At 73.2% G+C, this 461373-nt stretch carries 381 protein-coding genes, 1 tRNA gene, 3 pseudogenes and 1 riboswitch (2 of these 386 cut by a window edge); of the genes and pseudogenes, 172 read left to right on the top strand and 213 right to left on the bottom strand.

Annotated elements, in window-relative coordinates:
• Positions 1–2275, bottom strand: partial view of a S8 family peptidase gene (locus ACIQD7_RS03550; protein WP_402439023.1) — the 5' portion only. It extends 1487 nt beyond the left edge of the window; the window shows 2275 of its 3762 coding nt (coding positions 1–2275); it begins with the start codon at positions 2273–2275; its stop codon lies off the left edge, out of view.
• Between the two features lie 233 nt (positions 2276–2508).
• Between ACIQD7_RS03550 and ACIQD7_RS03555 the strand changes: the two genes are divergently transcribed.
• Positions 2509–3492: a helix-turn-helix domain-containing protein gene (locus ACIQD7_RS03555; protein ID WP_402439025.1), complete on the top strand. Its 984-nt coding sequence runs from the start codon at positions 2509–2511 to the stop codon at positions 3490–3492.
• Between the two features lie 487 nt (positions 3493–3979).
• Complete coding sequence (locus ACIQD7_RS03560; protein ID WP_161373491.1) at positions 3980–4462, top strand: DUF456 domain-containing protein; 483 nt, start codon at positions 3980–3982, stop codon at positions 4460–4462.
• A gap of 167 nt (positions 4463–4629) precedes the next feature.
• On the opposite strand, the gene ACIQD7_RS03565 is transcribed toward ACIQD7_RS03560, so the two are convergent.
• Entirely contained in the window at positions 4630–5322 is a 693-nt protein-coding gene (locus ACIQD7_RS03565) for a hypothetical protein (protein ID WP_402439028.1), read from the bottom strand.
• A 229-nt stretch (positions 5323–5551) separates the two neighbouring features.
• On the opposite strand from ACIQD7_RS03565, the gene ACIQD7_RS03570 reads away from it, so the two are divergent.
• Together ACIQD7_RS03570 and ACIQD7_RS03575 are read left to right on the top strand one after the other, a co-directional pair.
• Entirely contained in the window at positions 5552–7219 is a 1668-nt protein-coding gene (locus tag ACIQD7_RS03570) for a phospholipase A2 (RefSeq protein ID WP_402439029.1), read from the top strand.
• Between the two features lie 208 nt (positions 7220–7427).
• Complete coding sequence (locus tag ACIQD7_RS03575) at positions 7428–10205, top strand: S8 family peptidase (RefSeq protein ID WP_402439031.1); 2778 nt, start codon at positions 7428–7430, stop codon at positions 10203–10205.
• Positions 10206–10253: 48 nt separating this feature from the next.
• Here ACIQD7_RS03575 and ACIQD7_RS03580 read toward each other — a convergent pair whose 3' ends face one another.
• The 3 genes from ACIQD7_RS03580 to ACIQD7_RS03590 form a co-directional block, all read right to left on the bottom strand.
• Entirely contained in the window at positions 10254–11642 is a 1389-nt protein-coding gene (locus ACIQD7_RS03580; RefSeq protein ID WP_402439033.1) for a DNA-3-methyladenine glycosylase 2 family protein, read from the bottom strand.
• A gap of 99 nt (positions 11643–11741) precedes the next feature.
• On the bottom strand, positions 11742–12851 hold the full coding sequence (gene rsgA, locus ACIQD7_RS03585) for a ribosome small subunit-dependent GTPase A (RefSeq protein WP_402439035.1): 1110 nt from the start codon (positions 12849–12851) through the stop codon (positions 11742–11744).
• Positions 12852–13131: 280 nt separating this feature from the next.
• Positions 13132–14256 carry a YihY/virulence factor BrkB family protein gene (locus tag ACIQD7_RS03590; protein WP_121831950.1) on the bottom strand — a complete coding sequence of 375 codons (1125 nt, stop codon included), beginning with the start codon at positions 14254–14256 and terminating at the stop codon, positions 13132–13134.
• Positions 14257–14273: 17 nt separating this feature from the next.
• On the opposite strand from ACIQD7_RS03590, the gene ACIQD7_RS03595 reads away from it, so the two are divergent.
• From ACIQD7_RS03595 to ACIQD7_RS03670, 16 genes are all read left to right on the top strand, one after another.
• On the top strand, positions 14274–15935 hold the full coding sequence (locus tag ACIQD7_RS03595; protein ID WP_402439037.1) for an acyl-CoA dehydrogenase family protein: 1662 nt from the start codon (positions 14274–14276) through the stop codon (positions 15933–15935).
• Between the two features lie 346 nt (positions 15936–16281).
• On the top strand, positions 16282–17628 hold the full coding sequence (locus ACIQD7_RS03600) for a GAF domain-containing protein (RefSeq protein WP_402439039.1): 1347 nt from the start codon (positions 16282–16284) through the stop codon (positions 17626–17628).
• 387 nt (positions 17629–18015) lie between these two features.
• Positions 18016–18585: a GNAT family N-acetyltransferase gene (locus ACIQD7_RS03605; protein ID WP_402439041.1), complete on the top strand. Its 570-nt coding sequence runs from the start codon at positions 18016–18018 to the stop codon at positions 18583–18585.
• Between the two features lie 171 nt (positions 18586–18756).
• Complete coding sequence (locus tag ACIQD7_RS03610) at positions 18757–18840, top strand: putative leader peptide (RefSeq protein WP_310591794.1); 84 nt, start codon at positions 18757–18759, stop codon at positions 18838–18840.
• 137 nt (positions 18841–18977) lie between these two features.
• Positions 18978–20675 (top strand): nitrite/sulfite reductase, encoded by a 1698-nt coding sequence (locus ACIQD7_RS03615; protein ID WP_121831957.1) that lies wholly within the window; start codon positions 18978–18980, stop codon positions 20673–20675.
• Entirely contained in the window at positions 20672–20851 is a 180-nt protein-coding gene (locus ACIQD7_RS03620) for a hypothetical protein (RefSeq protein ID WP_402439043.1), read from the top strand. The genes ACIQD7_RS03615 and ACIQD7_RS03620 overlap by 4 nt, the downstream gene beginning before the upstream one ends.
• The gene (locus ACIQD7_RS03625; protein ID WP_402439045.1) at positions 20848–21555 is read left to right on the top strand and encodes a phosphoadenylyl-sulfate reductase; all 708 of its coding nucleotides are present in this window, start codon (positions 20848–20850) and stop codon (positions 21553–21555) included. Before ACIQD7_RS03620 ends, ACIQD7_RS03625 begins: the two co-directional genes overlap by 4 nt.
• On the top strand, positions 21555–22136 hold the full coding sequence (gene cysC, locus ACIQD7_RS03630) for an adenylyl-sulfate kinase (RefSeq protein ID WP_402439047.1): 582 nt from the start codon (positions 21555–21557) through the stop codon (positions 22134–22136). Before ACIQD7_RS03625 ends, cysC (ACIQD7_RS03630) begins: the two co-directional genes overlap by 1 nt.
• Positions 22133–23068 carry a sulfate adenylyltransferase subunit CysD gene (cysD, locus tag ACIQD7_RS03635; protein ID WP_402439049.1) on the top strand — a complete coding sequence of 312 codons (936 nt, stop codon included), beginning with the start codon at positions 22133–22135 and terminating at the stop codon, positions 23066–23068. Before cysC (ACIQD7_RS03630) ends, cysD (ACIQD7_RS03635) begins: the two co-directional genes overlap by 4 nt.
• A complete protein-coding gene (locus ACIQD7_RS03640) occupies positions 23068–24411 on the top strand; it encodes a sulfate adenylyltransferase subunit 1 (protein ID WP_390756998.1) in 1344 nt (447 codons plus the stop codon). Before cysD (ACIQD7_RS03635) ends, ACIQD7_RS03640 begins: the two co-directional genes overlap by 1 nt.
• 209 nt (positions 24412–24620) lie before the next feature.
• Positions 24621–25745 (top strand): aliphatic sulfonate ABC transporter substrate-binding protein, encoded by a 1125-nt coding sequence (locus tag ACIQD7_RS03645; RefSeq protein ID WP_402439051.1) that lies wholly within the window; start codon positions 24621–24623, stop codon positions 25743–25745.
• 37 nt (positions 25746–25782) lie between these two features.
• The gene (locus ACIQD7_RS03650; RefSeq protein ID WP_402439053.1) at positions 25783–26577 is read left to right on the top strand and encodes an ABC transporter ATP-binding protein; all 795 of its coding nucleotides are present in this window, start codon (positions 25783–25785) and stop codon (positions 26575–26577) included.
• Complete coding sequence (locus ACIQD7_RS03655) at positions 26564–27451, top strand: ABC transporter permease subunit (protein ID WP_391058177.1); 888 nt, start codon at positions 26564–26566, stop codon at positions 27449–27451. Before ACIQD7_RS03650 ends, ACIQD7_RS03655 begins: the two co-directional genes overlap by 14 nt.
• 16 nt (positions 27452–27467) lie before the next feature.
• Positions 27468–28229, top strand: a complete 762-nt coding sequence (locus ACIQD7_RS03660; protein WP_402439055.1) for a sirohydrochlorin chelatase — start codon at positions 27468–27470, stop codon at positions 28227–28229.
• A 178-nt stretch (positions 28230–28407) separates the two neighbouring features.
• Positions 28408–29622 carry a lycopene cyclase family protein gene (locus tag ACIQD7_RS03665; protein ID WP_402439057.1) on the top strand — a complete coding sequence of 405 codons (1215 nt, stop codon included), beginning with the start codon at positions 28408–28410 and terminating at the stop codon, positions 29620–29622.
• A complete protein-coding gene (locus ACIQD7_RS03670) occupies positions 29609–31186 on the top strand; it encodes an FAD-dependent oxidoreductase (RefSeq protein ID WP_402439059.1) in 1578 nt (525 codons plus the stop codon). The genes ACIQD7_RS03665 and ACIQD7_RS03670 overlap by 14 nt, the downstream gene beginning before the upstream one ends.
• Before the next feature lie 83 nt (positions 31187–31269).
• Here ACIQD7_RS03670 and ACIQD7_RS03675 read toward each other — a convergent pair whose 3' ends face one another.
• Genes ACIQD7_RS03675 through ACIQD7_RS03690 form a run of 4 tightly spaced genes read right to left on the bottom strand, consistent with a single transcriptional unit; the run spans position 31270 to position 36165 of the window.
• The gene (locus ACIQD7_RS03675; RefSeq protein WP_402439704.1) at positions 31270–32256 is read right to left on the bottom strand and encodes a DUF5914 domain-containing protein; all 987 of its coding nucleotides are present in this window, start codon (positions 32254–32256) and stop codon (positions 31270–31272) included.
• Positions 32257–32261: 5 nt separating this feature from the next.
• Positions 32262–33362: a phytoene/squalene synthase family protein gene (locus tag ACIQD7_RS03680; RefSeq protein WP_402439061.1), complete on the bottom strand. Its 1101-nt coding sequence runs from the start codon at positions 33360–33362 to the stop codon at positions 32262–32264.
• On the bottom strand, positions 33359–34915 hold the full coding sequence (gene crtI, locus ACIQD7_RS03685) for a phytoene desaturase family protein (protein ID WP_402439063.1): 1557 nt from the start codon (positions 34913–34915) through the stop codon (positions 33359–33361). The genes ACIQD7_RS03680 and crtI overlap by 4 nt, the downstream gene beginning before the upstream one ends.
• On the bottom strand, positions 34912–36165 hold the full coding sequence (locus ACIQD7_RS03690) for a polyprenyl synthetase family protein (protein ID WP_402439064.1): 1254 nt from the start codon (positions 36163–36165) through the stop codon (positions 34912–34914). Before ACIQD7_RS03690 ends, crtI begins: the two co-directional genes overlap by 4 nt.
• Before the next feature lie 199 nt (positions 36166–36364).
• On the opposite strand from ACIQD7_RS03690, the gene ACIQD7_RS03695 reads away from it, so the two are divergent.
• Together ACIQD7_RS03695 and ACIQD7_RS03700 are read left to right on the top strand one after the other, a co-directional pair.
• On the top strand, positions 36365–37072 hold the full coding sequence (locus tag ACIQD7_RS03695) for a methyltransferase domain-containing protein (protein ID WP_402439066.1): 708 nt from the start codon (positions 36365–36367) through the stop codon (positions 37070–37072).
• 98 nt (positions 37073–37170) lie between these two features.
• The gene (locus ACIQD7_RS03700) at positions 37171–38049 is read left to right on the top strand and encodes a MurR/RpiR family transcriptional regulator (protein WP_402439068.1); all 879 of its coding nucleotides are present in this window, start codon (positions 37171–37173) and stop codon (positions 38047–38049) included.
• A gap of 24 nt (positions 38050–38073) precedes the next feature.
• Here the strand turns inward: ACIQD7_RS03700 and ACIQD7_RS03705 are convergent, their stop codons facing one another.
• The 5 genes from ACIQD7_RS03705 to ACIQD7_RS03725 form a co-directional block, all read right to left on the bottom strand.
• The gene (locus tag ACIQD7_RS03705; protein ID WP_402439070.1) at positions 38074–39369 is read right to left on the bottom strand and encodes a cyanophycinase; all 1296 of its coding nucleotides are present in this window, start codon (positions 39367–39369) and stop codon (positions 38074–38076) included.
• Positions 39370–39449: 80 nt separating this feature from the next.
• Positions 39450–40664 carry a M20 family metallopeptidase gene (locus ACIQD7_RS03710; RefSeq protein ID WP_402439072.1) on the bottom strand — a complete coding sequence of 405 codons (1215 nt, stop codon included), beginning with the start codon at positions 40662–40664 and terminating at the stop codon, positions 39450–39452.
• Complete coding sequence (locus ACIQD7_RS03715) at positions 40661–41413, bottom strand: ATP-binding cassette domain-containing protein (protein ID WP_391166603.1); 753 nt, start codon at positions 41411–41413, stop codon at positions 40661–40663. Before ACIQD7_RS03715 ends, ACIQD7_RS03710 begins: the two co-directional genes overlap by 4 nt.
• A gap of 8 nt (positions 41414–41421) precedes the next feature.
• Positions 41422–42468 (bottom strand): amino acid ABC transporter permease, encoded by a 1047-nt coding sequence (locus ACIQD7_RS03720; RefSeq protein WP_402439074.1) that lies wholly within the window; start codon positions 42466–42468, stop codon positions 41422–41424.
• Between the two features lie 2 nt (positions 42469–42470).
• A complete protein-coding gene (locus tag ACIQD7_RS03725) occupies positions 42471–43415 on the bottom strand; it encodes an ABC transporter substrate-binding protein (RefSeq protein ID WP_161371351.1) in 945 nt (314 codons plus the stop codon).
• A 290-nt stretch (positions 43416–43705) separates the two neighbouring features.
• Here ACIQD7_RS03725 and ACIQD7_RS03730 point away from each other — a divergent pair, with 290 nt between their 5' ends.
• Positions 43706–45139 carry a pre-peptidase C-terminal domain-containing protein gene (locus ACIQD7_RS03730; RefSeq protein WP_402439077.1) on the top strand — a complete coding sequence of 478 codons (1434 nt, stop codon included), beginning with the start codon at positions 43706–43708 and terminating at the stop codon, positions 45137–45139.
• 13 nt (positions 45140–45152) lie between these two features.
• Here ACIQD7_RS03730 and ACIQD7_RS03735 read toward each other — a convergent pair whose 3' ends face one another.
• Positions 45153–45767, bottom strand: a complete 615-nt coding sequence (locus ACIQD7_RS03735; protein WP_402439079.1) for a DsbA family protein — start codon at positions 45765–45767, stop codon at positions 45153–45155.
• A gap of 74 nt (positions 45768–45841) precedes the next feature.
• A complete protein-coding gene (locus ACIQD7_RS03740; RefSeq protein ID WP_402439081.1) occupies positions 45842–46396 on the bottom strand; it encodes a DUF1697 domain-containing protein in 555 nt (184 codons plus the stop codon).
• Between the two features lie 259 nt (positions 46397–46655).
• On the opposite strand from ACIQD7_RS03740, the gene ACIQD7_RS03745 reads away from it, so the two are divergent.
• The gene (locus tag ACIQD7_RS03745; RefSeq protein ID WP_402439083.1) at positions 46656–47513 is read left to right on the top strand and encodes a phosphotransferase; all 858 of its coding nucleotides are present in this window, start codon (positions 46656–46658) and stop codon (positions 47511–47513) included.
• A gap of 75 nt (positions 47514–47588) precedes the next feature.
• Positions 47589–48416 carry an alpha/beta fold hydrolase gene (locus ACIQD7_RS03750; protein ID WP_402439085.1) on the top strand — a complete coding sequence of 276 codons (828 nt, stop codon included), beginning with the start codon at positions 47589–47591 and terminating at the stop codon, positions 48414–48416.
• Positions 48417–48477: 61 nt separating this feature from the next.
• On the opposite strand, the gene ACIQD7_RS03755 is transcribed toward ACIQD7_RS03750, so the two are convergent.
• Both ACIQD7_RS03755 and ACIQD7_RS03760 read right to left on the bottom strand, forming a co-directional pair.
• Positions 48478–49203, bottom strand: coding sequence for a 3'-5' exonuclease (locus tag ACIQD7_RS03755; RefSeq protein ID WP_402439087.1), 726 nt, complete (start codon positions 49201–49203; stop codon positions 48478–48480).
• A gap of 86 nt (positions 49204–49289) precedes the next feature.
• Positions 49290–50486, bottom strand: a complete 1197-nt coding sequence (locus ACIQD7_RS03760; RefSeq protein ID WP_053641949.1) for an SAV2148 family HEPN domain-containing protein — start codon at positions 50484–50486, stop codon at positions 49290–49292.
• Positions 50487–51075: 589 nt separating this feature from the next.
• Between ACIQD7_RS03760 and glgX the strand changes: the two genes are divergently transcribed.
• Together glgX and treY are read left to right on the top strand one after the other, a co-directional pair.
• Positions 51076–53199, top strand: coding sequence for a glycogen debranching protein GlgX (gene glgX / locus ACIQD7_RS03765; protein WP_121832631.1), 2124 nt, complete (start codon positions 51076–51078; stop codon positions 53197–53199).
• Between the two features lie 141 nt (positions 53200–53340).
• A complete protein-coding gene (gene treY, locus ACIQD7_RS03770; RefSeq protein ID WP_402439089.1) occupies positions 53341–55713 on the top strand; it encodes a malto-oligosyltrehalose synthase in 2373 nt (790 codons plus the stop codon).
• 49 nt (positions 55714–55762) lie between these two features.
• Here the strand turns inward: treY and ACIQD7_RS03775 are convergent, their stop codons facing one another.
• The 3 genes from ACIQD7_RS03775 to ACIQD7_RS03785 all read right to left on the bottom strand — a co-directional run bounded on the left by ACIQD7_RS03775 (position 55763) and on the right by ACIQD7_RS03785 (position 58167).
• A complete protein-coding gene (locus tag ACIQD7_RS03775) occupies positions 55763–56254 on the bottom strand; it encodes a hypothetical protein (protein ID WP_399760394.1) in 492 nt (163 codons plus the stop codon).
• An 84-nt stretch (positions 56255–56338) separates the two neighbouring features.
• A complete protein-coding gene (locus tag ACIQD7_RS03780; protein WP_391058216.1) occupies positions 56339–57484 on the bottom strand; it encodes a cytochrome P450 in 1146 nt (381 codons plus the stop codon).
• A 134-nt stretch (positions 57485–57618) separates the two neighbouring features.
• Positions 57619–58167, bottom strand: coding sequence for a DUF1707 and FHA domain-containing protein (locus tag ACIQD7_RS03785; RefSeq protein ID WP_121832629.1), 549 nt, complete (start codon positions 58165–58167; stop codon positions 57619–57621).
• Positions 58168–58823: 656 nt separating this feature from the next.
• Here ACIQD7_RS03785 and ACIQD7_RS03790 point away from each other — a divergent pair.
• Together ACIQD7_RS03790 and treZ are read left to right on the top strand one after the other, a co-directional pair.
• Positions 58824–59780: a GNAT family N-acetyltransferase gene (locus ACIQD7_RS03790; protein ID WP_402439708.1), complete on the top strand. Its 957-nt coding sequence runs from the start codon at positions 58824–58826 to the stop codon at positions 59778–59780.
• 73 nt (positions 59781–59853) lie between these two features.
• On the top strand, positions 59854–61605 hold the full coding sequence (treZ, locus tag ACIQD7_RS03795) for a malto-oligosyltrehalose trehalohydrolase (RefSeq protein ID WP_121832628.1): 1752 nt from the start codon (positions 59854–59856) through the stop codon (positions 61603–61605).
• Positions 61606–61620: 15 nt separating this feature from the next.
• Here the strand turns inward: treZ and ACIQD7_RS03800 are convergent, their stop codons facing one another.
• The 5 genes from ACIQD7_RS03800 to ACIQD7_RS03820 all read right to left on the bottom strand — a co-directional run bounded on the left by ACIQD7_RS03800 (position 61621) and on the right by ACIQD7_RS03820 (position 66548).
• Positions 61621–62781, bottom strand: coding sequence for an aminopeptidase P family protein (locus ACIQD7_RS03800; protein ID WP_402439092.1), 1161 nt, complete (start codon positions 62779–62781; stop codon positions 61621–61623).
• Positions 62782–62855: 74 nt separating this feature from the next.
• Positions 62856–63815 (bottom strand): hypothetical protein, encoded by a 960-nt coding sequence (locus ACIQD7_RS03805; protein ID WP_402439094.1) that lies wholly within the window; start codon positions 63813–63815, stop codon positions 62856–62858.
• Positions 63816–63925: 110 nt separating this feature from the next.
• Positions 63926–64468 carry a tetratricopeptide repeat protein gene (locus ACIQD7_RS03810; protein ID WP_402439096.1) on the bottom strand — a complete coding sequence of 181 codons (543 nt, stop codon included), beginning with the start codon at positions 64466–64468 and terminating at the stop codon, positions 63926–63928.
• 66 nt (positions 64469–64534) lie between these two features.
• A complete protein-coding gene (locus ACIQD7_RS03815) occupies positions 64535–65305 on the bottom strand; it encodes a hypothetical protein (RefSeq protein ID WP_402439098.1) in 771 nt (256 codons plus the stop codon).
• Positions 65289–66548, bottom strand: a complete 1260-nt coding sequence (locus tag ACIQD7_RS03820; protein WP_402439100.1) for a hypothetical protein — start codon at positions 66546–66548, stop codon at positions 65289–65291. The genes ACIQD7_RS03815 and ACIQD7_RS03820 overlap by 17 nt, the downstream gene beginning before the upstream one ends.
• Positions 66549–66860: 312 nt before the next feature.
• Between ACIQD7_RS03820 and ACIQD7_RS03825 the strand changes: the two genes are divergently transcribed.
• On the top strand, positions 66861–67283 hold the full coding sequence (locus ACIQD7_RS03825) for a hypothetical protein (RefSeq protein WP_402439101.1): 423 nt from the start codon (positions 66861–66863) through the stop codon (positions 67281–67283).
• Here the strand turns inward: ACIQD7_RS03825 and ACIQD7_RS03830 are convergent.
• The 3 genes from ACIQD7_RS03830 to ACIQD7_RS03840 all read right to left on the bottom strand — a co-directional run bounded on the left by ACIQD7_RS03830 (position 67253) and on the right by ACIQD7_RS03840 (position 71062).
• Positions 67253–69100: a dynamin family protein gene (locus ACIQD7_RS03830; RefSeq protein ID WP_402439103.1), complete on the bottom strand. Its 1848-nt coding sequence runs from the start codon at positions 69098–69100 to the stop codon at positions 67253–67255. The genes ACIQD7_RS03825 and ACIQD7_RS03830 overlap by 31 nt on opposite strands.
• Positions 69090–70313 carry a hypothetical protein gene (locus ACIQD7_RS03835; protein WP_402439105.1) on the bottom strand — a complete coding sequence of 408 codons (1224 nt, stop codon included), beginning with the start codon at positions 70311–70313 and terminating at the stop codon, positions 69090–69092. Before ACIQD7_RS03835 ends, ACIQD7_RS03830 begins: the two co-directional genes overlap by 11 nt.
• Before the next feature lie 113 nt (positions 70314–70426).
• A complete protein-coding gene (locus ACIQD7_RS03840; RefSeq protein ID WP_402439107.1) occupies positions 70427–71062 on the bottom strand; it encodes a nucleoside/nucleotide kinase family protein in 636 nt (211 codons plus the stop codon).
• Positions 71063–71121: 59 nt separating this feature from the next.
• Here ACIQD7_RS03840 and ACIQD7_RS03845 point away from each other — a divergent pair, with 59 nt between their 5' ends.
• The 3 genes from ACIQD7_RS03845 (at position 71122) to fusA (ending at position 75465) form a co-directional block, all read left to right on the top strand.
• Entirely contained in the window at positions 71122–71556 is a 435-nt protein-coding gene (locus ACIQD7_RS03845) for a VOC family protein (protein WP_402439109.1), read from the top strand.
• Between the two features lie 150 nt (positions 71557–71706).
• Entirely contained in the window at positions 71707–73086 is a 1380-nt protein-coding gene (locus tag ACIQD7_RS03850; protein WP_402439111.1) for a PQQ-binding-like beta-propeller repeat protein, read from the top strand.
• A gap of 372 nt (positions 73087–73458) precedes the next feature.
• Positions 73459–75465, top strand: coding sequence for an elongation factor G (gene fusA / locus ACIQD7_RS03855; protein WP_402439113.1), 2007 nt, complete (start codon positions 73459–73461; stop codon positions 75463–75465).
• On the opposite strand, the gene ACIQD7_RS03860 is transcribed toward fusA, so the two are convergent.
• Positions 75425–75892 (bottom strand): ATP-binding protein, encoded by a 468-nt coding sequence (locus tag ACIQD7_RS03860; RefSeq protein WP_161371226.1) that lies wholly within the window; start codon positions 75890–75892, stop codon positions 75425–75427. The two genes, fusA and ACIQD7_RS03860, sit on opposite strands and share 41 nt — an antisense overlap.
• Before the next feature lie 150 nt (positions 75893–76042).
• Here ACIQD7_RS03860 and ACIQD7_RS03865 point away from each other — a divergent pair, with 150 nt between their 5' ends.
• From ACIQD7_RS03865 to ACIQD7_RS03915, 11 genes are all read left to right on the top strand, one after another.
• Positions 76043–76888: a helix-turn-helix domain-containing protein gene (locus ACIQD7_RS03865; RefSeq protein ID WP_402439115.1), complete on the top strand. Its 846-nt coding sequence runs from the start codon at positions 76043–76045 to the stop codon at positions 76886–76888.
• Positions 76885–77124 carry a DUF397 domain-containing protein gene (locus ACIQD7_RS03870; RefSeq protein WP_402439117.1) on the top strand — a complete coding sequence of 80 codons (240 nt, stop codon included), beginning with the start codon at positions 76885–76887 and terminating at the stop codon, positions 77122–77124. Before ACIQD7_RS03865 ends, ACIQD7_RS03870 begins: the two co-directional genes overlap by 4 nt.
• A gap of 11 nt (positions 77125–77135) precedes the next feature.
• Positions 77136–77921 (top strand): SDR family NAD(P)-dependent oxidoreductase, encoded by a 786-nt coding sequence (locus ACIQD7_RS03875; RefSeq protein WP_402439119.1) that lies wholly within the window; start codon positions 77136–77138, stop codon positions 77919–77921.
• Between the two features lie 159 nt (positions 77922–78080).
• On the top strand, positions 78081–80417 hold the full coding sequence (locus ACIQD7_RS03880; protein ID WP_402439121.1) for a hypothetical protein: 2337 nt from the start codon (positions 78081–78083) through the stop codon (positions 80415–80417).
• 1 nt (position 80418) lies between these two features.
• Positions 80419–81669 carry a hypothetical protein gene (locus ACIQD7_RS03885; RefSeq protein WP_381412142.1) on the top strand — a complete coding sequence of 417 codons (1251 nt, stop codon included), beginning with the start codon at positions 80419–80421 and terminating at the stop codon, positions 81667–81669.
• Entirely contained in the window at positions 81666–84149 is a 2484-nt protein-coding gene (locus ACIQD7_RS03890) for a GTPase-associated protein 1-related protein (RefSeq protein WP_402439124.1), read from the top strand. The genes ACIQD7_RS03885 and ACIQD7_RS03890 overlap by 4 nt, the downstream gene beginning before the upstream one ends.
• Positions 84150–84176: 27 nt before the next feature.
• A complete protein-coding gene (locus ACIQD7_RS03895; protein ID WP_402439126.1) occupies positions 84177–85826 on the top strand; it encodes a hypothetical protein in 1650 nt (549 codons plus the stop codon).
• Positions 85823–85981: a hypothetical protein gene (locus ACIQD7_RS03900; protein ID WP_402439128.1), complete on the top strand. Its 159-nt coding sequence runs from the start codon at positions 85823–85825 to the stop codon at positions 85979–85981. The genes ACIQD7_RS03895 and ACIQD7_RS03900 overlap by 4 nt, the downstream gene beginning before the upstream one ends.
• A 106-nt stretch (positions 85982–86087) precedes the next feature.
• Entirely contained in the window at positions 86088–86753 is a 666-nt protein-coding gene (locus ACIQD7_RS03905; protein WP_383411651.1) for a tellurium resistance protein, read from the top strand.
• A complete protein-coding gene (locus ACIQD7_RS03910) occupies positions 86750–87985 on the top strand; it encodes a PP2C family serine/threonine-protein phosphatase (protein ID WP_402439130.1) in 1236 nt (411 codons plus the stop codon). Before ACIQD7_RS03905 ends, ACIQD7_RS03910 begins: the two co-directional genes overlap by 4 nt.
• Complete coding sequence (locus ACIQD7_RS03915; protein ID WP_402439132.1) at positions 87982–89325, top strand: protein kinase; 1344 nt, start codon at positions 87982–87984, stop codon at positions 89323–89325. The genes ACIQD7_RS03910 and ACIQD7_RS03915 overlap by 4 nt, the downstream gene beginning before the upstream one ends.
• A 49-nt stretch (positions 89326–89374) precedes the next feature.
• Here the strand turns inward: ACIQD7_RS03915 and ACIQD7_RS03920 are convergent, their stop codons facing one another.
• Together ACIQD7_RS03920 and ACIQD7_RS03925 are read right to left on the bottom strand one after the other, a co-directional pair.
• Positions 89375–89704: a hypothetical protein gene (locus ACIQD7_RS03920; RefSeq protein ID WP_402439134.1), complete on the bottom strand. Its 330-nt coding sequence runs from the start codon at positions 89702–89704 to the stop codon at positions 89375–89377.
• Between the two features lie 26 nt (positions 89705–89730).
• A complete protein-coding gene (locus tag ACIQD7_RS03925) occupies positions 89731–91206 on the bottom strand; it encodes a hypothetical protein (protein WP_402439136.1) in 1476 nt (491 codons plus the stop codon).
• Positions 91207–91449: 243 nt separating this feature from the next.
• On the opposite strand from ACIQD7_RS03925, the gene ACIQD7_RS03930 reads away from it, so the two are divergent.
• From ACIQD7_RS03930 to ACIQD7_RS03990, 13 genes are all read left to right on the top strand, one after another.
• Complete coding sequence (locus tag ACIQD7_RS03930; RefSeq protein WP_402439138.1) at positions 91450–92103, top strand: CchlQ; 654 nt, start codon at positions 91450–91452, stop codon at positions 92101–92103.
• Positions 92104–92206: 103 nt separating this feature from the next.
• Complete coding sequence (locus tag ACIQD7_RS03935; RefSeq protein WP_402439140.1) at positions 92207–93967, top strand: alpha-glucosidase; 1761 nt, start codon at positions 92207–92209, stop codon at positions 93965–93967.
• A 9-nt stretch (positions 93968–93976) separates the two neighbouring features.
• Positions 93977–94975 (top strand): TIGR03885 family FMN-dependent LLM class oxidoreductase, encoded by a 999-nt coding sequence (locus tag ACIQD7_RS03940; RefSeq protein ID WP_402439142.1) that lies wholly within the window; start codon positions 93977–93979, stop codon positions 94973–94975.
• Positions 94972–96666, top strand: coding sequence for an alpha-amylase family protein (locus tag ACIQD7_RS03945; RefSeq protein ID WP_402439144.1), 1695 nt, complete (start codon positions 94972–94974; stop codon positions 96664–96666). The genes ACIQD7_RS03940 and ACIQD7_RS03945 overlap by 4 nt, the downstream gene beginning before the upstream one ends.
• A gap of 402 nt (positions 96667–97068) precedes the next feature.
• Positions 97069–97731: a hydrolase gene (locus ACIQD7_RS03950; RefSeq protein WP_402439146.1), complete on the top strand. Its 663-nt coding sequence runs from the start codon at positions 97069–97071 to the stop codon at positions 97729–97731.
• 5 nt (positions 97732–97736) lie between these two features.
• The gene (locus tag ACIQD7_RS03955) at positions 97737–98264 is read left to right on the top strand and encodes a DoxX family protein (protein ID WP_402439148.1); all 528 of its coding nucleotides are present in this window, start codon (positions 97737–97739) and stop codon (positions 98262–98264) included.
• Positions 98265–98490: 226 nt separating this feature from the next.
• The gene (locus tag ACIQD7_RS03960) at positions 98491–99084 is read left to right on the top strand and encodes a Dps family protein (protein WP_402439150.1); all 594 of its coding nucleotides are present in this window, start codon (positions 98491–98493) and stop codon (positions 99082–99084) included.
• 83 nt (positions 99085–99167) lie between these two features.
• Positions 99168–100109 (top strand): alpha/beta hydrolase, encoded by a 942-nt coding sequence (locus ACIQD7_RS03965; RefSeq protein WP_402439152.1) that lies wholly within the window; start codon positions 99168–99170, stop codon positions 100107–100109.
• Positions 100110–100126: 17 nt separating this feature from the next.
• On the top strand, positions 100127–101992 hold the full coding sequence (locus ACIQD7_RS03970; RefSeq protein WP_402439154.1) for an amidohydrolase: 1866 nt from the start codon (positions 100127–100129) through the stop codon (positions 101990–101992).
• A gap of 23 nt (positions 101993–102015) precedes the next feature.
• Complete coding sequence (locus tag ACIQD7_RS03975) at positions 102016–102723, top strand: GPR1/FUN34/YaaH family transporter (RefSeq protein WP_402439156.1); 708 nt, start codon at positions 102016–102018, stop codon at positions 102721–102723.
• Positions 102724–102782: 59 nt separating this feature from the next.
• Complete coding sequence (locus ACIQD7_RS03980) at positions 102783–103619, top strand: alpha/beta fold hydrolase (protein WP_402439158.1); 837 nt, start codon at positions 102783–102785, stop codon at positions 103617–103619.
• 110 nt (positions 103620–103729) lie between these two features.
• Complete coding sequence (locus ACIQD7_RS03985) at positions 103730–104824, top strand: LLM class flavin-dependent oxidoreductase (RefSeq protein ID WP_402439160.1); 1095 nt, start codon at positions 103730–103732, stop codon at positions 104822–104824.
• Positions 104821–105441, top strand: a complete 621-nt coding sequence (locus ACIQD7_RS03990; RefSeq protein ID WP_402439162.1) for an FMN reductase — start codon at positions 104821–104823, stop codon at positions 105439–105441. The genes ACIQD7_RS03985 and ACIQD7_RS03990 overlap by 4 nt, the downstream gene beginning before the upstream one ends.
• 12 nt (positions 105442–105453) lie before the next feature.
• Here the strand turns inward: ACIQD7_RS03990 and ACIQD7_RS03995 are convergent, their stop codons facing one another.
• Both ACIQD7_RS03995 and ACIQD7_RS04000 read right to left on the bottom strand, forming a co-directional pair.
• Positions 105454–106398, bottom strand: coding sequence for a helix-turn-helix domain-containing protein (locus ACIQD7_RS03995; RefSeq protein WP_402439164.1), 945 nt, complete (start codon positions 106396–106398; stop codon positions 105454–105456).
• Between the two features lie 173 nt (positions 106399–106571).
• Positions 106572–108989: a helix-turn-helix domain-containing protein gene (locus tag ACIQD7_RS04000; RefSeq protein WP_402439166.1), complete on the bottom strand. Its 2418-nt coding sequence runs from the start codon at positions 108987–108989 to the stop codon at positions 106572–106574.
• 187 nt (positions 108990–109176) lie between these two features.
• Between ACIQD7_RS04000 and ACIQD7_RS04005 the strand changes: the two genes are divergently transcribed.
• Together ACIQD7_RS04005 and ACIQD7_RS04010 are read left to right on the top strand one after the other, a co-directional pair.
• On the top strand, positions 109177–109533 hold the full coding sequence (locus ACIQD7_RS04005) for a winged helix-turn-helix domain-containing protein (RefSeq protein ID WP_402439168.1): 357 nt from the start codon (positions 109177–109179) through the stop codon (positions 109531–109533).
• Positions 109530–110051, top strand: a complete 522-nt coding sequence (locus ACIQD7_RS04010; RefSeq protein WP_402439170.1) for a transposase — start codon at positions 109530–109532, stop codon at positions 110049–110051. The genes ACIQD7_RS04005 and ACIQD7_RS04010 overlap by 4 nt, the downstream gene beginning before the upstream one ends.
• Before the next feature lie 62 nt (positions 110052–110113).
• On the opposite strand, the gene ACIQD7_RS04015 is transcribed toward ACIQD7_RS04010, so the two are convergent.
• The 3 genes from ACIQD7_RS04015 to ACIQD7_RS04025 form a co-directional block, all read right to left on the bottom strand.
• Positions 110114–110773, bottom strand: coding sequence for a DUF5701 family protein (locus tag ACIQD7_RS04015; protein ID WP_402439171.1), 660 nt, complete (start codon positions 110771–110773; stop codon positions 110114–110116).
• Positions 110774–110816: 43 nt separating this feature from the next.
• A complete protein-coding gene (locus tag ACIQD7_RS04020) occupies positions 110817–111758 on the bottom strand; it encodes an endonuclease/exonuclease/phosphatase family protein (RefSeq protein WP_402439172.1) in 942 nt (313 codons plus the stop codon).
• A gap of 144 nt (positions 111759–111902) precedes the next feature.
• Positions 111903–112859 (bottom strand): NAD(P)-dependent oxidoreductase, encoded by a 957-nt coding sequence (locus ACIQD7_RS04025; RefSeq protein ID WP_402439174.1) that lies wholly within the window; start codon positions 112857–112859, stop codon positions 111903–111905.
• 136 nt (positions 112860–112995) lie between these two features.
• Here ACIQD7_RS04025 and ACIQD7_RS04030 point away from each other — a divergent pair, with 136 nt between their 5' ends.
• Entirely contained in the window at positions 112996–113358 is a 363-nt protein-coding gene (locus ACIQD7_RS04030) for a helix-turn-helix domain-containing protein (protein ID WP_121831269.1), read from the top strand.
• A gap of 59 nt (positions 113359–113417) precedes the next feature.
• Here the strand turns inward: ACIQD7_RS04030 and msrB are convergent, their stop codons facing one another.
• From msrB to ACIQD7_RS04050, 4 genes are all read right to left on the bottom strand, one after another.
• Positions 113418–113825 carry a peptide-methionine (R)-S-oxide reductase MsrB gene (gene msrB, locus ACIQD7_RS04035; RefSeq protein WP_121831270.1) on the bottom strand — a complete coding sequence of 136 codons (408 nt, stop codon included), beginning with the start codon at positions 113823–113825 and terminating at the stop codon, positions 113418–113420.
• A 23-nt stretch (positions 113826–113848) separates the two neighbouring features.
• Positions 113849–115240, bottom strand: coding sequence for a UDP-N-acetylmuramate--L-alanine ligase (gene murC, locus ACIQD7_RS04040; protein ID WP_401422481.1), 1392 nt, complete (start codon positions 115238–115240; stop codon positions 113849–113851).
• 165 nt (positions 115241–115405) lie between these two features.
• Positions 115406–115876, bottom strand: coding sequence for an indole-3-glycerol phosphate synthase (locus ACIQD7_RS04045; protein WP_402439177.1), 471 nt, complete (start codon positions 115874–115876; stop codon positions 115406–115408).
• 105 nt (positions 115877–115981) lie between these two features.
• Complete coding sequence (locus ACIQD7_RS04050; protein WP_402439179.1) at positions 115982–116791, bottom strand: pyrimidine reductase family protein; 810 nt, start codon at positions 116789–116791, stop codon at positions 115982–115984.
• A 36-nt stretch (positions 116792–116827) separates the two neighbouring features.
• On the opposite strand from ACIQD7_RS04050, the gene zapE reads away from it, so the two are divergent.
• The 6 genes from zapE to ACIQD7_RS04080 all read left to right on the top strand — a co-directional run bounded on the left by zapE (position 116828) and on the right by ACIQD7_RS04080 (position 123235).
• Positions 116828–117913, top strand: a complete 1086-nt coding sequence (gene zapE / locus ACIQD7_RS04055) for a cell division protein ZapE (protein WP_402439181.1) — start codon at positions 116828–116830, stop codon at positions 117911–117913.
• 38 nt (positions 117914–117951) lie between these two features.
• Entirely contained in the window at positions 117952–118377 is a 426-nt protein-coding gene (locus tag ACIQD7_RS04060) for an OsmC family protein (RefSeq protein WP_402439183.1), read from the top strand.
• A gap of 159 nt (positions 118378–118536) precedes the next feature.
• Positions 118537–119910, top strand: coding sequence for an alkaline phosphatase PhoX (locus ACIQD7_RS04065; protein ID WP_402439185.1), 1374 nt, complete (start codon positions 118537–118539; stop codon positions 119908–119910).
• Between the two features lie 104 nt (positions 119911–120014).
• Positions 120015–121424 carry a nucleobase:cation symporter-2 family protein gene (locus ACIQD7_RS04070; RefSeq protein WP_402439187.1) on the top strand — a complete coding sequence of 470 codons (1410 nt, stop codon included), beginning with the start codon at positions 120015–120017 and terminating at the stop codon, positions 121422–121424.
• Entirely contained in the window at positions 121366–122247 is an 882-nt protein-coding gene (locus ACIQD7_RS04075) for a PPK2 family polyphosphate kinase (protein WP_402439189.1), read from the top strand. The genes ACIQD7_RS04070 and ACIQD7_RS04075 overlap by 59 nt, the downstream gene beginning before the upstream one ends.
• 124 nt (positions 122248–122371) lie before the next feature.
• Positions 122372–123235 carry a polysaccharide deacetylase family protein gene (locus tag ACIQD7_RS04080; protein ID WP_402439191.1) on the top strand — a complete coding sequence of 288 codons (864 nt, stop codon included), beginning with the start codon at positions 122372–122374 and terminating at the stop codon, positions 123233–123235.
• A gap of 6 nt (positions 123236–123241) precedes the next feature.
• On the opposite strand, the gene ACIQD7_RS04085 is transcribed toward ACIQD7_RS04080, so the two are convergent.
• The 3 genes from ACIQD7_RS04085 to ACIQD7_RS04095 are packed head-to-tail and all read right to left on the bottom strand — an operon-like array spanning position 123242 to position 125001.
• Entirely contained in the window at positions 123242–123451 is a 210-nt protein-coding gene (locus ACIQD7_RS04085; RefSeq protein WP_351972893.1) for a hypothetical protein, read from the bottom strand.
• A gap of 54 nt (positions 123452–123505) precedes the next feature.
• A complete protein-coding gene (locus tag ACIQD7_RS04090) occupies positions 123506–124156 on the bottom strand; it encodes an ABC transporter (protein ID WP_121831281.1) in 651 nt (216 codons plus the stop codon).
• A complete protein-coding gene (locus ACIQD7_RS04095) occupies positions 124153–125001 on the bottom strand; it encodes an ATP-binding cassette domain-containing protein (RefSeq protein ID WP_402439194.1) in 849 nt (282 codons plus the stop codon). Before ACIQD7_RS04095 ends, ACIQD7_RS04090 begins: the two co-directional genes overlap by 4 nt.
• Positions 125002–125154: 153 nt before the next feature.
• Between ACIQD7_RS04095 and ACIQD7_RS04100 the strand changes: the two genes are divergently transcribed.
• From ACIQD7_RS04100 to ACIQD7_RS04110, 3 genes are all read left to right on the top strand, one after another.
• Positions 125155–125838: a peptidyl-tRNA hydrolase gene (locus tag ACIQD7_RS04100; RefSeq protein ID WP_240450057.1), complete on the top strand. Its 684-nt coding sequence runs from the start codon at positions 125155–125157 to the stop codon at positions 125836–125838.
• Between the two features lie 114 nt (positions 125839–125952).
• Positions 125953–127380 carry a DUF692 domain-containing protein gene (locus ACIQD7_RS04105; RefSeq protein ID WP_402439197.1) on the top strand — a complete coding sequence of 476 codons (1428 nt, stop codon included), beginning with the start codon at positions 125953–125955 and terminating at the stop codon, positions 127378–127380.
• Positions 127381–127382: 2 nt separating this feature from the next.
• The gene (locus ACIQD7_RS04110) at positions 127383–128447 is read left to right on the top strand and encodes a TIGR04222 domain-containing membrane protein (protein WP_402439199.1); all 1065 of its coding nucleotides are present in this window, start codon (positions 127383–127385) and stop codon (positions 128445–128447) included.
• 202 nt (positions 128448–128649) lie between these two features.
• Here ACIQD7_RS04110 and hemQ read toward each other — a convergent pair whose 3' ends face one another.
• Positions 128650–129363: a hydrogen peroxide-dependent heme synthase gene (hemQ, locus tag ACIQD7_RS04115; protein WP_402439201.1), complete on the bottom strand. Its 714-nt coding sequence runs from the start codon at positions 129361–129363 to the stop codon at positions 128650–128652.
• Between the two features lie 17 nt (positions 129364–129380).
• A complete protein-coding gene (gene hemG, locus ACIQD7_RS04120; protein WP_402439203.1) occupies positions 129381–130832 on the bottom strand; it encodes a protoporphyrinogen oxidase in 1452 nt (483 codons plus the stop codon).
• 138 nt (positions 130833–130970) lie between these two features.
• On the opposite strand from hemG, the gene ACIQD7_RS04125 reads away from it, so the two are divergent.
• Both ACIQD7_RS04125 and ACIQD7_RS04130 read left to right on the top strand, forming a co-directional pair.
• Entirely contained in the window at positions 130971–132050 is a 1080-nt protein-coding gene (locus ACIQD7_RS04125) for a DUF4349 domain-containing protein (protein ID WP_402439205.1), read from the top strand.
• 24 nt (positions 132051–132074) lie between these two features.
• Positions 132075–133448, top strand: coding sequence for an FAD-dependent oxidoreductase (locus ACIQD7_RS04130; RefSeq protein ID WP_402439207.1), 1374 nt, complete (start codon positions 132075–132077; stop codon positions 133446–133448).
• A 102-nt stretch (positions 133449–133550) separates the two neighbouring features.
• Here ACIQD7_RS04130 and hemE read toward each other — a convergent pair whose 3' ends face one another.
• Positions 133551–134627: a uroporphyrinogen decarboxylase gene (gene hemE / locus ACIQD7_RS04135; RefSeq protein ID WP_402439209.1), complete on the bottom strand. Its 1077-nt coding sequence runs from the start codon at positions 134625–134627 to the stop codon at positions 133551–133553.
• 91 nt (positions 134628–134718) lie between these two features.
• Here hemE and ACIQD7_RS04140 point away from each other — a divergent pair, with 91 nt between their 5' ends.
• The 5 genes from ACIQD7_RS04140 (at position 134719) to ACIQD7_RS04160 (ending at position 141345) form a co-directional block, all read left to right on the top strand.
• The gene (locus tag ACIQD7_RS04140) at positions 134719–135411 is read left to right on the top strand and encodes a DUF3000 domain-containing protein (protein ID WP_402439211.1); all 693 of its coding nucleotides are present in this window, start codon (positions 134719–134721) and stop codon (positions 135409–135411) included.
• 355 nt (positions 135412–135766) lie between these two features.
• Positions 135767–136432 carry a response regulator transcription factor gene (locus tag ACIQD7_RS04145; protein WP_015037008.1) on the top strand — a complete coding sequence of 222 codons (666 nt, stop codon included), beginning with the start codon at positions 135767–135769 and terminating at the stop codon, positions 136430–136432.
• Between the two features lie 81 nt (positions 136433–136513).
• Positions 136514–137797, top strand: coding sequence for an HRDC domain-containing protein (locus ACIQD7_RS04150; protein ID WP_391058292.1), 1284 nt, complete (start codon positions 136514–136516; stop codon positions 137795–137797).
• Between the two features lie 207 nt (positions 137798–138004).
• Positions 138005–139219, top strand: a complete 1215-nt coding sequence (locus ACIQD7_RS04155; RefSeq protein WP_121831240.1) for an acetyl-CoA C-acyltransferase — start codon at positions 138005–138007, stop codon at positions 139217–139219.
• Positions 139216–141345 carry a 3-hydroxyacyl-CoA dehydrogenase NAD-binding domain-containing protein gene (locus ACIQD7_RS04160; protein ID WP_402439214.1) on the top strand — a complete coding sequence of 710 codons (2130 nt, stop codon included), beginning with the start codon at positions 139216–139218 and terminating at the stop codon, positions 141343–141345. Before ACIQD7_RS04155 ends, ACIQD7_RS04160 begins: the two co-directional genes overlap by 4 nt.
• Before the next feature lie 83 nt (positions 141346–141428).
• Here the strand turns inward: ACIQD7_RS04160 and ACIQD7_RS04165 are convergent, their stop codons facing one another.
• From ACIQD7_RS04165 to ngcE, 10 genes are all read right to left on the bottom strand, one after another.
• Complete coding sequence (locus ACIQD7_RS04165; protein ID WP_402439216.1) at positions 141429–142517, bottom strand: hypothetical protein; 1089 nt, start codon at positions 142515–142517, stop codon at positions 141429–141431.
• A gap of 109 nt (positions 142518–142626) precedes the next feature.
• A complete protein-coding gene (locus tag ACIQD7_RS04170) occupies positions 142627–144105 on the bottom strand; it encodes an amino acid permease (RefSeq protein WP_402439710.1) in 1479 nt (492 codons plus the stop codon).
• A 200-nt stretch (positions 144106–144305) separates the two neighbouring features.
• Positions 144306–146228, bottom strand: coding sequence for a 1-deoxy-D-xylulose-5-phosphate synthase (dxs, locus tag ACIQD7_RS04175; protein WP_121831244.1), 1923 nt, complete (start codon positions 146226–146228; stop codon positions 144306–144308).
• Between the two features lie 246 nt (positions 146229–146474).
• On the bottom strand, positions 146475–147803 hold the full coding sequence (locus ACIQD7_RS04180) for a sugar ABC transporter permease (protein ID WP_402439219.1): 1329 nt from the start codon (positions 147801–147803) through the stop codon (positions 146475–146477).
• A complete protein-coding gene (locus ACIQD7_RS04185; RefSeq protein ID WP_163013871.1) occupies positions 147800–148588 on the bottom strand; it encodes an ATP-binding cassette domain-containing protein in 789 nt (262 codons plus the stop codon). The genes ACIQD7_RS04180 and ACIQD7_RS04185 overlap by 4 nt, the downstream gene beginning before the upstream one ends.
• 311 nt (positions 148589–148899) lie before the next feature.
• On the bottom strand, positions 148900–149964 hold the full coding sequence (locus tag ACIQD7_RS04190) for a sugar ABC transporter substrate-binding protein (RefSeq protein WP_402439221.1): 1065 nt from the start codon (positions 149962–149964) through the stop codon (positions 148900–148902).
• Between the two features lie 122 nt (positions 149965–150086).
• Positions 150087–151298: an ROK family transcriptional regulator gene (locus ACIQD7_RS04195; RefSeq protein ID WP_121831246.1), complete on the bottom strand. Its 1212-nt coding sequence runs from the start codon at positions 151296–151298 to the stop codon at positions 150087–150089.
• Positions 151299–151521: 223 nt separating this feature from the next.
• Positions 151522–152460 carry a carbohydrate ABC transporter permease gene (locus tag ACIQD7_RS04200; protein WP_121831247.1) on the bottom strand — a complete coding sequence of 313 codons (939 nt, stop codon included), beginning with the start codon at positions 152458–152460 and terminating at the stop codon, positions 151522–151524.
• Complete coding sequence (locus ACIQD7_RS04205) at positions 152460–153389, bottom strand: carbohydrate ABC transporter permease (RefSeq protein WP_402439223.1); 930 nt, start codon at positions 153387–153389, stop codon at positions 152460–152462. Before ACIQD7_RS04205 ends, ACIQD7_RS04200 begins: the two co-directional genes overlap by 1 nt.
• Before the next feature lie 106 nt (positions 153390–153495).
• Positions 153496–154938, bottom strand: a complete 1443-nt coding sequence (ngcE, locus tag ACIQD7_RS04210) for an N-acetylglucosamine/diacetylchitobiose ABC transporter substrate-binding protein (protein WP_121831249.1) — start codon at positions 154936–154938, stop codon at positions 153496–153498.
• Between the two features lie 543 nt (positions 154939–155481).
• Between ngcE and ACIQD7_RS04215 the strand changes: the two genes are divergently transcribed.
• The gene (locus tag ACIQD7_RS04215; RefSeq protein ID WP_402439225.1) at positions 155482–156390 is read left to right on the top strand and encodes an FG-GAP repeat domain-containing protein; all 909 of its coding nucleotides are present in this window, start codon (positions 155482–155484) and stop codon (positions 156388–156390) included.
• A gap of 116 nt (positions 156391–156506) precedes the next feature.
• On the opposite strand, the gene acnA is transcribed toward ACIQD7_RS04215, so the two are convergent.
• Positions 156507–159221: an aconitate hydratase AcnA gene (acnA, locus tag ACIQD7_RS04220; RefSeq protein WP_402439227.1), complete on the bottom strand. Its 2715-nt coding sequence runs from the start codon at positions 159219–159221 to the stop codon at positions 156507–156509.
• Between the two features lie 150 nt (positions 159222–159371).
• A complete protein-coding gene (locus ACIQD7_RS04225; protein ID WP_402439229.1) occupies positions 159372–159992 on the bottom strand; it encodes a GNAT family N-acetyltransferase in 621 nt (206 codons plus the stop codon).
• 116 nt (positions 159993–160108) lie between these two features.
• On the opposite strand from ACIQD7_RS04225, the gene ACIQD7_RS04230 reads away from it, so the two are divergent.
• Positions 160109–160465, top strand: a complete 357-nt coding sequence (locus ACIQD7_RS04230; RefSeq protein WP_121831253.1) for a VOC family protein — start codon at positions 160109–160111, stop codon at positions 160463–160465.
• 51 nt (positions 160466–160516) lie between these two features.
• Complete coding sequence (locus ACIQD7_RS04235) at positions 160517–162046, top strand: UDP-N-acetylglucosamine 1-carboxyvinyltransferase (RefSeq protein ID WP_121831254.1); 1530 nt, start codon at positions 160517–160519, stop codon at positions 162044–162046.
• Between the two features lie 197 nt (positions 162047–162243).
• Here ACIQD7_RS04235 and ACIQD7_RS04240 read toward each other — a convergent pair whose 3' ends face one another.
• Positions 162244–164310: a PhoX family phosphatase gene (locus ACIQD7_RS04240; RefSeq protein ID WP_376600739.1), complete on the bottom strand. Its 2067-nt coding sequence runs from the start codon at positions 164308–164310 to the stop codon at positions 162244–162246.
• 327 nt (positions 164311–164637) lie between these two features.
• On the opposite strand from ACIQD7_RS04240, the gene ACIQD7_RS04245 reads away from it, so the two are divergent.
• The 6 genes from ACIQD7_RS04245 to ACIQD7_RS04270 are packed head-to-tail and all read left to right on the top strand — an operon-like array spanning position 164638 to position 169544.
• Positions 164638–165627, top strand: a complete 990-nt coding sequence (locus ACIQD7_RS04245) for a PstS family phosphate ABC transporter substrate-binding protein (protein ID WP_376600738.1) — start codon at positions 164638–164640, stop codon at positions 165625–165627.
• Positions 165624–166571 carry a phosphate ABC transporter permease subunit PstC gene (gene pstC / locus ACIQD7_RS04250; RefSeq protein WP_402439232.1) on the top strand — a complete coding sequence of 316 codons (948 nt, stop codon included), beginning with the start codon at positions 165624–165626 and terminating at the stop codon, positions 166569–166571. The genes ACIQD7_RS04245 and pstC overlap by 4 nt, the downstream gene beginning before the upstream one ends.
• Complete coding sequence (gene pstA, locus ACIQD7_RS04255) at positions 166568–167479, top strand: phosphate ABC transporter permease PstA (protein ID WP_402439234.1); 912 nt, start codon at positions 166568–166570, stop codon at positions 167477–167479. Before pstC ends, pstA begins: the two co-directional genes overlap by 4 nt.
• Before the next feature lie 47 nt (positions 167480–167526).
• Positions 167527–168393, top strand: coding sequence for a phosphate ABC transporter ATP-binding protein PstB (pstB, locus tag ACIQD7_RS04260; protein ID WP_376602687.1), 867 nt, complete (start codon positions 167527–167529; stop codon positions 168391–168393).
• Positions 168394–168447: 54 nt separating this feature from the next.
• Positions 168448–169218 (top strand): winged-helix domain-containing protein, encoded by a 771-nt coding sequence (locus ACIQD7_RS04265; RefSeq protein WP_376602688.1) that lies wholly within the window; start codon positions 168448–168450, stop codon positions 169216–169218.
• A gap of 35 nt (positions 169219–169253) precedes the next feature.
• Entirely contained in the window at positions 169254–169544 is a 291-nt protein-coding gene (locus ACIQD7_RS04270) for a hypothetical protein (RefSeq protein WP_376602689.1), read from the top strand.
• Between the two features lie 22 nt (positions 169545–169566).
• On the opposite strand, the gene ACIQD7_RS04275 is transcribed toward ACIQD7_RS04270, so the two are convergent.
• The gene (locus tag ACIQD7_RS04275) at positions 169567–170238 is read right to left on the bottom strand and encodes a low molecular weight phosphatase family protein (protein ID WP_402439238.1); all 672 of its coding nucleotides are present in this window, start codon (positions 170236–170238) and stop codon (positions 169567–169569) included.
• Between the two features lie 171 nt (positions 170239–170409).
• On the opposite strand from ACIQD7_RS04275, the gene ACIQD7_RS04280 reads away from it, so the two are divergent.
• Positions 170410–170781 carry an ArsR/SmtB family transcription factor gene (locus ACIQD7_RS04280; RefSeq protein ID WP_376602691.1) on the top strand — a complete coding sequence of 124 codons (372 nt, stop codon included), beginning with the start codon at positions 170410–170412 and terminating at the stop codon, positions 170779–170781.
• Between the two features lie 96 nt (positions 170782–170877).
• Here the strand turns inward: ACIQD7_RS04280 and trxA are convergent, their stop codons facing one another.
• The 3 genes from trxA to ACIQD7_RS04295 are packed head-to-tail and all read right to left on the bottom strand — an operon-like array spanning position 170878 to position 172624.
• A complete protein-coding gene (gene trxA / locus ACIQD7_RS04285) occupies positions 170878–171204 on the bottom strand; it encodes a thioredoxin (RefSeq protein ID WP_376602692.1) in 327 nt (108 codons plus the stop codon).
• A 41-nt stretch (positions 171205–171245) separates the two neighbouring features.
• Positions 171246–172214, bottom strand: a complete 969-nt coding sequence (gene trxB, locus ACIQD7_RS04290; RefSeq protein WP_376602693.1) for a thioredoxin-disulfide reductase — start codon at positions 172212–172214, stop codon at positions 171246–171248.
• On the bottom strand, positions 172211–172624 hold the full coding sequence (locus ACIQD7_RS04295) for an arsenate reductase ArsC (protein WP_071267274.1): 414 nt from the start codon (positions 172622–172624) through the stop codon (positions 172211–172213). The genes trxB and ACIQD7_RS04295 overlap by 4 nt, the downstream gene beginning before the upstream one ends.
• Before the next feature lie 91 nt (positions 172625–172715).
• Here ACIQD7_RS04295 and ACIQD7_RS04300 point away from each other — a divergent pair, with 91 nt between their 5' ends.
• From ACIQD7_RS04300 to ACIQD7_RS04310, 3 genes and pseudogenes are all read left to right on the top strand, one after another.
• The gene (locus tag ACIQD7_RS04300) at positions 172716–173024 is read left to right on the top strand and encodes an ArsR/SmtB family transcription factor (RefSeq protein WP_376602694.1); all 309 of its coding nucleotides are present in this window, start codon (positions 172716–172718) and stop codon (positions 173022–173024) included.
• Complete coding sequence (arsB, locus tag ACIQD7_RS04305) at positions 173021–174124, top strand: ACR3 family arsenite efflux transporter (protein WP_376602695.1); 1104 nt, start codon at positions 173021–173023, stop codon at positions 174122–174124. Before ACIQD7_RS04300 ends, arsB begins: the two co-directional genes overlap by 4 nt.
• A gap of 72 nt (positions 174125–174196) precedes the next feature.
• Positions 174197–175254 (top strand): annotated as a pseudogene (locus tag ACIQD7_RS04310) (ArsO family NAD(P)H-dependent flavin-containing monooxygenase).
• Here ACIQD7_RS04310 and ACIQD7_RS04315 read toward each other — a convergent pair.
• Positions 175193–176050 (bottom strand): phosphatase PAP2 family protein, encoded by an 858-nt coding sequence (locus tag ACIQD7_RS04315; RefSeq protein ID WP_376605024.1) that lies wholly within the window; start codon positions 176048–176050, stop codon positions 175193–175195. The pseudogene ACIQD7_RS04310 and the gene ACIQD7_RS04315 sit on opposite strands and share 62 nt — an antisense overlap.
• A 166-nt stretch (positions 176051–176216) precedes the next feature.
• Between ACIQD7_RS04315 and ACIQD7_RS04320 the strand changes: the two genes are divergently transcribed.
• Positions 176217–176522: a PadR family transcriptional regulator gene (locus ACIQD7_RS04320; RefSeq protein ID WP_376605022.1), complete on the top strand. Its 306-nt coding sequence runs from the start codon at positions 176217–176219 to the stop codon at positions 176520–176522.
• A 10-nt stretch (positions 176523–176532) separates the two neighbouring features.
• On the opposite strand, the gene ACIQD7_RS04325 is transcribed toward ACIQD7_RS04320, so the two are convergent.
• The 6 genes from ACIQD7_RS04325 to ACIQD7_RS04350 all read right to left on the bottom strand — a co-directional run bounded on the left by ACIQD7_RS04325 (position 176533) and on the right by ACIQD7_RS04350 (position 182303).
• Complete coding sequence (locus ACIQD7_RS04325; RefSeq protein ID WP_376605020.1) at positions 176533–177042, bottom strand: DoxX family protein; 510 nt, start codon at positions 177040–177042, stop codon at positions 176533–176535.
• Between the two features lie 116 nt (positions 177043–177158).
• On the bottom strand, positions 177159–178052 hold the full coding sequence (locus tag ACIQD7_RS04330) for an undecaprenyl-diphosphate phosphatase (protein WP_376605019.1): 894 nt from the start codon (positions 178050–178052) through the stop codon (positions 177159–177161).
• 133 nt (positions 178053–178185) lie between these two features.
• Entirely contained in the window at positions 178186–179454 is a 1269-nt protein-coding gene (locus tag ACIQD7_RS04335; protein ID WP_376596623.1) for an APC family permease, read from the bottom strand.
• A gap of 102 nt (positions 179455–179556) precedes the next feature.
• Positions 179557–180615 (bottom strand): phosphate ABC transporter substrate-binding protein PstS, encoded by a 1059-nt coding sequence (gene pstS / locus ACIQD7_RS04340; RefSeq protein WP_402439243.1) that lies wholly within the window; start codon positions 180613–180615, stop codon positions 179557–179559.
• Positions 180616–180890: 275 nt separating this feature from the next.
• Complete coding sequence (locus ACIQD7_RS04345; protein ID WP_376596619.1) at positions 180891–181211, bottom strand: ArsR/SmtB family transcription factor; 321 nt, start codon at positions 181209–181211, stop codon at positions 180891–180893.
• Between the two features lie 51 nt (positions 181212–181262).
• Positions 181263–182303, bottom strand: a complete 1041-nt coding sequence (locus tag ACIQD7_RS04350; protein ID WP_376596618.1) for a flavin-containing monooxygenase — start codon at positions 182301–182303, stop codon at positions 181263–181265.
• Positions 182304–182347: 44 nt separating this feature from the next.
• Between ACIQD7_RS04350 and ACIQD7_RS04355 the strand changes: the two genes are divergently transcribed.
• Entirely contained in the window at positions 182348–182647 is a 300-nt protein-coding gene (locus ACIQD7_RS04355) for an ArsR/SmtB family transcription factor (protein WP_402439246.1), read from the top strand.
• A gap of 28 nt (positions 182648–182675) precedes the next feature.
• Here the strand turns inward: ACIQD7_RS04355 and ACIQD7_RS04360 are convergent, their stop codons facing one another.
• Positions 182676–183044, bottom strand: a complete 369-nt coding sequence (locus ACIQD7_RS04360) for a metalloregulator ArsR/SmtB family transcription factor (protein ID WP_376596614.1) — start codon at positions 183042–183044, stop codon at positions 182676–182678.
• Positions 183045–183129: 85 nt separating this feature from the next.
• Between ACIQD7_RS04360 and ACIQD7_RS04365 the strand changes: the two genes are divergently transcribed.
• From ACIQD7_RS04365 to ACIQD7_RS04380, 4 genes are all read left to right on the top strand, one after another.
• Positions 183130–183303 carry a hypothetical protein gene (locus ACIQD7_RS04365; protein ID WP_376596612.1) on the top strand — a complete coding sequence of 58 codons (174 nt, stop codon included), beginning with the start codon at positions 183130–183132 and terminating at the stop codon, positions 183301–183303.
• Between the two features lie 60 nt (positions 183304–183363).
• A complete protein-coding gene (locus tag ACIQD7_RS04370; RefSeq protein WP_376596610.1) occupies positions 183364–184722 on the top strand; it encodes an NAD(P)-binding domain-containing protein in 1359 nt (452 codons plus the stop codon).
• Between the two features lie 5 nt (positions 184723–184727).
• Positions 184728–185942: an MFS transporter gene (locus ACIQD7_RS04375; RefSeq protein ID WP_376596608.1), complete on the top strand. Its 1215-nt coding sequence runs from the start codon at positions 184728–184730 to the stop codon at positions 185940–185942.
• Between the two features lie 540 nt (positions 185943–186482).
• The gene (locus ACIQD7_RS04380; RefSeq protein WP_402439250.1) at positions 186483–191486 is read left to right on the top strand and encodes a DUF3320 domain-containing protein; all 5004 of its coding nucleotides are present in this window, start codon (positions 186483–186485) and stop codon (positions 191484–191486) included.
• Between the two features lie 3 nt (positions 191487–191489).
• Here the strand turns inward: ACIQD7_RS04380 and ACIQD7_RS04385 are convergent, their stop codons facing one another.
• Positions 191490–192536: a beta family protein gene (locus ACIQD7_RS04385; RefSeq protein WP_402439252.1), complete on the bottom strand. Its 1047-nt coding sequence runs from the start codon at positions 192534–192536 to the stop codon at positions 191490–191492.
• Between the two features lie 268 nt (positions 192537–192804).
• Between ACIQD7_RS04385 and pglW the strand changes: the two genes are divergently transcribed.
• Together pglW and pglX are read left to right on the top strand one after the other, a co-directional pair.
• On the top strand, positions 192805–197499 hold the full coding sequence (pglW, locus tag ACIQD7_RS04390; protein WP_402439254.1) for a BREX system serine/threonine kinase PglW: 4695 nt from the start codon (positions 192805–192807) through the stop codon (positions 197497–197499).
• Positions 197496–201116: a BREX-2 system adenine-specific DNA-methyltransferase PglX gene (gene pglX / locus ACIQD7_RS04395; protein ID WP_402439256.1), complete on the top strand. Its 3621-nt coding sequence runs from the start codon at positions 197496–197498 to the stop codon at positions 201114–201116. Before pglW ends, pglX begins: the two co-directional genes overlap by 4 nt.
• A 60-nt stretch (positions 201117–201176) precedes the next feature.
• Here pglX and ACIQD7_RS04400 read toward each other — a convergent pair whose 3' ends face one another.
• Together ACIQD7_RS04400 and ACIQD7_RS04405 are read right to left on the bottom strand one after the other, a co-directional pair.
• Entirely contained in the window at positions 201177–201389 is a 213-nt protein-coding gene (locus ACIQD7_RS04400) for a DUF397 domain-containing protein (protein WP_402439258.1), read from the bottom strand.
• On the bottom strand, positions 201371–202213 hold the full coding sequence (locus tag ACIQD7_RS04405; protein ID WP_402439261.1) for a helix-turn-helix domain-containing protein: 843 nt from the start codon (positions 202211–202213) through the stop codon (positions 201371–201373). Before ACIQD7_RS04405 ends, ACIQD7_RS04400 begins: the two co-directional genes overlap by 19 nt.
• A 203-nt stretch (positions 202214–202416) precedes the next feature.
• Here ACIQD7_RS04405 and ACIQD7_RS04410 point away from each other — a divergent pair, with 203 nt between their 5' ends.
• The 8 genes from ACIQD7_RS04410 (at position 202417) to ACIQD7_RS04445 (ending at position 217186) form a co-directional block, all read left to right on the top strand.
• On the top strand, positions 202417–202659 hold the full coding sequence (locus ACIQD7_RS04410; protein WP_402439263.1) for a hypothetical protein: 243 nt from the start codon (positions 202417–202419) through the stop codon (positions 202657–202659).
• Entirely contained in the window at positions 202656–202943 is a 288-nt protein-coding gene (locus ACIQD7_RS04415) for a hypothetical protein (protein WP_402439265.1), read from the top strand. Before ACIQD7_RS04410 ends, ACIQD7_RS04415 begins: the two co-directional genes overlap by 4 nt.
• A 128-nt stretch (positions 202944–203071) precedes the next feature.
• Positions 203072–204946: a DNA/RNA helicase domain-containing protein gene (locus ACIQD7_RS04420; protein WP_402439267.1), complete on the top strand. Its 1875-nt coding sequence runs from the start codon at positions 203072–203074 to the stop codon at positions 204944–204946.
• Between the two features lie 133 nt (positions 204947–205079).
• Positions 205080–208991 carry a DUF6079 family protein gene (locus ACIQD7_RS04425; protein ID WP_402439269.1) on the top strand — a complete coding sequence of 1304 codons (3912 nt, stop codon included), beginning with the start codon at positions 205080–205082 and terminating at the stop codon, positions 208989–208991.
• A complete protein-coding gene (gene pglZ / locus ACIQD7_RS04430) occupies positions 208988–211891 on the top strand; it encodes a BREX-2 system phosphatase PglZ (RefSeq protein WP_402439271.1) in 2904 nt (967 codons plus the stop codon). Before ACIQD7_RS04425 ends, pglZ begins: the two co-directional genes overlap by 4 nt.
• A 51-nt stretch (positions 211892–211942) precedes the next feature.
• Complete coding sequence (locus tag ACIQD7_RS04435; protein ID WP_402439273.1) at positions 211943–213691, top strand: AIPR family protein; 1749 nt, start codon at positions 211943–211945, stop codon at positions 213689–213691.
• Between the two features lie 43 nt (positions 213692–213734).
• On the top strand, positions 213735–215060 hold the full coding sequence (gene brxD / locus ACIQD7_RS04440) for a BREX system ATP-binding protein BrxD (protein WP_402439275.1): 1326 nt from the start codon (positions 213735–213737) through the stop codon (positions 215058–215060).
• A complete protein-coding gene (locus ACIQD7_RS04445; RefSeq protein WP_402439277.1) occupies positions 215060–217186 on the top strand; it encodes a DEAD/DEAH box helicase in 2127 nt (708 codons plus the stop codon). Before brxD ends, ACIQD7_RS04445 begins: the two co-directional genes overlap by 1 nt.
• 95 nt (positions 217187–217281) lie before the next feature.
• Here the strand turns inward: ACIQD7_RS04445 and ACIQD7_RS04450 are convergent, their stop codons facing one another.
• The gene (locus ACIQD7_RS04450; RefSeq protein ID WP_402439279.1) at positions 217282–218370 is read right to left on the bottom strand and encodes a hypothetical protein; all 1089 of its coding nucleotides are present in this window, start codon (positions 218368–218370) and stop codon (positions 217282–217284) included.
• Positions 218371–218476: 106 nt separating this feature from the next.
• On the opposite strand from ACIQD7_RS04450, the gene ACIQD7_RS04455 reads away from it, so the two are divergent.
• Positions 218477–219229, top strand: coding sequence for a hypothetical protein (locus tag ACIQD7_RS04455; RefSeq protein ID WP_402439281.1), 753 nt, complete (start codon positions 218477–218479; stop codon positions 219227–219229).
• Positions 219230–219446: 217 nt separating this feature from the next.
• Here ACIQD7_RS04455 and ACIQD7_RS04460 read toward each other — a convergent pair whose 3' ends face one another.
• The 3 genes from ACIQD7_RS04460 to ACIQD7_RS04470 form a co-directional block, all read right to left on the bottom strand.
• Positions 219447–221003 (bottom strand): MFS transporter, encoded by a 1557-nt coding sequence (locus ACIQD7_RS04460; protein WP_402439283.1) that lies wholly within the window; start codon positions 221001–221003, stop codon positions 219447–219449.
• A gap of 98 nt (positions 221004–221101) precedes the next feature.
• The gene (locus ACIQD7_RS04465; protein WP_121832529.1) at positions 221102–221515 is read right to left on the bottom strand and encodes a RidA family protein; all 414 of its coding nucleotides are present in this window, start codon (positions 221513–221515) and stop codon (positions 221102–221104) included.
• Positions 221512–222693 (bottom strand): acyl-CoA dehydrogenase family protein, encoded by a 1182-nt coding sequence (locus ACIQD7_RS04470; RefSeq protein WP_402439285.1) that lies wholly within the window; start codon positions 222691–222693, stop codon positions 221512–221514. Before ACIQD7_RS04470 ends, ACIQD7_RS04465 begins: the two co-directional genes overlap by 4 nt.
• A gap of 681 nt (positions 222694–223374) precedes the next feature.
• Between ACIQD7_RS04470 and ACIQD7_RS04475 the strand changes: the two genes are divergently transcribed.
• Together ACIQD7_RS04475 and ACIQD7_RS04480 are read left to right on the top strand one after the other, a co-directional pair.
• Positions 223375–225000 (top strand): AMP-binding protein, encoded by a 1626-nt coding sequence (locus ACIQD7_RS04475; protein ID WP_161372021.1) that lies wholly within the window; start codon positions 223375–223377, stop codon positions 224998–225000.
• Between the two features lie 80 nt (positions 225001–225080).
• Positions 225081–225908: a PaaX family transcriptional regulator C-terminal domain-containing protein gene (locus ACIQD7_RS04480; protein ID WP_402439288.1), complete on the top strand. Its 828-nt coding sequence runs from the start codon at positions 225081–225083 to the stop codon at positions 225906–225908.
• A 13-nt stretch (positions 225909–225921) separates the two neighbouring features.
• Here ACIQD7_RS04480 and ACIQD7_RS04485 read toward each other — a convergent pair whose 3' ends face one another.
• From ACIQD7_RS04485 to ACIQD7_RS04510, 6 genes are read right to left on the bottom strand one after another with little or no spacing between them, the layout of a single operon-like run.
• On the bottom strand, positions 225922–226908 hold the full coding sequence (locus tag ACIQD7_RS04485; RefSeq protein WP_402439290.1) for a UbiA family prenyltransferase: 987 nt from the start codon (positions 226906–226908) through the stop codon (positions 225922–225924).
• Positions 226905–227756: a class I SAM-dependent methyltransferase gene (locus ACIQD7_RS04490; protein ID WP_402439292.1), complete on the bottom strand. Its 852-nt coding sequence runs from the start codon at positions 227754–227756 to the stop codon at positions 226905–226907. The genes ACIQD7_RS04485 and ACIQD7_RS04490 overlap by 4 nt, the downstream gene beginning before the upstream one ends.
• Positions 227753–229366, bottom strand: a complete 1614-nt coding sequence (locus tag ACIQD7_RS04495) for an AMP-binding protein (protein ID WP_402439294.1) — start codon at positions 229364–229366, stop codon at positions 227753–227755. Before ACIQD7_RS04495 ends, ACIQD7_RS04490 begins: the two co-directional genes overlap by 4 nt.
• Entirely contained in the window at positions 229363–230715 is a 1353-nt protein-coding gene (locus ACIQD7_RS04500; RefSeq protein WP_402439296.1) for a protoporphyrinogen/coproporphyrinogen oxidase, read from the bottom strand. Before ACIQD7_RS04500 ends, ACIQD7_RS04495 begins: the two co-directional genes overlap by 4 nt.
• 47 nt (positions 230716–230762) lie before the next feature.
• Positions 230763–232277 carry a DegT/DnrJ/EryC1/StrS family aminotransferase gene (locus ACIQD7_RS04505; protein ID WP_402439298.1) on the bottom strand — a complete coding sequence of 505 codons (1515 nt, stop codon included), beginning with the start codon at positions 232275–232277 and terminating at the stop codon, positions 230763–230765.
• A complete protein-coding gene (locus ACIQD7_RS04510) occupies positions 232274–233353 on the bottom strand; it encodes a DegT/DnrJ/EryC1/StrS family aminotransferase (protein WP_373682769.1) in 1080 nt (359 codons plus the stop codon). Before ACIQD7_RS04510 ends, ACIQD7_RS04505 begins: the two co-directional genes overlap by 4 nt.
• Before the next feature lie 350 nt (positions 233354–233703).
• Between ACIQD7_RS04510 and ACIQD7_RS04515 the strand changes: the two genes are divergently transcribed.
• The 5 genes from ACIQD7_RS04515 to ACIQD7_RS04535 are packed head-to-tail and all read left to right on the top strand — an operon-like array spanning position 233704 to position 239656.
• Positions 233704–234804, top strand: a complete 1101-nt coding sequence (locus ACIQD7_RS04515) for a Gfo/Idh/MocA family oxidoreductase (protein WP_402439299.1) — start codon at positions 233704–233706, stop codon at positions 234802–234804.
• Positions 234788–237022 carry a M20/M25/M40 family metallo-hydrolase gene (locus ACIQD7_RS04520; protein ID WP_402439301.1) on the top strand — a complete coding sequence of 745 codons (2235 nt, stop codon included), beginning with the start codon at positions 234788–234790 and terminating at the stop codon, positions 237020–237022. Before ACIQD7_RS04515 ends, ACIQD7_RS04520 begins: the two co-directional genes overlap by 17 nt.
• Complete coding sequence (locus tag ACIQD7_RS04525) at positions 237019–238182, top strand: Ldh family oxidoreductase (protein WP_402439303.1); 1164 nt, start codon at positions 237019–237021, stop codon at positions 238180–238182. Before ACIQD7_RS04520 ends, ACIQD7_RS04525 begins: the two co-directional genes overlap by 4 nt.
• Positions 238179–239207 carry a Gfo/Idh/MocA family protein gene (locus ACIQD7_RS04530; protein ID WP_402439305.1) on the top strand — a complete coding sequence of 343 codons (1029 nt, stop codon included), beginning with the start codon at positions 238179–238181 and terminating at the stop codon, positions 239205–239207. Before ACIQD7_RS04525 ends, ACIQD7_RS04530 begins: the two co-directional genes overlap by 4 nt.
• The gene (locus ACIQD7_RS04535; protein WP_240450039.1) at positions 239204–239656 is read left to right on the top strand and encodes a DUF6917 domain-containing protein; all 453 of its coding nucleotides are present in this window, start codon (positions 239204–239206) and stop codon (positions 239654–239656) included. Before ACIQD7_RS04530 ends, ACIQD7_RS04535 begins: the two co-directional genes overlap by 4 nt.
• Positions 239657–239936: 280 nt before the next feature.
• Here ACIQD7_RS04535 and ACIQD7_RS04540 read toward each other — a convergent pair whose 3' ends face one another.
• The 7 genes from ACIQD7_RS04540 to ACIQD7_RS04570 form a co-directional block, all read right to left on the bottom strand.
• Positions 239937–240476 carry an EF-hand domain-containing protein gene (locus ACIQD7_RS04540; RefSeq protein ID WP_402439308.1) on the bottom strand — a complete coding sequence of 180 codons (540 nt, stop codon included), beginning with the start codon at positions 240474–240476 and terminating at the stop codon, positions 239937–239939.
• A 123-nt stretch (positions 240477–240599) separates the two neighbouring features.
• Entirely contained in the window at positions 240600–241856 is a 1257-nt protein-coding gene (locus tag ACIQD7_RS04545) for a nucleotide sugar dehydrogenase (protein WP_402439309.1), read from the bottom strand.
• A 46-nt stretch (positions 241857–241902) separates the two neighbouring features.
• Positions 241903–242202 carry a hypothetical protein gene (locus ACIQD7_RS04550; protein WP_402439311.1) on the bottom strand — a complete coding sequence of 100 codons (300 nt, stop codon included), beginning with the start codon at positions 242200–242202 and terminating at the stop codon, positions 241903–241905.
• Between the two features lie 116 nt (positions 242203–242318).
• Entirely contained in the window at positions 242319–244151 is a 1833-nt protein-coding gene (locus tag ACIQD7_RS04555; protein ID WP_402439313.1) for a class I adenylate-forming enzyme family protein, read from the bottom strand.
• Entirely contained in the window at positions 244148–245887 is a 1740-nt protein-coding gene (locus tag ACIQD7_RS04560; protein ID WP_402439315.1) for a CoA transferase, read from the bottom strand. The genes ACIQD7_RS04555 and ACIQD7_RS04560 overlap by 4 nt, the downstream gene beginning before the upstream one ends.
• Positions 245888–246120: 233 nt before the next feature.
• Complete coding sequence (locus tag ACIQD7_RS04565) at positions 246121–248412, bottom strand: bifunctional salicylyl-CoA 5-hydroxylase/oxidoreductase (RefSeq protein ID WP_402439317.1); 2292 nt, start codon at positions 248410–248412, stop codon at positions 246121–246123.
• The gene (locus ACIQD7_RS04570; RefSeq protein WP_121831100.1) at positions 248397–249224 is read right to left on the bottom strand and encodes an enoyl-CoA hydratase family protein; all 828 of its coding nucleotides are present in this window, start codon (positions 249222–249224) and stop codon (positions 248397–248399) included. Before ACIQD7_RS04570 ends, ACIQD7_RS04565 begins: the two co-directional genes overlap by 16 nt.
• A 253-nt stretch (positions 249225–249477) precedes the next feature.
• Between ACIQD7_RS04570 and ACIQD7_RS04575 the strand changes: the two genes are divergently transcribed.
• Positions 249478–249969 carry an ATP-binding protein gene (locus tag ACIQD7_RS04575; RefSeq protein ID WP_402439319.1) on the top strand — a complete coding sequence of 164 codons (492 nt, stop codon included), beginning with the start codon at positions 249478–249480 and terminating at the stop codon, positions 249967–249969.
• Here ACIQD7_RS04575 and ACIQD7_RS04580 read toward each other — a convergent pair.
• From ACIQD7_RS04580 to ACIQD7_RS04635, 12 genes are all read right to left on the bottom strand, one after another.
• Complete coding sequence (locus tag ACIQD7_RS04580; protein WP_402439321.1) at positions 249950–251362, bottom strand: amino acid permease; 1413 nt, start codon at positions 251360–251362, stop codon at positions 249950–249952. The two genes, ACIQD7_RS04575 and ACIQD7_RS04580, sit on opposite strands and share 20 nt — an antisense overlap.
• Before the next feature lie 132 nt (positions 251363–251494).
• Entirely contained in the window at positions 251495–252565 is a 1071-nt protein-coding gene (argF, locus tag ACIQD7_RS04585) for an ornithine carbamoyltransferase (RefSeq protein ID WP_402439323.1), read from the bottom strand.
• Between the two features lie 161 nt (positions 252566–252726).
• Positions 252727–253959 (bottom strand): arginine deiminase, encoded by a 1233-nt coding sequence (locus tag ACIQD7_RS04590; RefSeq protein WP_121831104.1) that lies wholly within the window; start codon positions 253957–253959, stop codon positions 252727–252729.
• Between the two features lie 787 nt (positions 253960–254746).
• Entirely contained in the window at positions 254747–257314 is a 2568-nt protein-coding gene (locus ACIQD7_RS04595) for a polynucleotide kinase-phosphatase (RefSeq protein ID WP_402439325.1), read from the bottom strand.
• Positions 257311–258837, bottom strand: a complete 1527-nt coding sequence (locus ACIQD7_RS04600) for a 3' terminal RNA ribose 2'-O-methyltransferase Hen1 (protein WP_402439327.1) — start codon at positions 258835–258837, stop codon at positions 257311–257313. Before ACIQD7_RS04600 ends, ACIQD7_RS04595 begins: the two co-directional genes overlap by 4 nt.
• Positions 258838–258913: 76 nt before the next feature.
• Positions 258914–259837, bottom strand: coding sequence for a homocysteine S-methyltransferase (gene mmuM, locus ACIQD7_RS04605; protein ID WP_402439329.1), 924 nt, complete (start codon positions 259835–259837; stop codon positions 258914–258916).
• A 17-nt stretch (positions 259838–259854) separates the two neighbouring features.
• Positions 259855–260778, bottom strand: coding sequence for an LLM class F420-dependent oxidoreductase (locus ACIQD7_RS04610; RefSeq protein ID WP_121831107.1), 924 nt, complete (start codon positions 260776–260778; stop codon positions 259855–259857).
• Positions 260779–261070: 292 nt separating this feature from the next.
• The gene (locus tag ACIQD7_RS04615; RefSeq protein ID WP_202527716.1) at positions 261071–261562 is read right to left on the bottom strand and encodes a DUF6099 family protein; all 492 of its coding nucleotides are present in this window, start codon (positions 261560–261562) and stop codon (positions 261071–261073) included.
• 151 nt (positions 261563–261713) lie between these two features.
• Positions 261714–262103 (bottom strand): nucleotide pyrophosphohydrolase, encoded by a 390-nt coding sequence (locus tag ACIQD7_RS04620; protein ID WP_402439713.1) that lies wholly within the window; start codon positions 262101–262103, stop codon positions 261714–261716.
• 86 nt (positions 262104–262189) lie between these two features.
• Complete coding sequence (locus ACIQD7_RS04625; RefSeq protein WP_402439331.1) at positions 262190–263647, bottom strand: ATP-binding protein; 1458 nt, start codon at positions 263645–263647, stop codon at positions 262190–262192.
• 55 nt (positions 263648–263702) lie between these two features.
• A complete protein-coding gene (locus ACIQD7_RS04630; RefSeq protein WP_121833535.1) occupies positions 263703–264134 on the bottom strand; it encodes a cell division protein SepF in 432 nt (143 codons plus the stop codon).
• A 117-nt stretch (positions 264135–264251) separates the two neighbouring features.
• A complete protein-coding gene (locus tag ACIQD7_RS04635; RefSeq protein WP_402439333.1) occupies positions 264252–265481 on the bottom strand; it encodes a PLP-dependent aminotransferase family protein in 1230 nt (409 codons plus the stop codon).
• 444 nt (positions 265482–265925) lie between these two features.
• Between ACIQD7_RS04635 and fabI the strand changes: the two genes are divergently transcribed.
• Positions 265926–266822 carry an enoyl-ACP reductase FabI gene (fabI, locus tag ACIQD7_RS04640; RefSeq protein WP_402439335.1) on the top strand — a complete coding sequence of 299 codons (897 nt, stop codon included), beginning with the start codon at positions 265926–265928 and terminating at the stop codon, positions 266820–266822.
• Here fabI and ACIQD7_RS04645 read toward each other — a convergent pair.
• From ACIQD7_RS04645 to ACIQD7_RS04675, 7 genes are all read right to left on the bottom strand, one after another.
• Positions 266819–267505: a GntR family transcriptional regulator gene (locus tag ACIQD7_RS04645; protein WP_402439337.1), complete on the bottom strand. Its 687-nt coding sequence runs from the start codon at positions 267503–267505 to the stop codon at positions 266819–266821. The two genes, fabI and ACIQD7_RS04645, sit on opposite strands and share 4 nt — an antisense overlap.
• Positions 267506–267586: 81 nt before the next feature.
• A complete protein-coding gene (locus ACIQD7_RS04650) occupies positions 267587–268591 on the bottom strand; it encodes a proline racemase family protein (RefSeq protein WP_402439339.1) in 1005 nt (334 codons plus the stop codon).
• Positions 268592–268740: 149 nt separating this feature from the next.
• The gene (locus ACIQD7_RS04655; RefSeq protein ID WP_402439341.1) at positions 268741–269655 is read right to left on the bottom strand and encodes a dihydrodipicolinate synthase family protein; all 915 of its coding nucleotides are present in this window, start codon (positions 269653–269655) and stop codon (positions 268741–268743) included.
• 84 nt (positions 269656–269739) lie between these two features.
• Positions 269740–271251 carry an FAD-dependent oxidoreductase gene (locus tag ACIQD7_RS04660; RefSeq protein ID WP_402439715.1) on the bottom strand — a complete coding sequence of 504 codons (1512 nt, stop codon included), beginning with the start codon at positions 271249–271251 and terminating at the stop codon, positions 269740–269742.
• 37 nt (positions 271252–271288) lie between these two features.
• Positions 271289–271609 (bottom strand): (2Fe-2S)-binding protein, encoded by a 321-nt coding sequence (locus ACIQD7_RS04665; RefSeq protein WP_121833896.1) that lies wholly within the window; start codon positions 271607–271609, stop codon positions 271289–271291.
• The gene (locus ACIQD7_RS04670; protein WP_402439344.1) at positions 271606–272784 is read right to left on the bottom strand and encodes an NAD(P)/FAD-dependent oxidoreductase; all 1179 of its coding nucleotides are present in this window, start codon (positions 272782–272784) and stop codon (positions 271606–271608) included. The genes ACIQD7_RS04665 and ACIQD7_RS04670 overlap by 4 nt, the downstream gene beginning before the upstream one ends.
• A gap of 108 nt (positions 272785–272892) precedes the next feature.
• Positions 272893–275238 (bottom strand): collagenase, encoded by a 2346-nt coding sequence (locus tag ACIQD7_RS04675; protein ID WP_402439346.1) that lies wholly within the window; start codon positions 275236–275238, stop codon positions 272893–272895.
• Positions 275239–275516: 278 nt separating this feature from the next.
• Between ACIQD7_RS04675 and ACIQD7_RS04680 the strand changes: the two genes are divergently transcribed.
• Complete coding sequence (locus ACIQD7_RS04680; RefSeq protein ID WP_402439348.1) at positions 275517–276764, top strand: SLC13 family permease; 1248 nt, start codon at positions 275517–275519, stop codon at positions 276762–276764.
• 85 nt (positions 276765–276849) lie between these two features.
• Entirely contained in the window at positions 276850–277305 is a 456-nt protein-coding gene (locus ACIQD7_RS04685) for a tellurite resistance TerB family protein (RefSeq protein ID WP_121834021.1), read from the top strand.
• A 47-nt stretch (positions 277306–277352) separates the two neighbouring features.
• Here the strand turns inward: ACIQD7_RS04685 and ACIQD7_RS04690 are convergent, their stop codons facing one another.
• Both ACIQD7_RS04690 and ACIQD7_RS04695 read right to left on the bottom strand, forming a co-directional pair.
• Positions 277353–278297: a M56 family metallopeptidase gene (locus tag ACIQD7_RS04690; protein ID WP_351970048.1), complete on the bottom strand. Its 945-nt coding sequence runs from the start codon at positions 278295–278297 to the stop codon at positions 277353–277355.
• A 5-nt stretch (positions 278298–278302) separates the two neighbouring features.
• Positions 278303–278728: a BlaI/MecI/CopY family transcriptional regulator gene (locus tag ACIQD7_RS04695; RefSeq protein ID WP_121827643.1), complete on the bottom strand. Its 426-nt coding sequence runs from the start codon at positions 278726–278728 to the stop codon at positions 278303–278305.
• A gap of 360 nt (positions 278729–279088) precedes the next feature.
• On the opposite strand from ACIQD7_RS04695, the gene ACIQD7_RS04700 reads away from it, so the two are divergent.
• The gene (locus ACIQD7_RS04700; RefSeq protein ID WP_402439350.1) at positions 279089–279580 is read left to right on the top strand and encodes a hypothetical protein; all 492 of its coding nucleotides are present in this window, start codon (positions 279089–279091) and stop codon (positions 279578–279580) included.
• Between the two features lie 64 nt (positions 279581–279644).
• Positions 279645–281069, top strand: a complete 1425-nt coding sequence (locus ACIQD7_RS04705; protein ID WP_402439352.1) for a flotillin family protein — start codon at positions 279645–279647, stop codon at positions 281067–281069.
• Positions 281070–281133: 64 nt separating this feature from the next.
• Here ACIQD7_RS04705 and ACIQD7_RS04710 read toward each other — a convergent pair whose 3' ends face one another.
• Together ACIQD7_RS04710 and ACIQD7_RS04715 are read right to left on the bottom strand one after the other, a co-directional pair.
• Positions 281134–282408: a cation:proton antiporter gene (locus ACIQD7_RS04710; RefSeq protein WP_402439354.1), complete on the bottom strand. Its 1275-nt coding sequence runs from the start codon at positions 282406–282408 to the stop codon at positions 281134–281136.
• 7 nt (positions 282409–282415) lie between these two features.
• Positions 282416–282901 (bottom strand): cation:proton antiporter regulatory subunit, encoded by a 486-nt coding sequence (locus ACIQD7_RS04715; RefSeq protein WP_402439356.1) that lies wholly within the window; start codon positions 282899–282901, stop codon positions 282416–282418.
• A 293-nt stretch (positions 282902–283194) separates the two neighbouring features.
• On the opposite strand from ACIQD7_RS04715, the gene ACIQD7_RS04720 reads away from it, so the two are divergent.
• Both ACIQD7_RS04720 and ACIQD7_RS04725 read left to right on the top strand, forming a co-directional pair.
• The gene (locus ACIQD7_RS04720; protein WP_402439358.1) at positions 283195–284166 is read left to right on the top strand and encodes a histidine kinase; all 972 of its coding nucleotides are present in this window, start codon (positions 283195–283197) and stop codon (positions 284164–284166) included.
• 114 nt (positions 284167–284280) lie between these two features.
• Positions 284281–284940 (top strand): response regulator transcription factor, encoded by a 660-nt coding sequence (locus ACIQD7_RS04725; RefSeq protein WP_121827648.1) that lies wholly within the window; start codon positions 284281–284283, stop codon positions 284938–284940.
• Positions 284941–284955: 15 nt separating this feature from the next.
• On the opposite strand, the gene ACIQD7_RS04730 is transcribed toward ACIQD7_RS04725, so the two are convergent.
• The 8 genes and pseudogenes from ACIQD7_RS04730 to ACIQD7_RS04765 all read right to left on the bottom strand — a co-directional run bounded on the left by ACIQD7_RS04730 (position 284956) and on the right by ACIQD7_RS04765 (position 291644).
• Complete coding sequence (locus ACIQD7_RS04730; protein ID WP_402439360.1) at positions 284956–286284, bottom strand: peptide ligase PGM1-related protein; 1329 nt, start codon at positions 286282–286284, stop codon at positions 284956–284958.
• Positions 286284–287969, bottom strand: a complete 1686-nt coding sequence (locus ACIQD7_RS04735) for a PP2C family protein-serine/threonine phosphatase (RefSeq protein WP_402439362.1) — start codon at positions 287967–287969, stop codon at positions 286284–286286. Before ACIQD7_RS04735 ends, ACIQD7_RS04730 begins: the two co-directional genes overlap by 1 nt.
• Positions 287970–288063: 94 nt before the next feature.
• A pseudogene (locus ACIQD7_RS04740) lies at positions 288064–288442 on the bottom strand (carboxyl transferase domain-containing protein); the annotation flags it as partial.
• A gap of 51 nt (positions 288443–288493) precedes the next feature.
• Positions 288494–289204 (bottom strand): 4'-phosphopantetheinyl transferase, encoded by a 711-nt coding sequence (locus tag ACIQD7_RS04745; protein WP_402439364.1) that lies wholly within the window; start codon positions 289202–289204, stop codon positions 288494–288496.
• Positions 289201–290109 (bottom strand): metallophosphoesterase family protein, encoded by a 909-nt coding sequence (locus tag ACIQD7_RS04750; RefSeq protein WP_402439366.1) that lies wholly within the window; start codon positions 290107–290109, stop codon positions 289201–289203. The genes ACIQD7_RS04745 and ACIQD7_RS04750 overlap by 4 nt, the downstream gene beginning before the upstream one ends.
• 12 nt (positions 290110–290121) lie before the next feature.
• Entirely contained in the window at positions 290122–290595 is a 474-nt protein-coding gene (locus ACIQD7_RS04755) for a thioesterase domain-containing protein (protein WP_402439367.1), read from the bottom strand.
• A gap of 163 nt (positions 290596–290758) precedes the next feature.
• Positions 290759–290973, bottom strand: a pseudogene (locus tag ACIQD7_RS04760) (2-oxoglutarate ferredoxin oxidoreductase subunit alpha); the annotation flags it as partial.
• Positions 290974–291323: 350 nt separating this feature from the next.
• Entirely contained in the window at positions 291324–291644 is a 321-nt protein-coding gene (locus ACIQD7_RS04765) for a hypothetical protein (protein WP_402439369.1), read from the bottom strand.
• A gap of 620 nt (positions 291645–292264) precedes the next feature.
• On the opposite strand from ACIQD7_RS04765, the gene ACIQD7_RS04770 reads away from it, so the two are divergent.
• Positions 292265–292795: a hypothetical protein gene (locus tag ACIQD7_RS04770; RefSeq protein ID WP_402439371.1), complete on the top strand. Its 531-nt coding sequence runs from the start codon at positions 292265–292267 to the stop codon at positions 292793–292795.
• 12 nt (positions 292796–292807) lie between these two features.
• On the opposite strand, the gene ACIQD7_RS04775 is transcribed toward ACIQD7_RS04770, so the two are convergent.
• The 13 genes from ACIQD7_RS04775 to ACIQD7_RS04835 all read right to left on the bottom strand — a co-directional run bounded on the left by ACIQD7_RS04775 (position 292808) and on the right by ACIQD7_RS04835 (position 307241).
• Positions 292808–294001: an erythromycin esterase family protein gene (locus ACIQD7_RS04775; protein ID WP_402439373.1), complete on the bottom strand. Its 1194-nt coding sequence runs from the start codon at positions 293999–294001 to the stop codon at positions 292808–292810.
• A 76-nt stretch (positions 294002–294077) separates the two neighbouring features.
• Positions 294078–295025, bottom strand: coding sequence for an LLM class flavin-dependent oxidoreductase (locus ACIQD7_RS04780; protein WP_402439375.1), 948 nt, complete (start codon positions 295023–295025; stop codon positions 294078–294080).
• 9 nt (positions 295026–295034) lie between these two features.
• Positions 295035–296819 carry an ABC transporter ATP-binding protein gene (locus ACIQD7_RS04785; protein WP_402439377.1) on the bottom strand — a complete coding sequence of 595 codons (1785 nt, stop codon included), beginning with the start codon at positions 296817–296819 and terminating at the stop codon, positions 295035–295037.
• Positions 296816–299905 (bottom strand): lantibiotic dehydratase, encoded by a 3090-nt coding sequence (locus ACIQD7_RS04790; RefSeq protein ID WP_402439379.1) that lies wholly within the window; start codon positions 299903–299905, stop codon positions 296816–296818. Before ACIQD7_RS04790 ends, ACIQD7_RS04785 begins: the two co-directional genes overlap by 4 nt.
• Positions 299906–299910: 5 nt before the next feature.
• A complete protein-coding gene (locus ACIQD7_RS04795; RefSeq protein WP_402439381.1) occupies positions 299911–301248 on the bottom strand; it encodes a lanthionine synthetase C family protein in 1338 nt (445 codons plus the stop codon).
• 100 nt (positions 301249–301348) lie between these two features.
• Complete coding sequence (locus ACIQD7_RS04800) at positions 301349–301537, bottom strand: FDLD family class I lanthipeptide (protein ID WP_366085997.1); 189 nt, start codon at positions 301535–301537, stop codon at positions 301349–301351.
• Between the two features lie 123 nt (positions 301538–301660).
• Positions 301661–301951: a helix-turn-helix transcriptional regulator gene (locus ACIQD7_RS04805; protein ID WP_366085996.1), complete on the bottom strand. Its 291-nt coding sequence runs from the start codon at positions 301949–301951 to the stop codon at positions 301661–301663.
• Entirely contained in the window at positions 301948–303894 is a 1947-nt protein-coding gene (locus ACIQD7_RS04810) for an ABC transporter ATP-binding protein (RefSeq protein WP_402439384.1), read from the bottom strand. The genes ACIQD7_RS04805 and ACIQD7_RS04810 overlap by 4 nt, the downstream gene beginning before the upstream one ends.
• Positions 303891–304331 carry a lasso peptide biosynthesis B2 protein gene (locus ACIQD7_RS04815; RefSeq protein WP_402439386.1) on the bottom strand — a complete coding sequence of 147 codons (441 nt, stop codon included), beginning with the start codon at positions 304329–304331 and terminating at the stop codon, positions 303891–303893. The genes ACIQD7_RS04810 and ACIQD7_RS04815 overlap by 4 nt, the downstream gene beginning before the upstream one ends.
• Entirely contained in the window at positions 304328–304579 is a 252-nt protein-coding gene (locus tag ACIQD7_RS04820; RefSeq protein ID WP_045322587.1) for a lasso peptide biosynthesis PqqD family chaperone, read from the bottom strand. The genes ACIQD7_RS04815 and ACIQD7_RS04820 overlap by 4 nt, the downstream gene beginning before the upstream one ends.
• 12 nt (positions 304580–304591) lie before the next feature.
• A complete protein-coding gene (locus tag ACIQD7_RS04825; protein WP_402439388.1) occupies positions 304592–306385 on the bottom strand; it encodes an asparagine synthase-related protein in 1794 nt (597 codons plus the stop codon).
• Between the two features lie 4 nt (positions 306386–306389).
• On the bottom strand, positions 306390–306509 hold the full coding sequence (locus ACIQD7_RS04830; protein ID WP_107069644.1) for a keywimysin-related RiPP: 120 nt from the start codon (positions 306507–306509) through the stop codon (positions 306390–306392).
• Between the two features lie 198 nt (positions 306510–306707).
• Positions 306708–307241, bottom strand: coding sequence for a GntR family transcriptional regulator (locus ACIQD7_RS04835; RefSeq protein ID WP_402439390.1), 534 nt, complete (start codon positions 307239–307241; stop codon positions 306708–306710).
• 391 nt (positions 307242–307632) lie between these two features.
• Here ACIQD7_RS04835 and ACIQD7_RS04840 point away from each other — a divergent pair, with 391 nt between their 5' ends.
• From ACIQD7_RS04840 to ACIQD7_RS04855, 4 genes are read left to right on the top strand one after another with little or no spacing between them, the layout of a single operon-like run.
• Positions 307633–308109 (top strand): helix-turn-helix domain-containing protein, encoded by a 477-nt coding sequence (locus ACIQD7_RS04840; RefSeq protein WP_402439391.1) that lies wholly within the window; start codon positions 307633–307635, stop codon positions 308107–308109.
• 60 nt (positions 308110–308169) lie between these two features.
• Positions 308170–308685, top strand: coding sequence for a hypothetical protein (locus ACIQD7_RS04845; protein ID WP_402439393.1), 516 nt, complete (start codon positions 308170–308172; stop codon positions 308683–308685).
• On the top strand, positions 308676–309812 hold the full coding sequence (locus tag ACIQD7_RS04850; RefSeq protein WP_402439395.1) for an MAB_1171c family putative transporter: 1137 nt from the start codon (positions 308676–308678) through the stop codon (positions 309810–309812). The genes ACIQD7_RS04845 and ACIQD7_RS04850 overlap by 10 nt, the downstream gene beginning before the upstream one ends.
• A 14-nt stretch (positions 309813–309826) precedes the next feature.
• Positions 309827–311011, top strand: coding sequence for an amidohydrolase family protein (locus ACIQD7_RS04855; RefSeq protein ID WP_402439397.1), 1185 nt, complete (start codon positions 309827–309829; stop codon positions 311009–311011).
• Positions 311012–311871: 860 nt separating this feature from the next.
• Here ACIQD7_RS04855 and ACIQD7_RS04860 read toward each other — a convergent pair.
• Entirely contained in the window at positions 311872–313200 is a 1329-nt protein-coding gene (locus tag ACIQD7_RS04860) for a class I SAM-dependent RNA methyltransferase (RefSeq protein ID WP_402439399.1), read from the bottom strand.
• Between the two features lie 73 nt (positions 313201–313273).
• Positions 313274–315325, bottom strand: a complete 2052-nt coding sequence (locus ACIQD7_RS04865; RefSeq protein WP_402439401.1) for an APC family permease — start codon at positions 315323–315325, stop codon at positions 313274–313276.
• A 245-nt stretch (positions 315326–315570) separates the two neighbouring features.
• Here ACIQD7_RS04865 and ACIQD7_RS04870 point away from each other — a divergent pair, with 245 nt between their 5' ends.
• Together ACIQD7_RS04870 and ACIQD7_RS04875 are read left to right on the top strand one after the other, a co-directional pair.
• Positions 315571–316239: a TrkA family potassium uptake protein gene (locus ACIQD7_RS04870; protein WP_030211255.1), complete on the top strand. Its 669-nt coding sequence runs from the start codon at positions 315571–315573 to the stop codon at positions 316237–316239.
• Entirely contained in the window at positions 316239–316910 is a 672-nt protein-coding gene (locus ACIQD7_RS04875) for a TrkA family potassium uptake protein (RefSeq protein ID WP_121830739.1), read from the top strand. Before ACIQD7_RS04870 ends, ACIQD7_RS04875 begins: the two co-directional genes overlap by 1 nt.
• 105 nt (positions 316911–317015) lie before the next feature.
• Here the strand turns inward: ACIQD7_RS04875 and ACIQD7_RS04880 are convergent, their stop codons facing one another.
• From ACIQD7_RS04880 to ACIQD7_RS04915, 8 genes are all read right to left on the bottom strand, one after another.
• Positions 317016–317762, bottom strand: coding sequence for a DUF3159 domain-containing protein (locus ACIQD7_RS04880; protein WP_402439404.1), 747 nt, complete (start codon positions 317760–317762; stop codon positions 317016–317018).
• A 3-nt stretch (positions 317763–317765) separates the two neighbouring features.
• Positions 317766–318164: an OB-fold nucleic acid binding domain-containing protein gene (locus ACIQD7_RS04885; RefSeq protein WP_015036728.1), complete on the bottom strand. Its 399-nt coding sequence runs from the start codon at positions 318162–318164 to the stop codon at positions 317766–317768.
• A 58-nt stretch (positions 318165–318222) separates the two neighbouring features.
• Positions 318223–318909: a response regulator gene (locus ACIQD7_RS04890; protein ID WP_053650152.1), complete on the bottom strand. Its 687-nt coding sequence runs from the start codon at positions 318907–318909 to the stop codon at positions 318223–318225.
• Between the two features lie 80 nt (positions 318910–318989).
• Positions 318990–321536 carry a DUF4118 domain-containing protein gene (locus tag ACIQD7_RS04895; RefSeq protein WP_402439407.1) on the bottom strand — a complete coding sequence of 849 codons (2547 nt, stop codon included), beginning with the start codon at positions 321534–321536 and terminating at the stop codon, positions 318990–318992.
• 131 nt (positions 321537–321667) lie between these two features.
• A complete protein-coding gene (locus ACIQD7_RS04900; protein WP_402439409.1) occupies positions 321668–322396 on the bottom strand; it encodes an ABC transporter ATP-binding protein in 729 nt (242 codons plus the stop codon).
• 260 nt (positions 322397–322656) lie between these two features.
• Positions 322657–323415, bottom strand: coding sequence for a DUF3710 domain-containing protein (locus tag ACIQD7_RS04905; RefSeq protein ID WP_161373133.1), 759 nt, complete (start codon positions 323413–323415; stop codon positions 322657–322659).
• Position 323416: 1 nt separating this feature from the next.
• Complete coding sequence (dut, locus tag ACIQD7_RS04910; RefSeq protein WP_383416367.1) at positions 323417–323929, bottom strand: dUTP diphosphatase; 513 nt, start codon at positions 323927–323929, stop codon at positions 323417–323419.
• Positions 323929–324513, bottom strand: a complete 585-nt coding sequence (locus ACIQD7_RS04915; RefSeq protein ID WP_053650144.1) for a PaaI family thioesterase — start codon at positions 324511–324513, stop codon at positions 323929–323931. Before ACIQD7_RS04915 ends, dut begins: the two co-directional genes overlap by 1 nt.
• A gap of 58 nt (positions 324514–324571) precedes the next feature.
• On the opposite strand from ACIQD7_RS04915, the gene ACIQD7_RS04920 reads away from it, so the two are divergent.
• Positions 324572–325084 carry a DUF3093 domain-containing protein gene (locus ACIQD7_RS04920; RefSeq protein WP_121830746.1) on the top strand — a complete coding sequence of 171 codons (513 nt, stop codon included), beginning with the start codon at positions 324572–324574 and terminating at the stop codon, positions 325082–325084.
• Between the two features lie 46 nt (positions 325085–325130).
• Here the strand turns inward: ACIQD7_RS04920 and ACIQD7_RS04925 are convergent, their stop codons facing one another.
• The 4 genes from ACIQD7_RS04925 to ACIQD7_RS04940 form a co-directional block, all read right to left on the bottom strand.
• On the bottom strand, positions 325131–326165 hold the full coding sequence (locus ACIQD7_RS04925; protein ID WP_402439412.1) for a hypothetical protein: 1035 nt from the start codon (positions 326163–326165) through the stop codon (positions 325131–325133).
• A gap of 12 nt (positions 326166–326177) precedes the next feature.
• A complete protein-coding gene (locus ACIQD7_RS04930; protein WP_003955561.1) occupies positions 326178–326474 on the bottom strand; it encodes a DUF4193 domain-containing protein in 297 nt (98 codons plus the stop codon).
• A gap of 395 nt (positions 326475–326869) precedes the next feature.
• Complete coding sequence (locus ACIQD7_RS04935) at positions 326870–328108, bottom strand: sensor histidine kinase (RefSeq protein WP_402439414.1); 1239 nt, start codon at positions 328106–328108, stop codon at positions 326870–326872.
• Positions 328109–328112: 4 nt separating this feature from the next.
• Entirely contained in the window at positions 328113–328766 is a 654-nt protein-coding gene (locus ACIQD7_RS04940; protein ID WP_121830751.1) for a response regulator transcription factor, read from the bottom strand.
• 347 nt (positions 328767–329113) lie between these two features.
• Between ACIQD7_RS04940 and ACIQD7_RS04945 the strand changes: the two genes are divergently transcribed.
• The gene (locus ACIQD7_RS04945) at positions 329114–329287 is read left to right on the top strand and encodes a hypothetical protein (RefSeq protein WP_163013842.1); all 174 of its coding nucleotides are present in this window, start codon (positions 329114–329116) and stop codon (positions 329285–329287) included.
• 114 nt (positions 329288–329401) lie between these two features.
• Here the strand turns inward: ACIQD7_RS04945 and ACIQD7_RS04950 are convergent, their stop codons facing one another.
• Both ACIQD7_RS04950 and ACIQD7_RS04955 read right to left on the bottom strand, forming a co-directional pair.
• Positions 329402–330211, bottom strand: a complete 810-nt coding sequence (locus ACIQD7_RS04950) for an inositol monophosphatase family protein (protein WP_161373130.1) — start codon at positions 330209–330211, stop codon at positions 329402–329404.
• Positions 330212–330284: 73 nt separating this feature from the next.
• The gene (locus ACIQD7_RS04955) at positions 330285–331412 is read right to left on the bottom strand and encodes a ferrochelatase (protein ID WP_402439417.1); all 1128 of its coding nucleotides are present in this window, start codon (positions 331410–331412) and stop codon (positions 330285–330287) included.
• A 285-nt stretch (positions 331413–331697) separates the two neighbouring features.
• On the opposite strand from ACIQD7_RS04955, the gene ACIQD7_RS04960 reads away from it, so the two are divergent.
• Both ACIQD7_RS04960 and ACIQD7_RS04965 read left to right on the top strand, forming a co-directional pair.
• Positions 331698–332963: an MFS transporter gene (locus ACIQD7_RS04960; protein WP_121828427.1), complete on the top strand. Its 1266-nt coding sequence runs from the start codon at positions 331698–331700 to the stop codon at positions 332961–332963.
• The gene (locus tag ACIQD7_RS04965; RefSeq protein ID WP_161374218.1) at positions 332902–334242 is read left to right on the top strand and encodes a D-arabinono-1,4-lactone oxidase; all 1341 of its coding nucleotides are present in this window, start codon (positions 332902–332904) and stop codon (positions 334240–334242) included. Before ACIQD7_RS04960 ends, ACIQD7_RS04965 begins: the two co-directional genes overlap by 62 nt.
• 75 nt (positions 334243–334317) lie before the next feature.
• Here ACIQD7_RS04965 and ACIQD7_RS04970 read toward each other — a convergent pair whose 3' ends face one another.
• Positions 334318–335301 carry a hypothetical protein gene (locus ACIQD7_RS04970; protein WP_402439717.1) on the bottom strand — a complete coding sequence of 328 codons (984 nt, stop codon included), beginning with the start codon at positions 335299–335301 and terminating at the stop codon, positions 334318–334320.
• Positions 335302–335747: 446 nt separating this feature from the next.
• Between ACIQD7_RS04970 and sepH the strand changes: the two genes are divergently transcribed.
• Positions 335748–336806 carry a septation protein SepH gene (gene sepH, locus ACIQD7_RS04975; RefSeq protein ID WP_079130996.1) on the top strand — a complete coding sequence of 353 codons (1059 nt, stop codon included), beginning with the start codon at positions 335748–335750 and terminating at the stop codon, positions 336804–336806.
• Positions 336807–336873: 67 nt separating this feature from the next.
• On the opposite strand, the gene ACIQD7_RS04980 is transcribed toward sepH, so the two are convergent.
• Positions 336874–337701, bottom strand: a complete 828-nt coding sequence (locus ACIQD7_RS04980; RefSeq protein WP_402439419.1) for a sulfurtransferase — start codon at positions 337699–337701, stop codon at positions 336874–336876.
• A gap of 162 nt (positions 337702–337863) precedes the next feature.
• On the opposite strand from ACIQD7_RS04980, the gene ACIQD7_RS04985 reads away from it, so the two are divergent.
• On the top strand, positions 337864–338634 hold the full coding sequence (locus tag ACIQD7_RS04985; RefSeq protein WP_161374217.1) for a VOC family protein: 771 nt from the start codon (positions 337864–337866) through the stop codon (positions 338632–338634).
• Between the two features lie 36 nt (positions 338635–338670).
• Here ACIQD7_RS04985 and ACIQD7_RS04990 read toward each other — a convergent pair whose 3' ends face one another.
• The 4 genes from ACIQD7_RS04990 to ACIQD7_RS05005 form a co-directional block, all read right to left on the bottom strand.
• Entirely contained in the window at positions 338671–340038 is a 1368-nt protein-coding gene (locus ACIQD7_RS04990; RefSeq protein ID WP_402439421.1) for a polysialyltransferase family glycosyltransferase, read from the bottom strand.
• Between the two features lie 3 nt (positions 340039–340041).
• A complete protein-coding gene (locus tag ACIQD7_RS04995; protein ID WP_402439423.1) occupies positions 340042–341007 on the bottom strand; it encodes a glycosyltransferase family 2 protein in 966 nt (321 codons plus the stop codon).
• A gap of 139 nt (positions 341008–341146) precedes the next feature.
• Positions 341147–343663: a YfhO family protein gene (locus tag ACIQD7_RS05000; protein WP_402439425.1), complete on the bottom strand. Its 2517-nt coding sequence runs from the start codon at positions 343661–343663 to the stop codon at positions 341147–341149.
• Between the two features lie 161 nt (positions 343664–343824).
• On the bottom strand, positions 343825–344442 hold the full coding sequence (locus tag ACIQD7_RS05005; protein WP_402439427.1) for an isochorismatase family protein: 618 nt from the start codon (positions 344440–344442) through the stop codon (positions 343825–343827).
• A gap of 174 nt (positions 344443–344616) precedes the next feature.
• On the opposite strand from ACIQD7_RS05005, the gene ACIQD7_RS05010 reads away from it, so the two are divergent.
• The 3 genes from ACIQD7_RS05010 to ACIQD7_RS05020 all read left to right on the top strand — a co-directional run bounded on the left by ACIQD7_RS05010 (position 344617) and on the right by ACIQD7_RS05020 (position 347144).
• Positions 344617–345327, top strand: coding sequence for a TetR/AcrR family transcriptional regulator (locus tag ACIQD7_RS05010; RefSeq protein ID WP_402439429.1), 711 nt, complete (start codon positions 344617–344619; stop codon positions 345325–345327).
• Between the two features lie 188 nt (positions 345328–345515).
• Positions 345516–346520, top strand: a complete 1005-nt coding sequence (locus ACIQD7_RS05015; protein ID WP_402439431.1) for an ArsR/SmtB family transcription factor — start codon at positions 345516–345518, stop codon at positions 346518–346520.
• Between the two features lie 168 nt (positions 346521–346688).
• The gene (locus tag ACIQD7_RS05020) at positions 346689–347144 is read left to right on the top strand and encodes an RICIN domain-containing protein (RefSeq protein WP_402439433.1); all 456 of its coding nucleotides are present in this window, start codon (positions 346689–346691) and stop codon (positions 347142–347144) included.
• A gap of 124 nt (positions 347145–347268) precedes the next feature.
• Here the strand turns inward: ACIQD7_RS05020 and ACIQD7_RS05025 are convergent, their stop codons facing one another.
• The 4 genes from ACIQD7_RS05025 to ACIQD7_RS05040 form a co-directional block, all read right to left on the bottom strand.
• Entirely contained in the window at positions 347269–347919 is a 651-nt protein-coding gene (locus tag ACIQD7_RS05025; protein ID WP_121828415.1) for a thymidine kinase, read from the bottom strand.
• Positions 347920–347969: 50 nt separating this feature from the next.
• Entirely contained in the window at positions 347970–349175 is a 1206-nt protein-coding gene (locus ACIQD7_RS05030; RefSeq protein WP_402439435.1) for an alkaline phosphatase family protein, read from the bottom strand.
• Positions 349175–349771 (bottom strand): DUF5998 family protein, encoded by a 597-nt coding sequence (locus ACIQD7_RS05035; RefSeq protein WP_121828413.1) that lies wholly within the window; start codon positions 349769–349771, stop codon positions 349175–349177. The genes ACIQD7_RS05030 and ACIQD7_RS05035 overlap by 1 nt, the downstream gene beginning before the upstream one ends.
• A 109-nt stretch (positions 349772–349880) precedes the next feature.
• Positions 349881–353000: a GNAT family N-acetyltransferase gene (locus ACIQD7_RS05040; RefSeq protein ID WP_402439438.1), complete on the bottom strand. Its 3120-nt coding sequence runs from the start codon at positions 352998–353000 to the stop codon at positions 349881–349883.
• A gap of 219 nt (positions 353001–353219) precedes the next feature.
• On the opposite strand from ACIQD7_RS05040, the gene ACIQD7_RS05045 reads away from it, so the two are divergent.
• Positions 353220–353501 carry an HPr family phosphocarrier protein gene (locus ACIQD7_RS05045; RefSeq protein WP_121828411.1) on the top strand — a complete coding sequence of 94 codons (282 nt, stop codon included), beginning with the start codon at positions 353220–353222 and terminating at the stop codon, positions 353499–353501.
• A gap of 187 nt (positions 353502–353688) precedes the next feature.
• Here the strand turns inward: ACIQD7_RS05045 and ACIQD7_RS05050 are convergent, their stop codons facing one another.
• From ACIQD7_RS05050 to ACIQD7_RS05065, 4 genes are all read right to left on the bottom strand, one after another.
• On the bottom strand, positions 353689–354372 hold the full coding sequence (locus tag ACIQD7_RS05050) for a GntR family transcriptional regulator (RefSeq protein ID WP_121828410.1): 684 nt from the start codon (positions 354370–354372) through the stop codon (positions 353689–353691).
• Between the two features lie 212 nt (positions 354373–354584).
• Positions 354585–355355 (bottom strand): M23 family metallopeptidase, encoded by a 771-nt coding sequence (locus tag ACIQD7_RS05055; protein ID WP_121828409.1) that lies wholly within the window; start codon positions 355353–355355, stop codon positions 354585–354587.
• Between the two features lie 12 nt (positions 355356–355367).
• Positions 355368–355533: riboswitch (cyclic di-AMP (ydaO/yuaA leader) on the bottom strand.
• A gap of 276 nt (positions 355534–355809) precedes the next feature.
• Positions 355810–357177, bottom strand: coding sequence for a M16 family metallopeptidase (locus ACIQD7_RS05060; RefSeq protein WP_402439719.1), 1368 nt, complete (start codon positions 357175–357177; stop codon positions 355810–355812).
• Positions 357178–357203: 26 nt separating this feature from the next.
• On the bottom strand, positions 357204–358550 hold the full coding sequence (locus ACIQD7_RS05065) for a M16 family metallopeptidase (RefSeq protein ID WP_402439441.1): 1347 nt from the start codon (positions 358548–358550) through the stop codon (positions 357204–357206).
• A 181-nt stretch (positions 358551–358731) separates the two neighbouring features.
• On the opposite strand from ACIQD7_RS05065, the gene ACIQD7_RS05070 reads away from it, so the two are divergent.
• Positions 358732–361191 (top strand): DNA topoisomerase (ATP-hydrolyzing) subunit A, encoded by a 2460-nt coding sequence (locus ACIQD7_RS05070; protein ID WP_402439443.1) that lies wholly within the window; start codon positions 358732–358734, stop codon positions 361189–361191.
• A gap of 26 nt (positions 361192–361217) precedes the next feature.
• On the opposite strand, the gene ACIQD7_RS05075 is transcribed toward ACIQD7_RS05070, so the two are convergent.
• Positions 361218–362273, bottom strand: coding sequence for a CobW family GTP-binding protein (locus tag ACIQD7_RS05075; RefSeq protein ID WP_402439445.1), 1056 nt, complete (start codon positions 362271–362273; stop codon positions 361218–361220).
• Positions 362274–362491: 218 nt separating this feature from the next.
• Here ACIQD7_RS05075 and ACIQD7_RS05080 point away from each other — a divergent pair, with 218 nt between their 5' ends.
• Together ACIQD7_RS05080 and ACIQD7_RS05085 are read left to right on the top strand one after the other, a co-directional pair.
• Positions 362492–364177, top strand: a complete 1686-nt coding sequence (locus ACIQD7_RS05080) for an ATP-binding protein (RefSeq protein WP_402439447.1) — start codon at positions 362492–362494, stop codon at positions 364175–364177.
• Positions 364174–364875, top strand: coding sequence for a response regulator (locus tag ACIQD7_RS05085; RefSeq protein ID WP_402439449.1), 702 nt, complete (start codon positions 364174–364176; stop codon positions 364873–364875). Before ACIQD7_RS05080 ends, ACIQD7_RS05085 begins: the two co-directional genes overlap by 4 nt.
• A 26-nt stretch (positions 364876–364901) precedes the next feature.
• Here ACIQD7_RS05085 and ACIQD7_RS05090 read toward each other — a convergent pair whose 3' ends face one another.
• The 3 genes from ACIQD7_RS05090 to ACIQD7_RS05100 form a co-directional block, all read right to left on the bottom strand.
• Positions 364902–366494, bottom strand: a complete 1593-nt coding sequence (locus ACIQD7_RS05090; RefSeq protein ID WP_402439451.1) for a cation acetate symporter — start codon at positions 366492–366494, stop codon at positions 364902–364904.
• The gene (locus ACIQD7_RS05095; protein WP_402439453.1) at positions 366491–366976 is read right to left on the bottom strand and encodes a DUF485 domain-containing protein; all 486 of its coding nucleotides are present in this window, start codon (positions 366974–366976) and stop codon (positions 366491–366493) included. The genes ACIQD7_RS05090 and ACIQD7_RS05095 overlap by 4 nt, the downstream gene beginning before the upstream one ends.
• 232 nt (positions 366977–367208) lie before the next feature.
• Positions 367209–369326, bottom strand: coding sequence for a type IIA DNA topoisomerase subunit B (locus ACIQD7_RS05100; protein ID WP_402439455.1), 2118 nt, complete (start codon positions 369324–369326; stop codon positions 367209–367211).
• A gap of 433 nt (positions 369327–369759) precedes the next feature.
• On the opposite strand from ACIQD7_RS05100, the gene ACIQD7_RS05105 reads away from it, so the two are divergent.
• The gene (locus ACIQD7_RS05105) at positions 369760–369990 is read left to right on the top strand and encodes a hypothetical protein (RefSeq protein WP_030211728.1); all 231 of its coding nucleotides are present in this window, start codon (positions 369760–369762) and stop codon (positions 369988–369990) included.
• Positions 369991–370167: 177 nt separating this feature from the next.
• Here ACIQD7_RS05105 and ACIQD7_RS05110 read toward each other — a convergent pair whose 3' ends face one another.
• The 7 genes from ACIQD7_RS05110 to ACIQD7_RS05140 all read right to left on the bottom strand — a co-directional run bounded on the left by ACIQD7_RS05110 (position 370168) and on the right by ACIQD7_RS05140 (position 380642).
• The gene (locus ACIQD7_RS05110) at positions 370168–370986 is read right to left on the bottom strand and encodes a S1 family serine peptidase (RefSeq protein ID WP_402439457.1); all 819 of its coding nucleotides are present in this window, start codon (positions 370984–370986) and stop codon (positions 370168–370170) included.
• 182 nt (positions 370987–371168) lie between these two features.
• Positions 371169–372713, bottom strand: a complete 1545-nt coding sequence (locus ACIQD7_RS05115) for an RNA polymerase sigma factor (protein ID WP_121828433.1) — start codon at positions 372711–372713, stop codon at positions 371169–371171.
• 380 nt (positions 372714–373093) lie between these two features.
• Positions 373094–373981: a FadR/GntR family transcriptional regulator gene (locus ACIQD7_RS05120; protein ID WP_121828398.1), complete on the bottom strand. Its 888-nt coding sequence runs from the start codon at positions 373979–373981 to the stop codon at positions 373094–373096.
• Between the two features lie 160 nt (positions 373982–374141).
• Positions 374142–375920 carry an ATP-binding cassette domain-containing protein gene (locus ACIQD7_RS05125; RefSeq protein WP_402439459.1) on the bottom strand — a complete coding sequence of 593 codons (1779 nt, stop codon included), beginning with the start codon at positions 375918–375920 and terminating at the stop codon, positions 374142–374144.
• A 121-nt stretch (positions 375921–376041) separates the two neighbouring features.
• Positions 376042–376812 (bottom strand): NUDIX domain-containing protein, encoded by a 771-nt coding sequence (locus ACIQD7_RS05130; protein WP_121828396.1) that lies wholly within the window; start codon positions 376810–376812, stop codon positions 376042–376044.
• A gap of 121 nt (positions 376813–376933) precedes the next feature.
• The gene (locus tag ACIQD7_RS05135; protein WP_402439461.1) at positions 376934–379009 is read right to left on the bottom strand and encodes a glycogen debranching N-terminal domain-containing protein; all 2076 of its coding nucleotides are present in this window, start codon (positions 379007–379009) and stop codon (positions 376934–376936) included.
• Positions 379010–379124: 115 nt separating this feature from the next.
• Positions 379125–380642 carry a DUF4192 domain-containing protein gene (locus ACIQD7_RS05140; protein ID WP_402439463.1) on the bottom strand — a complete coding sequence of 506 codons (1518 nt, stop codon included), beginning with the start codon at positions 380640–380642 and terminating at the stop codon, positions 379125–379127.
• 397 nt (positions 380643–381039) lie between these two features.
• On the opposite strand from ACIQD7_RS05140, the gene ACIQD7_RS05145 reads away from it, so the two are divergent.
• Positions 381040–382155 carry a winged helix DNA-binding domain-containing protein gene (locus ACIQD7_RS05145; RefSeq protein ID WP_121828393.1) on the top strand — a complete coding sequence of 372 codons (1116 nt, stop codon included), beginning with the start codon at positions 381040–381042 and terminating at the stop codon, positions 382153–382155.
• 101 nt (positions 382156–382256) lie between these two features.
• Here ACIQD7_RS05145 and ACIQD7_RS05150 read toward each other — a convergent pair whose 3' ends face one another.
• The 8 genes from ACIQD7_RS05150 to lysW form a co-directional block, all read right to left on the bottom strand.
• Positions 382257–385382 carry a condensation domain-containing protein gene (locus ACIQD7_RS05150; protein WP_402439466.1) on the bottom strand — a complete coding sequence of 1042 codons (3126 nt, stop codon included), beginning with the start codon at positions 385380–385382 and terminating at the stop codon, positions 382257–382259.
• Positions 385383–385424: 42 nt separating this feature from the next.
• Positions 385425–388841, bottom strand: a complete 3417-nt coding sequence (locus tag ACIQD7_RS05155; RefSeq protein WP_402439468.1) for an amino acid adenylation domain-containing protein — start codon at positions 388839–388841, stop codon at positions 385425–385427.
• A gap of 78 nt (positions 388842–388919) precedes the next feature.
• Entirely contained in the window at positions 388920–389744 is an 825-nt protein-coding gene (locus ACIQD7_RS05160; RefSeq protein WP_161372505.1) for an SDR family oxidoreductase, read from the bottom strand.
• Positions 389745–389837: 93 nt separating this feature from the next.
• Positions 389838–390932, bottom strand: a complete 1095-nt coding sequence (locus tag ACIQD7_RS05165; protein WP_121828389.1) for a M20/M25/M40 family metallo-hydrolase — start codon at positions 390930–390932, stop codon at positions 389838–389840.
• On the bottom strand, positions 390929–391765 hold the full coding sequence (argB, locus tag ACIQD7_RS05170; protein WP_121828388.1) for an acetylglutamate kinase: 837 nt from the start codon (positions 391763–391765) through the stop codon (positions 390929–390931). The genes ACIQD7_RS05165 and argB overlap by 4 nt, the downstream gene beginning before the upstream one ends.
• A 79-nt stretch (positions 391766–391844) precedes the next feature.
• Positions 391845–392864, bottom strand: coding sequence for an N-acetyl-gamma-glutamyl-phosphate reductase (argC, locus tag ACIQD7_RS05175; protein WP_402439471.1), 1020 nt, complete (start codon positions 392862–392864; stop codon positions 391845–391847).
• Positions 392861–393973 carry a RimK family alpha-L-glutamate ligase gene (locus ACIQD7_RS05180; RefSeq protein WP_402439473.1) on the bottom strand — a complete coding sequence of 371 codons (1113 nt, stop codon included), beginning with the start codon at positions 393971–393973 and terminating at the stop codon, positions 392861–392863. Before ACIQD7_RS05180 ends, argC begins: the two co-directional genes overlap by 4 nt.
• On the bottom strand, positions 393966–394154 hold the full coding sequence (gene lysW, locus ACIQD7_RS05185) for a lysine biosynthesis protein LysW (protein WP_121828386.1): 189 nt from the start codon (positions 394152–394154) through the stop codon (positions 393966–393968). Before lysW ends, ACIQD7_RS05180 begins: the two co-directional genes overlap by 8 nt.
• A gap of 144 nt (positions 394155–394298) precedes the next feature.
• Here lysW and ACIQD7_RS05190 point away from each other — a divergent pair, with 144 nt between their 5' ends.
• The 9 genes from ACIQD7_RS05190 (at position 394299) to ACIQD7_RS05230 (ending at position 402500) form a co-directional block, all read left to right on the top strand.
• Positions 394299–394904, top strand: a complete 606-nt coding sequence (locus ACIQD7_RS05190; protein ID WP_202527463.1) for a hypothetical protein — start codon at positions 394299–394301, stop codon at positions 394902–394904.
• Entirely contained in the window at positions 394901–396007 is a 1107-nt protein-coding gene (locus tag ACIQD7_RS05195) for a BtrH N-terminal domain-containing protein (RefSeq protein ID WP_402439476.1), read from the top strand. The genes ACIQD7_RS05190 and ACIQD7_RS05195 overlap by 4 nt, the downstream gene beginning before the upstream one ends.
• A 118-nt stretch (positions 396008–396125) precedes the next feature.
• Entirely contained in the window at positions 396126–397421 is a 1296-nt protein-coding gene (locus ACIQD7_RS05200; RefSeq protein ID WP_402439478.1) for a DegT/DnrJ/EryC1/StrS family aminotransferase, read from the top strand.
• Complete coding sequence (locus ACIQD7_RS05205) at positions 397418–398284, top strand: transketolase (protein ID WP_402439480.1); 867 nt, start codon at positions 397418–397420, stop codon at positions 398282–398284. The genes ACIQD7_RS05200 and ACIQD7_RS05205 overlap by 4 nt, the downstream gene beginning before the upstream one ends.
• Positions 398281–399405 (top strand): transketolase family protein, encoded by a 1125-nt coding sequence (locus tag ACIQD7_RS05210; RefSeq protein ID WP_402439482.1) that lies wholly within the window; start codon positions 398281–398283, stop codon positions 399403–399405. Before ACIQD7_RS05205 ends, ACIQD7_RS05210 begins: the two co-directional genes overlap by 4 nt.
• Positions 399402–399662 carry an acyl carrier protein gene (locus ACIQD7_RS05215; RefSeq protein WP_121828382.1) on the top strand — a complete coding sequence of 87 codons (261 nt, stop codon included), beginning with the start codon at positions 399402–399404 and terminating at the stop codon, positions 399660–399662. The genes ACIQD7_RS05210 and ACIQD7_RS05215 overlap by 4 nt, the downstream gene beginning before the upstream one ends.
• Positions 399663–399697: 35 nt before the next feature.
• Positions 399698–401002, top strand: coding sequence for a cytochrome P450 (locus ACIQD7_RS05220; protein WP_402439484.1), 1305 nt, complete (start codon positions 399698–399700; stop codon positions 401000–401002).
• The gene (locus tag ACIQD7_RS05225; RefSeq protein ID WP_121828380.1) at positions 400999–401781 is read left to right on the top strand and encodes a thioesterase II family protein; all 783 of its coding nucleotides are present in this window, start codon (positions 400999–401001) and stop codon (positions 401779–401781) included. Before ACIQD7_RS05220 ends, ACIQD7_RS05225 begins: the two co-directional genes overlap by 4 nt.
• Complete coding sequence (locus ACIQD7_RS05230) at positions 401778–402500, top strand: sulfotransferase family protein (RefSeq protein WP_402439487.1); 723 nt, start codon at positions 401778–401780, stop codon at positions 402498–402500. The genes ACIQD7_RS05225 and ACIQD7_RS05230 overlap by 4 nt, the downstream gene beginning before the upstream one ends.
• A gap of 80 nt (positions 402501–402580) precedes the next feature.
• On the opposite strand, the gene ACIQD7_RS05235 is transcribed toward ACIQD7_RS05230, so the two are convergent.
• From ACIQD7_RS05235 to ACIQD7_RS05255, 5 genes are all read right to left on the bottom strand, one after another.
• Positions 402581–402655 (bottom strand) — tRNA-Leu (locus ACIQD7_RS05235).
• A gap of 98 nt (positions 402656–402753) precedes the next feature.
• A complete protein-coding gene (locus ACIQD7_RS05240) occupies positions 402754–406230 on the bottom strand; it encodes an SDR family NAD(P)-dependent oxidoreductase (protein WP_402439489.1) in 3477 nt (1158 codons plus the stop codon).
• A complete protein-coding gene (locus ACIQD7_RS05245) occupies positions 406227–407132 on the bottom strand; it encodes a thioesterase II family protein (RefSeq protein ID WP_402439491.1) in 906 nt (301 codons plus the stop codon). The genes ACIQD7_RS05240 and ACIQD7_RS05245 overlap by 4 nt, the downstream gene beginning before the upstream one ends.
• The gene (locus ACIQD7_RS05250) at positions 407129–410512 is read right to left on the bottom strand and encodes an AMP-binding protein (RefSeq protein WP_402439493.1); all 3384 of its coding nucleotides are present in this window, start codon (positions 410510–410512) and stop codon (positions 407129–407131) included. Before ACIQD7_RS05250 ends, ACIQD7_RS05245 begins: the two co-directional genes overlap by 4 nt.
• On the bottom strand, positions 410509–413856 hold the full coding sequence (locus ACIQD7_RS05255) for an amino acid adenylation domain-containing protein (RefSeq protein WP_402439495.1): 3348 nt from the start codon (positions 413854–413856) through the stop codon (positions 410509–410511). The genes ACIQD7_RS05250 and ACIQD7_RS05255 overlap by 4 nt, the downstream gene beginning before the upstream one ends.
• Before the next feature lie 104 nt (positions 413857–413960).
• On the opposite strand from ACIQD7_RS05255, the gene ACIQD7_RS05260 reads away from it, so the two are divergent.
• Both ACIQD7_RS05260 and ACIQD7_RS05265 read left to right on the top strand, forming a co-directional pair.
• A complete protein-coding gene (locus ACIQD7_RS05260) occupies positions 413961–415154 on the top strand; it encodes an acyl-CoA dehydrogenase family protein (protein ID WP_121828376.1) in 1194 nt (397 codons plus the stop codon).
• Between the two features lie 2 nt (positions 415155–415156).
• Positions 415157–416179: an acyl-CoA dehydrogenase family protein gene (locus ACIQD7_RS05265; RefSeq protein WP_161373599.1), complete on the top strand. Its 1023-nt coding sequence runs from the start codon at positions 415157–415159 to the stop codon at positions 416177–416179.
• 80 nt (positions 416180–416259) lie between these two features.
• Here the strand turns inward: ACIQD7_RS05265 and ACIQD7_RS05270 are convergent, their stop codons facing one another.
• Positions 416260–417015, bottom strand: coding sequence for a thioesterase II family protein (locus ACIQD7_RS05270; protein WP_121831492.1), 756 nt, complete (start codon positions 417013–417015; stop codon positions 416260–416262).
• A 78-nt stretch (positions 417016–417093) separates the two neighbouring features.
• On the opposite strand from ACIQD7_RS05270, the gene ACIQD7_RS05275 reads away from it, so the two are divergent.
• The gene (locus ACIQD7_RS05275) at positions 417094–417738 is read left to right on the top strand and encodes a 4'-phosphopantetheinyl transferase (protein WP_402439498.1); all 645 of its coding nucleotides are present in this window, start codon (positions 417094–417096) and stop codon (positions 417736–417738) included.
• A gap of 152 nt (positions 417739–417890) precedes the next feature.
• Here ACIQD7_RS05275 and ACIQD7_RS05280 read toward each other — a convergent pair whose 3' ends face one another.
• The 7 genes from ACIQD7_RS05280 to ACIQD7_RS05310 form a co-directional block, all read right to left on the bottom strand.
• A complete protein-coding gene (locus ACIQD7_RS05280; protein ID WP_121831475.1) occupies positions 417891–419489 on the bottom strand; it encodes an amino acid adenylation domain-containing protein in 1599 nt (532 codons plus the stop codon).
• On the bottom strand, positions 419486–422893 hold the full coding sequence (locus ACIQD7_RS05285; protein ID WP_402439501.1) for a condensation domain-containing protein: 3408 nt from the start codon (positions 422891–422893) through the stop codon (positions 419486–419488). The genes ACIQD7_RS05280 and ACIQD7_RS05285 overlap by 4 nt, the downstream gene beginning before the upstream one ends.
• Positions 422894–423314: 421 nt before the next feature.
• A complete protein-coding gene (locus ACIQD7_RS05290) occupies positions 423315–424607 on the bottom strand; it encodes an MFS transporter (protein WP_402439503.1) in 1293 nt (430 codons plus the stop codon).
• Positions 424608–424792: 185 nt separating this feature from the next.
• Entirely contained in the window at positions 424793–425005 is a 213-nt protein-coding gene (locus ACIQD7_RS05295; protein ID WP_053645756.1) for an MbtH family NRPS accessory protein, read from the bottom strand.
• 52 nt (positions 425006–425057) lie between these two features.
• Positions 425058–426062 carry an ornithine cyclodeaminase family protein gene (locus tag ACIQD7_RS05300; protein ID WP_402439505.1) on the bottom strand — a complete coding sequence of 335 codons (1005 nt, stop codon included), beginning with the start codon at positions 426060–426062 and terminating at the stop codon, positions 425058–425060.
• Between the two features lie 41 nt (positions 426063–426103).
• The gene (locus tag ACIQD7_RS05305; RefSeq protein ID WP_402439507.1) at positions 426104–427276 is read right to left on the bottom strand and encodes an FAD-dependent oxidoreductase; all 1173 of its coding nucleotides are present in this window, start codon (positions 427274–427276) and stop codon (positions 426104–426106) included.
• Entirely contained in the window at positions 427273–428544 is a 1272-nt protein-coding gene (locus tag ACIQD7_RS05310) for a DegT/DnrJ/EryC1/StrS aminotransferase family protein (protein ID WP_121831479.1), read from the bottom strand. Before ACIQD7_RS05310 ends, ACIQD7_RS05305 begins: the two co-directional genes overlap by 4 nt.
• Positions 428545–428792: 248 nt before the next feature.
• Between ACIQD7_RS05310 and ACIQD7_RS05315 the strand changes: the two genes are divergently transcribed.
• A complete protein-coding gene (locus tag ACIQD7_RS05315) occupies positions 428793–429989 on the top strand; it encodes a cytochrome P450 (protein WP_402439510.1) in 1197 nt (398 codons plus the stop codon).
• Between the two features lie 152 nt (positions 429990–430141).
• Here ACIQD7_RS05315 and ACIQD7_RS05320 read toward each other — a convergent pair whose 3' ends face one another.
• The 3 genes from ACIQD7_RS05320 to ACIQD7_RS05330 are packed head-to-tail and all read right to left on the bottom strand — an operon-like array spanning position 430142 to position 432996.
• On the bottom strand, positions 430142–430420 hold the full coding sequence (locus ACIQD7_RS05320) for an acyl carrier protein (protein ID WP_121831481.1): 279 nt from the start codon (positions 430418–430420) through the stop codon (positions 430142–430144).
• 51 nt (positions 430421–430471) lie between these two features.
• Entirely contained in the window at positions 430472–431719 is a 1248-nt protein-coding gene (locus ACIQD7_RS05325; protein ID WP_402439512.1) for a ketosynthase chain-length factor, read from the bottom strand.
• Positions 431716–432996, bottom strand: coding sequence for a beta-ketoacyl-[acyl-carrier-protein] synthase family protein (locus tag ACIQD7_RS05330; protein WP_402439514.1), 1281 nt, complete (start codon positions 432994–432996; stop codon positions 431716–431718). Before ACIQD7_RS05330 ends, ACIQD7_RS05325 begins: the two co-directional genes overlap by 4 nt.
• Before the next feature lie 182 nt (positions 432997–433178).
• Between ACIQD7_RS05330 and ACIQD7_RS05335 the strand changes: the two genes are divergently transcribed.
• From ACIQD7_RS05335 to ACIQD7_RS05350, 4 genes are read left to right on the top strand one after another with little or no spacing between them, the layout of a single operon-like run.
• Positions 433179–434150, top strand: coding sequence for a zinc-binding alcohol dehydrogenase family protein (locus ACIQD7_RS05335; protein ID WP_383413905.1), 972 nt, complete (start codon positions 433179–433181; stop codon positions 434148–434150).
• A gap of 44 nt (positions 434151–434194) precedes the next feature.
• Positions 434195–434980, top strand: a complete 786-nt coding sequence (locus ACIQD7_RS05340) for an SDR family NAD(P)-dependent oxidoreductase (protein WP_121831485.1) — start codon at positions 434195–434197, stop codon at positions 434978–434980.
• A gap of 37 nt (positions 434981–435017) precedes the next feature.
• Entirely contained in the window at positions 435018–435998 is a 981-nt protein-coding gene (locus tag ACIQD7_RS05345; RefSeq protein WP_161372604.1) for an aromatase/cyclase, read from the top strand.
• Positions 435995–436453 carry a nuclear transport factor 2 family protein gene (locus ACIQD7_RS05350; protein ID WP_402439518.1) on the top strand — a complete coding sequence of 153 codons (459 nt, stop codon included), beginning with the start codon at positions 435995–435997 and terminating at the stop codon, positions 436451–436453. The genes ACIQD7_RS05345 and ACIQD7_RS05350 overlap by 4 nt, the downstream gene beginning before the upstream one ends.
• Before the next feature lie 204 nt (positions 436454–436657).
• Here ACIQD7_RS05350 and ACIQD7_RS05355 read toward each other — a convergent pair whose 3' ends face one another.
• Both ACIQD7_RS05355 and ACIQD7_RS05360 read right to left on the bottom strand, forming a co-directional pair.
• A complete protein-coding gene (locus tag ACIQD7_RS05355) occupies positions 436658–437566 on the bottom strand; it encodes an MBL fold metallo-hydrolase (protein ID WP_402439520.1) in 909 nt (302 codons plus the stop codon).
• Positions 437559–437849, bottom strand: coding sequence for an antibiotic biosynthesis monooxygenase (locus ACIQD7_RS05360; protein ID WP_237529249.1), 291 nt, complete (start codon positions 437847–437849; stop codon positions 437559–437561). The genes ACIQD7_RS05355 and ACIQD7_RS05360 overlap by 8 nt, the downstream gene beginning before the upstream one ends.
• Before the next feature lie 307 nt (positions 437850–438156).
• Here ACIQD7_RS05360 and ACIQD7_RS05365 point away from each other — a divergent pair, with 307 nt between their 5' ends.
• From ACIQD7_RS05365 to ACIQD7_RS05380, 4 genes are all read left to right on the top strand, one after another.
• Positions 438157–439014, top strand: a complete 858-nt coding sequence (locus ACIQD7_RS05365) for an AfsR/SARP family transcriptional regulator (RefSeq protein WP_121831488.1) — start codon at positions 438157–438159, stop codon at positions 439012–439014.
• On the top strand, positions 439011–440147 hold the full coding sequence (locus ACIQD7_RS05370) for a phosphotransferase family protein (RefSeq protein WP_402439523.1): 1137 nt from the start codon (positions 439011–439013) through the stop codon (positions 440145–440147). The genes ACIQD7_RS05365 and ACIQD7_RS05370 overlap by 4 nt, the downstream gene beginning before the upstream one ends.
• A 103-nt stretch (positions 440148–440250) precedes the next feature.
• Positions 440251–440757: a flavin reductase family protein gene (locus ACIQD7_RS05375; protein ID WP_161372603.1), complete on the top strand. Its 507-nt coding sequence runs from the start codon at positions 440251–440253 to the stop codon at positions 440755–440757.
• 15 nt (positions 440758–440772) lie between these two features.
• Positions 440773–441870, top strand: coding sequence for an LLM class flavin-dependent oxidoreductase (locus tag ACIQD7_RS05380; RefSeq protein WP_121831491.1), 1098 nt, complete (start codon positions 440773–440775; stop codon positions 441868–441870).
• Between the two features lie 13 nt (positions 441871–441883).
• On the opposite strand, the gene ACIQD7_RS05385 is transcribed toward ACIQD7_RS05380, so the two are convergent.
• The 6 genes from ACIQD7_RS05385 to ACIQD7_RS05410 form a co-directional block, all read right to left on the bottom strand.
• A complete protein-coding gene (locus ACIQD7_RS05385) occupies positions 441884–443125 on the bottom strand; it encodes a sulfate adenylyltransferase subunit 1 (RefSeq protein ID WP_402439525.1) in 1242 nt (413 codons plus the stop codon).
• Positions 443125–444012 carry a sulfate adenylyltransferase subunit CysD gene (gene cysD, locus ACIQD7_RS05390; RefSeq protein ID WP_402439721.1) on the bottom strand — a complete coding sequence of 296 codons (888 nt, stop codon included), beginning with the start codon at positions 444010–444012 and terminating at the stop codon, positions 443125–443127. Before cysD (ACIQD7_RS05390) ends, ACIQD7_RS05385 begins: the two co-directional genes overlap by 1 nt.
• Positions 444013–444083: 71 nt before the next feature.
• Complete coding sequence (cysC, locus tag ACIQD7_RS05395) at positions 444084–444665, bottom strand: adenylyl-sulfate kinase (protein ID WP_402439527.1); 582 nt, start codon at positions 444663–444665, stop codon at positions 444084–444086.
• 120 nt (positions 444666–444785) lie between these two features.
• Complete coding sequence (locus tag ACIQD7_RS05400; protein ID WP_402439529.1) at positions 444786–445709, bottom strand: zinc-binding dehydrogenase; 924 nt, start codon at positions 445707–445709, stop codon at positions 444786–444788.
• A 64-nt stretch (positions 445710–445773) separates the two neighbouring features.
• Positions 445774–446526, bottom strand: a complete 753-nt coding sequence (locus ACIQD7_RS05405) for an SDR family NAD(P)-dependent oxidoreductase (RefSeq protein ID WP_390757486.1) — start codon at positions 446524–446526, stop codon at positions 445774–445776.
• Between the two features lie 92 nt (positions 446527–446618).
• Entirely contained in the window at positions 446619–447377 is a 759-nt protein-coding gene (locus tag ACIQD7_RS05410; protein ID WP_402439532.1) for an SDR family NAD(P)-dependent oxidoreductase, read from the bottom strand.
• A gap of 245 nt (positions 447378–447622) precedes the next feature.
• On the opposite strand from ACIQD7_RS05410, the gene ACIQD7_RS05415 reads away from it, so the two are divergent.
• From ACIQD7_RS05415 to ACIQD7_RS05430, 4 genes are all read left to right on the top strand, one after another.
• Positions 447623–448714, top strand: a complete 1092-nt coding sequence (locus tag ACIQD7_RS05415; RefSeq protein ID WP_121830644.1) for an LLM class flavin-dependent oxidoreductase — start codon at positions 447623–447625, stop codon at positions 448712–448714.
• Entirely contained in the window at positions 448711–449970 is a 1260-nt protein-coding gene (locus ACIQD7_RS05420; RefSeq protein WP_402439534.1) for an MFS transporter, read from the top strand. The genes ACIQD7_RS05415 and ACIQD7_RS05420 overlap by 4 nt, the downstream gene beginning before the upstream one ends.
• 153 nt (positions 449971–450123) lie before the next feature.
• Entirely contained in the window at positions 450124–450582 is a 459-nt protein-coding gene (locus tag ACIQD7_RS05425; RefSeq protein ID WP_402439536.1) for a hypothetical protein, read from the top strand.
• Between the two features lie 13 nt (positions 450583–450595).
• A complete protein-coding gene (locus ACIQD7_RS05430; protein ID WP_402439538.1) occupies positions 450596–452131 on the top strand; it encodes an ATP-dependent DNA ligase in 1536 nt (511 codons plus the stop codon).
• Here ACIQD7_RS05430 and ACIQD7_RS05435 read toward each other — a convergent pair.
• Positions 452065–452877, bottom strand: a complete 813-nt coding sequence (locus tag ACIQD7_RS05435; RefSeq protein WP_402439540.1) for a ScbR family autoregulator-binding transcription factor — start codon at positions 452875–452877, stop codon at positions 452065–452067. The genes ACIQD7_RS05430 and ACIQD7_RS05435 overlap by 67 nt on opposite strands.
• A 7-nt stretch (positions 452878–452884) precedes the next feature.
• Positions 452885–453706, bottom strand: coding sequence for an AfsR/SARP family transcriptional regulator (locus tag ACIQD7_RS05440; RefSeq protein ID WP_121830649.1), 822 nt, complete (start codon positions 453704–453706; stop codon positions 452885–452887).
• A 207-nt stretch (positions 453707–453913) separates the two neighbouring features.
• Between ACIQD7_RS05440 and ACIQD7_RS05445 the strand changes: the two genes are divergently transcribed.
• The 4 genes from ACIQD7_RS05445 to ACIQD7_RS05460 all read left to right on the top strand — a co-directional run bounded on the left by ACIQD7_RS05445 (position 453914) and on the right by ACIQD7_RS05460 (position 459537).
• Positions 453914–454063 carry a hypothetical protein gene (locus tag ACIQD7_RS05445; RefSeq protein ID WP_163013837.1) on the top strand — a complete coding sequence of 50 codons (150 nt, stop codon included), beginning with the start codon at positions 453914–453916 and terminating at the stop codon, positions 454061–454063.
• Between the two features lie 143 nt (positions 454064–454206).
• On the top strand, positions 454207–456513 hold the full coding sequence (locus tag ACIQD7_RS05450) for a TOMM precursor leader peptide-binding protein (RefSeq protein WP_402439542.1): 2307 nt from the start codon (positions 454207–454209) through the stop codon (positions 456511–456513).
• Positions 456514–456554: 41 nt separating this feature from the next.
• Positions 456555–458180, top strand: coding sequence for a SagB family peptide dehydrogenase (locus ACIQD7_RS05455; RefSeq protein WP_402439544.1), 1626 nt, complete (start codon positions 456555–456557; stop codon positions 458178–458180).
• A 91-nt stretch (positions 458181–458271) separates the two neighbouring features.
• A complete protein-coding gene (locus ACIQD7_RS05460) occupies positions 458272–459537 on the top strand; it encodes a sensor histidine kinase (protein ID WP_402439546.1) in 1266 nt (421 codons plus the stop codon).
• 33 nt (positions 459538–459570) lie between these two features.
• Here ACIQD7_RS05460 and ACIQD7_RS05465 read toward each other — a convergent pair whose 3' ends face one another.
• Both ACIQD7_RS05465 and ACIQD7_RS05470 read right to left on the bottom strand, forming a co-directional pair.
• Complete coding sequence (locus ACIQD7_RS05465; RefSeq protein ID WP_121830653.1) at positions 459571–460176, bottom strand: DNA-binding response regulator; 606 nt, start codon at positions 460174–460176, stop codon at positions 459571–459573.
• Positions 460177–460308: 132 nt separating this feature from the next.
• Positions 460309–461373 carry the final stretch of a RecQ family ATP-dependent DNA helicase gene (locus ACIQD7_RS05470; protein WP_402439549.1) on the bottom strand. It continues 1095 nt past the right edge of the window, so only the last 1065 of its 2160 coding nucleotides appear in the window; its start codon lies beyond the right edge, outside the window — the gene reads right to left on this strand; the stop codon is at positions 460309–460311.

Raw genomic sequence — 461373 nt, forward strand, 5'->3', positions numbered from 1 at the left:
CGTAGTAGGCGCGGAGGGTGCGCGGTCCGGCGGCGGTGCCGGCGTGGGTCCAGGTGTCGTCCCAGGAGCGGGCGAACGCGAGGGTGGCGCCGCGGAGTTCGGTGTCCTTGTCGGTGTCGATCGACAGCTCGTGCGCCTTGCGGGCGTCGAGGACGACGGTGGTGTCCTTCCTCAGCTCCAGCTGCGGGCGGCCGAGGTAGCTGAGCGAGTCGTTCAGCGCGGCGCCCTCGCCCGGGTCGGGCGTGGTGACGTAGGAGGAGAGGAAGTAGCTTCCGGGGCGCAGGCGGAAGACCTGGTCGGTGGCGCCCTCGTTGAAGCGGCGCTCGCCGGTGGCGTCGTCGGTGCCGATGACGTCGAGGGAGGAGGCGCCGGAGGCGGGTGCGCCCAGGCGGTCGATCAGCTTGACGCGGAGGGTGACGGTCTCCGGCTCGACGTAGAGGGAGAACGGGGTGGAGACGTGGACGCCGCCCTTGCCGGTGGCGATCACGCGGCCGGTGACGTCGCCGTACTGGGCGCGGTCCAGGCGGGCGGCGGGGTCGAGCTCCAGCGGGACCTTCACGGTGGCGCCGGCGGGGACGGTGACGGTCCGCTTGCCGAGGCGGGCGACCGAACTCCGTACGCGGGAGCCGTCGTTGCCGGTGACCTTCTCGACGGAGAGGTTCAGGGTGACGGGGGCGCCGGAGGTGTTGGTGTACGGGACGGAGACCGTGGTGCGGTCGGTCCTGTCCTGCGGCCAGTGGAAGGTGCCGCCCTGGACGGCGGGCGCACCGAGGACCTTCTGGTCGATCGCGGCCTTGACGTCGAGACGGCCGCCGCCGACCTCGCGGACGTCGCCGGGGACGTCGCTCTCGGCGGAGGCGACGAGCGCGGCCTTGATCTGCCGGGCGGTCCAGTCGGGGTGGCGCTGCTTGACGATCGCGGCGGCGCCCGCGACGTGCGGGGTGGCCATCGACGTACCGGACATGGACTGGTAGGCGTAGACGCCCCGGCCGCCCGCGGCGGCGGCGGAGATGGCGACGCCGGGCGCGGCGATCTCGGGCTTGAGGGTGTGGTTCACGAGCGTCGGGCCGCGGCTGGAGAAGTACGCGGTGGAGTCGTCGCGGTCGGTGGCGCCGACGGTGAGGACGCCGGGCGCGCAGCCGGGCGAGGAGACCGTGTTGAGGGAGGGGCCGGTGTTTCCGGCGGCGACGACGAAGAGGGTGCCCTCGTTCCGGGCGAGTTCCTCGGCGGCGGTGCTCATGGGGTCGGTGCAGTCGGTGGGGACGGGGCTGCCGAGGCTCATGGAGACGACGTCGGCGCCCTGGGCGACGGCCCACTCCATGCCGGCGATGATCCAGGAGATCGCGCCGGAGCCGGAGTCGTCGAGGACCTTGCCGTTGAGGAGTTCCGCGCCGGGCGCGACGCCCTTCTTCTTGCCGCCGCTCGCGGCGCCGGAGCCGCCGACGGTGGAGAGGGTGTGGGTGCCGTGGCCCTGGCGGTCGGCGGCGGTGTCGGAGTCGGTGAAGTTCTCCGAGGCGACGACGCGGCCCTTGAGGTCGGGGTGGTCGGCGTCGGCACCGGTGTCGAGGACGGCGACCCGGGTGCCCTTGCCGTCGTAGCCGGCGGCCCAGGCCTCGGGGGCGTGGACCTGCTTCGTGGAGCGCTCCAGGGCGGCCTCGACCTTGCGGTCGAGCCAGAGCTTCCGGATGCCGGAGGCGGTACGGGCCTTCGGGGCGTTCACCTCGGCCCAGAAGGTGGCGGCGGTCTTCTTCTCGGCCCGGAGGGCGACGCCGTCGACGGCCTCGAGGACCTGGCCGCGCCGGGCGCCGCGCGGGGCGAGGGGGGCGGAGCGGGCGACGTCGGAGCCGTAGACCGCGATGAGGGGGAGGGCGGTGGTGGCGGCGTCGTCGTAGCCCTGGCGGATCAGGCCGGTGACGTTGAAGAGCTCCTCGTCGACGCGTCCGGCGGCGAGCGCGGCGGTGGCGGTCTCCGGGTAGACGTACAGGTCCTGGCCGGTGCGGCGGGTCTGGACGAAGGGGACGGTCCCGTCCTCGCGGGGCAGGGCCGCGGCCGCCGGGACGCCGGCGGCGTCACGGGTGACCAGGACGCGGTCGCCGGTGACCAGGGTCACCGTGGCGGTCCGTGCTCCGGTGCGGGCCGAGGCCTCGCTGCCGACCAGGGGTCGCTTGCCGGCCGTGCCGTCCCGTGGCTCGTTCGCCATGGACGGCGCGACCGCGGTGGCGGCCAGGACGGCGGCTGTCGCCGCTCCCAGGACCGTACGCGAAATCGGACGCATCGCTCTCCCCATCTGATTCCGGGCATGGCGGTGCAAGTCGCCCTTTCCCGGAGGCTGTTGGTGCTGCGGTGGCGCCACATTGGCAGAGGTGAGGGCGGTGCAGGGATGATGAGCCGGGCGGGAATACGCCGTGGCCGTTTCCCGCCAGGTCACCAACGGAACGAAAGCCTCCGGTGAACGTCCCGGGAAGACGCGGGACGCCCGGCGGAGGTGGGCGAGGGGTGGGGCATTCCATGCTGGGAGCGATAGGACTCGACGAGCGTCAGGAATCGGCGTACCGCGCCCTGGTCTCGCTGGGCGCGGCCGAGGTCACGGACCTCGCGCACCGGCTCGCCCTGCCGGAGCGGGAGACCGAGCGGGCGCTGCGGCGCCTGGAGTCGCAGGGGCTCGCCGCCCAGTCCTCGGCCCGCACCGGGCGGTGGGTCGCGGCCCCGCCGGGGGTGGCGCTCGGCGCGCTGCTCACCCAGCAGCGCCACGAGCTGGAGCAGGCCGAGCTGGCGGCGGCGCTGCTCGCCGAGGAGTACCGGGCGGAGGCGGCGGAGGCGGCCGTGCACGACCTGGTGGAGGTGGTGACCGGGGCGAGCGCGGTGACCCACCGCTTCCTCCAGCTCCAGCTGGGGGCGACGGAGGAGGTCTGCGCCCTGGTGACGGGCAAGCCGATCGCGGTCTCCGGTCTGGAGAACGACGCGGAGGAGCAGGCGGCCGGGCGGGGGGTGCGCTACCGGGTGGTGATCGAGCGCGAGGTGCTCTCCCTGCCGACGGGGCTGATGGAGCTGTCGGCGGCGCTCGGCCGCGAGGAGCGCATCCGGGTCGCGGACCGGGTCCCCACGAAGCTGGTCGTCGCCGACCGGTCCCTGGCGATGGTGCCGCTGACCGGGCGGGGCGCGGAGCCGGCGGCGATCGTGGTGCACGCGAGCGGGCTCCTCGAATCGCTGATGGGGCTCTTCGAGTCGGTGTGGCGGGACGCGCTGCCGCTGCGGCTCGGGGCGGGCGCGCAGATCACCGAGGACGAGGCGCCGGGCCCGGACGCGGTGGACCTGGAGATCCTCTCCCTGCTGCTGGCCGGCATGACGGACGCGAGCGTGGCGAAGCAGCTGGACCTGGGGCTGCGGACTGTGCAGCGGCGGGTGAAGGGGCTGATGGAGCTGTCGGGGGTCTCGACCCGCCTCCAGCTGGGCTGGCACGCGTACGAGAAGGGGTGGGTGGCGCGGGGGTGAGGGCGGGGACGGGGGGCGGGGGCTCGGGGCACGCTTGGTGCCGCTGGGGCGGCGCGTAGGCCGTATGGCCCGTATTGCGCCGGGGCGGCGCGTACGCCTCGGGGCCCGCACTGCGCCGGATCGGCCCGTACGCCTCGGGGCCCGCACCCCGCCGGATCGGCCCGTACGCCTCGGGGCCCGCACTGCGCCGGGTCGATCCGTACGCCTCGGGGTCCGTACGCCTCGGGGTCCGTACGCCTCGGGGTCCGTACGCCTCGGGGTCCGTACGCCTCAGGGTCCGCACGCCTCAGGGTCCGCACGCCTCGGGGTCCGCACCCCGCCGGGGCGGCCCGTACGCCCTGGAGCCCACTCTCCGCCGGATCGGCCCGCACGCCTAGGGGCCCGCACCCCGGAGATCCCGCACCCCTCAGGGCCCCGTAAGGGACCCCGTCCCCCGTCCGCCCCTCGCGACCTGCGGGAATCCTCGGCGTCGTGCACGCTGGGCAGCGTGGGTGTGTGGCAGCTCCTGATGGTCGCGACGGTGATGCTGCTCGGTCTGTTCGGGGTCCTGGCGCCCGGCGTGCCGGGAACGTGGCTGGTGTGGGCGGCGATGCTCTGGTGGTCGCTGCACGAGCGGACGGACCTCGCCTGGATCCTGCTGGCCTCCTCGACCGGCCTGCTGCTCCTCACCCAGGTGATCGTCTGGCAGCTGCCCGCGCGCCGCTTCCGGGGGGTCGGCATCACCCGCCGGATGGTGGCGTACGCCGGGGTGGGCGCCCTCCTGGGCTTCGTCCTGGTCCCGGTGGTCGGCGCGATCCCCGGCTTCGTCGGCGGGATCTACCTGGCGGAGCGGCTCCGCCTGGGCGGCCACGGGCAGGCCAGGGCGGCGACCCGGACGGTGATGCGGGCGGCCGGCACGAGCGTGCTGGTCGAGCTGTTCGCCTGTCTGCTGGTCGTGGGGGCGTGGGCGGGAGCGGTCATCTGGGGCTGAGGCGGCGAAGGGTTTTCCGGCACGCCTCTTCGCCCACCGGAAAAGCACCGAAAAGCGCCGGAGCGGCGTACGGAGTTCGCGCCGCACCCCGGCGAAAGGGAATGTCCGGGCGGAAAAGAGACCGCCGTTCTCCCCGACATCACCGGGCCGCCATATCGACCCAATGACTAATTTCCGGCATTCATGGATGAGAACGGACCGGTTTCCGGCGCCACACAGGTCTCGACGACGGTGTGCTCACCGGCCGCCGACCCCCTGACGCAAAGTCGCCCTCCCTTCTCCCTCAGATCGAGGGAGAAACGCGTGGTCGCGCCCGTCCGCTCCAGGTCGTGGATGCGCTCGTCCACGTAGCCGAGGCCGTTCAGGACCTTCCTGACCCCGCCGGGAGCGGGGTCCTTCAGCTTCAGGAGCGCCTGGGTGACGCGCTCCTCGTGCAGACCGCTCGCGCACCAGTCCCGCGCGCTCAGCTCCGTCTCCGGTCCGCCCGTGGGGAAGCCCGGTTCGACCGGGCCGTCCGGCGGTGTCTCCCCGGGGCGGACCGAGGGTTCCTCCGCGCCGCCGCCGGGGCCGCCCGGCCGGTCGACGGGCGCGTGGCCGGACGGGCACGGCCGGGCGACCTCGGCCAGCATCGCGGCGAAGGCCGACCCGCCGGCCGGTCCGACGGCATCGACGGCGGCGCTGGTGGTGGCACTGGCGGTGGCGCCGGCGCGGGCGGATCCGCCCTCCTCACCGCCACCCTCCGCCCCACCCGCACCACAGGCGGTGAGCGCCAGGACCGCGAGGACCGCTGCCGCGAGGGCGGGTCGCGGGCGGCCCGGAGGACGTACACACGTGTCGTTCGAGGCGTGGATTCGCGTCACCCGCACAGTCTCGGGCCACGCCGCACACGGCGCATGAGTACCCCTACTCATTACCGTTTCAGCCACCTGGCCGAAAGTGACTGCAAATAACTTCCGCGAATAAAGCGAATTTCTTTTACCTTCCGAAAACTCTTGTGAAGGCGACCGCTCGCCTCCTAGTGTCCGCAGCGATCAGTAAACGATCCGTAAGCGATCAACAGGCGAACGACTTATCGCATGGGGGGAATTCATGCGCAGAACCGCTCTGCCCGTCATTGCCGCGCTCTCCATGGCGCTCCTGCTTCCGCAGAGTGCCGTGGGAACGACACCCGCCGGGCCGCAGGCCGCCGGAGCGGGTACGGCCGGAACGGGGATCGTCGACCCGCCGGCGGCCACCGGCGAGTTCGAGGAGGTGGGCCCCGGCATGTACTCGACCGGCAGCCAGACCTTCGAGATCGCCGAGAACGACGTCTCCGCCGGTTCCGTGGGCCGCAGGCACACCGTCGCCGCCCGGGCGGGCGACGTCGCCAAGCCCGAGTCCGCCCCCGTGAACCGCCCCGACATGGGCGTCTTCGGCCCCGGCTGGGAGGCCGAGTTCCTGGGCGGCGAGCTCAACCAGAAGCTGGAGCAGCAGGGCGACGCCATCGTCGTCACCGACCTCGGCGTGGGCGAGTCGACGCGCTACCTGCTCAAGAGCAGCCTCGACGCCCCCGACGGCGGCTGGGTGAAGAAGTACGAGACCGCCGCGGGCGACCGGATCACCGACACCGCCCGGTGGGACGCCGCCACCGGCACCCTGGTCTCCACCGTCGTCGAGACCCTCAACGTGGACCTCACGGTGGCGGACGAGGGGCAGCCCGCCGGCGCCTCCGAGGCGGGCGACGAGCCCGTGTCGGCCGCCGACCTCAAGCCCACCCGCACCTGGAAACAGGTCGCCCCCGGCACCAACGCCTGGCGGGTCACCGGCTCGGGCAACGCGGCCTACGGCGTCTCCACCGTCACCTACGACTCCAAGGGCCGGGTCTCCACCATCACGGAGCCGGCCGTCGGAGAGGCCCTGAAGGAGACCGTCGCGATCAGCTACGCGACCTCCACCACCGCCTCCGGGACGAAGGCCGGCGACTACACGGGCCGCGCCAAGGAGGTGAAGGTCACCACCGGCACCACCACGCAGACCCTCGCCCGCTACGCGTACGACTCCTCCGGCCTGCTGCGCTCGGTGACCAACCCGGTCGAGAGCAGCGCGGCGGTCTCCTCCTACGTGTACGACGCCACCGGCCGCGTCTCCGACATCGTCTCGCCGGACAACGGCGACTGGGACCTCGCCTACCCGACGACGTCGGCCTCCCCGGACGTGCTGCCGGCCGGCCCCGCCCGTCCGTCCGCGGACGCCCCGATCGAGGGCGCGAGCGGGATCACCGACGCGAACGCCACCGCTCCCCCGGCCACGGACATCGGCCCCGGTGAGATCTCCGACCCGGAGGCCTACCCGCGCAAGTGCAGCTGGGCCCGCCACTGGCTGTACTACTGGAAGACCGGCTGCGCCGCCTGGGCCGCGCACTACGGCTGGCACAAGCCGTACTTCAAGTGGACCAAGACCGGCTACCGCGTCGTGGGCATCAACAACGACGGCTGCAGCACCCCCGGCCCGAACGTCAGCAGGCCGGGCGGCTGGAACTTCCGTCCCGCGTGCGACATGCACGACTACGGCTACGGCCTGATCGGCAACACCTACAAGGGCTACGCGTACTACCTCGACCGCCGGAAGAAGGTCGCGGTGGACGACGTCTTCTACACCACACTGCGCGACAAGGTCTGCGCGGGCTACTTCTGGAAGAAGCCCTGCCGCGCCACCGCCTGGACCTACCGCCAGGGCGTCCGCAAGGGCAACCCGAAGAACGGCGCCAACAAGACCTGATCTCCGGCCCGTTCTCCCGACGGAGCACTCCCCGGGACACCGGGGCCGGGCGGCGGGACCCCCGCCGCCCGGCCCCTCTCCCACCGCACACCGCGCCCGGCGCTCCGTCACCCCTCCCGCACCCGTGTGCTGCCACCGTCTCCCCGGGCCGAGCCGCGCCCCCGTTCTCCACGGGCCGAGCGACGTCCTCTTTCTCTCCGAGGCAACTGTGAAGAAGAAGTTCTGGGCCACGGTCGTCACCGCGCTGACGGCCGTGTCGCTCGGCGCGGTACCGGCCCAGGCCGCCGCGCCGCTGAGTGCCCCCGCGGCGGCCGAAGCGGCCGACGGGGCGATCGACCCTCCCCTGTACGACTCCACCGACGGCGGCGGCACCGTCCGCGTCAACGTCGTCACCGAGGACCGGGCGGACCTCCCCGACGCGGCGAGCGCGGGCGAGACGAAGCAGTCCTTCGCGATCCTGCCGGTGGTCACCCTCAAGGTCGACCGGGCCGGCCTGGACCGGCTGGCCGCCAAGCCGGGCGTGGTCAGCGTCACCGAGGACGTCCCGGTGCCGCCGACCCTGGACAACAGCGTCCCCCTCATCGGCGGTGACAAGGCCTTCGCCGCGGGCAAGACCGGCGCGGGCAGCGCGGTGGCCGTCCTGGACACCGGTGTCGCCGTCCGCCACCCGTTCCTGAAGGGCCGCGTCAAGGCCGAGGCCTGCTTCTCCCCGAGCGACGCGGACCTCGGCGCCTCCAGCCTCTGCCCCAACGGGGCCGGGGTGCAGGAGGGCGCGGGCACCGCCGACTCCGAGACCGGGCCGTGCGCGACCATCTCCGGATGCGACCACGGGACCCACGTGGCCGGCATCGCCGTCGGCAACGGCGCCGGCCTCAGCGGCGCCCCGGCGCGCGGCGTGGCCCCCGGCGCCGACCTCATCGCCATCCAGGTCTTCAGCAAGTTCGACTCCGAGGACTACTGCGGCGGTTCCACCCCGTGCGTCCTCAGCTTCACCAGCGCCCAGCTCGCGGGCCTCGACAAGGTGCTGCAGCTCCGTCAGGCCGGTACGCCCGTCATCGCGGCCAACCTGAGCCTCGGCGGTGGCCGTTACACCACCGACTGCACCGCCGACCCCCGCAAGGTGGCCGTCGACAAGCTGCTCGCCGCCGGTGTCGCCACCGTGGTGTCGGCCGGCAACAACGGCTACGCCGACGCGGTCAGCGCCCCCGGCTGCGTCTCCTCCGCCGTCACCGTCGGCTCCACCACCCCCGACGACGAGCTGTCCGGATTCACCAACAGGGGCCCGCTGCTCGACCTGTTCGCCCCCGGCACCAGCATCGTCTCCTCCGTGCCCGGCGGCGCGTACGCCCCCAAGAACGGCACCTCCATGGCCGCGCCGCACGTGACCGGGGCCTTCGCGGTGCTGCGGCAGACGTACCCCACCAAGAGCGTCACGGAGCTCCAGGCGCTCCTGAAGAGCACCGGCCGGCCCATCGGCTACACGGGCGCCACCACCCCGCGCATCGACCTCGGCCAGGCGATCGCCCCGAAGAAGACCGGCATCGTCGACTTCAACGGCGACGGCGCCGAGGACGTCGCGATCGCGGACCCGGCGGCCACCGTCGGCGGCACCACGACCGCCGGCGCGGTCTGGATCACGTACGGCGGCGGCAAGGGCACCGCGGGCATCCACCAGGACCTCGACTGGGTGCCGGGCGGCTCGGAGCAGGGCGACTGGTTCGGCGAGAAGCTCGCCACCGTCGACTACGACAAGGACGGCTACACCGACCTGGTGGTGGGCACCCCCGGGGAGGACGTGGGCTCCGCGACCGACGCGGGCTTCGTCGACGTGCTCTACGGCGCGGCCGGCGGCCTCGGCACCGGCAGCAAGAAGGCCACGCACTTCGAGCAGGGCCAGGGCACGGGCGCGATCGCCGCTTCGGGCCCCGAGTCGGGCGACCGCATGGGCCACTCCCTCGCGGCCGGCACCACCCGGTCGGGCGAGCCGTACCTGCTGATCGGCGTCCCCGGCGAGTCCCTCGGCACCCTCACCGCGGCAGGCGGGGCCTTCTACGTCCACGGCACCACCAGCGTCGCCATCCACCAGGACAAGGCGGGCGTCCCCGGCACGGCGGAGAAGGACGACAAGTTCGGCTTCAGCGTGGCCGGCGACTCCAACTTCCTCGCCATCGGCTCCCCCGGCGAGGCCATCGGCAGCCTGGCGAAGTCCGGCGGGGTGGCGGTCTTCAACCCCAACAAGCTGGACTCCGAGGGGAAGCCCACCCCGCTGGCGGGCCTCGACCAGGACAACCCCGCGATCTCCGGCGGCGCCGAGGCCGGTGACGAGTTCGGCTTCGCGGTGGCCATCGCCCCGTTCCGCGCGTCGGGCGCCGCCACCGCCTCCGAGTCGATCCTCGCGATCGGTTCGCCCGGCGAGGGCGTGGTCGTGGACGGCCAGGACCGGGCCAACGCGGGCCGGGTCGTGCAGATCCGCATCAAGGCCGACGGCACGTGGAGCTACCTGCGCGAGCTGAAGCAGGGCACCGCGGACGACACGGTCTCCGGCACCTCCGAGGCCGGCGACCGCATGGGCGAGACCCTGGCCGCCGTCAACACCGCCCCGGACGCGGTGAGCACCTCCGCCTCCATGCGGCTCGCGGTCGGCACGCCCGGCGAGACCCTCGGCACGGCGGCCCAGGCGGGCGCGGTGCACACCTTCTCCCTGGCCGGCGCGGCCGGGACCAACGACCGCTGGATCGAGGCGGGCGACGGCGACGGCATCCCCGGCACCCCGGGCGCCAAGCAGTACCTCGGCAAGAGCCTCGCCTTCACCGGCACGCGCCTGTACGTCGGCATGGCCTACGGTCCGAACGCCGGCGGCGCGCTGTACGCCCTGCCGATGTCCAACGTCACCGCCGGAGGGGCGGTCGCCCCGGTGACCGCGTACCGGCCCGGGACGGGCGGGCTGCCCTCGGGCGGCGTCCGCTTCGGGTACGCCGCGCGGTAACCGACCCACGGAAGGACATGCGGGAGCCCCGTGAGGACCGGACGGTCCTCACGGGGCTCCCGCGTCTTCGGAGCGCGGGAACGGCCCCCCGGGGGCCCCGGCCGGGAAGAGATAGCGGAGGGCGTACGAGCGCCAGGGCCGCCACTCCTCCGCCGCGGGCCCGTCCGGCAGGGCCGCGTCGGGGTCCCCGAGGGCCCGCATCCGGATCAGGGCGGCGGCCCCGGGGGTCACTCCGGGGACGGCGAGCAGCGCGCGCTCGGCCTCGTCGCGGTCGGCCCCGGGATCGAGGCGTACGGCTCCGTCGGCGAGGGCGCGGGCCAGCGGGCCCGCGACGGGGTGGCCGGTCAGGTCCCGGGGCGCGGGGAAGAGGCGGGTGAGGCCGCCGCAGGCGGTGGCCGACGGGGTGCCGTGCTCCTCGACGACCCGGGCGGACTCCTCGGCGCCGAGGAGGGTCCGCAGCGCGAACTCCTCGGGTTCGGCCGTGCCCGGGGAGCGCACGCCGGGCCGTGCGGCGACCTCGGCGGCGAGGCCGGGGGCGGCGCCGAGGCGTTCGGCGACGGCGTACGGGTCGGCGTCCAGATCGAAGAGGCGGCGGAGCCGGTGCACGGCGGTGGTCAGGTCGCGCAGCTCGGTGAGGTGGATCCGGGCGTCGAGCCAGCGCCCGGCGGACCGCTCGTCGACGGAGACGATCCCGGTGCCGTACGGGAGGCGGAGGGTGCGCCGGTAGGTGCGGGCGCCGGGGGCGCCGACGACCTCCTCGACGCGGGGCAGGGCCTCGGCGGCGAGCAGGTCGAAGACCTCGCCGGCCGCGTAGGGGCCCCGGTGGGCGAGCCGCAGCGGCACCCCGGCGGCGAGGGCGGTACGGGCTCCCGCGCCGGTGCCGGACTCGGCGCGCAGGGCGGTGGGGGTGCGGGCGTAGACGGCGCGGATCGTGTCGTTGAACTGGCGGACGCTGGCGAAGCCGGCCGCGAAGGCGATCTCGGTGACGGGGAGCCCGGTGGTCTGGAGCAGCAGCCGGGCGGTGTGGGCCCGCTGGGCGCGGGCGAGGGCGACGGGTCCGGCGCCGAGTTCGGCGGTGAGCTGGCGCTGGACCTGGCGGGGGCTGTAGCCGAGGCGTCCGGCGAGGCCGGGGACGCCCTCGCGGTCGACGACGCCGTCCCCGATCATGCGGACGGCGCGCCCGACGACGTCGGCCCGGACGTTCCACTCGGCGGAGCCGGGCACGGCGTCCGGGCGGCAGCGGCGGCAGGCCCGGAAGCCGTGGCCCTGGGCGGCGGCGGCCGTGGGGAAGAAGGCGACGTTCCGCCGCTTGGGGGTGACGGCGGGGCAGCTGGGCCGGCAGTAGATGCCGGTGGTCCGGACGGCGAAGAAGAACTCTCCGTCGAACCGCGCGTCCCTGCTGCTGACCGCCTCGTAGCGGGTGTCGTCGTCCCTCACGGATACCAGTGTGCGGCGGCGCACGGCCCGGGGCTCGCGGTTTTCGGACACCACGCTCCCCGGGGCCGTACGGCCGTGCGTACGTCCCCGCCCGTACGGCTACCGCAGCCGGCCGCTGCGCTTGAACTCGCCGGCGGCCCGGCCCGCGTCCCCCTTGCGCTTCCAGTCCTTGCGGATCTCGTTGCGCAGGCGGGCGTCGGTCTTGGCCACCAGCCGCTGGTTCTCGCGCATGAGCTTGCGGAAGCTCTCCAGGCGGCGGACGGGCAGGGTGCCGTCCTCGATGGCGGCCGCCACCGCGCAGCCCGGCTCCGCCTCGTGGGCGCAGTCGTGGAAGCGGCACTCCGCCGCCAGCTCCTCGATCTCCGAGAAGACCTGGCCGACGCCGGTCTCGGCGTCCCAGAGCCCGACGCCGCGCAGGCCGGGGGTGTCGATGAGGACGCCCCCGCCCGGCAGGACGAAGAGGTTGCGGGTGGTGGTGGTGTGGCGGCCCTTGCCGTCGACGTCGCGGGCGGCCTGCACGGACATGACGTCCTCGCCGACGAGCGCGTTGGCGAGGGTGGACTTGCCGGCGCCGGAGACCCCGAGCAGCACGGTCGTGCCGCCCGCGACGACGCCGGAGAGCACGTCGACCCCCTCGCCCGTGGTCGAACTGAGGGGCAGCACCCGCACGCCGGGGGCGACGGTCTCGACGTCCTCGACGAGGTAGGAGAGGCCGACGGGGTCGGGGACGAGGTCCGCCTTGGTGAGGACGACGACCGGCTGGGCGCCGGACTCCCACGCCAGGGCGAGGAAGCGTTCGATCCGGCCGAGGTCGAGCTCGACGGCGAGCGAGACGGCGATCACGGCGTGGTCGACGTTGGCGGCGAGAATCTGCCCCTCGGACCGCTTGGAGGAGGTGGAGCGCGCGAACGCGGTACGGCGCGGCAGGCACGCCCGCACGTACCGGGGATCACCGGCGCCCTCGGGATCGACGGCGGCCCAGTCACCGGTGCAGACGACCCGCAGCGGGTCGTGCGGGGTCACGAACGCGGTGTCGGCGCGGACGGTCCCGTCGGCGGTGACGACGTCGCACTGACCGCGGTCGACCCGGACGACCCGCCCGGGAACGAGCCCCCGGACGGCGTACGGCTCGAAGGCGTCGGCCCAGCCGGAGTCCCAGCCGTGGGCGTCGAGGAGGGAGGAGGAACTGAGGGAAAGCGGGAAAGACAAGGGGGACCCTTCACAGGGGTGGCCCCGGCGGCGCGTGTGGAGCGTGGAGAGGTCAGCCGGTGGCCACGGAGGTGGAGTGGACGAACTTCCGCGTGCGGGCAAGGCCCTTCGTGACGACAGCCATCGGTCACACCTCCTGTGTCTTTTCGCGCTCGCGCGTGAGGATCCCGCATGAAGATCTCGTACGGGGATCTCGTACGGGAGTCACCGTAGCGGGGGCGTCCGGAGCGCGCCACGGGTTTTTCGGGCGCTGTCCTGCGAGCCGGGGACGGCCCGGGCGTCAGTCCTTCTCCCACCCCGAGTGCAGCCGGGACTTCACGTCGTCCGGGGGGAGGAACTTCGACCAGCGTTCGGGGAACTCGGAGGGCATGTCCGGGTCGTCCTCGTCGACGTCGTCGGCCTCGGCGCGGACGCGGGCGACGAGTTCCGCCGCCTGGACGGCGCGGGCGCGTTCGTTGGCCTCGCGGGCGGCGGCGGTGGCGACGGAGGGCCAGACGCGGTCGATGGCGGCGTTCACGGCGGCGCCGACGAGGACGGCGAAGGCGGAGACGCCGATCCAGAGGAGGACGGCGATGGGGGCGGCGAGGGAGCCGTAGATGGTGGGACCCTCGACCTGGCTGGTGAGGTAGATGCGCAGCAGGAAGCTGCCGAGGACCCACATGGCGAGCGCGACGAGGGCGCCGGGGATGTCCTCGATCCACGGCGACCGGACGGGCACCGACACGTGGTAGAGCGTGGTGAGGAAGGCGATGGAGAGGAGGATGACGGCCGGCCAGTATAGGACGGAGACGACCTCCGTCCCCCAGGGGATGAGTTCGACGACCCGGTCGGGGCCGACGACGGCCAGGGGCAGCACGACGGCGCCGATGACCAGGGCCACGAGGTAGAGCAGGAAGGCGAGCAGCCGGGTCTTCACGATGCCGCGGTGGCCGTCGAGGCCGTACATGACGGTGATGGTGTCGATGAAGACGTTCACCGCGCGGGAGCCGGACCAGAGGGCGATGGCGAAGCCGAGGGAGATCAGGTCGGGCCGTTTGCCCCGGGTGACGTCGTCCAGGACCGGTTTGGCGATCTCCTCGACGCCCCGGTCGGAGAGGACCGTTCCGGCGGCGCGGAGGATGTTCTCCTGGATGCTGGTGACGGTGTCGGTGTTGGTCCAGTCGTCGGCGTAGCCCAGGAGGGCGATCAGGCCGAGGAGCAGGGGCGGCAGGGACAGCAGGGTGAAGAACGCCGCCTCGGCGGCGAGGCCGAGGATCCGGTACTCGATGCACGAGTTGACGGTGTCCTTGAGGAGCAGCCAGACCATCTTCCGCTTCGAGACGTTGCGGTAGAGGACGCGGGCGCGGTGGAGCCTGCTCCAGGGCCGCCGCTCGGGCCGTTCGGGTGTTTCTCTTGCTGCCTGCACCTGCTTACCGTATCCGCATGGCGCGGACCACCCACACAGTGACCAATCAGCCCCCTCCCCTGGTGGGGTACGACGTCTTCACGGGCGACCGTGCCCTGGTCGAGGCGGTCGGGCGGCACCTCTCCCCGGGCCTGCTCGGGGAGGCCCGGGAGTCGCTCGCGCTGCTCGGCCGGGCGACGGGTTCGGAGCAGGTCCGGGAGTGGGGCGAGCAGGCGAACGAGAACCCGCCGCGGCTGCGGACCCACGACCGCTACGGCCACCGGGTCGACGAGGTCCACTTCCATCCGGCCTGGCACCGGCTCCTGGGGCGTTCCGTATCGGCCGGCCTGACCGACGCGTGGGACCGGCCGGGCGGGCACGTGCGGCGCGCCGCCGGGTTCCTGGTGGCCACGCAGGCGGAGGCGGGGCACGGCTGCCCGCTGTCGATGACCCACGCCGCCGTGCCCGCGCTGCGGATCGAGCCGGAGCTCGCCGAGGTCTGGGAGCCGGCGGCCCGCTCGCACGTGTACGAGCGGGCGCTGCTGCCGGTCGCGGAGAAGCCGGGCGTGCTGCTCGGGATGGCGATGACGGAGAAGCAGGGCGGCAGCGACGTCCGGGCGAACACGACGGAGGCGCGGCCGCTGGCGGCGGCCGGCGAGTACGTCCTGACCGGGCACAAGTGGTTCTGCTCGGCGCCGATGTCGGACGCCTTCCTGGTCCTGGCGCAGGCCCCGGCGGGGCTCACGTGCTTCCTGGTGCCCCGGGTGCTCGCGGACGGCTCGCGCAACGCGTTCGCGATCCAGCGCCTGAAGGACAAGCTGGGCAACCGGTCGAACGCCTCGGCCGAGGTGGAGTTCGACGGGACGACGTGGGCGCGCCGGATCGGCGAGGAGGGGCGCGGGGTCCGCTCGATCATGGGGATGGTGGCGGCGACCCGGCTCGACTGCGTGCTCGGCTCGGCGGCGCTGATGCGGCAGGCGGTCGCGCAGGCCGTGCACCACTGCGCGTACCGCAGCGCCTTCGGCGGGCCGCTGATCGAGAAGCCGCTGATGCGGAACGTGCTCGCCGACCTGGCCCTGGAGTCGGAGGCGGCGACGGTCCTCGGGATGCGGCTGGCGGCGGCGTACGACGCGGTGGAGGACGGCGGGGCGGACGCCGACCGGGCGCGGGCGCTGCTGCGGATCGCGGTGCCGGTGGCGAAGTACTGGGTGACCAAGCGGTGTACGCCGGTGGTGACCGAGGCCCTGGAGTGCCTGGGCGGCAACGGGTACGTGGAGGAGTTCGGGATGCCCCGGCTGCTGCGGGAGTCGCCGCTCAACTCGGTCTGGGAGGGCTCGGGGAACGTGCAGGCCCTGGACGTGGTGCGGGTGCTGCGGACCGAACCGCTCTCGCTCGACGCGTTCCTGCGGGAGGTCGGGGCGGCGCGGGGCGCGGACCACCGGTTCGACCGGGCCGTGCGGGAGCTGCTCGCGGAGCTGGCGGACCTGGACGGGATCGAGGCGCGGGCGCGGCGGCTGGTGGAACGGATGGCCCTCGTGCTCCAGGGGGCGCTGCTCGTGCGGTGGGCCCCGCCGGAGGTGGCGGACGCGTTCTGCGCGGCGCGGCTCGGCGGGGACGGCGGCGCGGCCTTCGGGACGCTGCCGCACACCCTGGACCTGCGGTCGGTGGTGGAGCGGGCGCGGGTGGAGGTGGAGGCGTAGGCGTCGTGCCCGCCCGTATTCGTACGCCTATCTGTACCCGTGTCCGTGTCCGTGTCCGTGTCCGTATACGTGCGGGCGTCGGGCGCGTTCCCGCGCGCGGGCGCGCGAAAAAGCGGGGGTGGTGCTGCGCCGACACGGCACCACCCGCCGCTCGTCCAAGGTTCGCTCAGAAGGGCGGGTGAGGGCGAGAGTTGCAAAGGGTTGCAGGATTACCCGAACCGGGTCTCGCCGGACGGTCCCGGACGGCACGATGGGCACCGACGCTCCGGACGTCCGCCTCGTGCGGAACCCCGGTCGTCTGCCCTGTGCAGAACCGATACAGCACCCGGGTGGCGGGGAGAGACCGATGAAGAACACGCAGCTCGACATGAAGCGGCTGGCCACCATGGACGCCGCCCGGGCCACCCGGCTGCTGCACCGGGTGCGCGAGGCGACGCTGGCGGGCCGGACGCCGCCGATCGCGCCCCGTCCGGTCATCGACGCGTCCTGGCAGCGGATGGCCCGGCTCGGCCTCGACCCCGACCAGGGCACCAGCACCGTGCTGCTCCACCGCGACGAGCTGGAGGAGCGGCGCAGGACCACGCTCCTCGCCGAGGTCATGCAGACGCTGACCCGGGGCCTCGCCGGCATCGCCGACGCCTCCCTCCAGATCATGGTGGTCACCGACGAGCACGGCCGGGTGCTGTGGCGGCAGGGGAACTCCGGTGTGCTGCGGCGGGCGAACGGCATCTGCCTGGAGGAGGGCGCGGCCTGGACCGAGCACACGACCGGCACCAACGCGGTCGGCACGGCGCTCGCCCTGGGCCGGGCGGTGCAGGTCCACTCCGCCGAGCACTACCTGCACACGCTGCACAACTGGACCTGCGCCGCCGCGCCCGTGCGCGACCCGCGCGACCGGCGGCTCCTGGGGATCCTCGACGTGAGCGGTCCCGCGTCCACCTTCCATCCGGCGATGCTGGCCCTGGTCGACTCGGTGGCGCAGCTCGCCGAGGCCGAGATGCGGGAGCGGCACCGCCGATCGGTCGAGCGGCTGCGGGCGGTCGCCGCGCCGATCCTGTGCCGGGTGAGCGGCCGGGCCGTCGCGGTGGACGCGCACGGCTGGACGGCGGCGGTGACCGGGCTCGCGCCGGTGGACCGTGTCCCGCTGCCCAAGTCCTTCCGCGCCGGGCGGGTCTGGCTGCCCTCGCTCGGGACCTGCGCGGTGGAGCCGCTGCCGGGCGGCTGGCTGCTGCGGGTCGAGGACGGGCCCGGGGCCGGGGAGCCGGACGCGGAGGCGCCGCAGCAGGTGGTCCTCGACCTGAGCCGGCCGCGCCGCTGGACGGTGGCCGTCTCGGGCCCGGCGGGCGGCTGGCAGCAGGAGCTCAGCCCCCGGCACGCCGAGCTGCTCTGCGTCCTGGCGCTGCACCGGGACGGGCGGACGGCGGCGGAGCTGGCGGAGGACGTGTTCGGGGACCGTACGAGGACAGTGACCGTGCGGGCCGAGATGTCCCGGGTGCGCCGGACCCTGGCGGGGGTCCTGGCCCACCGCCCGTACCGCTTCCGCGAGGAGGTGACGGTGGAGGTCCTGCGCCCGGAGCAGCCGGCGGACCTCCTCCCGCACTCGACGGCACCGGCGGTACGGGCAGTACGGGAGGTGCGGGAGATACGGGCGGGGGCGTTGGGAAGGGCGGGGCGGTCGGAACGGTCGGGGTGACGCGCGGGGGCGCCGGAGTGCCGGGCGAGGGGGTGGCCGGTCGGGGTGGCGCGCGGGAAGCCGGGGCGGTCGGGACGGTCGGGGTGACGAGCGGGAATGCCGGAGTGCCGGGCGAGGGGGCCGGCCGGCCGGGATGGCGCGCGGGGATGCCGGGAAGGCCCAGGTGACGCGCGAGAGCGCGAGGCGGTCGGCGTGACGGGTGCGCGTGGGGGCGGCCGGCCGACGAGGGCCGGGCGGTCGAGGTGAGCCAGGAAGGTGCCGGGCCCGGGCAGCCGGTTCCGTACGGAGACACCCCCCTGTCCACCATGCGGACACCCGTCTCCCCGCGCCTCCCCCTCCCCCGGGGCCGCCCTGGGAATCTCGTGCTCCGCATGATGCGATGGCCCCATGAGCATCACTCTCACCACCTGGTCCCTCGAACAGACCTCCCCGTCCGACCTCCGCCCCGCCACCCCGCCGGAGGGCGACGACGTGGCGATCCGGCGCGCCGAGGTGCCGTCGGCGGAGTTCAGCCGCTTCCTCTACACCGCCGTCGGCGGCGACATCCGCTGGGCCGACCGGCTGTCCCTGACGTACAAGCAGTGGCAGGAGATCGTCGAGAAGCCGGGCGCCGAGATCTGGGTGGCGTACGAGAAGGGGACGCCGGCCGGGTACGTGGAGCTGGAGGCCCAGGCCGACGGCGTGGTGGAGATCGTCTACTTCGGCCTGATCCCGGCCTTCCGGGGCCGTCGGATCGGCGGGCACCTCCTGTCGTACGCGACGGCCCGCGCCTGGGACCTGGCCGACCGCTGGCCCGGCCGGGAGGCGACGGAGCGCGTATGGCTGCACACCTGCTCGCTCGACGGCCCGCACGCCATGGCCAACTACGAGCGGCGCGGCTTCCGGCTGTTCGACACGAAGGTGGAGCAGGCCGAGGAGACGGAGACGCCCGGCCCGTGGCCCGGCGCGTACGCCTGAGGCGAGCCGCCGGAAGAGGCCCGGGAAAGGGGCCCGGGGAAAGGGGCCGGAAAGGCCCTCCCCGGGCCCCTCCGCGTGACGCAGCACACACCATCTCGTTCTGCGAGACGACAATGTCCAAATGATGGACGATGCTGGACTGGTTCCAAAGTCCCGTGACACGCTTCCGCCATGTCTGGAACTGGAATTGCCTTGGTGAGTCGGCGGCACGTCGACCTCGGCCGTATGTCCAGCGCCATCTGTCCGGCGCGCTGAGGGAACCAGCACCGCCGAGATCACCCTTTCCACCCGACTCTGCCCCATCCTGCTGCGCACTGCCGCGCCACCCTCCGACCCGAGCGCGAGTGTGCAGGTCAGAGCCGCCCTCTCGCAGTCCCGAAGGACGAAACGCCATGGCCGCCACCCCGGAAAACCACACCCCCGCCGCCGCCCGCCGCAAGGTCGGACGTCACCGCGGCGAGGGTCAGTGGGCCGTGGGGCACTTCACCCCCCTCAACGGCAATGAGCAGTTCAAGAAGGACGACGACGGTCTCAATGTGCGGACACGTATTGAGACGGTCTACTCGAAGCGCGGCTTCGACTCCATCGACCCCAACGACCTGCGCGGACGGATGCGCTGGTGGGGCCTCTACACCCAGCGCAAGCAGGGTCTGGACGGCACCAAGACCGGCGTCCTGGAGCCGGAGGAGCTGGACGACGAGTACTTCATGCTCCGGGTCCGCATCGACGGCGGCCGGCTGACCACCGAGCAGCTGCGGGTCGTCGGCGAGATCTCCGAGGAGTTCGCCCGGGGCACCGCCGACATCACGGACCGGCAGAACGTCCAGTACCACTGGATCCGCATCGAGGACGTCCCCGAGATCTGGAACCGCCTGGAGGCGGTCGGCCTGTCCACCACCGAGGCCTGCGGCGACACCCCGCGCGTCATCCTCGGCTCCCCCGTCGCCGGCATCGCCGCCGACGAGATCATCGACGGCACGCCCGCCATCGAGGAGATCTACCGCCGGATCGTCGGCAACAAGGACTTCTCGAACCTGCCCCGCAAGTTCAAGTCGGCGGTCTCCGGCTCGCCGCTGCTCGACGTGGCGCACGAGATCAACGACATCGCCTTCGTCGGCGTGCACCACCCGGAGCACGGCCCCGGCTTCGACGTGTGGGTCGGCGGCGGCCTCTCCACCAACCCCAAGCTCGGCGTCCGCCTCGGCACCTGGGTCTCCCTCGACGAGGTCCCCGACGTGTACGAGGGCGTCATCTCGATCTTCCGCGACTACGGCTACCGGCGGCTGCGCAACCGCGCCCGCCTGAAGTTCCTCGTCGCCGACTGGGGCCCGGAGAAGTTCCGCCAGGTCCTGGAGGACGAGTACCTGAAGCGGAAGCTGACGGACGGTCCGGCCCCCGAGCAGCCCGCCGGCCGCTGGCGCGACCACGTCGGCGTCCACCGGCAGAAGGACGGCCGGTTCTACGTCGGCTTCGCGCCCCGCGTCGGCCGCGTCGACGGCGCCACCCTGACGAAGATCGCCGAGGTCGCCGAGGCGCACGGCTCCGGCCGGGTCCGCACCACCGCCGAGCAGAAGATGCTCGTCCTGGACATCGAGGAGAACCAGGTCGACTCGCTCGTCGCCGCCCTGGAGGCGCTCGACCTGCGGGTCACCCCCTCGCCCTTCCGGCGCGGCACGATGGCCTGCACCGGCATCGAGTTCTGCAAGCTGGCGATCGTCGAGACGAAGGGCCGCGGCTCCTCGCTCATCGACGAACTGGAGCGCCGGATCCCGGAGTTCGACGAGCCGCTGACCATCAACATCAACGGCTGCCCGAACGCCTGCGCCCGCATCCAGGTCGCCGACATCGGCCTCAAGGGCCAGCTCGTCCTGGACGACGAGGGCAACCGCGTCGAGGGCTACCAGGTGCACCTGGGCGGCGCCCTCGGCCTGGAGGCCGGCTTCGGCCGCAAGGTCCGCGGCCTCAAGGTCACCGCGGCCGAGCTCCCCGACTACGTGGAGCGGGTCCTCACGCGCTTCCAGGCGGAGCGCGAGACCGGTGAGCGCTTCGCGACCTGGGCGGCCCGCGCCTCCGAGGAGGCGCTGTCATGAGCGAGCGTGCCGCACCGTTCTTCTGCCCCTACTGCGGCGACGAGGACCTGCGTCCCAACGAGCAGGGTCACGGCGCCTGGGAATGCGCCGCGTGCAGCCGGGCCTTCCAGCTGAAGTTCCTGGGGCTGCTCGCCCCGGGCGCGTCGGGCAACCCCGCCGGGAGGGACGAGATATGACGATCGCTCAGGACGTCACCGCGGCCGACCTCAAGGCACTCGCCGAACGGGCCGGCCGCGAGCTGGAGGACGCCCCCGCGACGGAGATCCTCCGCTGGGCCGTCGACACCTTCGGCGAGCGCTTCTGCGTCACCTCCTCCATGGAGGACGCGGTCGTCGCCCACCTCGCCTCCCGGGTCCGCCCCGGCGTGGACGTCGTCTTCCTCGACACGGGCTACCACTTCGAGGAGACCATCGGCACCCGCGACGCCGTGGACGCCGTCATGGACGTCAACGTCATCACCCTGACGCCGCGCCAGACCGTGGCCGAGCAGGACGCCGAGTACGGTCCGAAGCTGCACGACCGCGACCCCGACCGGTGCTGCGCGCTGCGCAAGGTCGCCCCCCTCGAAGAGGGCCTGACCTCGTACCGCGCGTGGGCCACCGGACTGCGCCGCGACGAGTCCCCGACCCGGGCGAACACCCCGGTCGTCGGCTGGGACGAGAAGCGCCGCAAGGTGAAGGTCTCGCCCATCGCCCGCTGGACCCAGGACGACGTCGACGCGTACGTCACGGAGCACGGCGTCCTCACCAACCCGCTCCTCATGGACGGGTACGCCTCCGTCGGCTGCGCCCCCTGCACCCGCCGCGTCCTGGAGGGCGAGGACGCCCGCGCCGGACGCTGGGCGGGCCGCGCCAAGACCGAGTGCGGGCTGCACGGCTGATGACCACGACCCCCCACCCCCCTTCACAGACCTCCCGGGAGAACCACGTGACCGGTGCCACCATCTGGCTCACCGGCCTGCCGAGCGCCGGCAAGACGACCATCGCGTACGAGCTGGCCGGACGGCTGCGCGGCGAGGGCCACCGCGTCGAGGTCCTCGACGGCGACGAGATCCGCGAGTTCCTCTCGGCGGGCCTCGGCTTCGGCCGCGAGGACCGGCACACCAACGTGCAGCGGATCGGCTTCGTCGCCGAGCTGCTCGCCTCGCACGGCGTGAAGGTCCTGGTGCCGGTCATCGCCCCGTACGCCGACAGCCGCGAGGCCGTCCGCAAGCGGCACCACGCCGAGGGCACCGCCTTCGTCGAGGTGCACGTGGCCACCCCCGTCGAGGTCTGCTCCGTCCGCGACGTGAAGGGCCTGTACGCGAAGCAGGCGGCGGGCGAGATCAGCGGGCTCACCGGGGTCGACGACCCCTATGAGGCTCCCGAGGCGCCCGATCTGCGGATCGAGTCCCAGAACCAGACCGTGCAGGAGTCCGCGGCGCAGCTCCACGCGCTGCTCACCGAGAAGGGTCTGCTGTGACCACTGTCGCCCACGTCCACGACACGACCGACGGCTCGTTCGCGCTGTCGCACCTGGACTCTCTGGAGTCCGAGGCGGTGCACATCTTCCGTGAGGTGGCGGGGGAGTTCGAGCGGCCGGTGATCCTGTTCTCCGGTGGCAAGGACTCCATCGTCATGCTGCACCTGGCCCTGAAGGCGTTCGCTCCGGCCCCGGTGCCGTTCACGCTGCTGCACGTCGACACCGGGCACAACTTCCCCGAGGTGATCGACTACCGCGACCGCACCGTCGCCCGGCACGGGCTGCGGCTGCACGTGGCCTCGGTGCAGGACTACATCGACGCCGGCACCCTGCGCGAACGCCCCGACGGCACCCGCAACCCCCTGCAGACGGTGCCGCTGACCGAGGCCATCCAGCGGCACCGGTTCGACGCCGTCTTCGGCGGCGGACGCCGTGACGAGGAGAAGGCCCGCGCCAAGGAACGCGTCTTCTCCCTGCGCGACGAGTTCTCCCAGTGGGACCCGCGCCGCCAGCGCCCCGAGCTGTGGCAGCTCTACAACGGCCGCCACGCCCCCGGCGAACACGTCCGCGTCTTCCCCCTGTCCAACTGGACGGAGCTGGACGTGTGGCAGTACATCCAGCGGGAGGGGATCGAGCTGCCGGAGATCTACTTCGCGCACGAGCGCGAGGTGTTCGCTCGCAACGGCATGTGGCTGACCGCGGGTGAGTGGGGCGGCCCGAAGGACGGCGAGAGCGTTCAGACGCGTCTGATCCGCTACCGGACGGTGGGGGACATGTCCTGCACCGGTGCCGTCGACTCCGACGCCACCACGCTGGACGCGGTGATCACGGAGATCGCCGCCTCCCGGCTCACCGAACGCGGCGCCACCCGGGCCGACGACAAACTCTCCGAAGCCGCGATGGAAGACCGCAAGCGCGAAGGGTACTTCTAATGAGCACGTCCACCGAGCAGCCGGCCGACCTGACTGCGGCCACCACCCTGCTGCGCTTCGCGACCGCCGGTTCCGTCGACGACGGCAAGTCCACCCTGGTGGGCCGGCTGCTGCACGACTCCAAGTCGGTCCTCGCCGACCAGCTGGAGGCCGTGGAGCACGCCTCGCGCTCCCGTGGCCAGGAGGCGCCCGATCTGGCGCTGCTCACGGACGGTCTGCGGGCCGAGCGGGAGCAGGGCATCACCATCGACGTGGCCTACCGCTACTTCGCCACCGCACGGCGCCGGTTCATCCTCGCCGACACCCCCGGCCACGTGCAGTACACCCGCAACATGGTCACCGGCGCCTCCACCGCCGAACTCGCCGTCGTCCTCGTCGACGCCCGCAACGGCGTCGTCGAACAGACCCGCCGCCACGCCGCCGTCGCCGCCCTCCTCCGCGTCCCCCACGTCGTCCTCGCCGTCAACAAGATGGACCTCGTCGACTACGCCGAACCCGTCTTCGCCGCCATCGCCGAAGAGTTCACCACCTACGCCACCGAACTCGGCGTCCCGGAGATCACCGCGATCCCCATCTCCGCACTCGCCGGAGACAACGTCGTGGAGCCGTCGGCGAACATGGACTGGTACGGCGGTCCGACGGTCCTGGAGCACCTGGAGACGGTCCCGGTCAGCCACGACCTGACGGCCTGCCACGCCCGCTTCCCCGTGCAGTACGTGATCCGGCCGCAGACCGCCGAACACCCCGACTACCGGGGCTACGCCGGGCAGATCGCCGCCGGTGCCTTCCGGGTCGGCGAGGAGGTCACCGTACTGCCGTCCGGGAAGACCTCCACGATCACGGCGATCGACGCGCTCGGCGAGGCCGTCGACATCGCGTGGGCGCCGCAGTCGGTGACGATCCGGCTCGCGGACGACATCGACGTCTCCCGCGGCGACCTGATCGCCCCGGCCGGGGACGCCCCGGCCACCAGCCAGGACGTCGAGGCGACCGTCTGCCACGTGGCGGACCGGCCGCTCGCGGTCGGCCAACGGGTCCTGCTCAAGCACACCACCCGTACGGTCAAGGCGATCGTCAAGGACATCCCCTCGCGGCTGACCCTGGACGACCTCTCCCAGCACCCGAACCCCGGGCAGCTGGTCGCCAACGACATCGGCCGGGTCGTGGTCCGCACCGCCGAGCCGCTCGCGCTCGACGCGTACGCGGACTCCCGCCGCACCGGTTCGTTCCTGCTGATCGACCCGGCCGACGGCACCACGCTCGCGGCCGGCATGGCGGGCGAGTCCTTCGCCACCGCCAAGGCCGTCGTGACCGTCGAAGACGAGGAAGGATGGGACTTCTGATGATCCAGGACGTCTACGCCACCTTCGCCAAGGAGGGCGGCCGGGTGGGTTCCGGTGCCCTCGGCGCGGGCCGGGGAGGTGTCGCACGATGTGCGTGCTGACCTCGGTGCGCCGCGCGAGCGGTGCGACACGGCTCCACCCGCTCCACCCCGTACGTGACAGACACAGACACAGACTTCGAAGACGCTGAATCGAGGGGAACACCTCCCGTGCCTTCCACCACCCGTACCACCCCGCGCCGCGGCCTGCTCGCCGCCGCCGCCCTGCCCCTGCTGATCGGCGCACTCGCCTCCTGCGGCTACGGCTCCGACGCGACGAAGGAAGAGCCCGCCGACAAGAAGGCCCCGGCCGCCGCCGACGGCAAGAAGCTCTCCGCCTCCGAGGTACGGATCGGCTACTTCCCGAACCTGACGCACGCCACCGCGCTGATCGGCGTCCAGGACGGCCTCATCCAGAAGGAGCTGGGCGCCACCACGCTGAAGCCCCAGACCTTCAACGCCGGCCCGTCCGAGATCGAGGCGCTCAACGGCGGCTCCCTCGACATCGGCTTCATCGGCCCCTCGCCCTCCATCAACGCGTACGTCAAGTCCAAGGGCAAGAACCTGCGGATCGTCTCCGGCTCCGCCTCGGGCGGCGTGAAGCTGGTGGTGAACCCGGACAAGATCAAGACCCTGGACGACCTCAAGGGCAAGAAGATCGCCACCCCGCAGAAGGGGAACACGCAGGACGTCGCGCTCCTCAACTGGATCTCCGAGAAGGGCTGGAAGGTCGACCCGGAGTCCGGCAAGGGTGACGTCTCGGTCGTCCGCACGGACAACAAGGTCACCCCGGACGCCTTCAAGTCCGGTTCGATCGACGGCGCGTGGGTGCCGGAGCCGACCGCGTCCAAGCTGGTCTCCCAGGGCGGATCCGTCCTCCTGGACGAGACCACGCTGTGGCCCGACAAGAAGTTCGTGATCACGAACATCATCGTGTCGCAGAAGTTCCTCACGGAGCACCCGGACGTCGTCGAGGCCGTCCTCAAGGGGACGGTGAAGACCAACGAGTGGATCAACGCCAACCCGGACAAGGCCAAGGAGTCGGCCAACGCGGCCCTGAAGAGCCTCAGCGGCAAGGCCCTGGACGCCAAGGTCATCGACCCGGCGTGGCCCAGCATCGCGATCACCAACGACCCGCTGGCCGCGACGCTGAAGACCCAGTCCGAGTGGGCGGTCAAGGCCGGGCTCATCAAGCAGCCCGACCTGGCCGGCATCTACGACCTGACGCTCCTCAACAAGGTGCTGAAGGCCGCCGGTCAGCCCGAGGTCTCCGACGCCGGTCTCGGCGTCAAGTAACCGCAGGCGAATCCACGAACCCCAGGAGGTGACGACCATGGCCACGACACTCGCCAAGGCGGCCGAGGACACGGCGGCGGAGCGGACGCACGCCGCCCGGATCGAGCACGTCTCGAAGTCCTTCTCCGGCCCGGCCGGTACCCAGCTCGTCCTGGACGACGTCACCCTCGACGTCGCGCCCGGCGAGTTCGTCACCATCCTGGGGGCCTCGGGGTGCGGCAAGTCCACCCTGCTGAACCTGGTCGCGGGCCTCGACCGGCCGACCCAGGGGTCCATCGAGACCCCGGGCGGCCGGCCGGCCCTGATGTTCCAGGAGCACGCCCTCTTCCCGTGGCTGACCGCGGGCAAGAACATCGAACTCGCCCTGCGGCTGCGCGGGGTGCCCCGGGCCGAGCGCAGGCCGGAGGCCGAACGGCTGCTCGAACTGGTCCGGCTCGGCGGCGCGTACGGCAAGCGGGTGCACGAGCTGTCCGGCGGCATGAGGCAGCGGGTGGCCCTCGCCCGGGCGCTCGCCCAGGACAGCCAACTGCTCCTGATGGACGAGCCGTTCGCGGCCCTCGACGCCATCACGCGCGACGTGCTGCACGGCGAGCTGACCCGCATCTGGGAGGAGACGAACCTGTCCGTCCTCTTCGTCACCCACAACGTGCGCGAGGCCGTCCGCCTCGCCCAGCGCGTGGTCCTGCTCTCCTCCCGGCCCGGCCGGGTGGCCAAGGAGTGGACCGTGGACATCCCGCAGCCGCGCCGCATCGAGGACGCGGACGTGGCCGAGCTGTCCGTCGAGATCACTGAACACCTGCGTGGGGAGATCCGCCGCCATGGCCAGCACTGACACCGCCGCGGCGGTCAAGAAGGACGACCTCGCCGGTCTGGAGGCCGGGCTCGACGCCCTGGACGCGGTCGAGATCCGCCGCACCCCGGTCCGCGAGGTCCTCGTCAAGAAGGTCCTCCCGCCCACCCTCGCCGTCACCCTGGTCCTCGCCGTCTGGCAGGTCCTCGTCTCCGCCGGGATCACCGAGGAGACCAAGCTGCCCGCGCCGTCCGCGGTGTGGGACGGCCTGACCGACATGTGGCTCCAGGGCACCCTCCTGGAGGTCATCTGGACCAGCGTGTCCCGGGGCCTGGCCGGCTTCCTGCTGGCCCTGGCCATCGGCACCCCGCTGGGCCTGCTCGTGGCCCGGGTGAAGTTCGTGCGCGCCGCGATCGGCCCCATCCTGTCCGGTCTGCAGTCGCTGCCCTCGGTGGCGTGGGTGCCGCCGGCCGTGCTCTGGTTCGGCCTGAACGACGCCATGATGTTCACCGTCATCCTGCTCGGCGCCGTCCCGTCCATCGCCAACGGCCTGGTCTCCGGCGTAGACCAGGTCCCGCCGCTGTTCCTGCGGGCCGGCCGCACCATGGGCGCCACCGGCCTCAAGGGCACCTGGCACGTGGTCCTCCCGGCCGCGCTGCCCGGCTACCTGGCGGGCCTGAAGCAGGGCTGGGCGTTCTCCTGGCGCTCGCTGATGGCCGCCGAGATCATCGCCTCCTCGCCGGACCTGGGCCTCGGCCTGGGCCAGCTCCTGGAGAACGGCCGCAACAACATCGACCTGCCCGGCGTGTTCCTGGCGATCCTGCTGATCCTGGTCGTCGGCATCGCGATCGACCTGCTGATCTTCAGTCCGCTGGAGCGGTGGGTGCTCCGCAGCCGCGGCCTGCTCGTGAAGTGAAGTGAGCCGAACCACCATGAACCACCCCCCCGTCCTCCTCGTGATCGCCCACGGCAGCCGCGACCCGCGGCACGCCGCCACCGTCCAGGCGCTGGTGCGCCGGGCCGGTGCGCTGCGGCCGGGGCTGCGCGTGGAGACGGCGTTCCTGGACTTCAACCTGCCGTCGGTGACGGGGGTCCTCGACCGGCTCGCCGCCGAGGGCGTCCGGGACGTGGTGGCGCTGCCGCTGCTCCTGACCCGGGCCTTCCACGCGAAGGCGGACGTGCCGGCCGTCCTGCGACAGGCCCCCGCCTCGCTGCGGATCCGGCAGGCGGAGGTCCTGGGCCCGTCGCCGCTGCTCATCGCGGCGGTGGAACGGCGGCTGTACGAGGCCGGGCTGGCGCCCGGCGACAAGAGCGCGACCGGGGTCGTCCTGGCCTCGGCGGGCTCCACCGACCCGGAGGCGATCGCGGTGATCGCAGAAACGGCGCGGGAGCTGCGGCGCACCGGTTGGTGCTCCGTGCGGCCCGCGTTCGCCTCCGCTGTGATTGCCGGGGGCGTCCCCCGTACGGAGGACGCCGTACGGGCCCTGCGCGCCGAGCCGGGCGTCCGGCGGGTGGCGGTCGCCCCGTACGTGATCGCGCCGGGGCGCCTCCCGGACCGGATCGCCGCGGGCGCGGCGGAGGCCGACGTCCTGGCGGACGTCCTGGGCCCCTCCCCCGAGCTGGCCCGGCTGCTGCTCGCCCGGTACGACGGGGCGGCGCTGGCGGCGGAACGGGTGACGGCGGCGGCCGTCTGAGCCGACCCGGCCCTTGAGCGGCCCGTCTTCCGGTCCCGGGCTTTCGCGACACCTCCTCCCACCCCGCATCCGCCGCCCCCCTGTGGGCCGAATGCAGCACGGGGCCACGCATCGCCCCCGTTCCCGGGTAGACCCACCGGGACCGCTTCCGAGGTGACGTGAGGGGGGACGGGTGGCCGTGGACGCCGGTACCGAGGTGGTCGTCGTCGGGGGCGGTGCGGCCGGGCTCTCCCTGGCGTGGCGGCTGCTCGCGCCCCCGGACGGCGTCCCCGTCCCCCGGGTCACCCTCGTGGAGGCTCCGCCGGGGCCGCTGCGGCCCCCGGAGCGCACCTGGTGCTTCTGGGAGGCGGGGCCCGGCCCGTACGACCCGTTCCTGACCGCGAGCTGGGGCGGGCTGCGGGTGCGGGGGCCCGACGGGTCCGGTCCCGTCCGTCCCCTCGGCGGGCTGCGGTACAAGATGCTGCGCTCCGGGGACTTCGAGCGGGGCCTGCGGCCGCGGCTCTCCGCGCTGCACCGGGTCGAGGCCGTCGTGGAGGAGGTGGCCGACGGGCCGGACGGCGCCGTGGTGCGCTGCCGCGCGGCGGACGGGACCGTCTCGCGGCTCCGGGCCCGCTGGGTCTTCGACTCCCGGCCGCCGGCCGCCGCGCCGCCCGCGCGCACCGCCCTGCTCCAGCACTTCCGGGGCTGGTTCGTGCGGACCGAACGCCCGGTGTTCACGCCGGACGTGGTCGAGCTGATGGACTTCCGCACGCCCCGGCCCGCGCACGGCCTCTCCTTCGGCTACGTCCTTCCCACCGGCCCGTACGAGGCGCTCGTCGAGTACACCGAGTTCGGCCGGACCCCGCTGACGACCGCCGCCTACGACCGGGCCCTGGCCGCGTACACCCGGGACGTGCTGCGGCTCGGCCCCTTCCGGGTGCGCGACACCGAGCAGGGCGTCATCCCGATGAGCGACGGCCGCCACCCCCGCGCGGCCGGGCGGCACGTCTTCCGGGTCGGGGCGGCCGGCGGGGCCGTCCGTCCCTCCACCGGGTACGCCTTCGCGGCGATCCAGCGGCAGGCCCGGGCCGTCGCGGACGCCCTGCACGGGGGCCGCCGCCCGCTGCCCCCGCCCGCGTACTCCTCCCGGGCGCTCGCGATGGACTCCGTCCTGCTGCGCGGCCTCGACACGGGCCGGATCGACGGCCCGGCCTTCTTCACCGGGCTCTTCGCCCGGGTCCCCTGCGAGCGCCTGCTCCGCTTCCTCGACGGCGCCACCGGACCGGCCGAGGAGTTCTCCATCGGGCTGCGCACGCCCGTCCCCGCCATGCTCCGCACGGCGGCCGAAGTCCCCCTACTCCCCCGGCGCCCCCGGCCGGGACCGCACCAGGAGGCCCCCGATGACCGGCCGTGAACACCCCTCGGACCCGGAGCGGGCCGCGGCGCCGCGCCGCGGCCGCGACCGCCGGGCGGTCGTCCTGCCCGCCCACCCCGGACGGGACCGGGCGGACGGGGACGGGCCGCGCTGCGCCGTCGTCGGCGGCGGGATCGCGGGCATCGCCGCCGCGACCGTCCTCGCGGAGCGCGGGGTCCGCGTCACCCTGTACGAGCGCGAGGCGTCGCTCGGCGGGCGGCTCGCCGGATGGCCCGTGGAGCTGGCGGACGGGTCCGCGGCGACGATGAGCCGGGGCTTCCACGCGTTCTTCCGCCAGTACTACAACCTGCGCGGGCTGCTGCGGCGGGTCGATCCGGGCCTGGAGCGGCTGCGGCCGCTGCCCGACTACCCCCTGCTGCACGGCTCCGGCCTGTACGACAGCTTCGCGCGCGTGCCTCGTACGCCGCCGTGGAGCGCCGTGGGGTTCGCCGCGCTCAGCCCCTCCTTCGGCGCGCGGGACCTGGCCCGGATGAACCCCCGGGCCGCGCTGCCCCTCCTGGACGTGCGCCTCCCCGGGGTCCACGAGCGGTACGACGACGTCAGCGCGCGGGAGCTGCTCGACCGGATCCGGTTCCCGGAGAAGGCCCGGCACCTCGCGTTCGAGGTCTTCTCGCGCAGCTTCTTCGCCGACCCCGGGGAGCTGTCGGCGGCCGAACTGGCCCTGATGTTCCACATCTACTTCCTGGGGTCCTCCGAGGGGCTGCTCTTCGACGTGCCGGACGAGCCCTATCCGCAGGCCCTGTGGGAGCCCCTCGCCCGCTACCTGGAGGGCCACGGCGCCGACATCCGCACCGGCGCCCCCGTCGACCGCGTCGAGGCCGTGCCGGGCGGGGGCCACCTGGTCCACGGGCCGGGCGGCGCGGAGCGCGTCGACGCGCTGGTCCTGGCGCTCGACACCGCCGGGCTCCGGGCCGTCGCGGCGGCCTCGCCCACCCTGTGCGACGAGGCCTGGCGCGCCCGGGTCGCCGCCCTGCGCACGGCCCCGCCGTTCCTGGTGACCCGGCTCTGGCTGGACCGTCCCGTCGCCCCGGACCGGCCCGGCTTCCTCGGGACCGGCGGCTACGGGCCCCTGGACAACATCAGCGTCCTCGACCGCTGGGAGGGCGAGGCCGCCCGCTGGGCCGGGAAGACCGGCGGCTCCGTGGTCGAACTCCACGCCTACGCGGCGGACGCGGCGGCGGGTCCGGAACCGGTCGCGCGGGAGCTGGTCGAGCAGCTCCACCGCGTGTACCCGGAGACGGCGGCCGCGCGGATCGTGGACCGGCGCGACGAGTGGCGGCGGGACTGCCCGCTCTTCGCCGTCGGCGGCCACGCGGACCGGCCGCCGGTCGACACCCCCGACCCCACCGTCACCGTCGCGGGCGACCTGGTCCGCACCGACCTCCCGGTGGCCCTGATGGAACGGGCCGCCACCACCGGCTTCCTCGCGGCCAACGCCCACCTGTGGCGCTGGGGCCTGCGGGGCCAGACCCTGTGGACGGTGCCCCGGCGGGGGCGGTCGGCGCTCCTGAGGGCGGCGGCGCGGGTGTACGGGGAGTACTGACCGGGGCTCGGTGGGCCGGTCCCCGGTGGCCCGGTGGGCTGCTCCCCAGTGGGCCGGAGCCCGGTGGCCCGGGGCCCGGTCGTTCAGCCCGGGAACAGCCCCCGTGCCCGCAGGGACCAGCGCCGCTCGGCGTACGCCAGGTCGTCCCGCCACAGGCGGCCCGCCGCCGCCCGCATCGCCGGGCGCAGGAGCGGGGCCGCCAGGCGGGCCACGGCGAACCCCCGCCGGTCCGAACCGGCGACGACGGCCTCCACGACGGCGGTGCGCGGGCGCCGGTCCCCCGCCGCCGTCAGGGGCGTCGCGTGCGTCTCGACCACCGAGCCCGCGCCCTCCCCCGCCGTGATCCGCATGACGACCGTCCTCGGGTCCGGCGCGGTGAACACGGCCCGGACGGGCACCACGACCCGCCCGGCCACCTTGAACGACACCTCGACCTCCAGCTCGTCGTCCTCCTCCGTCGGGGTCCGCAGGACCTCCAGGTCGACGAAGGAGTACGGGTGGAGCCAGGCGCCGTGCCAGGGGTCGAGCCGGTTGGCGACGACGTCCTCCGGCTCGCACGTGCCCACGCCCGTGTAGACGGCGCCGACCGCTCCGGCCGCCGGGGGGCGCTCCGGCACGAGGGGCCGTTCCGTGGGGGGTTCGCCGCCCGCCCGGTCGAGCCTGACCCACAGCAGCAGTCCGTCGTCGTGGACGGGCCACGGCGCCCAGCCGGCGAAGGGGCCGCCGTCCAGGGCGAGTCCGTGCCAGTGGCAGATCAGCGTCCCGCACCGCACGACGCTGTCCTTGAGCGGCGCCCCCAGGTGCGGGCAGGCCCCCGGGCCCGCGTGGGGCGTGCCCTCCGCGTCGCGCCACAGGACGATCTCGGTGCCCGCGACGGTCCGCCCGAGCGGCCGGCCGTCCCGGAGGTCGCGGCCGGCGCCGACGACGAACCAGTTGCCGGAGGGGCGGGCCTTCGACCGGTCCAGCGCCTCGGCGATCAGGGCCGGTTTGGCGTCCCGCCACGTCGGCCGCTGCCGCTCCCAGGAGACGGGGTTCCGGCGCAGCCGCAGCGGGATCTCCGGCCTCCGCATCGCGCTCACCGCTCGCCGCCTCCCGTCGTCCGGGTCGTCTCCGCCGTCTCCGTCTTCCCCGTCGTCTCCGCCGCCCGTGTCGTGCGGTCGAGTTCGGCCCCGCTCCCCGCCCACGTGCCGCGGACGTCCGTGCGCGGCACGGCCGGGACGGCGGCGGAGGCGGTGCGGGACCGGTCCGGCAGGGTGCGGGCGGCGAGCGCGCCCGCCAGGCCACGCGCCGCGACGGCCGCCCGGCGGCGGCGGCCGACGACCGCCCGGCGGTGCACCGCCGCGTACCCGTCCCGCTCGATGGCCGTCAGGATGTCGCGGTACAGCACGAAGGCGGCGCGGACGCAGGGCGCGGACACGGGGGCGAGCCGGGCGATGCCGGGCTCCGCCTCGCGGTAGACGCCCCGGGTCAGGGCGGCGGCGGCCCGCAGCGCGGCGGTGATGCGGGCGTCCCGGCAGCCGGTCAGCCTGCTCCACATCAGCAGGTCGGGGTCGACCCCGTACGCGGCGAGGAGGTCCAGGGGCAGGTAGACGCGCCCCCGGTCGAGGTCCTCGCCCACGTCCCGGAGGAAGTTGGTGAGCTGGAAGGCCCGGCCGAGGGCCGCCGCGTACGGCTCGGCCTCCGCGCGGGGGACGACGGTGCCGAGCACGGGGACCATCTGGAGCCCGATGACGGCCGCCGAGCCGTGCATGTAGGCGTGGAGGTCGGCGTACGTGGGGTACCGCTCGACCGTCAGGTCGCTGCGCATCGACGTCAGGAAGTCGGTGAAGTGGCGCTCCGGGATGTGGTGGCGGGCGCGGGCGTCGGCCGCCGCCATCACCACCGGTTCGCGGACCTCCCCGCCCCGGACGGCGTGCCGCCACTGGCTCTCCAGGACGTCCAGGGCGGCGGCGCGCTCCTCCGTCGTGGCGTCGGTGCCCAGGTCGTCGACGATGTCGTCGGCGCGGCGCGCGAAGCCGTACAGGGCGTGGACGGACGCGCGCCGGTCGACGGGCAGGAGGCGGGTGGCGAGGAAGTACGTCCTGCCGTGGCGGGCGTTCAGGCGCCGGCAGGCGGTGTACGCGGCCCGCAGGCGCGGGTCGGTGATGCCGGCGGCGTCCAGCTCCCGGGCGGTCATCGCGCGGCCCCGCTCGCTCCGGGCACCCGGGTGCGGTCCGTGCCGGGCGGCGCGGGACGCCGTCCGGGGCGGGCGGCGCCGCCGGTGATGCGCGCGGCGGCGAGCTTCCCGGAGATCAGCACCGTGGGGACGCCCACGCCGGGGGTGGTGCCGCAGCCCGCGAGGACGGCGTTGGCCGTGCCCCGCACGAGGTTCCGGGGCCGGAAGGGGCCGGTCTGGGCGAAGGTGTGGGCGGCCGAGAAGGGGGTGCCCGCGGCGTGCCCCTGTGCCGTCCAGTCCGCCGGGGTCACCAGGGCCTCCTCCTCGATCGACGCGCCGAAGCCCTCCAGGCCCCGGCGTTCGAGCTCGCGGACGAGCGCGTCGCGGTAGCGCGGTCCGAGGTCGCCCCAGTGGGCGGCGTCCGGTCCGACGCGGGTGTTCGGGCAGGGGGCGAGGACGTAGTGCAGGTGGCGGCCGGGCGGGGCGAGGGAGGGGTCGGTGGCCGTGGGCCGGGTGACGAGCAGCGAGGGGTCGCTCATCAGGCGCCCTCGGTCGATCAGCTCGTGGAAGGTGCCCTCCCACGCGTGCCCGAAGGAGAGCGTGTGATGGGCCAGGTGGTCCCAGGTGCGGTCCGTCCCGGCGTGGATCACGACCGCGCTCGGGGAGTGCCGCAGCCGCAGCGGGCGGCGGGGCTCCTGCCCGAGGAGGCCGTAGGCGACGGGCAGGTCGGGGGTGAGGACGACCGCGTCGCAGGGGATCCGGCCGTGCTCGGTGAGGACGGCGGTGACGCGCTCGCCCCGGCGTTCGAGCGAGGTGACCGGCTCGTCGTACCGGACCGTGCCGCCGGCCCGTACCACCGCGTCCGCCATGGCGGCCGGTACGGCGTGCATCCCGCCGCGCGGGAAGTACACCCCGGCGACCGTGTCCATGTAGGAGATCACCGCGTAGGCGGCCAGGGCCCGGGAGGGTGCCACGCCCGCGTACAGGGCCTGGAAGGAGAAGACGCGCCGGAGCCGCTCGTCCGCCAGGAAGCGGGCCACGGCCCGGTCGAGCCGGCCGAAGCCGCCGAGGGCGGCGAGCCGGGCGAGGTCGGGGTGGAGGAGCTGGAGGGGGGAGTCGAAGTTGGCGTCGATGAAGCGGCGCATCTGGAGCGCGTACAGCTCCTCCAGCCAGCGGCGCAGCCTCCGGTACCCGCCGGCCTCGCGGGGTCCGGCGAAGGCGGCGACCTCCGCCTCCATGGCCTCCGGGTCGGTGTGCACGTCGAGGCGGGTGCCGTCGGCGAACAGCGCCCGGTAGGCCGGGTGGAGGGGCACGAGGTCGACCCGTTCGCGCAGGGAGTCCCCCACCGCGCGGAAGGCGTCGTCGAGGATGTCGGGCATGGTGAGGACGGTGGGCCCGGTGTCCGCCCCGTAGCCGCCGAGGTCGAGCCGTCCGGCGCGGCCGCCCGGGAGCGGGCCGCGCTCGACGACGGTCACCCGGCGTCCGGCGCCGAGCAGGTGGAGGGCGGCGGCGAGCCCGGAGAGCCCCGCGCCCACCACGACGACGTGGTCCGTCGGCCCCGCGATCGCCTTCACCGGGCCTCCCCGATGAGAACGGGGAGGGTGGGCGGTACGGAGGGGACGGGCGGGGCGGGTGGTTCCGGCGCCGGTGCGGTGTCATGACCGGGGCCCGTGGCCGGGCCGGTGGCGCGGGCGGGTTCCGGCGCCGGGCCGGTGGTGCGGCCGGCGCTCGTCTCCAGTCCGCAGGCCGTCGCGAAGAGGTGGGCGATCCGGTCGGCCGCCTCCCGGGCGAGCCCGGCGCGCGCCACCGTCTCCGCGCCCCGGGCGCACAACTCCTCGACCCGCCGGGCGACCCGGTCCCGGGCCCCGCAGGCGACGAGCAGGTCGAGCGCGCGGTCCACGTCCTCCTCGGTCGTACGGGCTCCGCCGGTGATCCGCTCCAGGAGTCCGAGCCCCGCCCGGTCGCCCAGCTCGGCGCACCGCTCTCCGGCGACGGCCAGGAGGTAGGTCGCCTTCCCCTCCCGGATGTCCTCGCCGACCGGCTTCCCGGTGGCCGCCGGGTCGCCGAAGGCACCCCGCACGTCGTCGTGGAGCTGGAAGGCGAGCCCGGCGGACCGGCCCGCTTCGCGGAGCGCGCGGACCGTGCCGTCGGGCGCTCCCGCGAGGGTGGCGCCCAGGGCCAGGGGGTGGCCCATCGAGTAGAGGGCCGTCTTCAGGACGGCCGTGCGCGCCGCCCCGTCGGCCGAGCCGTCGCCGGTGACCTGGGCGCGCAGGTCGAGGTACTGGCCCGCGACCATCTCCGTGCGCATCACCCGCCAGACCCCGGTCGCCCGGGACGCGGACGGCAGCCCCGCCACGGACTCGGCGAAGGCGTCGTCGGCCCAGGCGAGGGCCAGGTCTCCGGCCAGGACGGCGGCGGCGCCGCCGAACGTGCCGCAGGGCAGCGCCCGCTCCCCCGTGCCGAACCGCGCGTCGAGCTGCACGTGGACGGAGGGGCGCCCCCTGCGCAGGGGCGAGCCGTCCATCACGTCGTCGTGGATCAGGGCGCACGTCTGGATCAGTTCGAGGGCCGCCGCGACCCCCAGGGCGGCCGGCGTCTCGCGCGTCCCGCCGCCGCTGCCCCGCAGCGCCCACCACAGGAACTCGGCGCGCAGCCGCCTGCCGCCGCCGAGCGCGAAGGCGGCGACCCGGTCGGCAATGTCGGACGCGAAGTCCGGGTCGGCGTCCGCCGCGTCCGCCGTCCGCCGGCGGAGGACGGCGGCGAGGCGCTCCTCGACCGCGGCCGGCACCCCCTCGTCTACCTGAAGTGGATCGGGCACGCGCATCGGTTCACCCCTCGCTCGCCGGGCGGCATCTCTTCGTCCTCACGGGTCATTCAGTACCGCCCGGGGGATCGGATGCACCGTTCCTTGGGCCGCCCGGCCCAATCACCGCCCGCCGCCCCTCCCCGGCGGGGCGGCGCCGTGAAAGGGGCCCGGCGGGGAAGACTCCGGTGGACGAGAACCCCCGACGGAGGAGCGGACCATGTCCTTGTTGCGAGACGCCGACCTCGCCCACGCCTTCGACCGCGCCTCGCGGACCTACGACCGGATGACCTCCGCGAGCCCCGGCTACCACCGGGACCTGCTCCGCTCCGCCCGCCGCCTCGCCCTGCCCGACGGCGGGCGGGGGTGGTCGGTGCTCGACCTCGGCTGCGGTACGGGGGCGTCGACGCGGGCGCTGCTCCGGGCCGCGCCCGGGGCGTCCGTCACCGGGGTCGACGCGTCCGCCGGGATGCTCGACCGGGCGCGCGACAAGCCGTGGCCCCCCGGCGTCTCCTTCGTGCACGCGCCCGTGGAGGGCATGGCGGAGGCCGGGGTGCGCGGCCCGTACGACGCGGTCTTCGCCGCCTACCTCTTCCGCAACGTCGCGGATCCCGACGGGGCCCTCGCCGGGGTGCGGGACGTGCTGCGGCCGGGCGGGCGCCTGGTCGTGCACGAGTACGCCCTCGGCGGCCCGGCGGTCCACCGGGCGGTGTGGTCGGCGGTGATGCGCGCGGTCGTCCTGCCGTGGGGTCGCCGCCACGGGGACGAGGCGCTCTACCGGCACCTGTGGCGCAGCGTCCTGGACTTCGACACCGCGCCCGCCTTCGCGGACCGGCTGCGCCGGGCGGGCTTCGGGGACGTGCGGGCGCTGCCGCTGCCGGGCTGGCAGACGGGCATCACGCACACGTTCACGGGCGTGCGGCGCTGAGTGGTCCCCTTCCGGACCGGGCCTGTGGCCGGGGCGTAACAGGCGATACATTTACCCCCGGAAAGCACGCCGTCTGTACGGTCGAGGAAGGGAAGCCCGTGAGCCCCACGCTGGCCGACGAGATCCGGAGCAGGCTCGGTGACCTGAGCCCCGCCGAGCGCAAGGTCGCGCGGGTGCTGCTCGCGGGGTATCCGGCGGCGGTCTTCGAGACGGTCGCGACGATCGCGGAGCGCGCCTCGGTCTCCGCGCCCACGGTGCTGCGCTGCGCGTCGCGCCTCGGGTACAAGGGCTTCCCCGACCTCCAGGCCGCGCTGCGCGCCGAACTGGACGTGCGGACCGCGTCGCCGATCACCCTGTACGAGACCGGGGGCTCGTCGCAGCGCGAGGCGTCCGGCGACGCGGACGGCGCGGATCCGCACCGGCTCGGGGAGCGGCTCGCGCTCGTGCGGCAGGCGGTGTCCCAGACCTTCAAGGAGCTGGCGCCGCACGAGTTCGAGGACGCGGTGGACCTCCTGAGCGATCCCCGGCGCCGCGTCCACGTGGCGGGGGGCCGGTTCACGCACCTGCTCGCCCGGTATCTGGGGCTGCACCTGACGCAGTTCCGCGACCAGGTGGACTTCCTGCCGGACGGGGACGTGGAACGGGCCTCCTTCCTCGCGCAGTTGGGCCGCCGTGACGTCACCGTCGTCTTCGACTACCGGCGTTACGAGACCGACAAGACCGTCATCGCGGAGCTGGCCCGCGAGCGCGGCGGCAAGGTGGTCGTGTTCACCGACCCGTGGCTGTCGCCGGCCGCGGCCCACGCCGACGTCGTCCTGATCAGCCAGGTGGCCTCGGACTCGCCGTACGACAGCCTCACTCCGGCCGTGGCGCTCATCGAGGCGCTGATCGCCGCCGTCCTCGAACGGATCGGCGGCGACGGTCACGAGCGGATGAAGCGGGCCGAGGACGCGGCGCGGCGGGCCGGTCTGCTCTGATCAGATCTGATCCGACGCGCGGGGTCAGCGGGGCGCGATGTCGATCCGGAGGCCGACGAGCGTCCGGGGGGTGGTGCCGTCGGTGGTCCAGGCCCCGGAGCCGCCGACCTCGGTGAAGGTGACGGTGAAGCGGGGGCCGGTCTCGAAGGTGGTGGCGGTGGCGGTCCGCCGGGTGCGGGCGGCGAGTTCGCGCGCGGTGGTGCGGAAGGAGTACGACGGGCCGTCGGGGTTGGCCACCGAGTGGAAGACGTCGGTGTTGGCCGGGACGGGGCCGGTGTCGCGGGCGGTGAGGGGCTTCTTGCCGGGGGCGACGGTGGGGGCCCAGGTGCGGGCGTCGTAGCGGTCGCCGTCGGTGAGGTAGGTGTAGCGGGCGTCGCGCAGGGACCAGCCGGCCGCCGTGGTGCGGGCGTGCGCCCGGCGCAGGTCGAGGACGGCGACGCCCTGGGTGCCGATCACCGTCATCCGTTCGTTCCGGCTGCCGGGGGCGTCGACGACCAGGGCGGTGTTCTCCTCCAGGGCGTAGACGCGGTCGTGGCCGGTGTCGGCGGCCAGGCGCAGGGCGCGGCCCTCGCGTCCGTAGGAGCCGGTGTGGGTGTCGACGAGTCCGGAGCGCAGGAAGCCGAAGCCGCCCTCGGGGATGTACCCGAGGCGGGTCGGGTCGTCGAAGTAGCCGGGGGCGCTGCCGTCGCGGAGCCCCTCGTACGACTCGCCGCCGCTGACCATGTCCGGTCCGGAGGCGATCTGGGCTCCGGCGGAGGAGCCGGAGACGACCGCTCCCCGGGCGAGCTTGGCGCGGATGGCGGCGAGGACCTTGGAGTCGGTGTGCTTCTCGCCGTGGAGGAGGGTGGTGAGGTAGCGGTACTGGTCGCCGCCGCCGAAGAAGAAGCCGGTCATGGACTCGACCTGGGCGACGACGGCGTCGGAGTCGGCGTTGGCGACGTGGTCGAGGTCGATCGGGATCCACTGGGCGTCGGCGGCGCCGTGCTTCTCGAACAGCCCGGCGTAGTAGGCGCCGTTGCAGGCCGAGTTGCCGCACAGGTCCGGGTCGTCCGCGTCCGGGTCCTGGCTCTCGGGCACGGAGGCGGCGGTGATGACGCCGATGCGTGCCGCGGGGCCGCCGGCGCGCTTGACGATCTCGCCGTAGACCGCCGCGTTGTCGTCCTTGAGGGCGCCGCCGACCAGGACGAGGGAGCCCGTCTCGGCCCCGGGCCGGGCGGCGTGGCCGGTGTGGGCCTGGGCGGCGGGGACGGCGGTGAGGACGGCGAGGGCGATGCCGCAGGCGAGGGCGGTGCGGCGGGCGGGACGGGCGGGTGCGCGCATGGTGCCTCCGTGGGGGCGGTGGGGTGGGTGGACGGGCCCGCCGGGACGGACGCGGGGGCCCTTACGGGGTGGGGGACGGTTCAGTCGTGCGCGGCGTCGCCCAGGGAGACGACGAGGGCCGCGAGTACGGCGACGCGATGGGGGACGCTGGAGACGTCGAGCCACTCCCCCGGGGTGTGGTCGGCGCCCCCGACGGGGCCGAGGCCGTCGAGGACCGGCACGCCCGCCCCGGCGATCAGATTGGCGTCGCCGACCCCGCCGGTGGCCGTGGCGCCGAGTTCCACGCCGACCGACCGGGCCGCCCGCCGCGCCTTGTCGAACATGCGGCGCGAGGCGGGGGTGTCCTCCATGGGCGGGCAGAGGTCGAGCCGTTCGACGGTGACGCCGGTGCCGGGCACCGCGGGGTGGCCGGCGGCCTCCCGGATGGCCCGCTCCGCGCTCCGTACGCCGTCCGTGGTGGCGGCGCGGACCTCGACGCGCAGTTCGGCCTCCGGGCAGACGATGTTGGCGCGGGTGCCCGCGCGGACGACGCCGACGTTGACGGTGACGTCGTCCCAGCGTCCGTTGAGGGCCTGGAGGGAGACGGTCAGGTGCGCGGCGGCGAGGGCGGCGTTGGCGCCGCGCTCGGGTTCGATGCCGGCGTGGGCCGCCCGGCCGGTGACGGTGAGGAGGAAGTCGGCGACGCCCTTGCGGGCGATGACGAGGTCGCCGTTCTCGCGGGCGCATTCGAGGCCGAGGCCGTAGTGCGCGCCCCGGGCGGTGCGTTCGATGAGATCGCGGCTGGCCGGCGAGCCGATCTCCTCGTCGGGGGTGGCGAGGAAGACCAGCTCGTCGTACGCGTCCTCGCCGTGCTCTTCGAGGAGGCCCAGGGCGGTGAGGCCCGCGAGCAGGCCCCCCTTGTCGTCGCTGACCCCGGGCCCGGAGGCGATGCTCCCGTCGACGCGGAAGGGGCGCGCGGCGGCGGTGCCGTCCTCGAACACGGTGTCCATGTGGCCGGCGAGGACGATCCTGCGTCCGCCCTCGGCCTCGGGGAGGCGACCCCGCTTGCGGCCGACCAGGGCGTCGCCGGAGCGGCGGCCGTCCACCGGGGCGAAGCGGACGCGCTCGACGTCGAAGCCGAGGTCCTCCAGACGGCGCTGCACCCAGTCGGCGACCTCGTCGACGCCCTCGGCGTTGTAGGAACCGGAGTCGATGGAGACGAGGGCCTCCAGGTCGCGCAGATACCGGGCCCGGTGGGCGCGGGCCGCGCCGAGGAGTTCGGCGGCCGGCTCCCGCCGGCGGGTCGGGGCGCTCACAGGACCTTGGACAGGAAGGCGCGGGTGCGCTCCTGCTCCGGCTCGACGAGGACCCGGCGGGGGTCGCCGGCCTCGACGACGACGCCCTCGTCCATGAAGACGGCGGTGTCGCCCGCCTCCCGCGCGAAGCCGATCTCGTGGGTGACGACGACCATGGTCATGCCGTCGGCGGCGAGCTGCCGCATGACGTCGAGGACGTCGCCGACGAGCTCGGGGTCCAGGGCGGAGGTCGGCTCGTCGAAGAGCATCAGCTTGGGCTTCATGGCGAGCGCGCGGGCGATGGCGACGCGCTGCTGCTGCCCGCCGGACAGCTGGGCGGGGTAGTGGCGGGCGCGGTCGCCCAGACCGACCCGGCCGAGCAGTTCCCCGGCCTGTTCGCGGGCCTCCGCCTTCGGCACCCCGGCGACCCTGACGGGCGCTTCGGCGACGTTGTCGAGGGCCGTCATGTGCGGGAAGAGGTTGAAGCGCTGGAAGACCATGCCGATGTCCCGGCGGCGGGCGGCGACCTCGCGCTCGCGCAGCTCGTGGAGCCTGTCCCCGTGCTGCCGGTACCCGACGAGCTCGCCGTCGACGGCGAGCCTTCCGCCGTCGACCTTCTCCAGGTGGTTGATGCAGCGCAGGAAGGTGGACTTGCCGGAGCCGGAGGGGCCGAGCAGGCAGCAGACCTGGCCCCGGTCGACCGTGAGGTCGATGCCCTTGAGCACCTCCAGCCTTCCGAAGTGCTTGCGGACGCCTTCGGCGCGCACCATGGGAGTGCTCATCGGTTCTGCTCCTTGCTGTTCCTGCCGAGCCGCTCCACGGTTCCGCCGAGGAGGCGGCGGAACGGCGAGACGTGTCCGGCCCGCGCGGTGCCGCGCCCGTAGCGCCGCTCCAGCCAGGCCTGGGGGACGCTCAGGAGGGTCACGAGGGCCAGGTACCAGAGGCTGGCGACGACCAGCATGGGGATGACCTGGTAGTTCTGGGCGTACACGTCCTGGATGTTGGACATCAGGTCGTGGGCGGAGATGACCGAGACCAGGGCGGTCATCTTGAGCATGTTGATGGTCTCGTTGCCCATCGGCGGGATGATGACGCGCATGGCCTGGGGCAGGACGATCCGGCGCATCGTGAGCGCGGGCCTCATGCCGAGCGAGTGGGCGGCCTCGGTCTGGCCGGGGTCGACGGACTGGATGCCGGCGCGGACGATCTCCGAGGCGTAGGCCGCCTCGTTGAGGCCGAGGGCGAGCAGGGCCGCGATCGCGGGGGTCAGCAGGCTGTTGGTCTCGGCCTGGAAGAAGGTGACGTCGGTGAAGGGGACGCCGATCTTCACGTACTTGTAGAGGGCGGCCGCGTAGCCCCAGAAGATGATCTGTACGAGCAGCGGGGTGCCGCGGAAGACCCAGACGAAGGCGCCGGCCAGGCCGTACAGGACGGGGCTGGTGGACAGCCTCATCACGGCGACGAGGGTGCCGAGGGCCAGGCCGAGGAGCATGGCGGCGACGGTCAGCCACAGGGTGGTGACCAGGCCGTCGAAGACGAGGTCGGCGAAGAGGTACTTCCCGACGACGTCCCAGCGCAGGTTGTCGTTCTTCGCCAGTGATCCGATCAGCCCGACCAGGGCGAGGATCGAGGCGACGGCGGCGATCCAGCGTCCGTAGTGGCGGACGGGGACGATCTCCAGTTCCCGTACGGGGCCGGCGGGTCCGGGGGTTCCAGGAGCCCGGGAGGTCCCGGCGGTTCCGGGGGTACCGGTGGTTCCGGAGGGCCCGGTGGTTCCGGGGGTACCGGCTCCGGGAGTCCCGGCGGAGGCCTTGGTGGTGGCCATCTCTAGTCCACCGCCGCGTTCTTCGTGGCCGCCTTCACCGCGATCGACGCGACGCCGTACTTGTCGTAGATCTTGGTGAGGGTGCCGTCGTCGATGAGGGCCTGGAGCGCCTTCTGGACCGCGTCCGTCAGCTCGGGCAGCTGCTTGCTGATCGCGATGCCGTTGGGCGAGGCCTGGTAACCGCCGGGTGCCGCCGGATCCTCGACCAGGTCGAAGGCCTTGCCGGCGTCGGCGGTCTTGGCGACCCAGCCGGCGGCGGGCTTGGTCAGCACCTGGGCGACGACCTTGCCGGAGCGCAGGGCGAGCTGCGCGTCGGAGTCCTTCGGGAAGGTCTGGACGTCGATCTTCCCCCTGCCCGCCTTCGCGCAGGCGTCCTGGTGGGACTTGAGCAGGTCGAGCTGGTTGGTGGCGGCCTGGACGGCGACCTTCCGGCCGCACAGGTCGTCCAGGGTCCTGATTCCGGAGGGGTTGCCGTCGCCGACGAGGATGCCCGAGCCGGACTGCGAGTAGTCGACGAAGTCGACGACCTGCTGGCGCTCCTTGTTGTCGGTCATGGCCGACATGGCGGCGTCGAACCTGCCCGCCTGGATGGCCGGGACGATGCCGTCGAACTTCTGCGGGGCGAAGGCGAAGGTCACGCCGAGCTTGCCGCCGAGCGCCTGGCCCAGGTCGTAGTCCAGGCCGGTCAGGGCGGTCTCGCCCTCCTTCACGTACATCTCGAAGGGCGGGTAGGGGACGTCGGTGGCGACCCGGACCTTGCCGGCCTTCCTGATCTGCTCCGGCAGCATGTCGTGCAGGGCCTGGTCCTTCGCGATCTCCACCCCGGCGACCGAGACCCTGCCGTTCGCGACGGGGGCGGGGTCGGGGTCTCCGCAGGCGGAGAGGGACACGAGCGCGGTGGCCGCGGCGACGGCGGCGGCCGCGCGGCGTGCGGAACGAGCGTTCATCGGGTGGAGCCTCTCGGGGGATTCTTCGCCGGCGGAATCCGGCCGCCGACCACACCAGGGAAATTACAGATCCCCTCCGAATCTGACTAGATGTACTTCGCGTTACGTTCGCGTAACGCGGACTTGGGAACCACTCTTCGCCCCTTTAGCGCGGATTTGTACGGCGATTCAGCCGTGGAGGAACGAGTCGCGCACGAAAAAGGCTCGTACATCTTCCCGTCCGGATCGATGACTTGTATGTTCCGCTACCAACTCGCAGAGCCTCCCTCCTCGCCCCCCCTGGAGCGCAGATGACGTCACGCCCCCTCCGCAGAACGACGCCGGTCGCCGCCGCCCTGCTGGCGGTGACCGCGGCACTGACGGTGCACCAGCCCGCCCACGCGGCCGCCGACAGGATCCGGCTGGGCAGCGCCTCGGACGTGAGCAGGAGTTCCTGGAACGGGCCCGCGTTCACGATGAACGGCGCCGGCGGCGTCGTGGCCGCCTCGATGTCACGCGCCGTGGACGAGATCCGCGGCGGCTCCGGCAGCATCGACGTCGTCGTCCTGGCCGGATCGGCCCCCACCTCGGGGAGCAAGACCCCCGAGTGCGACACCGTCATGGGCCTGACCGGCGTCAACTCCTGTACGACGTGGACGCTCACCGCCGCCGCCGACGGGAACAACGGCCAGGTCAACACCGACGTCCGCAACGCCGAGTTCGTCTACTTCGCGGGCGGCGACCAGTGCAGGTACGCGGCCTGGAAGGGCACCGCCCTGGAGGCCTCGGTCGAGTCCGTCGTCGCCAAGGGCGGCGGCTCCGGCGGCGGCAGCGCCGGCCACCACATCAACAGCCCCGTCGTCTACGACGCGTGCAACGGCAGCGTCACCAGCGCCGAGGCACTCGCCAACCCCTACGACAGCTACATCAGCTTCACCACCGGCATGTTCCAGTGGGCGCACTACGGCGGCGTGATCAACGACTCCCACTTCGTCACCCGCGACCGGATGGGCCGCACCATGGCCTTCCTGGCCCGCGCGGTGAAGGACGGCCTCACCCCGGGCGGGGCCGCCTGGGGCGTCGGGGTCGAGGAGGGCGGCGGCTCGCTGTTCCTGGACCGCGACGGCAAGGCCACCCAGTACGGCAAGGACGCCTATGTCGTCCTCGCCGACCACCAGCCCGAACAGGCCGTCGCGGGCAAGCGGCTGACGTACTCCGGCTTCAAGATCTGGCGCCTCGCCCCCGGCGCGACCTTCGACTTCAAGAACCGCCCCACCTGCGGCTACTACCTGCGCGGCGTCACCAACGGCACCCCGGACGCCGACCTCTACGACGGCACGCCCGTGACGGACTGCGGCGGCCAGGGCGGCGGGGGCGGCGGCCTCGCCGAGAGCGAGCCCAACGACACCCGGACCACGGCCGACGACGCCACGGCCCTGGCGTCCCCCGGCTCGATCACCGGCGGCATGAAGTCCACCAGCGACCGCGACTACTTCAAGGTCACCCTCGCCTCGGGGAAGACCGCCACCCTGAACTGCGCCGTCCCCACCGCCTACGACGCCGACGTGTACTGGCTGGACTCGTCCGGCGGCACCCTGGAGCGCTCCGTCACCGACGGCGCCGGGGCCGACGAGTCCCTCACCTTCACCCGGACCGCCTCCGGGACGGGCACCTACTACGTCGACGTGGAGGCCTACAGCGGCTCGGGGGCCGCCCCGTACACCTGCACCCTGACCAAGGGCTGACGCCGGGGCCGGGTCACCCGAAGTCGAGGCCCCCGGTGCGGGTGCGCTTGAGTTCGAAGAGGTCCGGGTGGGCGGCCAGGACGCGGAAGGCGTCGTAGAGTTCGGCCGCCCGCTCGCCGCGCGGGACGGCGCGCAGGACCGGGCCGAACCAGGCGGTGCCGTCGACGTGGAGCGTCGGGGTGCCGACGTACGCCCCGGCGTCGGGGTCCCGGCCCGCGTCGTGGCTGCGGCGGACCGCCGCGTCGTGCGCCGGGTCGTGCGCGGCGGCGGCGAGTCCGGCCGGGAGGCCGAGTTCGGCGAGCGACTCGGTGATCACCGCGCCGAAGTCCTTCCGCTTTCCCTCGTGGATGCGGGTCCCGTACGCCGTGTAGAGCGGGCGCAGGACCTCCTCGCCGTGCGCTTCGGCGGCGGCCACGGCCACGCGCACGGGGCCGAGGGAGGCGTCGACGAGCTCCCGGTACCAGCCGGGCAGTTCGTTGCCCTCGTTGTGGAGGTACAGGCTCATGACCCTGAAGCGGAGGTCGACGTCCCGGTGGCGCTCGACCTCCAGGATCCAGCGGGAGGTGATCCAGGCGAAGGGGCAGACGGGGTCGAAGTAGAAGTCGACGGCGGTGCGGGTGGTGGTCATGGGACCGAACCTAGGCGGCGGACGGCCCGCCTCCCTGGGCCATTTCGAGGTCGTTCCGGCGGGCCATTCACCCGTCAGCCCTCCCGGGTCATCTCCACCAGCTTGAGGACCGTGTTCCAGTTGCGGGCGGTGACCACGAGCCCCTTGGAGAGGGACGGCCGGGAGACGGCGTCGCCCAGCTTGGACCCGCCGAGGCCCTCGGGGACGTAGAGGTAGAGGACCCGGTCGCCGAGGGCGAAGGCCTCCGGGCGGTAGGCCGCCCGGTCGATCGCGGCGAAGCGCTCCGGGTCGGGCGGGCCCGAGAAGTAGAAGGCGTGCAGCTGTTTGCCGTCGATCCCGGCCGTGGGGAACGGGCAGGCCTCCGCGACGGCGGCGAGATAGGCGCCGTCGCGGACGAGGCAGTCCACGCGGAACCCGAACCGGTCCTCGATCGCCCCTTCGATCGCGGCCCTGAGTTCGTCCTCCGAGGCGCCGGTGCCGGTGGTGAGGACGGCGTTCCCGCTCTGGAGGTGGGTGCGGACGTTCCCGTGGCCGAGGCCTTCGAGGAGGGAACGGAGCTCCGCCATGGGGACCTTCCGGTGCCCGCCCACGTTGATCCCCCGGAGCAGCACCGCGTATGTCTGCGTCATGGCCCCAACCTACGGCCCTCCGCCGCGGTCCCGGCGCGAAGGGGCCACCGCGCCTCGTGGGGGGCGGCACGGTGGCCGGTTCGAACACTGTCCGATGGAGGAGGGCGGGAGAAGGGCCTTCACCCTACTGTGACTTTTTCAGCAAGGTTTCGTAATGACGGGCCGTCCGCGAACCGTTCATTTGAGCCGATAGCGGGCGGGTGCCCCGGTGGATGCGAGACTTCGACGCGAACGCACAGGTCGGGTGAGGGAGAGGTCGATGGACGAGGCGCGGGCGCGGGAGGTCCTGGACGGGGCGGGGTTGCCGGCCGGGGAGGCCGGGCTCCTCGCGCTCGGAGAGAACGCGGTCTTCGCCGTGGGCGACCTGGTGGTGAAGGTCGGCCGGGACGCCGAGCTGCTCGGGCGGGCGGAGCGGGAGCTGGCGCTCGCCGCCTGGCTGGCGGAGGCCGGGGTGCCGGCCGTGCGGGCGGCGGAGGAGCGGCCCCGGCTGGTGGCGGGCCACCCGGTCACCCTCTGGCACCGACTGCCCGACGCGGTCCGGCCGCCGGAGCCCCGGGACCTCGCCCCGCTGCTCCGGCGGGTGCACGCCCTGCCGGAGCCGGAGGGCTTCGCGCTCCCCCGCCGCGAGCTGCTCGGCGGGGTGGAGCGGTGGCTGCGGCTCGCGGGGGACGCGATCGACCCGGTGGACGCGGCCTTCCTGCGCGAGCGGCGCGACGCCTTCGCCCCGGCGGCCGCCGCCCTGACCCCGCGCCTGGCGCCGGGCCCGATCCACGGGGACGCCCTGCCCCGGAACGTCCACGTCGGCCCGGACGGCCCGGTCCTGGTCGACCTGGAGACCTTCTCCTCGGACCTGCGCGAGCACGACCTCGTCGTCCTGGCCCTCTCCCGGGACCGGTACGGCCTCGACCCGGCCGCGTACGACGCCTTCACGGAGGCGTACGGCTGGGACGTGCGGGAGTGGGAGGGGTGCGCGGTGCTGCGCGGGGCGCGGGAGACCGCGAGCTGCGCGTGGGTGGCGCAGCACGCACCCGTGAACCCGAAGGCGCTGGCCGAGTTCGAGCGGCGGGTGGCCTCGCTGCGGGACGGTGACCCGGAGGTGCGCTGGTACCCGTTCTGACCGGCACCCGCCCGGGGTACGCCCGCTCTGCCATCATGATCCCGCCGAACCGGACGACGGAACAAGGGAGTTGCGATGCGGGTGGAGCTGTCGGACGTCACGCTGGACGTGGAGGCGAGCGGGGAGGGTCCGGCCGTCCTCCTCCTGCACGGCTTCCCCGACAGCCGCCGGCTGTGGCGCCACCAGGTCCCGGCCCTGACCTCGGCGGGCTTCCGGTGCGTGGTCCCCACCCTGCGGGGCTTCGGCGCGTCGGACCGGCCCGGGGGCGGCCCGGAGGCGTACCACCCGGCGAAGCACGTCGGCGACCTGCTCGAACTCCTCGCCCGGCTGGACGTCGACCGGTTCCACCTGGTCGGCCACGACTGGGGCTCGGGCGTGGCCCAGGGCCTCACCCACACGGTGCCGGACCGGGTGCGGAGCCTGAGCCTGCTGTCGGTGGGGCACCTGGCGGCGATCCTGAACGCGGGCTGGGAGCAGCGGCAGCGCTCCTGGTACATGCTGCTGTTCCAGCTCGCCGGGGTGGCCGAGGACTGGCTCGCGGGGGACGACTTCGCCCAGCTGCGCGAGATGCTGGCCGAGCACCCGGACGCGGAGTCCGTGATCGAGCCGCTGCGGGCGCCGGGCGCGCTGACGGCCGCGCTGAACGTCTACCGGGCGGGGCTGCCGCCGGAGGCCCTCTTCGGCGCGGACGGGTCGGCGCCGCCGCTCCCGGAGCCCGTTCCGGTGCTGGGCCTCTGGTCGACGGGCGACCGCTTCCTGACCGAGCGCTCGATGTCCCGTACGGGCGAGCACGTCGCCGGGACCTGGCGCTACGAGCGGGTCGAGGACGCGGGCCACTGGCTCCAGCTCGACCGGCCGGAGAAGGTGAACGAGCTGCTGCTCTCCTTCCTCAAGGAGAACTGAACCCGAGGAGAACCGGCCCGGAGGTGAACCGACCCGGAGGAGAAGCGACCCGGGGAAGCGGCTAGCGGGTCGGCACGACCGCGTCGCGCAGGGGCCACGCGGTGTCGACGACCGCCTCCGCGTCGCCCTTGCGGCGCAGGAAGGCCTGGAAGTCCTCGGCCCAGGCGCGGTACCAGTCGATCTGGCGCGCGTGGAGCTCGGCCGGGTCGAGGTCGGCCACCCGCCGGTGCCGCTCGGCTATCGCGACGGCGACGCGGACGGCGGCGAGCGCGTCGGCCGCGGCCTCGTGCGCGGATTCGAGGACGACGCCGTACTCGCCGCAGACCGCCTCCAGGGTCCGCTTGCCGCGCCGGTAGCGGTCGACGGCGCGGTCGATGGTGTACGGGTCGACGACCGGGCCGATGCCGGTCCCGCCGAGCCGCTCCTCCATCGGGGGCAGTCCGTGGCGGCGCAGCTCGGCGGCGAGGAGCGTGAGGTCGAACGAGGCGTTGTACGCGACGACCGGGACGCCGTCCTCCCAGTACTCCGCGAGGGTCTTCGCGATCTCGTCGGCCACCTCGCGCACCGGCCGGCCCTCGGCCGTCGCGCGCTCGGTGGTGATGCCGTGGATCGCTGCGGCCTGCTCCGGGATGTCGACTCCCGGGTCGGCGAGCCAGTCCCGCCGCCGTGCGACGCGTCCCCCGCCCTCGACCTCCACGATCGAGGCCGTCACGATGCGGGCCTCCAGCGGATCGGTGCCGGTCGTCTCCAGATCGAAGCCGACCAGCGTCTCGCCGTGCCAAGCCATCGGGTCCTCCTTACGTGATCTCCCCCGTGGTATTGACCAGCCTCGCACGCGACACTGACAACCGCCTCGGGCGCCCCTCGCGGGGCTCAGGAGACGGGCCGGGAGTCGAGCCAGACCGATTCGAACTCCTCACGGTACGTCTCGAACAGGCCGTGGTCCCCGTCACGGGCGTGCTGGTCGTGGCGGACCACGTTCCGGCCGCCGCCGCGCAGCACCAGGACCGGGGCCTCCATGCCCCGGGCGCGGCGCAGGTAGGACTGGACGACGCCGACCCCGTCGGGGCCGTCGCCGTCGACCAGGTAGGCGGTGAAGCGGGGGGTCTCGTCGAAGACGTGGATCTGGAAGGCGCCCGGGTCGCGGAGCTTGGAGCGGACCCGGCGCATGTGCAGGATGTTCATCTCGACCGAGCGGCTCAGTTCGCCCTTCTTGAGGCCGAGTTCCCGCTCGCGGCGCTTGACGGCGCTGCTGGCGGGGTTGAGGAAGAGGAGCCGGGTCCGGCAGCCGGACTCGGCGAGGCGCACCATGCGGCGCCCGGAGAAGTTCTGCACGAGCAGGTTGAGGCCTATGCCGGTGGCGTCGAGGCGGCGGGCCCCGCCGAAGAGGTCCTCGGCGGGCAGCTGCCGCTGGAGCCGGACCCGGTCGGGGTGGACCTGCACCACGTCCGCGTACCGGTCGCCGACGAGGTCCTCGACGGCGTCCACGGGCAGCCGGTCGGCGGACGGGACCCCGGCCCCGCTGCCGAGGATCTCCAGGATGCGGGCGGAGGCCCGCTCGGACTGGGCGAGGACGGTCAGGGAGAGGGCCCGGTTGCGGGAGACCACGTTGCGCGTGACCTCCAGCTCGTCGAGGGCGAGCTCGACCTCGCGGCGGTCGTCGAAGTAGGGCTCGAAGCAGGGCCAGTGCTGCACCATCAGCTCGCGCAGCTGCGGGAGGGTGAGGAAGCTCAGCACGTTGTCGTCGGCCGGGTCGAGGAGGTAGCCCTTGCGCCGCGAGACCTCGCGCACGGCGACCGCGCGCTGCACCCACTCCTGGCCGGCCGGTCCGGCGGCGGCGACCACCCATTCCTCGCCGTGGACGGGTTCGTACACGGGCCGCAGGACGGCGGCGACGACGGCCCGCAGGCGCTGTTCGACGAGATTCAGCCAGATGTAGGCGCGGCCGGCGCGCTGGGCCCGGGTGCGGACCTCGCTCCAGGCCTCGGCGTCCCAGTCCAGCTCGGCCCCTATCTCGACCGGCCGGGCGACGGCGACCGTGCCGGGGGGCGCGCCGGCGCCCGGCGGCACGCCGGTCCCCGGCGGTGCGGCCGCTCCGGGCGGCGCCCCGGCGGGGCCCGCTGGGCCCCCGTCCCGGCCCGCGTCCCCTGGGGGCAGCTCCAGACCTCCCGAGCTCACCCGCGCACCGCCTTCTGCTCCTGGACGCTCGTTTCGACCACTCCGACAACGATCAAGGAAGGGTACTCCGGGAGCGGGAGGCGGTGCAGCAGGATCGCCAGGCTCCTTCCTCAACTGCCCTGGCGGAAGCGCCCGTTCCCCGGGGCGAGATCGGGTGGAGTGAGCGGATTCATAGCGGTTGCGCCCCGGGGTGGCGGCGGGGGTCCGGCCGGTGGTCCGGCCCCGGTCGCGGGGACCCGTCCGGGGCGACGCGGCGGAACCCGATGTTGACCCCGGAGGCGGTCCGTCCGGAGTCTCCCGAGTTGCCCGTTCCCCCGAGTGGCGGGATGTCATTTCGTACACATTTCCTCCCCCGTCCCCCTCCCGGTCGGCGGTCACCCGGTAGGACCGGGCGAAGTCCTAGGAGCCGGCCCCTCTTTCGGGCAGGATCTGGCCGAAGACCATCCAGAAGAACCCGGACAGAAGAGGAATAGTCGTATCCATGCAGGTCTGGCCGGGACAGGCGTACCCCTTGGGCGCCACCTATGACGGTGCGGGAACCAACTTCGCGGTCTTCTCGGAGGCCGCCCACAGGATCGAGCTGTGTCTGCTCCACGACGACGGCTCGGAGACGGCGGTGGAGCTGCGCGAGACCGACGCGTTCGTGCGGCACGCCTATCTGCCGGGCGTGATGCCCGGACAGCGCTACGGGTTCCGGGTGCACGGCCCGTACGAACCGGAGCGCGGGCTGCGCTGCAACGCGGCGAAGCTGCTGCTCGACCCCTACGCGCGCGCGATGTCGGGGCGGGTCGAGTGGGGCGAGGCGGTGTACGGCTACCCCTTCGGGAAGCCGGACGCGCGCAACGACCTCGACTCGGGCCCGCACACGATGGCCTCGGTCGTGGTCAATCCGTACTTCGACTGGGGCGACGACCGGCGCCCGCGCACCGAGTACCACCACACGGTGATCTACGAGGCCCACGTGAAGGGCCTGACGATGCTCCACCCGGACCTCCCCGAGGAGCTGCGGGGGACGTACGCGGGCCTGGCGCACCCGTCGGTGATCGGGCACCTGAAGGAGCTGGGGGTGACGGCGCTCGAACTGATGCCCGTCCACCAGTTCGTGAACGACCACCGGCTCGCGGACGCGGGGCTCTCGAACTACTGGGGCTACAACACGATCGGCTTCTTCGCCCCGCACAACGCCTACGCGTCCTGGGGCGACCGGGGCCAGCAGGTCCTGGAGTTCAAGTCGGCGGTCCGGGCGCTGCACCAGGCGGGCATCGAGGTCATCCTCGACGTGGTCTACAACCACACCGCCGAGGGCAACCACCTGGGCCCGACGCTCTCCTTCAAGGGCCTGGACAACCCCTCGTACTACCGGCTCGTGGACGACGCGCCCGCGCACTACTTCGACACGACCGGCACCGGGAACTCGCTGCTCATGCGGTCCCCGCACGTGCTCCAGATGATCATGGACAGCCTGCGGTACTGGGTGACCGAGATGCACGTGGACGGCTTCCGCTTCGACCTGGCGGCCACCCTGGCCCGCCAGTTCCACGAGGTGGACCGGCTCTCGTCCTTCTTCGACCTGGTGCAGCAGGACCCGGTGGTGAGCCAGGTGAAGCTGATCGCCGAGCCGTGGGACGTGGGCGAGGGCGGCTACCAGGTGGGGAACTTCCCGCCGCTGTGGACCGAGTGGAACGGCAAGTACCGGGACTGCGTGCGGGACCTGTGGCGGGGCGAGCCGCGCACCCTCGCGGAGTTCGCCTCCCGGCTCACCGGCTCCTCCGACCTCTACCAGGACGACGGGCGGCGGCCGCTGGCCTCGGTCAACTTCGTGACCTGCCACGACGGCTTCACGCTGCGCGACCTCGTCTCGTACAACGAGAAGCACAACGAGGCGAACGGCGAGGAGAACCGGGACGGCGAGAGCCACAACCGCTCGTGGAACTGCGGTGCCGAGGGCGAGACCGAGGACGTCGGGATCGCGGAGCTGCGCGCCCGCCAGATGCGCAACTTCCTCGCCACCCTGATGCTGTCGCAGGGCGTGCCGATGCTCAGCCACGGCGACGAGTTCGGGCGGACGCAGGGCGGCAACAACAACGCGTACTGCCAGGACAACGAGGTGTCCTGGGTGCGGTGGCCCAAGGAGAACAGCGAGGCGGAGGCCACGCTGCTCCGCTTCACGCGGGCGATGGTGCGGCTGCGCCGCGAGCACCCCGTCTTCCGGCGGCGCCGCTTCTTCCACGGGCGGCCGGTCGAGGGCACCCACGACGAGCTGACCGACATCGCCTGGTTCACGCCCGAGGGCGAGGAGATGACCTCCCGGGACTGGCAGGCGGCGCACGCCCAGGCGCTGACCGTCTTCCTGAACGGGAACGCGATCTCGGAGCCGGGCACGCAGGGCGAGCGGATCGCCGACGACTCCTTCCTGCTGATGTTCAACGCCTCGTCGAGGGAGCTGGAGTTCTCGGTGCCGGACAGCCACGGCCACTACTGGCGCATGGTCGTGGACACCTCCGACCCGCAGGGGATGCCGCCGCACGAGGGGCCGGAGCTGGCGGGCGGCGAGCGGGTGACGCTCGCGCCGCTCAGCCTGACGGTGCTGCGCCGGCCGGCCTGATCGCCGCCTCCGGGCCACGGCCCCGCCGGGAGACCGGCGGGGCCGTTCGGCGTCATCCTTTCGGGGGAATCCGGTGCGGTGGGGCCGGGCGGACGCGGAGGCGATGACACAGAAGCCCTCCAGCGGGGTACGTACGTTCGCATGACCTCCTCTCCGGCCCCCTCCCCGCTCTCGCGCCCCGCCTCCCTGCCGACCGCCACCTACCGGCTCCAGCTCCAGCCGGACTTCCCGTTCGCGGCCGCCGAGCGGGCCGTGCCGCACCTGGCCGGTCTCGGGGTCTCCCACCTGCACCTCTCCCCCGTCCTGGAGGCGGTGCCCGGCTCGACCCACGGCTACGACGTCACCGACCACCGGTCCGTACGGGCCGAGCTGGGCGGCGAGGAGGGGCTGCGGGCCCTGGCCGCGACCGCCCGGGCGCACGGGCTCGGCCTGGTCGTGGACCTGGTGCCCAACCACATGGCGGCCTCCCCCGTCCACAACCACGCGCTGCGCGCCGTGCTCCGCGACGGCCCCGACTCGCCGTACGCCCGCTGGTTCGACGTGGACTGGCGGGCCGGGGACGGCCGGCTGCTGCTCCCGGTGCTGCCCGCCCGGCTCCCGGAGGTGCGGGACCGGCTGCGGGTCTCCGGCGGGGTGCTGCGCCTGGACGGGCAGGAGTTCCCGCTGCGCCCCGGCACGGAGGGGCTGCCGCTCGACGAGCTGCTCGACGCCCAGTGGTACCGGCTCGGCTGGTGGCGGCTCGCCCGCACCGAGCTGAACTACCGGCGCTTCTTCACCGTCTCCGACCTCATCGGGGTGCGGGTGGAGGAGCCCGGGGTCTTCGAGGCCACCCACGCGAAGATCGTGGAGCTGGTCGCGGACGGGGTCGTCGAGGGGCTGCGGATCGACCACCCGGACGGCCTCGCGGACCCGCAGGGCTATCTGGAGGACCTGGCGGAGGCGACCGGCGGGCGCTGCTGGACGGTGGTGGAGAAGATCCTCACCGGTACGGAGGAGCTGCCGGCCGCCTGGCCGGTGGCGGGCACCACGGGGTACGACGCGCTGCGGCGGCTCGACGGGGTCTTCACCGACCCCGTGGGCGCCGACACGCTCGCCGAACTGTACCGGGGGTTCGTCGGCAAGGCCGCCGACCGGGGCGGCCGCTGGGAGGCGACCGAGCGGCGCGCCGCGTACGAGGTGGTCGGGCACGACCTGGCCGCCGAGACGGCCGCGCTCACCCGGATCGCGGAGCGGATCTGCGCCGCCGACCCGGCCCTGCGGGACCACGCGCCCTGGGCGCTGCGCACCGCGGTCCGGGAGCTGCTCGTCCGGGTGCCGGTCTACCGGACCTACCGGACCGGCGGCGAGGAGGTGATCACCCCGGAGGCGGCGCGCGGCGCGAAGGCCGCGTTCGCGGTGGAGGAGGAGGCCTCGGCGGTCGACCTCGTGCGGGAGCTGGCGCTCGGGCTGCGGGGCGACGGGCCGGAACACCGGGCGTTCCGGGCCCGGTTCGCGCAGACCTCCTCGGCGCTGCGGGCCAAGTCCGTGGAGGACACGGCCTTCTACCGGTACACACCGCTGCTCTCGGCGAACGAGGTGGGCGGCGACGCGGGGCGCCCGGCGGTGCCGGTGGAGGAGTTCCACGCGTACTGCCTGCGGATCGCCCGGGACTGGCCGGCCACGGGCACGGTCCTGTCCACTCACGACACCAAGCGGAGCGCGGACGTGCGGGCCGCGATCGCGGTCCTCGCCCAGTGCCCGGAGGTGTGGGCGGAGCTGCTCGGGGAGGTCGCGGGGGTGCCCGCGCCCGACCAGCACCTGGCGTGGACGGCCTGGCAGACGGCCTTCGGCCTCGGCACGCCGGACGCGGACCGGCTGGTGCCCGCACTGCTCAAGTCGGTGCGGGAGGCCGGGCTGCGGACCAGCTGGACCGAGCCGGACGAGGAGTACGAGCGGGCGGTGGCCGAGTTCGCGGCGGCCGGGCCCGGCCGGATCCCGCTCCGGGCGGCCTCGGAGGCGGCCTTCGCCCTGGAGCCGCACATCCGGACGCACGCGCTCGGCGCGCTGCTCGCGCAGCTGACGATGCCGGGGGTGCCGGAGCTGTACCAGAACACGGAGCGGGAGTACCGGGCGCTGGTCGACCCGGACAACCGGGCGCCGTTCGCGGCCGGTCCGGACGACGACCGGACGGCCCTGGTCCGGGCGGCGCTGCGGCTGCGGCGGGAGCGCCCGGCGGCCTTCGGGCCGGGCGGGGCGTACGCGCCGCTGGCGGCGGAGGGGCCGGCCGCCGGCCACTGCCTGGCCTTCGCCCGCGGAGGCGAGGTGGTGACGGCCGTGACCCGGCTCCCGCTGCGGCTGGCGGAGGCGGGCGGCTGGCAGGACACGGAGCTGGTGCTGCCGGAGGGCCGGTGGGCCGACGCCCTGGGCGGGGTGCGGGAGTTCACCGGCGGCCCGGCGACGGAGCTGAAGCTGGCGGAGCTCTTCGAGGAGCGGCCGGTGGCGCTGCTCGCGCGGATCCCGGACGAGACGGGATGACGGAAGGGGGGCGGGGACGCCGACCGCGTCTCCGCCCCCCTTCCGGGAGTCAGGAGCGGCTGGCCCGCGTGACCTCGCACTTGGTGTACTCGGAGCCGTCGCCGGTGCCGGCGTACGGGGTGGTCACGTCGACGCTCTTGGAGGCGCCCGCCGCGACCGCGATGTCGGTGGTGGTCGCGGTCGCCGTGGTCGCGGAGGTGCCCTTGAACTTCAGCGTGACGTCGTAGTCGTAGTCGAGCACGCCGTCGTTCTTGACGGTGATCCGCGCGGTGAGGTTCTTGGTCGCCGCGTCGTAGGCGCACGTGTCGATGGTGATGTCGCGCAGGGCCTCGTTCGCGCTGCCCGAACCGCCGGACACGGAACCGCCGGAGGTGCCGTTGTCGTCGTTGTCGTGGTGGGAGCCGCTGCCGCCGCTGCTGCTGGAGCTGGAGCCGGAGCTGCTGTGGCTGTCGCAGCCGCCGCCTCCCGAGCCCCGGGCGCCGGTCAGGGCGACGAGCGCTATGCCGAAGACCGCGAGTGCGCGGACATGACGCATCTTCATGTTTCAAACCCCGTTGAAAGTGGTAGTGAATACGGCTCGGTTGACGAGCGCACGACACCCTAGCAGCGACGGGGAGCGGAGGTTTCAGCCTCGGGGACGGACGATCAGGGTGCGCGGGGCGCGGGTGATGAGCCCCGCCGGAGTGGGGCGGAAGCCGTCGGCGAGGCGCAGCCGGGGCATCTCCGCGAAGAGGGCCCGCAGGGCGTATTCGGCCTCGATGCCGGCCAGGAGGACGGCCGGGCAGAAGCCGGGGCCGTAGGTGAGCTGGCCCGGGTCGTCGCGGAGCGGGTCGAAGCGGTCGGGCTCCCGGAAGCGCTCCGGGTCCCGGCCCGCCGAGCCGACGAGCAGCGCGACGGACGCGCCCGCCGGGACGGTCCCGCCGCTCACCGGGACCTCGGCGGCGGTGCGGCGCACCGCGATCTGCACGGGCGGGTCGCGGCGCAGCGACTCGGTCCAGGCCCGGGCCACGAGCGCGGCGGGCGCGTCGCGGAGGGCGGCGACCTGGTCGGGGTCGGAGAGGACGTTGCCGAGGAAGGAAGCGAGCGCCTTCTCCCGTACGGCGATCTGGGTGCCGCACTCCCCGGCGAGGGCCCCGGCCGCCCGGCCCCGTACGAGCCGCATCATGTCCCGGTAGGGGACGCCGACGGCGGCGGCGACGGTTCCGGCGGGCAGCCAGTGGCAGAAGTCGGCGACCAGGTCGGCCTGGGGCCGGTCGGCGATCCGGCGGGCCAGGACGTACGCGGTGCGTTCGGTGACGGCCCGCAGCGCGGCCGTGTCGACGTCCACGTGGGCGCGGACGCACGGCGGGTCGCCGGGCCGGTGGCCGTGGGTGAAGCGGCCGTCGGTGAGGGCCGTGGCCACGTCCGCGTACCGGCTGAGGACCCAGGCCCGCAGCAGCGGGTCGTACGTCAGCGGGAACTCCTCGCGGAGCCTGCGGTGGATGCCGTGCGGGTCCTGCGAGGCGCCGGGGTCGAGGGGGCTCGGCGCGACGGTCCGCCCGCCGGTGCCGCCGGACCCGCCGGAGGCCGGTCCGGGCGCGGTGCGCACGCGGCCGGGGAGGGGCGCGGCGCCCCGTCCGGTCCGTACGGGGGAGGCGGCGCGGCCCGGGTCCGCCTCCGAGGGGGTGGCGGCGGAGGGGGTGGCCGGGTTCATGGCCGGCAGCCGGGTCCAGGCCCCGCCGGGCTCTTCCGGCCGGTCGTCGCGTATGCCTCGGGTCGGTTCGGCGGTCATCACGCCCCCTGCGGTCGGCGGTGGGTGCCGCGGCCGGAGAACGTGGCCCGCGTCCGCTCCAGCCCACCATCCGGGGGCTCCGGCCGCCCATCACGCACCGCCGAACGGGTGAAGCCTGCTCGGGGGGGCCGGGCTCAGTGGTGGGAGAGGCGGAACGCCATCTGGCCGAAGCCGACCACGTCGCCGGGCCGCACCACCACCGCGCCGGTGACCCGGCGTCCGTTGACGGTGGTGCCGTTCGTCGAGCCGAGGTCGCGCAGCACCCACAGCCCGCCCTGGAGGGAGAGTTCGGCGTGCAGCCGGGAGGCGGTCTCGTGGCTGAGCCGCAGCCCGTTCACCGGATCGCGGCCTATCCGCAGCGGGTGCGGGCCGGGGTGCGGGAGCAGCAGCTTCGGCAGCCGCTCCGCGTGCCAGGCGCGTCCGAGCTTCGCCGTGAACGCGGACATCCGCTCCACGACGCCCACCGCGCGGCGGGTCCAGGTCCCCTCGCTCCTCAGGTCGGCGACGAGCAGGTCGAGTTCGTCCGGCCGGCGGGCCTGGAGCGCGCGCTCCATCCGGAAGACGAAGGTGTCGTGCGAGAGGCGTCCCTGGGCGGCGCCCTCACGGAGCAGCACCAGCGCGCGGTCCCGCTCGGCGTCGGTCAGCCGAGGGGAGTTCGCCGGAAGCTCGAAAGGGGTCGTCACACCCGAGATTGTCGGCCCGACGGGCCCGAAGTGTCCAGAAGGACCCTACGAAGGCCCCCACCGGCCCCCTGGCTTGGGCCTGCCCCGGCGGCCCCGCACCGCGACCGATACCGCTGCACTGGTGGTCCCGGTGGTCCCGGTGGTCCCGGTCGGCCCGGCGGTTCCGGTGGCCCTGGTGGGCTCAGTGGGCCCGGTGGCCCTGGTGGCTCCACCGCCTCCGCTATCCCCCAGTGACCCCGCCGCCCCTGGTGGCCCTGCCGCCCCGGTGGTCTCGCCACCCCCAGTGGCCCTGGTGGGCCTGCCACCCCGGTATCCCCGACGACCCTGCCGATCCCGCCACCCCGGTGGGCCCGTTGGCCCCGGTGAGCCCGCCGCCCCTGCCACCCCGGTGACCCGACCACCCCGGTGACTCCGGCGGCCCACCGACCCCGCTCCCCCTATTGACCCCACCGCCTTGCCTTCCCGCCACCGCTGGTGGCCCTGGTGGCTCCGCCTACCCAGCCACCCCGGTGACCTCGCCACCCCCAGTGGCCCGCCGCCCCCGGTGCCCCGCCATCCCCGGCACCCCCCAGAAAACCCCATACCCCCTCCCCCAAGATCACTGCTACGGTCACCCCCGCCTCGTCACCGGACTCCCCAGGGGAAAACCACACGTGATCGTGATACGCCCGCTCGCAGGACCGCAGGAGCTGGAGCTCTTCCTCCGGCTCTCGTACTCGCTCGACCACGAGCTCGCCGACGACCTCGTCACCGGTCGCCGCCTCCCGGAGTGGCTGTGGGTGGCCCTGGACGGTGACCGGCTGGTCGGGCGGATCGCCTGGTGGACCCACAAGGCGGGTGCCGAGCCGCAGGTGCTCGACTTCTTCGACCTGGATCCGGAGCTGTCCGCCGGGGAGCGCGCCGACGTCGGCCTGCGGCTCCTGGAGACGGCGACGGCGGCGGTCGTCCCGGCGGGCGCGCCGCGCCCCGAGTACGGGCGGTTCGTCCCGGGCGACTGGCGCGAGGTCCCGGAGACCCGGGCGTACCTGGAGTCGGTCTTCGCCGTCCTGGAGCGCTCGGGCGCCCGCCCCCTCGTGGAGCGGCTGCGCCTGGAGTGGCGGCCCGGCACCCCCGTGCCAGAGCCGGAGGGGCGCCTGGAGTTCCGGCCCGTACGGGACCGCGAGGACCTGGTCTCCCTGATGGTCCCGGTGCTCGACGGCACCCTCGACGCGCACGGGCAGGCCGACCTGGCGTCGGGGCTCCCGGCGCGGGAGGTGGCGGAGCGGCACTACGACGAGGAGTTCGCCCACTACTCCTCGCCCCGTGAGTGGTGGCGGGTGGCCACGCTGCCGGAGACCGGCGAGCCGGTCGGCTTCGTCGTCCCCGCGCGGAACAACTACCACCACACGATCGCGTACATCGGTGTGCTGCCCGCCCACCGGGGGCAGGGGTACGTCGACGACGTCCTGGCGGAGGGGACCCGGATCCTGGCCGCCGTCGGCGTGCCCCGGATCCGGGCGGCCACGGACCTGGGGAACGTGCCGATGGCGGCCGCGTTCGCCCGTACGGGCTACGACACGTTCGAGCGCGCGATCACCTACGTGTGGGACGCGCCGGGCACGCCGGGGTCCTGACTGCCAGGATGGTCGCGGTGGTCGGCCGTCACCATCGCGCGGCCGACCGGTTGACGACGACGAGGGGATTCCCGTGCTCTTCGAGGTGTGGGCGCCGAACGCCCGTGACCGGGTGACGCTGGAGCTGAACGGCACCGGCCACCCCCTGGAGAGGGACGCCGAGCGGGACGGCTGGTGGAGCGGCGTGGCGCCCGCCGGGGACGGCGACCGGTACGGCTTCGCCGTGGACGACGGCCCCGTGCTGCCCGACCCCCGTTCCCGCCGGCTGCCCGACGGGCCCGACGGCCGCAGCGCGGTCGTCGACCACTCCGCGTACGCCTGGCGGAACGAGTCCCCGAAGCTGCGGCTGCGCGGCGGCGTGCTCTACGAGCTGCACGTCGGCACCTTCACCCCCGAGGGCACGCTCGACGCGGCGGCCGGGCGGCTCGGGGAGCTGGCGGGCCTCGGCATCACCCATGTGGAGCTGATGCCGCTGTGCCCGTTCCCGGGGACGTGGGGCTGGGGGTACGACGGGGTGGCGCCGTGGGCGGTGCACGAGCCGTACGGCGGTCCCGAGGCGCTGAAGCGGTTCGTGGACGCGGCCCACGGGCTCGGGATGGGCGTGGTCCTCGACGTGGTCCACAACCACCTGGGCCCCTCCGGCAACTACCTGCCCGCCTTCGGGCCGTACTTCACCGACACCCACCACACCCCGTGGGGCGCGGCGGTGAACCTGGACGCGCCCGGCTCGGACGAGGTGCGGGCGTACTTCCTGGGGAGCGCGCTGGCCTGGCTGCGGGACTACCGGATCGACGGGCTGCGGCTGGACGCGGTGCACGCGCTCGCGGACACCCGGGCGCTGACGTTCCTGGAGGAGCTGTCGGCGGCCGTGGACGAGCTGGCGCGGGAGCAGGGCCGCCAGCACTTCCTGATCGCCGAGTCCGACATGGGCGACCCGCGCACGACGACCCCGCGCGCGCTGGGCGGGATCGGGCTCCACGCCCAGTGGAACGACGACTTCCACCACGCCCTGCACACCGCCCTGACCGGCGAGTCCCAGGGCTACTACGCCGACTTCGCGCGGGCCCCGATCGCGGCGCTCGCCAAGACGCTCACGCACGTCTTCTTCCACGACGGCACGTACTCCAGCTTCCGGGGCCGCCACCACGGGCGGCCGGTGGACCGGGAGCGGACCCCCGCCCACCGCTTCCTCGGGTACGCGCAGACGCACGACCAGATCGGCAACCGGGCCCTCGGGGACCGCCTCTCGGCCTCGGTCTCCCCCGGCCTGCTGGCCTGTGCGGCGGCCCTGGTCCTGACCGGGCCGTCGGTGCCGATGCTGTTCATGGGCGAGGAGTGGGGGGCGACGACCCCCTGGCAGTACTTCACCGACCACACCGACCCGGAGCTCGCGGAGGCCGTGCGGCGGGGCAGGCGGCGGGAGTTCGCGGAGCACGGCTGGGACGAGAACGAGGTGCCCGATCCGCAGGACCGGGCCACCCGGGACCGCTCGGTCCTGGACCGGACCGAGCGCGAGGAGGACCCGCACAAGCGGCTGCTCGCCTGGCACCGGGAGCTGATCGCGCTGCGCCGCACCCTGCCGGACCTGACGGATCCGGACCTGGGGGGCGTGAAGGTCGCGTACGACGAGGAGGACCGCTGGCTGGTCTTCCGGCGCGGGGACCTGCGGGTGGCGGTGAACCTGGGCAAGGAGCCGGCGGTGATCCCGCTCGGCTCCAACGGCCGGGACCGGGTCCTGGCGTCCTGGGAGCCGGTCGACCCGCCGGCGGCGGACGGGGTCCTGAGGGTGCCGGCGGAGTCGGCGGTGGTCCTGGCGGACGGCTGACCCCCGCCGCCCCGGTCACTCCACGATCGCCATCTCGTGCGGGGTGTTGTTGAAGCGGCGCGCCCCGCCGTCCTCCGTGGCCGTGACGATGTCCTCGATGCGGACGCCGAAGCGGCCCGGCAGGTAGACCCCGGGCTCGATGGAGAAGCACATGCCGGGGACGACCGGCAGCTCCTCGCCCTCGATCATGTACGGGGGCTCGTGGGTGGTGACCCCGATGCCGTGGCCGGTGCGGTGGATGAAGTACTCGCCGTAGCCGGCGTCCGTGATGACCCGGCGGGCCGCCCGGTCGACGTCCTGGCAGGCCACCCCGGGCCGTACGGCCTCGAAACCGGCCTGCTGGGCCTCCCGTACGAGGTCGTGGACGCGCCGCTCCTCGTCGGTGGGCTCCCCGACGTGGACGGTGCGGGTGGTGTCGGAGCCGTAGCCGTGCTTGAGGCCGCCGAAGTCGAGGACGACCATGTCGCCGCGCTCGATGGTCCGGTCGCCGGCCTCGTGGTGCGGGTTGGCGCCGTTGGGTCCGGAGCCGACGACGGTGAAGTCGACCTGCGAGTGGCCGAAGCGCAGCAGCAGGGCGGCGAGGTCGGCGGCGACGTCGGTCTCCTTCCGGCCCTCGAAGCGGACCTTGAGGATCTCGCCGTACGCCCGGTCGGCGGCGGCCCCGGCGGCGGCGATCCGGGCCAGTTCGTGGGCGTCCTTGACGCCCCGGAGCATCGGCAGGGCCTCGGTGAGGGAGACGTACGAGGTGCCGGGCAGGGTCCGCTGGAGGCCGAGGAGGTGCATGGCCCAGGCGTTGTCGCTGACGCCGAAGCGCCCGCCCGCGTCGAGGAGGGGCGCGGTGACGGCGTACGGGTCCTTGCCGTCGGTCCAGTCGCGCAGGGTGAGCGCGGCGGCCCCGGCGGACCGCTCGGCGTCGGGGGCCTCCAGGGTGGGGACGACGAGGACCGGTTCCCGCCCGGCGGCGAGGACGAGGGCGGTGAGGCGCTCGGTGATCGCGGTGGGCTGGTAGCCGGTGAGGTAGACCAGGTCCGGGCCGGGGGCGACGATCACTCCGGCGAGTCCGGCGTCGGCGGCGGACTCGGCGGCGCGGGCCATCCGGGCCCGGTAGTCGTCGGCGGTGAAGGGCACCGGCTCGTCGGAGGCGGGGGTGGCGGGGCCGTCGGGGGTGCTCGGCATGGGGGGCTCCTTCTCGGACCGCTGCGTCCCGGACGTACAGCATCCTGCCCGGCGGGGGCCCGCGCCGCGACCGCTCAGCGGCGGTCGGGCCCCTGGGCGATGAGCCGTTCCAGGAGCTCCTGGAAGTCGTCGCCGACGACGATCCGCAGGTCGCCGCGCTCCTCGTCGTGCTCGCTGAGCTGGGTGAGGGTGCCGTCGCGCCACCAGAAGACGTACGGGCTGATGGCGCCCGGGGTGTCCTCGTAGCCGGTGGCGGCGAAGGAGGCCATCGCGCCGAGCGCCGGGATGATGGAGGTGTCCCGGATGGGGTGGAAGGCGAGCTGGTGCCGGAAGGGCAGGGCGACCAGGGCGCCGTGCTCGCCGAGCGGGAGGCCGGTGACGCGGCGGACGACCCCGTCGAGGTCGAGGACGCGGCTCGCGGTGTAGAAGGAGTCCCCGAGGACGACCTCGAAGCACATGCCGTCGGCGTCGCGGACGGTCTCGTGCCCCTCGACGGGGAGGCCGCGCAGATTGCGCAGGGCCCGGTCGCGCAGCTGCGCGTGGCTGCCGAGCCGGGCGAGGGCGTCGTCGGTGAGCATCATGACGCTCTCGGGCAGGTCCAGGGCGAGGATCTCGTACAGGCCGGGGGCGACGGTCCTGGCGTATCCGAACGCGGCGGTGTCGATGCCGTCGCCGCTGACGACCCGGGGGTAGAGCTGGGAGCGGATCTGCTCGGGCGGCAGGGTGTCGAGCGCGGAGGGGCCGTCCATGGCCCGGACGACCAGCTCGATGTGGCGGCGGATCAGGCCGGGCCAGACGCGGGGGCCGCGCCGGTCCTGGTGGCAGACGGCGGCGAGGTTGGTGAGCCCGAAGCGGCGCCCCCGGTCGTCGACGACGTGGTCGGCGTAGACGGTGACCTCCAGGCCGAGTTCGGCGAAGGTCTCCCGGACCCGGCCGCGGAAGAGCGCGGCCTCGTTCCGGGAGAAGTACGCGAACCCCGGATCCCTCGGTGCGTCGTCGCCGTCCCGCCTGGGTCCCCGCCGCAGCCAGCCCACGCCCGCCCGCCTTCCGTCGCCGTGGGTCCCAGGGTAGCGACTGCGGATGTCGGCGCTCTTGCGGTCGGGTCAACTCGGCCACGGTCCCGGCGGGTTTGCCGCGCAGCCTCTCAGGAGCCGTCGGGGGCGGTGAGGAGGGCGCGGGCGTAGTGGGCGAGGGAGCGGTTGTAGCGGGGCAGGAGGGGGGCGAGGGCGCCCAGGGCGAGGGAGGCGGCCTCGCGGTCGCGGCCGGTGTCGGCCAGGGCGAGGGCGAGGAAGGCGTCGACGGCGCCGGAGAGGGCCCGCTCGTCGGCGTCGAGCCGGTCGGCGGGGACGTCCCGTTCGGTGGTGAGGAGGTCGACGGCGAGGTCGGGGCGGCCGAGGTTGCGCAGGCTGCTGGCGAGCTGGATCACGGCCCGGCGGCGGCGCAGTCCGGTGAGGCCGAGGTCGAGGGCGCGCCGGTAGTGCGCGACGGCCTCTTCGGGGAGGCCGGTGGAGTCGTGGGCGGCGCCCTGCTCGAAGAGCGCGGCGGGGTCGTCGGCGGGCCGCTCGGCGGCCAGTTCGGCCACGCGGGCGCGGAAGTCGGCGGGCTCGTGGGCGTCGATGCGCTCCCAGAGCGCGGCGATCCGGCGCTCCCAGTCCTGGTCGTCGGTCGTGGCGGCGTCGTCGGTCATGGCGGCACCCTAGAGGACGCGACCGCTCCGGGGGGCCTCCGGGGCCGCCCCCCCCCCCCCCGGAGTTCAGACGGGCGGGATCAGGTCGCTCTCGCTGACGGTGTACGTCAGCGGGGGATAGTCGAAGTCCGTCTCGCCGTTCTCGCGGCGCCGCAGCCGGTAGAACTCGCTCCGCTGTTCCTCGTCGGCCCGCACGAGACGGTCGCCCTGCGGGAGGTACGCGTGTCCGTCGCGGAACCGGACGACGGTCTTCGACGTCCGGAACGTCACGCCGCACCACGGGTTGTCGTCCGCTCCGGCGGGCGCGTCCCACACGATCCTGTGCTTGAGGCGCCGGTTCGTGGCGACGGAGAACGCGACGACGCCGTGGTGGGCGAGGGGGATCTCGAACTTCTCGCCGCCGGGTTCCTTGGTTTCGAAGACCAGCTTCCTCGAAGGGCCGGCTCCGGGGTCCCGGTAGCAGGAGAAGACGGCGATGAACGAGTCGTCGGCCAGGTCGAGGGCCTGGTCGGAATGGGCGCCCATGGTCTTGTAGGCGTGCGTGTAGCTCTCGACGAGGGCGTTGTTGAAGCCGACCGGGAGGTCCGCCCGTTCCCGAACGCGCCGCGCCAGCCGCTCGTGGACCTCCCGGAAGCGCTGCGCCGGGCTGCCGTAGCGGGTGGTGGTGCGGACGAGGGGCACGCCGCCGGTCTCGTCCACCCGGGCGATCACGCCGCCCCGCCGCCCCTTTCCGAGGTCTTCCAGACGCGTCGACGCGGACAGCTCCGCGAAGAGGTCCCCCTCGGCCGGCAGGGCGTACGAGCGGATCTCGTCCGCGATCCTAGGCACGGGGGGCAAGGTAGTCCCCCGCGTTCATGCTGAAGAGGAACGCGTCGCCGTAGTCGATGAAGGACGAGGTCCTGTTCTCCTCGGCGTACAGCCTGCGCAGCTCGTCCATGCCGTCCTCCGTGGGCGGCCCCAGCCTCACCAGGTCCCCGGCCTTCTTGAGGAACGTGTGGCCGTCCTGGTGCACGGCTTCGGCGCTCGAACAGCGCACCACGTATCCCAGGCGGGTGGGGAGCGATGCGGCGTCCAGCGGCGCGGGCCGGATCTCGTGCGTGTAGAGGCGGTTGGTGGACAGCGGCATGAAGAACACGGAGCCGGGGTAGAGCGTGATGCCGAACTGCGCGGGGAGCGCGGCCCCTTCGTGTTCTCCGGCCGGGTCCTTGAGCCGGAAGTGGAGTCTGGTCAGCCCGCTGACGCCCTTCAGCCCGTGGTCGAAGGCGTCTTCGGCCAGGGGCTCCAGCCTGTCGAGCCCGTCGTAGAAGGTGCAGAAGGCCATGACGCCGTTGACGGGCATGTCCTTGGTCTTGTCGGCGTGGGCCGAGATCTTGGCCTTGGACTGCTTGCGCTCGGGCGTGGCGTGGGTGTTGTGGTAGATCTGGGCGAGGACGTGATTGAGCGGCGCCTGGCCCCGGAAGACGGTGGCGGCCTCGCGGTTCAGCTCCTCGACGATGTCCGTGTCGGTCGAGCGGAAGCTCTCCGTCGGCCCCGAGAAGTTCGTGGAGCACCGGAGCAGACGGAAGTGCAGAGCGTCGCCTTCACGCGTGACGGGCGTCAGATAGATGCCGCTGCGGTGGGCCGTCCCGGGCTTGGTGGATTCCGTCAGGGACTGGAACGCGTGCTCCGTACGGATCCTCTCGAAATGGCCGGCGTCGAGCGCGAAGAATCGCCGGTAGTACACGCCGACGCCGTGGACGCGGAGGGGGACGCGGCCGAGCCCGACGACGGGCCAGACCGTGCCGTCGCCCTCGCTCTCGCTCTCGCTCTCGCTCTCGCTCTCGCCGTAACCGTGCGACAGCTCCCGCACGACGAACACCCGCTCTGCCGCGCGCAGATGACCGCTGCTGATCCCGGATACGTCACCGCACAGGTAGACGGTCTTCCCGGCGAGGTCGGGCGCCCCGGACGCCAGCTCCTCCGGCGTGATCGCGACCCCGAAGAAGTCCCCGACCCCGCCGTCGCCCCACGACTCCGAAGGCGCGACCAGGACGTTGTCCGCATCCTCGATGCGTGCTTCCGCCAGCTCTGTCGTGTTCATCAAACGGTACCCGCCGTTCGCAGACCTCGATGGATCACCCGAAACCGTGGACATGCCGACGGTCCGCACTCTTCCCTTCGCGCCGAAACACGAACGAAAGGAGCCGGACCGTTGATCCCGATGTTCTCACGGGGGTTTGGGGGCGGGCAACGGAGTTCCGCCGCACGGACACCACCAGCCGATACGGCCCGCAGCCCTCGGCAGGACCGTCCGTCGTCTCCCGGAGTGTGCGGGAGGCGGTGCCGGGGAAGGTGCGTCTCCAGGGCGGCGCCGGTCCGGTGGAGAACCGCCCACGACGGCCGGGAGGGGCTCATGTCCACGACAGAGGACGGCTACGGGTACGGCACGGAAGCGACGTCCGGCACGGAGTCCATGGGGGTGGAATCGGCGGCCACCGGCGAGAGCTGGGGTACGGAACAGCCCTTCGACGTGGCCGGCAACATCACCCTCCACGGCTCGGTGTCACGCACCGACGAGCAGAGGATCGAGAACGGGAAGAGCACCGGGTCCACCACGTTCGACGGGGACATCGGCCTGACGTATCCCGACTCCTGGGACACGCCCGACCCCGCACCGGCCCCCGCCTGCTCCCCGGAGGGCCAGGGCGGGGACCGGCCGGGCTCCTCCGGGGACACGCACTCGTCCGACGACGCCGGCCAGGGCTATCCCTCCGTCACGGAGACCACCGTCGCGGACGTCACCGACTACGGCGGCGGGGCCACCTTCGACGTCTGACGAGTTCCCGCGGCCTCCAGGGTCCGCCGCCACCCGTCCAGCTCGCCACGGGCCTCGGTGATGCGGTCCTGGTGGTCGCGGAGCCCGGCGACGAGCTTCTCCGGGTGGTCGGCGGCGGTCCCGGCCAGCAGGGTGATCCGGTCGCCGATCTCCTCGCGGACCAGGCCGACCAGTCGCCTCCGCTGCCGCAGCCACGCCGTGGCCTGGCCGCCTTCCGGCGCCGCCAGAAGGCTCACGGTCTCCTGCCTGGCCTCCCGCAGACGTCGCTGCACGTGCATCAGATGCCCCCCTCCCAGATAGTGCAGGGGCACCAGGTACAAAAGGGCACTGATGTTGAACAGCACGCTGTCGTCGTACTCCTTGACTCCGCGCTCGTAGCGCTCGTAGGCGCTCTCGTACCGATAGCTCCCCACCTCCATCTCGGAGTCTTCCCGATTCCGCGGACGGGTCCGGTGCAGGCCCGTGGGAACCCGGGAGTCGAAGAGGGCCTCGCGCTCCCGGGCGACCGCGTCGAGGTCGAGGCCCAGCGCCCGCAGCCCGGGAGCACAGGCCTCGGCGATGCGCCTCCGGGTGACCGCGATCTGCCCCTCCACCGCCTGGCTGATCCTCTTCGCCCGGTGCTTGTCGATCAGCAGTTCCGGATTCAGGTCCCGGAGGTGTCCGTCGATGAGTCCGGTCAGCCGCGCGTTCTCCTCCAGGAAGACTCCCTTCACCACCTGCCAGTCCGCGGAACGGCGCTCCGCCTCCACGGCGTTCAGCTGGTCGGTCCGGTTGAAACGGGTGCGTCCCAAGCCGAAGAGCGCGCCCAGCCCGCCGGTGGCGAGACCGGCGAGGGCCTCGTCCGCGTGGCGGCCTATCTCGGCACGGCCCACGGTGCCGTCGAGGACGGCACGGACCCGTCGGGCCCGGCGCTCCAGCGCCGCGTCGAGGACCGGCAGCGTGTAGCGGGAGGTATCGGCGACGGTGCGATCGATCTCCTGCCGGACGGAGACGGTGATCTTGGCGCGCAGGACGTCCAGTTGACTCTCGTCGGGTGCGGAGAGGTCGATGCAGTGCAGGCTCGCGTCGGCGAGGCCGAGACGGCCGTCGGCGTCCAGGGGGACGAGGAACTTGTCGACGCTCTCCCGGCGCATCGCGAGGTGGGCGGGGAGCCGCTCGGGGACGAGCAGCCGGGAGTCGTACTCGTTGAAGAGGACGGCGGCGATCCGGGCGGGGCGGGGACTGTCGGCGAGGTCGCGGACGGTGTCGGCCAATGCCTTGAGGCTGAGCCGGCCCATGGAGACCAGGACGACGGTGAAGGCCTTTCCGGCCAGGTCGCGTTCGGCTTGGGCGGCGACGGCCCGGGACACTCCGGAGAGTCCGGGGTGGTCGACCAGGCGGAGGCCGCCCGCGAGCATCGGCGCGGGCAGCCTGATCTCCCCGCGGAGCACTTCGAGAGCGTTGTCCTCGTTGTGCTCCTGCAGCATCCACCTCTCGAACTCCGCCCGGTCCGCCGGGTTCTCGGTGACCTGGTTCCCGGAGTCGTCGGTCCGCAAGACCTGGTAGCGGGGGTGCTCGACCTCCGCGTGGAGGACGTGCACGGGGGCCACCGTGCCCGGCATGGCGATCGACACCGGACTGATCTCGGCGCCCACCAGGGCGTTGACCAGGGTGGATTTTCCGGCGCTCTCGGGACCGAGAATCGCGAGGTGGGCCTGGTCCCGGGAGCGGTCCAGGGCGGTCAGGGCGTCTTCGAGGGCGGGTTCGGGCGTCGACAGCAGGGCGTGGTACCGGTCGAGGGCGGCGGCGAGGTCGGCGAGGTCGGTCTCAGTGGTCATCCAGGGCCTCCCGGACGGCGGCGGGGCCTTCGGGCAGTTCGCCGTCGACCCCTTCGGTGACGGCGGCGATGGTCTCGCGCAGGGCCTCGGTGTAGCGGGGGTCGGCGTCCGCGAGGTGTTCGAGGGTCTCCGCGGGCGGGGGGAAGGGCGGTCCGGCGAGCGTGTAGTCGGGGTGGGCGAGGATCGCGAGGGAGCGTTCCAGGGCGGCCACCGCCTCGGCGGGGCGGCCCCGTGCCGCCAGTCGGCGGGCCACCGTCAGGAGGTGGTACGCGGGGTCGGCGACCCGGTCGAGGGACACGCCGAGGTCGGCGGGCCAGTCGGTTCGGGCGGCGGGTCCCAGGAGGGCCGCGGCCGCGTCGAAGCGCTGCCGGTAGCGGACGGCTCCGGCCAGCCAGTAGGCGTCCACGGCTGAGGTGACCACGGCGGTGACGGCGCGGGCGGCGACTTCGACCTCCAGCCGGTTGAGGCCCTCGGGGTCGGCGGGCACGGCGAGTTCATGGCCCTCGGGTGCTTCGGCGTTCAGCCGGGCGACGGACTTCTCCGTCCAGGTGCCGGGCGGCTGTCGGCGGTGCCGCAGCAGCAGGCGCAGGGGCTCGGTGGGGACGGTGCCGGTTCCCAGGTGGCAGCCGCCGAGGCTCAGGTCGAGGGTGTCGCGGTAGAGGGAGACCTGCGCGACGAAGGTGGGGACACCGTAGAGGTCGTTCCAGTACAAGCCTGCGTGCGGCCAGGTCAGGGCGCCCAGGCCGTCGTGGAGTTCGACCAGCCCCTCGTTGCCGAGGGTGTGCCTCAGAGCGGCCGAGAGGGCGGTGCGCAGGCCGGCCCAGTGCGGCTCGTTGAGGCCGCTGAACCTGGGGAGCAGCAGGAGCGGCGGCAGGTCGGAGAGGTCTTCGGCGAGGAGGTGCAGTCCGGCCCGCAGGTGGCCGGGGCCTTCGGGGACCGGGTAGGTCGAGTACAGCGTCTGGTTGCCGAGGGCTTCCAGGGACTCCTCCCGGCGGAGTCCTGATTCCAGGTGCCGGAGGTCGAACTGGCGCTGGTGGCGGACGGCTTCCAGCTGGAGTTCACGGCCGAAGCGGGTGTCGGACTGGTTGCGTTCGAACTCGTGCTGGGTGGTGCGGGCGCGTTCGGCGGCGCTGATCTGGCGTTTCGTGTTGACCAGCGAGGCGGCTGCCTGGGCCGCCACGCCTATGCCGAAGCTGATGTATCCGTCGGACATGTTCCCCCGGGTGGCTCGTTCGAGTGAGGGCTGCCTGTCCTGTTCTGTCCACGCGCCCACCCGCCAAACCGTCGCCGGGCGGGGTGGCCGGGCGATGTTCCGCCGGACAGGCCCTAGTCCACCGGTACGACGAGATGGGCCCGGTCCCGCCCCCTGGCGATCAGGCGGGCGTTGGGCTCGTCGGAGGTGTGGACCCGGTGTTCGGCGTGGGTGCGGGTCTTGCCGAAGTGGACGTGGCGGGCGATCAGGCGGGGGATGCGGTGGTGGTCGGGGAGGTCGAGGTACCACGCTTCGTCCAGGAGGGGGAGGACGGCGGGCCAGGGGGCTTCGTCGTGGAGGAGGTAGTTGCCCTCGGTGACGACGAGGGGGACGGAGGGGGCGACGGGGACCGATCCCGCGATCGGTTCCTCCAGGGAGCGGTCGAAGGCGGGGGCGTAGACGGTGGTGCCGGGCTCGGGGGTGCGCAGGCGGGTGAGGAGCGCGGTGTAGCCGGCGGCGTCGAAGGTGTCCGGGGCGCCCTTCCTGTCCGCCCGGCCGAGGCGTTCCAGCTCCGCCCGCGCGAGGTGGAAGCCGTCCATGGGGACGAGGACGGCGAGCCCGTCGAGGCGGTCGACGAGCCGGGCCGCGAGCGTGGACTTCCCGGCGCCCGGCGGGCCCGCGAGGCCCAGGATGCGGCGGTCCCCCGCCTCCGCCAGGGACCGTGCGCGGGCCGCGAGGCGCTCGAATTGTTGCGTGTCCATGTCGGGCATTCTTCACGGCGGGCGTGCCGGTTGACGCGGGTAGACCGATACGTACTACTTTTGGTTCCATGCCGTCCATCGCACTCGTCACCCTCGTCGTCCGTGACTACGACGAGGCCATCGCCTTCTACACCGACGCCCTCGGATTCGACCTCGTCGAGGACACCGACCGGGGCGGCGGCACCCGCTGGGTCGTCGTCCGGCCGCGCGGTGCGGCCGGGGTCGGCGGCCTCGGGAACGCGGGCCTGCTCCTCGCCCGCGCCAAGAACGACGCCGAGGAGGCCTCGATCGGCAACCAGAGCGGCGGACGGGTCGGCTTCTTCCTGCACACCGAGGACTTCCCCCGCGACCACGCCCGCATGACGGAGGCCGGCGTGAAGTTCCTGGAGGAGCCGCGCCACGAGCCGTACGGCTCGGTCGCCGTCTTCGAGGACCTGTACGGCAACCGCTGGGACCTCCTCCAGCCGGCGGACGCGCCCGACTCCGTACCGGACCCCGCCTAGGGACCGCGTCTCCGACGTCTCCCCCGTCGCCCGGGAACCGGCGTGCGAACGCCCGTGCCGCCGGAAAGCGCTGATCGTCTACCCTGGCCGCCGTCGGAGCCGGGGGGCTTCGCGGAGCCCCGGGGGCCGGGGAGGACGAGGGGGTCGGGGATGGGAACGACGGACGCGCGGGCCGGAAACGCGCCGGGGCCGGTGGACCGATCCGGCCGGGGCCGGCGGACCGGTTGTCTGGTGGTCGCGATCGTGGCCGTGCTCGCGCTGGTCGGCGGCCTCGTCTCCGGTCTCCTGATGATCGTCGGGCACATGCCCGGCGACTCGCTGGACACCGTCTGGGAGGCGCCGGCCGACCCGGCGGCCGCCGAGCACGGCAACGGCAGCTGGCCGGTCGGCGACGTCCTGGTGCGCAGCCGCTTCGACGCGGTCACCGGCTACGACGTGCGGACCGGGAAGCAGCGGTGGGAGTACGTGCCGCCGGGCCGGTCCGAGATCTGTTCCACGTCCGCCCCCGACGACTCGGTGCTGCTCCTGGTGCACGGGGAGAACGTCGCCGCCACCCGGACCGAGGGCTGCGCCGACGTCACCGCGCTCGACCTGAAGACCGGGAAGGAGCTGTGGAGCGGCTCCCGCAAGGCCTCCCCCGAGGCCACCGCCGGCGGGCCCGTGAGCGGCGCGGTGGCCGCGGGCGGCGGACTCGCGGTCGTCCTCGACACGTGGACGGACGGGGACGGCGAGGCGGTCGCCGACGGCCGGAAGGCGGTCCGCGCCGTCGACCTGCGCACCGGCGAGCGCCGCTGGACGGCCGCTCTTCCGGAGGACTGCCTGCCGTTCGACGTCGGGGCCGCGCAGCGCAGGGTCGTCGCGGTCCTCAGCTGCGGGAAGGAGGACCGGGCGGAGCTGACGGCCGCCGCCCTCGACCCGGCGACCGGCGCGCTGCTCCACAACGAGCCCCTGGACGCGCGCCGCCCGGTCGCCCCGTTCGGGGTCCGGACGGCGCTCGTGTCCGTCGACCCGCTGGTGGTGTTCGTGCGTCCCCCGTACGAGGAAAGGGCCGGCACCGGCACCTTCTTCGCCTTCGGCGCGGACGGTCGGCGCACGTCCCGGATCGAGAGCTCCGGCGAGCACGGGAAGATCGTCGCCGACAAGCCCTCCAAGGTCGCCGTCGACGGCGAACGCCTCTACGCGGTCGCCGAGTTCGGCAAGTCCTCCACCAGCTCCCGGGCCGTCGCCGTCGACCTCGCGACCGGCCGCTTCGCCTGGCAGGCGAACCCCGGCCGGGGTGACGCCGTGGCGCTCGCCGTCCACGACGGCAAGGTCACCGTCCTGCAGCAGGACCGGGGCAGCTTCACCGAAGAGCTGTACGTCCTGGACGGCGCCACCGGCGAGGAGCTGGACGACCGCACCTTCTCCGTCAACGTCGACCAGGAGGACGGCTGGCTGGGCGGCTTCTTCGACCGCGACGGCCTGCTGATCGTCTCCCGCTACGACACCGAGGGACCGGGGCGGCCCTTCGTCGTGTACGAACGCTGGTGAGCGGGGCGGGGCACGGGGCCGGACGACGGGAACGATCTCCCCCGGCCCCGCGGTCCCGTCCCGCGCAAAACCGTTGTCGTACGGCCCGTTCGGGTCCCTACACTCACCTCCCGGCGCACCCTTCGGTGCCGCCGTCAGGCGTCCGTCCGTCCGTCGAGGGGAGAAGACCGTGCGCAGCCACGCCGCCGTCGTCGTGTCCTCCTCCCGTGCCCGGTACGACGTGATCCTCGCCTCCTCGGCCGAGCGGTGGCGGCTGCGCGCCCGCCATCGCCGCCCGTGACGGCCCCGTACGCCTTCCGAACCCGATAGGCGTCCGTCGTCCGGGAATCGCGCTGCCCGTTCCACCACCGCAGCAGCGAAAGGCACGAGACCGTGCGCACTCCTGAGATCACCGCCGTCCGCAACCTCGGCATCCTGGCCCACGTCGACGCCGGGAAGACCACCGTCACCGAGCGGGTCCTGTATCTGACCGGGGCCGTCCACAAGCGGGGCGAGGTGCACGACGGCACCACCGTCACCGACTTCGACCCGCAGGAGCGCGACCGGGGCATCACGATCTTCGCGGCGGCCGTCAGCTGCGACTGGGCCGGTCACCGGGTCAATCTGATCGACACGCCCGGCCACGTCGACTTCTCCGACGAGGTCGAGCGCTCGCTGCGCGTCCTCGACGGCGCCGTCGCCGTCTTCGACGCCGTCGCGGGCGTCGAGCCGCAGAGCGAGACGGTGTGGCGGCAGGCCGACCGGCACGGCGTCCCGCGCCTCGCCTTCGTCAACAAGCTGGACCGGGCCGGCGCGGACCTCGACGCCGCCGTGGAGTCGATCCGCGACCGGCTCGGCACCGTCCCGCTCCCCGTCCAGCTGCCGATCGGCCGCGAGGACGGCTTCACCGGCGTCGTGGACCTGCTCCGGATGCGGGCGTACGTGTGGGCCGACGGCGACGGCCCGTACGCCGAGCTTCCCGTTCCCGACGACCTCCTCGACGAGGCCCGGCGGCGTCGGCGCCGCCTGGAGGAGGCCGTGGCGGAGCTGCACCCCGGCGCCTTCGAGGAGTTCGTCACCAGCGAGGAGCTGGCCGAGGCGACCCTGCGGAGCGCGCTCCGCGACCTCACCCTCTCCGGGGAGGCCGTGGTCGTGCTCTGCGGCTCGGCCTACCGCAACCGGGGCGTCGAGCCCCTGCTCGACGCCGTCGTCGCCTACCTCCCGGCCCCGTCGGACCTGCCGCCCGTGCGCGGCGAGGTCCCGGCGGACCCGGAGGCGCCGTTCACCGCGCTCGCCTTCAAGGTGAGCGCCACGGCCACCGGCCGCATGACCTACGTCCGCGTCTACGCGGGCACGATCGGGAAGGGGGACACCGTGCTGGACGCCCTCGGCGGACGCACCGAGCGGATCGCCCGCATCCTGCGCGTGCAGGCGGACCGGGCGACGGAGGTCGAGGCCGCGCGCGCCGGTGACATCGTCGCCGTCGTCGGACCGAAGTCCGTCCGCGCCGGGGCCACCCTGTGCGACCCGGCCGCGCCCCTCGTCCTCGAACCGCCCACGACCGCCGACCCCGTGGTCTCGGTCGCCGTCGAGGCTCGTCGCGCCACGGACACCGGCCGCCTGGCGACGGCCCTCGCCCGCCTGTCCGAGGAGGACCCCTCGCTCGTCGTGCGGTCCGACCCGGAGACGGGCCAGACCGTCCTGTCCGGCCTGGGTGAACTCCACCTGGAGGTCGCGGTGGAGAAGCTGCGCCGCGACCGGGGCCTGGAGGTCGCGGTCGGCCGTCCCCAGGTCGCGTACCGCGAGACGGTCGCGAAGGGCGTCACCGGCCTGCTGTACCGCCACGTCAAACAGGACGGCGGCGCGGGCCAGTTCGCCCACGTCGTCATCGACCTCGAACCGACGGAGGGAGACGAGGAGTTCGCGTTCCGCTCCACCGTCACGGGCGGCCGCGTCCCGCAGGAGTACGTCCGCGCGGTCGAGGCCGGCTGCCGGGACGCCCTCCTGGAGGGCCCCCTCGGCGGCCACCCGGTGACCGGCGTCCGGGTCACCCTCACGGACGGCGCCACGCACCCGAAGGATTCGTCCGAGATGGCGTTCCGCACGGCGGGTCGCTTCGCCCTCCGCGAGGCGCTGCGGGCCAGCGCCATGACCCTCCTGGAGCCGGTGGCCGACGTGACCGTCACCGTCCCCGCCGAGTCCGTCGGCGCGGTCCTCGGCGACCTCGCGGCCCGCCGGGGCCGGGTCACCGACCAGACCGCCCGGGGCGGTACGGCGGTGGTGGCGGCGACGGTGCCGCTGGCCGAGCTGTTCGGCTACGCGTCCCGCCTGCGGGGCCGCACCCAGGGCCGGGGCACCTTCACCACCCGCCCGGCCGGGTACGAGCCGGCCCGGGGCTGAGGTCGAGCTCGGCCCGTACGGTCTTCCCGACCGGTACGCGGTCGAGCACGGCCCACCGCGAGGCCAGCGCCCCGACCAGGAGTAAGCCGCGCCCGCCCTCGTCCAGCGACTCCTGCTCGGCGGGGGCGGGCCGCCGCTCGCCCCGGGTGTCGGACACGTCGATCCGGAGCACCCGCCCGGGCGTGTACGAGAGCGTCAGCTCGCAGTCGCGCCCGGGCACCCTGCCGTGCGTGACGGCGTTGGCCGCGAGTTCCGCGACGAGCAGCGCGGCCGTCTCGGACGTCTCGGAGTCGTACGGGACGCCCCAGCGGTCCAGCTGGAGCACGGCGAGGCGGCGGGCGAGGCGGGCGCCGCGCGGGGTGGAACTGAAACGCTGCGCGAACACACGTACGGTGACGGGCCCTTCGCGGGTCACGGGGGAGGTCATGGGGCCAATGTGGCGTCGTGCGGGGCGGGTTGCCAGCTCAGAAACCCGTACGCTGCGACAGCGTACGGGTTCACACTCTGGACCGTACCGATCACCATCCGTGACGATGGAGCCGTTCAGAAGAGCGCACGGGTGCGGGAGGTGGCCGGAGTGACGGACGCGGTGCCGGACGAGGGACAGAGCGGGAGCGAACCGGAGGCGACGGACAGCCTGAAGGCCTTCGGGGAGGTGGTCAAGGCCTTCCGCAAGCGGGCCAGGCTGACGCAGGAGACCTTCGCGCCGCGCGTCGGGTACTCCGTACCGACGGTGGCATCGATCGAGCAGGGCAGGCGCTTCCCGTCCGACGACTTCGTGGAGCAGGCGGAGGTGGTGCTCGACGCGTTCGGGGTGATCCAGGCCACGGCGAAGCACCTGACGCGCAAGCCGGGCCTCGCGAAGTGGTTCCGCCAGTGGGCGAAGCTGGAACTCAAGGCGGTGACGCTCTACACGTACGAGAACCGGCTGGTGCCGGGGCTGCTCCAGACGCCCGCGTACGCCAAGACGCTGTTCGACGAGCAGATCCCGGCACTGGGCGACGACGAGATCGAGTCGAAGCTCGTGGCGCGTGTCGAACGGATGAAGCTGCTCACCGACCGCCCCCACACGATCTACAGCTTCATCGTCGAGGAGCACGTGCTGCGCCGCCAGACGGGCGGCCCGGAGGTCATGCGGGAGCAGATCGACCACATCATCGCCATCGCCGCCCAGCGCAACATCGACATCCAGATCATGCCGCACTCGCGCGGGCACCATGCTGGCCTCAGCGGCCCCTTGTGGCTCCTGGAGACTCCGGAGAACAGGTGGTACGCCTACAGCGAGGGCCAGGAGAACGGCCTCCTCATCTCCGAGTCCAAAGTAGTCAGCATCCTCCAGAAGCGGTATGCCAGGATGCGAGCACAGGCTCTTTCCGCAGAGGACTCCATGAGCCTGTTGCAGGAGATCCGAGGAGCACTATGAGCAACACTGACCTGGCCTGGTTCAAGAGCAGTTACAGCAGCGGCAGTGGCGACAACTGCGTGGAAGTCGCCCTCTCCTGGCACAAGTCCAGCTACAGCAGTGGCGGCGACGGCGACTGCGTCGAGGTCGCCTCCTGCCCCTCCACCGTCCACGTCCGTGACTCCAAGAACGTCACCGGTCCGCAGCTCGCCCTCTCCCCCGCCGCCTGGTCCGCGTTCCTGACCCGGCTGAGCTGAAGGGCGTCACCATGAGCACGACCCCGGCCGACTACCTCTCCGGCCTCTTCTCTCTCGACGGGCGCACCGCCCTCGTCACGGGAGGCAGTTCCGGTATCGGCCGGGCCATCGCCGGGGCGCTGGCCCGTGCCGGGGCGGAGGTCGTCGTGCTCGCCCGTAAGAAGAACGACCTGGTGGCGACCGTGGACGAGCTGACGGCCGACGGCTGCCGGGCGGCCTGGGTGAGCGCCGACCTGGGCACCCGGGAGGGCATCAGGGCCGGGGCCGAGGAGGCGGCGGCCGTGTTCGGGGAGCCGGACATCCTGGTGAACTCGGCCGGCGTCAACCTGCGGCCTCCGCTGGGCGAGCTGGGCGAGGACGTCTGGGACACGACGATGACCGTGAACCTGGAGGCGCCCTTCCTGCTCGGTCAGCGGTTCGGGCCCGGGATGGCCGAGCGCGGCTTCGGGCGGATCATCCACGTGACCTCCCAGCAGGCGCACCGCGCGTTCGTGCAGAGCGGGGCGTACGGGGTGTCCAAGGGCGGGCTTGAGTCGCTGGCCCGCTCGCAGGCGGAGGCGTGGTCCGCGTACGGGGTCACGGCCAACACGCTCGTGCCCGGGGTCGTCCTGACCCCGCTCAACGAGCGGCTGGCCTCCGATCCCGAGAAGGTCGCCGCGCTCGCCGCCCGCACGATGGTCGGCCGCAACGGGCTCGCGGAGGACTTCGCGGGCGCGGCCGTCTTCCTGGCGAGCACCGCCTCCGCGTACGTCACGGGCCACTCCCTCTTCGTGGACGGCGGCCTGTCCGTCCACTGAACCGGGGCGGTCCCGGAGTCCGTTCCTCCGGGCCGCCGCCGATCACTCTGCGCACGCCTACCGGCACGTCGGGTAATAGGAGGAAATCTCCTCCGAGGTGCCGGTTCTTCTGCTGAGATGTACCCCCAGCGGGTAGCGGTACGAGCACAAAGGACGGGAATGCGACGGGGGTTCGGAGAACGGTCAGGCCTGCCCCGCGCACTGGGTCCCCTCCCCCTCGCCCCGCTCGTCCCCGAGTACGACGAGCTGATGTCCCGCCAGATGGCGGCGGGTGCCGACCACTTCGGCGAGGCCCTGGTCGGGAACGGCGAGTCGCTGTCCTTCGTGGACGGTCTCTTCCTGTGCGCGGGGTCGCGGCGGCGGCACGTCGACGCGGCCCGGCTGCGCGCCCTCGCCGCCGCCGATCCGTCCCGCGCCCCGCTCCTGGAACTGCTCGCGGACGTCCAGGAACGCGAGCCGGCCCTGCTGCGGCGCGTCCTGCTCCACCAGTTGGTCACGCTCCTCCAGGGAGGCGGGCCACGGGCCTCCTTAGCCGGGGTCGAGCCGTCCGAGACGGCCGTCCTCGCGCAGGCCGTCCGGACCGTGCCCGTCCTCGACGCCCGGCAGCGCAAGGCGGCGGAGGCGCTCGGACGGCTCTGGCGGCAGCGGCGGTTACGGGCCGTCGGACGGGCCCTCGACACCCTGGGCACCACCGCGGTCCACGCGGACCCCGCGCTCACCACCCTCGCCGCCCGGCTCGCCCTGCGCCTCGACCGCTGCGACCGCTCGCTCGCCGCCGCCCGCGCCGCCCGGGACCCCCGGACGGCCGGCGCCCACTACCTGGACGCCCTCGGGACGGCCGCCGACGACGACACGGCGACGCGCGGACTGATCATGCTGGAGCGGCCCCGCCCCCGCGAGGACGCCCTCCTCTCCGTCCGGCTCACCGGCGACCGGGTCCTGCTCTCCTGGCCGGTGCCGGACGGGGCGGGGGCGAGCGGGGCGGGGCGGCGGCTGGTCCGGCTCACCCGGGGCACGGACCGGCCGGCGATCGTCCCCCTGTCCGCTCCCGCCCCCTCCTCCGGCGCCGGGGCCGGGTCCGGTCCCGGGTCGCGGGAGACCGCCGTCGACGACGGCCCCCTGCGGGGGACCCTGGTGCGGTACGCGGTGTTCCCGACCCTCGACGGCGTCCCCCACGCCCTCCCGCTCGTGTCGCAGCCCCTCCTGATCGCCCCCGACGTCGAGGGCCTCGCCGTCACGGACGGGCCCGCGCGGCTCACCGCCCGCTGGACCCGGCCGCCCCGCACCGGACGCGTGACGGTCACCCTCCACTCCGGAACGGCCTCCGCGCCCCAGGGGGACGTCGTCGCGCGGCACGAGGCCGACGCCCGGACGGACACGCACGCCTTCACGGGGCTCGCGCCGGGCCCCTACGCCGTCCGCGTGGTCTGCCACCACCCCTCGCCCCGGGGCGAGGACGTGGAGTCGGCGGGCGTACGGGCCGAGGCGACCGTCCATCCGTGGCCGGAGGCGCTCACCTCGCTCACCGCAGAGACGGGCCCCGAGGGGGGCGTCCGGTTCACCGGCCGGGGACCGGCCGGCACCGAGGTCCGCCTCGTGGCCTGGGACGATCCCGCCGGGACGCCGCCGCCGGGGACCGGTCTGCACACCGCCGCGCTGCCCGCGCCGCTCCCCTGGGCCGCGTACGGCGCCGACCGGCCCGCCGAGCCCCCGTCCGCCTTCTCGGGCCTCGTCGTCGGGGTGACCGTGCTCGGGGAGCGGGCCGTCGCCGGTCCCGCCGTACGGCTCGACGTGCCCGCGCCCGTCACCGGCCTGCGGGCGCTGCGCGAATCCGACGGGCACGTCCGGCTCGTCTTCGACTGGCCCGCCGACGCCGGTTCGGTCGAGGCCGCGTGGGAGCGGCAAGGGGTCCGGGAACGCGTCCGGGTCAGCCGCTCCCGCTTCCTCCGGGAAGGCCTGCGGCTGCCCGTCGGCCCGGCCGCCGCCCGGATCGACGTGCGCGCCGCCTCGCGGCACGAACCGTCGGCCGCCGCCGCGCCGGAAACGCCCGTGCCGGAACCGGGCGCTCCGGGGCCGGGCGCGGGCGCGTCGAGCCGTACGGTCGTCGTCCGGCGCGCCCCCGCCTCGGTCGTGCTGCCCGGGGACGTCGTCGTCTCCTACCGGCTGGTGGTCCGCCGCCGGGGCCTCGCCCGCAAGGTGGTGTCCGCCGGGGTCGAGGTGACGGTGGCCGGGGCGGACCCCTCCTGCCCCCTCCCCGACTTCGTCCTAGTCCGCCGGGGCGGCGACACCGCCTCCGCCCGGCCCCGGCACCGGGACGACGGGGACGTGCTCGTCCGGCTGACCGGGGCGGACCTGGCGGCCTCGCCGCACACGACCCGTGAACTCTCCCCCGGGCTCCTCCGCCCGCCCTACGCCCTGCGCGCGTTCCTGGCCGGCGAGCACGCCGCCTCCGCGCGCCTCGAAGAACCAGCCCTCTCGACCCTGGTGGTGCGCTGACATGACGACGGTGATCTGCCCGTACTGCTTCGACCGTTCCCAGGCCTCGCGCCTGCCCTACCGCTGTCTGATGTCCCGCACCGGCCTGCGCGGGGGCACCCCCTGCGACCCCGAGCGCGACGACCTGTGGGCCAGCTTCACGGGCTCCGCCGCGCCGCCCGCCGCGTACATGAAGGGGCCGGTGTTCCCGCCGCCGCGCAGCCTCGGACGGCTGCGCGGCGGGGGCGGGCGGGCCGAGTGCCCGCACTGCGGGGTGGCCACCCCCGTACGGGTGTGCGCGGCCTGCCACAGCGACCTGCCCAGCGACTACTGCGCCCAGGACAGCCGGATCATCGCGCTGGTCGGCGCCAAGTCGTCCGGCAAGAGCACCTACGTGTCCGTGCTCGTCAACGAGCTGCGGCACCGGGTGGGGCAGGCGTACGGGGCGGCGCTGGCCGCCATGGGCGACGAGAGCCAGAACCGCGACCGCGAGATGGCCGAGGACCTCTACGAGCGGCTGCGGCTGCCCGGCACCACCCGGCCCGCCGCGACCGGCTTCAACGACCCGCTGCTCTACCGGCTGAGCCTGCCCCGGCAGGGCCGCCGGGGCACCCGGCACACGGCGCTCGTCTTCTTCGACGCGGCCGGCGAGGACCTCAAGTCGGCCGAGTCCATGGCCCGTTACACCCACTACCTGAGCGCGGCGGACGGCATCATCCTGCTCGTCGACCCCCTCCAGCTGGGGGCGGTGCGGGACGCGCTGCCCGAGGACGGCGGACCGCCGCTGCCCTCGCGCGAGACCCCCGCCCTCCAGATCGCGGCCGACGTGGCCACCCAGCTGCGGTCCCACCGGCGGGGCGGCTCGCGCGGCCGGGTGGACACCCCGCTGGCCGTCGCCGTCACCAAGACGGACGCGCTGCGCCCGCTGCTCGACCCGCACTCCCCGCTGCTGCGCAACACCCCGCACTCCGGCGGCCGGTTCGACGAGGCCGACCGGATCGCCGTCCACGAGGAGGCCCGGTCCCTCCTGGAGGGCTGGGACTCGGGGGCGCTCTGGCGGCAGCTGGAGCGGGACTTCTCCTCGGTGTCGCTCTTCGGCCTCTCCGCGCTGGGCTCGCCGCCGCCCGCCGACGCCCCCGCCGACGCGCCCAAGTCCGGTCCGCAGCCGGTCCGCGTCGAGGACCCGCTGCTCTGGCTCCTCGGGCTGCGCGGTCTGATCCCGGTCGCCAAGCCGCCGCGCGACGGCGCCCGCAAGGGGGAGTCCGCGGCATGAGCCTGCCCCAGATGCACTACACCTCGGCCCCGCCCGGACCGGACGGCTCCGGCTTCCGGTTCACCGCCGTCACGCCGGGCGTCCCGGCGTCCGTGCTTCGCGAGGCGGAACAGCTCATCGGATACGAGCCGCCCCGGGACGCCCCGTCGCGCCCCACCCCCGACGACCTCGCGCTGTTCCCCGAGATGTTCAGCCACACCCGGCTCTCCGATGGCAGCGGGCTGCTCAGCCGCACCGTGTACACGGGCGCCGACTACAGCGGGCGGTGGGGCAACTTCCACGCGCACGCCGTGCACCTGGCGGCCGGGGAGCGGCTGTCCGGCGACATGCCGCCGATCGCCGCGTGGGGCGCGCCCGAGTGGGCGGACCGCACCCCGGAGAACGGGGCGCCGCCGCTCGGCCGCCTCACGCCCCCGCCTTCGCACGAACTCCGTTCGGAGCTCGCGGCCTTCGCGGCCGGCCGGACGCCCTGGCTCGCGGCCGTCCTGGCCGATCTGCGGCGGCTCGCGGAGAGCCCGCACGCCCCGCAGGTCGTCCTCGCCGAGGAGGACACCGGGCGGGTCGCGCACTGGGTGATGCTGGCGTGCACCGCGCTGCCCCGGGACTTCGCCCGCGACCTGACGTTCACCACGTACACCCGGCGTCCGCAGCAGGCGCGGCAGCAGCTCGTCGGGGTGCGCCCGGAGGACGTCCGGTCCGTGGCCGGGCAGCCGCACCGGTACAGCGTCCACGACTGCTCCGACCCCTCGACCGCCCCCGCCGCCCCGGCCGACCCCTGGGCGCACACGGCGGCGGCCGTCCTGGCGTCCGGTCTGCTCCCGCTCTTCCGGCGGGCGCGCGAGGCGGCCGGTGAGGAGTACGCGGCGGCGCCCTTCGCACCGGGTCCGCTGGCCGCGCTCGCGCTGGTGAAGGGCGTCGCCGTCCCCGAGGACGCCCGGACCGAAGCGGCCGTCTGGGTCCGCGCGCACCCCGCCGCCCTCGACGAGCCGACGCTCGCCCGCTTCCTCGAAGCCGTCTGCGAGGTCGTCCCGGGCACGCCCGAACTCCCTTCGGACGCCCTGGCGGGCCTCCTGGACGCGCTGCACGGCACCGTCCCCGCCGCCCTGACGGCCCCGCTCACGGCGCGGCTCGTCGACCGGGCCCTGCGCGGCGGGACGACGGCCCTGCCGCCGCTGCCGCCGGGCGCGCTGCCCGAGCCGTACCGGAGCCGGCTGGCCGCCGAGTCCGGCGAGGAGCTGCGCCGGGCGCTGCGGGACCCGCTCACGCCGCTGGCCCGGGTCGCCGAGCTGCTGCGGGTGGCGCGGCTGCTCGGGGTCGGCCACGACGACCTGGCGGCGGCGCTCGCCGAGCGGATCGGCGACGGCCTGCTCTCCGGGGCCGGGTCCGGTGGCGCCGCGGCGGAGGCGCTGCGGGACGCGTTCGCGGAGCCCGGCCGCCTTCTCGACCTGGCCCTCGTCCACCTCGACGCCCGGGCCGCCGACGACCCGCCGGGGACCGCCCGCGCCCTGCGGGACGCCCGGCTCCCCCTCGACGGGGTCCGGGGCGTGCCCCACCTCCTGATGTGCGCGGCGGCCGGGTCCGGCGGGCCCGGGCGCGACCGGAACGGCGAGCTGCACCGGCTGCTCCGGGTCGCCGGTGCCTCCCCCCACGGGGACCCGCTGGCCCTGCGCACGGCGGTCGCCCTGGTCTGGGAGGACCGGGGGCCGACCGCCGCCGAGGCCTCCCTGCTCCTGAGCGAGGCCGGGGCCCGGCCGCACGTCGCCGCCGGGACCTGGGACCACCTGGTGACCGCCGCCGTCGACGCGCCGGCCGAGGACGCGGAGGCCCCGCTCCTGGCCCGCCAGATCCTCGCGGCCGCGCCCGAGTCCGTCGGGCGCTCGGTCCTGGACGACCTCAAGCTGCTGTCCCTGGTCCACGACCTGGAGGCGCAGGAGGACGGCGCCGCGCAGGGCGGCTGGACGGCCCGGGTCCGGGCGCTCTCCGACTCCTCGCGCCCCGGCGTCCGGCGGCGCGCCACGGCCGCCCTGGCCCGTCGCCTCCTGAGCCCGGACCGGCCCGCCGACGAACTCGGCGAACTGGCCCGCAGCGACGACCTCGACGTCATCGACGCGTACGCCTCGGCGGCCCGTACGCCCTTCTTCCGCGACGTGCTGCGGTCGGTCCCCCGCCGGGCGGCGAACTGCTTCGTCGACTGGAACGCGCACGCCGGGGCGAGCCCCGCGTGGGACCTGACGCGCCGGGCGCTCCTCGACGAGGTGCTGCGCCCCGTCGTGCGGGGCCTGTCCGACGAGAACGTCCTCAAGGTGGAGGAGCAGCTGTCGCTCGTGGCCATCGGCCGCGTCTACGACTTCCGGGAGTGGAACCGGCCCGCGGGCGTCCTGGGCCGCCTCTTCCGCAACCGCGGGCGCGCCCCGGAGACGCCGTCGTCGTCCTGGCGGGGCGACGTCGAACGGCCCGGGGAGAAGGGGGACCCGCGATGACGGAGGCACGGAAGAGCGGTGGACGCCATGACCGGTGACGAACTCACCAGGACCGTCGTCGTCGTGCTGCTGGCGTTCTGGAGCGTGACCGGCCTCCTGGTGTGCTGTACGTACGCCTTCTGGCAGTTCCTCACCACGGCGTGCCGGAGCGCGGCGCGGGCGCTGGGCCCGTTGCGGCCGGGGCGGTCGGACCTCCGGGTCCTCACGATCGGCACGGAACCGGCCCATCCCTCGTACTGGCACCGGCAGGTGTGGATCGACACCAGCACGGCGGTGGGACGCTCGTACCGGGCGCTGTGGAGCCGGTGGTGGGGGCACTGGACGCTCACCGTCGCGGCGCGGCTCTTCCGGGGGCGGCGGCCGGGGACGGACCGGCGGGGCAAGAACGGGCTGACCCGTCTGACGATGCGGCTCGTGGCGCCGGGCACGGCGGTCGGCGCGACCGTCGCCGCGCTGCTCGCCGCCGCGCTGCACACGGGCGTCGTCGTGGTGTTCTGCGCGGGCGTCACCCTCCTCTGGACGGCCTGGGTCCTGACCGTGGGCGTCGTCCGGGGGGCGGAGCGCGGCTGGCTGCTGCTGCGCCGGGTGCGGACGGTCTGTCCGCACCCCGACTGCCACCGGCCGTTCCCCCGGGCGGCCCACCCCTGCCCGCAGTGCCGCGCGGTCCACACCTCGCTGGTGCCGGGGCGGTACGGGGTGTTCCGGCACACCTGCCGCTGCGGTGGCCAGCTGCCCTCCGCGCTCTTCGCGGGCCGCTCCGGCGTTCCGGCCGAATGCCCGTCCTGCGCACGCCCGCTGCCGCCGTCGGCGGGGACCACGCGGGTGGTCCACGTCCCCCTGATCGGCGGCTCGTCCTCGGGCAAGACGATGCTCCTGGCGGCCGTCGTGGCGGGGCTCCGCTCCTGGGCGGAGCGCGGGAACCTCACCGTGGAGTTCGCCTCGGACGCCGACCAGCGGGACAGCGAGGCGCTCGACCGGGAGATCGACCGCAACGACTGGGCCCTCAAGACCCAGGGCGACCAGCGCGCCTGGATGATCGTGGTGGGCAAGGGGCTGCGCAGGCGGCTGCTGTACCTCTACGACCCCATGGGCGAGTCGCTGCACCGGGCCGACCGGGTGCGCGAACAGCAGTACCTCGCCCACGCGGACGGCGTCCTCTTCGTCGTCGACGTCCTGGCCGACCGTACGGTCCGGCAGGCGCTGAGCGGCGCGGACGACACCCTCGCCGGCGAGGCCCGGCCCGCCGCCCAGGGGCCCGTCGACACCTACCAGGGGCTCACCGGCGAACTGGCCTCGCTCACCGGCGGACGCGGCGACCTGCCCGCGGCCGTGGTGGTCACCAAACGGGACGTGCTGGACCGCGTCGAGGCACTGCCCGCGGCGGGGGCCCGGGTCGACGACTGGCTCGTCGCCATCGGCCTCGGCGGACTCGTCCGGGGCTTCACGCACGACTTCAAGGCGGCGGGCTTCTGGGCGGTCAGCGCCTCGGCGGCCACCGGCGGCGGGGCCCTGGACAGCGAGCGGCGGCGGGCGGCGGAGCCGGTCCTGTGGCTGCTCGCCCGCACCGGCCTGCGGGTCGGGGACCTGGTCGAGTCGCGGGGGACGGTCCCCCGGCAGCGCGGTCTCGGCGGCACGATCCGTACCGGTGTGAAGGGACAGGGGGTCCGACGGGGATGACGGTGGTGACTCCGCGCGTGGCGCGGGCCCGCAAGGTGCTCACGGCGCTGTTCGCCACGGCCTGCGTCGTGGTCTTCGGGGCGGCCGTGCTCGGCGCCCTGTACGGGCTTCCCGGCCTGATCGACGAGGTGTGGCGGCTGTGGGAGGAGGGCTGACCCCCGCCCGCCGTCCCCCTCGCTCCTCTCCCTTCTCGTTTTCCTCATCATCCGACCCCTACTCACCCTCAGGAGGATGCTCGTGACCGAGATCCCCGGCGGCCCGATGGCGAACCGCCCGGTGCACTTCATCTGGCTGCTCGACTGCTCGTACTCGATGCTCGGCGAGAAGATCGGGCAGCTGAACTACGCGATCCGGGAGGCGATCCCGGAGATGCGCTCGGTGGCGCACGACAACCCGGCCGCGCAACTGCTGCTGCGCACGATCACCTTCTCCACCACCGCCCGCTGGCACCACAAGGACCCCGTCGCGGTGGACGACTTCACCTGGCAGGACGTGCAGCCCGACGGCACGACCAACCTCGGTGAGGCCCTCCAGCTGGTGGCCGGCGAGCTGCGCACCCCGCCGATGCCCGAGCGCGCCCTCAAGCCGGTGATCGCCCTGGTGTCCGACGGCGTGCCCACGGACGACTGGCGCGCGGGCCTCAAGGCGATCGACGCCACCCCGTGGGGGCGCAAGGCGGTGCGGGTCGCCATCGCGATCGGCACCGACGCCGACCGGAGCGTGCTCCAGGAGTTCCTGGCCAATCCGGAGCTGCGCCCGCTCGACGCGAACAGCCCCAAGCAGCTGGCCGCCGCGATCCGCTGGGCCTCGACGGCCGCGGTCAAGGCGGCCTCGCAGCCGGTGGCCGGCGCGAACGACACCGCCACCAAGCCGGCGCCGTACGCGCCCCCCGTCCTCGCCGACGACGACGAAGACGACGTGTGGTGAGCGCGCTGCCGACCTGGGAGACCTTCCACGAGAGCGTGCGGGGCGTCAACAAGGCCCGGAACCAGGACCGTTGTCTGGTCCGGGGCACCGGTACGGCCGAGGACCCGCTGATCCTCACCGTGGCGGACGGGCACGGCTCCGCCGCGTATCCGAGGAGTCACGTCGGGGCCCAGTACGCGACGGACCTGTTCGCGCACCGGGCGTTCGAGTTCGCCACCTCCGTGGCCCCGCGCGACCGGGCGGGCTGGCGCGGGCGGCTGCGCGACTACGCCCGGATCGGCCTGCCGGAACGGCTGGTCCGGGACTGGCAGGGCAAGGTCCTCGGCCACTGGGAGCGGGACCCCACCCCGGACGGGGACCCGGCGTCCCCCGGGGCGATCCTGCGGCTGTACGGGTCGACGCTGATCGGCGCGGTCCTCACGCCGGACCTGTTCGTGGCCTGGCAGCTGGGGGACGGCGAGCTGACCGTGGTGGACGACGACGGGCGGGTCAGGCTGCCGCTGGCCCCCGCGCGGGCCGAACTCGGCGACGAGACGGCCTCCTTGTGCACCCGGAACGCCTGGCAGCTGGTCCGGGTGCACTGGGAGCCGCTGCCCGATCCGGCGCGGGCGCCCCGGCTGCTGGCGCTGTCCACGGACGGCCTGTCGAAGAGCTTCGTCTCGGACGACGGCTTCACCGAGTTCGCGGCCGGGCTGCACCGGCGGCTGACGGAGCGGGGCCTGCCGGGCACCGCCGGGGACATCCCCCGGTGGCTGGAGGAGGCCTCCCGGCACTCGGGCGACGACACCACCCTGGCCCTCGCCCGCCGGCCCGTCGCCGGGACGGGCGGCGAGACCCTTGGAGGGGGCGCCGACGAGACGGGCGGAGAGGGCGTCGGCAGGGCCGCTGACGGAAACGCCGACGAGAACGCCGGGGAGATCGCCGACGAGACCGCTGACGAGGTCGTCGGGAAGCTCGTCGGAGGGGACGTCGGGCAGGCCGCTGACGATGTCGCCGGGAAGGCCGACGACGAGGCCGTCGGAGAGGGCTCGGGAGAGGCCTTGGGCGGTGCCGACGGAGGGGTCGTCGGAGAGGCCGTGGGCGGTGCCGCCGGAAGGGTCGTCGCGGAGGGCTTCGGCGGAGCCGAGGGCTTCGGCGGCACCGCGGACGAAGCCGCCGAGAAGGTCGCGGAGGAGCCGGGGAACAGCCCCCGGGACCCGCGCATCCACGATGAGGAGACAGGACGTCCATGAACGGGATGCTCGACAGTGGGGACTCGCTGACCACGGACGACGGGAAGACGATCGTCGTCGACCGCCTGCTCGGCTCGGGCGGCCAGGGCGAGGTGTACCGGGTCGGCCTGCCCGACGGCGGCGTCAAGGCCCTCAAGTGGTACTACCCGGACAGCGCGACCCCGCAGCAGCGCAGGGTCGTCGAGGACCTGGTGTCCCGCGACTTCGACGACGACAGGTTCCTCTGGCCCACGGCCTTCGTCAGCGCCGGGGACGACCGCTTCGGCTACCTCATGGACGTGCGCCCCGACCGCTTCCGGGGCCTCCCCGAGCTCTTCCGGCGGACGGTGAGCACGTCCTTCCGGGCCCTCCTGACCGCCTGCCTGTACACGGTGGAGGCGTACCAGGCGCTGCACTCCAAGGGGATCGCGTACCGGGACATCTCCTGGGGGAACATCTTCTTCGACCCGGCCACCGGCGAGGTCCTGGTCTGCGACAACGACAACGCGGTGGTGGAGGGCGACCAGAGCGGGATCTCCGGGACCATGGGGTTCATGGCGCCCGAGCTGGTCCGCGGCGACCCCGGTGCCCAGCCGGGGACCCAGAGCGACCTGCACTCGCTGTCGGTGCTGCTGTTCATGTTCCTGATGAACCACCACCCGCTCAAGGGGGCCAGGGAGCTGGCCATCCACTGCCTGGACGAGAACGCGGAGCGCAAGCTGTACGGCCGCGAGCCGCTGTTCGTCTTCGACCCGCAGTACACGGACAACCGGCCGGACCCCGTCGAGCACTCCACCGTGCTCGCCCTGTGGCCGCTGGTGCCGCCCTCCCTCCAGGCGCTGTTCGTCCAGAACTTCACGGTCGGGCTGCGCGAGCCCTCGGCCCGGGTGCGCGAGTCGCAGTGGCGGGACGCGCTGCGGGCCGTCCGGGACGCCGTGGTGGAGTGCGCGAACTGCGGCCGGGAGAACATGACGGAGCCGGGCTCGGCCACCCCGGGGACCTGCTGGAAGGACGGCTGTCGCGCCACCCTCGTACTCCCGCCCCGCCTGGTGGTGACCACCCCGCCGCCGAGGGCGGAGCGGCACATCATGCTGGGCCGGACCGCCCGGATCCACCTGCACCACCTGAGCCCCGAGCCCTCCCGGCACGACTACTCGGAGCAGAGCCTCGTGGCCGAACTCGTGGAGCACCCGCAGAAGCCGGGGCGCTACGGGCTCGCCAACCGGTCGGCCACGGCTTGGACGGGCACCCGCTCCGACGGCACCACCCAGCGGGTCGTCCCCGGCCAGACGGTGCCGCTGCGGTCCGGGCTCGCCCTGGAGCTGGACGGCGGCGCCAGGGCGGAGGTCCGGGCCCGCTAGCGCCCGATCCGCCGGACAGGCCCTGACGGCCGGCTCCTCTTCCGGGGGATCACATGCCGACGATTCCGGCGATCCCCTGGACGAGGGCCAGACCGCCGCTGCCGACGGTCACGTACGGCTCGATGGCGGTGAGCGCGGACCGGATCCGGCCCCGGTCGGCGGGCCGCTGCTCGCGCTCGGCGCTCACGAGTTCGCCGTGCACCGCCTCGGCCTGCTCGACGGCGGCCCGGGCCGCCTCCTCCTCGCGGAGCCAGCGGACGAGCCGGGCCGCCATCGCCACGGCGCTCGCCGGGTCCGTCCCGTACTGGTGGATCTCCACCCGGCCGTGGTCCCCGATGTTGCTTCCGGACACCTGGCCGTGGAAGTTGTACGTGCTCATGGGTTCCCTCCCTCTCAGGACCGGCCCTACGGGGTCGGAGCGCCCTGCTGTCCGCCCGGTCCGTGCTGGTTGACGACGCCGTGGCCGCCGACGTTGCTGCCGTGGATGTCGCCCGAGATGTTGTACGTCTGGGTGCTGATCACCTGGACGGCCTGCTCGTACGAGCTGGTGTCCACGTGGTGGGCCTCCAGGAACCGTTCGGTGGCGGTGAGGACGCCGCCCTGGAGCCGGTGCAGGTAGTCCCGGGAGTCGGAGCGGTCGTTGTGCACCATCCGGTCCCAGGAGGAGACGCTCTCGCGGATGCTCCCGGTTGCCCCGTGGTCGAAGAGGACGTGCCGCTCGGAGATCTCCCTGCGCCACTGGCGGAGTTCGCGGGAGCGGTCGCGGGCGCGGGAGCGCCGGTCGGCGTTGCGGCGCCGGGCGCCGCGCAGGGCGGTCCACCAGGAGCGCCGGGTGGCCCCGAGGAGTTTCCGGGTCCGTTCGAAGCCGCCGAACGGCAGGGCGTCCACGTGGTCGTAGACGGCGTGCAGGGGCGGGATGACGAAGACCAGGACCTCCCAGGAGAGGAGGGGGAGGTGGAGCCGGGCCCGCAGCTGCATGGTCACGATCACCCGGCCGCCGTCGCTGACGCGCTCCAGGCTGAGGAAGGTGCGCATCCCGGCGCCGGGGTTGACCAGTCCGGTGCGCACGAGGTCGGTGTCGATCTGGGCGCGCGGGCGGCCCTGCGGCTCCTCCAGGAGCTCGTCGGCGAGGAGCGGGACGTGGTCGCCGCAGACGTACAGCCGGTTCCTGGCGCGCAGTCCTTCGAGGCCGGCGATCTTCGCCATCTCCTTGGCGACGTAGGTGTGCAGGTCCACCGCGTCGAAGGGGACGATGGTGAGCTTCCGGCCGGGGTTCGCCGGGTCCTCGGCGGGCCGCGAGACGTCGATGGGCTGCCAGACGACGTCCTTGATCCGCTTTCCGCTGCCGACGAAGGGGTCGGTGTGGGCGGCGGCGGCCGCGTACGGCACCACGTTGGCCCTGGCGAGGGACTTCAGCCGCTGCTCGGCCCGCTGTTCGACGGGGTCGGCGAGGGTCTCGGGGCGGGCGCCGCCCCAGTACACCTCCTGGGCCGCGCGCCAGGAGGCCGACAGGGCGTCGTGGACGGCCCACCAGGCTCCGGCGAGGCAGCCGGCGACCAGCGCGCCGCCCGCCCACAGGCCGGGGGCGGCGCCTTTCACGAGGCTCCACACCAGGAGGGCGACGCCCGCCCAGAGGACGAGGAAGAGGGCGGAGAGGACGCGGTCGCGGCGCTCGGCCCGGCGGACCGCGGCCCGCGCGTGACGGGCGAGGGCGATCAGGTGGATCCCCAGGGGGAGCCCGAGCGCCGTCATCCGGTCCGCGGTGAGTTCGGTGTCCATCTCGCGGGCGAAGGCCTCGTCGAGGTGGACGTGGGCGCACAGTTTCCGGGTCACCGCGTCCTTGCGGTAGGTCGGAAGCGTCCGTAACTGTCTGCGTGCCATGCGGTTCTCCCCCTGTGCGTCACCGCACACCCTAGGGAAGAGCGCCCGCCGTGTCCCCCGGATCGGACGGAAGGCCCTGCTCTTCGCGGGGGTGGGGGTGGGGGGAGCGGGAGGGGCCGGATCGGGCCGGGGTGGTATCGCGGGTGCGTCGGGCATGATCTGTGGGACGGAGCGGTACGGGGCGGAGTGGTGGGGGGACGGCGCGGGGCGCGCCCTTCCGGAGCGCCGACGGGGGGACACGGCATGGAGTGGGCAACGCTGGCCGCCACGCTGGGCGGTGGTCTGATCGCGATCGCGGGTACGGTGCTCGCCGACCGGCTGCGCACCCGCCAGGAACACCGGCGCGGCCTCCGGGAGCGCCGCCGGGAGGTCTACACGGAGTTCATCGCGGCGGCGGGCGCGGCGCACACGGAGCTGCGCCGGCTCGCGCAGAGCGGGGCCGGGGCGGCCGGCCTGGAGGAGGCGAGCCGCGCGGCGCTGACGGACGCCCGGGTCTACGAGGTGCGCGAGCGCCTCTTCCTCGACGCCAGCGCCCGGATCGCGGGCACGGGACAGACCATGTTCGAGCGGCTGCGCGCCCTCCGGAGGACGGTCGCGGCGGGCGCCGGCATCTCGACCTCCGCGTTCCACGACGTCTACCACCCCTATCTGGACGCCGTCTGGGCCTACCGCGAGGCCGTCCGCGCCGAGTTGGAGGGGCCCGCGCTCGCCCCGTCCGACTTCGGCTGGTCCGCGTGGGACGGCCGCGAGCGCTGCCCGCACTGCGCGGAGGGAGGGGCGGGCGGGGCGGGCGCGTTGCCCGGGGGGCGGGTGCCCGAGGGACGGACGCCCGAGGGGCGCCTGTCCGAGGGGCGTGCGCCCCTTCCCGGTCGTGCGGGGCGGGACGACGTCCCCTAGGGCGTTCTCCGGGGGTCGTTCCGGGTTCCCGGGCCGGTTCGGACGCCGTATGCGGGAAAGGAAATCTACGGCTCGTGGCCCCGATCCCCGGAGGAGACCGTCGATGACGTCCGGCAGCGTGACAGAGCGGACCGACGCGTGGTGGAAGTCCGCGGTCGTCTACCAGATCTACCCCCGCAGCTTCGCCGACTCCAACGGCGACGGCATCGGTGACCTGGACGGCGTCACCGGCCGTCTGGACCACCTCGCGGACCTCGGCGTGGACGTGGTGTGGCTCTCGCCCGTCTATCCGTCGCCACAGGACGACAACGGCTACGACATCAGCGACTACCAGGACATCGACCCCGTCTTCGGGGACCTGGCGGCCTTCGACCGCCTCCTCGCGGCGGTGCACGGGCGCGGCATGAAGCTGATCATGGACCTGGTCGTCAACCACACCTCCGACGAGCACCCGTGGTTCCGGGAGTCGCGCGACCCGAACGGCCCCAAGCGCGACTGGTACTGGTGGCGGCCGCCGCGCGACGGCCGCGAGCCCAACAACTGGGGCTCGTTCTTCTCGGGCCCGGCCTGGACGCGCGACCCCGCGAGCGACGCGTACTACCTCCACCTGTTCTCCCCGAAGCAGCCCGACCTCAACTGGGAGAACCCGGAGGTGCGGCGGGCCGTGCACGCGATGATGCGGTGGTGGCTGGAGCGGGGCGTGGACGGCTTCCGGATGGACGTCGTCAACCTCATCTCTAAGGACCCGGCGCTGCCCGACGGAGTGCCGCGCGGCGACGGCCCGTACGGCGACGGGTCGCCCTCCTACGTCTGCGGGCCGCGCGTCCACGCATACCTCCGGGAGATGCACCGGGAGGTGATGGCTCGGTATCCCGGGCGGCTGCTGACCGTCGGGGAGATGCCCGGCGTGACCGTCGAGCAGGCCCGGCTGTTCACCGACCCGGACCGCGCCGAGCTCGACATGGTGTTCCAGTTCGAGCACGTCGGACTCGACCACGGCGCCCACAAGTTCGACCCGCGGCCGCTGCGGCTGACCGACCTGAAGGCGTCCCTGGGCCGCTGGCAGGCCGGTCTCGCGGACGTCGGGTGGAACAGCCTGTACTGGAACAACCACGACCAGCCCCGCGTGGTCTCCCGCTTCGGCGACGACGGCCCCCGCCACCGCACCCGGTCCGCGACCATGCTGGCCACGGTGCTGCACCTGCACCGGGGCACCCCCTACGTCTACCAGGGGGAGGAGCTGGGCATGGCCAACGCTCCCCTACGCACCATCGAGGACTTCCGGGACATCGAGTCCCTGAACCACTACGCGCAGGCGCTGGACGCGGGGGCGAAGCCCGAGGAGGTCCTGCCGGGGCTGCGCGCGATGGGCCGGGACAACGCCCGTACGCCCATGCAGTGGGACGCCTCCCCGCAGGCCGGCTTCACCACGGGCACGCCCTGGCTCCCCGTCAATCCGGACCACACCGAGGTCAACGCCGCCGCCGCGTACGCGAATCCTGCATCCGTCTACCACCACTACCGGCGGCTCATCGCCCTGCGCCACGACGAACCGGCCGTCGTGCACGGCGACTTCACGATGCTGCTGCCCGAGGACGAGCGGGTGTACGCCTTCACCCGTCACCACGAGGGGACGACCCTGCTCGTCGTCGGCAACTTCACGGGCGACACGGTGGCCGTGGACCTCCCCGGCGACTGGGAGGACGCCGAACTCGTCCTGGGCAACGGGCCGTCCGCACCGGCGGAGGACGGGCGGACGGTCCTCGCGCCCTGGGAGGCGAGGGTGCACCGCCGGGTCGGACGGGGCGCGGGCGACGCGACCGGCGCGGACCGCACCGCCGATGATCCGCGCCTCCCCGGGTAGGCGCGGCCCATGACCGTCTACGGATTCCACGCCTCGCACGAACAGGTGCCTCCGGCCGACCTGCTGGCCGCGGCCGTCCGCGCGGAGGAGGCCGGTTTCGGCGCCGCCATGTGCTCGGACCACTTCTCGCCCTGGAGCGTCCGGCAGGGCGAGTCCGGCTTCGCGTGGTCCTGGCTGGGCGCCGCCCTCCAGGCCACCGACCGCATCCCCTTCGGCGTCGTCAACGCTCCCGGGCAGCGCTACCACCCCGCGATCGTCGCCCAGGCCGTCGGCACCCTCGCCGCCATGTACCCGGGCCGCTTCTGGGCGGCCCTGGGCAGCGGCGAGGCGTCCAACGAGCACATCACCGGCGACCGCTGGCCGCGCAAGGACGTGCGCAACGCGCGGCTGCGCGAGTGCGTCGACGTCATCCGGGCGCTGCTGCGCGGCGAGGAGGTGAGCCACGACGGCCTGGTCACCGTGGACCGGGCGCGGCTGTGGACCCGCCCCGAGACCGTGCCGCCGCTGATCGGCGCCGCGTGCAGCGAGGCCACCGCGGCCTGGTGCGCGGAGTGGGCCGACGGGCTCATCACCGTCAACGCCCCGCACGAGCGGCTGCGCCGGATCGTGGACGCCTACCGCTCCGCCGGCGGCGCCGGGCCGCTCCGCCTCCAGGTCCATCTGAGCTGGGACCCCGACCCGGACACCGCCCTCGCCGTCGCCCACGACCAGTGGCGCACCAATGTGCACGGGCCGCCCGTGAGCTGGGACCTGGACACGGCCGAGCTGTTCGACGGCGTCAGCGAGCACGTCACGCCCGAGCGGGTCGCGGAGGCGGTGAACGTCTCGGCGGACCTCGGGCAGCACGCGGCCTGGCTCCAGGAGTACGCCGACCTCGGCTTCGACACGGTCATGCTGCACCACGTCGGGCGCGAACAGCACGCGTTCGTCGACGCGTTCGGCGACAAGGTGCTGCCCCGGCTCGACGCGACCCCGGCGGGGCCCGCGGTCGTGGAGGGCGCCCGATGAGACTGACCAGGACCTCCGACCTGTGGTGGAAGAACGCGGTCGTGTACTGCCTGGACGTGGAGACGTACCAGGACGGCGACGGGGACGGGACCGGCGACTTCGCGGGCCTGACCCAGCGGATCGACCACCTCGTCCGCCTCGGCGTCACCTGCGTCTGGCTGATGCCGTTCTATCCGACTCGGGAGCGGGACGACGGCTACGACATCACCGACTTCTACGCCGTCGACCCGCGTCTGGGCACCCTCGGGGACTTCACGGAGTTCGTGCGGACCGCCCGCGACCGGGGCATCCGGGTCATCGCCGACCTGGTCGTCAACCACACCTCCGACCAGCACCCGTGGTTCCTGGAGGCCCGCTCCAGCCGCACGGCCGCCCGTCGCGACTGGTACGTCTGGTGCGACGAGCCGCCCGAGGACGGGCCCGAGGGCGTCGTCTTCCCCGACGCCGAGAAGAGCCCCTGGGAGTACGACGAGAAGACCGGGCAGTACTACCTGCACCGCTTCTACCGGGAGCAGCCCGACCTCAACGTGGCCAATCCCGCCGTGCGCGACGAGATAGCCCGCATCATGGGCTTCTGGACGCAGCTCGGGCTGTCCGGCTTCCGCGTCGACGCGGTCCCCTTCCTCCTGGAGACCGACGGCCAGGAGGACGCCGACGCGCTGCCCGACCCGCACGAGTACCTGGCCGACCTGCGGGCCTTCCTCGGCCGCCGCAACGGCGAGGCGGTCCTCCTCGGCGAGGTCAACCTGCCCTACCCCGAGACCCTGCGGTTCTTCGGGGACCCGGAGTCCGAGCGGGGCGACGAGCTGACCATGTGCTTCGACTTCATCGGGATGCAGAAGATGTACCTGTCGTTCGCCCGGGGCGAGGCGGGACCGCTGGCCTCGGCGCTGCGGGAGCGGCCGGAGGCGCCGCGCGACGGACACTGGGCGACCTTCGTCCGCAACCACGACGAGCTGACGCTCGACAAGCTCGACGAGGACGAGCGCGCCGAGGTGTTCGCGGCCTTCGGCCCGGACGAGGACATGCGGCTGTACGGCCGGGGGCTGCGCCGCAGGCTGCCGCCCATGGTCGGCGGCGACCGCCGCCGGGTGGAGCTGGCCTACAGCCTGCTGTTCACCCTGCCCGGGACGCCCGTCCTCTTCTACGGCGAGGAGATCGGGATGGGCGAGAACCTCGCCGCGGAGGGCCGGCAGGCCGTCCGCACCCCCATGCAGTGGACGGCGGAGGAGGGCGCCGGGTTCTCCACCGCCCCGGCCGGCGACTTCCCCAACCCGATGACCGGGGGTCCGTACGGGCCGGGCCGGGTGAACGTGCGGGAGCAGGCGCACGACCCCGATTCGCTGCTCACGCGCGTGCGGACGCTGATCGAGCGGTACCGCGAGGCACCCGAACTCGCCTGGGGCCGCACCGAGGTGCTCGACGTGGACGACCCCGGCGTCCTGGCCCACCTCTCGTCGCTGCCCGAAGGGGCCGTCCTGGCCCTGCACAACCTCTCGGCCCGGCAGACCCGCGCGACCACGACCGTGCCCGGTCTGGAGGGCGGCCGCACGCTCACCGACGTGTTCACCGGGGACACCCTGGAGGCGTCGGCCGGCGGCCTCGTCGGCGTCGCCCTGGCACCGTACGGCTACCGCTGGCTCCGGGTGGACACCCCGCTGGACGACCCGGAACGCACGACCCGCGTCTGACCGGACCGCCGGAGGCCTCCTTCGCCTCCGCGCGGGGTACGGTCCGGCCCGGACACCCCCTGGTCGACGAACCCACCAGCGCCCTCGACCTCCCGCCCGCCTCACCCGTCGGCGGCCACCGCCACGGTCCTGGTCACCCACGATCGCGCCCGCCTCACCGCGGTCGACCAGATCGCCGAAGTCCACGACGGACGCCTGCGCCTCCCGGCGACGCCGTGCTGAACCAGGTCCCGCCGGCGCAGCGGCGGCCGATGCCGGACGCGGGTGCGGGACGGAAGTGCGCTGAGGGGTCAGGGGTGGGCACTGAGGGAGAAGTCAGCAGGTCGGAGCGGACATAGCTTGGGGATGTGCCCAGCCGCAGTGCGGTGGGCGTCTTGCCGGATCCCCCAGAGGAAGACTCCTATGTTCGACATCACCCAGGTGCAGGCCGCCCCGAGCGCCGATCTCATCACGCCCGACAACGCCGTGATGCTCTTCGTGGACCACCAGCCGCAGATGTTCTTCGGCACCGGCAGCGGCGACCGGGCCGCGATCGTCAATGCCACCGTCGGCCTGGCGAAGGCGGCCCGGGCGTTCGGCGTACCGACCGTGCTGACCACGGTCGCCGCCGAGTCCTTCTCGGGCCCGTTGCTTCCGCAGCTCGCCGAGGTGTTCCCGGGGCAGGAGGTCATCGACCGCACCACGATGAACGCCTGGGAGGACGAGGCCCTGGTGGAGGCGATCAAGACGACCGGGCGCCGGAAGATCGTCATCTCGGGTCTGTGGACCGAGGTCTGCCTGGTACTGCCCGTCCTCTCCGCGCTCGGGCAGGGGTACGAGGTGTACGTCGTCGCCGACGCGTCGGGCGGCGTCAGCCCCGCCGCCCACGAGCACGCGCTGCAGCGCATGACCGTGGCCGGGGCCGTCCCCGTGACGTGGGTGCAGATCCTCCTCGAACTCCAGCGCGACTGGGCCCGTCAGGAGACCTACGGCGCGGTCATGGACATCGTCAAGGCGCACGCCGGCGCGTACGGCCTGGGCGTCGTGTACGCGCAGAGCGTCATCGGCGCGCACGCGGCCGGCTGACGTCCGTGGACACCGGCATTCTGATCCTGCGTCTGCTGGTGGGCCTGCTCGTCGCCAGCCACGGCGTGCAGAAGATCAGCACGCACCTGGGCGGCAGGGGGATCGAGGGCGGCACGGAGGAGTTCCGCGCCGACGGCTTCCGCGGCGGGGCCCTCACCGCCCTCGCGGCGGGCGGCGGGCAGATCGGGTCGGGGCTGCTGCTCGCGGCCGGCCTCCTGACCCCGCTCGCCGCGACCGGCATCGTCGGGGTCATGACGGTCGCCCTCACCGTGAAACGGCACAACGGGCTCTGGGTGCAGAACGACGGGTACGAGTACCCGCTCGTCCTCGTCGGCACCGCCACCGCCCTCGCCGCCACCGGCCCCGGCGCGTGGTCCCTCGACGCCGCCCTCGGCCTCGCCCCGTACCCGTCGTGGTGGGCGGCCCCCGCGCTCGCGGCCGGCCTCGGCAGCGGCCTGCTCGCCCGCCTCGTCCTGCACCGGGCGGTCCCGCCGGTCCCGGCACCGCGGGCCACCTCCCCCGGCGGCCGCTGACACACGAGCCGCGCCGTCCGGATCCGGGCGTCTCGTGTCACCCGGGTGGCGTGGACGGCCGGTGTCGCCCGGGCGGCCCGATCGCCCGGTGTCGCCCGGGCCCTTCCACCCCGCGCCGCCCGGCCCCTTCCCCCGCCCGGCTCCTCCCACCCGCCCAGGGCCCTTTCGACCTGCCCAGGCCCTCCCCCCCAGGTCCCTTCACCCGCCCAGCCAGGAGCACCACCTGATGGAAACCGCGACCACCGTGACCACCGCGCCCCCGCACGGCGGCGGCCAGCCGCTGCTGCACCAGAAGGGCGCCGAGACCCAGGCGTTCGGCACGCTCAACCGGCTGCCGATCGGCCTCGGCCACGACACCCGCCTGTACGCCTGCCAGCGGCTGAACCGCGTCCTCGCCGACACGCAGATCCTCCACTCCCTCTACAAGAAGCACCACTGGCTCGTGCGCGGGGCGACCTTCTACGCGCTCCACCTCATGCTGGACAAGCACGCGGAGGCCCAGCTCGCGATCGTGGACGCGCTGGCCGAGCGGGTCCAGAGCCTCGGCGGCGTCGCGGTCGGAGACCCGCGCCACGTCGCCGAACTGACGGCGATCCCCCGGCCGCCGGACGGGGTGGAACCGGTCCCCGTCATGCTGTCGCGGCTCCTCGACGCGCACGAGCGAATCCTCGTCGACGCGCGGGACGCCGCCGCCAGGGTCGCGGCCGAGGGCGACGAGGGCAGCGCCGACCTGCTCGTCTCCGACGTCATCCGCACCGGTGAGGCCCAGGTGTGGTTCCTGGCCGAACACCTCGTGGACACCCCGCTGGTGCGGGGCTGACGGTTCCGCGAGGCGTCACGCGGACCTGCCCCGCCCCTCCCTCACCCTCACTCCCCACCCCTCGTCCCTCAAGGAGAGACCCCATGACCGACCGGCCGATCCTCGAACCCGCCGCCCGGGCCTTCGCCGACGCGACCGCCGAGCCGCCGTACCTCTACCAGATCCCCGTGGCAGACGGCCGCAAGGCGGTGGACGACGTCCAGAACGGCGAGGGCGTCGCCCTGCCCGACGTCGACGAGGAATGGATCACCGTCGACGCCGGCGTCCGGACCCGCATCGTCCGCCCGCGCGGCGTGGCCGGCCCGCTCCCCGTCGTGCTCTACATCCACGGCGCGGGCTGGGTGTTCGGCAACGCCCACACCCACGACCGGCTCGTCCGCGAACTCGCCGTCGGCACCGGCGCGGCCGTCGTCTTCCCCGAGTACGACCTCTCGCCCGAGGCCCGCTATCCCGTCGCCGTCGAGCAGAACTACACCGTCGCCCGGTGGATCGTCCGCGAAGGGGCCGGCCGAGGGCTGGACGGCACGCGCCTGGCCGTCGCCGGTGACTCCGTCGGCGGCAACATGACCGCCGCCGTCACCCTGCTGGCCAAGGAGCGCGGCGACGTCCGCTTCGCGCAGCAGGTCCTCTTCTACCCGGTCACCGACGCGAGCTTCGACACCGAGTCCTACCGTGACTTCGCCGAGGGCTACTTCCTGCGCCGGGACGCCATGCGCTGGTTCTGGGACCAGTACACGACCGACGAGGCCGAGCGCGCTCAGATCACCGCCTCCCCACTGCGGGCCACCGCCGAACAGCTCACCGGCCTGCCACCCGCCCTGGTGATCACCGCCGAGGCCGACGTGCTGCGCGACGAGGGCGAGGCCTACGCGGCGAAGCTCCGTGCCGCGGGAGTTCCGGTCACTTCCCTGCGGGTCCAGGGGGTCATCCACGACTTCGTCATGCTGAACGCTCTGCGTGGCACCCGCGGCGCGGAACTCGCCGTCGGCGTGGCCGTCGACATCCTGCGCAGGGCCCTCGCGTGAGCGGCGCGCCGGCAGGCATGCCAGTGGCGGGGCTCGTCCCTGCCGTGCGGAGGGAGCCCGTGCACGCCGATCTCGTCGTCCGCAACGCGAAGGTGTCCACCGGCGACGCCGCCCGTCCCGAGGCCGGCGGACTCGCGATCCGCGCCGGCCGGATCACGGCCCTGGGCGACGACCACGACCTCGCCCCGCTCGTCGGCCCCGGCACCCGGGTCGTCGACGCCCTCGGCCGCCGGGTCGTGCCCGGCCTGAACGACTCCCACCTGCACGTCATCAGGGGCGGCCTGAACTACGTCCTGGAGCTGCGCTGGGACGGGGTGCGCAGCCTGCGGCACGCGCTGGCCATGCTGCGCGAGCAGGCGGGCCGCACCCCCAGGGGGCAGTGGATCAGGGTCGTCGGCGGCTGGACGGCGGAGCAGTTCGCCGAACGCCGGATGCCGACCGTCGCGGAACTCAATGCGGCCGCCCCCGACACCCCGGTGTTCGTCCTGCACCTCTACCAGTCCGCGCTGATGAACCGGGCCGCCGTGCGGGCCGCCGGGTTCACCCGTGACACCCCCGACCCGCGCGGCGGTCAGATCGTCCGCGGCCGCGACGGCGAACCCACCGGGGTGCTCCTCGCCGCGCCGGGCGCACTCCTGCTCTACTCCACCCTGGCCAAGGCACCGGCCCTCGACCCGGCCGACAAGCGCACCTCCACCCGGCACTTCCTGCGCGAGCTGAACCGTTTCGGACTCACCTCCGCGGTCGACGCCGCGGGCGGCTTCCAGAACTTCCCCGACGACTACGCCACGGTCGCCGACCTGGCGCGGTCCGGGGAGCTGACCCTGCGGATCGCCTACCACCTCTTCCCGCAGACGGCCGGCCAGGAGCTCGCGGACCTGCGGCGCTGGACGCAGACGGTCCGCCCCGGCGACGGCGACGCGTGGCTGCGGCTCAACGGGGCCGGGGAGAACCTCACCTGGGCGGCCGCCGACTTCGAGAACTTCACCGAACCCCGTCCCGACCTCGGCCCGGGCTACGAGACGGAGTTCGAGCAGGCGGTGCGGCTGCTGATGGAGAACGGCTGGGGCTTCCGGCTGCACGCGACCTACGACGAGACGATCCGCCGCGACCTGGCCGTCTTCGAGAAGCTCGCCGCGGAAGGCCTCTTCCCCGGCGGCAACCGCTGGCTCTTCGACCACGCGGAGACCGTCTCGCCCGACAGCCTGGACCGGATCGCGGCCCTCGGCGGGGCGCTGTCGGTCCAGAACCGGATGTCGTTCCAGGGGACCGCGTTCCGCGACCGCTACGGGGCGGAGGCCGCCGCCCTCGCCCCGCCCGTGCGGGCCATGCTGGACCGCGGCCTGGACGTCGCCGCCGGCACCGACGCCACCCGCGTCTCCTCCTACAACCCCTGGGTTGCCCTCCACTGGCTGATCACGGGCCGCACCGTCGGCGGCACCGCGCTCCGCCCGGCCGGGAGCGGGCTCGACCGGGAGACCGCACTCGCCCTGTATACCCGCGGAGGCGCGCGGCTCACCGGCGAGCAGGACGTCAAGGGCATCCTGAGCGAGGGCTACTACGGCGATCTCGCCGTCCTGTCCGACGACAACCTGACGGTGCCCGAGGAGGTCATCCCCGGCATCGAGTCCGTGCTCACCGTCGTCGGCGGCCGGATCGTCCACGCGACCGCGGAGTACGACGGGCTCGCCGAGACCGCCCCGCCGATCGTCCCCGCATGGTCCCCGGTGGCCCGCTTCGGCGGCTACCAGGCCGGCGCCGACCAGGCGTCGCTGGTGGCCGAGGCGGCCGCCGAGTCCGCACGGCACCACCGGTGGCGGGTCGACCGCGGCGTCACTCCTGACGAGCCGACCCCGTTCGTCGATCCCTGCTTCGCCCACTGAACCCCGAACGGAACATCCCTGCCGTGAGCCCGGACCCCGCACCCCCCGACACCCTCCCCGCGCGCCGGTTCGAACCGGACCTGCGGTCGATGACCCGCATCAACCTGCGGCCCATCGCCTCGCCCCTGCCGCTGGGCTTCTTCGCCCTCGCGATCGCCTCCGTCCCGACCGCCTGCCTCCAGCTCGGCGTCCTGCCGGAACAGGCCCGCACCGCCGTCGCACTCTGCGTCGTCCCCGCCTTCCTCCTGCAACTCCTGGTGGGAATCCTCGCCTTCGGAGCCCGCGACGTCATCGCCGCCACCCTGATGAGCGTCTTCGCCGGCAGTTGGCTCGCCTTCATCCTCGTCACAGCCACCGACGTCCCTGACGGCGCACGCGTGCTCGGCGTCCTGAACCTGGCGTTCCTGGCCTTCGGCCTCCTGATGGCCGCGGTGACGCCCCCCAAACGGGCGCTTTGGCTGGTCATCGTTGCCTCACTGCCCCGCTGGGCGGCCACCGGCCTCGCCGGGCTCACCGGTGCCGACTGGCTCATCCACACCGCCGGCGGCCTCGGCCTCCTCGTCGCCGTCATCGCCGGCTACGCCGCTTTCGCCCTGATGCTGGAGGACATGCGCGGCCACCAGGTCCTGCCCCTCGGCCGCAGCGGCCCCGCGCATACCGCCGTCGAGGGCGACCTCACCGTCCAACTCCGCGATCTCGAACGCCAAGCAGGCGTCCGCCGCACCCTCTGAGGGCGCCCGACCGCGCACCTCCGAGTCGTCCCACCCACCCTGACACCATGGAGTATCACGTGCCTCACATCACCGTCGGCCAGGAGAACACCACCGCCATCGACCTCTATTACGAGGACCACGGCACCGGTCGGCCCGTCGTGCTCATCCACGGCTTCCCGCTCGACGGCCACTCCTGGGAGCGGCAGAGCGCGGCTCTGCTCGACGCCGGCCACCGCGTCATCACCTACGACCGCCGAGGCTTCGGCCGGTCCTCGCAGCCCACGGCCGGCTACGACTACGACACCTTCGCCGCCGACCTGAACATCCTGATGGAGACGCTCGACCTGCGCGACGCGGTACTGGTCGGCTTCTCCATGGGCACCGGCGAGGTCGCCCGCTACGTCGCCCGGTACGGCTCCGGCCGACTGGCGAAGGTCGCGTTCCTCGCCTCCCTGGAGCCCTGCCTGCTGAAGTCCGACGACAACCCCGACGGGGTCGCGCCCCGGGAGTTCTTCGACGGCGTCGTCGCGGCCGTCGAGGCGGACCGCTACGCCTACTACACGGCGTTCTTCGGTGACTTCTACAACCTGGACGAGAACCTCGGAACCCGCATCAGCGAGGAGGCGGTCCGCAACAGCTGGAACACCGCCGCGCGAGGCGGTGCGTACGCGGCGGCCGCGGCCCCGTCCACCTGGTACACCGACTTCCGGGCCGACATCCCGGCCGTCGACGTCCCCGCGCTCATCCTGCACGGCACCGCCGACCGCATCCTGCCGGTCGAGGGCACCGGGCGCCCCTTCCACAAGGCGCTCCCGGCCGCCGACTACGTCGAGATCGAGGGGGCCCCGCACGGTCTGCTGTGGACCCACGCCGAAGAGGTCAACGCCGCGCTCCTCGCCTTCCTGGCCAAGTGACACCCGCCCGCCGGTTCCCGGCGGGCCCGCCACCCCCAGCGGCGGCCGGAGGAACCGGCCCGGCCGCCGCACCCCAGACCTTCGACATCGATCCGGAAGAGCGGTATCCCATGCAGTTCGGCGTGTTCACCGTGGGGGACGTCACCCCCGACCCCACGACCGGCCGTGCTCCGAGCGAGCACGAGCGGATCAAGGCGATGGTCGCCATCGCCCTCAAGGCGGAGGAGGTGGGCCTCGACGTCTTCGCCACCGGTGAGCACCACAACCCGCCGTTCGTACCGTCGTCCCCCACCACCCTGCTCGGTCACATCGCCGCCCGGACCGAGCGGTTGACCCTCTCCACGGCCACCACCCTGATCACCACGAACGACCCGGTGAAGATCGCGGAGGACTACGCGACGCTCCAGCACCTCGCCGACGGCCGCGTCGACCTCATGATGGGGCGCGGCAACACCGGGCCGGTCTACCCCTGGTTCGGCCAGGACATCCGTCAGGGCATCGCCCTGGCGAAGGAGAACTACGCCCTGCTGCGCCGACTGTGGGACGAGGACACGGTGGACTGGGAAGGGGCCTTCCGCACGCCCCTCCAAGCGTTCACCGCCACGCCGCGCCCCCTCGACGGTGTCGCGCCGTTCGTGTGGCACGGCTCGATCCGCTCCCCGGAGATCGCCGAGCAGGCCGCGTTCTACGGTGACGGGTTCTTCCACAACAACATCTTCTGGCCCGCGGACCACACCAGACGCATGGTGCAGCTCTACCGGCGTCGCTACGCCCACCATGGCCACGGCGCCCCGGAGCAGGCGATCGTCGGTCTCGGTGGCCAGGTGTTCATGCGGGCCAACTCCCAGGACGCCGTACGGGAGTTCAGGCCGTACTTCGACAACGCGCCCGTCTACGGGCACGGTCCGTCGCTGGAGGAGTTCACCGAGCAGACCCCGCTGACCGTCGGCTCCCCGCAGCAGGTCATCGAGCGCACGTTGACCTTCCGCGACCATGTCGGCGACTACCAGAGGCAGTTGTTCCTCATGGACCACGCGGGGCTGCCGCTGAAGACGGTCCTGGAGCAGCTGGACATCCTCGGTGAGCAGGTCGTCCCCGTCCTGCGCGAGGAGTTCGCCAAGCTCCGCCCGGCCGGCGTCCCCGACGCCCCCACCCATGCGGCGCGCGTCGCCGCGTCCGTGCGCGGAGGAGTGACCGCGGCGTGAAGCTGACCGTCGTCTCCGCCGGGCTGAGCACGCCTTCCTCGACGCGCCTACTGGCCGACCGGCTGGTCGACGCCGTCCGCGCACAGCTCCGTGCCGACCATGACGAGCCGATCGTCGAGGTCGTGGAGCTGCGCGAGCTGGCCAGGAGCGTGGCAGACCACCTCGTGACCGGCTTCCCGCCCCCACGCCTGGCCTCCGCCGTCGAGGCCGTGACGTCGGCCGACGGCCTGATCGTCGTGACCCCCGTCTTCACCGCGTCCTACAGCGGCCTGTTCAAGTCGTTCTTCGACCTGATCGACCCCGGTGCCCTGACCGGCACCCCGGTCCTGATCGGGGCGACCGGCGGTACCGCCCGCCACTCGCTGGTCCTTGAGCACGCCATGCGGCCGCTCTTCGCCTACCTGCGCTCGGTCGTCGTGCCCACGGCGGTGTACGCGGCGTCCGAGGACTGGGGAGCGGGCGGGGACGAGTACGCCGACGGCCTGCCCTCCCGCATCCTGCGCGCGGGCGGTGAGCTGGCCGCTCTCATGACCGCCCGCGGGAACCGGCCGGCGGCCGACACGGAGGACGAGGTCACGGCTCTGGAACGGCAGATCGCCGATCTGCGCTTCGACTGAGCCCGGGCCGGGTCACGCGCGGCTGCCGCTCCTGCGCCACTCCACCGGCGTGCACCCGTAGCGCCGGCGGAAGACCCGGCTGAAGTGGGCCGGGTTGGCGAAGCCCCACCGCAGGGCGACGGCCGCGACGGACAGCGTCCGGAGCTCGTGCCGCGCCAGCTCGCGGGCGCTCTGCTCTATCCTGCGCTGCTGGATCAGCCGTCCGACGGTGGTGTCCTCCGGCTGGAAGACGCGGTGCAGGTAGCGCACGGAGATGTGGTGGTCGCGCGCCACGGTCCGCGGGGACAGGGCGGGGTCCTGGAGGTTCCGGTCGATGTGCTCGCGCACCCGCCGGACCAGTGCGGCCCGTTCACCTGCCCCGTGGTCGCCCGGCCGAGAGCGTTCGAGGAGCAGGATGGACAGGAGATCGACGACGCTGTCCGCGAGCCGGCCGGCCACCGAGGGGGCGTACGAGGCCGGTGACGTGGCGAGGGTGGAGACGACCGTGCCGAGCAACCCCGCGGTCCCGGCCGACGACGCGAAGGCCGACAGCGCGACACTCCGCGTCGAGTCGTCGGACAACCCGAGCCGCGAGCGCGGCACCCGCAGCACCAGAGCGGTGAAAGGGCCGCCGCAGTGGAGCGAGTACGGCCTGGCTTCGTCCCATACCAGCAGGTCGCCCTGGTCTGCGACGACGTGGCCTTCGTCCTGGACGAGGGCCATGGTGCCGCCCCTGAGCAGGGCGAGGAGCACGTCAGGGGCCTCGCCGTGGCGCGGGGCGCGCGCGGTGCGGGCCACGCGCTGCGCGTCCGACTCGACCCGGGAGACGTCGACGTGGCCCAGGCGGGCGGTGACGACCGTCCCGCCCGGCGAGGTGCCGTCCGCCGTGGTGACCCGAACCGCGCCCAGGACCCTGCGCAGCCGCTCCTGCCAGTGGCTGAGCTGTGTGTCTTCACGGACCGCGTCCGCTGTCGGCATCGGGGACACCCGACGCTCCTTCCTGCCTCGCACATCACGGAGTCGGAGGGAGCCGGGGCGCTCGGGCCTGCGGTTCCTCCGTCCCGATCAGCCAAACAGCGGACCGCGGTCCGTCCCAGGCAGCACCATGAGCAGTTCGAAAGTGCCCATCGGACGTGCCCGCCGGACGGCCCCTACTCGAAGGCCGTGCGCGTCGGGAGCATCCCCGCGGCCAGTGCGTCGAGGCTCGCGTGCGTCTCGTCCAGCAGCTCCGGGGGCGGGGGGACGCCGAGGTCGAGCACGGCCCGGTAGGCGGTCTCCGCCTCGTCGCTCCGCCCGAGGCGGGCGAGGGCATGGCCGAGGTAGAGGTACACCTTCACCGCGGCCCGGTAGTAGCCGCGGGCCTCCTGCTCGCCGCGGATGGAGCTGAGCGCCTCGACCGCCTCCTCCCACCGGCCCTCGTTCAAGTACACGTACGACACGTGGTAGGCGGAGATCACGCCGGTCATGACGTTCGGCGGTATCCGGTCGGCATGGGCGGGATCGGCGAGGGCGCGCACGACCATGCGGTGGGTGTCCACGGCCTCCTGCGATCGGCCGGCCTTGCGGAGCGTCGTGATGCTGAGGTTGGCCGCCTGGAGGTACCGGTGGAACTCGCCGGCCTCGTCGAACAGGTCCATGGCCTGCTGGACGTTGTCGGCGGCGGGCGCCGCGTCGTCGGCCGCGTCCTGGAGCCAACCGAGGTAGAGATGGGCCCTCGCCTGCTGGACGAGGTCGCCGCAGTCGCGGGCAAGGGCGAGCGCGGAGGTCGCGGCTGCGATCGCGGGCTGATGACGGCGATCGCACTGCCAGAGGACCCAGGAGAGAGTGCTGCGGAACGCAGCCTCCGACACCTGGTCACCGGATACGGCCGAGGACCGGGCGGCCAGTTCGAAGACCTCTGCCCAGTGGCCCCACGAGATCCAGCTTCCCACCGCCTCCTCCACAGCGCCCGCGGTCGCCGTGACCGTGTGGTGCTCACCGATACCGGCTGCCTGGCGGTACGCCGCCAGCCAGTTGTCGCCCTCGGCCTTCAGCCAGGCCAGAGCTTCGTCCCGACCGGTCAGGTCGATGTGCCTCAAGCGCGGGGAGACCGACGCCCTGTCGCCCGTGCCGAACACCTGTCCTGCCGCGAAGACCGTCTCGAGCAACCACGTGCGCAGATCCGTCGACGCCTGCATCGAGCGTTCTTGGCTGTCGGTCTCGCGGTGTCGGGAGCGCGCGTACAACCGCAGCAGGTCGTGGAAGCGGTAGCGGTCGCCGCGGGATGTCATCAGGAGTCCGGCTTCGAGGAGTTCCTCCAGGAGGTCCTCGGCGTCCAGGAGCGCCGCCCCCGCGACCACGGCCGCCAGTGGGGCGCTGAAGTCCCCGCCGGGGACCAGTGACAGGAGCCGGAACATCCGCGCGGTCTCGGGGGAGAGGCGTGAGTACGACAGTGAGAACGCCGAGTTGACCCGCAGGTCCCCGGCGCTGAGTGCGTCCACCCGGCGGTCCTCGTCCGCCAGCCGCGCCGCGAGCCGCCGCAGGCTCCAGTTCGAGCGGGTGGCCGCCCAGTTGGCCGCGACCCGCACCGCCAGCGGCAGGTGCCCGCACAGCTCGGTCACCGATCCCGCCGCCGCCGGATCCTCCTCCACCCGCCCGTCGTCCACCACGGCCCGCAGCAGCGCCGTCGACTCCCGCTCCGACAGCGAGCCCAGCGCCACCCGCCGCACCCCCGACAGACCGGCCAGGGTGTGGCGGCTGGTGACCACCACCAGCACCCGCCCCCGCGCCGGCAGCAACGGTCTGACCTGCGCCTCGTCCCGCGCGTTGTCCAGCACCACCACCGCACACAGTTCAGCCGCGGTGGCGTGGTAGAGGGCCATCCGGTCCTCCGCGCTCAACTGGGCGCCGGCGGAATCCCCCGCCCCCCAGGCTCCCAGTAGCCGCATCGCCGCCTCGTCGGCGCTCAGCGACCGCTCGTCCAGGCCGCGCAGGTCCACGAAGAACGCGCCGTCGGAGAGCGCGGGAGCGCATTCCTCCGCGAGCCGCACCGCGAGCGTCGTCTTCCCGCTCCCCGGCACACCCGAGACCACCGCCACCGGAAGCGTCGGGAAACGCTGTGCACCCGCTCCGGGCCGGTCGTCCGTGGCCGCTCGCCGGGCGAGGTCGCGCAGCACGGCCAGCTCGTCCGTCCGCCCCACGAAGTCCGGCACGCCCCTCGGCAGCATGCAGGGCGACACGCGTACGGGCGAGGCCCCCCTGTCCGACGCCCGGGCCGCCCGCGCCGCCGCCATCAACCCGTCGTACGCCGCCCCCTCCAGCCGCATGCCCTGCGCCAGCGCGGTAACCGTCCCCCGCCGGGGTCGCGCGCTGCGCCCCCGCTCCATGTCGCCGATCGCCCGCATCGACACGCCCGAGGCCTCCGCGAGCTCCTCCATCGTCAGCCCGTGGTCGAGCCGCAACCGCCGCAGCATCCGCCCGAACGACGAGACGCCCGCTTCCTGAGCGGCCTGGCGCATGGTGATCCCCTCCGCACACGCGACACGCTGCTGCATCGCGGCGGCCACGGTGACCCAAATGTCGTCACCCATTCAACTAGACGACTCGGCCACTCCGTCCTTCGCCCCCTCTGCTCGGGAACCTCCCTGAGGACATCCAGCACGGAAGCACATGCACCCGGCTCTCCGTGCATCAGCGACATCGCCCCGCCTCCACCCGTGTGGTGTGACGCCGTCGCGGAAGCGCCGGAAGGAGACGTTGCGGGTCAGCGAGGAGAGTGTGCGGCGGTGGAGACGGGTCCGGGAGGAGGGCGGCGCCGACGCCTTGCGTCGGCGCCCGGCCACCGGTCGCCCGCCCAAGCTGGACGATGCCCAGGTCGAGCGGGTGCGGGCCGCGCTGGAGCAAGGCGCCCGGGCCCATGGTTTCGAGGCCGATCTGTGGACGCTGGAGCGGGTCGGCCTGGTGGTCGAGCGGGTGACCGGGGTGGCGCTGTCGAAGGCGTCGGTGTGGCGGCTGCTGACCGGCCGGCTCGGATGGAGCCTGCGGCGACCCGAACGACGTGCGGTCGAAAGAGACGAGTCCGAGATCGCCCGCTGGATCGCGCACGAGTGGCTGCGGATCAAAAGGGGTCGGTGAACACACGTGCCTGGATCGTCTTCCTCGACGAATCGGGCGTCTCGCTGCTGCCGCAGGTCCGCCGCACCTACGCACTCCGCGGCCGCGCACCTCTCCTGCGACACCGGCTGAACTGGAAACGTGCCTCGATGGCCGCGGCCCTCGGCTATCACGCTACCGACCCCGATCGGGGTCCTCGCTTGTGCTTCCACCTCAAACCCGGCGGCTACGACACCACCGCACTCATCGAGGTCCTGGAGCAGATGAAGGCGTTCTACCGCGGTGAGCGAGTGGTCCTGGTCCGGGACGGCCTGTCGGCTCACTGGAGCCGGGCCGTGCGAGCCTGGGTCGCCGAGCAGGACTGGCTCACCCTCGAGCGATTACCCCCTTACGCACCCGAGCTCAACCCGGTGGAGCCGCTGTGGTCCTCGCTCAAGAAACGCGAGCTCGCCAACCTCGCCGGCGACCACCTCGCCGACGTCGCCGGCGTCGCCGAACAGGGCATCCACCGCATCAACCACAACCCCCAGCCGCCCTGATGCCTCCTCGCCCACACCGGCCTCACCCTCCACCCACCAACCCCACCCGACTAACGAAAAGATCAGTAGGCGCCGGGGCGCCGGCCGGTGGTGGAGGCGAAGCCGAGCCAGGTGTGGCGGTTGTTCCACCAGCACCAGCCGATCTTGGGGGCGTCGCGCCGCTCGCGGCCGTCCCGGCCGGTGCCGTTGCTGATCCAGATCGCCGGGGTGCGGGCGTCCCAGGAGCCGTTGGCCTTGCGCAGCCGGGAGCCGATGGTCATGAAGCAGTGGTTGCGGACGAGGACGTCCGGCGTCTGGAGCACCCAGTGCATTCCCTCGGTGAGGAGCATGGGGGTGCGGCCCTCGCCGGTGAGGGCGGGAAGGGCCTCGTCGGGGCTCCAGTTGGACATGCGGTCGCCGCGGTCGGCGCCGTCGACGAGGTAGAGGGGGCCGTCGGGCAGCTCGACGCCCGTCGGGGCGAAGAGGTCGACGTCGGGCATGTCGGTGACGACGAAGCCGGGCCGCTCGGCGTGGCGCAGCAGCGGGGCGAGCGCCGAGGCGGGCAGGGCGCCGGGGTGGACGGCGAGCAGGGAGCCCTCCGTACCGCCGCCGGCCTTCGCCGCGAAGGACCGCACCTCGTCGGCGCTCAGCCCGGCGAGCGCGGGCACGCCCAGGTCGATCAGCCGGTCCGCCTGGGCGTCGAGGGACGGCAGCGGGGACGGAAGCGGAATGGTGTCGGGCACGTGGAATCCGTTTCGTGGTCGGGAGCGGGACGGAGGGGCCGGGTCAGGGCGCGACGACCGTGCTGTAGATCAGGTACCGGTGGTCGGAGAGGTTGGCCGTGCCGGCCGGGGCCTTGGGCTCCACCTCGCACCAGCGGCCGGGAAGGCTGCCGAACAGGTAGTCGATCTTGACGTTGCTGTCGTGGGTCGGGCGCCCGTTCCGCGGCTTGGTGGTGCCCGGCAGGCCGACCTGGTCGCATTCGGCGTACCCGGGCTGCCCGGTACCGGTGGAGTACAGCTCGGCGGGCTTCCAGACCTTGGCGGAGGACGGCCCGGCGTCGGGCGGCTGGGTGTTGAAGTCGCCGCCGAAGACGACCTGCGGGTGGTCGTCGACGACGTCCTTCACGGCGAGCATGTGGTCGTCGCGGTAGTCGAGGCCGGGGAAGTCGTCGTCGGACTGGCTGCGCGGCAGGTGGGCGTTGCAGAGCCGGACCCCGAAGTAGGTGGCGGTGGCGCACTGGAACGGCGGGACCAGCTGGGTGCTCGCCCGGATCATGGGGTACTGGACCGGGTCCTCCAGACCCGCCTTGACCACGATGGCGGTGCCGACGTCGTCGTCCGGGTCCGCGGGCTGGCTGGTGCCCGGCTTGGTCGCGCACGGACTGACCGTCAGAACGCCCTTCTGCGACCAGTGGTACGGGGTGAAGTGGGCGCTCCAGGCGGGGCCGAGCTGCCCGAGCAGCTCCTTCAGCGTGCTCTGGCAGACCTCCTGGAGCAGCATGGCCTGCACGTACTTCTCGGTGACCTGCCGCTTGAGCAGGGCGACCTTCTCGGCCGTCCGGCGCTCCGTACAGCCGCCCCAGCGGACGACGTCGCACACGTTCCAGCTGAGCACCTGGAGGTTCGTGCCCGCCGGTGGCGGCGGAGCGGCGGCCACGCTGCCGCTCGGGCCGATGCCGAGGACCATCAGGACGCCCCCGGCCGCGGCGGCCCCTAATCTGCGCATGTTGTTACTCCCCCTTTGGACCGGCTCCGGGGGGGCGGGCGCGCGGCGGCGTCGGTCTCGACGCCCGTGCGGCCCTCGCTTCCCCGTGACCCCGGTGATCGCGCTCGATCATACGACCGAAACGATCACCGGGCCGGGGATATGTCACGTCCGCGGCGAGACGCCCTGGGCCGGCCGCCTGATGCTCTCGAAGATGCGGGCGAAGCCCTCCGCCCCGTGGCCCGCGTCGATCTGACGCCGGATCAGCCCCTGGACCATGGCGACCGCCTCGGTGCCGACGCCCTGGTCGGAGCTGGCGGTCAGGATGTCGCCGAGGTCGGAGAACTCCAGGCTCTGCTGTCCCTCCACGGTGTAGTCCCCGCCGTCGATCACCTCGGCGTACTCCCGGAAGGAACCGGTCATCGCGGTCAGCCAGGGCGCGGCCATGGCGGCGAACTCGCCCGCCGTCACGCCGGCCGGAGCGACCATGGCGGCGCCGTGCATGAACCCGGCGAACATGACGTACATGCTCGCGAGCAGGGCCAGGTCGTACAGGGAGGCGAGTCCCGGGTCCTCGCCGAAGTAGGTGCTGGTCCCCCAGAGGTCGAGCAGCGGCTCGTACCGCCGGAAGACGTCGGCCGACCCGCTGTAGAGGACCGAGGAGCCGGGCTCGCCGATCATCTGCGGTACGGCCATGATGCCGCCGTCCAGGTACGCGATCCCGGCCCGGTCAGCCCAGGCGGCCAGCTCGCGCGACTGCTCGGGCGAGGTCGTGGTCACGTTGACCAGGGCCCGTCCGGCCAGCTCGCGGGAGAGCGGGTCGAGCACCTCGTGGACCGACGCGTGGTCCAGGAGGCAGACGATCACCAGCCGTCCGGCCCGGACCGCGTCCCCGGCCGTGGCGGCGGCCTCCGCGCCCCGGGCGACGAGGCCGTCCGCCTTCCCCGGCGAGCGGTTCCACACGGTCGTCGCGTGACCGGCCTTCACCAGGGCGTCCGCGAGGGCGCTGCCCATCGCTCCCAGACCGAGCACGCTCACCCGCTCGTCGCTCCTGCCGCTGCCGCTGCCGCTGTCATTGCCGGTGCCGCTGTCATTGCCGTTGCCGTTGCCGTCGGTCGTCATCCCGGGGCTTCCCCTCGTGTCCTTCGCTCGTGTTCTGCGCTCGGTTTCGATCCTCTCCACCGCCGGTAGGGTTGACCAGTACGGACTAATTGGTGGGGTACTCACCTTGGGGTAAGTACGGTTCGGGGGAGGGCTGATGAGGGCATCGGCACGACGTGGTCCCTACTTCTGCGGGGTCGACGCGGCGATGGACGTGCTCGCCGGCAAGTGGAAGGCGCTCATCCTCTGGGAGCTGCACGACCACGGGATCCGCCGGTTCGCCGAGCTCCGGCGCGGCCTGCCGGGCGTCAGCGAGAAGATGCTGGTCCAGCACCTGCGGGAGATGGAGGAGGACGGGCTCGTGCACCGCGAGGTTTTCCCCGAGGTTCCGCCGAAGGTGGAGTACTCCCTGACGGAGCACGGCGTCTCGCTCAACGCCGCCCTGGCCGCCCTGGGGGACTGGGGCACCGAGCGGATGCGGCGGATCGGCGCCGAGAAGATCACCGTCGACGCCGGGTAGCCGACGTCGCGACGGAGGGGCGGGACGGTCGCACCGTCCCGCCCCTCCGTCCTGCCGGCTCAGCCCTCGCGGGGCTCCAGCCGCAGGGAGATCGAGTTGATGCAGTACCGCTGGTCCGTCGGGGTCGGGTAGCCCTCGCCCGCGAAGACGTGGCCCAGGTGGGAGCCGCAGCGGGAGCAGCGGACCTCGGTGCGGACCATGCCGTGGGAGCGGTCCTCGATCAGTTCGACCGCGTCGGAGTCCTTCGGGTCGTAGAAGGACGGCCAGCCGCAGTGCGAGGAGAACTTCTCGTTCGAGGTGAACAGCTCCGCGCCGCACGCCCGGCAGGAGTAGACGCCCCGGGTGGTGGTGTCGGTGTACTCACCGCGGAAGGCGGGCTCGGTGCCCGCCTGGCGCAGCACCTGGTACTCCGCCGGGGTCAGCTCCGCACGCCACTGCTCGTCCGGCTTCTCGACGTCGTACGCCATGGGCTCGCTCCCTCTGCTCCGCACTACTTCGACAGGTGGTCCAGGATGCGCGGGCCGAGGTCCGTGACGTCGCCCGCTCCCATGGTGAGAACGAGATCGCCGGGTCCGGCCATTCCCTCGACGATCTCGGGCACGGCGCCCTTGTTGTGGACGGGCGTCACGTCGGCGCCGGCCTTCCGGGCGGCCTCGACGATCAGCTCGCTGGTGATGCCCGGGATCGGGTCCTCGCGGGCCGGGTAGATGTCGAGGACGACGGAGGCGTCCGCGAGGGCCAGCGCGTCGCCCATCTCCTTGCCCAGCTCCTGGGTGCGGGAGAAGAGGTGCGGCTGGAAGACGACGAGGAGCCGGGAGTCACCGGCGGCGCCCCGCATGGCCTCCAGGTCGGCGGTCATCTCGGTGGGGTGGTGCGCGTACGAGTCGATGACCTGGACGCCCTTCGCCTCGCCCTTGAGCTGGAGGCGGCGGCCGACGCCGGTGTAGGCGGTGAGGGCCCGGGCGAGGTCGGCCGGGTCGATGCCGACGCGGGCGCCGGCGGCGAGCGCGGCGGCGGCGTTGTGGGCGTAGTGGCGGCCGGGGACCGAGACGGTGAAGGTGTGCTCGGTGCCGTCGAGGGCGACGGTCACCTCGCTCTTCATGCCGTTCGGGACGATCTTCAGGATGCGGGCGTCGGAGTCCTCGGACTCGCCGACGGTGACGATCCGCAGGCCCTCGCGGTCCGCGACCCGGCGGGCCAGCTCGCGGGCGCCCGCGTGCTCGCCGACGACGAGGGTGCCGCCGGGGCGGATCTTGGCGGTGAAGGCCTCGAAGGACTCGTAGATCTCGTCCATGGAGGCGTAGTTCGCGTGGTGGTCCAGCTCGACGTTGAGGACGATCGCGACCTCGGGGTCGTACTTCTGGAAGCTGCGGTCGCTCTCGTCGGCCTCGGCGACGAAGACCTCGCCGTCGCCGTGCAGCGCGTTGGTGCCGGGGCCCGCCAGGTCGCCGCCGATGGCGTACGAGGGGTCGAGGCCGAGGTCGGTGAGGGCGACGGCCAGCATGGAGGTGGTCGTCGTCTTGCCGTGCGTCCCGGCGACCGCGATCGCGCGCAGGCCGTCCATGAGGGAGGCGAGCGCGTCGGAGCGGTGCACGACCGGGATGCCGAGCTCGGCGGCGCGGGCCAGCTCGGGGTTGTCGGCGCGGATGGCGCTGGAGACGACGACGGCGGAGGCGTCGTCGGCCAGGTGCTCGGTCGCGTGGCCGATGTGCACGGTGACGCCGAGGGCGCGCAGGGCCTCGGCGGTCGCGGAGTCCTTGGCGTCGCTGCCCGCGACCTTGGCGCCGCGCTGGGCGAGGATCTTCGCGATGCCCGACATCCCGGCACCGCCGATGCCGATGAAGTGCGGCCGTTCCATGGCGGCGGGAATGGCGGGTGCCATGCGGATCTCTCCCCGGGGTCTGCTTCGTCAGTGCCTGAAAGTGGGTCCCCACAAGTGGAGTGTGGGGGCCTCACCAGCCTAGTCGCTCACCGCGCGCCCGCCCCGCAGGGCACGGCCCGGCCCGCGCCCCCTGCACGGAGCGCGGGCCCGGCCGTCAGCGTCCGGTCACTCGCTGTGCGCGAAGAGCTTCAGGACGGGGACGCCGACCTTGTGGCGGGCCCGGGAGGCCCAGTCGCGGTGGAAGAACTCCTCCACGTAGTGCGGTGCGGTGAGGACGATCACCTCGTCCGCCCCCGCCTCGTCGACGACCGCCTTCATCCGGTCGAGCGGGTGGTCCTCGACGACCTGGCCGACCGCCTCGCAGCCGGCGTCTCTCAGCGCCCGGAGCGAGTGCTCCAGGGCCTGCTCGGCGGGGGGCCGGGCCTCCTTGCCCTCCGGCTCCTCGCCCTCGCGGGCCGCTTCCTTCAGTTCGCCCATGGCCACGTCGTCGATGGCGCGCAGCAGTACATCGGCCTGGTCACCGCGCGGCTGCATCAGAACGATGAAGGACACGCCCTCGTCGCCGTGCAGCGTGGTGACGAATTCCACGTCGACGGACGTCAGGGGCTTCTCGATCATCAGAACGCTTGTGAACACTTCGGGAGCCCTTCTGCGGAAACCATCCTTCCCCGTGTTCGCACGGGGTCTGCGACAGTAAGTGTGCCCAGCGGACGGTAAGCGGAACGATGAATTCCGCGATTGTCAGATCCGAAGGTAGCGGGTGAAGAGGAAGCCGTCCCGCTCAAGGACGGAAGCCACCTGGAAGCGTGTCGGGACGGCCACCGGCGGGCCTCCGGCGATCCGCTGGGCGTCGCCCGCCGTCATCGTGGGCGAGATCGTCAGGCACAGCTCGTCGAGGACCTCCGCCGCCACGAACTGGCCGAGCAGCCGGGGCCCGCCCTCGGTGAGCTGGCGGCGCAGGCCGCGCTCCGACAGCGCCGCCAGGGCGCGGGCCGGGTCCACCCGGGTCCCGTCGCCCGCGAACAGCACCTCGGCCCCCGCCTTCCGGGCCGCCCCGACCCGCTCCGGGGGCGCCCCGGTCCCGGTGAGGACCAGGGTCGGCACCAGCGGCTCCGTGAAGAGCGGAAGCGAGAAGTCCAGGTCGAGCGAGGCGCTGACCACGGCGATCACCGGGGCCGGGCCCTGTCCGGCGGCGGCCCGGCGGGCGGCGAAGGCCTCCCGCGCCCGGGCGGGGCGGTACCCCTCCAGGCGTACCGTTTCCGCACCCACCACGATCACGTCGGCGAGCCCCCGCAGGGTGCCGAAGATCCGCATGTCGGTCTCGGAGGAGAGCGGCTGGGAGCGGCCCTCGTGCTGGCCGGCGCCGTCGAGCGAGGAGACCATGTTGGCCCGCAGCCAGGACCCGTCGCCCTCCGGATAGGCGTAGGCGTCGGCGAGCGCGTCGAGGGACCACTCGCCGCCCTCCGGTCCGGCCCCGCGGGCGGGTGCGGCGGGCGCGGCCGGCCCGGCCGATTCGGCTGTCATGTCCGTCACAGGGAACAGGCGTCGCATTCTGGCAGTCTGACACGGCGCTTACAGTGGGGAACTGTGTCGACCCGTGCCCTCACCGAAGCCGTCTCCTCCGCAGCGGCCCCGCTCTCGCTCTGCTCCCGAGAGCCCCACGTCCCCGCCGAGCGCCTCGTGGCGGAGATGGTGCCGCCCCCGCGCTTCGACTCCGCGCGCTTCGACACGTACATCCCCGACCCGAACCAGCCCAGCCAGACGCAGGCCGTCGAGGTCCTGAGCGCCTTCGCCGAGGGGCTGGGCGGCGCGCACGCCTCCGGCGCCGGGAAGCGCCGCTGGTTCGCGAAGAGGCCCGCCGCCCCCACCGGGCCGCGCGGGGTCTACCTGGACGGCGGGTACGGCGTCGGCAAGACCCACCTGCTCGCCTCGCTCTGGCACGCGACCCCCGCCGAGCCCGCCCTGAAGGCCTTCGGCACCTTCGTGGAGCTGACGAACCTGGTCGGTGCGCTCGGCTTCCAGCAGACGGTGAAGACCCTGAGCGGGCACCGGCTCCTGTGCATCGACGAGTTCGAGCTGGACGACCCGGGCGACACCGTCCTCGTCTCCAGCCTGCTCGGCAAGCTGGTCGAGGCGGGCGTGGCGCTCGCCGCCACCTCCAACACGCTCCCGGGCAAGCTCGGCGAGGGCCGCTTCGCCGCCGCCGACTTCCTGCGCGAGATCCAGGGCCTCTCCGCGCACTTCCGGCCGCTGCGGATCGACGGCGAGGACTACCGCCACCGGGGCCTGCCCGAGGCCCCCGCGCCGCACTCCGACCAGACCGTCACGGAGACCGCGTACGCCACGCCGGGCGCCTCCCTGGACGACTTCCCGCACCTGCTCGAACATCTGGCCAGGGTCCACCCGAGCCGGTACGGCGCCCTGACCGACGACCTCACGGCCGTCTGCCTCACCGACGTGCGGCCCGTGCCCGACCAGTCGACCGCGCTGCGGCTGGTCGTCCTGGCCGACCGGCTCTACGACCGCGAGATACCGGTCCTCGCCTCCGGTCTGCCCTTCGACCGCCTGTTCAGCGAGGAGATGCTGAACGGCGGATACCGCAAGAAGTACTTCCGGGCGATCTCGCGGCTCACCGCGCTCGCCCGCGACGCGAAGGGGCTCGTCGCGCAGTAGCTTGGGGGCCGTACCCGATCGATCGAAAGGGATTCACCATGGCCACCGTGCGTCACGCCCACACCGTCTGGGAGGGCAACCTCATCCAGGGTTCCGGCGTCGTCACCCTCGACTCCTCCGGCATCGGTTCGTACGACGTCTCCTGGCCCGCCCGGTCGGAGGAGCCGAACGGGAAGACCAGCCCGGAGGAGCTGATCGCCGCCGCGCACTCCTCCTGCTTCTCGATGGCGCTCTCCCACGGCCTGACCGGCGCCGGGAACCCGCCCACCCGTCTGGAGACCAAGGCCGACGTCACCTTCCAGCCGGGCGAGGGCATCACCGGCATCCACCTGACCGTGCGCGGCGAGGTCCCCGGCCTGGACCCGGAAGGCTTCCGGTCGGCGGCGGAGGACGCGAAGAAGAACTGCCCGGTCAGCCAGGCGCTGTCGGGCACGACCATCACGCTCACCGCCGAGCTGGCCTGACCTAGAGTCATAAACCGCGCCACACGGGGCAGTTGCGGCCCGCATGGTTCACGCGCCACCGGAGTGCGTGATACACACGTGCGGGTCGCACGTCACACAGGCAACACGTGACACGACGGAGCGTCACATCCTGTCCGCCAACAGGGGAGCCCGTTGCCCATGTCCGCAACACGACGTCAGGTCCTGTCCCGCACCGGCGCGTCCGTCGCCGGGATCGCCTTCACCGGCGCCCTCTCCGAACTCTTCGCCGGAACCGCCTCGGCCGGCCCCGGCGGCCCTCCGCCCCGGGGCGGCTACGGCCCCCTCGTACCCGACCCCGCCGGTCTCCTCGACCTGCCGGCCGGCTTCCGCTACGAGGTGCTCTCGCGGCAGGGCGACCCCCTGCGCTCCGGCGAGGGCCCCGTCCCGAGCAACCACGACGGCATGGGCGCCTTCCCCGGCCACCGGGGCCGGGTGCACCTGGTCCGCAACCACGAGAACAAGGCCACCGGGAAGATCGGCGTCCCGACCGTCCCCGGCCTCACCTACGACCCGGCGGCCAAGGGCGGCTGCACGGTCCTCGAACTCGACGGGCGGAACCGCGTCCTCGGCGAGCGGGTCGCCGTCGCGGGCACGGCGGTGAACTGCGCGGGCGGGCCCACGCCCTGGCTCACCTGGCTGACCTGCGAGGAGACCGAGGACAAGGCCGGCACGAACGGCTACGCCAAGGACCACGGCTTCGTCTTCGAGGTCGACGGCGCCGACCCGCGCCGCACCGGGGCCGTCCCGCTCACCGCCCTGGGCCGCTTCCAGCACGAGGCCGTCGCCGTCGACCCGCACAGCGGCATCGTGTACGAGACGGAGGACGCCTTCGACCGCCCCTTCGGGCTCTTCTACCGCTTCCTCCCCCGCAAGCCGCTCGGCGGCACGGGCTCGCTGCGCGCGGGCGGCGCCCTGGAGGCGATGCGGGTGCCCGACGTCCCCGACCTCTCCGCGGTCCAGGAGACCGGCGCCCGCTTCGAGGGCGTCGAATGGGTCCCCGTACCGGATCCGCTCGCGGCCGGAACGCCCATCAGGTTCCAGGACTTCGGGCCGAAGGGCATCACGCACGCGCAGAAGCTGGAGGGCTGCTACTGGGGCGGGCGGGCCGTCTACTTCGTGTCCTCGTTCGCGCGGACCGGGGACGGCTCGGCGGCCACCCACTTCGGCCAGGTGTGGAAGTACGAGCCGCACCGGCGCCGGCTCACCCTCGTCGTGGTCTTCGGCCCGAGCACCGACGTCCAGTTGCCGGGCGAGTCGCCGGACAACATCTGTCTGGCGCCGACCGGGGGCCTGATGGTCAGCGAGGACGGCGGCGGCGCGCAGCACGTCTTCGGGGTGAGCGAGCGGGGCGAGGTCTACCCGGTGGCGCGGGGGCGGCAGAACATCGGCACGCCCGACGCCCCGGAGTGGGGGGAGTTCGCGGGGGTCACCTTCTCCCCGGACCGGAGCACGATGTACGTGAACTGCTACGCGCCCGGGACGACGTTCGCGGTGACGGGCCCCTGGCGCTGAGGCTCCCGGCGGGCGGTCGCGTTACACGTCCGTAGCGCGACCGCCCCCTCTCGAAAACGAACGCTTGCGTGAATGCGCGGGTGACCCTTCCCGCACTTCACCCCGTGGACCGGCGGCCCCCGCTCGGCCGTCTCGCCGCCCTCGGCGCCCAGCACGTGCTCATCATGTACACGGGCTGCGTGACCGTCCCCCTCGTCTTCGGCGGCGCGGCCGGGCTCGATCCGGCCGCCATCGCCCTGCTCATCAACGCCGACCTGCTGATCGCCGGTCTCGTCACCCTGATCCAGAGCCTCGGCGTCGGGAAGGTCCTCGGCATCCGGCTGCCGATCGTCACCGGGGCGACCTTCGCGGGCGTGACCCCGATGATCCTGATCGAGCAGGAGTACGGGATGCCCGCCGTCTACGGCTCGATGCTGGCGGCCGGGCTCTTCGGGCTCCTGGTGGCGGTGCCGTTCGCACGGCTGGTGCGCTTCTTCCCGCCGCTGGTCAGCGGCACGGTCATCACCGTCGTCGGCCTCTCCCTCATCGGGGTCGCGGCCGGGCTCATCACCGGGAACGACCCGGAGGCCCCGGACCACGCCTCGGGCGAGCGGCTCGCCCTGGCGGCGGGGGTGCTGCTCTTCCTCGTCCTCTTCACCCGCTTCGCCCGCGGCTTCCTCGGCCAGATCGGCGTGCTGCTCGCCCTCGTGCTCGGCACCCTCGCCGCCGTGCCCGTGGGGCTCACGGACTTCTCCGGCGTCTCCGGCACCGACTGGGTGGGGCTCGCCGCCCCCTTCCACTTCGGGGCGCCGCAGTTCCCGCCGACCGTCGTCGTCGCGATGTGCGTGGTGATGCTGGTGATCTTCACCGAGTCGACGGCCGCGATGCTCGCCGTCGGCGAGGCCACCGGGCGGCCGGTCACGGACCGGGACCTGGCGCGCGGCCTGGCGGCCGACGGGCTCTCCGGCGTCCTCGGCGGCGCCATGAACTCCTTCATGGACACCGTCTTCTCCCAGAACGTCGGCCTGATCGGCATCACCAAGGTCGCCAGCCGGTACGTCACCGCCGTCGCGGGCGGCATCCTGGTCGCCCTCGGCCTGGTCCCCCGGCTCGGCGCCGTCGTCGCCGCGCTCCCGGGGCCGGTGGTCGGCGCGACCGGTCTGGTGCTCTTCGCGACGGTCGCCATGGTGGGCGTGAACACCCTGCGCCGGGCCGACCTGGACCGGGGCCACAACCTGACGATCGCGGCGGTCGCGCTCGGCGTCGGACTCCTCCCGGAGGTCGCGGACGGCGTCTACGACGGCTTCCCCGCCTGGTCCCGCATCGTCCTGGGCAGCGGCATCACGAGCGCGGCCCTCGCCGCCTTCCTCCTGAACCTCCTCTTCCACCACCTGCCGGGCGGGCGCGCGCTCGCGGACGGCCCGGTTGCGGCGGAGGATCGGGGGAAGGCGGGCGGGACTGCGGAAGGAGCGCGCGATGGCGAAGAAGAGCGACGGGAAGAAGCGGCGAGAGGAGCGGGAGCCGGTCCTGCGTGACGTGCTGCGCGTGCCCGTCGGCGAGCCGGTCGACCTCGCCTCGTACGACGCCCGGGGCATCCCGGCGGGCCCCGCCGACAAGGCGGCCGGGGTGGCCGCCACCGCCGCCCTGGGGCCGCGCCTCGCCGGGCTCCAGGAGCGGCTGTACGCGTCGAGCACCGCCGGGGACCGGCGCAGGCTGCTCCTGGTCCTCCAGGGCATGGACACCAGCGGCAAGGGCGGCACGGTCAAGCACGTGATCGGCTTCCTCAACCCCTCGGGCTGCCGGGTGCGCGCCTTCAAGGCCCCGACGCCGGAGGAGAGGGAGCACCCCTTCCTCTGGCGGATCGAGAAGGCGCTCCCCCTGCCGGGCGAGATCGGCATCTTCGACCGCTCGCACTACGAGGACGTCCTCGTCCCCCGCGTCCACGACCTGGTCTCCCGCTCCGAGACCAAGCGCCGCTACCGGCAGATCAACCACTTCGAGAAGTCCCTCGCGGACGACGGGGTGACGGTGGTGAAGGTCTTCCTGCACCTCTCGTACGAGGAGCAGCGCGGCCGGCTCCTCGAACGCCTCGACGACCCCAACAAGCACTGGAAGTTCAGCACGGGCGACATCGAGGAACGCGCCCTGTGGCCGGACTACCAGAAGGCGTACGAACTGGCCCTGGAGCGCTGCGGGACGGACGCGGCCCCCTGGTACGTCGTCCCGGCGGACCGCAAGTGGTACCGGAACTGGGCGATCAGCAAGCTCCTCCTCGAACACCTGGAGGCCCTGGACCCGACGTACCCGCCGGGGGACTTCGACGTGGAGGAGAGCCGGAAGCGGCTGCTGGCGTCCTGAGCGGCGCCGTCCGGCGGGGTGCGCCGCGGCCCGTCGCGTGGACTCGGGCGCTGCCCCCGCCGGGTCGCAAGCATTCATAACTTTGATCGGATAACTTCCGATCGTGAATATTCCTGTACGAAAAGTGGCGGCTCTCGGCCTGCTGGGCGCCGTCCTCGTCGGCTGCGGCGAGGGCGCCGCCCCGAAGGCCCCGAGCACTCCGGCGGCCGTCGACACCCCCTCCCCGCGCGCGAGCGCGACCGCCGCCCGCCCCAAGCCGGGCGCCGAGCCCGCCGCCGCGCCCACCATGGCGCCCGGGCCCGGCGGACTCACCCCCGTCTACACGCGCCGGGTCGCGAGCGCGCCGAAGAGCGCCGAGAAGGTCGTGGCGCTCACCTTCGACGCCGACATGACGGCCGATCAGGGTCCCCGGGCCGCGCGCGGCGAGCGCTTCGACAACCCGGAGCTGATCGCGACCCTGCGCCGCCTGAAGGTGGACGCGACCGTCTTCATGACGGGCCGCTGGGCGGAGGAGTACCCGGAGCAGGCCAGGTCGATCGGCGGCGACCCGCTCTTCGAGATCGCCAACCACTCGTACAGCCACTACGCCTTCGCGTCCCCCTGCTACGGCCTGCCCACCGTCGCCGGGCCCGACATGGCGGCGGACGTGCGGCGCGCCTTCGACGCCTTCCGGGACGCCGGGGCCCTCAACGTCGTCCCGTACTTCCGCTTCCCCGGCGGCTGCTACGACGACGCGGCCCTGCGCGCCCTCGGCCCCGCCGAGGTGACGGCGGTCCAGTGGGACGTGGTCAGCGGGGACGCCTTCGCGAAGGACCCGGACGCGGTCGCCGAGCAGGTGCTCGACGGGGTGAAGCCCGGTTCGCTCGTGGTCATGCACTGCACGCGCAGCGCCGCGCCCGTCACCGAGCGGGCGATCCGCCGGATCGTCCCGGAGCTGCGGGCCCGCGGCTACCGCTTCGTGAAGGTCTCCGACCTGATGCGCGGCTGAGCGGCCTCAGCCCGAGCAGGCCGTGCGCTGGGCCTCCTGCCACTCGCACACCGGGCAGAGCGTGATGCCCTTCGCCGACTCCGGGTACTCGGTCGGCTCCCGGCACAGCACGCAGGCGGCGAAGGGCCCCTCGGCCGCCGGTTCGTGCTGCGGACCGGGCTCGGGGGCGCAGTACGACGCGGACGCGGGCGCGGAGACGGGCGTGGACTCGGTCATGTGTCCGAGCGTACTCCCGGCGCGCCCGCCCCGGGCGTGCCCGAGGCGGTCCGCTCACTCCAGCCGGGCCGTGGCGCGGCAGGCGAGGAGCGCCGCCGTCGCCGCGAGGAGCAGGGCGCCCGCGCAGGCGAGCCAGGGCGGGTCGGCGGTCGCCGTGCGGGCCCCGGTGGTCAGGGCCGTCATGGCGTGCTTCGCCGGGGAGCCGGTGACCACGAAGGCGAGCAGCGAGCCGAGGACCAGCGCCGAGAGGGACCAGCCGGAGGCCTTCAGGAAGGGGCGGGAGGCCAGCGCGCCCACGGCGGCGCCCGTGAGGGCGCAGGCCAGTGCCGCGAGGAGCCCGGTGACCGCCGCGAGGGGGACGGGAATCCCCCGCCGGTCGCTGACGAGCGTCACGAACAGGACGGCGACCGTGCCGGGCAGCAGCGGCCAGGCGGTCCCGGCGAGGAGCGCCGCGAGGTGCGCGCGGTTCCGGCCGGCCGCGGCCGCCACCACGTTCCGCGCGGCGGGCGGCTCCTGGGTGAGGCAGATCCGCACCGTCCAGGCCGTCACCGGCAGCAGGGCGGCGGCGGTGAACCCGAGCGCGTCGAGCACGGGCTCGGCCGCCTGGACTCCGGCGCCGATGAACACCGCGTACAGGAGGAGCGGCGCGAGCCACCGCTGCGAGCGGAAGAGGAGACCCGACTGGTAGCGCAGCAGCGCCGTCATGCCCGTACGCCTCCTTCGGGGACGCCGGCCTTCGCCGCGCAGAGCCGGTGGACGTGCCAGGAGGCCGCGAGGAGCGCCCCGAGCAGGGCGTCGGAGTGCGCCGCGCCCACCGTGAGGACGGTGGTGCCGCCGGGGCCGGCCGCGACGGCCGGTTCCCCCGGCAGCCGCCCGGGGAGCGCGGCCCCGCCGGAGACGGTGATCCGCACGGCGGCCTCCGGGGGCTCCGCCGCGGGCTCCCGCGCGGGCCGCACCCGCCCCGCCTCCACCCCGTACACCGTGCCCGCCTCGCCCCGCAGCCGGCGCGGGTCGTGGTCGACGAAGACGACCGTCGCGCCCGCCGCGACGCGCGCGCGGACGACGGCGTCGAGCTCCGCGCGGGCCCCGGCGTCGAGCCCGGTCCAGGCCTCGTCGAGGACGAGGAGGGCCGGATCGGCGAGCAGCGCCTGGGCGACGGCCACCTTCTGGCTCGTGCCCTTGGAGAGCTCCGCGAGCCCGGTACGGGCGTGCCCGCCGGCCCCGAAGCGCTCCAGCCACTCCCCCGCCCGGGCCCGGGCGGCCGCCTGGCCGAGGCCCCGCACGCGGCCGAGGTGGACCAGATAGCCGAGGGCCGTGAACGGCAGCGCGACGGGGAAGCGCTCGGGGACGTACGCGGTGCGGGCGGGCCGTCCGATGACACGTCCCTCGGTGGGCGCGTCGATGCCCGCGAGCAGCCGGAGCAGCGTGGACTTCCCGGTGCCGTTGGCGCCGGTGACCCGGACCAGGGCGGCGGGCAGGTCGAGGTCGACCCCGCGCAGCACCCACGGCCCCCGGGGGCCGTGCCGGCGCCCGACCTCCTCCAGCCTCAACCGGCCGCGCCCTTCCGCGAGACCGTCACCGGGGAGCCGGGACGCGCCCCGGCGGAAAGATCGCTCTTCATGGGCGCATCCTGGCGCGGAAGGGACGATTCCCACAAGAATCCCTCGTCACGGCGCCCGTGGCGGCGGTGGCAGACTTGCCGGGTGAGCAGCGAAGAGACCGATGTCCGCGACGAGAAGCCGCAGTTCGTCCTCCCCCTGGTGGTACGGATCGAGCGCGACGCGCCCCCGGCCCGCACCGACGCCCTGGAGACCGCGGCGCGGGCCGTCCTGGAGATCCTGACCGACGGGCGTTCCACCGGCGAGGGCGAGTGGGCGCGGGCCGTGGCCGACTGGCAGGACGCCCGGATCCGCAAGGTGGTGCGCCGGGCGCGCGGCGCCGAGTGGCGACGGGCGTCCGCGCTCCCCGGCCTCACGGTCACCGGCGCGGAGGCGGAGGTGCGGGTCTTCCCGCCGGTCCCGCTCGACGGCTGGCCCAAGGACCTGGCCCGCCTCCAGGTCTCGGGCACCGACCTCGACGACCCGGCCGCCCCCGGCCCCGTACCGGAGGGGGCGGCGGTGCTGTGGTTCAACCCGGACCTGGACATGTCGGCCGGGAAGTCGATGGCCCAGGCGGGACACGGCGCCCAGCTCCTCTGGTGGGCCATGCCGGACGCCGCGCGCGAGGCCTGGCGCGCGGCGGGCTTCCCCCTCGCCGTGCGCACCGCCCCGGCCGCCGACTGGCCCGCCCTCACGACGAGCGGCCTCCCGGTCGTCCGCGACGCGGGCTTCACGGAGATCGCCCCGGGCTCGGCCACGGTGGTGTCGGCGTTCCCCCGGACCGGCTGAGAACGCCACCGGAGCCCCGAAACCTCAAATGAAGCTCTGAACGTCCCCCTCCCGGGGTTCGAACGTTTCCGCGTGGGCCATCACGTGGGCAACTGAGGACCGAAGGAGGGGGACATGACGGAACTCGGCATCGGCATCGGCTGGCGTCCCGAGATCGCGGAGGCGGTGGAGGGACTGGCCGGAGTCGACTGGGTGGAGGTCGTCGCGGAGAACATCTGCGCCGACCATCTGCCCGACTCCCTGACCAGGCTGCGGCGGCGCGGCGTCACGGTCGTCCCGCACGGGGTCTCGCTCGGCCTCGGCGGCGCGGACCGGCCGGACCCGGGGCGCCTCGCGGCGCTCGGCGAGAAGGCGGTGGCGCTGGGGGCGCCGCTGGTCACGGAGCACATCGCGTTCGTACGGGCCGGAGGGGCGCTCACCGCGTCCCCGGCACTGGAAGCGGGCCACCTGCTGCCCGTGCCCCGCACCCGGGACGCCCTCGACGTGCTCTGCGAGAACGTGCGCATCGCGCAGGACGCGCTGCCCGTGCCGCTCGCCCTGGAGAACATCGCCGCCCTGATCGCCTGGCCGGGCGAGGAGATGTCGGAGGGGCGGTTCCTCGCGGAGCTGGTGGAGCGCACGGGGGTGCGGCTCCTCATCGACGTCGCCAACCTGCACACCAACCACGTCAACCGCGGCGAGGACCCGGCGCGGGCCCTCGCCGAACTGCCCGCCGAGGCCATCGCGTACGTGCACGTGGCGGGCGGCGTCGAACGGGACGGCGTCTGGCACGACACGCACGCCCACCCGGTGCCGCGCCCGGTCCTCGACGTCCTCGCCGACCTCGCGTCCCGGGTCGCGCCGCCCGGGGTGCTCCTGGAGCGGGACGACGACTTCCCTCCGGCGGAGGAGCTGGCGGAGGAGCTGACCGTGATCCGGGCGACGGTGACCGGGGCGGCGTCCGCCCGCCGCGACGCGGGAGCGGGAGCGGGTACGAGCGCGGGCGCGGGGAAGCGGCCCGCCGAGCGGGCGCTGCTCATCGGCGCCGGCGCCCGCGTCTCCGGCGGGCCGATGCCCGGCCCCGTGCCGGAGGCTCCCCCGGCGGTGCCGGAGGCCGTCGCGCCCGCGCCCGTGCCCGTGCCCGTACGGGACGAGGGGGCGCGGCAGCGGCTCGGGCTCGCGCAGGCCTCGCTGCTCTCCGCGCTCGTCGCCGGGACGCCCGTGCCCGAGGGGTTCGACACCCGGCGGCTCGGAGTGCAGAGCCGGGCGCTCGCGGCCAAGCGGGCCGGGGTGGTCGCCAAGGTCGCGCCGGAGCTGCCCGACATCCTGGGCCGGGAGTTCCGGCCCACGTTCCTCGCGTACGCCAGGTCCCGTCCCATGAGCGGCGGTTACCGCCGGGACGCGCTCGACTTCGCCGAGCACCTGCTGATCGCCGGGCGGCCTGAGGACCCGGTCGCGCACCGCCGGCTCACCCGGTGGTGGCAGGACCGCTCCGGCCACCGCCCGCCCGGCCCCGCCGCACGGCTCGTCCGCGCCGCCCGCCACGCGCTCGTACGGAGATGACCATGGACGTCCTGGTACCCCTCTACTACCTCGCGGGCGCCGTCGCCGTCGCCGTGATCGTCACCCGGCTCGTCCGGACCCGCGGCGGCTCCGGCGGGCCGGTGCACGACCGGTACGAGGCCGCCTTCCTCAACGGCGGTCCCGCCAGGGTCGTCGACAGCGCCCTCGCCGCCCTCCAGTCGGACGGCCGGATCGCGGTCGGCGGGCCCGGCATCGTGGCCGTCGTCCGCCCCACCGCGCGCGACCTGGTGGAGCGCGCGGTGCTCCAGGAGCACGCCGCCGCCCCGCACGGGGCCCTGCACCACCTGCGGCTCGCCGTGATGCGGCACCCGGCGGTGCAGGAGATCGGCGACGGGCTCGCGGAGCGCGGCCTCCTCGTGGACCCGGCGACGCGGCGCACCACGACCCACTGGTGCACCGCGGTCGCCGCCACGGCGTTCCTGCTGTTCCCGGTCTCCGTCCTCCTCTCGATCGTCGACTTCGGCACGAGCGAGGAGTTCTCGGCGCCGTTCGTCTTCAAGGTGGTGCCGGCGCTGTTCGTCGTCGGGATCACGGCCGTCGTCTGCGCGTCGGTCGCCGCCGGGCGGATCACCCCGGCCGGGCGGCGCGCGGTCGCCGCGTACGGGCGCGAGCGGGGGCACCTCGCGGACGCGGGCCACCTCGTGGCCGTGCACGGGCTGCGGGCGCTGCCGGACCCGGTGCTCCGGGAGCAGCTCCTCGCCGCCGCCCGCATCAACGGGCCGCGAAGGTCCGCACGCGGCGGGCGCGGAGGGTACGGAGGGCGTGCGGGGTCGGGGTCGGGGTCGGGGCACCACCGCTCCTCCTCGGGCGCGGACGCGCTCGGCGTGGTCACCGTGTGGTGCGCGGACTCCGGTTCCTGCGGCGGAGGGGGCGGAGGCGGCGGGAGTTCCTGCTCGTCGGGCTCGTGCTCCTCCGGCTCGTGCTCGGGAGGGGGCTCCGGCGGGAGCTGCGGCGGAGGCGGCGGCAGCTCGTGCTCGGGGTCGAGCTCCAGCTCGTGTTCGAGCTCCAGTTCCAGCTCGTGCTCCAGCTCCAGCTCCAGCAGCTGACCGCCCGTACCGCCCGGGAAGGGGCCGTGAAAGGTCCCGGAAATGACGCCGGTGCGGCGCGCGTGAAGCGCGCCGCACCAGGAGCCGGACCCGGTGTCGCTGGAGCGGCGGGCGGATGGTTTCCGCCGGCCGTCTGATCTTCCGGGTCGGGGGATGGCGCGCCCGGCCTGAGCCGGACCGCCACCAGGTCTTCGTACGGCCGTCAGGCCAGGCCCGCCACCAGGTCCGCGACGTCCTTGCGGCGGCCGGTGAAGAACGGGACCTCCTCGCGGACGTGCATCCGCGCCTCGGAGGCGCGCAGGTGGCGCATGAGGTCCACGATGCGGTGCAGCTCGTCGGCCTCGAAGGCGAGGAGCCACTCGTAGTCGCCGAGCGAGAAGGAGGCGACCGTGTTGGCCCGGACGTCGGGGTAGCCGCGGGCCATCTTGCCGTGGTCCGCGAGCATCCGGCGACGGTCCTCGTCCGGCAGCAGGTACCAGTCGTACGAGCGGACGAAGGGGTAGACCGAGACGTAGTCGCGCGGGTTCTCGTCGGCCAGGAAGGCCGGGATGTGCGACTTGTTGAACTCGGCCGGGCGGTGCAGCGCCATGTTCGACCAGACCGGCTCCAGGGCGCGGCCCAGCCTCGTACGGCGGAAGAGGTTGTACGCCTCCTGGAGCTCGTCGCTCGTCTCGGCGTGCCACCAGATCATCACGTCGGCGTCGGCGCGCAGACCGGAGAGGTCGTACGTGCCCCGGACGGTGATGTCCTTGGCCGCGAGCTGGTCGAACAGCTCCTGGACCTCGTCGGCGTAGCCGCTCCGGTCCTCGGGCAGGACGTCGCGCAGCTTGAAGACGGACCACAGGGTGTAGCGGATGACCTCGTTGAGGTCCTTCGCCTTCTTACCGGCGTTCGGGATCTTTTCGGGCGCACTCATACGCCCATTCTCGCCCGTCACGAGGAGTGCCCCGCACCCGGGGCCGCCGTTTCCGACGTGGCGATGATCTCGTCGGCCGCGCGGTGGGCCGAGGCGACGCAGGCGGGGACGCCGACGCCGTCGTACGCGGCGCCCGCGATCCGCAGTCCGGGCAGGCCCGCGACGGCCTCGCGGATCCGGGCGACCCGGGCGAGGTGGCCGATCGGGTACTGGGGCAGGCCGCCGGGCCAGCGGGTGACCGTGGCGGCGACGGGGCGGGCGCCGAGGCCGGTGGCGGCGGCGAGGTCCTTGAGGGAGGCGGCGACGAGGTCGGCGTCCTCGCGGTGGATCTGCTCCTCCTCGCCGTGGCGGCCCACGGAGGTGCGCAGCACGAACAGGTCGGGGGCGGCGTCGGCGACCCAGCGCCACTTCCGCGAGGAGAAGGTGGAGGCCTTGATCGTGTGGCCGTCGACGGGGGGCACGAGGAAGCCGGAGCCGGTCAGGTCCGGCATCTCCGAGCGGCGGAAGGCGAGGGTGACCAGCGCCATGGAGGCGTACTCGATCGCGCCGAGCTCGCACGCGGCGGCGGGCGCGTGCTCCGCGAGGAGCGCGGCGGCGGGCCCGGCGGGGGTGGCGAGGACGACGGCGTCGGCGGTGAGGACCCGGTCGCCGCTCACGACCTGCCAGCCGGTGGCCCCGGTGCGGCGCAGCGCCGTCACGGGGGCGTTCGGGAGGATCTCGCCGCCGGCGGCGCGGACCGCGTCGGCGACCGCGCCGGGCAGGGTGCCGACGCCGCCCTCGACGCCGGCGAAGACGGAGCCGCCGAGGCCGGTGGCGGCGCCCGCCGCGTCGGCCGGGACAGCGGCGCCGGCCCGCTGGACGGCGCGGACGGCGGCGGTGAGCGTGGGGTGCGCGCGGGCGGCCTCGAAGAGGGCGGGGACGGCGGCCTTCATGGAGATGCGGTGGGCGTCCCCGGCGTAGACCCCGCCGAGGAGGGGTTCGACGAGGCGGTCGACGACCTCGTGGCCCATGCGGGCGGCGACGTACGCGCCGATGGCGATGTCGTCGTCGATCTCGGTGGGCGGCAGGTCGAGGTCGGCGGCGATCCGGCGCACGCCCTCCTCGGAGAGCAGGTCCTCGACCGCGCGGGCGTCGCCGGGGACGCCCATGACGTGGCCCTTCGGCATGGGCACGAGGGTGCCCCGGGACCAGACGGACGCGGTGGTGGTGGCGGGGGCCCGGAGCCGGTCGCCGAGGCCGACGGCGCGGGCGAGGGCGATCGCCTCGGGGCGGCGGGCGAGCAGCGACTCGGCGCCGAGGTCCACGGGCGCTCCCGCGATCTCCCCGGCGAGCAGCTTGCCGCCGAGCCGGGCGTCCGCTTCGAGGAGGGTCACCCGGTGGCCGGCGAGGGCCAGCCGGTGGGCGGCCGCGAGGCCGGTGATCCCGCCTCCGGCGACGACGACGTGGGGTCCCGTGGTGTCCGCGTTCATGGGACCACTCTCTCAAATCGCCCGCCCGCTCCCGTTCCGAGGCCGGACCGTGACCGCATCGCTACCGCCGGACGGCAACCCGCGCCGCGGGGTCGTACGTCAAAAGGGCAGCGATCATCACCACCTTGGGGGGTTCCCGTGCGGAGAGCGAGTACGACGGCCGCCGTCCTGCTGACGGCGTCACTGGTCCTGACGGGCTGCGGGGCGGGCAGTACGGACGCGGGTGACAAGGCGGCGGGCGCGCGGGCGGCGCAGCCCGCCGAGCGGGCACCGGACGGGGGCACGGCGGACGGCTCCTCGGGGGCCACAGGGGCTTCGGGGGCCTCCTCGGGCTCCGGATCCGGGGCCGATTCCGGTTCCGGTTCCGGCTCCGCGAAGGCCACGGCGAAGGCGCCGGCCCAGCAGCACGTCATCCGTACCGCCACACTGTCCGTGGAGGTCGCGGACGCGGCGAAGGCCCTGGTCACGGCCCGCACGGCGGCGCTGGACGCGGGCGGTCGGGTCGAGAACGAGTCGACGGAGCGGATCGACGACGCGTACCTCGCCTCGCGGATCGTGCTGCGGGTGCCGCAGGAGAAGTACGACTCCGTCCTCGCCGAACTGGCGGGCACCGGAAGGCTGCTGAACCGCAAGGCCGACGCCGAGGACGTCACCGACCAGGTGGTGGACGTGCAGAGCCGGATCGCCACCCAGCGGGCGAGCGTGGCGCGGGTGCGGGAGCTGATGGACCGGGCGGACCAGCTGTCCGACGTGGTGACCCTGGAGGCCGAGCTGAGCCGGCGCCAGGCGGACCTGGAGGCGCTGCTCGCCCAGCAGTCGTCGCTGAAGGACCGGACGTCGCTGGCGACGATCACCCTCCAGCTCACCGAGAAGCGCAAGGAGCAGCCGAAGGCCGAGGAGCGCGAGGAGGGCCGTCCCGGTTTCCTGGACGCCCTGGCCGGCGGCTGGAACGCCCTGGTCGGCGTGGTGGCCTGGATCCTGATCGTGCTCGCCGCGCTGGCCCCGTGGCTCGCGGTCGGCCTGGTCGCCTTCGTCCTCTGGCGCCGGCTGATCCGTCCCCGCCTCTCCGCCCGCCGTCCCGCGCCGGTGCCGGGGCCGCGCCCCGAGGGACCGGCGGTCGAGCGGAACGCGGCCGGGGCGGCCGTGGGGCCCGCGCGGGCCCCGGAGTCCCCGCAGACCCCGCAGGTCCCGAAATCCCCGCAGGCCCCCGGGGAGTAGCGTCCGCGAAGTAGCGTCGTCCCCATGAGCGAACGACTGGTGGTCATCGGTGGCGACGCGGCGGGCATGTCCGCCGCGTCGCAGGCGCGCAGGCTCAAGTCCCCCGGGGAGCTGGAGATCGTCGCCTTCGAGCGCGGGCACTTCTCCTCGTACTCGGCCTGCGGCATCCCGTACTGGGTCGGCGGGGACGTCGGCTCGCGCGACGAGCTGATCGCCCGGTCCCCCGAGGAGCACCGGGCCCGTGACATCGGCCTGCGGACACGGACCGAGGTGACGGAGATCGACGTCGACCGGCAGCGGGTCCGCTCCCGGGACCTGGAGTCCGGCGCGGAGGAGTGGACCGGCTTCGACAAGCTGGTGATCGCGACGGGGGCGCGACCGCTGCGCCCGCCGGTGCCGGGGATCGACGCGCCCGGGGTGCACGGCGTGCAGAACCTGGACGACGGCCAGGCCCTGATCGACACCCTCTCCGGCGCGGAGGGGCGGCGGGCGGTGGTGGTCGGCGCCGGGTACATCGGGGTGGAGATGGCCGAGGCGCTCCTCAACCGGGGGTACGAGGTGACCGTCCTCAACCGGAGCGAGCAGCCGATGGCGACCCTCGACCCGGACATGGGGCGGCTCGTGCACGCGGCGATGGACGGGCTCGGGATCAGGACGGTCAACTCGGCGGCGGTCACGAAGGTCCTGACCGGGCCCGGCGGCAAGGTCCGGGCGGTGGCGACGGACGAGGAGGAGTACCCGGCGGACGTGGTGGTCCTGGGCACGGGCGTGGAGCCGGAGACCACCCTCGCCCGGGAGGCGGGGCTGCCGCTCGGGGCGTACGGCGGGCTGCTCACCGATCTGGCGATGCGGGTCCGGGGGCACGAGAACGTCTGGGCGGGCGGCGACTGCGTGGAGGTCCTGGACCTGGTCTCGGGCCGGATGCGGCACGTGGCCCTCGGGACGCACGCGAACAAGCAGGGCCAGGTCATCGGGTCGAACGTCGGCGGCGACTACGCGACCTTCCCCGGCATGGTGGGCACGGCGGTGTCGAAGGTGTGCGACCTGGAGATCGCGCGGACCGGCCTGCGGGAGAAGGAGGCCCTGGAGGCGGGGCTGCGGTTCGTGACGGTGACGGTCGAGTCGACCAGCCGGGCGGGCTACTACCCGGGGGCCGCGCCGATGACGGTGAAGATGCTGGCCGAGCGGCGGACCGGGCGGCTGCTGGGCACGCAGATCGTGGGCCGGGAGGGCGCGGCGAAGCGGGTGGACGTGGCGGCGGTGGCGCTCACGGCGAAGATGACGGTGGAGGCGATGACGGCCCTGGACCTGGGGTACGCGCCGCCGTTCTCGCCGGTGTGGGACCCGGTGCTCGTCGCGGCCCGCAAGGCCACGGCGGCGGTCCGCGCGGCGGGCTGAGGCGGTGACGGCGGTCCGCGCGGCGGGCTGAGGGCGGGGCCGGCGACGGCCGCCGGGGAAGTCCCGGCGGCCGTCGCCGTCGCGTGAGTGCCTGCCCCGGGGTCAGACGGCCGTGTGGGTGTGGACGTACTCGACGAGGCGGGTCAGCGCGTCCGGGTCGGTGGTCGGCAGGACGCCGTGACCCAGGTTGAAGACGTGTCCCTCCAGGCCCTCGGCGGCGGCCAGGACCTCGTCCGTCTTGGCCTCGACGGCCTCGCGGGTGGAGAAGAGCACGGCGGGGTCGAGGTTGCCCTGGAGGGCCTTGCCGGGGCCGACGCGGCGGGCGGCCTCGTCGAGCGGGACGCGCCAGTCGACGCCGACGACGTCCGCGCCCGCCTCGCCCATGAGGCCGAGGAGCTCGCCCGTGCCGACGCCGAAGTGGATGCGCGGCACGCCGTAGCCGGCGACCGCGTCGAAGACCTTCACGGAGGCGGGCATCACGGAGCGGCGGTAGTCGGCCGGGGCGAGGGCGCCGACCCAGGAGTCGAAGAGCTGCACGGCGGAGGCGCCGGCCTCGATCTGGACCTTGAGGAAGGCCGAGGTGATCTCGGCGAGGCGGTCGAGGAGGTCGGCCCAGAGCTGCGGGTCGCCGTACATGAGCGCCTTGGTGTGCTCGTGGTTGCGGGACGGACCGCCCTCGACGAGGTAGCTCGCGAGGGTGAAGGGCGCACCGGCGAAACCGATGAGCGGGGTGTCGCCCAGCTCGCCGGTGAGCATCCCGATGGCCTCGGTGACGTAGTGGACGTCCTCGGGGGTCAGGTCGCGCAGCCGGGCCAGGTCGGCGCGGGTGCGGATCGGCTCGGCGACGACCGGGCCGACGCCGGGCTTGATGTCGAGGTCGATGCCGATGGCCTTGAGGGGGACGACGATGTCGCTGAAGTAGATGGCGGCGTCGACCCCGTGGCGGCGCACCGGCTGCAGCGTGATCTCGGTGACCAGCTCGGGCCTCATGCAGGACTCCAGCATGGGGATGCCCTCGCGGACCTTCAGGTACTCGGGGAGGGAGCGCCCGGCCTGCCGCATGAACCAGACGGGGGTGTGCGGCACCGGCTCGCGTCGGCACGCCTTGAGGAACGCGGAGTCGTACGTCCGCGACTGCTGCTTCGTCTGCTGGCCCTGCGGGCTGTCGTTGGCACTCACGCCCAGAATCTTCGCATGTGGCGGGAAGCCGCTCGTCCGGGCCGGGTGTCCCTCCCTGCGCGGAGGCCCCGTTCCGCCTACTCTTCCCCGCATGGCTGCGGCTCAGGGACACTTTTCCGATCATTCCGACGGCGATCGAGGGACGGACGAAACGGCGGGCAGTACGGAGACGAACCCGGTGCCACCGGCTTTCCAACGGGCGGTGGAGGCCTTGCGCTCGGCGCGGCTGCGGTCCGAGATCGAGGTGGACCCGACCAGGCCGCCGCAGCGGCTGGCGCCGTACGCGTACGCGGTGGAGGCGGCCGTCGTCGACGGCGAGGACGACCTGGCGGACGGGCGGCTCGTCCTGCTGCACGATCCGGACGGGCACGAGGCCTGGAAGGGAACGTTCCGCCTGGTGACGCTGGTCCGGGCGGAGCTGGAGCCGGAGATGGCGGCGGACCCGCTGCTGCCGGAGGTGTGCTGGTCCTGGCTGACCGGGGCCCTGGAGGCGCGGGGGCTCGCGTACGGGGAGGCGAGCGGGACCGTGACGATGGCGGGCTCGCACTACTTCGGCGGGCTCGCGGACCGGCGGCCGGCGACCCAGATCGAGATCCGGGCGTCCTGGACGCCGCGCGAGGGCCTGGGCGGGGTGCCGGACACGGGGGCGCACCTGGCGGCCTGGTGCGACCTGCTCTGCCAGATCGCGGGGCTCCCGCCGGCGCCGGCCGAGCCGGGGGCGGGGACGACCACGGGGGCGGGCGTGGTCTCGCTGCCGCAGCGGCGGGGGCCGCAGCAGGTCTGACGCCCCCCGGAGCGCTCCGGAGGGCCGTACGGGACGTGTCGCGCACGACGTGTCGTCCGGGGCGCGCCGTACGCGGTGCGTCGTACAAGACCGTGTCGCACAAGACCGTGTCGCACAAGGCGTTCGGAAAGGCGCTCCGGGCTCCCCCGGGAGGGTGAAGTCGCGGGGCCCGCTCGTAGGATGATCGATCAAGCGTCCGAATTGCCCTAATTGTTACTCACCAAATCGTGATCTTTCCCTAAAGGCGGGCGGCCCTGCTGCCGAAGGAGTCAGTGACCCCTTCACAGCACGGGTTCGCCCTCCCGGCTTCTTCCCCGAGCCGGCTCCGTCCCCCACCTTCCCCCCAGGAGGCCTGGTGTCCGTTCTCCTCGAGCAGCCCGCAAGCCTGGTCGCCTACCGCCCGAACAAGCCGACGGCCATGGTCGTCGTGGCCGATCCGCGCGTCCGTTCCACCGTGACCCGCCACCTGTGGGCCCTCGGAGTACGCGACGTGATCGAGGCTTCGTCCATCGCGGAGGCCCGCCCCCGCGTCGGCAACCCGCGCGACATCTGCGTTGCCGACGTCCACCTGCCCGACGGCAGCGGCCTGACCCTGCTGTCCGAGACCCGCGCCGCGGGCTGGCCCAACGGCCTCGCCCTCTCGGCCGCCGACGACATCGGCGCCGTGCGCAACGCCCTCGCGGGCGGCGTGAAGGGCTACGTCGTCACCGGCACCCGGACCAACATCGGTCACCCCACCCGCCCCGGCGCCGCCCCCATCGGCGCCGCGGCGGCCCGTCTGGGCCACCGCCGCCCCCCGGGTGCCCCGAGCCACCCGGGCGGCTACCGCGAGCTCTCCGGCCGTGAGGTCGAGGTGCTGCGGCTCGTCGCGGAGGGCCAGTCGAACAAGGCGATCGGCGTCTCCATGGGCCTGTCCGCCCTGACCGTGAAGAGCCACCTCGCCCGCATCGCCCGCAAGCTGGGCACCGGCGACCGCGCCGGAATGGTCGCGGTGGCCCTGCGGACGGGGATCATCCACTGACGGGCGGTGGACAACCGGCGGGCACCTGTCGACGGAACGTTCCGTCGACAGGTGCCCGCCGTTCACCGATACCCTTGACGGGTGACCGACGCCCAAGAGACCGCAGCAGACGCGGCACTGCGCACCACCGGGGGCGGCCCCCCGGACGACGACGTCCCTGCGAATGGGCTTCCGATCCCGTTGCTGGCGCCCCGCGAGGGGGTTCCGCCCGTCGTCGAGACCGAGGACGCCCTCGCCCGGGTGATCGCCGCCTTCGCCGCCGGAACCGGCCCCGTGGCCGTGGACGCCGAGCGCGCCTCCGGCTACCGCTACGGCCAGCGCGCCTACCTCGTCCAGCTCCGCCGCGAGGGCGCGGGCACCGCCCTGATCGACCCCGTGGGCTGCCCCGACCTCTCCGGACTCGGCGAGGCCCTCGCCGGATCCGAGTGGATCCTGCACGCCGCCACCCAGGACCTGCCCTGTCTGCGCGACATAGGCATGGTGCCGACCTCGCTCTTCGACACCGAGCTGGCCGGTCGGCTCGCGGGCTTCCCGCGCGTCGGCCTCGGCGCGATGGTCGAGTCCGTCCTCGGCTACGCCCTGGAGAAGGGCCATTCCGCCGTGGACTGGTCGACCCGGCCGCTCCCCGAGCCCTGGCTGCGCTACGCGGCGCTCGACGTGGAGCTCCTGGTCGACCTGCGGGACGCCCTGGAGGAGGAGCTCGACCGGCAGGGGAAGCTGGAGTGGGCCCGCCAGGAGTTCGACGCGATCGCCTCCGCCCCGCCCGCCCCGCCGCGCAAGGACCCCTGGCGCCGGACCTCCGGGATGCACAAGGTGCGCCGCCGCCGCCAGATGGCGGTCGTACGGGAGCTGTGGACGGCCCGCGACCGGGTGGCCCAGCGGCGCGACGTCTCCCCCGGCAAGGTGCTGAGCGACGCGGCGATCGTCGAGGCGGCGCTCGCGGTGCCGGTGAACCTGGCCGCGCTGACCGCCCTGACCGGCTTCGGCCACCGGATGGGCCGGCGCCAGCTGGAGCAGTGGCAGGCGGCGGTGGACCGGGCCAGGGCGCTGCCGGAGAGCGAGCTGCCCCAGCCGGGCCAGCAGCCGGCCGGGCCGCCCCCGCCGCGCGCCTGGGCCGACAAGGACCCGGTCGCGGCGGCCCGCCTGTCGGCGGCGCGCGCGGCGGTCTCGGCGCTCGCGGAGGAGCTGAACCTGCCGCAGGAGAACCTGATCACCCCGGACACCGTGCGCCGGGTCTGCTGGGAGCCGCCGTCCCCGGCCGACGCCGACCGCGTCGCCGCCGCCCTGACGGGCTACGGGGCGCGCCCCTGGCAGGTGGAGCTGGTGACCCCGCTCCTGGAGAAGGCGCTGACGGCGACCGCGTAGCGGTCCCCGGGCGGAGCCCCCGCACCCGGAAGGGTGACGGGGGTTCCGCCGTTTTCGGCCATCTCCGGCAGAGTTCCCGGTGTGACCTTCGCCGCTTGCCCCCCGGGGGGTGGGCAGCATGGTTACCCGCAAGTAGCATGGGGGAGCAAGCGCACGCTTAGGCGTGCGCCGCAGCAGTGCCATCCCGCACCCTGGAGGAGAGCCATCGTGCCTCGTACCGTCAGGGACGTCGTCTTCGTCGACGGCGTCCGCACCCCGTTCGGCAAGGCGGGCCCGAAGGGCATCTACCACGAGACCCGCGCCGACGACCTCGTCGTGAAGGCCATCCGGGAGCTGCTGCGCCGCAACCCGGGCCTCGACCCCGCGAAGATCGACGAGGTCGCCATCGCCGCGACCACGCAGATCGGCGACCAGGGCCTGACCCTCGGCCGTACGGCGGGCATCCTCGCCGGCCTGCCGCAGTCGGTGCCGGGCTACTCCATCGACCGCATGTGCGCCGGCGCGCTGACCGCCGTCACCACGACCGCCGGTTCGATCGCCTTCGGCGCGTACGACGCCGTCATCGCCGGTGGCGTCGAGCACATGGGCCGCCACCCCATGGGCGAGGGCGTCGACCCGAACCCGCGCTTCGTGTCGGAGAAGCTGGTCGACGAGGCCGCCCTCTTCATGGGCATGACCGCCGAGAACCTGCACGACCGCTACCCGAGCATCACCAAGCGGCGCGCCGACGAGTACGCCGTGCGCTCGCAGGAGAAGGCCGCCAAGGCGTACGCCGACGGCAAGATCCAGCCGGACCTGGTGCCGATCTCGGTCCGCCGCACCTCCCCCGAGGGCGGCGAGACGGGCTGGGGCCTGGTCACCGCCGACGAGCCGATGCGCCCGGGCACCACCCTGGAGTCGCTGGCCAACCTGAAGACGCCGTTCCGCGTCCACGGCAACGTCACCGCGGGCAACGCGGCCGGCCTGAACGACGGCGCCACCGCCTCGATCATCGCCTCCGAGGACTTCGCCCGGGAGAACGGCCTCCCGGTCAAGATGCGCCTGGTCTCCTACTCCTTCGCCGGCGTCGAGCCCGAGGTCATGGGCTACGGCCCGATCCCGGCCACCGAGAAGGCCCTCGCGCAGGCCGGCCTGTCCATCGAGGACATCGGCCTCTTCGAGATCAACGAGGCCTTCGCGGTCCAGGTCCTCGCCTTCCTGGAGCACTACGGCATCGCCGACGACGACGCCCGCGTCAACCAGTACGGCGGCGCCATCGCCTACGGCCACCCGCTCGCCTCCTCCGGCGTCCGTCTGATGACGCAGCTGGCCCGCCAGTTCGAGGAGAACCCGCAGGTCCGCTACGGCCTCAACACCATGTGCGTCGGCTTCGGCATGGGCGCGACGGTCATCTGGGAAAACCCCCACTGGGAGGGCAAGTGAGCACCACCGCCGAGCTTCTGAAGGGCGCCGCCGAGCTCTTCCCGGACGAGGTCGTCACCAGCGCCCACGTACGGCACTTCGAACTGCCCGCGGGTGCGGGCCGGTTCGCCCTGATCACCCTGGACAACGGCTTCGACCACACCAAGCCGACCACCTTCGGCCCGCAGTCCCTCGCCAACCTGAACACGGCGATCGACCAGGTCGAGGCCGAGGCCGCGAACGGCGAGATCACCGGCGTCGGCATCACCGGCAAGCCGTTCATCTTCGCCGTCGGCGCCGACCTCAAGGGCGTCGAGCTGCTGAAGAAGCACGACGAGGCGCTCGCCATCGGCAAGGGCGGCCACGACGTCTTCAAGCGGCTGTCCTCGCTCGCCGTGCCGACCTTCGCGTACTACAACGGCGCGGCCATGGGCGGCGGCGTCGAGGTCGGTCTGCACTGCACCTACCGCACCGTGTCGAAGGCCCTGCCGGCCTTCTCGCTGCCCGAGGTCTTCCTCGGTCTGGTGCCCGGCTGGGGCGGCTGCGCCATCCTGCCGAACCTGATCGGCGCCGAGAAGGCCGTCTCGGTCATCATCGAGAACTCGCTGAACCAGAACCGTCAGCTCAAGGGCAAGCAGGTCTTCGAGCTGGGCATCGCCGACGCCCTGTTCGAGGGCGCGGACTTCCTGGAGCAGTCGCTGATCTGGACGGCCTCCGTCCTCAACGGCACCACCACCGTCGAGCGCCCCGAGGTCGACCGCGGCGAGGCCTGGGACCAGGCCGTCGCCAAGGGCCGCTTCGTCGCCGACTCCAAGGTGCACGGCGCCGCCCCGGCCGCCTACCGCGCCCTCGACATCATCGAGGCCGCCAAGGACGGGGACCTGCAGAAGGGCTTCGACGCCGAGGACCAGGCCCTCGCGGACCTGATCATGGGCGGCGAGCTGCGCTCCGGCATCTACGCCTTCAACCTGGTGCAGAAGCGCGGCAAGCGTCCCGCCGGCGCCCCGGACAAGTCGCTGGCCCGCCCGGTCACCAAGGTCGGCGTCGTCGGCGCCGGTCTGATGGCCTCCCAGCTGGCCCTGCTCTTCCTGCGCCGTCTGGAGGTGCCGGTCGTCCTGACCGACATCGACCAGGAGCGCGTCGACAAGGGCGTCGGCTACGTCCACGCCGAGATCGAGAAGCTGCTCGGCAAGGGCCGCATCAACCAGGACAAGGCCAACCGCCTCAAGGGCCTGGTCTCCGGCGTCCTGGACAAGGCCGCGGGCTTCGCGGACGCGGACTTCGTCATCGAGGCCGTGTTCGAGGAGATGTCCGTCAAGCAGAAGGTGTTCGCGGAGGTCGAGGCGGTCGCCCCGGCGCACGCGATCCTCGCCACCAACACCTCCTCGCTGTCCGTCTCGGAGATGGCCTCCAAGCTCAAGCACCCCGAGCGCGTGGTCGGCTTCCACTTCTTCAACCCGGTCGCGATCCTCCCGCTCCTGGAGATCGTGCGCGGCGAGCAGACGGACGACGCCTCCCTCGCCACCGCCTTCGGCGTGGCGAAGAAGCTGAAGAAGACCGCGGTCCTCACCAAGGACGCCCCGGCGTTCGTCGTGAACCGCATCCTGACCCGCTTCATGGGCGAGATCCAGAACGTCATCGACGAGGGCACCCCCGTCGAGACGGCGGAGAAGGCCATCGAGCCGCTCGGCCTGCCGATGTCGCCGCTGGTCCTCCTGGAGCTGGTCGGCCCGGCGATCGGCCTGCACGTCTCCGAGACGCTGAACCGCTCCTTCCCCGAGCGCTTCACGGTCTCCCCCAACCTGAAGGCGGTCGTCGAGGCCGGCAAGCGCGGCTTCTACGTGTACGACTCCGGGAAGCCGGAGCTCGACCCCGAGGTCGCCGCCCTCCTCAAGCAGGGCGACAGCGTCCTGACCGAGGAGCAGGTCCGCGACCGCGTCCTGGACGCGGTGGCGCAGGAGATCGGCCTGATGCTGGAGGAGGGTGTCGTCGCCGAGGCGCAGGACATCGACCTCTGCCTGATCACGGGCGCGGGCTGGCCCTTCCACCTGGGCGGCATCACGCCGTACCTGGACCGCGAGGGCGTCTCCGAGCGCGTCAACGGCAAGCGTTTCCTGGCGCAGGGCGTGGCGAGCGTCCCGGCGTAACGCTCCAGGGCTCGTACGGACGGCCCCGGCACCTTCCCAAGGTGCCGGGGCCGTTCCCGTTCCCGTACGCGCTCCGCCGGGGGTCAGCGCACCGGGCGCCAGTTCTCCAGCACGAAGCCGTCCGCCGCGGGCCGCTGACGGGTGGTGAGCAGCGAGGTCCCGCCGGCCAGTGCCATCGCGACCAGGCGCCCTTCGAGGTCCCGGGTGAGGACGGTGGTCAGTTCGCCGTGCCGCTCCCCCGTCTCCGACCAGCGGGCGCCCGCCTCCTCCTGCTCGCTCGGGTAGGCGGCGAGGGCGAGCCGGCCGTCCTCGGACCGCTGGGCCAGGACGGTGCAGTCGAAGCCGTCGACGAGGCAGCGGGTGACGGAGAGCGGGCCGGTGCCGACCGCGTCGGTGAGGGGCGTGGGCTTCAGGGAGCGCTCGGGCGACCAGGCGCACACCTTTCCGTCCTGGTCGACGTAGAAGGCCGTGGCGTGCCCTGAGGGGCCCTTCACGGCCGCCAGGGTGCCCATGGTGACCGCGGCGGGGAGGATCTCCTCGCGGATCGGCTTCGCCCCCGACTCGCGCTGCACGTAGCGCAGGAGTCCCGTGGCGTGCGAGGTGTACAGCTCGACGAAGCCCGAACCGTTGGTGACGGCCGCCGGCAGGGGGTCGGTCTTGGAGCCGACGAGATCCCACCACGGGTGCCAGCCGCCCGCGTCCTTCTGGGCCCGCACGCTGATGCCGCCGCCGCCGTTGCGGCAGAAGACGTACGCGCGCCCGATGCCGTCCACGGTCACGGAGGGGGTGCCGGTCCACCGGTAGGAGGCGCCGTTGGGGTGGGTGATCGAGCGCCACTCCAGGGCCGGGCGGCCCGTCTGGTACTGGGTGGTGTGCACCAGCTCGACGTGGTCCGCCCCGCCGGCCGGCACGGGCCGCAGGCCGACGAGGTGGACGTATCCGTCGGCGCCCTGGCCGACCGAGAGGCTGGGCAGCAGCGCACCGCCGCCGCCGAGGGACACGGGCCCGCTCCAGCCGCCGCCGTCCTCGGTCCAGCGCACCACTTCGCCGTCCCGGGGCAGATAGACGCTGAATCTGCCCTCCTTCCCCCGGGCCAGCCAGGATCCCCGCAGCACGGGGGTGGTGGAGGAGCCGTGGGGGTGGGCGGCGGGGGCCTCGGATCGATTCGCCATGAGGGGTGCAGCGCTCCGGATCATCGGGGGGCGGGTCGGGTACGAGCCGACTGTAGCGGCCCCTTCGAACGCTCTTCCCGCCACCCGCCGCCCCGCTCCCGGAGGCCCCTCAGTACCGGGCTTCGCGGCCCTCCCGGCCCAACCGGCTGTGACTCCGCCCGTACAGGAAGTACACGACGATGCCGATCGCCATCCAGACGGCGAACCGGAACCAGGTCTCGCCGGGCAGGTTGAGCATCAGCCAGAACGAGGCCGCGATGGAGAGGATCGGCAGCACGGGCACCCAGGGGGTGCGGAAGGCGCGCGGCAGGTCGGGACGGGTGCGGCGGAGCACCATGACGCCGATCGCGACGACCACGAAGGCGAAGAGGGTGCCGATGTTCACCAGGGTCGCCAGCTCGTTGATGCTGGTGAAGCCGGCGACGATCGCGATGATCACGCCGAGCAGGATCGTCGGCCGGTACGGGGTCCGGAACCGGGGGTGGGTGACGGAGAAGAAGCGCGGCAGCAGGCCGTCGCGGCTCATCGCGAAGAAGACGCGGGTCTGGCCGAGCAGCAGGATCAGACAGACGGTGGTGAGGCCGACGGCGGCGCCGAAGCTGATCACGCCCGCGTAGAAGGGGTGGCCGGCGGCTTTGAAGGCGTCGGCGAGCGGGGCGCTCACGGACAGCTCCGTGTAGTGCTGCATACCGGTGACGACGAGGGCGACGGCCACGTAGAGCACGGTGCAGATGAAGAGCGAGCCGAGGATGCCCCGGGGCATGTCCCGCTGCGGCAGCTTGGTCTCCTCGGCGGCGGTGGCCACCACGTCGAAGCCGATGAAGGCGAAGAAGACGACGGAGGCGGCGGTGAAGATGCCCATGACGCCGAAGTTCGTCGGCTCGTAGCCGAAGAGCAGCTGGACCAGCGGGGAGTCCCAGTTGGAGCCGCCGCCCTCCGGGGTGACGGCCGGCGGGATGAAGGGCTTGTAGTTGTCGCCGACGATGAAGAACAGGCCGGCGACGATCACGATCATCACCACGGTCACCTTGATCGCCACGACGAGCGCGGTGATCCGGGCGGAGAGCTTCATGCCCAGGACGAGGACCACGGTGAGGACCAGGACGAGGATGAACGCCAGGATGTCGAAGGTCCCGCCGGGCGCGTCCGGGCCCTCCAGGGCCGCCGGCAGGTGCCAGTCGATGTTGTCCATGAGCGAGCGGACGTAGCCGGACCAGCCGACGGCCACCACCGCCGTCCCGAGGGCGAACTCCAGGACGAGGTCCCAGCCGATGATCCAGGCGGGCAGCTCGCCGATGGAGGCGTACGCGAAGGTGTACGCCGATCCGGCCACCGGCACCGTCGAGGCGAACTCGGCGTAGCACAGGGCGGCGAGGGCGCAGACGATGCCGGCGGCGACGAAGGCGAGGGCCGTCGCCGGGCCGGCGTTCTCCTTGGCGACCTTGCCGGTGAGGACGAAGATGCCGGTGCCGATGATGACGCCGACGCCGAAGACCGTGAGGTCCCAGGCGGACAGGGACTTCTTGAGGGCGTGCTCCGGCTCCTCCGTGTCCCGGATCGACTGCTCGACCGATTTGGTCCGGAACACCCCGGAGTTCGCCCGTGGCTGTTGGTCCGTACTCACCGTGGTACCTCCGCGCTCCGCCCGACGTCGGTCTCGGTGCCTCCGCGGGTCGGAGGCTGTGATGACGTCTGCCCGGACAGAGCCAGAATGCACGCGAATGGGCCGGTCGGCACCCGGGAGGGTGAACCGACCGGCCCAACGGGTGGTCCGGACGTGCCGCGGGGTCAGTCCCGGGCGGGCTCCGCCGTCTTGGCGCCGCTCTCCTCGTACCTGCCGTCGAGGCGGGAGACGAGGCCGGTGACCTGCCGGGCGACGTCCGGGGCGGTCAGGCCGATCTCGGCGAGGACCTCGGCGCGGGAGGCGTGGTCGAGGAAGCGCGGCGGGATGCCGAAGTCGCGCAGCGGCACGTCCACTCCGGCGTCGCGGAGGGCCTGGGCGACGGCCGAGCCGACGCCGCCGACGCGGCTGTTGTCCTCGACGGTGACGACGACCCGGTGGCGCTCGGCGAGCGGGGCGAGGGCCTCGTCGACGGGCTTGACCCAGCGGGGGTCGACGACGGTGGTGGAGATGCCCTGCCGGTCGAGCAGGTCGGCGATCTCCAGGCACATGGGCGCCAGGGCGCCGACCGAGACCAGCAGGACGTCGGGCCGGTCCGCACCGGGCTCGCGGAGGACGTCCATGCCGCCGACGCGGCGCAGGGCGGGGACGGCGGGGCCGACCGCGCCCTTGGAGAAGCGGACCACGGTGGGCGCGTCGGTGACCTCGACGGCCTCGCGCAGCTGGGCGCGGACCTGGTCGGCGTCGCGCGGGGCGGCGAGCCGCAGGCCGGGCACGACCTGGAGGATCGACATGTCCCACATGCCGTTGTGGGAGGCGCCGTCGGTGCCGGTGACGCCGGCCCGGTCGAGGACGAAGGTGACGCCGCACTTGTGCAGGGCCACGTCCATCAGGACCTGGTCGAAGGCGCGGTTGAGGAAGGTGGCGTACACCGCGAAGACCGGGTGGAGGCCGCCGGTGGCGAGGCCGGCCGCGGAGACCGCGCCGTGCTGCTCGGCGATGCCGACGTCGAAGACCCGCTCCGGGAAGGCCTTGGCGAACTTGTCGAGGCCGACGGGCTGGAGCATGGCCGCGGTGATGGCGACGACGTCCGCGCGCTCCTTGCCGAGGGCGACCATCTCGTCGGCGAAGACGCCGGTCCAGTCGGCGCCGGAGGTGGCGATCGGCAGGCCGGTGTCGGGGTGGATCCTGCCGACGGCGTGGAAGCGGTCCGCCTCGTCCTGGAGGGCCGGCTGGTAGCCGCGGCCCTTCTCGGTGAGGCAGTGGACGATGACGGGGCCGCCGAAGCGCTTGGCGCGCGTCAGGGCGGACTCCAGGGCCTCGATGTCGTGGCCGTCGATGGGGCCGACGTACTTGAGGCCGAGGTCCTCGAACATGCCCTGGGGGGCGATGAAGTCCTTGAGGCCCTTCTTGGCGCCGTGCAGGGTCTCGTAGAGCGGCTTCCCGACGACCGGGGTGCGCTCCAGGATGTCCTTGCCGCGGGCGAGGAAGCGCTCGTAGCCGTCGGTGGTGCGCAGGGTCGCCAGGTGGTTGGCGAGGCCGCCGATGGTGGGCGCGTAGGAGCGCTCGTTGTCGTTGACGACGATGACGAGCGGGCGGTCCTTGGCGGCGGCGATGTTGTTCAGCGCCTCCCAGGCCATGCCGCCGGTGAGGGCGCCGTCGCCGATGACGGCCACGACGTGGTCGTCCTTCTTCAGGACCTCGTTGGCCTTGGCCAGGCCGTCGGCCCAGCCGAGGACCGTGGAGGCGTGCGAGTTCTCGATGACGTCGTGCTCGGACTCGGCCTGCGAGGGGTAGCCGGAGAGGCCGCCCTTCATCTTGAGCTTCGAGAAGTCCTGGCGGCCGGTGAGCAGCTTGTGGACGTAGCTCTGGTGGCCGGTGTCCCAGAGGACCTTGTCCTTCGGGGAGTCGAACACCCGGTGCAGGGCGATGGTCAGCTCGACCACGCCCAGGTTGGGTCCGAGGTGCCCGCCGGTCTTGGAGACGGCGTCCACGAGGAACGTCCGGATCTCGTCGGCCAGCTGGTCCAGCTGTTCCGGGGAGAGCCGGTCCAGGTCTCGCGGTCCCCTGATACGGGTCAGCAGAGCCACCCGTTCCTCCTTGCGTTTGAGCTGGTCGAGCTTGCCGATTCGTCGAGTCTAATGTTCCGTCTTGGATCGTGGGCAGCGGGCCGGGGAGTGAGGCGTCACTCCGACGGTCTACGGCCCGCTGATCCGTACGGCTCCGTACGGGCGTGTGCACCGCTCCGGACGCACCGGTGCCCGGCGCCGGTTTCACGGCGCCGGGCAGGTGTGGCGAGCGTTACGCGCGCGTGTCGCTCCGGTGAGCGCGGCGCGCTAGGCGCGTCCGGCCGTCTTCTGGGTCTTGCGGGAGACGGAGTCGATGATCACGGCGATGAGCAGGACCGCTCCGGTGATCATGTACTGGATCGCGTTGGAGGACAGGTTCATCTGGTTGAGGCCCTGGACGATCGACTGGATGACCAGGATGCCCAGGAGCGCCGACCAGACCTTGCCGCGGCCGCCGAACAGGGACGTGCCGCCGATGACCGCCGCGGCGATGCACATCATGAGCTGGTTGCCGCCGCCGAGGGAGCGGTCGGCGCCGCCGGTCGCGGAGGCGAGGAACAGGCCGCCGACGGCGCCCATGGTGCCGGAGATCATGAAGACCGAGACCCGGATCCAGGAGACGTTGATGCCGGCGCGGCGGGCGGCCTCGATGCCGCCGCCGACCGCGAAGACCTGGCGGCCGTAGGTGGTGCGGCGCAGGACGAAGTCGGTGACGAGCAGGATCACCAGGAAGATCACCAGGGAGAGGGGCAGGCCCTGCTCCTGGTTGAAGCCGTACGCGGCGACGAGGACCAGGACCGCGAGGACGGCGGTGCGCAGGACGATCTCGCTCTGCGGGCGGTGCGGCAGGTCGGCGGCCTTGCGGCGGTGCGCGTCGCGGAACTGGGCCAGGTAGAAGGCGGCGATCACGACGGCGGCGAGGCCGTAGGCGGCGGCGACGTCGGAGAAGTAGTACTTCGTGAGGTCGTTGACGAAGCTGCCGATCGGGGTGGAGATGGTGGAGCGCTCGCCCATCACCCAGGTCTGCAGGCCGGCCCAGCCGAGGAAGCCGGCGAGGGTGACGACGAAGGCGGGCACGCCGATCTTGGCGAACACGATGCCGTGGAAGGCGCCGATCAGGGTGCCGGACAGGATGCCGAGGAGGATGGCGAGGCCGTCGGGCATGTCGGTGCCGAGGACGCCCCAGACGGAGCCGGCGAGGCCGGCCACGGAGCCGACGGCGAGGTCGATCTCGCCGAGCAGCAGCACGAAGACGATGCCGACGGCCATGATGCCGGGGCCGACCGCGTACAGCGTGATCTGGTCGAGGTTGTACGAGGTGATGAAGTTGCCGGTGAGGGCCTGGAAGACGATGCCGATGACGATGAGGCCGACGACGACGGGCAGCGAGCCGATCTCGCCGGAGCGGATCTTGCGCTTGAACTCGTCGACGTAGCCCTTGAAGCCCTGCTCGCGGACGAGGAGGCGGGGGTCGACGGCGGGGATCGCGGCGGCGGCCGGGGTCTCGGTGGCCGGGCTCTCGGTGGTCTCGGCGTCGGGGGTGCGGGGCTCGGGCACCGCGGCCGGGTCGTTCGCGGTGGGAGGGGTCGTGCTCACTTCGCTACCTCCGCGTTGCGGGCCTGGCGGCGGGTCACGGCGTTGTCCGTGGCACCGGTGATCGCGGCGATGATCTCTTCGTGCGTGGTGGTGGCGACCGGGAAGGTGCCGTTGTTGCGGCCCAGGCGGAGGACGGCCACGGTGTCCGCGACGGCCTTCACGTCGGCCATGTTGTGGCTGATGAGGATGACGCCGAGGCCCTGCTCGCGCAGCCGCTCGACCAGGTCGAGGACCTGGGCGGTCTGCTCGACGCCGAGGGCGGCGGTCGGCTCGTCGAGGATCACGATCTTCGGGTCGCCGACCAGGGCGCGGGCGATGGCCACGACCTGCCGCTGGCCGCCGGAGAGGGCGGCGACGGGGATGCGGACGCTGGGGATGCGGATGGAGAGGGTGGAGAGCAGGTCCTTCGCGCGCTTCTCCATGGCGACCTCGTCGAGGACGCCGCCCTTCTTGATCTCGCGGCCGAGGAACAGATTGGCGACCACGTCGAGGTTGTCGCAGAGCGCGAGGTCCTGGTAGACGGTCGCGACGCCGAGGTTCTGGGAGTCGTGCGGCCGGGAGATCTCGACCCGCTCGCCCTCCCACTCGATGACGCCCTCGTCGATCGGGTGCACGCCGGCGATCGTCTTGACCAGCGTGGACTTTCCCGCTCCGTTGTCGCCGACGAGCGCGACGACCTCACCTGCGTGGACTTCGAGATCGACACCGGAGAGGACCTGGACCGCTCCGAATCGCTTGAAGATCCCGCGCAACGCCAGCACGGGCGTCTGGGACACGTGAACCAACTCCTTCGCCGCCCGCGGACGGCGGCACGTCGCGCCGCCGGTGCAGCGCCAACAAAGTTCTGGGGGGTGGGCTTCGTCCGGCCCCCGGGCCGACAGCGGGGTCTGGGTCGGCCGGGGACCGGACGGGCTTGGGGGAACGGATCCGGGCCCCTCGCCGGTCGCCGTACGGGGTGTTCACCCTCTGTACGCGGGCGGACGGCGGGCGCGCGTCCGGCGCCGTCTCGGTCGGGAGACGGCCGGGGTGCCGGGCGCGGCCGGGCGGGGATCCGTGGCGCCGGGCCCCGGAGGGCCCGGCGGGGTCGTGCCGGGTGTTACTTGATGCCCAGCTCGGTGCACTTGGCGGCGAGGTCCGCGGTGCAGAGGTCGGCGGCCTTGTAGATGCCGTCCTTGACGACCGTGTCCTGGATGTTGGTCTTGTCGACCACGACCGGCGGGAAGAGCGTGGACGGGACGCCGTCGGTGTCACCCTGGGCGCCGAGGTCCTTGCCCTGGAGCAGGTTCACCGCGAACTTGGCGGCCTCGGGGGCCAGCTGGAGCGGCGACTTGTAGATCGTGAAGGTCTGGGTGCCGGCGATGATGCGCTGGATGCCCGCGACCTCGGCGTCCTGGCCGCCGACCGGGATGCCCTTGATGCCGGCGTTCTCCAGGGAGGTGACGATGCCGCCCGCCATGCCGTCGTTGGCGGAGTAGACGGCGCCGATCTTGTCCTTGCCGACCGAGGAGATCGCGGCGGACATCTTCTCGCCGGCGATCTTCGGGTCCCACTCGCCGGAGGCCTCGTAGGCGATCTTGCCGACCTTGCCGTCGAGGGCGGTGTGGGCGCCCTTCTTGAAGAGGGCGGCGTTCGGGTCCTTCTCGTCGCCGTTGATCATCACGACATTGGCGGCGGCGGCCTTGTCGCCGAGGGCGGCGAGGAGGGCCTGGCCCTGGAGCTCGCCGACCTTGTTGTTGTCGTGGCTGACGTAGGCGTCGGCGCCCTTGACCGCGCGGTCGTACGCGACGACCTTGACGCCCTTGGCCTTGGCGTCCTTGACCCAGCCCTCGGCCTTGGTGGCGTCGACCGGGTCGAGCGCGATGACCTTGATGCCGTCCGCGATGAACTGGTCGAACTGCTGCTTCTGCTTGACGACGTCGGAGACGGCGTTGTTGTAGACGACCTCGCAGTCGCCGCACGCGGCCTTGACGGCCTTCTCGAACTGGGGCTTGTCCAGGGCCTCGTAGCGCGAGGTCTTGTTCTCGGGAAGGAGCAGGCCGATCTTGGTCGAGCTGCCCTTGTCGCCGCTGTCGTCGCCGCCGGCCTGGCCACAGGCGGCGAGCGAGAGGGCCATCGACACCGCGGCCGTGGCTATGACGGCACGACGCGTCACTGCGTTCATTTGGGGTTGCCTCCCTGACGAGGCCGCGACGTTGCGGCCGAGGTGGCACGAAGTCAACTCGGCCGCAACGTTGGCGTCAAGAAGTAAATTCTTAACGAGATGACAACGGTGGTGTTCGTTATCTAAGTGAAGGCAAGCCGGGAGGCCGGAGCGGCGGCGGGCAGGGCGCTCTCCAACAGGGTCGAATCGCCCATTTCGCTCAGGACGAGGGCGAGTGCGCCCAGCACCTCGGCGCGCCCGCCGAGGGCCCCCTGGGCCAGTGAGAGCTGCCGGGCGGCACTGGGAATCGCGTACCGCGAGACGGAGTCCCTGATGGGCGCCAGGACCAGCTCACCGGCCTCCGCGAGGTCGCCGCCGAGCACCACCCGGCTGGGGTTCAGGAGGTTGCAGAGGTTGGCGATGCCGCTGCCGATGTGCCGCCCGACGTCCGCGATCACCCGGCGGCAGCCGGGGTCGCCCTCGCGGGCCAGCTGGACGACCCGCTCCATGGTCAGGTCGGGCCCGTGGCTCGGCTGGAGCAGCGGCAGGACGTAGCGGGCGGCCGTGAAGGTCTCCAGGCAGCCCCGGTTGCCGCAGCGGCAGACCGGCCCCGACTCGTCCAGGGTGATGTGCCCGATCTCCCCCGCGGTGCCGCCGGGGCCCCGGTAGACCCGTCCGTCTATCACCAGACCGGCGCCGACGCCGCTGGCCACCTTGATGTACGCCAGGTCCTTGACGCCCCGGCCGCCGCCCCAGACCAGCTCGCCGAGCGCGCCGAGGTTGGCGTCGTTGTCGACGTGCACGGGGACCCCGAGGCGGCCCGAGAGCTCCTCGGCGGGGTTGATGCCGCTCCACCCCGGCAGGATCGACGTCGAGCCGAGGGTGCCGGAGGAGACGTCGATCGGGCCCGGGACGCCGAGGCCCACGCCGATGACCTTGTCCGGGCCGATGCCGGTGGTCAGGACGAGCCGTTTGACCAGCTGTTCCGCCCGGTCGAAGCCCTCGGCGGCGGAGGCGTCGACGTCGAGCGGCTCGGCCTCCTCGGCGAGCACCTGGTGGGCGAGGTTGCCGACGGCGACCCGGAGGTGGGTGTGGCCGAAGTCGACCCCGATCACGATGCCGGCGTCGCCGGAGAGCGAGACGCTGCGGGCCCGGCGCCCCCCGGCGGAGGTGGGCGTGACCTCGACGGTCCCGCCGTCCTTCAGCTCCCGCACGATGTTGGAGACCGTGGCGGCGGAGAGGCCCGTCGCCCGGGCGATCTCCGCCTGGGTGAGCGAGCCGGCCATGCGCACCGCCCGGACGACCCGTTCGAGATTGGCCCTGTGCAGAGAAGTCTGCGAACCCGGAGTCTCCATCGACTCACTCACTCCCACCGTTTTCTCCAACATGTGAACTCTAAGGGGACGCTTTCGGCTTGGTCCCCGTCAAGACCTTGAGTGACGGAGGTGAGGGTCACACGGTGTTCGCGGCGGGTTTCCCGGCCCGTCCTCCCCCGGCCCCGTACCGCCCGAAGGGCCCCCGGCGCGCGGTGCGCCGGGGGCCCTTCGGGAGCGGTGGGGGCCGGTGCGGCCCCGGGGATCACTTCACGGCGCCGGCGGTCAGACCGGCCACCACCTGCCGCTGGAAGATGATGTACGCGGCGAGGACCGGGAGCATGGCCATCACCAGGCCGGCGAAGAGACCGGACCAGTCGCCCTTGTAGCCCTGGCTGACCGCGAGCTGGACGAGCCCCTGCGAGAGCACCTTCCGCTCCGGCTCGGTGTTGAGCACGGTCGGCAGCAGGTACTGGTTCCACTGCCCGAGGAAGTTGAAGATGCCGACGCTGATGAGGCCCGGCTTGGCCATCGGCAGCATCACCTGGAAGAAGGTCCGGGTGTGCGAGGCGCCGTCCACGAAGGCCGCCTCCGCCACCGAGGTCGGCAGGGTGCGGAAGAAGGCCGTGAGGAAGAAGACGGTGAACGGCAGCGAGTACGCGATGTACACGAGGATCAGGCCGTGCAGCGTGTTGAGCAGGGCCATGTTCTGCATCACGTAGAACAGCGGCACGAGCGCCAGGATGATCGGGAAGCTCATCCCCCCGATGAAGAGGAAGTAGATGAAGCGGTTGCCCGGGAACTCGAAGCGGGCCAGGACGTAGGCCGCCATCGAGCCGAAGAGGAGCGTGCCGATCAGCGAGCCGCCGACCACCAGGATGGTGTTCAGGAAGTAGTCGCTCATGTGCGCTTCGGTCCAGGCGCGCGACCAGTTCTCGAAGTGCAGCCGGTCGGGCAGTGCCCACGGGGAGGTGAAGATCGCCCGGTCGGTCTTGAAGGAGGTCATGACCGCCCAGAGCAGCGGCATGGCGACCATGATCGCCCAGAGGATCAGGATGCCGTGGGAGAAGACGTTGAGGGTGACGCCCTCGCCCTTCGGCTCCTTGCGGGGCGCGGGGGCCTTCGTCTTGGTGACCACGGGGTCCGGTCCCGACGGGGGGCCGGGGTTCTCCACTCCGGCGGGGGTTGTGTCGGTGATCTTCATCAGAACTCCAGCCGCTCGCGCCGGCCCAGCTTCATCACGACGGCCGCGAAGGCCAGCGTCACGACGAGCAGGGCGACGCCGATGGTCGTGGCGTAGGCGGCCTGACCGTCCCGGAACGCCTTCTGGTACACGTACAGCGGCAGGACGATGGTCGAGTAGTCGGGCCCGCCGCCACTGGGACCGACGGTCATGATCTGGACGACGGCGAAGGACTCGGCGCCGAGGGCGAGGATGCCCATGTAGATCCACCCGGACTGCACGGTGTCCCAGAGCAGCGGCAGGGTGATCTTGAAGAAGGTGGTGAAGCGGTTCGCGCCGTCGAGGAGGGCCGCCTCGTAGAAGTCCTTCGGAATGGACGCCATGCCGGCCGAGAAGAGGACGACGAAGAATCCGACGGTGGACCAGACGAGGACGACCATCACGCAGATGAGGGCGAGGTCCGGATCTCCGAGCCAGTCCGGCTGGACGCTGCCGAGACCGACGCCCTTCAGTACGGAGTTGATGGCTCCGCTGTTCGGGTTGTACGCGAACTGGAAGAGCAGCGCGACGATCGCGATCGACAGCACCTGCGGGAAGAAATACACGATCTTGTAGAAGGAGGACCCGCGCACACCGGCGATGGCCGCTCTCTTGCGGCGCCGACCGCCGACATTGAGCATGAAGGCGAAGAAGAGCGCGAGGCCGACGGTCACCAGCGGCAGCACCACCGCGAAGGTCAGGCTGTGCTGGAGCGATTTCCAGAAGATCTCGTCGTCCAGCATCCTGCTGTAGTTGTCGAATCCGATCATTCCGAATTCGGGGCTCAGTCCGGTCCAGTCCGTGAAGGAGTAGTAGATGGACTGGATGAACGGCCAGATGACGAACAGCGCGTAGAGCGCGAGGGGGGCCGCCAGGAACCCCACGATGAAACGGTACTTGCCGTGTTGCATTTCCTACCGACCCCGATCTTTCCCGCGCCGGGCACGCCGCTCGTGCCGCGTGCCAAGGGGCCGGGGCCCGCTCCCGGTCGGCGGGAAGGGGCCCCGGCACCGCTCATCAGTGCTTGTAGTGCTTGATCGAGGAGTCCTTGGCCGCCTCGTCGGCGAACTTCTGGATCTTCTTGATCGTCTCGGCCGGGGTGGCGCGGCCGGCCATCATCTCGCCGATGCCGGCGACACCGATCTTCTCCTTCTGGAGGGCGACGTACCAGTCCTGGAGGCGCGGGTTGACGACGTTCTGGCCGGCCTTCTCCAGGGCGGCGACGCCGGACTTCAGGCCCGGGGAGAGCTCGATGCCGTCGGTGCCGCCGTTGAGGGCGGTCAGGGACTTCACGGACTGCGTGAAGTTCTTGGAGGAGGCCTCGCTGAGCATGATGCGCAGCTGCTCCATGCCGCCCTCGGCGTTCTTCGCCTTGGCCGGGACGATGAAGGGCTCGCCACCGGCGGCCCAGATGGTGCCGAACGGCATCTTGTCGGAGGCGTCGAGGCCGGTCGGGCCGGAGACGGCCAGGGCGAAGTCGGCCGGCATGGTCTTCGCGGCCTCGTTCTCGACCCAGGAGCCGTTCGGGATGAACAGCGCCTTGCCCTCGGTCCAGGCGGTCTGCGACTGGATGTGGTCGAGGCCGGGCGTGCCCTTGAGGATGTAGCCCTTCTGGACCAGCTCGTAGTACGCCTCGAAGCACGCCTTGACGGCCGGGTGCTCCCAGGCCTTGGGCTCCAGGTTGTCGATGGCGTCGAGGACCTCGCGGCCGCCGACCTTGCCGATCATCGGGTAGAGCGAGAAGGGGACGTAGTACGGGTGCTTGCCCGCGTACGTCCAGGCGGCGATGCCCTTCTTCTTGGCCTTCTCGCAGACGGCCAGCATCTCGTCCCAGGTCTCCGGGTACTTCGCGTCGAGCGAGTCGAGGAGCTTCTGCGAGTACCAGACGCCGTAGACGGTGTAGGCGTAGTTGAGGATCCAACACTGCTCGCCGTCGAACTGGCCCATCTCGACGATGCCGGGCCGCAGGGTGTCGCGGACCTTCTTGCTCGGGTCGTCGATCGACGGCGCGTCGAGCAGCGGGGTGAGGTCGGCGAGCTGCTTCTGGCCGACCAGGACGCCCATGTCCATCTGCTCGGCGCCGGAGTTGTCGATGAGGTCCGGCGGGGTACCGCCGTTGAAGCGCGGCTGCAGCGTGGTGGTGATCTTCTGGGTCGGGGTGAACTTGACGCTGGCCTTGGGGTAATTCGTCTCGTAGACCTTGATCGCGTCCTTGGCGTACTGCTGTCCGAATCCGCCGTCGAAGAGGACGAAGTCGAGCGGTGCCGACTCGTTCACGCCGAGCGGGTTCTTGTCGGACTTCGTACCCTTCTCGACCTTTCCGTTGCCACCGCTGTCACTGCTCGCACAGGCGGACAGGAACCCCATGGTCGGTACGGAGATCAGACCGATAGCGGCGGAACGCTTGATCAGATCGCGACGGCCGAGGCCCTCATTGGTCTGTGCGGAGGTGGATCCCATGCTCAAGTCCTCGCCTTCATTCAGGACTCAGGCGGTGTACCGGTCGCCCGTTCTCACTCGCCTCAGGCGAAGGGCCCCGCCACCGCGGTCATTTGCAGCCGGGTCGTGCACGCGTCGGTCCGTCGTCGATGGATACGACGGGCTGGACGCGACAGGTATAGTCCACTTCCCTTCGACTGAGCAAGATCGAAAGCAGGTTTCGACAACCATCTTTCCCGAGTTGAGACCTGCGGGATAACCACGCTGGATCTGCGGCGTTTCGTCCAACCATCCGTCCGGCGACACCCTTGACACGGGTCCGGAACTACCCGTACGGGGGCCGCGACACGGCCCCGACGGCGCGGCCCGGAGACGCCGAGGGCAAAGGGGGCATACCGCCGGACCGAAACGGTTGTGTCCTGAGCGAAACAGTTGTGTCACAGACCTCCGGTGGGATGAAGGTTCGATGAGAACGATCCGCAATCATGGGGGTCCCGCCGCAGCGCGCCCGGACGAAGGGCGCGGCGGCGCCTTCCTCATTCCGTACGGATCTGGAGTACATACGTGGCCAAGACTTCCGGCCTGAACCGCACGGGCACCCTGTCCCGTATCACCGTCGCCGCGGTGACCGCCGCGCTCGTCGGCACCACCACCGCCGCCGTCGCGGCCGACGCGCCGCCGTCCTTCACTCCCGTCGCCGAGCAGTCCTCGAACGCGACCGCCTTCGCGGCCGCGGCCGTCCCGACGCCGCGCAACTACCTCTACGGCGTCGACAGCGCGGGCACCATCTGGGGCTACAAGCCGGTCGGCGGGGGCGTCATCCAGCGCCAGGCGGACAACTCCGGCACCGGCTGGACCTCGCACAAGCACTTCACCCAGGTCGACCTGGACGGCAACGGCGGCTCCAACGGCTTCTACGCCGTCCGCAGCGGCCGTCTGCACTACACCGACGTGGGCGCGCCGCGCGACCTCGGCGGCGGCTGGCAGATCTACAACGAGATCATCTCCGCCGGCAACACCGGCGGTGCCGTGTCGGACGACCTGATCGCCCGCGACGGCTCCGGCGTGCTGTGGCACTACCTGGGCTACGGCAACGGCAACCTGGCCCCGCGTTACCGGGTCGGCAGCGGCTGGAACGCCTACACCCAGATCGCGGGCAAGGGCGACCTGACCCGCGACGGCAAGGCCGACCTCGTCGCCCGCGACAAGGCCGGCGTGCTGTGGCTGTACAAGGGCACGGGCAACTACAAGGCGCCCTTCAGCTCCCGCACGCGCATCGGCAGCGGCTGGAACCTCTACAACGCCCTCGTGTCCACGGGTGACCTGAACTTCGACGGCGTCGCGGACCTCGTCGCCCGCGACAAGGCCGGCGCGCTGTGGCTGTACAAGGGCACGGGCAAGGCCTCGGCCCCGTACAGCGGCCGCGTGCAGATCGGCACCAAGGGCTGGAACGGCTTCCGCGAGCTGTTCTGACCGTCCCGCCCGTGAACCGGTGAGTCGATGAGCCGATGAGCCGGTGAACGGCGACACGAAAGGGCCCCGCTCCTCCTCCGAGGAGCGGGGCCCGCTTCGTGCCACTGGATCCGGGGTCAGCCGCGGATCAGGTTGCGGAGCACGTACTGCATGATGCCGCCGTTGCGGTAGTAGTCCGCCTCGCCGGGGGTGTCGATGCGGACGACCGCGTCGAACTCGACGCCGGTGTCGGTGGTGACCTTCACCGTGCGCGGCGTGGTGCCCTCGTTGAGCTCCTCGATGCCCGTGAAGGAGAAGGTCTCCTCGCCGGTCAGGCCGAGGGAGTCGGCGGACTGGCCCTCCGGGAACTGGAGCGGCAGGACGCCCATGCCGATGAGGTTCGAGCGGTGGATGCGCTCGTACGACTCGGTGATGACGGCCTTGACGCCGAGCAGCGCGGTGCCCTTGGCGGCCCAGTCGCGGGACGAGCCGGAGCCGTACTCCTTGCCGCCCAGGATGACGAGCGGGGTGCCCTGCTCGATGTAGTTGCGGGAGGCGTCGTAGATGAACGACACCGGACCGCCGTCCTGGGTGAAGTCGCGGGTGTAGCCGCCCTCGGTGCCCGGCGCGAGCTGGTTGCGCAGGCGGATGTTGGCGAAGGTGCCGCGGATCATGACCTCGTGGTTGCCCCGGCGCGAGCCGTAGGAGTTGAAGTCGCGACGCTCCACACCGTGCTCGGTGAGGTACTTGCCGGCCGGGGTGTCGGCCTTGATGGCGCCGGCCGGGGAGATGTGGTCGGTGGTGACCGAGTCGCCCAGCTTGGCCAGGACGCGGGCGCCCGTGATGTCGGAGACCGGGGTGGTCTCCATCGTCATGCCCTCGAAGTACGGGGGCTTGCGGACATAGGTGGACTCGGCGTCCCACTCGAAGGTGTTGCCGGTCGGGATCGGCAGCGCCTGCCACTGGGCGTCGCCCGCGAAGACGTCCTGGTAGGACTTGTTGAACATGTCCTCGCCGATGGCGTTGGCGACGACGTCGTTGACCTCGGCCTCGGTCGGCCAGATGTCCGTCAGGTAGACCGGCTTGCCGTCCTGGTCGGTGCCCAGGGCGTCCTTGGTGATGTCCACCTTCATCGAACCGGCGAGGGCGTACGCGACGACCAGCGGCGGGGAGGCCAGGTAGTTCATCTTGACGTCGGGGTTGATGCGGCCCTCGAAGTTCCGGTTGCCGGAGAGGACCGAGGTGACCGCGAGGTCGTGCTCGTTGACGGCCTTGGAGACCTCCTCCGGCAGCGGGCCGGAGTTGCCGATGCAGGTGGTGCAGCCGTAGCCGACGAGGTTGAAGCCGACCTTGTCGAGGTACGGGGTGAGGCCCGCCTTGTCGAAGTAGTCGGTGACGACCTTCGAGCCCGGGGCGAGGGTGGTCTTGACCCACGGCTTGCGGGTCAGGCCCTTCTCCACGGCCTTCTTCGCGACGAGCGCGGCGGCGACCATGACGTACGGGTTCGAGGTGTTGGTGCAGGAGGTGATCGCGGCGACGGTGACGGCGCCGTGGTCGATCGTGTAGGTGGAGCCGTCGGGGGCGGTCACCTCGACCGGGTTCGACGGGGTCGAGCCGGCGATGGCCGGGGAGTCGGAGGCCGGGAAGGACTCCTGGCCCGCCTCGTCGACGCTGTCGACGTAGTTGCGGACGTCCTGCTTGAACTGCTCGGCGGCGTTCGCCAGGACGATGCGGTCCTGCGGGCGCTTCGGGCCGGCGATGGAGGGGACGACCGTGGAGAGGTCGAGCTCCAGCTTCTCGGAGAAGTCGGGCTCGGCGGCCGGGTCGAGCCAGAGGCCCTGCTCCTTGGCGTACGCCTCGACGAGCGCGACCTGCTGCTCGGAGCGGCCGGTGAGCTTGAGGTAGTTCAGGGTCTCGCCGTCGATCGGGAAGATCGCGGCGGTGGAGCCGAACTCCGGCGACATGTTGCCGATGGTGGCGCGGTTCGCCAGGGAGGTGGCGGCGACGCCCTCGCCGTAGAACTCGACGAACTTGCCGACGACGCCGTGCTTGCGCAGCATCTCGGTGATCGTGAGGACCAGGTCGGTGGCGGTGGTGCCGGCCGGCAGCTCGCCGGTCAGCTTGAAGCCGACGACGCGCGGGATGAGCATGGAGACCGGCTGGCCGAGCATCGCGGCCTCGGCCTCGATGCCGCCGACGCCCCAGCCGAGCACGCCGAGGCCGTTGACCATGGTGGTGTGCGAGTCGGTGCCGACGAGGGTGTCGGGGTACGCCTGGCCGTTGCGGACCATGACCGTGCGGGCCAGGTGCTCGATGTTCACCTGGTGGACGATGCCGGTGCCGGGCGGGACGACCTTGAAGTCGTCGAAGGCGGTCTGGCCCCAGCGCAGGAACTGGTAGCGCTCCTTGTTGCGGCCGTACTCCAGCTCGACGTTCTGGCCGAAGGCGTCCTTCGTGCCGAACTTGTCGGCGATGACCGAGTGGTCGATGACCAGCTCGGCCGGGGAGAGCGGGTTGACCTTCGCCGGGTCGCCGCCGAGCTCCTTGACGGCCTCGCGCATGGTGGCGAGGTCGACGACGCAGGGCACACCGGTGAAGTCCTGCATGATCACGCGGGCCGGCGTGAACTGGATCTCCTGGCTCGGCTGGGCCTGCGAGTCCCAGTTGCCGAGGGCCCGGATGTGGTCGGCGGTGATGTTCGCGCCGTCCTCGGTGCGGAGCAGGTTCTCCAGGAGGACCTTCAGGCTGTAAGGGAGGCGCGCGGAGCCCTCGACCTTGTCCAGCTTGAAGATCTCGTACGACTCGTCGCCCACGCGCAGCGTGCTGCGGGCGTCGAAGCTGTTCGCCGACACGACAGTCTCCTTCATCAATGTGCGCGTACTACCGTCATGCTGCCGCCACGACCCCTCGCGGATCCGTTAAGGTAAGGCTAAGTTAGGTAACCCTTACCGGCCGGGCGGCCACGGTGCGCCGTAAGCAGTTATCTCGATGTCGAGATAACTCTAGTGCATCCCCGTCGCCCGGTCATGCCCGGGCGCCCGCGAAGTGTCGGGACGGCGCGCCGGGGAAGTCCGTCGTGCCGTCTTCCCGGCGGGCCCGGACCGCGCGAACACGAGCACGTCCCGGCGCTCGTCACCGATCCGCAGCCACCCCTCCAGCATCCCCTCCCGCCGGAAACCCACGCGCTCGGCGACCCGCACCGAGGCCGTGTTCCAGGGCTCGACGTGGAGCACCAGGCGCGGGAGGCCCAGCTCGGACAGGGCCCAGTCGGCGACGGCGGCGAGCCCGGTGGCGGCGGCACCCCGGCCCCGGGCGGAGGCGACGACCCAGTACCCCAGGGCGGCCTCCTCCCCGTCCGGCCAGAGGCCGACGGTGCCGACGGGCCGCCCGCCGGGGTCCACGAGGACGAAGGGGTAGCCGGTGCCGCTCGCCGCCCGCTCCCACTGGCACTCCACGAAGGCTCGCCCCTCGGCCTCGGAGTACGGGGAGGGCACGGTCGTGACGAGCGGGATGTACGGGTCGTCCGCGGCCTCCCGGACGAGGTCGAGGTCGGACAGGCGCCACGGCCGGAGGGCGAGGCCGCCGGGGGCGGCGAGGTCGGGCACGCGCAGGGCTCGTTCCATACGGGCATCCTGCCGCGCGGGGCGGCGGACCGCCCGCGCCCCGTACGGACGAGGCCCGCCGCCCGTACGGACGCACACGACTGGCCGCCCCGGCGCGGGGGGCCGAGGATCGGATCATGTTCAGCGGCGTGCACGTGACCTTCTACAGCCGGGACGCGGAGGCGGACCGCGCCTTCCTCCAGGACGTCTTCGGGTTCGAGCACGTGGACGCGGGGGGCGGCTGGCTCGTCTTCAAGCTGCCGCCCGCCGAGATCGCGATGCACCCCACGGAGGGCGAGCCGGGGCACGAGGTGTACCTGATGTGCGACGACCTCACCCGCACCCTGACGGCCCTGGAGGACCGGGGGGCGGAGATCTCACGGGCCATCAGCGACCGGGGCTGGGGGCTGCTCGCGGCCGTCCGGCTGCCGAGCGGCACCGAACTCCCCCTGTACGAACCGCGTCACCCGACCGCGCACGGTCTTTCACCCTGACGGCCCACCCCGGGTCCGATCTTCATCTCATATCTGAGATAACGTGACGCCATGGCAGACGACTACCTCGTACGCATCGGCAGGCTCATCCGTGACGCCCGGCAGCACCGCGGCTGGACCCAGACGCAACTCGCCGAAGCACTGGCCACGAGCCAGAGCGCCGTCAACCGGATCGAGCGCGGCAACCAGAACATCAGCCTTGAGATGATCGCCCGGATCGGCGAGGCCCTCGACAGCGAGATCGTGTCGCTGGGGTACGCGGGCCCCATGCACCTCCGGGTCGTCGGCCGCCGCCGGCTCTCCGGCGCCATCGACGTCAAGACCAGCAAGAACGCCTGTGTCGCGCTGCTGTGCGCCTCGCTCCTCAACAAGGGCCGCACGGTCCTGCGCCGGGTCGCCCGCATCGAGGAGGTCTTCCGGCTCCTGGAGGTCCTCAACTCCATCGGGGTGCGCACCCGCTGGATCAACGAGGGCGTGGACCTGGAGATCGTCCCGCCGGCCGAGCTGGACATGGAGTCCATCGACGCCGAGGCCGCGATCCGCACCCGCTCGATCATCATGTTCCTCGGCCCGCTGCTGCACCGCATGGACCGCTTCCGGCTGCCGTACGCCGGCGGCTGCGACCTCGGCACGCGCACGATCGAGCCGCACATGATCGCCCTGCGCCGCTTCGGCCTCGACGTCACGGCCACCGAGGGGATCTACCACGCGCAGGTCGAGCGCTCGGTCACCCCCGGCCGCCCGATCGTCCTGACCGAGCGCGGCGACACGGTCACCGAGAACGCGCTGCTGGCCGCCGCCCGGCACGACGGCACGACCGTCATCCGCAACGCCTCCTCCAACTACATGGTCCAGGACCTCTGCTTCTTCCTGGAGGCGCTGGGCGTCCGGGTCGACGGCATCGGCACCACCACCCTGACCGTGCACGGCGTGCCGCAGATCGACGTGGACGTCGACTACTCCCCCTCCGAGGACCCGGTCGAGGCGATGAGCCTGGTGGCCGCCGCCGTCGTCACCGAGTCGGAGCTGACGATCCGCCGGGTGCCGATCGAGTTCATGGAGATCGAGCTCGCGGTCCTGGAGGAGATGGGCCTCGACCACGACCGCTCGCCCGAGTACACCGCCGACAACGGCCGCACCCGCCTGGTCGACCTGACGGTCCGCCCCTCCAAGCTGGAGGCGCCGATCGACAAGATCCACCCGATGCCGTTCCCCGGCCTGAACATCGACAACGTCCCCTTCTTCGCGGCCATCGCGGCCACGGCGCAGGGCAAGACCCTGATCCACGACTGGGTCTACGACAACCGGGCCATCTACCTCACCGACCTCAACCGCCTCGGCGGCCGCCTCCAGCTCCTCGACCCCCACCGCGTCCTCGTCGAGGGCCCGACCCGCTGGCGCGCCGCCGAAATGATGTGCCCCCCGGCCCTCCGCCCCGCCGTGGTCGTCCTCCTCGCGATGATGGCCGCCGAGGGCACGTCGGTCCTCCGGAACGTGTACGTCATCAATAGGGGGTACGAGGACCTGGCGGAGCGGTTGAACTCGATCGGGGCGCAGATCGAGATCTTCCGGGACATCTGAAGCACCGTCAGGTCAACTCGGCTGAACCCCCTCTGACCTGCGAAAATGCAGGGCAGAGGGGGTGCGGCGGCGCCTATGGGACTTCTCTGGGACTTTGCGCCCCACCTCGGCGTCCTACAGGACTGCGGATTCAGCACGATCGCGATGCGCCCGCCCATACCCGACACGGGCCGGTCTGGACTCCATAGCGGTCCGCGTCAACGTCGATCTCTCCAGACCGCGACCACGGACGGTCGCGGGATGCTGCCCGGACCGTCGGGCCAGTGCGAGGCCGGGTTCTCGGTGGTGGCGCCGTCGAGTTCGCCGGGGTGCTGGGCGGCGATCAGGATGCGGTCCTCGGTGATGATCGGGCCGCAGGTCTCGGCGCCGACCGGGACGGTGAGGAACTGCTTGACGTGGCCGCGCTCGGAGCCCTTGAGCGGGACGGCGAAGAGGCCGTCGTTGGAGCCGAGGGCGTTGCCGTCGGTGGCGAGCCAGAGGTTGCCGTGCTCGTCGAAGGCGATGTTGTCGGGGCAGGAGATCGGGCTGACCCGGCTCTTGTCGTAGCCGGCGAAGTAGGTGGAGGGGTCGGCGGGGTCGCCGCAGACCAGGACCAGGCGCCAGCCGAAGGCGAGCGAGGCGGCGTCGGAGCGGCGCTCCTCCAGTTCAAGGATGTGGCCGTGCTTGTTGCCCGTGCGGGGGTTGGCCTCGTCGGGGCCGGCCTTGCCGGTGGCGCCGCGGTCCTTGTTGTTGGTGAGGGCGACGTAGACGCGGCCGGTCGTCGGGTGCGGCTCGACGTCCTCGGGGCGGTCCATCTTGGTGGCGCCGACCTTGTCGGCGGCCAGGCGGGTGAAGACGTACACTTCCTCGGCGGTCATGCCGGGCACGTGCGACGTGGTGCCGCTGGCGAGCGGGATCCACTTGCCGCTGCCGTCGAAGGAGTCGTCCTCGGGGAGCGTTCCGGTGCCGTCGATCTCGGCGGCGGGGCTGTCGCCGGTGAACCGGGCGACGTACAGGGTGCCCTCGTCGAGCAGGCGCATGTTGTGGGCGCGGGCGGCGGGACTGTTGCCCTTCCGGTAGGCGTGCTTGGAGACGTACTTGTAGAGGTAGTCGAAGCGCTCGTCGTCGCCCATGTAGAGGGCCACGCGGCCGTCGTGGGTCAGGCGGGGTTCGGCGGCCTCGTGCTTGAAGCGGCCGAGCGCGGTGCGCTTGCGGGGGACGGAGTGCGGGTCGTACGGGTCGATCTCGACGATCCAGCCGTGGCGGTTGGCCTCGTTGGGCTCCTTGGCGAGGTCGAAGCGGTCGTCGAACCGCTCCCAGCCGCGAGGGCTCGCGCCCTTCGGCAGGCCGTAGCGGGCGAGGCGCTGCTGCGCGACCGGTTCGGTGACGGCGGCGGCGTTGGCGAAGTACTGGTTGAAGTTCTCCTCGCCGGACAGGACGGTGCCCCAGGGGGTGATGCCGCCGCCGCAGTTGTTGAGGGTGCCGAGCACGAACGTGCCGGTCGGGTCGGCGACGGTCCTGAGCAGTTCGCTGCCGGCGGCAGGGCCGGTGAGGCGGAAGGGGGTGGTGGCGGTGATCCGGCGGTTGAGGGTGTCGGTCACCGGCCACAGCCGTCCGGAGCGCTGGTCGGCGCGGACGACGAGGACGGTCAGGCCGTGGGCGGCCCAGGCGGTCTCGACCTGCTCGCGGGTCGGGTTGGCCGGGTCGTAGCCGAAGAACATGATCTCTTCGTCGGTGTACTCGTGGTTGACCACGAGCAGCTGGTGGCCGCGGCCCCGGGGCGCGTCCAGGAGGGCCATGTAGTCGCAGTTGTAGCCGAACTGCATGGCCTGGGCGCGGGCGGACTGGTTGCGGGCGTCGAACCGCGGCGCGCCGGGGAGGACCGGGTCGCCCCAGCGGATGACGACCTGCTGGGCGTAGCCCTCGGGGACGGTGACGGCGTCGGCGGTGTTCGGGGCGACCGCCTGGAAGTCGAGGCCGCGCGGCGGGCGGCCGTGTCCTCCGTGCCGGGCGGGGTCGGCGGCGGCCGGGGCGGCGGTGAGTCCTGCGGCGCCGGTGGCCATGGCCAGGACGGTCGCGCCCTTGAGGATGCTGCGGCGGGACATGGTCTGGCGGACGACGTCGCCGAAGTAGGTGTTCAGCGAGCGGTTGGGGGCCTCGTGGGAGCAGGCGTTGCCGCACCGGTACTGGCAGGTCAGCGCCGACCGTGAGGTGTTGTGGCTGGGCAGCAGCGGCAGCTCGGTGCGCCGGCTGTCGCGGTCGCCGGGTACGGGCTGGTCGGGCACGGTTCCTCCACACGCAAGGGGAGACGGGACGGTCCTGCCGCCGAGGACATAGGCGGTCATCGATGGAGGACGCTAGGCGGCGGATGCCCGCACCACATGGACTGAAGGGTGAACTCCGGCCGAACAGTGAAAGGAGGGCACCATGGGCAACCCTCTCTAACATCATGATTCATCTATATAGATGAACGGCTATCGTTCATTCGGGAGGGGCCTCTCGTACACCGGGTGTTCACATAGACAGCCTTCGATCTAGTTGTCCGAAACGGGGCGCGCCGCGCACCGGATCCAGAAGGCCGGGGTATCCGGCAGACACGAGGGTCGAGAGTCGTGAACATTTCCACTTCGCTGCGCCGGGTCAAGGCTCCCCTGGCGCTGACGGCTGCTGTGATGCTGGCCGCGAGTGCGTGCGGTGGCGGCGACGCGGGTTCGAAGGGCGACGGGGGCGAGGGCGGCAACGGCAAGGAGCTGTCCGGCAAGGTGCTGATCGACGGTTCCAGCACGGTCGCCCCGCTGTCCAGCGCGGCGTCGGAGCTGTACGCCGAGGAGCAGTCCAAGGTCCAGGTCACGGTGGCCACTTCCGGCACCGGCGGCGGTTTCAAGAAGTTCTGCGTCGGCGAGACGGACATCTCCGACGCCTCCCGTCCGATCAAGGACGAGGAGATCAAGACCTGTGAGCAGAACAACATCAAGTACGAGCAGTTCGCCGTCGCCAACGATGCGCTGAGCGTGGTCGTCAGCAAGGACAACACCTGGGCGAAGTGCCTGACGGTCGCGCAGCTGAAGAAGATCTGGGAGCCCGGCTCCAAGGTGAACAACTGGAACCAGGTCGACCCGAAGTTCCCGAACGAGCCGCTGAAGCTGTTCGGTCCGGGCACCGACTCCGGCACCTTCGACTACTTCACCGACGAGATCAACGGCGAGGAGGGCGCCTCCCGCACCGACTACAGCGGCAGCGAGGACGACAACGTCATCGTCACCGGCGTCTCCGGCACCAAGGGCGGCCTGGGCTACTTCGGCTTCTCCTACTTCGAGGAGAACAAGGACAAGCTGAAGGCCGTCGCCGTCGACGGCGGCAAGGGCTGCGTGGACCCGAGCGCCACCGCCGTCCAGGACGGCACGTACAGCCCGCTCGGCCGACAGCTGTTCATCTACCCGTCCGACGCCGGCCTGAAGAAGCCGCAGGTCCTCGACTTCGTCGAGTTCTACGTCAAGAACCACAAGAAGATCGCCGAGGACGCCCAGTTCATCCCGCTCAACGCCCAGCAGGAGAAGGACCTCCAGGCCGCCCTCGACAAGCTCAAGGCAGCCGCCAAGTGACGAGCTCCACCAGCCCGTCCGCCGCAGGGACCGGTACGCGGTCCCTGCGGCGGGCCCGCCCGCGCTACGGCGAGGCCGTGGTCAAAGCCCTGCTGCTGGCGTCCGCGCTGGTCTCGGTCGCCACCACCGTCGGGATCGTCATCTCACTGATCCCGCCCGCGGTGGGCTTCTTCCAGCAGGTCAGTCCGGTGGAGTTCTTCACCGGCACCGAATGGACCCCGCTCTTCGCCGACAAGAAGTTCGGCGTGCTGCCGCTGGTCGCGGCCACCCTCGTCATCACCGGCATCGCGCTGCTGGTGGCGATCCCCGTCGGCCTCGGCGCCGCGATCTACCTCAGTGAGTACGCCAACCCCCGCGTCCGCAAGGTCCTCAAGCCCAGCCTGGAGGTCCTCGCCGGCATCCCCACCGTCGTCTACGGCTTCTTCGCCATGGCGTTCATCACCCCGATCCTCCAGGACGTCCTGCCCGGGGGCTGGCACCCCGAGGTCCGCAACGGCCTCTCCGCCGGCCTTGTCATGGGCGTGATGATCGTGCCGACGATCGCCTCGCTCACCGAGGACGCCCTGTCGGCGGTGCCGCACTCCCTGCGCGACGGCGCCTTCGCCCTCGGCTCCGGCAAGCGCACGGTCTCCGTCCGCGTCGTCGTCCCCGCCGCACTGTCCGGCATCGTCGCCGCCTGCGTCCTCGGCATCTCCCGCGCGGTCGGCGAGACCATGATCGTGCTCATCGCGGCCGGCTCACGGCCCGAGTTCACGTTCAACCCGCTGCACGAGATGGAGACGATGACCGCGTTCATCGCCCGCGCCGCGTCCGGCGACGTGCCGGTGGGCTCGATCGCGTACGACACGATCTTCGCGGTCGGCGCCCTGCTGTTCACCGCCACCTTCCTCATGAACCTGATCAGCATCCGTCTGGTGCGCAAGTACCGGGAGGTGTACGAGTGACCACCGCCCCCACCCAGGCGCCCGCACCCGCCAGGAAGCCCGAGCGCGGCCTGCTCGCCGGGCCCCGGTTCCGGCCCGGCGAGACGCTGTTCCGCTGGTTGCTCCTGGCCTGCCTCGCGGTCGGCATCGTCTTCCTCGTCTCCCTGCTGGCCTACGTCCTCATCGAGGCGTGGCCCCGCATGGACCCGAGGCTGTGGGAGAACTTCCCCTCCATCCGCCGCCCCGAGCGGGCCGGCGCCCAGTCCGCCATTTTCGGCACGCTCTGGGTGATCTCCTTCACCGCGCTGTTCTGCCTGCCCACCGGCATCATGGCGGCGATCTACCTGGAGGAGTACGCCGATCCCGACCGCTGGTACAACCGGCTGATCGAGCTGAACATCCAGAACCTGGCCGCGGTGCCCTCGATCATCTACGGCATCCTCGGACTCGGCCTGCTGGCCCGCCAGTTCGCCCTCGGCACGACGGTCCTGACCGCCGCGCTCACCCTGTCGCTGCTCGTGCTCCCGGTCGTCGTCATCGCCTCGCGCGAGGCGATCAGGGCCGTACCGCAGTCCATCCGGCAGGCGTCCCTGGCGCTCGGTGCGACCCAGTGGCAGACGGTCCGCCGCCAGGTGCTCCCCGCCGCCGTGCCCGGCATCGCGACCGGCTCGATTCTCGCCCTGTCCCGCGCGATCGGCGAGGCCGCCCCGGTCATCATGCTCGGCGCGGTCACCTTCGTGATGTTCAACCCCGAGGGCCTGCAGAGCTCCTACACCGTGCTGCCGGTCCAGATCTACAACTGGATCAGCCAGTCCCGCGAGGAGTTCCACCACCTCGCCGCGGCCGCGATCATCCTGCTCCTCGCGATCCTCCTGCTGATGAACGCCGCCGCCATCTGGCTCCGCAACCGCTACTCCCGCCGCTGGTGACCCCCATGACCTCCCCGACCACCACTCCATCACCACTGGAGACCGCCATGACCGCACCCTCCGACGCCACCGCCGACGGCACCACCCGGACCGGCCCGAAGTCCCCGGACGTCACCTTCCGCGCGGCGCCCGAACTGACCAGCCCTGTCTTCGAGGTCGGCGGCCTGTCCGTCTTCTACGGCGACCACGAGGCCGTACGGGACGTCAACATGACCATCGGCGAGCGGCAGATCACCGCGATGATCGGCCCGTCCGGCTGCGGCAAGTCGACCGTCCTGCGCTGCTTCAACCGCATGAACGACCTCGTGCCCGGCGCCCGCGTGGCCGGCAAGGTCCGCTACCACGACGAGGACCTGTACGGGAAGGACGTCGACCCGATCGAGGTCCGTCGCCGGATCGGCATGGTCTTCCAGAAGCCCAACCCGTTCCCCAAGTCCATCTACGACAACATCGCCTACGGCCCCCGGGTCGCCGGCGTGAAGGGGAACCTGGACGACCTGGTCGAGGAGACCCTGACCCGCGCCGCGCTGTGGGACGAGGTCAAGGACAAGCTGAAGGGCTCCGCGCTCGCGCTGTCCGGCGGCCAGCAGCAGCGGCTGTGCATCGCCCGCACGATCGCGGTCAAGCCCGAGGTGATCCTCATGGACGAGCCCTGCTCGGCCCTGGACCCGATCGCCACGGCCAAGATCGAGGACCTCATGGAGCATCTCGCCCAGGAGTACACGATCGTGATCGTCACCCACAACATGCAGCAGGCCGCCCGCGTCTCGCACCGCACGGCCTTCTTCACCGCCGAGGTCGACGACCACGGCGTCCGCCACGGCCGCCTCGTCGAGTACGACGAGACCGCCCGGATCTTCTCCACCCCCGCCGACCAGCGCACCGAGGACTACATCTCCGGCCGCTTCGGCTGAGCCGCCCTCCCCGAGCCGCCCTTTGCGCGCCGCCACCGTGAAGGAGAACCACGCGTGACACCCGCAGCATCATGGCCCCCGCGGCCCGCCGCCCAGCGCGGCGGGGGCGGCACGGCCGACACCAACGGTCCGGGACTGCTCCTGGCCGAGCCGGACGTCACGCTCGCGGGCCGCGCGGTGGCCCGCTTCGAGGGCGCCGGCGTCTCCGTGACCGTCTGCCACGACGGTGCGGAGGCCCTGCTCCAGGCCGGCGTCTGCCACCCGGCCGCCGTCCTGCTCGCAGCCCCACTGCCCGTGGTCGGCGCCGCGCGGGTCACCGAGCTGATCGCCCGCCTCCACCCGGTCCCCGTCATCGTCGGGGCCGGACCGGACGGAGTGGAGGAGGCCACCGCCGCGCTCGCCGCCGGCGCCGTGGCCATCGTCGCCCGGCCCTACCGCATCGAGGAGATCCTCCCGCTGCTCACCGGCGGCAAGGCCGCCGGAGACGGCTCCGCAGACCCTCTCCTCGTCGGCGACATCGAGCTTGACCCGGTCGGCTTCCACGTCCATGTACGCGGACGCCCCCTGAACTTGCCGGTCCGTGAATTCCAGCTGCTGCGCTACCTGATGCAGCACCCGAACCGGGTCATCAGCCGCCCCGAGCTCACCCGCGCGCTGTGGGGCACCGACGCCCTCGACAGCAACACCCTCACCGTCCACATCCGCCGCGTCCGGATGAAGCTGCGGGACGAGGCAGGGAGCTGCTGCACCATCGACGCCATCCGCGGGCTGGGCTACCGGCTCGAATGCAGCACCGCCCGCACCCCGGCGCCCTCGGGCGCCTGACGCGGACAAGCCACCAGGGGGAAGGCGGACCGCTCATGGAGGACTCGCCGGAGGAGGACAGCTCGTACATCGATCTTCCGGGGCGGGCCGTACACAGGCCCCGCTGGGCCTCGATCAGCGGACGCCACCACATCCCCACCCTCGGGACCCTCGTCTACCGCAAGCGCTGGTACTCGACGAGGGTCCAGGTGCGTTTCCGTGCGGCCGGGGCGACACGGTGGCAGTACGGAGCGACCGACTGGCCCACCATGGTGGAGCTGATCACGGCGGGCACGCTCGGCGAGGCCCGGACGCTGGTCTCCTGGTGCCTGAGCCCCCGCCGCTGACCCACCGTGAAGACGGAGCGGGTCACGTGCTGGGAGCCTGCTCGGGCAGCAGCTCGCGGACCAGTCCCTCGACCCTCAGGGCCAGAGCGTCCCGCATGGCTCGCGCGCTCTCGATGTCGAGTCCGCCGAGATCGGGAAGGTCCCAGTCGAGATAGCGGCGGCCGGGCTGTACGGGGCAGGCGTCGCCGCAGCCCAGGGTGACCACCACGTCGGCGGCCTGAAGGATCTCCGAGGTCAGCGGCTTGGGGAACTCCTCGCCCACGTCCAGGTCCTGCTCGGCGAGCAGCCGCCGTACGACCGGGGAGATGTCGTCGGCGGGCGCCGAGCCGGCCGTGGTCACGGTCACCGCGTCGGCGGCGCGGTGACGCATGAGCGCGGCGGCCAGCTGCGAGCGCCCGGCGTTCTCCGTGCACACGAACAGCACCTCGGGGACCGGCTTGGGGCTGAGCCCGGCCCCGCGCGTCAGGGCGCTGAGTCGCTGGTCCGCGAAACGCTCGACGAGCGCGGGCAGATGGGTACGCACCCGCGCGCGGCCCGAGAGGAGATGGGCGCACTCCGCCACGTACCGCTCGACGGTCTCGCGCGAGAACGACCGGCGGTGACGCGCGGCCAGCCGCCGCGTGATGCGGTCCAGCAGCGCGCTCGTGCTCCGAAGCGGCGGCGTCGACCGCCCGAGGTGAGCCGACTCGTCCACCACACACACCTCCTCGGTCCGACCCGCGGGCCCGGCCGGCCCACCTAACAGGATCATAGATGCACGTCTATTTTCTGGACAGGCGGGATCAAAAGTGAACGCTCGGTGAACTCATGGCATGGCCACCTTCCAGGGCCCCGATCCGCGTGCCGCCGCTCGTATGGTGAATAGATGGCTATCACTGCAATAGACGCGTCGCAGGCCGTGCGCGCCCCGGAGGCGGAGGCGTGCAGCCCGCAGCTGGCCTGCCTCCTGATCGACCGCGAGGAGGCGGAGCGGCTGGCGGCCATGCTCAAGGCCATCGCCGACCCGACCCGGCTTCAGATACTGCGGCTGATCGAACGCTCCCCGACCGCGGAGGCGTGCGTCTGCGACCTGACCGAGTGCCTGGGGCTGCGGCAGCCCACGGTCAGTCACCACCTGAAGATCATGACCGAGGCCGGTCTGCTGAAGCGGGACCGTCGTGGCACCTGGGTCTGGTACTCGGTCGACCGTGACGGGCTGCGCCGGGTCCGGGACATCCTCGACCCCGAGACCGCCTGACCCGCCTACGCAACGAAAACGGCCCCGGTTCCGCCATGTCGCAATCACGGCGGGACCGGGGCCTGCTTGCGCTCCCTGGCAGCGTGCCCCAAGGGCTCAGCCCGCGAGGAGGCCCTCCAGCTCTCGTACGAGGGCGGCCTTGGGCTTGGCGCCGACGATGGTCTGGGTGACCTCGCCGCCGACGTAGACGTTCATCGTGGGGATCGACATGACGTCGTACTTCATGGCGGTGTCCGGGTTCTGGTCGATGTTGAGCTTGACGATCTCGATCTTGTCGCCGTGCTCGGCGGCGATGGCCTCCAGGGAGGGCGCGAGCTGGCGGCACGGGCCGCACCACTCGGCCCAGAAGTCAACCAGGACGGGCTTGTCGCTCTTGAGGACGTCAACTTCGAAAGAAGCGTCGGTCACGGTCTTGAGGGCCACGGGTACCTCCTCGTGGGGTGTGTGGTGCGGTTCGGTCCGCGTCAGGCCGTGACTGCGGCCATGGCCGGGGTCTTGTCGGCGAGGGCGGCGAGATAGCGCTCGGCGTCGAGCCCTGCCGCGGCACCGGAACCGGCGGCCGTGATGGCCTGGCGGTAGGTGTGGTCGACGACATCGCCGGCGGCGAAGACGCCGGGAAGGTTCGTCCGGGTGGAGGGCGACTCCACCCTGATGTAGCCCTCGTCGTCCAGGTCGATCTGGCCGGTGAACAGCTCGGTGCGCGGGTCGTGGCCGATCGCGATGAACAGGCCGGTGACGTCGAGGTCACGGGTCTTGCCGGTGAACGTGTCGCGCAGGGTCAGGCCCGCGAGCATCCCGTTCTCGGACTTGATCTCGGCGATCTCACTGTCGAAGGCGAAGGAGATCTTGTCGTCGGCGAACGCCCGGTTCTGCATGACCTGCGAGGCCCGCAGGGTGGAACGGCGGTGCACGACGGTGACCGAGCGGGCGAAGCGGGTGAGGAAGGTGGCCTCCTCCATGGCAGTGTCCCCGCCGCCGACCACGACGATGTCGCGGTCGCGGAAGAAGAACCCGTCACAGGTCGCACACCAGGACACGCCCCGCCCGGACAGCTCGTCCTCATTCGGAAGACCGAGCTTGCGGTACCCGGAGCCGGTGGAGATGATCACGGCCTTGGCACGGTGGACCGTGCCGGCGGAGTCGGTGACTTCCTTGATCTCGCCGGTCAGGTCCACCGAGACGATGTCGTCATCGATCATCTCGGCGCCGAACTTCTCGGCCTGGGCCCGCATGTTCTCCATGAGGACGGGACCATCGACGCCCTCGGGGAAGCCGGGGAAGTTCTCGACCTCGGTCGTCGTGGTGAGCGAGCCGCCCACGAAGATCGAGCTGCCGAACAACAGCGGCTTGAGCTGCGCGCGGGCGGTGTAGAGGGCGGCGGTGTATCCGGCGGGGCCCGACCCGATGATGATGACGTTCCGGATCTCGCTCACGCGGTCTTCTCCGGGGCGATCTCCTCGATCAGGCCCTCGACGAGCTTCTTGATCTCGTCGCGGATCGGGCGGACGGCCTCGACGCCCTGGCCCGCCGGGTCCTCCAGCGTCCAGTCCAGGTAGCGCTTGCCCGGGAAGACGGGGCAGGTGTCGCCGCAGCCCATGGTGATGCACACGTCGGACGCCTTGACCGCGTCGATCGTGAGGATCTTCGGGGTCTCGGCGGTGATGTCGATGCCGACCTCGCGCATCGCCTCGACAGCGGCGGGGTTGACCTGGTCGGCGGGGGCGGAACCGGCGGAACGGACCTCGACGCGGTCCCCGGCCAGGTGCGACAGCCACGCGGCAGCCATCTGGGAACGGCCGGCGTTGTGGACACAGACGAACAGGACGGAGGGCTTCTCGGACACGGCGGGTCTCTCTTGTCTCGCGACGAAATCAGGCGCCACTGAAATCAGCACCCGGTGGTGTCATCCACCACTGATGTGAGAGTATCAGTACATGATGACGTCAGTCGACACTGAGCTGATCCGGGTGCTGGGCGACCCCCTGCGCCTGCGGATCGTGACCCTGCTCGCCCGCGAGATGCTGTGCACCACCCACCTGGTGGAGGAGACCGGTGCCAAGCAGACCAACCTCTCCAACCACCTGAGAGTGCTGCGCGAGGCCGGGGTCGTCGAGACCGAGCCGTGCGGCCGGTTCACGTACTACAAGCTCCGCCCGGACGTCATCGCCTCCATCGCCGGCCAGTTCGCCGAGCTGGCCGAGACCGCCCGTACCGCTGCCGAGAACAAGAGGGCCTGTCCGTGACCCCCACCCAAGCGCCCGCCCCGACCGAGGACACCTCGGTCGTCGCGAAGCTTTCGACGCTTGACCGTTTTCTCGCCGTCTGGATCCTCCTGGCCATGGGCCTCGGACTGGGTCTGGGCCGGCTGATCCCCGGGCTGAACGACGCGCTCGCCAAGGTCGAGATCGGCGGCATCTCGCTCCCGATCGCCGTCGGCCTGCTGATCATGATGTACCCGGTCCTGGCGAAGGTCCGGTACGACAAGCTCGACGCCGTCACCGGCGACCGCAAGCTGATGATCTCCTCGCTGGTCATCAACTGGATCCTCGGCCCGGCGATCATGTTCGCGCTCGCCTGGATCTTCCTCCCGGACCTGCCCGAGTACCGCACTGGCCTGATCATCGTGGGCCTGGCCCGTTGCATCGCCATGGTGATCATCTGGAACGACCTCGCCTGCGGCGACCGCGAAGCGGCGGCCGTCCTGGTGGCCCTGAACTCGGTCTTCCAGGTCATCGCCTTCGGCCTGCTGGGCTGGTTCTACCTCGACCTGCTGCCGGGCTGGCTGGGCCTGGGCGAGGGCGAGACGCTCGACATCTCCATGTGGAAGATCGCGCTCAACGTCGTCATCTTCCTCGGCGTCCCGCTCGTCGCCGGCTTCCTCACACGCCGCATCGGCGAGAAGAAGATGGGCCGCGAGTCGTACGAGGCGAAGTTCCTGCCGAAGATCGGGCCGTGGGCGCTGTACGGCCTGCTCTTCACGATCGTCATCCTCTTCGCCCTGCAGGGGAAGACCATCACCTCGCAGCCGCTGGACGTGGCCCGGATCGCGCTCCCGCTGCTCGTCTACTTCGCGGTCATGTGGTTCGGCACGTTCCTGCTCGGCAAGGCCATCGGCCTGAACTACGACCGCACCGCGACTCTGGCCTTCACCGCTGCGGGCAACAACTTCGAGCTCGCCATCGCGGTCGCCATCGCCACCTTCGGCGTCACCTCCGGCCAGGCGCTCTCCGGTGTCGTCGGCCCGCTGATCGAGGTCCCGGTCCTCGTGGCGCTCGTGTACGTCTCGCTGGCCTGGCGAAAGAAGTTCGCGGCATCGGCGATCACCACCCCTCCGGGGAAGTAGGACGCCGTAGGGCATCATCCGGCTGCCCCGCTGCTCGCAGCGGGGCAGCCGCGCAAGAAGGGATCACCCGGCATGAGCAGGCATCACGATGTGGTCGTCATCGGCGGGGGTCAGGCCGGACTCGCGGCCGGCTACCACCTGCGGCGTCTCGGCCTGGACTTCGTCATCCTCGACGCCCAGCCCACACCGGGCGGTGCCTGGCAGCACACCTGGGACTCCCTGCGCCTGTTCTCGCCCGCCGCGTGTTCCTCGCTGCCCGGCCGGATCATGCCTCCGCAGCCCGGGCAGACGTATCCCGACGCGGCCCACGTCGTCGGCTACCTGACCGACTACGAGCAGCGCTACGAACTCCCCGTCGTCCGCCCGGTCCGCGTCGAAGCGGTCCACCGCGACGGTGACACCCTCAGGGTCGAGGCAGAGAGCGGGACATGGCGTGCCCGTACCGTCATCAGCGCCACCGGCACGTGGTGGCGCCCCTTCATGCCCGCCGCGTCCCCGGCCGGTCCCAGTTCCGGGGCACCCAGCTCCACACGGTGGAGTACCGCAGGCCCGCCGACCTCACCGGCCAGAAGGTGATCGTCGTCGGGGGCGGCAACTCCGGTGCGCAGATCGCCGCCGACCTCGCGTACGACACCGAGCTGACCTGGGTCACCCAGCGGCCCGCCCGTTTCCTCGCCGACGACATCGACGGCCGCGCGCTGTTCGATGCGGCGACCGCCCGCCGCCGTGCCCTCGACGAGGGCCGCACCGACACCGGCGGCGTCGCCTCCCTCGGCGACATCGTCGCCGTCCCGCCCGTCCGCGAAGCCCGTGACTCGGGTCTGCTCAAGGCCGAGCCGATGTTCACCCGCCTCACGGCGTCCGGAGTCGAGTGGGCGGACGGCACGACGGCGGAGGCGGACGCGATCGTCTGGTGCACCGGCTTCCGCCCCGCCCTCTCCCACCTCGCGCCGCTCGGCCTGCGCGGCCCGCGCGGCCACATTCCCACGGCGGGCACCCAGGCGCTCCGGGAACCACGCCTCCACCTCCTTGGCTACGGCGACTGGACCGGCCCCGCCTCAGCCACGCTCATCGGCGTCGGCCGCCCCGCCCGCGAGGCCGCCCAAGCCATAGCGAGCGCGGTTCGCTGATCCAGGAGCCCGGCGCGCGCCCGGCAGCCGGTCGGCTCTGCGCCCCTCCGCGACGATGACCGTCATCCAGGGGTCCGCCAGGGCTGTGCCCCGGTCGAGCGGACCGTGCCTGAGCGGCCCACCAGGTTGCTGCGGAGCTGGTGGCCAGCGCGGCACCGAGGAGGGTTCCGGCGAGGGTGTCGGTGAGCCAGTGCACGCCGAGGAAGACCCGGGTGAAGCAGGCGGCGGTGACGGCGACAGCGGCCGTGGCCGCGCCGAGGCGCAGCAGGCCGGTGGGCATGTGGGTGATGTGGGCGAGCCACAGCAGCAGCACGCAGGTGGCGGCCGTGGTCATGGCGTGACCGGAGGGCATGGCGGCGAATTCGGCGGAGTCGACGGGGCGGTCCCATTCGGGACGGTCGCGGCCGATCGCCCATCGGAGCACGGAGCGCAGCGCCCATTCCACGGCGGAGGTGCAGGCGACCCACCAGGCGAGGAGCCGCCGGCGCCGGTGCCACAGCCAGGCCACGGCTGCGGCGAGCAGCAGGCGCATGGTCCACGGGTCGACGACCCAGTCGGTGACGATCCGGCTGGCGCGGGTGAGACCAGGGTGCTGGAGAGCCGCCGCGTGCAGACGCTCCGCCACGGCCTGGTCCAGGCGCAGAACAGGCCGCACGCCGACGGCGACCAGGGAGATGGTCAGCGCCGCGGCGGCGGTGAGCAGCAGAGCGGCTTTGCCGGCCGGCACGGCCAGCCAGGCTGCTGCCGCTCCTCCTGCGGGTCCTGGCCGCTTGCCCCGCCTGTCGGTGTCCGTCATCGCGGTTGCCTCCAAGGATCGGGATCCTGCTCCTGTGCCCCGAGGCTGGCTCGCCAACCACGGCGGGCGCGCGTACAGAGCCGGAGCGAACGGCGGGCCGCCGTCGTAGACTCGTTACCCGATATCGGTTTCGTCACTGCCCTCGGGGGCGGGGAGGTGCGTAAGGGTGCGGGAGTTCCAGCGGGGTGCGGTGCGGCTGCACATCCTTCATCACGCGGCCGAGGAGGAGATCCACGGCGCGTGGATGACCGAGGAGCTGGCCTCGCACGGCTACCAGGTCAGCCCCGGCACGCTGTATCCGACGCTGCACCGGCTGGAGGCCGACGGCCTGCTCACCTCGGAGCAGCAGGTCGTCGACGGGCGAACCCGGCGCGTCTACAAGGCGACCGAGGCCGGGAAGCAGGCTCTGGCGGAGGACCGGCGGGCGCTCAAGGAGCTGGCTCGCGAGGTCCTCGGCGACGAGGCCCTGTAGATCCGGTGCGTCAGCGGCTCGTGGCCTCGGCTTCCATGGCCGGGCTGGCGGTGCGGCGGGTGAGGCGGGCGTCGAGGGAGTAGGCGCCCGCGCCGACGAGGAGCAGGAAGAGGCTGCCGCACAGCTGGGCGAGGTCGGTGCGTGATTCGTGGGCGAAGTCCCACCAGCCGGACTTGCCGGTGAACAGCGGGGCGTCGCCCCACAGGATCGGCAGCTTGGTGATCGCCACTGCGCCGAGCATGTTCACGATCATCGGCAGGACGGCGAGGCGGGTGGCGAGCCCGGCCAGGATCAGCAGGCCACAGACGATCTCGAAGAAGCCGTCGAGCGGTGCGAGGAAGCCGGGGGCGGGGATGCCGGCCTTGTCGAACCGGCCGACGCCCTGCGCCTCGGGGCGCAGGAACTTCAAGATCCCCTCGGAGAGGAAGACCGCCCCGACGTAGAGGCGGATGAGGATCGTCGCGGCGGGCGCGTCGGTGACCGTGAGCCTCGCCTGCCAGGTGCTGCTGGACGGTGTCATGCGGGTGCCCCTCGGTCCTCGGAGACGTATCGGTTGTCGATATCGTCCCGCGATCCAAAGGGGCACCGGTGGATTCCCGCCACCGCGGGGCGGGCGTGTCGTACGGGGTGGCGGTGTCAGCCGCCGATGGCGCTGCCGGCGAGCGGGTCGAGCCAGCCGAGCCAGATCAGCACCAGCAGGACGGTGCCCAGAGCGACGCGGTAGAGGACGAAGGGCAGGAAGCTGCGGGTGGAGATGAACTTCATGAACCAGGCGATGACCGCGTAGCCGACGAGGCCGCCGACGACGGTGGCCATGATGGTGGGTCCCCAGGCGACGTGGCTGCCGTGCTCTCCGATCTCGGTCAGCTCGTACGCGCCGGAGGCCAGGACGGCGGGGATGGCCAGGAGGAACGAGTAGCGGGCGGCGGCGGCGCGGTTGTAGCCGAGGAACAGGCCGCCGGTGATGGTGGAGCCGGAGCGGGACATGCCCGGGATGAGCGCCAGGGCCTGGCACAGACCGTAGATCAGCCCGTCCCGGACGGTGAGGTGCTCAAGGTCCTTGACGGGTGGGGCGGCGCGATGGCGTCCGCCGGCCTGGGCGCGGAGGGCGGCGCGGGTGGCGAAGCGGTCCGCGATGGCGAGGATGATGCCGAGGGTGATCAGGCTGAAGGCGATCAGCCGCAGGTCGCGGAAGGGGCCGGCGATGTAGTCCTTCAGGGTCAGGCCGAGCACGCCGATGGGAATCGACCCGATGATCACCAGCCAGCCCATCTTCGCGTCGAAGTCCCGGCGGGCCTCCTTGTTGACCAGCGACTTCGCCCAGGCGGTGGCGATGCGGACGATGTCCTTGCGGAAGTAGATCAGTACGGCGGTCTCGGTGCCGATCTGGGCGACCGCGGTGAACGCGGCGCCGGGGTCGGGCCATCCCGCGGCCACGGCGGTCAGGCGCAGGTGGGCGGAGGAGGATATCGGCAGGAACTCGGTGAGTCCCTGGACGAGGCCGAGGATGATCGATTCGAACCAGGTCATGGCAGGTGGCAGGTCCTCATAGTGAAGCCGCTGGGTCGGGCGCAAGGGCAGAGCGTGGCAACGCGATCGGGCGGCGCCCGGCTCAACGCCGGGGCGCCGCCCGATCGGATGATCAGACGGATCGTGGGGGCGGTCAGCTCCGCGCGGCGAACCGGCGGCGGACGCCGTACCAGGCGGCGCCGGCGGCAAGGACCGCGGCACCGGAGATCACCGAGGAGGCGGGCAGCGCGAAGGCCAGCACCAGGCAGCCCGCCAGCCCGACGACCGGAACGACCCGGGCCGGGCGGCCCTCGCCGGGGGTGAGGGTCCAGGCGGAGGCGTTGGCGACGGCGTAGTAGACCAGGACCCCGAAGGAGGAGAAGCCGATCGCCCCGCGCAGGTCCCCGGTCGCGGCGGCCACGGCCACGACGGCACCGACGACCAGCTCGGCACGGTGCGGCACCCGGAACCTCGGGTGGACGGCGGACAGGGCGTGCGGAAGGTGCCGGTCACGGGCCATGGCCAGGGTGGTGCGCGAGACCCCGAGGATCAGGGCGAGCAGCGAGCCGAGCGCGGCGACGGCCGCACCGACGCGGACGACGGGCACGAGCCAGTCGGCACCCGCGGCACGGGCCGCGTCCGACAGCGGCGCCCCCGCTTCGGCCAGACCGGCCGGACCCAGCACCATCAGAACGGAGACGGCGACGACGGCGTAGACGAACAGGGCGATGCCCAGCGCGATCGGGATCGCCCGCGGGATCGTGCGGGCAGGGTCGCGGACCTCCTCGCCGAGGGTGGCGATGCGCGCGTACCCGGCGAAGGCGAAGAACAGCAGCCCCGCCGCCTGGAGCACCCCGCCCACCGTGGCGTCCGAGCCGACATCCAGCCGGGCCGCGTCCGTCGCGCCGGAGGTGAGGGCGGCGACCACGACGGCGGCGAGGACCGCCAGGACCACGGCCACGATGACGCGGGTCAGCAGCGCGGACTTCTGCACCCCGGTGTAGTTCACCGCGGTCAGCGCCACCACAGCCGCGACCGCGACCGCGTGGGCCTGGCCGGGCCACACGTACGAGCCGACGGTGAGCGCCATCGCCGCGCAGGATGCCGTCTTGCCGACCACGAACGCCCAGCCCGCCAGGTAGCCCCAGAACTCGCCGAGCCGCTCGCGGCCGTACACATACGTGCCGCCGGAGGCGGGGTAGCGGGCGGCGAGACGGGCGGAGGAGGTGGCGTTGCAGTACGCGACCACCGCGGCCAGGGCCAGGCCGATCAGCAGCCCGGAGCCGGCCGCCCGCGCGGCCGGGGCGAGCGCGGCGAAGATCCCGGCGCCGATCATCGACCCCAGACCGATGACCACGGCGTCGGACACACCGAGCCGACGGTTCAACTCGTCCGGCATCCCCGTGGTGGATGGCTTGCTCATGGCCCACTCCCTCGGCGGCACAGCCGCACATTACGTACTCCGATATCGAGGCACGATATATGAGCCGTCGGCCGGTGGCCGACTCGCATCCCGGCGCGGAGGTCAGGAGAGCGTGGCGATGACCTCGCGGACCTGAGCGGCCACCTTGGCGGGCAGCGGCGCGTAGTGGATCGAGTGCAGTTGCTCCTGTCCCTCCTGGCTCGCCGTGTACGTGAGGAACGACTTGAGCGCCGGAAGACTCTCCGGCTCGTTGCCCGTGTCGCAGACGATCTCGTACGTGACGAGGACGATCGGGTACGCGCCCTCGGCGGAAGTCTCGTAGTCGAGCTTCAGCTTCAGGTCCTTGCCCTCGCCGGCCACCTTCGCCTCCGCGATGCCCGCAGAGGCGCTCCTGGTGCTCGGCCCCACGGGCTGGGCGGCGCCCGTGTCGATGAGTACCGTGCCGATCTTCCTGTTGGCGGCGAAGGAGAGCTCGAAGTAGCCGATCGCACCTTCCGTCTGCGTCACCATGGTGGAGACCGCGTCCGAGCCGGGCGCGGAATGGCCGCCCCGGCCATGCCACTTCTTGTCCGCGGGATACGGCCAGACTTCCTTGGCGGCCCCAGTCAGGTACGCGTTCAGGTTCTGGGTGGTGCCGGAGTCGTCGGCGCGGTGAACCGGAGCGATCGCGAGATCAGGCAGCTTCACCTTCGGGTTGAGGCGCTGGATCGCCGGATCGTTCCACCGTGTGATGCGTGCGTCGAAGATGCGGGCGAGCGTAGGTGCGTCCAGGACCAGCCTCGTCACACCGGGCAGGTTGTAGCCGACCGCGATGGGCCCGCCGAGCATCGGAAGGTCGAGCGCCTGTCCGCCCGGGCAGACGTCCTCGGTCAGCACGCGGTCCTCTTCGGTCAACGCCTCGTCCGTGCCGCCGAAGGTGGTGGCCCCGCGCTGGAACTGAGCGACACCGGCACCGGACCCGAGCGGGTTGTAGACGAGCTGCACCCCCGGACAGGCTTGCTGGTACTGGTTCATCCACCGCTTCATCGCGTTCTGTTGCGCCGTCGATCCCGAGCCCCGTACCTGGCCGCTGCCGACGCACTCGATGTCGGGAGCGGGGCTGCTCGCGACCGGCTTCGCGTCGTCGTCCGGACCGCCGCCGCACGCACCTAGTGTCAGCACGCCTGCCGCCACAGCGCTCGCTGCCTTCCATGGCCTGGTTCGTCGCGAACGTCGAAGCTGCACGGTGATCCCCCTGGGGCGCACGCGGATGAACGAGCGCGGTCCCTGCCGACGCCCGGTGCATAGATGCTCACCGATGTTCGGGGGGAGGGAGTGGATCACGGGCGAACAACAGCCGTCGTCCGGGCGACACCGTGGTGATCACGGTGGCGAAGCGGTGCTCGGGCGGCTTGGCCGCACCGCACTGCCCCTAGGCAGGGGCGCGGGCGTGATGTTCACGGTCGCCCCAGGATCGCGCGTACAGCCGTGTCGAAGCGCTCCCGACCGCGGACGTCGACCTCATACAGGGTGGAGGTGCCCGCTCGTTCGGAACGCACGAAGCGCATTCCGGCCAGGGCCTTGAGGTGATGGGAGACCGTCGACTGCCCGATCGGCACTCGGTCGGCGATCTCCCCCACCGTCATGGGGCGTTGCTCGGTGGCCAGCACGTTGAGCAGGTGGAGGCGCGTGGGGTCGGCAAGCGTCTTGAACAGGCCCACACAGAAGTCGAGGTTCTCGGGGCTCAGTGGCGCGGCCTTGCTGTCAGGGCTCTTCATCGGTCGTCGACGATAGCGGGCAGCCGCTCCATGGAGAGCGGCGATAGGGGGTCACCCGCGCAGGCGTCGGAGCACGTGGCTGGCGTCGCGCCCGACGCCCCGGAGCGTCTTGGACGAGAAGCTGCGCTGGAACTCCATTCCGACGAAGCCGAGTCCAGGCGCGGTGGTGGCGACGCCACCACGGTGCAGGGGTCGTCCTTGGGCGTCCAGCACGCCGCTCTCCCGCAGGTAGGGGAAGGCGGGGCGGTATCCCGTGGCGAGCACCACGGCGTCGACGGGCTCCTTCGCGCCGTCCGCCCAGACCACCCCGTCGGTGGTGAAGCGGCTGAACATCTCGCGCCGGTCGACGGCGTGCCGTTCGAGGGCTTCGCGGTAGGTGCCGTCGTCGAGTACGGAGACGGGAGCCTTCGTCAGCAGCCTCCTGATCGGTGCGACGTCGAGGCCGGTGTGCTTGAGCCACCAGTGCAGGTCGCGGCCCAGGGGGCGCTGCGCCATCCAGCCGATGGGGCGACGTGTGGCCAGCGTCGTGTCGGCGACCGCACCCAGCTCGGCGGCGATCTGGACCGCGGAGTTGCCGCCGCCCACGACCAGGACCCTCCGTCCGGCGAAGGCGTCAGGGCTGCGGTAGTCGGCGGCGTGCAGGACGTCCCCGCCGAACTCGGCGCTGCCGGGAATCTCCGGGACGTACGGGTGGCCGTAGTCGCCGGTCGCGGCGACGACTGCGGGCGCCGTCCACTCCTCGTAATCGGCAGTGCGCACGGTCCAGACGCCTGCCGCGGGCCGTACGGAGGCGACCGTCGTCGAGGTCCGGATCTCCGCGGGGACACGGTCGGCGTACGCGCGCAGGTAGTCCACGGCCTCGTCCCGGGTGGGGTAGCGGTCGGGGTCGCCGGGAAAGCGCATGCCGGGCAGAGCCGAGTACCGAGCCGGGGAGAACAGGGTGAGGCTGTCGTAGTAGCGCGGCCAGGCGCCGCCGGGCTGGTCGGCGGCTTCCAGGACCAGGGTGCGAGTGAAGCCGTGGCGGGGTGCGAGGGCGGCGGTGGCGAGACCGGACTGGCCTGCGCCGATGACGACGAGGTCGGCACGCTTCATGAGATCCTGGACTCCTCATAGTCGTTATTTCGGGAAGTGACGAAATGATGGATACGGCGACGGCCGACTTCCTCAAGGCGCTGGCCAGTGAGACCCGCCAGAAGGTGATGCAGCAGTTCACCGGAGGGGTCGAAGTCACGGTCGGGGAGATCGCCGAACGCTGCGGGCTCAAGCCGTCGACCGCATCGGAGCACCTCAGCCTGCTGCACCGCGGCGGCCTGGTCCTCTCCCGCAAGGAGGGCAAGCAGGTCTACTACCGCGCCGACGGCGCCACGATGGCCAGTCACCTCGACGCCCTCAAGGGCTACCTGGCGAAGTGTTGCCCACCCGGCTGCGGAGTCTGACAGGGCCCGCGCCCGGCGGTTCGCCCTGTCAGCGCGGGTTCGGATTGTCGAGCAGCGCGGACATCGCGGCGATCACGGACGGTTCCACCCGGTAGTAGACCCAGGTGCCGCGCCGTTCCGAAGCCAGCAGACCGGCCTCCCGCAGCTTCTTCAGATGGTGGGAGACGGTGGGCTGCGAGACGCCCACGTCCGCGATGTCGCAGACACACGCCTCCCCGGCCGGATGGGACGCGACCTTCGAGAACAGCCGCAGCCGCACCGGGTCGGCGAGGGCCTTGAACATCACGGCCATTTTCTCCGCGTCCGCCTGTGACAGCTCGGCCGACGTGATCGGCGGGCAGCACGGCGCGACCTGCTCGGCCTCGACGACCGGAAGCTCCACCATGGAATTCGACATACGTCTATGTTGACAGCTGTCGATACAAGTGGCAAGCTCCAGTCATCGAAGGATATCGACAAGCATCAAACCAGGGGGTTCCGTCGTGATCACCAGCCTGCGCAGCGCTCTCCACGCCGCCCGCGCCCGCCGCTCGGCCCGGCAGCTCGCCGACGTCAGCTTCCGTGACGGCCGCAGCGAGATCTGCGACACCACCTGCCGCGCCGAGGCTCACCGCCGTCGCGTCCAGACCTCGTTCCTCAGCTTCGGCGCCCACTGAGCTGACCGCGTTCCACCCCTGCCGCCCTGCCACCACCCCGCGTTGAGGAGAACACCCGTCATGTCCGAGCAGCAGCTTCCCGTCGTCGTCATCGGTGCCGGCCCGGCCGGTCTCGCCGCCGCCGCACACCTCGTCGAGCGTGGCATCGAGCCGCTCGTCCTGGAGGCGGGGACCGCCGCGGGCAGTGCGGTCCGCGAGTGGGGCCATGTGCGGCTGTTCTCCACCTGGTCCGAGGTCGTGGACCCGGCCGCTGAGAAGCTCCTCGCGCCCACCGGCTGGGTGAAGCCGGACGGTGCGACCTACCCGTCCGGTGCGGACTGGGCCGAGCGGTACCTGCAGCCGCTCGCCGACGTCCTCGGCGACAGGGTCCGCTACGGCGCCGCCGTGACCGGCGTCTCCCGCGTCGGCCGCGACCGTATCGTCGACGCCGACCGCGAGGCCCAGCCCTTCACCGTGCAGATCGAGCTGGCCGGCGGCTCCGAGGAGCGGCTCCTGGCCCGCGCGGTCATCGACGCCTCCGGCACCTGGGCCACCCCGAGCCCCATCGGCGGCAACGGCCTCCCGGCCGTCGGCGAGAAGGCGTCCTCCGCCCGCATCTCGTACCGCATCCCGGATCTCAAGAACCCCGCCGTACGCTCCCGTTACGCCGGCAAGCGCACCGCCGTCATCGGTTCCGGCGCCTCCGCCTTCACCGCTCTTGCCGCGCTCGCAGACCTCTCCAAGTCCGACGACGGTGCCGGCACCCACGCCGTCTGGATCCTGCGCCGGGGCATCTCCGGCTCCACCTTCGGCGGCGGCACCGCCGACCAGCTCCCCGCCCGCGGCGCCCTCGGCCTCGCCGCCAAGGCCGCCGTCGACGAGGGCCACGCCGACGCCGTCACCGGCTTCCGTACGGAGGCGATCGAGCGCGACGGCGAGCAGCTGGTCCTGGTCGGCGACGACGGCCGCCGCCTCGACCCGGTCGACGAGGTCATCGTCCTCACCGGCCTGCGCCCCGACCTGTCCTTCCTGAACGAGCTCCGCCTCGGCCTCGACGAGCGCCTCCAGGCCCCCGTCGAGCTGGCCCCGCTCATCGACCCCAACCAGCACTCCTGCGGCACCGTCTACCCCCACGGCGTCAACGAGCTCTCCCACCCGGAGAAGAACGTCTACCTCGTCGGCATGAAGTCCTACGGACGCGCCCCGACGTTCCTGGCCATGACCGGCTACGAGCAGGTCCGCTCCATTGCCGCCGCCCTCGCCGGCGACCAGGAAGCCGCCGAGCGCGTCGAACTCACCCTGCCCGAGACGGGCGTCTGCGGCGGTGCCGGTCTCTTCGACGAGCCCGAGGCGAACCAGACGGACGGCGGTGGCTGCTGCGCCGCCCCCACCACCCTCACCATCGGCATCGGAGCCCCCGCCTCCTCCGGTGGCTGCTGACCACCGTGCCCAGCACCCAGGCCGACGTGGCCGCGACCGGAACGGGGGTCCGGTCGCGGCCTCGCGGCGTACTCCCCGCTCTCTGCGCCACCCAGATCACCAGCTGGGGAATCGTCTACTACGCCTTCCCCGTCCTGCTCTCCCGCATCACCGCCGACACCGGCTGGTCCACGAACGCCGCGACAGGCGCCTTCTCCCTCGCCCTGCTCGTCTCGGCAGCTGCCGGTATCCCTATCGGCAGAGTCCTGGACCGGCGAGGCCCCCACCTCGTGATGACCGGCGGCTCGGTCCTCGCCGTCCTGGCCATCCTCGCCGTGGCCGCAGCACCGAACCTCTCCGTCTTCTTCGCCGCCTGGACAGCGGCCGGCGTCTCCATGGCCGCCACCTTCTACCAGCCCGCCTTTGCCGCCCTCACCCGCTGGTGGGGCACCGACCGCATCCGCGCCCTGACCATCGTCACCCTCGCCGGCGGCCTGGCGAGCACGGTCTTCGCCCCGCTCACCGCCGTCCTCGCCGAACACCTCAGCTGGCGCGCCACGTACGCCGTCCTCGCCGTGATCCTCGCCGCCATCACCATCCCGGCCCACGCCCTCGCCCTGCGCGCCCCCTGGCCACCGGCACCACCCGCGCCACCGGCCTCAGACGACGGCACCCCGATCGCCCGCAGCCGCCCCTTCGTGCTCCTGGCCGTCGCCTTCACCCTCTCCGGCTTCGCCGTGTACGCGGTCGTCATCGGCCTCGTCCCGCTCCTCCAGGAACGCGGCGCGAGCACCACCGCCGCGGCCTGGGCCCTCGGGCTCGGCGGAGCCGGCCAGACCCTCGGCCGCACCCTCTACGCCGGCCTCGCCTCCAGAACATCGGTCACCGCGCGCACGACAGTCCTGATCGCCCTCGGCGGGGCGACCACAGCCTTGCTGGCCGTCGTCCCCGGACCGATCCCCCTCCTCGTCCTGCTCGCGGTCCTCGCCGGAGTCGTCCGCGGCAACCTCACCCTCCTCCAGGCCACCGCGGTCACCGACCGGTGGGGCACCACCCACTACGGCCGTCTCTCCGCCCTCCTCACGGCCCCGGCCACCATCGCCGCCGCCCTCGCTCCCTGGGCCGGTGCGGCCCTCGCGGGTCCGCTCGGCGGGTACGACGGCCTGTTCGGCGTACTCGCGGGGCTCTCAGCCATTGCGGTATGCGTGGCGCAGGCAGCACGCGAGAGGCGCGACCAGTAGCGGATGGCCCGCGTCGTATATCAGTCAACCGCCTGAACCTTCCGACCCACCCGGCATGCGCGAGGTGCCGTCGATGGATACGTCAGGCCATGGGCGTCCTCCCCCGGGACGGCCTCAAGAGGCAAGCAGCGCGGCACCGTTTGACCGTGGGACTCCTCTGGGACTTTCCTGGGACTTTCGGCTGCATCAAGCGGTACGAGGGTGAAAGAAGGGAAAGAAGGTTTTCCCAGGTCAGAGACCTTGCGTCACGAGTCTGCGCAGCTCACAGGGCTGCCGAGTCTTTTCCGGGACATCTGAGCCTGCGAAACCTGGACCGCCGCACCTCTTCTGCATCCGCGCGCGCGAGGAGAGGGAGGTGCGGCGGAACCCGCGCGGCACCGCGCGGACGCTTTTCGGCCGGCCCGCCCGGAAGCACAGCAGCCGGTAAACCTATCGGCGTGGCTGAGACCGTCCGCGCATCGAGCCATGAGATGATATTCAGTTACCTCCGGGGGTCGTCGCGACGAGCCCTGCGCGTCCGGCTCAGGAGGTACCCACCGCATGCCCGCCCCGTTTCACATGCCATCCGCCCAAGGCGGCGATCCCGGTCTCGGGCGCTTGAAGGCCGTTCTCGAAGAGTGGCGCAAGTCCCTGCTGGACATGGGCGGACGCAACCGGCTGCTGAACTTCAAGCACACCAGAACCGCGACGCTCGAAATGGTGTCCCCGAGCGTCGAGGCGCTGTTGGCCGGCCTCGGGCCGGGGTGGACTTTCGCCCCGGTAGCCGGGGCCGCCGAAGGCCTTGAGGACGACACGGAGACGGGCAGCTCCGTCACTCTTCGCAAAGCCACTGACGACTCCTCCCGTCCGGGCGCCGGCCTCATCACGCAGAAGACCACCCAAACCGGCCTCGACAGTGCTCTGTACCAGTTGCGGAGCAAGTCCGGCCAGATGTTCAACGACTACGGTCTCTGGGTCCTTTGGCTCGGCGTCGGCATGATCAATTGGTGTGAGGACGGCGCGTACGAGGGCAGTGCCGCGCCCCTGGTCCTGGTGCCGGTCGAGCTGCGCCGGGAGGAGAGCAGTCGCCAGTACCGGCTCCGGCTCGCCGAAGGACAGGAGCGCACGCACAACCCCGCACTCGCGGTCAAGATGGCACAGCTGGGGATCGACTGGAGCCAGGTCGGCAGCATCGATGTCACCGATGTGGCCGCGATTCTCTCTGCGGCGCGAAAGGTTGCAGCGGGCCTGAACGGCTGGTCGGTCGACGAGCGCGTGGTGCTCGGGCTCTTCGCCTCCCACCGGGAGTCCATGTACCAGGACCTCCTGCAGAACGAGGCTCGAATCCTCTCTCACCCGCTGGTCCGAGCCGTCGCCCTCGGTCCGGACGCCGGTCTGCCCGACGACGTCATCGGCTTCGACCCTCCGGATCTGGACCGCATCGACGAGATCCAGCTGCCCGAGGCAACCCCCATGGTGCTGGACGCCGACGCCTCGCAGCGCCAGTGCATCGCAACCGTCCTCGACAAACGCTCCTTCGTCATGAGCGGACCGCCGGGCACGGGCAAGAGCCAGACGATCACCAACATGATCGCCGCCCTGATGCACGCCGGCCGCAGCGTGCTCTTCGTCAGTGAAAAGGCCGCGGCACTGGACGTCGTGCGCAATCGCCTGCGCAGTGTCGGACTCGGCGACTTCGTACTGGCCCTGCACAGCGGCGATACGAGCAAGAAGGCGGTGGCCGCCGAACTCGCCCGCGTCCTGACGACCGAGGCCCGGGTCACCGGTGCCGCGCAGCACGAGCTCGAGCAGGCCCGGCAGTTGCGCATGGAGCTGTCTGCACGCGACGCGGCCATGAACGTGCCCCGCGAACCGCTCCAGCGCACTCTCCACGAGGTGCTGGGGCATCTGGTACAGCTCGACCGGGCCACCGTCCCACAGTTGCCGTTGGCCGCAAGAAACGACACGGTGGTCCGGACATTGGGCGCCGGCTCCCTCAGGGAGTCGATCGAGGCAGCGCAGGCCGTCAGCCGGGCTTGGCGACCCGCCGCGCAAGGAACGGCGTTCGCATGGCGCGGCCTCGTGGGCGGGTCGGCGCAGACCGTGGTCTCCGAGTCCGCAGGTGCTCTGTCGGCACTGGGCGCGGCCATCGACCGACGGCCCTTCGCGACTCCTCTGGACGAGCCCAGATCCGTACGTGAGGTGAGGCAGGCCGTACGAGTCCTGCAAGCAGGCCTTCCCCAGTCGGTACAAACTTCGGTCGACGGACAACTGCCCGAGGACATCGGTTCCCAGCTGGACCAGCTGGCCGATCTCTTCGGCATGTACCGTGGTGCCGACCGGGAAGCAGCACTTGCGCTGTGCGAACTGGCCGACCTGACGTCGGCCGGCCATCGGCCGCCCCGCGGCTGGTTCGAGCCCTCCGGCCTCACCCGAGCCCATGACGCTGCGACGGAACTGCGGCGGGCAATCGCCGCAGAGGTCGCCGCGCGGGCCGCGGCCGGTGACCTCTTCGGCGAGCAGGTGCTGGACGAGGCGGAACTCCATGCGCTGGCGGAGCGGTTCGCCACACAGCACCAGGGGCTGCTGTCCCGGTTCTCGGCACAGTTCAAGGCCGACCGGGCGACCGCAACCGCCCTCACGGTCGACAAGGCCTGGAACAAGTCGGTCGGCGCCCGGCTCGACCAGGCCGTCGCCTGGAAGGACGCACACACCGAGGTGGCACGTCTCGCCGAGCAGCACTCCGGGCTCCTCGGTCCGTACGTGCCGCGGACGGATGAGGAGCTCCCCGCTCTCGATGCGGCTCTGGCCAACGCCGACCGCATCGCCGTCCTGACGCGTGGTGCCGAGCGCATCGGATCCGCTGCCCTGCAGTTGGCTCACGAAGCGGACCAGGACCGCCTCGCCTCGCTGCTCGCCGACAACGTGCGGCGCGCGCTGGGAGAGTGGTGCGCGGTGACGACACAACGGGCCGATCGCTGGGAGGCTGCCGCAGAGGCGTTGCTCGCCCTCTTCGAGCCGGCGCATTCCACTCAGCTCTCGCCTTCCCTGCTCGGTTCCTTCGACCAGGCCCGGAAGGTGGTCGACGCCCTGAGCGACGACCCGCGCGGGCCCGAGGAGTGGCGTGCCTACAGCGACGGACTCGCCGTGCTGGCCCGGCATGGTGCAGACGGTCTCGTCGCGACGGCGGCAGAGCAGGGCCTGGATCCGCGGCAATTGCCCGACGTCGTCGAGCAGGCACTGCTCCGGGCCTGGGCGGACGGTGTCCTCGCGTCCGACGACCGGTTGCGGACCACGCGTGCCGAGGACCTCGACGCCCGAGTCGCCGACTTCCAGGAGGCCGACCGCCGTCTGGTCGCCGCCGCCGGCAGGGCCGTCATCGAGGCCTGCAACACGCGGCGGCCCCGCCGTTTCGGGAGCGGTGGCAGCGCGGTGATCACCCGTGAGGCGGAGAAGAAGACCCGGCACATGCCGGTGCGGGAGCTGCTCGGCAAGACCCGTGAGGTCGTCCAGGCCGTCAAGCCGTGTTTCATGATGAGCCCGCTCACCGTCAGCCAGATGCTGCCCGCGGACTTCCAGTTCGACGTCGTCATCTTCGACGAGGCTTCCCAGGTCCGGCCCGGAGACGCCATCAACTCCATCTACCGCGGCCGTACGCTGGTCGTGGCGGGTGACGAGAAGCAGCTGCCGCCGACCTCCTTCTTCGGTGCCTCGGTCGAGGACGACTCGGAAGAGTACGACGCCGACGTGCCCGATTCCTTCGAGTCCCTGCTGCACGCCTGCAAGGCCGGGGCCATGCGGGAGCTGCCGCTGCGCTGGCACTACCGCAGCCGCCACGAGAACCTGATCACCTTCAGCAACCGCGAGTTCTACAAGAACTCGATGATCACCTTTCCCGGTGCCCAGGAGGAGGGCAACGACGTCGGTGTCTCCTTCTTCGAGGCCGGCGGCGTCTACGACCGCGGTGGTCGCCGTGACAACCACACCGAGGCGAAGTACGTGGCTCGGCGCGTCCTCCACCACTTCGACACCCGCCCCGGCCTCACCCTCGGTGTCGTCGCCCTCTCGCAGGCGCAGGCATCCGCCATCGACCTGGCCGTGCAGCAGGCCCGACTGAGCCGCCCCGACCTCGAGCACTGCTTCACCGAGGATCGTCTTGACGGCTTCTTCATCAAGAACCTGGAGTCGGTCCAGGGCGACGAGCGCGACGTGATGATCATGTCCGTGGGCTACGGCCCCGACGAGCACGGCAAACTCGGACTGAACTTCGGGCCCATCAACAAGACCGGCGGATGGCGCCGCCTGAACGTCGCCGTCACCCGTGCCCGGTACCGCATGGAGGTCGTCGCCTCCTTCCGCGGCGGCAGCCTGCCGGACAGCCCGAACCAGAGCGTCCGCTACCTGAAGCGGTACCTGGAGTACGCGGAGAACGGCCCGTCAGTACTCGCCCACGACATCCTCCTGCCGGACGCCGAGCCCGACAGTCCCTTCGAGGAGGCGGTACTGGAGGTGCTGCGCGACTGGGGCTACGAGGTCCGGCCCCAGGTCGGCGTCGCGGGCTACCGCATCGACATCGGCCTGCGGCACCCGGCCCTGCCCGGCGCCTACGCCCTCGGGATCGAGTGCGACGGTGCGATGTACCACTCCTCGAAGGCCGCTCGGGATCGGGACCGGCTGCGCGAGCAGATCCTGACCGGACTGGGGTGGCGGCTGTACCGGATCTGGGGCACCGACTGGTACCGGGGCCGGGAGTCGGCCGAGCTGCGCCTGCGCGAGGCGGTCGAGCACGCCGTCGCTCAAGGGCCGTTGGCTCCAGCGGCTCCTGTGAAACTGCCTCGACAAGCAAGTCCCGTGGACGAGCCCGGCGATGTGTCGGCGCACGCACGGACGGACCGGACACGCGCGGACGACGGTGAACGGATGCCTGCGCTCGCAGTGGCGTCTACAGCTTCCGCTCCGACCTCACAGATCGACATCGAGTACGAGCGTGTGCCGGTGGACACGCAGGTCCAGCGGGATTGGAGCGCCACGTATGAGATCAAGTGGATCAGCGCCACCTCATCCCATGAGATTCACAGCCCGGAGGCCAAGTCGGCCCTGCGGAAGGTGCTGACAGCCGTCATCGAGGCCGAAGGGCCGATCCACGAGGATCTCCTCGTGCAGCGCGCTCGGGAGGCGTGGAACCTCACCAAGGCCGGTAGTCGCATCCGGCTGGCCATCGTGCAGGTCGCGCAGGCTCTCGCCCGGTCGAAGGCAATCTCTTCAGACGGTGCTTTCTACGACGTGGCGGACCGGACGGCCTTCACCGCACGCAGGCCGGGCGCCGGTCAGACCGCGCGGAAGGTGGTGCACATCGCACCGGCCGAGCGCACGCTCGCACTGTGGGAGCTGGCGGCCGAATGCCCCGGCATGTCGGACGAGGAGCTGATGAAGCAGGTCTGCGAGTTCTTCGGCTGGCGGCGGCTGGGTCCCGACATCCGCGCCACGTTGACCGCCGACATCATGGAGCTCCAGCGCGTCCACCTTCTGGACGGTGCACCTGATCGCATCGTGGCGGTGCGCTGAGCCTCAGCGTCGGCGCAGGGTGTGGGCGACGTAGGAGAAGTGCTGCGCGTTGCCCACACTCAGCCATTTTTGGAACGTGCCGCTGTTTCCGCCCCGTCGTGCACAGTCGCGCAGCCAGCTCTCACCGACGCCGGCCGTCGGCCCGCGGAAGTCCGTCAACCCGACGATCTCGCTCGCTGCCGCACGGTTGAACGCGGTCTTGTCGACACCGCTGTGCAAGACCTTCGCCAGGACGAACGTCTGCTCGGTCGTGTAGCGAAGGAAGCCCCAGTCGGGTCCGCCCTTCTGCTCGGGTCGCGATATCCGGGTGATCGCCTCGACGGGCTGGGTCCCGTAGTCGCCGTAGGTCAGCGCGGGAACGTATGCCCGGCGGCTGTGCGCCACCTCCTGCCACATCGCCCAGTCCCAGCGCGGTTCGTCGCGCAGGCCTTGGTCCAGCATGTCTGCCGTGACGTGCGGAAAGCCGCCGCTCAACACCGAAACCGAACGCCAGGGAGTAAGAGGAAACAGCGCGTCGAGCGCCCTCAGAGCCTCTTTACCGGCATCGGGGCGGTTTCCGAGCACGCCGCCCATGTCCAGGAGCAGGTCCACCTCGATCACGGGATCGGCGCGATTCAGCAGGGATCCCACTGCTTCCGCGGCCGTGGAGTCCCACTCCCCCGGGACCCTGACGCGCACCCCGAGGCCCCACCCGCTGCGGGTCGCCGCTACGAAGGAGGCAGTCTGCTGGAGCAGCGACCGGTCCGGTCCGGTCACCGGCTGGAGCGTCCCGAGGACGCTGTACTCGTGGAGCACCTCGGCCAGCACGGGAACCTGGGTCTCGTCCGCGAAGGGCGCGTCGATCCACGCGGCACGGTGGCGCTGGACCCGGCTCACCGAGGCGAGGTCCTTCCGTATCGCCGCGGCAAGGGCAGGAGCGGCGACTCCCGGCCTGGGCGGTAGGTTCCACAGGGGTGCAACGCCTTGCTGGTCGTTCGGCCGCAACCACCGATAGGCCTCCACCGCATGCGGCCTGACCGGCAGCACGGGCACGTACAACAGATCGGACATGACGGATTCCCCCTCGGCTCTGCCGACTCCGTTGACCTGTGGCCAGGGTCCGCGTCGACGACGGAATGCGAAACCACGCCGATTCGGCCTCCCTGGCCGAAATTTCCGACACCCGTGCGAGGCGATCATCGGCTTGCCCGTTCAGCAGTCGCCTCCTGCACCGAGGCAGCCCTGGGCGTCAGTGCTCACCATTAGGATTTCTCACGGATGCGCCCTGGTCCGGGCGGGAGATCAACGGCACGAAACCGAGACGGGTGGGGAAAAGCACATGCGGGAAGGCCGGTGGACGACGGTCGCCGAATCCGAGTTCGACCATGAGCGCCGCGGCCTGGAAGCCATCCGTACCCAGCTTCCGGACACGGATCCGTGGCGCGCTTGGTCGAACTTCACCTTCACCGCGAACACCGGGCACGTTCGCGAGGTCGATCTGCTCGTCGTCGCCCCCGCCGGCATGTTCATGATCGAGCTGAAAGACTGGCACGGCTCCGTGACCAGCGAGAACGGCACCTGGGTCCAGACCACCCCCGGCGGCCATCGTCGCCCCCACGGCAACCCCCTCCACCTGGTCAACAAGAAGGCGAAGGAACTGGCCACACTCCTGGGCCAGAACGGCAAGCGCGTGTGGGTGGGGGAAGCCGTCTGCTTCACCGACGGCGGTCTGCGCGTCCGCCTCCCCGCCCACGACCAGAACGGTGTCCACACCGTCCCCGAGCTCGTGGCCATGCTGAAGCAGCCGCCCCGGGACGAGCGCCGCCGCATCACCGCGATCGACTCCCGCGAGATCAAGGGCGCACTCGACCGCGTCGGCATCCGGCGCAGCGAGGCGGCATACAAGGTCGGCCCGTACCAGCTGGAGCGGAAGTCCTTCGACTCCGGAGCGACCTGGGCGGACTACCGGGCCACCCACAGCGAGCTTCCCGAGGTCGCCAGGGTCCGGGTCTACCTGAGCGAGCGCGGTTCCGACGCATCCATCCGCCGCTCGGTGGAGAACGCCGCCCGACGCGAGGCCGCCGTGCTCCAGCGCTTCCGCCACCCCGGCGTCGTGCAGTTGAAGCAGTACTTCCCGTCCGGGCACACCGCCGGTCCCGCCCTGATCTTCGACTACCACCCTCAGACCCTCCGCCTTGACGAGTACCTGCTCCAGCACGGGAAGCGCCTCGACATCCTCGGCCGGATGGCGCTCGTCCGGCAGCTGGCGGAAACCATGCGGTCCGCTCACTCCAGCCGGATCCACCACCGCGCCCTCGCCGCACGCTCGGTCCACGTCATCCCGCGCAACCGGGGCCGGGAAGGCAGGGCCATCGGGGAGGAGGCAGCCTGGTCTACCCCTCGGCTGCAGATCTCCGACTGGCAGATCGCCACCCAGCGGTCCTCCGGTACGGACGGCGGCACGGGCCAGGGCATGACCCGCTTCGCTCCCACTGCCCTGTCGGTGACGCACGTCTCGGAGGGCTCCGACCCCTATCTCGCGCCCGAGCTGACCGCGCTGAGCGCGGACCCCGTCTATCTGGACGTCTACGGACTCGGCGTCCTCACGTACCTCCTGGTCACCGGCAAGGCTCCGGCCGCGAGCCAGGCCGAACTGCTCGCCCGCCTGGAAGCGGGTGAGGGCCTGCGCCCGAGCTCGCTGGTGGACGGCCTTTCCGAGGACATCGACGAACTCGTGCAGGCGGCCACCGCCTACCGCCCCGGCCAGCGGCTCTCCTCGGTGGACGAGTTCCTGGAGATGCTGGAGCTGGTCGAGGACGGCCTCACCGCGCCGTCGTCCACGACGGAGACCGAGGCCGTCGAGACCTCCGAGAAGGACCCGCTCGAAGCCGTGGCGGGTGATGTGCTCGGGGGCAGGTGGGAGGTCCGCCGCCGTCTGGGCACCGGCTCGACCAGTCGCGCGTTCCTCGTCCGCGACCTGGAGGCGGAGGCCAGGAAGACCCGCCCGCTCGCCGTCCTCAAGGTGGCCCTCTCCGACAGCCGGGGGGAGATCCTCGTCCACGAGGCCGAGGTGATGGGCCGGCTGCGCCCCGACTCCCGGATCATCCGGCTCGTCGAACCGGCGCCCCTGCGCATCGCGGGCCGCACCGTGCTCGTCCTGGAGTACGTGGGCGACGAACGCGACGCGGGCGACGGTTCCGCCCCGGCCGACGAGGCGGACGGCGCGACCTCGGCCGCCGACGCGGCTTCCCGCAGCGGCACCCGCCATCGTCGCCGCGAGGAGACCGTCGCCCGTCAGCTCCGCGAGCGCGGCCGTCTCCGGATGGACCAGCTGGAGGCGTATGGCGACTACCTCTTCGGAGCCGTGGACTTCCTGGAGGGCGAGAGCGTCTGGCACCGCGACATCAAGCCCGACAACATCGCCATCCGCATCCGTCCCAACCGCACCCGTGAACTGGTGCTGATCGACTTCTCGCTCGCCGGCTACCCGGCGACAGACCACGAGGCCGGCACGGAGGGTTACCTCGACCCCTTCATCGGCACCCTCACGCGCACCGCGTACGACTCGCACGCCGAGCGGTACGCCGTGGCCGTCACCCTGCACCAGATGGCGTCCGGCGAGCTGCCGAAGTGGGGCGACGGTTCGCTCCCGCCCCGGATGACGGACGCCGCCGAGTTCCCGTACCCCGTCGTCGCCGCCGACGCCTTCGAGCCCCCCGTACGGGACGGGCTGCTGGCCTTCTTCCGCAAGGCCCTGCACCGCGACGCCTCGCAGCGCTTCCCCGAACTCAAGCCGATGCGGGACGCCTGGAAGAAGATCTTCCTGGACGCCGCGCAGGCGGTGCCCTCCAGCCACCGCACCCGCCATCCGGAGCCCGCCGCCGAGCGGTCCGCCTCCGTCGGTGCGCCCGCGATCGCCGACGCCGAACCGCTCACCGCCGACGAGCAGCGCGAGCAGCTCGCCGCCGCGGTCACCCGGGACACCCACCTCTCCTCGGCGGGCCTCACCCCGGCCGCCGAGTCCTTCCTCTACGGTCTCGGCGTCACCACCGTCGGCGGGCTGCTCGACTACAGCCGCAGCAAGCTCCTCAACGCCCCGGGGCTCGGCACCAAGACCCGTACCGAGGTACAGCGCCGTCAGCGCCAGTGGGGCAAGCTGCTGCGCGAGGCCCCCGTCTCGCCGCTGACTCCCAAGGGCCGCGCCGAGGCCAAGGAGGAACTCGCCCAGCTCACGGCCGCCGAGTCGGCCGTCCTCGGCTCCCTCGCCACGGTCGAGGGAGCGGGTGGACTCACCGCCTCGGCCCTGCGTTCGGTCAGCCTGGACACCCTCGCCACGGTCTTCGTCCCCGAGCTCAACAACAACCGCTCCAACAGCAACAAGATCGAGATGGTACGGCTGCTGCTGCGCCTGCCGAACGAGCGCGGCGAGCTGCCCGACATCGGCGTCTGGCCCAAGCAGAAGGACGTGGCGGAGGCCCTCGGCCTGTCGGCCGGCCGCATCCCGCAGATGCTCAAGGAGGAGCGCAAGCGCTGGAAGAAGCATCCGGCGGTACAGGCCCTGCGCGAGGAGATCATGGGTCTCCTCAAGGACCTGGGCCGGGTCGCCTCCGCCCTCGAGATCGCCGACGCCCTCGCCGTGCGCCGCGGCACGCAGCTCGCCGAGCGCGAGCAGCGGCGCGCACTGGCCCTCGCGGCCGTGCGGGCCGTGGTGGAGGTGGAGCAGCTCGAGCCCGACGAGGCCGAGTTCCAGCACCAGCCCAACCGCAAGGCCACCGAGGACGCCCTGGTCGCGGGCCTGCTCGCCCTGGACGTCCGGGAGGGCGACGCACCGGACACCCCGGCGGCGCCCGGTCTCCTCGACTACGCGACGCGCCTGGGCAAGACCGCCGACCGGCTCGCCCGCCTGGAGACCATCCCGACGGCGACCACGGTCCTCGGCGAGCTCGGCGCTCTCACCCCGCCGCCCGGTCTCGTCGAGTGGGACGAGCGCCGCCTCGTCGAACTGGCGGCCGCCGCCTCGGCGAACGCAGCCGCCACCCCGCGCCTGGAGATCTACCCGCGGGACCTGTCGCTGGTGCGCGCCCTGCGGCTCACCCAGGCCGGCCTGGTCCCGATGATCCCGGGCGTCCCGGAGACCCGGCAGCCGGGCCTGACCGGCGAGGACGTCCACGAGCGGGTCCGCGCCCGCTTCCCCGAACTCGTCGTCGCCGACGCGCGGGGGCTCCCGACACACGAGCTGCCGACCGGCGGCCGCCTGACGAAGGCCCTCTTCGACGCCGGCTTCGAGCTCACGCTGTCCACGCGGGAGGACACGAAGACCCTGCGCTACCTGCCCGCGCGGATGGACGGCTCCTCCAGCTACCTCACGGGCGGCACCTGGCGCCGGTCCACCGACGTGGGCACGGTGACCCGCTACTCGGACGACCCGCTCCTCGCGGGTGCGGTCCGCACGGAGGAGCGCCTGCTCGCCTCAGCCCGGCAGGACGGCTACCGGGTCCTGACCGTGCACCACGGCCGTACGGTCGACGCCGTACGGGAACTGTCCGCGGACCGGATCGGCGCCCGCCCGCTGTCCGCGACCGAGCTGTTCCTGGAGTCCCTGCACGCCCTCGTCCCGCCGGCCACGAAGCCGACGTGGGAGACCCTGCTGAAGGCCGACGTGGCCGAGCCCGGTTCGCGGGGCGCGCTGAAGTTCGCCGAGTACGCGCGGACGGCGTGGGGCACGGTCGAGCCCCGGATACGGGAACTGCTCGACCCGGCGACGGGCACGGGCCCGGTTCTCCTCACGGAGACGGCCGTCTTCGCCCGGTACGACGCGATGGGCGTCCTGGACCGGCTCGCGGAGGCGGCCAGGCAGGGGGGCCGCGGCCTGTGGCTGCTCGTACCGCAGCCGGACCCGGCGCGTGAGCCGAGGCTGGGCGCCGTGGCGGTGCCGTACCAGGCGGGCCTGGGCGAATGGATCGACTTGCCCGACTCGTGGGTGAAGAACGCCCACCGGTCGGGTCTGAACGCAATCGAGGGAGACGAGAAGTGATCGACCGCAAAGCCCTGTTGGACGACCTGAAGCAACAGGTCAAGGCGGTCGAGGCCGACCTCGGCAAGCAGGTGAAGGTCGTCCCGGAGGGCGCGCGCCTGCGGGACGAGTACGACCGCGCCCGGAAGCTGGGCCGTACGGCGGCGACCTGGAACTCGTGGCTGGACGAGCGGATCACGCAGGTCGCGGTGGCGTGGGTCCTCGGCTCCGTCTTCGTCCGCTTCTGCGAGGACAACGGCCTGATCCCGGAGCCCTATCTGACGGCCCCCGGCGCCGACCGCCGGGACCTGGCGCTGGCGAGGTACGAGGACTACCTGTCCACGTCGGACGACCCGACGTACCGGGGCTGGCTGGAGCGCGCCTTCGAGGAGCTGGGCGCGGGCCAGGCGGGCCGGCTCCTTTTCGACCGCCGCCACAACCCGCTGTACCAGATCCCGCTGTCGCACGACGGGGCGCGGGAGCTGGTGGAGTTCTGGCGGGCGCGGGACGAGTCCGGTGTCCTGGTCCACGACTTCACGGACGAGCTGAACGAGGACGGCACGGAGGGCTGGGACACCCGGTTCCTGGGCGACCTGTACCAGGACCTGAGCGAGGCGGCCCGCAAGACGTACGCGCTGCTCCAGACCCCGGAGTTCGTGGAGGAGTTCATCCTCGACCGCACGATGGACCCGGCGGTCCGGGAGTTCGGCTACGAGGGCCTGAAGATGATCGACCCCACGTGCGGGTCGGGGCACTTCGTGCTGGGGGCGTTCCGGCGGTTGGTGCGGCTGTGGGGGGAGGGCCAGCCGGGGAGGGACCTGCACGAGCGGGTGCGGGCTGCGCTGGACTCGGTGCATGGGGTGGACCTGAACCCGTTCGCGGTGGCTATTGCGCGGTTCCGGTTGTTGGTTGCGGCTATGGCGGCGGGTGGAGTGCGGTCACTGGGGGAGGCGGCACGGTATGAATGGCCGATCCATTTGGCGGTGGGCGACTCGCTGATTAAGCACCGACACCGACAGGAGAGCCTGTTTGAGGGTGATGGGAGCGAGGGCTCTGACGAGCTGGCTGAGTTCAAGTATGAGACGGAGGACGTCCATGAGCACCCAGAGATTTTGAGGCCGGGGCGGTATCATGTGGTGGTGGGAAACCCGCCATATATCACAGTAAAGGACAAGAAACTAAATAACCTATACCGAGAGCTTTACGACGCTTGCGCAGGACTTTACGCACTATCCGTCCCATTCGCGCAGAGGTTCTTCGAGCTGGCCAAGCAAGGGGGAGATAACGGCTCCGGATATGGCATGGTGGGGCAAATCACGTCCAACTCTTTCATGAAGCGCGAATTCGGGACGAGACTGATCGAAAGCTATTTCCGCAATAGCGTAGAGCTGACCGAGGTCATTGACACCTCGGGCGCGTACATTCCCGGTCACTCGACCCCAACCGTCATCCTGATCGGTAAGCATCGCGATGGACGGAAGCGCTCAACAACTATTCGCACCGTGCGAAGCATTCAGGGTGAGCCGACCACACCAGAAAGTGGCCAGGATGGTCTTGTCTGGAACGCGATCTTGAGGCAAATTGACACGCCAGGATCCGCGAGTCAATGGATCTCTGTCGATGACCTAGATCGCGATCGATACTTCAGCAAGAAGCCATGGGTACTAGTGGACGGCGGGCTTGAAGTAATCGAATTGCTCAGCTCCTCCGGCACAGAAAAGTTGAAGAGTAAGTGCGTGCGTGTGGGATTCTACGGCGACACCCATGCAGATGATGCACTCAATTTTCCTCTACATGTCCTCAGAAAGAACAATGCCGAGAATCAATTTATCGAGCGAGTCAGCTTTGGCGACGAAGTACGTGACTACGTAGCCAAGTACCAGAATCACGTGATTCATCCGTACGATGAAACACGACGCCTGGTCGACCTGAGTCTCGCACCTCAGATCGAGCGATTTATCTGGCGGAATCGAAGCGAGCTAGGGAACCGTGCGACATTCTCAGGCAAAACCTACTTTAAGGATGGTCGGCCTTGGTGGGAGTGGCATCAGCTTCCTAGGGATCTCGAAACCCACCCTTGGGCCATTGCATTCGCCGAAATCGCTACACATAATCACTTTGTCGTCAATCGAAAAGAATCCGTTCTGGCTCGAACAGCCCCCATCATTAAGCTCGGCCAGGACGCAACGGAGGAAGACCACGTAAGGCTGGTCGGGCTCCTAAATAGCTCAACGTTGGCATTCTGGTTGAAGCTTGTCTGTTTCTGTAAAGGGAACGCCACGGCGTCCAGCGGTATGGCCGATCAGCCTTGGTCGTGGAATTATCAATTCAATGGCACCAACATCGAACGCGTCCCACTTCCTGCACAGTCACCTTCGGCCTGTCCTTCCCATCTGGATGTCCTTGCCCAACAACTCGCAGTGGCAGGACCGTCCTCCGTCACAGCCAAGACCACTCCGACCACGACCACACTCCGTTCAGCTTATGCCCATTGGCGCTCTACTCGTGCCCGCATGATTGCGCTGCAGGAGGAGTTGGACTGGCAGGTCTATTCGCTCTACAATCTTCACTCCGAAGACCTACGGGTCTCGGAGGATCCCGAGTCGCCCGACATCCCCGACCTCGCCCTCGGCGAACGCGCCTTCGAGATCGTGCTCGCGCGTCGCGTCGCGGCCGGGGAGGCCAGTGGCGAGTGGTTCAAGCACCACAAGTCGATTCCTATTACTGAGATCCCTACACGCTGGCCCGCCGCCTATCGTGAGGTCGTTCAGAAGCGAATCGACGCCATCGAGTCGTCGCGCGCCATCGGGATGGTCGAGCGGCCCGAGTACAAGCGACGCTGGGCTACTGAGGGCTGGGACGCGCTTCAGGAAAAGGCACTGCGGGCCTGGCTGCTCGATCGGATCGAGGGAAAAGACCATTGGTTTGATGAGAACGGGATGCCCGCCCTGGTCACCCTCTCCCGACTCACTGACAACCTGTCCCGCGACGAAGACTTCGTCTCCGTCGCCAAAATTTACGCACCCCGCAAGGAACTGCCCGCAGTCGTTGTCGAGCTGATGACCAACGAGCACGTTCCCTTCCTCTCCGCCCTGCGCTATAAGTCTTCCGGGCTCAAGAAGCATGCCGACTGGGAGCACGTCTGGGACCTCCAACGTCAGGAGGACGCTGCTGAGGACGAGCCGGCCAAGCGGAAGATCCGGGACAGCATCCCCGTACCGCCGAAGTACACCTCGGCCGACTTCCTGCGCCCCTCCTACTGGCGGGCCCGCGGCAAGCTCGACGTGCCGAAGGAGCGCTTCATCTCGTACGGCCAGGCCAACGTGCCCACGCCCGACCTGTACGGCTGGGCCGGCTGGGACCACCAGGAGCAGGCGTACGCGCTCACCACGTACATCGCCACCCACGAGTCCCTGACCACCGAGGAAGTCACCCCGTTCCTGGCGGGTCTGCTGGAACTCCAGCCGTGGCTCGACCAGTGGCACGACGAGTTCGACGCCACCTTCGGCTCGTCCCCCGCCGCGTTCTTCCGGGGTGACCGGCAGATGGAGCAGGGCAAGCACGGCCTGACGGATGACGACCTGCGCGCGTGGCGCCCTGCGGCAGCCACCCGAGGACGCCGTACGACCAAGAAGTAGATCCGGGTACGCCAGCGGCCCCCGCAGACCATCGGGTTCGCGGGGGCCGTTGCCGTGTTCTCAGCCGTTCAACTGCTCGCCTTTGACCGCCGCCACGAAGGAGGACCAGCCTCCCGCCGGGAACACGAGGGCCGGGCCATGCGGGCTCTTGCTGTCCCGTACGGGGACGACGAGGGGGGCGAAGTCGTCGGAGACCTCGACGCACGCGCCGCCGTCCTGGTTGCTGTAGCTGCTCCTGCGCCAGGTCGCAGTGCTCAGGTCGATGGGTCGCACGGCAGCTCCTCCAACATGCACAGGATGAATTTCCGCGACTCGGCCGGAGAAAGCGCCAGGTCACGCATCGCATCGTACGCACGTTGCATGCGCTCTAACGCCGCGCTGTCCTCGAAGAGCTCGCCCCCGTATCCGTGCTCCGTGTACGCCACGGTGCGTCCGCCCGGCAGCCGTAGGAACCACACGTCCGTACTCGACAGACCATGCAACCCGGCGCTTTGAGGGAGCACTTGAATCGTCACGTTCGACTGCTCGGCCATTTCACACAAGTACTCGAGCTGTTCTCGCCATGCCGTCGGGTCCCGCAGGGAGGTCCGGACGGCTGCCTCCGACAGGATCGTCCGGAACGGTGGCGCGTCCTCCCCCTCCAGCAGCATCTTTCGACTCATCCGGGCTTCGACCTGCTGGTCCAATTCCTTGCCCTTGTACCCACCCGACGCCAGTAGCTCCCGCGCGTACCCCGGCGTCTGCAACAACCCCGGCAGCACGCTCACCGCGAAGTGCCACAGGCTCACCGCCTCGGCCTCCAGCGTCATGTACCGCCGGTACCGCTCCTTGAACTGCGACTTGTCCCCCGCCGCCAGCTCCCACAGCGCCAGCAACAGCCCCGGCGTCTCGTAGAACGTGTCCAGGCCCTGGACGACGTCCGGGCTGCCCAGCGTCTCGCCCTTCTCCATCTTGCCGAACAGGGACCAGTCCCAGCCCACCCGTTCGCCGAGCTGCCGGAGGCTCAGCTTCCGGGCCGTCCGGAGTCTGTGCAGCTCCTCCGCGAACCGCCGGCGCGGCTCCTGGCTTCGGCCGCTGACCACTCGTCGCTGCGGCATTGCGTCGCCCTCCGCGTCGCTCGTACGGACCGACCGTGTGGAAGGTGTGGAACCGGCGCCGTGCGCCGCGGAAGTACTCCCCCGTCCACACCAGGCCCACTCGCGTCCGGGCACATCCTCGTCACACCTGGACTACGCAACGTAATCCACCGCACGTCAACGGGTCCGTGAAACGGCGGAACCGACCCACGAGGAGTGAACCCATGGCATCCACCCCGCGCGAACCGAGCACCACGCCCAAGATCCAGGAGGCCCTGGATGCACGGGACGCCCTCGCCGCCGCCCTCTCTCAGGCCGGGGTCCAGCTCCCCGCCATGGACATCCGCACCCCGTGGCCGGACGAGCGTGAGGGGGAGGCCTCCTACGCCCTCGTCCACCTCGGGGTCTGCTCCGCGCCCGTCGCCCACGCGCTCGCCGAAGTGATTCTGAACGGGCTCACGCGGTGACCGGTGAGGACCACGACCTCCCCGATGTGGGGGCGGTCGCCCTCGACACCACCCGCAACCTCGTCGGCCGTGTCACGAGCACGGACGGCCCGTGCCTCCGGCTCCGTCCGCTCGTCGGCGGCGTCCCGTGGGACGTAGCCCCGGCGGACCTCCACCCCCTCACCGGCGCGGAGCTGCTGAGCGCCCTCGTCGCCGAGGCCAACGCGCGCAGTCGGCGCGGCAGCGGTAACGGGTCCTCCCTTGGCCTGAACCTGACGGAGTCCGGACCAGCACCCTCCACATGATGCACACACGGTCTTAAGATGGCCGGAATCATCCGAGCGGCCCGCCGGGCTTCCGTTCCGCCCCCGCGGACTTCGAGGACACGCCCCCACCCGCACGAGCGTCGTTTCGTGCTGCCTGGGGGCATTTCTTGCTGTTCCGTGAGTCCGCCGCGTCCGTGGCCGCCCGTACGCTCGAAGGGTCGTTGGCGCTGCTCCTGGTCGAGAACTTCCGGCACAAGCACAGCCACCAGCCCGGCAATTCGGAAGTGCGGTCCTGGAAGCGCAGCCTTCCCGCCCTGGCCAACGCCCTCGTCGAGGCCGGGCTCGGGGAGGTCGAGGTCCTGATCGAGTACGGGCTGCCGCTCACCAGCAAGCGGGCGGACGCGATACTGGCCGGCGTCCACCCCACCACCGGTGAGCCGTCGTACGTCGTCGTGGAGCTCAAGCAGTGGAGCGAGGCGCACCCCGAGGAGGACGACCCGGTCCTCTGCCGGATCGACGCCTACGCGCATCCGGTGCTGAACCCGATCGAGCAGGTGCGGGGCTACTGCGAGTACCTGCTGTCCTTCAACGGCGCGGTGGAGCGGACGCCCGAGGCCGTCGCCGGCGTGGCCTACCTGCACAACGCCACCGAGTTCGGGGTCGGGTCGCTGCGGTCCGTGCCCGAGACGCTCCACGGACGCATGTACACCGGCGAGGAGCGCGGCGCGTTCATCGACTTCCTGCGCTCGCGCCTCGCCCCCAAGTCCGGCGCCGAGGCCGCCGACGTGCTCCTCCAGGGCAAGGTGCGGCCGTCCAAGCAGCTCATGAGCGTCGCGGCGGCCGAGGTGCGGGACCGCGAGCAGTTCGTGCTGCTCGGCGAGCAGCGGATCGCCTACGAGCTGGTGATGTCGGCCGTGCGCAAGGCGCAGCGGTCGAACCACAAGGAGGTGATCGTGGTCACCGGCGGGCCCGGGTCCGGCAAGAGCGTGATCGCGATGCAGTTGCTCGGCGAGCTGTACCGGCGCGGGGTGGCCGCCCTGCACGCGACCGGGTCGCAGTCGTTCACCAAGACGATGCGGAAGGTCGCGGGGGCGCGGAAGCCCGAGGTGCAGAAGCTGTTCAAGTACTTCAACAGCTTCATGGAGGCCCAGCCGAACGACCTCGACGTGCTGATCTGCGACGAGGCGCACCGGCTGCGGGTGACCTCCGCCAACCGCTACACGAAGGCCGCCCTGCGGACCGGCCGTCCGCAAGTGTCCGAGCTGATCGACGCGGCCAGGGTGCCGGTGTTCCTGCTCGACCAGCACCAGGTGGTGCGTCCGGGCGAGATGGGGACGAAGGAGCAGATCCGGCAGGCCGCCGCCGAGCACGGACTCGAGTGCACGGTGGTGGAGCTGGACGACCAGTTCCGCTGCGGCGGCAGCGACGCGTACGTGCGGTGGGTGGCCGACCTGCTCGGCCTGGAGGGCGGGGAGCCGACGGTCTGGGAGCCGGACGGCAAGGTGCGGCTCCGGGTCGCCGACACTCCTCAGGAGCTCGAGGATTTCCTGGGCAAGCGCCGCGACGAGGGCTACGGGGCCCGGATGTCGGCCGGTTACTGCTGGAAGTGGACGACGAAGATCACTCCGGACATGCAGGAGCTGCCCGCCGACGTCGTCATCGGCGACTGGGCCCGGCCGTGGAACCTGTACGGCGACCGGTCGGTGCTCGGGGCTCCGCCGGCACCTCTCTGGGCGACGGACAAGGCAGGTTTCGGACAGGTGGGCTGCGTGTACACGGCGCAGGGCTTCGAGTACGACTGGTCCGGCGTGATCATCGGGCCGGACCTGGTGTGGCGTACGGACCACTGGGAGGTGGACCGCACGGCTTCCAAGGACCCGTCGTTCACCAAGGCCACCCCGGACGACCACATCGACCGTCTCGTCCGGAACACCTACAAGGTGCTGCTGACCCGGGGCATGGTCGGCACGATCGTGTACTCGACGGATGCGGAGACCCGGGAGAAGCTGCGGTCGCTGATCCCGTCGGTGCTCGACGCGTAGACGACGCCCGTTCCGGCTCGACCACCGGTGCCCGAAAACGGTCATCCGTTGTCAGACCGACGCCATACGATCGGACGAGCGTCAACCATCCGTACCACCAGCAGCACACGCCCGTCGGAGAGTGAGATCGTCAATGGCCCAGCAGCCGCCCCTGCTCCGTGACGTCATCGACATCAAGGAGTCCATTTCCACCTCGGACTTCGTTCTCCAGCTCTCGGAGGCGACGACTCCCGAGGGCGCGGAGCGCGCGCTGCGGGACTACGTGGTCACGGAGCGCCTCCTCGAGAACTTCGACGAGGCGCTCGGCCTGATCAAGTCCGCACTTGACGGATTCACGTCCAAGGCCGCCTACCTCCACGGATCGTTCGGTTCGGGTAAGTCGCACTTCATGGCCGTGCTGCACGCCCTGCTCAGCGGCAGCCCGGCCGCCCATGGGCGGGGGGACTTCGACCCGGTGCTGACGAAGCACGAGTGGCTCGGCACGGACGGGAAGAAGTTCCTGCTCGTCCCGTACCACATGCTCGGGGCGAAGGCCCTGGAGCAGCGGGTCCTCGGCGGCTACGTGAGCCACGTCAAGAAGCTGCACCCCGAGGCCCCGACGCCGCAGGTGTACCGGACGGACTCCCTCTTCGAGGACATCCGGTCGATGCGGGCGCGCATGGGCGACCAGGCGGTCATCGGCGGTCTCGCCCCGGTGGACGGAGACGGGGAGACGGCAGGCGCGGGAGAGGACGAGTGGGGGGAGTCCCTCGCCTGGACGTGGACGCCGGAACTGCTCGACACCGCGCTGGCCGCCGAGGAGGTCCACGAAGGCGGTCAGGCGCTCAACCTGGTCCGCCCCTCCACGCCTTCGGAGCTGCGGGCGCGTCTCGTGCGCGACGCGAGCACGAACCTGCTGCCCGGTTTCGCGAAGAACGCCGCCGAGGACGAGCACGGGTTCATCTCCCTCGACGCCGGTCTGTCCGTGATCGCCGAGCACGCCAAGGGGCTCGGTTACGACGGTCTGATCCTGTTCCTCGACGAGCTGATCCTGTGGCTGGCAACGCTGATCCACGACCAGAAGTTCGTGGCCCGCGAGGCGAGCAAGATCACCAATTTCGTCGAGGGCGGCGATGCCCGCCGCGCCATTCCGGTGGTCTCCTTCATCGCCCGCCAGCGCGACCTGCGCGAGCTCGTGGGCGAGGAGGTGTCGGGAGCGGCCGAGTCCTCCATCCAGGACACGCTGAACCTGGCCTCCGGCCGGTTCGACAAGATCACCCTCGAGGACCGCAACCTTCCCCAGGTCGCCCACGCCCGTCTCCTCCGGCCGAAGGACGCGGACGCGGCGGCACTCGTGAAGGCGGAGTTCGTCAAGACGCGCAAGATCCGCCAGGAGGTCTGGGACACCCTGCTCGGTTCCGACCGGGGCGCGGACGGCGTCGGCGCGGACGAGGAGAGCTTCCGGCTGACGTACCCCTTCTCGCCGGCCTTCATGGACACCCTCGTGCACGTGTCCTCCGCGCTCCAGCGCAACCGCACCGGCATGAAGCTGATGGGCCAGCTCCTGGCCGACCACCGCAACGAGCTGCGACTCGGCGACCTGATCCCGGTCGGTGACCTATATCCCCTGATCACCGCGGGCGGCGACAAGCCGTTCACGGACAGCCTGAAGGTCGTCTTCGAGGCGGCGGACAAGCTGTACAAGACGAAGCTGTACCCCTACCTCCTCCTCACGCACAACGTCTCGGAGGAGGACGTCGAGAAGTACACCAACCGCCCCGACGACATCACCGACCCGGCGCTGCGCGGCCGGATCAAGCTGTTCATCGGCGACAACCGCATCGTCGGCACTCTGCTGCTGTCGGCGCTCGCCCCGAGCGTCCCCGCCCTCTCCGAGCTCACCATCCGCCGGCTGTCGGCCCTGAACTACGGCTCGGTGGTCGCCCCGATCCCCGGCCGCGAGTACGGCATCCTGAAGAACAAGATCGCCGAATGGGCGGGGCGCTTCCCGGAGATCAAGGAGACCGGTACCGAGGCCAATCCGGGTGTCCGGCTCGAGCTGTCCGGCGTCGACGTGGACTCGGTCATCGCCAACGCCAACGTCAACGACAACCCGGGCAACCGCGCCGCTCTCGCCAAGCGCCTCCTCGCCGAGGAACTCGGAATCACCCAGGGCCAGCTGATCGATGAGCTGAACCTCGTCTGGCGCGGCACCGAGCGCAGTGTCGAGGTCGTCTTCGGCAACGTCGCGGACGAGGACGAGCTGCCCGACCACGACCTGATGCCCCAGCTGGACGGCCGCTGGCGCATCGCGATCGACCTGCCCTTCGACGAAAGCGAGTACGGGCCGGTCGAGGACGCCAACCGCATGCGCCGGCTGCGCGAGAAGCAGGGCGAGCCGTCCCGTAGCGTCGCCTGGCTGCCCACACACCTCTCCAGCCAGCGCTACGCGGACTTCCGCCGCCTCGTCGTGATCGACAAGGCGCTCGCGGACGAGCAGCGCTTCGACGGCCAGTACGCGGGTCACCTGAGCGCCGACAACCGGGCCCGGGCCAAGGGTCTCCTGGAGACCCAGCGGGAGACGCTGCTCAAGAACGTCAAGGCGGCCTTCAAGCAGGCGTACGGACTCGCCGAGAAGAAGGCGACCGACGTGGAGCTGGGCTTCGCCGACCACCTCCAGTCGCTGCGCGCGGTCGACGGGCTGACGCTCTCCTTCGGCCAGTCCCTGCGCGACGGGATCCGGCACATCGCCGGCAAGCTGCTCGCGAACCAGTACCCGGACCACCCGGACCTCGACCCCGACGGCACCGGCACGGCCGTCCGGCCGGCCGACGCCAAGAAGGTCTTCGGTCACGTCCGGACGGCGGCCGAAGCCCGCGACGGACGTGCCGAGATCCCGTCGGCCGACCGGAACCTGATGCGCAGGGTCGCCGTACCGCTGCAGCTCGGCCGGCAGAAGGAGGCGTACTTCGAGCTCTCGCGCTACTGGACCGACCACTTCCAGCAGCTCGCCCGCGAGCAGGGCGTGACCGGGGACCTCAGCCTGATCACCCTGACCGACTGGACCGACCGGCCGACTCCGCGAGGGCTGCCCGCCTTCCTCGTCCGTCTCGTCGTGGCCTCGTTCGCCGAGATGGACGACCGGGTGTGGGTCCGCGCGGGCGTGCCGCTCGACCCCGCGCCCGGGCTGCACGAAATCAAGGACCAGGACTCCCTGCGCAGCCAGCCGCTTCCTTCCGAAGGGGACTGGGACACGGCCCGGCAGCGCTTCGCCGCAGTCTTCGGGGACCCGGCGCCCACGCTGCGCCGTGGCCGCATGGTGAATCAGTTGGCCCGGCAGATCGCCGAGGCGGCCAAGGCCTACCTCCCGGACGCCCGTCAGCTGGTGGCGGAGCTGGAGCAGCACGCGGCCTTCCTCCAGTTGGACGAGACGGTGGAGACGGGACGCCTGGCCATCGCCCGCCGGGCCGTGGAACTGCTCGACGTGCTCACCCGGTCGGCCGGCCAGGGGGCCGCAGGAGCCAGGAAGACGGTCGAGGCACTCGCCACCTTCGACTTCGGTACCGTGAGCCCCGACCGTTTCGGTACGTCCGTCAAGCAGGCCGGCGAGGTCGCGCGGGCACTGGCTTCGACGTCCTGGAGCACCCTCGATCTGGCCTCTTCCGAGGGGCCCGAAGGGGCGGCGCTTCTCGATTCCCTCCGTAACGTCGCCCGCAGCGACCAGCGCACCGGCAATCTGAAGGACGCCCTCGCCCAGACGCAGCGCGAGGTCCTGGCACTGGTGAAGCGCAACCGGGCGGTGAGTCCCCCTTCGCCTGCTCCGGCTCCCCCGGCCCCTCGTTCCGGCGACGTGGACCTGAACACTCCGAGCAGCCACCCTGCCGTCCCCGAGGAGAACCGGTCGACCGCTGCTGCCGGCGGCACGACCGGTCGGGTTCGCCGGTCCGGTGGCGGGCGGACGACCGCTGTGCGCGCGGTGGCAGAACTTCAGGCCGAGATCGCCGAGCTGGCCGCCCAGGAGCCCGGAGCCATCGTCGAGATCACCTGGCGGGTCGTCGAGTCATGAGCACACTCGCCACCGGCACCATCGCGGTACGGCTGAACCTCGCGACGATCACCCAGTACCTGTCCGCCCAGACGTCCCTCACCGACGCGCTCACCGGCCGGGGCAGGCGCCGGGCCGTTCTGCTGCGCTCTGCTCCGCAGTGGGAGGGGCCTGGCGCACCCGTGTGGGGTGAAGGGCAGACTGCCCGCATCACCGCGGCACCGTCCCCGCTCGCCGTGCACGAGTTGGTGCTCGACCACCTCTCCGACCGGGCGGACGGTCCTGCCGTGCTCGTCGTCCTCACGGACCGGGAACAGAACGAGCTGGACCCGGCGGTCCTCGCCCGTGTCCACAAGCAGCGCGTCGACGCGGTCGACAGCTGGGACGTGGTTCGTGACGCCTTCGGCGCCCACCAGATCGATCCGCGGCTCAAGGAGGACAACTGGGCCGCAGAAGCACTGCTGGACGCGGCCCCTCCCTCGGGCTGGCCGCGACTCGGCGGCGGACTGCTGTCCCGGTCCATCGCGCTGTCGGCTCTCGCCCTGCGGCGCCTGCGGCTCGGCTCCTACCGGGACGAACACGAACTCGGTACGCGTGATCACACCGTGGCGACAGGCGGTCTGGACATGCACGCCCTACTGGGTTGGTCGCTGACGGCAACGGGGCCCGAACGATTCCTCGAGCTGCGCGGGCCCGAGCGATCCGGCCTCGTGTCGTTCCTCGGCGAGCAGGACCAGGCCGGGCTCGCCGGGCGGGCACTCCTCGCGCTGGTCGAGGCGGAGCACGGGCCGGACGCCGTCGCCTTCGGTCTGGTGTGCTCCGCGCTGTGGTGCCATGCCGAACCCGACGCGGCCACGTACACCGCACGCGGTCGCGCCGAACGGTGGTTCGGGGACCGGCCACCGGCCGAAGGGGAGCAGTTCGACGCACTGGCATCGGCCTTCGGCCGGGCGGCGGAGGAGTACGTCACGAGTCTGTTGACGAGGGCGGCACGGACCGCCGGTGACGGCTCGGATGATGCCCGTGAGGCCCGTCGGATCAGCGACACGGTTCTGGATCGGGCATCAGCGCTGGTGCGCCAGTTCGGTTCGGAGGCCGCGGCGCAGAAGAGTCCCGTCCTGTCCGCAGGCTTGGAAGCCGGGTTCACAGCCGTGGGTCGAGCTCTGGCGGCACGTGAGCCGGAGCCAGTCGCCGACGCGGTGCGCGCTCTGGAGAAGCACCGGCGCGCCGACGGTCCCGAACACCGAGCCCGGATCGAGCGGGCCAGGATGGGACAGCGGCTCGTCCAGTGGTTGGCCACGGAGTCGGTCGTCGAGCACCGGCCGGTGTTCGACGCCCTGCAGGATCACGTCTCGGAGACCGGTTGGGTGGACCGTGCTCTCGAACACATCGAGGCGGGCGGCGACTCCGATCCGGTGCTCGCCGCCGCGTACAGTGCCCTCGCCGCTCGGGTGCGTGAACGGCGCCGCGAAATCGACCGCGATTTCGCCCGCACGCTCGCCGTCTGGACGGCCTCGGGCACCGGCCCCGGCACGGGACTGACCGTGGAGTCCTTCCTGGAGCGGGTCGTCAAACCCGTCGTGAAGGGCGCCGGCGACAGGCGGGTGCTGCTGCTCGTCCTGGACGGCATGAGTGCGGCCATCGCCACCGAGCTGGGCGAGGAGCTGCGGGCCTCGTGGGCGGAGTTCGACCCGGTGGAGGACGGAAGTCCGCGCCGTCGTGCCATGGCCGCCGCCCTTCCGACGCTGACGGCCGTTTCCCGCACCTCGCTCTTCGCGGGCAGGCTCATGCAGGGGTCGCAGAAGGACGAGATCCAGCTCTTCCCGCGGCTTCCGCTCTGGGGCGGAGCACCCGCCGCCGTCTTCCACAAGGACGATCTGCGCGCCGACAGCGCCGGCGAGACGTTCGGGCGGGGGCTCACCGAAGCCCTCGCGGACGGCCGCACACACGTGGCAGTGGTCCTCAACGCCATCGACGATCGGCTCGCCAAGGAGCAGAAGCTCGGCGACGGGGCATGGGAAGCCGCGCACGTCCCCGGTCTGCTGGACCTGATGCGGGTGGCGGCGGAGCAGGGCATGGCCGTCCTCCTCACCAGTGACCACGGGCACGTGGTCGACCGGCACGGCGAGAAGGTCCCGGCGGAATCACCGCTGTCCGCCCGCCACCGGGCCCCGGGCGGCGACACCGCCCCCGTGGAGATCGAGTTGCGCGGGAGCAGGGTCGTCGCCCCCCTCCCCGGGGGCTCGGTCGTCGCTCTGTGGGACGCCGATTCCCGGTACACGGCCAGAAAGGCCGGCTACCACGGCGGGGCGTCGCTCGCCGAGTTCACCATTCCTGTCCTCGCCTTCCTCCCCTTCGGTGCCACACCCCCTCCGGCGTGGCGAGAGCTGGGAGACCAGCGGCCCGCCTGGTGGCACCTGGAGGAGCGAGTGCGTCGTCCCGACGAAGTCTCGGCATCCGGGCCGGTCACCCCTGCGAAACGAGCCGTCCGGCAGAAACCGAGCAAGGAGCAGGAGCGTCTGGCTCGTACTCACGACTCGCTGTTCGACGTTGCTCTCGTTCCGGCGGCGGACCATGAGGACGCGCTGGTGAGTGCTGCTGTCGTCGACCCCGACGACGCACTCGTCGAGGCGCTCTTCTCGTCGGACACATTCGAGGGCCAGAAGGAACTGCTTGCGCGCAAGCCCCCGATGGAGAAGGTGAAGCAGGCGATCCGTGCCCTGATCGATGCCGGCGGCACGCTTCCCGTGACGGCTCTGGCCCAACGGGTGGCCTACCCGGCCACCAGGGCCGACGGGTTCGCCGCCATTCTGCGCCAACTCCTCAATTACGACGGCGTGCAAGTCCTGGAGACCCTTCCCGACGGCAGGACGGTTCGACTCGATCTTCCTTTGCTACGCGTCCAGTTCGATCTCGACTGACGGCACGCACCTCCGACCCCCACCGCCCCTCGTCACGATGAGCCAGGAGCCATGAGCGCCAACGACCGTGTATTGATCAACCAGATGATCGAAGAGTGGCGGAACGCCCGTACCGTTCCCCTGTCGTTCGACGCGGCTTTCGAACGGTTCGCGAGCGAGCACGCTCTGCACGGGTTCGGTCTGTCTGAGGAGGAGATAGAGGCAGGCATCATCGGCGGTGGGAACGACGGCGGCATCGACGGTGCGTACGTATTCCTGGGCGGGCGGCTGCTGCACGAGGACAGCGAGGTCTTCCAGCACTCCTCGGCCGCCTCGCAGGTGGAGGCCGGGACGCAGCTGACGCTGTGGCTGGTCCAGGCCAAGACGAGCCAGACCTTCTCCGAGTTGGCGCTGGACCGCGTGTCCGCCACCTGCAAGGACCTCCTCGACATGGAGGTCGACGAGGGTTCCGCGGCCATCCTCTACAACGAGGACCTCCTGGGCCGCTTCAAGCTGTTCCGGGAGGCATTGAAGCGTCTCGCACACCGCCACCCGACCATGCTGATCAAGTTCTCGTACGTGACGCGCGGCGAAGCGTCCGAGGTCCACGTCAAGGTGCAGACGAAGGCCAAGCTCCTGGAGGCCCAGCTCACCCAGGCATTCGCGATCTCGACGGGTGAGGTCGAGTTCCTGGGTCCCGCCGAGCTCTGGAAGCGGGCCAGCACCCTTCCCTCGTACACGCTGGAGCTTCCGTACCGCGAGAGCATCACCCACGGCACGAGCCACATCGCCCTGGTCGCCCTGGGCGAGTACATCGACTTCCTCAGTGACGAGACCGGCACGATCAAGTCGCACATCTTCGACTGGAACGTCCGCGACTACCAGGGCAACGTGGAGGTGAACCGCGAGATCACCGCGTCCCTCCAGAACGCGGACGCGCCCGAGTTCTGGTGGCTCAACAACGGCATCACGATCGTGTGCTCCCAGGCCACGTCGGTCGGCAAACGACTCAGTCTCTCCGACGTGCAGATCGTCAACGGCCTCCAGACCTCGTACACACTCCACGAGACTCTGCGCGAGCTGTACTCCACGGAGCCGAGCGACCCCGTCTTCGAACGGCTCGTCCAGGTGCGCATCCTCGTCACGGCCGACCAGGCCGCTCGCGATGCCGTGATCCGCGCCACCAACCGGCAGACCAGCGTTCCCGTGGCCTCCCTGCGCGCCACCGACGACATCCAGCGCCAGATCGAGTCCTACTTCTTCGAGCACGAGTGGTTCTACGACCGCCGCAAGAACTTCTACCGGAACCAGGGCAAGCCGACCGACCGCATCGTCAGCATCCCGCTGCTCGCCCAGTCCGTGATGGCGATGGCCCTCGGGCAGCCGGATCACGCACGTGCCAGGCCGTCGAGCCTGCTGAAGTCGGACACGGACTACCGGCGGGTGTTCTCCGAGAAGACCGAGCTCCCGGTGTACCTGTGGCTCGCCAGGGCTCAGCGTCAGGTGGACGAGTTCCTCCAGACGGCCTCGGAGCCGGTCTCACGATCCGAGTACACCAACCTGCACTTCCATCTCGCCATGCTCGGTGCCGTCGACCTGATGGGCCGCGTCTTCAACAGGCCGGACACGCTCGGCAACGCTGCCCGGGAGGACATCTTCCCCACTCCCGCACGGCTCGAGTCGCTGTGGGCGTCCCTCCGGGAACAGTTCGAACTGTTCCAGAAGGAGAAGCAGTGGGGGCCGGACAAGACCGCGAAGAGCGCCGACTTCGTCGGTCACCTGACGACGGCTCTCGGCTACGGCAGCCTGCGTCGCCGATGACTCGACCGGGTGCCCGCCCCGAAGTGGATGGGACAATGGCCGGGTGAGTGCTCCTCGTCCCACCGTCGTATCCGCCGCCCGACGCCGTACCGCCATCGACGCCCTCCGGCGCGGGGCGGTCCCCGACAGCGGCCTGGATCTGCTGGCCACCGGGCTCGACCGCTTCGAGTCCGCGCTCGACGCGGAGCTCGACGCGGTCGCCTCCGGTGCCTCGGTCTTCAAAGCCGTGCGCGGCGAGTACGGCTCCGGCAAGACGTTCTTCACACGCTGGCTGGGCGAACGCGCCAAGCAGCGCAATTTCGCCGTCTCCGAAATCCAGATCTCGGAGAACGAAACACCGCTGCACAAACTGGAGACCGTCTACCGGCGCCTCACCGAGCGACTGGCGACGGCAAGCTTCCCGCCGAGTGCCCTGCGCCCCGTGGTCGACGCCTGGTTCTATGCCCTCGAGGAGGACGCCCTCGCCGCCGGCGTGGACGAGGAGGACCTGACCGGGGAGGTGGAGCGGCTCCTGGCCGCCCGGCTGACGGAGGTGTCGCGTCATGCTCCGTCCTTTGCCGCGGCTCTGCGTGGCTACCGGTCCGCGCTGGCCGACGGCGACGAGGCCACGGCGGCGGCGGTCCTCGCCTGGCTCGGTGGTCAGCCGCACGTGGCCGCGACAGCCCGGCGCTCCGCAGGTGTACGGGGGGACCTCGACCATTTCGGTGCCCTCGGCTTCCTGCAGGGGTTGCTGACCGTGCTGCGGGACTCCGGCCACCGGGGGCTCTTCGTCGTCCTCGACGAAGTGGAGACCCTCCAGAGGGTCCGGTCGGACGCGCGCGACAAGGCGCTGAACGCTCTCAGGCAGCTCATCGACGAGGTCCATTCCGGCCGCTTCCCCGGCCTCTACCTCGTCATCACCGGGACGCCCGCCTTCTTCGACGGCCAGCAGGGCGTACAGCGGCTCGCGCCGCTCGCCCAGCGTCTGGCCACGGACTTCACGACCGATCCGCGCTTCGACAACCCACGGGCGGTACAGCTACGCCTGACCGGGTTCACCCAGGAGTCGCTGACCAGCCTCGGCGTGAACATCCGCGACCTGTACGCCTCCGGTGCTGCGGCGCCGGAGCGCATCACCACACACGTCGACGACGCGTACATCGCCGATCTCGCCCGTGCCGTGGCCGGGTCCCTCGGCGGGAAGGTCGGCGTGGCACCTCGGCTCTTCCTGAAGAAACTGGTCGGGGACGTCCTCGACCGCGTCGACCAGTTCGAGGACTTCGATCCGCGTCAGCACTACCGGCTGACCGTGACGAGCACGGAACTCACTGACGTGGAACGGAACCTGGCCTCCGCGTCCTCCGCCGACGGCATCCACCTGGAGCTGTGATGCCGGACGGCATCGATCCCGTGAACCGGCTCGACCCCGTCGTCCTCCACCACGTGGTCAACACCCTCGGCTGGCCGGACCTCCGGCCTCTCCAGCGCGCCGCCATCGATCCCGTGATGAACGGGGAGGACGCGGTGCTGCTCGCCCCCACTGCCGGCGGAAAGACCGAGGCTGCCTGCCTCCCGCTCCTCTCCGCCATGTCCACCCAGAACTGGACCGGCACGTCGGTCCTCTATCTGTGTCCGTTGAAGGCCCTGCTCAACAACCTGGTAACGCGCATCGACGGATACGCGCAGTGGCTCGGCCGCTCGGCCGCCCTCTGGCACGGCGACACCAAGGAGTCCCAGCGGCGTCGTATCCGCACCGAGCGGCCCGACATCCTGCTGACCACGCCGGAGTCACTGGAAGCCATGCTCATCGGCGTGAAGACCGACCACGCTCATCTGCTCGGAGGCGTCAGAGCCGTCGTCGTGGACGAGGTCCACGCCTTCGCCGGCGACGACCGCGGTTGGCACCTGCTGGCCGTCCTCGAGCGCCTGGAACGGGTGACGGGGCGCGCCATCCAGCGGATCGGGTTGTCCGCGACCGTCGGCAACCCGCAGCAGCTCCTGACGTGGCTGCAGGGAGCCAAGGCCGGGCGGCGTCCCGGCAGTGTCGTGGCCCCGGGCCTGTCTCCCACCGCTCCGGTGTCACCGCCACCAGGAGACGTGGAACTCGACTACGTGGGTTCCCTCGACAACGCAGCCAAGGTCATCGCCGCCTTGCACCGAGGTGAGAAGCGGTTGGTCTTCTGTGATTCCAGACGCCAAGTGGAGGAACTGGGCGCGGCCCTTCGGGCACGCGACACCACGGTGTTCCTCTCACATGCGTCCTTGTCAGCCGACGAGAGGGCCAGATCCGAGCAGGCGTTCGCCGAAGCGCGCGACTGTGTCATCGTCGCCACTTCCACCCTGGAACTGGGTATTGACGTCGGCGACCTCGACCGGGTCATCCAGATCGATTCCCCCGCCACCGTCGCCTCCTTTCTGCAACGCATCGGTCGGACGGGCAGACGTTCCGGTTCCACCCGTAACTGTCTCTTCCTCGCAACCCGCAAAGAGACTCTGCTGCAGGCTGCGGCGCTGCTCCTGCTCTGGGGCCGGGGATGGGTCGAACCCGTCGTTCCGCCTCCTGAGCCTCGCCATCTCGTGGCTCAGCAACTCCTCGCCGTCACGCTGCAGGAACACAAACTGGGCGATCAGTTGTGGCCGGACCAATGGAACGGCCTCGTACCCTTCGATCGTTCAGCTGCCCCTGTACTTCGCCACCTCGTGGAAGAAGGCTTCCTCGATTCCGACGGAGGAATGCTGTTCATCGGCCCGGAGGCCGAGCACAGGTTCGGGCGACGGCACTTCATCGAGTTGACGGCCTCCTTCACCGCACCGCCTCAGTTCACCGTTCTGTCGGGGCGCACCGAAATCGGCAGAATGGATTCCACCGTCCTCACAGAAGAACGGCCGGGGCCGCGCAGATTGCTTTTGGCAGGCCGCAGCTGGCAGGTGACGTTCATCGATTGGGGACGGAAGAGGGTCTTCGTCGAACCGGTCGAGAACGGCGGAGTGGCGAAATGGTCGAGCGGGTCGGTCGCGGGGCTGTCGCACTCCCTCACCCGCGCCATGCGTGAGGTCCTTCTCGGTGCGGACCCGCCTGTGAGTCTGACCCGTAGGGCTGAGGTCTGCTTGGAGGAATGGCGCGTCGAGGAAGCGCCGTACATGGTCCACCCCGGCGGCACTCTCGTGGTGCGTCAAGGAAACGACGTGCGATGGTGGACGTGGGCGGGCTACCGCTCCAATGCGACACTCGGTGCAACGCTGGGATCGATCGCCGATCCTGTCCAACGTCCGACGGACTGCTACGTCCGACTACGGGAAGACCTGACCCAGCACATGTGGAGGAGTGCCCTCAAGGCTGCTGGATCCGGGCCTGCCCTAGTTCTTCCTGACGTCGATCAGCGCGCGGTGGCAGGCTTGAAGTTCTCTGCCGCCCTACCCTTGCGCCTTGCTATGGCAACGGTCGCGGCAAGACTCGCCGACTTCGAAGGAGCACGCGCAGCACTGTCGGAGCAGACCAGGTTCCAGCAGAAGTAGTTCGTGCCGACTGCAATAAGCCCTGACTGAAACGCCGCGGCACCTGCACCGGCTCAGGAAAACGCCGGAGGGTGCGAGGCACCGCGGCGGTCGTGTCAGCGGGACTTCGGCAGGCGCAGGTCGGTGCAGCCGTGGCGTTCGGCCGAGCGTTTCGCGAACTCGTGGAAGGCCGGGAGGCCGAAGGTCTCCTCGCCCTTCTCGCCGGGGAGCCGGACGGTGGCCGCCTGGGGCGGGGTGTAGCCGGTGAACAGGGCGCGTTCGGTGTCGCCGGGGCAGCGGGCGGTGGCCCAGAGGGTGCCGCCCCGCGCGCCGGCCTCGCCGGTGACGTCGCGGACGCGCCCCTCGCGTCGGCCGGTCAGGGCGTACGGGCCGAAGCGGGCGGTGAAGGAGTAGCGGTCGTCGAAGTAGTGGGAGGCCGCGACCTCGCAGACCTCGTACACGGCGGACCGGTCGACCGCGGTCTCCCGTACGGTGTCCAGCCGCCGGTCGCGGGCGAAGGGCAGGCCCGCGCAGGTGCCGTCCGCGCGGTCGGTCGCCTCGTCGCCGGTGACCTCGGGCAGGGACGCGAGGGGCTTCCCCGTCTCGGGCTCGCAGCCCCAGTGCCCGGCCGCCTTGACCGCCGTCGCGAGGGCGAACCGGGTGCCGAAGAGGTGGTCGGTCCCGTCCCACATCATCTCCGGCTTCGCGAACACCGTCTCCACGTCCCTCTCGCTCAGGGGGGAGACCATGCCGACCGTCACGGCGACCCGGTCCGCGCTTCCCCGGCAGCCGAGCAGGACCCGTGCCGAGGAGCCGTCGATCCAGCCCCGCCAGCCCCCGCCCAGCGGGACGGGCAGCAGCACCTCGTCCCGGAGCGGCGGCAGGGCGTTCCTCAGCTGCTCGGGGCCGGGATCGCCGCCGGGCAGGAGCGCCACCACGACCTCCCGTCCCGGCGTGCCCAGCCGGCAGGTGTGGGCGTCCTTCCGCGCGCCGTGGTCGCCCCGCAGGGCGACGTGGTGTCCGAGGCCGTCGAACAACGGGCCCTTCTCGTGGGCCAGTACGCCTCCGCAGTAGGTCTTCATGGCCTCCTCGAAGCGCCAGCGGGCCGCCGTGTCGCTCTCCCGCCACCAGATCCACGTCGCCAGGAGACCGAGGGCCAGCACCCCCGCCGTCCACGCCGTCCCGCGGACCACCGTCCTGCGCATCAATGCCCGTCCCCTTCGTGAAGGGTTCCGAGGATATCCAGGGCGTGTTTCCGCCGATCCCGGCATACCCCGGCGGTGGGCCCGGAGGCGGGCCTACGATCCCGCCGTGGACTCGTACCCGCCTCCCTCCGCGCCCCCGCCCGCCGTACGGCCCTGGTGGCGGCGGCCGGTGTTCGTCGTCGTCGGTGTGCTCCTGGTGTTCGGGGGCGGTCTGCTGTTCTTCGGGGATCCGTCCGGGGAGCCGGGGAGGGTGCCCGGGGAGGCGAAGGGCGGGGGCCGGCCGGGGGGCTCCCCCTCCTCCGTCGCGGCCACGGGCACTCCCTCCGTGACTTCGACGCCCGTCGGGCCGCCCCGGCTCGTGGGGAAGGTGCTCAGGGAGGCGCGGGAGGTCGCCTCCGGGGCCGGGTACGACGTCGTGACGCACGACGCGTCGGAGAAGAACGCCGGGCAGTGGGACGCGGACGGATGGAAGGTGTGCTTCCAGACGGCGGCCGGGCAGCGGGGCGGGGAGCGGCCCGTGCTCGACCTCGGGGTGGTGCGCGTCGACGCTCCCTGTCCCGGCGCGGACGGCGAGGAGATTCCCTGGCCGTCGATGCCGGGCGTCGCCGGGGCGGACTTCTTCAAGGCCGGGGAGATGCTGGAAGCGGTCGGGGTGAGGAAGGTGCGCCCGGAGAGCGTCTACACCGACGTCACGCTGCCCGCCGACCCGAGCACCTGGAGGGTCTGCTTCCAGGAGCCCGCGCCGGGCCGGCGGATCGAGAACCCGCAGTACGCGACCGCCTACCTCAAGCTCGCCCCGCCGGACGCGGGCTGCCCGGACACGCCGTACGCGCGGTTGCGGCCGGAGCCGACGTCCTAGGGGTGTCCGGTGGGCAGGCCCTAGGGCCTGTCCGGCGGATCAGGGTCGGGTGGGACGCGGCGTCTGGTGCATGGGGCCTCCCCGGGCCCGCAGGGCCCAGGGGAAGCATCGCAAGGCGCCGGAGCGGCTCGACAGCGGAGCTATCGGGGCGTTTCGGCAACGCGGCGAGGTGCCGTGCCGGGCGCCGCGTCCCCGGCCATGATCCGCCGGGCAGGCCCTAGCCGCCCGGCATCATCCCCGCCCCGCCCTTCAGGCGTTCGATGTCCGAGGGGCGGACCTTGATGACGAAGAGGGCGACCAGGGCGCCGACCACGGCGAAGACGGCCGCCGTGACGAAGCCCGCCGAGACGCCGGAGGTGAGGACCTGGTCGCTCCAGGGCGGGGGGAGCTGGCCGGTCTCGGCGAAGCGGGCCTTCTCCAGGGGGCCCGCCTGGGAGAGGAAGGCCGGGACCTGCTTCTCGGCCTCGTTGCGGCTGGCCGTGCCGAAGACCGTGACCAGGATCGACAGGCCGAGCGAGCCGCCGACCTGCTGCATGGCGTTGAGCAGGCCGGACGCGGCGCCCGAGTCGCGCGGTTCGACGTTGGAGAGGGCCATGATGGTCAGCGAGACGAAGATCAGGCCCATGCCCATGCCGAAGACCAGGATCGGGCCGAGGATGCTCCCCAGGTAGGTGGAGTGCACGTCCGTCAGGGTCAGCCAGGACAGGCCCGCCGCCGCCAGGACCGAGCCCGTCACCATGAAGGGCTTCGGACCGTACCGGGGCAGCAGGTTGGACGTGAGTCCGGCGCCGACCGCGATGATCGCGCTGACCGGCAGGAACGCGAGCCCCGCCCGCAGCGGGCTGAAGCCGAGGACCTGCTGCACGAAGAGCGTGAGGAAGAAGAACATGCCGAAGATCGCCGCCGCCAGACAGAGCATCATGGCGTAGGTGCCCGAGCGGTTGCGGTCGGCGAACATGCGCAGCGGGGTGATCGGCTGCTGGGAACGGCGCTCGACCAGGATGAACGCGGCCAGGAAGACGACCGCCGCGACGAACGAGCCGATCGTGTACGGGTCGCGCCAGCCCTTGTCCGCCGCGCGGATGAACCCGTACACCAGGGCCACCATGCCGATCGTCGAGGTGAGCGCGCCGGTGAGGTCGAAGTGGCCGGGGCGCCGCTCCGACTCCTTGACGTGCCGGGGCGTCAGGAAGGTGATCAGCAGGGCGATGGGCACGTTGACGAAGAAGATCCAGCGCCAGTCGAGCCACTGGACGAGCATCCCGCCCGCCACCAGGCCGATCGCGCTGCCGCCGGCCGAGACGGCGGCGAACACGCCGAAGGCGCGGTTGCGTTCGGGGCCCTCGTCGAATGTCGTGGTGATGAGGGAGAGCGCGGTCGGCGAGGCGATGGCGCCGCCGACGCCCTGGAGGGCGCGGGCGGCCAGGAGTTGCCACTCGCTCTGGGCCAGCCCGCAGAGGAGCGAGGCCAGTCCGAAGAGCAGCACGCCGAACATGAAGACCCGGCGGCGGCCCAGGATGTCGCCGCAGCGTCCGCCGAGGAGCAGGAGGCCGCCGAAGGTGAGCGTGTAGGCGTTGACGACCCAGGCCAGGCTGGTGGTCGAGAAGTCCAGGGCGCTCTGGATGTGCGGGAGCGCGATGTTCACGATCGTGATGTCGAGGACGACCATCAGCTGGCAGGAGGCGATCACGAACAGGGCGATGCCCTTGCCGTCTCCTCCGCTTCCGCGCGGTGCGGTCGCCGTGGGAGCCGTCGGCTTCGGGGTGCTAGACATGAGCGGTCATGGCGCGTAACGCCCTCACGTGAGGGAGCCGTGGGCCGGTCGGCCCACCTTTTCGACACTAAGCCCGGCCCGGAAGGGCGACCAGTCGATCAAGCGTGCGCGGGCTCGTCCAGGACGGCGAAGCCGTCCAGCTCCACCAGGGCCTGCTCGTCCCAGAGGCGTACGACTCCGATCACGGCCATCGCCGGGTAGTCACGGCCCGCCAGCCTCCGCCAGATGCCGCCCAGTTCACGGGCGTGGGCGCGGTAGTCCTCGACGTCGGTGGCGTAGACGGTGACCCGGGCGAGGTCGGCGGGGGTGCCGCCGGCGTGGCGCAGGGCGGTGAGGAGGTTGGCGAGGGCGGTGGTGAACTGCTCGGGGAGGGTCTCCCCCACGACCGTGCCGTCGGAGTCGAGCGCGGTCTGTCCGGCGAGGAAGACGAAGCGGGTGCCGGTGGCGGTGACGGCGTGGGAGAAGCCGGTGGGCGGGGCGAGGTCGGCGGGGTTGTGGCGGTGCAGGCTCATGGGGCCGGCTCCTTCCGGGGGGAAGCGTGTCCCTGTTCCCCATGGTGACGGACTTCCTCGCGGTGACGGGCGTACAGCTCCTTGGCGATGATCGTGCGCTGGACCTCGGTGGCCCCCTCGTAGATCCGGGGCGCGCGGACCTCGCGGTAGAGGTGTTCCAGGAGGTGGCCGCGCTGGAGGGCGGCGGCGCCGTGCAGCTGGACGGCGGAGTCGACGACGTACTGGGCGGTCTCGGTGGCGAGGAGCTTGGCCATGGCGGAGCGCCGGGGCACGTCCGGGTCGCCCCGGTCGTACGCGCTCGCCGCCGCGTGGACGAGGAGGCGGGCGGCCTCGGTACGGGTGGCCATCTCGGCGATCCGGTGGGAGACGGCCTGCAGGTCGGCGAGGACGCCGCCGAAGGCGGGGCGGTCGGCGGTGTGGGCGAGGGCCGCGTCGAGGGCGGCCTGGGCCATGCCGACGGCGAAGGCGCCGACGCTGGGGCGGAAGAGGTTCAGGGTGTCCATGGCGACCCGGAAGCCCCGGTCCGGGGCGCCGAGGAGGTCGTCGGGGCCGACCGGGACGCCGTCGAAGGTGAGGGTGCCGAGGGCGTGCGGGGCGAGCATGTCGAGCGGTTCGCCGCCGAGGCCGGGGCGGTCGGCGGGGACCAGGAAGGCGGTGACGCCCCGGGCGCCGGCGCCGGGGGTGGTGCGGGCGAAGACGGTGGCGAAGTCGGCCTCGGGGGCGTTGGAGATCCAGCGCTTCTCGCCGTGCAGGTGCCAGCCGCCGCGTCCGTCGGGGACGGCGTCGAGGGCGAGCGCGGCGGCGTCGGAGCCGGCGTCCGGCTCGGAGAGCGCGAAGGCGGCGACGGCCCGGCCCGCGGTGGCTTCGGGGAGCCAGCGGGCGCGCTGGGCGGGGGTGCCGTGGGCGGCGACGGGGTGGGTGCCGAGGCCCTGGAGGGCGAGGGCGGTCTCGGCCTCGGTGCAGACCCGGGCGAGGGACTCGCGCAGGAGGCAGAGGTCGAGGGCGCCGGCCTCGAAGAGGCGGGAGAGGAGTCCGAGGTCGCCGAGGGCGGCGACGAGGGGGCGGTTGACCCGGCCGGGTTCACCCCGGTCGGCGAGGGGCCTCAGGCGTTCGGCGGCGAGGGTGCGGAGCTCCGCACACCAGGTGGTCTGCTCCGGATCGAGCGAGAATGCGGGCATGTGGGCCCTCTCCGGCGCCCTCGGGCGCCCTCGTCACGGCGCTCTGCGGCGCCTCCGTCCCGGCGGCGCCTTGCGGCGCCCCGGTCGTTGCGGTGCCGTGCGGCCGCCCCGTCGTAGTGCCGCTTTCCGGCGGCCTCGTCGTAGCGATGCCGTCCGGCGCCCCCGTCCCGGCGGGTCGGGATGTCCTCGTACCGGCGGTGCCTTCCGGCGCTCCGGTCGTCACGATGCCGTGCGAGGGCCCGGTCGTAGCGGTGCCGCCCGGCGCCTCCGTCACGGCGGGCCGGGGTGTCCTCGTCCCAGCAGTGCCGTGCGGCCGCCCCGTCGTAACGCCGCTTTCCGGCGGCCTCGTCGTAGCGATGCCGTCCGGCGCCCCCGTCCCGGCAGGTCGGGGCATCCTCGTCCCGGCCCCCACCGGCACCCCCGTACCGGAGCCCTCCTGGGCTCGTGGTCCGGCGCCCCTCAAGGTCCCTGCGGAACCGGCATCGGGCACCGCCTCCTCCGGGTCGGCGCCCGGCGGCGGCGGCCCCGTACCGGCCTCCCACGGCAGTTTCCCCACCGCACCTCCCGACGCTCCCGTTCCGGCGGCCCCGGTCACCCATGTCGCGGACCGTTGACTGTCGTCACCGACACGATACGCTCGTGGAGCTACGGGCGACCCCACCACGACAGGGGGACGGACTCATGGAGCTGACACCCTCGGCGCACCTCGACACCTTCGCCCGTGACCGGCTGCCGCCGCCGGAGCGGTGGCCGCGGATCCTGCTCGACGGGCTTCCGGAGCTCGCGTACCCCGACCGGCTCAACTGCGGGGCGGAACTCCTCGACCGCACGGTGGAGCGGTTCGGTGCCGACCGGCCCGCCTTCCACGACGGCGAGGGCGGGGTCTGGAGCTACGGGGAGCTGCTCGACCGGGTCGACCGGATCGCCCACGTCCTCACCTCCGACCTGCGGCTCGTGCCCGGCAACCGGGTGCTCCTGCGCGGGCCGACCACCCCCTGGCTGGCCGCCTGCTGGCTCGCCGTGATGAAGGCCGGCGGGGTCGCCGTCACCGTTCTGGCCCAGCAGCGCGCCCCCGAGCTGGCCGTCATGGCGGAAGCGGCCCGCTGCACCCACGCGCTCTGCGACGCCCACTCCCTCGACGAGCTCCTCGCGGCCCGGATCCCCGGGCTCCGGATCACCCCGTTCGGCGGAGGGGGACCGGACGACCTGCTCGCCCTCGCCGCCCGCCGCCCCGGCCCGTACGAGGCGGTGCCGACCGCCGCCGACGACGTGGCCCTCGTCGCCTTCACCTCCGGCACCACCGGACGGCCCAAGGGCTGCGTCCACTTCCACCGGGACGTCCTGGCCGTCGCCGACACCTTCTCCGCGCACGTCCTGCGCCCGCTGCCCGACGACGTCTTCGCCGGTTCGCCGCCGCTCGCCTTCACCTTCGGCCTCGGCGGGCTCGTCGTCTTCCCCCTGCGGGCCGGGGCGAGCGCGGTCCTCCTCGAACAGGCCGGTCCGAAACAACTCCTCGCCGCGATCGAGCGGCACCGGATCTCGGTGCTCTTCACCGCCCCGACCGCCTACCGGGTCATGCTCGACGAGCTGGCCCAGGGCACCGCCCCGGACACCGGCTCGCTGCGCCGCTGCGTCTCGGCCGGGGAGAACCTGCCGGAGGCGACCTGGCGGTCCTGGTACGCCCGCACGGGCCTGCGCCTGATCAACGGCATCGGCGCGACCGAGCTGCTGCACATCTTCCTCTCGGCCGCCGACGGCGACATCCGCCCCGGCACCACCGGCCGCCCGGTCCCCGGCTGGCACGCCAGGGTCGTCGACCGGGAGGGCCGGGAGGTCCCGGACGGTGAGGAGGGGCTGCTCGCGGTGCGCGGCCCGGTCGGCTGCCGCTACCTGGACGATCCGCGCCAGGCCGAGTACGTGCGGGACGGCTGGAACGTCACGGGCGACACGTACGTCCGCGAGCCCGACGGCTGGTTCCGTTACGTCTCCCGGGCCGACGACATGATCATCTCGGCCGGGTACAACATCGCGGGACCCCAGGTCGAGGAGGTCCTCCTCGACCACCCCGACGTCGTGGAGACGGCGGTGGTGGGCCGCCCGGACGAACTGCGCGGCCAGGTCGTCGTTGCCTACGCGGTGGTGCGGGACGGGGTGCCGCGCGACTCCAGCACGGCCGCCGCGCTGCGCGCCTTCGTGCGGGCCCGCCTCGCCCCGTACAAGTCGCCCCGCGAGATCGTCTTCCTGGACGCGCTGCCGCGCACGGCGACCGGCAAGCTCCAGCGCTTCCGGTTGCGGGAGCCGGTGTGACGCCGCGTCCGGCGGCGGCGCCCGGCGTGACCTCGTCTGACGTGTGCACATCCCCCGCACCCACCGCCTAAAGTGATCACGTGGCCGAGCAGCACACCCCCCGATCCCTGATCGTCTCCCTCTACGGCGCGTACGGGCGTACGTCCGACGACTCGCCGACGCCGGTGGCCGCGCTCGTCCGGCTGCTCGCCGTCCTCGGCGTGGACGCGCCCTCGGTGCGGTCCTCCGTGTCGCGTCTGAAGCGGCGCGGGCTCCTGCTGCCGCGCCGGACGGCGGACGGGGCCGCCGGATACGCCCTCTCGGAGGACGCCCGCCGGCTCCTGGACGACGGCGACCGCCGGATCTACGCCCGGAGCGAGCCGAAGCTCTCCGAGGGCTGGGTCCTGGCCGTCTTCTCGGTGCCCGAGGCCGAGCGGCACAAGCGGCACCTGCTGCGCTCCCGGCTCGCCCGCCTCGGCTTCGGGACGGCCGCGCCGGGCGTCTGGATCGCGCCCGCCCGCCTGTACGAGGAGACGCGCAACACCCTGGAGCGGCTCGGGCTCTCCCCGTACGTGGACCTCTTCCGGGGCGACCACCTGGGGTACGCGGCGACGGCGGAGGCGGCGGCCCGCTGGTGGGACCTGCCCGCCATCGCCGCCCTCCACGAGGAGTTCCTGGCGGCCCACGAGCCGGTCCTGCGGGCGTGGCGGGAGACCCCGGGCGACCCAGGGGACGCCTACCGGGACTATCTGCTCGCCCTCGACTCCTGGCGCCGCCTGCCGTACGCCGACCCCGTCCTCCCGGCCGAACTCCTCCCCGACGACTGGCCGGGCCGCCGCTCGGCGGAGGTCTTCGCCGCCCTGCACGAGCTGCTGCGGGACCGGGGCGCGGAGTTCGTACGGCCCTTCCTGGCCGGGTACGGCGGATAGGGCGCCGGGCGCGTCACCCGAGGGCCGCCGCCAGCGGGTGGGACGCGACCATCAGGGCGACGCCCAGCCGGTGCACGGCGAAGCCGGTGCGCCGGGCCCGCATGATGTCGCCGCTCCGGAAGCCGAGCAGGTACTGACGGAGCCTCAGCAGCGAGGCCGGCAGCATCAGGAGGACGAACCACCAGGGGGCGAGGCCCGTCGCGCTCGCGCCCGCGATCGTCAGGAACTCGGCCAGGGACAGCGCGCCGATGAAGCGCGCGTTGCCCCGCTCCGAGACCAGGGCGGCGACGGTCGGACGGCCCACGGCGCGGTCGCCGTCGACGTCGTTGGTGTTCGAGTAGACCCCGAACATCAGCGGGCCGAAGCCGAAGAGGACGGCCTGCACCAGCAGGAACCCGGTGGCCTGCCCGGTGACCATGCCGTACGGCAGGATGACGAGCGCGAAGCCCAGGGCGACCAGGTAGACCTCCTGGAAGCCGTGGTAGCTGAGCTTGACGCCGTAGGAGTACTGGAGGGTCACCACCCACAGGACGACGAGCCCGATCGCGGTCCAGGCCGGGCGGTGCGGCGCGAGGAGCGCGGTGACCGCGAACAGGACGGCGGCGAGGGCGGCGCAGGCCCAGGCGAACCGCAGGGCCTCGGGGACGGTCAGCGTCCCGGCCACCAGCGGCTTGCGCCGCACGTTGCGCAGGGGGTGGTCGGGGCCGTAGTTGGTGATGTCGCTGCCGTCGCGGAAGCCCGTGACGTCGTCGAAGGCGGTCATCGCCATCAGCAGGAGGACCTGCCCGACGAGGAAGACGCCGAAGAGCGCGGCGGTGCGCCCGGTGAGCGCGCCGGCGAGCGACACGACGGCGGAGAGGGCGATGAAGGTGCCCAGGTAGTAGTCGTACACGTCGAGCTTGCCGAGCCGCGCGTAGGTCGCGAGCCTGCCGTCCGTACGGGCGGGGGGCGCGGGCGGTCCGGCGGGGGCGGTGGTCGTCGTGAGCGTGGAGTCGGTCATGTCGCCTCGGTGCGGTTCTCTGGGGTGGGGGGTGTGCTCGGTGGTGCGGCGGGTCGGCGGCCCTGTACGGAGTAGAGGACGCCGGTCGCGGCGGCGAACCCCGGGTCGTGCATCAGCGCGTCCAGCCGGTCGAGTTCGGCGCGCGTGAAGCCGGTGTCCAGCAGGCGGGGCGCGAGCTGGGCGAGGTGGTGGAGCTGGAGGCCGAGCGCCGGTGTGCCGGGGGCGCGCAGCAGCACGTGCGGCCGGATCCGGAGGCCGGTCAGGCCCGCGTCGCGGAGCGCGGCCGCCGCCCGGCGGCCCCAGGTGGGGTCGCCGCCGGAGGCGCGCATCAGGGCGGCCTTGGCGTCGGTGAAGCGGGCGTAGAGCCGGGCGTCGTCCTCGGAGGGCGCCAGCAGGCACGGCTCGTGTCCGGCGTCGAACTCGTCGACCTGGAGGAGCCCGCCGGGCGCCAGGACGCCGGCGAGGCGCCGCAGGACGGCCTGCCGCTCGGGCAGGTGCTGGAGGACCAGGCGGGCCACCACGATGTCGTAACCGCTGCCGGGCAGCGGGTCATTGACGACGTCGTGGGTGAGGACGGTCAGGCCCGGTTCCGGGGTGATGCGGCCCGGTTTGACGTCGGTGGCGGTGACGGTGCCGCCGGGCGAGACGAGCCGGAGGAGGCCGCGGGCGACGCTGCCCGCGCCGGCCCCGATCTCCAGGCAGCGCATCCCGGGGGCCGCGCCCGCCTCCCGGAGGTGACCGAGCGTCAGCGGGTCGAGGGCCGCTTCGAGACTGGCGTGGTGGCGGGCGCTGTGCGGGCTGTCGTTGTCGAAGACGTAGCCGCGGGGGGCGGTGGGGGCCGGGTTCACGTCCAGCGGCCCGTGCCGCAGGTCTCCGTGCTGCCCGTCAGCCGTTCGAGGAGGGGCACGCGCCGGACCTTCCCCGTACCGGTGCGCGGGACCTCGTCCCAGCCGACCACGACGGGGTCGGCGAGCAGTGGCAGGTCCGCGACGGCCGTCTTCCAGCGGGCGGGTTCGAGGACGCCGTCCTCCGTGACGACGACGGGCAGCGGGGCCGCGTCGGGACGGGCGAGGACGACGCACTCCAGGGCCTCGGGCAGCCGGTCCTCCAGGACGTCCTCGGTCCGCAGGCAGCTGAACCCGGGGAGGTGGTCGACCTCCCGGTCGAGCAGCCGGACGCTGCCGTCGCGGGCGATCGTCCCGACGTCCCCGGTGTTCCACCAGCCGTCGTGGACCTTGGCCTCCCAGCGCTCCCGCTCGCCCGGGTAGTCGGGGGCGAGCGCCCGGGTGCGGCACAGGAGCAGGCCGGGGGTGCCCGGGGGCACCGGGCGGAAGGTGTCGGGGTCGACGGCCTTCAGGCGGGTCTTCAGGGGGACGGGCCGGCCGAGGTCGCGCACGGTGGTCGGGGTGCCGTCGGCGGCCCGCGCCACGGAGCGGCGGGTGTGGAAGGCGAAGGTCAGCGGGCCGGTCTCGCTCTGGCCCCAGCCCTGCATCCACAGCGGCCGGCGCCGTGCACTGGCCTGGAGGTAGGAGCGGACGACCGGGGGGTGCACGGCGTCGTAGGTGCTGATGTACGTCCGTACGTCCCGGAAGGGGTTGTCCAGACGCCGGGTCAGCGGGCGCAGCCGTACGTAGCGGGCCGGGAGGGCCTCGACGACGGTGGGCGGGTGGGCGCGCAGCAGCAGGTCGGCCGTCTCGGGGCGGCCGGTGGAGTCGAGGGTGATGTGGCGGGGCGCGCGGACGGGGGCGACGGCGGTCCAGCAGATGGTGCGGCCGTGGGCGTAGGAGCTGGCGTTGAAGAGGGTGTCGTCGCGGCGCAGTCCGATGCGCGGCACCGGCAGGGTCTCGAACCGGGCGAGGTGGTGGACCAGGGTGCGGGTGGTGTGCGCGACCAGTTTGGGCACGCCGGTGGTGCCGCTGGTGTGGACGACGACCAGGGGCGCGTCGTCGTCGCGGGGGTGCGGTCCCGGGTCGGGGTGGCCTGCCAGGTCGTCGATGTGCACGGCGTTGGGCGGGAGTTCGCCGCCGGGGCCGAGGACGACGGTGGTACGGGCCGTCCCGGCCAGGTCGGCCGACGGGTCGCGGCCGAGGACGTCGGGGTCGGTGACCAGGACGCGGGGCGCGCAGCGGTCCAGGAGGACGCGCAGGGCGGCGGGCGGGAGGTGGTCGGAGAGCTTCACGGGGACGGCGCCGGTGCGGACGGCGGCGCAGGCGATCAGGTCGTAGTCCCAGTGGTTGGCCTTGACGATCGCGACGCGTTCGCCGGGTCCGGCCCCGGCGGCGGCGAGCGCGCCCGCCGTCTCCCGTACGAGCAGGGCGAGTTCGGGAACGGTCCACTCGGTGGCGTCGGCCCCGCCCGGGGCCGGGGTGAGGTCGAAGGGGCGGTCGAGGTGGAAGCGGGTGGGGGTCCCGGCGTCGGCGAGCTCGTCGAAGAGGACGCCCAGGTCGTGGGGGGTCATGCGGCGGTCTCCTGCCGGAGGGTGCGGCCCCGGCGCGGGGCGAGGTGGGCGAGAGCGCGGGCGGCGGCGAGCGCGCCCGAGCGGGCGGCGCCCTCGCTGGAGGGGCGGGCGGCGACCCAGTCCCCGGCGTACTCGACGGCGCGGGCCGGGCGGCGCAGGAACGCGCCGCGCAGGGCGAGGGCGCGGGGGGTGAGTTCGGGCATGGCCTGCGGCCAGTGGTGGACGTGGGTGGCGGTGAGGGCCGCGCCGAGCCCCGGCACGTACCGCTCGGCGGCGGCGGTGAGCCGGCGGGCGGCCTCCTCCTCGCCCGCTGCGGCGAGTTCGGGAATGCGGTGCGGGGAGGCGAGCAGGCTGATCAGGCCGCGTCCGGCGGGGGCGCGGTCGGGGCACTTGAGGTGGTCGGCGATGACGCAGGAGAGGACCGGCTCCTCGCACGCGGGGGTGAGCAGCGCGTAGGCGCCGCCGCGCGGGGCGAGCGGCCGGTCGAGGGCGCAGCTGACCTTGTACATGGGCCGGTACGTGGAGGCGGCCGGGTAGCCGGTGGCGTCGGGGTCGGCGCCGTCGGTGAGCCGCAGCGCGACGGGGGCGGGCACGGCGAGGACGACCGCGCGGGCGGTGAGGGCGGTGCCGTCGACGGTGAGCCGGGCGTGGTCGCCGTGGTCGGTGACCTGCTCGACGCGGTGGCCGTAGCGGGTGTCGAGTCCGGCGGCGAGGCGGGTGGCGAGCAGGTCCATGCCGCCGCGGTAGGTGCGCCAGGCGGAGACCGGTCCGACCGCGAGCAGCAGGCCGACCAGGGGGGCGGCGGCGCTGCGGTCGGCGTCCCAGCCGAAGAAGGCCTCGGACAGCGGCCGGAGCAGGTGGTCGTGGAGGCCGGGGTGGTAGCGGCGGGCGGCGGCGGTGACGGTGTCGGCGCCGAGCGGGGTGTCCTCGGGGTGGTCGTGGTCGAGGGCGGCGCGGTTCCGGCCGCTCCAGGCGAGGAAGCGGGCCAGGGAGGGGCGGGCGGCGGGGACGAGTCCGGCGCCGGTGAGCACGGCGCGGGGTTCGCCGACGCCGTTGTGCGGCCGGCCGTCGCGCCAGACGGCCAGGGGGCGGCCGATGCGGGGGACGTCGTCGGGGGTGAGTCCGGCGCGGCGGACGAGCTGCCAGGTGGCGCGGTAGCCCTGGGCGGAGATCTGTTCGGCTCCGGTGTCCATCAGGTAGCCGTCGCGGCGGAGGCTGCGCATCCGGCCGCCGGGGGCGTCGGCGGCTTCGAGGACGCACACCTCGTGGCCGTGGCGGCGCAGTTCGTGGGCGGCGGCGAGGCCGGCGAGTCCGGCGCCGACGACGGCGACGTCGAGGTCAGGGGTCATGCGGGGGTACTCCGTGGGGGCTGGGGGTGGTGGCGCGGGGGTCGTGGTCACCCGCGGGTGCGCAGGGCGTGGGCGCGGACGGCCTCGGTGACGCGCTCGACCTGGGCGTCGGTGAGCCGGTGGTGGACGGGGAGCGACAGCTGCCGGCGGGCGGCGTCCCGGGCGTGCGGCCAGCCGGGGCCGGACGCGGCGGACGCTCCGGTCGCGACGGGGGCGAAGGCGGCCTGGTCGGGCAGGGTCTTCGGGTAGTAGACGTGGGTGTCGACGCCCTCGGCGGACAGGTGGTCGCGCAGGGCGTCCCGGTCGTCGGCGAGCAGCGTGTAGACGTAGTAGCAGCGTCCGTCGGTGCCGGGCGGCGGGGTGGTGACGCCGGGCAGGCCGGTGAGGTGCTCGGTGTAGTGGGCAGCGATGCGGGCGCGGCGTTCCAGCCGGGCGTCGAGGCCGGGGAGGCGGTGCAGCTGGAAGGCGGCCTGGATCTCGTCGAAGCGGCTGTTGACGCCGATCACGTGGTGCAGGCCGCGGTGGACGCCGTCCTGGCCGTGGTTGCGGAGCATACGGACCCGGTGGCCGGTCTCCTCGTCCCGGGTGACGACGGCGCCGCCCTCGCCGGGCATTCCGAACGACTTGACCTGCACGAAGGAGTAGAGCCCGGCGTCCCCCCACAGCCCGGCGGGCGTGCCGTCGAGGACGGCGCCCTGGGCGACGGCGGAGTCCTCGACCAGGCGCAGCCCCTCGGCGGCGGCCAGGGCGGTGAAGCGGGGCATGTCGGCCATGACGGAGAACATGTGGGCGGGCATCAGCGCCTTGGTACGGGGGGTGACGCGGGCCCGCGCGTCCTCGGGGTCGAGGGTGAGCGTGCGGGGGTCGACGTCGCCGAAGACGGGGACGGCGCCGGTGTGCAGGACGGCGGCGGCGAGCGGGGCGCAGCCGAGCGCGGGCACCACGACCTCGTCGCCGGGGCCGACCCCGAGGGCGGTGAGGATCAGGTGGAGGGCGGAGGTCCCGCTGGAACAGGCGACCACGTCGGCGGCACCGAGCCGGCCCCGCAGGGCCTCCTCGAACCGGCGGGTCCGGTCGCCCAGGATGAACTTCTGCTCCGCACCGGTCCCGATCTCGTGGAGCAGCCGCAGGAGCGTGTCGCGGTCCTCGTGGAAGAGGTCGGGCGGAAAGAAGGGGACACGGTCACCGGTCGCGGGACCCGAGCCGGGGGCGGGGCCCGAGCCGGGGGCGGTGCGGGGGCCTGGTGCCGGGTGGGGTTCGGGTGCCGTGCGGGGGCCGGAATCCGTGCGGAGACCCGAGTCCGCGCGAGGCCCTGGTGCCGTGCCGAGGCCGGAGGCCGTGTCGGAGCCGGTGCCGGGGGCGTCGGCCGGGCCGAAGCCGAAGTCGGAGGTCGGGCCGGTGCCGGGCGCGGGGCCGGTGCCGGGCGCGGTTTCCGCCCCCGTACCGGAATCCCCGCCGACGTCGGGGGCCGTGCCCGCCCCCGTACCGAAGTCCGCCCCCGTGCCGGATTCCCTACCGTCCCCGTTCCCGGCGGGCAGGCCGTGCGTGCTGGTCGTGGTCATGCGGGGACGCTCCCGGTGTGGAAGGCGCGGACGGTCGCGCAGACGTGGTCGACCTCCGCCTCGGTGAGGTCGGCGTAGAGCGGCAGGGCGAGGGCGCGGCCGGCGGCGGCCTCGGCGGCGGGGAAGTCGCCGGGTCGGTGGCCGAGTCCGGCGAAGCAGGGCTGGAGGTGCAGGGGCCGGGGGTAGTACGTCTCGGTGCCGATGCCCCGTTCCTGGAGGTGGGCGGCGAGCGCGTCGCGCCGCTCGGTCTCGATCAGGTAGACGTAGAAGACCTCGTCGGGGGCGCCGGTGACGGCGGGCAGCCGGGTGATGCCGGGCGTCCCCCGCAGCCCCTCGTCGTAGCGCCGGGCCAGGACCGCGCGGTGGCGGACGTCCTCGTCGAGGACGGCGAGCTTGGCGAGCAGGACGGCGGCCTGGAGGTCGTCCATCTTGCTGTTGTGGCCGGCGTACAGGGTCTCGTGGGAGATGCCGGGGAAGTGGGCGAGGGTGCGGCCCGTCCGGCCGTGGTGGCGCAGCGCGGCCACCCGGTCGGCGAGGTCCGGGTCGTCGGTGAGGACGGCCCCGGCGTCGCCGAGCGCGCCCAGGGTCTTGCTGGGGAAGAACGAGAGGACTCCGCCGCGTCCGTGCAGTCCGGCGTGGACGCCGTGCTGCCTCATGCCGATGCCCTCGGCGCTGTCCTCCACGAGCGTCAGTCCGCGGTCGGCGGCGAAGGCGGTGAGCGCCGTCATGTCGGCCATGCGGCAGAAGAGGTGGACCGGCATCACGAACCGGGCGCCGTCCGCCGCGTCCCCGATCCGGCCGGGGTCCATGGCGTACGTGTCGGGGTCGACGTCGGTGAAGACGGGCACCCCGCCGGCCAGGACGACGGAGGTGGCGGTGGCGACGAAGGAGTACGCGGGGACCAGGACCCGGTCCCCGGGGCGCAGCCCGCACGCCTTCAGGAGCAGGACCAGGGCGTCGGTGCCGCTGTTGACCCCGATCACGTGCCGGGCCCCGGTGTACTGCGCGAGGGCCTCTTCGAGGCGGCCGACCTGCCGGGAATGCGAGAACTTGCCGTCGGCGAAAATCTCGTCCAACCCGGCCCGGAGGTCCGGCCAGATCTTTTCGAACGTCTTCGCCTGGGAGAAAAAGGGAATGCTGGATGACGTCACGCGGAAACAATTCTTCTCGGCCGACGGCACGCCGGTGTCAACTGAGGTCAGGACGGCGGCCCGAGAGAATACGAGGGCGGGCCGGACCCCGCCTTCGGGAAGTCTGCCCGGTGAATCTAACAGCCGGAAGAATGAAGTCTCTGAATCCCAAAGGAACTTCATACTTTCCGGTGACAACACCTCTGATTTCCTTGACCGGTGTCGCGCGTTCCGGCGAGATTCTTCGCCGCGCCCGTCCGAACCACGGGATCCGAACCACGGGATGGAACAACCGTATGAAACAGCCCCCGATCCGGCAGCCCCTGATCGTCGGACTGGGCCGTTCCGGTGCCGGGTTGCACCTGCGGGCCCTGCGGACCGCGCTCGACCGGTCGCCGGACGCGTGGCGGGGGCCGGTGGTCGCCGTCGACCCCCGGCCCGGGGAGCGGGCCCCGGTGCCGGACGGGGTCACCGTGACGCCGTCCCTGGAGGAGGCGCGGGCGCTGCTGCCCCCCGGGCACGCGGTCGTCCACGTCTGCACGCCGCCCGCCGCCCGGCTCGCCGTCCTCACCGAGCTGTGCGAGGCGGGCTACCGCGACCTGATCGTGGAGAAGCCGCTCGTCGCGGGCGCCGGGGAGCTGGCCGCCGTGGCGGAGCTGCGCGCCCGCCACGGGCTGCGGCTCGCGGTGGTGGCGCACTGGCCCGCCTCCGCCCTCGCCGGACGGCTGCGCGACCTGATCGACCCGGCCGGATCGACGGGCCCGGGTGGATCGACGGACCCCGGCGGCCCGGCCCGACCGGGCGGCCTGGGCCGTCTGCTCCGCGTCGACGTCACCCAGCACAAGCCGCGCTTCACCCGCTCGCTGCGCACCGACGACGGCCACCCCACCGCGTTCGACGTCGAGCTGCCGCACTCCCTCGGCCTGGTCCTCTCCCTGGCCGGACCGGCCGAGACGACCAGGGCCCGGCTGACCGACCTGCGGATCGGGGAGGCGGTCCGCCCCGGGCTCGGTTCCGCGCTGCTCGAACTGCGGCACGCGAACGGGGTGCGCAGCCGCCTCTTCTCCGACCTGACCGCGCCCGTACGGGAGCGCAGGGCCCTCTTCGCCTTCGAACGCGGCACCGCCGTCGCCCACTTCGCCCCGAGCGACGCCGACGACCACGTCCAGCTCGTCGTGGACGGGGAGCGCGAGGTGTTCCGCGACGACGCCCTGACCGCGTTCCTGCGGCGCGCCTACGCCCGGTTCGCCGACGTCCCGGCCGAGGACCCGTCCTGGGCCGAGGACTTCGCCCTGCACGCCGACGTGGTCCGGCTCCTCGACGAGGCCAAGCGGCGCTGCGCGGAAACGGTCCCCGGCGCCCGGCGCGAGGAGGCCCCCCGTGTCGCGACCCCGTGACCTGACCGGCCGGATCACCGGCATCGGCGACGAGGCGGCCCCCGGCCTGGCCGGGCAGATCGCCGTCGCCCGCGAACTGGGCTGGACCGCCCTTGAGTTGCGCTCCCTGGACGGCACGGCCCTCGCCGACCTGACCGAGCCGGCCGTACGGGAGGCCGCCGGGCTGCTGCACGCGGCGGGCCTCGGCGTGGTCTGCCTCGACTCCCGGATCGGCAACTGGGCCCGCCCGGTCACCGGCCCCTTCTCCGCCGACCTGGAGGAGCTGGAGCGGCTCGCCGCGTACGGCAGGATCCTGGGCTGCCGCAGCCTGCGGGTCATGTCGTGGACCGACGGCGGGCTGCCCGAGGAGGCGTGGGCGGAGGAGGCGATCGACCGGATGCGCCGGCTCGCCCGCCGGGCGGAGGCGCTCGGCGTCGAGCTGCTCCACGAGAACTGCGCGGGCTGGGCGGGCTCCGACGCCTCCCGGACGCTCCGGCTCCTCACCGAGGTGGACAGCCCGGCGCTCCGCGTCCTGTTCGACACCGGCAACGGCGTCCCGTACGGGTACGACGCCCTCGCCCTCCTCCGGGAGCTGCTGCCGCACGTCGCGCACGTCCACGTGAAGGACGCGCTGCCCGGCGACCGGCCCGGCGAGGCCGTCTACACCCTGCCCGGGGAGGGCGCCGCCCGGGTCGCCGACTGCGTAAGCCTGTTGGAGGAGCACGGCTACCGGGGGGCGTACGCGCTCGAACCCCATCTGGCGGTGGTGCCGCACGAAGGGGTGCGGAGCGAGGACCCGGCCGGGCCCTTCGTACGGGCGGCCCGCCGGCTGGCCGCCCTGCCGCTGCCCGCCCCGGCCGCCGTACCGCGTCCCTCGTCACCGGACCGGCCGCGTCCGGCCGCCGTCGACACGGGTCTGCTGCTGCACCTGCTGCACACGCCCACGGCGGGCCCGCTGGAGACCGGTCCCGGCGCGCCCCATCTGACGGCGGCCGCCCTGCGCTCGTACGCGACGGCGGCGGAGCGGCTCGGGTTCGGGACCGTGCGCCTCGGCGCCCCGGACCCCTCGGCGGTCCTGCGCGACGACACCCCGGCGCCCGTGCGGCGCGCGGTCGCCGCCGATCCGGCGTTCCTGGCGGGGCAGCCGAGCCTGGTGCTGCGGCTCGGGCCCGCGCTGCCCCGGGAGCGCACGGTGATGTTCAACGTGCACCTGGACACCGTCGCCGGGGGCGAGCCGCCCGCGTTCGACGGGGTCCGGTTCACCGGCCGGGGCGCGGTGGACGCCAAGGGGCCCGCCGTGGCGCTGCTCGCCGGTGTCGCGGCCGCCGCCCGGGACTGTCCGGCCGTCGGCCGGGACGTCGCGGTGCTCGTGCAGGCGGTGGCGGGCGAGGAGGGCGGGGCGCTCGGCACCTTCGGCACCCGGCCGCTCGTGGAGGCGGGACACACGGGCCGGCTCAACGTGTTCTGCGAGCCGACGGGGCTGCGCCACCTGCCCCGGGCGACGGCCGCTGCCACCGCCCGGATCGCGGTCGACGGCGAGGACTCCGTGGACGACCGGCCGGAGGCCGGGCACAACGCCACCGTCCTCCTCGGCTTCCTCGCCCAGCACCTGGCGGCCGCCCTCGGCCGGGAGGCGTCCGGCGGGCCGCCGTTCACCGTCTGCGTGGCCGGGCTGCACACCGGCACGCTGCACAACAAGGTGCACGGCTCCGGGAGTCTGCTGCTCAACCTGGCGTACGCCACGGCCGACGCCGGAGCCGCCGCCGAACGGGCGCTCGTCCGGGCCCTCGACGAGGGGCTGCGGGAGTTCACCGCCCGGTTCTCCGGCACGCCGCCGTTCGCGCGGACGGCGGCCGACGCGGCCCGGATCACCCGCCTGGAGTGGGAGAAGCGCGGTCTGCCCGCGCTCGGGCCCCAGCCGGAGTGGGGCGAGAAGCTCCTCGCGGAGGCGGGCGTCGACCGGTGGCCGGACGACGAACCGGCCTTCACCTGCGACGCGATCTGGGCGGAGGGCCTGCCGGACGCCTTCACCACGGTCTTCGGACCGGGCTCCCTCGACGCCAACCGGGCCCACGCGGCGGGCGAGTTTGTGGACCTGGCCGACCTGGAGGCGTTCGCGGACCGCACCGCCGCGCTGCTCACCGCCTTCGCCGACGACGTACGACGGCACGACGGGGCCCGTCCCGCCGTGCCGGTACCGCCACCGACCGGCCTCACCGAGAAAGCAGGAACCGCATGACGTCCACGCTGCCCGACGGCGCCGCACCCCGGAGCGACGCACGGAGGGAGGTGACGGTCCCGTACGGGGTGCTGCTCGGCGAGACCGCCGCCTGCTTCGTCCGGCTCGGGGTCCCCGAGGCCCGGGCCCGGCTCGCCGCCGAGGCGCTCTGCTACGGCGACCTGACCGGCATGGACTCGCACGGCGTGTTCAACCTGGGCCGGCTCTACCGGCCGCTCCTGGAGTCCGGCGGCGCCGATCCGGCCGCCGAGCCGGAGGTCCTGCGCGACCTGGGGGCCTGTGTGCTCCTGGACCACCGGCGGGCGCTCGGCCTGTGGGCCGCTTCGGAGGCGATGGACCTCGCGGCGGAGCGGGCGGCCCGCCACGGCATCGGGCTCGTGTCGGTGCGGGGCGCCACCCACTTCGGCTGCGCGGGCGTCCACGCGCGGCGGGCCGCCGACCGGGGCATGGTCGGCGTGGTGGCCTCCAACTGCGGCGGCCAGCGCATCGCCCGTCCGCCGCTCGGCGCGGCGGCCCTGCTCGGGACCAATCCGCTGAGCGTGGCGGCCCCGGCGGTGGAGGGACGCCCGTTCGTCCTCGACATGAGCACCACCGTCGTCCCCACCGGCCGGGTCCGCACCGCCGCCAGGGACGGCCGCGAGGCGCCCGAGGGGTGGCTCACCGACGACGCCGGGCGCCCAGTGCGGGACGCGGCCGCCTACGACCGGGGCGAGGCCTGGCTGGGCTGGCTGGGCGGCACCCCGGCGACCGGCGCCTTCAAGGGGTTCGGCCTCGGCCTCGCCGTGGAGTTGCTCGCCGCCGTGCTGCCCGGGGCCGCCACCGGGCCCGCCCCGGCCGCCCTCGAAGGAGACGGCAGGCCGGGCGGCAGCGACGACGACATCGGCTTCCTCGTCCTGGCGATCGCCCCCGACGCGCTGCGCGACGGCTTCGCCGGGGACGCCCGGGAGGTGTTCGGGACGGTACTGGACTGTCCTCCGCTGCCGGGACGGGACCCGGTCCGCTACCCGGGCCACGGAGAGGCCGAACGCGCCGAGCGGCGGCGCGCGTCGGGCGTCCCGCTGCCCGCCCCGCTCCACGCCGAGCTGACCGCCCTCGGCCTGCGCCTGCCGGCCGTTCCGGTCGTCCCGGTCGCCCAGGTCGTCCCGGGGGAGGACCGATGACGCCGACCGCCGGAGGGCGCACCGGAGACGGCCCGCCCCTGCGCCTGGGGATCGCCGGGCTCGGGGTGATCTCCCGCTTCTACCTGGCGGCGGCCGAGCGGCTGCCCGGGTGGGAGGTGGCCGCGGTCTGCGACCTGCGCGAGGAGGCCCTCGCCCCGTACCGCGGCCGGTTCGCCTGCCACACCGGCCACCGGGAGCTGCTCGCCTCCGGACACCTGGACGCCCTGGTCGTGGCCGTGCCCAACCACGCGCACGCCGAGGTGTGCGCGGACGCGCTGCGGGCCGGCGTGCCGGTGTGCGTGGAGAAGCCGCTCGCCCTGGACCCGGCGGACGGGCGGCGGCTCGCCGCGCTGTCCCGGGAGCACGGCGTCCCGCTGTTCACGGCGTTCCACCGCCGCTACAACGACCGCGTCCTGGACCTCCTGGAGCGGCTGCCGCCGCCGGGCGCGCCGGTGCGGGTGGAGTCCGTGCGGGTGCGGTACCTGGAGCGGATCGAGGAGCACATCGGCGCGGACACCTGGTACCTGGACCCGGCCCGCTGCGGCGGCGGCTGCGTCGCGGACAACGGGCCCAACGCCTTCGACCTCGTACGGCTGTTGCTGGGCGAGCGGCCCTCGGAGGTCGTCGCCGTCGAGGTGGTCCGGGACGCGGCCGGCACCGACCGGCAGGCCGTGATCGAGCTGGCCGGTCCGGACGGGCGGGGCCGGGGGCGGGTGGAGCTGGACTGGTCGTACCCCGGGGAGGTGAAGGACGTGCTCGTGCGCCTCAGCGACGGCACCGAGCTGGGCGCGGACATGCTGGACGGCCGCCCCGGCTTCAAGGAGTCGCTGTGGCACGAGTACGAGGGCGTGCTGCGCGACGTGGCCCGGCTGCGCGACCTGCCCGATCCCTCGCGGGCCGTCGAGGGCGGTCTGGCCGCGCTCGAACTGGTCGCCGCCGTCTACGCGGCGGAGGCCGCCGCCGGTCCGCCCCGGCCCCGTACCCCCCGTGCACCGCACGCCGCCCGTCGATCGGAGTCCCGGTGACCTCCTCCCCCGCCCTCCCCTCGGCCCCGCCCTCCCTGGACTCGGGCCGGCACGAGAACGGCGCCAAGCGCGCGGTGCGCGGGACCCTGGTGAAGGTGCTGCTGCACGAACGCACGGACCGGGGGATGGAGTTGGAGCCGTTCGCGGCCCGGTGCGTGCGCCGGGGCGAGGTGCACGAGCTGCTCACGACCGACCGGTGGACCGACGTGCCGGGCGCCCGGGTGGACCGGGTCGGCTTCCTCGGCTTCGTGGAGCTGGAGCTGGGCGGGGTCGTCGACCGGGGGGACGCGGTCCTGATCGGCGGGGAGCCGGTGGGCACCGTGCTCGGTTTCGACGGCTGCCACCTGCCCAACCACTACAACATCGTGATCCACGCGCCCCGGCTGCTGACCGGCCGGTCCCTGGCCCTGGCGCCGGAGACCCCGGTGGTCTTCGCGCCCGCGGACTGACGGCGCACGCGCCGAGGCGGGGGGGGGGGGGGCCCCCCCCCGGGGGGGGGGGGGGCGCCCCCGCGGCGGGGGGGGGGGGGGGGGCCGGGGGGGGGGGGGGGGGGCGGCCCGGGGGGGGGGGGGGGGGGGGCGGGGGGGGGGGCGGGCCGCGCGGGGGGGGGGGCGCCCCCCCCGGGGGCCCCCCCCCCCCGGGCCCCCCCGCGCCCCCCGGGGGGGGGGGGGGGGCCCCCCCCCCCGGGGGGGGGGCCCGCCCCCACCGCCGTCGGACCGGGTGCCGGTCTCAGCCGAGCAGCTCGACGTCGAGCTCACCGAGGTGGAACTTGCGTACGGCGGCGAGGAGCTCCTGCTCGGACAGGGTGCCGTCGCCGTCGGTGTCGATCTGCTGGAAGGCCGCGCGGGCCTCCTTCTCGCCGAGGCCGAGGGCCTTGAGCCAGGTGGCGAACTCCTCGCCGTCGATGACGCCGTCGCCGTTGCGGTCGGCCAGGCCGACGATGCCCTTGGCGACCGGGGAGAACACCGGGTCGAAGGTGGCGGCGCCGCCCTGGACGATCTCGCCGGCGGCCCGGAGGAACTGCTCGCGGTCGATCGAGCCCTGCGGCGCGACGCCCGCGCGGCGGGCGAGGTCGCCGAACAGGGCGACGAAGCCGTCGCGCAGCGCGGAGGCCTTCGGCGACTCGGGGGACTCGCCGAACGCGCGGGCGATGTTGGCGGCCTCGGTGGTGAAGTCCGAGGGCTCCAGCAGGCCGTTGCCGTCGGCGTCCCACTTGTCGAAGCGCTTCGCCAGACGCTCCTGGGCGACGTTGTCGATTGCCACGGTCATGGGTCGTTCTCCTTGTTTCTTTCCTCGTGTGACGTCCGGACGGCGTCCGGGCGCCTTGCTCGCGGCCGGGACGCGGGGGCGCGTCCCGGGCCGGAGGTCTGTGGGGGGGGTGCGGCGCGGACGTCAGAGCCGCACCACGCGCCGGCCCTCCGCCGTTCCCCGGGTGTCGAGGACCGGGCAGGCGGCCCCGTCCCAGTCGGCCGACCGGTAGGCGGAGTGGTCCTGGAGCAGGACGACCAGGTCGCTGTCGGCGAGGGCCCGTTCCGGCGTCGACCGCCGGGGCACGGGGTCGCCGTCCACCTCGAACCGCTCGACGTGCGGGTCGTGGTAGGCGAGCCGGGCCCCGAGGGCGCGCAGGGCGCGGGCCACGGGGTAGGCGGGCGACTCCCTGGTGTCGGCGACGTCGGCCTTGTAGGCGACGCCGAGCAGTGTCACCCGGGCGCGCGCCGGGTCCTTGCCCGCCGCGACGAGCAGGTCGCGGGCGCGGCCGGCGACGTGGTCCGGCATCGCGTCGAGGACGGCGCGGGCGGCGCCCAGGGTGTGGAAGGTGAAGCCCTGTTCGGCGGCGCGGGTCATCAGGTAGCGGGGGTCGACCGGGATGCAGTGGCCGCCGACGCCGGGGCCCGGGCGGAAGGCGGAGAACCCGAAGGGCTTGGTGTCCGCGCAGCGCAGCACGTCCCAGATGTCGATGCCGACCCGGTCGCAGTAGACGGCGGCCTCGTTGACCAGGGCGATGTTGACGTACCGGTAGGCGTTCTCCAGGATCTTGGCCATCTCCGCCTCCCGGGTCCCGGCGGCGACGACGACCTCGTCGACGAGCCGTTCGTAGAAGGCGGCGGCGTGCTTGGCGCAGAGTTCGGTGGAGCCGCTGACGACCTTCGGCGTGGTGCGCAGGGTGTAGCGGCGGTTGCCGGGGTCGATGCGCTCGGGCGAGTACGCCAGGTGGAAGTCCTCGCCGGCGCGCAGGCCGTGGGCTTCGAGGAGGGGCCGGACGATCTCCTCCGTGGTGCCCGGGTGGCTGGTGGACTCGACGCAGACCAGCGTGCCCGGTTCGAGGTGGCGGGCGACGGTGCGGACGGCCGCGAGCAGCGGTTCCAGATCCGGTTCGCCGTCCGGGGTGAGGCCGGTCGGGACGCAGACGACGATCGTGTGGGCGCCGGCGAGGACGCCGGGGTCGGTGCCGGCGCGGAAGCCCGCGGCGCGCATCGCCGCGACGTCCTCGTCGTGGACGTCCCCGACGTGGGAGCGTCCCCCCTCCAGGCCCTCGACGACGTCGGCGTCGATGTCGTGGCCGACGGTCGTCAGGCCCGCCTCGCAGGCCCGGCGGGCCAGCGGGAGACCGACGTAGCCGAGACCGACCACGGCGACTTCTGTGAACATGTTTCCCCCCATGTGTCCGGTGTGGGTCCCCTCGCGGTCGGGTCCGTCAGGCGCTGAAGCTGCCGCTGCCGGGCGCCACGTGGGAGCCGCGCCCGGGGGCGACCGTGAGGGAGGGCCCGAGGCAGAACGGGTCGGCGTGGATGCGGACCGGTCCGTCGGTGGTGTTGTTCAGCACGTGCGCCGCGGCCGGCAGCCTGTGGCAGCCCCTCGGGTTCTCGTACACCGCCAGGGGGTGCGCCTCCGTCTGGAAGACGGTGACCGTTCCCTCGGCGGCGGTCGCCGGGGTCTGGAGGAGGCCCAGGGCGGCGCCGGAGGCGAGGAGGAGGGTGACAAGGGAACGTCGCAAGAGAGCTTCTCCATGAACGGGGGCGGGCCTCGTCGGGGCCTCTGCCGCGAAGGAAGTTGAATCAGGGATTCCGCTTGTGGCAACAGGATTGCACGCGTTTCGGCGTTTCCGAGCTATTAATTCGATATTTCCCCTGTATGAGTGAAATCCTCTGCCCCGGTGTCCGGGACGGCCCTCAGGGAGGCCACGGCCCTGGCCGTGACGGTGCGGCGGCAGACCTTTCCGGTGGGGCGCAGCGGCATCCGGTCGAGGACGAGCAGGTACTCGGGGAACTTGCGCCGTTCGAGGCCGCGGGCGGTGAGGTGCGCGGTCACGGCGCCCAGGGCGGGGGCGGGCGTCCCCGGCACCGGCCGTACGCACGCGCACAGCCGCTCCCCGAACTCCTCGTCCGGCACCGGTACGCAGACCGCCTCCGCGATCCCGGGGTGGGTGCCCAGCTCGCGTTCCACCTCGGCCGGGCTGATGGTGTAACCGCCCCGGATCACCACGTTCTTGAGCCGGCCGAGGACCCGCAGCCGCCCCTGCGCGTCGAGCGTCCCCAGGTCGCCGGTGCGGACCCAGCCGCCGGCGGTGCGGTAGCGGGCGTCGAGCTCGGGGGCGGCCACGTAGCACAGCGGGGCCATGGGGCCCTTGGCCTGGATCTCCCCCGGCTCCCCGGTGGCCGCTGGGGAGCCGTCCGGCCGGACGATCCGGAGGGCGGCCACGGCGGGGTCGGGGGTTCCGGCGGTGTCCCCGGCGGGGGCGCCGGGGGCGGCGGTGTGGCAGTTGACGCCGTCCGACGAGCCGTACACGGTGACGACCGGCGTGCCGAACCGTTCGCGGCAGGCGGCCGCGGTGGAGGCGGGGAGCGCGGCGCCGCTGGACACCACGGCCCGCAGCGAGGAGGTGTCCTCCCCCGCGAGGCGCGGCAGGTCCGCCATCCTCCGCAGCATGGTCGGCACCCCGAACAGATGGGTGGGCCGGTGCTCGACGACCGCCCGCAGCGCGTCGACCGCGTCGAACCGCCCCCGCACGATCAGGGTCCCCCCGAGCGCGGCGAGGGCGACCGGAACGCCCAGCGACCCGTAGGAGGAGGCGAGGGGAACGAGCACGAGGAGGCGGGGTGGGGTGGCCGGGGGGCCGGGTGGGGCCGAAGGGCCGGGTACGGAAAGGGAGTCGGGGGCCGCCGAAGGGCGGGGCAAGGCCGGGGCGCCGGGTTCCTGCGGGAGGCCCGTAAGGGCTCGTACGTAGGCCGCTCGGCCGCCGGACATGGCCTGGTGGCTGTAGGCGATCATCTTCGGTTCGGCCTCGGAGCCGGAGGAGACCAGGATCCGGGCCGGGGCGGTGGCCGCGGCGGGGGGTTCGGCCGGGCGGAACGGTCCGCCGGACGGGGGGCGGTCGAGGCGTCGTACGTCGGACGGGGGGCGGTCAAGGCGTCGTACGTCGGGGGCGGCATCCGGAGGAGCGTCGGTTCCGGTCGTGAACACCGCTCGTAACCAGGGGAGTTCGGACGCCGCTTCGAGGTCTTCGGGTTCGCTCAGGACGGCTCCGCCCGCCCGGGAGCGGGCGAGGAGGGAGAGGGTGTCGCGGGTGCCGCCGCCGAGCGGGTAGGGCAGGGCGACCGCGCCGAGGGCGTAGACGGCGAGTTCGGCCGCCGCCGCGAGGCGTCCGTTGGGGAGCCGGAGCGCGATCACGTCCCGGGGGCCGAGCCCCGCCTCCGCGAACAGGGCCGCGACACGCAGCACTTCCGCGTACAGCTCGCCGTAGGAGACGGTCCCCCGCTCGTCCACCACCGCGTCCCGGCCGGGGGCGGCGAGCGCGTGTCCCCGGAAGAGGGTGAAGAGGTCGGCGCCGGGACAGAGTCCCCGGGCCTCCCACGCCTCGCGGTCGGCGCGGGGGACCCTGTCGGGTAACTCCAGGCCGTTGCGGGAGCGCCAGGGGGCCCGGTGCGCGGTGGGGGCGGTGGTCACGGGGTCTCCTCCGTGAACTCCCAGGGCGCGGCGGGGCGCGCGTACGGGAGGCGGTCGTCCGGCGGCAGGACGGCCCGGGCGAAGGCCGGATCCGTCGCGAGGGCCGCCAGGTCGGTGCGGACGGCGACGGACGGCAGTCCCGCCTCCCGCAGTTCGGCCAGCCACGCGTCCGTCGTACGGGTCCGCAGCCGCTCCCCCACCGGGGCGGTGCCGGTGGCTCCGACGGTGCGGGCCACCTCGCGGGGCAGGGCCCGCGCCTCGGCCCCCAGGTACAGGAGTCCGTCGGCGGTGGGCAGCGGGCGGTCCAGCGCGGAGAGGACGACGCGCCGGGGCGGGCGCGGGACCAGGGCGGCGGCGGAGAGCAGCGAGGACGCGGCGCGGCAGCCCCGGCCGGTCTCCTGGCGCGCGAGGAGGCCGGCGAGCACGGCCTGGGCGAGGACCAGGCCGCCGAGGACGTCGGTGACGGTCATGAGGGAGGGGGCGAGGGGCTCTCCGGCGGGGCGCAGCGCGGCGGCGAGGCCGCCGTGGATCTGGGCCAGGTAGTCGGTGCCGATCGGCGGGACGGGGCCGAGGGCGGTGCCGAAGCCGGAGGCGGAGGCGTACACCAGGCGGGGGTTGACGGCGTGCAGGGCGTCGGCGTCGAGGCGGAGGGCTGCGGCCTTGCCGGGGGCCCAGTTGTGGAGGAAGACGTCGGCGCGGGAGACCAGTTCGCGCACGGCGTCCCGGCCCTGGCGGGTGGTGAGGTCGGCCTCGTGCACGGACTTGCCGTGGTTGAGCGCGGAGAACCGGACCGAGCAGCCCCCGGCGACGGGGGGCAGGCCGCGCATGGGGTCGCCGCCGGGGGGTTCGACGCGGACGACCTCGGCGCCGAGCAGCTGCAGGACGTGTCCGGCCACGGGTCCCTGGACGCGGCGGGCCGATTCGACCACCCGCAGGCCGGCGAGGGGCAGGGCGTCCGGGTCGGTCACGGCCGGGAGGGGCGGGGACGGGTCGGCGGGAGGGGCCGGCGCGAGGGTCCAGGGGGCGAGGCCGGGCGGGGCCGTCGTGGCCTCCCCGATGGCGGCGACCGACACGCCGTGCGCGGCGCCCGCCGCCCGTACGGCTTCCAGGGGGTGGGTCCGTACGGCGGCGCGGAGTTCCGGGGGCAGGGGGCAGACGGCCGTGCCGAAGCGGGTCTGGAAGGGCAGCCAGCCGCGTCCCGCCGTCCGGGGCGGGACGCCGAGCCGGTGCCAGAACCCGGCCCAGGCCGTGGGGTCGAGGGTCTCGATCTCGACGCGCACGGCGTCGGCGGTGGTGAGGGTGGCGAGGCCCGTGTCACCGTCCGTGCCCCGGGTCTCCTCCGCGGTGGCGGCGGCGAGGTACTGGGTGACGGTGAGGAGCGCCCCCTGGGCGAGGGAGGTGCGGGTCCGCAGCGGCGGGCGTCCCCGGCGGCGGGCGAGGAGGGCCGCCGTGGCGCCCTGGGCGGCGAGGACGCCGGTCACCGCGGAGACATAGTCCGCGGCGAGCGGCGCGGGGGCGCCGGTGGCCCGGCCGTGCACGTGCATGACGCCGCACGCGGCCTGCACCGCGCGCTCGTCGCCCGCGTCGATCCCGACGGGTCCGGCGCCGCCGACGTCCCGGCGGGGGTGTTCGGCGGGGGCGCCGAGGGTGCGGTCGAGGAGTTCCCCGGCCACCGTCCGGGCGGTGCGGGTGGCGGCGGGCGCCGTGCGGGGCGCGGCCTCCTGGTACAGGCTCATGGGCGCCGACCGCCCTGCCCGTCTCGCTGCATCGTGCCCTCTCCCGGGGTCGGAACGATCTTTCCGCCGGAAGAACAGCGGGAGGGCGACCGGGGGCACGGCGGCGGCGGTGCTTCATCCCCAAGGGGGAGGGTTCGCGGGGTCGTTCGACCGGTTCCGCCGGACGCGCTCCAGGGGGTTTCTTGTCGATCATGCCGGGCGTCGCGAGCCCGGCATGATCGACAAGAAACCCCCTAGTCGCGGCGGCCGGTGGGCGGGCGGCGGCTGCCCGCGCGGTACGGGGCGGGCCAGGGGGCCGCCGGGCCCTCGTAGCCCTGTTCGGCCGCCGCGTGGAGGGTCCAGTGGGGGTCGTAGAGGTGGGGGCGGGCGAGGGCGCAGAGGTCGGCGCGGCCCGCCAGGAGGAGGGAGTTGACGTCATCCCAGGAGGAGATCGCGCCGACCGCGATCACGGGGATCCCGGTCTCGTTGCGGATGCGGTCGGCGTACGGGGTCTGGTACGAGCGGCCGTAGGCGGGGGTCTCGTGGGGGACGACCTGGCCGGTGGAGACGTCGACGGCGTCGGCGCCGTGGGCGGCGAGGGCGCGGGCGGTCGCGACGGCGTCCTCGGCGGTCGTGCCGCCCTCGGCCCAGTCGGTGGCCGAGATCCGGACGGTCAGGGGTCGGTCGTCGGGCCAGGCTTCCCGTACCGCGTCGAGGACTTCGAGGGGGAAGCGGAGGCGTCCTTCGAGGTCGCCGCCGTAGGCGTCGGTGCGGTGGTTGGTGAGCGGGGAGAGGAAGCCGGAGAGCAGGTAGCCGTGGGCGGCGTGGAGTTCGAGGAGGTCGAAGCCGCTGCGGGCGGCGCGCCGGGCGGCGGCCGTGAACTCCTCGCGGACGGCGGTGAGTCCGGCGCGGTCGAGGGCGTCCGGGGTCTGGTTGACGCCGGGCCGGTACGGGAGGGGCGAGGCGGCGACGAGGGGCCAGTTGCCCTCGGGGAGCGGCCGGTCGATCCCCTCCCACATGCGGCGGGTGGAGCCCTTGCGGCCGGAGTGGCCGAGCTGGACGCCGAGCGCGGTGCCGGGCGCGCTCGTGTGGACGAAGTCGGTGATCCGGCTCCAGGCGGCGGCCTGTTCGTCGGTCCACAGGCCGGTGCAGCCGGGGGTGATGCGGCCCCGGGGGCTCACGCAGACCATCTCGGTCATGACGAGTCCGGCGCCGCCGAGGGCCCGGGACCCGAGGTGGACGAGGTGGAAGTCGCCGGGGACGCCGTCCTCGGCGACGTACAGGTCCATGGGGGAGACCACGATCCGGTTGCGCAGGGTCAGGCCGCGCAGCCGGAAGGGGGTGAACATGGGCGGGGTGCCGGGCGGGCAGCCGAAGTCGTCCTCGACGGTGGCGGTGAAGGCGGGGTCGCGCAGGCGCAGGTTGGCGTGGGTGACGCGGCGGCTGCGGGTGAGGAGGTCGAAGGCGAAGCGGCGGGGCGGCCGGTCGGCGTGGTCCGCGAGCTCCTCGAACCAGTGCAGGCTGGCGGCGGCCGCGCGCTGGGTGGACGCGACGACGGGGCGGCGCCCGGTCTCGTAGGCGGCCAGGGCCTCCTCCGTGGTGCGGTGTCCGTCGAGGCCGTCGGCGAGGGCGAGGGCGTCCTCGACGGCCAGTTTGGTGCCGGAGCCGATGGAGAAGTGCGCGGTGTGGGCGGCGTCGCCGATGAGGACGGTGTTGCCGTACGACCAGTGGTCGTTGACGACCGTGCGGAAGGCGGTCCAGGCGGAGTGGTTGGCGCGCAGCTTCCGGCCGCCGAGCGCTCCGGCGAAGATCTCGGCGCAGCGGGCGGTGGATCCGGCCTCGTCGAGCGCGTGGAGGCCGGCGGCGCGCCAGACCTCCTCGCGCATCTCGACGATGACGGTGGAGGCGCCGGGCGCGTAGGGGTAGGCGTGGAGCTGGGCGATGCCGTGTCCGGTCTCGGCGGTCTCGAAGCGGAAGGCGTCGAGGGCGAAGTCGGCGGCGAGCCAGATGTAGCGGCAGCGGTGGGTGGTGATCCGGGGGCGGAAGTGCGCGGCGTACGTGTCGCGGGTGCGGCTGTGGACGCCGTCGGCGGCGACGACCAGGTCGTGCGCGGCGGCGAGTTCGGCGGCGGGCGGGGCCTCGGCGCGGAAGCGGAGGCGTACGCCGAGGTCGGCGCAGCGGGCGTGCAGGAGTTCCAGGAGCCGGCGGCGGCCGAGGGCGGCGAAGGCGTGGCCGGTGGAGGTGGTGCGGTGGCCCCGGTGGACGACGTCGATGTCGTCCCAGCGGACGAGTTCGCGGTCGAGCGCCGCGTACACGGCGGGGTCGGCGTCCCGGATCCCGCCGAGGGTCTCGTCGGAGAGGACGACGCCGAAGCCGAAGGTGTCGGTGGGCGCGTTCCGCTCCCAGACGGTGACCTCGCGCCGGGGGTCGCGCCGTTTGAGCAGGGCGGCGGCGTAGAGCCCGCCGGGGCCGCCGCCGACGACGGCGACGCGGGCGGGGGACGGGGGTGCGGCCCGGGGCCCCGGCGGGGTTACCGGCTCCGCCATCGCGGGGGGCGCTTCTCCGTGAAGGCCGCGTGGAACTCGGCGTAGTCCTCGCCGTGCATCAGGAGGGCCTGGGTAGCCGCGTCGAGTTCGACGGAGGCGGCGAGGGGCATGTCGAGTTCGGCGGTGAGCAGGGCCTTGGTCTGGGCGAGGGCGAGCGCGGGGCCGTCGGCGAGGCGGCGGGCGAGGGCGGCGGCGCGGGCGTCGGCGGCGCCCTCCTCGGTGAGCTCGCTCAGGAGGCCGATGCGCTCGGCCTCGGCGGCGCGGACGGGCTCGCCGAGCATGAGGAGCCGGGTGGCGTGGCCGAGGCCGACGACCCGGGGCAGCAGGTAGGCCGCGCCCATGTCGCCGCCGGAGAGGCCGACCCGGGTGAAGAGGAAGGCGAAGCGGGTGGTGGGGTCGGCGATCCGGAAGTCGGCGGCGAGGGCGAGGACCGCCCCGGCGCCCGCGGCGACGCCGTGGAGGGCCGCGACGACGGGGAAGGGGCACTCGCGCAGGGCGCGGACGACCTGGCCGGTCATCCGGTTGAAGTCGAGGAGCCGGGCGGTGTCGAGGGAGAGGGTGGCGCCGATGATCTCGTCCACGTCGCCCCCGGAGCAGAAGCCGCGGCCCTCACCGCCGAGGACGAGGGCGCGGACGGCCCGCTCGCGGGAGAGCTCGGCGAGGAGGTCGCGCAGGTCGGCGTAGGCGCCGAAGGTGAGGGCGTTGAGCTTCGCGGGCCGGGCGAGGGTGACGGTGGCGACGCCCTCGTCGATGTCCAGGCGCAGGTGGCGCCAGCGGGCGGTGCGGGACGCGGAGCCGGTAAAGGGGCTCATCCGGAACGGCCTCCTTCCTCACGCACCGGAGCGTATCACCGTTCTGTGACCATCGTCACGAGTACGCGACAAAGAGGGTCCGGGAGCCCACAGGGCCCCGCGAAGTGGGTACGGAAGTCCTCACCGGGAAGGGAGGGGGTGCCCTGGGGAAGGGACCGTCCCCTTCCGTAGGGTCGGAGGCAGGACGTCTCGGAACCCCCCTCCCCCGTCCCTCCCCCCGTCCGCCCCCCACGGCGAAGGGAACCTGCCTCCCATGCCCGACACCCTCGACTCCACCGATCGCGCCGGCGCCGCCGACTCCGCCGGGCCCGGCGGGCCCGGCGGGCCCGGCGGGCCCGGCGGCGCCGGATCGCCGGCCTCCCGGCGCGTCCGGCTGCCCCACACCACCGCCGCCGTCCCGATCGCCCGCTCCCTCGTCCGCGACGCCCTCGCCCGCGTCGCGCCCGGCGAGGCCGACACGGCGGAGCTGCTCACCGCCGAGCTCGTCGCCAACGCCGTCCGGCACACCGCGGGGCGGGGGCCCATCGAGCTGGTCGTCGAGCCGCGCACGGCGTCCGGCGACTGCCGGATCGAGGTGCACGACCCGACGCCCGGCCGGATCGTCCACCCCGACCCGGACACCGAGATCGACCCCTGGCAGGAGCACGGCCGCGGCCTCTTCCTGGTCCGGGCGCTCAGCAGCGACTGCGGTCACCGCCCGACCGCGCGCGGCAAGGCGGCCTGGTTCACGCTTCCGGCGACGTGACGAGCCGCGAGTTGCGGCGCCCGTAGAGCGCGTACAGCAGCCCGCCCGCGACCAGGAAGACCGCGAACTGCACCCAGGTCGCCCAGCCCGTGCCCCAGATCAGGTACAGGCAGAAGCCGATGCCGAGCAGCGGGCTCAGCGGGAAGAGCGGCACCCGGAAGGAGCGCGGCAGCTCGGGGGCGCGGCGGCGCAGCACCATCACCGCGAGGTTGACGACCGCCATGACGGCGAGGGTGCCGATGGTGGTCAGGTCGACGACCACGTCGAGCGGGGCGAAGGCGGCCGGCACGGCGAAGACGGCGGCGACGATCCAGGTGTTGGCGACGGGGGTCGAGGTCTTCGGGGAGACCCGCTCGAAGACCCGGGGGACGAGCCCGTCGCGGGACATCGACATCAGGATGCGGGTCTGGCCGTACATCACCGCGAGGACCACGGACGCGATGGCGACGACCGCGCCGAAGGCGACGATCCCGCCGCCGACGGACGAGCCGGTGACCTCGTCCACGACGACGGAGAGGGCGGCCGGGCTGTTCGCGACGGCGTCGGCGCCGATCGCCCCGATCGCGGAGAGCGCGACCGCGCAGTAGAGCAGGGTGACGAGCCCGATGCAGACGAGGATGGCGATCGGGATGTCGCGGCGCGGGTTCTTCACCTCCTCGCCGGCCGTGGTGATCGCGTCGAAGCCGATGTACGAGAAGAAGGCCACGGAGGCGCCCGCGGTGATGCCGGCGGCGCCGCTGCCGGTGAACGGCGAGAGGTGCCCGTCCTGGAAGGCGGTGAAGCCGATGGCGCAGAAGACGACCAGGATGCCGATCTTGAGGACGGCCATGGCGGCGGTCGCCCGGGCGCTCTCGCGGACCCCGCGCACCAGGAGGGTGGCCGCGAGCAGGATCACGACCACGGCGGGCAGGTTGACCGCGCCGCCCTCGCCCGGTCCGGCGGAGAGCGCGGCGGGCAGCTGCCATCCGGTCAGGCTGTCCAGGAGCTCGTTGAGGTACTGGCTCCAGCCGACCGCGACGGCGGAGACGGACACGCCGTACTCCAGGAGCAGGCACCAGCCGACGAGGAAGGCGGCCCGCTCGCCGAGGCTCGCGTAGGCGAAGGAGTACGAGGAGCCCGAGACCGGGATCGCGCCGCCCAGCTCCGCGAAGGAGAAGGCGGTGAAGACGCAGGTGATCGCGGCGAGCACGAAGGAGACCACGACCGCGGGGCCGGCCTCCGCGACGCTGTCGGAGAGGCCGACGAAGATGCCGGTGCCCACGATCGCGCCGACGCCGAAGCAGATGAGCTGGAAGAGGCCCATGGTGCGCTTGAGGCCGTGGCCTTCGAGGTCGGCGCCGGATTCGGCGAGGAGCTGCTGCGGTGTCTTGATCCGCGGGGCGGACGGGGTCATGCGGGGGTTCTCGTTTCTGGTGCGTGCACGCGTCAGGGGGGTTCGGGCTTACCTGCCCGAACCCCCCTGAAACGTGCGTGAATCGTGCGATCGTAAACCGCGCCCCGCGTGTTCACCCAATCGGGCGCGCCGCTATGCCCCGACAGCGGATCCGGCCTCCGGACCCGTGCCCGCGTCCGCGCCTGTGACTGTGCCCGTGCCCGTGCCCGCCATGGTGGCGACCAGGACCGCCTTGATGGTGTGCATCCGGTTCTCGGCCTGGTCGAAGACGACCGAGTGGGCCGACTCGAAGACCTCGTCGGTGACCTCCAGCTCGGTCAGGCCGTGCCGGGCGTGGATGTCGCGGCCGACGGCGGTGCCCAGGTCGTGGAAGGCGGGCAGGCAGTGCAGGAACCTGACGTCCGGGTTCCCGGTGGCGCGCAGCACGTCCATGGTCACGGAGTAGGGGGCGAGGGCGGCGATCCGCTCGTCCCAGACCTCCTTGGGCTCGCCCATGGAGACCCAGACGTCGGTGGCCACGAAGTCGGCCCCCCGGACGCCCTCCGTCACGTCCTCGGTGAGGGTGACGGTGGCGCCGCTGGCCTCGGCGAGCTTGCGGGCCCGCTCGACGACGTCCGCGGCCGGCCAGTACGCCTCCGGGGCGACGATCCGGATGTCCATGCCGAGCAGGGCGCCGGTGACCAGGTAGGAGTTGCCCATGTTGAAGCGGGCGTCGCCGAGGTAGGCGAAGGCGACCCGGTCCAGCGGCTTGTCGGTGTGCTCGGTCACGGTGAGCACGTCGGCGAGCATCTGGGTGGGGTGCCAGTCGTCGGTGAGGCCGTTGAAGACGGGCACGCCCGCGTAGGCGGCGAGCTCCTCGACCGCGGCCTGGCTGTCCCCCCGGTACTCGATCCCGTCGAACATCCGGCCGAGGACGCGGGCCGTGTCCTTGACGGACTCCTTGTGGCCCATCTGGGAGCCCGAGGGGTCCAGGTAGGTCGTGGAGGCGCCCTGGTCGGCGGCGGCGACCTCGAAGGCGCAGCGGGTGCGGGTCGAGGTCTTCTCGAAGATCAGGGCGATGTTGCGGCCGCGCAGCCGCCGCACCTCCGCGCCCGCCTTCTTGGCGGCCTTGAGCTCGGCGGCGAGCGCGACCAGACCGCGGAACTCCTCGGCGGTGAAGTCCAGCTCCTTGAGGAAGTGGCGGCCGATGAGGTCTGTGGCCATGGGTCGCGCTCCTGTGGGTACGGTCGGGGGACGACGATCGGGACCCTGGAAGTCTATACGCACTTCAACATTTATATACAGCCCCCTTCTGTGCGGGGGCGGGGCCGCCCGGGGGCCGCTGGACAGTCGCCCGCTGGTCCCCCGATGGTCCCCCGCGCCCCTCAGACGGCGTCCCGCTCCACCGGACAGCTCATGCAGCGCGGGCCGCCCCGCCCCCGGCCCAGCTCGCTGCCGGGGATCTCGATCACCTCGATGCCCTGCTTGCGCAGGTGCGTGTTGGTGGTGACGTTCCGCTCGTACGCGACGACCACCCCCGGCTCCACGGCGAGCACGTTGCAGCCGTCGTCCCACTGCTCGCGCTCGGCCGCGTGCACGTCCTGGGTCGCCGTGAGGACCCGGACCTCCGGGAGCCCCAGGGCCGCCGCGATCGCGTCGTGCATCCGCTCCGGCGGACGGTCGGTCACCCGCAGCGGCTGCCCCGCGTCCCCCGGCTCGATCGTGTACGAGCGGAGCATCCCGAGCCCCGCGTACTGGGTGAACGTGTCCTGGTCGACCATCGTCATCACCGTGTCCAGGTGCATGAACGCGCGCCGCTTCGGCATGTCGAGCGCGACGATCGTACGCGCCGAACCGGCCGCGAACATGCCCCGGGCCAGCATCTCCACCGCCTGCGGGGTGGTGCGCTCGCTCATCCCGATGAGCACGGCGCCGTTGCCGATGACCAGGACGTCCCCGCCCTCGATCGTCGACGGGTAGTCCGCCTGCCCCTCCGACCAGTGGTGGAAGGGGCCCGCCTCGGGGCCGGTGAAGAGCGGGTGGTGCTTGTAGATCGCCTCGAAGTGGACCGTCTCGCGCTGCCGGGCCGGCCAGCGCATGGCGTTGATGGAGACGCCGTCGTAGATCCAGGCGGAGGTGTCCCGGGTGAAGAGGTGGTTGGGCAGCGGGCCGAGGAGGAAGTCGTCCAGGTCGAGGGCGTGGAAGCGGACCGAGGTCGGTTCCCGGTGCGCCGCCAGGAACTCCCGCTTCGTCATCCCGCCGACGAGGACCTCGCCGAGCGCGACGGCGTCGAGGGAGTCGAAGGCCGCCCGGAGGTGGTCGGCGGCGAGCGGGCCGTACTCCTTCTCGTCGAAGACCCGGTCCAGGACGAGGGCGCGGGCGGCCGGGACCTTGAGCGACTCGCTCAGGAGGTCCGCGAAGAGGTGCACCTCCACTCCCCGGTCGCGCAGCACGTCGGCGAAGCCGTCGTGCTCCTGCCGGGCCCGCCGCACCCAGAGGACGTCGTCGAAGAGGAGGGCGTCCTTGTTGGTCGGGGTGAGCCGCTTCAGCTCCAGATCGGGCCGGTGGAGGATGACGCGGCGCAGCCGCCCGGTCTCGGAATCGACATGGAATCCCATGGGTCCATCCTGACGGAGGGGGGCCTTCGCGGCCCGCGTTTCGACACAGGGCGGGACGGTCGCGGTCGGCGGTGCGGTGCGGTGCGTACGGCTCCTTCCCCGGTCCGGGGCGTTGGGCCGTCCCCCCGCGACGGCCCAACACCGGTCCGTGCTCCCCGGCCGCGTCCGGGACCCGGGTGCCGTCGGTGTCGTGGCGGCACCGGTGCCGGGGCGACGCGCGTCCGGCCCGGCCGCCTTCCGCGACCGACGCGTACGCGTGCGCGTTCCCGCCTCGTGCCCCGGGCGCGGCAACGCCGTTGACCTCCCGTCACGTGACGGGGTGAAGAACGCTAGGGGGTGCGGAAGAAACACGTCAACGAGCACGAGGGGCGCAGGGGAGCGCCCCCCGGACCGGTCCTGCGCCCCCCGCCGGAACGGTCCTCCCCGCCCTCGTCGGAACGGTCCAGCGGGGGCGGGGAGGACGGTGGCCGGCGGGGAGGGGAGGGCCCCGGGCAGCGGGGGCGCGGGGCCGTGACCGGCGGAGGAACGGGCCTCGGCCGACGGGCCCAGGGCTGCGACCGGCGGGAACGCGGGCCCCCGGCCTACGGGAGCCTGGCCCCCGGCAGACAGGGACACGGGCCGCGACCGACGCAGACGCGGGCCCCAGTCGGCAGGGACACGGGCCGCGACCGGGCGGAGGCGCGGGGGCCGACCGACGGGAACGCAGGCCGCACCCGACGGGGACGCGGGGCCCGGCCGACGGGAATGCGGGCCCCGGCCTACCGGAGCGCGGGGCCCGTCCGATCGGTCAGAGTCTCGGGTCGACCGGCTCCGATTCCAGGGCGAGGACCGCGAAGACGGCCTCGTGGACGCGCCAGAGGGGTTCGGCGTCCGCGAGTCGGGCGAGGGCCTCCAGGCCGAGGGCGTACTCGCGCAGGGCGAGGGACCGCTTGTGGCCGAGGAAGCGCTGCCGCAGCCGCTCCAGGTTCTCCGGGCGGGTGTACTCGGGACCGTAGATGATCCGCAGGTACTCCCGGCCCCGGACCTTCACGCCCGGCTGGACGAGCCGGCCCTTCGCGTCGCGGACGAGCGCGGCCAGCGGCTTGACGACCATGCCCTCGCCGCCCGCGCCGGTCAGCTCCAGCCACCAGTCGGTGCCCGCGCGGACCGAGGCCTCGTCGCCCGTGTCCACGACGAGTCGGCGGGTGGCCTGGAGCAGCCCGGTGGGGTCGTGCTCCACGAGCCGGTCGAGCCACGCGAGCTGCTCGTCGTGCGGCACGGCCGCGAGCGAGCGCCCGCGCGCCGCCAGGAGCTGGAAGGGCGCGAACCGCACGCCCTCCAGGCCCTCGGTCGGCCAGCAGTACCTACGGTAGGCGGCCGTGAACGCCTCCGCGTCCACCGCCCGCTCCCGCTGCCGGTCGAGCAGCCCGTCGAGCCCCTCGACACCGCGCGCCGACGCCTGCCGCAGGGCGTCGATCGCGCCGGGCAGCACCGCGCCCGAGGCGGCGCCGACGGCCGCGTACTGCGCGCGGAGCAGACCGGTCGACTTCAGCGACCACGGCATCAGTTCGCCGTCGAGCAGCAGCCAGTCCGTGTCGAGTTCATCCCAGAGCCCGGCGGCGCCGATCGCCGCCCGCAGCCGTGCGAGGACCTCCTCGGTGACGGCGGGGTCGTCGAAGAAGGGCCGTCCCGTACGGGTGTGCAGGGCGCCCGTCACCCCGTCGGCGCCGAAGCGCTCGCGGGCCGCGTCGGCGTCCCGGCAGACCAGGGCCACGGCCCGGGAGCCCATGTGCTTCTCCTCGCACACGACCCGCTCGACGCCGTCGGCCCGGTACTGGGCGAAGGCCTCGGCCGGGTGCTCCAGGTAGCCGTCCTCCTTGGACGTGGCGGTCGGCGCCATCGTCGGCGGCAGGTACGCGAGCAGGCGCGGGTCGACCGCGAACCGGCTCATGACCTCCAGGGCCGCCGCCGCGTTCTCCTCGCGCACGGCGACATTGCCGTGGTGCCGGGTCTCGACCGTCCGCCGTCCGTGCACGTCGGCCAGGTCCAGGGGGCGTCCCTGGTGCCCGCCGGGCGCGTCGGTCGCGAGCGGCCGGGCCGGCTCGTACCAGACCCGCTCGGCCGGTACGTCGACCAGCTCGCGCTCGGGCCAGCGCAGCGCGGTCATCTTCCCGCCGAAGACGGCTCCGGTGTCGAGGCAGAGGGTGTTGTTGATCCAGGAGGTGTTCGGCACGGGGGTGTGCCCGTAGACGACGGTGGCCCGTCCCCGGTACTCCTCCGCCCACGGGTAGCGCACGGGCAGCCCGAACTCGTCGGTCTCGCCGGTGGTGTCCCCGTACAGCGCGTGCGAGCGCACCCGGCCGGAGGTGCGGCCGTGGTACTTCTCCGGCAGTCCGGCGTGGCAGACGACGAGGTCTCCGCCGTCGAGGACGTAGTGGCTGACGAGTCCGTCGATGAACTTCCCGACCTCGGACCGGAACTCCTCGCTCTCCCCCTCCAGCTGCTCGATGGTCTCGGCGAGGCCGTGGGTCCGCTGGACCTTGCGGCCCTTCAGCCAGCGGCCGAGCTTGTTCTCGTGGTTGCCGGGGACGCACAGGGCGTCGCCGGAGGCGACCATGGACATCACGCGGCGCAGGACGCCCGGCGAGTCGGGCCCCCGGTCCACGAGGTCGCCGACGAAGACCGCCGTGCGCCCCTCGGGGTGGCGGCCGTCGACGTAGCCGAGCTTGCCGAGCAGGGTCTCCAGCTCGGAGCTGCACCCGTGGACGTCGCCGACGATGTCGAAGGGGCCGGTGAGGTGGCGCAGGTCGTTGAAGCGGCGCTCCAGGACGACCTCGGCGGCCTCGACCTCCTCGACGGAGCGCAGCACGTGGACCTTGCGGAAGCCCTCGCGCTCCAGGCCGCGCAGCGAGCGCCGCAGCTCGCGGCGGTGGCGCTGGATGACGTGCGCGGGCATGTCGGCCCGGTCGGGGCGGGCCGCGTTCCGCTCGCGGCACACCTGCTCGGGCAGGTCGAGGACGATCGCGATCGGCAGCACGTCGTACGTCCTGGCCAGCTGCACGAGCTGCCGTCGCGCCTCCTGCTGGACGTTGGTGGCGTCGACGACGGTGAGCCGCCCGGCGGCCAGGCGCTTGCCGGCGACGTAGTGGAGGACGTCGAAGGCGTCCCGGCTGGCGGACTGGTCGTTCTCGTCGTCGGCGACGAGCCCCCGGCAGAAGTCGGAGGAGATGACCTCGGTCGGCTTGAAGTGGCGCCGGGCGAAGGTGGACTTGCCGGAGCCGGTGGCGCCGACGAGCACGACGAGGGAGAGGTCGGTGACGGGCAGGACCCGGCGCCCGGTGGTGGTGTCGGTGGTGCTTTCCGTGGTGGCGGTCATGCCCGTCCCTCCTTCTCTTCCTTCTCTTCCTTCTCTTCCTTCTCGGTCTTCTCCGTCTTCTCGGTCTTCTCGCCGTTTCCGGTGGCGGTGCGGGTGAAGACGGCCATCTGGGTGGGCGGTCCGACCTCGGGGTCGTCGGGGCCGACGGCGGTGAACCCGACCTCGTACCCGTACTCCCCCGCCACCCGGGCCGCCCAGCTCCGGAACTCCTCGCGGTTCCACTCGAAGCGGTGGTCGCGGTGCCGGACGTGCCCGGCGGGCAGGCTCTCCCAGCGCACGTTGTACTCGACGTTCGGCGTGGTCACGAGGACCGTACGGGGCCGGGCCGAGCCGAACACCGCGTACTCCAGGGCCGGCAGCCTCGGCAGGTCCAGGTGCTCGATCACCTCGCTGAGCACGGCCGCGTCGTAGCCGGACAGCCGCTTGTCGGTGTACGCGAGGGAGCCCTGCACCAGCTTCACGCGGGCGGCCTGCCGCTCCCCCATGCGGTCGAGCCGCAGCCGGCGCGCGGCGACGGTCAGGGCGCGGACGGACACGTCGACGCCGACGACCTCGGTGAAGCGCGGGTCCTTGAGCAGGGCCTGCACCAACTGGCCCTGTCCGCAGCCCAGGTCGAGCACGCGCGCCGCCCCGGCCTCCGCCAGCGCGGCCAGGATCGCGTCCCGCCGCTGCTGGGCGAGCGGCACCGGGCGTTCCTCGGTGTCGGTCGTCTCGTCCACGGCGTTGTCCACGTCCTCGACGTCCAGGCCCTCGGCCTCGGCGAGCCGGACCAGTTCGAGCCGCTCCGTCGCCTCCCGGGCCAGGCTCCAGCGGCGGGAGAGGTAGCGGGCCGTGATCAGCTGTCGCTCGGGGTGCCCGGCGAGCCAGCCGTCACCGGCGCGCAGCAGCTTGTCGACCTCGTCGGGCGCGACCCAGTAGTGCTTGGCGTCGTCGAGGACGGGCAGCAGGACGTACAGGTGGTTGAGGGTGTCCGCGAGCCGCAGCTCGCCCTCCAGGACGAGCCGCACGTACCGCGAGTCGCCCCACTCGGGGAACTCGGCGTCCAGCGCGACCGGTTCGGCCTCCACGACGGACCAGCCCAGCGGGCCGAACAGCGCGCGCACCAGTCCGGCGCCGCCCCGGGCGGGGAGCGCGGGGACCTCGATCCGCAGCGGCAGCGGCGCGGCGGCCCGCTCGGGCATCGCCTTGCAGTCGCCGTGCAGCGCGGTCTTGAAGACCTTGGCGAGCGCGACGGCGAGCAGCGAGGACGCGGCGTAGGGCCGGTCGTTCACGTACTGCGCGAGCGCGGAGTCCGGGGCGCCGCCCCGGCCCTTGCCCTTGCCGCGGCGCACCAGCGCCACGGGGTCCACCTCCAGGAGGAGCGCCGCCGTGCACCGCTCGGCGCTCGCCTCGGGATAGAGGACGTGCGCGGTGCCGTGCGAGGTCGAGAACGACTGCGCCCGCTCGGGATGCTTGTGCAGCAGGAAGCCGAGGTCGGTCGCGGGTCGCTCCGGGGTGCCGGTCGTACTGATCGTCAGGAACACGTCTTCGAGTATGGTGCGGCCCTCCCCCACCCCACCAGGCATTTTCCGCGCGCCCGGAGGGGCGGACGACCCCTGGTCAGCCGGTTCCGTCAGCGGCGTCGGCGGCCAGGGTCTCGGCGAGGGCCGTGATCGTGGACGGGCCGACCCGGCAGCAGCCGCCGACGAGCCGGGCACCCGGCCGGACCCAGGCGGTGACCCGCTCCGGGTCGAAGGCGGCCCCGCCGCTCCAGTCCCGCGCCCCGGCGTCCCAGCGCTCCCCGCTGTTGGGATAGACCACGGCCGGTTTCCCGGTCACGGCGACGGCCGTCTCCACGGCGGGCCCCGCGTCGGCGGGGTCGCAGCAGTTGACCCCGACCGCCACCACCCGGTCGTTCCCGGCGGCGACCGCGAACGCCTCCGCCAGGTCCTGCCCGGCCCGGGTCCGCCCGCCCTCGACCGTGTACGACAGCCACACGGGCAGCCCGCACCCCTCGGCCGCCTGCAGCAGCGCCTCCGCCTCGTCCGCGTCCGGCACCGTCTCCAGGGCCAGGACGTCGGGCCCGGCCGCCGCGAACGCCTCGATCCTGGGCCGGTGGAACGCCACGAGCTGCCGCACGGAGAGCCCGTACCGCCCCCGGTACTCGCTGCCGTCCGCCAGCATCGCGCCGTACGGCCCGACGGACGCGGCGACCCAGACCTCCTCCTCCGTGGCCTCCGCCGCCGATCGCGCGAGCTCCACGCTCCGGGCGAGCAGCCGCGCCGCCTCCTCGCGGCCCACGCCCCGCCGGGCGAAGCCCTCGAAGGTGGCCTGGTAGCCGGAGGTGATGAGCACCCGCGCCCCGGCCCGTACGTACGCCGTGTGGGCCTCCTCGATCCGCTCGGGTCCGTCGGCCAGGAGCCGGGCGGACCAGAGCGCGTCCGAGAGGTCGCAGCCCTGCGCCTCCAGCTGGTTGGAGAGCCCGCCGTCGAGGACGAGGACCTCCGCCCGGAGGGCGTCGGCAAGCGTACGGACCGGTTTCATCGGCGCGCTCCTCCCGCTCAGGCCAGCTGCGACTGGACCTGGGCGGAGATCAGCTCCAGGTGGTCCAGGTCGTCCAGGTCGAGGACCTGGAGGTAGACCCGGGAGGAGCCGATGGCCGCGTACCGTCCGAGCTTGTCGACGACCTCGGCGGGTGAGCCCGCGAGGCCGTTGGCCTTGAGCTCGTCCACGTCCCGCCCGATGGCGGCGGCCCTGCGGGCCACCTCGGCGTCGTCCCGGCCGACGCAGACGACCAGCGCGTTGGAGTACACCAGGTCGTCGGCCGGGCGGCCGATCGCCTCGGCGGCGGCCCGCACCCGCCCGAACTGCTTCTCGCTGTCCTCCAGGGAGGCGAACGGGATGTTGAACTCGTCCGCGTACCGCGCGGCGAGCCTCGGGGTGCGGGTCGCGCCGTGTCCGCCGATCAGGACCGGGATCTTGTCCTGGAGGGGCTTGGGCAGCGCCGGGGAGTCGGTGAGCCGGTAGAACTCCCCCTCGTGGGTGAACGTCTTGCCGACCTCGGTCTCCCACAGCCCGGTGACGATCGCCAGCTGCTCTTCGAGGCGGCCGAACTTCTCCTTCGGGAAGGGGATGCCGTAGGCCTTGTGCTCCTCCTCGAACCAGCCTGCGCCCAGGCCCAGTTCGACCCGGCCGCCGGACATCCGGTCGACCTGGGCGACCTGGATGGCGAGGACGCCGGGGAGCCGGAAGGTGCCGGCCGTCATCAGCGTGCCGAGCCGGATCCTCTTCGTCTCCCGGGCCAGGCCGGCCAGGGTGATCCAGGCGTCCGTCGGGCCGGGCAGACCGTCGGCGGACCCCATGCTGAGGTAGTGGTCGGAGCGGAAGAAGGCGTCGAAACCGAGCTCCTCGGTGGCGCGGGCCACGGTGAGGAGGGTGTCGTAGTCGGCCCCTTGCTGGGGTTCGGTGAAGATGCGAAGATCCATGCCTCCATCCTGCACCGTCGGACCCGGCCCAACCTCCCGGCCGGCGCCCGCGTCCCCCGCTCCGGCCGGATCGCCCGACGGACCCACGTCCGACGGGCCCACGTCCGACGGACCCGCGTCCGGCACTCCGACGGACGGGCCCCCGGCACCCCGGTCGGCGGACGTCCGGGGCGGGAGCGCCCGGCGGGTGGGCGTCCGGCGTCCCGGTGGGTCCTGCCCTCTTTCGCGGGTGCCGCCCCGAAGGGGCCGGGTAGGCCGGGCAGGCCGGACCGGCCGATCGGGGCGAGGCGCGTCAGCACGACGGCTCCCGGCGCGGGGCCCCGCGGCCCCGGGCGGGGTCGGGAGGGCGGGCCCGCTCGCCGTCGCGGACGGCCAGGCGCCGTAACATCCCGCGCACCCGGTCGCTCGACTCGTCGGTGGCGTCGATCGCCTCCATGCACTGCCAGTAGAGCCCCTCCTCGTCGGTGGCGCAGGCCACGCCCACCAGCGCGATCCCCACCTCGCCGAGCAGCTCCCCCAGCGCGGTCAGCGTCCGGTGGGGGTCCGCGACCTCGGTCAGCCGGGCCGCGCGCGGCCCGGCCGCCCCCCACACCGCCGGATACTCCCCGGTCTCGCCCAGCCCCCGCGCCTCGCCGCGCAGCTCCTGCGGCCCGCAGAGCGCGAGACGACTCCCTATCGCCTGGGCGAGGGCCTGGGCCTGCCAGGCCTCCGCCACGATGTCCTGTGCCGTCCCGCTCTCCGCCAGCGCATGCCGGCCGAGCGCGATCAATCGCTCCGCTTCCATCAACACCGCCCCCGTTCCCACGACTTGCCGCCCACTGAGTCATTACCCAGAGTGAGGCGGCCTGAGCCCCAACACCAGGGGAATTCGGAAATCTGTGGACAGGAAGCCTGACGGGGAGAAGTCGATCACTCCGAAGAGTGACGATCTTCGTTCACGGGGCCTTTCTCACCGCTTCCTCAGCTCCTTCCTCACCCGCACCTCCCTCCCCGCCTTCTCCGTCCTCTCCGCCCCGCCGCTTGGCGGGGAAGCGGACCTCGTTGCGGTCGATCTTGGCCGCGAGCGCCGCCAGCGGGTCGATGCCGAGCGCCGCGCAGAACTGGAGGAGGTAGGCGAGCACGTCCGCCACCTCGTCGGCGACCCGGTGGGCCGACTCCGGGTCCTCCATCACCCGCTCGGCCTGCTCGGGGGTCAACCACTGGAAGATCTCCAGGAGTTCGGCCGCCTCCACGCTGAGGGCCGCCACCAGGTTCTTGGGCGTGTGGTACGGCTGCCAGTCGCGGGCGGCCGCGAACGCGACCAGCCTGCGCTGGAGTTCCGCCACACCGTGGTCCGCCGTACCCCGGCCCACTCCGCCCGCGTTCTTCACGTCTTCGTCCGTCACTTCTTCGTCCGTCACTTCTTCGCTCGTCACGCGCTCAGGTCTACCACCGTCACCCCGGGCGTCCGGCGCGCTTCCGCCGCCGTCCGGTCGCCCACCGCGCCCGCGAGGCGGATGTGCCCGTCCCCGGCGATCTCCACGGCGATGCGGAGCAGTTCGCCCGCCTGGCGCGGGTCGAGGCCCCGGTCGAGGTCGTCGGCGAGCAGCGTCATGCTCTGCATGGCGTCGGGCACCTCGGCGACGCGGTCCATCTCCAGGACCCCGGGGCCCGTGAGCAGGGTGAGCGCGAGCGCCAGATAGCGCAGCTCGCCGTCGCCGAGACGGCCGAGCGGGGTCGCGGGCCGGCCGCCCCGTTCGAGGACCGCCCGGACGGTGCCCTCCGGGAGTTCCCGGACGCCGAGTCCGGTGACGGTTCCCGCGCAGCCCGCGCCCGCCACGGTCGCGAGGCGGTGGTGGCGGCGCGGGCAGTCCGTGTGGGTGCGGTGCAGGACCTCCGCGAGGTTCCGGCAGTCGCGCCGCAGCCGCCCCTCGCCCGGCGGCACCGGGGCCCGCATCCGCTCGGGCCGGGGATCGCAGGCGAAGGCCGACCGCAGTCCGACGACCACCTGTTCGGCGGCGGCCAGGACCTCCAGCTGGCCGGGCGTCTTGCCGGCGACCCGCAGCGGCAGCAGGGCCGTACCGAGGAGGTCGTCGGGGAGCGGGGCCCTGGTCACGGGGGTGGCGCCCGCCGTGTGCCACTCGGCCTGGACGGTACTGCGGCCGGGGTCGCGGAGGGCGGTGGCGAGCAGGACGCGGCCCCGGGCGGTGAGCCGTTCGCCGACGATGCGGAGCCGGGGCTCGGCCTGCACCGCGAGGTCGAGCCGCACGGGACCCCGCGTTCCGTCGACGGTGCAGCCGATGCGGAATCCGCGCCTGCCCTGGGCGTCGGGCCGGGCGCGCTCGGGGATCAGGTCGGCGGCGTCCGGGAACACCTCGTCGAGCGGGTCGCCCGCGCAGAGCCGGGCCAGCGCCTCGTACGCCCGCAGGGTGGTGGTCTTGCCGCTGCCGCTGGGCCCGGCGAAGAGGGTCACGGGTCCGAGCGCGTGCGTGGCGGAGCGGTGTCCGGCGAACGCGGAGAGCCGCAGCTCGGTGACGGTGGGCCGGGCGTCGGGCAGGGCGTCGGGCCGGTTGCCGGACCGGGCGTCCGGCCGTCCGTCCCGGGCCTCCGGCACGACCGGGCCCCGTGCCTCGGGGACGGAGGCACGGGGCCGGGAGGTGCGCGGAAGGGAGCCGCCCGCACCCGAGACGGACGCGGAAACGGAAGCGGAAGCGGAAGCCGACGCGGCGGGGGTACGGGCCCCGGGGACGCGCGGCCCGGCCGGAGGCACGACGCCGGGAGCGGGGACGGCGCCGGGAAGGGGAACGGAAGCGGGAAGGGGAACGGAAGCAGGATCGGAGGGGCTGTTCTTCGAGGTGCGGGCGGGCGCGGAGCCGCCGGTGAGGTCCATGCCCGGACCGTACGCAGGCCTTTCCCCGACGAACCGTTACGTCGAGAAGACCTTCCTACGATCGGGGGACGCCGGCGGCCCGGCCGCCCACGACCTCCTCCTCGTCCGCGCCCTCCGCGCCCTCGACCTCCGTGCCCGCCGGGGCGAGGAGGAAGACGTTCCGGTCGACGCGGTGCATCCCGCTGCCGAGCCCGAAGACGACGCCGCTGCTGAAGTCGAGGATCCGCTTGGCGACCTCGGTGTCGGCGCCGGTCAGATCGAGGAGCACCGGGATCTGGGCGATGAGGTACTCGGCGACCTCGCGGGCGTCGGCGAAGACCTGCACGCGGAGCACGACCATGCGGCGCTGCTCGGCGGATTCGTACTGCTCGGGGATCGCGCGGTGGTCGACCCTGGACGGCCACTCGTCACGGCCGCGCAGGGGCACGACCTGCGCGAGGCCCTCCCACTGCTCGTCGGTGACGTCGTACCTCTCGTACCTACTCATGGGTCCATCCTCCCGCTCCTCACCCGTTCGGCCCAACAACGACACGACGTGATGACGGCGTGGCGGCCGGTCGGACCGGAAGCTCACCCGGTCGGCCCACCGTGCGGCCGGGCGAAGTCACCGGGCGAAGCTCTTGGCGAGCCTGCGGAGGCCCTCCCCGATCTCGTCGGCCGAGTGCGTCGTGAACGAGAGGCGCAGGGCGCCCGGGTCGGGTGCGCCGCAGAAGAACGGCGCCCCCGGCACGTACGCCACCTCGTGGCCGACGGCGGTCTTCAGGAGCGCCGTGGCGTCGTACCCCTCGGGCAGGGTGACCCAGACGAACATGCCGCCCTCCGGCCTGTTCCACCGGCTGCCCCCGGGCAGCGCGGCCGGCAGGCCGTCGAGCATCGCGTCCCTGCGCTCCCGGTAGGCGGCGCGGATCACCGCCACGTGCGCGTCGAGGTCGCTGTCGCGCAGATAGCGCGCGGCCGCCGCCTGGTCGATGGTCGAGGTGTGCAGGTCGGCGGCCTGCTTGGCGACGACGCAGGAGCGGCGCAGTCCCGCGGGGGCGCGGAGGTAGCCGAGCCGCAGGCCGGGGGCCATCACCTTGGAGAAGGAGCCGAGCAGGACGGTGCGGTCGGCCGCCTCGGGGGCGGCGGCGATCCAGGGGACGCGCTCGCCCTCGTACCGCAGTTCGCCGTACGGGTCGTCCTCGGCGATCCAGAAGCCGTGGCGGGCCGCGGCCTCGGCGACGGCGGTGCGGCGCCCGGCGGGGAGGGTGCGGCCGGTGGGGTTCTGGAAGGTGGGGACGAGGTAGAGCAGGGTCGGCTTCTCGCGGGCCGCGATCTCCTCCAGGGCGTCCGGGACGACGCCCTCGTCGTCGGTGGGCACGGGGACGACGCGGGCCCCGGCGAAGCCGAAGGTCTGGAGGGCGGCGAGGTAGCAGGGGTCCTCGACGAGGACCACGGCGCCGGGGTCGACGAGGGCGGTGGTGAGCAGGGTGAGGGCCTGCTGCGAGCCGGTGGTGACGAGCAGGTCGTCGGCGTCCGTGGGCAGTCCGCGCGCGGTGAGCCGGCCGGCGACGGCGGTGCGCAGCTCCGGGTCGCCCTCGGTGGTGGAGTACTGGAGGGCGTGCCGCGGGTTCTCCGCGAGGACCCGGTCGTACGCGGCCCGCATCCCGGCGACGTCGAACAGCTCGGGGGCGGGCAGGCCGCCGGCGAAGGAGATCACCTCGGGCCGGGCCGTGAGCGCCAGGATCTCCCGTACCGGCGACGCGCCGACGCCGGCCAGCCGGGCGGCGGCGGCCGGCAGGGGCGCGGAGGGGGTGGCGGGGCCGGCGTTCGCGGGCGTGGAGGCGGCGGAAAGCATGGCGTCAGCATATAGAGATTCAAGACAGTGTCCAGATCGTCCGTTTCCCTTCCCCGGTGCGGGAGTTGGCGCCCTTCGCGGGTGTCTTCCGGGGATTTTCCGGACCATTCCGGCCACACTTCGGACCGTGCGAATCAGGCCGCGCGGGCCGGATCCGGAGGGTTCTCCTCCCCCGTCCTTCTCCCCTGGTCGCCCCCGGGGAGAAGGGTCGGGGCGATCTCCCGTGATGCTGGCCGACGCGCCGCGTCCGGCTCGTGGTCCCGTTCTCCGTACGGGGCGGCGGCCTCCGGGAAACCGGCCATTCCGGTCCCGGGGCCCGTTGTCGGACGGCCGTGCCGTGGGTAGCGTTCCTCCGCTCGACCCCCGCTCCACCCCCGCTCCACCCCGCTCCACCCCCGCGACGTCCGGCCCCGTCGGCGGCCCGGCCGTGGAAGGACGGTCCCGATGCGCGCCTCCCCCGACTCCCCCCGCGTCCCCGACCCGCTCGGCCTCTCGGGCCGCCGCTGTCTGGTGACCGGGGTCCTCAACGACGACTCGATCGCCTGGCACGCCGCCCGCGCGCTCCAGGAGGCGGGCGCGGAGGTCCTGTTGACGGGCTTCGGGCGCACCCGGCGGATCACGGAGGCGGCGGCCTCGGGCCTTCCGTACCCGGCCGACGTCCTCGAACTCGACGTGACGCGCCCCGAGGACCTGGACGCGCTCACGAAGGAGCTGGAGCGGCGGTGGGGCGCGGTGGACGGCGTGCTGCACGCGATCGCCGCCGCCCCCCGGTCCGCCCTCGGCGGCAACTTCCTCACGACCTCCGTCGAGGACGCGGCGCTCGCCCTGCGCACGGAGGCGTTCTCGCTGCACTCGCTGACCACCGCGCTCGCCCCGCTGCTGCGGGAGGGCGGGGGCGGCGGCCCGGTCCGGGGCAGTGTCGTCGGCCTCGACTTCGACGCGTCGGGGGCGTGGCCGGGGTACGACTGGACGGGGGTCGGCAAGGCCGCGCTCGGTGCGGTCTGCCGCTATCTCGCGCTCTACCTCGGGCACTCCGGCATCCGCGTCAACCTGGTGTCCGCCGGGCCGGTGGAGACGGTGGCCGGGCGGGCGGTCGGCACCTTCGACCGGATCGCGGACCGCTGGGAGCAGGAGGCGCCGCTCGGCTGGAGCCGTGCCGATCCGGCCCGGCTCGTCGGCCCCGTCCTGTTCCTGCTCTCGGACCTGGCGGCGGCCGTCACCGGCGAGATCGTGCACGCGGACGGCGGGATGCACGCCGTCCGCATGGGCGCCCGGGCGGCCGGCGCGCCTCCGGGTCCCGGCGCCCCGCCCCGGACCGTCCCCCAGCCGGACGTCCCCTAAGGAGTGTCCGGCGGCGCGTCGCGATCCTCGGCCCACAGGGAGCGGACGTGGCCGAGGTGGCGGCGCATGCAGGCCTCGGCGCCGCGCGCGTTCCCGGCGATCATGAGGTCGAGGAGTTCGAGGTGCTCCTCGGCGGAGGAGACGAGTAGTCCGGCCTCGTCCAGGCCCGTCAGGCCGTAGAGGCGGGAGCGCTTGCGCAGGTCGCCGACGGTCTCGACGAGCCGCTCGTTGCCGGAGAGGCCGAGCAGGGCGAGGTGGAAGCGGCGGTCCGCCTCCAGGTAGCCGATGAGGTCGTGGTCGCGGGCGCGGGCGACGATCTCCTCGGCGACCGGGCGGAGTTCCTCCAGGCGTTCCCGGGCGGCCGTCTTCGTGATCCGGCCGACGGTGGGGACCTCGATGAGGGTGCGCAGTTCGGTGTACTGGTCGAGGTCGCGCTCGCTGACCTCGGTGATGCGGAAGCCCTTGTTGCGGACGGGCTCGACCAGGCCCTCCCGGGCCAGGTCGAGCATGGCCTCGCGGACCGGGGTGGCGGAGACGCCGAGGTCGCTCGCGAGGCCGGGGGCCGAGTAGACCTGGCCGGGGCGCAGTTCGCCGGCTATCAGGGCCGCGCGGAGGGCGTGCCCGACCTGGTCGCGGAGCCGTTCCTGCGCCCTGACGAGGCCGTACTGCTTCAGGTCACCCATCGTGCGTCCTCCGAGAAGTCACGGAGGGGCATCGTACAATGTCACGTTTCGCCGTCCGCCCCACCCCGCGGGCGGAGGGTTTCAGAGCAGGAAGCCGGCGGGGAACGGGTCGTCGGGGTCGAGGAAGTACTGGGCCGTGCCGGTGATCCAGGCCCGTCCGGTGACGGTCGGGACGACCGCGGGCAGGCCGCCCACGGTGGTCTCTCCGACGATCCGGCCGGTGAACTCGGTGCCGATGAAGGACTCGTTGACGAAGTCGGCGTCCGGGGCGAGGAGTCCCCGGGCGTGCAGCTGGGCCATGCGGGCGCTGGTGCCGGTGCCGCACGGCGAGCGGTCGAACCAGCCGGGGTGGATGGCCATGGCGTGGCGCGAGCGGGTCGCGTCGGAGCCGGGCGCGGTCAGGTAGACGTGTTTGACCCCGGCGATGGCGGGGTTCTCCGGGTGGACGGGCCGGTCGGGTCCCGCGTCGACCGCGGCCATGACGGCGAGTCCGGCGGCGAGGAGGTCGTCCTTGCGGGCGCGGTCGAAGGGCAGCCCCAGGGCGTCGAGGTCCACGAAGGCGTAGAAGTTGCCGCCGTAGGCGAGGTCGTAGGTGACGGTGCCGTGGCCGGGCACGTCCGCCTTGAGGTCGAGGCCGACGCAGTAGGAGGGCACGTTGGTGAGGGTGACCGCCTTCGCGGCGCCGTCCTCGACCCGTACGTCGACGCTCACGAGCCCCGCCGGGGTGTCGAGACGGACGGTGGTGACCGGTTCGACGACCGGCACCATGCCCGTCTCGACGAGGACGGTGGCGACCCCGATGGTGCCGTGGCCGCACATCGGCAGGAGGCCGGAGACCTCGATGTAGAGGACGCCGTAGTCGGCGTCGGGGCGGGTGGGCGGCTGGAGGATCGCGCCGCTCATCGCCGCGTGGCCGCGCGGCTCGTACATGAGGAGGGTGCGGACGTGGTCGAGGTGCTCGGCGAAGTGGAGCCGCCGCTCGGCCATCGTGGCGCCGGGGATCACCCCGAGGCCGCCGGTGATCACCCGGGTGGACATCCCTTCGGTGTGGGAGTCCACCGCGTGGTAGACGTGACGGGTGCGCATGGGTCCCCTTCTGTCGCACGAGCGAGTGGTCGGACGGGCGGGGTCCGTAAGGACGGGCGTCCGTACGGGCGGTGTACGGGCGGGCGGTCGTGCGGGCGAGCGTTCGTACGGGCCGGCGGGCAGTCGTACGGACGGGTGGTCGTACGGGCTTACGCGTGGCCCTCCGCGAGGACCTTCTCCGTGGCGGCCCGCACGGCGGCCTCCTGCTCGGGGGCGAGCGGGAGCCGGGGCGGCCGGGTGATGCCGCCGTGGTGTCCCGCGAGGTCCATGGAGAGCTTGATCGCCTGGACGAACTCGGTCTTCGAGTCCCAGCGGAAGAGCGGGTGCAGGGACCGGTAGAGTGGGAGGGCGGTGTCGAGGTCCCCGGCGACGGCGGCCCGGTAGAGGGCGGCGCAGGTGCGTGGGAGGGCGTTGGGGTAGCCGGCGATCCAGCCGACCGCGCCGGCGAGGGCGAGTTCGAGGAGGACGTCGTCGGCACCGACCAACAGGTCGAGTCCGGGGGCGAGTTCGGCGATCTCGTAGGCGCGGCGGACGTCCCCGCTGAACTCCTTGACGGCGACGACGCTGCCGTCGGCGTACAGCCGGGCGAGGAGGCCGGGGGTGAGGTCGACCTTGGTGTCGAGGGGGTTGTTGTAGGCGACGACGGGCAGGCCGACGGCGGCGACGGCGGCGAAGTGGTCGCGCACGGCCGCCTCGTCGGCCCGGTAGGCGTTGGGCGGCAGGAGCAGGACGGAGCCGGCGCCGGCCTCGGCGGCCTGCTCGGCCCAGCGGCGGGCCTCGGCGCCGCCGTACGCGGAGACGCCCGGCATGACGCGGGCCCCGTCCCCGGCCGCCTCGACGGCGGTGCGCACGACGCGGGCGCGCTCGTCGTCGGTGAGCGTCTGGTACTCGCCGAGGGAGCCGTTGGGGACGACTCCGTCGCAGCCCTCGGCGATCAGCCGGGCCACGTGCCGGGCGTAGGCGTCGTGGTCGACGGAGCCGTCGTCGCGCAGGGGGAGGGCGGTGGCGACCATGATCCCGCGCCAGGGGCGGTCGCGGTGCACGGGGGCTTGCTCGTGGACCATGAGAGGACTCCCTTGTGTGGTGTGTGACATTTTACTGACGGGCGCGCGACCCACAAGAGGCCTGCGCGCACCCACTTCTGACGCTCAGTCAGTAATCGTCTCCGGCAGCTCCGCCAGGTGCCGGAGCGGTACGGGGCAGGAGAGCGGGCGCCGGTCCGGGACCGCCTCTCCTCCGGGGGCATGCCCGGCGAGGGCCGCCACGGCGGGCCCGCACATCCGGCCCTGACACCAGCCCATGCCCGCGCGGGTGAACAGCTTGACCGTACGGGCGTCCCGCGCGCCCAGGACGTCGACGGCCTCCGTCACGCGGGCGGCCGGGACCTCCTCGCAGCGGCAGATCTCGGTGTCCGGCCGCAGCCATCCGGTCCAGCCGGGTCCGGGCCGGTGCACGGCGCCCATCGCCTCGGCGAACGCGCGCAGCCGGTCGCGGTGGCGCCGGAGCGCGGCCTCGCGGGGCTCCGGCGCCCGGCCGCCGAGGAGGGTGCGGGCGACGGAGATCGCCGCCAGTTCCCCTTCCACGACCGCGAGTCGGGCGCCGCCGATGCCGCCCGCCTCCCCGGCGGCCCAGATGCCGGGCACCGAGGTCGACTGTTCGGCGTCGAGGACGAGGGCGGCCGTCCCGTCGGCGGCCGTGCGCGTGGCGCAGCCGAGGGCGGTGGCGAGTTCCAGCTGCGGCACGAGGCCGTGGCCGACGGCGAGCGCGTCGCACGGGATCCGGCGGCCGGTGCCCGGCAGGGGCCGCCAGTCGGGCCCGAGCCGCGCCACGGTCACCGCCTCGACGCGCCCGGAGCCGTGGGCCTCGACCACCGCGTGACGGGTGAGGAGCCTGGTGCCGTACCGCAGCAACGCGCTCCCGTGCAGGGCCCCTTCGGCGAGCTTGGCGGGGTTGCGGAGGAGCGCCGGGACGAAGCCGGAGTAGCCGAGGTACGTGCCGGCCTCGACGACGGCGGGGACACGGGCGCCCGCCGCCGCGAGGGAGCCCGCGACGGCCAGGAGCAGGGGGCCGCCGCCGGCCACGACGACCCGGCGGCCGGGCAGGACGAGCCCGCCCTTGAGCATCGCCTGCGCTCCCCCGGCGCCCACCACGCCCGGCAGCGTCCAGCCGGGGAAGGGCAGTTGGCGCTCGTGGGAGCCGGTGGCCAGGAGCACGGCGCGGGCCCGGACGGTGGCGGCTGCGTCGCCGTCGTCACCGGCGGCCACGGCGTGCAGCCGCAGGCCGGTGCCCTCGGGCACCACCGTCCAGACGTGGTGTCCGGCCAGGTGGACGGCCCGGCCCGCCCGGACGAAGCCGTCCAGGGCCGCCGTGCGGCGGGTGAACTCCCGCCAGTCGTGGTGGAGCGCCCCGGGCCGCCGCGCGCCGAGGCCGGGCGCGGGATGCCGGTGGTACTGGCCGCCGGGCCGCTCCCCCGCGTCGACGAGCGCCACCCGGAGCCCGCGCCGGGCCGCCTCCACAGCGGCGGCGAGCCCGGCGGGCCCGGCCCCGACGACGGCGAGGTCGGAGTCGTACGACCCCGGTCCTGTGGCCCTGACGGGCCCGGACGGCCCGGACGGCTCAGACGGCCCGGACGGCTCAGACGGCCCGGACGGCTCAGGCAGCTCAGGCAGCTCAGGCAGCCCGGACGGCTCAGGCGGCTCAGACGGTGAGGTCGGCACGGCCCGTGCCCTCCTGGGTCGTGACGGCGTCGCCGGGGCGGGCCGGAGTGAGGCAGGCGCGCCGGTTGGGGCGCCCGTTGACCGTGACGAGGCAGTCGAAGCAGCTGCCCATGCCGCAGAAGACCCCGCGCGGCGCCCCGGCGTTCCTGGTGGTGCGCCAGGTCAGGATGCCCGCGCTCCACAGGACGGCGGCGACGGACTGGCCGTCGAGCGCGGGGACCGGGCGCCCGTCGAACGTGACGGTGAAGGCGGCCTCGGCCCGGCCGCCGACCAGGGCGCGCGGCGTACGGCGTCGTCTCATGGGGTGTTCTCCCGTCGTCCGGGGTCGGGGGCGTCGTCGAACCGTTCCGGCCGGAAGGGCGCCGGATCGACGCCCCCCGCCGGCTCTCCCGTGAGCGCGGCGGCGATCAGGAGGCCGGTGGCCGGAGCGAGGCCGATGCCCGCGCCCTCGTGGCCGCAGGCGTGCAGCAGCCCGGGGACGCGTGGGTCGGGGCCGATCGCGGGCAGGTGGTCCGGCAGATAGGGGCGGAAGCCGTGGTACGCGCGCAGCACCCGCACGTCCGCGAGGACCGGGAAGAGCGCGGCGGCCCGAGCGGCGAGCCGGCGCAGGGCCTCGGTGGACGGGGAGCGGTCGAAGCCGACGCGCTCGCGGGTGGCGCCGATGAGCACGGGCCCGGCGGGGGTGCCCTCGACGACGGGCGAGGACTGGAGCGCGGCCGAGCCGCTGGCCACGTCCGCGATGTAGTCGGCGGCGTACACCTTGTGCCGTACGACCCTGGGGAGGGGTTCGGTCACGAGGACGAAGCCGCGCCGGGGCCGTACCGGAAGGTCCGTGCCGGCGAGGGCGGCGACCGCGCCGCCCCAGGTCCCGGCCGCGTTGACGACGGCGGGGGCGGTGAGGTCGCGGCGGGTCGTGCGGACCCCGCGCACCGTGCCGGAGGGGGTGCGGAGGATGCCGGTGACCTCCTCGCCGAGGTGGACGGCGGCGCCGGAGGCGGCGAGCAGGCGGGCCGCCGCGCGGGCGGGCTGGACCTGGGAGTCCCCCGGGTAGTGGAAGCCGCCCGCGAGGCCGTCGGCGAGGTGGGGTTCGAGGGCGCGCAGCCCGTCGCCGGGGACCTCGGCGGTCTCGACGCCGGCCGCCCGCTGGCCCTCCGCGAAGGCGCGCAGGGCCTTGAGGGCGGTCGGGTCGGGCGCCACGACGAGACCGCCCTTGGCCTCGTACTCGACGTCGGGCGGGAGGAGGGCGGAGAGGTCGCGCCAGAGGCGTACGGAGAGGAGGGCGAGGTCGAGTTCGGGTCCGGGTTCCTTGTCGGAGACGAGGAGGTTGCCCTCGCCCGCGCCGGTGGTGCCGCCCGCGACGGGTCCCCGGTCGACGACGGCGACGGAGAGTCCCGCGCGGCCGGCGTAGTACGCGCAGGCGGCTCCGACGACGCCCGCGCCGATGATCACGACGTCCGGGCTCTGGCTCTTGGACACGGCGGTACGGTGCCACCTTCCTGGGCGGAGGAACAGGGCGGGCCGGAGCCGGAGGGCGCGGGGGCCGGGGGTCGCCCGGTCGCGCGCCCTCCGGGTCCGGGGCGCGGCTCAGCCGCGCAGCGGTCCCTCGCAGCTGTAGCCGGAGGTTCCCGCGCGTCCGCCGGTCCAGATGTCGACGGGACCGAAGGAGCAGTTCATGTCGGCCAGGTTGTTCGAGGCCGCGCCCGCCCGGTCGAGGAGGAAGTAGTCGACGGTCTCGGACATGTCCTTGAAGACCTGGTCCGGGCTCGCCGCGTTCGCGAGGTTGGCCGTGATCCGGCCGGTGCAGGTGAAGCGGCGCCCGCCCGGCGCGCCGGTCTCCGCGCAGACGGGGGTGCTGGAGGTCGCGGCGGCGAAGGAGGCGGCGACGTCGGAGGCCCGGGAGTCCCGCAGCCGGTCGTTCGGCGTGAACGTGGTGACCGGCACGTACAGGCGGTCCACCTCGGGGATCCGGGCGTCCAGGAAGGCGTCGTAGCCGCGCTGGAGCGCCGTGTCGGAGCCGAGCCGCGTGCGCCAGGCGTCGTACCCGGAGACGTTGTTGGCGCGCAGGTGTCCGTACATCTCGCGCAGCAGGGACGGCTTCTCGGTCCAGAGGTACTCGAAGAGGGTGCCGGCGTAGGAGTAGAAGCGGAATCCGTCGCCGTCGTACGTGGCGTTGAGGATCTGGCGCACCGTCATGCGCGGTCCGCCGCCGGCCGTGTCGGAGATGACGCCGCGGACGAGCGACTTGCGGACGGCGACGCCGTCGTCACGGGTGGCGCCGGCGAAGAACTCGGCCGTGCCCTCGTCCATGGCGGTGGTGCGGTCGTTCTGGTACCAGGGGCCCTCGCCGAAGAAGCCGGGCACCGCGAACCGGCCGTTCAGGTAGTGCGTGTACTCGTGCCGGAAGAGCTCTTCGAGGGTGAGCGTGGAGTCCTGCGGGACGCGCCGCTCGTAGGTGTAGAAGGTGGCGCCGCGCTCGATGTAGATGCCGCCGTTGTTCGTGTCCATCCCGGTCAGGATGGGGTGGTACTGCTCGTAGTCGGCGCGCGAGGCGTACAGGACGATGTTCAGGGTGGTGTTGGGGTCGCCCGCCAGGGGCTCCTGGGTGCCGAGGACCCGGTGGAACTGCGCCTTGACCCGCTTGCTCGCGTAGTAGAGCGTGTCGACGGTCGCGCGCGGGAGGCCGGTGCGGACCTTGAGGGCGCCGTTGTCGTACGTGTAGGTGTACGGGAAGATCCGGCGCTCGATGTCCTCCTTGCACACCCCGTAGGGGGCGCAGGCCTCGTAGAAGTTGAGCCAGGAGACGAGCGAGGCCCACGGCGCGCTCGCGGTGCCGAAGGTGGTCTCGACGGGGCCGAGGAGGGCGCCGAGGTCGGCGACGACGCCCTGGCGCAGGCCGTCGATCTGGCCGAAGCGGCCGTACTCGCTCAGCGCGTCGCGGACGACCCAGGCGTTGGCGGTCCCCTTCAGGTGCCCGTGGCCGGAGAAGGCCTTGAAGGCGGCGCGGTACGCGGGGTCGGCGGCGACGGCCGTGTGGAAGGCGGCGTCCCGGTTGCCCGGGTAGACGCCGAGGTAGTTGACGGAGAGGGCGGCGAGCGCGGCGTTCGCCCAGGCGGGGTCGAGCCGGGTCGCGGTGCGGTCGGCGCCCATGGTCGCCAGGACCTCGGGTATCAGGGCGAGTTGGTGCTGGCGCAGGCCGGGCGCGCTGGCCGCGTAGAGGGCCTCGCGGAGGGTGGCGGCGTTGGCCGGGGTGGCGTCGAAGGTGCGGGCGGCCGTGCCGAAGGCGGCGACGGCGCGGCGCACGGCGTCGACGGTCGGGGCGTCGGTGGTGTCGATCTCGTCGCGCGAGAAGTCGTGGTAGGCCACCGCGTGGAGGTAGGTGAACATCTCCTCCAGGTGGGTGGAGTTGCGTCCGTCGTGGCTCGCGGCGAGCGAGGAGGCGCGCCGGGCGACGGCCTGGACGTGGGCGTCGGACATGACCGGGGCGAGCCGGGCGTCCCAGGTCCATATGAGGTCGCGCAGACAGCCGTCGGCGGTCACGGCGGGGTCGGCGAGGAAGTCGGCGAAGCGCTCGGGGGCCAGGCCGGTGACCCCGTCGAGGGTGCAGGTCGCGGCGGCGGCCCGCCGCGCGGCCTCGCGGGGTGCGGTGGCGGGCCCGGGGATGCGCCCGGCGGCGGCGTCGCCGGGGGCGGGCGCGGGGGCGGCGGTGACCGGGGGCGCGGCGGCGAGGCGGTCGACCTCGTCGTGCGGGTGGGACGGGGCCTCGGCGGCGGGGACGCCGAGCGGTGAAGTCGCCCCAGTGGGTGAAGTCGCGCCGGTCGGTGAAGTCGTGCCGGTCGCGGCCTGGCCGACGCCCTGTCCGGCCGGGACGAGCAGGCCGGCCGCCAGGACGGCGGCGAGCAGGGTGGCGCGCACGGATCTGTGCTGGGACACCGGAACTCCTGTGTCGGGAGGGGGATGTGGGGGTGTTTCCCAGTCAACTCGCTTCGCTGTGGGTCGAGTTGACGTCGCTTACAGCGGTGGTGCGAGCAGTACCATAGTAATGTGAAATTGCACTGACAAGAGGGTGGCGGGGGTCGGACGGGGAAAACACGGTGGGTTCCTTCCGGGCGGGGCCCCCCGGAGGGCCCGCCGAACCCCCGGGACGGTCCCGGGAGGACGCGCCGGGCCCCGGGGGCGGTTCCGGGGACGGCGACCCGGATGATCGGCACATGTTCGTCTCGTTCGTGTCCGTGCTCGCCCTGGCCGTGGTGCTCTTCTGCGCCGTCGTCCGTCCCTTCCGCCTGCCCGAGGCGGTCTTCGCGCTGCCCGCCGCCGGTGCCGTCCTCGCCGTGGGGGCGGTCACGCCCGACGCCGTGCGCGAGGAGGCCGAGCGGCTCGGGCCGGTGATCGGCTTCCTCGCGGCCGTCCTCGTCCTCGCCAAGCTGTGCGACGACGAAGGGCTCTTCCACGCGTGCGGCGCCTGGATGGCCCGCTGGTCCCGCCGCCGGCCCCAGCGGCTGCTCGGCGCCGTCTTCGGCCTCGCCTCCCTGATCACCGCCGTCCTGAGCCTGGACGCGACGGTCGTCCTGCTGACCCCGGTGGTCTTCGCGACGGCCGCCCGGATGGGGGCCCGTCCCAAACCCCACGTCTACGCCAGTGCCCACCTGTCGAACACGGCCTCGCTGCTGCTGCCCGTCTCGAACCTGACCAACCTGCTCGCCTTCACGGCCACCGGCCTCGGCTTCACCCGGTTCGCGCTCCTGATGCTGCTCCCCTGGCTCACCGCCGTCGCCGTCGAGTACGCGGTCTTCCGCCGCTTCTTCGCCCGCGACCTCGCCGCCCCCGCCGACTCCACCGAACCGCCGGAGCCCGTCGAACTCCCGCTCTTCGCCCTGGTCACCGTGGCCGCGACGCTCGCCGGCTTCGCCGTCGCCTCGGCCACCGGAGTGGACCCGGCCTGGGCGGCCGCGGCGGGCGCCGCCGTCCTCGCCGTACGGGCCCTGGCCCGCCGTCACACCACCCCGCGCGCGCTCGTCCGCTCGGCCTCGCTGCCCTTCCTCGCCTTCGTCCTGGCCCTCGGCGTCGTCGTCCGCGCCGTCGTCGACAACGGCCTCGGCACCGTCCTCGCCCACCTCCTGCCCGACGGCACCTCCCTGGCCGCCCTGCTCGGCACCGCCGCGCTCGCCGCCGTCCTCGCCAACCTCATCAACAACCTGCCCGCCACCCTGGCCCTGGTCCCGCTGGCGGCCGGTTCCGGGCCCGGCGCGGTGCTCGCCGTCCTGATCGGCGTGAACATCGGCCCCAACCTCACGTACGCGGGCTCCCTCGCCACCCTCCTCTGGCGCCGCATCGCCCACCACCACCGGCATCCGGTCGACCTCGGGGAGTTCACCCGCCTCGGTCTGCTCACCGTCCCGGCCGCCCTCGTCGTCTCGACGGCGGCCCTGTGGATCTCGCTCCTGCTCCTGGGTCCGTGACCGGTTCCCACGGGCCCGGGAACTCCCGGCGGCACTGCTAAGTTCTACACATACGTAGAAGCAGGAATCGACGTCTGGAGTGCTCATGGCCCTGTGGGACCGCATCAAGGAATCCGCATCGACGATGCAGACCCAGCTGGTGGCGAAGAAGAACGACCTGAAGAGTGGCGCGTTCCGGGACGCGAGCATGGCCATGTGCGCCCTCGTCGCCGCCGCCGACGGCACGATCGACCCCGCCGAGCGGCGCCGGGTCGCCCAGCTCATCGCGACCAACGAGGTGCTGCAGAACTTCGACGCGCTCGACCTCCAGCGCCGCTTCGACGCCAACCTGGACAAGCTCACCGCCGACTTCGACTTCGGCAAGGTCAGCGTCCTCCAGGAGGTCGCCAAGGCGAAGAAGAAGCCGGCCGAGGCCCGCGCCGTCGTGCAGATCGGCATCGTCATCGGCGGCGCCGACGGCGACTTCGACAAGACGGAGCAGGCCGTGGTGCGCGAGGCGTGCTTCACCCTGGACCTGCCGCCGCACGAGTTCGACCTCTAGTCCCGGCAGTCCCGGCGGGCCGGGTCCCGCGTCCCACCGGGGCCCGGCTACACCGACGTGGTCGCCGTGTGCAGCACGAGGTAGAGCGTGACGGCCGAGTTGGCCGAGGACAGCGCCGACACCGTCGTGCCGAAGGCGGCGCCCCAGGCGGCCAGGCCGGCGGCCGTGCACACCGGTGGCCAGGCGCGGCCCACCGGGGCCGGGCGCATCAGGGCCGCCACCCGCCGGGGCACCGGCCCCACCGCCGCCAGGGCGGGGAGCGTGGCGGCGGGGGCGCGGGGGGCGAGCAGCGCGGCCTTGCCGATCGCGCGGGCCACGGTGCGGCGGCTGCCGACCTCGGCCGCCGCCTCCTCGTCTGCCCAGCGCTCGGCGCTGTACGCGACGGCGGTCCGCAGCGGGCGCAGGAACGGATTGGCCCGGGCCGCCAGGTGGACCGTGAGCAGGTGCCGGTGGTGACGGCCGTTCAGATGGGCCCGCTCGTGCGCGAAGAGGGCCCGCCGCTCGGCGGACCCGAGTCCGGCGAGCATCCCGGTGCTGACCACGACCCGGCCGCGGCCGTTCCCGCGCCCGCCGGGGAGCGCGTACGCGTACGGGGTGCGGTCCGGCAGCACCGCGACGGACGTCGGCGGCAGCCCGGCGAGCGCGCCCGCCGTCCGGCGGCGCACCCGCGCCTGCCGCCACGCGGCGACGGCGCAGGAGACCAGGACGGCGAGGAGCGCGGGGATGGCCGCCCGGCCGGCGATCTCGTCGTACGGGACGGCCGCGCGCACGTCGGGGTCCGACCAGCTGTCGGGGAGCGGGTTGCCGGGCAGTTGCGCGGTGCCCACGATCATGAGGAGCCCGAGGCAGAGGGTGCTGCACACGGCGGAGACACCGGCGACGGCGGCGAGCAGCCGGGTCGCGGTGCGGGGGTGGAGCCGCTGTTCGGCGAGGCGGGCGACCGGCCACGCGGTCAGCGGAAGGACCAGGGGAAGGAAGACGAAGACTCCCATGGCGGTCAGCCTTCCTCCTCCCCGGCCTCCGGGGAGGGGAGTTCGGCCTCCGGGGAGAGGAGTTCACGAAGGAGTCGCTCGTCGTTCGGCGAGAGCGCGGTCACGAAGCTGGCCAGGACCGCCTGGCGGTCCGCCTCGGCGTCCAGGACCTTCCGCATCCGCAGGGCGGCCAGCCCCGCCTCGTCCGCGACCGCCGTCCACCGGAAGGACCGGCCGGCGCGCTCGCGCTCGACGGCGCCCTTCGCCCACAGGCGGGTCAGGATGGTGATCACGGTGGTGTAGGCGAGGCCGCCGCCGAGGCGTTCGCGCACCCACGCCACGGGCACCGGCTCGGACGCCTCGCGCAGGACGGCGAGCACCTGGGCCTCCAGCTCGCCCTGTCCGCGCCTGCGGGCCGGGGTCTCCGCCCCGTCCTCGCTCCGGTCCACCATGCCGCCGCCCTTCCGCTCCCGCCGCGCCCGACGGCCCCGTCCGCCGTCCGTCCGGTCGGCAGGCCATCGTACTGAGCGGGCGGGGGAAACCGTACGTCACGGTCCGTCCCGGGGCATCCCGCCCCTCCCCGGCGGAAAGGAATTCGGGTAGCCTCGCAGGGCTCGGGAAATTCACCGCCGGAATGCCGGCGTGGGCGTCAATGGGTACCGGCACCCATGTTCCGCAGGTCTGCGACATGGGACAATGGGGTACTTTCGCGACGCGGGAGCACGATTTCACGGCTCGGCGCGAGAACGCGCACGCGGGACCACGCGGGTGCGAAAGCGCGAGCCGATCACGGGGGCCGAGGGGGCGCACGCATGGTTTGGTTTCTCGGATTCGGAATCGCCGGACTGGTCGTCCTGGCCCTTTCGCTGGTTTTCGACGGCGTCCTGGAAAGCGTCGGCGTCGGGGTGGACGGTTTCCTGTCCCTTCCGGTGATCGCCGGCTTCGTCTCGGCCCTCGGCTTCACCGGGGCGATCGCCACGGGCGCCGCCGGTGCGGGCGCCGTCACCGCGACCCTCGCCGGCGCCGTGGCGGGCGCCCTGGTGGGCTGGCTGACCTGGCGGTTCAGCCGGGCGCTGCTCCGGGACGATGCGCCCGCGCCCCGGGGCGAGGACCTGACGGGGACGTCGGGCACGGTCGTCACGGCGATCCCCGCCGCCGGTTACGGCGAGGTCCTGCTGTATCTGAGCGGGCAGCCGGTGAAGTACGCGGCGAAGGCCGCCGCGCCGGTGGCGCGGGGCGCCGAGGTGTGGGTGGAGTCCGTCCTCTCGTCGACGTCGGTCGCCGTCCGCCCCGTCGAACGCTGACCGGGCCGTCTCCCTTTTTCGTTCCACTCGATTTCACTCACGTTCCACTCAAGGGGATTTCGCCATGAGTCCTGTACTGACAGCGGTCCTCGGGATCGTCGTCCTCGTCGTTCTGCTGGGCCTCGTCGTCGTCACCCGCTACAAGGTCGCGGGCCCGAGCGAGGCGTTCATCATCACGGGCCGGCGCGGCAAGAAGGCCACCGATCCCGCGACCGGACGCGTCTTCACCGACAACAGCGGCCAGAAGGTCGTGGTCGGCGGCGGCGTGTTCGTCGTCCCGTTCGTGCAGCAGAAGTTCACCCTCGACCTCTCCAGCCGGCACATCCCGGTCGCGGTGCGCGGCGCGGTGACCCTGCGCGGCGTGAAGGCGAACCTGGAGGGCGTCGCGATCGTCAAGGTCGGCGGCACCGAGGACTCGATCCGGGCGGCCGCGCAGCGCTTCCTGATGCAGCAGAACGGCATCGTCGGCTTCACGCAGGAGGTGCTGTCCGGCGCGCTGCGCTCCATCGTGGGCCGCATGTCGGTCGAGGACATCATCCGGGACCGCGCCGCGTTCGCCGGCCAGGTCGCCGAGGAGGCCGAGGCCAGCCTGTCCGGCCAGGGCCTGGTCCTGGACGCCTTCCAGATCCAGGACATCACCACCGAGGGCTCCTACCTGGAGGACCTCGGCCGTCCCGAGGCCGCCCGCGCCAAGCAGGAGGCCGACATCGCCGAGGCCGTCGCCCGCCGCGCCGCCGAGCAGGCCCGGCTGAAGGCGGAGGAGGAGATCGCCATCGCCCAGCGGACCCTCTACCTGAAGCAGGCCGAGATCAAGGCGCAGACCGACGAGGCCGCCGCCCAGGCGAACGCGGCCGGTCCGCTCGCCGAGGCCGCCCGCCAGCAGGACATCCTGAGCGAGCAGGAGAAGGTCGCCGAGCGGCAGGCCGCGCTGACCGACCGCCAGCTCGACACCGAGGTCCGCAAGCCCGCCGACGCCGCCCGCTACCAGGCCGAGCAGGAGGCGGAGGCCCGCCGGATCGCCCTCGTCAAGCAGGCCGAGGCCGACGCGCAGCGCTCCCGGCTGACCGGTGAGGGCGAGAAGGCGCACCGCGCCGCGCTCGCCGACGCCGTGCGCATCGAGGGCGAGGCCGAGGCCGCCGCCATCGCCGCGCGGGGTGCCGCCGAGGCCGAGGCGATGCGGAAGAAGGCCGACGCGTTCTCCCAGTACGGGGACGCGGCCGTCCTCCAGATGCTCGTCGAGGTCCTGCCGCAGGTCGTCGCCAAGGCGTCGGAGCCGCTGTCGGCCGTCGACAAGATGACGGTCATCTCCACCGACGGGGCGAGCCAGCTGTCCCGTACGGTCGCGGACAACGTCGCCCAGGGCGTCGAACTGCTCTCCGCCACCACCGGGGTCGACCTGGCGCAGCTGCTCCAGGGCATCACCCAGAAGCAGAAGGAGGCGCGGAAGCCCCAGGAGAACCAGGGCGAGGCCGTCGAGATCACCGGCTGAGGAACAGCGGCGAAAGGCCCGGGGGACGTGTCCCCCGGGCCTTTCGCGTGCGTGCGACGTGGCGTCAGACGCGGCCGGACGCTCCGCTTCCCGCCTCCACGTCGTCGCCGCCGGTCTTCGAGAGGCTCGGGGCGGGTTCCGGGAGCACCGCGCCGTCCCCCGCGGCCGGGGTCGTCGGCGTGCCCCGGCGACGGGCGACGTAGGCGGCGATCGGCTCGGTGAAGCGGGCGGTGAGCGGCCCGATCACGACGAGGACCAGGACGTAGGCGGTGGCGAAGGGCCCCATCTGCGGCTGGACGCCGGCGCTGACGGCCAGTCCGGCGATGACGATGGAGAACTCGCCGCGCGCGACCAGCGTGCCGCCCGCCCGCCAGCGGCCCTTGACCCCGATCCCGGCCCGGCGCGCGGCCCAGTACCCGGTGGCTATCTTCGTCAGCGCGGTGACGATCGCCAGGGCGAGCGCCGGCAGGATCACCGGCGGGATGCTGGCGGGGTCGGTGTGCAGACCGAAGAAGACGAAGAACACCGCGGCGAACAGGTCGCGCAGCGGGCTCAGCAGCGTGTGGGCGCCCTCCGCGACCTCGCCGGAGAGGGCGATGCCGACGAGGAACGCGCCGACGGCGGCGGAGACCTGGAGCTGCTGGGCGACACCGGCGACCAGCAGGGTCAGACCGAGGACGACCAGGAGCAGCTTCTCCGGGTCGTCGCTGGAGACGAACCGGGAGATCAGGCGCCCGTACCGGAGGGCGAGGAAGAGCACGAGCCCGGCCACGCCCAGGGCGATGGCGAGCGTCACGCTGCCGGCGGCGAGGCCGACACCGGCGAGCAGGGCCGTGATGATGGGCAGGTAGACGGCCATCGCCAGGTCTTCGAGGACCAGGATGCTGAGGATCACCGGGGTCTCGCGGTTGCCCAGGCGTCCGAGGTCGCCGAGGACCTTGGCGATGACGCCGGAGGAGGAGATCCAGGTGACGCCCGCCAGGACGACGGCGGCGACCGGCCCCCAGCCGAGCAGCAGCGCGGCGACCGCGCCGGGCAGGGCGTTGAGGGTGAAGTCGACGAGCCCGGCCGGGTACTGGGTCTTGAGGTTGGAGACGAGGTCGCTCGCCGTGTACTCCAGGCCGAGCATCAGGAGCAGGAGGATGACCCCGATCTCGGCGCCGATGGCGACGAACTCCTCACTGGCGCCGAGCGGCAGCAGACCGCCGTTGCCGAAGGCGAGGCCCGCGAGGAGGTAGAGGGGGATCGGGGAGAAGCTGAACCGGGCCGCGAAGCGGCCGAGGAGGCCCAGGCCGAGGATGATGGCGCCGAACTCGATCAGGAAGACAGCGGAATGCACCCTCGCCTCACTCCCGACCGAGAATCGAGGCGGCGGCGTCGACGCCCTCGCGGGTGCCGATCACGATGAGGGTGTCGCCGCCCGCGAGCCGGAAGTCCGGCGTCGGGGACGGGATCGCCCCGGAGCGGCGCAGCACGGCGACGACGGAGGCTCCCGCCTCGGTCCGCATCCGCGTCTCGCCGAGCACGCGCCCGTTCCAGTACGAGTGCGCGGACAGTTCGATCCGCTCGGCGACGAGTCCCAGGTCCGTGGTGTGCAGGACGTTGGGGCTGTGGTGCGCGGGCATCAGCGCGTCGATCAGGGAGGCCGTCTCCCCCTCGGTGAGGTGGAGGGACTGGGCGCAGGCGTCGGGGTCGTCGGCCCGGTAGACGTTCACCGTCCGCGTTCCGTCGCGGTGCGCGATGACCGAGAGGTGCTGGTGCTCCCGAGTGGTGAAGTCGTACTGGACTCCGATTCCGGGCAGGGGTGTGGTTCTGGTCCGCGGGGCAGGCACTGGCCCGTCGCCTCCTGTCGTCGTGACCGGTCGCAGCCGGTCGGGGCCGGTTCCGGCCTTTCGTGGAAAGGGATGCGCCACGGGGGGAACGGCGCCGTCCCGCGCCCCGCGGCCCCGTTATGGTGCCATCCGCGCGGAGACGCGGAACATGGGTGTCAGCACGGATGGACAGAACCCCGACAAACCGGTCAGGATGAGGCGGGACACGGGTCCCGCGCGTGCCGGAGGGCGCGCGGTGAGGCGGTGAGCACGAGCGGCCGGGCGACGCGTCGGGCCCGGGGAGAGGCGGGACGGTGTCGCTGTACTGGCGCCTCTTCCTGCTGAACGCCGCGATCCTGCTCGTCGCCGTCCTGCTCCTCTTCGGCCCCGTGACGGTCTCCACCCCGGTCCTCGTCGGCGAGGCGTTCGTCCTCGTGGCCGGTCTGGTGGCGATGCTCGTCGCCAACGCCTTCCTGCTGCGGGTGGGCCTCGCGCCGCTCCAGCGGCTCACCCGGGTGATGCGGACGGCGGACCTGCTGCGGCCCGGCCGGCGCGCGGAGGTGGAGGGGCGCGGCGAGATCGCGGACCTGACCCGTACGTTCAACACGATGCTGGAGCGGCTGGAGGCCGAACGGGCCGCGAGCAGCGCCCGGGTGCTGTCCGCCCAGGAGGCCGAGCGCCGGCGGATCGCGCAGGAGCTGCACGACGAGGTCGGACAGACCCTCACCGCCGTGCTGCTCCAGCTGAAGCACTCCGCCGACCACGCGCCGGCCGGACTGCGGGCCGAGCTGCTCCAGGCGCAGGAGACCACCCGGGGCAGCCTCGACGAGATCCGGCGGATAGCGCGCCGGCTGCGGCCGGGCGTCCTGGAGGAGCTGGGCCTGCACAGCGCGCTCAGGTCGCTGGCGTCGGAGTTCTCCACGCGCGGCCTGGCGGTGCGGCCGCACATCGACGCCGGGCTGCCGAAGCTCGACCACGAGACGGAGCTCGTGTTCTACCGGGTCGCCCAGGAGGGCCTGACCAACACGGCACGCCACTCGGGCGCGAGCCACGTCGACCTGCGGCTGCGGCTGCTGCCCCGGGGCGGAGTGGGCCTGCTCGTACGGGACGACGGGCGGGGCATCGGGAACGCGCCCGAGGGCGCCGGGCTGCGGGGGATGCGTGAGCGGGCCCTGCTGATCGGCGCGGAGCTGACGGTGGGCGACGGCCGGGACGGGGGGACGGAGGTCCGCCTCGACACCACCGGCCGCACGGGGACCGGCGCCACGGAGGAGGGTACGTCGTGACCGGAGGCGGGGCGAAGGGGGACGGCATGACCGGCGGTACGACGGAGGGCACGGCATGACCGGCGGTACGACGGAGGGGGACGACGTGACGGGCGACGCGGGAAAGGGGGCGTCGTGACCGGAGACCGCCCGACGCGGATCCTGCTCGCGGACGACCACGCCCTGGTGCGCAACGGGGTGCGGCTGATCCTCGACGCCGAGCCGGACCTCACGGTCGTCGCGGAGGCGGCGGACGGCGCGGAGGCCGTCGCCCTGGCCCGCTCCGAGCGGATCGACCTGGCCGTCCTCGACATCTCCATGCCCCGCCGGACGGGACTCCAGGCGGCCCGCGAACTCAGCCGCCTCCAGCCGGAGCTGAGGATCCTGATCCTCACGATGTACGACAACGAGCAGTACTTCTTCGAGGCCCTGAAGGCCGGGGCGAGCGGTTACGTCCTGAAGTCCGTGGCCGACCGCGACCTGGTGGAGGCGTGCCGGGCGGCGGTGCGCGACGAGCCGTTCATCTACCCGGGCGCCGAGACGGCCCTGATCCGCACCTATCTCGACCGGGCGGAACAGGGCAGGCCGCTGCCCGACAAGGCCGTCACCGAACGCGAGGAGGAGATCCTCAAGCTCGTCGCGGAGGGCCACAGCTCCAAGGAGATCGCGGACCTCCTCGTCATCAGCCCCAAGACCGTCGAGCGCCACCGCGCCAACCTCCTCCAGAAGCTGGGGATGCGCGACCGCCTCGAACTCACCCGGTACGCGATCCGGGTGGGCCTGATCGAGCCGTAGGGCGCGGGGCCCGCCTCAGCCGGTGCCGGCCCAGGAGGCCCGCAGCCGTCGCTCGTGGTGCGCCACGCCCGCGTGGTCGCCGGCGATCACCGCGTAACGCCAGGTCCGCCCGTCCGGCGGCGGCCCGGCGTACAGGACGACGCCCTCGCCGCGCGCCGGGTCGTAGGCGAGGCGCGCGCCGCGCAGCCGGTCCACGGCCTCCCCGAAGGAGCACGCGGACGGGGTGCGCGCCGTGCCCGTCGCCCAGACCGGAGCGCCGGTCCCGGACCCGGTCCCGGCGGTGAGGCGGGTCACCATGGCGTGCGGGGTGGTGGTGGCGGTGCGCCGCACGTTGCTCTCTCCGGCAAGGACCTCGCCGTCGGGCGTCACCATCGCGTCGAGGCCGAAGGGCCCGGCGTAGCCGCGGGCCGCGAGGAAGCCGCCCAGGGCGTGGCCCCAGGCCTCCAGGACGGCCCCGACGTCCGCCGCCGGGGCGGGCAGGGGCGAGAGGTAACCGGTGAAGGCGCCCTCCGCGGTCCGCATCTCACCGCTGAACAGCGCCCTCGTCCCGCCGGGTCCGGTCTCCATCTGGACGCTCACCGACCGGGCCACGTCGACCCGCTCCTCGACGACCCACAGCCCTTCCGGGCCGCCCACGGGCGGGAGTTCGCCCCCGGCCCACGGATCCGCCGCGCCGGCCACGCCCGTCGTACTCGCCACGCCCGTCGCACTCGTCGTGCCCGTCGCGCCCGGGAGGAAGACCATGCCGTGGCCGCCCGCCGACCGGTCGGGCTTGACCACGACCCGGCCGTACGAGGCGAGGAGCTCCCGCACGGCGTCCGGCACCCCCGCGCGGCGGCGGACCAGGCCGTCCGGCAGCCTCATGCCCAGGGCGAGCGCCGCACTCCGGAACCCGGCCTTCGTGTTGAGCAGCCCGGTCACGTCGAGCGCGGCCTCGGCCTCCGCCGGGGAGGCGTACGGGGCGACGGGGACGCCCAGGGCCCGCGCCAGGCCGATCGCCGCCCCGTCCAGGGCCGTGGGGAGGACCGCCCGGAAGGGCCGGCCGCCCACCGCGCCGACGACGTGGGGGTACGGGTCCGCCGTACCGTCCCCGGGCGGGACGACCACCGCGACCGAGTCCCGGGGGACGCCGGTCAGACCGCAGACGTACCGCAGGAAATCCTCCCCGACCGGCACCGGGGAGACGAGGACGTCGCCGGGCCGCAGCAGCCACGCCTCCCGGGGCGCCTGCTCCGCCCAGGCACGGAGCACCACGCGCTCCTCCGGGTCGACCGCGAGGCCGGAGACGAGGTTGGCGTGGAGGACGAGGGGTCCGTCCGGCTCCGTGGGATCGGTCCGTCCCATCAGACGCCGACGTGCAGGACGCAGATGTCGTCGCGGCGGGTGGCCGGGTCGACGAGGGCGTCCAGGACGTCGCCCAGGGGCCGGGGGCCGGCGCCGCGCTCGGCCACCGTGCGGGCCAGCCGGTCGAGGCCGTCGTCGAGGAGCTCCCCCGGGGCCTCGACCAGGCCGTCGGTGAAGAACAGCAGGTGGTCCCCGGGCAGCAGGCGGATGGCGGACGAGTCGTAGCGCGGAGCGGTCGTGGCGCCCAGGAGCACGCCCCGGGGCGACGGCAGGTAGCGGGCCTCTCCGTCGCGCAGCAGCAGGGGCGGCAGGTGGCCGGCCTGCACCCAGGTGAGGATGCCCGAGGAGGGCTCGTAACGGCCCATGATCATCGTGGCCGTGCTGTAGGCGCGGTCCGCGCTGTGCCACAGGAGGGTGTTGAGCCGGGCGAGGATCGTGGCGAGCGGGGTCCCGGTGATGGCCATGCCCTTGGCGGTGAAGCGCAGCTGGGCCATCGTGGCCACGGCGTCGAGCCCGTGGCCCGCGACGTCCCCGACGACGAGCAGCGCGCTGCCGTCGGGCAGTTCGATCGCGCTGTACCAGTCGCCCCCGACGTTGATTCCCCGCTGGAGGGGCTGGTAGGCGACGTCGACGGTGAGGCCGGCCAGGCGCAGCGACTGCTGGGGAAGGGGCAGCAGGGCGTGCTGGAGCCGGGCGGCGAGGACGCGCTCGGCCGTCAGCGTCTCCTGCTGGGCCACGGCGGTGCGGTCGCGTTCGAGCAGCTGCTCCTTGGCCCGCTGCACGGCGGTCATGTCCTGGAAGAAGCCGTGGACCTCGACCGGCGAGCCGTGGGCGTCCGCCTCGGCCTCCGCGACGATCCGCAGGTGCCGGACCTCCCCGTGGGGGGTGGTGATGCGGAAGGTGTGGTCGATGGCCTGCCCGTCCCCGAGGAGGCGCCGCACCTGTCCGGCCAGGGCGGGCAGGTCCTCGGTCAGGACGTGCGCGGGCAGCTCCTCCAGGGTCATCGGGCCGAGGGAGGGGTCGCGGGCGAAGATGTCGTAGACCTGTTCCGACCAGGTGATGGCGTCGCGGACGAGGTCCCAGTTGGCCCAGCCCATGTTCCCCAGGCGCTGCATCACCTCCAGGCGGCGCTGCTCGCGCTCCCCGCTGTCGAGGCGCACCCAGGAGACGATCAGCCCTCCCTGGCAGGCGTTCGCGCGGACGGTGAACCGGGAGAGGCGGGGGATGCCTGCGAGCACCTCCTCGTACGCGAAGGGTTCCCCTTCGTAGCGGACGCCGTTCTCCAGCGCGTCGAGGTAGCCGCGCCACAGGGCCGTGCCGAGCACGCTCGGGTACGTCTCCAGGACGCTGAGCCCCACCAGCTCCTTGCCCCGGCGGCCGCCGACGTCCAGCGCGTCGGGCGAGGCCGCCGCGATCCGGAAGTCCTGGACCTCGCCGTCCGCCCCGGTCAGCGGCACGAGGAAGATCGCCGAGCCGGGCAGTCCGTCGAGCACCTCCTGCACGGCGGACGCGGTGAGGGCGGGCGGCCGCGGGCCCGCGTCCGCCATCGTCGGCTGCCGGCGGGCCACGTAGCGGCTCGACGAGAAGACGGAACCCTCACCGGCGGCGCGGGAGAGCGCGGCGGCTCCCCCGAAGCCGTTTCTTCCCGGCTCAGGCACGTCCGGCTCGTCGTGGCTACCCGTCATGGAACGAGCATCCCACGGATGGGCACCGGTACTCCCGGACGGCCGCCGCTCTGTCACGGGGCCCGTGCCGGTCGGCGGGGGTGCGGCCGTGGTGGGCCCCGGCCCCGCCGTTCAACGACACCAGGGGGCACCGACCGCGATGGCCATGCCCATGACCTCGTGAATCTTCGTTGCGTGGACTTCGCCCAGCGCGCCGCCGAGGATCCGGAAGTCGTGCGCGTACACGAAGACCGCACGGCCCTCGACGGTGCCCCAGCCGGTGACCACACCGTCGGCGTAGGGCTCTTTCGCCTCCGGGCCGAAGCCCTGCGCCCGGTGCCGGCGCGACTGCTCCACCTCGCTGGACGAACCACGATCGAGGAGCGGCCCGCTGCGCTCACGGCGGTCAGCTCGCCCCCGGCGTGCTGCGCCCCGGTCGCGCGCTCACCCGGGCCCGCCAGGCCCCGCTCGCGCAGGACGTGCGGCTCGGCCACCCGGCCACGGGCATCGGCGGGCTCGCTCGATCGGACTGCGACGCCTCTCGACTACTCCTCTTCCCATGGGGACATGGCGGCCGCGTCCGGAGGTAAAGAGGTCGCCGGAAGGGCGATCGCGGTGAGCACGAGTCCCTGCCGGACCGCCCAGTGGCCGCTGAAGCCGGTGAGCCGCCGCCCGTCCGGGGTCACCGGGCCGGGGACCGGCAGCCGGGCGTGGAACGTGCGGGCCTCCGCGTCGACGGTGATCAGGGCGTCCTCGAACTCCAGCCGGCGCCCGGTGATCGGGAACCAGGCCTTGTAGACGCTCTCCTTGGCGCTGAAGACGAGCCGGTCCCAGTTCACCCCGGGGTGCCGGGCGGCCATGCGCGGCAGCCAGTGGCGTTCCTCCGGGAGGGTGACCAGTTCCAGCGTTCCGGTGCTGGGGAGCGGCCGGTTGGGCTCCGCGTCGATGCCGAGGGCCGTCACGTCGCCGGAGCGCGCGACCGCCGCCGCCCGGTAGCCCGCGCAGTGCGTCATGCTGCCCACGACTCCCCCGGGCCGGCCGGGCGCGCCGCGCGGGCCGGGCAGTATCGGGGCGGGCGACACGCCGAGCCGGGCGAGCGCCTCGCGGGCACAGCCGCGTACGGTCGCGAACTCCTTGCGGCGTTCAGCCGTGCTTCCGGCCACGAGCGCCTTCTCCTGCTCGTACAGGACCGACTCCGGCAGGTCGCCGAAGGCCTCTTCGACCGCGACGGACGCGGGCAGCAGTTCCTCGATCACGGGCCCTCCGCCCCCGTCGCGGTCCCCGCCGCCGGGAGGATGCGGACCGGGCGGCCCGGCGGGGTGGTGCGCCGGCGCCACTCCCGGGGGTAGCCGAGCGACACCTCCTCGAACGGAACTCCGTCCAGCGTGAGGGTGCGGGGGATGTGCAGGTGTCCGTAGACGACCGCCGCCGCGTGGAACCTGCGGTGCCAGTCCGCGGTCGCCTCGGTGCCGCACCACAGCGCGAACTCGGGGTGCCACAGCACCTCGGTGGGCTTGCGGACCAGCGGGAAGTGGTTGACCAGGACCGTCCGGGTGCCGGGCGGCAGCGCGGCCAGCCGGGCCTCGGTGAGCGCGAGCCGGGCCCTGCACCACTCCTCGCGGCTGGGGTACGGGTCGGGGTGGAGCAGGAACTCGTCGGTGCAGACCACGCCGGCCTCCTCCGCGCGGGCGAGCGCGACCTCCTTGGAGGTCACCCCGGGCGGCCGGAAGGTGTAGTCGTACAGCAGGAACAGCGGGGCGATCGTGACCGGCCCGCCCTCGCCCTCCCAGACGGGGTACGGGTCCTCGGGGGTGACGACGCCGAGCGAGCGGCACAGCTCCACCAGGTGCCGGTAGCGCCGTTCGCCGCGCAGTTGCACGGGGTCCTCCCGGGGCGTCCACAGTTCGTGGTTCCCCGGCGCCCAGACGACTCTGGCGAACCGGTCGGCGAGCAGCGTCAGCGCCCACTCGATCTCTTCCACGATCTCGCCGACGTCACCCGCGACGATCAGCCAGTCCCGGTCCGACTCGGGCCTGATCCCCTCCACGATCCGCCGGTTCTCGGCGTAGTGGACGTGGAGGTCGCTCAGGGCCACCAGGGAGCCGGCCCGGGCCGGCCGACCGGTGGGGGATGGCGCGGCACCGCGCGTCTCGTATGCCATGGCGGGTCTCCGTCACCCCGCCACGGGGAGCGGGGAGGCGGCCTGCTCCCGCACGAGGGAGAGGCGTCCGCCGGTCAGGGCCTCCCGGCCGAAGCCGACGCTGGTGTGCCGTCCCCGGCCACGGACCTCGCCGACGGGGGCGAGGACGGGGCGGGCGAGCGGGGCGGTGCCGTCGGCGAGGCGGCGGACGGCCTCGAAGGTCACCGACGCGCCCATGCCGTGCCCGAAGAGGACGATCGGGCGGTCGTCGGCGCGGGCCGCCAGGTCGTCCGCGATCCGGCCGGCCGGCTCCCCGATGTCCGTACCGACCGGCTCGGTCCGGCGGTCCCGGCGGACGAAGGCGTCGACGCCGAGCGCGAGGGTCCGGGAGACGGTGAGGCAGAAGCCCGCCGAACCTCCGGCGTGCGGGAAGCCCACGAGCCGGACGGCGGCGTCCGGTGCCGGGCGTAAGTTCCGTATCCAGAGGTCTTCGATCTGTGCGGTCATGGGTTCCTCAGGGCCTTTCACACGGTTCGGCGGACGCGCTCGCGCGGAGCGCCCCGGGCTTCACGGCTTGAGGACAACCCCGTCGGCGGCCTCGATCGGTTCACCGTATTCCAGCGTGATGCCCTTGGCCCCGTATTCCTTGCGGAGGCCGCTGATCTCCCCGGGGGGTGAGGATGTCGTGGTTCGCGAAGTGCAGTTGGAACGAGGACACACCGGGCAGGGTCCCGGCGGGAGCGCGGATCTCGGCCGGGAAGTTCGGCAGCGCGGAGAGGCCGTTCCCGAACGACACCGCCTCCGAGGTGAACCGGTCGCCTGCGCCCCGCCACTGCAGCCACGCGCGAAACGAATGATCACCCGATAGAGCCGACGCAGTTCCTTCACGGGATCAGCGAACTCCCCTGCCTCCCCGGATGCTTCGTCCTTCTCCGGCGTACGACCCGCCCGCTACTCCTGGCCCGCCTTCGCGGCGGCGTGCGCCGCCGAGGATGAGACCGATGGCACCGCCGGACATCAAGATGGCGGTGAAGATGCCGAACTTCTCGCTCGTCCCGGCGCAGGTGACGGCCCGGGAGGGGCGCAGGTAGGCGGCCTCGTGGACCGACCCGGCCTCGGCGGGGACAGCTCGGTCGCGCAGGACGATGACGGTGCCGATGCCGTCCTGGAGGAAGACGGTCCCATCGCCCTCTCGGATGTCCACGTACCCACCAGGAATTCGTACGCGATACGCCTCAGGAAACCGGATAGGCGTACTCGATGTGAACCAGACGCGCAATACCGAACAGCAGAAACGCCGCAGGTGGCAGCAGCCACCAGCGGACGAGAACGCCGCGCCACACGGGCACATACGAGAGGAGAAGACCGAGCACGCCAAGGACGCACAGGAACACGGCGGCCGCGGCGATCCCCTCGATCGCGGCCGAGTCCCAGTCACCCTCGGGCCGGGTGAACAGGGCGCCGTAGCCCAGGTAGCAGCCGAGTAGATTCAGCAGGACGAGTACGACCGTCCACGGTCCACACTCCTCACCGGACACACGCCCTGCCGCACTCACTCGATGACGCCTCTCGCGTCGTCCGGCTTTCTGCCGTAGGCCTGGATCTGGCCGTGAGGTCGGTTCCTGGTACCGAGCACCCGAGAAACCGCAGCGCAGAAGCCCTACTTCACCGGCTCCAGAATCGCCACGCACTCCACATGATGCGTCATCGAAAAGACATCGGCCAGGCCGGATCCTGAAGAACGGCAGGTCAGACCCATCTTCTCGGCTCACCAGCCCGCTTGCTGACATCCAGAGCGTCAGCCGAGCGTCACAGAGGACCGTTACACCCCCTGACGCGATGCACTCGCGCGTAGCCCCCTGGTGGGGAGCGATCAGCGGCGCTCCACGCGACGGTCGTCGGCCTTCCCTCTTGCCGAGCAGTGGGACGCAGTGACGGCTGGGCACCGTGTACCTGATGACCGGGGAGAGCTGGGTGGACTCGGAAGCAGCGTGGTCTACCAGCTCAGTCGCGGTGCCCGTTCAGGGTGCATGACGGGGGCATTCCCTGGATCAGGTCGCCCAACGCTCTCCCCGGCTCGTCCCACTCCGTGGCCGAAAAGGGAACCGTCCTCGCCACCCTGACGGAGACTGGCAGGCGACGATCAACAGGGCGACGAGGAGAGGAGAGCGCGCCGATGGAGGAGTTCACGTACAAGCCCGCCGCCGATCGGCTCTTCGGGATGGTCCACATCGCGCTCAGCCACGAGGGCGGGACGGTGACGGTGAGCGGTGACGGGCTGCCGCGCACCGAGATCCGGCGGAGCGCCGGTACCCCGCTGGAAAGCCATGTGCCGATCGGTACGCGCGAACAGGGGCGGCTTACCCTGAGCGTGGACGGCGCGGACGAGGCCCTGCGCCCTGCGAAGGGCTTCCTGACCCGGCGTTCGTACCGGGTGGAGGTCGAATCCGCGGCGCGGGGACACGGGTATCTGCTGGTGCCGGACTCTCTGGGCACCAGCCATCTGCTGCGCGACGGCCGCCTCCTCGGCGTCTTCACGTCGACCGGGGACGGGACGGTCAGCGCCGAGTGGGAGGAGCCGAACAGCGGCGAGCACGCGGAGCCCCACGACGCCGCCGTGGGGTACGCGCTCGCCGCCGCCTTCGGGACGGGGGCCGAGCCGATGTGGAAGCTGACGCTGAACGCCCTGCTGGAGATGTGGCCGTGAGTAGGTCTGCCCTCATTTCTCAGTCTGCGGCAGCGGGTGGGAGCAGGTCGATCGGGCGACGAAAGCGATGCCGTCGTAGTCCTTCGCCGGTACGAGCGGCGCGGTGTGGAAGCGGTAGGAGAACCGCGGCACGTTGGCGCCGAAGCTGCGCTGTGCCTGCGGCGCGTGCAGCCAGGGGGCGGTGCAGCGCAGGTCGATGTAGTAGTCGCCCTTCAGGGCGTCGGCGAGCCGTGCCTCGATGGACCGGGTTCCGGTGCCGATGCGGTGCCGTACAGGAGGGGTCTGCAGGTCCCTGCGGGCGAGGAAGGAGCCCTTGCCGAAGAGCAGGGCCAGGGCGTAGTAGCGGTCACCGTAACGCTCACGGAGCCTGCTACCGAGCGCGGTGACCCGGTCCCCGTACGTGCCCTTCGCGAGGTGACCGTTATGCGCCCAGACCATGACCCGGGCCACCGAATCGGCGTCCACGAGGCGGGCGACGGCATCGGCCATGGCTCGATCGCGCACGGCGAAGGCGCTCTCCTCCCCGGCGGACTGGTCGAGCGGGCGGGTCACGAGATCGGCGGCGCGGACAAGGATCCGCGCGTGCTCCACCAGCTCGGCGTCGGCGTGGTCGGCGAGGTGGCGGGCGACGTCCTCGGCGCGCTGTCGGAGCTCCTGTTCGGGGTCGGGGCGCGAGCCGGGGCGGGCGTGGATCAGGACCTCCAGGGCGCGGGCGTCCTCCTCGCGTCCGGGCACGTGCGCGCGCAGGAAGGACGTCACGGCCTCGACCGAGTCGGCGCTGCGCTGCGGGTCGATGCCGACGAAACGGACCCGGCACTCCTCGGCCAGGTCCCGGTTGTGCGCGTGGAGCCACTCGACGAGGTCGACCATCTCTCGCGTGCGCCAGGTCCAGAAGCCGAGCCGGGCGACGAGCCGCGCCGGGTCTCCGATGCCGTGCCGAACGTAGGCGTCCAGGGCGCGGGCGGCGGACTCGCTGGCCTCCATGGCGAGGGTGGTGAACCCTTCCTCGTGGACCAGGAACTCCATGATCCGGTGCTTGAGCCGGAAGAACTCGGCTGTGCCGTGGGTGGATTCGCCCAGGCCGACGATCCGGGCGCCGCGCAGCATCTCCCCCAGCGGCTTCAGGTCGTCGGTGGGCGCACCTGGGGTGAGCGTGTCCAGGGGGCGGGCGTGTTCGGTCAGCCAGCGGGCGATCTCGTCGGGCACCGGGGTGCCTCTCCTCCCTGCGCACGGCGTGGCGTGGCTCCTGCGGCCCGCCCGTGTCGCCGCACGCGATCGTGTGTCAGCTCTCGGCTTCGCGGCACGCCGTCAGGATCTCCCTGAGGTCTCGTACGGCGTCCTCTCGGCCATGGTCGGAATACACGCCCGCGGCGTTGACGACAACTTCGTCCACGCCCGCGCGCCCGTATTCGGCCAGTCCGGCGGCGATCTCGTGTGGGGAGCCATGCAGGAAGACGCCGGCGTCGACGAGGGCGCGGGCGCCGAGGTTCGGGCGGCTGTGGTGCACGCGCAGCCCGGCACGGCGGAGCATGTCGGTGTAGTGGGGTCCGGCGAGGTGGGCGCGTGCGGCCGTGTAGGCGAGACGGTACGGGTTGCGGTGCGGGCGATCGACGGCGGCGTGCACAACGGTGACGACCCGCGGCACGGGGCGGCCCGCCTCGGCGGCGCCCTTGGCCATGGCGGGCAGCAGGGTGTCCTGGACATAGCCGTGCGGGGTCATCCAGCTGATCGCGGCGTCCGCGACCTGCCCGGCGGCGCGTGCGAGCGCGGGACGCAGCACGCCGAGTCCGGTCTCGACGCCGGGGTGCGCCAGTGGGGGGAGCCGGACGGAGCCGCCGTCGTCCTCGGGACCAAGCAGTCGCCGCACCTCCCGGAGGTAGGCGAGGCAGGCGTCGCGCGGGCTGTCGTACGGCTTGCCGTGCAGTCCCGCGACGAAGTCCGGGGTCGCGGGACCGAGCCCGAGAACGGTGGGGTGCCCGGTGAGCAGCGCGAGGGAGCGGGACTGGATCGTGGCCTCCATGGGGTGCCGCAGTGGCATCAGGACGACGCTGGTGCCGACCGGGACGCGGTATCCCCGCCCGGCCAGATAGGCGAAGACCTGCTGGGTGTCCGCGCTCAGCGACTGGCCCTGCCAGAGGCGGGCGGCCCCGCCGTCGCGGACGAGTGCGGCGAAGGGGACGAGGGACTCGGGGTCCGTCGGCATGAGGGGGTACAGGACGGATACGCGCATCGTTCGGCCTCAGGAGGACGCGGCTTCGGTCAGATAGCCCGAAGCCTGGATTCGGAAGAGACGGGCGTAGACGCCGTCGGCTCGCAGCAGGTCCTGGTGGACGCCGTCCTCGATGACCCTCCCGTTCTCCAGGACGACGATCCGGTCGGCCATCCGGACCGTGGAGAAGCGGTGGGCGATGACGAGGGAGGTGGCGCCGCGGGCGACGTCCCGGAGCCGGGAGAAGATCTCGGCTTCGGCCTCGGCGTCGATCGCCGCGGTCGGCTCGTCGAGGACGACGACGGGGGCGCGCCTCATGAAGGCACGGCTGAGGGCGATCTTCTGCCACTGTCCGCCGGAGAGCTGGTGCCCGTCCTCGAAGTGGCGGCCGAGGACGGTGTCGTGGCCCTGCGGGAGCTCGTCCACGATCGCCGAAGCGCCGCCTGCGCGGGCGGCCTCCGCGATGCGTGCGGTGTCCTCGCGGGCCTCGACGCGGCCGAAGCCGATGTTGTCGCGGACGGGCAGCTCGTAGCGGATGAAGTCCTGGAAGATGACGCCCATGTGGCGTTGCAGATCGTCGAGGTCGTACTCCTCGATGGGAACGTCGTCGACGAGGATCTGCCCGCTCGTCGGTTCGTAGAGGCGGGTGAGGAGCTTGACGAGGGTGGTCTTGCCGGCGCCGTTCTGCCCGACGAGGGCGACGCACTCGCCGGCCGGCAGGATGAAGCTGACGCCGTCGAGGACGACACGGCCGGTGCCGGGGTAGACGAAGCGCACGTCCCGGAACTCGATGCCCTTGCGGAGCGTGTCCGGAAAGGGCCGGGTGCCGCCCTTGAGCCGGCGTTCGGGCAGGGCGAAGAAGGCAAAGAGGTTGCCGAGGAAGAGACTGTCCTTGTAGAGGGCGGCGATACCGAGCAGCATGCCGTGCGCGGAGACCTGGATCGAGCCGACCGCCTGGAGGTAGCCGGCGAGCTGGCCGACCTGGCCCGCTTCGGTGGTGGTGTGGATGGCCCAGAGCACGGCGCCGGACGAGGCGGCGACGCTGACCAGGCCAAGGACACCGCCGAGTACGGACTGCCGGTGGGCGAGGCGCCGGTCCACGTCGAAGAAGGTCCGCACGAGTCGGGTGTACCGCTCCAGGAGGTGCGGTCCGAGCTGAAAAAGGCGCACCTCCTTGTAGGTGTGGTCGGTGGTCGTGAGGTGCTGGTAGTAGTACAGGCGGCGGCGGTCGGGGGCCCGTTCGTACTCGATCTCGTACGCCTTGTGGCTGAAGAACATGTACGAGATCACGGACGGGACGGGCGAGACCAGGATCACCAGGGCGATCCAGGGGTTCCAGGTGAAGAGCACGATGCTGACCGTCGCCAGCGTGACCAGCTCCCGGGCGACCTCCAGGAGCTGGGTGAAGACCTGGTAGACGCGGCCGCCGTTGCTCTCCTGGAAGGCGCGCTGCATCGTGTCGTAGATCTCGGTGTCCTCGTACTGCTCCAGGTCGAGCCGGGTTCCCTTGCGCATCACCCACTCGCCCACGCGGGCGGTGAGCTCCAGGCGCAGCAGGGTGTCGAGGTACTGGAGAAAGGTGCCGAGGACGTGGTTGACCAGGCCCACGCCCAGCAGCGCACCGCCCACGAGAAGAGCCGTTCGTCCGGCGTCCGGGTCGCCGGTGACGGCGTCGGCCACGCCCTGCACGGCGGTGGCGACGAGCCCGATCTGGGCGGCCGGGATCAGGGCGAGCAGGACGGAGACGACCGTGAAGGCCGTCACCCGCAGCGGACTGAGTCGCCAGAACAGTCCGCTGACGCGCAGCCAGATCATCCGCGCCCCTCCCCCGCCGCCGTGTACGCCGTGCTCGTCGTCGGGACGCCGACGGCGGCCTCGCGGCCGCGGAGCGCGCGTCGGACGTGGGCCCACAGGGCGTGGCTGCGGGCCTCCCGATCGAGGTCGATGGGCAGCAGCCGGTTGATCTGCATGTGGGCCAGGCTGGCGAGAACCTGCTCCTCGGAGCCGACGAGGACGCCTTGCCGGGCGGCCGCTCGCACCGCCTCCACGGTCTCCGCCACCGCAGGCGCCTGTGCCCCGAAGGTCTCCTGGAGCAGCGACCGGTGGGCCCGGCCCTCCGGGTGGGGGTCGCGGTCCCAGGGGCTGAGGAGTTCGCAGAGGTAGTCGCGGTGGGCGCGGAACAGGGCGCGGCTGTCGCGGACATGGGCCTCGTCCGGGCCGGTGCCGTGATCCGCGTACGGGGAGAGGTCGACGCCCCACTGGACGTGGAGGGTGTCGAGAGCGGCGACGGCGAGGAACTCGGGCCTGATGTCGAGCCGCCGGGACAGCAGCAGGGCGGTCGCCTCGCTGTTGGCGCGGAAGAGCCGTTCGGCCGCGTCGAAGACGTCTGGGCCACCGTAGCGGGCGATCTCCGGTGCGTATGAGGCGAGTTCGATGTCGCGGGCGAGCCCGAGGTCGACGAGGCCCCGGCCCCACGCGGTGACCTGGGTGAGGGTACGGGCCGGGTCGGTGCCGCGCACCCGCAGCCGCAGGTGCGGGAAGGGGTCGGCGTACCGGATGTAGAACCAGCGGTCCAGGAGCTCCTGGGCAGCCAGTTCTCCGACCAGGTCCAGGAGCGGGCCGGCGATGATCTCGTCCTGCCGCTCGGGCGCCGCGTAGACCTTGAGGAAGGTCCAGGGGCCGCCGGGGGCATGGCGCTCCACCGGTACCGCCCGGCGGTGGCGCGGCACGGGCGCTCGCGTGGCGCGCACGGCGTCGCGGGCGACGACGGGCACGACGACCTCGGCGGCGTAGCGCTCGCCCGCCTCGTCCTGGAGCCACAGGCCGTCGAAGGACGGCAGCATCTCGTGCAGCACGACGTTCGTCCGCTTGGCCGACTCCGCCCGGAGCTCCTCGCGGCAGGCGGGGTGGTCGAGGTCGAGGAGCAGCCGCTGGTCGGCCTCGACGAGGTAGACGTGCCGGGGCACCCGCCACCGGACCCGCCAGCCGTCGAGGTCGTCGACGGCGCCGGCGGCGAGCCGCCACTGGGCGGGCCGCAGGACGACCTTGCCGCGGCTGACACGCGGCAGGAACGGAGCCGTCTCCGCCGGTCCCCAGTGGAAGCCGGTCGGCAGTATGTGGCCGTCCAGGGACGCCTCGATCAGGAAGCGGGCGACGTTCGGGGCAAGCGTCGGGCTGAGCATGTGGTGCTGGGCCACGACGATCTCCCGGTCGAGCCGGCGCGACCACAGGTGGAAGCGGTCCCCGGAGACGCCGACCAGGATGTCGTCCAACGGCACGACCCGGTCCGGGCCCACCGACGGGGCCGTGTTGACGGGGATCTCGTAGGGCCGGACGGCCGGGCGGAGCGTCACGTTGGCGGCGCGGCCGTACGGCGGCAGGAAGGCGAGCTCCGCGTAGGCGACGTCGGGGAAGAGGGCCTCCTCGCGCCGCGCGTATCCCCGGAGCCGTTCCACGGCGTCCTCCCCGAGGAGGTGGCCGAAGCGGCCGAAGGTGCGTCCTCCGTAGGTGAGGCTGTCGTGGCGCAGGACCGCCCGCCACTCCCCCCGGTCCAGGGCCTGCCGGTCGGCGGAGTGGATCTGGAGGTACGCCTCCATCGCGGGCGGCGGGTCGGGCATGGGGCCGGGCGGGGCGAGCCGGTCGAGCCAGGCGTCGGTCAGCTCGACCTCGTCGGCCCGGTCCCACCACGCCTGCTGGGCGAACTCGACCAGTGCGCCGTCCAGACGGGCGGTGTCGTCGGGCGGCGCGGTGGGCAGCTCGATGGAGCGCGGCGGATTGGTGTACGTCGGCGGCGCGTCCAGGCCGGTGTCGGGGCTGAGTAGGCTGAGGACCGGGACGCGGGTCCCGGCGCCGTACCGCTCGCTGAACTCCTCGCGGTAGCGCGTCAGATGGTCGCGCCTGCCCTGGGCGGCGCTGAGCCGCATCAGGACGCCGACGGCGTCGGCCGCGGCCTGTCCGACCGAGGCGTCGAGGACCGGCTCGCGCAGGTCGAGGAGGGTATCGACCTGGTAGCTCCGCCCGCTGTGGCCGGGCACGAGTTCGTCCTGCGCCGCCGCGAGCGCGCGCAGCGAGGCGGTGTCGTGGACCCGGTCGGCGAGGTCGGCGACGGCACGGAGCCGTTCGGCGGTGGTCGCGGCGGCGGGGACGTCGGTCAGCTTCTTCAGGACGTGGTGCTCGGGGCGCCCCGCGGTCTGCGGCGGCCGCAGGTCGCCGATGAGGAAGCCGAGGTCCCAAAGCTGCCGGACCAGGCCCTCGACGGTCTCGGCGGGCACGTCGGGGAAGGCGGCGGCGAGTTCGGCGGTGAGCCGCTCGTACGGGACCGGCACGGCGGCCGTCCGCATGACGAGGTCGACGGCGGGGGTGGCCCGGACGCGGACGGTCCGCTCGTCGTGGCGGCCGTACTTGTCGGCCTGCGGCAGGACGACGCGGTCGCCCGCGCGGGCGGCCGTCGGGTTGAGGACGAGGTGGAGCCGGCGCAGAAGGTCCGCGTCCTCCTCCAGCTTCTCGATGAGCGCCAGCAGCCAGCCCATGTCGGCCCGGACGTGCAGCCGGTGGTCCTCGGGCCGGCCGAGCCGGGCGGTGGTGGCGGCGCCGAACTCGCCCATCGCGACGCCGGAGAAGGCTCCGAAGGGGGTGGGCCGGGTCGCCATGCGGGTCAGGTAGCGCAACAGTCCGGAGCGGAGGCGGCGGACGCGCTTCTCGGGCAGCTCGTCGAGGCGGTCGAGGCTGCCGGCCAGGTCCTCGCTGGCGACGAGCAGGGCGCGGGCGACGTCGGGGCGGCGGGCCCGTTCGACGAGGGCACCCGGGGTGCGGGCCGGGTCCTCGGTGAGGTCGAGGAAGGTGCGGGCGGGCAGGACCGGGGCGCGCAGCAGGAAGAAGCCGGCGGGCTCGTAGGACGGCATGGGCATCACCGGGCGAGGAAGACGCGGAACCAAAGGGGCCGCTGCTCGCCGAGGGCGGCGAGCAGGGTGAGGGCCACGCCGGTGGCGCCGGTGAGGAGCCCCGGGTCGTCGACGGGCACGTCGGGGTCCTCCAGGTCGGCGAAGCCGAGCGGACGTGCCGCGTCGTGGTCGTCGAGCAGCTCCCCGACGAGGGCCGGCAGCCGGTCGCGGGCGGCGGTGCTGTGCGGCGCGAACTCCAGGGTGAGCATGACGAGTCCGGCGAGCCCGTGGCAGAGCGTGGGCGAGAGCGGCCGCAGGTGTCCGGCACGGGCGAGCGCGCCATCGAAGGCGGCGACGGCGGCGGTGCGGAGTTCCTCGTCGGCGGTTGCCTCGGCAACGGTCAGCAGGGCGCCCGCGACGCCGACCGTCCCGTAGCACCAGGCGATCCGGTCGTGTCCGCGGCCGGTGGCGGCCTCGTGGCCGTGCTCGTCGACGGGGACGCCGTCGCCCCAGACGGGGCCGTGCTCGTCGGTGCCGGCCCGGTCCCGGATCCAACGGGTGAGGTGGGCGACGGCCTCGCGCTGGCCGGGCCTGCGGTGGCCCGCCTCCCAGGCGGCGGCGAGAGCTGCGGCCACGCCCGGAGCGCCGTGCGAGAGGCCGAGGTTGAGATATCCGTGCGGGTACCTGACGTGGTGGTCGCCGACGGGCGGGTAGTGCGCCGGGGTGATGAGCCAGCGGTGCGGGGTGCCGTCGGTCTCGGCGGGTCCGGCGAGCCAGACGAGGTGGTCCACGAGCACGGCGACGGCCTCGGCGACCCGGGGCGAGGGACAGGGGACGGCGCCGAGGTGGGCGAGGGTGCCGGCGGCTCCGGTGACCAGGTCGTAGTCGAGGTCGCTGACGGAGCGCTCGATCCGGTGCGGGGGCGCGGCGAGGATCTGTTCGGCGAGCTGCTCGTTGAGCCGGTCGAGGCTGGGCCCGAAGCGGGGCTCGTCCCGGGCGACGTCGGTGAGGGCGAGGGCGAGACCGCTGGTGCCGGCGAACAGGCCGTGGTGCTCCAAGGGTTCGATCTGGGTGGACAGGACCGCCTCGCGTATGTGGGTGTACGCGGTCTCCGGTTCACCGAGCCCGGCGCGGGCGGCGTACAGGTGGAGGAGGGCCGAACCGGCCAGGCCGTGGGTGAGACTGGGCGGGTACCAGGCGCCGGAGGTGTCGCTCTGTTCGGCTGCGCGGAGCGCGAGGTCGTCGAGCTGGGCGGGGGTCGCGGTCGCGGCCACGACCTGGCTGACGGCCGTCCGCGCGCGGCGCACGAGTGCGGGGTCTGCCGTACCGGCCCAGGTGTCGGTACCGTGGTGGGCGAGGTGCATGTCAGTCCAGTCCTGTCTGTTCGGCGTGCTGCTCGCGCTGTGTCGACGGGTGCTGCCGTGTCTCCACCACGGCAGCACCCGTCGAACGTTCAGCCCGTGCCTACTTGGGGGCCACGCAGAGGATCGTGCACATCGAGGTGCAGGCACACGTCTTGGTGACGCTGCAGCCGACCCGGGTGCAGACGGTGCGGGTGGCGATCGTCGAGACCGACGGCGGGGGCGCCTGCTCACCGGCGGGGCCGGCGGCGGGGGCGGAGATACGGGCGTCCAGGTCGAATGCGTCCGACATGACTCTTCCTTTCGGAGTTCCTTTCCCGGCGGCCGAATCCGCCGGGGTCGCCGGTGATTTCCCGGCGCTGGAGAAATCCTGTCGAATCGCGTTCGTCTCTTCCATTGGCCGTGGCGACAATATTCACACCGGCCGGGAAATTCCTTCCGTGGCGAATGCGTAGGAAGCCAGGCACACGGCGAGGCGGGACGAGAGTTCCAGTTTCTCCATGACGGCGGCGACATGTGCGCGCACGGTTCTCTCGGTGACGTGCAGGCGCTGCGCCATCGACTCGTTCGAGAGCCCCTCGGCGAGCAGCAGAAAGGTCTCCTGCTCCCGCGGGGTGAGTCGGCCGACGCGTCCCAGCGCCGGTTTCCAGTGCGGCCCGCCCGGCGCGCGGGCGGGTGCGGCGTGCGGTGTCTCGGTCTCGCTCACGGTGCTGCGACGCTCCTGTCTGCGGCGGCCCTGCCCAGCGGCCGCGCGAGGTGGTCGGTGGTCAGCCTGCGGTAGAACGGGTCCTCCGCCAGCAGTTGTTCGTGGGTGCCGACGGCGCTGACCCGGCCGTCGTCCAGGACGACGATCCGGTCGGCGGCGCGCACGGTCGACATGCGGTGCGCGACGACGAGCAGCGCGCGTTCCCGGGAGATGCCCCGGAGCATGTCGGTGAGGTCGCGTTCGTTGATCGGATCGAGTTGTGAGGTCGGTTCGTCGAGCAGGACGAGTTCGGGCCTGGGAAGCAGCGCGCGGGCGATGGCGACGCGCTGGCGTTCGCCGCCGGAAAGGTTGAAACCGCGGTCTCCGACGGCGGTTTCCAGACCGCCCGGAAGGCGTTCGACGAGTTCGGCCAGATTCACCATCCGCAGCGTTTCGAGAATTGCCTCCTCGCTGGCTTCCGGGCTCGCGTAGGCGAGATTGTCACGCAGTGTTCCGTAGAGCAGGGGCGCGTGCTGCTCGACCAGTCCGATACGGGCGCGATGGGCGCGGGGGGCGACTCCGCGGAGCTCCTTGCCGTCGAAGAGGAGCTGTCCGTGGTCGGGCTCGTAGAACTTCTCGACGAGCGAGACGAGCGTGGTCTTCCCCGCGCCGGACCGCCCGACGAGAGCGATGAGCCCGGTCCGGGGCACGGAGAAGGAGACGTCGCGCAGCACGGGCCGGTCACCGTAGGAGAACGCGACGCCGCGCACGTCGAGCAGGGACGAGGAGACCGGGCCGGAGGGGACGGCGGCCGGGGCCGGCCCACTCGGGTCGGCCCCCTCGGAGCCTTCGACGGGCAGCCGGAGGACGTCCTCGATGCGGCGGAGCGACCCGAGGCCGCGCTGGATGAGGCTGAGCGCGTTGAAGAGGCCCGCGAGCGGCATGACGAGGTAGGTGGCGAAGAGCAGGAAGGCGACCAGTTCGCTGACGGACATGGAGCCGCCGGAGACCCGGACGGCTCCGATCAGCAGCACGAGCAGGAAGGATCCGTTGACCGCGATCTCCATGGCGGGCCCGACGACGGAACCGAGCCGGGCCGAACGCACGCCCGCGGTGTAGGCCGTGTCCACGTCCGCACCGATGCGCTCGGCCTCCCGGAGCTCGGCGCGGGCGGCCCGTACGGTCCGGATGCCGCCGAGGGCGCGTTCGAGGTCGGCGGTCATCGCGCCGACACCGGCCAGGGCCTGTTCCGTACTGGTACGGATGCCTGCCATCACCCCGGCGACAAGGACGGCGGCGACCAGCAGCGTGGCGGCGACGACGAGGAACATCACCGGGTCGATCCAGAGCATCAGTCCGGCCGCGCCGACGCCGGTCACGGAGACGGTGACCAGTTGCACGAAGCTGCCCGCCACCATGTCGCGGAGCACGGTGGTGTCGGTGCCGACGCGCGACAGCAGGTCGCCCACCCGTCGGCCGTCGAGCTCGCGTACCCGGACGAAGAGCAGCCGCTCGACGAGCCGTCGGCGCAGGCGCCGCACGACGCTCTCGCCAGTCACGTCCAGCAGATACTGGCCGCACGCCTCCAGCGCCGCCTGAGCAAGGAAGAGGGCGGCCAGCGCGACGACGAGCAGCGAGAAGGTCCGATCGGCGGCGACCCTGTCGATCAGGCGCATCGTCAGAAGAGGCTGGAGCAGGCCGAGTACGGTGCCGACGACGGTCAGCGCGAGCGCGGCGCCGACGGTCCTGCCGCTGCCGCGCAGTAGCCGCAGCAGATCACCGGCGCCGGGGCGGGGGCCCTCGGGCGGCTCGGCGTCCTCTCCTCCTTCGCCGCCCCGGGCGGTCCCGGCGACCCCGGCGGTCGGCTCGGTCACGGGCTCGGCCTGGGGAGCGGTCGTGGGCCCGGGCGAGTCTCCGGTCGCGAGCGGGTCGGTCATGGGCCTGCTGACGGGCGGTTCCGTCATGGGCGGCTCCTCTCCTCGGTCCGGGGGCCCACGCTGATCAGCACCCGGAAGTAGCTCTCGGGCAGTTCCTCGCCAACCAGCAGACCCTCCGCCTCCACCCAGGCGTGGGCGCCGAAGGGCGGCGCGGCGCGGACGCCGACGCACCAGGTGGGCCACTCCCCCCGGGCCCGGCACAGCAGCGCCGTGGCCACCGACCGGGGCAGGCAGCCCTCACGCCCCGCGCACACCGCGCTGACCGTGGTGACCGCCTGGCGCGCCCGGTACGTACGGTCGTGTCCGGCCGGGCGCGCGCCACGCGCCACCAGGCGAAGGAACCGTCCGAGGCGGGCGGGGGACAGCAGGAGCAGGGGGCGGGCCGCCGCCACGGCGAGGCGGGCGGCGGCGCGCTGCGCGAACGTGGTCCCGGTGTGGGCCTCCGGCACGGGGTGGAAGCTCATGGCCGTACCAGGCGGGCGTCGCGCAGCGCGGTCAGGAGCGCGGTGACGTCGGCCGTCGCACGGTCGCCGTCCACGTCGAACGCGGCGCAGAGGGTGGCGGCGATCTCCCCGGCCGGTCTGCCGGCGAGCAGACCCGTCAGGACCAGACTGCCGGTCGGATTGAGCTCCCAGTACTCGCCGGTGCCGCCGTCGAGCAGGACCTTGCCGTAGTCCGTGTCGACCAAGGACACGTCCTCGCGCAGTTGCATCGCGTTTCCCCTTTAGATGGTGCGGAGCCAGATCTCGCAGGCGAGCGTGGTGTCGAGGCCGCCGTGCCGCAGTTCGGGAGACGAGGGCCGCAGGGTGATGTCCACGAGCCGCTCGGCGTCGACCAGCCCGGCCGTGGCGAGGTGCGAGTCCCGCCACAGATCGGCGATCCGGCCCCGGTTCTCGCGCAGGCCGTTGGCCGCGTCGGCCGACGCCTCGCCCTTGGTCGTGCGGCGCAGCAGGGCGTCGGGGACCCGGCCGCGCATCGCGGTCTTGAGCAGTGGTTTGAACTCCCAGGGCGTGGCGCGCTCCTCGGACCGGACGGACCAGCACGCCTCGACCACCGCGTCGTCGAGGAAGGGGCTGGCCAGCGGCAGCCCGCTGTGCTCGGCGACCTGGTGCAGGATCCGTGTGGCGCGCGTGCCGTGGTGCAGGGTGTGGAGTTCGTTGTGGAGAGCCCGGGTCGCGCCGCGCGGTTGGGCGGTGCGGGCGGCCTCCCGCAGACTCCGGCGTACGGAGGCGGCCGCGTCGGGCGTGGCCCAGCCGGGGAGGCGGGGCGGGATGTCCCAGCCGAAGACGTCCGGGCTGTGCGGGGCGGGACGCGGCGCGGTGATCTCGTCGGCGGCGTCGGCGAGCCACTGGCCGTACGGGCGGCGATCGGTGAGCACCGACAGCGTCTCCCTCATCGACCAGCGGTTCTGGGCCCGGTAGCCGCGGATGCTGCGCAGCGCCGTGAGGGGGCGGCTGGTCAGCAGGTCGCGGTGGTGGGCCGGGTGCCCCCACAGGACGTGGTCGCCGCCCATACCGGTCAGGTGCAGGCGCGAACCGCCGGCCAGGAGGGCGTCGTGGCCGACGAGTTGGCGCGGCTGGTCGAGGATGGTGGGCAGGGGTTCGTCGACAGGGCCGCGCACGTCGAGCAGGCCGCTGTAGAAGAGCGGGATCTCGTCGATGTCGAGCAGGACGTGGTCGAGGCCGTCGATCTCCGCGGCGGCGAGCCGCGCCCACCGCACGTCGTCGTCGCCCGGGTCCCGGCTCGGCATGGTGAGCGCGGGCAGCGGCCCGGCGCTCACCGGAGCGGCGAGCGCGCAGACGGTGGTGGAGTCCAGCCCGCCGGACAGGTCGGCGCTGACGGTGCCAGCCGCCTCCACCCGTGTCCGTACCGCCTGGTCGAGCGCGCGGCGGAGCGCCTCGGCGCCTTCGGCGAGCGGGACGTGCGTGCGCGGCGGTTCCCACCAGCGGGCGGTGCGGGTGGGGGTGCGGCCGAACCGAAGGAGTTCGCCGGGGACGACCGCGTGGACCCCGCGCCAGAGCGGGACATCGCCCAAGGGGTGCGGGACGAAGTCCAGCAGGCGCAGCGCGAGGACATCCTCGTCGACAGGCGCGTCGACGATCCGGGCCAGGACGTCGGCGCGGTTGGCGGCGACGGTGAAGCCGTCGGTGGTGGCGTGGAAGAGGCGGCGCAGCCCGGCGGCCGTGCCACGGGCGTGGATCTCGCCGTGGGCCTCGACGACGACGTGGAAGTTCCCGGGCAGGCGGGCGGTCAGCCGGTCGAGCGCCTCGATCTCGCGCACCCCGGCGAGGTGCGACTCGAGTTCGGCGGCGCCGACCGGGGTGTGCCCGAGGAGCGCCACGAAGAGTCCGTGGCTGTTGCGGGCGTGGACGGAACCGGCCCAGTCGCCCACGATGAACGGGTTTCCGGACGGGTGTGTGAGGGTCCGTGCGGCGCGCGGTTCCAGGCGGGAGGCCACGGCGAGGGCGGCCTCACAGTCCGGAAACAGCGCGAACCAACCCTCGCCGTGGCCTGTCATCGGACTACCAGCCCAGAGGCAGACGGACCTTGGGCTCGTGCGGCCCGCGCTTCAGGAAGCCGGTGTCCTTGCGGAAGTCGCCGGCCTTGGAAAGCGCCGGAACCTCGTAGACCTTCTTGGCCATGGTTCTGATCCCTTCTCTCGCTGGGTTTCTGGCGAGCCGGTCCCGTCCCGGGATGCGGTGACCGCTCACGAGGATCCTCGGCCGCGGGCGTCCGGCCGCTCAAGGTCCGGCCGGTGCCCGACACGCTCCGTGGTGCTGCCCGTCGAGACGGTCCAGCGCCTCCGGCGGGGTCGCCACCTGGGAGGAGAAGCCTTCCGCTCAGCCGGATCCGGTGGGCCGCGGGCGGTGGATCAGCATGGTCTTCTTGGGTTGTTGCTCACTCTCCGCATGAGCTTCCTTGGCACCAACCCGGCTCGCGACGGCCCCGGAGGCCGGCCGACCGTGCCGCGCGGTACGCCCGTGGCGGGCGGCCACCCTGGGCATCCGCTCGATGGCGGAGATGATCGCGGCGCGCGGGATGCCAGAGACGTCGGCGATGTTGACGACCCGCTGCAACTGGTCGGAGATGTCGTCGAGATCCATCGGCTGCGTGCCGTGGAGCACGACCGCGCCGCGCCCCCGGCCGAAGTCGATGAGTCCTTCGCTGCGCAGCAGCCGCAGCGCCCGCAGGATGGTGTTCTTGTTGGCTCCGTACTCCCGGCCGAGCTGGTCCGCCGGGGGGAGGTGCTCCCCCTGGGCGTACCGTCCGGCGGCGATGTCCATCCTGAGTCGCGCCCGAATCCGGGCGTAGAGCGGCTCTGCCCCGGTGCTGGCCTGGGCGCGGATGTGGGCCGTTCCCGGCACTGATGACATGTCGTGGATCCCCCTTCAGGCTCAAGTTGTGCTCAAGCTCGCGCACCGTGCCGTCGGCTCGCCGGCGCAGAAGATCGGCTTGGCGTCGAGGCAGCGCGACGGGCGGCTCCCGGTGGTCGGGGCGGAAGCCGAAGGCTGCCACCGCCTTCCCCCTGGTCCGGCATCGACTCACGTCGATTCTTCGGTGATCTGGATCTTTCACGTCGGTCGACAGCCAGTGCAGCGGTACCGTAGCTCGGCGCTTGACGGTCTTCAACCAGCTGGATCAGACTGGGCGTTGCGCAGATTCACCTCAGTGGAAAGCGCAGCGATACACGTACCGGATCCCGACCGGATCCCGCACCAGAGTGCGTGCGGGAGCCCTGCATCAGGCCCGAAGGGGGTGGCCGCCGTGCCGGAGAACGCCGATCACAGCTTCGCCGACAAGCTGAATCGACTCTTCGAGACCGTCCGGCCGGACACCACCCACGAGTACAGCAACGAGCAGGTGGCGTCGGCCATTCGGGAGACCGGCGTCTCCATCTCCCAGTCGTACATCTGGCAGTTGCGCAAGAGCCGTAAGACCAACCCGACGCTCCGTCACCTTCAGGCACTGGCTGGCTTCTTCGGCGTGCCGACGGCCTACTTCGTGGACGACGAGGCGGGCGCGCGGATCGAGGAGCAGCTCTCAGCACTCGCCTCCGAGCAGGCGCGGCTGCACGAGGCCACTCAGGGCAGTGACGTGAAGCTGATGGCCATGCGCGCGGGCCAGTTGTCGCAGGAACACCGCAAGCAGGTGATGGACCTGCTGGACATCGTCTACCGCCTGGAGCAGGCCGAACGCGGTGGTACGCCTGGGGATGATGGCCGAAATCGTCCTGGATCATGACGGTGTGACCCCGTTGGATGGCAGACCAAGACGCGGGATATCCACCAGCGGAGTAGGTCCTTGAACGAACGACGGTTACGCAAGCGATGTCGCTCCGTCCTGCGAGAGCTGGGCATCACACCCCCTCTGCACGTACCCGAGCTGTGCCGGCTCCTCGGCGAGCACCGCGGACGGCCGATCCGGCTGGTCCCGTACTCCCTGCCCGTCCCCGGCCCCTACGGTCTGTGGATCGCCGGAGCCCACGCGGACTACATCTTCTTCCAGAAGGAAACCAGCCAGGCGCACCAGGACCATATCGTCCTGCATGAGGTCGGTCACATCCTCGCGGACCACACGGACGACCAGTCGGACGACGCCGTGTGGCAGGAGCTGCTACCCGATCTGTCCGTCGAGGCGATCAACCGGGCGCTGAGGCGCACTTCGTACGTCGAGGAGCGGGAGCGCGAGGCCGAGCTCGTCGCCACCATCATCCTCGAATGGGCCTCGGTCCTCGACCGGGTCACGCCCCGCGCCCCCGGTGACGCCTCGGTGCGCCGGGTGCACACGGCGCTGGCCGACCGGCAGGGATGGCTCTGACCGTGCTCTCCATGGTGCTCGCCGTCGTCCTGTACGGTTCCCTGCTCTGGACGGGGAGGCAAGGGCTGCGCGACCCGTCCGACCGTATGCTCCGCGCGGTTTTCCTCTGCCTGCTGTGCGCGGGCCTCTCCTTCCCCTTCGGCGTCCCGGCCGGAGCCCGGCTCATGGACGGCCTGACCGGGGACGGTGCCGCGAAGCTGACACAGAACCTCTGTCTGCTGGGCACGGTCCACTTCCTCGGCTGCTTCTTCATCCACGCGGCCTCGAACCCGGCGACCGCGACCGCTCGGGTGCGGCGACAGACGGTGCCACTCGTCGCGACCGCAGCCGTGATCACGCTGGCGATGGCGCTGACCCCCGGGGTCGAGCGGAGCCACACGTACGCCACCGCCGACATGCGGGAGCCGGGCGTCGCCGTCTTCTACCTCATGGCCGGCGCCTATCTGACGTACGCCCTGACTATCGCGCTGGTGTGGACGGTGCGGTACGCCCGGCTGGCGGGCCGGCCTCTGGTGGCCGGGCTGCGGATGCTGACGGCCGCGCTGGCCGGCATGGTGCTCGCCTCCGCGGTCCGTGAGGCCGCGACACTCGTGCGCCTCCTTGGCGGGGAGGTACCGCACCCCGTGATCGTCGGGGCGAAGCTCGCCCTCGACCTCGCGATCCCGCTGTTCGTGACGGGGGTGGTCTGGCCCGGTCTCGTGACACGGTGGGCGAGCATCCGGGTGTGGTGGCACCACGGCCGCGTGTACCGAGAACTCGCTCCACTGTGGACGGAGTTGCACGCCGCGTTCCCGGAGGACGCGCTCGAACGCACCCGGTCCGACCGCTGGTGGGACGGGCTGACCCCGGGCAGCGTGCACCGCCGCTACTACCGACGCGTCATCGAGTGCCGGGACGGCCTGGTCCGAATCAGTCCCCATCTGGCACTGATGGCGGACACCAAGGTGCCTCTGGAGCCCGAGGTCGCGGCGATCCATCTGCGCACGGCTCTGCGGGCATACGCGGCGGGCGAGAAGGCACCGTCGCAGGCGGTACCGGTGGCGCTGCCCCACGGGGACGGCGGACTAGAAGACGACGTACGGCAATTGACACGGATGTCCGAGGCCCTGGCGGCTTCGCGCGCGTGAGGAACGGAGCACCGATGGAGACGGAAACGCTGATCTCGGCCGGGCTCGTGGTCCTCGGGCCCCACGAGCGACGGCTGTCCGACGGAGCGGTCCTGGTCCGCGGCGGGGTGATCACGGACGTCGGGCCGCGTGCGGAGGTGGAGGCCCGTGCCCCCGCCGGCCTCGCACGCCACGACCATCCGGAGGGCACGCTCCTGCCCGGCCTCATCGACGCGCACGTCCACCTCGCGCTGGACGCGGGCCCCGACCCGGTCACCGCGTTGCGGGAAGCCGACGACGCCACGGTGGCCAAGGGAATGGCCGACCGGGCGCACGCCCTGCTGGACTCCGGAGTCACCACCGTGCGGGACCTGGGCGACCGCAACGGTCTGGCGGTACGGCTGCGCGACACCATCGCGGCCGGCCGGCTGCCCGGCCCCCGGATCCTGGCCGCGGGCACACCCGTCACGGGCCCCGGCGGCCACTGCTGGTTCCTGGGTGGCGAGGTCTCGGGAGCGGATGCCATCCGCGACCTGGTACGCCGGAACGCGGAACTGAGCGTCGACGTCATCAAGGTGATGGCGACGGGCGGAGGCATCACCAAGGAGGGACCGCCGATCTGGTCCGCGCAGTTCACGGCGGAGGAACTGCGCGTCGTGGTGGCCGAGGCGGCCCGCGCCGGTCTCCCGGTGGCAGCCCACGCCCACGGCACCGAGGGCATCCGGGCCGCGGTCGAGGCGGGGGTGACCACGATCGAGCACTGCACCTGGATCGACCAGGACGGCTTCCGGCTGATCGACGACGTGGTCGACGAGATCGTGGCCAAGGGCATCCACGTCTGCCCGGCCGCCAGCCCGGACTGGCGAGGCTTCGCCCAGCGCTTCGGCGCCGAACGCGCCGAGACGATGTTCAGCGGGCTGCGCAGCATGCGGGAGCGGGGGGTCAGCCTGATCACGGGCACGGACGCCGGGGTGAGCCGCGCGGTCTTCGACGACTTCGTCTCCAGTCTGGAGTTCTTCGCCCACTTGGGCTGCACACCACCGGAGATCGTGGACCTGGCCACCCGGCGCACGGCCGAGGCCCTCGGCCTCACCGACACCGGAACCCTCACCCCGGGACACCGTGCGGACCTGCTGGTCGTCCGGGGCGACCCCCTACGGGACCTCCAGGCTCTACGCGACGTACGCCTGGTGATGGCTGCGGGCAGGGTGCACCGGTGACGCCTGACCGCAGGTCAGCGTTGGTTTGGACGGTGTTCACCGACACCCGCCCGCCTCGGCGTACCAGCTCGCGGCCAGTCGCGCCACTTGGTACCTCGACACCGACAATCCCAGAGCCCGGCAGGCAGCACGATGCGGTATGCCCTCCTCGGTCTTGAGCCGCTGATCACCTCGACCACCATGACTGGCTCGCCATATCCACTTCACCCGCAAGGCCAGGAATCACGTGCATACATCACGCACCATCTCGAGCTCGCAAGTGCGCTTGTCACTCTCTCTGGCCTCGGCCCGCAGCCGCTCCAGCTCCGCCCGCTCTCACGCAACCGACCACCAGTCGGCTCGGCCATCGCCGGCTCCGACGACGGCGGCCCGTCACGCCGGAACCGCGAGACCCATCTATGCGGCGTCCCGGGATGGACGCTCAAAGTCCTCGGACACCTCCGGAATCGGCTTCCCGGTCCCTGTCACGATCCGTACCTCCCCTTCATGGAACGCGACGCCGCGGATGTGCTTTCAAGTTGCCCTGAACCCCCAACCATCCCTGCGTCACTGTCGCCGCGGTGGAACGAGAGGTGCAGGGCGAAAGTCACCCCGGGCTGAGGGAAGACACACAAGCCGAATGACCTTGACCGCCCTCATACGCACCTGACGCATCATCAGATCGAGCGGCAGACGAGCGTCGAGGCTTCCTCGGGTCGGCTCTATGAAAACTAGAGGAGCAGCACTCGCCACTCTCAAGCCACTGGTTAAAAGTGCAGGTCAAGAGCGCTCGCCCGGCACACGACGCACTCCACATCGTGCGCTCCGGGAAACAGGTCGAGGACACCCGTTTCCCCTGACCGATCTGGGAAAACTGCAGTTCAGAGTCCCTTTGCAGTAGGCTCCAAAATCGCCACGCACTCCACATGATGCGTCATAGGAAACAGATCGAACGCCCTCAACGTCCGCACCCGGTACCCCCGCTCCCGGAAGTACCCCAGGTCCCGCGCCAGGGCCGCCGGGTCGCAGGCGACGTAGGCGATGCGGCGGGCGCCGAGGGTCGTGAGGTGGTGGACGGTCTGCTTGCCGGCGCCGGCGCGCGGGGGGTCGAGGACGATGAGGTCGACCTGGGTGATGCCGGTGCGGGGGAGGACCGATTCGACCTTGCCCTGTTCGATGCGGACCCGGTCGAAGTGCTGCAGGTTGTGGCGGGCGTCCTCCACCGCGCGCTTGCCGGACTCGATGCCGAGGACCGCGCCCTGGTCGCCGACCCGGTCGGCGAGGGCGCCCGCGAAGAGGCCGACGCCGCAGTAGAGGTCGAGGGCGGTGTCGCCCTTGCGCGGGAGGAGGCCCTGCATGACGGCCTTCATCAGGGTGTCGGCGGCCTTCGGGTGGATCTGCCAGAAGCCGCCGCTGCCCACCCGGTGGGTGCGCTCGTCGGCGCGCTCGCGGACGAAGGCGCGGCCGTGGACGCGGTGGACCCCGCCGTCCTTCTCGTCGACGCGCATGACCGAGACCGGCTTGTCGAGCTCGACCAGGGGGAGGCGGGCGCCGGGGCGCGGGGTCAGGATGACCTGGCGGTCGTTCGAGCCCGAGGCGGCGATCGCCTCGACCGAGGCCATCCCCTCCCAGGTCCGCTTCTCGACGCCCAGCTCCGAGACGCCCTCCGCGGCGATCATGCAGTGGTCGATGACCTCCACGTCGTGCGAGCGGTGCTTGCGCAGGCCCGCGCGGCCCTCGGGGTCGATCGCGTACTGGACGCGGGTGCGCCACTGCGGGACCTCGCCGGCGGGCAGCTTGTCGCCCTCGGCCGGCATGACCGTGCCGTCCCAGCCGGCCTCCTCCGGGGTGAGCCCGGCGAGCCGCTGGAGCTGCTCCGCGACGACCTCGCCCTTGAGGCGGCGCTGGGCGCCCGGCTTGGCGTGCTGCCAGTCGCAGCCGCCGCACTTGCCGGGGCCGGCGAAGGGGCAGGGGGCCTCGACCCGGTCCTTGGACGGTTCGAGGATCTCGACCGCGTCGGCGCGCAGGAAGCGGGAGGTCTCCTCGCCCTCGGTGACGCGGGCGACGATCCGCTCCCCCGGCAGGGCGTGGCGGACGAAGAGGACCCGGCCGGCCTCCGTACGGGCGATGCAGTGGCCTCCGTGGGCGACCGGTCCGACCTCGACCTCGTACTCCTCCCCGACCAGCGACGAGACAGGGGTGTTCTGCATGGCGGGGAGCTCCAAGGGAAATGGGGTGTGGGCTGCCGTTCGGACGGCAGCCCACCAGTCTAATCGGTCTTTCTCAGTTGTTCTTTCCGGCAGGCTCCCGATGGCCCTTCTCGACCGGTCCGCGGCGGACCGAGCCCGGTGCGTTCCACTCCTGGCGCTTCCTGGCCCGCTTCTTCGCGACCTCGGAGGAGCGGAGCTGGTACGGGACGGAGGTCACCATGACGCCGGGGGTGAAGAGCAGCCGCCCCTTGAGGCGCAGGGCGCTCTGGTTGTGCAGCAGGTGCTCGTACCAGTGGCCGACGACGTACTCGGGGATGTAGACGGAGACGGCGTCGCGCGGGCTCTCGCGGCGCAGGCTCTTCACGTACTCGATCACCGGGCGGGTGATCTCGCGGTACGGCGAGTCGAGGATCTTGAGCGGGACGTTGATGCCGCGCCGCTCCCACTCCTCCTTGAGCGCCCGCGTCTCGGCCGGGTCGACGTTGACGGTCAGCGCCTCCAGCTCGTTCGCGTGCATGAGCTTGGCGTAGGCCAGGGCGCGGAGGGTGGGCTTGTGGAGCTTGGAGACGAGGACGATGGAGCGGACCCGGGAGGGGCGCACGTACTCGTCGGGGCGCTCCTCGGCGGCGGCGATCTCGGCGGCCACCGCGTCGTAGTGCCTGCGGATCGCGGTCATCGTCCCGTAGAAGATCACCATGCCGAGCAGGGCGACCCAGGCGCCGTGGGTGAACTTGGTGGCGAGGACGACGACGAGGACGAGGCCGGTGAAGAAGGCGCCGAAGGCGTTGATCGCGCGGGAGCGGATCATGTGGCGGCGCTTGGCGGGGTCCCGCTCGGTCTTCAGGTGCCGGTTCCAGTGCCGGACCATGCCGGTCTGGCTGAGGGTGAAGGAGACGAAGACGCCGACGATGTACAGCTGGATCAGCCGGGTCGAGTCGGCTCCGTAGATCCAGACGAGGAGGGCGGCGGCGCCGGCGAGGAGCACGATGCCGTTGGAGAAGGTGAGCCGGTCGCCGCGGGTGTGCAGCTGGCGCGGCAGGTAGCGGTCCTGGGCGAGGATCGAGCCGAGAAGCGGGAAGCCGTTGTACGCGGTGTTCGCGGCCAGGAAGAGGACGAGCGCGGTGGCGGCGGCGAGGACGACGAAGAGGAACGTCCCGTCGCCGAAGACGGCTGCCGCGACCTGCGAGATGACCGGGTCCTGGACGTAGTCCGGACCGACCGGGACGCCGTTGAGGAGCAGGTCGTGGGCGGGCTTCTCGGCCATCCGCACGTCGGTGGCCGTGGCCAGGAAGATGATGCCGCAGAACATGGTGACGGCCAGGCCGCCCATGAGGGCGAGCGTGGTGGCGGCGTTCTTCGACTTCGGCTTGCGGAAGGCGGGCACGCCGTTGGAGATCGCCTCGACGCCGGTGAGGGCGGCGCAGCCCGAGGAGAAGGCGCGAAGGAGCAGGAAGACGAGGGCGAATCCGGCCAGTCCCTGGTGCTCGGGTTTGATCTCGAAGTCGGCGGTGGGGGCCTTCATCGTGTCGTCGAGGACGATGCCCCGGTACGCGCCCCAGGCGATCATCAGGAAGACGCCGACGACGAAGACGTACGTCGGGATCGCGAAGAGGGTGCCGGACTCCTTCACCCCGCGCAGGTTCATCAGGGTGAGCAGCACGATGACGGCGACGGCGGAGGCGACCTTGTGCTCGACGACGAAGGGGATCGCCGAGCCCAGGTTCTCGATGCCCGAGGAGATGGAGACGGCGACGGTCAGGACGTAGTCGACGAGCAGGGCGCTCGCCACGGTGAGTCCGGCCTTCGGCCCCAGGTTGGTGTTGGCGACCTCGTAGTCGCCGCCGCCGCTCGGGTACGCGTGCACGTTCTGCCGGTAGGAGGCGACGACCGTGAACATCAGGACGACGACCGCGAGCGCGATCCAGGGGCTGAAGTGGTAGGCCGACAGACCGGCTACGGAGAGGACGAGGAGGACCTCGCCGGGCGCGTACGCCACCGAGGAGAGCGGGTCGGAGGCGAAGACGGGAAGGGCGATCCTCTTCGAGAGGAGGGTCTCACCGAGCTTGTCGCTGCGTAGGGCCCGCCCGATCAGGATCCGTTTGGGCACGTCGGTCAGTTTGGACACGGAGAGGATCGTAAGCGTTCGAAAAGCGTCAAGTTCACCGCGACCCCCTTGTCCTCACGGATCCATACGGAATCTTTCCGCAGGCCGCCTCGGATGCGGTCCCCTTGGGCGTTGCCGCTTAAGCTCGGAGCGGGCGACCCGGCAGGGCGTCGCCCGCCGCGGCCCGGGCGGATCGGGCGAGGAAAGTTGTGAGCAGGGTGTTTTCGCAGGTCAGCAAGGCGATCAGGAGTGCGGGGTAAGGGGACGTGCACATCGTCATCATGGGCTGCGGGCGAGTGGGAGCCGCTCTCGCGCAGACCCTCGAACAGCAGGGGCACACGGTCGCGGTCGTGGACCAGGACCCGACGGCCTTCCGTCGCCTGGGGTCGGGTTTCGGCGGTCGTCGCGTCACGGGCGTGGGGTTCGACCAGGACACGCTGCGCGAGGCCGGGATCGAGGACGCCGGGGCCTTCGCCGCGGTGAGCAGCGGCGACAACTCGAACATCATCGCGGCGCGGGTCGCGCGCGAGATGTTCGGCATCGAGAACGTGGCGGCGCGGATCTACGACCCGCGCCGTGCCGAGGTCTACCAGCGCCTGGGCATCCCGACGGTCGCGACGGTCCGCTGGACCGCCGACCAGATGCTGCGGCGGCTGCTGCCCTCGGGCGCGGAGCCGCTGTGGACGGACCCGAGCGGTGGGGTGCAGCTGGCCGAGGTGCACACCTCGCCGGCCTGGATCGGTCACAAGATCAGCCGGCTCCAGGACGAGACGGGGGTGCGCGTCGCGTTCCTGACCCGGCTCGGCGAGGCCGTCATCCCCTCGTCGCAGACGGTGCTCCAGGAAGGCGACCTGGTGCACGTGATGATGCGTACGGACGAGATCGCGAAGGTCGAGGAGGCCTTCGCCGAGGGTCCCGAGGAGGGTGGTCACTGATGCGTGTCGCCATTGCGGGCGCGGGTGCGGTGGGCCGTTCCATCGCGGGCGAGCTCCTGGAGAACGGTCACGAGGTCCTGCTCGTCGACAAGGCGCCGACCGCCATCTCGGTGGAGCGGGTGCCGCAGGCGGAGTGGCTGCTCGCCGACGCCTGCGAGATCACCTCCCTGGACGAGGCGGCGCTCCAGCGCTGCAACGTGGTGATCGCGGCGACCGGCGACGACAAGGTGAACCTGGTCGTCTCGCTGCTCGCCAAGACCGAGTACGGCGTGCCGCGGGTGGTCGCCCGGGTGAACAACCCGAAGAACGAGTGGCTGTTCAACGAGGCCTGGGGCGTGGACGTGGCGGTCTCGACGCCGCGTCTGATGTCGGCCCTGGTGGAGGAGGCGGTGAGCGTCGGCGACCTGGTCCGGCTGCTGCGCTTCAGCCACGGCGACGCGAACCTGGTCGAGCTGACGCTCCCGCCGGAGTCGGCGGTCGCCGGCACCTCGGTCGGGGACGTGGCCTGGCCGCAGGACACCTCGCTGGTGACGATCATCCGCGGTTCGCGGGTGCTGACGCCGAGCCCCGAGGAGACCCTGGAGGCCGGTGACGAGCTGCTGTTCGTGGCCGCGCAGGCCCGCGAGGAGCAGCTGGAGGACCTCCTCCAGGTGCGCCGCGAGACGCCCTGACGACGGCCGCCGTACGCGTACGCGGGAAGGGCCCGGACCTGGTGGACAGGTCCGGGCCCTTCTCCGTATGCGTGCACGCGGTGTACGTGCGGGGGCGGGCGGGTCTCAGGCCTCCGGACGGCCCTCGGCCGCGGCGGCCTCCTTGCGGGCCTTCTCCGCGCGCTCCTCGGCCTCCATCTCGGCGAAGACGTCGATCGGCGGCGGGGCCTTCGCGAGGAACACCCAGGTGAGGTAGACCGCGAGCAGGAACGGCGGGATCTTCAGGGCGACCGAGACCCAGCCGAAGCGGGTCGGGTCGGCCCACCAGTACAGCGGGAAGAGGACCGCGCACTTGCCGAGCAGGATCAGGCCCCAGGCCCAGCTCGCCTTCGTGTACGCCTTCTTGCGGCCCGGGTTGCGGGTGCGCCAGGAGAGGTTCTCCTTGAAGACCGGGCCGAGGATCAGGCCGATCAGGGGCACTCCGGCGATCGCGGTGACGATGTACGCCAGGGCGAGGCCGAGCGTGTACAACATGCCCGGCAGGTAGAAGTCCTTGGCGTTGCCCGTCATCATCGCGAAGACCACGCCGAAGGCGACGCCGAAGACGCCGCTGAAGGCGTGCTTGACGGTGTCGCGGCGGAGCAGCCGGACGGCGACGAGGAGCAGCGAGACCGCGAGCGCGGCGATCGCCGAGGTCTTCAGGTCCTTGTTGATCGTGAAGATCGTGACGAACAGCAGGCCGGGCAGGACCGTCTCGACCATGCCCCGCAGGCCGCCGAACGCCTCGAACAGGGCGGCCTCGGTGACCTCCTTCGAGGCGCGGGCGTCCTGGGCGTCCTGGTCCGTGCTGGTCGGCTTGTCGAGGGACGTCACCGGCTACTCCTGTCCGAGCGGTCGGAGCTCGTATTTGGGGTTGAAGAGGACCCGCCGGCCGTGGCTCATGGAGATCCGGCCGGAGGCGATCAGCTTGCGACCCGGCTCGATGCCCACGATGGAGCGGCGGCCGAGCCAGACGACGTCGAGCGGTGCCGTGCCGTCGAAGAGCTCGGCCTCGAGCGCGGGCACGCCCGCCCGGGGGCGCAGCGTGACCGTGCGCAAGGTACCAGTCACCTTGACTATCTGGCGGTCGGAGCAGTCGGAGATACGCGTGCACCCCGACGCCTCGGCGTCCTCCTGGAGCTCCTCCGACTCCAGGTCCTCCGGGGAGGAGGAGAGCCGGTCGAGCATCCGGCGGAACCTGCCGGCCGGCTTCTCTGTACGCGGTGCAGCACTCATACAGAAAGCGTACCGGCCGCCGCCGACACGGGAGGCGGGCCCGGAGCGCCCCCTCCGTTCAGCGTTCGAAGCGGTACCCCATGCCCGGTTCGGTGACGAAGTGGCGCGGGTGGGACGGGTCGCGCTCCAGCTTGCGGCGGAGCTGCGCCATGTACACCCGGAGGTAGTTGGTCTCCGTGCCGTACGAGGGTCCCCAGACCTCCTGGAGGAGTTGCTTCTGGCCGACCAGGCGGCCGGCGTTGCGGACGAGGACTTCCAGGAGGTGCCACTCGGTGGGGGTGAGCCGGACGTCCCGGCCGTCGCGGTGGACCTTCTTCGCCGCCAGGTCGACGGTGAAGGCCTCGGCCTCGACGAGGGCGGCCCCGCCCTCGGGGACGCCGACCGGCTCGTTCCGGCGCACGGCGGCGCGCAGCCGGGCGAGCAGCTCGTCCATGCCGAAGGGCTTGGTGACGTAGTCGTCGGCGCCGGCGTCGAGGGCCTCGACCTTCTCGTCGGAGGTCTGCCGGGCCGAGAGGACCAGGATCGGGACCCGCGTCCAGCCGCGCAGGCCCTTGATGACCTCGACGCCGTCCATGTCGGGCAGGCCGAGGTCGAGGACGACGACGTCGGGGTGCCGGTCGGCGGCGAGGCGGAGGGCGGTGGCGCCGTCGGGTGCGGAGTCGACCTCGTACTTCCGCGCCTTGAGGTTGATCACCAGGGCGCGGACGATCTGCGGCTCGTCGTCGACCACGAGGACCCGGGTCATGGGGGAACGCCTTCCTTTTCGGCCGCCGTGCGGGCGGACGGGACGGTGGTACGGATACGGGTACGGGGCGGGGGCGCGGTTCAGGTCACCGCGTGGGCCGGCAGGTCGGCGGCCGGGGCCGGGGGCGCGCCCCGCGCGGCCCGCAGGGTGAGGACCATGGTGAGGCCGCCGCCCGGGGTGTCCTCGGCGCCGAGGGTTCCGCCCATCGCCTCGACGAAGCCGCGGGCCACCGCGAGTCCGAGGCCGACGCCGGAGCCGCGCGGGGCGTCGCCGAAGCGCTGGAAGGGCTCGAAGATGCCGTCCTTGGCCTCGTCGGGGACGCCGGGGCCGCGGTCCACGACGCGCAGCTCGACCCGGTCCCCCAGGGCGCTGGCGGCGACGGCGACGGGCACGCCTCCGGGGCTGTACTTCACGGCGTTCTCCACGATGTTGGCGACGGCCCGCTCCAGGAGGCCCTTGTCGACCTCGACCATGGGCAGCGTCTCGGGGATGTCGAGCTCGGCGCTGCCGTCCGGCACTCCCCCGAGGGCCATGGGGACGACCTCGTCGAGGTCGACGACCCGCATGAGGGGGGTGACGGTGCCGGTCCGCAGGCGGGACATGTCGAGGAGGTTGCCGACGAGGTGGTCGAGGCGGTCGGCCCCGGCCTCGATGCCCTCCAGGAGCTCGGCGCGGTCCTGCTCGGACCATTCGACGTCGTCGGAGCGGAGGGAGGAGACGGAGGCCTTGATGCTGGCGAGCGGGGTCCGCAGGTCGTGGCTGACGGCGGCGAGCAGGGAGGTGCGGATCTTGTTGCCCTCGGCCAGCTTCCGGGCCTCCTCCGCCTCGCCGACGAGCCGCTGCCGGTCGAGGACGACGGCGGCCTGGGCGGCGAAGGCGCCGAGCACCCGCCGGTCCTCGGCGGGCAGCACCCGGCCGGACAGGGCGAGCGCCAGGCGGTCCCCCACCGGCATGTCGGCGTCCGCCTCCTCGGGGCGGGCCGCCGGGTGGGGGCCGACGCTCGCGACGGGCGTCCAGGGCTCGACCTCGTCCTCGCGCTCCAGGAGGGCGACCGACTCCATGGAGAAGGTCTCGCGGACCCGTTCGAGGAGGGCGTCCAGGCTGGTCTCGCCGCGCAGGACGCTGCCCGCGAGGTAGGAGAGCACCTCGGACTCGGCGCGCAGCCGGGCGGCCTGGTGGGTGCGGCGGGCGGCCAGGTCGACCACCGAGGCGACCGACATGGCGACGCCGAGGAAGACGACGAGGGCGACGATGTTCTTGGGGTCGGCGATGGTGAGCCGGTGGACGGGCGGGGTGAAGAACCAGTTGAGGAGGAGCGACCCGGCGGCGGCCGAGACGAGCGCCGGAAGGAACCCGCCGAGCAGTGCGGCGGCCACCGTCAGGGCGAGGAAGAGCAGCATGTCGTTGGCGAGCCCGAGGTCGGCGTCGACATGGGTGAGGAGCAGGGCGAGGCAGGCGGGTCCCGCGACGCCGATCGTCCAGGCGGCGAGGATCCGGGAGCGGCCGAGGCGGGCGCCGCGCGCGACCGGCAGGCCGCGCCCCTTGGCGACCTCTCCGTGGGTGACGATGTGGACGTCCAGGTCGGGTCCGGAGTCGCGGGCGACGGTCTGGCCGACGCCGGGGCCGAAGACGTACTGCCAGGTCCTGCGGCGGCTGGAGCCGAGGACGATCTGGGTGGCGTTGACGCCGCGGGCGAATTCCAGGAGCGCGGTGGGGACGTCGTCGCCGATGACGTGGTGGAACGTCCCGCCGAGGTCCTCGACGAGGGTGCGCTGGACGGCCAGCTCCTTCGGGGAGGCCGCGGTGAGGCCGTCGCTGCGGGCGATGTAGACGGCGAGGACCTCGCCCCCGGCGCCCTTCTCGGCGAGGCGGGTGGCCCGGCGTATCAGGGTGCGGCCCTCGGGTCCGCCGGTCAGTCCGACGACGATGCGCTCCCGCGCCTGCCAGGTGGAGCGGATGTTGTGCTCGCCCCGGTACTTGCGGAGGTACTCGTCGACCCGGTCGGCGGTCCAGAGCAGCGCCAGCTCGCGCAGGGCGGTGAGGTTGCCGGGGCGGAAGTAGTTGGAGAGGGCCGCGTCGACCTTGTCGGAGGTGTAGACGTTGCCGTGGGCCATCCGGCGCCGCAGCGCCTCCGGGCTCATGTCGACCAGTTCGATCTGGTCCGCCCGGCGCACGACCTCGTCGGGGACGGTCTCGCGCTGCCGCACGCCCGTGATCGCCTCGACCACGTCCCCGAGCGACTCCAGGTGCTGGATGTTGACGGTGGAGACGACGTCGATGCCGGCCGCGAGCAGTTCGGCGACGTCCTGCCACCGCTTGGGGTTGCGGGAGCCGGGCGCGTTGGTGTGGGCGAGCTCGTCGACGAGGGCGACGGCGGGGCGGCGGGCCAGGACCGCGTCGACGTCCATCTCGGTGAGGGCGGCCCCCCGGTGCTCCAGGGTGCGGCGTGGGACCTGCTCCAGGCCGCTCAGCACCGTCTGCGTGCGGGGCCGGCCGTGGTGCTCCACGAAGGCCACCACGCAGTCCGTGCCGCGCTCCACCCTGCGGTGGCCCTCGGAGAGCATCGCGTAGGTCTTGCCGACGCCCGGCGCAGCGCCGAGGTAGATGCGTAGCTTGCCGCGTCCCATGGCTCGACCATACGTCCAGCCGATCGGGTGTCCCGCACGCGAAGAACGGTCGCGGGCGGTATTGACGTGATCCTGATGCCGGGCGCGCGGGCGTCCCGGGGCCGGTCCGGGGGGATCGGGCCGGACAGGCCCTAGGCCTCCAGGATCTCGCCGTCGCGCAGCTCCAGGACCCGGTCCGCCAGGCCCAGGAGCTGGGGGTCGTGGGTGGCGACCAGGGCCGTGCAGCCCTCGCCGCGGACCACGGCGCGCAGCAGCTGCATGACGGCGAGCCCGGTCTCCGCGTCCAGCTGGCCGGTCGGCTCGTCGGCTATGAGCAGGGCCGGCTTGTTGGCGAGGGCGCGGGCGATGGCGACGCGCTGCTGCTGGCCGCCGGAGAGCTCGCCGGGCCGCTGGGCCGCGTGGTCGGCGAGGCCCACCAGGCCGAGCAGCAGGGCCACCCGCTCCTCGCGCTCCTTGGGGTCCGCCTTGCGCAGCCGCAGGGGCACGCCCACGTTCTCCGCGGCGGAGAGGATCGGGAGGAGGCCGAAGGACTGGAAGATGAAGCCGATCCGGTCGCGGCGCAGCTCCAGGAGCCCGTCCTCGCCGAGCGTGGAGAGGTCGGTGCCGTCGATGACGATCCGGCCGCCGTCGGCGGTGTCGAGGCCGCCCACCAGGTTGAGCAGGGTCGTCTTGCCGGAGCCGGAGCGGCCCTTGAGCGCGACGAGCTCGCCGCGCGGGATGTCGAAGGAGACGCCGCGCAGGGCGTGGACCGCGGCCTCGCCCGTGCCGTACGAGCGGCGCAGGTCCTCGACGCGGACCATGGGCCCGGCCGCCGGGTCCTCGACGACGGCCGTGGCGGACCCCGTGCTGCTCTCGCTCACCCTGCGCTCCCCCTCCTCGAACGTGTGCGCTCGCCAGTATGGTCCGCCACGTGCTCCGAGGACCAGGGCCGGTGCTCCCACCTGTGGAAAACCGGGGGGGACCACCGGGGGCGGCGGGAAAGCGAGGAAGCGGGAAGCCGGTGAGGAAAGGTCCGGCGGGAAAGCGGGGAGCCGACGGAAAAGCCGGTGGGCCGTTTCCCGTACCTCTCGTACGGGAAACGGCCCACCGGCCCTGTCCAAGGGCTTCCGGAGCCCGCCGGTCAGCGGATCTCGGAGATCTCCGGACCGCGCTGGAGCTGGCCCATGCCGCCGGAGAAGCGGGAGTTCTCCTGCTCCTCCTGCTGGACGCCGTCCGGCACCATCTGCGCGTCGTTCGGCAGCTTGAGGACGATCGGGTCGCGCGGGGCCATCGGGCCGTCACCGCGGACGACCACGGTGTCGCGGACGATCTGCTCCAGGAGCCCGGCCGCCTCCGGCTGGACCGCGCCCTGCCCGGAGATCACTCCGCGCAGGAACCAGCGGGGCCCGTCGACGCCCACGAAGCGCACGAGCTGCACGCCCCGGTTGCCGTCCGGCAGCTGCACGGGGACCTGCGCGCGCAGCTCCCAGCCCAGCGGCCCCTCGACCTCGTCGATGACACCGCCCTGCTGGACGATGCCCGTGGCGATCTCGTCGCGGACCTCGCCCCAGATGCCCTCGTTCTTGGGGGCGGCGAAGGCCTGGAGCTGCACGGCGCTGTCGCGCAGCACGACGGTGGCCGCGACGATCGCGTCGCCCGCCACCTCGACCCGCAGCTCCATTCCCTCGACGCCGGGTACGAAGACCCCGCCGAGGTCCACGCGGCCCTCGTCGGGCTTGGTGACCTCGGAGATGTCCCAGGGCCCGTCGGGCCGGGGCGCGGGCGGGAGGTTCACCCGACGCGGCTCGGCCGCGTCCTCGTCCTCCACCGCGTCGACGACCTGCTCGGCCTCGCCCGCCGCGTCCTCGGCGGCACCGCTCTTCTTGCGACGTCCGAACACGTCACTGTCCTTCCCGGTCGGATACGGCCGAAGCGTATCGATTCCCACCCGTTGTGCCGTCCACGGCGGCGTGACCGCCGGTGGACCCGAAGCCCCCCTCGGCCCGCGCCGAACCGGGAAGTTCCGCCACCTCGTGGAAGCGGACCTTCTCGACCTGCTGGACGACGAGTTGAGCAATCCGGTCGAATCGCTCGAACCGCACGCTCTCGCGCGGGTCGAGATTGACCACGATCACCTTGATCTCTCCACGGTACCCGGCATCCACCGTCCCCGGGGCATTCACGAGCGCCACTCCGCAGCGGGCCGCGAGGCCGGAGCGCGGATGCACGAAGGCGGCGTACCCGTCGGGGAGGGCCAGGGCGACACCGGTGGGCAGCACGGCGCGCTCGCCGGGGGCCAGTACGGCGGCCTCCGTGGTCACGAGGTCGGCACCGGCGTCGCCGGGGTGTCCGTAGGCCGGGACGGGGACCTCGGGGTCCACGCGCCGGATCAGTACGTCGACGGGGTTGCGCATCAGGGGTTCACCTCGAAGGCGCGGGCGCGCCTGACCTGGTCGGGGTCGGACATGGCCGCCCGGATCTCCTCCGGGCGCCCGTTGTCGATGAAGTGGTCGACCTTGACCTCGATGAAGAGGGCGTCGGCGCGGACGGCGACGGGGCCCTCGGGCCCGCCGATCCGGCCGACGGCGGTCGAGTAGAGCTTGCGGCCGTGCACGGCGGTGACGGCGGCCTCCAGGTGGAGGACGGTGCCGACCGGTACGGGCCGGAGGAAGTCGGTCTCCAGGCGTCCGGTCACGGCGATGACCCGCAGCAGCCAGTTGAGGGAGCCGAGGGTCTCGTCGAGCGCGGTGGCGAGGACGCCGCCGTGCGCGAGGCCGGGGGCGCCCTGGTGGTCGGAGGTCACCGTGAACTCGGCGGTGACGGTCACGCCCTCGCCCGCCCGCGCCTCCAGGTGGAGGCCGTGGGGCTGCCCGCCGCCGCACCCGAAACAGTGCCCGTAGTGCGAGCCGAGCAGCTCGCCGGGGGCCGGCGCGTCGGGGTGGCGTACCGGCGCTATGGCGTCGGCGGGCGGGGTGAGGGCGGCAGATGTTGCAGTCACAGGCGCAGACCTTACCCGCGCGGGCGCACGCGGGTCGCGCCGTGCCAAGCTTGGACCCATGCAGCCTTCCGTACCGTCCCCGGCCCCCTCCCCCGAGTCCTCCGCCTCCCCCGCGGCGCCGCGCTTCGACGAGCGGCTGACGGCGCCCGGTTCCTGGTGGGCGATCGCGGGTCTGCTCGGCCTGTCCGGCGGTCTGATCATGTTCCCGTTCGGGACGGTCCCGATGCTGGGCGGCCTGATCGTGGCGGCGGTGCTCGCCGGTGCCGCGGTCTCCTCGTACGGCTCCGCCCGCGTCCGGGTGGTGGCCGGTTCGCTGGTGGCGGGCGACGCGCGGATCCCGGTCTCCGCCCTGGGGGCGGTCGAGGTGCTCGACGCGGAGGAGGCGCGCGCCTGGCGCACGCACAAGGCGGATCCGCGCGCCTTCATGCTGATGCGCAGCTATGTGCCGCGGGCGGTGCGGATCGAGATCACGGACCCGGCGGACCCGACGCCGTACGTGTACCTGTCGAGCCGCGAGCCGGAGGAGCTGGCGGCGGCGGTCGACGCCGTACGGACCGGCGCCGGGGACTGACGGCGGGCGGCCGGGGCCACGACGGCCCCGGGTCCGGCGGGCGCGGCTAGAAGCCCAGTTCCGGCGGGTTCTCGGGCCGCTCCAGCGGGGGCAGCTCCGGGAGGGCGTCCCAGGGGATCTGGCGGTCGCGCAGGTCCTTGCGGATGCGCGCGGCGAGCTTCTTGGTGTCGCGGCGGTTCATGACCGCGCCGACGGCGGCTCCCACCATGAACGGCATGAGGTTCGGCAGGTTGCGCACCATGCGCTTCATGATCTGCTGGCGCAGTTCGCGCTTGAGCTGTCCGCCGAGGGCCGCGTTGACGGTGGTGGGCTTGGTGGGGTCGATGCCCCGCTCCTCGGCCCAGGAGGTCAGATAGGCCGCCGAGCGCTGGGTGAGCCGGCCGGGGGGACGCAGCCCGTACACCTCGTGCAGTTCGGCGATGAGCTTGAGCTCCACGGCGGCGACGCCGGTGATCTCGGCCGCCAGTTCGGCCGGCATGGCCGGGGGCACGGGGAGCATGGCGGCGGCGCCGATGCCGGCGCCCACGGTGGAGGAGGCATTCGCCGCGCCGGTGACCAGCTTGTCGGCGATCTCCTCGGGGCCGAGCCCGGGGAACTGTCTGCGGAGGGTCGCCAGGTCGCGGACGGGGATCCGCGGGGCGAGGTCGATCAGCCGGTCGGCCAGGTAGCCGATGCCGGCCCTGGCGCCGTCTCCGCCGCGCTTGACGCCCTGCGCGACGCCGCGCCGGACGGCGTCGATCCGGTCGGGGTCGATCTTCATCCTGTCGAGCCGGCCCCGTGCGGGGTCGGCGAGCCGTTTGACGGCGTCGAGGCGCCCGGCCCGTCGTGCTTCGACGGGCGACCCGTCGTCCTGCCCCGTGCCCCGCTCGGCGGGGAGGGGTGCCTCCGGTCCGGCGGCCGTTTCGAGCGAGGCCGGTAGGCCCCGCTCGTCGTCACGTGCGCCGAGGGAGGGCAGGGAGGCGGTGGGCTCGGCGTCAGGGGCCTCCTGGGCGCCCTCTGCCGGGCCTGGTCCGCCCTTGTCCGTCCGCGAGCTCCCGGGGAGCCGCAGACGCCGCTTCCGGGACGGTGTGTCGCCTGCCACGGTCGAGCGTTCTCAGTCGCAGTCGCGGCAGATGGGCTGACCGTTCTTCTCCCGGGCCAGCTGGCTCCGGTGGTGCACGAGGAAGCAGCTCATGCAGGTGAACTCGTCGGCCTGCTTGGGCAGGACCCGGACGGCCAGCTCCTCGTTCGAGAGGTCGGCGCCGGGAAGCTCCAGGCCTTCGGCGGCCTCGAACTCGTCGACGTCGACGGTCGAGGTCGACTTGTCGTTCCGGCGGGCCTTCAGTTCCTCAAGGCTGTCCGAGTCGACGTCGTCGTCGGTCTTGCGTGGGGTGTCGTAATCCGTTGCCATGTCGCTCTCCCCCTCTGGGTGGTTGCGGTGTCTCCAGCGCACGTAACGCGTGAGAGGTCGGACTTGTGCCCGACCTGAGGCGGAGATTTTGCCTCACATCAAGGTCTGTTACTCAATCGACACCCGTCGCGCCCTCTCACGAGTGATCGGCTTCGGGTGGCGAACCGGACCGTACACGGTCCGGCGGGCGTCCCTCGCAGGCGCCACCCCGTGTACTTCCCGTCATTCGGGGTCCCGAAAACCCGGACTTTTCCTGGTTTTCGGAGGGATTTCCCGGTCACGGAGAGTGGATGCCCGCACACCCCGTCCTGTGATCGATCACACATGAGCGTCTCAGGAGTGGGGCTGCGGAATTCCGCGCAAAGCGAACGGAACCGGTCGGCTCGTGCAGTGTGTCAGATCGGCAGAGTGACGCGCATCACGAGACCGCCGCCCTCGCGGGGCTCCGCGATGATACGGCCGCCGTGGGCGCGGGCCACGGACCGGGCGATCGACAGGCCGAGACCGACTCCCTTGTCGCTGCCGGTCCGCTCCTGCCGGAGCCGCCGGAACGGCTCGAAGAGGTTGTCGATCTCGTACGCGGGGACCACGGGTCCCGTGTTCGAGACGACCAGGACCGCCTGGCCGTGGTCGGTCCCGGTGGTGACCTCCACCCAGCCGCCCTCCGGCACGTTGTACCGCACGGCGTTCTGGAGCAGGTTCAGGGCGATCCGTTCGAGCAGGACGCCGTTGCCCTGGACGACGGCGGGCGCGCGCTCGCCGCGGATCTCGACGCCCCTGGCCTCGGCCTCGGCGTGCACCTGGTCGACGCCCCGCTCGGCGACCTCGGCGAGGTCGACGGGCTTGCGCTCGATGATCTGGTTGTCGCTCCGGGCGAGCAGCAGCAGGCCCTCGACGAGCTGCTCGCTGCGCTCGTTGGTGGCGAGCAGGGTCTTGCCGAGCTGCTGGAGCTCCACGGGCGCCCCGGGGTCCGAGAGGTGCACCTCCAGAAGGGTGCGGTTGATCGCCAGCGGGGTCCGCAGCTCGTGCGAGGCGTTCGCGACGAACCGCTGCTGGGCGGTGAAGGCCCGCTCCAGGCGCTCCAGCATCTCGTCGAAGGTGTCGGCGAGCTCCTTCAGCTCGTCGTCCGGGCCGTCCAGCTCGATCCGCCGGGACAGGTCCGAGCCGGCCACCTGGCGGGCGGTGCGGGTGATCCGGCCGAGCGGGGAGAGCACCCGTCCCGCCATGGCGTAGCCGAAGGCGAAGGCGATGATGCTCAGGCCCAGCAGGGCGAACAGCGAGCGGCGCAGCAGGTCGTCCAGAGCCAGGTCGCTCTGGTGCCGGAGGCAGACCGACACCGCGTCGTTGAACTGCTCGACGGTGCCGGTGTCGGGCAGGTTGCACCAGGAGGTGGTGGCCTGGACCTCGCCCTTGACGATCTTGAAGGGCAGCTGGGCCGCGCTGTCGCTGAGGGCCTGCGCGGTGAAGAGGTAGATGATCGAGAGCAGCAGGATGCCCGCGATCAGGAACATCCCGCCGTACAGCAGGGTGAGCCGTATCCGGATGGTCGGGCGCAGGAGCGGGCGGACGGGGTCCCGGGGGTCCCAGGTCGGCTTGGGGGGCGCCTGGGGGTGGGGCGCGGGGGTCGTGGCCATGGACTCAGATCCGGTAGCCGGAGCCGGGCACGGTGACGATGACGGGGGGCTCCCCGAGCTTGCGGCGCAGGGTCATGACGGTGACGCGCACCACGTTGGTGAACGGGTCGGTGTTCTCGTCCCAGGCCTTCTCCAGGAGCTGCTCGGCCGAGACGACGGCGCCCTCGCTGCGCATGAGGACCTCCAGGACGGCGAACTCCTTCGGCGCGAGCTGGACCTCGCGGCCGTCGCGGAAGACCTCGCGGCGGTTCGGGTCGAGCTTGATGCCGGCGCGCTCCAGGACGGGCGGGAGGGGCACGGACGTGCGGCGGCCGAGGGCCCGCACGCGCGCGGTGAGCTCGGTGAAGGCGAAGGGCTTGGGGAGGTAGTCGTCCGCGCCCAGTTCGAGGCCCTCCACCCGGTCGCTGACGTCGCCGGAGGCGGTGAGCATCAGGACGCGGGTGGGCATCCCCAGCTCCACGATCCGGCGGCAGACGTCGTCGCCGTGCACGAGGGGGAGGTCGCGGTCGAGGACGACGACGTCGTAGTCGTTGACCCCCACGCGCTCCAGGGCCGCCGCGCCGTCGTACACGACGTCGACGGCCATGGCCTCCCGGCGCAGTCCGGTGGCCACCGCATCGGCGAGCAGCTGCTCGTCCTCGACGACGAGTACGCGCACGTCGTACATCCTTCCCTCTGGCCGCGACCCGGGTCGGGAGCGGCCGATGCCTGAGCTGACTGTGGGTGTCCATCCTGCCCCGTACGCGCGTAAACCGGCTGTAAGACGGCGGTGCGGGGCCGGGCCGGGCGGGGGCGCGGCAGGGGGCACCGAGAATTCACCTGATTCGCGGGCCAGTTGAGGTTTCCCTGAGGAAGGGGCTGGGGAGGACGACTGCACACCCCGCGATCACGCCCTGTATGTGGCGCGCCACCCGACGCTCTCTGTCCCCCAGAGACCACAGCGCGTGATCCGACCCACCCTCGGCACACCCCCGTGCCACCGGACCCACGACGAGGGGGCGCACGATGGACGCTTTCACCGCCGGCCTGCTGCACCGCATCAGGACCACGCAGACGGACCTCACGCGGGCGCGTGAGACGGGAGACGACTACCTGGTGGAGGTGGAGCAGGCGGAGCTGGAGGACCTGCACCGCCTGGCCGCCGAGCACGGCGTGGAGGTGGCCGTGCCGGGCGCCTGACCGCCCCGCCGCTCCGACCGGTGGAGCCGTACACCCGCGCAGGGCCCCGGTGCCGTCCCGGCACCGGGGCCCTCGTCCGTCCGCTCCCGGCCCGCCGGGGCGGGTCGGTCGTGCTCAGTCGTGCCAGGCCCCCAGCTCCTCCAGGAGCTCCTGGAGGGGCGCGAAGAGGCCCGGGGAGGCCGCGACGGTCAGGTCGCCGGACTCCGGCTCGCCGGGGCGGCCGCCGGTCAGGGCGCCCGCCTCGCGGGCGATCAGCGCGCCCGCCGCGAGGTCCCAGGGGTTGAGGCCGCGCTCGTAGTAGGCGTCGAGGCGGCCCGCGGCGACGTCGCAGAGGTCGAGGGCGGCCGAGCCGCCGCGCCGGATGTCGCGGACGCGCGGGATCACCCGCCGGGCCACGTCGGCCTGGTGGGCGCGCCGGGTCTGGACGTAGGCGAAGCCGGTGCCGAGCAGGGCCTGGTCGAGCGGGGGCGAGGGGCGGACGGCGAGCCGCCGGTCCCCCGCGTGCGCGCCGCGCCCGAGGACCGCGTGGTACGTCTCGCCGCGCAGCGGTGCCTCGACCACGCCGACGACGGTCTCGCCGTCCCGTTCGGCGGCGATCGAGACGCCCCAGGTGGGCAGGCCGTACAGGTAGTTCACGGTGCCGTCGAGGGGGTCGATGACCCAGCGCACGCCGCTGGTGCCGGGGGTGGCGGCGCCCTCCTCGCCGAGGAGGCCGTCCTGCGGGCGGTGCTCGGCGAGGAAGCCGGTGATCAGCTTCTCGGCGGCGATGTCCATCTCGGTGACCACGTCGATGGGGCTCGTCTTGGTCTTCGCCACGGTCAGGTCGTCGGGCCGGCCGTCGCGCAGCAGCGCTCCGGCCCGGCGCGCGGCCTCCAGGGCGAGCTCGTGCAGCTCGGTGAGCAGGGGGTCGGGAACCTCGGTCATGGAATCTCCTTGCGCGTACGGGCGGATCACGGGCTTCACTTACGCGTACGGCTTCGCTCGCGCGCCGGTGCCCTCACGCGTAGGGGCTGTCGGCGCCGGCCGCCGCGGGCCGCTCCGTGCGCGCCGGACAGCAGCCGGTCGGGCACAGGTCGTGGGAGGGCCCGAGCGCGCCCAGGGCGCACCGCTCCACCCGGATCCCGCGCTCCCCGGCGGCCCGCTCCAGGACGAGGTCGCGGACGGCGGCGGCGAAGCGGGGGTCGGAGCCGACGGTGGCCGAGCGCCGGACGGGCAGGCCGAGCTCGGCCGCCTTGGCCGTGGCCTCGGTGTCGAGGTCGTAGAGGACCTCCATGTGGTCGGAGACGAAGCCGATCGGGACCATGACGGCGGCGGGCGCCCCGGCGGCGTGCAGCTCCTCCAGGTGGTCGCAGATGTCGGGCTCCAGCCACGGGATGTGGGGGGCGCCGCTGCGGGACTGGTAGACGAGCTTCCAGGGGTGGTCGGTGCCGGTCCGCTCGCGTACGGCGGCGGCGATCGTCCGCGCCACGTCGAGGTGCTGGCGCACGTAGGCCCCGCCCTCGCCGTGCTCGCGGGCCGGTCCCGAGGTGTCGGCGGCGGAGTCGGGGATGGAGTGGGTGGTGAAGGCGAGGTGGGCGCCGTCCCGTACGGCGGGGTCGAGGTCGGCGAGGGAGGCGAGGACGCCCTCGACCATGGGCTGGAGGAAGCCGGGGTGGTTGAAGTAGTGCCGGAGCTTGTCGACGCGGGGCAGCGGGAGGCCCTCCGCCTCCAGGGTCGCGAGCGCGTCGGCGAGGTTCTCGCGGTACTGGCGGCAGCCGGAGTAGGAGGCGTAGGCGCTGGTGGCGAGGACGGCGATGCGGCGCCGGCCGTCGGTGATCATCTCCCGGAGGGTGTCGGTGAGGTACGGCGCCCAGTTCCGGTTGCCCCAGTAGACCGGGAGGCCGAGTCCGGCCTGCGCGAAGTCCGTCCGCAGCGCGTCGAGGAGCGCGCGGTTCTGGTCGTTGATCGGGGAGACGCCGCCGAAGAGGAAGTAGTGCTGCCCCACCTCCTTGAGCCGTTCCTTCGGGATGCCGCGGCCGCGCGTCACGTTCTCCAGGAACGGGACCACGTCGTCCGGGCCCTCGGGGCCGCCGAAGGAGAGCAGCAGCAGGGCGTCGTACGGGGCGGGATCGTGCTGATCGGACATGGCACCGATCCTCCCACCCGGCCGTGACACCGGGGGGCGCGGCCCGTCGGAAAGGGCGGGGCGGCGGGGGCGGGACCCGCCGGAATCGGGGCGATGGCGCGGCGCGGCCCGCCGGGAGGGGGCGTGGCGGGCGTCGGTGCCGGTCGTCCGAAAAGGGGGATGACCCATGCAGTTCAAAGCCGTAGGCTTTAGCTGTTAACTACACGTGCCCGGCGATCGCGCAGGAGCACGTGTCGAGTCGTCGCGCGGAGCACGCTCCGAAGCACGGAGATTCCGGAGACCCTCTTGCCCAGTCCCTACCGCGCGATCTTCGCGGCACCCGGAGCCGCGTCGTTCTCCGTCGCCGGCTTCTTCGGCCGGATGCCCCTGTCCATGATGGGCATCGGCATCGTCACCATGATCTCGCAGGTCACCGGCCGGTACGGCCTGGCCGGCGCGCTCTCGGCGACGCTCGCGATGTCCGCCGCCGTCCTCGGCCCGCTGGTCTCGCGCCTGGTCGACCGGCACGGGCAGCGCCGGGTGCTCCGGCCGGTGACGCTGGTGTCGCTCGCCGCGGGCGCCGGGCTGCTGCTCTGCGTGCAGCAGGAGGCCCCGGACTGGACGCTCTTCGTGTTCACCGCCGTGATCGGCTGCGTGCCGAGCGTCGGCGCGATGATCCGGGCCCGCTGGGCGGAGATCTACCGGGGCGAGGGACGCAGCCTGCACACGGCGTACTCCTGGGAGTCGATCGTCGACGAGGTGTGCTTCATCTTCGGCCCGATCATCTCCATCGGCCTGTCGACGACCTGGTTCCCCGAGGCCGGTCCGCTGCTCGCCGGGGTGTTCCTCGCGATCGGCGTCTTCTGGCTGACCGCGCAGCGCGCCACGGAGCCCCGGCCGCACCCCCGGCGGAGCGGCGAGCGGGACGCCTCCCTGCTCCGCTCCCCCGGACTGCGGGTCCTGGTCCTCGCCTTCGTCGCCACCGGCGCCATCTTCGGCTCGGTGGACGTGGTGACCGTGGCCTTCGCCGAGGAGCGGGGCCACAAGGCCGCCGCCAGCCTCGTCCTGGCCGTGTACGCGCTGGGCTCCTGTCTGGCCGGAGCCGTCTTCGGGCTGCTCCACCTCAAGGGCGAGCCGTCCCGCAGGTGGCTGCTGGGCGTCTGCGCGATGGCCGTGAGTATGATCCCCCTCCTACTGGCCGGGAACCTTCCGTTGCTGGCCGTGGCGCTCTTCGTCGCGGGCCTGTCCATCGCACCTACGATGGTGACCACGATGGCCCTCGTCGAAGCGCACGTACCGCGCACCAAGCTGACCGAGGGCATGACCTGGACGGGTACGGGTCTCGCGATCGGCGTGGCGCTCGGCTCCTCCGCCGCGGGCTGGGTGGTCGACGCGTCGGGAGCGGAAGCGGGGTACGTGGTGCCCGTCGTCTCGGGCGCGGTCGCGGTCGCGGTGGGTCTCCTCGGACACCGCCGGCTGCGCAGGCCGGTGCCGAACCGGGAGGGGCAGCGTGAGCGGGACGACGACAGCGGAGTCGGGGAGCAGCAGGACGGCGAGCGGTCCGTGGCGTAACTGGGCGGGGAACGTCACCTCCCGCCCGGCCCGCGAGGTGAGCCCGGCCTCGGCCGAGGAGCTCGCCGAGGCGGTGCGCCGGGCGGCCGAGGACGGGCTGCGGGTGAAGACGGTCGGCACCGGCCACTCCTTCACCCCGATCGCGGCCACCGACGGCGTGCTGATCCGGCCGGGCCTGCTGACCGGGATCCGGCGGATCGACCGCGAGGCGATGACCGTGACGGTCGAGTCCGGCACCTCGCTGAAGCGGCTCAACGTGGCACTGGCCCGGGAGGGCCTGTCGCTCACGAACATGGGCGACATCATGGAGCAGACCGTCGCCGGGGCCGTCTCCACCGGCACGCACGGCACGGGCCGCGACTCGGCGTCGATAGCGGCCCAGATCCGCGCCCTCGAACTGGTGACGGCCGACGGACAGCTGCTGACCTGTTCGGAGAAGGAGAACCCGGAGGTCTTCGCGGCCGCCCGGATCGGGCTCGGCGCCCTCGGCGTGGTCACCGCGATCACCTTCGCGGTGGAGCCGGTCTTCCTGCTCACCGCGCGCGAGGAGCCGATGACCTTCGACCGGGTCACCTCGGAGTTCGACGCGCTGCACGCGGAGAACGAGCACTTCGAGTTCTACTGGTTCCCCCACACGGACAACTGCAACACCAAGCGCAACAACCGCAGCGCGGGCCCCGCCGCTCCCCCCGGGCGGATCAGCGGCTGGGTGGAGGACGAGCTCCTCTCGAACGGGGTCTTCCAGCTCGCCTGCTCGCTCGGCAAGGCGGTGCCGCCGGTCGTCCCCGCGCTCGCCAAGGTCTCCAGCCGGGCCCTGTCGGCCCGTACGTACACCGACATCCCGTACAAGGTCTTCACCTCGCCGCGCCGGGTGCGCTTCGTGGAGATGGAGTACGCGCTGCCGCGCGAGGCGGCGGTCGCCGCGCTGCGGGAGGTCAAGGCGATGGTCGAGCGGTCGCCGCTCAAGGTGAGCTTCCCGGTGGAGGTGCGCACGGCCCCGGCGGACGACATCGCGCTGTCCACGGCCTCGGGCCGGGAGACCGCCTACATCGCCGTCCACCTCTACCGGGGAACGCCCCACCGGGCGTACTTCACGGCGGTGGAGCGCATCATGACGGCGCACGGGGGGCGTCCCCACTGGGGCAAGCTGCACACCCGCGACGCCGCCTACTTCTCCGAGGTCTACCCGCGCTTCGCCGAGTTCACGGCGCTGCGCGACCGGCTCGACCCGGACCGGCTCTTCGCCAACGACCACCTGCGGCGGATCCTCGGCGACTGACGATCGGCGCATGAAGTCGGTGCATGAAGTCGGTGCATGAGAACGGCCGCCACGCGTGCGTGGCGGCCGTTCTCATCATTCGGCTCCGGGCTCCGCGCCGGGGCCGGACCCGGTGTCGGGTCCCGCAGGCGCCGGGACCGACGGGGTGGTCGGGACCCCGGTCGGTCCCGGGCCGGTGGACGGGTCCAGGGTCGGGGCGGTCGGTCCCGTCGTGGGGCCGGTCGGCTCCGGCGCGGGCGTCGTCCCGCCGCCGGTGGACGCGGAGGGGGTCGGCTCGGCCGACGGGGTCCCGCTTCCGTCCCGTCCGGTGTCCGGCCGCCCGGAGTCCCGCCCGCCGGAGCCCGGGGTGGACCCGGACCCGGAGGGGGCGGGGTCGTCGGGCCGGCCGGTGCCGGCGGACGGGCCGGAGGGCGCGGGCGTGGTCTCCCCGCCCGGGTCCGGCGCCTCCTGTCCGCCGTGCCCGCCGCCACGGACGGCCGAGCCGAAGGTGGTGGTCCCCTGCCGGCCGCTGAAGTCCTCCCCCGCGACCAGCTCGTAGGCGGTGATGCCGCCCATGGTGACGCCGAAGACCAGGGCGGCGGCGATCGCCGGGCGCTTCCAGCCCCGGACCCGGGTGCCGTGGGTGGTCGCCTCGCCGAACTCCTCCCGTTCCGGGAGGGGCGGCGGGACCGCGGCGAGCAGCAGGGTGGGGTCGTCCCGCCCGGGCGCGGTGCTCGCCGCCGACGCGGTGCCGGCCGCGAGCGGGACCTGCCGGGCCCTGGGCCGGGCGGCGGCGGTCGCGTCGCGGACCTGCTCGCCGGTGCGCCGGAAGACGTACTGGAAGAACGGGCCGCCGCAGGTGGCGATGACGCTGATCACACCGGCGCCGATGATCGTGCCGTACACCCCCAGGGTCGAGGCGAGCTTGGCCGCGATGACCGCGGCCAGGGCGCTGCCCGAGACCTGCGCCACGCTCAGGTCGATCCTTCTCCTGCCGCTCTCCTCGTCCTTCTCCCGCTCCTCCGTCTTCGCCTCCTCCGGCTCGTCCGTGTCGGTTTCCGGCCTGTGGCGCATCTCCAACCCCTGCTGACTCATCCGAGTGCCTTGCACCCAGAAGGGACAAATGGGGGAAGGGAATAGTTCCGTTTCCGGTGTTTCTGTGAAGAGGGACACGCGCGGAAGGAGGCGCGGAGACCCAACTCCCGTGCCGTCCGAGAAGTTGGGCGGCGCGCCTGTCCACCCAGGTGGCCCGAATGGAGTACATTGACGAAACCTGGGTCCGGACGCCCTCACGGGTGCCCGCGATCACGGGAAGGGAGCCGGAGACGGCGCTCGAACCGGCGGCGCCGCGGCATCGCACGGAGACCGATCACGAGGAGTGACCGCCAGTCACTCCGGGTAGTGAAGGGGTAACCGTGCCATAACGGCGTTCCAGGGTCCATGCCCGACACGCCGGGCAACTCGGCAAGGTAGTGGCAGGCTGCACCCGGGCAGGCCACACTCGACTAGCGGAAGCAGCGACGCACGTGACGTCGGCAGGCACCACCCGGGAGGTCCCCATGCCCGAACTGCGTGTCGTGGCCGTCTCCAACGACGGCACACGACTGGTGCTGAAGGCTGCTGACAGCACGGAGTACACACTTCCGATCGACGAGCGGCTCCGCGCCGCCGTGCGCAACGACCGCGCGCGCCTCGGCCAGATCGAGATCGAGGTGGAGAGCCACCTCCGCCCCCGTGACATCCAGGCGCGGATACGAGCCGGTGCCTCCGCGGAGGAGGTCGCCCAGCTCGCCGGCATCCCCGTCGACCGCGTGCGCCGCTTCGAGGGCCCCGTGCTCGCGGAGCGCGCCTTCATGGCGGAGCGGGCCCGCAAGACCCCGGTCCGCAGGCCCGGGGAGAACAGCGGCCCCCAGCTCGGCGAGGCGGTGCAGGAGCGACTGCTGCTGCGCGGCGCCGAGAAGGACACCGTGCAGTGGGACTCCTGGCGGCGGGACGACGGCACCTGGGAGGTGCTGCTCGTCTACCGCGTCGCGGGCGAGGTCCACACGGCCAGCTGGACGTACGACCCGCCCCGGCGGCTCGTCCAGGCCGTGGACGACGAGGCGCGGGCCCTGATCGGCGAGACGGACGACACGATCGCCGCCGCGCCGGAGCCCAGCTTCCCGTTCGTGCCGCGCATCGCCCGGCTGCCCCGGGACCGGCCGCTCGACCGCGCCCTGGACCGCCAGCTGGAGCGGGCCCCCGCGCCGCCGCCCGAGGCGGAGGACGAGCGGGACTCCCTGACCAGCCTCCTGGAGGCCGTGCCGAGCTTCCGGGGCGACATGGTCGTGCCCGAGCAGCCGGACTCCTCCGAGCCCGTGGAGGAGCCCGAGGCGGAGGAGCCCCCGGCCCCGGCCGCCTCGGCGGGCGCGGGCGCCGCGTACGCCGACGTGCTCATGCCCCGCGCGGTCTCCGGTCACCGCGACCGCCTCACCGGCACCACCGACCGGCAGGCCGAGGCGGACGGCGTCCGCCCGGGGCGGCGTGCGGCGGTGCCCAGCTGGGACGAGATCGTCTTCGGCACGCGGAGGAAGAAGCAGGACTGACCTCCGTGCGGAGGTGTACGACGGGGCCCGCGCCACGACCACGGCGCGGGCCCCGTCGCGTCCGGTGCTACCGCGGGTCCGGGCCCGTGGCCACCGGGCGGGACGGGTCGGCGGACCACTCCGACCAGGAGCCCGCGTAGAGGGAGGCCGGGATGCCGGCGATCTCCAGGGCGAGGACCTGGTGGGCGCCGGAGACTCCGGAGCCGCAGTAGACCGCGACCGGGGTCTCCCCGGCCGCGCCCAGGGCGGCGAACCGGTCCCGTAGGACGTCGGCGGCCAGGAAGAGGCCCCCGGCGTCGACGTTCTCGGTGGTCGGGGCCGAGACCGCGCCCGGGATGTGGCCGCCGACGCGGTCGATCGGCTCTACGTCCCCCCGGTAGCGCTCGGCCGCCCGCGCGTCCAGGAGCAGCCCCGAGCGGGCGAACGCCGCCGCCCCGTCGGCGTCGAGCAGGCCGAGGGCGCCCGGCTCCGGCCGGAAGTCGCCCGGCTCGGGCGCGGGGACCTTCTCCGTGAGCTCGCCCGTCCAGGCCGCCAGGCCCCCGTCCAGGACCCGCACGTCCGGGTGGCCCGCCCAGCGGAGCAGCCACCAGGCGCGGGCGGCGCCCCAGCCGGAGCCGCCGTCGTAGACGACGACCGGCCGGTCCGCCGAGACGCCCGCGCGGCGCATCGCGGCGCCGAAGGCCTCCGGGTCGGGCAGCGGGTGGCGGCCACCGCTGCCGGGCGGTCCCGCGAGTTCCGCGTCCAGGTCGACGTAGACCGCTCCGGGCAGGTGACCGGCCTCGTAGGCGGGCCGTCCGGGGGGTCCGCCGAGCGCCCAGCGGACGTCCAGGAGGACCGGCGGCCGGACCCCGGCCGACTCGCTCTGCAGTTCGCTTGCGGAGATGATGGGCTTCATGGGTGCCATACTCGCGCAGCCGCACGGCCGCGCGGGACGGACCCGGCGTCTTTCCCGCGGGAGCGCGCCCTTGCGGGGCGCGGCCCGGGCGCACCGCGCCACCACCGGTTTCACCATCGGACGGGGGCACGGCCACGACGATGGTCCGAGGAGAGGGTGACGATGACCGAGGCGACTCGGCGCCCACCCGGCACACCCTGTTGGGTGAGCCTGATGGTGCACGGGCTTGACGCCACGCAGGAGTTCTACCGCGCGCTCTTCGGCTGGGAGTTCGTCCCCGGCCCCGAGCAGCTCGGTCCGTACGTCCGCGCCCTGCTCGGCGGCAGGGAGGTGGCGGGCATCGGCCGGCTGCCGGTCGACCGGCACCTGCGCATCGCCTGGACCCCCTATCTGGCCACCGAGGACGCCGACGAGACCGCCGAGTCCATTCGGGGCTGCGGCGGGACCGTCGCGGTGGGCCCGCTGGACGCGGGCGAGGCGGGCCGGATGGCGATCTGCTCCGACCCGACGGGCGCGGTCTTCGGCGTCTGGCAGGCGAAGGCGCACCACGGGACGGCGACGGCGGGGCCGCCGGGGACCCCGGTGTGGAACGAGCTGCTCACGTACGAGACGTCGATCGGCAAGTTCTACCGGACGGTGTTCGACTTCGAGCTCGGCCCGGCGGACTCCCCCGAGCACGACTACGCGACGCTCTTCGTGGACGGGGCCCCGGTGGCCTCCCTGCACGGCGTCGGCGACGCGCTGCCCCGGGACCGGGGCCCGCACTGGATGACGTACTTCGAGGTGGCCGACGTGGACGCGGCCGCCCGGCTCGTCGTGGAGCTCGGCGGCCGGGTCCTGTCCCCGCCGCGCGACGGCACGGCGGGGCGGCTCGCCGTGGTCGCGGACCCGGAGGGCGCGGTCTTCACCCTGGTCAGGTCGGTCGGGCGCTGACCGGGAGGGCCCGCACGCCCGTCGGGCCACGGTGGATCAGCCCCGGCGGCTCCGCGCGAGGCCCCGGCGCAGCCGGGACGTGCCGCCTGCGGCCGGTGCCGCCGCCGTTCCGCCCGGCAGGCCGAGCAGGGTCAGCCGTTCGGCGTCGAAGTGGTGGGCGGTGCCGGGGTCGTCGTGGTGGGCGGCCAGGAAGCGGGTCGCCTCCTCCCGGAGTTCCGGGTGGCTCCCGTGCCTCATGCAGTAGCCGACGGCCCGGACCAGGGGCGTGAGCGAGGCGGGGGCCGGGCCGGGGACGGCGGGCTCCTCGCCCCGCTCCAGGTCCGCGACGAGGTGGTCGACGACGGTGAGCGGGATGCGGTTGCTGTTCTCGAAGGGGGTGAGCCGTGCGAGGACCTCGGCCGTGCCCACGCGCGCGACGGGGACGCCGTAGTAGGCGGCGGCGGTGAGCATCGCCGTGGAGAAGCAGCCGACGACGAGCCGGGGCCGGCACCGCTCGTAGAAGGTCTCGGCGAGCAGCGGTCCGTCGAGGAGCGTCAGGCGCGCGCCGGCGCGTTCCGCCTCCTCGTCGAGGGCCCGGGAGTAGCGGGCGGGCGCGGTCGGGTGGGGTTTGAAGACGATCGAGCGGTGTCCGGCGGCGACCGCTCCGCGCAGCATCCGTACGTGCAGCTCCTCTTCCTCCTCGGCGGTGAGGAGGCCCAGGGCGGCGAGGTACTGGCCGAGGAGGAGGGCCGTGGGCGCGGCGGCGGCTGCCCGCGCGATCGCCGGGTCGTCGGCGGCCTCCTCGGCGATCTCGGCGAGGACGGCGCGGAAGGCGTCGTCGGGGACGAGTTCGGGCTCGACGCCGTACTCGCGGAGGAGGAGGGGCCGCAGGCCCGGCACCAGGTCGAGGTGGAGGACCCGCCGGATGCGGCAGGCGATCGACTGGGCGAGGTCGTTGCGGGTGGGGCCGTAGCTCATCAGGCCGTCGGCGTAGACGTGCAGGGAGCTCTCGGGGAAGGTGCCGGCGAGCGCCTTCGCGGGGTTGACCTGGATGGACTCGACGACCAGCTCCACCGGGGCGTCGCCGAGGTCCCAGGCGGTGCGCAGCACGCGCTGCCAGAGCGGGGCCTCCTCGGGGCGGGGGGCCCAGGCGGCGGGGTGGTACGGGTGGATCGTCTCGTTCCAGTCGAGGGTGGCGTCGAAGCGGGCGGCGATCCGCCCGTAGCCGGTCATGGTCTCCAGGCGCAGCGCGGTCTCCGGGATCTCGGCGTTGTGCGAGACGAGGAGGAGCCGGCGGGCGTCCTCGCGGGGGCCGAACCGCCCGGCGTCGAGGGCGGCGGCCAGGGTGGCGGCGCCGTAGAGGGTGGACACCTGGAAGATCTGGACGGGACGGGCGTCGGGGGCGGAGGCCGTGTCGGGGGCCATGGTTCAGGCGGTCCTTCCGGTCTCGCGCAGGCCCCGGAGGAGGGTGCTGCGGCGGGTGTCCATGGTGGCGAGGGTCTCGTCGAGGACCCGCTGCGGCATACGGCGCAGCGCGTCGCCGACGTCGGCGCGCAGCCGCGCGGCGACGGCGGGTTCGTACTTCTCGGCCTTGCCCATGTGGAAGGCGATCATCGCGCAGTACGTGCGGACCGCCTTCGGGAGGAAGCGGTCCGCCTCGGCGTCCTCGGCGACCTCGGCGAGCAGGAGGTCGTAGGAGGGGATGAAGTCCAGCTGCCGGTTGTCGGTGATCTGGGTGAGCGAGGTGGTGACGCCCCGCCGGTAGAAGACCCCGTGCAGGGAGAGCGCCGCGAAGGTGCGGGCCTTGAGGTGGAGCCGCCAGATCCAGAGGCGGTCCTCGGCGGTCCTCAGGGTCGTCTCGAAGCGGGAGGCGCCGTCCGCGAAGAGGCGGCGGCCGTAGATGCCGAAGGGGACGAAGGGGTAGTCCACCATCGTCACCATGCCGGCCGGCGAGATGCCGTCCCTGGGGTCCATCACGGTGTCGCGGCGCTTGGCGGGGGCGTAGCGGATCTGGCGCTTGCGGCCCTCCGACAGGACGTGGTCGGTGCGGGCGAAGTCGCAGTCCAGGCGGGAGATTCCGGCGACGGCGGCGCTCAGGTGGCCGGGCGCGTACCAGTCGTCGCCGTCGAGGAAGGTGAGGTAGTCGCCGCGTGCCGCGTCGATGCCCGTGTTGCGCGCCTGGGCGACGCCCCGGTTCGTCTCGTGCCGGATGACGGTGGCGTTCGGCAGGCGGTCGCGCCAGCGGTCGAGGACCTCCGGGGTGTCGTCCGTCGAGCAGTCGTCGACGAGCAGGAACTCGAAGGCGGGATCGGCGTTGTTCGCGAGACTGCGCAGGGTGTCGGGGGCGTAGGCCCCGACGTTGTGGAACGGTACGACGACGGACAGTTTCGGCACTCGGTTTCCCCACACTGGATCGGACTGCTGGACGCCGTTCACGGCGGGCACGGTAGCGGCCCGCCCTTCCGGCCGGAGGAGCCCCGCGTGCACGCGGGGTGAACTTTCGCCGTCCTCCCGGGTCGTCCGGGACGGCTCCTCATCCACGGGCCCGCCTGCGGTGCAGGGCCCCCGTGGCCACGAGCGCGAGGAGCGCGGCCGCGCCCACGGCGCCGCCGAGGCGGAGGCCCGGCGGCCGGAAGGAGCAGCGGACCGTGTCCGCCCGTCCGTCGAGGGGGACGGCGACGAGGCCCTCGTACGCGCGCGCGGGGCGGAGGTCCGCGTCTCCGGCGGCGCACCTCCAGCCGGAGATCCGGGGCGCGGCGAGGACGGCGACGCCCGTACTGCCCGGCGGGAGCGCGGCGGTGACGGTGTGTCCGGTGGTGCGGACCCGGGTGGCGCCGGTGGCGGCGAGCCGGTCCACGGCGGTGTCGAGGCGGGCGCGGACCAGACAGCCGACCGGTTCCCGGGGCAGCCGCACCTTGCCCTCGGGGCCGAGGGCGATCCGCACCTCGCCGGAGGCGGGGACGGCGCCGAGGGCGCCCATGGGGGCGGTGACGGCCGGGGGCCTGCCGTCGAAGTCCACGGGCTCCTCGCCCGCGAGGGCCGCCGTGCCCCGGTACTCGGGCGCCCAGAACCAGACCTGGGAGCCGGCCGGGCAGCGGGCGGTGAGGACGCGCCCGGTGCGGCGGGGGACGGGCCGCTCGTACACGGAGGCGCCGAGCAGGCGTTCCTGCCGGGCGAAGGCGGAGTCCCCGGCGGGTCCGGCCGGGCGCGGCGCCGGGCGGACGGTGACCAGGGGCGGTACGGAGGTGGTGGTGGCGGTGACCGGGGCGCGGGGCGGCGCGTCCCGCCGGACCGGCTCGGTGGGTGCGGAGCGGATCCGGGTGCCGACGGAGAACAGGGCGTCGGTCACGGGGTTGTCGAGGGTGACCGGGTGACGGCCCTTGGCGTAGGAGCCGAAGCCGAGGGAGGTCAGGGTCCGGGAGGTCGTCTCGGAGGTGAGGCTGCTGTAGTACTCGGCGCCCTGTCCGCCGACGAGCAGGGCGTCGTTGCCGCCGGGGACCTCTCCGGGGTCCGTGCGGTGGCGGGGCCAGGCGTCCGCGCGGGCCGCCTCGCGGGCCACGGCCTCGTGCCAGGGGCCGGTCCGGGGCGACCAGGCGACCTCGCCGCGCTGGCGCTCCTCGATCCGCTTCCCGGTGACGGCCGCCTCGCCCGCCTGGGCGGCGACGAGCAGGAGGACGGCGAGGAGGGGCAGGGCCCGGCGCCCGGCCCCGGAGGCCCGCAGGGCGAGGAGGACGGCGACGAGCGCGAGGAGCGCGGCCGCGCCGAAGGCGGGGAAGGTCCAGCGGTCGATGTCGGCGCTCCCCCGGGCCGTCCACGCGAGGGCGCCGAGGAGGGCGCCGCCCGCGAGGAGCGCGGCGGGCCGGGGCACTCCCCCGGCGGCCGAGAACCAGGCCGCGATCAGCAGCAGGCCGCACAGGACGAAGGCCTGACGGTACGGGACGCCGTTGGGTGAGGCCCCCGCGTGCCAGAGCAGGTGGGTGGGCTCCCACTGGAGGGAGAGCGTCACCAGGACGACGGCGGCGGTCAGGGCGGCCCGGACGCGCGGGGCGACGGCCCGGTTGAAGGGCAGGGTCAGGGCGAGGAGCAGGGCGGGCGTGCCGATGAAGAGCGCGGGGCTGGACGAGCTCGCGGTGGCGGGCAGCAGCCGGGCGAAGACCTCCGTCCAGGCCACGGGGACGAAGGAGACCTCCGGGGTGGGGTCGGCGGTCTTCGTGCCGAGGAAGACGACCACGACGAGCGGCGCGGCGAGCCCGACGCCGAGGAGGACTCCCCGGGCGGCGCGCAGCGCCCCGGCGAGGCGCTGCCGGGCGGTGGCGGTCTCCTCGGCGGTGAGCAGCCGGACGGCGAGGACGACGGCCGCGCCGAGGGTCGCCATGTAGGCGGTGTAGAAGTTGGCGGTCCAGGCGAGGGCGACGACGAGCGGTCCGAGGACGGGACGGCGGCCGGTGCGGGCCCACTCGCCGACCAGGCAGAGCAGCGGGAAGGCGACGAGCCCGTCGAGCCACATCGGGACGGTGGAGCCGAAGTTGAGGGTCCAGCCCGAGAGGGCGTACGCGGTGCCGAGCACGGCGGCGACCGGCCGGGGACCGGGGCGCAGCCGGAGGAGCAGGAACGCCATGGCGGCCCCGGCGGCGGCGATCTTGACGGCGGTGACGACGTACAGCGCGAGCTCGATCCGGTCCGCCGGGAAGAGGACGACGAGCAGGGCGGCGGGGCTGCTCAGGTACGTGCCGATGTCGCCGAGGAAGTTGGCGCCGAAGCCGGAGTTCCAGTTGAGGAAGGCGTCGCCGTGCGTCTCGCCGAGGAGGAAGGAGCGCCAGTAGGCGTGGTACGGCAGGTACTGCTGGCCCAGGTCGACGACGTTCCTGGTGACCGGGCCGAAGGGGTGGCTGCGGGAGAGCGCGGTGGCGAGGCAGAACAGGGCGGCGGTGAGCAGGGCGGCGGCGCCCGCGGCCCGCGCGCCCCGGTCCCGCCCCCCGGTCCGGGGACCGGGACCCGTGCCCTCCCCGCCTTCGACCTGGTCGAGCACGGTCTCGGCGGCGGGGGGCACACGTCCTCCAGGGGTCGTACGGCGCGGGGTCGCCCGGAGGTGGGGTCGTCACGGGCCGGACGCCATTACCGCCGAGGCGGGCGACCCGCAACCGATCGGCGGGCGAGGTCCGGGCGCACCTCGGGTGAACTCCCGGTGCCGCACGCCCTTCCCGGTACGGATCAGGCGGCCGGGACCGGGGCGGCGAGCTCGTCGACCGTGCGGACCACCGTGCCGAACAGGTCGGAGACCGTCGTCAGGCTCGCGGCCGCCAGCGCGTCCGCCGACAGGACGGTGCCGTCCGGCGCCGCCAGGGGGCGGGTGGCGGTGGCCTCGGCGACGACGGTGGGGCGGTGGCCGAGGGTGAAGGCGCCCTGGGCGGTGAACAGGACGCACAGGTGGGTCATGAACCCGGCGAGGACCAGGTCGCCACCGGCACCGAGGTCCTTCAGGACCTCCTCCAGGTCCGTGCCGCGGAAGGCGTCGGGGAACCGCTTGACGACCACCTTCTCGCCCTCGGCCGGGGCGACCTCGTCGCTGAGGGCGCCGATCTCGGCCCGGATGTCGTACGGGGTGCCCTCGCCGCCGTCGTTGACGACGTGGACGACCGGGGTGCCGGCGGCGCGGGCGGCCGCGAGCAGCCGGGCACCGGCGGCCACGGCCTCCTCGGCCCCTTCGAGCTTCATGACGCCGGTGCGGTAGGTGTTCTGGAAGTCGATCATGATCAGGACCGACTCGCTCAGCCGGGGCGGCTCCTGGGGGAGGCCGATCACTTCGCGCAGGGTGGTGGACGCGGTCATGGCGGTTCCTTTCGGTCGGGCGGGAGGGTTCGACGGGGCGCCGCCCCGCGAACGTTAGTAACGCTAACACAGTACGTAATCATCGATTACAAAGGTGTGAGCGCCTCTCCACCCGCCTCCGCCCGACCAGGGGATTCCCCAGGTCCACCCTGTTAGCGCTGCTACCGTGGGGGCATGTCGACGGCCCGAGAGCGCATCCTGGAAGCCACCGAGGAACTGCTGGCGGACAAGGACGCGCTGGCGATCTCGACCCGGGCCATCTGCGACCGGGCGAAGGTCGGCATGCCCGAGATCTACCGCCAGTTCGGCGACAAGCAGGGGCTGCTCACGGCGGTGGCCGACATCGGCTTCGCGCGCTTCCTCGCCGAGAAGCGGCGGAACCCGCTCACCGACGACCCGGTGGCGGACCTGCGCACGGCCTGGGACAGTCACGTCACGTTCGCGCTGCGCAACCCGTACCTCTACCGCCTGATGTTCACGCCGACGGGCGACGCCAGGCCCCGGGCCATCGAGGAGGCCCGGGCGATCCTCCTGAAGGCCGTGGAGCGCTGCCGCGACGCCGGCCGGCTGCGGATGCCCCCCGAACTGGCCGGTCAGTCGATCCTCTCCGCCAACGTGGGCGTGTGCATGATGGCGCTCTCCTTCCCCGACCTCTTCGGCGAGCCCGACATCTCGCGGGCGGTACGGGACGCCGTGATCGGCCGGGCCACCGGCGCCGGCACCGAAGAGGAGGACACCCGGATCGGTACCGCGACGGTCCTGGCCCGGGCCCTGCTGGGAACGCTGACGGGGACGGAACCGGTGAATGGCGCCGCACTCGACGCGTTGACGGCGCTTCCGGGGCTTCCGGGGCTTCCGGGGCTTCCGGGGCTTCCGGCGGAATGAAGCCCTCGCGGGGAGCGGGCGGCGGGCCGTGCGCGTCGCCGCCCGGTCGAGGGCCGGGTCCCGCGCCCCGACGCGTACGGCCGGATCGGCTCCCTCCGAGGCCTCTGGCCTGATGGGGCGTTGTGCGGCCGCCGGCCCGGATCCGAGACTGGGGGTGTGCGAACGGGAACGCGGGAACGGAACGCTCGGTGAAACGGATCCACTTCACCGCCCAGGACCTCATGCGGACCCGGGTGGCCACGACGATCGGCGCGGCGGCCGAGACGCTCGACGGCGTGAGGCTGTTACGGGCCCCTGACGCCGGTCTCGCCTTCCGGCGCTGGCAGGTCGCGGTCCGGGGGCGGCTGGACGAACGGGCGCGGCCCCTCGGCGCGTTGCTGCCGCCGCTGGGACCCGAGGTCGACGTCAGGAGCCTGGCGGGCGACTCGGCGTGCATCGAGGAGGCGGTGGACCGGCTGCTGGGCGCTTCCCGTGCCCTGCTCCGCGCCGAGTTCGAGAACATCCACTTCCGTCCCGCGCACCGCGCCTGGGCCCGCGACCTGGTGGACGGCGACCGTACGGCATGGCTCCAGGTCGCCTCGGCGCTCCGGGCCTGCCACGGCGTGGCCGTCGCCCCGTACTGGAGCCGGGTGCGCGCGCACCTGGCCGACGTCCGGGCCGCGTACGCGAACGCGATGGCCGAGGGCGGCGTCGAGCGCCTGCTGACGTCCCTGTGCGGCCCGACGCTGCGGTGGCGGCCGCCGGTGCTCGAACTGGACCATCCACACGAGACGGACGTCCGTCTGGAGGGGCGCGGTCTCGTCATCGCACCCACCATGTTCTCCACCCGGCGGGCCGAGCTGATGCTGTCCGTCCTCGACCCGTCCGAGGCCCCCGTCCTCGCCGTCCCGGCCGTCACCGACCCCGGCGCGGTGGGCGGCCCGCTGTGGGACGGCGGCGACGCGTCCACCGGTCAGGCGCTGGAGGAGCTGCTGGGGCGGACCCGCGCCGCCGTCCTGGAGGCGGCGGCGGACGGCCGCAGCACCACCGATCTGGCACGCCGGCTCGGCATCTCGCCGGCGACCGTGAGCCACCACACCTCCGTCCTCCGCAACGCCGGTCTGGTCGCCACCCGCCGGGAGGGCAAGGCGGTCCTGCACACCGTGACGTCGATGGGCATGGCCCTGCTGGAGCCGGGTTCGCGCCTCCTCTGACCGGCCGTCGGCCGGGTGCGAGCCGGTGGTTTGGACGGGGGTCGAAAGCTTGGCCCCGCCGTCGGCCGCGAACCTACGGTGGGCCCGCGCCGACCGGCCGTCCGACGGCCCCGGTCGGCGCGGGGCCGCCGGAGGCGCTCGCGGCGGCACGACGAGAGGAGAAGAGAGATGCGTTCGCCTTCCTTCCGCAAGGGGACCCTCGCGCTGCTGGCCGCGGCCGGGTTCCTCGCCGCCGGCACCACGGCGGCGACGGCACACCAAGCAGCCGGTGCGATCCAGACGTTCGGGAACATGGCCACCGGGTCGTGCCTCGACGACAGCCGGCAGTACGGCCTGCGCGGATACGGCTGCAACGGCGGCGTCCACCAGAAGTGGGACGTGCGCGTCTGGAACGACGGCACCCGCCAGCTCCGTAACCTCGCGACCGACAAGTGCCTCTACGACGACGGCGTCACGCTCGCCACCCGGGCCTGTGACTCGTCGCGCGAGCAGAGCTGGTTCGTGCGGAAGACCGGTGACCAGGTGGCCTTCCGGAGCCAGGCGACCGGCGAGTGCCTGGACGACAGCCACTACGGGCTGCGGACCGTCCCGTGCTCCTACAACCGCCACCAGAGCTGGCGCTGAGTCAGGACCCGCCCGGTCGGGGTACCCGACGTCACGGGGGGGGCGACGGGTCCCCCGGCCGGGCGGCACGTCGGGCGTGGTCGAGGCGTCGCGCGGGGCCGGGGCCTCGGGCGCGGTCGGGGCCTCAGGCGTGGTTGACGGGGAGGACGTCCGGGGAGAGGGCGCCCGCGTGGGCCGAGGCCGCGGTCATCCGCTTGCGGTGGTGGCGGCGGCAGAGGACCTCGTAACCGATCTCCTCCGCCGGGCGGTTCACGTCGCCGACCACGACCTGCTCGCCCTCGACGACCATCTCCCCGCCCACCGTACGGGCGTTGTGCGTGGCCCGGGCGCCGCACCAGCACAGGGCCTCGACCTGGAGCTGTTCTATGCGGTCCGCCAGCTCGATCAGCCGCTGCGAGCCGGGGAAGAGCTTCGTGCGGAAGTCGGTGGTGATGCCGAAGGCGAAGACGTCGAGGCCCAGGTCGTCGACGATGCGGGCGAGCTGGTCGATCTGCTCGGGGGCGAGGAACTGCGCCTCGTCCACGATCACGTAGTCGGCCTTGCCGCCCTGGGAGAGCTGGCCGACGAGGTACGCGTACACGTCCATGCCCCGCGGCGCCTCGACCGCCTCCGTCACCAGGCCGAGCCGGGAGGACAGCTTCCCCTCGCCCGCCCGGTCGTCACGGGTGAAGATCACGCCCTGGAGGCCGCGCGCGTCGCGGTTGTGGGCGATCTGGAGCGCCAGGGTGCTCTTCCCGCAGTCCATGGTTCCGGAGAAGAAGACCAGCTCGGGCATGACGGGTCGGGGACCTTTCGGGGCGTGGACGACGGAGGGAAGGGGGAGGGTCAGGAGCGCACTTCGAGCAGCGGGACGAGCTGCTCGGCGGGGGTCATGGACCCGTGCATACCGGCCATCGCGGACTCGTGGGGCTCGTTGACGGAGGCCGTGATGGCCACGTCGTCGTGGGCCGCCACGACGACGTCCCCGATCCGCCCGTACACGCGCTCGTCGACCTCGTCCCCGAACCAGCCGAGGGCGATGGCCTCGTCGCGGCCCGCGACCCAGAACTGCTCGCCGACGACCTCGCGCCAGCAGGTGAGGACGTCCGCCTCGGCGCCGCGCACGGCGTAGACGTGGCGGGCGCGTCCCTCGCCGCCGAGGAGGGCGACGCCGGCGCGCAGCTCCCAGTCCTCGTCGAAGTCGATGCGGTGCCGCTCGTCGAAGGGGATGTCGACCATGCCGTGGTCGGCCGTGACGTACAGGGCCGAGCGGGGCGGCAGTTGCTCGGCGAGCCGCTGGACGAGCCGGTCGACGAACATCAGCTGGCCGCGCCAGGCGTCGGAGTCGATGCCGAACCGGTGCCCGGCACCGTCGAGTTCGCTGTAGTACGTGTAGACCAGCGAGCGGCCGCCGGCGGCGAGCTGCTCGGCGGCGAAGTCCATGCGCTCCTCGCCGGAGAGCCGCCCGTGGAACGTTCCGCCGCTGAGCGCGATCTGGGTGAGCGGGGTCTGCGCGAAGATCGGGGAGGACACCTGGGCGGTGTGGATCCCGGCCTCGTGGGCGAGCCCGAAAACGGTGGGGTACGGCTGCCAGGCGCGCGGCGGGGTCCACGGCTTCCAGCGCAGCTGGTTCATCAGCTCGCCGGTGTCGGGGTTGCGCACGGCGTAGCCGGGCAGGCCGTGGGTGCCGGGGTGGCGGCCGGTGCCGACGGAGGCCAGCGAGGTCGCGGTGGTGGCGGGGAAACCGGCGGTGATCGGACGGCCCGTGCCGCCCCGCGAGGAGCCGAGGAGCGAGGTCAGGTAGGGCGCCTCGTCCGGGTGCCGCTTGATCTGCTCCCAGCCGAGCCCGTCGATCAGGAAGACGCAGTTCCGGTCGGCGGGGGCGAGTTCGGCGATCCGGGGGGTGAAGCCGGGCACCTCCTGGCCCGCGACGAGCGTGGGGAGGAGGTCGCCGAGGGAGCCGGTGGCGTACTCGGGCACCGGCGCGGTCTCCGGGGCGAGCGGGACCGGATCGTCGGGCCAGCCGTGGGACGCGGCGGCGGGCTGCGCCATCAGCGGGTGGCGGCGGCGGTGGCCGCGGTGGCTTCGGAGAGCGCCTGGGCGAAGGCGAGGGTCTGCCGGACGGTGTCCGGTCCGTCCCCGGCCTCGCTCACCCGCAGGCTGAGGTCGTCGGCGGTGGCGTTGCCCGTGTAGCCGTGGTCGGCGTCGCAGTTGGCGTCGCCGCAGGCGGCGGGCTCCAGGTCGATGCGGGAGACGGCACCCCAGCCGATGGTGAGGACCACCTCGCGGGGCAGGGTGCCCGGCGTGTACGACTCGGGGTTGGCGACCACGCGGCTGACGACGACCGACGAGATCCGGTCGAGCTTCACGGACTCGGTGGAGGTCGTGGCGTACGGGGTCGGGGAGCTGGTGTCGGCGGCCTGCTCGTCGGTGTGGCTGACGATGAAGCGGTTCGGCGTCAGGACGAGGACGGTGACGTGGCGGCGGACCTCGTTCGCGTCGAAGGTGGTCTCCTGGTGCACCACGTACGACGCGACGGCCTCGCCGCCGACGGCGGCCTCCACCGCCTCGGCCACGAGGGCCGGGTAGTAGCCGCTGCGCTCGATCGCCGCGCGCAGCCCCTGGGTCGTCGTACCGGTCTTCGCCATGGACTCCATCCTAAGCCCCGGGTAAGGACGGCTCGGCCGGTTGCGGGGACGGCGGGGCGGTTCGGAAGGGCCGGGGCTGTGACATCCGACTCCCTCGCGGCGGTCGCGTTCAGTAGTTCGGCAGGCTGCGCGGGCCGAGGTCCGTGCGGGGCGGGGGCGGGGCCAGGCGGACGGTCGCGCCGAGGACGGAGAGGCCGCGGGGTGCCACGACCACCGGTTCCAGGGAGACGGCGACCACCTCGGGGTGGTCGTCGACGAGCCGGGAGACCCGGAGGAGGAGCTCCTCCAGGGCCGGGGTGTCGACGGGGGCGGAGCCGCGCCAGCCGAAGAGCAGCGGGGTGGTGCGGAGGGAGCGGACGAGTTCCGCGACGTCCCGGTCGGTGGCCGGGACGAGCCGGTGGGCCGTGTCGCCGAGGAGTTCGGAGGCCGCGCCCGAGAGGCCGAAGGAGAGGACGGCGCCGACGGCCGGGTCGATGGCGGAGCGGACGACGGTGTCGACGCCCCGGGGCACCATGGCCTGGACGACCGGCTGGAGCTCCTCGGGCTTGCCGAGGACCTCGGTCAGCTCGGCGTAGGCGGTGCGGAGCTGTTCCTCGGTGGCCAGGTCGAGCCGGACCCCGCCGAGGTCGGGGCGGTGGCGCAGGTGCGGGGCGGTCGTCTTGAGGGCGACGGGGTAGCCGAGCTGGGCTGCGGCCGCGACGGCGGCGTCGGGCGTGGGCGCGGGCAGGGTCGGCAGGGCGGTGATCCCGTACCGGGCGAGCAGTTCGCCGGCCTGGTCGGTGCCGAGGGTCACGCCCCGCGGGTCCGCCTCCGCGTCGAGCACCCGCCGGATCAGGGCGGCGGCCCCCGCCTCGTCGATGTCCTCGTACTCGGGCACCCGCCCGGGCTCGGCGGCCTGCCGCCGCCACTGCCCGTACCGCACGGCCTCGGCAAGGGCCCGCACGGCCCGCTCGGCGGCGGGGTAGGCGGGGATGGTGACGGTGACGGGGGCCTGGGTCGGGTCGACGGCCGGGGCCGGTGCGGGGCCCTGGGCGGGGTCGGTCGCCGGGACCGATGCGGGAGCCTGGACCGGGCCGGTCTCCGTGACCGACGCAGAGGCCTGGGCCGGGCCGGGGGCCTGAGCCGGGCCGGAGGGCTGGATCGGGTCGGGGGCCTGGGTCCGGCCGGGCGGCAGGGTCGGTTCGGTGGCGGACGTGGCCGCCGGTACGGCTCCGGGCCCGGCTCCCGGACCCGCCCCCGTACTCGTACTCGTGTCCGTACCCGCTCCCGTACTCGCCTCGGCCCCCGGACCGCCTCCGGCCCCCCGCACCGCCGCAGGCGGCCTCGTGCTCGTGGCCACCGCCAGGGCCTCCGCGAGGCCGCCCATCTCGACGTGGACGACGACGACCGGCTTCGTCGGGGCGGGGGCCGAGGCGACGGCCTCGCGGAGGGCCGCCGCGAGGACCTCCCCGTCGCCGAACTCGGTGGCGCCGTCCTCGCCGACCCACGGGATCGCGGTCACGACGACCGCGTCGGACGTCTCGTCCGCGAGGGCCGCCGCCAGCGCGTCCCGGAAGTCCGCCGGGACCGCCGAGGTCGTCAGGTCGAGGGGCCGCAGCGGGCGCAGTCCCTCGGTGAGGCAGGCGTCGTACGTGAGGAGGCCGAGCGACTCGGAGTTGCCGAGGATCGCGACCCGGGGCCCGGCGGGCAGTGGCTGGGCGGCGAGGAGCAGCCCGGCGTCCACGAGCTCGGTGACGGTGTCGACGCGGATCACCCCGGCCTGCCGGAGCAGCGCGGAGACCGTGGCGTGCGGGACGCGGGTGACGGGCACCCGGTGGCCGGGCGGGGCGCTGCCGCTGTGCCGGGCGCCCTTGACCACGACGACCGGCTTGACGGCGGCGGTGCGGCGGGCGAGCCGGGTGAACTTCCGGGGGTTGCCGATCGACTCCAGGTAGAGGAGGACGACGTCGGTGCCGGGGTCGTCGTACCAGTGCTGGAGGAAGTCGTTGCCGGAGACGTCCGCGCGGTTGCCGGCCGAGATGAAGGAGGAGAGCCCGGCGCCCCGCCGGTGCAGTCCGGCGAGGAGGGCGATCCCGATCGCGCCGGACTGGGTGAAGAGCCCGATCCGCCCGGCGGCCGGCATCTGCGGCGCGAGCGAGGCGTTGAGCCGGACGTCGTCGGCGGTGTTGATGATGCCGAAGGCGTTGGGCCCGATGATCCTCATGCCGTACGAGCGGGCCTGCCGGACGAGCCGGCGCTGCCGCTCGCGGCCGTCCGGGCCGCTCTCGGCGTATCCGGCGGAGAGCACGACGAGGCCCCGGACCCCGTGTGCGCCGCAGTCCGCGACGGCCTCCGGCACCCGTTCGGCGGGAACGGCGACGACCGCGAGGTCCACGGGTTCGCCGATGGCGGCGACGGAGCGGTACGCGGGGACCCCGTCGAGCTCGGCCGGACCGCCGTCGCCGGTTTCGGGGAGCGCCGCGTTCACCGCGTACACGCGTCCGGTGAAGCCCGCGCCGAGGAGGTTGCGCAGGACGGTCCGGCCGACGCCGCCGGGCGCGCGGCCGGCGCCGACGACGGCGACGGAGGCGGGGGTGAGCAGGCGCTGCACGGAGCGGGCCTCGGCACGCTGCTCGCGGGCGCGCTGGACGGCGAGGGACCGGTCGGTGGGTTCGAGGTCGAGGTGGAGCCGTACGGAGCCGTCCTCGAAGCTGCGCTTCTGGGTGTAGCCCGCGTCGGTGAAGACCTTGATCATCTTGGTGTTGGCGGGGAGCACCTCGGCGGCGAAGCGCCGGATGCCCCGCTCGCGGGCGACCGCCGCGATGTGTTCGAGGAGGGCGGAGGCGACGCCCCTCCCCTGGTGCGCGTCCTGGACGAGGAAGGCGACCTCGGCCTCGTCGGCCGGGGCGGAGGCGGGCAGTCCGCGGTCGTCGATGCGGTCGTAGCGGACGGTGGCGATGAACTCGCCCCCGACGGTCACCGCGAGCCCCACCCGGTTCACGAAGTCGTGGTGGGTGAAGCGGTGCACGTCCTTGGCGGAGAGGCGGGGGTAGGGGGCGAAGAAGCGGTAGTACTTCGACTCGTCCGAGACCTGCTCGTAGAAGCTGACGAGCCGGTCGGCGTCGTCGGCGGTGATGGGTCTGATCCGCGCGGTGCCGCCGTCGCGGAGCACCACGTCCGCCTCCCAGTGGTCGGGGTAGGCGTGCTCCGGCGGTTCCGCCGCTTCCGACTGCTCCGACGCGCTCTGCATGGGGCCAGCCTAGGGGGTGTCCCGCCGATCCGGCCCGGCCGGCGAGACGCCCCCTCCGGCCGCGGCGCGCGTGGGGCACCGGTCGCGCGGCGGGGGTGCGCGTTGCAAGGTGGGGGGAGCCGAAAGGCGGTCCGGTCCGGGCCGAAGGTCGGTGTGAGCACCTCGCATCCCGTGAGAGACTGGTCTAGACAACCCGCTTGAGACTTGAAGGGCAACACCATGGCTGAGCGCCGCGTCAACGTCGGCTGGGCCGAGGGCCTGCACGCCCGCCCCGCGTCCATCTTCGTCCGTGCCGCCACGGCTTCCGGCGTTCCGGTGACGATCGCCAAGTCCGACGGCACCCCGGTGAACGCCGCCTCCATGCTCGCGGTGCTCGGCCTGGGCGCGCAGGGCGGCGAGGAGATCGTCCTCGCGTCGGACGCCGACGGCGCCGAGGCCGCCCTGGACCGCCTCGCGAAGCTGGTCGCCGAGGGCCTGGACGAGCTCCCCGAGACCGTCTGACCCCTCGCGTCCCCCGTACGCCGAAAGGCCGTGGCCGCCGGAATTCCGGCCGTCGCGGCCTTTCGCTTTTCCACTCCCCCGCCCCGGCGGCCCCGATTTCCGGACGGCCGGATTTCCCGGCGCCCCGATTTCCGGGCAGCACAAAAAGACCCCGCAGAATTCCTATTCTTTGTATACGGTGCGCGTGTTAATTCCGACCGCTCGTCGTGTTGACGACGTGTTGCGAAACCCTCACACGCCCGCGCTCCGGCCGCTTGAGCCGGTGCAGCGACATCGAGCGCTCCGCGTGCAGCACGGTGAGGGCTCTGGCCCGCTCGGCGTCGCCGCGCGCCACGGCGTCCACGATCGCGCCGTGCTCCGCCCAGGCCTCCACCGGCCGCTCGGGCTGCTCGACCGCATACATCCAGGCGATCTTGTGCCGCAGCTGGGTGAGCAGCGCCGTCAGCGGCGGGCTGCCGGAGGCTTGCGCGAGCGTCTCGTGGAACCAGCCGCCGAGCGAGCGCAGGTCCTCGCCCTGGCCGCGCCTGGCCCGCTCCTGGCCCAGCCTGACCAGGCCGCGCAGCACCTTGAGGTGGGCGTCGGTGCGCCGCTGCGCGGCCCGCGCGGCCCCCAGCGGTTCGAGCAGGGCCCGCATGTCGAGCAGGTCGGCCGCCTCCTGCTCGGTGGGCTCGGCGACGTGCGCGCCCGCGTGGCGGCGGGTGAGGACGAAGCCCTCGGACTCCAGGGTGCGCAGCGCCTCGCGGACCGGGACGCGGGAGACCCCGTACCGGCGGGCGAGCTGCTCCTCGGTCAGCCGGCTGCCCCGCTCGAAGACGCCGGAGACGATGTCGTCCCGGATCGCCGTGCATACCGAGTGCGCGGGAATGCGCATGTGTCCGACCTCCGCCTTGGTCCGCGCGAGACAATTCGAGCGGCGCCTGTTCTGCGCCTGATCCGCGACTCTATTGCAGCACACCGGAATTTCCGATGCCCCCATGGAATCCATGACCGCATTTTGGCCGACGAAAAGCCCCGGCTCAGTACGAGCCGGGGCTTTTGCGACGCGGAGGGCCCCCGGTGGTCAGGGGCGCGCGGGACGCCGGGTCAGACGGCGACGCCGCGGGCGCGGAGGTAGGAGACCGGGTTGATGTCCGAGCCGTAGTCGGCGCTCGTACGGGCCTCGAAGTGGAGGTGCGGGCCGGTCGAGTTGCCGGTCGAGCCCGAGACGCCGATCTGCTGGCCCGGCTCGACGGTCTGGCCGACGTACACCCCGATGGAGGAGAGGTGACCGTACTGGGTGTACGTGCCGTCGTTCATCCGGATCACGATGTTGTTGCCGTACGCGCCGCCCCAGCCGGCCTCGACGACGGTGCCGGAGCCGACGGAGACGACCCGGCTGCCGTAGGCGGCGTGGAAGTCGACGCCGGAGTGGCTGCCGGAGGACCAGAGCGAGCCGCCGGTCTGGTAGCCGGTGGAGACGTACGAGCCGGCGACGGGGAGCTGGAAGGAGTTCAGGCGGCGGCGCTCGGCCTCGCGGGCGGCGCGGGCCCGCTCCTCGCGGATCTCCTTGGCGCGGGCCTCGGCCTTGCGCTTCGCCTCGGCCTTGGCCTTCTCCTCGACGACGGCCTCGAAGGCCTGCCGGTCCTGGGCGTCGGCCTGGGCGTTGAGCCGGTCGACGAGGGAGTCCTCGGTGATCACCTGGGTGAGACCGGTGTCCTCGGGGGAGCGGTTGTCCGTGTCGGCGGCGAGCGCCGGGGAGGCCAGGGTTCCGATGACGCCGGTGGTGGCGAGCGTCGCCACGCCGGCGATGCCCGCGCCGCGGCGCGCCATCCGGCTCGACCCACGATGCTTCCCGGTGGCACGGGTGAACGCCATGAAGACGTTGTTCCTTTCCTTCCTTCTCGCCTACCGGGTTAGCTGACGGGTTCGGAGCAGGAAGGTCTCCTACGGGCCCCTCCGTACGGGACGAAGGCGTCCGATTCACCCCAGGGACTGCGTGCGGGTCCCCGGCTCCCCAGGCTCGCGCCTGACGGGGACTCGGCGATGACTGTCCGGTGCCGCGGGCGCGGCGGGTGCAACTGGCGAACAGCCGGACCGACGCTATGCGGAGCCCCAGTCGATCACCAACCGAACACGGCCTTTTGTAAGACATGCCACAGGGCAGATGATCACCCTTGCCGTCAATACGGACAATTCATCCGGTGGTTCACCGGTCGGCCCGCCGGGGCCCCTCTCCTCCGGGTGCGCGGAGGACCCCGACGTGACGGCTCGTCGGGGTCCTCCTTCCGCCCCGGCCGGTGGCGGTGGGCCTCCGGCCGGACGGGGTCGATCAGCCGCTGACGACGGTGACTTCACCGATCCCGAGCGCCCGCACCGGCTCCGCGATCCGCGCCGCGTCGCCCACCAGGACCGTGACGAGCCGGTCCACCGGGAAGGCGCTGACCACGGCCGCGGTCGCCTCGACGGTGCCGGTCTCGGCCAGGCGCGCGTACAGCTGGGCCTGGAAGTCGTCCGGGAGGTGCTGCTCGACCTGGTCGGCGAGCGTCCCGGCGACGGAGGCGGCCGTCTCGTACTTGAGCGGCGCCACCCCCACCAGGTTCTGCACGGCCGTCTCCCGCTCGGCGTCCGTGAGCCCCTCGGCGGCCAGGGTGCGCAGCACCTTCCAGAGGTCGTCCAGGGCCGGGCCCGTGTTGGGGGTGTCGACGGAGCCGCTGATGGCGAGCATCGCGGCGCCGTTCCCCTCGGCGTCCGAGCGGAGCACCTGCCCGAAGGCCCGCACTCCGTACGTGTAGCCCTTCTCCTCGCGCAGGACCCGGTCCAGGCGCGAGGTCAGGGTCCCGCCGAGGCAGTACGTGCCGAGGACCTGGGCCGGCCAGACGCGGGCGTGCCGGTCGGGGCCGATCCGGCCGATGAGCAGCTGGGTCTGGACGGCGCCGGGGCGGTCCACGATCACGACCCGGCCGGTGTCGTCGGCGGTGATCGGCGGCATCGGCAGCGGCTCGCCGGGCTCGCCGGTCCAGGCGCCGAGCGTCTCCGCGAGGACCTTCTCCAGGTCGACCCCGGTCAGGTCGCCGACGACCACGGCGGTGGCCGTGGCGGGCCGCACGTGCGCCTCGTAGAAGGCGCGGACCGCGGCGGCGTCGATCGCCCCGACGGTCTCCTCGGTGCCCTGGCGCGGCCGGGACATCCGGGAGTCGGCCGGGAACAGCTCCTTGGAGAGCTGCTTGGCGGCGCGCCGGGCCGGGCTGGCCGTCTCGTGCGGGATCTCGTCCAGGCGGTTGCGCACCAGGCGCTCGACCTCGGTGTCCAGGAACGCCGGGGCGATCAGGGCCTCGGAGAGCAGTCCGAGCGCCTTGGGCAGCCGGGAGACCGGGACCTCCAGGGAGACCCGTACGCCCGGGTGGTCGGCGTGCGCGTCGAGGGTGGCGCCGCAGCGCTCCAGCTCGGCCGCGAACTCCTCGGCGCCGTGCCGGTCGGTGCCCTCGGAGAGGGCGCGGGCCATGATGGTGGCCACGCCGTCGAGACCGGCGGGCTCGGCGTCCAGCGGGGCCGGCAGGAAGACCTCCACGGCCACGACCTGCTGGCCGGGGCGGTGACTGGTGAGGACGGTCAGGCCGTTCTCCAGGGTGCCGCGGTCGGGGGCCGGGAAGGCCCAGGGGCGGGCGGTGCCCGGCGCCGGCTGCGGGTGGAAGTCCATGCTCGTCAAAGACGCGGCAGTGTCGGTCACCGGTCCGCCCCCTCTTCCTCGTCGCTCTCGCTCTGTTCGGTGGCCACCGGCTCGTAGACCAGGACCGCGCGGTTGTCCGGGCGCAGCCGGGCCGCGGCGGCCTCCCGGACCTCCTCGGCGGTGATGTCGAGGACGCGGTCGACGGCGGTGAGGGCGAGCTGCGGGTCACCGAACAGCACGGCGAACCGGCACAGTTCGTCCGCGCGGCCCGCGACGGTGCCGAGCCGGTCCAGCCACTCGCGCTCCAGCTGGGCCTGCGCGCGCTCCATCTCCTCGGCCGTGGGGCCCTCGGCGGCGAAGCGGGCGAGCTCCTCGTCGACGGCCGCCTCGATCTCCGGGACCTCGACGCCGCCGGACGTCTTGACGTCCAGCCAGCCGAGCGAGGGCGCCCCGGCGAGCCGCAGCAGGCCGAAGCCGGCGGCGACGGCCGTGCGGTCCCGGCGGACCAGACGGTTGTGCAGCCGGGAGGACTCCCCGCCGCCCAGGACCGTCAGGGCCAGGTCGGCGGCGTCACACGCGCGCGTGCCGTCGTGCGGGAGCCGGTAGGCGGCCATGAGGGCGCGCGCCGGGACCTCCTCCTCGACGACCTCGCGCAACTGCTCGCCGATGACGTCGGGCAGCTCGCCGGAGCGCGGCGCGGGCTTGCCGTCGTGGCCGGGGATGGAGCCGAAGTACTTCTCGATCCAGGCGAGGGTCTGCTCCGGGTCGATGTCGCCGACGACAGACAGCACCGCGTTGTTCGGGGCGTAGTACGTGCGGAAGAACTCCCGCGCGTCCTCCAGGGTCGCCGCGTCCAGGTCGGCCATGGAGCCGATGGGCGTGTGGTGGTACGGGTGGCCCTCCGGGTAGGCGAGGGCGGTCAGCCGCTCGAAGGCCGTGCCGTACGGCACGTTGTCGTAGCGCTGGCGGCGCTCGTTCTTGACGACGTCCCGCTGGTTCTCCATGGACTCGTCGTCCAGGGCGGCGAGCAGCGAGCCCATGCGGTCGGCCTCCAGCCAGAGCGCGAGCTCCAGCTGGTGCGTGGGCATGGTCTCGAAGTAGTTGGTGCGCTCGAAGCTCGTCGTGCCGTTGAGCGAGCCGCCCGCGCCCTGCACCAGCTCGAAGTGCCCGTTGCCGTGGACCTGCTTCGAGCCCTGGAACATCAGGTGCTCGAAGAGGTGGGCGAGCCCCGTGCGGCCCCGGACCTCGTGGCGCGAGCCGACGTCGTACCAGAGGCAGACCGCGGCGACCGGGGTCAGGTGGTCCTCCGAGAGCACCACGCGCAGGCCGTTCGCCAACCGGTGCTCGGTCGCTGTCAGGCCGCCGGAGCCGGCCTCGGCCGTGGCCGTGTGACCCATGGGCATGTACGTCCCTTCGATCGCGATGTGAAAAAGTCCTGCCACTGTATGCAAGCGCGCCGACACCTGGCGAAGTTCCCGCCCCTTCGAGATGTCCCTCTTCCGGGTCGCGGTCGGCGTTGTCGGTGGCACGGTCCACAATGGTCCGCGTCAGATCAACCTTGTTGGTGAAGGAGCCGCAGCCGCGATGGCCCGCCGCAGCACGAAGACACCGCCGCCGGACGACGCGTACGAGGAGAGGATCCTCGACATCGACGTCGTCGACGAGATGCAGGGCTCCTTCCTCGAGTACGCGTACTCGGTGATCTACTCGCGCGCGCTCCCGGACGCCCGCGACGGGATGAAGCCCGTCCAGCGCCGCATCGTCTACCAGATGAACGAGATGGGGCTGCGTCCCGACCGCGGCTTCGTGAAGTGCGCCCGGGTCGTCGGCGAGGTGATGGGCAAGCTGCACCCGCACGGCGACGCGTCGATCTACGACGCGATGGTCCGCATGGCACAGCCCTTCTCCATGCGCCTCCCCCTCGTCGACGGCCACGGCAACTTCGGCTCCCTCGGGAACGACGACCCGCCGGCCGCCATGCGGTACACCGAGTCGCGGATGGCCCCGGCCGCGCTGCTCATGACCGAGTCCATCGAAGAGGACACGGTCGACTTCTCGCCGAACTACGACGGCCAGGAGCGGGAGCCGGTGGCGCTGCCCGCCGCCTATCCGAACCTCCTGGTCAACGGCGCGTCCGGCATCGCGGTCGGCATGGCGACCAACATGCCCCCGCACAACCTCGGCGAGGTCGTCGCGGCCGCCCGCCACCTGATCCGGCACCCCGGCGCCGACCTCGAGACGCTGATGCGCTTCGTGCCCGGCCCGGACCTGCCGACCGGCGGCCGCATCGTCGGCCTCTCCGGCATCAAGGACGCCTACGAGTCGGGGCGCGGCTCCTTCAAGATCCGCGCCACCACGACCGTGGAGACCGTGACGGCGCGCCGCAAGGGCATCGTCGTGACCGAGCTGCCGTTCACGGTCGGCCCGGAGAAGGTCATCTCCAAGATCAAGGACCTGGTCGGCTCCAAGAAGCTCCAGGGCATCGCGGACGTCAAGGACCTCACCGACCGCAGCCACGGCCTGCGCCTGGTCATCGAGATCAAGAACGGCTTCGTGCCCGAGGCGGTCCTGGAGCAGCTCTACAAGCTGACGCCGATGGAGGAGTCCTTCGGCATCAACAACGTGGCGCTCGTCGACGGACAGCCGCTCACCCTGGGCCTCAAGGAGCTCCTGGAGGTCTACCTGGACCACCGCTTCGACGTGGTCCGGCGCCGCTCCGAGTTCCGCCGCACCAAGAAGCGCGACCGACTCCACCTGGTCGAGGGCCTGCTCGTGGCCCTGCTCGACATCGACGAGGTCATCCGCCTCATCCGGGAGAGCGAGAACTCCGCGCAGGCCAAGGAGCGCCTGATGGAGCGCTTCTCCCTGAGCGAGATCCAGACGCAGTACATCCTGGACACCCCGCTGCGCCGCCTCACCAAGTTCGACCGGATCGAGCTGGAGGGCGAGCGCGACCGCCTCAACGGCGAGATCGACGAGCTGACCGGGATCCTCGAATCCGACGCGGAGCTGCGCAAGCTGGTCTCGGCGGAGCTGGCCGCGGTCGCCAAGAAGTTCGCCACGGACCGGCGGACCGTCCTGCTGGAGTCGGCGGGCGCGCCCGTCACGGCCACCTCCCTGCAGGTCGCGGACGACCCCTGCCGGGTGCTGCTCTCCTCGACCGGTCTGCTGGCCCGTACGGCGACGGGGGAGCTGCCCCCGACCGACCCGGACGCGAAGCGGGTCAAGCACGACGTGATCGTGTCGGCGGTGGCCGCCACCCAGCGCGGCGAGGTCGGCGCGGTGACCTCGGCCGGGCGGCTGCTGCGGCTCTCGGTCATCGACCTGCCGCAGCTGCCGGACACCGCGTCCGCGCCGAACCTGGCGGGCGGCGCGCCGCTGTCGGAGTTCGTCTCCCTGGAGGCGGACGAGACGGTGGTCTGCCTGACCACCCTGGAGGAGGCCTCGCAGGGTCTCGCCCTCGGCACGCTCCAGGGCGTGGTGAAGCGGGTGGTCCCGGACTATCCGGCGAACAAGGACGAGCTGGAGGTCATCACCCTCAAGGAGGGTGACCGGATCGTCGGCGCGACCGAGCTGCGGACGGGCGAGGAGGACCTGGTCTTCATCACCTCCGACGCCCAGCTGCTGCGCTACCCGGCGTCCCAGGTGCGGCCCCAGGGCCGGCCCGCGGGCGGCATGGCGGGCGTGAAGCTGGCCGCGGGGGCCGAGGTCCTCTCGTTCACGGCGGTCGACCCGGCGTCGGACGCGGTGGTCTTCACGGTGGCGAGCTCCACGGGGGCCCTGGACTCCTCCGCCGGCACGTCGGCGAAGCTGACGCCCTTCGACCAGTACCCGCGCAAGGGCCGCGCGACCGGCGGCGTCCGCTGCCAGCGCTTCCTGAAGGGCGAGGACGTCCTGATCCTGGCCTGGGCGGGCGCCACCCCGGTCCGCGCCGCCCAGAAGAACGGCACCCCGGTCGAGCTCCCGGAGACCGACCCCCGCCGCGACGGCTCGGGCACGCCGCTGGCGAAGCCGGTGGACGTGCTGGCGGGCCCGGCCAGCTAGGCCGGGCGGGGCAAGCCGGAGGAGACCTAGAACAGGGTCTCCTCCGGCTCCTCCTCCGTCCGGGGCACGTACCGCAGCAGGCCCCACATGCTGGACTCGTCGGGGACGTCCTGCGGGCCGTTCAGTTCGCAGGCGGCGAGTTCCTTGCGCAGGCCGGCCGCGTCGACGCCGGAGCCGATCAGGACGAGCTGGGTGAGGCGCTGTTCTCCGGCGGGCCAGGGCTCGGGGTAGAAGCGCAGGAAGCGTCCGACGGCGTGCACGGTGTAGCGGTTGGCCGGGTCGGCGGCGCCGAGGTCGACGAAGCCCTTGATCCGGTAGAGCCCTTCGGGGCGGGAATCGAGGAACGTCATCAGGCGGCGCGGGTGGAGCGGCGTCGAGGCCGTCAGCGAGACGGTCTCGTAGGACGCGTGCGGGTGGTCGGCGGCGTCGTCGGAGCCGTACAGGACGTCCTCGATCGACATCTGGCCCTCGATCTCGTCGTCCGGGACGACCCGGTCGAAGAGCAGCTCGGGGTCGACGCGTCCGTGGGAGGCCTCGATCACGGCGGCGCGTCCGGCGAGGTCCGCGACCGTCTCCCGTACGCTCCGCAGCTCGTCGGCGGAGACCCGGTCGGCCTTGTTGACGACCACGAGGTCCGCGACGGCCAGGTGCCGGTCGGTGCCGGGGTGCCGCCGGCGGGTGGCCCCGAACTCGGCCGCGTCGACGACCTCGACGAGTCCTCCGTACACGATCCGCTCGTTCTCGCTGGCGAGCACCATGCGGACCAGTTCCTGCGGCTCCGCGAGTCCGCTCGCCTCGATCACGATCACGTCGAGCCGGGACTCGGGCCGGGTCAGGACCTCCAGGTACTCGTCGAGCTCACTGGCGTCGACGGCGCAGCACAGACAGCCGTTCCCGAGGGAGACGGTGGATCCGACCTGCCCGGCGACGGTCATCGCGTCGATGCCGATGTCCCCGAAGTCGTTGACCATGACCCCGATGCGGGTGCCCCGGGCGCTGCGCAGCAGATGGTTGAGGAGCGTGGTCTTCCCGGCCCCGAGGAACCCTGCCAGGACGACGACGGGGATCTGCTGCGTGGTCAAGGAACGTGCCTCCGGTCGTACTCGGTCGTGGGACCCGCGACGCACCGCCCCGCGGAAAGCCCCAGGATAGGCGGGCCCCGGGCCCAGGCCGGGCTTCCGGGGCGGCGCGGGGCGGGTCTCGGTCTCCTGGGCCCTACCCCCGCTCCGGTACCGCACGCCCCCTCCCCCGGCCGTCGCTCATTTCCGGTGCCGGGCCGTGGCCCCGTACCTTTTCGGGCATGACCCCCGTACGGACCGGATTCCCGCGCCCCCTCACGCGCCGTCGGCGGTTCGGGTGGCCCCGGCGGGTGTTCGCGCAGGTCCTGCTGATGCAGCTGGCCGTCGCGACCGGGGTGACCGTGCTCGCCACCGGCCTCTTCCTGGCTCCGCTGAGCGCCCAGCTCGACGACCAGGCCATGCGGCGGGCCCTGGCCATCGCCGGGACCACCGCGTCGCCCCGGCTCGCCGCCGGCCTCACCGGCGGGCCGCCGTCCGCGCGGGGCCCGGTGCAGACGGAGGCCGAGCGGGTCCGGGCCGCCACGGGCGCCGAGTACGTCGTCGTCATGGACACGCGCGGGGTGCGCTGGTCGCACCCCGACCCCGTACAGATCGGCAGGGTCGTCTCCACCGACCCCAGCGCGGCCCTGGCCGGGCGGGAGGTCATGGAGATCGACAGCGGCACGCTCGGCCGGTCGGCGCGCGGCAAGGTGCCGCTGCGCGACGCGGACGGACGGACCGTCGGCGCGGTCTCCGTCGGCATCGAGTACGACAGCGTCCGCGACCGGCTCCTCGGCGCGATCCCCGGCCTCCTCGCCCACGCGGGCGGCGCGCTCGCGGTCGGCGCCCTGGCCGCGTACCTGATCTCCCGGCGGCTCCAGCGGCAGACCCACGACCTGGCCTTCTCGGACATCTCCGCGCTCCTCGCCGAACGCGAGGCCATGCTGCACGGCATCCGGGAGGGCGTGGTCGCCCTGGACCGCACCGGCTCCGTACGGCTCATGAACGACGAGGCGCAGCGGCTCCTCGGCCTCGGCCCCGAGGCGGCGGGCCGGCCGCTCGACGAGGTCCTCGGCCGGGGCCGCACCGCCGACGTCCTCGCGGGCCGGGTCACCGGCGAGGACCTGGTCACGGTCCGGGGGCACCGGGTGCTGATCGCGAACCGGATGCCCACGGACGACGGCGGCGCGGTGGCGACCCTCCGCGACCGCACCGAGCTGGAGCACCTCGGCCGCGAGCTGGACGCCACCCGGGGACTCATCGACGCCCTGCGCGCCCAGGACCACGAGCACGCCAACCGGATGCACACCCTCCTCGGCCTCCTGGAGCTGGAGATGCACGAGGAGGCGGTGGAGTTCGTCACCGAGGTGGTCGGGGTGCACCGGGCCACCGCCGAGCAGGTCACCGAGAAGGTCCACGACCCGCTCCTGGCCGCGCTGCTCGTCGGCAAGGCCACCGTCGCCGCCGAGCGCGGCGTCTCGCTGCGGCTCGCGCCGGACTCGCTCCTGCCGGACCGGCTGGTCGACCCGCGCGAACTGGTCACCGTCGTCGGCAACCTGGTCGACAACGCCCTGGACGCGGCCGCCGGCACCCCGGACGCCCGCGTCGGCGTCTCCTTCCGGACCGAGGACCGTACGGTCGTGCTGCGGGTCTCGGACAGCGGCCCGGGAGTGCCGGAGGAGCGGCGCGAGCTGATCTTCACCGAGGGCTGGACGACGAAGGCCCCGCCGGTCCACGGGAAGCGGGGGCTCGGGCTCGCCCTGGTGCGCCGGCTGGCCGAGCGCCGGGGCGGCACCGCGACCGTGGCCGGGGGCCCCGACGGCGGGGCCGAGTTCGCCGTCGTCCTGCCCGACGCCCTGAGCGACGCACCGGCCGGGGTCCCGTCCGACGTCCCGGCCGCCCTGGGACCCGCCGAGGAGGCGCGATGACCGACGTCCTCATCGACGTGCTCGTGGTGGACGACGACGTGCGGGTGGCGCGGATCAACGCCGCCTACGTCGCCAAGGTGCCCGGCTTCCGGGTCGTCGCCACCGCCCATTCGACCGCCGGAGCGCTCGCCGCCCTGGAGGAGCGGCCCGTGGACCTGATCCTCCTGGACCACTACCTGCCGGACGAGAACGGCCTCGCGGCGGTACGGAAGCTCCGCGCGCGCGGCCACCAGTGCGACGTGATCATGGTGACGGCGGCCCGTGACGTGGCCACCGTGCAGGCGGCGATGCGGCACGGCGCCCTCCAGTACCTGGTCAAGCCGTTCAACTTCGCCGGCCTGCGCGGCAAGCTGGAGGCGTACGCGACGCTCCGCCGCACCCTGGAGGGCGGGGGCGAGGCCGAGCAGGCGGAGGTGGACCGGATCTTCGGGGTCCTGGCGGCGGGCTCCGTCGCCCCCGACCTGCCGAAGGGCCACTCCCCCACCACGGCGGAGCTGGTCCGGCAGGTGCTGCTCGCCTCCGGCGGGCCGCTGTCCGCGCAGGAGATCGCCGAGCGGTCCGGCGTCAGCCGCCAGACCGCGCAGCGCTATCTCAAGCTCCTGGAACGGACCGGCCGGGTGCGCCTCTCGCTCCGGTACGGCGAGACGGGCCGCCCCGAGCACCGGTACGCCTGGGCGAGCTCACCGCCCACCGCCTGACGCGGGCCGGACCGCCGCCGCGCGGTTCAGACCGCTCCCGCCCCGGTCAGCGCCCGGACCTCGGTCTCCGCGTGCCGTGCCTCGTCGGGCGGCTCGGTCGAGGTGGCCGTGCCGATCCACCCGGCGAGGAAGCCGAGCGGGATGGAGATCAGTCCCGGGTTCTGCAGCGGGAAGAGGTGGAAGTCGACGCCGGGGAACAGCGACTCCGGGCTGCCGGAGACGACCGGCGAGACCAGGACGAGCAGGACGGCCGGGACGAGCCCGCCGTACACCGCCCAGACCGCGCCCCGGGTCGTGAACTTCCGCCAGAACAGCGAGTAGAGCAGCACCGGCAGGTTGGCGGAGGCCGCGACGGCGAAGGCGAGGCCGACGAGGAAGGCCACGTTGAGGTCGCTGGCGAGCAGGCCGAGGCCGATGGCGGCGGCGCCGATCACCACCGCGGCGACCCGGGCCACGGCCACCTCGCTGTACTGCTTGGCGTGCTTGCGGCGCAGCGAGGCGTACAGGTCGTGGGCGACGGATGCCGAGGAGGCGAGGGTGATGCCCGCGACGACGGCGAGGATGGTCGCGAAGGCGACGGCGGCGACGATCGCGAAGAGCACCGTGCCCCCGGTGGAGCCCGCGCCGCCCCCGAGGTCGAGCGCGAGCAGCGGTACGGCGGTGTTCCCGGCCGCGTTGGACGCCCGGACCTCGTCGGGGCCGATCAGGGCGGCCGCGCCGAAACCGAGCACGATCGTCATCAGGTAGAAGCTGCCGATGAGTCCGATGGACCAGACGACGGAGCGGCGGGCGGCCCGGGCGGTCGGCACGGTGTAGAAGCGCGACAGGATGTGCGGCAGTCCCGCGGTGCCCAGGACCAGGGCGAGGCCGAGGCTGATGAAGTCGAGGCGGGCCGTCCAGTCCCCGCCGTAGCGGAGTCCGGGGGCGAGGAAGTCGAGGCCGTGGCCGCTGCGTTCGGCGGCGGTGGAGAGCAGGCTGTTCACGTCGCCGTGGAAGCGGAACAGGACGAGGACGGTGAGCGCGACCGTGCCCGCCATGAGCAGGACCGCCTTGACGATCTGGATCCAGGTGGTGGCCCTCATGCCGCCGAGCGACACGTAGATCACCATGAGCGCGCCCACCCCGATCACGGTCCAGGAGCGGGCCGCCTCGCTCGTGCCGCCGAGGAGCAGGGCGACCAGGCTTCCGGCGCCCACCATCTGCGCCACCAGGTACAGCACGGAGACGGCCACCGAGGACGTTCCGGCGGCGATCCGCACGGGGCGCTCGGCCATCCGCGCGGCGACGACGTCGGCCAGCGTGAACCGTCCGCAGTTGCGGACCAGTTCGGCGACCAGCAGGAGGACGACGAGCCAGGCGACGAGGAATCCGACGGAGTACAACATGCCGTCGTAGCCATAGAGGGCGATCAGGCCGGAGATGCCGAGGAAGGACGCGGCGGACATGTAGTCGCCGGCGATGGCGAAGCCGTTCTCCATGGGAGAGAAGAGGCGCCCTCCGGCGTAGAACTCCTCCGCCGAGCCGCGCCGGCTGCGGCTCACCCAGGTGGTGATGCCCAGGGTCACGGCGACGAAGGCGCTGAAGAGCACGAGCGCCAGGGTCTGGTGGTCTCTGGTCACGACCGCACCGCCCCTCGGGTCATCTCCTGGGTGTCCCAGCGCAGTTCGAGGGCGGCCCGGTCCCTGCGCAGCCGCGCGTGGCGCGCGTACGCCCAGGTCAGCAGGAAGGTGGTGAGGAACTGGCCGAGGCCCGCGACCATCGCCACGTTCACCGCTCCGGCGACCGGGCGGGCCATGAGGCCCGGCGCGGCGGTCGCGGCCACGACGTAGGCGAGGTACCAGGCCAGGAAGGCGAAGGTCGCGGGGAAGACGAACCGGCGGTAGCGGCCGCGCACTTGCTGGAAGGCGGGGCTCCGCTGGACCTCCAGATAGATCTCCGCCGCGCTGGGGACCCGCTGTCGCGGCACCGCGCCCGGGCGGCCGCCGCCGGTCGTGCCGGTCTCGGCCAGCCCGTCCCGGGTGGCGGCCGACACGTCGTCCCAGGGGTCGTCGACCGGCACCGCCGAAGCGCCGCGCCCCTCCTGCTTGTCCACCTGCTCCACCGGTCCAACTCTCCTTGTCAGCGAACCGTTCCGGCCGCGTGCACAAGGATGGACAGAGCGGGAACTTCCCGGACTCTTCTCCTCCCTCACTTCACCTCATCAGGTGACTCTTTTCCCGGGTCGCCTGACAAAACCGTGCTGATATGCGTACCGCACGGTCCGCGGAGGGTCGGCGGCCGTGCGGTCGGGCCCGCGGGCGGAGCGCACGGCTCCGCCCGCGGGTGGAGGGTCCTCAGGCGTCGATGCGCGAGCGGTCGAGGGTCGCCGCCGAGCTGGTGATGAACTCCTTGCGGGGCGCGACGTCGTTGCCCATGAGGAGGTCGAAGACCTGCTCCGACGCTTCCAGGTCGCCGATGTTGATCCGGCGCAGGGTGCGGTGGCGCGGGTCCATCGTGGTCTCCGCGAGCTGGTCGGCGTCCATCTCGCCCAGGCCCTTGTAGCGCTGGATGGAGTCCTTGTAGCGGACCCCCTTGCGCTGGAACTCCAGCAGGGTCTGCCGCAGCTCGTTGTCCGAGTACGTGTAGACGTACTTGTCCTGGCCCCGCTTCGGCTGGACGAGCTCGATGCGGTGCAGCGGGGGGACGGCCGCGAAGACCCGCCCCGCCTCGACCATGGGCCGCATGTACCGCTGGAAGAGCGTGAGGAGCAGCGTGCGGATGTGGGAGCCGTCGACGTCGGCGTCGGTCATCATGATGACCTTGCCGTAGCGGGCCGCGTCGATGTCGAAGGTGCGGCCCGAGCCCGCTCCTATGACCTGGATGATCGCGCCGCACTCGGCGTTCTTGAGCATGTCCGCGACGGACGACTTCTGGACGTTGAGGATCTTGCCGCGGATCGGCAGCAGGGCCTGGAACTCGCTGTTGCGGGCGAGCTTGGCCGTGCCGAGGGCCGAGTCGCCCTCGACGATGAAGAGCTCGCTGCGCTCCACGTCGTCGCTGCGGCAGTCGGCCAGCTTGGCCGGCAGGGAGGAGGACTCCAGCGCGGTCTTCCTGCGCTGGGCCTCCTTGTGCTGGCGGGCCGCGATCCGGGTCCGGGCCGCGGCGACGGCCTTCTCCAGGACGGCGCGGGCCTGCGCCTTGTCGTCCCGCTTGGTGGAGGTGAGGAAGGCCTTGAGCTCCTTGGCCACCACGTTCGCCACGATCCGGCGGGCGGCGGAGGTGCCGAGGACCTCCTTGGTCTGGCCCTCGAACTGCGGCTCCGCGAGGCGCACGGTCACGACGGCCGTGAGCCCCTCCAGGGCGTCGTCCTTGACGATGTCGTCCTCGGCGACGCGCAGCATCTTGGCCGAGCGCAGCACCTCGTTCACCGTCTTCGTGACGGCCTGCTCGAAGCCGGAGACGTGGGTGCCCCCCTTGGGGGTGGCGATGATGTTGACGAAGGACTTGACCGTGGTGTCGTAGCCGGTGCCCCAGCGCAGGGCGACGTCGACGGCGAGCTCGCGGGTGACCTCGGTGGGGGTCATGTGGCCGCGCTCGTCGAGGACCGGGACGGTCTCCTTGAAGGTGCCCTGGCCGGTGAGGCGCTGGATGTCGCAGACGGCCTTGTCCTGCGCGAGGTACTCGCAGAACTCGCTGATGCCCCCGTCGAAGCGGAAGGTCTCCTCGCTCTTGCCGACCCCGGCCAGGTCCCGCTCGTCGCGGACCACGATGGTGAGGCCGGGCACGAGGAATGCGGTCTGCCGGGCGCGCTGGTGGAGCGTCTCCAGGGAGAGCTTGGCGTCCTTGAGGAAGATCTGCCGGTCCGCCCAGTAGCGGACGCGGGTGCCGGTGCGGGTCTTGGGGATCCGCTTGCTCTTGCGGAGGCCGTTGGCCGGGTCGAAGGGGCTGTCGGGGCCCTGCTCCGTGAAGACGCCGGGGACGCCCCGGCGGAAGCTGATCGCGTGGGTGGAGCTGTTCCGGTCGACCTCGACGTCGAGGCGGGCCGACAGGGCGTTGACCACGGAGGCGCCGACGCCGTGCAGACCGCCGGAGGCGGCGTACGAGCCGCCGCCGAACTTTCCGCCGGCGTGCAGCTTGGTCATGACGACCTCGACGCCCGAGAGGCCGGTCTTCGGCTCGACGTCGACCGGGATGCCCCGGCCGTTGTCCCGGACCTCGACGGAACCGTCCTCGTGGAGGAGGACCTCGATGTGGTCGCAGTAGCCGCCGAGCGCCTCGTCGACGGAGTTGTCGATGATCTCCCAGATGCAGTGCATCAGGCCGCGGCTGTCGGTGGACCCGATGTACATGCCGGGGCGCTTGCGGACCGCTTCGAGCCCTTCCAGTACGAGCAGGTGCCGCGCGGTGTAGTTGGAACCGTCACGGTCTGCGGTCAGCAGCGCACTGGACGGCACGGACGTCTCGGCGGTCACGCGGTTCGCTCCTCGCTGAATTTGAAATCTGGCCCGGTGGGTAAGGCCCGGCGTCGGTCACCGGCTTCAGAGGGTACCGATGCCTGGTAGAGCCGTTGTCACGCCACCCTCCCCGATTCCTCATGCTAGTCCAGCGTCGCATGAATGTTCGATCCCTCGATCGGGTGACGTGAACATCACGTTCCCTTCGAGGCATGAACCATTTAGGCTCCGGGCACGTCCTCATGAACAACCGGCAACCGCCGGGAGGGCCTGACCGAGACAAGCAACGCGAAATCCGTAGAGCGACGCAATACGGCTCATTCGCCGCCAACCGGCAGCAGACAGCCACCTTGGGAAGAAGTTTCAAGGAAAAGCCACGAGCGGGAACGTTTTCGGCCTGGTTGGATGTTGACCCTGGTACGACAGCTCGTCGAGCTAGAGAAGAGGCGACGTGACTACTGTTCTGACCCCCGCGAGCCCCCTGACGGCCGCTGACCGCTGCGACCGCTGCGGCGCCCAGGCTTACCTGCGTGTCGTCCTGACCAGCGGAGGTGACTTGCTCTTCTGCGCCCACCACGGACGTAAGTTCGAGCCGGAACTCAAGAAGATCGCCGTTGAGATACAGGATGAGACGGACCGGCTGACGGACGTGCCGGCCCGCACGGTGGGCGACGAGCACTGACGCCCCGCATCCACGACGAGCCCAGGGCCGGTCGCTGACCGGACGGCGGGCGGTCACCCCCGTACTGCGGGGAGTGACCGCCCGTTCTCGTATCCCCGTCCGGAGCGTTCCCGGAGCTCGTCGCGGAGAAGCCTTCCGGAGCCCGTCCCGGCGCTCCCTCCCGGACCCGAGCACCTCTCAGAAGCGCTCCGGCAGCACCGCCGAGACGCGCGTGTAGACGCCCGGGTTCTCCGCCTCCCCGCAGCCGCTCCCCCAGGACACCAGGCCGATGAGGCGCCCCTCGGCCACCAGCGGGCCTCCGCTGTCCCCCTGGCACGCGTCCCTGCCGCCCCGCGGGTCGCCCGCGCACACCATCGTGCCGCTCTGGTACCGGACGCCGGAACCGCCCGGATACGCCCGCTCGCACGCCGTGTCCGGCAGCACCTGGACGCGCGCCGTCCGCAGCGCGGAGGCGTAGCTCCCCCGGCCGCTCGTGTCGCCCCAGCCGTAGACGTCCGCCGCCGTGCCGGGCGCGTACGCGGGGTCCCCCGCGCGGGCGACGCCGATCATGTACGACTCCGGCAGCGGGCTCACCAGCGTGAGGACCGCCAGATCGCCCGCATTGGTCGTCGGGTCGTAGTCGGGGTTGATCCACGTGTCGGAGACGCGGACCTCCTGGCCGCCCTGGCCGCGCAGCGAGGCCCGGCCGGCGATGACCGCGAAGTCTCGCACCTCCCACGGCTCGCCGCCGAGCACCTCCCGGCCCAGGCAGTGGGCCGCGGTGAGCACCTTGGTGGGCGCGACGACCACGCCTCCGCAGAACTGTCCCGCACGCGTACCCCCGAACCGGTCACGGCTGGACAGCGCCACGACCCACGGCGCGTCCGTGATCCCGACCTGGCGGCCGCCCACCACGACGCTGTCGGCGGCCACGGGGGCGGCGAGGGCGAGGTGTCCCGCCGCCGCGGTGATCAGTCCCAGAGCACCCGTCAATGCTCGGGTGAGGGAACCACGCATGGAGCCTCCTGACTCTCCGGTGATGTCGATTCACCCAGCGTCCAGCACCCGGAGCCGCGGCGCACACCCGAAGGGCCCGGCTCCCCCTTTCGGGGAACCGGGCCCTTCGGTGTACCTCCGCGCGTCTCGTACGGATCTTCGGATCCGTACGAGACGGGTCCGTCCCGGCCGGGACGGTCGCGTCAGTCGAGGTAGTCGCGCAGCACCTGCGAGCGGGACGGGTGACGGAGCTTCGACATCGTCTTCGACTCGATCTGGCGGATCCGCTCGCGGGTCACGCCGTAGACCTTGCCGATCTCGTCCAGCGTCTTCGGCTGGCCGTCGGTGAGGCCGAAGCGCATCGAGACGACGCCCGCCTCGCGCTCGGAGAGCGTGTCGAGGACGGAGTGCAGCTGCTCCTGGAGGAGCGTGAAGCTCACCGCGTCGGCCGGGACGACCGCCTCGGAGTCCTCGATGAGGTCGCCGAACTCGCTGTCGCCGTCCTCACCCAGCGGGGTGTGGAGGGAGATCGGCTCGCGGCCGTACTTCTGGACCTCGATGACCTTCTCCGGGGTCATGTCGAGCTCCTTGGCCAGCTCCTCCGGGGTGGGCTCGCGGCCCAGGTCCTGGAGCATCTGGCGCTGCACGCGCGCGAGCTTGTTGATGACCTCGACCATGTGCACCGGGATGCGGATGGTGCGGGCCTGGTCGGCCATGGCGCGGGTGATCGCCTGACGGATCCACCAGGTGGCGTACGTGGAGAACTTGTAGCCCTTGGTGTAGTCGAACTTCTCGACGGCGCGGATCAGACCCAGGTTGCCCTCCTGGATCAGGTCCAGGAAGAGCATTCCCCGGCCGGTGTAGCGCTTGGCCAGGGAGACCACCAGGCGGAGGTTGGCCTCCAGGAGGTGGTTCTTGGCCCGGCGGCCGTCCTCGGCGATGATCTCCAGCTCGCGCTTGAGCTTCGGCGCGAGCTTGTCCGAGTTGGCGAGCTTGTCCTCGGCGAACAGGCCGGCCTCGATGCGCTTGGCGAGCTCGACCTCCTGCTCGGCGTTGAGCAGCGGGACCTTGCCGATCTGCTTGAGGTAGTCCTTGACCGGGTCGGCGGTGGCACCGGCGACCGCGACCTGCTGCGCCGGAGCGTCGTCCTCGTCCTCGTCGGACAGGACGAAGCCCTTGGTCTCGCCCTCGGTCTCCTCGTCCTCGCCCTTGCCGGGAGCGACGTCCTCGAGGAGCTCCTCGCCCTCGACGAGCTCGTCGGCGTCCTTCTTGGACGCGGTCTTCTTGGCCGCCGTCTTCTTGGCGACGGTCTTCTTGGCCGCCGTCTTCTTGGTGGCGGTCTTCTTCGCGGCCGCCTTCTTGGCGGTCGAACCGGCCTCGTCGGCCGGGTCGGCGCCCTCGGCGGCGGGGGCCGCGGCCGGGACGGCGGACTTCGTCACGGTCGCCCTGGCGGTGACGGTCTTGGTGGCGGTGCGCTTGGCCGGGCTCTTCGCAGCGACGCTCTTGCGGGCGCGCTTCGGCGACTCCGCTGCACTGACCATCAGCGTCACACCCTCTTCCTCGAGGATCTGATTGAGGCTGCGCAGAACATTCTTCCACTGGGTTGGCGGAATCTGGTCAGCCTCGAAGGCCCGACGCACGTCATCGCCGGCGATCTGCCCATCAGCCTTTCCCCGCTCGATGAGCGCCATCACAGACTCGGACTCGGCGATCTCCGGCGGGAGCGTACGGGATGTGCTGGCCGACACGAACAACCTCTCGGAACGATGGAAACGGCTTCCGGCCCCGCCCTGGATCGGGCTGGAGCCGACGACCGTCGACGGGGGATGTGCCGACGGCGCGGGCTGGACCGGGGAACTGGACAGCGCCTCCGTCGGCTGCTGTATTCCTTCCTCGGCTGTCACCTCTTAGGTCATCGCACGGCTCGGAGGAGTGTTACGCCCAATCTTCGTGGCCCGAGTCACACCTCATCGGTGAGGAAACGGCCAGACCGGTCGATCGGCGCACATTTCCCACCTCCGGGACCCGGGCGCCGCCCCGGGGCCGCCCGGCCGGGCTCCCAGGACGGCGCCCGGATCCGGTCACACGCGGCGCGTACGCCCTCCCGCTCCCGGCCACGGCCCGCGGGTCAGTGTTCGCGGGGAGCCGGGACGACACGCTCCACCTCGGGGTGGACCGTGAGCAGCTGCCGCATGGCCGCCTCGGCGCCCTGCGCGTCGCCGGCGGCGAGCGCGTCCACGATCCGGGCGTGGTGGGCGAGGCAGGCCTCGCTCGGCCGGTCGCAGCCGGTGGCGGGGCCGCCGGAGACCTGGAGCGCGGCGGCGACGATGCCGGAGAGGTGCTCCAGCATCCGGTTCCCGGCGAGCTGGATGAGGAGGGAGTGGAACTCGGTGTCGGCCCGGGAGAAGGTGATGCCGTCGCCCTGGGCGAACGCGTGGCCCATGATCTCGACCATGTCGGCGAGGCGCTGCTGCACGTCCTCGCGGCCGTGTCCGGCGGCGAGGCGGGCGGCCAGGGGCTCGATCGTCCAGCGCAGCTCGTTCAGCTCGCGGCGCTGGTCGTCCCGCTGCGGGCCGAAGGCGCGCCACTCGATGATGTCGGGGTCGAGGAGGTTCCAGTCACTGACGGGCCTGACGCGGGTGCCGACGTTGGGGCGGGCGCTGACGAGTCCCTTGGCCTCCAGGACGCGGAGCGACTCGCGCACGACGGTGCGCGAGACCTCGAACCGCTGGCCGATCTCCTCGGGGACGAGCGGGCGGTCGGCCCCGAGGTCGCCGGAGACGATCATCTGGCCGAGCTGCTGGACGAGCTGTCCGTGCAGTCCGCGTCCGCGGTTGCCCGCGCTCCTGCGGCCGACGCGGCCCAGGTCGGTGTCCACCCCCTCCCAGGAGGGCGGGCCCACGCGGCCGGCGGCGGGGGCCTCCGCGTAGGGGTAGCGGTCGAGATCGCCCGGGGTGCCGAGACCGGAGTCGACGGAGCGGGCGGCGGTCATCATGGTGTGCGCAAGGGTACTCACGCATCCTTTGTCGGCGCTGCCTCCGTGGCCCTTGAGGTCTTTGGTGAAAAGCACACGAAAGGGTGATCGGCACCCCTTACACAATTGACGATTAATCGGGCATAACGCTCATACCGCATGACAGTTGAGGACGATCCGGAACCTTTCGGTCCGCACGCGATCACCAACGGGCTCCGCGGCGAAGGCCGGTGAGCACATACGCGCAGAACAGCCCCGTCAACGTCAGGGAGAGCGCCACCCCCGCGGGTTGCCCGAGCACCTGCAACCCCCCGGCCAGCCAGCGGTCCACGGCCGGTGACCAGTGCGGGCCCGCGAACTCGCGCAGCCGCGCCGGGAGTCCGGCCACCGACCGCACCGACGGCCCCGTCAGCACCTTCTGCAGCAGCGGGGCGAAGGCCACCGGTACGGCGAGGACCGCCGCCACTCCGGCCGCGGCGGCCCGGAACACCCCGGCGCCGAGCACCCCGGCCCAGGCGCAGCCGACGAGCAGGCCCAGCCAATTCGCACAGAGAATCGGCCATTTCCTCGGTACGGGGATCAACTCGGTTCCGTAGAAGAGCCGCAGGGCCCCCAGGTCGACCGCCACGACGAGAGCCCCGAGCACGAGGGCGACGGCCGCCGCCACGGCGAGCTTCGCGAACAGCAGGCCCGGCCTGCGGGGCACCGCTCCACGGCCGGTGGTGAGCGCGGGGTAGCGGTACTCCTCCGCGAAGGAGAAGGCGCCGAGCAGCCCGGCCCCCAGGGCGGCGGGCGGCAGCGGGGAGATCGCGGGCCAGCCGGCGAGGACGGCGGGCAGCGCGGTGCGGCCGCTCCGCCCGAGGAGCAGGGCGAACGTCACGGAGACCAGGAGGACGCCCGCCACGACGAGCGGCGTGGACGGCACGCCCAGGAGCCGGTGGACCTCGTATCGGAGCGGGCGCAGGGGCGAGCGCATCGGCCGCCGGGCGGCGACCGGCGGCTCTGCCGGGGCGTCGTGGGCGGTGGCCGCGGAAGGCTCGTCGGTACGTCGCGCCGTGGACGCGGATACGGGGGCGGGCGCGGTGGTGTGCGGCCTTGCGGTGGGCTCCTCGCGGGTGCCGTCCTCGTCGGCGAGGTGGTGGACCGGTACGCCGTGCCGGAAGGCCGCGTCTCCGACGGACGCGCAGTCGCTGCCGTAGACGGAGAGCCGGTTGCCGTCCTCCGCGACCACCTCGACCGGACGGCGGGCGGCCCTCGCCTCCCGGGCCACGACCGAGGCCAGGCGCGCGGCGTGCGGGGTGCGGACGGTGACCCGGGGGCGCAACCGGGTGCGGGCGAACTCGGCGGCCTCCTGGGCGGCGACGAGCCGGCCGCAGTCGAGGGTGACGACCCGGTCGGCGTTGCGGGCGGCGTCCTTGGGATCCGCCGTGGTGTAGAGCACCGTGCCGCCCCCGGAGGCGTGGGCGCGCAGGAACGTGTACAGCCACCCGCTCTCGGACGCGGAGAGGCCGGCGCCCGGCTCGTCGAGCAGCAGCGTGTGAGGGCCCCCCAACAGGGCGGAGGCTAGGCCGAGTCGGCGGTCCGCACCGATGGGCAGGGTGCCGATCGGCCGGCGCTCCAGGCCTGCGAGGCCCGTGCTCCGCAGCAGTTCCTCGGCCCGGGAGGTGGGAACCCCGGTGGCGGCGCAGAGCATCCGGAGCTGGCCCCGGAGCGTACGGGAGGGGTGACCGGGGACGTCGCCGAGGAGCACGCCCACCTCGCGGGGAGGGTGGGCGATGCGGTGCAGCGGCCGGCCCCGGAAGTGGGTGATCCCGCGCCCCGGCTCGAGTTCGAGCATGAGACGGAGGGCGGTGGTCTTTCCGGAGCCCGGGGGGCCGAGGAGAGCGGTCACGACGCCCGGCCGGGCCTCGAAGGTCAGATCGTCCACGGCGGGCGGGCGATCGCTGCGGGGAGTGCTGGTCAGTCCGATTGCCTGGAGCATCGCTTCTCTCGCGGTAGGTGACACCGCTCCGCGGCAGGGCGGCGCTATCGCAGCAAGATAACGCCACATTTAGGACTTTCCACGCAGGATTGGCGCCCAGGGGCGCCGGATGTCCGCTCCCTCAGACCTCGGGGCGCAGCATGGGCGGGTTGAGGAGGGTGGCCCCACCTGCCCTGAAGAGCTGGGCGGGACGCCCTCCCTGACGGGTCGTGGTGCCACCGGCCGGGACCAGGAAACCGGGCGTGCCGGTCACCTTGCGATGGAAGTTGCGCGGATCCAGGGCGACGCCCCAGACGGCCTCGTAGACGCGCCGCAGCTCTCCGACCGTGAACTCCGGCGGGCAGAAGGCCGTGGCCAGGGAGGAGTACTCGATCTTGGAACGGGCGCGCTCCACCCCGTCGGCGAGGATCCGGGAGTGGTCGAAGGCGAGCGTCCCCCCTCCCCCGCCGTCGGCACCGGCGGCCGCGTCCTCCCCGAGCAGTTCCTCGACGGGGGCCCAGCGGGCGCTGTTGGCGTCGCCGCCCGCCCTGGGCGCGGGCAGGTCGGGGGCGAGGGCCAGGTGCGCGACGCTCACCACCCGCATCCGGGGGTCGCGGTCGGGTGCCCCGTACGTCGCCAGCTGCTCCAGGTGCGCGCCATTGCTCGGTACGGGCGACGGGGCGGCCGGGTCGTACGCGCGGAGGCCGGTCTCCTCGACCAGTTCGCGCGCGGCGGCGGCGCCGAGGTCCTCCTCCGCCCGCACGAAGCCGCCGGGCAGGGCCCAACGCCCCTGGAACGGCGTCTCTCCCCGCCGCACGACCAGGGTGCAGAGCGCGTGGCGCCGCACGGTGAGCACGACCAGATCGACGGTGACGGCGAAGGGCGGAAAGGCCGACGGGTCGTAGGGAGGCATGTCGCGATCATAGTCGTCTTCCTGACGATAAACACGCCCCGTGGAATCTTCGGCGACGACTTCCCCGGTGCGTTCTCCGGCGTACCGTGAAGCTTCTCTCGTGTCCGTGTCCGCCATCCCCTCACACCCCCAGCTGAAGACCCTCTGCGGCCTCCTCGACCATACCGAGACCGAGCCCGCTCACCCGCACGGCGAAGGGCTCGCCCGCGACCACGAGCCCCGACAGGCGGATCGCTCCGAGGGGTGCGGAGGAGAGTGGGCGCACCGAGACGGACCGGCCCGGGGCGTCGGGCCGGATCCCCGCGAGGGCGAGGAGGGCGTGCACCGCCCCGGCGGCTGCGACGGCCGCCGGACGGCACGCGGCCGGGTGGGGCACCGGGCGGCCGCCCGTCGTCCGCCGCTCCCCCGCGTACATCTCGGGGAGCCGGTGGTCGAAGGCCTGCGCCGCGTCGAGCAGTCCCCGCAGCAGGGAGGCGGCCTCCTTCTCGTGTCCCGCGACGACGAGACCGGCCACGGCGACGGCCGTGTCGTGCGTCCGGACCGCGCCCGTCCGGTGGCCGAAGGGGTTGTGGCCCGGCTCCTCGGCGCCCAGGCCGCGCAGTCCCCAGCCCGAGTCGAGGGCCGGGGTACCGAGCATTCGGGCCACCCGCTCGGTCTCCGCCCGGTCCAGCAGTCCCTGCGCGTACCGGCCGCCGCCCAGCAGCCCGGTGTCGAGCAGATGTGCCGCCCAGCCGCCCGGCCGGGACCAGGCCCGGCCGTCCGCCGCGAGGGCGAGGGCGGGGCGGCCCCCTGCCGTGTCGTCGACCCAGAACGTGCGCCGGAACCGTTCGCGCAGCGTCTTCGCCGTGTCGCGCAGCGCGTCGCCGCCCTGTCTCCCGCAGGCGTCGAGGAGGTCCGCGCCGAGCAGGGCCGCCCGGTGCGCGTGCGCCTGCGTCTCGGCCCACCGGGGCCCGGCGGGCCCCGGGTCCGGCACGAGGCCGTCCGGGCCGGCGGCGCGGCGCAGCCAGTCGAGGCAGCGCTCCGCGACGGGGAGCAGTTCCTCCAGGTCCGCCGACGGCAGCCCCCAGCGGCGGGCCTCGGCGAGCACGGCCGGGAAGGCGAGCGTGGCCTCGACGCCCGTGCAGCGGGGCGGAAGGTGCGGGCCCGCGTCCCTGAGAGGACCGGGGATGCGGCCGGACTCGGGCCCTTCGCCTGGGAGTTGGGTGCGGCCGAGGGCGCGCAGGGTGGTGGCGGCGAGCCGGGTGCCCAGGGGAAGGGCCATCCGGGCCGCCCAGAGCGCCTCGGCGGTGACCGGTCCGCAGCGCCAGGGGACGCCGGCGGCGAGGTACACGTCCGCGGGGTGCTCCGGGGTGCGCTGGAGCAGGGCCCGCAGGTCCTCGACGGATGTGCGCAGCAGTGCGCCGGGGCGCGGGTCGTCGGCCTCGGCCAGGGCCTCGGCGAGGAGATGGCCGCCCGGCCGCCCGGAACCCGTACCCGGGGAGCCCGTGGGGCGGGCCGTCGCCTCTCCTCGTACCCGGAGGCTGATCCTGAACGCGGCTCCGGGAGCCAGCTCGGCCTCCCAGCGCAGGACTCCGGCCGCCGCCAGGGAGTCCGAGGGCGCCGGATCCGCGGTGACGGCGGCGGACCGTCCGTCGCTTCCGGTCCAGCGCAGTCCGGTTCCGTGGACGCTCGCCGCGAGTTCGGGTCCGGGCCTGCCGGTCGCCACCGCGCCCAGGTCCGCGAGATCCGTGCCCAGAGCGATTTCCACGGGGAGCCGGAGGGGGCGGGCGGCGGCGCTTCGCAGGGTGATCCGCTCGGTGCCGTCGGCGCTCCGTGTGCGTTCGACGGTGAGGCCGGGGTCGGGTCCGGGTTCTCCGGGGGCGCGCAGGACGCCGAGGAACACCGCCCGGTCGGCGGACTCCATGCGGCCCTGGAGGGCGACGGGTTCCCGGCCCGCCACTCGCAGGACACAGCGGGAGAGGAGCCGTAGCCCCGCCGCGTACACGCCCTCGGGTCCCTCGCCGGTGAGCTGGCCGTGCTCGGCGCAGAGGGCGAGGGCGGGCAGGGCGACGCAGACGAGCGTGCCGTGCACTGGGGGAAGTTCCACCGGGCGCGCCGCGCGCGGGAGCGCGGCGCCGGGGGCGAGGCCGGCCGGAGGACCGGTGGGGCGGCCGGGGGCCGGGACGGGACTGGGGGCCGGGACGGGGCTGGAGGCCATGGCGGGTGCGGGGTGCTCTCTGTGCGGACCGGGCGGCCGGCGGAGTGTCGGCGGCACGGTTCGTACGTCTCCGCCAGAGAGCTGAACGCGTTCGCGGGCGGCCGGGTCACGGTCGTCACCGTCCGCTCCTGGTGCCGCGCTGTCCGCCGTGCTGCGGGGAACCACCTCCGGGCCTGCCGGTGGCGGGTCCGCCGGGCCGGACTCCGGCCGCCGCCCGCCGGTCCCTCGCCCCGGTCGGCCGCCCGGCCCTGCCGAGGGCCGGACGGGTTCCCTGTCGGCGGGAGGCGCGCATCCGGACCCGTCGGGAGGACGTCGTGGAGGGCTGCTCCGGGGCGGTGCGGGCGTCCCGCTCGCTCCTCAGGCAGGAGCGGAGCGATTCGGGGTCGAGGCCCTCGTTGCAGGCCTGGTGGAGCAGCTGGGCGAAGACGTATTCGGGGTCGGCGGCGAGTGCGAGGCCGAGGGCGACCCGGGCGGTCGGCTCGTCACCGGTGGACCAGGCCGTCCAGCCCACGAGGGTGAGGGGCGCGGCGGCGTACTCCTGGTAGGGGGCGACGCAGCGCCGGGCCAGGACGCGCCAGAGGCGCAGGGCGGCGGTGCCCTCCCAGCCCTCCATCCATTCGGCGGCACGGTCCCGGGTGATCCGGTCCTGGAGGCCGAGGATCAGCGCGGCGGCCTCTTCGGAGGTGATCAGGGCGTCGTCGGCCGCGTCGGTCGTCGCGCCTTCGGGGGTGTCGGTGAGGGCCCTTCCGGGGGGCGTCAGGCCGGTCGGATTCGAGGGGCGTGACGGGGTCTTCGCGTCTTTGAGGGCCTGCGGGGGCTGCGGTGTCTTCGAGGACTGTGGAGTCGGCGGGGTCTGCGGAGTCTTGGGGATCTGCGGGGTCTTCGGGGTCTTCGGGTTGGTGAATCGGCGGAGGATTTCGCGGGCCAGGGTCAGTGTCCGCTCGCGCGTCTCCGCCCGCTGCCGGCCCTCGGGGTCTTCGAGGATCCGGGGGACGAGCGAGGCGGCGGCCACGTCGAGCGCGGCCCGCTGACCTTCCTCCCCGGGCCCGCCGGTCGGCTTCAGGCAGGCTTCCATGTCCCGCAGGGAGCCCCGCACCCGCACTCCGGCGTACGCGGCGGTCGCCGCCATCACCGTCGTGCCGCTGAGCGCGAGCGGGGTGCCGTCGGGCGGGCAGCAGCGTGCGTCGGGGCAGCAGTAGGAGAAGTAGAGGCCGTCGGAGATGCAGAGGGCTTCGTAGACGGGGATGTCGAGGGCGCCGCAGGCGGTGCGCAGGCGCTGGGCGAAGGGGCGCAGCCGCTCCATGACCCGGCGGCCCGTCTCGCCGGGGGCAGGGTCCTGGCAGAGGAAGACGACGATGCCGTCCGGTCGGGCGCCGGCCCGGGCGCCTCCCTCGACGAGGCACTCGGCGAGGTGGTCGGCGGTGGAGGCCCATTCACGGGACGAGCCCGGGATGCCGAGCCTGACGCGGCCGCCGAAGCGGCCGTGCTCGCCGTGGAGGGCGACCAGGACGACGGAGTCGGTGGGGTGGAAGCCCAGCATGAACGGGAGGGCGTCGGCCAGTTCGGCCGGGCCTCGCAGGGTGATCTGCTGGGTACGGGTGGGCCCGCTGGTTTCGTGGCGATTCGCGTTCATGGCCAGGACGGTCTCGTGTTCTTCCGAAATCCGAAAGCCCTGTGGATAACTCACGGATCGGGGCATCCGCCGGTCTTTCGAGTTATCCACAGATTCGGGTCTGATGCCCACGATGTCCGTGGCACCGGGTTGCATGGAGGCATGACGCACACGACCTACTCGGCCCCCACGACCTACTCGATCCGCTCGTCCCACTCGACCCGTTCGTCTCGCTCGACCCGCTCGATCCGCTCGACCCGTTCGAAGATCCGGGCGCGCTGCGAGGCGGTGCGGGTCGCGTTCGCCCGGTTCCGCCGAAGTGGCTGGACTCCAGCCGTTCTCCAGTGGAACGGACGCGTTCCGATGTGCCGTTCGGGCAGGATGGCAGCCGATCTGCGACCTACACCGAGGAGCGCTCATGCAGGTGACTCAGGATCAGGTACTCGCCTGGCGGCTGCGGCAGCAGGGCCTCGCCCCCCGGCGGACGGCTTCTGTCGCGGAGTTGGTGCGGGAGCTCGCGGGGGTGCAGGCACAGGTGGCCTCGTCCGCGGAGCTCGCCATCGCCACCCGGCAGCGGAAACCGAAGGCCGGCGCTGTGGAGAAGGCGCTCGAGGCCCGCGAGGTGGTGAAGACCTGGGTCATGCGGGGCACGCTGCACCTCGTGGCGGCCGAGCACATGGCGGCCTACCTGTCGCTGATGGCGGCGGCGCGGACCTGGGAGAAGCCCGCCTGGCAGCGGACGTTCGGGGTCACGCCGACGCAGATGACGTCGCTCGGCGAGGCCGTCGACGACATCCTCGCCGGCAAGACCCTCACCCGTCAGGAGCTCACCGAGGCCCTGGTCGCCCATGGCAGGTTCGCCGCGCTGAAGGAGCAGCTGACGTCCGGTTGGGGGACGGTCCTGAAGCCGCTGGCCTGGACGGGGAAGCTGTGCCACGGCCCGAACCAGGGCAACCGCATCACCTTCGCCTCGCCGCGCGACCGGGTGCCCGGCTGGTCCGGGACGATCGAGCCGGAGGAGGCGGCGCGCACCGTGATCCCCGCGTACCTGGGGGCGCACGGACCGGCGACCCCGGAGACCTTCGACGCCTGGCTGACGCGCAACGCGCATCGCAAGACGGCGGTGCGCGGCTGGTTCGCCTCGCTCGGCGAGGAGCTGGCGAAGGTGGAGGTGGACGGAACGGAGTGTTACGTGCGCGCCGAGGACGTGGACGCGCTGGCGGCGGCCAAACCGTCGAAGGAAGTGCGGCTGCTGGCCGGGTTCGACCAGTACGTGCTGGGGCCGGGGACGTCCGACACGCGCATCCTGCGGGCGGAGCGGCGCAAGGCGGTGAGCCGTACGTCTGGCTGGATCACGCCCGTGGTGGTGCACCGGGGGCGGGTCGCCGGGGTGTGGGAGGCCAACGACGGGACCGTGGAGGTGCAGTTGTTCTCCGAGAGTCCCGAGGTGCCGAAGGAGGCGCTGGAGGCCGAGGTCGGGCACCTGGAGGCGTGCACCGGCCGGTCGTACGCGATGTCGGTCAAGACGATCTGAGGTCCGTTCGGGGTGAACGGCGGCGGGGAGGGCGCGGGATCGCCGCTTCCTCACCGCCGCCGTGTCCGGGCCCCCGTTCCGGGGTCCCCGTGGGCCCGCGGTCAGCGGGCCAGGGGCCGGCCCGGCGCGAAGGCCGACAGCGGGGTGCTGCCGCCGTCCTCGGCCGTCGCCCGTCGCAGCACCGCCAGGACGTCCTCGATGCGGGCGAGTCCCGTCTCGCGGTGCCACAGTCCGGTGTTGAGTTCGAGGGCCACGCTCAGCCGGTCGGGCCGGGCCTGGCCGTGGAAGGACATCTCGTAGCGGGCGGTGCCGTGCGAGACGAGTTCGTACTCCGCCGTGACCCCCGGCAGGTCCAGCGGCATCCACATCGCCAGCTGGAGTTCGCAGGTGACCTGGAACAGGGGCTGGCGGCTGCCCGAGCGCTCCGGGCGCAGGGCGTCCACCATGTCGGTGACGGGGAGCCGCTGGTGGTCGTACGCGTCGAGGAGCCGGTCGCTGACGCGGCGCTGGAAGTCGGCGAACGTCGGGTCTCCCGAGCAGTCGACGCGCAGGGGCAGCACGTTGAGGAAGCAGCCCATGAGGCGGTCGGCGCCGGGCTGGGTGCGGTTCTCGCAGGGGACGCCGATCACGATGTCGTTCTCGCCGGTGAGCCGGTGCAGCACGGTGAGGACGGCGGTGAGGAACACCGTGAAGACCGTGGTCTGGCGGTTCCTCGCCGCTTCGGACATGGCGGAGAACAGCTCTCCGGGCGCCCAGTCCTGGAGGAACTCCCCCGTCTGTCCGGCGTCGGCCGTCCGCGGCAGGTCGGTGTCGAGGCGCAGTTCGCGGGCTCCGGTCAGCTGCCGCACCCAGTGGCGGCGCAGGCGTTCGCCCTCCGGTCCGGCGAGCATGGCGCGCTCGTCGGCGACGAGGTCGGCGATCCCGGTGGTGAGCGGCGGCAGCCGGTGGGCGCGTCCTTCGACGCGGGCCCGGTAGAACTCGGACAGTTCCTGCATGAACAGCGTCATCGAGACCTCGTCGGTGACGAGGTGGTGGAACAACAGGTGCAGGACGTGCTCCTCCTCGTCCAGGCGGACCAGGCGGACCTTCAGGAGCGGGCCGCGCTCCAGGTCGAGGGGGGTGTGGGCGGTCTCCTCGCGCAGCCGGGCGGCCTCCCGGTCCCGCTCCTGCCGGGACTCCGTTCCGGACAGGTCGATCAGGGGGACGGGCACGTCCAGGCGGGGTGCGATGCGCTGGCGGGGTTCGGCGTCGACCTCGACGAAGGTGCTGCGCAGGGCCTCCTGCCGGGCCACGACGTCCGCGACCGCTCCCCGGAGCGCGGTGGTGTCGAGCGGGCCGTGGAGGGTGAGGAGCATCGGGACGGTGTGGGTGAGCGTTCCGGGGTTCTTCTGTTCGGACAGCCAGATCTGGAGCTGGGAGGCGGCGAGCGGGACGAGCCGTTCGGTGTCGGCGGCGGCCGGCCCCGTGGCGGTCGTCCGGGCGTCGACCGGCGTGGACTCCGCATCGGCTGCCCCGGTGCCGTCCGGCGCAGGTTCGGTGTCGGCCAGGCTGTCGGTCAGGGTGACGACGCTGCGGACGAGTGCGTCGATCTCCGGGTACATGCGCCGAATCTCGGCGGTCAGCAGGGCGGGTGTGGGGTTCTCGAAGAAGGTGCGCAGGGGCAGGCGTATCGCGAAGGTCTCGCCGATCCGGCCGACGAGCTTCGCGGACAGCATGGAGTGTCCGCCCATGACGAAGAAGTCGTCGTCCGGGCCGACGTCGGGCACGTCGAGGGCCTGTGCCCAGACTTCGCGGACCAGGGAGAGCAGGACCGAGTCGGCCTCCGGCGCCCGGTCGGCGCCTTCCTCGTCGCGGGCGTCGTCCTCGTCGGGGAGTTCGACGGCGGTGACGGGGAGGGCGGAGAGCCGGAGGCCGGGGTCCTCGGTCCAGGCGCGCAGCACGGCCGCGTACTCGGTGAGGAGGAGGCCGATCTCGTCGGTGGTGAACAGTTCGGTGTCGTACTCGACCCAGGCGCGCAGCCGGCCGGGGGCGAGGTCGATCTCGGTGATGGTGTCGAGTCGGCCGCGGGTCCGGTCCACCTCGAAGGGTTCGGCGGTCGCGGAGCCGAAGCGGGGCGTGGACACGGGGGAGATCCGGGGCAGGAAGAGGTGCTGGAGGAGGGCGTTGCGGCTGTCGGAGCGGCTGCCGCCGGGGAGGACGATCTCGACGATCCGGCCGAGGCTGATCCGGCCGTGGTCGGCGGCGGCGGAGACGGCGCGGCCGGCGCGGCCGACGAGTTCTTCGAAGCCGGGGTCGCCGGAGGCGTCCAGGCGGACGGGGACGGTGTTGGCGAACTGGCCGACGACCTGTTCGAGTTCGGGGACGCTGCGGCCCGGGACCATGGTGCCGAGGAGGAAGTCGTCGCGGCCGGTGCGGCGGGCGACGAGTCCGGCGAAGGCGGCGAGCGCCACGACGTAGCCGGAGGTGCGGTGCTTCCGGGCGAGGGCGAGCAGCCGGTCGGCCAGGTCGTCGCCGAGGGCGAACTCCGTCCGGGTGCCCGAGGTTCCCTTCCTGGCGGGACGCGGGCGGCCCGCGCGCAGGTCGAGGACGTCCGGCGCGTCCCGCAGGGCGTCCTGCCAGTGGGCGAGTTCCGCGGTCTCCACCGCGTCGCGGGTGTCGCGCTCCCAGACGGCGAAGTCACCGAACTGCAGGGCGGGTTCGGGGAGGTCGGAGATCCGGCCCCGGGTGAACGCCTCGTAGTCGTGGACGATCTCCTCGAGGACGAGGGCGGCGGAGGTGGCGTCGCACACCACGTGGTGGCAGGCGAGGACGAAGACCGACGTGCCCTCGCCGGCGTCGTCGGCGTCGATCAGCATGGCCCGCAGCAGCGGCCCCTCGGCGAGGTCGACGGGGCGTTCCACGAAGTCGGTGGCCGCGGCCCGGGTGGCCTCCTCCCGGTGCTCGGGCGGGATGCCGAGCACGCTGGCGAAGGTCAGCGGGGCCTTGTCGGGCGGGGGCAGGACCCGCATCACCGGGATGCCGTCCGGCGCCGGGACGACCGTGCGCAGCGCCTCGTGGCGCGCGACGACGGCGAGCAGCGCCCGGCCCAGGGCCTCGCGGTCGACGGGGCCGGTCAGCCGGAGCCCCCCGGCCTCGGTGTAGAGGGTCCTGCCGGCCTCCATGCTCTCGGCGAACCACAGCTGGGCCTGGACGGGGGTGAGCGGCAGCTGCTCGTGTACGGGGTGCATCGCGGGGGTCTCCTTGGTCCGTGGTCTCTGGTGGTCCGGGGCTCACTCGTCGTCGAGGGTGGCGAGCATCGCGTCGATCTCGGCCTCGCTCATCCCGGCGAGGGCGGTCTCGCTGTCCGCGGTCAGGGCGGCGCCCACCGCGTAGGAGCCGATGCCCGTGTCGATCTCGACGGCCATCTCGCGCAGGCCCGGATGCTGGAAGAGGCCGGAGATGGGCACTTCGCGGCCGAGGCGTTCGCGGATGCGGGAGACCAGCTGGACGACCATCAGGGAGTGGCCGCCGATGTGGAAGAAGTCGTCGTCCAGGCCAACCTGGGGGACGCCGAGGAGTTCCTGCCAGATGGCGGCGAGGGCCTTCTCGGTGTCGGTCTCCGGCGGCACGTGGACCCGGGTGCGGGCGTCGGGGCCGGCGCCGGGCTCGGGCAGGGCCTGCCGGTCGACCTTGCCGTTGCGGGTGAGGGGGATCGCGTCCAGGGATTCGTAGACGGTGGGGACCATCCACTCGGGCAGTCGGCGGCCGAGGGCACGGCGCAGCTCGCGGCCGGAGACCTCGGTCCCCTCGGCCGGGACGACGTAGGCGACCAGGCGGGGGCTGCCGGTGTTGTCGGCGCGGGTGACGACGACGGCGTCGACGACGTCGGGGAGCGTGAGGAGGGCGGAGCGGATCTCGCCGAGTTCGATCCGGTGGCCGCGGACCTTGACCTGGCCGTCGGCGCGTCCGAGGTAGCACAGTTCGCCGCCGGGCAGGCGCCGGGCGAGGTCGCCGCTGCGGTACATGCGGGCGCCGGGGCCGGGGGCGAAGGGGTCGGGGAGCATCCGGTCGGCCGTGAGGTCGGGCCGGCCGAGGTAGCCGAGGGCGACGCCGGCCCCGCCGACGAAGAGTTCGCCGGGGACGCCGGGCGGGACGGGGTTCAGGCCCTCGTCGAGGACGTACAGGGAGAGGTCGCGCAGGGGGTCTCCGATGACGGAGTCGGCCCCGGCCGCGTCGGCGGCGGTGATGCGCCGGTGGGTGACGTGGACGGTGGTCTCGGTGATGCCGTACATGTTGACGAGGCTCGGCGCCTCGTCGCCGTACGCGGCGAACCAGTCGGTGAGGGCGGTCGGGTCGAGGGCCTCGCCGCCGAACACCACGTACCTCAGGGAGAGGTCGAGGCCGCGTTCCAGGACGATCCGGCCGACCTGGGCGAAGGAGGACGGCGTCTGGTTGAGGACGGTGACGCGTTCCTCGGCGAGGAGCGCGGCGAACTCGTCGGCGGCGCGGGTGACCCAGTGCGGGACGACGACGAGCCGGCCGCCGTGCAGCAGGGCGCCCCACAGCTCCCAGACGGAGAAGTCGAACGCGTGGGAGTGGAACATCGTCCAGACGTCGTCGGGGCCGAAGTCGAAGTGCTCCTCGGCGGAGGTGAAGAGGCGCAGCGCGTTGGCGTGGCTGACGACGACGCCCTTGGGGACGCCGGTGGAGCCGGAGGTGTAGATGATGTACGCCGGGGCGCCGGAGTCCACGCCGGAGGCGGGCACGGGGGTGTCGGGGAAGGCCGCCAGGGGGTCGGCGCCGGGGGTCTCGTCGAGCAGCAGGGTGGGCGGTGCGGAGTCGGGGTAGCGGGCGGCCAGGTCGGAGGTGGTGACGACGGCGGCGCAGTGCGCGTCGGCGAACTGGACGGCGGTGCGCTCGGGCGGGTTGTCGGCGTCGACGGGGACGTAGGCGGCGCCGGTCTTGAGCACGCCGAGGAGGGCGGCGGGCAGGTCGGCGCAGCGGTCGAGGTGGACGGCGACGTTGCGGCCGGGGCCCGCGCCGAGGGCGCGCAGCGCGTGGGCGAAGCGGTTGGAGCGGCGTTCCAGGGTCGCGTAGTCCTGCCGCTCGTCCTCGAAGGTGACGGCGGTGCGGTCGGCGTGGCGGGCAGCCGTGGCGGTGAACCGCTCATGGAGGGTGGTGCCGGTGCCGGCCGGCGGGGCGGCGGGCGTTCCGAGGAGCCGGGCGCGTTCCAGGGCGCCGAGGAGGTCGAGGTCGGCGACGGGGGCGTCGGGGCGCCGGACGGCGTCTTCGAGGAGGCGGTGCATCCGGTCGAAGAACGAGCCGAGGGTGCTGTCGTCGAACAGCTCGTCGTTGTAGGGGAGGTAGCCGGTGACGGTGCCGTCCTCGACCCACAGCTCGGCCATCATGTCGTAGTGGGTCGCGCCGCCGCCGAGGTCGGCGTACTCCACGGTGGTGCCCGGGATCGCCGGGGGCACGGGCGGGGCATCGCGCAGGCTGAAGGAGGTCTGGAAGACGGGCGTGGAGCCGGGGGTGCGGCGGGTGTCGAGGGCCTGGACCAGCATCTCGAACGGCAGGTCCTGGTGGGCGAAGGCCTCGTTCGAGGCGCGGGTGACCCGGCGCAGCAGCTCGCGGAACGAGGGCCGGTCGTCGAACCGGATCCGGATGGGCAGCCAGTTGAGGAAGTAGCCTATCATCGACTGCAGTTCGGGACGGCTGCGTCCGGCGACGGGGACGCCGACCACGATGTCGTCCTGGCGCACGTGCCGGGAGAGGGCGGCGAAGTAGGCGGCGAGGAAGGCCTGGTGGAGGGTGGCCCCCTCGGCTCCGGCGAGGTCGCGCACGGAGCGGGTGAGGGCGGGGGCGAAGCGGACGTGGTGGAAGCGGCCCCGGGTGCGCCGCTCGGCGGTGCGGGGCCGGTCCAGGGGCAGTTCGAGGAGTTCGGGGGCGTCGGCCAGGGTGTCCTTCCAGAAGTCCAGCTCGCGCCGCAGGTTCTCGCCGGTGAGCGTCTCCCGCTGCCAGTGCGCGAAGTCCGGGTAGTGGAGGGCCGGGGCCTCGGGGGCGGGGGTGCCGTCGCGCTCCGCCGCGTACAGGGCGCCGAGCTCGTTCAGCAGGATGCCGAGGGACCAGTAGTCGGAGACGATGTGGTGCTGCACGATCAGCAGCAACCACTCCTCCTCGGCGACGCGGTGGAGGCGGACGCGCAGGAGCGGGCCGTGCTCCAGGTCGAAGGGTTCGAGGACGGCGTCGGCGGCGCGCCGTTCCGCCTCCCGGCGGGGCTCGGGGTGTCCGGTCAGGTCGTCGACGGTCACGGGGACGTCGACCCGGTCGAGCACGGTCTGCACGGGCCCCTGAGGGGTCTCGGTGAAGACGGTCCGCAGCGACTCGTGCCGCTGGGTGGTGCGTGCCAGGGCGCGCCGCAGGGCCTCGGGGTCGAACGGACCGTGCAGCCGCAGGGCCGTCGGCACGTGGAAGACCTCACGGAAGGGGACGAGCCGGTCCATGAACCAGAGGCGTTCCTGCTCGTACGAGAGTGCCGAACCGGTGTCCCCGGCGGGTCGCCGTCCGATGCCCCGCCCCTGCGGCGGGCCGTCCCCGGCCCCTTCGGCCTCGGCGAGCAGCCGGAGGGCGAGGTCGCGTCGGCGCGGGTCGAGGGCGGCGAGCCGTCGCGCGACGTCGTCGTCCAGGTGCAGGGCCAGGTCTGTCATGGCGGACTCCATCGGGTGAACCGGGTCTTCGAGGTGGGTGCGGGGGCGGCGGGCGGCGGGGCGGCCCGGGCCCGGCGGTCAGCGGGCGGTGAAGCCGCCGTCGACGACGAGGCAGGTTCCGGTGACGCCGCCGGCGGTGTCGGCGGCGAGCCAGAGGACGGCTTCGGACACCTCCCGGGCGGTGACCAGGCGGCGCAGCGCGTGGTAGGAGGCGGAGCTGCGCTCGTAGTCCTCCAGCGAGCTGCCGATGGAGGCTGCGACGGCCGCGGTGCTCTCCGTGCGCAGGGCGGGGTCGGCCTCGACGGTGGTCGGGCAGACGGCGTTGACGCGGATGCCGAGGCGTCCGTACTCCAGGGCCAGCGCCTTGGTCAGGCCGACGACCGCGTGTTTGGAGGCGACGTAGCTGGAGAACATCTCGAAGGCGACGAGCCCTCCGGTGGAGGCGGTGTTCACGATGGCGCCGGCGCGCCGCTCGACCATGTGCGGGAGGACGGCGCGGGCGCAGCGCCAGGTGCCGTTGAGGTTGACGTCGACGACGAGGCGCCAGTCCTCCTCGGAGAGTTCGTGGGACATGACGCCGCCGGGGGCGAGCAGGCCGGCGTTGTTGACCAGGACGTCGATGGAGCCGAACTCGTCGATCCCGGCGGCCACGGCCGCGTCGACCTGGGCCTGGTCGCGGACGTCGGCGACCGCCGTGACGACCCGGCTGCCGAGGCGGCGGCAGTCGCGCGCCGTCTCCTCCAGGAGCTTGCGGCCCGGCATCGCGTACGGGCCGTCGCCCTCTCGGCCGAGGTCGGTGAGGACCAGGTCGGCGCCCTCCTCGGCGAACAGCAGGGCGTGCGAGCGGCCCAGGGCGCGGGCCGCGCCGGTGATCATGACGGTCTTGTTGTCGGCTCGCCCCATGGCGACGGTCTCCTTCTGATCGGTCCGCGGGGCCGTCCGGCGGGACGGGTGCGGCGGGTCGGGCTCGGCGGGACGGGTGCGGCGGGACGCCCGCTAGGCGTGGGCGAGGGCGGTGGCCGGGGCGCGGCGCAGGACGCCGGCCAGGTCGGTCAGGGCGCGGGTCAGGACGTCGACGGACCGGTGGAGGTCGCCGAGGGCGATGTGTTCGTCGTCGGTGTGGTCGAGGTGGGCGTCGCCCGGTCCGTAGGCGACCATCGGGACCGGCCAGCGGTCCTCGATGACGTTCATGTCGGAGGTGCCGGCCTTCAGGCGCAGCACCGGGCGCCCGCCGTGCAGCCGGATCGCGTTGCGCAGGGCGCGGGCCACCGGGTCGGAGACGCCGCGGCGGACGGCCGGGACGCGTTCGTCCAGGCGGGCCGCCGCGTGCACGGCGGTGGTGTCGACGAACCGCTGGAAGTCGTCGAAGTCGAACCCGGCGGGCACCCGGCAGGTGATGGAGGCGGTGGCGTCCCGGATGTCGCCGTCGAGCCGGACCAGGGTGGCGGCGGCCGCGTCGAAGGACACGCCCTCGTGCGGGCCGGAGACCCGGCGCATGTAGGCGTCGACGCCCCGCCAGAACGCGGTGGCCGCCTCGACGGCGGTCTCCTCGGGGCTGGAGGTGTGCATGGGCGGGCGGCTCACCTCGTACTCGACGCCGACCCGGCCCTTGTAGCCGAGGCAGACGCCGTCCCAGCCGCTGGGCTCCCCGATGACGACGGCGTCGGGCGCGGGCAGGGTGTTCAGCAGGTGCCGTGCGCCCCGGGAGCCGGGCACCTCCTCGCCGACGGCGCCCGCGACGATGATCCGCAGCCGTGGCTCGGCGGCGGCGGCGCGGACGGCGGCGCAGGTCATGGCGGCGAGCGGTCCCTTGGCGTCGACCGTGCCGCGCCCGTAGAGCAGGTCGCCGACCTGGCAGACCGCGATGTCGCCGGGGACGGTGTCGATGTGTCCGAGGAGGAGCACGGTGGGTCCGTCGGTGGCGCCGATCTCCCCGACGGCGTTGCCGACGGCGTCGACCCCGGCCCTCATGCCGAGCCGTTCCATCTGGCCGGCCAGGTAGGCGGAAGCGCGTTCCTCCCGTCCGGAGACGGACGGGATGCCCACGAGTCCGCGCAGCAGCCGGGCGGGGTAGTCGCCGAGCCCGTTCACGCCGGTTCCCGGTGGGCGGTGGCGGGGAGGCGCAGGCGGGTGCCCGTGCGGGAGGCCAGTGCCGCGCGGACGGGTCCGGGGCCGTCGCCGGGGGCGATGGCGACCAGGTCCACGCCGCCGGCCAGCGCGTCCGCGGCGGCGCGCAGTTTGTGGCGCATCCGGCCGCGCACGGACGGCGGGAGTTCCGCGCCCGGGCCCGTCTCCAGTTCGGGGAGCACGCTGTCGGGGCGGTCGGGGTCGGCCAGGACGCCGGGGGCGCGGGTGAGCAGGACGAGGGCGGTGGCGCCCAGGGCGGTGGCGACGGCGGCGGCGGCGCGGTCGGCGTCGACGTTGAGCAGCGTGCCGTCCTCGGCCGCGGCGGGCGGGGAGAGGACCGGCAGTTCGCCCGCGTCGAGCAGGGTGCGCAGCAGGGCGGGGCGGACGCGTTCGACGCGGCCGCTGAGGTCGTCGCGGACGATCCTCGCCCGGCCGTCGGCGTCGTACACGCGCAGCGCGGTCTTGCGGACGGCGGTCAGGGTGCCGCCGTCCGCGCCGGACAGTCCGGTGGCGGCGATGCCGCGCCGGCGCAGTCCGCTCAGCAGGGCGGGCTTCACCCGCCCGAGCAGGGCCATGGTCAGCGCGTCGAGCGCCGCCGCGTCGGTGCGCCGGGCGCTGGTGCCGTCGGCGGACCGCAGGTGTTCCACGGTGCGGCCGAGCTGGCCGTTCAGCCGGTCGGCCTCCGCCCCGCCGCCGTGGACGAGCACGACGCGCGTGCCCTGCGCGGTGAGTGCGGCGATGTCGTCGAGGACGGCGTCCCCGTCGATGTCGCTGCCCAGTTTCACTACGAGTGTCATCCTGTCCCTCCCTCCTCACATGTCGCTTGTCGCTTGTCTCGTGGGGCCGTTCACGTGGGGTGGTGCACGGCGGGCCGGTTCACACGGGGTGCAGACCGGGGAATTCGAGGCCGGACCGCTCCGGCAGGCCGGTGGCGAGGTTGGCGCTCTGTACGGCTCCGCCGGCCGCGCCCTTGACGAGGTTGTCGAGGGCCGCGACCGCGACGATCCGGTCGTCGTCGAGGTCGAAGCCGAGGTCGCAGTGGTTGGAGCCGAGCAGGGTGCGCGGTTCCGGGAGCCGGTGCAGGCCCTGGCGCTGGGCGACGAACCGCACGAATGGCTCGTCGGCGTACGCCTTCCGGTAGGCGTCCCAGACCTCGGCGCGGGTGACGGCGCGGCCCGGCCGGACCTGGGCGACGACCTGGACGCCGCGCACGGCGGGGACGGCCGTGACGGTCATCCGGGCGCGTACGCCGGTGTGCTGGGTGATCTCCGGTTCGTGGCGGTGGCCGACGGGCCCGTAGACGCGCAGGGCGGAGGCCCGTTCGGGGTGGTGGCCGGCGGGTCCCGGGGTGGTGCCGGAGCCGCTGGAGCCGGTGCGGGCGTCGACCAGGACGTCGCCGTCCACGAGCGCCGCGTCCGCGAGGGGGCGCAGGGCGAGGACGGCCGCGGTCGCCATGCAGCCGGGCACCGCGATCCGGTCGGCGGTCCGCAGCCGGTCGCGGTAGAGCTCGGGAAGGCCGGGGACGAACGCGGGGGCGCCCGCCGCCCGGGTGGTGGAGCCCGCGCCGTAGTGCCGCCGGACCGCCTCGGGGTCGTGCAGCCGGAAGTCGGGGCTGAGGTCGACCAGGAGGTCGGCCCGCCCGCTCAGTTCGTCGAGCCGGGCGGCGAACTCGCCGTGCGGCAGGGCGCTGAACAGGACGTCGACGCGCTCCGGGCGGGCGGGGTCGGTGAAGGTGAGGTCGCCCGTGCCCCGGAGGTTGGGGTGGGCGGTGTGCAGGGGCTTGCCGGTGTGGCGCCGGGACGTCGCCTGGACCAGGTCGAAGACGGGGTGGCCGAGCAGCAGCCGGGCCAGTTCGCCTCCGACATACCCGGTGCCTCCGAGGATGCTGGCTCTCATGGGTGGTCGCTCTCCTGACTCGGTACGGGTCCGGCGCCGGGGGCCTCGCTCGGCACGCGGTCCGGCGCGTGGGCCGCGTGGGTCGTGCGGTTCGCACACGTCGCGTGGTCCGTGCGGTCCGCGTGAGCCGCGCGGTTCGCACAAGCCGCGTGGGCCGTGCGGTCCGCGTGGACGCCGTGGTCCGCCTGGTCCAGTACGTGGTCGGCGAAGGCCTCGGCGATGGCGAGGGCGGTGGCCTCGTCGCCGACCGCCGCGCCTCGGAACTCGACGCCGCTGTTCACCTCGTTGACGAGCAGCCGCCCGTCGTCGCTCTCCAGCAGGTCGACCCCGAGGAGCCCGCCGCCGACGGCCTTGGCGGCCCGCAGGGCGAGGTCCTCCAGCTCGGGGGTGAGCGGGCAGCGGCTGGTGCGGGCGCCCCGGGCGACGTTGCCGATCCAGTGGTCCCCCGTCCGGTGGACGGCGGTCACGGCGCGGTCGCCCGCGACGACGACCCGGATGTCGCGCTGCGGCGTGCGGACGAACTCCTGGGCGTAGACGAGCTGTTGCTGCGGCGAGGGCAGGGACTCCTTGAGGGCGAGGACGCCCTCGACGGCGTCGACGTCGTTGACCTTGCACAGTCCCCGGCCCCAGGAGCCGTTGACCGGCTTGACCACCGCGGGCAGTCCGATCCGGCGCAGCGCCTCCTCGCCGGCGGCCGGGGTGAGGGCCACGGCCGTGTCGGGGACGGGCAGGCCCGCGGCGTGCAGGACCAGGGTGCTGTGGATCTTGCTGTCGCAGACGGCGACGGTCGAGGAGGAATTGACCACCGGGACGCCGAACGCCTCGCACATGCGGCTCACTTCGAGCCGCCGGGTGCCGGCGAGGGAGCGGTTGCACACCACCCGCCAGGGCGGTGCCGGGTCGCCGATCCGGTAGCTGAGCGTCCGGTCGTCGATCACGGCGACCGCCGCGCCGCGCCGCCGGAACGCTTCGAGGAGGAGCTTCTCCTCGAAGCGCACCCGGGAGGCGATCAGCGCGACGGGCCGGCCGTCGCCGCCCCCCGCTCCGACCCCGAACCCGGTGCCGCCTCCGGCCCCGGCTCCGGTCCCGTTCCCGGTCAGGTCACTCACCCCAGTCCTCTTCGATCTCGGGGGCCAGCGCGAGGGTGACGGGTCCCACCGCGACGACCTCCAGCTCCACGGAGCAGCCGGCGCACACGACGATCTCGGTGACCTCGGTGTTCGCGGCGAGCTCGACGCCCGCACCGCAGTCGGGGCAGGCCGCTCGCTCGGTCACGGTGTCCAGAGACATCACACACTCCCTATCGATTCTTGAAGTATTTTGCCCTATCCGAGCAACTGACTCCATCTAAAAGCTACAGACACTTCAAAGTCAAGCGAGACTCTATGTAGACTTCAGGGGTCAGCATCACTCTGTGCGTGGAGGGGGCCCGAAGTGAATCCTCAAGTCATCGAACCGGCCGACACGAGAAGCAGGGAGGCGCGGGAGCACGTCCAACTGCCGCTGCGGCTCACCGAACTGTTCAACAACGTCGCCTTCACCGGTCCCGACACCCTGGGCAACGGGCGGCTCAACGTCTGGGGCAACAGCCTGCCCATCGGCACCCTGCCCACCGGCCGGATCCGGGTCTCCGGCGTCGAGTTCGACGTCGCCGCGCCCGACGGCGTCGCACCCGACAACGTGCGCTGCACCGGCCAGCTCGTCCACCTCCCGGACGGCACCGCCGCCGACTGGCTGCACCTGCTCGTCACCTCCGAGCGGCGCTGCGAGGAGACCGTCCACCTGCACTACGCCTCCGGGGCCGTGGACCCCGAGTGGATCCGCGTCTCCGACTTCTGGCCGGCCACCGGGCACTTCGGCGAGGTGCTCGCGGCCCGCTCGGCCGGTATGCACTATCCGCACCACATCCAGCCCGACCTGGGCGGCCAGGTCTGGTCGGTGCGCGTCCCGGCCGTGCGCCGGGAGCCGCTGCGGAGCGTGCGGCTGCCCGACAACGCCGCCCTGCACCTCTTCGCCCTCACCGTGGAGGGAGTCCGATGACCGTCCTCGGCACCCCCGCCTCCGTCACGGAGGACGTCACGGAGAACGTCACGGAGGACATCCCGGGTCCCGTCAGCACCACCCCCACCGGGCCCTACTCGGGCGCGGTGCCCGTGACCTCCTCCCCCGCCTGGTACGACGACCTCTGCAGCTGCCTCCAGGTCGACCTGGTACACGTGCTGCGGCTCGGCGGCTGGGACCCGCTCCAGGCCCTCGGCAGCGGCTGGCGGCTGCGGGCCGTGCCCGAGGACTGCGAGCCCGTCGAGTTCTTCCACCCGGCCGGGGAGGACCTGGCCTCCTCCTTCGGGATCTACCACCCGCTGTCCCTGCGGTGGCACCGGCCCGGCGACGACGCCGAGGCCCACGAGCAGGTGGTCGCCGCGCTCGCCGACGGGATCGTGCCCGTCGTCGCGGTCGACAACTACCACCTGCCGTTCCGGCCGGCCTACCACGACGTGCACGCCGGACACCTCCTGATGGTGACCGGCTACGACCCGGGCAGCCGTGCGTACCGGATCCTCGACCCGATGCCGCCCGCCTACCGGGGGCCGCTGCCCCGCGAGGTCCTGGAGCGCAGCCGCTCCTCCGCCAACCCGGACGACGGCAGCGACCCCTTCTTCGCCGGATCCGGGCCCGCCCGGCGCTGGCTGGAGGTCCGCCGGGAGGGGCCGCAGCCGGAGCTGACCTGGTCGTGGCTGCGTACGGCCCTGGAGACCAACGTCCGGTCGCTGCGCGGCGAAGAGGGGGACGGCCTGCCGTCGCTCGCGGCCTACTTCGACTCCCTGCCGGCCGCCGTCGCCGCCGAGGGCGCGGCGCCGCTGCTGCGGACGTACCGCATCGGCTGGCCCGCGCAGGCCGAGGCCGGGCTGCACGCCCGGTTCCTCGCCGAGGCCGCCCGGCGCCTGGGCCGCTTCCGGCTCGCCGAGGCGGGCCGGGCCGTGGAGCTGGTCTCGCACTCCTGGACCGGGGTCCGCATCAGCGCGGCCCACGGCGAGGAGAACCCCGGGGAGGCAGCCCGGCAGGTCGTCGAGCACGGCCGCACCCTGCTGCGCGGTTACGAGGCGGCCCTGCACGCGGTCGAGTCCGCGCTGGACCGGCCGTGACCGCGCGGGACCGATCGACCGTGCCGGACCGGGCCTCCTCACGGGACCGGCCGTGACCGGCGGACGCGTCACGCGGACGCCCAGGACCGAGGGAACCCAGAGAGGCGGAACGACAGGCATGACGGAGCGACCGCAACAGCTCGCGATGGTGGGGGGACCCCGCGCGGTCCCGCCCGGGACCGCCGCGCCCCGGTGGCCGGTGGTCACGCGGGACGACGAGGAGGCCGTGGCCCGGGTCCTGGCCAGTGGGCGGCTGACCGCCACGGCCGAGGGCGAGGAGGAGGTGCCGGGCCTGGAGCGGGAGTGGGCCGCCTACACCGGCACCGCGCACTGCGCCGCCGTGGGCTCCGGCACCGCGGCCCTCCAACTGGCCCTCGCCGCCCTCGGCGTGGGCCCGGGCGACGAGGTGGTCGTGCCCTCCCTCTCCATGAACGCCACCGCCCTCGCCGTGCTCCAGCAGGGCGCGCGGCCGGTCTTCGCGGACATCGACCCCGACACGTACACCATGGATCCGGAGGCCGTGCGCGCCGTGGCGGGTCCGCGCACCAAGGCGCTGCTCCCGGTCCACCTGCACGGCCTGCCCGCCGACATGGACGCGCTGCGGGCCGTCGCCGGCGGGCTCGGCGCCGCGCTCGTGGAGGACGCCGCCCAGTCGCACGGGGCCTCCTACCGGGGCCGGCGCACCGGCGGGCTGGGGACGGTGGGCTGCTTCAGCCTGCACCCCAGCAAGAACCTGCCCAGCTGCGGCGAGGGCGGACTGCTCACCACCGACGACCCCGAGCTGTACGAACGGGTGCTGCGGCTGCGGCAGTTCGGCGAGGACCCGCGTCCCCGGCGCACCCGGAGCTACGTGTCCCACACGCCGGGGTGGAACCACCGCATCGGCCCCGTGGAGGCGGCGTTCGCACGGAGCCAGCTCGCCCGCCTCGACGCGTACGGGCACCGCCGGACGCCCGGCATCCTGGCCTTCCTCGACCGGCTCGCCGCGCTGCCCGGGCTGCGGGTCCCCGTGGTGCCCGAGGGCTCCGCGCACGTCTGGCACATCCTGCGGTTCCGGCTGGACCCGGAGGCCCTGGGCCTCGGGCACGGGGACGCCGCCGCGCTGCGCCGGGCCCTGCACCGGGCGCTGCGCGCCGAGGGCGTCCCGGTCTCGCGCTACCAGGAGGCGCCGCTGCCGGCGCACCCGGCCTTCGCCCCGTACGTGCCGGCCGGGGCGGAGTTCCCGGTGGCCCGCGCCGTGCTCACCGACTCGCTGTGCCTCCAGCGGCGCCAGCTCGACCCCGACTCCGGTCCGGTGCTCGCCGCGTACGCCGACGGCTTCGAGAAGGTCTGGGAGAACCTCGACCTGATCCGCCGGATGGTCCGCTCGGCCTCCCCGGCCGGACGCGAACGGCAGGAGGTGGGTGCCGCGTGACCGCGCCCGTCACCACCGCCGCACAGCCGCCGTCCGCCACGGGCGTCACCGCCGGGGTCAGCACCGGCGTCAGCACCGAGGAGGCCGCGCTGCGCATCCGCCGGGGCATCGTCGACATGGCCGGCGGCCGGCAGGGCGCGCACCTGGGCGGCAGTCTGTCCTGCGCGGACGTCATGGCCGTCCTCCACTTCGGGGTGCTCGACCCGTCCCGCGACTCCTTCATCCTGAGCAAGGGCCACGCGGCACCGGCCCTGTACGCGGCGCTCGCCGCCCGGGGACTGCTCGACGAGGCCGAGCTGGAGGGGTACGCCTCACCCGGCAGCCGACTGTTCGGACACCCCTCCCGGGGGCTGCCCGGCGTCGAGTTCTCGACCGGCTCGCTCGGGCACGGTCTGGCCCTCGGCTGCGGTCTGGCGCTCGCCGGGCAGCTCCGGGGCGACACCTCGGAACGGGTCTTCGTGCTGATGGGGGACGGCGAGCTCCAGGAGGGCTCCGTGTGGGAGTCCCTGATGTTCGCCGGCCACCGGAAGCTGTCGCACCTCACCGCGATCGTCGACCGGAACGGGCTCCAGCAGTCCGCCTCGACGGAGGACTCGCTGACCCTGGAGCCGCTGGGCGACCGGCTCCGGTCCTTCGGCTGGGAGGTGCGGGAGACCGACGGCCACGACCACGGCTCCCTGCGCGCCGCGCTCGCCGCCCCCTCCGCGAGCGGCCGGCCGGTCGCCGTGGTGGCCCGTACGGTCAAGGGGCGCGGCGTCCCGTTCCTGGAGCGGCGGGTGGCGAGCCACTACGTGACGCTGAACCCGGCGCTGCGCCGGCGCGCGCTCGCCGCGCTCCGCGCCGCGGGGCAGGTGGCGCGATGACCACGACCGAGCCCACGACCACGACCGGGCCCACGGCGACCACGGCCACGCCCGCACCCGCAGCCACGCCCCCGTCCCCGTCCAAGCCCCTCGGCCCCCGCGAGGCCTACCGGGAAGCCCTGGTCGCGCTCGCCGAGCGCGACGAGCGGGTGCTGTGCCTGGACTCCGACATGGGCAATCTGGACACCTCCTTCGGCGGCCGGTTCCCCGAGCGCTACGTCAGCACCGGCATCGCCGAGGCGAACCTGTTCACCGTCTCGGCGGGGCTCGCGGCCCGCGGACTGCGCCCCTACGCCCACACCATGGCCACGTTCGCCGCGACCCGCGCCGCCGAGCAGCTCAAGCTCGACGTCGTCGGCACCGGCCTTCCCGTCCGGGTCGTGGCCACCCACGCCGGGCTCTCGGCCGCGCACTTCGGCAGCACCCACTACTGCCTGGAGGACCTGGCCGTCACCCGGGCGCTGCACGGGCTGACCGTGGTCGTGCCCGCCGACGCCCGGGAGATCGGCCCCGCCCTGGCGGCGCTGCACGAGCTGGACGGGCCCTCGTACCTCCGGCTCGGCCGGTCGGCGACTCCCCCGGTGCACGACGGGGACGTCCCGCCGTTCCGGCTCGGCGAGACCGTGACCCTGCGCGCGGGGAACGACGTCACGCTGGTCGCGTGCGGCCCGCTGCCCGTGCGCTTCGCGCTCGCCGCCGCCGACCGGCTCGCCGGGGAGGGGATCGCGGCCCGGGTGCTCCAGATCCACACCCTCGTCCCGTTCGACGAGGCCGCGATAGCGGTCGCGGCCGCCGAGACCGGCGGGCTCGTCACGGTCGAGGAGCACCGACCGCAGGGCGGTCTCGGCGACGCGGTCGCCCAGGTCGTCGCGGCCCACGCCCCCCGGCCCGTGCTGCGGATCGCGGTGACGGGCCCGCTGCCGGGACTCGTCGACGACCACGCCGGGCTGCTCGCCGCCACGGGGGTGAGCCCGGAGACCGTGCACGCCGCCGCGCTGCGCGTGCTGTCCGCGCCCCGTACCCGCTCCCGTACGAGTACGAGCACGAGCACGAGCACGAGCACCCGTACGACCACACCGACCACCACCACCGGAACCCCATCGGAAGGCAGGCCCTCATGAGCACGCAGACCACGTCCGCGGGACCGGCGTCGCAGGATTACGTCGCCGGCCTGTTCGCCCGGCTCCTCGCCGTCCCCGTCCCCGGCCCCGACGACGACTTCTTCGTCCTGGGCGGGACCTCCCTCTCGGCGATGGACCTGATCGCGCTGATCGAGCAGGAGCGCGGGGTGCAGCTGCCCGTCCGCGACTTCTACCGCGGCACGACCGTCGCCGAACTCGCCGCCACCCTCGATCAGCTGTCCGCGGCCTCGGCCTGAACCGGCCGCCAGGCCCCTCCCGGAGGAGACAACAGATGCGCCTTTCGACACCGCCGTTCGCCCCGGCGGACACCGATGTGACGGCCGTGGACTTCCTCGCCTCGACGTACTACACCGAGGGTGACCCGCACGCGCTGTGGACCCACCTGCGGGCCCACGACCCGGTGCACCACTTCACCCCGTCCGACGGCCGGGAGCCCTTCTGGGTGGTCACCCGGCACGCGGACGTCAGCCGGGTGCTCAAGGACCACTCGGTCTTCTCCTCCCGGCGCGGGACCATGCTCTGCATCATCGACCTGTCCATGCCGGACATCGCGTCCGACCAGATGATGCCCGACACCGATCCGCCCCGGCACGGGCAGCTGCGCGACCCGCTCAACCGGGTGATGACGCCCCGGGCCGTCGCCGCCCAGGAGGAGACCATCCGGGGCATCGTCCGCGAGATGCTCGAACCGGCCCTGGACGGGGAGGTGTTCGACCTGGCGCAGGCCGCGCTGATGTTCCCCATGGCCTTCACCGGCTCCATGATGGGCCTGCCGCGCGAGACGTGGGACCGGATGTCCCGGCTGACCACGATGACCATCGCCTATGACGACCCCGAGTACATGGAGAAGGCTCCCAAGCCGACCCTGCGCCAGGCGCACCACGAGCTGTTCTCCTTCTTCAGCGACGAGATCGCCCGCCGGGACCGGACGGACCCGGGCGACGACCTGATCGGGATCCTGCTGCGGATGAGCCTGGAGGGCGAGCCGCTCACCGAGCGGCAGATCATGCTCAACTGCTACAGCCTGCTCCTCGGCGCCAACGTGACCACGCCGCACGTGGTCTCCACGACGGCCCTGACCATGGCCGAGCACCCCGACCAGTTCCGGGCCCTCCAGGAGGATCCGGGGCTGCGCGGCACGGCCATGGAGGAGCTGCTGCGCTGGTCGTCGCCCGCCAGCCACTTCATGCGGTACGCGACGGCCGACGTGGAGCTGGGCGGGCGGACGATCCGGGAGGGCGAGCCGGTCAGCGTGTGGCTGGGCTCGGCCAACCGCGACGAGCGCGTCTTCAAGGACCCGTTCTCCTTCGACATCGCGCGCCGGCCGAACCGGCACATCGCGTTCGGCGTCGGCCCGCACTACTGCATCGGCTCCGGCCTCGCCCGGATCGCGCTGCGGGTGTTCCTGGACGAGTTCGCCGAGCGGGTCGGGTCGGTCGAACTGGCCGGCGAGCCCGTCCACCTCGCGTCGAACTTCGTGGCCGGCTTCAAGCACCTGCCGGTACGGCTGACCCCGCGCGCCGGGAAGGCCCCGGCGCGTCCGCTCGCCGCTGCGGGGACGGGAGCGGTCGCATGAGCGTCGCCGTCCCCTCCCCCACGTCGGCGGGCTGGCTGGAGCGCCGGCACCGGACGGCCGGCGGGCCGCCGAGGGTGGCGCTGTACTGCTTCCCGTTCGCGGGCGGCTCCGCCGCCTACTACCACGCCTGGGCCGAGGAGTTCCGGTCCGACGTGGAGCTGGTGCCGGTGCAGCTTCCGGGCCGGGGCACGCTGATGTCCGAGAAGCCGGTGCCGAGCATGGCCGTGGCCGCCGATCTGGCGGCGGCGGCGATCGCCCGCTCGCCGGTCCCGGCCGCGCTGTTCGGCCACAGCATGGGCGCCGTCCTGGCGTTCGAGACGGCGCGTCGTCTGGAGCGGCGCGGGCACCCCGTCCAGCACCTGTTCGTGTCCGGGCGGCCCTGCCCGACCGTGGTCCGGCCGCCGTCGCCGGTGAGCGACCTGCCGCGCGAGCGGTTCGTGGACATGCTGCGGGACTACGGGGCGGCGCCGGAGGAGGTGCTGGGGCACGACGAGCTCCTCGACGTGCTGCTGCCGATGATCCGGTCGGACTTCCACCTCATCGAGAACTACCGGTACGAGCCCGAGACCGGCTCGCCGCCCCCGCTGAGCTGCCCGGTGTCGGCCTGGTGCGGGGACCGGGACCCGGAGGTGCCGCCGGAGCTGATGGCGCGCTGGGGCCTGGAGACGTCGGGGAGGTTCGACCTGGAGGTGCTCTCCGGGGGGCACTTCTTCCTCACCGAGCACCGGACGCGGATCGTGGCCGCGGTGCACGAGCTGCTGCGGGGGGTGGGCAGGTGAGCGGCCGGCCGGTCGTCCTGTGGAGCGCGCCGCGCTGCCGCTCCACCGTGTTCTCGCGGAGCGTCGCCGCGCGCGGCGACTTCCTCGTCCTGCACGAGCCGTTCTCGCACCTCGCGGACTTCGGCCGGGAGGAGGTCGAGGGCGTGGAGTGCCGTACGGAGGCGGAGGTGATCGGGCGGCTGCTCGAACTGGCCCGCGACCGGCAGGTGTTCGTGAAGGACACGACCGACTTCCGCTATCCGGGGGTGCTCGCGGACGAGCGCTTCCTGCGCGGGGCGCGGCACACCTTCATCGTGCGGGACCCGGGGGAGGCCATCGCCTCCCACTACGGGCTCAATCCGGAACTCGGCCGGGACGAGATCGGTTTCGCGTGGCTCCGCGAGATCCACGACCGGGTCCTGGAGGTGACGGGCGCCGCGCCGCCCGTCGTCGACGCGGCGGACCTGGTCGCGGCGCCGGCCGAGACGCTGCGCGCGTACTGCGCGGCGATCGGCGTCCCGTTCCTGGAGCACGCCCTGTCGTGGAGTCCGGGCGGGCTGCCCGGCTGGGAGAAGACGGCCCGCTGGCACAGCGACGCGAGCGGCAGCGGCACGATCAGCGCCGCCGTCTCCAGCCGTCCGCCGCTGGACGTCCCCGGCCATCCGGTGCTCGGCCCGTACTACCGGCACCACCTCCCGCACTACGCGTACCTGCGCGAGCGGCGGTTGCGCGTGGCCTGACGCTGCGGCGAACGGCCCGGAGACGACGTCGGCCTTCACGATCCCCCGGGGATCGTGAAGGCCGACGTCGTTGCTCAGGGGGCGGGGCGGCCGGATTCGAACCGGCGTCCTCCGAGATGCTGTCGCGGCGCACTACCTCTGTGCTACGACCCCGCCTTGCCGATGATCATATCGTTCGGTCGCGCCGCCCGGAAAGCGATAAAGCGGGGGCGGCACCGGACACCGGTGCCGCCCCCGCCGGAGGGGAAGGGAATCAGCTCAGGACGGCCGCCAGGGCGCGGACCGTCGGGTGGTCGTAGACGGCGGAGACCGGGAGGGCCGCCGCGAAGCGCTCGTTCAGCCGGCCGATCATCCGCATGACGCGCAGCGAGTCGCCGCCCAGGACGAAGAACGTGTCGTCGCGGCCCACGCGTTCGACGCCCAGGACGTCCTCCCAGACGGCGGCGACCTCGCGCTCCAGCTCGCCCTCGGGCGGGCTGTAAGCGGCCCGGGCCGGGCCCGCGGGGCCGCGCCGGCGGACGCCGGTGACGTAGGGCGCGATGTACGCGTTGGCCGGGTCGGGGCCGGCCAGCAGGCAGGTCTCCGGCCGGGCGAGGGCGGCCAGCAGGAGCTGCACGCCCCGGGCCGGGTCGATGCCGCGCAGGCCGCGGTGGCGCGCGGCGGCCGCCAGCGGGCTGCCCTCGTTCATGCCGGTGCGGTCCCACATGCTCCAGGCGATCGAGCGGACGGCGCGGCCCCCGGCGGCCCAGCGTTCGGCGTAGCCGTCGAGGGCCGCGTTGGCCGCCGCGTAGGCGCCGAAGGAGCTGCCGCCGAAGAAGCCGTTGACGGAGGAGAAGAGCACCGCCGCCGTGCCGGGCCGTGCGGCGAGGAGCCCTTCGAGGGCCTGGGCGCCGCCCGCCTTGGGCCGCATCATCGCGGCGAGCCCGTCCGCCGTCTCCGCGGTCAGCGCGTGGGCCTCCAGGGCGTCCCAGTGGTCGCGCACGTCGGCTCCGGCCAGGTGGAACACGGCGTCCAGCGGCCGGCCCCAGCGCCGCTCGGCGTCCGCCACGGCCGCCTCCAGGGCGGGCCCCTCGGCCGCGTCCACGGAGACGTACGCGACCTCGCCGAGCTCCCTGAACTCCTCCAGGGCCTCCCGGCGTTCGCCGCCGAGATCCGCCTCCGGGGTGCGGCCGGTGAGCAGCAGCCGGGCGCCGAGCGCGGACAGCAGATAGCCGGCGACCTCGCGTCCGATCCCGCCGAGGCCGCCGGTGAGGAGCGCGGTGCCGCCGACGGGCAGGATCTCGCGGGGGACGGTGAGCGCGTCGGGCTCGGGCACCGGCCGCAGCCGCTGCACGTGGGCGCCGCCGTCCCGTACGGCGCTGACGTCCTCGCCGGGGGCGCTCCGGACGGCGGCGACGGCCGCCGTGTCGTCGGCGTCGGCGGCGATGTCGACCAGGCGGACGGCCCCGACGGTCTGCTCGGCGCGCGCGGTGCGCACCAGGGCGGCGAGCGCGGCCCGGCCGGGGTCGACGGTCTCGCCGTCGGCGACGGCGGCGGCGTGCCGGGTCAGCACGGTGACCCGGGCGTCCGGGGCGGCGGCCGCCAGGGCGCGCAGCGCGAACAGGACCCCGGTCGCGGCGCGCTCCGGATCGGGGGCGCCGGGGTCGGCGGTGTACTCCCAGGCGTGCAGGACGTGTTCGGGTACGGCTCCGAGGGCGGCGGCGACGTGGTCGAGCGCGCGGGCGTGGTGGTCGGGGTCGAGCGGGTCGACGGTGACGCGGAGGGCACCGTCGGTGAGGAACGGGGAGCCGGGCGCGCCGGGCCGGACGACGGCGATGGGGCAGCCGGGGCCGGCCGTCTCGTCGGCGAGGGCGACCGGCAGGGCGCTGCCCTCGGGGGCGTAGACGAGGAGGGCGGCGGCCGGGGGGCGGGCGGCGACGGGTTCCGTGCCGTCCTCGCGCCGCTCCGGTCCGGCGGGCTCCCAGACGCGTTCGAGGAGCCAGCCGTCCCCGGTCCCGTCGTCGGGGGCGGTGTCGTAGCGTCCCTCGGCGTAGGCCTCGGCGAGTTCGGCGCGCTGGATCTTGCCGCTGGCGGTCTTGGGGAACTCGTCCTCGGAGAGGGCGATCACGGCTCGGGGGTGGAGGCCGATGTCCCGGGCGAGGGTGGTGGCGATGTCCTGCCCGAGGGTGTCCGGGGCGTGGGCGGCGGGGACGTGGAAGACGACCACGCCGTCCGTGTCGCCGTCCCGCACGGGGCAGGCGGCGGCCCAGGTGGCGCGGACGCCGGGGACGGACTCGACGACGGCCTCGACCTCGTGGGAGGGGTAGTTGGTGCCGTTGACGACGAGCATGTCCTTGCTGCGGCCGGTGAGGGCGAGCCGCCCGTCCAGGAGGAAGCCCAGGTCGCCGGAGTCGAACCAGCCGTCGGCGGTGAAGGCGGAGGCGTTGGCGGCGGGGTTGCCGTGGTACTCGCGGAGCAGGGTCGTGCCGGAGATGTGGAGCCGTCCGACGCGTCCCTCGGGCAGGATCCGGCCGTCCTCGTCGACGATGCGCAGGGCGACTCCGGCGACGGGCGCGCCGACGTCGGTGAAGGTGACCGCCCGCTCGGAGTCGTGCGGGACCACGGCGAGCTGGGTGTCGAGGGTGGCGGAGTCGACGCTGACGGTGCCGACGGCGGGGTCGTCGGGGTCGAGCCGGGAGTAGGTGACCCCGGAGGAGGTCTCGGACATGCCCCAGCAGGGGACCATGGCGTCGGCGGGCAGTCCGTGGGGGCGGAGCAGGCGGACGAAGCGGCGGGCGGTGCGGGCGACGACGGCCTCGCCCGCGTTGCAGACGTTCCGCAGGGACGACAGGTCCCACTCGCCCCGCGCGAGGGCGGCGGCGTGCTCGTTCACCAGGGAGAAGGCGAAGTTCGGCGCCCAGGTGTTGGTGGCCTTCCAGCGGTCGGCCAGGTCGAGCCAGGTCAGCGGGCGGCCGATGATGCTCTCGGTGCGGGCGTTGACGTGCTCGCAGCGCAGGAAGACGTCCCGGACGTTGAACATGACGATGCCGCCGACGTGGTCGAGGGGCATCCAGTTGAGCGAGACGTCGTGCTCGGTGAAGCCGTTGGCCTCGATGGCCGCGTAGGTGCGGGCGACCAGGGAGCGGTTGGCGTGGCGGACGCACTTGGGGACGCCGGTGCTGCCCGAGGTGAGCAGGTTCAGCACGTCGTCGTCGGGGGCGACCGGCTCGGGGCGGCCCGGCGCGGAGGAGAGCAGGTCCTCGACGGCGTGGACGCGGATCTCCGGCTCGTCCCACTGCGCGGCGAGCGCGCGGACCGGCTCGCGCAGGGCGCGGTCGGTGAGGACCAGGGGGCGTTCGAGCAGGGTCCAGGCGGCGCGCAGCTTGCGGGTGACGGCGTTCTCGCGGCTGTAGTCGCGGGCCTCGCCGACCGGGGTGGGCAGGAAGCCGCCGAGGACGCAGGCCCAGAAGCCGGTGACGAAGGCGCGGTTGTCGTGGCACTGGAGGAGGACGGAATCGCCGGGGCGCAGGCCGAGTTCCCGCAGGCCGCCCAGGACGCGCAGGCCCTCGTCGAGGAGTTCGGCGTAGGTCTGCCGCTCATGGGTGCCGTCGGCGCGCACGTAGACCGTTCCGCGTCCGCCGGAGGTCTCGGCCGCCAGGAGGAGCGCCTCCTGGAGGGTGGTCGCGGCGCCGGCCGGCACCACGGGCTCGGGTCCCACGGCCAGGGCGGGCCGGGGCGGTGCTTGGGTCATGAGGCTTCCTCGGGGTCGGTGGACGCGAGGGGGCGGGCGGTCTCCAGGGCCGAGACCACGGCCGCCACGGCCTCCGGCGTCATGTCGTTGACGAAGTAGTGGCCCCCGGGCACGTGGACGACGTCGCGCGGCGGCGCGGTGGTGCGCTCGCCCCAGGCGGCGGCCTCGGCCTCGGTGACGACCGTGTCGGCGTCGCCCCGTACGGGCAGGACGGGGAACGGCAGCGGGGCGGCGTCGGGGTCGCCCCGGTAGCCCTCCCAGAGGGCGAAGTCGGCGCGCAGCAGGGGCAGCAGGAACTCCATGAAGGCGGCGTTGGCCAGCAGCCGGTCGGGGATGCCGCCGAGCGCCCTGACGCCGTCGAGGAAGCCCTCGTCGGGCAGGGCGTGCAGCGGCCGTCCGGTGGCGGGCAGGTGCGGGGCCCGGTGTCCGGCGGCGATGAGCAGCCGGGGCGGCTCGGCACCCCGGCGCACCAGCTCCCGGGCGGTCTCCGCGCCCAGGACGGCGCCCGCGCAGTGCCCGTACACGGCGTACGGGACGGTGGTGTACGGGCGGAGGGCGAGGGCGCACGCGCGGGCGAGCGGCCCGACGCCCCCGGCGGGCAGCGGGTCGCGCGCGCGGTCCTCGCGGCCGGGCGGCTGGACGGCGACGACCTCGACGTCCTCGGGCAGCAGTCCGGGCCAGGAGCGGTAGAGGGAGGCGCCCATCCCGGCGTACGGGAAGCACAGCAGCCGCAGCCGGGGACGCCCCGGGCGCGCGGCGCGGCGCACCCAGGGGGACTCGGCGGTGAAGGCGACCGGGGCGGGGGTGCCGGCCGGCGCGGGGGTGCCGGGCACGGAGGTGCCGGTCGGTGCCGGGGTGCCGGTCGCGGGTGCGCCGGTCGGTGCCGGGGTCGTCGTGGTCATGAGGCCCGCCTTCGGGTGAGGGGCGGCAGCGCCGGGGCGGTGGCGGGCCCGCGGCCCGCGAGGAGCCGGGCGAGCGCCGTGGGCGTGGGGAACAGGAACAGGTCCTGGAGGGACACCTCCAGCGGCACCCGCTGCCTCAGCCGGACCAGCATGCGCCCGGCGTCGAGGGAGCCGCCGCCGAGGTCCATGAAGTCGTCGTCGGCGCCGTAGCGGACCTCGCCGAGGACCTCGGCCCACAGTTCCGCGATCGTCGTCTCCAGGCCCTCGGCGGGCTTCCGGTACGGGGCCCGGACCCGCCAGCGCGTCCAGTCCTCGGGGGGCAGGGCGCGGCGGTCCACCTTCTTGTTGGCGTTGCGCGGGAGTTCCGCGAGGTGCGCGAAGGCGGTCGGGATCATGTAGTCGGGGAGCCGTTCGGCGAGGAAGTCCCGCAGCGCGGTGCCCGCGAGCCCGTCGTGGCCCGGCCGGGTCACCAGGCAGGCGACCAGCTGGGTGTCTCCGGCGGCGGAACGGACGGGGACGACGGCGGCCTCCGCGACGCCCGGGTGGGAGAGCAGCGCGGTCTCGACGTCGCCCAGTTCGACCCGGCAGCCGCGGACCTTGACCATGTCGTCGGTCCTGCCGTGGTGTTCGAGCAGTCCGTCGTCGCGGTAGCGGCCGAGGTCGCCGGAGCGGTAGAGGCGGCTGCCCGCCGGGCCGTGCTCGTCGGGCCGGAACCGGTCGGCGGTGAGCGCCGGGTCCCCCCAGTAACCGAGCGCGGCCTCCGGGCTGCCGAACCAGATCTCGCCGAGGGCGCCGGCCGGCAGGAGCTCGCCCTCGTCGCCGAGGATCCGCATCCGGACCCCGGGGTTGGCCCGGCCGATGGGCGGCGGGGCGAGCCGGTCCCGGGCGGTCGCGGTGGAGGCGGTCAGGCGCTTCTCCCACGGCTGGAGCGGGCTGGCGACGAACAGCGCCTCGTGGCAGCCGTAGCCGACGGCCACCTCGAACGGCAGGTCGGCGGGACCCCAGCGGTGCAGCTTCTCGCCGCCCATGATGAGGACCCGTACGGGCGCGTCCGCCGGCCAGGGCAGCCGCTGGAGGCTGTCCCCGACGGAGGTGACGACGAACACCGAGTGGACGCCGCTCGCCACCACCCAGTCCCGGAAGGCGGCCGGGTCGGCCAGGATGCCGGGCTCTGCGACGTGGACGGTGGCGCCGACGACGAGCATCCGGGCGACCTCGGCCATGGTCGTGCCGAAGCCGGTGGGGGTCGTCCAGCTGCCCCGGTCCCCCGGCCCGAGGAGCGTCGCGTCGGCGAACGAGGCGCCGGCGTGGACGATCACCCGGTGCTGGCCGTGGACGGCCTTGGGCTCGCCGGTGGAGCCCGACGTCTGCATGACGTAGGCCAGGTCGTCGGGGCGGACGTCCAGGCCGGGGTCCAGGTCGGGCAGGGCCGCGAGGTCGCCGTCGAGGGCGTCCCTGAGCAGGGTGCGCCCGGGCAGGACCCCGGCGGCGGGGGTCCCGGCGGCGGTGATCACCAGCCGGGGCGGCACCTTCGCGAAGACGCTCTCCAGGCGGGCGGGCGGCGCCGCCGGGTCGATCGGGAGGACCACGCCGCCCGCCTTGTGCACGGCGAGGAGCGCCTCGATCCACTCGGCCGAGCGGGGCAGGCTGAGGGCGACGACATCGCCCCGGCCCAGGCCCCGGGCGATCAGGTGGTGGGCCAGCCGGTTGGCGCGGGCGTTCAGTTCGCCGTACGTGACCCGCTCGGCGCCCCGGACCACGGCGGGGGTGCCGGGCGAGCGCCGGGCGTGCTCCTCCACGAGGGTGTGCAGCGCGGCCCGGGGCTCCCAGCGGTCGGGGAGGTCGCTGAACGCGTGGAGCAGTTCATCGGTGTCCTCCGCGTCCAGCATGGCGAGCCGGTGATGCGGGGCGTCGGGGTCGTCGAGTCCGGAGCGCAGCAGCCGCGCGAAGTGGCGGGCGAGCGCGGTGACGGTGCGCGGGGCGAACACGTCGGAGCGGTAGCGGATCTCGGCGGCGCCGCCGGGAGTGACGACCAGTTCGAGCTCGGCCTCCGTGGCCGGGTCGGTGGCCTCGGTCGCGTGCCAGCCGGCCGGCGGGTCGGGGCGCAGGGCGACGACGGAGGCGTACGGGCTGGGGTTCTGTCCGGAGACCAGCCGGCCGGCGAGCTGGGCGAGCAGCGGCACCGGCAGGGTGGCCTCGGCGAGCCCGCGCCGCAGGCCCTCGGCGACCTGGCCGGCGACCGCGCGGAGCCCGCCCGTGTACGTGACCACGGGCAGGACCTCGGCCACGGCGCCCCTCGGCCGCCGTCCCGGGCGCGTCCGGTCGGTCTCCACGCCGACCACCAGCTCGCCCGAGCGCGACCAGCGGTGCAGCACCAGCGCCCAGGCGGCCACGAGGACCTCGCCCCCGGGCACGGTGCCGGTCCGGCCGCCGATGAGCGCGGCGGCGGAGGCGAGGAGGTCGCCGGGGAGGGCGAACCGGTGGCGCGCCCAGACGGGGGTGCGGGTGGGGGTGCCGGGCGCGGGGAGGCGCGGCAGCGCGTTGTCGAACGGCACGCCGAGCAGCTCCTCGCGCAGCCGCGCGAGCTGGTCGCCGGTCGGCCGCCCGGGCTCGTCCGCGGTGGCGACAACGGGGGCGGGGCGCGGGGCGGGGGTGGTGGCCGGTCCGGGGCCGGAGTCCGGTCCGCACAGTTCCGCGAGCCGGGTCAGGAGGAGGCCCGCGTCCGCGTGGTCGACGAGCATCCGGTCGAGGACCAGGGAGAGGCGGGGGCCGGCCGGGGTGGTGGCGATCAGGGCACGCGCCAGGCTGGGCCCGCTGCCGCCGGGGTCCTCGCTCTCGCCCTGTTCGGTCTCGAACCGCTCCAGGAGGAGCGCGGCGGCGTCCTCGGTCACGTGCACCCGGCGGACCGTGATCCCGGCCCCGTCCGGGTCGACCGCGAGGGTACCGTCGGGCCGCCGCGAGGTCGCGGCGAAGCTGTCCGGGTGCTCGGCGGCCAGGGCGTGCAGCGCCTCCGCGAGCCGCTCCTCGCCGAGGTGCGCGGGCGGCGCGAGGCGCAGGGCGAGCCTGCGGACCCGCGAGGTCCGCGCGACGGTGCGGAACCGGTCGAGGGCGGGGTCCACGGCGGTCCTGGCGACTGCGGGGGCGGGAGCGGGTGCAGCGGTGGGGGCGGGGGCGGCGGTGGGGGCGGGGGCGCCCGTACCGCGTTCGCCCCCGAAGCCGTCGGCGAAGCCGGCCGGGTCCCCCAGGGGACCGCCGGAGTGACCGGCGGGTCCGTTGACGGGGCCGCCGAAGTCGTCGGCGGGTCCGTTCACGGGGCCACCGACACGGCCCCCCACCGGGGCGCCGGAGTCACCGGCGGGTCCGTTCACGGGGTCGCTCACGGAGTCGCTCCCTTCGTGTTCGTCGCGGCACCGTCGTCCGCGAGCAGTGCGGTGACCTGCTCGTCGTCCTGGTTCTCCACCAGCGCGAGCACGTCGAGGACGCTCTGCCGGCGGCTGCGGGTCCGTTCCAGGAGGGCGTCCACCGCCAGGGCGGTGCCGGACACGGTCGGGTTGCGGAAGAAGTCCGCGATGGGCAGTTCGACGCCGAAGACGGCCTTGACCTTGGGGGCGATGCGGATCGCCTGGAGGCTGGTGCCGCCGAGGGCGAAGAAGTTGTCGTGGTTGCCGACCCGGGGCGCGGCGAGGAGCGGCTTGAACACCTCCTCCGCGAGGAGCCGTTCGGTCTCCGTGCGCTCGGCGTCGTCCGTGTCGTCGTCCAGCGGGGCGAACTCGACGGCGGGCAGCGCCTTGCGGTCGACCTTGCCGCTGGCGGTGAGCGGGATGTCGTCCAGCGGCACCAGGAACGTGGGGACCATGGTCGGCGGCAGCCGGTCCGCCAGGTTGGTCCGTACGGAGTCCAAGTGCAGCGGGCTGCCCGGCGCCCCGACGACGTACGCGACGAGGAGGTTGTCGCCGCGCGGTCCGGTCACCACGTGGGCGACGGCCTGGCCGATCTCGGGGACGGCGAGCAGCGCGGTCTCGACCTCGCCGAGCTCGATGCGCACGCCACGGACCTTGACCTGGCGGTCGACCCGGCCGCGGAAGACGATGTCGCCGTCGCCCTGCCAGCCGGCCAGGTCGCCGGTGAGGTACATCCGGGACCCGGGCGGCCCGTAGGGGTCGGGCCGGAAGCGCTCGGCGGTCTGGTCGGGCCGACCGAGGTAGCCGCGGCCCAGGCCGGCGCCGGCGACGGCCAGTTCGCCGCAGGCCGACGGGGGCAGCAGGTCGAGCTTCTCGTCGAGGACGTACGCCCGGTGGTTGCGCATGGCGCGGCCGATCGGCGGGGAGGCGTGCCAGGTGCCCTCGCACCGCTTGGCGATGACGGTGACGGTGGTCTCCGTGGGGCCGTAGCCGTTCCAGAAGGCGCGGCCGCCGGCCGCCCAGCGGGTGGTGAGCTCGCCGCTGAACGCCTCGCCGCCGACGAAGCAGACCCGCAGCTCGGGGTAGTTCTCCGGGGTGAGCAGGTCCATGATCGCCGGGGGGAGGTCGATCACGGTGATGCGCCGCTCGGCGAGGATCCGGTCGAGGACGGAGAGGTCGCGGCGCTCGTCCTCGTCGGCGAGGTAGACGCTCGCACCGGTGAGGAGCGCCCCGAAGAGCTCGAAGACGGAGACGTCGAAGCCGGTGGAGGCGAACGCCAGGAAGCGGTCGTCGGCGGTGAGGCCGAACATCTCCTGGGTGGTGCGGACGAAGTTGGTGACGTTGCGGTGCTCGACGAGGACGCCCTTGGGGCGGCCCGTGGAGCCGGAGGTGAAGATCGAGTACGCCAGGTCGGCCGGGTCGGTGCGGACCTCCGGCGCCTCCTCCCGCTCCTCCGCGCCGAGGGCCTCGACATCGATCAGCTCCCAGGGCCCCTCGGGCAGTTCGCCCGCGGTCGTGGCGTCCCCGAGGACCAGGCGGACCCCGGCGTCGGTGAGGACGGCCTCGTTGCGGGCGGCCGGGTTGCCCAGGTCGAGCGGTACGTAGGCGGCGCCGGCCTTGAGGACGGCGAGGACGGCCTCCACGAGCCGCGGGGTGCGGCGGGTGGCGACGCCGACGAGCTCGCCGGGGCCCGCGCCGAGGTCGGCGAGCCGGTGGGCGAGGGCGTTGGCCCTGCGGTCCAGCTCCCGGTAGGTGAGGGTGCCGTGCGGGCCGGTGACCGCGGTGGCGTCGGGGTGCTCGGCGGCCGTACGGGCGAACGCGCCGTGCACGGTCTCCCCGGCCTCCGGCTCCCCGGCGGCGTCCAGGCCGGCCGCCGGGACGTTCCAGCGGGTCAGGATGGCGCGCCGCTCGTCCTCGGTGGCCAGCGGGGCGCGGGTGAACGACGCGTCCGGGTCGGCGCTGAGGGTGCGCAGCTGGGTGAGGTAGCGGTCCAGGAAGAGCCGGGCCGTCTCGGGGGCGTAGAGGCTGGTGGCGTAACGGGCCCGCAGGACGGGGGTGTCGGAGTCGAGTTCGGCGGAGAGCGAGAACTCGAAGGGGGAGCTGCCGGTGTCGAGCTGCTCCAGGGTGAGGGAGAGGCCTCCGGCGTCGGCCCGGCGCTGGGCGGGCGGCGCGATCTCGAAGCCGATCTGGACCAGCGGCAGCCTGCCCTGGTCCGGCTCGACCCCGGCGGCGGACAGCAGCTCCTTGAAGGGCAGTCCGCCGTGCTCGTCGGCCGCGATCCGGGCCTCGTGCACGAGCCGGACCAGGTCGGAGAAGCCGCGGGCGCCGTCGATGTCGACGCGGACCGGAAGGAGCTGGCCGCAGTCGCCGACGAGCAGGTCGGGGTCGAAGGCGCCGAAGACGTCGCCGGGCACGCCGATGAGCAGGTCGGTGCGCGAGGTGAGGCGGCCGACGAGCGCGAAGTACGCGGCGAGCAGCACGTCCCGGACGGGGACCCCGAGTCGGCCGGCCAGGGCGGCGACGGAGCGGGACAGCGGCTCGTCCAGGGGGCGCTGCACGGTGCTCGCGGTGAGGTCGAGGACGAGTCCGCGCGGCCGGTCGGGGGCGATCTCGGTGCTCTCCCAGCCGGAGAGGGCGCCGCGCCACCAGTTCCAGTGCCCGGCGGCCTCCTCGGAGGCGGCCCAGTCGCGCTGCCAGGCGGCGTAGGCGCCGAACTGCGGCCCGTCCTTGCGGTCCTCCGGCCGGGCCGCGCCGCCGGTGCGGGCGGCGTAGGCGGCGGCGAGGTCGCGCAGGACGACGCCGGCGGAGCGGGGATCGAAGACCAGGTGGTGGGAGAACCACAGCAGGACGTGCCGGTCCTCGGCGACCTTCAGCAGCCGCAGCCGGACCAGCGGCCCGCCGTCCAGGTCGAACCCGTGGCGCAGCTCCTCGCGGGCCAGGGCCTCGCAGCGCTCGGGCAGCCGCTCCTCGCCGACCGTCTCGGCGGTGAGCCGCCCGCCCGGCCGGCCCCGGACGATCTGCTCGCCGGTGGGGTGGTCGTGCGGGAACACCGAGCGGAGCACGGTGTGCCGGTCGAAGACCTCGTCGAGCGCGCCGGACAGCGCGTCCCGGTCCAGGTCACCGTGGAGGGTGTAGGCGAAGGCCAGGGCGTAACGGCTGTCGCCCGGTGACAGTTTGTCGAAGACCCACAGCTGCTCCTGGCGGAAGGTGAGGGGCGACACCCTGGTCCCCCGGTCCACGTTGCCGATTCCCTGAAGGAACTGCTCTCGTCGCTCGGCGGGCAGACTTCGCAGCCGGCGCAGGAGCTCGCTCTCTTGTGTCATCGCGGCCTTCCCCCAACTCGGGTTACATGTCGACTTCCATCAACAGTCTTCGTTGATTATGTTGACTGTAGTACGGTGAGGAAAGTCTCGACAAGGGTGAGGCCATGGACTTCAGCATTCTGCGGACAACAGACGAGTTTCGCCGTGAGCTGCGCGAGGTGCTGTACTCGCCCGCCGTCGACGACCTGGTCAACGCGGTCGCGGCGCGGGCGGACGGGATGGACGGCGATGCCCGTGAGCTCTATCGGCACTTGGGGAAACACGGGGTGCTCGCCCCGGCGTGGCCCTCCGGGTACGGCGGAAGGGACGGTGACTTCACCGAGACTCTTGTCCTGATGGAGGAGCTGGTCCAGCGTGGTGTTCCACAGAGTCTCTACTTCATCTCCGTCCAGATCGTAGGGTCCCTCATCCTGCAGTCCGGCACGGAGGAGCAGAAACGGGCCCTGCTGCCCCGGCTCGCCTCCGGCGACCTCGCGGCGTGCATCCTGTTCACCGAGCCGGACAACGGCTCCGACCTCGCGAACGTCGTCACGCGCGCCGAGCGGAACGACCGCACCGGCACGTGGACGGTGAGCGGGCGCAAGAAGTTCAACCTCAAGACGGCCTACGCGGACGTGGCGCTGATCGCCGCCCGCACCGACGACTCGGTCAGCCCGTACGAGGGGATCAGCCTGTTCCTGGCGCCGCTCTCCTCCCCCGGGGTGACGGTCCGTCCGCTGCCCAGCCTGGCCGACGAGCAGTTCCACGACGTCACCCTGGACGGGGTGCGGGTCGGGGACGACGCCCTGCTGGGCGCGCCGGGCGAGGGGTGGTCCCTGATCACCGGCATGTTCTCGGCGGAGCGCAGCGGCGTCGACTACTACGCGCGCGGCCTGCACTGGCTGCGGCTGGCCGAGGAGCAGCTGACCGCGGGCGGGCGGCGGGCCGGCGAGGACGAGGCCTCGGGCCTGGCCCGGCACTGGGCGCGGCTCGACGCGGGCCGGCTGCTGAGCGCCCGGGCCCTCCAGCGCCTCCAGGAGCGGGAGCCGGACATCGCCGAGGCCTCGCTGGCCAAGTGGCACAACTCCGACACCGCGCAGCAGATCGCGTGGTGGTCCCTGGAGCGGCTGGGCCTGCCGGTCGCGGCGGGCGGGCCGCAGGCCTCGTCCACCGAGGTCCTGGAGGCGGCCTACCGCGAGGCGGCCGGCATGACCATCTCCGGCGGCGCCTCCGAGGTGCTGCTCGAAATCGTGGCGGGCGCCCGCCTGCACCACGAGTCCGACCACGACCACGCCCACGCCGGCAGGAGGCAGCGCTGACCATGGACCTGCATCAGGATCCGATCCAGAGCCGGATCGCCGACGCCGTCGGCCTCGCCCTCACCCACACCGGGGAGGCGCGGCGCGAACTGGCGGCGGTCGGCGTGCCGGCCATCGGCCTCCCGGTCGCCCTCGGCGGCATGGGCCTGGGCCTGTCCGCGGACATCGCGGTCAACCGGGAGCTCGGCCGCGCCCTGGAGACCGTGCCGGAGCTGCGCGAGACCGTGCTGTGCCTGGAACTCCTGGCGGACGCCGGGGTCGACGGCCTCGGGGACGTGCTGTCCCGCATCCACGAGGGCACGGGCACCGCCGTCACCGTGGGCCTGCACGGGCCGACGACCGTCCGTCTGGACGGCGACGGGCTGCTGTGGGGCACCAGCGAGGCGCTGCCCGCCGCCGACTGGGACGTGGCGCTGGTGCGGGCCGCCACCGACGGCGGGGGCCACCGCTGGCTCCTGGTGCGGCCGGACGGGGCGACCGTGCACCGCGAGGAGGCCGCGCTGCTCGGCGCCCCGGCGGCGCGCTGGCGCTTCGAGGCGGCGGCCGGGCAGCCCGTGCCGGTCGTGGAGGCGCAGCTCCGGCGGGCCGTCGCGGCGGCGCGGACGCGGCAGGCCGCGCTGCTCCTGGGCATCGCGAGCCGGGCCCTGGACACGGCCCGCGCCCATGTGGGGCGGCGCCTCCAGTTCGGCCGGCCGCTCCTGGAGTTCCAGACCGTGAGCCACCGCATCACCACGCTGCTCGGCGACGCCGACGGCTGGGAGCTGCTGCTCAACGAGACGGCCTGGGCGCACGACCGGGGCACCGGGGCGCCGGCCGCGGCGCCGCAGATCCTCGCGGCGGCGGCGGAGCACGCGCTGAAGGCCGCCCGGCTCTCCCTCCAGCTGCACGGCGTACGGGGCATGTTGGCGCACTCGGTCCCGGCGACGGCCTACCGGCTCGCGACGGTCGAGGCGGTGCGGCTCGGTCCGCCGGCCGGTCTCTGGCTGGAGGCGGGCCGGGCACGCCTGGCGGGCGCGGGGGTCTGAGCGGGGCCGGTACGACGGAGGGGGTCCCGCCCGGCATCCACCGGGTGGGGCCCCCTCCGTCCGTACGGCCCGGGCGGGCGTCAGACCATGGCCTTCAGGTCGCGCTCCAGGGCGGCCACCAGGTCCGCGGGGGCGTCCAGGAAGGTGTAGTGGGTGCCGCTGAGGACCTCCTTGCGGGCCGCGTCCGCCGCGACCCAGTCGGCCCAGCCGCCCATCAGGGCGTGCGGGACCTCCACGTCGGCGTCCCAGCCGAGCGCGGTGACGGCGCACGGCAGGGAACCGGCCGCGTCCTTGCGGTACTTCTTGTTGGCCTCGACGTCCGCGACGAGCACCTCCAGGTAGAGGTCGAGCATCTCCTCGGGCGGCCGGGCCGCGCCGAGCGCGGCGAGCAGGGCGACGAGCTCCGCGCGCAGCCCGGCCTCGTCGAGCCCCAGGAAGCGTCCGTACGGGCCGTCCTGGGGGGCGACCTGGGAGGAGACGAAGACCCGCTCGGGCGGGCGCAGTCCGCGCTCCACGATCCGGACGACGCTCTCGAAGGCCGGCAGCGCGCCCCCGCAGTGCCCGAACACCGCGTACGGGCGGTCCAGGTGCTCGGCGATGCCCTCGACGAGCTGGTCGGCCAGCTCCTCGTAGGTGCCGAAGTGCGGCTCCCTGGTGCGGTTCTCGCGGCCGGGGAGCTGGAGCGGGACGACCTCGGCCGGGCCGATGCGGGCGGGCCAGTTGCGGAACATGGAGGCGCCGCAGCCGGAGTAGGGGAAGCAGAACAGCCGCACGTCCGCCTCCGTGGAGGGCGGGGTGAGGAACCATCGAGAAGGCGTTGACTTTGCAGTATCCATGGTCACATACTACATATACACTATAGAGATTGCAGAGAAGTCAACCGAAGCCACAGTGGAACACCGGGGGTGACGTGTATGCGTGATCTGCTTCCCGGAGCCGTCGCGGTGGCGGTGGCGGACGCCTCGGCCTGGACCGAGGAGCCGCTGCCCGAGGAGGCCGCGACGCTCAGCGAACGTGCGGTCCCCGCGCGGCGGAGGGAGTTCCGGGCCGGCCGGGCCTGCGCCCGCCGGGCCATGACGGAACTCGGCCTGCCGCCGCTGCCCGTTCCGGCGGGCCGCGACCGGGCCCCGGTCTGGCCGTCGCGGGTCGTCGGCAGCATCTCGCACACCGGCGACTACTGCGCGGCGGCCGTGGCCCGCGCGGACCGCGTCCGGTCGATCGGCATCGACGCCGAGGACAACCTGCGCCTGGACGAGCCCACCCGGCGGCTCGTCTGCCGCGCGGAGGAAGAGGAGTGGTGGCACGGCCCCGGCGGTGAGGCCCCCCACTGGCCGACCGTGTTCTTCAGCGCCAAGGAGTCCGTCTACAAGGCCTGGTTCCCGCTGGTCGGCGGCTGGCTGGGCTTCCACGACGTCCGCGTCGAACCGGACCCGGCCACGGGCACCTTCACCGCCCGCGTCCTGGTCCCCCGCCCTCCGGGCCCCGCCCCCGAGGTCCTCCACGGCCGGTTCGCGGTCTCCCCCGACCTGGTCCGCACGGCGGTCGTGGTGACGGCCTGAGGGCGTGTGCCGAAAGCCGGGGCCCGGGCGGAACGTACGGGGGCGGTGACGGATCCGATCCGTCACCGCCCCCGTTCCGCGTGCCCGCGCACGCCGTCCTCCCCGGGGCTCCGGGGGCCGCGGCCGTCACTCCGCCGCCCCCGGGCCGGGGTTCACTCCGAGTTCTCCGCCATCGCCCGCAGGCGCGGACGGTCCATCTTGCCGTTCGGCATCGAGGGGAGGTCGGTGACCGCGCGGAAGCGGCCCGGGACCATGTAGTCGGGGAGCAGCCGTGCGAGGGACTCGCGGAGGGAGACGAGGGACGGGGCGTCCGGGCCCGGCTCCAGGACCACGAAGGCGACCAGGGACTTCTCGATGCCGTCCTCGCCCCGTACCGCCACCGCGCACGAGGAGACGCCGGGCAGGTCGCCCAGCACCCGCTCGACCTCCGGGAGTTCGAGGCGGAAGCCGCGGATCTTCACCTGGTCGTCGGCGCGGCCCAGGTAGTCCAGGGAGCCGTCCGGCCGCCGCCGGGCCACGTCGCCGGTGCGGTACACCCGGCGGCCCGGCCGGCCCGGCTCCGGGAGGAAGCGCTCGGCCGTCAGGTCGGGGCGGTTCCAGTAGCCGAGGGCGACCTGGACGCCGCCGACGTGGATGTCGCCGATGCCGCCGGGCGGCACCTCCTCGCCCCGGGCGTCGAGCACGTACACCCGGTTCCCGGGCACCGGCCGGCCGATCGGCGGCAGGGCCGGCCAGCCGTCCGGGTCGCCCTCCAGGGCGTGCCAGGTGACCACGTGGGCCTCCGAGGGCCCGTACTGGTTGACCAGGCGGCAGCCGGGCAGCGAGGCGAGCAGGGCGCGCAGGCCCCGGGAGCACTGCAGCTGCTCCCCCGCCGTGACGATCTCCCGCAGCGGCGGGGCTCCGGGCGCGCCCGGCTCGGCGACCAGGACGAGGGCCTGGAGCGCCACGTACGGGAGGAACATCCGGTCCACGCGCTCGCGTGCCACCGCCTCCCACAGCCGGACCGGGTCCCGCCGCTCCTCCTCGGTCACGCACACCACGGTGCCGCCGACCGCGAGCGAGGCGAAGATCTCCTGGAAGGAGACGTCGAAGGAGATCGCGGAGAACTGCAGGGTCCGGCTGCCCACGGAGGCCTCGGAGACGCCGGCCTGCCACTCCACGATGTTCGCGAGCGCGCCGTGCGGCATGGCGATGCCCTTGGGGGCGCCGGTGGTGCCCGAGGTGTAGAGGACGTACGCCAGGTCCTCCGCGGCGGGCAGCGGCGGCAGCAGGGCCTCGGCGACGGCGGTCGCGGACCAGGGCGCGGGCCCCTCGTCGAGGAGCAGGACCGTGCGGCCCCCGGCGGCGAACCGCTCCGCCGTCTCCCGGTGGCCGAGGACCACGCCGACCCGGGCGTCGTCGAGCATGTGCTCCAGACGGGCCCGGGGGTAGCCGGAGTCCAGCGGGAGGAAGGCGGCGCCCGAGCGGAGCACCCCGATCAGGGCGACGACCAGCTCGGTGGAGCGCAGGGCGGCCAGGCCCACCACGTCCCCGGGGCCGATGCCCTCCCCGCGCAGCCGGGCGGCGATCGCGCCCGCCCCGCGCCACAGGTCGCGGTAGGTGACGGCCGGGCCGTGGCCCGCGAGGGCGGGCTCGTCGGGGTGACGGGCGACGGCGGCTGCCACCAGGTGCAGCACGCTCGGCGCGTCGCCCGCGCGCACCTCCTCGGCGGCCTGCGCGGGGGTGGCGGGAAGTCGTATGTCGACGCTCATCGGCGGTTCGCCTCCTCGGGGGTGCGGTCGGCGGCCCGGAGCACGCCGTCCAGGACGTGGGCCACCCGGACCAGTTCGGGGTTGCGCATGATGCTGTAGTGGTCGCCGGGGACCCGGTGCACGACGACGTCCTCGGCGACGGCCCGCCAGCCCTCGACCGCCTCGGGGGACCCCTCGGCCTGGATCAGGTGGACCGTGCCGGGGTAGCGGGGGCCGGTCGGCCGGTAGGCGGCGAGGCCGAGCATGTTGTCCCGGTAGATGCCGTACCGGCGGACCACCTCGTCGAGGTCGAGTCCGGCGGGCACGGAGTCGCCCCAGCCGTCCAGGACGTCCGCGAACAGGCGCCGCACGGTGAGGAACTCGCTGCCCGGCGGCAGCTCCTGGGCCGCCATGCCGAGGTCGGCGGTGAGGTCCCGCAGGAAGCTGTGGAGCAGGTAGGCGTGGGTGTCGGGGCTGTCCGGGTCGCCGTCGTACAGGAAGGAGTCGATGAGGACGACCGGCCCCGGGTCCTGACCCCGGGCGTAGAGCTGCCGGGCCATCTCGAAGGCGAGGGTGCCGCCGAGGGACCAGCCGCCGAGCAGGAAGGGGCCCGGGTCGGCGGCCTCCAGCTCGGCCAGGTAGGAGGCGGCGCGGGCCTCGTGGGAGGGCGCCTCCTGGCCGCCCTCGAAGGCGTACACGGTGCGGTTGGTGAGCGCCGTGGCCAGGGAGGCGTAGCAGAAGACGCTGCCGCCGGCCGGGTGGACGAGGGCGAGCGCGGGGGCGACCGTGCCGGACTGGATGCGGGCCAGGGCCCCGGGCCGCTCCTCCGCGCCGGCGCCCAGCGAGCCGATCCGCACGGCCAGGTCGGCGATGGTGCGGTACCGGAAGAGGACGCTGACCGGCAGGTCCACGCCGGTCGCGCGGCGCAGCCGGGCCATGACCTGGACGGCGAGCAGCGAATGGCCGCCGAGCAGGAAGAAGTTGTCGTGCACGCCCACCGTCGGCAGGCCGAGGACGGAGCGCCAGATCTCGGCGAGGGTCTCCTCCAGCGGGGTGGAGGGCTCGGCGTGCTCGGGCGCGGCCGTCTCCCGCTCGGCGGCGGGGGCGGGCAGCGCGGTGCGGTCCACCCGGCCGTCGGGGGTGAGCGGGAAGGCGTCGAGGACGACGTACGAGGTGGGCAGCAGGACCTCGGGCAGCAGGCGCTGGCAGTGGGCGCGCAGCGCCTCGCGCAGCCGGCCGGCCTCCTCGGAACCGGAGTCGGAACCGGCTCCGGAGCCGGGGGCGTGCGGGCGGTGCGGGACGAGGTACGCGACGAGCACCAGGTTCCCGGTGGCGTCGAGGCGGGCGTCGACGCGGGCGTCCCCGACGGCCTCGTGGGTGAGGAGCACGGCCTCGATCTCGGCGCGCGGGACGCGGACCTGCTTGAGGTGGACCTGCTCGTCGCGGCGGCCGAGGATCTCCAGGGCGCCGTCCTCGCGGAAGCGCCCGAGGTCGCCGGTGTCGGTCTCCGCGCCCGCGGACCCCTCGGCCGTACGGGAGACGTGGACCTCGCCGGGGACGCCGACCGGCACCGGGTTGCCGTGCGCGTCGAGGATCCGGACGCGGCGGCCGGGCAGCGGGCGGCCCGCGACGTCGTGTCCGGCGGGCGCGTCGCCGGCGCAGCGGCGGGTGGCGACCGCGCCGGCGGCCGGGGCGGTGTAGAGGGTGTGCAGCTCCGCCGTCGGCAGGGCCGCCAGGCAGCGGCGTTCCAGGGCGAGGGACAGGGGTTCGCCGGAGACGACGATCCGTCGCGGGGCCCGTACGGGGGCGCCGTTCTCGGCCGCGGCGACGAGCCGGTGCAGCAGGCCGGGCCGGATGCGGAGTTCGGCGGTCTCCCCGGTCGCGAGCGCGTCCAGGAGGGCCGGCAGGTCGTCGCCCGCGTCGAGGACCTGCCCGTCCGGCGCCGGGGCGTCGGGGGCGGGGGCGTCGGCGGCCGGGGCGGTCAGCCGGTCGAGTTCGGCCAGGTCGGCGTCGTCGAGCAGGGCGAGCGCGGCGATCGGCCGGTCGGGTTCGGCGAGCGCCCGGGTCAGCAGGCGGCCGAAGGTGCGGCTCATGCGGCGCATCACGGCGGAGTCGAAGAGCTCCGCGTTGTAGACCCAGGAGCCGCCGAGCCGCCGCTCGTGCGCGTACAGGTTCAGTTCGAGGTCGAAGCGGACGATGCCGCTGTCGAACGGCACGAGGTCGGCGTCGAGGTGGGGCAGCCGCACCCGCTCGTCGCCCGCCGTCTGGTAGTTGAACAGCACCTGGAAGACGGGGCTGACGGTGGGGTTGCGGTCCGGCTGGAAGTCGATGACGAGCTTCTCGAAGGGCATGTCCTGGTGGGCGAAGGCGCCGAGCACGGCGTCCTTGCCGCGCCGCACGGCCTCGCGCAGGGTGGGCGCCCCGGTCAGGTCGGAGCGGACCACCAGGGTGTTGACGAAGAAGCCGATCAGGCCCTCCAGCTCCTGGTGGGTCTGGCCGGCGACCGGCACGCCGAGGAGGACGTCCTCCTGGCCGCTGTAACGGCCCATCAGGGCGGAGAAGCAGGTCAGCAGGACGGTGAAGGGGGTGGTCCGCTCCTCCAGGGCGAAGGCGTGCACGGCCCGCGCCAGGTCCTCGGGGAACTCGAACTCCTCGTTGCCGCCGTTGACCCGGTGGCCGGTGGGCCGGGCGCGGTCCATCGGCAGCTGGAGGATGCCGGGGGCGCCTTCGAGGCGCTCGCGCCAGTACGAGGTGAGCTCCCGCTCGCGCTCGCCGGTGAGCCGGCCGCGCTGCCAGATCGCGTAGTCGACGTACTGCTGCGGGAGTTCGGGCAGCGCGGCGGCCGTGCCCTCCGTCAGCTCGCGGTAGAAGGCGTCGAGTTCGCGGAAGAGCGTGCCCACGGACCAGCCGTCGCAGACGATGTGGTGGACGCAGAGCGCGATCAGGTGCTCGTCGTCGGAGACCCGGACGGTCGCGGCGCGCAGGAGGGGGCCGGACGCGAGGTCGAAGGGCTGCGCCGACCACTGCTTGACGCGCTCCTCGGCGGCGGCCGAGGGGTCGGGGGCGGTGGAGGCGTCGAGCTCCTCGACCACCGGCTCGAAGGGCGGCCGGACCTGCTGGACGGGCACGCCGTCGGGCGCGGGGAAGACGGTCCTGAGGACCTCGTGGCGGCGCACGACCCGGGCGAGGGCGCCCGCCAGGGCCCGGCGGTCGGGGGCGGCGGGGGTGCGCAGCACGATGGGGATGTTGTACGCGCAGCTGCCGGGGACGAGCCGGTCGAGGATCCACAGCCTCCGCTGGGCGAAGGAGACGGGTCCCGTCCGGGTCTCCTGGTCGTGGCCGCGCTCGCGGTCGCGCTCGGCGAGCAGCCTGGCGAGCCGGCGCCGCTTCTCTTCCAGGGCATCGGTCGATATCTGGTCGGTCACGGGCCTACCCGTCTTCCTCGTCGCCATCAATCCGGTCGGTCGAACGCGCGTGAACAGCAAAGGTGAACAAGCAAAGGTGAACAGCACGGAGTGGAAGGGCACTGGAGAGAGGCACGAGACCCGACCGCCGGGGGACGTACGGCCGGGTCTCGCGCGGTTGGGGGGTGGGTACGGGGCGCCGGCCCCGGGGCCCGGGGCCCGGGCGGCCCAGGCCCGGAGAGGCCAAGCGCGGGGCCGTGCCCTGGGTCCGATCGGGCCGAGGGCCGGGAGGCCAACAGGGCCAGGGCCAGGGCCAGGGAGCCAGCGGGCCCGGGGCGCCAGCAGGTCAACGGCACGGGGAGCCGGGGGGTCCGGGAAGCCGAGGGCCCCGGGAAGCCGGGGCGTCGCGTGCCCGGCCCCCAGCCCCCCGGCCCCCCGGCCGTCAGGCCGCCTGGAGTTCCGTCGGGACCTCGTCCCTGATGCCGTGTACCGAGCCGGCCACCAGCCAGCCGATGGCGGCCCAGGCGAGGACTGCCGCCACGGCGAACGACGCGGCGTTGCCCCACAGGGAGGCGGCGGCCGCGCCGAGGACGGGGCCGAGCGCGTTGGCGCCCCAGACCAGCGGGAGCGAGACGCCGCCGACCCGGCCCATCAGGTGCGGCGGGGTGGCCTTCTGCACCATCGTCATGATGCCGACGTTGGCGATCGGCGTGGTGAGCGAGGCGAGGAACTGCGAGAGCGCCACGACCACGACGCCCGTCGTGCCCTTGCCGGCCAGGACCATGAGGAGCACGGCGAGGCCGAGCAGCGCGTGGGTCGCGATCAGCGCGCGGCCCATGCCCAGGTGGTGCAGGGCCTTGCGGGAGAAGATCGCGCCGATCACGAAGGCGGCGCCGCCGGCGCTCATCACGAAGCCGAGCTGCGCGGGGCTGAAGCCCAGGTCGTCGTAGGCGTACACGACGAGCATCGCCATGGTCATGGAGACGGCGAGGTTGCCGAAGAAGCCCATGAGGGTCAGGCTCCGCAGCAGCCGGTTGCCGACGAGGGTGGTGAAGCCGTGCTTGAGGTCGGCGACGGCCGCGCCGACCCCCTTGCCGCTGGGCTGCGGGGCGGGCTCCGGCTTGCGGATGGCCCAGATCGTGAAGGTGGACACGAGGAAGGACAGGGCGTCGACGGTCACGGCCTTGGCCGCGCCGAGGACGCCGACGAGCACGCCGCCGATGCTGCGGCCGAAGACCGCGGCGAGCGAACGGCTCATCTGCGTCTTGGCATTGGCCTCGGCGAAGTCCTCGCGCTCGATCAGGGCCGGGAAGTGCGCCTGGTACGCGAGCTGGAAGATCACGTCGAGGGCGCCCTTGACCACGGCGACCACGTACAGGTGCGTCATGCTCACCGAGCCGAGGACCGCGGCCAGCGGCAGCGAGCCCAGGGCGACGGCGCGGCCCAGGTTGGAGACGATCATCAGGGGGCGGCGGCGCATCCGGTCGGTGAGGACGCCGACCACGGGGCCGAGGACCACGAACGGGATCCACTGCAGGGCGATGAGCAGACCGACGGATCCGGCGGAGGCGCCGAACGCGAGGACTGCCAGGGAGGGCAGCGCGATCAGGGAGACCTCGCTGCCCAGCAGGCTCACGGACTCGCCGGTCCACAGCTTCATGAAGTCGCTGTTGCGGGTGAGCCCGGGCCTGCGCGGGGCTTCGGCCGCCCTTCCGGGCTGCTCCTGGGTGGTCATCAGGTGTTACCTCTCTGGGTGTGAGGGGACGGGGGTACGGGTGGATGTGGGGGGCACCGGGGTGGCGGCGGTCCGTGGGCGGCCGTGGCGTGCTCGATCGATCGCGGTGGGTCGGTCGTGGTCGTTCGGTCCGTCGGTGGGCGGGGCCTTCGCGGGCGGGGCTCGCGGGCAGGCGGCCGGCCGGGTCAGTCGGTCGCGGCGGCGGCGAGGCGGCGGCGGAGGCTGAGCGGACGCATGTCCGTCCAGACCTCCGCGATGTGCGCCAGGCAGGCGTCCTTGGGCCCGGAGAAGCCGGTGGCGGTCCAGCCGAGCGGCACCTCGCGGCCCTCGGCCCAGATCGAGTACTGCTCCTCGTGGTTGACCACGACCAGGTACGTGCGGCCATCGTCGTTCTGCATGGGTGTCAGCTCCTTGTCGTCGGTGCCGGCCGGTGCCGGGAGGGCGGGAGGGTCAGGGGAAGGAGATGCGCTCGCCGATGCCGTGCTCGACGGCCTTGCGGTAGACGAGGGCGGCGGCCACCGCGTCCTGGACGGGGAGGCCGAGGGTTTCGAAGACCGTGGTCTGCGTGTCGTCGGTGCGGCCGGGCCGGGTGCCGGCCAGGACCTCGCCGATCTCGGCGGCGATGGCGTCCTCGGTGAGGGCGCCCTCGGCGATGGGCAGCAGGATGTCCCCGGCCTCCCGGAGCGCGGCCTCGCGGTTGTCGACGATCAGCCGCGCGGAGGCGACCGTCTCGGTCGGCAGCTCGCGGCAGCCGGGGCCGAACGCGCCGATCGCGTTGACGTGGACGCCGCGCCCGGCGGGCAGCTCCGAGGCCGCGAAGACCGGCTCGTCGCCGGAGACCGAGGTGGCCGTGCACAGCACGTCGCAGTCGGCCAGGGCCTCGGCGGTGGAGTCGCTGACCTCGACGTGCGGATAGAACCCCTTGGCCCAGCGGGCGAGTTCCTCGGCGGTGGAGCGGGTACGGCTGAAGATCCGCACCCGCTCCCAGTCGCGGGTGCGGGACAGCGCCTCCAGGTGGCCGCGCGCCTGCACCCCGGCGCCGACGACCGCGAGGGTGCGGGCGTCGGCGCGGGCCAGGGCGCGGGTGGCGACGGCGGTGACCGCGGCGGTGCGGATCTCGGTGAGGGCGCCGGCGTCCACCAGGGCGAGCGGCTGCCCGTGGATGGCGTCGACCAGGATGACCAGGCCCTGGACGCTGGGGAGTTCCCGCTCGATGGCGCGCGGGAACATGCTGAGCATCTTCAGGCCGAGGACGGGCTCCTCGGCGGGGCCGCCGACGGCGGGCATGAGGAGGACCATGCCTCCGTGGCCGGGCGGCTCGACGGTCACCCGGGGGTGCTCGTAGAGCTCCCGCCGGGACGCCCTGACCATGGTGTCCTCCATGGCCGGGACCGCGTCGTCGTAGGTGAGCAGCTTGCGTACCGCGGCTGCGTCGATCACGTGCAGGTGTCCCACCGGGTTCTCCTCGGGTGGCGGTGTCGGATGGTGGCGAGCGGTCACGGGCGGAAGCGCTCGACGGGGTGTCCGGCGTCGCCGTCGAGGGCGAGCCGGGCGAGCGCGTCGCCGAAGACGGGGACGAACTTGAAGGCCCAGCCGGCCGACTGGACGAGGATCCGGTCGCGGCCGCCGTCGGGCGGCAGGGCGCCGAGGTAGAACTGCCGTCCGTGGTCGCGGGGCAGGGCGATCAGGCAGGACCCCGGCCGGACCGGCTCGGGGTCGAGCATGGGCATGTGGCGGGCGACGAACTCGGCGGTGCGGCGCAGCTGGTGCGGGTCGGGTCCCGGCCGTTCGGCGGGCGGCGCGCTCCGGGGGTCGCTCTCGAAGTCCGGGGCGACGCGGACGAGGCCGCCGGGGCCCCACGGGTTGGTGCCGAACCCGTAGAAGAGGTTGGAGTCGGTGTCCGTCGGGGTCTGGAAGGCGAACCAGGTGGGCAGGTCGCGGGCCGGGTCGCGGAGCCGGAAGTAGGCGGTGGCCATGTCGTACACCTCGGTGTCGAGGCGGACGCCGAGCGGTTCGGTCAGCTCGTTGGTCCAGGGGCCGGCGGTGACGACGACCTTGTCGGCGGTGATCCGGGCGTCGGCGGTGACGACCTCGACGCGTTCGGGGTGCGGCTCCAGGGCGAGGACGCGCTGTCCGGTGCGGATCTCGGCGCCCGCCGCGCGGGCGAGGTGGGCGAGGGACCAGAGGGTGCCGCGGACGTCGACGACGCCGCCGTCGGGCTGGTGGAAGCCCTCGTAGTGGGACGGTAGGCCGGTGAAGCCGAAGCGTTCCTCGATGGCCGTCGCGGTGAGCCACTCGTAGCGCAGGCCGACGTCGTCGAGGACCTGGGCGGCGTCGGCTATCTGGCCCTCGTTGGTGGACTCCTTGGTCTCGCCGAACCACAGGCTGCCGGTGTGGTGCACCAGGCGCCGGCCGCAGGCCTCCTCCAGGCGCCGCCACAGGGGCAGGGCGCGGACGGTCAGCTCGGTGAGGTCGCGCTGGGTGTACTGGACGCGCCACTGGCGTTCGTCGCCGGTGGAGCTGCCGGTGTTCTCCGGTCCGTCGGCGCTCTCCAGGACGAGGACGGAGGCGCCGCGGTCCGCGGCGTACCAGGCGGTGCTGAGTCCGATGGCGCCGCCGCCGACCACGACGAGGTCGTAGGAGCGGCGCGGGGTGCGGTGTGCGGTCATGCCGTCCTCCCGAGGGGGGCCCGCCCGTGCCGCCACGACCGTTCGAGGGCCTGCTCCAGCCGGTCCATCAGCTGGTCGGCCTGGTCGTCGTCGATGCCGGGCTGGCAGGGGATGTTGATCATTTCCCGGAACCAGCGGCGCTCGGCCACGGGGCACTCGCCCTCGCGGTGGCCGTGGGCCCGCCACTCCGGCATGAGGTGCAGGGGGAAGTAGCGCAGCGGCAGCGGGTCGCCGGCCGCGTCCATGGCGTCGAGGAGGGCGTCCCGGTCGATCAGCTCGGGGTCCGCGAACGCGGTGAACAGGTGGTACGGATGGTCCACGCCCTCCGGCACCGGCGGGACGTACAGGCCGGGGACGGCCGCGAGGCGCTCGGTGTAGCGGCGGGCCAGCTCCCTGCGCCTGGCCTGGAGCCGGGGCAGTTTGCCGAGCTGGACGAAGCCGACCGCGGCGGCCGGCTCGGCGAGCGTCCCGTTGATGCCCGTTCCCCGGAGCATCAGGCAGTCGGCCGTGTAGGAGTCGGCGGGGAACATGGCGCCGGCGGGCGGGCGGCGGGTCGAGGCGAAGGTGTGCCGGGAGGGGACGTAGACGGCGTCGACGGAGTTGTCGCGCAGCGCGGTCGCGCGGGCGGCGTGGTCGTCGTCGCGGACGACGAGCATCCCGCCCTCGCCCAGCGTGGTGATGTTCTTGGAGGAGTGGAAACTGAAGATTCCGAAGTCTCCGAACGAGCCGAGGGGCCGGCCGTTCAGCGAGCCGCCGATGGCGTGGGCCGCGTCCTCGACGACGGTCAGGCCGTGCTTCCGGGCGAGCCCCATGATGCGCGGCATGTCGGCGGCGCGGCCGCCGTAGTGGACCATGACGACGGCCCGGGTGCGTTCGGTGATCAGCTCCTCGATGCGCGAGGCGTCGATGTTGAGCGAGTCGGGCTCCACGTCGCAGAAGCGGACCCGTACGCCGTAGTCGAGGAGCGGCTGCACGGTGGCCATGTAGGTCTGCGGCGTGGCGATGACCTCGTCGCCGGGGCGCAGGTCCAGCAGGTGGAGGGCCAGCCGGAGGGCGGTGGTCCCGCTGGTGACCGAGAGCGCGTGCGCGACGCCGAGGTGCGCGCGGAACGCCTCTTCGAAGCGTTCCCGCCAGACGCCCCCGGAGAGCGGGCTGCCGGACCTGAGCAGTTCTTCGATCACGGCCAGTTCGTCGTCGCCGAGGATGCTCCCCCGGGCCGGTCTGGCGGGGGAGCCGAGCGGAACGACTGCGGATGGTGCACTTTCCATGATTCCCCGCATCGTCTGAAGGGCCTGTGTCGACCTCTGGGCTGGTGACACAACTGGACGGGTGACACAACACAATGGCGACAACTAACCAAACACGCTACACGAGATACTTCAAGTAATTCAGCAAAATCTAGAAACACTCCAGTACGGTTCCGTTGACTCTCCAGAGCCGCTCCAGTGGCCGCTGCGACCCTGCCCTGAGTGTGGTTTCACCCTGAGGAGAGGACGCCGCCTTGACGACCTGCCCGATGCACGAGAGCCCCCCGACCTACCCGTTCGGCAACCGTCCGTCGGTGCTGGACGCCCCCGGCGAACTGCGCGGCCTGCGGGAGCGCCCCGCCGTCCGGGTCACCCTGCCCAGCGGGGACCCGGGGTGGGTCGTCACCCGGTACGAGGACATCCGGGTGCTGCTCTCCGACCCCCGGCTGCGCCGCGACCGTTCCAGCGAGGACCTGCCGCGGATCACCAAGGACAACTCGATGTTCCAGGACCCGAACGTGAGCCTGGACCCGCCCGAGCACCCGCGGATGCGCCGGCTCGTCACCAAGGCCCTGAGCGCGGCCCGGGTCGAGAAGATGCGCCCGCACGTGCAGGCCCTGGTCGACGAGCTGCTCGACGCGATGGAGGCCGCGGGCCCCACCGCCGACCTCGCCGAGGCGCTGGCCTTCCCGCTCGGCATCCGCACCCTGTGCGGGCTGCTCGGGGTCCCGCCGGAGGACCAGAAGGACTTCCGGCTCTGGACCGACGCCTATCTGTCGGTCAACCGCTACAGCGCCGAGGAGGTCGCCCGCTACCGCGGCGAGCTGTTCGGCTACATCCAGCGCCTGGTCGCCGCCAAGCGCGAACAGCCTGGCGACGACCTGATCAGCTCCCTCATCGCGGTGCGCGACGAGGACGAGAGCCGGCTCGGCGAGTACGAACTCCTGTACTGGGTCCAGGGGTTGCTGATGGGCGGGTACGAGTCCACCGCCAACCACCTGGCCGCCGCCGTCGTCACGCTGCTCGCGCACCCGGAGGAGCTGGCGAAGGTCCGCGAGGACCCCTCGCTCGTCCCGGCGGCGGTGGAGGAGCTGCTGCGCTACCAGGTGCTCTTCTCGCAGCTGGCCGCCGTGCGGTACTCCACCGAGGACATCGAGGTGGGCGGGGTGACGATCCCGGCGGGCTCCGCCGTGTTCCTCGCCCTGGAGTCCGCCAACCGCGACGAGCAGGTCTTCAAGGAGCCCGACTCGCTGCGGCTCGACCGGGACGACAACAAGCACCTGTCGTTCAGCGCGGGACCGCACTTCTGCGCCGGCTCCGCGCTGGCCCGGATGGAGCTCCAGACGGCGATCGGCACCCTGCTCCGGCGCTACCCGGACCTCCGGCTCACGGTCCCGGCGCAGGAGCTGCGCCGTAACACCGGTGTGCTCGTGGAGGGGTTCACCGAGGTGCCCGTCACCTGGTGACGCTTCCGCTCCGCACCGCCCGTGGCCCCGGGGGACTTCCCGCGGGCCACGGGCTTTCGCGCGTGCGGTGCCGCCCTTCCCGGACCGGGGCACGCGGAAGGCCGGCCCGCACGACGTGGTGTCGTGCGGGCCGGCCCCGTCCCTCACCGCGGTCAGGCGGCCAGACCGGCCACGCTGCCCGTGGCCTCGGCGACCAGGCGGAGCAGCTGCCCCGGGGTCTGGGCCTCCTGGACGGCCTCGTCGCCCAGGCTGAAGCCGTACTCGCGCTCCAGCGCGCCGATGGTCTCCAGGACGGCGATCGAGTCGTACCCCAGCTCGGCGAAGGTGACGTCCGCGACGTCCCCGTCCAGGTCGGCGCCGTCCCCCGCTCCCGCGGCGGCGCGCAGGGCGCGGACGATGTCCTGAAGGGTGATGAGCTCCTGTGCTGCCATGGCTTTTCCTCCGTGGATTGTCGAAAGCGCCCCTCCGGTGCGGAGGGAGGTTCAGGGGGTCGGGGTGCGGCGGGCGGCCGGGGCGCGCAGCACCATCGCGGAGTTGAAACCGCCGTGCCCGCGGGCCAGGACGAGCGCGGTGCGCACGTCCGCCGCGCGCGGCTCCCCGACGACCAGGTCGATCTCGTGGGCCGGGTCGGGCATGGCCACGTTGACCGTCGGCGGGATCACGCCGTCCCGGAAGCCGAGCAGCGCGGTGGCCAGGTCGAGCGGTCCGCCGCCCGAGTAGAGGCGCCCGGTCATCGTCTTGGGGGCGGTGACCGGGACGCCGTACGGGCCGAAGACCTCGCGGAGCGCGGCGGCCTCGGCGGCGTCCTTGTCGGGGAGGCCGGCCGCGTCGGCGTACACCACGTCGACGTCGCCGGGCTCGCACCCGGCGTCGGCGAGGGCGCCCCGGATCGCCGCCCGCAGGGCGGGGCCCCGGGTGCTGCCGGGGGGCGGGTCGAAGGTGGCGGCGTGCCCGGCGACCGACCCGTACGGGCGCGCTCCCCTGGCGAGGGCCGACTCCTCCGGTTCGAGGACGAGGATGGCGCCGCCCTCGCCGGCCACGTAGCCGTTCGCGGTGTCGGCGAACGGGGTGAAGGCGCGGGCCGGGTCCTCCGAGGTGCTGAGCAGCCCGGTGGCGATCTGCGCGGTCCAGCCCCACGGGCACAGCGCCGAGTCGACGCCGCCGGTGACCATCAGGGAGGAGCCGCCGCGCAGTTGCCTGCGGGCGTGCGCCACCGCGTCGATCCCGCCGGCCTGGTCGGCGACGAGCACGCCGCTCGGTCCGCGCATTCCGTTGCGGATGGAGATCTGGCCGGTGTTGACGGCGTAGAACCAGGCGAAGGACTGGTAGGCGCTGACGTACTCGTTGCCCTTGCTCCACAGGTTCTCCAGCTCGCGCTGGCCGAACTCGAAGCCGCCGGAGGCGCTGGCCGTGACCACGCCCGCGCCGAGGGTGTGGAGCTCGTCGGGTCCGGCGCCCGCGTCGAGGACCGCCAGGTCGGCGGCGGTCAGCGCGAGCCGGGTCATGTGGTCGGTCTGCGGCAGCAGCCGGTCCGGCAGGTGCGCGGCCGGGTCGAAGCCGCTGACCTCGCCGGCCAGTCGGGAGGGGTACTGGGCGGGGTCGAAGCGGGTGAGGCGGCCGATGCCGCTCTCGCCGCGCAGGGTCGCCGCCCAGTACTCCTCGGTGCCGAGGCCGTTGGGGGCGACCACACCGATGCCGGTGACGACCGCGGGGGTCGGGGTGCCGCTCACGGGGCGACTCCTCCTCTCTCGGTGCCGTTGCCGGTGAGGACCACGGCGCTCTGGAAACCTCCGAAGCCGCTGGCGGTGCTGAGGACCGAGCGGACCGGGGTCTCGCGCGCGGTCAGCGGCACGTGGTCCAGGTCGCAGCTCGGGTCGGGGTCGTGGAGGTTGGCGGTGGGCGGTACGAGGCCGTGGCGCATCGCCAGGAGGCAGGCGGCCACCTCCAGGGAGCCGATGGCGCCCAGCGAGTGCCCGATCATCGACTTGATCGAGCTGACCGGGGTGGTGCGGGCGTGCTCGCCGAGGCTCTTCCTGATGGCGGCCGTCTCGTGCAGGTCGTTCTGCTTGGTCCCGGAGCCGTGGGCGTTGACGTAGTCGATCGCCCCGGGGTCGACCCGGGCCTGGGCGAGCGCGGCGGTGACGGCCTGGGCCAGTTCGGCGCCGTCGGAGCGCAGCCCGGTCATGTGGTAGGCGTTGCTGCGGGTCGCGAAGCCGGCCACCTCGGCGTGGATGTGGGCGCCGCGGCGCAGCGCGTGCTCCAGCTCCTCGAAGACGAAGACGGCCGCGCCCTCCCCGAGGACGAAGCCGTTGCGGCTCCGGTCGAAGGGGCGGGAGGCGTGGGCCGGGTCGTCGTTGCGCGGCGAGGTGGCCCGGATGGCGTCGAAGCAGGCCAGGGTGATGGGGGAGATCGGGGCGTCGGTGGCGCCGCCGACGACGACGTCCGCGGAGCCCTCCCGGATCAGGGCGGTGGCGTGGCCGACCGCGTCGAGGCCGGAGGTGCAGCCGGTGGACACGGTGTTGACCGGGCCCTCCGCGCCGACCCGCCAGGCGACCTCGGCCGCGACCGAGCTGGGCACCAGGTAGTCGTAGAGGTGGGGGACGCCGTAGCGGTGGTCGGTGAGGGTCTTGCGGCCGCCGTCGCTGACGACCACGTACTCCTTCTCCAGGCTGGTGGTGCAGCCGACGGCGGTGCCGATGGCCACGCCGGTGCGGTGCGGGGGCAGGTCCGCGAAGAGCAGGCCGCTGTCGGCCACGGCCTCGTCGGCGGCGACGGCCGCGAACTGCGCCGAGCGGTCCATCCGCCGGATCTCCTGCGGGGTGAGCCCCGACTCCTCCGGGTCGAAGTCGCACTCGGCGGCGATCCGCGACCGGTAGCGGGAGGCGTCGAAGGAGGTGATCGCGCGGGTGGCGGTGCGGCCGTTCGCCAGTACGTCCCAGTACGCCTTCGCGCCGATTCCGCCAGGAGCGACGACCCCCAGTCCCGTGATGACGACTCGTCGAGTCATCCGTACTCCTCCCGTTGCGACCTGTCGTTGGTGCTTCGACGGTGGCACCGGGGCATGGAGCCGGACTGGAGGGAGGCTGCACGCCGCGGGGTGCCCGGCGCTCTCCACGGGACGGCGAGCGAGCCTCCAGCACGCCGCCCTACGGTCCGGTCAGGCTCGCAGACCACCCATGGAGGCCACACATGCGGACCATCCGCTACCACAGCTACGGAAACCCCGAGGTGCTCACCGTCGAGGAGGTCCCGGTGCCCTCCCCCGGCCCCGGGCAGGTCCTGATCAGGTCCGAGGCGATCGGCGTGAACTTCGTCGAGACGCAGCGCCGCAGGGGCACCGGACCGTTCCCGCCGCCGCTGCCGGCCACCCCCAACGGCGACGTCGTGGGGCGGGTCGAGGCGGTGGGCCCCGAGGTGACCACGGTCGCCGTCGGGGACCGCGTGGCGGCGCCCGTGATGGGCGGCGCGTACGCGGACCTGGTCCTCGCGGACGCCACCTTCCTCGCCCCGCTGCCGGACGGCATCGACGCCGCGCAGGCCAGCATCCTGGCGTCCCCCGCGCAGACCGCGCTGTGCGTCCTGAAGACGGCCCGCATCCGGCCCGGCGACACGGTCCTCGTGCACGCGGCCGCCGGGGCCATCGGACACCTGATGACCCAGCTGGTCCGCCACTACGGGGCGGGCCGGGTGATCGGCACGGTCGGCTCGCCCGCCAAGGCCGACTTCGCGCGGGAGCACGGCACCGACGTCGTCGTGGACTACAGCACGGACGGCTGGACCGACGAGGTCCTCAAGGCCACCGACGGCGAGGGCGTCGACGTCATCCTCGACAGCGTCGGCGGCGACATCCTGCTCGCGGGCCTGGACGTGCTCAAGCCCTTCGGCCGGCTCGTCTTCTACGGCGCCTCCGGCGGCACCCTGCCGCAGGTCCCGGCGATGCGCCTGATCCCGATGAAGCACGTCGTGGGCTGCGGCCTCGACCAGTGGTGGCAGCACCGCCCGGACGACATCCGCAGCGGTCTCCAGGAGCTGATCGCCCACGTCACCGAGGGCCGTCTGAAGGTCCACGTGCACGCCGAGCTGCCGCTCACCGAGGCGGCCGCCGCCCACCGGATCATCGAGGACCGCGCCCAGCTCGGCCGCATCCTGCTCCGGCCGTGACCCGGCCGCCCACCGACGCCCGTACTCCGAACGGAAGGACCATCATGCCCGAAACGGTTCAGCGGCTCGCCCTGGTCACCGGTGCCACCAGCGGCATCGGCCTGGCGGTCGCGCGCGGCCTCGGCCGGGACGGCCACCGGGTGTTCCTGTGCTCCCGGACCCGGGAGAACGTCGACACCACCGTCAAGATCCTGCGCGAGGAGGGGATCGACGCCGACGGCGTCGCCGCGGACGTGCGGGACCCCGCGTCGGTCCACGACTTCGTCCGGACCGCCGTCGAGCGCCACGGCCCGGTCGGGGTCCTGGTCAACAACGCCGGCCGCAGCGGCGGCGGCCCCACCGCCGGCATCGCCGACGAGCTGTGGCTCGACGTCATGTCCACCAACCTCAACAGCGTCTTCTGGGCGACCCGCGAGGTGCTCTCCACCGGCGGGATGCGGGAGAGCGGCCGCGGCCGCATCATCAACATCGCCTCCACCGGCGGCAAGCAGGGCGTGGTGCTCGGCGCGCCGTACTCGGCGTCGAAGCACGGGGTCATCGGCTTCACCAAGGCGGTGGGCCTGGAGCTGGCGAAGACCGGGATCACCGTCAACGCCGTGTGCCCCGGCTACGTCGAGACCCCGATGGCCGAGCGGGTCCGGCAGGGCTACGCCGCCGCCTGGGACACCACGGTCGACGACGTGCAGGAGCGCTTCAACGCCAAGATCCCGCTGGGCCGTTACTCCACCCCGGAGGAGGTGGCGGGCCTGGTGGGCTACCTGGCCGGCGACGTCGCGGCCTCCATCACCGCGCAGGCGCTCAACGTCTGCGGCGGACTCGGCAACTACTGACCGCACCGCAGTCGAGGAGCGAGAGGACACGCAGCAGATGTCAGCAGCAGTGGAGCACCACACCGAGCACACCGTCCTGATCGACGCCCCGCCGTCCGAGGTCTACGCGGTGATCGCCGACGTGACCCGGTGGCCGGCCGCGTTCACCCCGACCGTCCACGCGGAGGTCCTGGAGACCGTCGCGCACGACGACGGCACCAGCGAGGAACTGATCCACCTGTGGGCGCAGGCCAACGGCGAGGTCAAGGACTGGACCTCGCGCCGCACCCTCGACCCGCAGAACCTGCGGGTCGGCTTCCGGCAGCAGCTCAGCGCCCACCCGGTGGCGGCGATGGGCGGCGACTGGTTCGCCGAGCCGTCCGGTGACGGCGGCACCCTGGTGCGCCTCACCCACGACTACCGGGCCGTGGACGACTCCCCCGAGCACCGGGAGTGGATCGCGCGGGCCGTCGAGAGCAACAGCACCGCCGAACTCGCCCGGCTGAAGGACGTCGTGGAGAACGCGGTGGCGGACGGCGAGGAGGTGACCTTCTCCTTCGAGGACTCGGTCACGGTCGCCGGCTCGGCCGCCGACCTGTTCGACTTCGTGGACCGGGCGGACGCCTGGGAGGAGCGCCTCCCGCACGTGGCCCGGGTCGACTTCACCGAGCGGCCGGGCGGGGTGCAGGTCCTGGAGATGGACACCCGGGCGCCGGACGGCTCGGTCCACACCACCCGTTCGGTCCGGCTGAGCCTCGCCCCGGACCGCATCGTCTACAAGCAGCTGGTCCTGCCCGGCCTGCTCGCCGCGCACACCGGCCTGTGGACGTTCACCGAGACCGACGGCGGCGTGGTCGCCACGTCCCGGCACACGGTGACGGTCATCCCGGAGAAGGTGACGGCCGTGCTCGGCGCGGACCGCACGCTCGCCGACGCCAAGGCGTACGTCCGCAAGGCGCTCGGCACCAACAGCCTGGCCACGCTGGGTCTGGCCAAGGCGTACGCGGAGTCCCGCGCGACCCTGGTGGAGGCGTCGTGACCGCGCCCGTGCGGACGGCCGGGCCGGTGCGGCCCGCGCCGCCGGAGATCCAGCTCGAGGTCCAGGACTTCTACGCCCGGCAGATGCGGCTGCTCGACGAGGGCCGGGCCGAGGAGTGGGCGGAGACGTTCACCGAGGACGGCGTCTTCGAGCAGAACGTCAAGCCGGAGCCCTGGCGGGGGCGCGCGGAGATCGTGGCGCGGATGCGGGTCGGTCTGGACCGGCTCGCGACCCGTCCGGTGACCCGGCGCCACTGGCTGGGGATGCTGATCGTGGACGAGGGCGAGGAGCCGAGCACCTGGCGCTGCCGGTTCTACGCCCTGGTGTTCGAGGTCCCGGACGGCGGCGACCCGCGCCCGCACCTGAGCGCTCCCGGCGAGGACCTGCTGGTCCGCGGCGAGGACGGCCGGCTGCGGATCCGCTACCGCCTGGTGGAGCACGACGGGGCGGTGTGACGCGGAGGCGTGTGCGTACGGCCGGACGACGGCGGTACGCACACGCACGCGCGCGTGGACACGTACACCCGCGTCGGTCCGTACGCGCGCGTACTCCGGTACGGCGGCACTCCCCCCGTAGCTCCCCCGTACGGCGCGCTGCGCGAAGAAGCCCCGGAACACCGCTTCCGGGGCTTCATGCGCGGGCGACGCCCCCGGCCGGCCTCAGGCGAGGCAGGTCAGGGGGCGTCCGCCGTTGAGCTCCACCATCTCGCGGAACACCGGGGCCGAGGGGAGGTACGCCCCCTCGGGGGCGCCCTCCAGTTCGGCGTACGCCCGGTGCAGGTTGGCCACCAGGCGCTCGGGGTCCCGCAGCTCCGCGAACTCGCCGTAACCCGCCTCGCGGGCGACGGCCAGCGGGTCCCGGCCGCGCCGCAGACCGTACGCGGCGAGGTCAAGGACCCGGGCGAGGTACGCCTCGGTCACCCCGAACACCTCCGGCCCGCACACCGGTCCGTGGCCGCAGACGATCCGGCGGGCGCCGAGGGCGCGCAGCCGGCCGACGGCCCGCACGAGCCCCCGTACCGAGCCCATCAGGGCGAACGGGGTGCAGTCCGACATCAGCAGGTCGCCGGCGAACAGCACCTCGCGGTCGGGCAGCCACACGGCGGTGTCGTTGGTGGTGTGGGCGGGGCCGGGGTGCAGCAGTTCGGCGGTCCGGCCCCCGCCGAGGTGCACGGACAGGGAGTCCGCGTAGGTGAGGTCCGGCAGGACGACGTCGAGGTCGCCCCAGTCCGCGTCGGGCCACACCTTGGTCAGGGCGAGCCCGCGCTCCGCCATCTCGGCGCGGGTCCGCTCGTGCGAGACGACGACCGCACCCTCCGCGAACACGAGGTTCCCGTGGGTGTGGTCGCCGTGGTGGTGGGTGTTGACGACGGTCCGCACCGGCAGCGGGGTCAGGCCGCGCACGGCGTCGCGCAGCCGTTCCGCCCTGGCCCGGGTGGCCGCCGTGTCCACCAGGAGGACGGAACGGTCGCCGACGACGACACCCGCGTTGTTCAGGCACCAGCCCCCGTCGGGCTGGACCCACGCGTGCACGCCGTCGGCGACCCGCTCAGGGCCGAGGTCAGGCATGGACCGCCGGCAGACCCTCCTGGACGACCTCGCACACGTGCGGATCGCCCTTGATGATCGGCAGCAGCTGCTCGAACTGGGCGCGGAACTCGGGCGTCTTGAGCGCGTCCTGGAACGCCTCCTCGGACTCCCACTCCGCGATGTTGAAGTAGACGTCCGCCTCCTTGGTGGAGCGGACGAGCCGGAACCGGATGAGGCCCGGGCGGGCGCTCATGATTTTGCCGATCTCCGCGTAGATCCTTTCGAACTCCGAGGGCTCCCCGATCATCGTGAGGCGGTTCATGAATACAACCACAGAAGTAACTCCCATCCGGAGGGTGTTCGACCCGGAAAACACTAGGAGCGGCCACTGGAAGGACAGGTGAGAACCCATGGAACAGATCTCGTCACTCCCTATGCGCGAGGACGCCTCCATCGTCGCTCACCTGGGCTTTCACCGGCTCCCCGACAAATCCGGCCGGCCGGTACGTTCGGCCGGGCCAACGCCCCTGGTCAGAGCATTACTTCGAGCATGGACAGCCGTCCGAACGGATTGCTAGCGTCGCGGTCGTTCTCGGATGCACCGGCCATCACCTTCCTGAGGAGCCCTCGTGGAATTCGGAGTTCTCGGCCCTGTCGTCATGAATGACGGTGGAATTTCGCATCTTCCGTCCGCCCCCAAGACGCGGCAGCTGCTCGCGCTGCTGCTGCTGAACGCGAACACGCCCGTACCGGCCTCGATATGCATAGAGGAACTGTGGGGGACGCGGGCGCCGCGCAGCGCGGTGCAGACCCTGCACACCTACGTGCTGCACATCCGGCGCGCCCTCGCCGGCTGCCCCTCGGTCGCGAGCGCCGAGGAGGCCAAGCGGATCCTCGTCACCCGGCACCAGGGCTATCTGATCGACGTCGAGCCGGGCGGGCTCGACCTGCACCACTACGAGCGGCACATGGGCGACGCCCGGGCCGCCCAGGCGTCCGGCGACGACCGGGCGCTGGCCGCCGCGCTGCGCGCCGCCCTCGGGGTGTGGCGGGGTCCGACGCTGGTCGACGTGCCGGCCGGGCCGCGCCTGGAGGCGCGGATCGCGGGCCTGGAGGAGACCAGGCTGACCACGTTCGAGCGCTGCGTCGAGGCGGAGCTGCGGCTCGGCCTGCACCACCGGCTGCTGGGCGAGCTGCGCGCGCTGACCGCCGACCACCCGACGCACGAGAGCCTGCACGCCCAGTACATGCTGGCGCTGTACCGGTCGGGGCGCGTGGCGCAGGCCCTGGACGTCTACCACACGCTCCGCGAGCGGCTGAACGACGAGCTGGGCCTGGAGCCCTCGCCCCGGCTGCGCCACCTGCAGACGGCGATCCTCGCCGCCAACCCGGCGCTCAGCGTGGAGACCGCCCGCGACGCGGCCCTCTCGCTGGACCTGCTCGCCCCCCACGGGGCCCCGGAGCCCCTGGAAGCGGTCCGGCGATGACGGCGCCCGCACAGGAGACCGTGCCCGCGCAGAAGACCGCGTCCACACAGGAGACCGTGCCCGCGCGGGAGACGACGGCCCGGCACGCCGCGACCGGCTCCGCGTACGCCGCGGCCCTGGCCGGGACGCCCCCCTTCGACGGCCTGCGGATCACCGGCACCGAGCGGCCCACGGCCACCGGCTTCGCCGCCCTCACCCTGTTCGTGACGGCCGAGGAACCCGACGGCGCCGAGCGGAGGTTCGTGGTCCGGGCGGCTCCGTGGGACACCCGCGTCTACCCGGAGCCGAGGATCGCCGAGCAGTACGAGCTGCTGCGGATCCTGGGCCGCGAGACCGGCGTCCCGGTCCCGGCCGTGCACCACTGCGAGCCCTCCGCGCGCCTGCTCGGCGGCCCGTTCCTCGTCATGGACCTGGTGCCCGGCAGGGTGCCGCCGGACTTCCCCTCGTACCACCGACAGGGCTGGATCGCCGGGCTGCCGGAGGAGGACCGCGCCCGGCTGTGGTGGGCGACCCTGGAGGCGATGGCCGGAGTGCACCGGCTCGACGCCGGCCGGCTCGGCCTGGGCTTCGCGGCCCCGCCGGACGGCGGCCCGCCCGGGACCGCGCAGCAGCTCGAACACTACGCGCGGCACACGGCGTTCTTCGGCCGCGCGGGCGACCCCGTCCTCACCGAGGCGCTGTCCTGGCTGCGGACCCACCTGCCGCCGGAGCCCGGCCCGCCGGGGCTGCTGTGGGGCGACGCCCGGCTCGGGAACGTCGTCTACGGGGAGGACCTGCGGCCCGCCGCGCTGATCGACTGGGAGATGACGGGGCTCGGACCGGCCGAGGTCGACCTCGGCTGGTTCCTGTGGATGGACCGCTTCCTGAGCGAGGGCGTCGGCGGCGAACGGCTCGCCGGACTGCCCGGCCACGAGGAGACGGCGGAGCGCTACGGCGAGCTCCTCGGCCGCCCCCTCGGCCCGCTCCCCTACTACGAGGTCCTGGCCGGCTTCCGCTTCGCGCTGATCACCAGCCGGGTGGAGCGGCTCGTCCTGGCCGCGCGGGTGATGCCGCCCGGCGTCCCCCTCGTCCTGCACGCCAACGCCAAGGCGCAGCTGCGGCGGGCCCTCGACCGGGTCACCGGCCGCTCCTGACCGGGGCCATCCCGGCTCGACCTGCGCTCCAGCCGCCCCTGACACGCTGCTCGGGTCCACCACCCGTCCAGGTCTCAGGCCACACCTCTGGGGGCGAGCGTCCATGCCTGTCGAACCCGAGCAGTTCCGGAGCATCTTCGGAGCGCTCTCCAGTTCCGTAGCCGTCGTCACCACGGCGGCGGCGGACGGCCCGAAGGGATTCACCTGCACCGCGGTGACCGCGGTGTCCAAGAACCCGCCCCTGCTGCTCGTCTGCGCCGACAGCGGGTCCCACACCCTGCCGGCCATCCTCGACGCGAAGGGCTTCGCGGTGAACTTCCTCGCCGCGGGCCGCGGCGCGCTCGCCGACCGCTTCGCCTCCTCCGACGAGCACAAGTTCACCGGCACGTCCTGGACCCCGTCCCCGCACGCCTGCGGCGCCCCGGTCCTCACCGAGGACGTCGTGGCGGTCGCCGAGTGCCGGCTGCGGACCGCCGAGCTCGTGGGCGACCACTGGGTCCTCGTCGGCAGCATCGAGCACGGCGGCCACGCGCCGGACGCCACCCCCCTGACGTACTACCGCCGGACGTACGACACCCCGTCCGCGCACCGTCTCGTCACCACCCCCTAGGCCCCCGGAGAAGCCATGAAGTTCGGAATCAACCTCTTCCCCACCACCGGGCCCGCCGACAAGGGCGCGGTCGAGCACTTCGACGACGCGCTGCGCCTGGCCGTCCTGGCCGAGGAGCTGGGCTTCCACCACGTGAAGACGGTCGAGCACTACTTCTTCGACTACGGCGGCTACAGCCCCGACCCGGTGACCTTCCTGGCCGCGGCGGCCGCCCGCACCCGGCGGATCCGGCTGGTCACCGGCGCGGTGATCCCGGCCTTCACCCACCCGGTGAAGCTGGCCGGGCAGCTGGCCATGCTGGACAACCTCTCCCACGGCCGGCTCGACGTGGGCTTCGCCCGCGGCTTCCTGCCGGACGAGTTCGCCGCCTTCGAGATCCCGATGGACGAGAGCCGCGAACGGTTCGAGGAGGGCGTCGAGGCGTGCGAGCGCCTCTGGGCGGGCGAGGACGTGGTCTTCAGCGGCCGCTTCCACCGCTTCGGCCCGGTCACCCTGCTGCCCCGCCCGGCCCAGCGCCCGCACCCGAGGGTGCTGGTCGCCGCGTCGATCACCCCGGAGTCCTGCGAGGCGGCGGGCCGGGCCGGACGCGGGCTGATGCTGGTGCCCTCGATCAACAAGCCGGAGCGCACCCGCGAGATGATCGACCTGTACCGGCGGGCCCGCGCGGAGGCCGGGCACGACCCGGCCACCGGCGAGGTCCACCTCAGCTACGGCAGCTACCTCCACGAGGACGCGGCCGCCGCCCGGGAGCTCGGCCGCGGCTACTCGGCCCACACCAACGCCAAGATGGTGAAGGCGGTGTCCGCCTGGGCCCACACCAGCAGCGGCGACTACGAGGGCTACCGGCGCATCGTGGCCAAGGTGAACAGTGCCAACTTCGACAAGCAGGTCGACGAGGGCAAGGCCCTGGTCGGCTCGCCCGAGCAGGTGCGGGCGCAGGTGCGGCAGATCCGGGAGTGGTACGGCGACTGCACGGTCAGCCTCCAGGTGATCTCGGGCAACATGCCGCACGAGGAGTCGGAGCGCACCATGCGGCTGTTCGCCCGGGAGGTGATGCCGGAGTTCACCGCCACCGCCGCCGCCCCGGAGTCCGAGGCGGTGCTCACCGGCTGACCGGTGCCCGTCGTCACCCGGCCATGCCGGCGGTGAGCGTGGCGCCGTCGGCCGGGTCGATCAGGAGGAACGAGCCGGTGCGGCGGGAGCGGGCGTACGGGTCCAGGGGCAGCGGCTCGAAGGTGCGCAGCACCATGGAGCCGATGTCGTTGGCGCCGAGGCTCTCCGGCCGCTCGTGCCGGCCGTCCCGCCGGGTCGGGTCCAGCTTGCCCGGCAGCTCCCCGACCACCGCCCCGACGGTCCGGGTGCCGTGCTTGAGCAGCACCCGGGCCCCGGGCCGGATCGGGCGTTCGTGCAGGTGGCAGACGGTGGCCTCGATGTCCCGCGTGGTGTCCGGCACGGCGTCGCAGGGGGCGATCACGTCCCCCCGGGAGACGTCGACGTCGTCGGCGAGCAGCAGCGTGACGGACTGCGGCGCCCACGCGGTGTCGACAGAACGGCCGAGCAGGTCGATCCCGGTGATCCGCGTCGTACGGCCGGAGGGCAGCACGGTGACGTCGTCCCCGACGCGCAGCACGCCGGCGGCGATCTGCCCGGCGTAGCCCCGGTAGTCGGGGTGTTCGGCGGTCTGCGGCCGGATCACGTACTGCACCGGGAAGCGGGCCGGGAAGAGGGAGGGGTCGGTGCCCACGGGGACGCTTTCGAGGTGCTCCAGGACGGTGGGGCCGCCGTACCAGTCCATCCGGACGGAGGGTTCCACGACGTTGTCTCCGGCGAGTGCGGAGATGGGGATCGCGGTGATCTCCGGGACGCCGAGTTCGGTGGCGTAGGTGGTGAACTCTTCGGCGATGGCGGCGAAGACGGGCTCGGCGTAGTCGACGAGGTCCATCTTGTTGACGGCGAGGACGACGTGGGGGACGCGGAGGAGGGCGGCGACGGCGGCGTGGCGGCGGGTCTGTTCGACGACGCCGTTGCGGGCGTCGACGAGGACGACGGCGAGTTCGGCGGTGGAGGCGCCGGTGACCATGTTGCGGGTGTACTGCACGTGGCCGGGGGTGTCGGCGAGGATGAACCGGCGTCGTGCGGTGGCGAAGTAGCGGTAGGCCACGTCGATGGTGATGCCCTGCTCCCGCTCGGCCCGCAGACCGTCCGTGAGCAGCGCCAGGTCGGGGACCTCGCCGCGCGACGCCCGGACGATCGCCTCCATCTGGTCGGTGAGGATGGACTTGGAGTCGTGCAGCAGCCGGCCGACGAGGGTGGACTTGCCGTCGTCCACCGAGCCGGCGGTCGCGAGACGCAGTGTGTCGACAGTCATCAGAAGTACCCTTCGCGCTTGCGGTCTTCCATCGCGGCTTCGGAGAGTTTGTCGTCGGCCCGGGTGGCGCCGCGTTCGGTGAGCCGGGAGGCGGCGATCTCCGTGATCACCGCGTCCAGCGTGGTGGCGTCGGAGTCGACGGCACCGGTGCAGGACATGTCGCCCACCGTCCGGTAACGGATCAGACGCGTCTGAACGCTCTCGCCGTCCTTCGGCCCGCCCCACTCACCCGCGGTCAGCCACATGCCGTTGCGGGCGAACACCTCGCGCTCGTGCGCGAAGTAGATCTCCGGCAGCTCGATCCCCTCCCGCTGGATGTACTGCCACACGTCCAGCTCCGTCCAGTTGGACAGGGGGAAGACGCGGACGTGTTCGCCGGGGGCGTGGCGGCCGTTGTAGAGCTGCCACAGCTCGGGGCGCTGGCGGCGCGGGTCCCACTGGGAGAACTCGTCGCGCAGGGAGAAAACGCGTTCCTTGGCCCGTGCCTTCTCCTCGTCCCGGCGTCCGCCGCCGAAGACGGCGTCGAACCGGTGCCGCTGGATGGCCTCGGTCAGCGGCACCGTCTGCAGCGGGTTGCGGGTGCCGTCGGGACGCTCGCGCAGGGTGCCGGCGTCGATGTAGTCCTGCACCGAGGCCACGTGCAGCCGCAGCCCGTGCCGGGCGACCGTGCGGTCGCGGTAGTCGATCACCTCGGGGAAGTTGTGCCCGGTGTCGACGTGCAGGAGGGTGAACGGCACCGGGGCCGGGGCGAACGCCTTCAGGGCCAGGTGCAGCATGACGATGGAGTCCTTGCCACCGGAGAACAGGATCACCGGCCGCTCGAACTCCCCCGCCACCTCACGGAAGATGTGCACCGCCTCGGACTCCAGAGAGTCCAGGTGCGACAGCGCGAACGGGGTCTCCGCCGGGGCGGCGACGGGCGCGTACGCGGAAGGGGTGCCGGGGACGGCGGCGACGGTCACAGCAGTTCCCTCTCTACGAGCAGCGCGTGGAGCCGTGCCGCGGACTCCCGCACGGTCTGGTTCTGGGACTCGATCCGCAGGTCGGGCGCCTCGGGAGCCTCATAGGGGTCGTCGACCCCGGTGAGCCCGCTGATCTCGCCCGCCGCCTGCTTCGCGTACAGGCCCTTCACGTCGCGCGCGGCGCACACCTCCACCGGGGCGGCGACGTGCACCTCCAGGAACGGGACGCCGGCGGTCCGGTGCCGCTTGCGGACGGCCTCGCGGCTGTCGGCGTACGGGGCGATGACCGGTACCAGGACCTTCACGCCGTTGCGCGCGAGGACCTCGGCGGCCATGCCGACCCGCCGTACGTGGGTGTCGCGGTCCTCGCGGCCGAAGCCGAGCCCGGCCGAGAGGAAGGCCCGGACCTCGTCGCCGTCGAGGACCTCGACGCGGTGGCCCTCGCCGCGCAGCCGTCCGGCCAGCTCGTACGCGATCGTCGTCTTGCCGGCGCTCGGCAGGCCGGTGAGCCAGATCGTGGCTCCCCGGGTGCACGTGCAGAGGGGGGTGGAGGCGGGACGGTGTGCCGTCACAACCATGGCTTCAGCTCCTCGGCGGGCCCGCCCGGAGGACGGACGGGCCCGCTCACTCGTCGGTCGCTCGTGAGGTGGTCGCTCGTGAAGTCGCTCGGGAGCAACTCGGCTGTGCCCCCAGGGGGTTCAGCCAAGCCGGAGGACGACCTTCCCGTTCACGGACCGGCCCTCCAGCCGTTTCAGCACCTCGGCCGGGTCGTCCCAGGAGGCCGTGGCCGCGACCTGCGGGTCGAGCCGGCCGGCCGCGCAGAGCCCCAGCAGGGTGCCCAGGTCGGCGGCGGGGTCCTGGCGCTCGATCTCGTCGAAGAGGAAGACGTTGTGCAGGGAGACCCCCGGCCTGGCCCGTCCCCAGTCGGGCGGGAGCACCAGCTCGGAGCGGGTGGTGTTCCCGTACACGACGGCGGTCCCGCCGCGCCGGAGGGTGACGAAGGCCCGGGTCAGCACCTCCCCGCCGACGCTGTCGAACAGCACGTCCGAGCCGCCGCCCGCCGCCTCCTCGTAGGTGGCGACGACCTCCGCGCCGAGTTCGGCCAGGCCCCGGCCCCGGTCGGGGGAGCCGGTCCACGCGACGACGCGCGCGCCGGCCGCGGCGGCCAGCTGCACCGCGATCCGGCCGACCCCGCCGCCCGCGCCCGTCACCAGGACGGTGCGGCCGAGGAGCGGGCCCGCCTTGCGGAGCCCGTACCAGGCGGTGAGGGCGGCCACGGGCAGGGCGGCGGCCCGCTCGTCGGTGACGGCGTCGGGGATCGCGGCCAGCCGGGAGACCGGCAGGGCGACCCGCTCCGCCCAGCCGCCGCCGTCGGCGAGGCCGACGACCCGGGTGCCGGGGGCCGGGCCCGAGCCGTCGGCCGCGGCCCGCACGACCGTTCCGGCGACGTCCCAGCCGAGCCGGGTGCCGGCCGGGGAGACGGCGGCGAGGGCCAGCTCGCCCCGGTTGACGGAGGCGGCGCGGACGCGGACGAGCGCCTCGCCGGGTGCCGGCACCGGGTCCGGGACCTCCTCGTGCCGCAGGCCGAACGGGCCTTCGCCGGTGGTGATCAGCGCCTTCATCGGGGGCTCTCCTGACGGCCGGGACGACGGGACGGGGGGAAGGGGGAAGGGGAGGAGGGGGCGGCTACCACGACACGCCCCCGTTGACCTCGAGGACGTGTCCGTTGACGTAGCCGCTGTCCCCGCCGGCGAGGAAGACCGCGGCCTGGGCGACCTCGTCGCCCGTGCCCATCCGGCCGGTGGCGAGCTTGGTGCGGTACTGGGCCCACACCGCCTCGTTGGCGCGCAGTTCGCGGCCCATGCCGTCGTCGATGAAGCCGGGGGCGAGGCAGTTGACGGTGATGCCCTTGGCGGCCAGCTCCAGGGCGCAGACCTTGGTGTACGCCTCCACCGCGGCCTTGGAGGCGCAGTAGGCGGCTCCGCCCCTGACGGGCCGGGAGGCGAGGACGGACGACAGGTTGACGATCCGCCCGGCGGGCGAGTCCTCCAGGTAGGGGACGGCCGCGCGGGTGCAGTTGACGACTCCGCCGAGGTTGGTGCCCATCACCTCGTCCCAGGCCTCGGCCGAGAGCGCCGCCGCCGGGCCGGGCCTGCTGACCCCGGCGTTGGCCACCACGATGTCCAGGCCGTTGAAGCGCTCGTGGGCGGTCCGCATCAGGGCCTCCACCGCCTCGGGGTCGCGGACGTCGGCCGCCACGGCGGCGGCCCGGCCGGGGTGGGCCTCCACCCAGTCCTTGAGCTGGTCGACGGTGCGGGAGGAGGCCACCACCCGGCAGCCCTGGGCCGTGAACGCCTCGGCGATGCGCCGCCCGAGGCCGCGTCCGGCGCCGGTGACGACGGCCACGCGCCCGTCGAGGCGCGGTCCGGTGAGTCTCATGCGTCTCCTCAGAGCTGAAGGGGGGGAAGGGACGGGTGGGACGGGTGGGACAGGTAGGTGGGACGGGCGGGGGCGGGTCCGGCGCGGGCCGGTCAGAGCTTGGTCGCGGCTCCGCCGTCGACCGGCAGCACCACGCCGGTCGCGAAGGCCCCCTCGGGGCGGGCCATGGTGACGATCCACCAGGCGATCTCCTCGGGCTGTCCGATGCGGCCCATCGGCACCCCGGCCTTCTGGGCGGCGCGCAGCCGGGCGATCTGCTCGTCGTCGAGGCCGGAGGCGCGGGCGATGCCGGTCTCCACGGGCCCCGGGGAGACCGAGACGACCCGGACCCCGTGCGGCGCCTGCTCGACGGCCCAGGTGCGGGTGAGGAAGTCGAGACCGGCCTTGGTCGCGCCGTACACCGAGCTGCCCGCCCAGCCGCGGACGGCCGCGGAGGCGCTGACGTTGACGACGACGCCGCCGGCGGTGCGCAGGTGCGGCAGCGCGGCCTGGGTGAGCAGCAGCGGGGCGAGCAGGTTGGTGGCGATCTGCTCCTCGGCGATCGTCCGGTCGACGTCCTCCAGCGGCTGCCGCTTGACCACGGCGGCGTTGTTGACGAGGACGTCGACGCCGCCGAGTTCGGTGACGGCGGTGCGCACGATCTCCTCGGGGGCGCCCGGCGCGGTGATGTCGAGCGCCAGGTACCGGATCGCGGGCCGGCCGTGCGCGGCCTCCTTCAGCGCCGTCTCGTCCCTGCCGACGATCAGGACGTCGTGGTCCTCGTCGGCGAAGGCGTGGGCGGCGGCCCGGCCGATGCCGGTGCCTCCGCCGGTGATCACCACGGAGCGGCGGTCGTTTCCGGACTGTCCCATCAGTGCACTCCTCCGGGTCCTCGGCGTGGATCCTCCAGCGGTCCTCCGTTCGCGAGAACACATCAAGAGACTACACCCAAACTCTGCACACACAACAATAAAGTCTTGAGAGTCTCTATCGGGAGCCCAGCGCTCCCCGCTCCGGCGTCGACGGCCCGTCCAGGAGGACTTGGCAGCCTCGGAAATCGTCACGAGACACCACACCGGCACGCGACACCACACCGGCGGACGGAACGAGGAGCGGTATGAGGTTCGGCATCCTGTACTTCCCGACGGCAGGGCCCGGGGAAAAGAACCCGGCCGAGTACTACGACGAGGGGCTGCGCCTGGTCCGGCTGGCCGAGGAGCTGGGCTACTTCCAGCTGAAGGTGGTGGAGCACCACTTCTTCGACTACGGCGGCTACAGCCCCTCCCCCACCACGTTCCTCGCCGCCGCGGCCGCGGTGACCGACCGGATCAGGATCGGCACCGGCGCCGTGATCCCGGCCTTCGCGCACCCGATCAAGCTGGCGGGCCAGCTGGCCATGCTGGACAACATCTCGCACGGCCGGCTCGACGTCGGCTTCGGCCGGGGCTTCCTGCCCGACGAGTTCGCCGCGTTCGGCATCCCCATGGACGAGAGCCGCGAGCGGTTCGAGGAGGGCGCCGAGGCCTGCGTGCGGCTGTGGACGGAGGAGGACGTCGTCTTCGAGGGCTCCTTCCACCGCTTCGGCCCGGTCACCCTGCTGCCCCGCCCGGCCCAGCTGCCGCACCCGCCGGTGTTCTCCGCCGTGACCACCAGCGTCGACTCCTGCGCCGCCGCCGGACGGGCGGGCCGGGGCCTCCAGATCATCGCCGCGGTCTCCCCCACCGAGCGGGTCCAGGAGCTGATCGCCGCCTATCGCAAGGGCCGGGTGGACGCCGGCCTGGAGCCCGACACCGGCCGGATCGAGCTCAGTTACCCCTGCTACGTGGCCGAGGACGGTGACAGCGCCCGCGCCGCGGGCCGCCGACTGGAGGGCGTGTACGGCGAGAAGATCTCCGCGGCCACGCTGTCCTGGGCGGGCACCCGCAGCTCCGCCTACCCGGGGTACGAGAAGCTCGCCGACGCCGCGACCCGCGGCTCCTCCGACTTCGACGACCGGGTCGAGGCGGGGCGGGTGCTCGCGGGCGACCCGGCCGAGGTCGCCGCCCAGATCGAGCGGATCGCCGGCTGGTACGGCGAGGACGTCGACCTCACCCTCACCACCCACTCCGGGCACGTGTCCTACGAGGAGTCGGCGCGCGCGCTCACCCTCTTCGCCGAGGAGGTCGCCCCCCGGCTGCCCTTCGCCCGGCTGATCGCGGAGGAGCGATGACCACGGCCCACACCGCTCCCGCACGGGCCGGGGCCGCCGGGGATCCCCCCGCCGCCTCCCCGCTGCGCTGGTGGGCCCTCGCGGCCCTGGCCGCCGCCCAGCTCACCCTGGTGATGGAGATGAACCTGGTGCCGGTGGCGCTCCCCTCGGTGCAGCGGGAGCTCGGGCTGACCGGCGCGGAGCGGGCCCTGGTGGTCTCCGCATACACCCTGGCCTTCGGGCTGCTGTTCCTGCCCGCCGGGCGGCTCTCGGAACGCCTGGGCAGGCGCCGCGCGTTCGTCACCGGTCTGGCCGGCTTCGGCGCCGCCTCCCTGCTGACCGGTACGGCCGACGGCTCCGGCGAACTGCTCGTCCTGCGCGCCCTGCAGGGCGCGTTCGGGGCGCTCGCCCTCGCCCCGGCCAGCATGGCGCTGCTCGCCAGGACCTTCCCCGACCCGCGCGAACGGGTCACCGCCATCGGCGTGTTCACCGCCGTGGCGGGCGGCGGGGGCGGGCTCGGCGTCCTGTTCGGCGGTCTGCTGACCGAGCACGCGAGCTGGCGGTGGTGCATGTACGGGCTCGCTCCGCTCGCCGTGTTCGCGGTCGCGGTCGCGCTGTACGCGATCCCGGCGGACGAACCGGCCGGGCCCCGCACCACGGGGCCGCTGCTCCCCCTCCGGGTGCTGCGGGACCGCACCAGGGCCGGGGTCTTCCTGGCCGTGTTCGCCGCGAACATCGGCACCTTCGGCGGCTTCACGGTGATCAGCTACACGCTCCAGGAGGGTGCGGGCTGGTCCCCGACCGGGGCGGGTCTGGCGATCCTGCCGCTGGCGGCGGTGGTCGTGGCGAACTCGGTGTTCGGCGCGCCCCTGCTGCTGCGGACGCTCACCCCGAAGGCCCTCCTCGCCTCGGGCACCGCGCTCGTCGCGGCGGCCACCGCCTGGCTCGCCGCGGCCGGGCCCGGCACCCCGTACGCCACGGGCGTGCTGCCCTCGGTGCTGCTGATGGGCTTCGGGATCACCTGGATCATGATCTCGGCGAACGGCACCCTCGCCCAGCGGACCGGGCCCCGGGACATGGCGACGGCGGGCGGGATGGTCAACATCACCACCCAGCTCGGCGGGGCCGTGGGCGTCCCGCTGATGCTGGGCCTCGACCCCCGTACGGGCGCGCTGACGGCCGGCGCCCTGATCGCCGCGGCCGCCGTCCTGGTGGCGTTCCTGGTGGACGCCCCGCGCCTGCGCGGGAAGGAGGGCGGGGGCGGGGGCGGTCACTGACGACGGCGTGACGGGTCCGGAAGGACGCCGTGGTGGGTTCGCGGGAAGGTTTCCCGTCCTCGGGAAGGCTTCTCGTCCGTGAGGGAGGCTTCCCGTCGAACCCATCACAGTCTCCATCGAGAGTAGACTGACGATCTCTCGAGGAGGCGCAGAATGAGCGAATACGTCATCGTCATCACTCCGACCGGCAGCGACGGGGAGCCGGACCTCACCGGCCCCCAGACCACCGTACGGGTCGACACCACGGACGGGCCCCGCATCGTGGAGCTCACCGTGCGTGCCGCGGGTGGGGCGGGACTGCACAACCGCGCGCTTCCCACCGTCGACTTCGACCTGCTGGTCCGTGCCATCAGCCCCGGTTCGGCCGCCCCGGCGGCGCAGCCCGCGCCCGCCGCCCCCGTTCCCCTCGCCCCGGTCGCCCCGGCGGCTCCCGCAACCTCCGCCGAGGACCGTCCGCGGCCCTACCGGAAGATGCCCGACACCGACGTGGTCGTGGCGGCCTACGGGGAACTCGGCGGAAGCGTCGGCGCCGTCGCCAAGCGGTTCGGTGTGCCGCGCCACACCGCGCAGGCCTGGGTGAGCAGACTGCGCAAGCAGGGCAGCATCGACTGAGAGGGCTTTCCGCATGAGACTCGCCGACATCGCACGGGCGTCCCGGGACATCGGCGCCGCCTCCGCGCGCACCGAGAAGGTCGCGCTGCTGGCCGAGCTGTTCCGGGCGGCCGAACCGGCCGACGCCCCCATCGTGATCATGTACATGGCCGGGCGACTGCCGCAGCGCAGGATCGGCGTCGGCTGGAACACCCTCAAGGAGCGGCGGGAACCCGCCGCCGAGCCACGGCTCGGGGTGCGGGAGGTCGACGCGCTCCTCGGCCGGATCGCCGCCGTGTCCGGCAAGGGCGCCCAGGGCGAGCGCAAGCGGCTCCTCGACGAGCTGATGGGCGCCGCCACCGAGGAGGAGCAGCTCTTCCTCTTCCGGCTGATCAGCGGCGAGTTGCGGCAGGGCGCCCTCGACGCCGTGGCCGTGGAGGGCCTCGCCTCGGCCGCCGGGGCGCCGGTCGCCGACGTCCGGCAGGCGGTCATGCTGAGCGGTTCGCCGGCCGCCGTCGCCGAGGTGCTGCTCGCCGAGGGCCCGTCCGCCCTCGCCGGGTTCCGGCTCACGGTGGGGCGCCCGGTCCTGCCGATGCTGGCCCACACCGCCAAGGACGTCGACGAGGCCCTCGACCGGACGGGCCCCTGCGCCCTGGAGGAGAAGCTCGACGGCATCCGCGTCCAGGTGCACCGCGACGGCGACGAGGTGCGCGTCTTCACCCGTACGCTCGCCGACATCACCGGCCGGACCCCCGAGGTGGTGGCGCTGGCCCGTGCGCTGCCGGTGCGCCAGGTGGTGCTCGACGGGGAGCTGCTGGCCTTCGACGAGCGGGGGCGGCCCCGGCCCTTCCAGGAGACGTCCGGACGGACCGGCTCCACCCTCGACGTGGCCGGGGCGCGGACGGCGGTGCCGCTCTCCCCGGTCTTCTTCGAGGTGCTGTACGCCGACGGCGAGGACCTGCTCGCCACCCCGGCCGCCGAGCGGCGCGCGCTGCTCGACCGGCTGGTGCCCGAGGCACAGCGCGTGCGCCGGCTCGTAGTGGCGGACCCCGCCGACCCCGGGGAGCGCGTGGCGGCGACGGCGTTCGCCGCGGAGGCGCTGGAGCGGGGCCACGAGGGCGTGGTCGTGAAGTCCCTCGACGCGGTCTACAGCGCGGGGCGCCGGGGCACCTCCTGGCTGAAGGTGAAGCCGGTGCACACCCTGGACCTGGTGGTCCTGGGCGCCGAGTGGGGCCACGGCCGGCGCACCGGGACGCTCTCCAACCTGCACCTGGGGGCGCGGACGGCCGACGGCTCCTTCGCCATGCTGGGCAAGACGTTCAAGGGCCTGACCGACGCCCTGCTCGCCTGGCAGACCGAGCGGCTGCGGAAGCTGACGGTCACGGAGGAGCCCTGGGGGGTCGCCGTACGTCCCGAACTGGTCGTCGAGATCGCCTTCGACGGCGTCCAGCGCTCCACCCGCTACCCGGCGGGCGTCACCCTCCGCTTCGCCCGCGTGGTCCGCTACCGCGAGGACAAGCTCCCCGCGGACGCGGACACGGTGGAAACGGTGACGGCCCTGCTGCCCTGACCCGGCGGGTCCACTGCCGGACCCGGGCCCACCGCCGGACCCGGGCCCACCGCCGGATCCGGGTTCGCCGTCGGACCCGGGTCCACCGCCGGATGCAGGTCCACCGTCGGATCCAGGTCCGCTGTCGGGCCCGGCGGCGGGGCGGTGCGCAGCCCCCGCGCCGCCTCCTCCTCCGCGACCGCCCGGAGCACCAGCGTCCAGGCCTCGCTCAGACAGGAGGAGAGCTCCGGGTACGGGGCGCCGCTCCACGCGGCCGCCTCGATCCCGGCGATCATCCCCGCCACGAGCGTCCGTGCGGCGTCCTCCGCCACGCCGCGCCGCAACGCTCCCTCCTCGGCGGCCCGCGCGAGCAGCCGCCCCGCCGCCGCCACGCACACCAGGTGGTAGTTGAGCACCGGTCTCTCCCCGTCGGCGCGTTCGCGCCCGAGCCGGAAGCTGGCCCGCACGACCGGCTCGCCCGTCGCCCATACGGCCAGGGCGTGGGTGGTGTCGATCAGCGACTGCAGCGCCGGCCGCCCGTCGCGGCGGAGGGCGAGGACCGTCTCGTCGAGGAGCAGGCAGCCGCTCTCCTGGACCGCCGCGGCCAGTTCCTGCTTGCTCGCGAAGTGGAAGTACAGCGCCCCCTTGGTCACCCCGGCGACCCGGCTGATGTCCCCCAGCCGCGCCTCGGCGTACCCGTACCGGTCGAAGAGCTCCGCGGCGGCGCCGACGAGCCGGGCCCGGGTGCGCTCGGATCGCTCCTGCATCGTCCCCTCACCCCACCCGTATGAGACGGCGGCCGTCCGCCTCCGGCACGTCGAGGAGCTTGGGCGAGGCGGTGAGCACCGCGTGCTGGAGCTCGCGGAGCTGTTCCGAGGGCTCCAGGCCGAGTTCGTGGACCAGGGTGCCCCGCAGCCGCTGGTAGACGCCGAGCGCCTCGGTGCGCCGGCTGGAGCGGTACAGCGCGAGCATCAGGTGCGCGTGCAGGTTCTCGTGGGTGCGGTGCTGCTGCACCAGCACGCTCAGCTCACCGATGAGTTCGCGGTGGCGGCCCTGCCGCAGGTCCAGTTCGATGCGGTGCTCCTGCACGCACAGGCGCGCCTCCTCCAGCCGCCTGGCCTCCAGGGCGAGGAGCGCCCCGGCCTGTACGTCCCCGAAGGCGGGGCCCCTCCACAGTCCGAGCGCCGCGCGCAGGGCCCGCGCCGCCGTGTCGTCGTCGCGGTCGGCGAGGGCCTGGAAGGCCGTGCCGGACAGGCGCTCGAACTCCTGGGCGTCGCTGGTGCCGTTCCCCCGGTCGAGCAGGTACCCGCCGGGCCGCGTCACCAGGATCCGCTTCGCGTCCCCGGCGGACCCGCCGCCGGCTTCGAGGGCCGCGCCGACGGCTCCGCGCAGCTGCATCACGTACGTCTGCAGCGTCGCCTGGGCGCTCCTCGGCGGCTTCGCCCCCCACAGCTCACCGATCAGCGCCCCCACGGACACGACCTGGCCCGCGTGCACCGCGAGCGTGGCCAGCAGCTGGCGCGGTTTCGACGCGGACGGTGCCACCGGAACCCCGCCCACCCGTACGTCGAACATACCGAGAACCTTCAGGTCCATCGCTTCTCCTCTCCACTCCGTCGAGGCTTCCAAAAGGCGTTCTCCAGGGCCAGTGCAGGGCTCCTCGGGCGAGGGTGAGGCACACCCGGAACGACCATGAGAACTTCACACGAGGCTCATGAGCCAGGCACCTGCCCACGGCCCTCGACCGGAGGACAGACTCCTGCCACCGCCGCAGGGTGCGGCGGAACCGTCCGAGGGGGAGTCATGAACATCACGCACGCCGTCGCCACCGCCGCCGTCGCCACCGCTCCCGCCGTGTACGAGGAACTCGTCGTGGAGGAGCTGGTCCCGCAGACCGCCGAGCAGTTCCAGCCGGGAACCTGCATCTGCTGGGTCGACGTCTACGGCGACTGAGGCGCCGGGAAAGCGTTCCGGAATTCCACCGTCGCCGCGCGCCCGCCGGCCGTTCCGTGGCCGTGACCGAACGGCCCGGGCGCGCGACGCGTACGCACGCCGAAGCGAAAGTTCCCGTCTCACGCGTCAAGGGGGAAGCAGTGATGGATGAACGGACCGGCAGAGCGGGTCTCGCCTTCAAACCCCACCTCAAGCCGGAGGTCGTCCCCGGTGAGGGGGTGTACCTCGTGTCGGAACGCGGCGTGACGGCGCTGCGGGGCCCGGGCGTCACCGCCCTCGCGCCCCTGCTCGACGGGACCCGCAGCCTCGACCGGCTGGTGGCCGACGCGGGGCGGACGATCCCCGCGCAGCAGGCGGAACGGATCGTCTCCGGGCTGCTGACGGCCGGGCTGCTCGACGACCGGGACCCGTCGGCGGCGGGACCGGCCGCCGAGCGGGCGTTCTGGGAGCTGGCCGGGATGGACGGCGTGGCCGCCACCCGGCGCACCGCCGGCACCCCGGTGGAGGTCGTCGGCGTCGGGGAGGCGAGCCGCGCGAGCGTCGCGGAACTGTCCGACGCGCTCGCGGCGTCGGGCGTCCGGCTGCACCGTCCGGGGACCCCGGGGGCCGCGACCGCCACGGGTGCCGCCGCCGCTCCCGGTCTCGCCCTCGTCGTCTGCGACGACTACACCGACCCGGCGCTCGGCGCGGTCGACGCCGCCCACCGGGCGTCCGGGGTGCCGTGGCTGCTGGTCCGGTTCGTGGGCGAACAGCCGTGGATCGGGCCGGTGTTCCGACCGGGCGAGGGCCCCTGCTGGACCTGCGTCACGGACGCGCTGCGCCGCAACCGGCCGGCCGAGACCTATCTGGACCGGGCGCTGGGCCGGCGCGCCTTCACCCCGCCCTCGTCGCTGGCCGCGGGCCGCGCCGCCGGGCTGCACCTGGCGGCCCTGGAGGCCGTCAAGTGGCTCGCCGGGCACCGCCATTCCGGCCAGGACGCCATCTGGCGGCTCGACACGCTCACCCTGGCCGGCCGCCACCACCCGGTGCGCCGCCGCCCGCAGTGCCCGGCGTGCGGGGACCCCGGGATCGTCGCCCGCCGGGCCGCCGCCCCGCCGGTCCTGCGCAGCCGCCCCAAGGCGGCCGTGGACTGCGGCGACCGGTGGCTGCCGCCGGAGGAGATGCTGCGCCGGTACGGGCACCTGGTGGACCCGCTGACCGGCGTCGTCAAGGAGGTGCGGCGCGACAGCCGGGGCCCCGAGTTCCTCAACTGCTTCCACGCCGGGCACAATCCGGTGCACGCGCCGGACGGGCTCTCCTCCGTGCGGGCGGGGCTGCGCAGCACCAGCTCCGGCAAGGGCACCACGGCGCTCCACGCCCGGGTCAGCGCCCTGTGCGAGGCGGTCGAGCGGCACAGCGGCTTCTTCCAGGGCGACGAGCCGACGCTCCGCGCCTCCTACCGGGAGGTCGCCGACCGCGCCGTGCACCCGGACGCGGTGCAGCTCTTCCACCCGCGCCAGTTCGAGGACCGCGCGGCGTGGAACGCCGCGCACGGCCCGGCGCACCGGATCTGCGAGCCCGTGGACGATTCCGTACCGCTGGACTGGACGCCGGTGTGGTCGCTGACCGGGGGCCGGCAGCGGCTGCTGCCGACGTCGATGCTGTACTACAACGCCCCCCGGACCCCCGGGAGCCGGTTCGCCTCGGCGAACTCCAACGGCTCCGCGGCGGGCAGCTGCGTCGAGGACGCGATCGTCCAGGGCTTCCTGGAGCTGGTCGAGCGGGACGCCGTCGGCCTGTGGTGGTACAACCGCACCCGGCAGCCGGCGGTCGACCTGGGGGCGTTCGACGAGCCGTGGATCCGCGAGGTGCGGGAGGGCCACGCCGACCTGCACCGGGAGCTGTGGGCCCTGGACCTCACCAGCGACCTCGGCGTGCCGGTCTTCGCGGCGCTCTCGCGGCGCACCGACAAGCCCGGGGAGGACATCACGCTGGGGTTCGGCGCGCACTTCGACCCCCGGCTCGCGCTGCGCCGGGCGCTGGCGGAGGTCAACCAGATGCTGCCGCCCGTGGCGCGGGTGCGGGCGGACGGCACCGGGTACTCCTGCGACGACCCGGCCGCGCTGTCCTGGTGGCAGGGCGCCACCGTGGCGAACCAGCCGTACCTGCTGCCCGATCCGGCGCTCCCGGCTGCCGTCCCCGGCTCCCGCGCGCCGGTCCGCCGCGGGGACCTGCGGGAGGACGTGGCGGCGATCGGGGAGCTCGTCGCCGCGCACGGCATGGAGCTGCTGGTCCTCGACCAGACGCGCCCCGACGTCGGGCTGCCGGTGGTGAAGGTGGTCGTGCCGGGGCTGCGGACCTTCTGGACGCGGTTCGGCCCGGGGCGGCTCTACGACGTCCCGGTGCGGCTCGGCCGGCTGTCCGCCTCCACCCGCTACGAGGACCTCAACCCGGTCCCGCTGTTCCTTTGACTCCGTAGAAACCCGTGTTCCCGCAAGAGAGGTCCTGAGCCGTGCCCCCATCCCCATGGCCCCCCGCCGGGTCGGAAGCCGGTCCGGTCGAGTTGTGGTCACTGCGCCAGGACACCCTGCTGGAACTGCCCGACGAGCCCACCGGGAACCCGCGGGCGAGCGGCTTCCCCGACGGGGCGGCGCTGCTGTCGACCCGCTGGGGCGAGACCCGCCTGCCGATCACGGACCCGGTGGTCCTCCTCGCCCTGGAGCGCCTGTCGTACGGACCGGTGTCGCTGGACAACGTGGTGGCGGGCATCAGCGCGCCGGACGGGCCGGGGAGCCCGGAGCGGGACGTCCTGGCGCCCCTCCTGCGGTCCATGGAGAACGTCCTGGTGCGTTCGCTGGCCACGAAGGACGGCAGGACGCTGCTCTCGGTGGTCCCGATCTCCCGGTACGCGCGCTTCCGGCCGGCCGCCACGCCCGCGGGGGCCGTCCTGCGGCTCTCCCGCTTCGCCGCGATGCGCACCCACGAGGACGGCCTGTGCATCGAGTCGCCGCTCTCGGGGCAGCGCGTGGTCCTGCACCGGCCCCGCTCGGCCTGGCTGGTGAGCTGTTTCGCCCGCCCCTCCACCCCGGAGGAGGCGGCGGGGCGGCTGCGGATGCCGGTGGACACCGTGCGCCGGGCCGTGTCGTACCTGGAGGCGTCGGGCATGGTGGTCAGGGGGACCCCGGGGGCGACCGCGAAGGAGCCGTACGCCTTCGCCGAGGACCACGATCCCGCGCTGCTGCCGTGGTCGCCGCACGACCTGATGCTGCACTCCCGCAGCCGGGAGGGCCGCCACGACGACCCGGTGGGCGCCACGGACGGCTTCGCGGAGGTGCTGGCGGCGGAGCCCGTCGTCGCCCGTCCCCACCCGGGCCCGGACCAGGTGCCGCTGCCCGTGCCCGAGCTCGACCGGGTCCTCGACCGCGATCCGCCCTTCACCGTGGCCCTGGAGGCGCGCCGCTCGGTGCGCGACTACGGCGAACGCCCCCTGGACCTGGACCTGTTGGGCGAGCTGCTGTACCGCTCGGCGCGCGTGCGGTCCATGGGGGACTTCCGGTCCGACGACGGCGAGTCGGTCCTCACCAGCCGCCCGTACCCGAGCACGGGCGGCGCGTACGCGCTGGAGCTGTACCTGACGGTGAGCAGGTGCACGGGTCTGGAGCGGGGCACGTACCACTACGACCCGGTGGAACACGCCCTGACCCGGGTGGAGATGGCGGCGGAGAGCCTGGACGAGCTGCTGGCCGGGGCGCGCGCGACGGCCGGTCTGACGGCCGAGCCGCACGTGCTGATCACCATGACGGCGCGGTTCCGCCGGATGACGCTGAAGTACAGCGGACTCGCGTACAGCGGGCTGCTCAAGGACGTGGGGGTGCTCCAGCAGACGCTGTACCTGGTGTCCACGGCGATGGGTCTGGGGCCGTGCGCGCTGGCCACCGGCGACAGCGACCTGTCCGCGCACGCGCTCGGCCTGGACTGGCGCACCGAGTCGGCCGTGGGCGAGTTCGTCCTGGGCACGCTGCCCTCCGCTCCGGGGGCGGACGGCCCGTCGTCGGCCGGGGTGGAGGTGCGCGGATACGACTGGCACGTCCGCTGCACCGAGGAACTGCGGCGCAGCCTCGCGCGGGCCGGCGAATGACGGCCCGCTGAGGAACGTGTGCTTCCGGCCACGGAGCGCCCGGTACTACTTATGCTGCGGGTACCGGAGCGTCTTCAGGCGAGGAGCCATCATGCGTCGGACAGCGTCGCCCTCCCGTGACACACCGTTCGAGGAAGGTCTGGCTCCCCAGGCGGAGATGGCGCCACGGGTCGCCGTCGCCATCACCACGGTGGTGATCTGCGGCTTCTTCGCGGTCGCCGTCACGTACGTGCTCCAGGCCCGCTACACCACGCTCGGCCTGGTGTCCTGCTTCGCGCTGCTGCTGGTCCTGATGGGCCTGCAACTGTGCCATTCCTTCCCGTCGTTCATGCCGCCCGCCGTGACCCGGCACCGCCGCTGGACCCTGGCCGCGCAGACCCTGCTGACGTACGCGCCGTTCGGCGTCTTCGGCGCCGCCTGGCTGGGGATGCCCGGTTTCCTCGCCGCGTCCTCGCTGCTCGTGCTGCGCACCGCGCTGGGCTGGCTCGCCTTCGGCACCGTCGTGGTGACCACCGGAGCGCTGCAGTTCGCGGTCGGTTTCGGCGTGGGCGAGCTGGCGTACAACTGCGTCGCCACGGCCCTGACCGGTCTCGTGGTCTACGGGGTGAGCCGGCTCGCCTCTCTGATCCGCGAGGTGCAGACCGCGCGCGAGGAGCTCGCCCATCTGGCCATCACGCAGGAACGTCTCCGCTTCGCCCGCGACCTGCACGACCTGCTCGGTTACAGCCTCTCGACCATCACCCTGAAGTGCGAGCTCGCCTCCCGGCTCGTCCGGCTGGACCCGGAGCGGGCCGAGACCGAGATCACCGAGATCCTCCAGACGGCCCGTCAGGCCCTGGCCGACGTCCGTGCCGTGGCCAGCAGTTATCTGCACATGAGCCTGCGCCGCGAGCTCGACTCGGCCGAGTCGCTGCTGCGGACGATCGGCATACGGACCGAGGTGCGCGCCGGCGTCGAGCTGCCCTCGGGTCCCGTCGACACGGTCCTGGCGACGGTGCTCCGCGAGGGCATCACCAACGTGCTCCAGCACAGCAAGGCCCAGCACTGTGTGATCGAGACGGCCGAGGAGGGCGACCACGTGCGGATCACGGTCGTCAACGACGGCGTGGGGGAAGAGCGTTCGATCTTCCACACGGCCGCTCCCGGGGCGGGCGGCAGCGGCCTGAACAACATGACCACGCGCGTGGAGGCGCTGGGCGGCCGGCTCACGTCGGGGGTGCGCGAGGACGGCTGGTTCCGGCTCAGCGCGGAGGTCCCCCGGCAGGCGGGCGTCCGCGTGGCCCCGGACGACGAGCGGGCGGGCGTCCGCGTGCCCCCGGACGACGAGCCGGAGGCGGCCGCCCTCCCGGGCCGCTGACCCGCCCCACCCCTCCCGGGACGCGGGCCGGTCTCAGAGCCAGCCCATGTCCCGGGCGATGCGGACCGCGTCCATGCGGTTGCGGGCGTTGAGCTTGGTGACGCTGGTCGTCAGGTAGTTCCGTACGGTCCCGGCGGACAGGAAGAGACGCCGCGCGATCTCGGGCACGTCCTCCCCCTCGGAGGCCAGCCGGAGCACCTCGGTCTCCCGGGGGCTCAGCGGGTTGTCGCCGATCTGGAGCGTGGCGACGGCCAGCTGGGGGTCGATGACCTGCTTCCCGGCCGCCACGTCCCGTATCGCCGCGGCCAGTTGGGAGGGGTCGGCGTCCTTGAGCAGGAAGCCCGAGGCGTGGGCCTGGAGGGCGCGCATCAGGTTGCCGGGCCGTCCCAGGCTCGTCAGGATCACGGTCCGGCACTCCGGCAGCCGCTCGTGCAGCAGGCCGGCGGCCCGGATGCCGTCCATCCCGGGCAGGTCGATGTCGAGGACCGCGACGTCGGGCCGTACTTCGAGCGCCCTGGGCACCACCTTGTCCCCGGCGTCCACCTCGGCGACCACTTCGAGGTCCGCCTCCAGCTCCAGCAGGGCCACCAGGGCCCTGCGCAGCATGAGCATGTCCTCGGCGAGCAGGATTCTGACCATCGTCCCCCCATGACGCCGCAAACGCGGGCGGTCCCTTCGGTTTCGGTCGATCTTAGCCCTGCGCGGACAACCGGAACCCGAACGCGGAAGGCGAAAAGCCCGGTTGGACGTGGTGTCGGGAATCCGAGGGGGTCACCCGGCCGCGGCGAGGACCAGCGGGAGCACCCGCGCCGCGCCCGCCCGGCGGAGCAGCCGGGCGGCGACGGCGAGGGTCCAGCCGGAGTCGGTGAAGTCGTCCACGAGCAGCACGGGGCCGGGAGCGGCCGCCAGGGCTTCGGACAGCTCCCCGGAGACGGAGAAGGCACCGGAGAGCGCCCTGAGGCGCTGTGCGGAGTTGCTGCGGCGCACCGCGTGCGCGCCGTCCGGGCCCGTGTGCGTCAGGGTGCCCAGGTACGGGAGGCGGCCGACGTCCGCGATGCCCCGGGCGAGGGAGCCGACCAGGTGCGGGCGGGCCAGGGAGGGCACGGCGACGACTCCCACCGGCCGCGCGGAGGCGTCCTGGACGTCCGGCGCCCAGCCGCCCGGGGAGCGCGCCCAGTCGGCGAGGACCGCCACCGCGGCCTTGAGGACGTCGTCCGGGACCGGCCCGTCGGGCGCGTGCTCGGCGAGGAGGGGGCGCAGGCGGTTGCCCCAGCCGATGTCCGAGAGCCGCCCCAGGGCCCGTCCGGTGGAGCACTGCTCGCCCGCCGGGATGCGGCCCTTGAGCTCGATGCCCAGGGCGGGCATCCCGGTCGGCCACATCCGGCGCGGCTCGACCTCCACGCCCGGGCGGTCCAGCTCCCGGGTCGCGCCCGTCAGCGTCTCCTGCGACACGGAGGCGTCGGCCCAGGCGCCCGCGCAGTTGTCGCAGCGGCCGCACGGGGCCGCGCCCTCGTCGTCCAGCTGGCGGCGCAGGAACTCCATCCGGCACCCGGAGGAGCTCACGTAGTCGCGCATGGCCTGCTGCTCGGCGGCCCGCTGCCGCGCCACCCACGCGTACCGCTCGGTGTCGTACGCCCAGGGCCGCCCGGTGCTCTCCCAGCCGCCCTTGACGCGGCGTACGGCGCCGTCCACGTCGAGGACCTTGAGCATCGTCTCCAGGCGGGTGCGCCGCAGGTCCACCGCCGCCTCCAGGGCGGGCACGGACAGCGGCCGTCCCGCGTCGGCGAGGGCGGCCAGGGTCTGGCGGACCTGCGCCTCGGGCGGGAAGGCGGTGTC

The organism is Streptomyces sp. NPDC093071, from assembly GCF_044754545.1.
Lineage (GTDB): Bacteria > Actinomycetota > Actinomycetes > Streptomycetales > Streptomycetaceae > Streptomyces.

What these genes read in the sequence shown, in the direction of transcription:
- ACIQD7_RS04945 (WP_163013842.1), top strand. Translation starts at nt 329,114, where the DNA reads ATGGACGCTTTCACCGCCGGCCTGCTGCACCGCATCAGGACCACGCAG.
- ACIQD7_RS04980 (WP_402439419.1), bottom strand. Translation starts at nt 337,701, where the DNA reads ATGAAGCCCATCATCTCCGCAAGCGAACTGCAGAGCGAGTCGGCCGGG.
- ACIQD7_RS04315 (WP_376605024.1), bottom strand. Translation starts at nt 176,050, where the DNA reads ATGACGGACACCGACAGGCGGGGCAAGCGGCCAGGACCCGCAGGAGGA.
- ACIQD7_RS05450 (WP_402439542.1), top strand. Translation starts at nt 454,207, where the DNA reads ATGGATGAACGGACCGGCAGAGCGGGTCTCGCCTTCAAACCCCACCTC.
- ACIQD7_RS03960 (WP_402439150.1), top strand. Translation starts at nt 98,491, where the DNA reads ATGGAAACCGCGACCACCGTGACCACCGCGCCCCCGCACGGCGGCGGC.
- ACIQD7_RS03840 (WP_402439107.1), bottom strand. Translation starts at nt 71,062, where the DNA reads ATGCCCGACATGGACACGCAACAATTCGAGCGCCTCGCGGCCCGCGCA.
- ACIQD7_RS04225 (WP_402439229.1), bottom strand. Translation starts at nt 159,992, where the DNA reads ATGGAACGAGCCCTGCGCGTGCCCGACCTCGCCGCCCCCGGCGGCCTC.
- ACIQD7_RS03625 (WP_402439045.1), top strand. Translation starts at nt 20,848, where the DNA reads ATGACGATCGCTCAGGACGTCACCGCGGCCGACCTCAAGGCACTCGCC.
- ACIQD7_RS03850 (WP_402439111.1), top strand. Translation starts at nt 71,707, where the DNA reads ATGGGAACGACGGACGCGCGGGCCGGAAACGCGCCGGGGCCGGTGGAC.
- ACIQD7_RS03920 (WP_402439134.1), bottom strand. Translation starts at nt 89,704, where the DNA reads ATGAGCACGTACAACTTCCACGGCCAGGTGTCCGGAAGCAACATCGGG.
- ACIQD7_RS03935 (WP_402439140.1), top strand. Translation starts at nt 92,207, where the DNA reads ATGACGTCCGGCAGCGTGACAGAGCGGACCGACGCGTGGTGGAAGTCC.
- ACIQD7_RS05060 (WP_402439719.1), bottom strand. Translation starts at nt 357,177, where the DNA reads ATGGACTTCCACCCGCAGCCGGCGCCGGGCACCGCCCGCCCCTGGGCC.
- ACIQD7_RS04690 (WP_351970048.1), bottom strand. Translation starts at nt 278,297, where the DNA reads ATGGGAGTCTTCGTCTTCCTTCCCCTGGTCCTTCCGCTGACCGCGTGG.
- cysC (WP_402439527.1), bottom strand. Translation starts at nt 444,665, where the DNA reads ATGGTTGTGACGGCACACCGTCCCGCCTCCACCCCCCTCTGCACGTGC.
- ACIQD7_RS04985 (WP_161374217.1), top strand. Translation starts at nt 337,864, where the DNA reads ATGACCGAGGCGACTCGGCGCCCACCCGGCACACCCTGTTGGGTGAGC.
- ACIQD7_RS04790 (WP_402439379.1), bottom strand. Translation starts at nt 299,905, where the DNA reads ATGCCGTCCTACGAGCCCGCCGGCTTCTTCCTGCTGCGCGCCCCGGTC.
- ACIQD7_RS05055 (WP_121828409.1), bottom strand. Translation starts at nt 355,355, where the DNA reads ATGGCGTTCACCCGTGCCACCGGGAAGCATCGTGGGTCGAGCCGGATG.
- cysC (WP_402439047.1), top strand. Translation starts at nt 21,555, where the DNA reads ATGACCACGACCCCCCACCCCCCTTCACAGACCTCCCGGGAGAACCAC.
- ACIQD7_RS05370 (WP_402439523.1), top strand. Translation starts at nt 439,011, where the DNA reads ATGACGGCGCCCGCACAGGAGACCGTGCCCGCGCAGAAGACCGCGTCC.
- ACIQD7_RS05355 (WP_402439520.1), bottom strand. Translation starts at nt 437,566, where the DNA reads ATGCCTGACCTCGGCCCTGAGCGGGTCGCCGACGGCGTGCACGCGTGG.
- ACIQD7_RS03660 (WP_402439055.1), top strand. Translation starts at nt 27,468, where the DNA reads ATGAACCACCCCCCCGTCCTCCTCGTGATCGCCCACGGCAGCCGCGAC.
- ACIQD7_RS05290 (WP_402439503.1), bottom strand. Translation starts at nt 424,607, where the DNA reads ATGACCACCCAGGAGCAGCCCGGAAGGGCGGCCGAAGCCCCGCGCAGG.
- ACIQD7_RS05005 (WP_402439427.1), bottom strand. Translation starts at nt 344,442, where the DNA reads ATGACCGCGTCCACCACCCTGCGCGAAGTGATCGGCCTCCCCCAGGAG.
- ACIQD7_RS05160 (WP_161372505.1), bottom strand. Translation starts at nt 389,744, where the DNA reads ATGGGGCGAGCCGACAACAAGACCGTCATGATCACCGGCGCGGCCCGC.
- ACIQD7_RS05415 (WP_121830644.1), top strand. Translation starts at nt 447,623, where the DNA reads ATGAGGTTCGGCATCCTGTACTTCCCGACGGCAGGGCCCGGGGAAAAG.
- ACIQD7_RS05085 (WP_402439449.1), top strand. Translation starts at nt 364,174, where the DNA reads ATGACCGACGTCCTCATCGACGTGCTCGTGGTGGACGACGACGTGCGG.
- ACIQD7_RS03950 (WP_402439146.1), top strand. Translation starts at nt 97,069, where the DNA reads ATGTTCGACATCACCCAGGTGCAGGCCGCCCCGAGCGCCGATCTCATC.
- ACIQD7_RS05330 (WP_402439514.1), bottom strand. Translation starts at nt 432,996, where the DNA reads ATGACTCGACGAGTCGTCATCACGGGACTGGGGGTCGTCGCTCCTGGC.
- ACIQD7_RS03900 (WP_402439128.1), top strand. Translation starts at nt 85,823, where the DNA reads ATGACGGTGGTGACTCCGCGCGTGGCGCGGGCCCGCAAGGTGCTCACG.
- ACIQD7_RS05440 (WP_121830649.1), bottom strand. Translation starts at nt 453,706, where the DNA reads ATGGACCTGAAGGTTCTCGGTATGTTCGACGTACGGGTGGGCGGGGTT.
- ACIQD7_RS05275 (WP_402439498.1), top strand. Translation starts at nt 417,094, where the DNA reads ATGCGTGATCTGCTTCCCGGAGCCGTCGCGGTGGCGGTGGCGGACGCC.
- ACIQD7_RS03905 (WP_383411651.1), top strand. Translation starts at nt 86,088, where the DNA reads ATGGCGAACCGCCCGGTGCACTTCATCTGGCTGCTCGACTGCTCGTAC.
- ACIQD7_RS04475 (WP_161372021.1), top strand. Translation starts at nt 223,375, where the DNA reads ATGGAGCTGACACCCTCGGCGCACCTCGACACCTTCGCCCGTGACCGG.
- ACIQD7_RS03970 (WP_402439154.1), top strand. Translation starts at nt 100,127, where the DNA reads ATGCCAGTGGCGGGGCTCGTCCCTGCCGTGCGGAGGGAGCCCGTGCAC.
- ACIQD7_RS04565 (WP_402439317.1), bottom strand. Translation starts at nt 248,412, where the DNA reads ATGGCGGAGCCGGTAACCCCGCCGGGGCCCCGGGCCGCACCCCCGTCC.
- ACIQD7_RS05335 (WP_383413905.1), top strand. Translation starts at nt 433,179, where the DNA reads ATGCGGACCATCCGCTACCACAGCTACGGAAACCCCGAGGTGCTCACC.
- ACIQD7_RS04195 (WP_121831246.1), bottom strand. Translation starts at nt 151,298, where the DNA reads ATGGAGACTCCGGGTTCGCAGACTTCTCTGCACAGGGCCAATCTCGAA.
- ACIQD7_RS03620 (WP_402439043.1), top strand. Translation starts at nt 20,672, where the DNA reads ATGAGCGAGCGTGCCGCACCGTTCTTCTGCCCCTACTGCGGCGACGAG.
- ACIQD7_RS04560 (WP_402439315.1), bottom strand. Translation starts at nt 245,887, where the DNA reads ATGAGCCTGTACCAGGAGGCCGCGCCCCGCACGGCGCCCGCCGCCACC.
- ACIQD7_RS04230 (WP_121831253.1), top strand. Translation starts at nt 160,109, where the DNA reads ATGTTCAGCGGCGTGCACGTGACCTTCTACAGCCGGGACGCGGAGGCG.
- ACIQD7_RS04855 (WP_402439397.1), top strand. Translation starts at nt 309,827, where the DNA reads ATGGAGACGGAAACGCTGATCTCGGCCGGGCTCGTGGTCCTCGGGCCC.
- ACIQD7_RS03985 (WP_402439160.1), top strand. Translation starts at nt 103,730, where the DNA reads ATGCAGTTCGGCGTGTTCACCGTGGGGGACGTCACCCCCGACCCCACG.
- ACIQD7_RS05215 (WP_121828382.1), top strand. Translation starts at nt 399,402, where the DNA reads ATGAGCACGCAGACCACGTCCGCGGGACCGGCGTCGCAGGATTACGTC.
- ACIQD7_RS03930 (WP_402439138.1), top strand. Translation starts at nt 91,450, where the DNA reads ATGGAGTGGGCAACGCTGGCCGCCACGCTGGGCGGTGGTCTGATCGCG.
- ACIQD7_RS04410 (WP_402439263.1), top strand. Translation starts at nt 202,417, where the DNA reads ATGGCATCCACCCCGCGCGAACCGAGCACCACGCCCAAGATCCAGGAG.
- ACIQD7_RS04895 (WP_402439407.1), bottom strand. Translation starts at nt 321,536, where the DNA reads ATGGGACGCGGCAAGCTACGCATCTACCTCGGCGCTGCGCCGGGCGTC.
- ACIQD7_RS03885 (WP_381412142.1), top strand. Translation starts at nt 80,419, where the DNA reads ATGACGACGGTGATCTGCCCGTACTGCTTCGACCGTTCCCAGGCCTCG.
- ACIQD7_RS04020 (WP_402439172.1), bottom strand. Translation starts at nt 111,758, where the DNA reads ATGCGCAGATTAGGGGCCGCCGCGGCCGGGGGCGTCCTGATGGTCCTC.
- ACIQD7_RS04085 (WP_351972893.1), bottom strand. Translation starts at nt 123,451, where the DNA reads ATGACCGAGTCCACGCCCGTCTCCGCGCCCGCGTCCGCGTCGTACTGC.
- ACIQD7_RS04030 (WP_121831269.1), top strand. Translation starts at nt 112,996, where the DNA reads ATGAGGGCATCGGCACGACGTGGTCCCTACTTCTGCGGGGTCGACGCG.
- ACIQD7_RS04050 (WP_402439179.1), bottom strand. Translation starts at nt 116,791, where the DNA reads ATGCGACGCCTGTTCCCTGTGACGGACATGACAGCCGAATCGGCCGGG.
- ACIQD7_RS04835 (WP_402439390.1), bottom strand. Translation starts at nt 307,241, where the DNA reads ATGTCATCAGTGCCGGGAACGGCCCACATCCGCGCCCAGGCCAGCACC.
- ACIQD7_RS05375 (WP_161372603.1), top strand. Translation starts at nt 440,251, where the DNA reads ATGCCTGTCGAACCCGAGCAGTTCCGGAGCATCTTCGGAGCGCTCTCC.
- ACIQD7_RS04815 (WP_402439386.1), bottom strand. Translation starts at nt 304,331, where the DNA reads ATGAGCTTCCACCCCGTGCCGGAGGCCCACACCGGGACCACGTTCGCG.
- ngcE (WP_121831249.1), bottom strand. Translation starts at nt 154,938, where the DNA reads ATGGGATCCACCTCCGCACAGACCAATGAGGGCCTCGGCCGTCGCGAT.
- ACIQD7_RS05210 (WP_402439482.1), top strand. Translation starts at nt 398,281, where the DNA reads ATGACCACGACCGAGCCCACGACCACGACCGGGCCCACGGCGACCACG.
- ACIQD7_RS03610 (WP_310591794.1), top strand. Translation starts at nt 18,757, where the DNA reads ATGTCTGGAACTGGAATTGCCTTGGTGAGTCGGCGGCACGTCGACCTC.
- ACIQD7_RS05345 (WP_161372604.1), top strand. Translation starts at nt 435,018, where the DNA reads ATGTCAGCAGCAGTGGAGCACCACACCGAGCACACCGTCCTGATCGAC.
- ACIQD7_RS05465 (WP_121830653.1), bottom strand. Translation starts at nt 460,176, where the DNA reads ATGGTCAGAATCCTGCTCGCCGAGGACATGCTCATGCTGCGCAGGGCC.
- ACIQD7_RS03940 (WP_402439142.1), top strand. Translation starts at nt 93,977, where the DNA reads ATGACCGTCTACGGATTCCACGCCTCGCACGAACAGGTGCCTCCGGCC.
- ACIQD7_RS03670 (WP_402439059.1), top strand. Translation starts at nt 29,609, where the DNA reads ATGACCGGCCGTGAACACCCCTCGGACCCGGAGCGGGCCGCGGCGCCG.
- ACIQD7_RS04615 (WP_202527716.1), bottom strand. Translation starts at nt 261,562, where the DNA reads ATGGAAGCGGAGCGATTGATCGCGCTCGGCCGGCATGCGCTGGCGGAG.
- ACIQD7_RS04190 (WP_402439221.1), bottom strand. Translation starts at nt 149,964, where the DNA reads ATGAACGCAGTGACGCGTCGTGCCGTCATAGCCACGGCCGCGGTGTCG.
- ACIQD7_RS04405 (WP_402439261.1), bottom strand. Translation starts at nt 202,213, where the DNA reads ATGCCGCAGCGACGAGTGGTCAGCGGCCGAAGCCAGGAGCCGCGCCGG.
- ACIQD7_RS04875 (WP_121830739.1), top strand. Translation starts at nt 316,239, where the DNA reads ATGCGTGTCGCCATTGCGGGCGCGGGTGCGGTGGGCCGTTCCATCGCG.
- ACIQD7_RS04445 (WP_402439277.1), top strand. Translation starts at nt 215,060, where the DNA reads ATGCCGGACGGCATCGATCCCGTGAACCGGCTCGACCCCGTCGTCCTC.
- ACIQD7_RS05080 (WP_402439447.1), top strand. Translation starts at nt 362,492, where the DNA reads ATGACCCCCGTACGGACCGGATTCCCGCGCCCCCTCACGCGCCGTCGG.
- ACIQD7_RS03705 (WP_402439070.1), bottom strand. Translation starts at nt 39,369, where the DNA reads ATGCGCGCACCCGCCCGTCCCGCCCGCCGCACCGCCCTCGCCTGCGGC.
- hemQ (WP_402439201.1), bottom strand. Translation starts at nt 129,363, where the DNA reads ATGAGTGCGCCCGAAAAGATCCCGAACGCCGGTAAGAAGGCGAAGGAC.
- ACIQD7_RS05400 (WP_402439529.1), bottom strand. Translation starts at nt 445,709, where the DNA reads ATGAAGGCGCTGATCACCACCGGCGAAGGCCCGTTCGGCCTGCGGCAC.
- ACIQD7_RS04025 (WP_402439174.1), bottom strand. Translation starts at nt 112,859, where the DNA reads ATGACGACCGACGGCAACGGCAACGGCAATGACAGCGGCACCGGCAAT.
- ACIQD7_RS05305 (WP_402439507.1), bottom strand. Translation starts at nt 427,276, where the DNA reads ATGACCGCACACCGCACCCCGCGCCGCTCCTACGACCTCGTCGTGGTC.
- ACIQD7_RS04435 (WP_402439273.1), top strand. Translation starts at nt 211,943, where the DNA reads ATGAGCGCCAACGACCGTGTATTGATCAACCAGATGATCGAAGAGTGG.
- ACIQD7_RS04205 (WP_402439223.1), bottom strand. Translation starts at nt 153,389, where the DNA reads ATGCAACACGGCAAGTACCGTTTCATCGTGGGGTTCCTGGCGGCCCCC.
- ACIQD7_RS05430 (WP_402439538.1), top strand. Translation starts at nt 450,596, where the DNA reads ATGAGACTCGCCGACATCGCACGGGCGTCCCGGGACATCGGCGCCGCC.
- ACIQD7_RS05050 (WP_121828410.1), bottom strand. Translation starts at nt 354,372, where the DNA reads ATGCGCATTCCCGCGCACTCGGTATGCACGGCGATCCGGGACGACATC.
- ACIQD7_RS04355 (WP_402439246.1), top strand. Translation starts at nt 182,348, where the DNA reads ATGATGGATACGGCGACGGCCGACTTCCTCAAGGCGCTGGCCAGTGAG.
- ACIQD7_RS05025 (WP_121828415.1), bottom strand. Translation starts at nt 347,919, where the DNA reads ATGCCCGAGCTGGTCTTCTTCTCCGGAACCATGGACTGCGGGAAGAGC.
- ACIQD7_RS03570 (WP_402439029.1), top strand. Translation starts at nt 5,552, where the DNA reads ATGCGCAGAACCGCTCTGCCCGTCATTGCCGCGCTCTCCATGGCGCTC.
- ACIQD7_RS04935 (WP_402439414.1), bottom strand. Translation starts at nt 328,108, where the DNA reads ATGGCCACGACCCCCGCGCCCCACCCCCAGGCGCCCCCCAAGCCGACC.
- ACIQD7_RS05225 (WP_121828380.1), top strand. Translation starts at nt 400,999, where the DNA reads ATGAGCGTCGCCGTCCCCTCCCCCACGTCGGCGGGCTGGCTGGAGCGC.
- ACIQD7_RS05405 (WP_390757486.1), bottom strand. Translation starts at nt 446,526, where the DNA reads ATGAGACTCACCGGACCGCGCCTCGACGGGCGCGTGGCCGTCGTCACC.
- ACIQD7_RS04330 (WP_376605019.1), bottom strand. Translation starts at nt 178,052, where the DNA reads ATGACCTGGTTCGAATCGATCATCCTCGGCCTCGTCCAGGGACTCACC.
- ACIQD7_RS04695 (WP_121827643.1), bottom strand. Translation starts at nt 278,728, where the DNA reads ATGGTGGACCGGAGCGAGGACGGGGCGGAGACCCCGGCCCGCAGGCGC.
- ACIQD7_RS04000 (WP_402439166.1), bottom strand. Translation starts at nt 108,989, where the DNA reads ATGGGTGACGACATTTGGGTCACCGTGGCCGCCGCGATGCAGCAGCGT.
- ACIQD7_RS05155 (WP_402439468.1), bottom strand. Translation starts at nt 388,841, where the DNA reads ATGACAGACCTGGCCCTGCACCTGGACGACGACGTCGCGCGACGGCTC.
- ACIQD7_RS03605 (WP_402439041.1), top strand. Translation starts at nt 18,016, where the DNA reads ATGAGCATCACTCTCACCACCTGGTCCCTCGAACAGACCTCCCCGTCC.
- ACIQD7_RS04140 (WP_402439211.1), top strand. Translation starts at nt 134,719, where the DNA reads ATGGCTGCGGCTCAGGGACACTTTTCCGATCATTCCGACGGCGATCGA.
- ACIQD7_RS04575 (WP_402439319.1), top strand. Translation starts at nt 249,478, where the DNA reads ATGCCCGACACCCTCGACTCCACCGATCGCGCCGGCGCCGCCGACTCC.
- ACIQD7_RS05130 (WP_121828396.1), bottom strand. Translation starts at nt 376,812, where the DNA reads ATGCCTCCCTACGACCCGTCGGCCTTTCCGCCCTTCGCCGTCACCGTC.
- ACIQD7_RS05410 (WP_402439532.1), bottom strand. Translation starts at nt 447,377, where the DNA reads ATGGGACAGTCCGGAAACGACCGCCGCTCCGTGGTGATCACCGGCGGA.
- ACIQD7_RS05420 (WP_402439534.1), top strand. Translation starts at nt 448,711, where the DNA reads ATGACCACGGCCCACACCGCTCCCGCACGGGCCGGGGCCGCCGGGGAT.
- ACIQD7_RS05260 (WP_121828376.1), top strand. Translation starts at nt 413,961, where the DNA reads ATGGACTTCAGCATTCTGCGGACAACAGACGAGTTTCGCCGTGAGCTG.
- ACIQD7_RS04460 (WP_402439283.1), bottom strand. Translation starts at nt 221,003, where the DNA reads ATGTCTAGCACCCCGAAGCCGACGGCTCCCACGGCGACCGCACCGCGC.
- ACIQD7_RS03870 (WP_402439117.1), top strand. Translation starts at nt 76,885, where the DNA reads ATGAGCAACACTGACCTGGCCTGGTTCAAGAGCAGTTACAGCAGCGGC.
- hemG (WP_402439203.1), bottom strand. Translation starts at nt 130,832, where the DNA reads ATGAACGCGGACACCACGGGACCCCACGTCGTCGTCGCCGGAGGCGGG.
- ACIQD7_RS04335 (WP_376596623.1), bottom strand. Translation starts at nt 179,454, where the DNA reads ATGAGCAAGCCATCCACCACGGGGATGCCGGACGAGTTGAACCGTCGG.
- pstB (WP_376602687.1), top strand. Translation starts at nt 167,527, where the DNA reads ATGACCGCACCCTCCGACGCCACCGCCGACGGCACCACCCGGACCGGC.
- ACIQD7_RS04890 (WP_053650152.1), bottom strand. Translation starts at nt 318,909, where the DNA reads ATGACCCGGGTCCTCGTGGTCGACGACGAGCCGCAGATCGTCCGCGCC.
- ACIQD7_RS05425 (WP_402439536.1), top strand. Translation starts at nt 450,124, where the DNA reads ATGAGCGAATACGTCATCGTCATCACTCCGACCGGCAGCGACGGGGAG.
- ACIQD7_RS04645 (WP_402439337.1), bottom strand. Translation starts at nt 267,505, where the DNA reads ATGGGTGACCTGAAGCAGTACGGCCTCGTCAGGGCGCAGGAACGGCTC.
- ACIQD7_RS04655 (WP_402439341.1), bottom strand. Translation starts at nt 269,655, where the DNA reads ATGGTCCACGAGCAAGCCCCCGTGCACCGCGACCGCCCCTGGCGCGGG.
- ACIQD7_RS03750 (WP_402439085.1), top strand. Translation starts at nt 47,589, where the DNA reads ATGCGGGTGGAGCTGTCGGACGTCACGCTGGACGTGGAGGCGAGCGGG.
- ACIQD7_RS04635 (WP_402439333.1), bottom strand. Translation starts at nt 265,481, where the DNA reads ATGCTTTCCGCCGCCTCCACGCCCGCGAACGCCGGCCCCGCCACCCCC.
- ACIQD7_RS03740 (WP_402439081.1), bottom strand. Translation starts at nt 46,396, where the DNA reads ATGACGCAGACATACGCGGTGCTGCTCCGGGGGATCAACGTGGGCGGG.
- ACIQD7_RS05150 (WP_402439466.1), bottom strand. Translation starts at nt 385,382, where the DNA reads ATGCACCCCGTACACGAGCAGCTGCCGCTCACCCCCGTCCAGGCCCAG.
- ACIQD7_RS03640 (WP_390756998.1), top strand. Translation starts at nt 23,068, where the DNA reads ATGAGCACGTCCACCGAGCAGCCGGCCGACCTGACTGCGGCCACCACC.
- ACIQD7_RS04590 (WP_121831104.1), bottom strand. Translation starts at nt 253,959, where the DNA reads ATGGGATTCCATGTCGATTCCGAGACCGGGCGGCTGCGCCGCGTCATC.
- dut (WP_383416367.1), bottom strand. Translation starts at nt 323,929, where the DNA reads ATGCGCAACCCCGTCGACGTACTGATCCGGCGCGTGGACCCCGAGGTC.
- ACIQD7_RS05460 (WP_402439546.1), top strand. Translation starts at nt 458,272, where the DNA reads ATGCGTCGGACAGCGTCGCCCTCCCGTGACACACCGTTCGAGGAAGGT.
- ACIQD7_RS04950 (WP_161373130.1), bottom strand. Translation starts at nt 330,211, where the DNA reads ATGACCGAGGTTCCCGACCCCCTGCTCACCGAGCTGCACGAGCTCGCC.
- ACIQD7_RS04465 (WP_121832529.1), bottom strand. Translation starts at nt 221,515, where the DNA reads ATGAGCCTGCACCGCCACAACCCCGCCGACCTCGCCCCGCCCACCGGC.
- ACIQD7_RS04090 (WP_121831281.1), bottom strand. Translation starts at nt 124,156, where the DNA reads ATGACGGCGCTGCTGCGCTACCAGTCGGGTCTCCTCTTCCGCTCGCAG.
- ACIQD7_RS04200 (WP_121831247.1), bottom strand. Translation starts at nt 152,460, where the DNA reads ATGAAGATCACCGACACAACCCCCGCCGGAGTGGAGAACCCCGGCCCC.
- ACIQD7_RS03810 (WP_402439096.1), bottom strand. Translation starts at nt 64,468, where the DNA reads ATGACCGACGACGCCGCCACGACCGACGACCAGGACTGGGAGCGCCGG.
- ACIQD7_RS03845 (WP_402439109.1), top strand. Translation starts at nt 71,122, where the DNA reads ATGCCGTCCATCGCACTCGTCACCCTCGTCGTCCGTGACTACGACGAG.
- ACIQD7_RS03675 (WP_402439704.1), bottom strand. Translation starts at nt 32,256, where the DNA reads ATGCGGAGGCCGGAGATCCCGCTGCGGCTGCGCCGGAACCCCGTCTCC.
- argF (WP_402439323.1), bottom strand. Translation starts at nt 252,565, where the DNA reads ATGGCCACAGACCTCATCGGCCGCCACTTCCTCAAGGAGCTGGACTTC.
- mmuM (WP_402439329.1), bottom strand. Translation starts at nt 259,837, where the DNA reads ATGAAACCGGTCCGTACGCTTGCCGACGCCCTCCGGGCGGAGGTCCTC.
- ACIQD7_RS03800 (WP_402439092.1), bottom strand. Translation starts at nt 62,781, where the DNA reads ATGCCGAGCACCCCCGACGGCCCCGCCACCCCCGCCTCCGACGAGCCG.
- ACIQD7_RS03780 (WP_391058216.1), bottom strand. Translation starts at nt 57,484, where the DNA reads ATGACCGCCGAACCGACCCGAGGCATACGCGACGACCGGCCGGAAGAG.
- ACIQD7_RS03650 (WP_402439053.1), top strand. Translation starts at nt 25,783, where the DNA reads ATGGCCACGACACTCGCCAAGGCGGCCGAGGACACGGCGGCGGAGCGG.
- ACIQD7_RS03775 (WP_399760394.1), bottom strand. Translation starts at nt 56,254, where the DNA reads ATGAAGATGCGTCATGTCCGCGCACTCGCGGTCTTCGGCATAGCGCTC.
- ACIQD7_RS05125 (WP_402439459.1), bottom strand. Translation starts at nt 375,920, where the DNA reads ATGCTCCAGGCAATCGGACTGACCAGCACTCCCCGCAGCGATCGCCCG.
- ACIQD7_RS04625 (WP_402439331.1), bottom strand. Translation starts at nt 263,647, where the DNA reads ATGGACCTCACCGGCGGCTCCGCGCCCGCCCGCACCTCGAAGAACAGC.
- ACIQD7_RS03965 (WP_402439152.1), top strand. Translation starts at nt 99,168, where the DNA reads ATGACCGACCGGCCGATCCTCGAACCCGCCGCCCGGGCCTTCGCCGAC.
- ACIQD7_RS04060 (WP_402439183.1), top strand. Translation starts at nt 117,952, where the DNA reads ATGGCCACCGTGCGTCACGCCCACACCGTCTGGGAGGGCAACCTCATC.
- ACIQD7_RS04735 (WP_402439362.1), bottom strand. Translation starts at nt 287,969, where the DNA reads ATGACGGGTAGCCACGACGAGCCGGACGTGCCTGAGCCGGGAAGAAAC.
- ACIQD7_RS04300 (WP_376602694.1), top strand. Translation starts at nt 172,716, where the DNA reads ATGATGACGTCAGTCGACACTGAGCTGATCCGGGTGCTGGGCGACCCC.
- lysW (WP_121828386.1), bottom strand. Translation starts at nt 394,154, where the DNA reads ATGTCTCTGGACACCGTGACCGAGCGAGCGGCCTGCCCCGACTGCGGT.
- ACIQD7_RS05065 (WP_402439441.1), bottom strand. Translation starts at nt 358,550, where the DNA reads ATGCCCATGGGTCACACGGCCACGGCCGAGGCCGGCTCCGGCGGCCTG.
- ACIQD7_RS04665 (WP_121833896.1), bottom strand. Translation starts at nt 271,609, where the DNA reads ATGAGACGACGCCGTACGCCGCGCGCCCTGGTCGGCGGCCGGGCCGAG.
- ACIQD7_RS04730 (WP_402439360.1), bottom strand. Translation starts at nt 286,284, where the DNA reads ATGGGACGGACCGATCCCACGGAGCCGGACGGACCCCTCGTCCTCCAC.
- ACIQD7_RS04360 (WP_376596614.1), bottom strand. Translation starts at nt 183,044, where the DNA reads ATGTCGAATTCCATGGTGGAGCTTCCGGTCGTCGAGGCCGAGCAGGTC.
- ACIQD7_RS05070 (WP_402439443.1), top strand. Translation starts at nt 358,732, where the DNA reads ATGGCCCGCCGCAGCACGAAGACACCGCCGCCGGACGACGCGTACGAG.
- ACIQD7_RS04570 (WP_121831100.1), bottom strand. Translation starts at nt 249,224, where the DNA reads ATGAGCCCCTTTACCGGCTCCGCGTCCCGCACCGCCCGCTGGCGCCAC.
- ACIQD7_RS05245 (WP_402439491.1), bottom strand. Translation starts at nt 407,132, where the DNA reads ATGACCACGACGACCCCGGCACCGACCGGCGCACCCGCGACCGGCACC.
- ACIQD7_RS05035 (WP_121828413.1), bottom strand. Translation starts at nt 349,771, where the DNA reads ATGGCGAAGACCGGTACGACGACCCAGGGGCTGCGCGCGGCGATCGAG.
- ACIQD7_RS03995 (WP_402439164.1), bottom strand. Translation starts at nt 106,398, where the DNA reads ATGCCGACAGCGGACGCGGTCCGTGAAGACACACAGCTCAGCCACTGG.
- ACIQD7_RS04885 (WP_015036728.1), bottom strand. Translation starts at nt 318,164, where the DNA reads ATGAGTGCTGCACCGCGTACAGAGAAGCCGGCCGGCAGGTTCCGCCGG.
- ACIQD7_RS04750 (WP_402439366.1), bottom strand. Translation starts at nt 290,109, where the DNA reads ATGGCATACGAGACGCGCGGTGCCGCGCCATCCCCCACCGGTCGGCCG.
- ACIQD7_RS05315 (WP_402439510.1), top strand. Translation starts at nt 428,793, where the DNA reads ATGCACGAGAGCCCCCCGACCTACCCGTTCGGCAACCGTCCGTCGGTG.
- ACIQD7_RS05385 (WP_402439525.1), bottom strand. Translation starts at nt 443,125, where the DNA reads ATGACTGTCGACACACTGCGTCTCGCGACCGCCGGCTCGGTGGACGAC.
- ACIQD7_RS04165 (WP_402439216.1), bottom strand. Translation starts at nt 142,517, where the DNA reads ATGGCGAATCGATCCGAGGCCCCCGCCGCCCACCCCCACGGCTCCTCC.
- ACIQD7_RS03745 (WP_402439083.1), top strand. Translation starts at nt 46,656, where the DNA reads ATGGACGAGGCGCGGGCGCGGGAGGTCCTGGACGGGGCGGGGTTGCCG.
- ACIQD7_RS04325 (WP_376605020.1), bottom strand. Translation starts at nt 177,042, where the DNA reads ATGACACCGTCCAGCAGCACCTGGCAGGCGAGGCTCACGGTCACCGAC.
- ACIQD7_RS04270 (WP_376602689.1), top strand. Translation starts at nt 169,254, where the DNA reads ATGGAGGACTCGCCGGAGGAGGACAGCTCGTACATCGATCTTCCGGGG.
- ACIQD7_RS03860 (WP_161371226.1), bottom strand. Translation starts at nt 75,892, where the DNA reads ATGACCTCCCCCGTGACCCGCGAAGGGCCCGTCACCGTACGTGTGTTC.
- ACIQD7_RS03915 (WP_402439132.1), top strand. Translation starts at nt 87,982, where the DNA reads ATGAACGGGATGCTCGACAGTGGGGACTCGCTGACCACGGACGACGGG.
- pglW (WP_402439254.1), top strand. Translation starts at nt 192,805, where the DNA reads ATGCGGGAAGGCCGGTGGACGACGGTCGCCGAATCCGAGTTCGACCAT.
- ACIQD7_RS05270 (WP_121831492.1), bottom strand. Translation starts at nt 417,015, where the DNA reads ATGGATACTGCAAAGTCAACGCCTTCTCGATGGTTCCTCACCCCGCCC.
- ACIQD7_RS03730 (WP_402439077.1), top strand. Translation starts at nt 43,706, where the DNA reads ATGACGTCACGCCCCCTCCGCAGAACGACGCCGGTCGCCGCCGCCCTG.
- msrB (WP_121831270.1), bottom strand. Translation starts at nt 113,825, where the DNA reads ATGGCGTACGACGTCGAGAAGCCGGACGAGCAGTGGCGTGCGGAGCTG.
- ACIQD7_RS03925 (WP_402439136.1), bottom strand. Translation starts at nt 91,206, where the DNA reads ATGGCACGCAGACAGTTACGGACGCTTCCGACCTACCGCAAGGACGCG.
- ACIQD7_RS04705 (WP_402439352.1), top strand. Translation starts at nt 279,645, where the DNA reads ATGAGTCCTGTACTGACAGCGGTCCTCGGGATCGTCGTCCTCGTCGTT.
- ACIQD7_RS03755 (WP_402439087.1), bottom strand. Translation starts at nt 49,203, where the DNA reads ATGGCTTGGCACGGCGAGACGCTGGTCGGCTTCGATCTGGAGACGACC.
- ACIQD7_RS05140 (WP_402439463.1), bottom strand. Translation starts at nt 380,642, where the DNA reads ATGAACGCGAATCGCCACGAAACCAGCGGGCCCACCCGTACCCAGCAG.
- ACIQD7_RS04350 (WP_376596618.1), bottom strand. Translation starts at nt 182,303, where the DNA reads ATGAAGCGTGCCGACCTCGTCGTCATCGGCGCAGGCCAGTCCGGTCTC.
- ACIQD7_RS04930 (WP_003955561.1), bottom strand. Translation starts at nt 326,474, where the DNA reads ATGGCAACGGATTACGACACCCCACGCAAGACCGACGACGACGTCGAC.
- ACIQD7_RS04110 (WP_402439199.1), top strand. Translation starts at nt 127,383, where the DNA reads ATGGACGTCCTGGTACCCCTCTACTACCTCGCGGGCGCCGTCGCCGTC.
- ACIQD7_RS04850 (WP_402439395.1), top strand. Translation starts at nt 308,676, where the DNA reads ATGGCTCTGACCGTGCTCTCCATGGTGCTCGCCGTCGTCCTGTACGGT.
- ACIQD7_RS05135 (WP_402439461.1), bottom strand. Translation starts at nt 379,009, where the DNA reads ATGGCCTCCAGCCCCGTCCCGGCCCCCAGTCCCGTCCCGGCCCCCGGC.
- ACIQD7_RS03825 (WP_402439101.1), top strand. Translation starts at nt 66,861, where the DNA reads ATGTCCACGACAGAGGACGGCTACGGGTACGGCACGGAAGCGACGTCC.
- ACIQD7_RS03555 (WP_402439025.1), top strand. Translation starts at nt 2,509, where the DNA reads ATGCTGGGAGCGATAGGACTCGACGAGCGTCAGGAATCGGCGTACCGC.
- ACIQD7_RS04380 (WP_402439250.1), top strand. Translation starts at nt 186,483, where the DNA reads ATGCCCGCCCCGTTTCACATGCCATCCGCCCAAGGCGGCGATCCCGGT.
- ACIQD7_RS05265 (WP_161373599.1), top strand. Translation starts at nt 415,157, where the DNA reads ATGGACCTGCATCAGGATCCGATCCAGAGCCGGATCGCCGACGCCGTC.
- ACIQD7_RS05145 (WP_121828393.1), top strand. Translation starts at nt 381,040, where the DNA reads ATGCAGGTGACTCAGGATCAGGTACTCGCCTGGCGGCTGCGGCAGCAG.
- ACIQD7_RS05295 (WP_053645756.1), bottom strand. Translation starts at nt 425,005, where the DNA reads ATGCAGAACGACGATGGCCGCACGTACCTGGTCGTGGTCAACCACGAG.
- ACIQD7_RS04470 (WP_402439285.1), bottom strand. Translation starts at nt 222,693, where the DNA reads ATGCCCGCATTCTCGCTCGATCCGGAGCAGACCACCTGGTGTGCGGAG.
- ACIQD7_RS04610 (WP_121831107.1), bottom strand. Translation starts at nt 260,778, where the DNA reads ATGGATCTTCGCATCTTCACCGAACCCCAGCAAGGGGCCGACTACGAC.
- ACIQD7_RS05030 (WP_402439435.1), bottom strand. Translation starts at nt 349,175, where the DNA reads ATGGCGCAGCCCGCCGCCGCGTCCCACGGCTGGCCCGACGATCCGGTC.
- ACIQD7_RS04860 (WP_402439399.1), bottom strand. Translation starts at nt 313,200, where the DNA reads ATGCAGAACACCCCTGTCTCGTCGCTGGTCGGGGAGGAGTACGAGGTC.
- ACIQD7_RS04515 (WP_402439299.1), top strand. Translation starts at nt 233,704, where the DNA reads ATGAAACAGCCCCCGATCCGGCAGCCCCTGATCGTCGGACTGGGCCGT.
- fabI (WP_402439335.1), top strand. Translation starts at nt 265,926, where the DNA reads ATGCGCGCCTCCCCCGACTCCCCCCGCGTCCCCGACCCGCTCGGCCTC.
- ACIQD7_RS03690 (WP_402439064.1), bottom strand. Translation starts at nt 36,165, where the DNA reads ATGCGCGTGCCCGATCCACTTCAGGTAGACGAGGGGGTGCCGGCCGCG.
- ACIQD7_RS04500 (WP_402439296.1), bottom strand. Translation starts at nt 230,715, where the DNA reads ATGACCCCTGACCTCGACGTCGCCGTCGTCGGCGCCGGACTCGCCGGC.
- ACIQD7_RS05240 (WP_402439489.1), bottom strand. Translation starts at nt 406,230, where the DNA reads ATGACCCAAGCACCGCCCCGGCCCGCCCTGGCCGTGGGACCCGAGCCC.
- argC (WP_402439471.1), bottom strand. Translation starts at nt 392,864, where the DNA reads ATGAGAGCCAGCATCCTCGGAGGCACCGGGTATGTCGGAGGCGAACTG.
- ACIQD7_RS05110 (WP_402439457.1), bottom strand. Translation starts at nt 370,986, where the DNA reads ATGCGTGGTTCCCTCACCCGAGCATTGACGGGTGCTCTGGGACTGATC.
- ACIQD7_RS04105 (WP_402439197.1), top strand. Translation starts at nt 125,953, where the DNA reads ATGACGGAACTCGGCATCGGCATCGGCTGGCGTCCCGAGATCGCGGAG.
- ACIQD7_RS04680 (WP_402439348.1), top strand. Translation starts at nt 275,517, where the DNA reads ATGTTCGTCTCGTTCGTGTCCGTGCTCGCCCTGGCCGTGGTGCTCTTC.
- ACIQD7_RS04685 (WP_121834021.1), top strand. Translation starts at nt 276,850, where the DNA reads ATGGCCCTGTGGGACCGCATCAAGGAATCCGCATCGACGATGCAGACC.
- ACIQD7_RS05010 (WP_402439429.1), top strand. Translation starts at nt 344,617, where the DNA reads ATGTCGACGGCCCGAGAGCGCATCCTGGAAGCCACCGAGGAACTGCTG.
- ACIQD7_RS03615 (WP_121831957.1), top strand. Translation starts at nt 18,978, where the DNA reads ATGGCCGCCACCCCGGAAAACCACACCCCCGCCGCCGCCCGCCGCAAG.
- ACIQD7_RS04530 (WP_402439305.1), top strand. Translation starts at nt 238,179, where the DNA reads ATGACGCCGACCGCCGGAGGGCGCACCGGAGACGGCCCGCCCCTGCGC.
- ACIQD7_RS04495 (WP_402439294.1), bottom strand. Translation starts at nt 229,366, where the DNA reads ATGACCCCCCACGACCTGGGCGTCCTCTTCGACGAGCTCGCCGACGCC.
- ACIQD7_RS04785 (WP_402439377.1), bottom strand. Translation starts at nt 296,819, where the DNA reads ATGATCTGGCTGCGCGTCAGCGGACTGTTCTGGCGACTCAGTCCGCTG.
- ACIQD7_RS04800 (WP_366085997.1), bottom strand. Translation starts at nt 301,537, where the DNA reads ATGTCGGACGCATTCGACCTGGACGCCCGTATCTCCGCCCCCGCCGCC.
- ACIQD7_RS04820 (WP_045322587.1), bottom strand. Translation starts at nt 304,579, where the DNA reads ATGCAACTGCGCGAGGACGTGTCCTTGGTCGACACGGACTACGGCAAG.
- ACIQD7_RS05360 (WP_237529249.1), bottom strand. Translation starts at nt 437,849, where the DNA reads ATGAACCGCCTCACGATGATCGGGGAGCCCTCGGAGTTCGAAAGGATC.
- ACIQD7_RS03595 (WP_402439037.1), top strand. Translation starts at nt 14,274, where the DNA reads ATGGCGCGGACCACCCACACAGTGACCAATCAGCCCCCTCCCCTGGTG.
- ACIQD7_RS03695 (WP_402439066.1), top strand. Translation starts at nt 36,365, where the DNA reads ATGTCCTTGTTGCGAGACGCCGACCTCGCCCACGCCTTCGACCGCGCC.
- ACIQD7_RS03655 (WP_391058177.1), top strand. Translation starts at nt 26,564, where the DNA reads ATGGCCAGCACTGACACCGCCGCGGCGGTCAAGAAGGACGACCTCGCC.
- ACIQD7_RS03875 (WP_402439119.1), top strand. Translation starts at nt 77,136, where the DNA reads ATGAGCACGACCCCGGCCGACTACCTCTCCGGCCTCTTCTCTCTCGAC.
- pglZ (WP_402439271.1), top strand. Translation starts at nt 208,988, where the DNA reads ATGAGCACACTCGCCACCGGCACCATCGCGGTACGGCTGAACCTCGCG.
- ACIQD7_RS03830 (WP_402439103.1), bottom strand. Translation starts at nt 69,100, where the DNA reads ATGACCACTGAGACCGACCTCGCCGACCTCGCCGCCGCCCTCGACCGG.
- ACIQD7_RS04830 (WP_107069644.1), bottom strand. Translation starts at nt 306,509, where the DNA reads ATGGCCAAGAAGGTCTACGAGGTTCCGGCGCTTTCCAAGGCCGGCGAC.
- ACIQD7_RS05200 (WP_402439478.1), top strand. Translation starts at nt 396,126, where the DNA reads ATGACGGAGCGACCGCAACAGCTCGCGATGGTGGGGGGACCCCGCGCG.
- ACIQD7_RS03680 (WP_402439061.1), bottom strand. Translation starts at nt 33,362, where the DNA reads ATGACCGCCCGGGAGCTGGACGCCGCCGGCATCACCGACCCGCGCCTG.
- ACIQD7_RS04280 (WP_376602691.1), top strand. Translation starts at nt 170,410, where the DNA reads ATGGCTATCACTGCAATAGACGCGTCGCAGGCCGTGCGCGCCCCGGAG.
- ACIQD7_RS04770 (WP_402439371.1), top strand. Translation starts at nt 292,265, where the DNA reads ATGGAGGAGTTCACGTACAAGCCCGCCGCCGATCGGCTCTTCGGGATG.
- ACIQD7_RS05380 (WP_121831491.1), top strand. Translation starts at nt 440,773, where the DNA reads ATGAAGTTCGGAATCAACCTCTTCCCCACCACCGGGCCCGCCGACAAG.
- ACIQD7_RS04370 (WP_376596610.1), top strand. Translation starts at nt 183,364, where the DNA reads ATGTCCGAGCAGCAGCTTCCCGTCGTCGTCATCGGTGCCGGCCCGGCC.
- ACIQD7_RS04505 (WP_402439298.1), bottom strand. Translation starts at nt 232,277, where the DNA reads ATGACCACGACCAGCACGCACGGCCTGCCCGCCGGGAACGGGGACGGT.
- ACIQD7_RS04525 (WP_402439303.1), top strand. Translation starts at nt 237,019, where the DNA reads ATGACGTCCACGCTGCCCGACGGCGCCGCACCCCGGAGCGACGCACGG.
- ACIQD7_RS05320 (WP_121831481.1), bottom strand. Translation starts at nt 430,420, where the DNA reads ATGGCAGCACAGGAGCTCATCACCCTTCAGGACATCGTCCGCGCCCTG.
- ACIQD7_RS05445 (WP_163013837.1), top strand. Translation starts at nt 453,914, where the DNA reads ATGAACATCACGCACGCCGTCGCCACCGCCGCCGTCGCCACCGCTCCC.
- ACIQD7_RS05195 (WP_402439476.1), top strand. Translation starts at nt 394,901, where the DNA reads ATGACCGTCCTCGGCACCCCCGCCTCCGTCACGGAGGACGTCACGGAG.
- ACIQD7_RS04700 (WP_402439350.1), top strand. Translation starts at nt 279,089, where the DNA reads ATGGTTTGGTTTCTCGGATTCGGAATCGCCGGACTGGTCGTCCTGGCC.
- ACIQD7_RS05045 (WP_121828411.1), top strand. Translation starts at nt 353,220, where the DNA reads ATGGCTGAGCGCCGCGTCAACGTCGGCTGGGCCGAGGGCCTGCACGCC.
- ACIQD7_RS03735 (WP_402439079.1), bottom strand. Translation starts at nt 45,767, where the DNA reads ATGACCACCACCCGCACCGCCGTCGACTTCTACTTCGACCCCGTCTGC.
- ACIQD7_RS04595 (WP_402439325.1), bottom strand. Translation starts at nt 257,314, where the DNA reads ATGACCGCCACCACGGAAAGCACCACCGACACCACCACCGGGCGCCGG.
- ACIQD7_RS04485 (WP_402439290.1), bottom strand. Translation starts at nt 226,908, where the DNA reads ATGACCGACTCCACGCTCACGACGACCACCGCCCCCGCCGGACCGCCC.
- ACIQD7_RS04810 (WP_402439384.1), bottom strand. Translation starts at nt 303,894, where the DNA reads ATGACGGAACCGCCCGTCAGCAGGCCCATGACCGACCCGCTCGCGACC.
- ACIQD7_RS04920 (WP_121830746.1), top strand. Translation starts at nt 324,572, where the DNA reads ATGCAGCCTTCCGTACCGTCCCCGGCCCCCTCCCCCGAGTCCTCCGCC.
- ACIQD7_RS04540 (WP_402439308.1), bottom strand. Translation starts at nt 240,476, where the DNA reads ATGACCGTGGCAATCGACAACGTCGCCCAGGAGCGTCTGGCGAAGCGC.
- ACIQD7_RS04235 (WP_121831254.1), top strand. Translation starts at nt 160,517, where the DNA reads ATGGCAGACGACTACCTCGTACGCATCGGCAGGCTCATCCGTGACGCC.
- ACIQD7_RS03880 (WP_402439121.1), top strand. Translation starts at nt 78,081, where the DNA reads ATGCGACGGGGGTTCGGAGAACGGTCAGGCCTGCCCCGCGCACTGGGT.
- ACIQD7_RS04825 (WP_402439388.1), bottom strand. Translation starts at nt 306,385, where the DNA reads ATGACAGGCCACGGCGAGGGTTGGTTCGCGCTGTTTCCGGACTGTGAG.
- ACIQD7_RS03895 (WP_402439126.1), top strand. Translation starts at nt 84,177, where the DNA reads ATGACCGGTGACGAACTCACCAGGACCGTCGTCGTCGTGCTGCTGGCG.
- ACIQD7_RS05280 (WP_121831475.1), bottom strand. Translation starts at nt 419,489, where the DNA reads ATGAGCGTCGACATACGACTTCCCGCCACCCCCGCGCAGGCCGCCGAG.
- ACIQD7_RS04755 (WP_402439367.1), bottom strand. Translation starts at nt 290,595, where the DNA reads ATGACCGCACAGATCGAAGACCTCTGGATACGGAACTTACGCCCGGCA.
- ACIQD7_RS05310 (WP_121831479.1), bottom strand. Translation starts at nt 428,544, where the DNA reads ATGGAAAGTGCACCATCCGCAGTCGTTCCGCTCGGCTCCCCCGCCAGA.
- ACIQD7_RS05220 (WP_402439484.1), top strand. Translation starts at nt 399,698, where the DNA reads ATGCGCCTTTCGACACCGCCGTTCGCCCCGGCGGACACCGATGTGACG.
- ACIQD7_RS03890 (WP_402439124.1), top strand. Translation starts at nt 81,666, where the DNA reads ATGAGCCTGCCCCAGATGCACTACACCTCGGCCCCGCCCGGACCGGAC.
- ACIQD7_RS03725 (WP_161371351.1), bottom strand. Translation starts at nt 43,415, where the DNA reads ATGAACGCTCGTTCCGCACGCCGCGCGGCCGCCGCCGTCGCCGCGGCC.
- murC (WP_401422481.1), bottom strand. Translation starts at nt 115,240, where the DNA reads ATGGCACCCGCCATTCCCGCCGCCATGGAACGGCCGCACTTCATCGGC.
- ACIQD7_RS04385 (WP_402439252.1), bottom strand. Translation starts at nt 192,536, where the DNA reads ATGTCCGATCTGTTGTACGTGCCCGTGCTGCCGGTCAGGCCGCATGCG.
- ACIQD7_RS05340 (WP_121831485.1), top strand. Translation starts at nt 434,195, where the DNA reads ATGCCCGAAACGGTTCAGCGGCTCGCCCTGGTCACCGGTGCCACCAGC.
- ACIQD7_RS04450 (WP_402439279.1), bottom strand. Translation starts at nt 218,370, where the DNA reads ATGCGCAGGACGGTGGTCCGCGGGACGGCGTGGACGGCGGGGGTGCTG.
- ACIQD7_RS04545 (WP_402439309.1), bottom strand. Translation starts at nt 241,856, where the DNA reads ATGTTCACAGAAGTCGCCGTGGTCGGTCTCGGCTACGTCGGTCTCCCG.
- glgX (WP_121832631.1), top strand. Translation starts at nt 51,076, where the DNA reads ATGCAGGTCTGGCCGGGACAGGCGTACCCCTTGGGCGCCACCTATGAC.
- ACIQD7_RS04075 (WP_402439189.1), top strand. Translation starts at nt 121,366, where the DNA reads ATGGCGAAGAAGAGCGACGGGAAGAAGCGGCGAGAGGAGCGGGAGCCG.
- ACIQD7_RS05435 (WP_402439540.1), bottom strand. Translation starts at nt 452,877, where the DNA reads ATGCAGGAGCGATCCGAGCGCACCCGGGCCCGGCTCGTCGGCGCCGCC.
- ACIQD7_RS03715 (WP_391166603.1), bottom strand. Translation starts at nt 41,413, where the DNA reads ATGGTGCGCGCCGAAGGCGTCCGCAAGCACTTCGGAAGGCTGGAGGTG.
- ACIQD7_RS03720 (WP_402439074.1), bottom strand. Translation starts at nt 42,468, where the DNA reads ATGGCCACCACCAAGGCCTCCGCCGGGACTCCCGGAGCCGGTACCCCC.
- ACIQD7_RS04955 (WP_402439417.1), bottom strand. Translation starts at nt 331,412, where the DNA reads ATGTCCGATCAGCACGATCCCGCCCCGTACGACGCCCTGCTGCTGCTC.
- ACIQD7_RS04065 (WP_402439185.1), top strand. Translation starts at nt 118,537, where the DNA reads ATGTCCGCAACACGACGTCAGGTCCTGTCCCGCACCGGCGCGTCCGTC.
- ACIQD7_RS04780 (WP_402439375.1), bottom strand. Translation starts at nt 295,025, where the DNA reads ATGCGCGTATCCGTCCTGTACCCCCTCATGCCGACGGACCCCGAGTCC.
- ACIQD7_RS04630 (WP_121833535.1), bottom strand. Translation starts at nt 264,134, where the DNA reads ATGAGTAGGTACGAGAGGTACGACGTCACCGACGAGCAGTGGGAGGGC.
- ACIQD7_RS03600 (WP_402439039.1), top strand. Translation starts at nt 16,282, where the DNA reads ATGAAGAACACGCAGCTCGACATGAAGCGGCTGGCCACCATGGACGCC.
- ACIQD7_RS04990 (WP_402439421.1), bottom strand. Translation starts at nt 340,038, where the DNA reads ATGGCCCCCGACACGGCCTCCGCCCCCGACGCCCGTCCCGTCCAGATC.
- ACIQD7_RS04130 (WP_402439207.1), top strand. Translation starts at nt 132,075, where the DNA reads ATGAGCGAACGACTGGTGGTCATCGGTGGCGACGCGGCGGGCATGTCC.
- ACIQD7_RS04345 (WP_376596619.1), bottom strand. Translation starts at nt 181,211, where the DNA reads ATGAAGAGCCCTGACAGCAAGGCCGCGCCACTGAGCCCCGAGAACCTC.
- ACIQD7_RS04795 (WP_402439381.1), bottom strand. Translation starts at nt 301,248, where the DNA reads ATGCACCTCGCCCACCACGGTACCGACACCTGGGCCGGTACGGCAGAC.
- ACIQD7_RS04425 (WP_402439269.1), top strand. Translation starts at nt 205,080, where the DNA reads ATGGCCCAGCAGCCGCCCCTGCTCCGTGACGTCATCGACATCAAGGAG.
- treY (WP_402439089.1), top strand. Translation starts at nt 53,341, where the DNA reads ATGACCTCCTCTCCGGCCCCCTCCCCGCTCTCGCGCCCCGCCTCCCTG.
- argB (WP_121828388.1), bottom strand. Translation starts at nt 391,765, where the DNA reads ATGACACTCGTAGTGAAACTGGGCAGCGACATCGACGGGGACGCCGTC.
- ACIQD7_RS04650 (WP_402439339.1), bottom strand. Translation starts at nt 268,591, where the DNA reads ATGCGCACCCGTCACGTCTACCACGCGGTGGACTCCCACACCGAAGGG.
- ACIQD7_RS03945 (WP_402439144.1), top strand. Translation starts at nt 94,972, where the DNA reads ATGAGACTGACCAGGACCTCCGACCTGTGGTGGAAGAACGCGGTCGTG.
- ACIQD7_RS04580 (WP_402439321.1), bottom strand. Translation starts at nt 251,362, where the DNA reads ATGACCCCGTCCGCCCCGCGGATCAAGACACCGCAGCAGCTCCTCGCC.
- ACIQD7_RS03835 (WP_402439105.1), bottom strand. Translation starts at nt 70,313, where the DNA reads ATGTCCGACGGATACATCAGCTTCGGCATAGGCGTGGCGGCCCAGGCA.
- ACIQD7_RS05040 (WP_402439438.1), bottom strand. Translation starts at nt 353,000, where the DNA reads ATGCAGAGCGCGTCGGAGCAGTCGGAAGCGGCGGAACCGCCGGAGCAC.
- ACIQD7_RS05020 (WP_402439433.1), top strand. Translation starts at nt 346,689, where the DNA reads ATGCGTTCGCCTTCCTTCCGCAAGGGGACCCTCGCGCTGCTGGCCGCG.
- ACIQD7_RS03820 (WP_402439100.1), bottom strand. Translation starts at nt 66,548, where the DNA reads ATGAACACGACAGAGCTGGCGGAAGCACGCATCGAGGATGCGGACAAC.
- ACIQD7_RS05255 (WP_402439495.1), bottom strand. Translation starts at nt 413,856, where the DNA reads ATGACACAAGAGAGCGAGCTCCTGCGCCGGCTGCGAAGTCTGCCCGCC.